The organism is Sulfitobacter sp. F26204, from assembly GCF_026410305.1.
Classification (GTDB): Bacteria; Pseudomonadota; Alphaproteobacteria; order Rhodobacterales; family Rhodobacteraceae; genus Sulfitobacter.
In genome coordinates, this window is the sequence record NZ_JAPMLQ010000001.1 from 1 (window position 1) to 461,373 (window position 461,373).

Below are 461,373 nucleotides of genomic sequence, written 5' to 3' on the forward strand. Positions count from 1 at the left end.
GATATACAGACGTTGATCCATCGAATGAACCAAACCGCCCACATATCTCTTCAGATATCTAATTTTCAAACAACGTCGAGACAAATAAAACCAGATGCGCCCTAACAACGGCGCGCCCCGCCTCATAAACCTCAGAATTTTTCTTCTTACCCTTCCAGCCTCTGTCTGCGTCTCCGCTTCCGTCTGGCCCGTCCGGCGTCCCGTTGGAGCGTCGCTGCTCGTCCGGTAAGGGGGGTTTTAAGGTTAGTGGCTCAGACCCGCAAGCGCTTTTTTGGGGATTTACGTACTTTTTGTGACATTTGGCATTTTTCATATAAAAACATACGCTTGCGCCACAAAAGTTGCCTAAAAATCGCTTTTTGAGCAGGATTCTTGCGCTGACCACGGGTCACGTCAAAACCGGGCCATGGCAGATGTTGTGTTATCCACAGGGATACCCCCAAGACGGGCCGAGGTTCACCTCCCTTGCCCGAGCAAATCGGACGATGTCACTGTGAAAATCCGGTCGATTCCCGTCAAATCGACCTGGCTGGCAGCGATTCCCGGTTTTCACGACAGCAAATCCGTAACCCACCCGGTCCAGAATCGCTTGAAACCCTGCTGCCCGCTGTTTCGCACCCTATTCTAGGAAGATCGGCGCGGTCGTTTGCGCAGGCGCAGTCCCAGCAGCGTCAGAATCACCGCCATATAGACCAGCGGCTCTATCTGGATGCCCTTCACCAGCCAGATGTAATGCACCCCCCCAAGGACAACCGCAACATAGGTCAGCTTGTGGAGCTTGCGCCATGCTGGTCCCAGTTTGCGCACCGAAAAGTTGTTCGAGGTAAGCGCCAGCGGCAGCAGCAACAAGAATCCCGCCATGCCGATGGTGATATAGGGCCGCTTTATGATGTCGGCGATCACACGGTCCAGAGACTGCACATCCAGTATCGCCCAGACCAGCAGGTGCATCGAAACATAGGTAAAGGCGAGCACCCCAAGAGTACGGCGGAATTTCATCAGGTTGAGGCCGACATGCTGGCGCAGAGGGGTGATGCACAATCCGATGATCAGGAGTTGCAGGGCAATTTCCCCATACGCATGTTCAAGCGGTTTGACCGGATCAGGGCCAAGGCCGCCCGTCACTGCCAGATAAAAGTAGTAGGGTGCGGGAATCAAAGACAGGATATAGACGAGCCAAGTCGGTATACGACGGGCAACGGCGTTAAATCGGTCCCCTATGCGGCCCGGGCTGGCAAGACGCGTCATCCGCACACCACCAGCCGGCAATGCATCAACACAGGCAGCGGCACAAAGTGGGCCCGATTGTGCATTGGCTGTGCAATCGCTGCGAATATCCGCTTAACAGACGCCATCATCCCGGCTTTCACATGGGCGATCAGAACTGCGCCTTGAGGTCCATACCTTCATATAGCTGCGCGACCTCTTGTTCATAGCCATTGAACATCAGTGTCGGCTGGCGCTTGGCAAACAATCCGCCACCGATGGCCCGTTCGCTGGATTGTGACCAGCGCGGATGGCTGACCTCGGGGTTCACATTACTATAGAATCCATATTCACGCGGGTTGGCCTTGTTCCAGCTGGTCGGCGGTTCGCTATCGGTCAGGGTGATCCGGACAATGGATTTGATCGACTTGAACCCATATTTCCAGGGCACCACCAGACGCATCGGCGCGCCATTCTGGTTTGGAATCGGCTTCCCGTAGATTCCGGTTGCCATAATGGTCAGCGGGTTCATCGCTTCGTCCAGACGCAGGCCCTCTACATAGGGCCAGTCCAACACCGGATATCGCACTCCCGGCATTTCGTCGGGGCGGAACGCGGTTTCAAACGCCACATATCTGGCACCGGACTGAACACCTGCCATCGTCAGCAGATCGGCCAGTTCGAATCCGTTCCACGGAATCACCATCGACCATGCCTCGACACAGCGGAAACGATAGATCCGCTCCTCGATCGTCATCGCCTTCATGATGCTGGCCATGGAATAGTCCCCGGGCCTGTCGACCATGCCCGCAATCGTAACAGTCCAAGGCGCGGTCGTCAGCATATGTGCATTGGCAGCCGGGTCATTCTTGCCGGTGCCGAATTCGTAATAGTTGTTGTATTGGCTGATGTCCTCAAGCGTGTTCGGCTCAAGCGCGCTCTCCGCAGCCTGCGCCGTGCCGGCAACACCGGCCAGCCCCGCCCCCGCGGCCAGCCCCGCCATCACCTGACGCCGGTTCAAAAACGCGGAATAGGGAGTGATATCCTGTTGGGTCAATGTGTTGGTCCAGCGATGGGCCATGGGGGCGCTCCTTGCTTTGCTCTTTCTTTAGCTAGGGCCATCATCCCGTCCAACCAAACGTTTTCAGTATTCATTTCAATGATCACACCGGAATGTCAGAACAGATCACAACCCGCTGAGGGGCCGTTATCCACATTCCAGCCGTATCATCCTCACGTTGAACCGCCCCGTTCTGTAACACCCACATCAAGTTGCTTTTGCCTGTTGCCAGCTGTCCCGTTGCAGCGCGAAATAGATGCTGTCACACCACTTACCCCCGATCTGGAACGTCTTGGCTGCACGGTCAGTCTCGACAAAGCCCAACTTGGTCAGCAGTTTGACGGATGCAATATTGTCCGGATCCACATCCGCCGTGATCTGCGACAGGCCGCGCTGGTCAAAGCCATAGACAATCAGCGCCTCCAAGGCCTCGTAACCAATCCCGCGCCGCCAGTAATCACGATGTAGCAGATAGCCAATTTCAGGCATCTGCCAGAACCCTGCCTTACCAATGACGCGTCCCGCGTATTCAATCGCAAATTCGGCCGTGGTTTCACGATCTGCCGCCAAGGTCTGTTCGATCAACTGCGCCGTTTCTTCTGCAGTGGCATGGGGTAGCGTGCTCCAATAGGCCATGACCTCGGTATTGCCGAATACCGCAAACAGGTCATCGCGATCGCGCGCTTGCATGGGCCGTAACACCAGCCTTTTTGTCGTGATCACCGTCTTGTGCCGCGTCTTTCTCATCGGGCGGTATCAAACAACATCCACGCCCCGGTCACAACGAGATAGGCCAGCGCGGCTGCGCTGGCCTTGTCTACACTATATATACGTCGGTTTAATGTACCGTCGCATCATCCGGTTTGGGCCGGTTGCTGGCCGCGATCCGGTCGCCGATGATCAGCCCATCTGCACCTGCACTCACCTCAATCCGGTCGCCATCGCGGATGTCACCCGCCAACAGCATCTCGGCAAGAGGGTTCTGCAAGGTCCGCTGAATGACCCGCTTCAATGGGCGCGCGCCGAATACCGGATCATAGCCTTCATCCGCCAGCCATGCTTTCGCTCCCGCGTCAAGCGACAGGTCGATCTTGCGACCGGCCAGACGTGCCAGCAAGCGCGACATCTGGATGTCAACGATCCCCGCCATGTCGTCCCGTGCGAGTCGGTCAAAGATGATGGTTTCATCCAGACGGTTCAGGAACTCGGGGCGGAAATGTGCCCGCACCGCATCCATCACATCACGCTTGGCCGCGGCCATATCGCCGCCTTCGGGCAGTTGGCTCAGCGCCTGCGCTCCAAGGTTGCTGGTCAGGATAATCAACGTCTGCTTGAAATCCACCGTGCGACCTTGTCCATCGGTCAACACACCATCGTCCAGAACCTGCAACAGCACGTTGAACACATCCGGATGCGCCTTTTCGACCTCGTCAAACAACACCACCTGATAGGGACGACGCCGCACCGCTTCGGTCAGCACCCCACCCTCGTCATAACCGACATAGCCGGGAGGAGCACCGATCAGACGCGCAACCGCGTGTTTTTCCATGAACTCCGACATATCAATACGCACCATGGCGTTGTCGTCGTCAAACAGGAACTCGGCCACCGCCTTGGTCAGTTCGGTCTTACCGACGCCGGTTGGTCCCAGGAACAGGAACGACCCCAGTGGACGGTTTTCATCGTTCAAACCGGCGCGTGCGCGGCGCACCGCATTGGCAACCGCCGTTACCGCAGAATGCTGACCGATGACTCGTCCGTGCAACTGGTCTTCCATCCGCAATAGCTTGTCGCGCTCGCCTTCCAGCATCTTGCCTGCCGGGATACCTGTCCAGCGTTCGACAACGCTCGCGATCTGGTCTGGTCGCACGGCTTCTTCGACCATCATCCCTTCATCACGGGCTTCTGCCTCTTGCAGATCCTTCTCCAATTGCGGGATGACGCCATAGGACAGCTCACCCGCCTTGGCCAGATTGCCCTCGCGCTTGGCAATGTCCAGATCGGCCCGCGCACGGTCCAGCTTTTCCTTGATGTCACGCGCACCGGCCAGCTTGTCGCGCTCGGCCTGCCAGGCGGCGGTCATGAACTCGGATTTCTCCTGAAGGTCAGCGAGATCCTTTTGCAGGGTTTCCAACCGGTCCTTTGAGGCCTGATCATCCTCCAGTTTCAAGGCTTCTTCCTCGATCTGGAGTTGCAGGATCTGACGGTCCAGCGCATCCAGCTCTTCGGGTTTGCTGTCAACCTCCATGCGCAGTCGGCTGGCCGCTTCATCCATCAAATCAATCGCCTTGTCCGGCAGAAACCGGTCGGTAATATAGCGATGGCTTAGCGTGGCCGCCGCGACGAGCGCACTGTCGGCGATCCGCACACCATGGTGCAACTCGTACTTTTCCTTGATGCCTCGCAGGATCGACACGGTATCCTCGACTGTCGGTTCCTGCACGATGACCGGCTGGAATCGCCGCGCCAATGCCGCGTCCTTTTCCACATGCTTGCGGTATTCATCCAGGGTCGTCGCACCGATACAATGCAATTCACCCCGCGCCAGAGCAGGCTTAAGCAGGTTGGATGCATCCATCGCTCCATCCGCCTTGCCCGCGCCAACCAGCGTGTGCATTTCGTCAATGAACAGAATGATCTCGCCTGCCGCCTCGGTCACCTCGGTCAGAACTGCCTTCAGCCGCTCTTCGAACTCACCCCGATATTTGGCGCCGGCAATCAACGCACCCATATCAAGACTCAGCAACCGCTTGTTGCGAATCGATTCCGGCACATCGCCATTAATGATACGCAGGGCCAAACCCTCGGCTATCGCGGTCTTACCCACGCCTGGTTCACCAATCAACACGGGGTTGTTTTTTGTACGTCGCGAAAGCACCTGCATGGTGCGGCGAATTTCCTCGTCACGACCGATGATCGGATCGATTCGGCCTTGTTCGGCCCGGGCCGTCAAATCGGTGGCGTATTTTTTCAGAGCATCATAGCCGTCTTCGGCGCTTGCCGTGTCGGCGGTGCGTCCCTTACGAATATCATTGATCGCAGCGTTCAATCCCTGCGCCGTCACCTTGCCTGCCTCAAGCGCGGTCTTGGCACCTGATTTGATCATGCACAGCGCCATCAGCACCCGTTCGACCGGGACAAAGCTGTCGCCTGCCTTTTTCGCCAGGGCTTCTGCCTCGGCCAGTACCTTGGTTGTTGCATTGTCCAGATACACCTGCGCCGCATCGCCTGTCACCTGGGGCATCTTGCCCATCGACAGTCGCAGTGCATCGCGTACGCGCCCGGCGTCACCGCCGGCGGCGGTGATCAAATTGCTGGCCAGACCCTGCTCATCATCCAGCAAAGCTTGCAGAATGTGTTCGGGGGTCAGCCGCTGGTGGTTTTCGCGAGTGGCTATGGTCTGCGCGGCCTGGATGAATCCACGCGCACGTTCCGTGAACTTGGTCAAGTCCATGGTATCTCTCCTTTTTACAAGCGCCCTGTGATCTTGCGCCCGCTGGGCGGCACGCGTGTTCTGGGCCTCAGGTTCTATTTGGGCAGCCGCTGCAGCGGTTCAAGTCAGCGCAGCTTTGAAATTTCAAGAAAAAAAACCGGCAATATCGCGGCATTACCCGCCAATTTAGGCTGTTTCAACCTATCACGCAGGATTTACGCATCTCGCAACCTACTGAAATAGAATAGATAATTTCGAAAAAAACAATTATGCAACTAATTTTAGCTTTGGTGCGTTGGGTTATTGATGTATCATTCCCATATCGGGTGTAGCAAACAACCATTAGGTGACCACATGTATACCTGCCCAATCCAACTCGCAGAAGTCCGGTACAATGCCGCCTCGCAGCAGTTCGAGGCATCCGTACACGTTCATGACAACACGATCCTGCGCACATATGCCTGCGCTATCTCTGCACCGATCTCCATGCCCTTCGAAGAGGCGGCAAAGGGCCTGGCCAAACAGGCGATCCGCAGACACGTTTCGCGTGGCGGACTGTTCTCACACTCCGTCGCCTTGATCCGGCAGAACCGTGCAGGGCGCCGTTCCTTCGAAGCGATGCGCTGGCTGGAAAATTTGGTCAAGCGCCCGACACCCAAGGCCGCATAAGGGCCAAGGCGAAGAGAGAATTCGTTTATTCCCCTTCTGCACCGTCATGATCGGTGCACCAAAGGGCAGGACCAACCTACAGGTCACGCACAGGAGGCGTAAGATGCAAATCAAAACAGTACACCAGAACGACATCCGCTTTAATCCCGCCAACAATAGGTTCGAGGCCAATGTCGAGTTCAAGGTGGACGGGTCCACCTACATCTACCCCTGCGCCATCGAAGGTTCACTTTTGATGCCGATGGCGACGGCAGCATTCAAACTGACACAACAGGCCAAGAAACGTCACGCCGACCGCAATGACCTGTTCGCCCGCTCGTTCGAATTTGGTGACGCGGGACTGACATCCCCTGATGCTGCGTCATTGTCCTTGGCCGCTTAACGCCCGCTTGCCAAGACAGGCCAATTTACCCTGCGCTCCCCCGCGTCAGGAGGCCTGTTTCCCACAAGGTGCAGGACAATTTCCAGCCTTGTGTACCTCAGCCGGATCGCACCCCCCTGCGCATCCGGCTTTTTCTTGTCTGGACAGCGCCGGGGTAGACGCGTAAGTCCGGATCGTTTGCATATTTCCCAGCTGGAGCACCCGAATGTCCGATGATCGCCTGATTGTAGCCCTTGATGTCCCCCATGCGGTAGCAGGCCTCGCGCTTGCAGAGAAACTGGGGGATGCCGTTTCGTTCTACAAAATCGGACTGGGCATGCTGACCGGTGGCGGCCTCGCCCTTGCCAACGAACTAAAGCAGGAACAGGGCAAGCGGATCTTCCTCGATATGAAACTTTTCGACATCAGCGCAACGGTCGAGGCCGCAGTACGGGGATTGGCACAGTTCGACCTGGATTTTCTGACGGTGCATGGCGATCCGCATGTGGTGCGCGCCGCCAAGGAAGGGGCCGCTGGCAGCAATCTGAAAATCCTCGGCGTTACCATTCTGACTTCGCTGGACCGCGCCGATCTGGATGCGGCTCTGATTCAGGCCGGTGATCTGCCGGAGCTGGCGCTGATCCGCGCCGCGCATGCCTTTGAAGCTGGCGCAGATGGCGTCATTGCCTCACCACAGGAAGCCGCCGCAATCCGCGCCCTGCCAGAATCCGCCGGAAAGCTGATCGTCACCCCCGGCGTACGTCCGCAAGGCGCGGCCCTAGGCGATCAGAAACGCGTCGCCACCCCCGCGCAAGCCATCGCAAACGGCGCGGATCACATCGTTGTCGGGCGTCCGGTCTGGCAATCCGATGACCCCGCCGCAGCGGCGCGGGCCATTCTGGAAGAACTCCAATCCTAAAAATTTCAACCTGTGACTGTAACAAATTCACAACAAAGGTAACTTCGCCCTGTCGGTCAGGAAATCCTGACTATGTCATATGACATTTCGCTGCTACCATTGTCCCAGGTGATACTCCCCGACGAACTGGAACTTCCTGATGTTCGTCACCTTCCCCCGCTTAAGGAAGCGGGGGTTTTCTTGTCAAAACCCATATTTTTTCAACGAAAGAGGCGCAGCGTAAAACGCTGAAGCCCGCCCATCTGTCAGGGATTGCCCTGCCGAAACCGTAACATACTGCGCATCAAAATCAGGCCAGACCCTTCAACAGTCCCTGCTTTGGAACTGCATGGTCGCCCTACAGGAACATAGACGCCGATCATAGGTGATGTTCATTCGTCCATTCATTCGCTATCTTCGTCCTGTCCCATTCCCGAAACGGTTTCCTCGAAATGGCTGCCCTTTGCCGTGATTGCCTAACCCAGAATGCCCCTGCGCGGCGCTGCTCGGCCTGCGGCAGTCCGCGCGTGACCATCCACGACGAACTCGACAGCCTTTCCATTGCCCATATGGATTGCGACGCTTTCTATGCCTCGGTCGAAAAACGTGACAACCCCGAATTGAACGGCAAACCCGTCATCATCGGGGGCGGGCGGCGCGGCGTGGTCTCTACCGCCTGTTACGTTGCGCGCATCCGCGGCGTGCGTTCTGCCATGCCGATGTTTCAGGCACTCAAACTCTGTCCCGAAGCCGTGATCATCAAACCCCGGATGGCGGCCTATGTCGAAGCCTCCCGTGCCATTCGTGCGATGATGGAGGAACTGACCCCCGCCATCGAACCCCTGTCTCTGGACGAAGCCTTTCTTGACATGACCGGCACAGCCCGCCTTCACGGCGTACCGCCTGCCGTGATGCTTGCCCGCCTTGTACGGCGTATGAAGGATGAATTGGGGCTGACCGGCTCGATCGGTCTCAGCCACAACAAGTTTCTGGCCAAGGTCGCCTCCGATCTGGACAAACCTCACGGCTTCTCGGTGATCGGTATCGCCGAAACCCAGGATTTTCTGCGCGACCGCCCGGTCAAACTGATCTGGGGGGTCGGCGCAGTGACCCAGGCCGCGCTGGAAAAGGCAGGCATCCGCACCTTTTCCGACCTGCTGCGTTGGGAAAAGGCTGACCTGATTTCGCGGTTCGGCAGCATGGGAGAGCGGCTTTGGCATCTGGCACGGGGTCAGGACCGCCGCCGCATTTCGGCCAATGATCCCGTCAAATCCATTTCCAAGGAAACCACGTTCTTTGATGATACCTCTGACCCCGATATTCTCGACGGGCACCTATGGCGGCTCTCCGAACAGGTCGCAGACCGCGCCAAAGCCAAGGACATGGCAGGGCGCATCGTCACGCTCAAGATCAAACGGGCCGATTTCAAATCGCTGACGCGGCGCGTGTCCCTGCATGACCCGACCCAATTGGCCGACCGCATCTACCGGCACGCCCGCGCCTTGTTCGACCAACTGGATGATCCCGGCCCGTTCCGCTTGATCGGTTGCGGCATCTGCGACCTCAGCTCGGCAGAGGGGGCAGACCTCGCCGGCGATCTGCTTGACCCCGGTGCGCAACAACGCAACAAGGCCGAGAAAGCCACCGACGCCATCCGCAAGCGATTTGGCCGCCAAGCCATCCTCAAGGGCCGCGCACTGCGCTGAGTTTCTGCGCCTCAGGCGGTGCAGGGCATGAACGCTTCCATGCGCAACACGCTCTTTGCGACTGTCTTCTTTGGTACACCGCTGCTCTTGCTGGTCACGGCCTTCGCCCTTGCCCTCACCAGTCAACGCGCCGCTGCAATCTGGTTTGGTCTTGCATGCCTGACCAACTTGTTCCTGGGGATGATCCTCACAATGGTCATGCATATCCCTATGAACGAAGCACTCGCGCTGGTCGAAGCACCCCAAAAGATTGCTGCAGCGCGGGTTATCTGGGACGCCTATTCACCCGACTGGCAGGTCAGGAACCAGATCCGAACGGTCACTACCGGACTTGCCCTGCTCTGTGTCGGCATGGGAATCACCCAACTCGACCGGAACGAAAGGTCACTCCGCGGCAAGTGGTATGCGGCCTCGTCCGATCCGGGCCACCTCGGCCACCACTTGACGCAATGCCGCCTGAACCTGTTCAAAATCACCGTTCGGTCGGATCAGGGTTTCATTCATGTAAAGCGACCGGTCAATCTCAACTTGAACAGCATGCTGTGCCCTGTCGGGCCGGCCATAAGCCTGAGTGATATAGGCCCCTGCGAAGGGTGTGTTGCGTGTGACAACAAAACCCGCAGCGGCAAAAGCAGCCTCGACACGGTCGACCACATCACCACTTGCCGCCGCGCCAAACCGGTCGCCAAGCACGATGTCGGGCCGTTTCATACCCGAACGCGCCACACCGTCCATCGCTTCATGCGGCATCGAATGACAGTCAATCAGAACTGCCTGCCCGTGTCGTTGATGCGCAAGGTCCAGCAATTCCTGCAGTTTCAGGTGATACGGCAGCCAATAGTTATCAATGCGTCGCTGCGCCTCTGCCAGGGTCAACTTACCACGGTAGATCGCCCGTCCGTTGGCCACAACCCGCGGGATCACACCCAAGCCCGATGCGATACGCGGGTTATGTCCGCCACGGCGCAGCCCTTCAATCAGAGCAGGGTCCAGTTCATCCCGCGCCCGGTTCAGATCGACAAAGGCGCGTGGTGCCCCTGCCTTGATGAAAACCGCACCATATTCCGGGGCGCATTCAAACAACTGATCCACAAATGCATCTTCGGAGGACCGAATGGCATGTTCATCCAGCACCGAGGAACGTAGAAAGGTCCACGGATATTTCCGCCCCGAATGAGGCGAGGCAAAGACCACACAAGAACGATCCCTGCCGGGACTGGTGACATGATAAGCTGACGTAGGCATCGGTTCCTCTTTGTGCTCTTCTTAACGCATTTTCGGCGAAAGCCAAAAGCCCCCTTGATCGTTCCGGCGACTCCTTTTATAGCAGCCCAACCGGCGCGTCATTTCGCGCCCCATTTTATTTGGGGCCTGTAATTTGCGCTGGCAAGTGGGTGATTAGCTCAGCGGTAGAGCACTTCGTTGACATCGAAGGGGTCACTGGTTCGATCCCAGTATCGCCCACCATGATATTCATTGGCCTTGGATCTCCAAGGTCGCCCGTAACCCGGCGCTGGTCCTTGTCATTCTTGATAGGGCGGGGGCCAAAGATGGAAAGGTTGGAACATGAAAGTTCGCAATTCGCTCCGCTCGCTCAAGAACCGGCACCGTGATTGCCGCGTTGTGCGTCGCAAGGGCCGCGTTTACGTGATTAACAAAACGCAGCGCCGGTTCAAAGCGCGCCAGGGTTAATCCTGCGCCGACCCTTTCCGCATTCCGCGTAGAGTTTCGAAAAGGCTGCCCTTCGGGGCGGCCTTTTTGGTGTTGAAACAGCAAAACCTGACACTGCACGGCAGCGTGCCAATCCCGCAAACCTGGCTGCATGGCATCCAAGGGTTTCTGATTATCGGCAGAATTGCACTGGAATTTACCCTGTCAAAGCGCCACCTTACACCCTGACGCGCAGGGCAAAGGCTCCTACCGCCCCGAAAAAAGGAAAGCACAATGGCTGACACATCCGAATATACGCCGCCCAAGGTCTGGACATGGGACAGCGAATCAGGGGGCAAGTTCGCCTCGATCAACCGCCCTATCGCCGGTCCCACTTCTGAAAAGGACCTGCCTGTCGGCAAACACCCGTTGCAACTTTATTCTCTTGCCACCCCCAATGGCGTCAAAGTCACCATGATGCTGGAGGAACTGTTGGCTGCGGGTCACGAAGATGCCGAATATGACGCCTGGATCATCGACATATCCAACGGCGATCAATTCGGATCCGGTTTTGTCGAGGTGAACCCGAATTCCAAAATTCCAGCGTTGATGGACCATTCCCGCGAAAAACCCCAACGCGTATTCGAATCCGCCTCGATCCTGTTGTATCTTGCGGAAAAATTCGGGGCCTTCCTGCCAACCGACCCGGCACAACGTACCGAACCACTCAGCTGGCTGTTCTGGCAGATGGGCAGCGCGCCCTATCTGGGTGGCGGATTTGGTCATTTCTACGCCTATGCCCCCGAGAAATTCGAATACCCGATCAACCGTTTCGCCATGGAAGCCAAACGGCAGCTTGACGTGATGGACCGTCACCTCGCCGAGAACGAATATTTCAGCGGCGATTATTCCATTGCGGATATGGCAATCTGGGCTTGGTACGGTCAGCTTGCTCTGGGGCGCCTCTATTCCGCCGCCGAATTCCTAGATGTCAACTCCTACAAGAACGTGCAGCGATGGGCCAAGGTGATTGACGCTCGCCCCGCCACCACCCGTGGGCGCATGGTCAACCGCGCCTTCGGCGATGATCTGTCCCTGCAACTGCACGAACGTCATGATGCCTCCGACTTCGAAACCAAGACCCAAGACAAGATCGAAGCCGCCCAAAAATAGGGGCAAAGCGTAACAATACAATAAAAACATGGACGCGATGGCATCCGCATCCCCATACTCAGGGCGCATCCGATCCGGACTGCGCCCTCTTGTTTGGACCCGCCATGCACGCCGACTTTGATCCACAGCCCATCCTGCGCGATCCTCTGCTCTGCCTGCGCCCGTTGAACGCAGCCGATCTTGAACCTCTCTATGCGGTGGCCAATGATCCGCTCCTCTGGGCCGGACATCCTGCAACCAACCGTCACGAAAGACGGGTCTTTACGCCCTATTTCGATATGCTGCTTGCCTCACGCACCACCCTTGCGGCCACGCTGGCCGACACCGGGCAGATCATCGGATGCTCACGTTACTACACCGCACCGGATCACGAAAAAGCGGTTTCAATCGGCTATACTTTCCTTGGCCGCAACTGGTGGGGCGGTGACACCAACTTTGCCATGAAACGTCTGATGCTGGATCACGCATTTGCCTGCGTCGAAACGGTCTGGCTGCACATCGACCCCGCGAATATCCGCTCCCAATGCGCCACTGAAAAACTCGGCGCGGTCTGCGCCTACAGCGCCAACATCAGGCTGGGGGGCAAGGACGGCTTCTGGCAATGCTGGCGACTGGACCGCGCAGTCTGGGCACAGACCAATGCTCGCTATCGCGCCCGTCCCACCTGACGACAAATCAGGATCACCGGCAACAACCCCATCGCGACGATCACCAGTGACGGTACTGCAGCACCATCCAGCCGTTCGTCACTGGCAAGCCGGTAAGCCTGAACTGCCAAAGTATCGAAATTGAACGGGCGCATGATCAGGGTCGCCGGCAGTTCCTTCATGACATCCACAAAAACGATCAGTAGCGCCGTCAGCAACGAGGGTGCCAGAATGGGCAGATGCACACGCCGCAAGGTGCCGATCGGCGTCTGCCCCAAGGACCGCGCCGCCGCGTCCATATTTGCATGAACCATCGCCTGACCCCCTTCGTATGCGCCAAGTGCAGCCGCCAGAAAGCGCACCATATAGGCCGCAACCAACAACCAGATGGACCCGGTAACCAGCAGCCCGGTCGACATGTCGAATGTCGCCCGCATCCACGCATCAACGGCATTGTCAAAGACTGCGAAGGGCACCATCAATCCCACCGCAATCACCCCGCCCGGCACGGCATATCCCAGTCGCGCAACATACCCCGTCGCGCGTGACAGCTTTCCGGGACTCAGCCGTTGGAAAAAGCCGACGGCAACCGCGGCACCGACCGTGACAATCGCGGCAATCCCCGCCAGTGTCAGCGAGTTCCGGATGAAACCCAAATAGCGCGGACTCAACAGGTTCTGCTCGGATCCAAGCCCCATCGTGAACAGCACGACAATCGGCAGCAAGGCACCAAACACCACCGGCACACCGCACAGCACCTGCGCACAAAGCGCCTGACCCCGGTTCAGGCATATGGGAGGCATGCGCTGCGCCTGACGAGCAGGGTCATGATATTTGGCGCGCCCGCGTTGCGCCCGCTCCAGCATCGCCAACAGCAGCGCAAAGCTGAGCAGACAGAGGGCAAGCTGCGCCGCTCCCGTGCGGTCAAACAGCGAAAACCACGACGTATAGATCCCCGTCGCAAAGGTCTGCACGCCAAAATAGGCAACGGTCCCGAAATCCGCGATGGTCTCCATCACCGCCAGCAGCACCCCCCCTGCAATCGCCGGACGTGCCAGGGGCAGGCTGACCTTGAAAAACGCCGCCCAGGCGGTTGTGCCCAGAGCACGGGCCGCCAGAAAGGTTGTGCCGCTTTGCTGCAGGAATGCCGCCCGCGCCAACAAATAGACATAAGGGTAAAGCACCAGGGTCAACATCAGTGCAGCGCCACCCAGCGACCGGATGTCAGGAAACCAATAGTCCCGCGGGCCCCAACCCATCACGTCACGCAGGGTGGTTTGCACGATTCCGGGATGATCCAACACATTCGTATATGCATAGGCCAGCACATAGGCAGGAAACGCCAAAGGCAGCACCAGCGCGATCTCAAGCACGCGCACCCCCGGAAACCGCGTCATCGTGACCAGCCATGCCGCCCCGACACCTATGCTGAAGGTGCCGACCGCCACCAGAAAGACCAGGACAAGTGTGGTCCGGGTGTATTCGCCCAGAACCGTATTGATCAGATGGCGCACCGTTTCCGTTCCGCCACCAAAGGCAGCGGCACCAACGGCGACCATCGGCAAGGCACAAATCAGGGCAGCGCAAACCGCCACGACCGAAAGACCACGCAACCCGTTGCGAGGTTTGGCTTTGCGCAGATGTAAATCGCTTACAGAGGTCATGCCTCTATTTCGATCATTTCGGTCAGGATTGCCAGAGCGCGGTTAATCGTAGCTGCGCTGATCTTCGATCACCAATCCGTCCTTGGGCAGGCTTCCGGGCGCAACCACGACAACTTTGCCCTTGAGTTTCAACAGCTGTGTGACCGATTGCGCATAGTGGTCCGCATCCCCCCCCGCGCTTTCTATATGCACGGTCATAACGTCCTGTTCGCCCGAACGGCTTGCGACCACGCGGGCTTTGCAAACTTCTTCGTGATGCGCAACCAATGCGGCCACCTGTTCAGGACGCACAAACATCCCCTTGATCTTGGTCGTTTGATCGGCGCGCCCCATCCAGCCCTTGATCCGCCGGTTGGTCCGCCCGCAGGGCGATGTTCCCTCCATGATTGCCGACAGATCCCCGGTCGCAAATCGGATCAACGGATAATCGGGGTTCAGCGTTGTCACCACGACTTCGCCGACCTCACCAGCAGGCACAGGATCACCCGTGCCCGGCGTCAAAATCTCGACGATCACCCCTTCATCCAGAATCATACCGTCCATCGCGGCGCTCTCAAAGGCGATATTGCCGACATCCGCCGTGGCATAACACTGTAAGCAGGAAATGCCGCGATCAATGTAATACTGCCGTAACGAGGGGAACAATGCACCGCCGCCAACCGCCGCCTTGGCGATGCCAAGTGCAACGCCCATCTCATCTGCTTTTTCCAGAATGATCTTGAGGTAATCCGGCGTGCCCGCATAGGCAGTCGTGCCAATATCCCTCGCAGCAGTCACCTGCAATTCGGTCTGGCCCACACCGGCAGGCAGGACCTTTGCGCCAACGGCACGCGCACCGCTTTCGAACATGTGGCCCGCCGGCGTCAGATGATAACCGAAACAGTTCTGAACAATATCATCCGCCCCAAGGCCCGCCGCATGCAGAAACCGCCCCATGCGGAACCAGTCATGGCTGGACCCTCCCGGCTCATAGATCGGGCCGGGTGATTGGAATACGTGGGTGATATTATGCACATTGATCCCGCCAAAAGGGGGCGTGGCTTTCTGACGGTCGGTCAGGTCCGATTTGCGCAGCACCGGCAACTTGGCCAGATCGGCAAGGCTGTTCATCTCCGCCTCAACGCCCGTCCGCGACAATTGCGACCGCAGCGCACTCAGCTGCGCAGCCTCCCGTGCATCGGCACTGCGTGTTTCCAGTTCATCAAAAAAGGTGTCAGGCATGAGGTACATCCATCAGGGGTGGGAGACAGGCCCACCTTACGGGCGCTGCACAGGTTAGGAGGGCGTGTCGCCCCCCCGTTGTCTCAGCTCAGCCAACGCTTGCGGCGACGATAGCTGCGCACATCGCGAAAGGATTTGCGCCCCTCGTCCGACATGCCCAGATAGAATTCTTTCACGTCCTGATTCTCGCGCAGATCGGCAGCAGGGCCGTCCATCACCACACGACCCGATTCCAGGATGTAGCCGTAATGCGCAAAACGCAGCGCGACGTTGGTATTCTGTTCGGCCAAAAGAAAGGTGACCCCTTCCTTTTCGTTGATCTCTTTCACGATATTGAAAATCTGTTCCACAAGCTGTGGTGCCAATCCCATGGAGGGTTCATCCAGCAGGATCGTTTCAGGCTTGGACATCAAGGCGCGGCCCACGGCACACATCTGCTGCTCACCGCCCGAAGTATAGCCGGCTTGCGATTTGCGTCGTTCGCGCAACCGTGGAAAATAATTGTAGACCATCTCAAGATCGGCTGCGATCGCGCCTTTGCCCTCGGTCCGGGTATAGGCACCGGTCAGCAGGTTTTCCTCAACCGTCAGATGTTCGAAACAGTGGCGGCCTTCCATCACCTGCACGACACCCTTTTTCACCGTTTCCGCGGGGTCCGCATGGGCTATATCCAGACCGTGATACTTGATCGATCCTTTCGTCACTTCGCCGCGTTCACTGGCCAGCAGACCCGATATAGCCTTGAGTGTTGTGGTCTTACCTGCGCCATTGCCACCCAAAAGCGCGGTGATTCCGCCCTTGGGAACGTTCAGGCTCACGCCTTTCAACACCAGGATCACATGATTGTAGATCACTTCGATGTTGTTGACTTCCAAAACATTTGTCTGGGTCTCAGTCGCGTCCAGCATGTTGATCCTGCCCTTCAAATTCGAATGCCCGGCGGCAGGGGTCCCGCCGCCGGAAGAATCTTGCAGCTTCAGCGCATCAGCACTGAGGCTCGATCTTGTTTTCTGCCGCATAGGCTGCAGAATCTTCGGCGATCAGCGGCCCGACAACATCGACATCTGTCGCGCTGAAATCCGAAATCAGCGACCATGTCTTGGTGGATGCATCCCACTGGGTCACCCCGACAAGACCATCCCCACCATGGTTGGAGCAGGAAACGTCAAAGGCCGGACCAAAGTTCGGCAGACCAAGCGCCGCCATCTTTTCCTCGGTGATCGACAGGGCTTCCATGCCATCGCGCATCTGCGCCGCATTGATCTCTGCAACGCCGTGGATTTCCTGCGCTGTTTTCACGGCTTCCGCCGCCAACATCGCCGCATAGAGACCGCGGTTATACAATACCGTACCGATCTGGTCGCCAGCACCGGCTGCCTTGCCTGCATCCACAACATACTTCTGGATGTCGTCAAAGACCGGGAAATCGTCACCCACACCATGGAAGGTCAACGCCTTGTACCCATCTGCTGCATCACCCGCTGCCAGCACGTCATTTTCAGAACCGGACCACCAGATGCCAATGAAGTTTTCCATCGGGAAACGGATGTTGGCCGCTTCCTGAACCGCAACCTGGTTCATCACGCCCCAACCATACATGATTACATAATCAGGCTTGTCGCGACGGATCTGCAACCATTGTGATTTCTGCTCCTGACCGGGGTGATCGACCGGCACTTCCTTGAACTCGAAACCGTGCTTCTCGGACAGTTCCTGCAGGGTGCGGATCGGCTCCTTGCCATAGGCAGAGTTGTGATAGACCAAGGCAATTTTCTTGCCCTTCAGGTCGCCACCGTTCTCTTTCAGCAAATAGTTGATCGCGCCAGACGCGCCATCCCAGTAGTTTGCGGGATAGTTGAACGTATGGCTGAACACATCGCCGTTCTTGGCAGAAGTACGACCATAGCCCATGGTATGCATCGGAATATCGTCCGCTGTCGTTTTGGGGATCAACTGATAGGTAATGCCCGTGGACAGCGGCTGATAGACCAAGCCGCCGCCGCCTTTCAGCGACTCATAGCATTCCACACCCTTTTCAGTATTATACCCTGTCTCGCACTCCGGCACAGAAGTCATCACACCACCGATGCCGCCATCACGGGCATTCAGCATGGTGAAATAATCTGCATAACCATCAGCAAACGGAATTCCGCCCGCCGCATAAGGACCAGTGCGATAGCTGAGTGATGGGAACACAAGGTCCGCCATTGCTGGCGCCGCAGCCATCATTGCCGCCACGGCCAGTGTACCTAGTTTGTATTTCATCGGTGTTTCCTCCCAGAATGTTATCCGATTTCGCATAGGGCGGGGGGATCCCCGCCATCTTCCCGTGACCGTCCCTAGTGCGGGAAGGGCCACAATCTCAGTTTCTCTTTTGCAACGCGCCACAATTGGGCAATGCCGTGCGGCTCTGCGATCAGGAAGATCACGATCAACCCCCCCACAACAACAAGCTGCAGATGCGCCACAATATCCGTCGGCCAGCCGAACCAGTCGACGCCGACAACCTTCAGCGCCACAGGCAGCAGCACCAGAAACGCCGCCCCCGCGAAAGAGCCAAAGATGCTGCCCAGACCGCCGATGATGATCATGAAGAGAACAAGGAACGACTTGGTGATACCAAAGGCCTCGCCGACTTCGACAGCGCCCAGATAGACAGCAAAAAACAAGGCACCCGAGATACCGATAAAGAACGAAGACACCATAAACGCGGTCAGCTTCGCCTTCAGCGGGTTCACCCCGATGATCTCGGCTGCAATATCCATGTCACGGATCGCCATCCATTTGCGCCCGGATGCCCCTCGCGTCATGTTGCGTGCAATCACGGCACTGACAATGGTGAAGAACAGACAGAACAGATAGGTCGCCCAGGGCGTGGTCGAGGGCCCGGTGATCAATGCACCCATAAATTCACGCTCTGGCGCGGAAATCTGGCCCGAAGCGGAATAGTTATAGAACCAGGCCACACGGTTGAACAACCACACCAGGAAAAATTGCGCGGCCAATGTCGCCACCGCCAGATAAAAACCCTTGATCCGCAAGGAGGGCAGACCAAAGAGCACACCAACAGCGGCCGTCATCACCCCGCCCATGATCACGGAGAAAAAGATGTTGAACTCCGGCAATCGGAACAGCAATTCACCGCCCCACCAGATGTCCACACCGGTCATGAACTTGTAGCAAGAGTAGGCCCCCACAGCCATGAAGCCGCCAGTGCCAAGACTGACCTGCCCGCAATAGCCGACCAGAATATTCAACCCCAGAGCTGCAATCGCGTAGATCAGGAAAGGCAACAGAAGGCTGTTCGCCCAATAGTCGTTGATGATGAACGGGATCACAAATATGGCGATAAACAACACCACATAATAACGATACCGGTCAAACTTGATCGGAAAGGTCTGCTGGTCTTCGGCGTAGGTCGTTCTGAAATCGCCTGCTTCACGGTAGAACATTTAGGCCTCCATTGTGGTGGGTTTCACCCACCCTAGGGATTTCATTGTAAGGTGGGTGAAACCCACGCACCGGTTCATATCAAACACGCTCAATGATTTTCTCCCCGAACAATCCCTGCGGACGGAACACCAGGAACAAGAGCGCCAGCATATAGGCAAACCAGTTCTCGGTCGCGCCACCAAGGTATGGCGCACCGATCAGGAATTCGAACAGCTTCTCACCCACCCCGATGATCAGACCACCCACGATGGCGCCGGGAATGGAAGTGAACCCGCCCAGCATCAGCACCGGCAGCGCCTTCAAGGCAATCAGCGACAGGGAAAACTGCACACCAGATTTCGCGCCCCACATGATCCCTGCAACCAATGCCACGAACCCCGCCAGTGACCAGACCAAGACCCAGATAAAGTTCAGCGACACACCCACCGACAAAGCCGCCTGATGGTCGTCCGCCACAGCCCGCATCGCGCGGCCCTGCTTGGTATATTGCGCAAACATCACCAGCCCGACCACCAGAATGGCCGCCACTATCGACGCGACAATATCCAGGTTGTCGATAAAGAACCCGTAGCCCAGCGCCTCATAGGTCGTGCCCTCAAGCCAGACGTTCATGCCCTGCGGCAGACAGGCTGTTTCTGTGGCACAGACATTCAATGCCTTCAACTCGGAGCCCCACATCAGGTCCGCCACCCCTTCCAGGAAATAGGCCAGTCCGATGGTCGCCATGAACAGGATGATCGGTTCTTGCCCCACCAGATGTTTGAACACGAATTTCTGGACCATCCACGCCAGGGCGATCATCACAACCACGGTCAGCGCAATGGCCAGGAACGAATGAACGTGCCATCCGAAGTGATGTACATCCGTGCCGAAAATCGCATTGATCAGATGCGCAAAGGGCACCTGACCATTCTGGATCCCGACCAGTGTCATCGCCGCAAACAGCGCCATCACGCCCTGTGCATAGTTGAAAATACCTGAGGCCTTGTAAATCAGCACAAAGCCAAGCGCGACCAGCGCATAGAGCACCCCCGCCATCAACCCATTCGCAAAGACCTCAATGGTAAAAGCCAGCTGTTCGTTCATGAATTCGCTCCCGAAATTGCTGCGCTGCGGCGGTATATGAGGGGTGTATCAGGGGTGCACGCCCGGTGCATGGTGGACTCAACAGCCAGATCAGTCATGCGCCACTCCCAGATAGGCGTCGATCACGTCCTGATTGTTGCGTACGTCATGGGGTGTGCCATCACCGATCTTCTTGCCGTAATCCATCACGACAACCCGGTCCGACAGGTCCATGACCACACCCATATCATGTTCGATCAGCGCGATCGTGGTGCCGAATTCGTCGTTCACATCCAGAATAAAGCGGCTCATGTCCTCTTTCTCCTCGACGTTCATCCCCGCCATCGGCTCGTCCAACAACAGGATCGACGGCTCCGCCGCCAAGGCGCGCGCCAGCTCAACCCGCTTTTTCAACCCATAAGGAAGCCGCGCCACTGGGGTTTTGCGAATGGCTTGAATCTCCAGAAAATCAATAATCTTTTCAGCGACTTCCCGGTTGGCGATCTCTTCTTCCTCGGCCTTTCCCTTCCACAGGGACTGGGCAAACAGCCCAGTTTTCATATGGGTCAATCGGCCCGTCATCACATTGTCCAGAACGCTCATGCCCTCAAACAGGGCAATATTCTGAAAGGTGCGCGCAATGCCCTGCTGGGCAACCTCGAATGGTTTCATCGACGGACGGCGCGCTCCCTTGTACCAGACCTCGCCCTCTTGCGGTACATAAAAGCCGGAAATCACATTGAGCATCGAGGATTTACCCGCCCCGTTCGGCCCGATGATCGCACGGATTTCGCCTTCGCGAATATCAAAGGAAATATCCTTGATCGCCTCGACCCCGCCAAACCGCAGGGTGATATTCTTCATCTCCATCACCACCGGCCCGATGGTACGGCCATCCGCAGTGACATAGCTTTCTGTAACGTCTTTCACGCAACACCATCCTTCATCTTGCCTGTTAAACTCAAGACCACCCTCACCCCGGCCACTGCGTCGGTTTGGGTTCCCTCCTTGTGAAAGAGCGTCGCAATCGGGTGTCTCATCGTCACTCCGCCGCCATCTTCTTGGCTGAAGCCGGCACAACCTTCGCATCGCATACCGCCAGAGTGGCCTTGATCGACCCTTTGCGCCCGTCTTCATAGGTGACTTCCGTCTCGGTACTGACCGAAGCAGATCCATCATAAAGCGCTGCGATGATATCGGCGTATTTCTCTTCGATGATGCGGCGGCGTACCTTGCGGGTCCGTGTCAATTCACCGTCATCCGCGTCCAGTTCCTTGTGTAGCACAACAAAGCGGTGCACCTGACAACCGGACAGCATCTCGTCTTCCGCGACCGAGGCATTGGCCTCTTCAACATGCGCTTCGATCTGCGCCAGCACCTGTGGATGCTGCGCCAATTCTTGATAGGACGCATAGCCGATATTGTTGCGTTCGGCCCAATTGCCAACCGCCGTCAGGTCGATGTTGATGAAGGCGGTGCAATTGTCCCTGCCATTACCAAAGACCACGGCTTCCAGTATGTTGGGAAAAAACTTCAGCTTGTTCTCCACATACTTCGGTGCGAACAGGGCACCATCGGCCATTTTGCCAACGTCCTTGGCCCGGTCGATGATGCGCAGATGGCCCGAGCTTTCTTCGATGAACCCGGCATCACCGGTTGCCACCCAGCCTTCGGCATCCTTGGTGTCGGCGGTGCTTTCAGCGTTCTTGTAATATTCGACAAAGACACCGGGCGAACGATAGAAGACCTCGCCATTCTCGGCGATCTTCAGTTCCACACCAGGACAGGTCACGCCCACGGTATCGCTGCGCACTTCGCCGTCCGGCTGGGCCGTGATAAACACCGTGGCTTCGGTCTGGCCGTACAATTGTTTCAGGTTGATCCCCAAAGACCGATAGAAATCAAAGATTTCCGGCCCGATTGCCTCGCCCGCGGTATAGCCTACGCGCACACGGCTGAACCCCAGGGTATTCTTCAACGGCCCATAGACGAATGCTTCGCCCAATTTGTATTTGAAACGGTCCCACTGGCTGACGGGTTTGCCATCCAGAATTGCCGGTCCGACCTTGCGGGCATGTGCCATGAACGTGTCAAACAGCCACTTTTTCATGCGGCTGGCGTCTTCCATGCGGATCATCACACTGGTCAGCTGTGTTTCAAACACGCGCGGTGGTGCGAAATAATAGGTCGGTCCGATCTCGCGCAGGTCCAGATGCATGGTGTCCGCGCTTTCAGGGCAATTGGTACAGAAACCGGTCCACAGGGCCTGACCGACGGAAAAGATGAAATCGCCGACCCAGGCCATTGGCAGATAGGCCAGAATCTCGTCTGATTGGCGCAGGTCATCAAATTGTGAGGATGATTTCGCGGTCTCGATCACATTCCGGTTGGACAGGACCACGCCCTTGGGCTTGCCCGTCGTGCCTGACGTATACAGCATCACACAGGTGCTGTCATAATCCAGCTTGGCCTGGCGTGCTTCCAGCGCCTTGATGTGCTGGTCACGGGTTCTGCGGCCAATTTCCTGGACATTTGAATATTGCTTGAGAATTGCGTGATCGTATTTGCGCAGCCCGCGTGGATCGAGATAGATCATCTGCTCGAATTGCGGCAGTTGCTCCTGCACTTCAAAAATCTTGTCGACCTGTTCCTGGTCGCCGACAATGGCAAATCGCGCACCGCAATGGCTCATGGTAAAGGCCATTTCTTCGGCATTTGCATCCTGATACAGTGGCACAGGTATCGCACCACACATCTCGGCCGCCATCATCGCCCAGTAGAGATACGGACGGTTGCGCCCGATAATGGCGACAAAGTCACCCTCAGCGATGCCCATATCCATCATACCCAACGCAAGCGCCTCGACCTCATCACGGGTCTGCGCCCAGGTCCAACTTTGCCAGATGCCGTATTCTTTCTCGCGATACGCAGGTGCGTTGGCGTATTTCGTTGCATTACGATGCAAAAGCGCCGGAACGGACTGCGGTCCGTCGGCGCGTTCCTGTGGCGTGGCCAAGATCTTTCCTCCCTTACTGCCCGTTTAGTTGGGGCAGGGTCGATCGCTTGATGCGATTCTCACATCACCAAGGATGCTACGATTAAACTGGAGGTCAACTTTTTCCTGAACTTTTCTCAATCCTTACGAATTGTAACAGGCCGCTCTTTCCTGTGTTTGTTCCTTTGCCCCAGCCGCGCCAAGCTGCTACCGATAGGGCGGGAGGCATGATGCAAATAGACGAAGAACTGGCGATAGCCCAGACCAGAGAAATGACAAATGCAGGGCTGAACCTGATTGCACAGGCGCTAACCATCTACGATTCCGCTCTGAATCTCGTCATCAGCAACGCGCCTTTTCAGCAGATGTTCAATTTGCCGGAATCCCTTGTCACGCCCGGTGCCCCCTTTGAAGACACCATACGTCACCTTGCCTCGCGTGGCGAATACGGGCCGGTGGATGACATCGATGCCTTTGTGACAGAACGTATTGACCAAGCTCTGGCCTTCCAACCGCATTATATGGAACGCACCCGTGCCAATGGCCGTACCATCAGCGTCGAAGGATCCCCCCTTCCCCAGGGTGGCTGGGTTACAGTCTATACAGATATTACCGCAACCAAGGCACAGGAAGCGCTGCTCTCGGCGCGCTCTGATGCCCTGTCCGATCAGGTGCTGGCCCATTCTGAACAGCTGGCCGCAACCAACCGGGAATTGGCGGCGATGATCACCACGCTGGAAGAAACCAAACGCCAGTTGACCGCATCAGAGGCCCGGACACGGCTGACGACTGAAATGATGCCCGCCCATATCGCCCATGTCGACACCGAGGGGCGCTACACGTTCTCCAACCGCAAACTTTCAAGCGTAATCCCCGGACGACAGAACGACATCGTAGGGCTGCACATCCGCACCGCCCTTGGCCAATCGGCCTACGGCAGGATCGAAACCGCGCTTGCAACGGCGTTCGATGGCAAACCGTCGGTTATCGAATTCACCGATGCCCCCTCAGCGCGCCGCATCCGCGCCGCCTTTACGCCCGATACCGCAGGCGGGGCCTATATCCTGTCGATGGACATCACCGAAGAAACCCAAACCCGTGAGGCTTTGCAGCAAACCCGCAAGCGGGAAACAGCTGCACAGATGATCTCGGGCCTTGCCCATGATTTTTCGAATCTGTTGACGATTATTCTGGGCATGCAATCGCGTATCAGTCGCCTGCCTGCATTGCCCGACGAAGCCCGTGATCTGGTCAAAGGCACGCTTGCAGCAGCGCGGCGCGGCGGCACATTACTCAGTTCGATAGCGGATGTGACCGGGCCCCGCGCTCTGCGCCCCACAGCAACTGATCCTGCCGGCCTGTTGAACGATCTGGCCCTGCTGGCCTCACCTGCCCTGCCTTCGGGGATGCAGCTCGAAATCTACAATGATGCACCTGAAGAGGCTGTATTGCTGGACAAGGGCATGATCACCGATTGCTTGCTGAACCTGATCCTGAATGCGCGGGACGCTTGCGGCGCCACGGGCAGGATCACCCTCACCCAGCGCGCGGTTGGCGGAACGTGGATGGAATGGACTCTTGAGGACGACGGCCCCGGTTTCTCGGTCACAGCACTCGAACGCGGCATTGACCCCTTCTTTACCACCAAAGGTTCCGAGGGCAGTGGCCTGGGCCTGTCTATGGTCTATGACATGACAAAATCTGCCGGCGGCGATCTGCGCCTGCGCAATGGGGAAACGGGTGCCTGCGTCATTCTGCGTCTGCCCTACCGCATCGCCTTGGCCGCCACGACGGGGCTGGTCCTGCTGGTCGAGGATGACGGTGACATTCGCACCGCGGTACGCGACATGCTGATGGGACTGGGCCATTCGGTGATCGAGGCAACCAGCGCTGACGAAGCCACTGCCCTGCTTGCCGATCTCCCCGACATCGCCATGGTCCTGTCCGACATTCAATTGGTGGGCGAAGCCACCGGCCTGGACCTCGTCCAACGCATCGGCACACGCCTGCCCCGTTTGTTGATGACGTCACTGCCCCCTGACCATGCGCTGTTTCGGGCCGGTCAGAAACTGGCTCCGGTGCTGCGCAAACCCTTCACCGCAGAAGACCTTGCCGCCCTGATTACACCGACTCAGGTAGCCGCAGAATGACCCGCCCCCTGGTTACGATCCTTGATGATGAACCCGAAATCCGCATCCTGCTGGCCGACGCGCTGGAAGAAGCCGGCTTTGACACGCTCAGCTTCGGACGCGCCCGTGCCTTCGAGGCCGCCCTGGCCAAGCGCACACCAGATGTCTGCCTTGTTGATCTCAGCTTGCCTGATACCGACGGCCTGACTCTGGTCCATCGTCTCGCGCTTGAACAGGGTGCGGTGGTTATCATCATCTCGGGCCGCGCACAGGTGCAGGACCGTGTTACCGGGCTTGAACTCGGCGCGGATGACTACATCATCAAACCTTTTGATCCGGCCGAGGTTGTTGCACGCATCCGCGCCCGCCTGCGCAGCCCCAAGCCTTCAACCCATGTTGCTGATACCGCGCATTTCGAAGGCTGGACGGCACATTTTGACCGCTATGTTCTCTGTGACAGCGATGGCACGGAGGTTGCCTTTTCGCACGCGGAATCCGAAGTACTGCGGTTGTTTCTGGACAGCCCAAAGCGGCTGATCAGCCGTGCCCAGATGCAGGAATCCCTTGGGGGGGCCGCCTCTGAAAGCTTTGATCGCGCCATGGATGTCCGTATTTCACGCCTGCGCACGAAGTTGCGCGAAGATCCGAAAAATCCGCAGTTGATCAAGACGATTTACGGCGCGGGCTATATCTTTCTGGGTGATGTAACGTGGAGCTGACCCTGCGGCAACACCGCCCCGACGATCCAGAGCTCGGCGCGCTCCTGAACCTGATCCAGACCTGCTTTGCCTTTATGGAGGGGGTGATCGATCCACCTTCCTCCATGACACGGTTGACCCCAGGGACGATAGCCGAACAGGCCAGCATCGGAGAGGTCTGGTCTCTCGGTATGCCCCCCGCCGCCTGCATCTTTCTTACCCCAAAGGACGACCTGCTCTGGTTAGGCAAGATTGCGGTCGCCCCACGGCTGCGCGGTCAAGGTCTGGCACGCAGGATGGTGGAACATGCCGCCCGCAGGGCAAGGGCACTTGGCTGCACCGGCCTTGCACTTCAGGCCCGGATCGAACTGACAGCCAACCACAAAGCTTTTCGCGCCATGGGGTTTTCCGAAGTGGCGCGCAGCGCGCATCCCGGCTACGACCGCCCTACCTCCATCACCTTTCAGCGTGTACTCGTCTGATCCAGAGCCGCCGCCGCATGTGCCAGCACCTCCAGCCCAGCCACCAGATCAACCTCATCGGTATCTTCCTCAAAGGCATGACTGATGCCATTGATGGATGGCACGAAAAGCATCGCAACCGGCATCAACCGCGACACATTGGTTGCATCATGCAGAGCCCCAGACGGCATGTTGCGCCATAGCCCCGGTGCTACCCGTGCCGCGCCCTGCTCCAGCGCCCCACGCAGCCGGGGATCCATGGCAACCGGCTCCAGCCCAAGCATCGGCCCGTAGTCAAGCGTCAGTCCCATATCATCAGCCACCTGAAGCGCAGTCTCGCGGATGATTCCTTCCATCCGGTCCAGCCGCTCGGAGTCCCCGTCGCGCCACTGCATCGAAAAACGCGCGCGCCCGGGAACAATAGACGAGGCATTCGGATGCAAGGTCACATGCCCGATTGTCCAGACTGTCGTTGGCGTAACCACATTGCGAAACCGGTCGTTCAACGCGGTGTTGAACGCCGACACCGCCTGAAACGCATCCCGCCGCAGATGCATCGGTGTGGTGCCTGCATGGTTTTGCTGGCCTTCGAAGGTGATCTTCATATCGCGGATGCCGACAATATCCGTCACCACCCCAATTTGCTCTCCACTGCGATCCAATGTCGGGCCCTGTTCGATATGCAATTCGACAAAACCGCTGAACCGGCCCGGATCAACCTCCCCCGTCACCATCCCCGCCATGGCCCGCCGCGCCTGCGCCAACGGGACACCGGCATGGTCCGTCAGACCATCTGCCTGCGCCAGGTTCATCTGTCCCGACCAGACCGCCGACCCGGTTGTCACCCCAAAGCGCCCCTCTTCATCCTGAAAGGAGACCACCGATATTGCGGGACCGCCCGCCTCCTTGGCGGCCCGTGCGACCTCAAGCGCCGCAATGACACCCAGTGCACCGTCCAACCAGCCGCCTTCGGGCTGGCTGTCGGAGTGAGACCCCATCAGGAGTGATTCCCCTTCCGCCAGACCGAAGGTATTGCCCATAGCATCAACTGCTGCCCGCAGGCCCGCCGCCTCAAAACGCTCCATCAGCCAGGCACGGGCATCCATATCCGCCTGTGAATAGGCAGGACGCACCACCCCTTTGCCGATGCCGGAGGCACCGAAAGACCGCAATTGATGCAGGTCCGCCAAAAACCGCTTTGGATCAACCTTCACAGCATCCCCCTTTTCACTTTGCAAATTAACCTCTGGGAGAGTTTGAGAGGGCTAGCCCTCTCATCAACAGAATAAAATCGCATGTGCCGAAGGCACGCAATCCGGTCACTCCGCCGCAACCTGCCCTGCGGCCGGTTCAACCCTCACGGCAGAAAACTTGAACTCGGGGATCTTGCCATATGGATCCACCGCCGGATTGGTCAGGATGTTCGCCGCCGCCTCGACATAGGCAAAAGGCAGGAACACCATATCCGGCGAGACCGCGCGATCCTCACGCGCCATGATCTCGATTGATCCACGTTTGGTCGACAGGCGCAGATGCTCTCCGGGTTCCACGCCCAGTTTACGCAGAGTGGACGGATGCAGGGAACAATTCGCCTCGGGCTCCAGCCCGTCCAGCACCGTCGCCCGGCGTGTCATCGATCCGGTGTGCCAATGCTCCAACTGACGCCCGGTGATCAGGATCATCGGGAATTCAGCGTCCGGCACATCATCAGGTGCGATGATTGACGCGGGTGTAAACCGCGCACGGCCATCCGGACGCGGGAAACCGTCGGCGAAAACAATCGCCTGACCTGGATCAGTGGGGGACAGCGACGGATAGGTAACCGCATTCTCGCGTTCCAATCTTTCCCAGGTAATGTTGTCGAGCGAGCGCATGTTCAGCTTCATCTCGGCAAAGACCTCTGCAGGCGAGTGATAGGACCAGCCCAGACCCAGCCGTTTGGCCAGTTCCACCTCGATCCACCAATCCTCACGGGCGTCACCGGGGGGGGGCACTGCAACGCGGCCCATCTGAACCTGTCGGTTGGTATTGGTCACCGTCCCTGACTTCTCGGCAAAGGCGCTCGCCGGCAAGATCACATCGGCGTAATTCGCCGTTTCCGTGATAAAGATGTCCTGCACAACCAGATGTTCCAGTTTGGCCAGGGCATCGCGTGCATGTTCGACATCGGGGTCCGACATGGCAGGGTTTTCGCCCAGCACATACATGCCGCGAATGTCTCCGGCATGAACGGCGTCCATGATCTCGGTCACAGTCAACCCTTTCTGGTTCGAGAAATCCCCGGAACCCCAAACTTCGGTAAACGCCGAACGCACACCGTCATTCATGACCGATTGATAATCGGGCAGGAACATCGGCACGAGGCCCGCATCCGAAGCGCCCTGCACATTGTTCTGCCCGCGCAGGGGGTGCAGCCCCGCACCGGCACGTCCCACCTGTCCTGTCATCAGCGCCAGAGAAATCAGGCAACGGGAATTGTCCGTGCCGTGAATATGTTGCGACACGCCCATGCCCCAAAAGATCATCGCCGCATTGGCTCTGGCAAATGTGCGGGCGACATCGCGCAGGGTTTCGGCATCAATGCCACAAATCTGCGCCATCTTCTCCGGTGTAAATTTCTTAAGGTGCTCTTTTTCGGCTTCCCAGTTTTCCGTATAGGCCTCGATATACTGTTTGTCGTAGAGTTCTTCCTCGACAATCACATGCATGATCGCGTTCAGCATCGAAACATCTGTGCCGGGGCGGAATTGCAGCATGTGGCTTGCAAACCGCTTGAGCGCCTGCCCGCGCGGATCCATCACGATCAGCTTGCCACCACGTTTGGTGAACTGCTTGAAATAGGTCGCCGCAACGGGATGGTTCTCGATCGGGTTACAACCGATGGCAATCGCCACATCGGCGTTTTCGATCTCGTTAAAGGTTGCCGTCACGGCCCCCGATCCGACGTTTTCCATCAGCGCCGCAACCGAAGAGGCATGGCACAGGCGCGTGCAATGATCGACGTTGTTGTGACCAAAGCCTTGACGGATCATCTTCTGGAAAAGATAAGCCTCTTCATTGGTGCATTTGGCCGAACCAAAACCTGCAACGCCGGTGCCGCCAATGTCCTTCAGTCCCTTGGCCGCAAAATCCAGCGCCTCGTCCCAAGATGCCTCGCGAAAGAACTCATGCCAGTTGCCTGGATCCACATTCAACCCTTTGGCAGGGGCATCGTCACGCCGGATCAGCGGCTTTGTCAAACGGTGCTCATGGTGGATATAGTCAAAGCCAAATCGGCCTTTCACACAGAGGCGTCCCTCGTTCGCAGGGCCGTTGATCCCCTCGACATATTTCACCTTGTTGTCCTTGACCTTGAGCGAGATCTGACAGCCCACACCACAGAACGGGCAGATGCTTTCGACCTCGCTGTCGAAATCCGCGCTGTCACCGACCTGATTTTCGTCAACCACACTGGCGGGCATCAAGGCCCCTGTCGGACAGGCCTGCACACATTCACCGCAAGCCACACAAGTTGAATCGCCCATCGGATCTGCCATATCAAATGTCGGATAGCTGTCATGTCCACGTCCCGACATCCCGATCACGTCATTCACCTGTACCTCACGGCAAGCCCGCACACAAAGGCCGCATGAAATGCAGGCGTCAAGGTTGACAGACATCGCCAAATGGCTGTCATCGAGCAGCGGAATACGACCCGCTTCCAGCTTGGGAAATCGGCTTTCACTTACCCCGTTCATGGCAAACATATCGTACATGTGGCTTGATTTATCGTGGGCGACATCCTGTTCGGGCTGGTCGGCAGCAAGCAGCTCAACCACCATTTTGCGGGCATTTTTCGCACGCGGATTATTCGTCACCACAACCATCCCCTCGGAGGGTTCGCGGATACAGGAGGCGGCCAATGTCCGCTCTCCTTCAATCTCAACCATACAGGCGCGGCAGTTGCCATCGGGGCGGTACCCTGGCGCGGGTTTGTGACACAGATGCGGGATGATCAGCCCCCGGCCATTTGCCACCTCCCAAATGGTCAGACCGCTGTCCGCCTCGACTGTCTCGCCGTCGAGAGTGAATGTGATCTTGTCCGCCATGGCGCTTCTCCCAATTTCAGTCCCTATTCTATAGCGATTTCCAGGGACTGTCAGGAGTCCTAATCCCGACACCCTGCCCCAGTTTTACGCCAAGCCGGTTTCCGATAGACGACAGGAGTGCATTTCCGGCGTTGCATCACCGTACTTTCATCCTGCGTCATCTTTGCCATCGCTGCACATGAGGGAATGCAGAGCGAGGACCCGGTTGATTTTTCGAAGGTATCTTACGCGTTGACGATACAAGGGAAAGCAGCATCCCGGGGGCATTGAAAGATCCGGTTCGCTGTGATTGCCACCTCCATCAAATTGACTTCATTGTTTTTGCCGACACGCCGCGGCAAGAGCTTGACCATTTGTACCGGCAATCCCGTTCATCTGTGTCCTACACTAAAAGCACGCCTGCACTTTCCACCCGCGCAGCCCTCGCTTATCAAAGCAGCAAAGGAGCCCTCCATGACCCATATCACGCTTATTCGCCACGGTCAGGCCAATTCCGGAGCCAAAGACGAGGCGAGCTACGACAGACTCAGCGAACTGGGCCATGATCAGGCCGGTTGGCTGGGGGGGTATCTGCAAGAGAGCGACACCCATCATATGCGGTTGTTTACCGGAACCTTACGCCGACACATCGAAACGGCGGACAGCATGGCGATCGGGCTGGAACCCCAACGCGACGCGCGGCTCAATGAGTTGGAATATTTCACCATGGCGCAGTTGATGGAAGAGCAACATTCCATAGGCTTTCCGACGGAACAAGGGCAGTTCACCAATCACCTGCCCCTGCTTTTCCAATATTGGAAAGACGGCAAGATCGAAGGCGCGCCAGAGACATGGGATCAGTTTCACACCCGCGTCAATGACGCCCTGGCCGAAATTGCGGCAGGTGACGGCCCTGCCCTGGTTGTCACTTCAGGTGGTTTGATTTCAATGGCGATGAGCCAGGCAATGCTTCTGGACATACCAGCCATGGCGCGTCTGGCGCTTGCCATCATGCACACTTCGATGCACCGTCTGTTTCCCATCGGGGGACATCTATCCCCCGTCCTGTTCAACGCTGTCCCGCATTTGGACATGCCTGCACGCCGCATCGCCCAAACGCATATTTGAAAGGCCTGATCTTGATGCAACTCTATTACGCCCCCGGCACCATTTCCGTCGCCGTTGCCATCACTCTCGAAGAAGCGGGTCTGTCATATGATCCTGTCAAAGTCGATTTCGCCACGGCGGAGCAGACCAAGCCGGCATATCTCAAGCTGAACCCCAAGGGGCGTGTACCGGCCTTGATCACCGATACCGGTGCCATACTGACCGAAACGGGTGCCCTGCTCGACTACATCGCAGCCCTGAAACCGGAGGCCGGTCTGATACCCGCAAATGTCGAGGATGCAGCACATATGCGTGCGGTGATGTACTACCTTGCCTCCACCATGCATGTGGCGCATGCCCACAAGATGCGTGGCAGCCGGTGGGCCGAGCAGCAATCCAGTTTTGATGACATGAAGGCCAAAGTGGCGCACACCATGGCCAGTTGCGCTGCATATGTCGAAACCGACTGTCTGCGCGGCGACTTTGCAACCGGCGACAGCCTGACGCTTGCGGATCCTTATTTGTTCGTGGTCTGCAGCTGGCTGCCTGGGGATGGTGTTGATCTTGCAGATTTCCCGCGCATCGCAGCATTTCAAAATCGCATGGAGGGCCGCGACAGCGTCAAAACCCTGCGCGGCAAGGGGATCTTATGACACATCTTTGGGTGCGCGCAGAACAACGCAACAACGAAAGCCGCGTGGGCGTCACGCCAAACGGGGTTGCAACATTGATGGCCGCGGGATTTGACGTGACGGTCGAAGCATCGGACAATCGCGTTATTCCGACTGCGGACTATGCCTCGACCGGGTGTAGCATCGCGCCTTACGCCTCATGGCCTGAAGCCGCGCCAGAGGCGATCATCTTTGGTCTCAAGGAACTGCCGGACGACAACAGCCCGCTGCACCACAGACACATCATGTTCGGCCACGCCTTCAAGGGGCAGGTATCCGGTCAAACCTTGTTGCGCCGGTTTCGTCAGGGCGGCGGAACATTGTTGGATCTGGAATACCTCACAAATGACACAGGGCGTCGGGTTGCGGCGTTCGGATATTGGGCAGGATTTGCCGGCGCTGCCGTCGCGCTCAAATGCTGGGCCGCGCAGCAAGCTGGAACAATCGCAGGACCGGTTGGTGCCTATGCCAACGCAGATGCGCTCAAGGCCGAATTGAATGCCGAGTTGGAAATTGCGGCACCCCATCGTCCCAACGCGCTGATCATTGGTGCCTTGGGCCGTGTGGGTGCCGGTGCTGCGGACCTGTGCCGTGCAATGAATGTCGCAACCACCGGATGGGACATGCAGGAAACCTCAAGCGGTGGACCTTTCCCCGAAATTCTGCAGCACAATGTGTTCCTGAACTGCATTCTTGCGGGGCCGGGCACGCCGGTTTTTGTCCCGAAAACAGCACTGAGCGCGCCGCGCAAACTGTCTGTCATAGGCGACATTGCCTGCGATCCCGAGGGTGACTACAATCCGGTCCCCGTCTATGACCGCGCAACCACCTGGGATGCACCTGCCTTGCGTGTCCATGACAGACCGCCACTCGATGTCACGGCAATCGACAACCTGCCCTCGATGTTACCGCTGGAAAGCGCCGAGGATTTCGCTGGCCAGTTGCTGGCGACACTTCTGGAACTGGACGACGACAAAAACGGTGTCTGGGCGCGGGCCAAAAGCATCTTTGACACCCATGTTGCAGCGCTGCAAAGCTGACGGTCAAAACGATCCTGTTTGGCGGTATCAACGTTCGATGCCGCCCGCACGTGCGTTTGTCTTCAGGGATCAGGCTTGGTCAGCGGAACGACTTTGGTGATGGGGTCTTCGCTCACTTCTTCAAAATCGAAGTTGTGAAGCCGTCCCGAACGTTTCGCTGCCTTCTCCGAACTGACCAGAATCTCATCCACATCCTTGCGCGCCTGGCCAAAGTGGCGGTCAAGATTGCCGACACGTGCCACCAAACGTTCTACATCGCTGTTGAGAAGCCCCAGTTCCTTGCGAATGGCCCCAGCCTGTTCACGCATCCGGGCATCTTTCAGTATCGCCCGCATTGTATTCAGCGTTGCCATGCAGGTGGTCGGCGACACGATCCAGACCCGTTTTTCAAACCCGTAACGCGTAATCTCACCAAAGTTCGCATGTAGCTCGGCGTAGACTGCTTCGGAAGGAAGAAACATCAAGGCACCATCCGCAGTCTCTCCCTCAATGATGTATTTCGCTGCAATGGCGTCGATATGGGCCTTCACTGCGCCGCGCATGGCACGGGCTGCTTCCTTGACCTCGTAATCAGTCGTGGCGCGTCGCAGTGCCTCATAGGCTTCCAATGGAAACTTGCTGTCGATGACAATCGGTCCCGGCGGATTTGGCAAGTGGATCAAGCAATCAGGCCGCTTGCCATTGGAGAGGGTGGATTGCAGCGTATAGGCATTGGCCGGTAACGCCTTGGACACGATGTCATGCAGTTGGATTTCACCGAAACTTCCGCGCGTTTGCTTGTTGCTCAGAATGTCTTGCAGGCTCAATACATCGCCGGACAGTTTGGTGATATTGTCCTGCGCCTTGTCGATCGAGGCCAGCCGTTCCTGCAATTGTGTCAAGCTGGTCGTGGTCTGTTTGGAATTGCCATGCAGTGTCTCGTTCATACGTTCCTGCATTTCGGCAAGTGCACGGGCGGAACGTGCGGCATTGTCGGCCAGCCTGTCCTGCATGTTCTGCTGTACATTTGCCAGGCGTGCTTCCATGCTTTGAATCAGTTGGGTCTGTGCATTGGCCTGAGTGTCAGACACGGTTTGTAGCCCGCCCTGCAAGCGCTCCTGTGCCGCTCCGAGTTGCTGAACATAGCCGCCAAGCCCTTGGATTTGTTGGCTGAGTGGCGCCGCCATCCGCGCGGATCTACCCGCAGCGCGAACCGCGATGATGAGCAAAACCAAAATCAACAAGACCACCGCCGCAGCGATGAGGGCAGCAATCACCACAGGATCATCCCATTGATAGCTCTGTCCGTTGATTTGGATCATGTGCGCCCGAACAGCCGTTCAATATCGGCCAGTTTGAGTTCTACATATGTGGGGCGACCATGGTTGCATTGCCCTGAATAGGGCGTTGCTTCCATCTCACGCAGCAGCGCGTTCATCTCTTCACCGCGCATGCGCCGGCCCGAGCGGATGGAGCCGTGACAGGCAATCCGGCTGAGGATCGCTTCGATCTTGGCCTGCAACAGGTTACTGTCACTCTGGTCGGCCAGTTCGTCGAGAATGTCGAGAACCAGGGCACGAGCATCTACTTCACCCAAAATCGCAGGCGTCTCACGCACTGCGATGGCGCTGCCGCCAAATGCTTCGATACCAAGGCCGAACCTGTTCATCTCCTCAGCCAGCTCCAGCAATCGAGCGCAGTCATGCCCTGAAAGCTCCACGATTTCAGGGATCAACAACGCCTGTGAGGCAACGCCATTCTCCGCCATCTGCTTTTTCAGTTTCTCATAGACCAGTCGTTCATGGGCGGCGTGCTGATCAACCACCACCATGCCGGTCGCGGTCTGGGCGATGATGTAATTTTCGTGAATTTGCCCGCGGGCCGTACCCAGCGGAAAGTCCTCTTGCGCTGTTTGTAGGTCATCGTCGGCAGGTGTCTCGACCCGCCCCCATACACCAGCAGTTTCCGCAAACCCAGGGCTCTGATGTGCATAGGCCGCCCCCCGCGCCGCCGCAGAAGGGCGGTCCATCTGGTAAATCCGTGCGACCGGTTGTTCCGGGATCATCGCCCCAAGAGTCGCGCCTGCAACCGTGGTCGAGGCGCGGTGACCCGCATTGGCCAGGGCATGGCGCAGAGCCGATACGATCAAGCCCCGTGCCAGGCCGGGATCGCGGAACCGTACTTCGGATTTGGCAGGATGCACGTTCACATCCACAAGCGTCGGATCACAATCAAGAAACAACGCCGCTGCAGGATGGCGGTCGCGGCTGAGAAAATCGAAATAGGCACCGCGCAAGGCCCCGACCAGCAGCTTGTCCCGCACGGGACGCCCATTCACGAAGAGATATTGCGCCACTGCTGATCCTCGGGAATAGGTCGGCAGTGCTGCGTAGCCTGTCAGATGCAAACCCTCGCGTTCGGCATCGATCGGCAGGCAATTGTCGGCAAACTCGCGTCCCAGAACCTGTCCCAGGCGCCCATGAAGCGCATCGAATAAATCGCCCTGCTCTGCTCCCACGCGAAAAACATCACGCCCGCCCTTGTCTCCTGTGAGGTCACGCAGTGTGAAACTGACAAATGGGTCTGCCATCGCCAGTCGCTTGACGACATCGCCGATCGCCTGAGCTTCGGCGCGGTCGGTGCGCAGAAACTTGAGCCGCGCCGGTGTGGCATAGAACAGATCACGCAGTGTCACGATGGTTCCGCCGTTCAACCCCGCCGGTTTGACCGGTGACATCACCCCGCCGTTCACCGCGATCTCAGCACCTGCATGCCCAGCCGCACGACTGGTGATCGTCAGGCGACCCACAGCCCCAAGCGAGGGCAGGGCCTCGCCGCGAAAACCGAAGGTATGGATGTTGAGCAGATCAGAACCGTCAATTTTCGAGGTCGCATGCCGCGAAAGGGCCAGGGCCAGATCGCCCGGTGCAATCCCGCATCCATCGTCGGTGACGCGGATCAGCGTTTTGCCGCCATCGGCATATTCTACCGTGATACGTTTGGCACCGGCATCTACGGCATTCTCGACCAGTTCTTTGACCGCAGAGGCAGGCCGTTCGACAACTTCCCCAGCGGCAATGCGGTTGATCGCGGAATCGTCCAATTGCCTGATCACAGGTTGGGACGCGCTTATATTGGGGTTAAGACCTGCCATAGCGCTAAACCTAGCATGCAGCGTGACCAGACTGAACCCGATTCGCAGCCTCCATTGCTAAGGAAATGCACCCACGACTGGGTGAAATCGGTCGCGACATTCATTTCGCGCACCGCATAGGTGACTGGTAGCCTCAGTGGTTTTCAACATCTGATGTTGCGTCTGATGCCGCTGTTGCGCAGCGGTATATAAGGCCAAAAAGAACAAGCACAGCGTCCTGTGGCAGGTCACGGGCCACGAACACCCTTTGCGGCTATTGACCAAAACCCTGTCCCCAAACGGCAAGCGGGCCGCCACTGGGAGACGACCCGCTGCCAGACTGGCTGCTGCAACTGTGTTTATTTTTGTTAACTTGGTATTTTTAGCTGCTGGCCAGTCCGAATGGCGTCGGGCGCATCAAGTTGTGCCCTGTTGGCTTCAAGTATGCGGTGGAACGCATTTGGCTGCCCGTAAAACTGTAATGATAGCGAGGCGAGGCTGTCACCCGGCTTTACCGTATAAACCCTTTGGCCTTCGACCAATCGCGTCCTGGCCTTCGATGCGGCAAAGGCGCGGCGGCTCATTTCCTGCGCGGCCTGAGCGCTTTCGGCAGTCCCGTCTTCAACAAGTGCGGTCTGGACGAGGTAAAACAACATCGTATCCATATCAATCTGGCCGTTGACCGTCCGTAGCGCTGCGGCAATTTCGACCTTGCCGGTGTCAATCGCCTCCCGAAGTAGAGGCTCCGTCACATTGCGCGACAAATCGAGGTCAGGAGCCGTCAGGATCAGACGGTCAATTCCATTCTGCGCCTGATAGGTGACGCTATAGGTGCCGGCCAGAACAACCTCCCGCAACATTTGCAAGGTATCGCCGGGCATGGTTGCCGGTTGCGGTGTCAATTCACTAGCGTCCAGAGCACCCTGTGAGGATTGCCCGCCTGCGGGTAGTTGCATCAAGGCCGGTCGTGTCGCGGTCAGATCGGCAGAGTCCTGGCGGGTGACACCGGGTTCCGTGTCAGTGCCGGTAACGGATGGTGCGGGCAACGAATTGGCCATCTGTGTTGAGGGGCCCGCAAATTTGAGTGTCGCCATGATGCCCAGAACAAAGGCAAGCATACCGATCACGCCGACAGCGGCCATCATGCCTGAGACCGGCAGCACGGGTTGTTTCTTCGTCTTGCGCTGGACAGATTGGGGAATGACGTAGTTGTCAAAAGTCACAATCGGGGTCACGGGATCAACAGGGCGTTTCATGTCACGACTGTCCTTCTTCGATGCTGAATCCCAGCAACGACCAGACCTGCATACCGCCACGATAATACAGGATCTTCTCGGGCGGATAACCGGCCTGCAGCAGGTTTTCGACCAGTCTACCAGAGTCATCGCTGCTGGGACCATTGTCATAGACCAAAAGTGCCCGCGCATCCGCAAAGTTGAACACACCGTCAAAAGCGCGGGCTCCCAGGGCCTGCAGGATCTCATCGCGAAAGGCATTGCCGGGTGCCAGCGTATTATGCGGCAGGCTTACGGTGCCGGGAATGAATCCTTTGGCGCGATCGACAGGCGCACGGGCATCCACCATAAGCCCCTGTCCACCAGCCACCTGCGAAACGAGAAAGTCCAGAACTTCGCTTTCGCCCAGAGTTTCGACACCGGCAGCAACCTGCATCGGTGCGATACAAGATCCACCACAGCTTTCCCCGGTTGAGACAAAGGCCGCGGCACGTTGCAATGCATCGGGGTTGTCACGGGCAATCGTCACTTGCGCCCCGTTGAACAGGAAAGACGCCTTAGCTTCGGTCAGGCGATCCTGCGCATGTCCGATGGTGGCGAGCACAATAAAAACTGTTGCGGCCCGCAGGGTCCACATTGACATTTCATTCCCCCAGAAATGATACCGGATGTTGTGTGCTATTATGGCAGATAACACATCTTTTGGTTGTTGTACCCTATATGCAAAGGAAGACAGGCTCAGTCAAAGCAAAAACGAATCATCTGGACAAAAACTGTGATTTGGTTTTGCGATGTCAGCGATTCGGTGATGAAATTCGCGCCCGCCGTGCATTTTGTCACAATTGCAGCCCGGATTTGGGAAATGTCCTTGGCAGAAGATCCGGCTTGCGGTCGGATCACGCAGGAATTTGCCTTGGCGTCGACCGCTTGTGGTCAGTTGCTTGCCAATCCCTCAAGGCCCGTGGCACCTTGGGGCTCTGAACGGACCGGAGACTCCCATGGCCGCCACACCGACATCACCCCAGCAAACCACCGACGTCCCTGTGCAAACCCATTTGCCACAGGTGGCGGAACCCCGCAATGTCGGCATGCCGCTGGATCTGAACTGGGTCCTGAGTGCGCAAGCGAATACATCCGCCATCGAACGGCGCGCCGGAAGCATCGGCGCAAGACGGTCGGTCAAGAAATCCCATCAGGCGGCCTGGCTCTTGCGGGCGGTGACCTGCATTGATCTGACAACCCTGTCAGGGGATGATACGGCGCGGCGGGTGGAGCGCCTGTGCGCCAAGGCGCGCCAACCCATCGCGCCTGACCTGTTGACCGCACTTGGCATGGGGCCCATCACCACGGGAGCGGTGTGTGTTTATCACGAAATGATCCCTGCGGCGGTTGATGCCTTGCGGGGCACGGGTATTCCCATCGCCGCTGTCTCAACCGGTTTTCCGGCCGGTTTGTCACCTTTTGAGCTGCGCCTGCGTGAGATTGAAATGAGTGTCGCCGCAGGCGCAACCGAGATCGACATCGTGATTTCGCGCCGTCACGTTCTGTCAGGTAACTGGCAGGCCCTTTATGATGAGATGCAGATGATGCGGGCCGCTTGTGGCGATGCTCATGTCAAGGCGATCCTTGCCACTGGCGAATTGGGCAGCCTGCGCAACGTCGCCCGCGCCTCGCTTGTCTGTATGATGGCGGGGGCCGACTTTATCAAGACCTCGACGGGCAAGGAAAGCGTGAATGCCACCCTTCCGGTCTCCCTTGTGATGATTCGCGCCATTCGCAGCTACTTTGACCACACGGAATTCCGCGTCGGTTACAAACCGGCGGGCGGTATTTCCAAAGCCAAGGACGCGGTGACCTATCTTGCGCTGATCAAGGAGGAACTGGGCGACCATTGGTTACGCCCGCATCTGTTTCGGTTTGGTGCGTCATCGCTTCTTAATGACATCGAACGACAGTTGGAACACCATGTGACAGGCAATTATTCCGCGGGCTACCGCCATGCAACAAGCTGAGGGTGAGACGATGAGTGTAGCCGATATTTTCGAGACAATGGACTATGGCCCTGCCCCCGAAAACGCAGCCGATGCGCTGGCATGGCTGGTGGATCAGGGCGACCGCTTTGGGCATTTCATCGACGGCGCATTTACTGACCCGGCTGATAGTTTTGAAAGCAAGAATCCCGCAACGGGCAACGTGTTGGCCAGCCTCAGCCAGGCCACGCAAGCGGATGTGGATGCCGCGGTCAAGGCGGCGCGCAAGGCGCAGGGCGGCTGGGCCGCACTTGGCGGGCATGGCCGTGCAAAATATCTCTATGCGCTGGCACGGCTTTTGCAAAAACACGCCCGTCTTTTTGCGGTGCTTGAGGTGCTCGACAATGGCAAGCCGATCCGCGAGGCCCGCGACATCGATGTGCCCCTGGCACAGCGGCATTTCTACTATCATGCCGGCATGGCGCAATTGATGGAAAGCGAACTGCCCGACGCGGAACCATTGGGCGTATGTGGCCAGATCATTCCCTGGAACTTCCCCCTCTTGATGCTGGCCTGGAAAATCGCGCCAGCGCTGGCGATGGGCAATACCGTGGTGTTGAAACCAGCAGAATATACATCGCTAACGGCATTGCTGTTTGCAGATATTTGCCTACAGGCAGGTTTGCCCAAAGGTGTCGTAAACATTGTCACCGGTGATGGCACCGTGGGCGAGATGATCGTGGCAGCAGATGTCGACAAGATCGCCTTCACCGGCTCAACCGAGGTTGGCCGCAAGATCCGCGCGGCAACAGCCGGATCAGGCAAGGCCTTGACCCTGGAGCTGGGGGGCAAGTCTCCCTATATCGTTTTTGACGATGCTGACCTAGATAGCGCTGTCGAAGGGCTGGTCGACGCCATCTGGTTCAATCAGGGACAGGTCTGCTGTGCCGGATCCCGGCTGTTGGTACATGAACCGGTGGCGGATGTTTTTTATGCCAAGCTACGCAAGCGGATGGACAAGCTGCGGATCGGCTCTCCGCTGGACAAAAGCATTGATGTCGGTGCTCTGGTAGACCCGGTTCAGCTTCAGACAGTCACGCAAATTGTTGCAAGGAACACCGCCGGACAGACCCACGTGGCGGCAACGCCCCTTCCGGAAAGGGGATGTTTCTATCCTCCCACCCTGATCACCGGCCTGAACCCTGCCGATAGCTTGATGCAAGAGGAGATCTTTGGTCCGGTGCTGGTGTCGACCACCTTTCGCACCCCGGAGGAAGCGGTGCAACTGGCCAATAACACCCGCTATGGTCTGGCAGCAACGGTCTGGTCCGAGAATATCAACCTCGCACTGGATATTGCACCGAAACTGGCGGCTGGCATCGTATGGGTGAATGGTACCAACATGATGGATGCAGCGGCAGGATTTGGCGGCGTGCGCGAAAGCGGCTTTGGCCGCGAGGGGGGCTGGGAAGGTCTGGCAGGTTACACGCGCCCCAAGGGTAATGCGAAACCACTAAAGAAAATCGCGGCCTTCACCGGGGAAGGCGGCCTTGCCGATGGCATCGACCGTACAGCCAAACTGTATATCGGGGGCAAACAGACGCGCCCTGATGGTGGCTATTCCGCGCCGGTCTATGGCAAGTCGGGCAAGCTTTTGGGACATGCCAGCATCGCCAACCGCAAAGACCTGCGCAACGCGGTCGAAGCAGCACAGGCAGCCAGGGGGTGGTCGAAAACCACCGGCCATCTACGGGCACAGATCCTCTATTACATCGCGGAAAATCTGGACGCACGGGCAGAAGAATTTGCCGATCGCTTGAATGCCATGCAGGGTGGCAAGATGGGTGCGAAAGAAGTCGCCGCAAGCGTCAAACGCCTCTTCACCTATGCTGCGTGGGCCGACAAATACGATGGACAAGTGCATGGTGTGCCAATCCGTGGAGTCGCATTGGCGATGAAAGAGCCTGTTGGCGTGATCGCGGCCCTTTGCCCGGCCGAAGCCCCCCTGCTGGGTCTGGTCTCCTGCATGGCACCAGCGATTGCCATGGGCAACCGCGTCGTGCTGGCGGCGTCCGAACCTTTCCCGCTGGTGGCGACAGATTTTGTTCAGGTCCTGGAAACCTCGGATATGCCCGGGGGGGTGGTAAACATCCTGACTGGGCCGCAGGCGGATGTGGCGGAGCCCATGGCACGACATCTGGATGTGGATGCGGTCTGGAGTTTCGGCGCTGCAGAGCTTTGCGGTCTTGTCGAAAAGGCTTCAACCGGGAATCTGAAACGCACCTGGGTGAACAACGGAATGGCGCGAGACTGGATGTCGGCCCAGGGCGAAGGCAAGGCCTTTCTGCAAGCCGCGACCGAGGTCAAGAATATCTGGGTGCCTTATGGTGAATAGCCCTGTCAAAACGGGCTGTCCCTTTGGGGACAACCCGTGTTTTGAGCGCGGAATCAAGCCTCTGTCTGGCTCTTTGACCACTTAGTTACCAGCAGTAGTTTCCAGCCCTTCAGGCTGTCCAACAACGACAAAATGCAGGTTTTCCGGCTCTAGCAACATGGCGGCCACCCGCTTGACATCATCCAGCGTCACGGCGTCGACCTTGTCATTGCGGGTCTGGATATAATCGATCGGCAAGCCCAGCATCTGCATGCCGACAAGGATGTTCGCAATGGGTCCGTTACCGTCAAAGCGCAAGGGATAGGCCCCGGTCACATAGGTCTTGGCCGCCTCCAGTTCTTCCGGCGTCACGCCATTTTCCGCGGCCTTGGCCCATTCGTCGCGGATCACTGCGATGGCTTCAGCGATGCGGTCATTAGAGGAACTGACAGACCCCAAATAGACATTCGCCAGATCACGGGTAACTAGATAGGAATACACCCCATAAGTCAGTCCGCGCTTCTCGCGCACCTCGTTCATCAGGCGGCTTTCAAAGCTGCCCCCCCCGATAATCTGATTAAGGATCAATGCCGCGAAAAAGTCCGGGTCGCTTTGGGAAATACCCTTCTGGCCAAACAATGCCACGGATTGTGGCGTCGGAAAATCCACTACCGTCACACCGGGAGGAATTGTGACCTCTGCCTCAGCCGGCATCGGCGCACCTGTGGCGGGCACCCCCCCCAGGAGATCATCCAGCAGTTTGCCCAGAGCCTGGGGAGTGATGTCGCCCACAGCGCCAACATAGATACGATCCAATGCAAAGACGTTTTCGTGAGCGGCCAGCAGATCTTCGCGGGTCAAGGCGGTCACGCTCTCGGTCGTGCCATTCACGTTATGGGCATAGGGATGGTCACCAAAGGCGATCTTATTAAAGGTTTCGCCCGCAATTTCATCGGGGTCCTTTTGGTTCGACTGGATGATGGAAAGCACCTGACCACGCACCCGTTCGATCGCGTCCTCGTCAAAACGTGGCTGTTGCAAGGCCGCCCGTAGCAAGGCTACCGAAGCATTCTGATTTTCAGTCAGGAATCGTGCCGAGATCGATACTTCGTCCCGCGAAGCGTCAAAGCCAAAGGAACTTGCCAGTTCTTCCTGTGCACGGCTGAAGGCACGGGCATCCATGTCCGCAGCCCCTTCCTCAAGCAAGGCAGTCATCAGATTGATGGCACCGCGCTTGTCAGGGTCGTCCAATGATGCACCACCACGAAACCTGATTTGCAGCGCCACAAATGGGATTGAGGGCTCTTCGACCAACCATGCGGTGATCCCGCCCTGACTGGTTACGGATTTGATGTCGACATCTGCCTGCGCGGACAAAGCAGTGAACAGTGTCAATACGAGAGCGTAAAGCAGTCTCATTGCGCGGCCTCCTCTTTCATAAGCCAGCCGGTGACAGATGCCCGCCGGTCGAACAGTTTTGTTGCCGCCTTCATGATATCGTCGGCGGTCACGGCATCCAGTATTTCGGGCCAATCCTGCACGTCCTTTACGGTCAATCCGATGGCCAGCGCCTGCCCATAACGGTTGGCGACTCCTTCGGCATTATCACGGGCATAAATTTGTTCCGCACGGATCTGCAATTTGATCCGCTCAAGCTGTTCTGCATCCACTCCGGTTTGCATAAAGCTGTCCATAGCTGCGTCCATCGCGTCTTCGGCCTCTTGCAGGGAAACTCCTGCTGTCGGCACCACAACCAGATCAAAGGCGGTGTCGTCAAGCGAGGCCCCCCGGTAAAAGGCTCCGGTATAGGTCGCGATCTGTGTATCGAATTGCAGTTTCTCTGCCAGAAATGATGTGGTGCCCCCGCCAAGGATTTCCGCAAGTATCGTCAGCGCGGCAGCTTCTTCTTGCGCGCCCGGGTCGCGTTCCGGTGCAAGATATGAACGACTGACATAGGGCTGCGCGACGCGCTGGTCGCGAAAGATCAGGCGACGCTCTGCAGTTTGCGGCGGTTCCTGGGTTCGCAGGCGTTCAGGCAGATCGGGGTTGGCAGGGATTGCGCCGTAATATTTTTCCGCCAGGAGGCGCACATTGTCGGGTTCAACATCACCTGACACCACAAGGATCGCGTTGTTTGGGGAATAGTAAAGTTGGTAGAATGACAAGGCATCGTCAAGGTCGAGTGTTTCCATCTCGTGACGCCAACCGATGACCGGCGTGCCGTACCTGTGATTGAGATATTGCGCCGCGTTCATCTGCTCGCTGAAAAGCGCACCGGGATTGTTGTCTGTGCGCTGGTTGCGTTCTTCCAGAATCACATCACGTTCAGTGCGGATGTTTTCAGGGGTCAGGCGGATATTCTTCATCCGGTCGCTTTCCATCTGCATCATCAGCTCCAGACGGTCCGCAGCAATCCGTTGGAAGTAGGCGGTGTAGTCATAGCTGGTAAAGGCATTATCGCGCCCGCCGTTAGCGGCAACGGTGGCGGAAAATTCTCCTGCTTCCAGCTTGTCCGTCGCTTTGAACAGGAGATGTTCAAGAAAATGCGCGACCCCTGACGATCCTTTGGGTTCGTCCGCCGAACCCGCACGATACCAGACCATTTGCTGCACCGCTGGGGCGCGGTGGTCTTCGACAACAACAACATCCATGCCATTATCCAGGGTAAAAAAAGTCACCGCCTCATTTTCGGCGGCGCGCGCCGTAACAGGCGATATTGCAAACGCCAGAACGGCTGCAATCATCGGCAGTCTGAACATCATCGGTCCTTTGATAATATGGTCTATCCAAGAGGTACGCCCATTGGCGCTACATTCAAGATAGATGACAAATTTGTAAACTTGGCGTCGTGCCTGTCGTTATTCGTTCGGCGCGTAAGACGGGGTGCGGGCACCCGCACGACGCCAGCGCGCCGCCTCTGCATCGGCATCCAGTGCCTGACGGCGATAGGCCTGATTATATCGGTCCACAGGCACGATACGGAACTGCGTCAACCGGGCCTTGCGTTTGCGAAATTGCGCGTCTGTTTCGGCCAGATCGCTGCGGATTCCTGCCGTCACGCCAAGGCGCGATGCATGTCTCACCAATGCGCCATCACTGGCGGGAATGCCTGCATCCGCGGATTCAGGTCGGCCACCAAATGCAGTCACGCCTTCGGCAATTGCGGAACGGTCTGTCAGGTTGGCCTGACCCGGAGTGGGGGGCGGCAGTTCGCTGTAATTTGCCGGGGCTTCCAGGGGTTTGGCGGGCTGGATCATGAATTCGTTTGGCCCGTCCGACACATTTTGCAGATCACGCAAACCTTTGTTGGCGCAGGCCCCAAGGACCAGCGGGATCAGGACAAGAAAAGCTGCGCATCGCATGTGTCGTCTCCTATCGGGTACCCAGTTGATAACTTAGTCAGGCGGGCAATGTCACTTATGTTTTTTTGAAGCGCGGGATCGGTCCTTGGGCAAAGCCTTTTTCGACGCCTTCTTTTGATCTTCTGCCAAAAAAATCAGGCCAATGGCACCGGCAAAGATGAAGACATCCGCCAGATTATAGACAAAGGGATTATTGAAGCCGCAGCAGGAATTATTCAGAAAATCAAGCACATATCCATAAATTAGTCGATCCACCACATTGGCAAGCGCCCCTCCCACCAGCAATCCGGCACAGGCCATCGCCAAACGGTTAAGCCGGGCGCGCGTCACCCAGATCAAGATGCCAATACAGATGACCAAGGCCAAGACGATCAGCACCCAGCTACTGACCCCGTCGCCCAGACCAAAATTGATACCGCGATTTTCGCCATAGCGGAAATTCAGCACCGGCGGCAGAACATCGATTTCACGCACGCGCCAGAGTTCCCACAAGTGAATCACAACATATTTGCTGGCCTGATCAACCAGAAATGCCGCAAAGGCAGACCAGAAAAGGATGCGCATTGGAATTCCTTCCTTAATGCCGGAAGTGGCGCATATTGGTAAAGACCATGGCGAGTCCAGCGTCATCAGCCGCCGCGATCACCTCGTCATCGCGCATCGAACCGCCCGGCTGGATCAAGGCCGTCGCGCCCGCCTCGGCCGCAGTGACAAGGCCGTCCGCGAACGGAAAGAATGCGTCAGATGCGACAACAGAACCCTGCGTAAGAGGTGCAGGCAGGCCCATGGCTTCGGCCATATCCTGCGCCTTGCGTGCGGCAATGCGAGTGCTGTCCACACGGCTCATCTGGCCGGCACCTACACCGACAGTGGCACCGTCCTTGACGTAGATAATCGCGTTTGACTTGACGTGCTTTGCCACGGTCCACGCGAACAACAGATCGCTGAGTTCCTGCTCGGACGGGCTGCGTTTGGTTACAACCTTCAGATCATCTGCTGTAATGCGGCCTATGTCCTTGTCCTGCACCAGCCAGCCGCCCGAGACCTGGCGTGCCGTGAGGTCGGCGATGGACGGATCGGCAAGGCCGTTGGTTGTGAGCAGGCGCAGGTTCTTCTTTTTCGCAAAGATTGCGATGGCATCGGCATCGGCAGCCGGGGCAATCACAACTTCGGTAAAGATGCTGCTGATCGCTTCGGCGGTTGCGCCATCAAGTGTCTGGTTCAACGCGATGATCCCGCCAAAAGCCGAGGTGCGGTCACAATCGAAGGCCCTTGTATAGGCTTCGACCATGGTGCTTCCTGTCGCCACACCACAGGGGTTGGCGTGTTTGATGATTGCGCAGGCTGGACCGTTTGCAGGTGCAAATTCGCTGACCAGTTCGAACGCGGCATCGGTGTCGTTGATGTTATTGTAAGACAGTTCCTTGCCCTGATGCTGAACTGCTGTGGCCACGCCGGGGCGGTTGGAGCCATCGGTGTAGAAAGCCGCGCTCTGATGCGGGTTTTCGCCATAGCGCAGCGTTTGTGCCAGCGTGCCCCCAAAGGTGCGGCGGCGCGGGGTTTCGCCAACTTGCGCGGCCATCCATGTGCTGACGGCTGTGTCATAGGCTGCGGTGCGGGCATAAGCGGTCTGGGCCAGACGCTGGCGCAGCCCATAGGTGGTCGCACCCTTGTTGGCCTCCATCTCTGCGATCACCGCGGCGTAATCCTGGGTATCAACGATGACGTTCACAAAGCCATGATTCTTGGCGGCGGAACGGATCATCGCAGGGCCACCAATGTCGATGTTCTCGATCACTTCGTCATAGGCGGCACCCTTGGCCACGGTTTCCTCAAAGGGGTAGAGGTTGACCACCACCAGGTCGATACCTCCAATATCGTGTTGGTCCATTGCGGCGACGTGGTCCTTGTTGTCGCGCAATGCAAGCAAGCCGCCATGCACGACAGGATGCAAGGTTTTCACCCGACCGTCCATCATCTCGGGAAACCCTGTGACCTCGGCCACGTCTATCACATCCAATCCCGCATCGCGCAATGCCTTGGCGGTGCCACCGGTACTGAGCAATTCGACCCCGTGCGAAACAAGTGCCTTGCCCAGATCGACCAGACCGGTCTTGTCAGAAACAGAAAGCAGGGCGCGTTTAACGGGTACGATATCGGGCATTTTCGGGTCCTTTTGTTAGTCTTCGTCAAGATGCGAATTGTCCATCGACAAGTCTCGCACGCCAATCGCAGTTTCCTGCGCTTTGGACAAGGACCAGCGGACACGGGTGGCATAGGTAAATGCACTGCCCGAGAGCACGATTTGTTGTGCAGCGCGGGGTTTCAGACGCGTTGTTTCGAGATAAGCCCCCGGTTCCAGCGCCAGATTGTGGATACCGTCGTGGCGGAACACCCATATTTCACCGCTTTTCAGTGCCATGGAAACCGCCGCGCCACCCAGGTCAAGGGTTGCATCCACATCAGGGTGCAGATGAAACCGGATGTCGAAGCGCAGCCCTTTGAGTTTTCCGGCATCAAGCGCCGCGTCAAAGCGCCGTTTTTCGACGTCTTCCAATGCCAGAAGCATGTCCTCGCCTGCCAGACCGCGGCCATCAAAGGTCAGTTCCAGTGTACGGGCATGGGTTAGCCCATGAGTGCCGACATAGCCGTTGTGTCCGCCCTGAAACTTGATGCCGTCATTTTCAGGCGACAGTTCGATCGGGACATAGGTAGGACCGCTGATCAAGGCTTCGTGGCCGGTGGCCGTGTCTGGGTCCGCCAACCGGGCACTGGAATAACCGCCAAGACAGAGTGTGGAATGAGAGGGCGTTGCACGACCCGCACGCCGCCAATCCAGCCCGAATGAAGCGCCGGAACCACAGTTCACAACCAGTGGACGGCGACCGGAAGTCAGTTCAAAGGCCAGGGTTGATGCATGGGCATTCTGGCTGGCTGCTCCGGTTGGCGGTGCGGCGGCGTCGATCACGATGCTTGTGCGGCCACCGGACAGCCGGGCATAGCCCATCGCCAATCCATCCGGTTGCCCGCCTTTGACGCGGCTTGCGGCAAGCGCGTGATCCAGCCAACCTTCGGCACCGCGTCCGCCACCATGAAACCGCGCCAATGCTCCATCGGTATGTCGCAGGGACCGCAAGGTCGGTGCGATGCGTTCAATCGCCGCCATATGTTCCTTGGGGCAGCTGCGACCCACATCGCTGAGCGCGGCAGCCGCCCAGGTGAGCAGCGTGAAAACCGCCAGCAGTTCCTCGGGATTGCGAGTAGGCAGCCCGCCCTGCGCATCAATCTGGATGGCGCATTCGCGTGCCAGCGCCTTGATCGCCGGATCGGCAAGCGCCTCCTGACCTTCCAGCGCGAGGCCGGCATAAATCAGCCCTGTCAATGCTTCAAATCGAGGCAAGCCAGGCGCCGCACCGCGCCAGCGGCGCGACAGGAACTGGGTCTGCTGCACCAATGAGCGGTAGAAGCCGTGGCTTTGTTCGGGTTCCTGACCACGCAGCAGAAACAATGCGTGGTTGATCCAGCGGATCAGACGGCGGCCTGTGAGGTCCGGAGACCAGCCACGCCCACGGCCTTTACCATAGGCGTCGATCCAACCCCAGAGCCAGGTCTGGGCGGCGGCACGCGCGGGTGCGTCACCCACGGCCGCCAGATCGTCGAGCCAGGCAAAACCGTGAAGATCAGCGGCATAATTGGCATCCGGTGGTGTCAGATCCCACAGCGAATGGCCCGGAGCGTTTATTAATGTCCCTGCAAACAGATAGTTGCCAGCGACCAATTGACGGCCTCTGGCAAAGGATCCAATGGTCCGGGGTTCGGGCGACGAGACAAAACCTTTCACACTCGCGGTGGTGCGCGTGGCCACAGCGGCATGCACTGCGTTCAAAAGCCGCGACTGTCGCGCTTTGAGTGTGGATAATTTGAACATATTGCGACTGCCCTTGACGCTCTGATGGCGTTTGGCCGCATCATAGACCGCCTGCAAGGGGGAGTCACCGTTTTTTGCAGCGCCGTGTCCTGATGGGCGGGGTATGCCAGAAAGTCCCTGTTGTGACAGCACGTTCTGAGATAGGCAGCAATGACACAAATGCGGAGCAAAACCATGATTGCCAGCTTGATGATGTATGATCGGGTCGAATTGGCGACACCGAACGCCGCCTATTGGCGACAGTTGCGACATGCCCTGAATAGGCGCGGCATCAAGACCCCCAAAGAACTGGCCAATACGACACCCGAATTCGAAGTCTGGCGATCACCGGAATTGGTGTTGAGCCAGACCTGCGGTATGCCTTACCGGACCCAACTGTCGGAGTCTGTGAGCCTGATCGGCACTCCAGACTTTGGATTGGAAGGATGTGCACCGGGATATTACCGTTCCGCCGTCGTGGTGCGTCAGGACGATCCAAGAGAGGCGGCAGAGTTTTGCAATGCACGCTTTGTCTACAACCAGCGGTGCTCTCAATCGGGGTTCGGTGCCGCGTTTTTCTGGGCACGGGACCACGGATTCCGGTTCGATGATTGCCAGGCCAGCGGGGGGCATGTGGCTTCTGCGCGGATGGTGGCGCAAGGTCATGCCGACATTGCGACGATTGATGCACAAAGCTGGCGTTTTATTCAGCAGTTTGACGGTTTTGCCAAGGATTTGCGTGTGCTGGACTGGACCGCGCCCACCCCCGGCCTGCCCTATATTGCGGCCAAAGGGGTTGATGCACGGGCGCGGTATGAGGCAGTAGCCGAAGCAATAGCGGCCCTGGACCCGCTTTCGCGTCAAGTGCTGGGATTACGCGGGATCGTTGCAATCCCGAAAGCCGCTTATCTAGCAGTAGAAAACCCGCCGGACAGTTGATCAGGCCTTGTTCAGACAAACGATGTAAAAACCGTCCATCCCGCCCAGCTCGGACCAGTAGTCAGGCCGCAAGCGCAACCCGCCTTCGGACGTGAACCACGCCGCTTCAACGCCTGGTACGTTCAATGCGGCGGTATCGACGCTCATGTCATCGTGGCGCTCTAATGCGTCGTCGATTTGCACTTCGCCTTCGTCCGGCAACAAGCTGCAGGTGCAAAACACCATGCGTCCGCCGGATTTCAGAAGCGACCAGGCGTGATCTATAAATTCTGCCTGCAACGCGATGAGATCACCAAACTCCGAACCGTCCTTGGCATATGGCAGATCGGCATGACGACGGATCGTGCCGGTAGCGGAACAGGGAGCGTCGAGCAGGATCGCGTCAAACGTTCCCTTGATGGCACGCACATCTTTGGTGAGCGTCCTGGCACCGAGGCCAACCCGCGCAAGGTTTTCTTTCAGGCGTTGCATGCGAGCGGCGGAATCGTCCACCGATGTGACAACGGCACCGGCAGCGGCAAGCTGCATCGTTTTACCACCGGGAGCGGCGCAAAGATCCAGGATCGCCTCGCCCGATTGCGGCTTCAAAATCTGAACTGGCAGGGACGCGGCAGCATCCTGTACCCACCATTCGCCTGTGTCGAAACCCGGCATCGTCGACACCTGACCGGGATTGGTAAGGCGCACCGATCCATTGGGCAAAAGGGTTCCGTCCACGGCCTTGGCCACCGCGGCGGCATCGAATTTGGCAGTAAGATCAAGCGGGGCTCCGGCAAAATGCGCGATTTCCATTGCGCCCATCGCCTCGGCCCCCCATGCCTCGACCAAAGGCCCCCTCAACCATTTGGGCAAGCGCGGCGCACGGAGTGCAGCCCATGCTTCCGGACCTTCAGAGGCAATCTTGCGCAGCACTGCATTGGTCAGCCCCTTGAGATGGCTCAGCTTGTTGTGCTGCCCGACCAGATTTACCATGGCATTGACAACCCCGTGCGCGGCACCTCCTTGGCATAATTCCACCGTACCGACCCGCAGAACATTCTGGATGGTCAGGACCGGCGGCTTGTTCAGGTGTTTTTGCAGCAGACGGTCCGCGCGTTCCAAACCCCGCAGTGTTTCGGTCGCAAGTCGCTGCGCCCGGGCGCGGTCATCGGGCGAGAGCTTGTCAAGCGCGCCACCGGCGAGAAGTTCTGACATCAAACGCGGCTCGTCACCCAATATCTGGTCCAGCAGGTAAACGGCACTGCGGCGGGCTTGGACTCCGGTGTTTGACATACGTACGCTTCCTATCCGGCCTGACTGACTTGTCTGCAACTGTTTGCGGCGTATATCAAAGGGTGGCATCCCTCAAGAGGACGATATGACAGACAAGCTGACATCCCAACTGGAAGGCGGCGATCCGGCACCGCGCCCCATCCCGGACAATCCGACACCACCGACACCCACGCCGGGACCGGATCTGCCCCCCCGACCAAACCCTGATCCCGCACCCAAACCGATCCCGCCTGCCGCCCAGCGCGCATTGGCGGAAGCAGAGGAACGTCGCAGAAACGCGAAGGAGCTGGATTTGCCGCCAGAGTTGGGAGGCAGAGAGGGGCCGGAACCGGTGCGATATGGCGATTGGGAAAAAAAGGGGTTGGCAGTCGATTTCTGATCCTCGGGACAAACCGACCTAGCCATCCTGTGACAGTCCGAGAACATCCAGCATGTCATAGGCCCCTGCCGCACGCCCCTGCCCCCAAAGCGCCGCTTTCAAGGCACCGCGCGCAAAAACACTGCGGTCGGACGCGACATGGCGCAGGATGATCCGTTCGCCGGCGGCTGCGAACATAACATCATGTTCGCCGATGATGTCACCGCCGCGAATCGCGGAAAATCCGATGTTTCCCGGTTTGCGTGCGCCAGTGATGCCGTCGCGACCGCGGTCCGAGACCTCGTTCAACGAAACACCACGGCCAGCGGCGGCAGCCTCCCCCAGCATCAGCGCGGTGCCTGAAGGAGCGTCGACTTTCTGGTTGTGGTGCGCTTCGATAATTTCGATGTCGTAGTCGGTATCAAGTGCCGCAGCGACCCGTTGCGTCAGTTGGGTGAGCAGGTTCACCCCAAGGCTCATGTTGCCTGCGCGAATGATGGTGGCGCGTTCCGCAAACGGCGTAAGCGCGGCGATCTCTGCGTCAGACATGCCCGTTGTGCCAATCACATGCACTATGCCAGCTTCCGCCGCGAGGGCCGCAAAGCCCAGCGTTGCTGCGGGTGCTGTGAAATCAATTACCGCATCGGCATTTTCCAGCGCCGTGGCTACATCGTCTGTAACCACAACACCCAGCGCTGCGCCACTCATGGCTTCGCCCACATCGCGGCCGACCCATTCATGCCCCTCACGTTCGATCGCGGCTGTCAGGGTCATCCGGTGGGAGGCCGTCACAAGATTGATCAATGTCCGGCCCATACGGCCAGATGCACCTGTGATCGCAATGCGTGGCAGATCGGTCATGTGACATACTCCTGTGTCAATGTCTGTGGTGTCATTACCGTGCCTGCCACCGCTTGGCAAAGACAATGGGAGCGCTTAGGTAGGGCGCATGGGAAAGAACAATTCATATGAGGGCAAAGGCCCGACGCAACGCCAGCTTCGGGTCGGTGAAACGATCCGGCGCGCCTTGTCCGAAGTGCTGGCGCGGGGCGATGTCCACGATCCAGAGCTGAACCGCCTGTCGATCACGGTGGGCGAGGTGCGATCATCCTCGGATCTGAAAATCGCAACTGCCTATGTTCTGCCCTTGGGAGGAGAGGGCCAGGACGAGGTGCTCAAGCTGCTGTCACGCAACAAGCACGAGATTCGAAAACAGGTAGCCAAAAAGCTGACGCTCAAATTTTCGCCGGAACTGCGGTTTCAACTGGATCAGACCTTTGACCAGATGGACGAAACGCGACGGATGCTCAACCAGGATGCTGTTCGGCGCGATGCGGATGCTCCGGACAAGGCCACCGAGGGGTGACGCGCCTTGTGGCCCTGTTTGCGCTGCTGCTCGGCTGTGTATCGCCGGGCATTGTGGCGGCGACAGAGTGCCGCACGGAGAGCTACCATGGCAACACCTATGCGATTTGCGAGGTCGATCTGACTTCCGAGCAGCTGGAACTGTTCCTTGCCGATCCGAACGGTAATATTTTCGGCTACTTCGGTAACGTTGATGCGGCATTGAAAGAACGCGGGCTTTCATTGGGTTTCGCCACAAATGCCGGCATGTATCACGAAGACCGCAGCCCTGTCGGGCATTATCTTGAGAATGGGCAGGAGATCCAGCGGGTGATCCCTGATGCCGGGCCCGGAAACTTCGGACTGTTGCCGAACGGAGTGCTGTGTTTGCGTGAAAACCGTGCTGATGTCTTCGAAACAGGTGATTTTCTGAAACAGGCACCGCGCTGTCGGTCTGCAACACAATCCGGGCCAATGCTGGTCATCAATGGCAATTTGCACCCTAGGTTTTTGATCAACAGCACGTCACGATATATTCGCAATGGTGTGGGCACGTCACCGGATGGCAAACGCGCTGTTTTTGCGATTTCAGATAGCCCTGTCACGTTTTACGAATTCGGAAGCTTGTTCCGCGATCATCTGGCCATGTCGAATGCGCTGTATCTGGATGGCAATATTTCGCGGCTTCGCGCCCCTGATCTGGACCGCAACGGCATCGGTTTTACACAATTGGGGCCGATCATCGGGGTCGTTGAAGCGGCGAAATAGATTTGCCTCTGGGCAGCAAGCCGTGCGCGCAGTATAGCGCAGGCGAATTTTCAAAACGAGGGCAGTATGGGACGCACACGCAAAGGGCGCGATATTTCAGGATGGTTGGTTGTGGACAAACCGGCCGGGCCCACGTCGACAGCAGTTGTCAACAAGGTCCGCTGGGCACTGGAGGCGAAAAAGGCGGGCCATGCGGGCACGCTTGATCCCGAAGCGACTGGCGTTCTGGCAATTGCATTGGGAGAAGCGACCAAGACCGTTCCCTATATCACCGATGCGCTGAAGGCCTATGAATTTACCGTACGTCTTGGGGTGGCTACCAATACAGATGATGCCGAAGGAGAGGTTTTGGCAAGCTCCGATCAACGGCCTGATGATGATGCCATCAAGGGCGCCCTGGCGAATTTCATTGGCGATATTGAACAGGTGCCACCGCAGTTTTCTGCCGTCAAGATCGATGGGGAACGTGCCTATAAACGTGCCCGTGACGGAGAGGAGATGCAGATCGCGGCGCGCCCGTTGTATGTAGAAAGCCTGCTTTTGACCGACCGGCCCGATGCCGACCATGTGACGCTTGAGATGGTCTGTGGCAAGGGCGGATACGTGCGTTCCATCGCCCGTGATCTGGGGGCGGAACTTGGGTGTTTCGGACATGTGCGCGAGTTGCGCCGGATCTGGTCGGGACCGTTCGAGGCCAGCGACGGTTTGAGCATGGAACAGATCGACGCGATTGCCCGCACGCCCGAGTTGGACACCCATCTGTTGCCGTTGGAACAGGGACTGGTCGATTTACCCGAGGTCAAGGCGACCGCAGAAGGCGCAACCCGTCTGCGCAATGGCAATCCCGGCATGGTGATCGCACCGGACGTTGAATATGGCGATGAATGTTGGGCCTCCTATGACGGCAGGGCGGTTGCAGTGGGCCGGTACAAATCGGGCGAACTTCATCCAAGCCGGGTATTCAACATTTCGATGGGATGATCCGTGCCGTGCAGCCCGCCGATCGGGATCGCGATGCCATGTGGCGGGTGGCGCACCGCGTCGTTTTTCGTTTGCGCCGCTACTGTGGTGCTGGCAGACAAGCCACATGATCACCCGCAGTCATATCAAAGGCGATGCGCCCTCTACCGCAGTGTATTCAGACTGCGAAAGGTATCGCTACAGCCTCACACGGGTTTGGGATCCGCAGGGGGACAGGGTGCTGTTTGTCATGCTCAATCCTTCCACCGCAACCGAAGTACAAAACGACCCGACGGTAGAACGCTGCGAACGACGGGCGCGACATCTGGGCTTTGGCGGGTTTCGGGTGACCAACATATTTGCTTGGCGCGCCACGGACCCACGGGACATGCGGGCCGCGCAAGATCCGGTCGGGCCGGACAATGATGCCGCCCTTATCGAGGGTGCGGGCTGGGCCGGTCAGATCATCGCGGCATGGGGCACACATGGTGCCCACCTTGGCCGTGGACCCGCAGTGGCCGGCATGCTGGCAGGCTTGAACAAGCCCCTGCTGCATCTGGGTCTGTCAAAAGAGGGGCATCCCAAACATCCCCTTTATCTGCCCTATGCGCAAAAGCCGGTTGAATGGATCTAACCACCCACAATGATGACATGAAATCTTAACCAGTTAATGCCTTTGGTTTTGACCTCAGGCCGAAGATGTGGCCTTTATCTGCCAACGGCAATTGCCGGCTTTTTGGGGAAGGGAGAAGGTACTTCATGCTGTGGCTGGCTGGACTAATGGGACTTATGGCCGTCAGTGCCGCCGTCTATGTCGATGTGGGCGACGAACCGGAGGACGAAGATTCCATCGCTGATCCCCCCTCGGATCTGGATCGGGTGAACCTCATTCTGGGGTCCAGCCTTGCGGAAACCATCAACGGCAGCACCGCAACTGACCGCATTGCCGCCGGTGCGGGCGATGACCTTGTCAATACTGGCGACGGCAATGACGAAGCGATTGGCGACTCCGGGAATGACACGCTGGTCGGGGAAACAGGAAAAGATACCTTGATCGGGTCCGATGGCGACGATCACATTTTTGGCGGGACCGGTGGTGACAATCTGGTCGGGCAGAACGACAATGACATTCTGTCCGGCGAAGATGGTAATGACAGGTTAAACGGGTCAACCGGCGATGACCGCCTGTCCGGTGGCAATGGCGATGATGCACTATCCGGTGGACTGGGAAATGATTCGCTGCGCGGGGACGCTGGCGAAGATACGCTGTTCGGCGGTGCCGGCGATGACAAGCTTAGCGGTATGGCGACGGATCCGGAATCTGATCGCGTGGCCGATAGCGACGGCATGGATTATCTGAATGGCGGCGGAGGTGACGATGTCATCATAGCAGGTCAGGGCGATATTCTGCACGGCGGATCGGGCAATGACCAGTTTGTATTGGGTCAATGGGCCGCAAACGGCCCCAGCGCCGAGATTATCGATTTCGAACCGCATGATGATTCATTGTTGTTTGTCTGGGACGATAGTGACCACGACAGCGTAGCCCCCGAGATTTCGGTTGTGGCCGACCCCGAACATCCCGGGCAATTGCAGGTCTGGATGGGGCCACAAATAATGGCCCAGATCAGCGGGCAGTCACAATTGACCACGGCCGACATCTCGCTCATCCCGCTGAGTTCGGCGCTTTCGTTAAATTTGGTCAACAGCCAAAGTTGAGAAACCCATCAAATAACCTTTGCCATTCAGCCCAGTATTTCCTATACGCCACCGTCGCCTGTTGATTCCATCAACGGGCGTATCTCCACGGGCCTGCGCTGGACGACATCCCGGCCTGCGCCATCTCTTTTACTCTAATACTCTGAAAGGAGACCCCGATGTCGATTACGCCAGAAGAAAAAGCGCGCATCATGAAAGAATTCGCCACCAAAGAAGGCGACACCGGTTCCCCCGAGGTGCAGGTGGCTGTGCTGTCATCGCGGATTGCGACTTTGACAGAGCACTTCAAAACCCACAAAAAAGACAACCACGGCCGCCGTGGCCTGCTCAAGATGGTTGCGACACGTCGTAAGCTGCTGGATTACGCCAAAAGCAAGGACGAAGCCCGCTATCAGGATCTGATCAAGCGTCTGGGCCTGCGCCGCTAAGCGTCTGCCACAACGTTAGACACCAAAAACCGCGCCTGTTTCAGACGCGGTTTTTTGTTGCGTTACTGTGGGGTAACGACGCTGATTTTCGGACTGCGCTGTTCGATTTCCTCTGCCGCGTCCAGCATGATGTCCTCACGATAGCGCCCGCTGATCAGCTGCGCGCCAAGCGGGGTCAGCCCTGCCTCGCTGCGTCCGAAGCCGGTAAAGACCGACATGCCCGGCAAGCCCATCAACGGCAAGCCAACCTGGGTCAGTTGCGCCTCCATGCAGCGCGGGAAATCAGTGAGGTCCAACAGATCGGGAAAGGGCGGCTCCGCGGACACTGGGCAAATCAACACAGGATATTGCGCCAGAAATATTTCCCATTGCCGCAGGAACCCCACCCGCGCCTGCAGCGCATCGAGCACCGCGTTCAAATCCGGCGGCGCGGTGAGCTTGTGCATTTCCGCCAGAACGTACAGCGCATCGGGGTCGGCTTCTCGGGGGAACATTTCCTTTGCCCCACGCTCCATCTCTGCGAGCCATAGTTGCGCCTGCAAACGCGCCGGTTCCCGAAACGGCGGACTGGCCACCTCTTGCACGTCCCAGCCGGCGTCACTGAGCCGTTCGGCCGCCTGCCGCAGCGATTTGTCTACCAAGGGATGGGTGTTCAACCCTTCGGGATTGATGCAAAGCGCAGCGCGGCGAGGGTAGTCAGGGCCCTTCATGGGAGCGGGCATATGCCAGGGGTCCTGCAGGTCTGTTTGGGCCATGACGTCCAATGCCAGCCGCAAATCCGCGACCGAACGCGCATGCGGGCCGGACACCGCCATCAGTTGTGCCCCAATATGACGGTCTGGAGCGGATGCATTGCGCGCAGCAACACGGCCAAGGGTGGGTCGAATTCCCTGCAAACCGCAGGCATATGCAGGATAGCGGATCGACCCGCCAATATCGGTTCCCTGGCCCATTGCCCCGATTCCGGCGGCTGTGGCCGAGGCTGCACCGCCAGAGGATCCACCGGGGGTGATCGCGGGATTATGCGGGTTTTTCGTATGTCCATGCAAGGAATTGCGCGTGAACCATCGCAACGAAAAGGCGGGCGTGTTGGTGCGACCGACAATGACCGCCCCTGCACGGCGCAGGTTGGCGACGACGGGGTTATCGGAGGTTGCAATCAGGTCTTTTTGCATGCGCAACCCGTTGGTCGTGGCGAAACCGGCCTGATCGACGTTTTCCTTGGTTGTCACCGGCACGCCCGCCATCGGGCCAAGGGGATCGCCCGCTGCACGGGCACGATCAACCGCATCTGCCGCGTGCAGTGCCTCGGCATCGTTCCGGCTTACAACCGCGTTGATCGCGGGATTCACCGCATCCATGCGGGTCAGGACGGCTTGTGTCACCTCCCGTGCCGTTATCTTTCCGGCTGCCACATCTGCGGCGACTTGCGTCGCGCTACATTCAAATAATTCCATAAGCCCTCCGTTTCTCTTGAGACTGGCATGAACCCGCGGACTTGCACAGGTTGTTGTTTACTTCTACGGCTGGGAAAACCGGACACTTGGGAGAGTGCAGATGCAGAAGACCGTTGTGAACAGCTGGAATGAATGGGACCCGCTCAAGCATGTGATCGTCGGTCGCGCCGATGACGGCCACATTCCGCCCGCCGAGCCTGCCCTGGACGCCAAAGTGCCGGAAGACAGCGACATGCGTGGGCAATGGGGCAAACGCCCGCAAGATACGATTGATCGTGCGAACGCGTTGTTGGACAACTTTGCGGCGCTGCTGGAAAAACGCGGTGTTCGGGTGGATCGGCCGACCTGCATTGATCATTCACTTCCTGCGACAACACCTGATTTTCACACGGAAAGCCAGTTCGGCTGCATGCCGCCGCGGGATGTCTTGCTTACCGTAGGATCAGAGATGCTGGAGGCAACGATGTCGTACCGTTGCCGCTGGTTTGAATATCTGAATTACCGTCCACTGATGCAAAAGTACTTTGAAGAAGATCCGAACTTCCGCCACGAAAGCGCGCCAAAGCCACGCCTGACGGATGCGGATTATCACCCCGATTACCTCTCCGACAAGATCGGCGATGCCAAGCGCCTGGAGTGGGCAGCCAAGAAATTCTTTGTCACCACCGAAGAAGAGCCGCTGTTTGACGCGGCTGATGTGCTGCGGTTTGGCAAGGATTTGGTGGTGCAGCACGGGTTTACGACGAACCTCAAAGGCATTGAATGGCTGCGCCGTCACTTCCCCGATCACCGTGTGCACACGGTGAATTTTCCGGGTGATCCTTACCCGATCCACATTGACGCAACCTTTACACCGCTACGCCCGGGCCTGATCCTGAACAACCCTCAGCGGAAGTTGCCCGACGACCAGCGCGGCATGTTCGAGGCAAACGGTTGGGAAATCGTCGATGCCGCCCAGCCTGCGCATAATACGCCGCCGCCGTTGTGCTATTCTTCAACCTGGCTGTCGATGAACGTGCTGGTGTTGGATCCGAAAACAGTTTGTGTAGAAAAATCCGAGGTCTATCAGGCCGAGCAGATGGACAAATTGGGAATGGAAGTGGTCGAGGTTGAACTGCGCGACGCCTATGCATTCGGCGGCGGGCTACATTGCTGTACGGCAGACGTCTATCGCGAAGGTCTGTGCGAGGATTACTTTCCGAGCTTGTCTAACTGAATTGGATTGATCTGCCATCCGCGCCGGGATTGCCCTGCGGATGGCAGAAAAGTCATCTAGACCGGCATGTTGTTGAACATGTCGTCAAAGGCATCCTGTTCCAGTTCCGCCTGCATGTTTCTGATCTTGCGCGCGACAGGATGTTGGCGGGCATCAAGCCTGCGGGCAATGCGGTTGAGTTCGGGGGCTATTTGCAGACGCTTCTGCGTCGGTGCCGCCTCAAACACCCGGGCGAGTTCCATAACACGATGTTCCAGATCATGAGTCTTCATCTTGGCAGCCTCCCAGTTGCAATTCTCCTTATATTAGCACAACTTCTCCCGAAGAGGGTTAATGAATGCTTAACGCCTGCGCATCGGCTGATTGTTGCTCTTGGTGCCCGCCGGATCAGAGCAAGGGTGGAAACCAAGGCATCGCCGCCGAGTAACGCCAGCCCCGACGATTGACCCCGTAACGACTAGAGCGACCTCTCAAAGCGTTGGGTCAGCACGATTTTCATCTTCGTCATGCTTAGCAGGATCGCCGCCGGACCCGCCAAGAAATGGTTGAATGAGCAAGCGATCAAGCCAAAGGCTGCGCCGGTTTCTAAACTTATCAATACCAATTGTCATTTCTTCGTGTCCCGCCTCGGGCTGGGCAAGATAAGTGCCCAAAATCCGGTCCCACCATGGCAGGTTGAACCCAAAGTTGCTGTTGGTCTCTGACGGACGGATTGAATGATGCACACGGTGCATGTCCGGCGTAACGATGAAAAGCCTCAAGACCGCATCAAGCTTTAGCGGAAGGCGAATGTTGGAGTGATTGAACAGCGCGCTTGCATTCAAAAGTACTTCAAAAATCAAGACCGCGAGTGCAGGAGGACCAAGAGCCATAACAACGCCGAGTTTGATCAGCATTGAAAGCAGGATTTCCAGCGGATGAAACCTGAGCCCCGTTGTGACGTCAAATTCCAGATCAGCATGGTGCATGCGGTGCAGACGCCAAAGCGCCGGAACTGCATGAAACAGAATGTGTTGAAAGTAGATCGCCAGATCCAGCGCAAGGATCGCAATGAGGACCGCAACCCAGACCGGGATGTCTATCTGGTTCAAGACGCCCCAGCCGTTTTCCTGAGCAACCAATGCCAACCCAACTGCGACGATTGGAAACACAAGTCTGACGAGCAATGTGTCAATCGCGACAAGCGCAAGGTTGTTCGACCAGCGCAACAGTCGGGGAATTTCCACTCGTCTACGCGGAACGGCGAGTTCCCAAACCGCCATGCCTATCAGAACGCCGAGGAAAATTGTGAGGCGGATCGCTGGTTCTTGTTCTAGAATGACCTGCGGCATATCCTGCACCGTTGCGGATTAAGGTTGTCTTTGGCAACAAACATATCGCTGCTTGTTCACACTACCAATCAAAAATGCAAGCTTTGAAAATCCCGGTATAACCAGCCTTGCACCCAACCCTTCCCCTCGCTCGCAATCTCCTGTACAGCCCACCCATCTGAAAGACGGCGCCCGGACCGCAGCGCCGACAAAAGAAGATATCGCGGTCAGAGGCAATTCGGCCTCTATGCAAAGGCCAACAGGCCAACACAGGAAACGTAGATGTTTAATGTAACGAAAAAATCAATGCAGTGGGGCGAAGAGACGCTGACACTCGAAACCGGCAAAGTAGCCCGTCAAGCGGACGGCTCTGTCATTGCGACACTGGGCGAAACCAGCGTCATGGCAAACGTCACTTTTGCACGGGCCCAAAAGCCGGGCCAGGATTTCTTTCCCCTGACCGTGCATTACAATGAGAAATACTATGCCGCGGGCAAAATTCCCGGCGGCTTCTTTAAGCGCGAAGCGCGCCCAACCGAAAAAGAAACGCTGACTTCGCGTCTGATCGACCGCCCGATCCGCCCGCTGTTCGTCCCCGGCTTCAAAAACGAAGTGCTGGTGATGTGTACGGTTCTGTCACACGACCTGGTCAATGACCCCGACATGGTTGCAATGATCGCGGCATCAGCGGCGCTGACCATTTCCGGCGCGCCGTTCATGGGCCCGATTGCGGCATGCCGCGTTGGTTTTGAGGGTGGTGAATACATCCTGAACCCAGAGATCGACGACATGCAGAACCTGCGCATGAACCCTGATCAGCGTTTGGATCTGGTCGTTGCGGGCACCAAAGACGCCGTGATGATGGTTGAATCCGAAGCTTACGAGTTGAGCGAAGAGGAAATGCTGGGCGCGGTCAAGTTTGCCCACGACAGCATTCAGCCGGTGATCGACCTGATCATTGATCTGGCCGAATCCGCCGCGAAAGAGCCGTTTGATTTCCAACCCGTTGATTATTCCGCGCTCTCCGCAGCCGTGAAGAAAGCCGGCGAGAAAGAGATGCGCGCAGCCTTTGCAATTGCAGACAAGCAAGAGCGTACGACTGCCGTGGCCGAAGCACGTGAGTTGATCAAGTCGAAGCTGAGCGACGAAGAACTGGAAGATTCAAACCTCGGTTCCGCGATGAAAGGTCTTGAGGCCTCTATTCTGCGCGGCGATGTTGTGAAGACCGGCAAACGTATCGACGGGCGCAAGACGGATGAGATCCGCGATATCGTCTCTGAAACGGGCGTTCTGCCACGGACCCACGGTTCGGCGCTGTTCACCCGTGGTGAAACGCAGGGTCTGGTTGTCACCACATTGGGCACCGGCGACGACGAACAGTTCATCGACGCACTGCATGGCAACTTCAAATCGAACTTCCTGCTACACTATAACTTCCCCCCCTATTCGGTTGGTGAAGTGGGCCGTGTGGGCCCTCCCGGCCGTCGTGAAATCGGTCACGGCAAGCTGGCATGGCGTGCGCTTCAGGCGGTTCTGCCTGCGCCAACTGATTTCCCATATACCGTGCGCGTTGTATCCGAGATCACTGAATCCAACGGTTCATCGTCGATGGCATCTGTCTGTGGTGGCTCCCTGTCCATGATGGACGCGGGTGTGCCGTTGAAAGCGGCCGTGGCCGGTGTTGCCATGGGTCTGATCATGGAAGAAGACGGGTCATATGCGATCCTGTCCGACATCCTTGGCGACGAAGACCACCTTGGCGACATGGACTTCAAGGTGGCAGGTACCGAAGCCGGCATCACATCGCTGCAAATGGACATCAAGATCGCAGGCATCACACCAGAGATCATGGAAAAGGCATTGGCGCAGGCCAAAGCGGGCCGGATCCATATCCTTGGCGAGATGAACAAGGCTCTGTCCGGTGCTGCTGAATTCTCAGAGCATGCGCCACGCATCGAAACCATGCAGATCCCGACGGATAAAATCCGCGAAGTGATCGGTTCTGGCGGCAAGGTCATCCGCGAGATCGTGGAAGTTTCCGGCGCGAAGGTCGACATCAACGACGAAGGCATCATCAAGATCGCCTCGCCAAACGGCGAAGCCATCAAGAAAGCCTATGACATGATCCACTCGATCGTGGCCGAGCCGGAAGAAGGTATGGTCTACACCGGTACGGTTGTGAAAATCGTCGATTTCGGTGCTTTCGTGAACTTCTTTGGCAAACGTGACGGTCTGGTGCATGTATCCCAGATCGAAAACCGCCGCCTGAACCACCCTTCCGACGTGTTGAAGGAAGGTCAGGAAGTTAAGGTTAAACTCCTGGGCTTTGACGATCGCGGTAAGGTGCGCCTGTCGATGAAGGTTGTCGACCAGGAAACCGGCGAGGAAATCAAGGAAGAAAAAGCAGAAGGCTGATCGCCGACTCTTCTTGAATAAATTTGAAAAGCCTCGGCATTATGTCGGGGCTTTTTGCATTTTTCCGCCCTGCGAATGCCGATGATCTGTCCGGTCACCGGGCGGTGTCTGAAGGGGCAGGCCGTTGTCACCGCAATATAGTGTTATCAATTTTTCCCGGATACGCACAACAGGACCGTCATGAGACTTGCCAAGACCTTTTGCGCTGCTTAGTCAGTCGCTATGCGTTTGATTTATCGCGCCTTGTTCAAACAGCTGTTGCAATCAGCAGCACGGTCGCATCTCGTGGCCGGGCGCCCGGCATTGGCAGGCTATGCCTTTGATCATATCACCCTGAAGATGCATATTGATGGCCGTTTTGCCTACCGCGAACTCGCCGCGCTGGAACAACAGCTTTTCCCGCACCTCGATTCCAACAGCATCTGTCTCGATATTGGTGCAAATATCGGCAATCATGCCATCAATTTTGCTGATTACTTCCAACATGTTCATGCCTTTGAACCCAATCGCAAGGCGCTGGACCTACTGGAAATCAATGCGCGCCTGCGTCCCAATATCACCGTGCATCCTGTGGGTCTGTCGGACCACTGCCACACACTGAAGGCTGTACAACCCGAGGGTAATCTGGGTGGCACAGGCGCAAATGCAACAGGCGCGCCACAGGATCAGAGTGTAGATCTGCCGCTTGTGCCCTTGGACGGGGTTGACCTTGATTTGGGCGGTCGGGACATCTCTTTTGTAAAAATCGACGTCGAAGGTTTTGAAGCAGAGGTCATCAAGGGGGCCGCCAAGACCTTGGCCACCCATAGGCCCGTGATAGGTATGGAAGTAGACCGGCGTTCGGTAAATGGCGGTTCTAGCCCGGCTTTGGCAGCTGCATTCGAGCTGGGCTATTGTCACATGTATGCCATGCAGCGGGGCCGTTCGATGCGGTTTCGCGCGGTGAACAATGCGGTCGCACGCAATTATCCGATGTTGTTGTTGTCGATGGTACCACTTACCCTCGATTGAACAGTGACCGCGCCCAGATCGCAAAACCGGGGCGCGATCCGATCCGGGTCAGCTGGGCGCTTTGGTTGTGCGCAAATAAGGCAATACGGTTGTAAATTCACCGAACTTCGTCGTTGCATCAGCATCGGAGACCGTCGGCGGAATGATCACATCATCACCAACGTTCCAATTTGCCGGCGTTGCCACACCGTTGCCTGTCGACATTTGCAAACCATCCAGCGCCCGCAGGACTTCGGCAAAGTTGCGGCCCACAGTCATCGGATAGGTCATCGACAGTTTCAATTGCTTGTCTGGACCAATGATGAACACGGAACGCACGGTTGCTGAATCAGCCGGGGTGCGTCCGTCGGGGAGATAGGCCTCTGCGGGCAACATGTCGAAGGCCTTGGACACTTCCAGACCGATGTCTGCAATGATCGGGAAACCGGCAGTCGCACCCGCGACCTTCTCGATGTCGCCTTTCCATTTCTTGTGGTCTTCAACCCCGTCAACGCTGACGCCCATTACCTTGGTTCCGCGTTTTTCCCATTCATCGGCCAGTTGCGCGACCGCGCCAAACTCGGTCGTGCAAACAGGTGTGAAATCTTTGGGATGAGAAAACAGGATCGCCCAGTTATCGCCGACAAAATCGTGCAACGAAATGCTGCCCTGGTCGGTTTCGACGGTCAAGTTTGGAATGGTGTCGTTGATGCGCAAGCCCATAATATCCTCCGGGGTGATTGTCAGGTCTGTTCGCCCCTATGTAATCATTAATTGCGCCCGTACCAGCCCCTTGCGGTGCTCCGCCTGCGGTGACACAGTGGCAAAAAGCCGGGGCGGACGCTGTTGTCTCTCCCCAATATATGAGGATACTCTCCATGTTGGAAAAACGTGATTTCTACATCAACGGTGCCTGGGTTGCCCCGGCCAAAGCCAATGATTTTGCTGTTATCGACCCATCAACCGAAGAACAATGCGCCGTTATTTCACTGGGCGATCAGGCAGACACCGATGCCGCGGTCAGCGCCGCCCGCGCCGCATTCGATGGCTGGTCCCAGACCCCGCGCGAAGAGCGGATAGCCCTGATCGAAAAGCTCGCCACCATTTATGACACCCGTCAGGAAGAGATGGCACAGGCCATGTCCCTGGAAATGGGGGCACCCATCGCGCTGAGCCGCACACAGCAGGTCGGCGCGGGCAGCTGGCATATCGGTGGTTTCCTCAAGGCGTTCAAAGACTTCAAGTTCGAAAAGGATTTCACTGCAACAGAGAAGACCCTGCTCGAGCCGATTGGCGTCTGCGCCCTGATCACCCCATGGAACTGGCCAATGAACCAGATCATACTCAAGGCGGTTCCGGCAATTGCGACAGGTTGTACCGTCGTACTGAAACCTTCCGAAATTGCGCCACTTTCCGGTCTGTTGTTCGCTGAATTCATGCATGAGGCTGGTTTCCCTGCCGGTGTTTTCAATCTGCTGAATGGCGATGGCCCCGGTGTTGGTTCGCAACTGTCCGCACATCCCGAAGTAGACATGGTCAGCTTTACCGGCTCCACCCGTGCAGGCATCGCGATTTCAAAAGCCGCGGCCGATACGCTCAAGCGCGTTTCATTGGAATTGGGTGGCAAGGGCGCGAACATCATCTTTGAAGATGCGCATCCCAAAGCCGCAAAGTCCGGTGCGATTCGCTGCTTCCGAAACTCGGGTCAGTCCTGTAACGCACCGACACGGATGCTGGTGCACAAGTCCCGCTATGACGAAGCCGTGCAGATGGCAGCGGATGTCGCGACCAACACCCATGTCGGCCCCGCCTCAGACGAAGGCCAACACATTGGCCCCGTCGTATCCGAAGCGCAGTTCAACAAGATCCAGGGCCTGATCGAGGTTGGCATGTCGCAAGCCCGTCTGGTTGCCGGTGGTCTGGGCCGGCCAGATGGCTTGAACCGGGGATATTATGTGAAACCGACAGTGTTTGCAGATGTGACAAACGATATGACCATCGCCCAGGAAGAAGTCTTTGGCCCCGTCCTGTCGATCATTCCTTTCGAGACCGAAGAAGAAGCCGTGGCCATCGCCAATGACACGCCCTACGGCCTGACCAACTATGTCCAGACAGACAACGACGAATTGCGTCGCCGCGTGGCACGCCGCTTGCGCTCTGGCATGGTTGAGACCAACGGTGTCGGCTTTGCCCAAGGTTCACCATTTGGTGGCTACAAGCAGTCCGGCAATGGCCGGGAGGGTGGCGTTTACGGGCTCGAGGAATTTCTCGAAGTCAAGGCAGTATCCGGCTGGACTGCCGATTAACCTCTCTTCGGAAACGAGGGTAGAAGGGCTGTCTTCGGTCGGCCCTTTCCTATCCCGCCCTCGCGTTTGAAGACAGCACCGGATTGAGTTTATTGGCAAGATGAAGCCTGTCTGTGGTGCTTTATCTTTTCTTTACCACTTGATGCGATGTTTGAGGCGCGCGGATAGCTGGAGAGCGATCCCGCGTGCAAGGTGAAGCCCTGTCCTCGGGTGTAAACGCCCGAGGACAGGGTGACCACTTCAATCTTCATCTTGCCATTAAACTCATTCTTCCCTCTCAAAACGGTGATTTGGCCCGAATTTTAACGGACCGGCCGCCCTGCGGATGTTTGAAACGCAACTCTTCGGAATGTAGCATCAAGCGCGGGAAGTCGGCCGCGGGCCCGCTCGCATAGAAGGGGTCACCCAGGATCGGATGTCCCAGGGCCTGCATATGAACGCGGAGCTGATGTGATCGACCTGTCTTTGGTCTTAGGCGAAGGCGGGATGTCCTGCCGTCTGTCTTGATCATTTTCCATTCGGTCTGCGCTGATTTACCTGTTGTGTGGCACACCATTTGCAACGGGCGGTTTGGCCAGTCAACAATCAGCGGCAGGTCGATTTCGCCAGCGTTTTCTTCAGGTTCTCCCCAGACACGCGCGACATAGGTTTTGCGGGCCATGCGTTTTTCAAACTGCAGGCCAAGGTGGCGTTGTGCATAGGGCGTCATGGCAAAAATCATCACCCCCGATGTATCGCGGTCCAGACGATGGACCAGCAAGGCCTGCGGGAATGCCGCCTGGATCCGCGACATCAGACAGTCGGCAAGGGCGGGACCCTTGCCCGGAACGCTAAGCAAGCCGGCGGGTTTGTCGACCAGCATCACTTCGGCGTCTTCGTGCAGAATCACCAGTGGATCCTGGGGGGGCTTATAGTTTGGGTCCATATGCCCAAGTCACAGAAGTCGCATCTGTTTTCAACCCGATTTTGCCTCGCGCATTTGCCGCACCATCGAGGAAGAGTATATAAGCAGCGCCAGCCAGATCATTGGAAATGCGATCATCCGTGCGCGCCCCAGGGGTTCGTCAAATACAAAGACAGCGACCAAGAATATCATCGTTGGTGCGATATATTGCAAGACACCGATGGTCGACAACCGCAGCAGTTTGGCACCGTTGGCATAGACCATCAAAGGCACGGCAGTGACCAGGCCGCAGCCGACCAACAGCCATGTATCAAAGTTAAAGGACAGGCTGAAATGCGACTGTCCGATGAGGGTGAGATAGGCGATGTAACCGAGCGCCGGCACGATCAGGATCAGAATTTCGAGCAGAAAACCCTGGTTTGGCCCAATCGGCAGGCTCTTTTTTGCAAGGGCATAGAATCCCCATGACAGGGTCAATGCAAGGGCGACCCAGGGCACGCGCCCTGCTTCGAGCGCGATCACCACAACCGCCAGGGCGGCGAGCACAATTGCAAGCATCTGGGTACGGCTGAGACGTTCCCCCAGAACCACCGCTGCAAGTAGGACACTGAACAGGGGGTTGATGTAATAGCCCAGCGATGCCGCCAGTGCGTTGCCTGTGGCAATTGCATAGACGTAGATGCCCCAGTTCACAGAGATCAAGGCAGCGGTGACACAGGCCATGCCCAGCATGGACGGATTGCGCAGGGCTTCGCGCAGGGCATCGGTGCGGCGCAGTGCGATCAGCACCACGGCTGCAATCGGCAAAGACCAAAGAATACGATGTGCCACCACCTCGGCGGGTGAAACATGCGCCAGCAGCTTCATATACAGGGGCAGGAACCCCCACATCACATAAGCGCCGATGGCAAAGGCAAGACCCCGTGGGGTATCTTCATTTGCTTTGGGTGACAGGCTGTCCGGGTTGCGCATCGGGGATCTCCGTTTTCCCTAGGGGTACGGTAGATCCCCGCCCTTCGAAAGGGATGGATTGTACCGTTACACTTTCACACGGAGCGCCTTGGGATCATACATCGGTTTGAGGGATGCCTCGGCTTTGACGCGTGTCCCGGCCACATCGATCTCATAAGCGGAAGCCAGCAGATCTGCTGCGCTTTCGCCTTTGCAGGGGACATAGCCCATGCCGATCGCGGCACCGAGCGCATGGCCATAGGCACCTGATGAAAGATAGCCGACAATCTCACCATCGCGAATGACAGGTTCGTTATGATAAAGAAGAGGTTCGGGATCGGAGAGTTTGAACTGCACGAGGCGTGCGTCCAGTCCTGTGTCCTTCTTGCGCAAAACGGCATCCCGGCCCATGAATGCAGGCTTGTCCGTTTTCACGGCAAAGCCGAGTCCCGCTTCGAGCACGTGATCTTCCGAGGTAATGTCATGGCCAAAGTGACGGAAGCCCTTTTCGATGCGGCAGCTGTCCATCATATGCATGCCGCAGAGCTTGAGATTCATGTCCTGGCCGGCGGTCTCTAGCGTTTCGAAGACATGCCCGCACATGTCCGCCGACACGTATATCTCCCACCCCAATTCACCCACATAGGTGACACGGTGGGCCCGGGCGATGCCCATGCCGATCTCGATCTCTTGCGCCGTGCCAAAAGGGTTTGTGGCATTGCTGAAGTCGTTGGGCGAAACGTGTTCAAGCAGCCTGCGTGCGCGTGGTCCCATGATGGCGAGCACCCCCTCACCGGATGTGACATCGGTGATCACCACATTGTAGTCGTTGATGTTCCGTTGCATCCACGACTGATCGGCCAATCGCGTGGCCGCGGGGGTTACCACCAAATAGCTGGTTTCTGACAGGCGGGTCACGGTGACATCCGCTTCGATTCCGCCGCGTTGGTTGAGAAATTGTGTATAGACGATTTTGCCGTTGGGCACCGAATAGTCGCCGCCGCCAATATAGTTCATGAAAGCTTCGGCGTCTGGTCCTTCAACGCGAATTTTGCCAAAGGATGTCATGTCATACATGCCGATATTTTCTCGCACAGCCATGTGTTCATCACGGATGTTGTCAAAGAAATTCTGGCGCTGCCAACTGTAGCGGTATTTTTTTTCCTGCCCCGCGCGGGCAAACCAATTTGCGCGTTCCCAACCGGCGATTTCCCCCATCACAGCGCCGCGTTCGATCAGATGATGATGGAAGGGCGTGCGCCGGATGCCGCGCGCGGTTGCCTTTTGGCGGTAGGGGAAATGATCGGCGTAAAGCAGACCCAGCGTTTCCTTGGACCGTTCTGCGAGATAGGTTTTATTCCCCTGAAAAGGCTGCATGCGGGAAATATCCACATCTCCCAGATCAAAGGGCTTTTCACCACCTGCCATCCATTGTGCCAACGCCATACCGGCCCCTCCCGCCGATTGGATACCGATGGAGTTGAACCCGGCGGCAACCCAGACATTGTCCATCTCGGGTGCAAGTCCCAGATGGTAGGCATCGTCGGGTGTGAAACTTTCGGGGCCATTGAAAAACGTATGAATGCCGGCTTCGGCAAGCATCGGCATACGGTTCACCGCAGCTTCGAGGACCGGTTCGAAATGGTCAAAATCTTCAGGCAGTTGGTCAAATTCGAAATCGTCGGGAATGCCGTCCAGCGCCCAGGGTTTTGACCGGGGTTCAAAGGCACCCAACAGCATTTTGCCGGCGTCCTCTTTGTAATAGGCACATTCATCCGGAACGCGTAGAACCGGAAGTTGTTGCAAGCCTGCGATTGCCTCGGTCACGATGTAAAAGTGCTCGCAGGCTTGCAGCGGGATGTTGGTGTTCAGCATCCGGCCGACTTCATGACCCCACATGCCGGCGCAGTTCACCACCATGTCGCAGGTGATGTGGCCAGTGTCCTCACCACTTTGCCAGTCCACGCCTGTGATGCGCCGCCCATTGCGGGTGACGCCAGTAGCCTTGGTGCGTTCGATCACCTTTGCACCGCGTTTTCCTGCGCCCCTGGCCAGCGCCAGTGCAATGTTGGCCGGATCGCCCTGCCCGTCCTTGTCAAGGTAAACTGCGCCTGTCACACCGTTGATATTGAGGTGTTCGTATTTCTCAAGCACTTCTTTCGGGCTGATTTCTTCGACATCGACGCCGAAGGCACGCGCCATCGCGGCCTGGCGATAGATTTCTTCGCGCCGTTCGTCAGTCAGAGCAACGGTGATCGACCCGACCCGTTTAAAACCGGTGGCCACACCTGTTTCCGCTTCAAGTTCGCCGTAGAGTTCCTGCGAATATTTCGCGAGTTTCGTCATATTTGCCGTGGCGCGCAGCTGTGCGATCAGACCGGCGGCATGCCAAGTGGTGCCCGAGGTCAAACGCTTGCGTTCCAGCAGAACGACGTCCTGCCAACCCAGCTTGGTCAGGTGGTAGGCAACCGAACATCCGATGACGCCACCTCCGATAATGACGACACGGGCATGGGAAGGGACGTGAGGCATGTAACAATCCTTCAGATGATGGTGTGGCCAGCCAGGCGCAGGCGGCGGGCGATTTCAGCGATATGCGCAGGGCTGACTTCGCAACAGCCGCCGATGATCGTTGCACCCTGATCAACCCAGGCCATCGCGTGCTCCGCGTAGAACTTGGGTGTTAAATCATGACGCGCGGTCAGGGAATCCACGGTAGGACGTGCAGTGAGGAACCCAGCGCTGATTTGTTCAAATCCGTTAGCATAGGCTCCATATGGCAGGCCGGATTGCGCCAGTATGTCAAGCGCGGCGGGGATCGCCTCAGGGGCGGAACAATTGACAAGCACGGCTGCCGCGTCTGATTGAGCGATGACGGGCAAGACATCGGCCAAAGCCTCGCCCGAGCGCAGTTCAGTGCCGTCCTTGTCGCGGACCGAAAGTGAGAGCCAGACAGGTTTGTGATATCCACAGGTTGCCGCCAGCACGTCCCGGGCATGGGCGATAGAGACTACTGTCTCAGCGATCAACAGATCACAGGCCGGCGCGAGGGTTCTGGCCACTTCCGCGAACAGCGGCACGGCTTCTGCCGAGGCGGGGTGCAAATCGGGGCGGTAGGATGCGCGAAGCGGGCCGATCGCACCGGCAACACGGGCAGAGCCGCAATTCCGGACCTCGTCCAGAGCCATGCGAAGCAGACTGTCGAACTGGTCGGCAACCTCGGTACCCGACAGCCTGTCGCGGTGGATGGCGTAGGTGTTGGTTGTGGCAACACTTGCCCCCGCCTTCGCAAAGTCGCGGTGCACCTGGGCGACCAGACCGGGACAGTCCATCATCACTTGAGTCGACCAAAGCGGCGTCGGGCGGTCTCCGGCGCGATGAACAAGTTCCTGCCCCATACCTCCATCCAAAAGGGTGATCCCGGTCATGCGCGGATACGCGTATTGTCAGGGTCCCAGAGCGGCGCATCGGGCTGCACCGTTGCTTTGCACATCTTGCCAAAGATGTTGATTTCAACTTCGGTGCTCGGTGTGGCCAGTTCCGCTTTGATCATGCCCAGCGCGATGGATTTGCCCACGCGGTAGCCCCAATCGCCCGAGGTGGTTTCGCCAACAACCTCTCCATTGTGCCAGACGGTCGACATGTAAGGCGCGTCCTGATCACCAGCCTCGACAGTCATGGTGACAAACCGCTTCTTGCTGCCTTGCTGCTTTTCTGCCTGCAAGGCCGCCTTGCCGGGGAAATCCTGCGGCTTGTCCAGTTTGACAAAACGTTCTAGCCCCGCTTCCAGCAGGGTGTAATCGGTGGACAGGTCACCCTTCCACGCACGGTAACCCTTTTCGATGCGCAGTGAGTTCAGGGCGAACATGCCGAAAGGTTTGGCCCCAGCCCCGATCACCGCATCATATAGCGCAGGAATATCCGCGTTTGCGGCGTGGATTTCCCAACCGAGTTCGCCGGCGAAGGACACACGCGCCAAGGCGCAGCTGATTCCCGCGACTTTGGCGGGTTGGGTGGATAGCCATGATGCGGCGAGGTCCGCTTTGGTACCCAGCGTCACGAACAAGTCGCGCGCCTTGGGTCCGGTGACAATCAGCGTGGAATATTCCGTGGTGTGATCGGTCAGGGTCAGACCAACGGTAAGGTTGTTTTGCAATAATGCATGGTCATGCCACTGTGCCGTCGCGGCAGTGATCAGGGTAAAGAAGTCCGCGTCGTGGCGCATGATCGACATTTCCGTCAGGATACGCCCTCGGCTGTCCGGGAAATAGGCCAGATTCATGCGGCCTACCTTGGGCAAGCCTCCCGAAATCATGCCGCGCAGCCATTCGGCAGCACCCGCGCCGCTCAGGTTGAAGCGCGAGAAACCCGGCAGGTCAAGGACGCCAACGCCGTCGCGCACCGCTTCGCATTCTTCCTTTATGCGCTTGGCCCAAGGGCCATTGCGGTCCCAAGTCTGGGTGGCTTCCTCGGACGTGTCATCACCGTCTTGCGCGAACCAATTGGCGCGTTCCCAGCCGTTATAGGCACCCATCTGGCCGCCCGCCGCGATGATCTTGTCATGCACGGGCGACAGTTTCTTGTCGCGACCAGCGGGCCATGCATGACGCGGGAAGTGCATGGCATATTCGTGACCATAGGTTTCCAACGCCTTGGCCAGACAATGATCGTGATCCGTGTAATCGGTGTAGCGGCGCGGATCGACGGCCCACATGTCCAGTTCGGTTTCGCCGTGCATGATCCATTCGGACAGCACCTTGCCCGCGCCGCCGCCTTGGGCGATGCCGAAGGTAAAGGAGTGGCCTTCAAATGCGTTCTTCACACCGGGCATGGGGCCAACCATGGGCAGACCATCAGGAGCATAGGGGATAGGACCGTTGATGTTGCGGCCCACACCGGCGGTGCCCAGAATCGGCACACGGGCCATGGCATCTTCAATGTAGTGCTCCAGGCGCTCCAGATCGTCGGGATAAAGCTGGAAGGAGAAATCCAGCGGCATGGGATCTTCAGGCGTGACCCAATGGGCCTTGCAGTTGCGTTCATACGGGCCAAGGTTCAATCCGTTCTTGTCCTGCCGCAGGTAGTAAGAGGTATCGACATCGCGCAGCAGGGGTACCTTGTGGCCCTTTTCCTTGGTCCATGCCTCCAGCTCTGCGATCGGTTCGGTCAGGAAATACTGGTGCGACATCACCAACATCGGCACGGTACGCCCGCCAAAGGGTTTGAACATCTCACCCACGCGCTGTGCGTAATAACCTGCGCAGTTGACGACAAATTCACAGCGGATTTTACCCCTGTCGGTTTTCACGATCCATTCATCGCCATCTCGTTCGAGACCTGTCGCAGGGCAGAAACGTTCAATCCGGCCTCCTGCATCGCGGGCACCTTTGGCCAGAGCCTGAGTCAATTGCGCCGGATCGATGTCACCATCAAGCGGGTCCCATAACCCCCCCTCAAGGTCATGGGTTTCCATGAAGGGGTGCAAATCCTTCAATTCATCGGGCGTGCAGATCTTCATCTCCAGGCCCTGATATTGTCCCATAGAGGCGACACGTTCGAATTCCATCATCCGCTCTTTGGAATGACCCAGACGGATCGACCCTGTGACGTGGTAGTTCATCGGATAATCCACATCCGCGCCAAGAGTACGGTACATCGCTGCCGAATCGCGCTGCATGTTCATCACCGCCCAGGACCCGGCAAAATTCGGCACATTGCCTGCCGCGTGCCAGGTGGACCCCGCCGTCAGTTCGTTCTTCTCCAGCAATACGCAGTCTTTCCAGCCTGCCTTTGCCAGATGATAGAGGGTCGAGGTGCCCACAACACCGCCACCAATGATGACCACACGGGCCGTTGCTGGAAAATCTGACATGTGAAAGCTCCGTTATTGATCCTGCTGTGGCAGGCCGTCGGCGATGTCATAATAATCGCCTTTGTCTGCGACAAAGATGTGTTTCTCCGTATGAATGCCTGTGGCACCATCAAGGGTGCCTGACATGATGGAGGTCGCGCCGCCGTCAGCCTCATGCCGCCAGAACAGCGAGGATCCGCAGCGATGACAAAAACCACGTTCGGCGCTGGCGCTGGAGCGATACCATTGCAGGGTCTCGTCCCTGGTGATTTCCAGTTGTTCTGGCCTGACCTGCGTTGCCGAAACATAATGCCCGCTGGTCTTGCGGCACTGGACGCAATGACAGGCGACTGAATTGCGCAATGCGCCTGTCAACTTGTATGTGACCCCGTCACAAAGGCAGCTTCCCTTGTGCATATTACACCCTCCCCGGTGCTGAAGTACTGCCCAGAAGCAGCCCGTAAATGATGAAGCAAACCGCCATGATGCGGCGAAACCAGACATTGAACACCGCCCCTAGGGCAGCGCGCCCGATTCCTGCGCCAAGGGCGGAGAATCCCGTGTAGCTTAGGGCGGTCAGGCTAAGCGCGGTTGGCACGATTACGACCATCTGATCCCAGATCGGCACATCCGGTTGCACAAATTGCGAGAAAGCGGCGAGGTATCCTGCCACGCTTTTGGGATTAATCGTGGCGATCGCAAAGGCACGCAGGTAGATCGAAGATGGCGGGCGTTCGTCTACCTTGGGGGGCGTGCCGGCCATACGCCAACCGCGGATGCCGATATATATCAGAAATCCCGCCCCGACATATTTCGCGATACCAAAGGCAGCTTCGGATGTGGCGATGAGCGTGGTGATGCCGAAAGCGGAAAGCAGCAGGAAAAGCATGGCCTGGGTCAGGATCGCCAGAACACCGATCATGGAACGACGAAGCCCGATCGTCATGCCGTTGGTGATGCAATTGACGGCGTTCGGTCCCGGTGTGGTGACAAAAACCACCCAGAACAGCGCGAATATGATCCATGCTTCGAAACTCATCAATACACCGGCGGGGCGATGACCCAAATCGCGACAGCAGGCTTGTCATAGGGGTTGGCCCAACGAAACGCTTCGCCACGGATACGAAAACTGTCTCCGGGATTGATCTGATGGGTGACGCCTTCGATTTCGATATCCAATTGGCCGGACACGACATAGCCAACTTCCTGGGTCGGGCGCCTGACCGGGTTCTTGATCCTGCTGTGCGGCGCAAATGTCGAATGTACCATTTCAAAGTCATCGGTCAGGTCGGGTGAAAGCAGTTCCTCGATCAGCCCGGCGGTCTGCGACCCGATAGGGCGGCGTGCATCGCGCCGCACAACATATCCCGCTTCATGTGCCGGGGCGGCGGCGTGGCGGAACAGCATCGAAACAGAGACCCCCAACTTACCGGCGATGTCGCGTAGATCCGTGATTGACGGTTCGGAGATGTCGCGCTCAACCTGACTGAGCCACCCGACGGAACGACCCAGCATGTCGGCCATTTCCACCAGAGTCAGCCCTCGGGTCTTGCGCAGTGCCCGCAGGTCTGCCCCCAGTGTTTCCGGGGTATCCGGTAGGCAGTGTTGCATAGTAACTCCGTGAAATTATTGCGTTGGATTTCACGTAATATCAGATCTGTGAAAAAATCCAGTCTTATTTCACGGTGGAAAAGGTTCTATTCAGAATATGTACCAGGGCATCTGCATCCGTCTGATGAAAAGCGTCAGGCCGGTTACTGTCAATATCAAGCACCGCAATCAACTCCCCCGCACCGTTCAAAACCGGGAGCACCAATTCAGAACGAGTCGAGGAGGCGCAGGCGATATGACCAGGAAAGGCATCAACGTCCGCAACCAACTGCACTTCGCGGGTTCGCGCTGCCGCGCCGCAAACCCCTCGTGAAAAGGGAATGACCAGACAGCCATGGCTCCCCTGATAAGGCCCGATCTTGAGCAGCTCAGGCGAAACAACGCGATAAAACCCAGTCCAGTCGAACCGATCATCTGCATGGTGGATTTCGCAGGTGAGTGTCGCCATAAGCGCAATTACATCGGTTTCGCCTTCGGTGAGCGCAGAAATTGTTTTGGCAAGCCTGGGGTAATCAACCTGCATGGGGCAGTCCTCTTTGGCTGTTCTGGGACGGTATATAAGGCCAAAAAGAGGGTCAGAGACGCTCTATTGCTATGGCTGTGCCTTCGCCGCCACCGATGCAAATGGCCGCCACACCGCGTTTTAGATTGCGCTTTTCAAGGGCGTTGAGCAGCGTGACCATAATGCGGGCACCGGATGCACCGATAGGATGGCCTAATGCGCAGGCCCCGCCGTTTACGTTAACAATGTCATGGCTAAGTCCCATTTCATGCATGAAGGCCATCGGAACCACGGCAAAGGCTTCGTTCACTTCCCACAGATCCACATCTTCTTTGGTCCAGCCGATCTGCTTGAGCAGCTTTTGTGCAGCAGGCACAGGCGCGGTTGTGAAAAGACCCGGTGCCTGGGCGTGGCTGGCATGGCCCAGAACCCGAGCCCGGATATTGAGACCCTGTGCCTTGGCGGTGTCTTCGCTCGCCAGCACAAGGGCGGCAGCCCCATCAGAAATCGAAGAAGAATTCGCCGCCGTCACTGTGCCGCCCTCACGGAAGGCCGGCTTGAGTTGCGGGATCTTTTCAGGGCGGGCATTCCCGGGTTGTTCGTCGGTTTCTACGTTGGTCTTGCCCTTGCGTGTGGTAAGTTCCACGGGCGTAATCTCGTCCGCAAAGGCACCGCTTTCTTGCGCTTCAAGCGCCCGTGACAAGGAGGCCATTGCATAGGCATCCTGCTTTTCCCGGGTGAATTGATAGGTTTCCGCACAATCTTCGGCAAAGGTACCCATCAAGCGACCTTTTTCGTAGGCGTCTTCCAGACCGTCCAGAAACATGTGGTCAACCACGGCCGCATGACCCAAACGTGCCCCGCCGCGCATCTTGGGAAGGACGTATGGCGCATTGGTCATGCTTTCCATACCACCCACGACCATCACAGAGGTCGTACCCAGTGCAATCTGGTCGAACCCGATCATGGCTGCTTTCATGCCGGAGCCGCACATCTTGTTGAGGGTTGTGGCTGGTATGTCTTCGCCCAGACCGGCGGCAAATCCCGCCTGGCGGGCGGGGGCCTGTCCCTGTCCCGCAGGCAGCACGCAACCCATCAGGATTTCCTGCACGGCCGCAGGTCCGGCGTTGTTCAACGCCGCCTTGATCGCGTATCCGCCGAGGGCCGAAGCGGTAAGTCCGGAAAACGCCCCTTGAAAACCACCCATCGGTGTACGTGCGGCACCAGCGATTACAACATTATGCATTTTGGTATCCTTTGGTCAGCTTGATCATAACTTGGTAAGAAATTCGGCTTATGCCGTTTGACATGCACCAATTATGTGGCGTTTTTCAATGGAACTACAGATAAAAACAAAGGGTGAAATTTGCATCCTCAGTGTCCAGGAGCCACGCATTGATGCGGCCGTCGCACTGGAGTTCAAGGAAGCCGTGCGTCAAGGCACAGAAGACGCCCCGGAAGAGGTGATTCTGGACCTGACCCAGGTAACATTTATAGATTCCAGTGGATTGGGCGCGATTGTCGCCACAATGAAACATCTGGCCCCCAGCCGCCAGCTGTTATTGGCGGGCCTCAGCCCTGCTGTGGAAAAAGTGTTTCAGCTGACGCGGATGGATTCGGTTTTCCGGATTTTCCTGACTCTTGAGGAAGCTTTAAGTGCAAAATGTGAGTGAGACCTCGCGGGAATCGGGCAAAACGCCGCAAGCGGGCCTGTTGGCACCGTTCGACGTCCATGTGCAAAGCGGGCCGAAGGCCGTGCGTACTGCATTGCTTGAAATCATCAACGGATTGGGTCCGCTGAAACTTGATGTTGAGGAAACCAGCACCTTGGAACTGGTTCTCGCCGAAGCGTTGAACAACGTGGTTGAACACGCATATACAGAACCGAATGCGGCAGGGGAAATTCACATCAGCCTCCGGCATCGTCGCGATGGTCTTCACGTACAGATTTGCGATTGGGGGAACCCGATGCCTGATGGTGTGGTTCCCCTGGGTCAGCTTGCCGCATTAGACGGTGATGTGATAGATCTGCCCGAAGGTGGGTTCGGCTGGTTTCTGATCAGGGATCTGGCGAAAGATGTCGTCTACAAACGTATCGGTGCCAAGAACCAATTAAGACTCAGAATCGCTGTCGCTTATCGGCAAGGGATATGAGGCGACCATCCTCACCAACTCATGATCAGACTTTCTCCCCAATATTCAAATTTTGAGGAAAATTCGCGGTGCCACAGTATTGCCGCGAAAATTCCTTGAACCGCCGCATCGCCATCATACTATCGCCTTTGTCAGAGGACATACCTGCCGTTGTAGCTGCATATGGCTTCCGTCGGCACCACGTTTAATAGCCCCCACCCAGTGCGTGGTGTCGACGAACTTTCCAAAATCCAAAATTTTGCGACACTTGTCACGGCGCAGGCCTGTTGCCAGCAACCGTTCTAGTTAAGTTGGAAATGCAGCGGATAGGCACCATCCGTGAAGGGGCCAAAGAGATCCGGAATGTCAGGATGATCAACCGGTTCGCCAGAGTAATCCGCAACCAGATTTTGTTCTGACACATAGGCAACGTAATAGCTTTGGTCGTTTTCCGCCAACAGGTGATAGAACGGCTGATCTTTGATCGGTCTGCTGTCCTCGGGGATCGCCTCGTACCACTCATCAGTATTTGCAAATTCAGGGTCCACGTCAAAAATCACCCCGCGAAAGGGATGTTTCTTGTGCCTGACGACTTGGCCCAGATGATATTTCGCGCGCGTGCGTAGCATAACATTGCAGCCCCTATCTTTCGTTAGTACTCGTTTCAAGAGGCTTTTGTCCAATAACGTCCTTTCAATCACAGGAAACAAACTGTTGACGCTAATTCTGACCGTGCTGGAGATAGTAGCGCCTGTATTCCTTTTAGCGGGAATCGGCTTTGTCTGGGTGAAACTGGGGTTTGAATATCGGTTGCAGTTTGTCACCCGGTTGTCGATGACACTGGCCGTGCCCTGTCTGATCTTTACGGCATTGGTAAATACCACGCTAGATCCCGCCGCGTTGACGGCGCTGACCCTGGCCAGTCTGGTGGCCTATGCAGGTGTTACATTGATCGTTCTGGGATTGGTTTGGGTTTTGGGCATCAATCAGCGCACCTTTTCCGCGCCATTGATTTTTGGCAATACCGGTAACCTCGGCCTGCCTTTGGCGTTGTTTGCTTTTGGTGAAATCGGCCTGGAATATGCTGTTGTGGTATTTGCCGTGATGGCGATTTTGTCGTTCACATTTGGTATATGGCTGGTCGCAGGCGCCGGTTCATTCGGAAAGGTGCTGAAGGAACCTCTGGTCTGGGCGACCGTCCTGGGGGCGTTGTTTTTATGGCAGGGGTGGTCCTTGCCAGCTTTTGCCGACAACACGCTGCGCCTGATCGGACAGATGGCAATTCCATTGATGTTGATCACGTTGGGGGTGGCCGTGGCCCGCCTGTCGCCCAGCGGTATTGGCCGGGCAATTGTCCTGTCGGCGGTGAAACTGGTGATATGTGTCGGATGTGCGTGGTGGGCGGCGGATTATTTCGATCTGGAAAGAGCCGCCTTTGGCATCCTTGTTTTGCAGGTTGCGACGCCTGTTGCCGTCACCTCCTATATGTTGGCAGAGAAATACGGGGCCGATTCACAATCGGTTGCGGGGCTGGTTGTTGTCTCAACCCTGATGTCAATTGGTGCATTACCGCTGCTTTTGGCCATATTGCTGTGAAAATTTTGATGTAACGACGGCGAAAAATCCGCTAAAGTGCCTAAAAACAAAATAAACGAAAAGCGAGTGGCAGATGAGCAGAACCCTTCGCGCCTTGATATTTGTGATGTTGGTCGCGTCCTGCGGCGGTGGACAGACGTCCGCACCGCGTGAATTGGACAACGCCTGCGCAATTCTCAGAGAGCGCCCACAATACCTCAAAGCATTCCGAAAAGTAGAGCGGAAATGGGGGGTCCCGATGCATGTAATGATGGCAACGATCCATCAGGAAAGCAAATTTGTCGCGGATGCACGGACCCCGTTCCGCTATGTCGCTGGCGTGATCCCTATGGGACGGCAATCCAGCGCCTTTGGCTACAGTCAGGCACTGGACGCGACCTGGGATGAATATCGCGCTGATCAGAACAGACGTTCAGCCAAGCGGGACCGCATCAATGATGCGACCGATTTTATGGGTTGGTACATGAATCAGACCCGCGACCGGAATGGTGTCGCACTGAGCGATGCGCGCAACCAATATCTTGCCTATCACGAAGGGCACACAGGTTTCCGCAACCAGAGTTACAACAGTAAATCATGGTTGGTCGGTGTCTCCAGCAAGGTTGAGGCCCGTTCACAGATGTATCAAGGACAGCTCTCGGCTTGCCGGCTCAGATAGGTCTTAGCGATTCGCGGTACTGCCTGGACGACCCACATCAAACAGGGTGTTGGCCAGTGAGCCGCCTTTTTGCAGATCACCCAATACCACGGTCGTCTGGCCGCCATTGCCATCGTTGATGACCCACTGGCGCAGCTCGACTGGGTTGCTTGTGAACTTGAGTTGAATGTTCCCGTACTGCGGATTTTGCGGATCTTGCGCCGTGATCACCGTGGCGGTGCCGTCAAACAAATGGCCCGTTACCATGTTCGCCGCCCCGAGGTTCACATTGCGCGCCAGAATGATCGACAGCGGCGTGCGTGATAGCGGGTAACTTTCCGCTGGTTGGTTGGACTTCTTGTCAAAGATCACAACTGTATTGCTACCCGCGATTACCAGTGCACTTTCGGGTGGGTTATATTCAAACCGGACCTTTCCGGGGCGTTTGATGTAAATGGTGCCGGTGCTGATCGAACCATCATCATTGATCTGGGTAAATTGACCTTTGGCGGTTTGCAGCTTGTTCAGGTATTGGGAAATTTCGCTCAGCGGCAACTTCTGCGCCGCTGCGGCCAATGGAAGTGCAAGAAACAGTGCGATTGCAAGAAGCGCAGAAGAAATATAACGCATGATCGTTACCTTTGTGTTTTCATTAGCAAACACATAGGATGTCCCGCACTGATATGCGATAACAGCCTGCGGTTTTTCGCGCATGCGACCGAAATACCTTTCCTTGGGCTTACCCGCCGCCGTGTTTCCGGGTCAGGCAGCTTTCTTTAATCGCATCACATCTTTTCGCAGCTTGATCAGTTCCTTTTTGTCTTTCTTGATCTCTTTTTGCACCTTTTTCAGCAAGCGTTTGACCTTGAGCGCGGCATCATTCGCGCGGGTGATTTCTGTAATCCAGGAAAACATCGCCTGAAGCAAACGTTTGAAGGCATTCACGACAGAAAAGGCCGTTCCAATGACATCCAGATTGGACGCCAGATCATTGATCCAGCCATGAATTTCCTGGATCATCCGTACATATCGCGCAAAGAGTTTTTTCAATGTGCTGATGATCTTGTTGGGGTCTTTCGCTTTGGTGATCAGCGATATGATCTTTCTACCATAGCGTAACCCCTGTTTCAGCGCATTGGGGATCTGCGCGACCAACTGGATGATGCGCTGTCCCACATCAATGACTTTGTTCACCGCGGCCTTGCCGACAATCGCAATCATCTTGGCTGCTTCTGCGATGAATTTGTTCAGGAACGACGTCAGGGTTCGCAGGATCGAGTTTACTTTCTTGAATACTGTTTTCCATAGGTAATGCAGCTTTGTCTGGTACTTTTGCGTGGCTTCCAGATACCGTTGGGTCGGGTCGTTTTCTTGTGGCATGACAAGGGTTCCTTTCATGAACGCTATCGGCCAAAGCCAACTATCATCCGCATCAGAAGGATTTGTCAGGGATGCGTAAAATCGCTTGGCCGTCTGAAAAATGGTTGAATAAAAAAATCGACTCTGCCCGCAAAATAGGCGGGTGCCCTCACGCTAGTGTAATTTGGGTGGTTCCGTCCAGAGTTTTGAAAAACGCTATCTAGAACGTGGGTGACGCACAGCCAATAAAAAACACCGCCAGGAGGGAGAACCCGGCGGTGTTTAGTACAATCAGCAGAGATTTTGGAGGTAAGCCTTAGCTCTGCTGTTCGGGCACAAGTATTTCGCGTTTTCCCACGTGGTTGGCCGGAGAGACGAGGCCTTGATCCTCCATCTGTTCCACCAATCGCGCGGCTTTGTTATATCCGATGGCCAGTTTGCGCTGGATGTAGGAAGTTGAACATTTTCTGTCCTTAATGACGATGGCGACTGCCGTGTCATACAATGCGTCCTCTCCATCGGTATTGCCACCCAGACCGAGGACAGCGTCGATATTGGCCTCATTGCCCTCGGGGGGGCCTTCGACGACACCGCTCACATAGTCGGGTTCACCGAATTGTTTGAGGTGGTTGACGATTTCCTCAACTTCTTCATCGCTTACGAAGGGGCCGTGACAACGGGTAATCTTGGCACCACCCGCCATATAAAGCATGTCGCCCATGCCCAGAAGTTGCTCTGCGCCCATCTCGCCCAGAATCGTACGGCTGTCGATTTTCGATGTGACCTGAAACGAGATCCGCGTGGGAAAGTTCGCCTTGATCGTACCGGTGATCACATCCACAGAGGGGCGTTGTGTCGCCATGATCAAGTGAATACCCGATGCACGCGCCATCTGCGCCAGACGTTGAATACAGGCTTCAATTTCTTTACCCGCAACCATCATCAGGTCGGCCATTTCATCAACGATCACGACGATGTATGGTAAAGTTTCCGGTGTATTCTCTTCCGTTTCAAAGATCGGTTCGCCGGTATCTTCGTCAAATCCGGTTTGTACGGTGCGGCTGAACATCTCGCCTTTTGCCAGCGCGTCACGCACACGGCCATTGTAACCTTCGATATTGCGCACGCCCATTTTGGACATCTTGCGATAACGTTCTTCCATCTCGCCGACGGTCCATTTGAGCGCGACCACCGCCTTTTTCGGATCGGTGACAACGGGCGACAGGAGATGTGGAATGCCGTCATATACTGACAGTTCCAGCATCTTGGGGTCGATCATGATCAGGCGGCATTCCTCTGGTGTCAGCTTGTAAAGCAATGACAGGATCATCGTGTTGATCGCCACGGATTTACCCGACCCCGTCGTACCTGCAATCAACAGATGCGGCATCTTTGCAAGGTTGGCGACCACGGGATCGCCACCAATGTCTTTGCCCAGAGCCAGCGGCAAGCGCATGTTGCTGTCGCCAAAGTCACGGGCCGACAGAATTTCGCGCAGCACGACCTTTTCGCGGTTTTCGTTGGGCAGTTCGATGCCAATGACCGACCGGCCTGGTACGGTGGAAACACGTGCAGACAAGGCGGCCATCGACCGGGCGATATCATCAGCCAGGCCGATCACGCGGCTGGCCTTGAGACCCGGCGCAGGTTCAAGTTCATACATGGTCACAACCGGACCTGGGCGCACGGCGACGATTTCGCCCTTGACCCCATAGTCATCGAGGACCGATTCCAGCATCCGCGCATTTTCTTCCAGCGCCTCGTCCGACAGATGAAGACGCGGCACGTCCTCTGCACTTTCCAAAAGATTCAAAGGTGGCAATTCAAATCCAGGGTGCGTGTCCTCGAAACTCAGTACTGGTTGCGCTTCGGCCTGCGCCTGCTTGGACGGCTGCACGGGTTTGCGGATCGGTTGCTGCACAACCTTGCGCGGCTCGGCGACCGGAATCGGGGCGATTTCCGGTTCGGGCGCTTGTTGCAAGGGCAAGACTGCCTCTGGCATTTGGGCCGCGGGGCTTGGGGCGACCGGAATCGGGGTGGACGGGGCGGTATTGATGGTCAGCTGCGGCTCAGATCGAACAGATGCGGTCAACGGTGGTTCAGGCGGCAGTTGCCGGCGCGGCGTGGTATCCAGCAACAGCGCATCAGGGCCGCGGCCGCGCCCTTTGGTCAGAGGCGCGGTTGTGTGCGTATGCACCGCCGTAGCACTTCGCACACGATTCTTGATTACATCGGCGATTTTGGTCTTGATCCGCTCTTCGCCGGGTGCTTCGTCAACCACGGCGCTGCTGTAGGTCTCAACCAGTTCCGGCTCGGGCATCGGATCAGGGCGTTTGATCAAACCGGGCACACGCGCCAACAGACCCGTTTTCGGTTCAACGTCTGGCTCTACAAACATCGGTTCTGATGGCATTTCAGGTGCCCTCGGGGCGTTAAACACTGGCTGGCTGGCCTGCCATGCGGCGTTTTCCTCTGCTTCAATCCGGCGTTGCGCGCGACGTTCCGCTTGCCGTGCCTGAAGCGATTGCGCTGCCTGCACCGCATTGCTGGCACCACGGCCGATCACGGTCATGAACATTGCATAAGCCATGATGACACCCACGACCAGAAACCGCGCAAGCCGTTGCAATTCGACTTTGGTAAAGCCCAGGACAAACGCCCCCAGTACAAGAATCGCAACACCCATCAGAAGCGACATCAGCTTGACCGTAAAGGACGAACCAATCGGCAGGATCGTCAGGATCGCCCCCATTACAGTGTCGCCGAACAAGCCCCCCAACCCAAAGCTGTGGGTTTGCAACCATTCTGAACCCGGTGCCAGAGTCGCCGCATAAATCGCTCCCAACGCCACGGCAATCGGGGCAAAGATCAGACGGCCCATTGCACGCTCCTGCCCCCAGTGCAGCGCAAAACGCGCGCCCCAGAACAACAGCACAATCGCCACGCCCCATGCGCCCCAGCCTACAATCATGAACAGGGGTGCTGCAATCGACGCACCCATGCGCCCCATCCAGTTTTGAACCGGCGCATCTGTGGATACCATCCAGTTGGGATCATCGGGCGTATAGCTCGCGATCATCATCGCCGACATCACGCCGAGCAGGATAAGCATCAGGCCCAGCAATTCCTTGCCGCGCTTTTCGATGGCTTCCGCCATGTTGCTGTCCAGCAGGGGGTCGCGTCCGCGTGTCTGATATGCCATTGCTTTCGTCCCTCGTTCTATGTCGGATAGAGACAGTCGCGGATCAGTTCCAATCCGCGCGTGGTCTCATCCTTGGGGGCCACAAGGGCCACCCGAATATACTTGTTACCGGGGTTCGTCCCGTTTGTATCCTGCGCCAGATAACCGCCTGGCAGAACTTTGACCCCTGTCTCGCGCCATAGTTTGACGGCGGCTTCCTCGTCGTTCTCAACCGGTAGCCAAAGGAAAAATCCGGCCTCCGGACTAACGTATCCGGGAATATTGCCGAAAATGCGGTCGGCAATGTCGAATTTTTCCTGATACAGGGCGCGGCTATCTTCAACATGCGCCTCGTCGTCCCAGACCGCTGCTGCCGCCTGTTGTAACGGCAGTGGAAGCGGTGCACCGGCATAGTTGCGCAGCTCTTTGATTTTCCTCATTGTCTCCGCCCCCGACGCGACAAAACCGGACCTCAGACCCGGAAGGTTCGACCGTTTGCTGAGGGAATGGAAAATCACGATACGGTTGCGATCTGTGCCCAGTTCTTCGGCAACCTGCATGGCACCAACAGGAGGTGTTTCGCGATAGATTTCGGAATAGCATTCATCAGCGAAAATCTTGAAATCATATCTTTCGGCCAGATTGATCAAGGCAGTCCAATAGGCACGATCCGCAACTGCGCCCTGCGGATTGGCAGGTGAACAGATGTAAGCCGCAGTGGTGCGCCGCAACACGTCTTCGGATACACCATGAAAATCGGGCAAATGGCCCGTATCGCTGGTGGCATTCACCATCACCGGCTCCGAAGCACCAGAAATCGCAGCGATCATATAGACCTGATAGAAGGGATTCGGCATTAGAATTGCGGGCTTTTCGCCTTTTTTGGTTTCGGGGCAAACCGCAATGACGGCGTTATACAACCCTTCGCGGGTACCGTTGAGCGCCATCACTTCAGTCTCGGCGCTCATCTCGACGCCATAGCGCCGTTTGATCCAGCCTGCGATTGCTGACTTCAATTCGGGCGAACCATCGTTGGGCGGATAGCTGTTAAATCCAGCGGCATTTTTGCTGATGACGTCAGTCACCCAAGCCGGAAACGCATGTTTCGGCTCGCCTATGGTCATCTGGATCAGTGGTCCACCGCCCTCGTGCACGTCCAATAGGGCGCGCAGGCGCGGCCAAGCATGAGCCGGAAGGTTCGAAAACCGCTCTGGGTACAACATCTAAAACTGCCTCGGATCGGGATCATTAGCGCCCCGTTTGTTCCAAAGTACCCAAGGCAGGAGTCCCCGTCCAGAAAAACTGTTAACCAGACAGGGCGTTGTGGCATTTAGGCCAAAGTCATTGCAGCGCCTCTTCAACAGCAGCGCCGAGTCTCAACAGCATCTCTTCCATATTTGGTGGGCAAGATAACATCAGACCACAAGAGGGCGTGTCTGTGGGCAGGGTCAACGCGCAAACTCCCATCAAATTCCCGATCCGCGTATTGCGCAGCCCCAACAAATTTTCGTTGAGGTAGTAATCATGATCTGCGTCGAGCCGGGCCAGTTCGGGCGGGAGATTTGGTGCGGTGGGCGTTACGACCGCATCATAACCGGCAAGTGCCGCATCATATCCGGCACGTAAACCATCCAGTTTGGCACAGGCGGCAACATAGTCCGGGCCGGAATGTCCTGCGCCCAGACGAAACCGCAACAGGATCTCGCGATACATCGCATCCGGATTGGCCTCAATTACATCGCGCCATAGACCATAAGCCTCGGTAGTGAATAGGCATCCGGCAAGATCCATGGCCTCTATCACTTCCGGTACCTCGATTTCATCAATCACAACACCCGCATCACGCAGTTTCACAAGTGCGGCCTCAAAAGCCTTGAGTGGGGCGTCGCGTACATTTTCCATTGCGACGGTGTTCAACACAGCAAAACGCCGCCCTTCCAACCCTGAGTGGCGCAGATCGGGGGCGATGGTCCCCTCTAGTGCTGCCAACAGGAGACCAGCGTCTTCGACGGAACGGCAAATCGGGCCGATCGTGTCGAATTTCATGGCCAGCGGCACAACCCCCTCGAGCGTCAAACGGCCAGAAGTGGTTTTCAACCCTACCAGATCGTTCCACGCTGCAGGAATGCGCACCGATCCGCCCGTGTCCGACCCGATACCGGCCGCGGCCAGGCCAAATGCAACGGAGGCCGCAGCACCTGAGGATGAGCCACCTGAAACCGCGTCCAGGTCATTCACGCATGGGGGGGTTGCCGTACTGGGGTTATGGCCCAAACCGGAAAATGCGAGCTCGCTCATATGGGTTTTTCCCAGACAGACAAGCCCAGCAGCGGTAGCATTGGCCAGCACCACCGCGTCGCGGTCGGGCACACGACCCTGAAGCAACTTGGACCCTGCTTCGGTACCTGCTCCCGCTGTATCGAACAAGTCTTTCCAAGAGATCGGCACGCCATCCAGCAAAGACAAACGGTGCCCCGTTGCGGCGCGTTCGGCGGCGGCGGCGGCTTCCGACAACGCCCGCTCATCGGTGATGCGTGCATAAATACGGTCGCGCAGGGGATGGGCGTCAATCGCATCCAGGTAGGTTTGGGCCAAGGCAACCGGGTCAATCTCACCCGCTCCGATCCCGCGCCCCAAATTCGCTGCGGTCATCGTCAACCAGTCCTGCATGGCACAATCCTTTTTGATTTCATCTCTTGCCGAACAAAGGGTAGCGGCGCTTGTACGCATGGACAATCCCCGCCCCGCCACCATATTGGGCGGTATGGATGATAATACAGATATCGCGATTGTCGGTGGCGGGCTGAATGGTTCGGCACTTGCCCTCGCCCTTGCCCAAACCGGACATCAGGTCACCCTGATAGATGCGCAATCTGCAGTGACACTGCAAGACCCCACATTTGACGGGCGTTCCTATGCTTTGGCGCTCACGTCGGCGCGTCTGCTTGACGGTATTGGCATATGGTCTGACCTGACCGATCACGCCCAACCCATGTTGGAAATCAAGGTTACGGATGGACGGGCCGGAGAAGGGCCCTCGCCCATGTTCATGCACTTTGATTATGCCGAAATCGAAGAAGGTCCGATGGGATACATGGTTGAAGACCGTCATTTGCGGCGCGTCTTGCTGGAGGCGGTCCATAGGCACGATAAAATCACCTTGCTGGATGACGAAACCGTTGTGACACAGGACGTGGGCGCAGGGCATATTACCCTGACGCTGGCAACGGGCAAAAAGATCACGGCGAAATTGGCGGTGGGTGCCGACGGGCGCAATACCGGCACTGGCGAAAGGGCGGGAATCAAACGGGTGGCCTGGCCTTATGGCCAGACGGCGCTGGTTTGTGCAATCGAACATGAACGTCCGCACAACGGTGTGGCCCATCAGTTCTTCATGCCGTCCGGACCCTTGGCAATCTTGCCCCTGACGCAGAACCGTTCCTCAATTGTCTGGAGCGAGACAACAGCCCATGCCAAAGCCATCCAGGATCTGGACGACAATTCCTATATCGATGTGCTGCGGCCGCGCTTCGGCAGTTTTCTGGGCGATGTGAAACTGGCGGGTGCGCGTTTTACCTATCCTTTGGGTCTGTCCCTGGCACATAACATGATCGCATCACGCCTTGCATTGGTCGGAGACGCCGCGCATGGCGTGCACCCTATTGCGGGTCAGGGGTTAAACGCCGGCCTGCGCGATATTGCGGCTCTTGCCGATGTTATTGCAGATGCCGCCCGACGCGGGGAAGACATCGGATCAGACGCAGTATTGGCCCGGTACCAGGAATGGCGCCGCTTTGACAACACCACGCTCGCCCTTGCCACGGACAGCTTTAACAGGTTGTTTTCCAACGATAACCCACTGGCACGCGTGGCGCGCGACCTGGGCATGGCAGCGATCAACGCCTTGCCGGGGCTGCGGCGCGGATTCATACGCGAAGCGGCCGGATTGACCGGCGCATTGCCACGATTGATGCAGGGCAAGCCGCTTTAGCACCCCTTCAGTCGAGTATGCGTGCCTCGTCAATCAGCATCACGGGGATGCCATTGCGGATCGGATAGGCAAGTCCGGCGGTTTTTGACACCAGTTCCTGTCGTTCGGCATCATAGCTGAGGGTGCTTTGGCTGCGCGGGCAAATCAACGCTTCCAGCATACGCCGATCAAACTGCATCACCGTGTCGTTCATTGCATCAATCCTTCGTCCTGCCCGCCACGCAAAGCAAATTCAATCAGGGTAACCAGCGTTTCACGGCGGGTTTCAAGCGACGGTGCCTCAAGCAGGGCTTGTTTGTCCTCCGCCTCCAACTCCAACATCATGGAGAGTGAATTGATCAGCAATTCATCGTCAGCCTCTTTCAACGTGTCCCAATCCGCGGACAATCCCCGCGTATCGAAATAGCGGCTCAAAAGGTCAAGAAAACTCTTGCGGTGAAATCCGAAATCTTCTTCGCCTTCACCAAGATCACGGTCAAAACCGTCCCAATTCACCGTGCACCTCCGGTATGGAGTAAATCCTTCGACTTCCTGAACCACACGAAAACGGCACACCCCACCAAGCGTGATCATATAGCGACCATCTTCGGTTTCGGAAAACTGGGTGATGCGCCCGGCGCAGCCAATGGTCTGAAGCCCCGGCCCCTCACGCCCCGGAACGGCATTGGGTTGCACCATCCCTATCAACCGGCCATCGGTTTTCAACGCATCCTCGACCATCTGAAGGTAACGCGGCTCAAAGATATGCAGCGGCAAACGGGAACGCGGCAATAGCAGCGCACCGCCCAGGGGGAAGATCGCGATTGTCTCTGGCAGGTCTGCTGGTTTCATCATGACGAACCACCTAGCGCGGTGCTGCGATCAGGCAAAGATCAGAGAGCTTAATTTACGCCGCCCGTTCAGAACAACAGGGTCATTCGGCTTCAACGCGTCGAATATCGTAAACAACTGGGTCTTGGCCGCACCCTCGTTCCACTCTTTATCACGTTTGAACAGATCCAGAAGATGATCCACCGCCCCTGTCGCATCGCCATTGGCATAAAGCGCCTGGGCCAAATCAAACCGCGCCTGCAGATCACCGGGGTTTGCTTCAACCGCGGCCGTCAATTCTGCCACCGGCCCTGCATCGGCGGCCTGACGCGCAAGGGCAAGTTGGGCATGCGCGGCTTCCAGTTCCGCCGCTTTGGAAATTTCTATCGGTGCGCCATTCAGGAATGCCTCGGCTTGTTCAAGTTCACCCATTGCGATCAATGCCCGCGCCTGCCCGCCATAAGCGCCGGGATGGTTCGGCTCCTCACCCAGAACTGCCGCAAAGGTCTGCAACGCATCTTCGATCTCACCCGCGGCCAGCATATCTTCTGCCGCTGCTACGGCCTCGTTCAATCCGTCGTCCGGCGTTTCGCCACCCGCTGCCTTAATCACTCGGGCTACAAATTCCTTGATTTCAGACTCGGGCACAGCACCTTGAAATCCATCAATTGGTTGACCCTTGTGAAAGGCATAGACGGTCGGGATCGACTGGATCTGCAACTGACCTGCAATCATCTGCGCTTCATCCACGTTCACCTTGACCATCTTGACCGCCCCCTTGGCGGCGATTACGGCCTTTTCCAATTGCGGGCCGAGTGTCTTGCACGGACCACACCAGGGTGCCCAGAAATCAACGATGATTGGTGCATGCTGGGATGCCTCGACGACATCGGCCATAAAGCCTGCTTCGTCGCTGTCTTTGATGAGGTCGGCATCAATCGCCGGAGATATGTTCAATTCCATGGTGTTTTCCTCGCTTGTCGCGTTTCAGCCTATATGAGGGCTACGGACATGAATTCAAAGGTCAAAGGTTGCGAAAACCGGGGCGTGGTCGCTGGGTTTGTCCCACCCGCGCGCGCCACGCCCGATGTGACTGGAGTGTGCAGCGTTCGAGATGTCGGGCGTGGCCCAGATATGATCAAGGCGGCGGCCCTTGTCCGCCGCGTCCCAGTCCGGTGAGCGGTAGGACCACCATGAATAGAGCTTACCGTCAGGAATGTCCTGACGCGTGATGTCGACCCAGCGACCGGCGTCCTGCGTTGCGCCAAAGGCTTCGACTTCGACGGGGGTATGGCTCACCACCTTGAGAAGTTTCTTGTGGTCCCAAACATCGTCTTCGCGCGGGGCGATGTTCAAATCGCCGACAAGGATCGAATTTTCAGGTTTCTCCGCATGAAACCAGTCGCGCATTTCAGCCAGATAATCCATTTTCTGACCAAATTTTTCATTGATCGTGCGGTCCGGTTTGTCCCCGCCGGCGGGGACATAGAAGTTGTGGATCGTCGTCCCGTTTTCCAGCCGTGCCGCAACATGGCGGGCGTGCCCCAGTGCGGCGAAATCCTTGTCACCGGCATCTTGCAGCGGCAGTTTTGACAGGATCGCGACGCCGTTATAGCCCTTTTGCCCACGGGCAACCATGTATCTGTACCCCGCTGCCGCGAACCCTTCGAGCGGTATCTTCTCTACCGGGCTCTTGCATTCCTGAAGACACAGAACATCCGGCCCGTGCTCTGCCAGCATGCGCAAGACCAGCGGCTCGCGCAGACGAACCGAGTTGATGTTCCAGGTAGCAAGGGTGAAAGGCATGGAGGTCTCCGTTGTTGGTTTTCGGCCTGACAGTATCGCGCCATCGCGCCAGCCGCCATGCAGAAAGGCGATTTACAAAAAAGGGCCGGACATACGCATGTCCGGCCAAGTCCAACAGGGAGGTATGTGTCAAAACCCGGACACAAACTTCGGGATCGGATAAAAGCAAACTATCATGAAAATATGATTTTGTTATGACCTACCGGTGACTGGATTTCGTCTTGGCTCATGCCATCAATCTATAGCCACCCGATTCAGTCACCAGCAGCCGGGCATTGGATGGATCCGGCTCTATCTTTTGGCGCAGGCGATAGATGTGGGTTTCAAGCGTATGCGTCGTAACGCCCGCATTATAACCCCAGACCTCATGTAATAGAACGTCGCGCGGCACCACACCCTCTGTCGAGCGGTAGAGGAACTTGAGAATATTTGTTTCCTTTTCCGTCAAACGCACCTTTTTGTCGTCTTCAGTGATCAGCATCTTCATCGAAGGCTTGAACGTATATGGTCCCAATTGGAAAACCGCATCTTCGGATTGTTCGTGCTGCCGCAGCTGCGCCCGGATCCGGGCCAAAAGAACTGGAAACTTGAAAGGTTTCGAGACATAGTCATTTGCCCCTGCATCCAGACCCAGAATGGTATCGGCATCGCCGTCATGACCCGTCAGCATCATGATCGGGCTTTTCACACCCTGTTTGCGCATCAGCCGACATAATTCACGACCATCTGTATCGGGCAGGCCCACATCAAGGATAACCAGATCATAAAGTGCCTCTTTGGCGCGAGTCATTGCCTCGGCCCCATTGGCCGCTTCGAAGACATCAAAATCTTCGGTCATGATCAACTGCTCGCTCAAGGCTTCGCGCAGATCGTCATCATCATCGACCAGCAGAATTTTCTTTACCTGTGCCATGGAAGGCCTCCTTGTCTGTTGAATAGTAGATGCGCCTCCTCTGCCTCTGCTACAAGGTTTGGGCGCATTCCCTCACGCTCGCGTGTGCCAGCGGGTTGAAATGTTTCAATTCCGGCGTTGGTGGCATAGATATCATTCAACGTGACGATAGAGTTGTAACACTAATATGAGCTTTGCCCCCGACATAACAGAGCAACTGGCCCGTGCGCGGGCCGACCTGCGGATGGGCGTGCCCGTTGTTCTCACCGGCGTTAACGATGCAATTGTGATGGCCGCCGAGACCCTGAATGCGCAGCGTCTGGCCGATTTGCTGGCACTCGGCGGGGAACCGGTGCTGGCCATCACAGCACGACGTGCGGAAACCTTGAAAGCACGCGCCTATGATGGCGATCTGGCGCGGTTGGTCCTGCCGCGGGATGCCGCCCCCGCCTGGGTACAAAGCATCGCAGATCCCTCGGGGGATCTGCGTGCACCGATGAAGGGACCGTTTGTCTGCGCACGCGGTGGTGATGCGGCCCTGCATCGCACGGCATTGCAGTTGACCAAAACGGCGCGCTTGTTGCCCGCAGTCGTTGTGCTGGAGCTTGCAGACGGGACAGGTTTCGCGGATGCACATTTGCTGACCCGCCTTGATCTGGCAACCGCCACGGAAAGCATGACCAACCGAAGCCAGCTACATCCCGTTGTCCAGGCACGTCTGCCGATGGAGGTGTCAGAAGCGGGCAGGTTACACATCTTCCGCCCAGAAGACGGTGGTGAAGAACATTATGCTATTGAAATCGGCCGTCCTGAGCGCAGCAAACCGGTGCTGACGCGGTTGCATTCTGCCTGTTTCACCGGCGATCTAATGGGCAGTTTGAAATGCGATTGTGGGCCCCAGTTACGCAGTGCATTGGCCCAGATGGGGGCCGAGGGTCATGGTATCCTGCTGTATCTCAATCAGGAGGGCCGCGGCATCGGTCTGGCCAACAAGATGCGGGCCTATTCGTTGCAGGATCAGGGGTTTGATACCGTCGAGGCCAATCACCGCCTGGGGTTTGAAGATGATGAACGTGATTTCCGCATCGGCTCGGATATTCTGAAATCGATGGGGTTTACCGCAGTGCGTCTTTTGACCAACAATCCGCGCAAGGAAGAGATGATGCAGGCCAGCGGTATCGACGTTGCTGAACGTGTGCCACTGCGCGTCGGCGAAAACAGCCACAACAGCGCCTATCTTGCGACCAAAGCCGCGAAATCCGGACATCTCCTGTGACCAGCCGACCAAGGATCGAGGATCTGGTTCTCACCCCCACTGGCCTGCGTTTTTTCGGGCGCACCTACGCCTGCAGCATCGGTAAAGGCGGATTAACCGCCTGCAAACGCGAAGGCGATGGGGCCACGCCGCGCGGGATACACCGTATTACAGGCATGCTGTATCGGCCCGATCGCGTATCCCGCCCCACAAATTGGGCGCGTCCCATCCGGCCCGGAGACCTGTGGTCGGATGATTCGGACGATCTCGACTACAACTCCTTGGTACGTGCGCCCTACGCCCCCAGCCACGAAGTGCTACGCCGTGCTGATCCGCTCTATGATCTTGTTCTCTTGACCAACTGGAACTGGCCGGATGCGGTAGCAGGGCATGGATCAGCTATCTTTATCCACCAATGGCGCCGACCCGTTTATCCGACGGAAGGCTGCATCGCGCTAAGCCGTCCTGACCTTCACTCTATCGCACCCAGAATCACACCGCACACAAGATTGATCGTTCCCTAAAACAAGGCCTATCACGCCATCTGTTTCTGCATTCCCGGATTCACCCCGTCACACGCGCGCCAAAGATCGCGGATCCGACGCGCACATGTGTCGCACCCAGTGCAATCGCCCGTTCAAAATCACCGCTCATCCCCATCGAGAGTCCAGTCAAACCATTGCGGGCAGCAATTTTGCCTAACAGTGCAAAATGCAAACTGGGCTCTTCATTCACAGGCGGGATACACATCAATCCCTTGATCGGCAGATCCATCGCCAGACATTCTGCAATGAATGAATCAGCATCTGCTGGCATGATTCCCGCCTTTTGGTCTTCCTCACCGGTGTTCACTTGCACAAAAAGGTCGGGGCAATGGCCCACCTCCTGCGCAAGACGAGCAAGGGTTTTGGCCAGTTTCGGGCGATCAACAGAATGGATGGCATCAAACAGTTCTACGGCCTGTCGCGCCTTGTTGGTTTGAAGTGGTCCGATGAGATGCAGATCAATCTCGCCAAATTGTTCACGGAAGTCCGGCCATTTGCCCGCGGCCTCCTGAACCTTGTTCTCACCAAAGCACCGCTGGCCTTCGTTCAGGACTGTAGCGACCCGATCGTTCGGTTGAACTTTACTTACCGCGATCAGCGTGACCGAACCTGCGGCCCGACCCGCATCACCTTCGGCTTTGGAAATACTATCTTTGATGTTTTGCAGGCTCATGCGTGGGTCCCTCTTGTGTCAAACCGGAGGTAGCATCAGCCAAGGCCCAATGAAAGGGGCGCAAAAGAAAAGGGGCAGGCCAAAGGCCCACCCCAAATCGTACTGGTTTCGATCAACTTAGAAGTTGAAGCGAACACCCAGATCGGCGCGTGTATCGCCGTTCAAGCGCTTCGCGATACCACCACGAAGTGACGTGCCGCCACCCAGGTCGTGGTTGAAGTCGATACCGTAACCTGTGTCGGAACCGGCGTCTGCATCAGCAACGTAGACTTCTACGTTTGTTGCTGCGCCTACGTCAAAGCGACCGGCCAGAACGATGTGATCGCCTGCTGTGCCGTTGTCTGCGTATGCCAGTGTGATGTTGGCTGGGCCGATGGAACCACCAACAGATGCTGCGAACTCAGTGTCTGCTGCGTTGTCGGAGTCCTGTGCACCCAGAGCAACTGTCCAACCGGAGAATGTGTACGCAACGTGTGCTGCGATACGGTCGGATGTGTCAGAAGCAGAAACGTGTACGGACAGGTCGCCTGCGGAGTACATTACTTCAACACCGTTGGAGCCAGAAGAACCCAGACCGCCGGAAGAGTATGCGTCGCCGCGGAAGTTGTACGCGGTGTAGTCATAGCCCAGACCAGTCAGACCCAGGTCGATTGGGTACATGCCAGGCATGAATTCCAGAGCGCCGAAGATGTTACCAACGCCGACTTCCAGACCACCGGAACGTGCAAAGAAGCGCGCGCCGTTTGTCATGCCCTGCTGACCTTCGTTCTGCTGGATGCGAACGCGTGCACCGAATGTGACGCCTGCGTCAGATTCTGCTGTTGCGTCGATCTGCAAACGGAAACGGCTTGTGACGTCTGTGGAGTCGCCAGCTGCTGTGTCGTTGTAGATGATACCAAAGCGACCGTAGCCGCCGAAAGTAACGTCTGCTGCTGCAACGCCGGCGGTCGCAACCAGAGCTGTTGTAGCGAAGAGAACTTTTTTCATGAGTATACCCTCGGTTTAATTTCACATGCCCAAGCCGGGGAATCCGGAAAGGGTATGGAGGGTGTTTGCCCCCTATCCCCCTCGGTTGGCAAGAAGGCTGAAACGCTCTCCCCCCATTGCCCTCTTCAATGATGCAGCTTTGCCACAGTTTTGACATCCACCCACCACATCCAATCGGTCAAAACCGTTGAAGGCAGCGTTTTGACGTAGGAATCACCCTAATACATATGCCTTGCTCAGACGGCAGAGCTTGGGTAGACCAATGCGAAACAGGCAAAGGATCGCAGGCATGCCCCGACAGACACTATGCAAAATGGCACTTATCACTGTCCTTGTGGCGACACTGGGCGGCTGTGGTGCGCTGCGCAGTTTGGGCGGCGGGGTCGAACAACAATCCGCCAGTGCGACCAATCCGAACATTCCGTCGAATATCGAAACAAATCCTGACAATACCATCTGGTCGATCTTCAATCGCAAGACTGCAGACAACACTGTTGCTGTGAACAAATACCTCTGGTCTGCCTCACTGGAAGTATTGTCGTTCTTACCGGTGCAGTCCGTCGATCCGTTTACCGGTGTGATCGTTACCGGCTATGGCACACCGCCCGGTGGCGGTCGGGCCTATCGCGCCACGGTGTTGATCGACGATCCAGCCCTTGATGCCCGTTCGCTGAACGTGGCATTACAGACGCGCGGCGGTCGCGCCGTCAGCACTGCAACCGCACGCGCTGTAGAGGATGCGATACTAAGCCGCGCCCGCGAGCTTCGGATCGCTGACAACAAATTCTAAGCCCATACACCAACCACGATTTTCACGCCGGGCTCTGTCATTCAACAGCCCGGCGTTTTCCATTCCAAAAGGTCTGACTCCCATGTCCCAATACACCCCTGCCGAGATTGAAGCCCGTTGGCAGAAAGCCTGGGAAAAGAACGAAACCTTCAAAGCGATGCGTGATGCCAGCAAGCCCAAGTATTATGTGCTTGAGATGTTCCCTTATCCATCGGGACGCATCCACATGGGCCATGTGCGCAACTATACGATGGGCGACGTGATTGCCCGGTACAAGATTTCCACGGGGCATAACGTATTGCATCCGATGGGCTGGGACGCCTTCGGGATGCCTGCCGAAAACGCGGCCATGGCGATTGGCGGCCATCCCAAAGACTGGACCTATGGCAACATCGACGACATGCGTTCGCAGATGAAGCCGCTGGGCCTGTCGATTGACTGGTCACGTGAATTTGCCACCTGTGATCCTGAATATTACGGCCAGCAACAGGCATTGTTCCTCGACTTCCTTCAGGCGGGTCTGGTCTATCGCAAGAATGCCATCGTCAACTGGGATCCGGTTGATATGACCGTGCTCGCCAATGAACAGGTAGAGGCCGGGCGCGGCTGGCGGTCAGGGGCCCTGGTGGAACGGCGCGAGCTGACGCAGTGGTTCTTCAAGATTTCCGAACATTCGGACGAACTGCTTGAGGCACTTGATTCCCTCGACAACTGGCCGGCCAAGGTCAAGCTGATGCAGGCCAACTGGATCGGAAAATCTCGCGGGCTTCAATTTGCCTTTTCAACGGTTGGTGCCCCCGACGGCCATGACCGGATAGAGGTTTATACCACACGGCCCGACACTCTGTTGGGGGCATCTTTTGTCGGCATCTCGCCGGACCATCCGCTGGCCAAGCTGCTGGAAAAGGACAATCCGGATCTGGCCGCTTTCTGCGCCGAATGCCGCAAGGGTGGTACCACCGAAGAGGCCATCGAAACGGCTGAAAAGCTGGGGTTCGACACGGGAATCACAGTGCGCCATCCGTTTGATACCGCGCATGAGTTGCCGGTCTATATCGCAAACTTCATCCTGATGGACTATGGTACCGGCGCGATTTTCGGATGCCCAGCCCATGATGAACGCGATTTTGAATTCGCCACCAAATACGAATTGCCAATCATCTCGACCTATTTGCCAAGCGAAGAAAGCTCGGATGAGCTTGATGCGGCATTTGTCCCGCCAAAAACTGACAAGGTTTTCTACAACCGTGGTTTTGCAGGCGAGCAATGGCAGACCGGCAATGAAGCCATCGACGCCGCAATCGCGTTCTGTGAGGAAAACGGCGTTGGCCAGGGCGTCACCAAATTCCGCCTGCGCGACTGGGGTCTTTCACGCCAACGCTATTGGGGCTGCCCGATTCCCGTCGTGCATTGCGATGGCTGCGGTGTGGTGCCGGAAAAGAAAGAGAACCTGCCGATAGAGTTGCCCTATGACGTTGATTTCTCAACCCCCGGCAACCCGCTTGACCGTCACCCCACATGGCGCGACTGCCCCTGCCCGTCCTGCGGCAAGCCAGCCAAACGCGAAACCGACACGATGGATACCTTTGTCGATTCGTCATGGTATTTCGCCCGTTTCACAGCACCACATGCCGACACCCCGACCTATATGGAAGACGCCGCATACTGGATGAACGTCGACCAATACATCGGCGGCGTCGAACATGCGATCCTGCACCTGCTCTATGCCCGTTTCTTCGCCCGCGCGATGCAGATGACGGGGCATTTGCCGGAAAGTGCCATCGAACCCTTCGACGCGCTGTTTACCCAAGGCATGGTGACGCACGCCATCTATCAAACGCCGAAACAGGATGGCCGTCCAACCTATCACTACCCCGAAGAAGTGGAATTGCGGGACGGCAAGGCTTTCCTCAAGGAGAGCGACCAAGAGGTGGAGATCATCCCTTCTGCAAAAATGTCGAAATCCAAGAACAACGTTGTCGACCCGTTAAACATCATTTCCAACTACGGCGCGGACACCGCGCGCTGGTTTGTCCTGTCCGATTCGCCCCCCGAACGGGACGTGGAATGGACCGCATCAGGTGCAGAAGCTGCATTCAAACACCTGAACCGTGTCTGGAACATCTGTAACCGCATCGGGGAAATGAACAAAACGGCGCAGGGTGAAGGTGACGAAGACCTGCTTCGCGCCATGCACAAGACCATCCATGACGTGACCATGGGCGTGGAATCATTCGGCTTCAATGCCGCCATCGCGAAACTTTACGCCTTTACCGCGACCCTGCAGAAATCCAAGGCCGGCCATAGCACCCAGCGCGCGGCCATCATGACCCTTGCGCAACTCATGGCCCCAATGACGCCACATCTGGCCGAAGACATCTGGTCCCATCAAGACGGTGAAGGCCTGATCGTGAACGCGCCCTGGCCGCAAGCTGAGGAAAAGATGTTGGTCGATGACACGATCACCATGCCGATCCAGATCAACGGCAAACGCCGTGCGGAAATCAATGTACCAGCAGACCTGTCAAAAGAAGAGGTTGAAAAAATCGCCCTCGCCCATGAAGCTGTGATCCGAACCCTAGATGGTGCGACACCCAAAAAGGTGATTGTCGTGCCCGGACGGATTGTCAATGTTGTCGCTTGACCGCCGATTTATACTTCTTGCCCCGCTGGCGCTTGCCGCTTGCGGGTTTTCAGCGGTTTACGGGGAGGACGGTAGCGGACGGCGTCTGCAAAATGCGGTTCTGGTGGACCCGCCCGGTTCCCAGGACAGTTACATCCTCGTACGTGAACTTGAATCACGCCTTGGACGCAGCCCCTCGCCGACCTACGGTCTTTCGATGGTTATCACCACATCAGAAGCCCAGCTTGCCATTGACCGCGAGGGCGACACCGGCCGCTTCAACCGGATTGCCGCCGTCACCTACTCCCTGCGCGAACTGAGCAATGGCAGGATTGTCACCTCTGGCAAGGTCGAGAATTTTGTCGGATACTCCGCTACAGGTACGACGGTTCAGACATTGGCTGGTGAACAGGATGCCCAGAAACGTTTGATGAATATCATCGCGGATCAGATCGTGACCCGTCTATATGCTGCTGATCTGACCTGATGAAACTCTCGCCCCGCGAAGCAAACAGCTATTTCGCCAAACCGGATCCCGGCAAGACCGGTTTGCTGATCTTTGGCAGTGACGCAATGCGCGTCGCCTTGAAACGGCAGGAATTCCTCAAAGCGTTGCTGGGTGACCAAGCCGAAGAAGAAATGCGTCTGACCCGCATTCCCGCTGCTGAATTGCGCAAACAACCCGCGTTGTTGATGGATGCAATCAAGGCCATCGGCTTTTTCCCCGGTCCGCGTGCAGCTTTCGTCGAAGATGCAAACGACAATGTGGCCCAAATCATTCTCGATACGCTCAAAGACTGGCAACCGGGTGATGCGCAGGTCGTCGTGACGGGGGGTGATCTCAAGAAAACATCCAAAGTACGCAAGGCATTCGAAACGCATCCGAATGCCTATGCTGTTGCGATCTACGACAATCCCCCGAACCGGGCCGAGATCGAGCAGATGCTAGCCGAGGCAAATCTGTCTCCGGATGCCAATGCCATGTCCGCGCTGAATGATCTGGCCCGGACCATAGACCCCGGCGATTTCCGTCAAACCCTTGAGAAAATCGCACTTTTTAAGCTGAACGACACCTCACCATTGAGCGCGGAAGACATCGCCGCTTGCGCCCCCTCGTCGACCGAAGCAGACGTGGATGATATACTGCATGTCGTAGCCGAAGCACGTGCCAGCGACATCGGACCCGTGATGAGCAAGCTCCAGGCGCAGGGTGTCGCTCCGGTTACCTTAACCATCATGGCCACCCGACATTTTCGCACGCTTTACCGGATTGCGGCCAACCCCGGTGCACCGATTTACGGTGTGCGCGACCGCGACCGCGTGATGCGGCAGGCCAAGAACTGGGGCGCGGTCAATCTGGAAACCGCGCTGTCTGTTCTAACCGACACCGACCTGACCTTGCGATCTGCAGGACAAAACGCACCCGCGATTGCGCTGGTCGAACGCGCCTTTATCCGCCTCGCCATGCTGGGCGCAAAGAAAAACCGTTAAGAGGAAAACCGATGTATACAGTTGTTGGTGCTACCAAATCCCGTGCCTTCCGCGTCATGTGGATGCTTGGGGAAATTGGCGAAGATTATACCCAGATTGACGCAGGCCCGCGTTCTGACGAGGCCAGGCAATATAACCCGTCCGGCAAAATTCCTGCCCTGCTTGACGGCGATGAGGTGTTAACTGATTCTGTTGCCATCATGACCTATCTGGGGGACAAGCACGGCAAACTTACCGCCCCCGCTGGCACCCCTGCACGTGCGCGTCAGGATGCAATGACATTCTGGCTGATCGACGAATTTGACGCGATTCTCTGGGCCGCTGCCAAACACAGCTTTGTCTTTCCCAAGGACAAGCGGGTGCCCGTGATCAAGGACAGCTTGAAAGCGGAATTCATCCACGCCGCCGACCTGTTGGCAGAGCGGCTCGACGGGCCGTTCCTGATGGGTGATCAGATGACCCACGCTGATATTCTGGCGGTGCATTGTATCAATTGGTCTATTGGCGCAGGATTCCCACGCATCAATGACAAGTTGGGTCAGTGGGCCGCAACGATGCGGGACCGCGATGCGTTCAAGGCCGCGCAAGCAAAAGTCGCGGCTTAAGCCTTAAGGGCCCATTCGGCGGCATGTTGGCCTGCCCAACGTCCTGTCGCAAGGCAGGCCGAGATAAGATAGCCCCCTGTCGGCGCTTCCCAGTCCAACATCTCCCCGGCCGCGAAAACACCCGGCAGATCGTGCAGCATCAACCCTTCGTTCATTGCCGCAAAGGGAATGCCGCCCGCTGTTGAAATCGCCTCGTCCAGGGGGCGCAATCCACTGTTTGTCACCGGCAATGCCTTGAGCAACCACGCCGTTGCACGCAGTTTGTCCGGCAAGGGCCGCGCCATTTCCTGCGCCAGGGCAATTTGCGCCGGAGTCAGCCGAAGCGTTTTTCGTAAATGGTTGGACAGGCTTGCCTTGCCTCGGGGGGCTTGCAACCTTTTGGTGATCTCTGGGACCGTCAAATCAGGCAATAGATCAACCGTCAGGACATGCCCCTCGCGTACGCCCCGCGACACGGCATAGATCCCGCCCCCTTCTAGCCCTGTCGCAGATAGGGTCGCCTCCCCACGAGAGCCATAGGGCCCGGCCTGCCAGGCGACACCCTTGATAGGGCTGCCATAGTGTTTCGCCATATGATCCGACCATGCGATTTCTATGCCCGCATTTGCAGGCTCAAAGGGCGCGATAGCTACACCTTTTGCCGCCAGGATTTCGGCCCATTTGCCGGTAGACCCCAACCGTGACCAACTGGAACCGCCCAGTGCCAGCACGGTTGCATCTGTCGCAAGGGTCTGCATGCCTTCGGACGTTTGAAAGGCGAGACTGCCATCCTGCCACCCCTGCCAAAGCCAGCCTGTGCGCAATTCAACACCCAACCCGACCAACCGGCCAAGCCATGCACGCAACAAGGGCGAGGCCTTCATGGCTGTGGGAAACACGCGGCTGGTGGTCCCGGTAAAAATCTCCTGCTCCATGCCGCGGGCCCAGTCCTGCACAGCCTTGCTGTCAAATGCCCTGATCATCGGCGTCAACCGGCTGCGCGCCTGCGAAAAAGCCTCAAGAAAGGGCACCTCCGGTTCGTCCTTGGTCAGGTTCAAACCGGATTTTCCTGCCATCAGGAACTTGCGCCCTACCGAAGGTTTGCCCTCGCAAAGGGTGACCTGCAAACCGGCTTGCGCCATCACTTCCGCGGCCATCAGGCCAGCGGGACCCGCGCCAACCACTACCGCACGGGTCATCCGTCAACCTTCGGCAATCCGCCCTTAATTTCGATCACACGTTGTGGATAGGGGATTTCTATTTCCGCATCCTTAAGGGCATTCCAGATCAGAAACAGAACGTCTGAAGTGTATTTTTTATCCCCGTCATCCAGACCATTGACCCAGAACTCCACCGCAAAATCTATGCCGCTTTCCCCAAATCCGCGCAATTCGCAATCAGGTGGATAGGGCAGGTCCAATACTTCGGGATGGGTAGAGACTGCCGCTTCGATCAAGGCCGGAACCTTGTTGATGTCGGTGTCATAACTGACGGAAAACGGAGCCTCGAAACGATTGGCCGAACCGCTGTCAGAATAATTGATCACACGGGTCGTGATGAAATCTTCGTTCGGCACCACAACCCAGCGGCCGTCAAAGGTCTCAAGGATTGCAGCCCGTGCCATCATCTTGACGATCTTGCCTTTTTCGCCGCCGTCCAGTTCGACGTAATCACCCACGGTTGCCTGACCTTCAACCAACAGGATCACACCCGAAATAAAGTTCGAGGCAATCTTTTGCAGACCAAATCCAAGGCCGACACCAATCGCACCCCCGAGCACCGCCAAAGTGCTGAGGTTCACGCCAATGATGTTCATCAACAGCAGGAATGCGATGGCAAAAATGGAAAACTCGGCCGTCTTGATCAAAAGCTGGCGGATCGAGGGTCGCATTTCCTCGTTCTGGGAAATAAACGCGCTGGTCTGGGTGTTGGACCACTGGCCCAGCCAGAACAGCAGTGATCCGGCAATGATTCCGCGCACCAAGGTGATCAGCGAAAACCGGATGTTGCCGACACCGACAATTGTCTCGCTCAGCGCTGCGCTTACCACGTCCAGCAGGCCGAAGGTATAAAGCGCAGCAATCGGCAGCAGAATGTAACGCCCCAGCAGCTTGAGGAACGGGTCAGTGATAATATCACGCACCAGAATACGGGCGGCAATGAACAGGAACAGGCGCTTGCCAAAGGCAATGACAGCACCGGAATCAAACATCGAGCGTACGATGCTTTCGCCAATCCCCGTCAGCGCATAGGCCAGCAAAGGCGAGATCAGCGCCAGAAACGGCAGCACAAAACGGCGCGGCGCGGAAAAGATGTTCCTGGTTGCACCGGGATCAATCAACGTGGCCAAAGCGGGCCGCAATTTGCGGGCGATCAGACCGGCCAGCAACCACGCCAGCACCAGCAATCCAAACTGCGACCAGGCGGCAGGGCTCAGCAGCCATGTCATCGCCAAATCCCATCCTTGCACGCCATAACCATAGGCCTGCTGGACGATTTCGGGCTGGGAGGAGAGATCAAACTCCATATATGCGCCTTGTTTTTCGGTTGCCTTGCTGCATCTCTTGCCTGTCTGCCTGCAAAGGTTCAAGTTTTTTACGGATGAATGACCCGATCTGCCCACTGTGTGGCCGCCCTATTCCGGCAGGCGTGCCGCAAAGCCAGCATCACCTGATCCCCAAGCTAAAAGGCGGCAAGGGCGGGCCAGTGGTGTTGATGCACCACATTTGCCACCGCCAGATCCACGCGACATCAACCGAAAGCGAACTTGCGAGGGAGTGCAACACGCCCGAAGCGCTGCTTGCGCATCCGCGATTGACAAGATTTGCCGCTTGGGTGGCAAAACGCCCGCCCGAATTTCGTTCAAAAGTGCCGGGCGGCAAGCGAAAGCGGTGACTTGACTTGGACACCCGCACCACAGAGTGTCCGCAAAAACAATGAGGCAAACCGATGCGTATTATCCTGACACTTTTCGCCCTGCTGATCCTTGCGGCCTGCGACGTACCGTTTGTGCCGCTGATCTAAGACTGGCGCTGCGGTGCGCACATCGCCTTGATGGCTCGGGCAATCTCCGGCGTGGCGGCAACGGTATCCGCCGCAAGCGTCTGCGCGTGATTCATCAGCGCATCGCCCTGCACGATCCGGTCGATCAAGCCAAAGGCCAGCGCTTCGTCGGCTTCGATCTTTTGGCCGCCCATCAGGATCAGCTTGGTGCGCGACGGACCGATCAAAGTGGCCATCCGCGCCGGATCAGAAGGTTGCGGCAGGAACCCCAGCTTCATCACCGGATAGAAAAACCTGGCTGTGGGAACGGCGATGCGCAGATCACACGCCAGCACCATGCCCATCGCGCCCCCCGCCAATGTCCCGTTCAGTGCCGCGATCGTCAGGCCCGGCAGCGCGGCGATGGCCCCCGACAGACGCTCCCAGATCTCCGAAACGGCAAGGCCAGCGCGGGCTTCATCCAGATCGGCACCGGCGCTGAACACGCGGCCTTTGCCCGTCAGGATCAAGGCACGGGCATTCCCGGCGCTTTCCATAATCTCGGCCAGCTCGACCAGCATCGCGTGGGTCAGCGAATTCGCCTTCTCTGGCCGGTTGATCGTGACCGTCCAGATGTCGCCTTCGTTGGAAAGTTCAATCATTGCAGTCCGACAGCCCGCAAAATTTCTTCATCGCGCAACGAGATTTCTTCGCCCATGAACCTGTCCGCTTCGGCCCCGCACATCCACAAAAGACATTTTGCAGGCCAGTCCGCCGGAATATGGTCTTCCCAAGCCAGCTTGCTGACGCGGTTGATGCCGGACGCCTTGATCTCGCGTTGCATTTGCGTGGCCACTGTGCCGGGCGACAATCCGATGGCGCGAATACCATTTTCCGCCTCTTCAAGATGCAGACAGCGGTTGAGCATGTTTACTGCAGCTTTGGACGCGCAATAGGCGCTCCAGGCTTCGACCGGGCCATGTGCCGCACCCGAAGAAATGGTCAGCACCGATCCACCACCCTGCGCTTTCAGGGCAGGCAAGGCCGCATGGATCCCGTTAAAGACCCCCTTGAGATTGATGTCTATAACCTGACCCCAGCCATCGGGATCCGCCTGCGTCAAATGTGAAATCGGTTCGATCACACCGGCGTTATTGATCAATACGTCCAGACCGCCAAACGCGCGCACCGTGGTTTCCACCGCCGACGACACCTCGCCATATCGTGCCACATTGCAGGGGATGGCGATTGCGGTCTTGCCCATCTCACCCACAAGATCCCCCAGCGCATCCGTGGACCGCGCCAACAGCGCGACATTCGCGCCGGCAGCGGCGAATACACGAGCAGCTTCGGCACCGATCCCTCGGCTGGCACCTGTGATCATTACCGTTTTGTTCTTCATGTCCATGGCGTGGCCTCTTTTGGGTAAGGGGTTTGTGGTTTTGCATAATCGTTTGACCCTGTGGTAATCTTCCGCCGAGATATGGTCCACCCCCACCATCTGCCTTGACCTAATCCGGCTGATGTCAGACGGTAAAGACTATTGCCAACAAGGAATTTATTATGTCGCGTTTTACCCCAATTGTTCTCGGCCTTGCCTTGCCGATCTCTCTTGCCTCACAGGCCGCATGGGCGGACCTGAGCCCCTCCGAAGTATGGGGCGACTGGCGCAGCTATCTTGAAGGGATGGGCTATGAAGTGATGGCCACCGAGAGCAGGAATGGCGATGACCTGTCAGTAAACGATTTTTCGGTGCGCTTTGCCCTGCCCGAACAGGAGGGTGACGTTACCATGGCTCTGGGCACGATTTCATTTAACCAGAATCGTGACGGCACCGTCGCCATCGTCATGCCCGACACCATGCCGATTTCAATGAAAGGCAAGAATAGCGCCCTGCCCGAAAGCGACTTCACCATGGAGATGACTTTCGCGCAGAAGGGCCAGGCCATCACGGCCAGCGGCGATTCCGATGCGATCACTTATCTTTATACAGCTCAGAGTTTTGCACTGAACCTGTTACAGATGATGGCCAATGGTCAGAATTTGGGCGAGCAGAACATTCGGATGACCGTAAATGGCTCTGACATCAACAGCAGCGTGACCATGAAAATTGGCGATCTGCGCACCTACGATCAATCTGCCAACATCGCAAATCTCGATTATGACATCTTCGTCAAATCCATCGAGGGCGATGAAGGCGAGGGTGTCATCAAGGGCAAAGTGAACGGAATCAGCATGACAGGTCAGGGCGCGGTCCCGCTTGCAATCGCTCCCGGTACCGATGTCGCAACGATGTTGGCGGCCGGATTCGATATGGCGGGTGCCATCAGCTATGCAGCGGGGAGCGCCGCCTTTGACATCAAGGACCCCCAGAACGGCAACTATGTGATGAATTCGACCTCGCAAGGCGGCGAGATCAAGGTCAAAATGGGCGCAGCCGGCCTGGCCTATGACGTCGCACAACGTGACTTGAACCTAAGCGTCGCAGCCGAAGCGATGCCTTTACCCTTTGAAATCCAGATGGCGCAAAGTGGCTTCAACCTTGCCATGCCAGTCAGCAAATCAGACGAGGTGCAGGATTTCGCGCTTGGCATCAAGATGACTGATTTCACCATGTCCGATTTCATCTGGGGCATGTTTGATCCTTCGGGCCAACTTCCCCGCGATCCGGCCACGATAATGCTGGATTTGACAGGCAAGGCCAAGCTGCTGATCGACTGGATGAACCCAAAAGCTGTCGAAGAGATGACAGGTTCCCCTGGCGAATTGAAAGCAGTGAACCTGGAAAATCTTGTGGTCGATGCCGCAGGAGCCAAGCTGGAAGGTAATGGCGGCATCACCTTTGATGGAAAAGGCGCGTCAGTAATTCCTGGAATGGGTGGTCTGGGCAGTCCTGTTGGTGACATCAATCTTGCACTCGCCGGGGGTAACGGGCTTTTGGATAAACTGGTCGCCATGGGCCTGTTGCCAGCCGATCAGGCGATGGGTGCCCGAATGATGATGGGACTCTTTGCCGTGCCCGGCAGCGCTCCGGACACATTGAAATCGAAAATCGAATTCACATCCGACGGTCAAATCCTCGCCAACGGCCAGCGCCTCCGCTGAATCCGGGACCTGCAGGGAACCATGATATTTCAATGAAGGGTGCGGTGATTACCGTACCCTTTTTGTCTGCCTCCCTTGTCCTTTGACAGATGGAGCGTTACCTCTGCGCCAATCCCGAACGGAGTTTCCAGAATGTCACAGCCCTTGGATGCGCTGACCAGATCGCTTTTGCAGGCGGCCACAAAGGCCGGCGCAGATGCCGCAGAGGCCAAAGCCGTTCAGGCCACATCACTGTCCGTCGACGTGCGCGCCGGTGTGCTGGAGCAAGCCGAACGGTCAGAAGGTATCGACATAGGACTTCGGGTCCATGTCGGCCAGCGTGCGGCAACGGTTTCGGCCTCTGATATTTCGGAACGCACCATCGAAGAGATGGCCCTGCGTGCCGTCGCCATGGCACAAGAAGCACCCGAAGACCCATTTGCCGGTCTTGCCGCGCCTGAGCAGCTTGCGCAGAACTGGGATATTGACGCGCTTGAGTTGTGCGATCCGGCCGGTGAACCCAGCCCCGACATGTTACAAGATGATGCCGCCCGCGCCGAAGCCGCTGCATTGGCGGTCAAGGGTGTGACCCAGGTACAATCCGCAAGCGCGGGCTATGGTGTCCAGGAAGTCTTTTCCGCCATGACCAATGGATTTGAGGGCGGGTATCGCCGCACAGATCGCGGACTGTCCTGTGTGGCAATCGCTGGTACCGGTACGGGGATGGAACGCGACTATGACGGCGACGGGCGCATTTTCCAAAGTGATCTGCGCAGTGCCGAAGACATCGGACAAAGTGCAGGACAGCGCGCCGTCGAGCGTCTGGGCGCCCGGAAGCCGCCGACCGGGGCATATCCGGTGCTGTTTGACGAACGTATTTCCTCCAGCTTGATCGGCCATCTTTTGTCTGCCGTGAACGGCAGTGCAATTGCTCGCGGCGCATCCTTTTTGCGCGATGCAATGGGTGAAGCCGTCTTGCCCGACACACTTTCATTGATCGAGGATCCCCACCGTCCCCGAACCAGCGGTTCACGCCCCTTTGATGCCGAAGGATTGCCCACACGAAAACGTATGATCGTTGAAAACGGCGTGTTGCAAGGCTGGACCCTTGATCTGGCCACCGCGCGCAAACTCGGACTTGATCCTACTGGGAATGCCGCGCGCAGCACCTCTTCCGCACCCAGTCCGACAAACTGGAATATGTCTCTGACCGAAGGCATGCAGACTCGCGATGATCTGATCAAGGAGATGGGTACAGGACTCCTGGTGACGTCGATGATCGGCAGCACGATCAACCCCAATACCGGTGACTATTCACGAGGGGCGGCCGGGTTCTGGATCGAAAAAGGCGAGATCACCCATACCATCAACGAATGCACGATCGCAGGCAATCTGCGCGACATGTTGCGAAACATCGTGCCTGCCAATGATGCCCGCAGGCACCTCAGCCGCGTTGTGCCCTCGCTTCTGGTGCCGGGGATGACCCTTGCCGGCGCATGATCTGCCCCTTCTGGTGGATGCGGCCCGTATGGCGGGCCGTGTCGCGACCAGCTTTACCGGACCAACGGCGCAGCGCTGGGACAAGGCGGATAATGCCGGCCCTGTAACCGAAGCGGATCTGGCGGTAAACGACTTGTTGCTCACAACCCTGCGGCTGGCACGGCCCGACTATGGCTGGTTGTCCGAGGAAACCGAGGATACCGCCGACCGGTTAAACACCGAGCGCCTGTTCATCATCGATCCCATTGACGGCACACGCAGCTTTGTCGAGGGCTCCAACACTTGGGCGCATTCCATCGCCGTCGCCGAACGCGGCGTGATCACCGCTGCCGTGGTCTATTTGCCGCTGCGCGACAAACTTTACGCTGCGGCACTCGGACAGGGTGCGACCCTCAATGGCTTTCCCATTCACGCCTCCGAGGCCGCAACACTCACGCGTTCGACGATATTGGCAACCAAACCCGTGATGGCGGCGGAACACTGGAAAAGCAACGCCGCGCCCAACTTCAAGCGAAGCCACCGCCCGTCGCTGGCATACCGCCTCGCCTTGGTCGCAGAAGGCCGGTTCGACGCGATGGTCACACTGCGCCGCAGCTGGGAATGGGACATCGCCGCCGGCGCGCTGATCATTACTGAAGCAGGCGGCATAGCGCAGGACCGCACCGGCGCGGAGCTGCGCTTCAACAACCCCGATCCACGGCTGAACGGGGTTGTAGCAGGCGGCGGCCCCACCTGCCGGGGCCTGATCGACGCACTTGCGTGACGCCCGCCATATTTGTACCCAAGGTTGACCCCAACCTCTCTCATGAAGGACTCTGACATGACCCAACGCCTGCATCTTGTTTTTGGTGGCGAACTGGTGACGCCCAGTGAAAACACGTTCAAAAATGTCGATGACATCCATGTCGTTGGCATCTTCCCCAATTATGCCTCGGCATATGATGCGTGGAAGAACGAAGCCCAGCGCACTGTCGACAATGCCCATATGCGCTACTTTATTGCGCATCTGCATCGCCTGCGCGACGAAGAAGCAGCGGCCTCTTCAACCGAAGAACTGGGCTGACCCAAAATGGCGCGATCACTCGGAATGACGGCATATCGCGCCCTGACCCGGCGCGGAGTCGTGCAGAATGACGCGCCGGAGGCGGACCGCCCCAAGGGTGAACTGGTCTGGATACATGCCGGCGAGCCCGAAAATCTGTTGGCGGTGCAGGACCTCGCCTTGCGGCTGATCGGCATACGCCAGAATTTACATGCCATCATAACCTATCCCCAAGAAGAGAGCTCAGGACCACGCGCACCTGCCCGGCCAGATCAAGGCCTGCTCCAGATCGCCGTCCCTGGGGAACATCCGACCGAGGTCGCTGCCTTTCTCGACCATTGGCGTCCCGACGCCTGTATATGGGTATGGGGCGGCCTGCGGCCCAACCTCGTGATCGAAACCGCACAGCGCGGCTGCCCTCTGGTGTTGATCGACGCAGGATCCGGTGGCTTTGACGGTCGCCGAAACCGCTGGATGCCGGATTTGACCCGGCAGATGCTGCTAAAGTTCCTGGCGGTATTCACAAAAGATGCCGCTGGCGCCAAAAAACTTGGCCAGTTCGGCCTGCCAGGCGACATCATCACCCAGACCGGCCCGCTTCTGGCGGGGGGACAGGTTCTTGGCTTTAATGAGCAGGACATGAATGAACTATCGGCGGCACTGGCTGGGCGCCCGGTTTGGTTCGCGGCTGGCCTGACGCAAGAAGAGATCCCAATCGTATTGGCGGCACACAAGCATGCGTTGCGCCTGTTTCATCGGCTCTTGCTGGTCGTGCAGCCTGACGATCCTGACTGTATCCCCGACCTGATTACTCAGGCCGCGGATAGGAATCTTCCGGCGGTCCTGTGGGATGACGGCCAGTTTCCTGATGATACAACCCAGTTGTTGATCTCGGGCGAGGCCAGGGAACGCGGGTTGTTCTATCGGGTGGCACCTGTATCCTTTTTGGGTGGTACATTGATTTCCGGTGGCAACGGCTGTGACCCGCTCGAAGCTGCCGCGCTTGGTTCTGCGATCCTCTATGGCCCTCGCTTGCGTCATTTCATGCCTTCATATTCCCGGCTTGCCAGCGCCGGTGCCGCGCGTATCGTCAATGACGCCGACGCCCTGGGCACCGCTGTTTCACGTCTGATCGCACCCGATCAGGCCGCGTCAATGGCCCATGCCGGTTGGGATGTAATCAGCCAGGGGGCCATGTTGACGGATCAAGTGATCGACTTTGTACAGGACACCCTTGATACAAAACTGGTGCGCACATGACACGTCCACCTGCCTTTTGGGATCTGCCCAAACCGGATTGGCGCGGTAAGGCGCTGCGCCCCTTGGGTGCGATCTATGCCAAAGCCACTGCACAGCGGCTGGCAAAGGGCCAACGACAACGGTTGGACATCCCCGTGGTTTGTGTTGGCAACATCAACGCAGGAGGCACTGGCAAGACTCCGACGGTCATGGCAGTGATCGAACATCTGCGCGACCTCTATCACACACCCCACGTCGTATCCCGTGGCTATGGTGGCACCCTGGAAGGTCCTGTGCGGGTCGATCCAACGCGACACAGGGCGGCGGATGTCGGGGATGAACCACTGCTGCTGGCGGCCTTCTCTGAAGTCTGGGTTGCACGTGATCGTGCCGCAGGCGCAGCCGCCGCACAGGCGGCCGGCGCTTCCGTGATCGTATTGGATGATGGTTTTCAAAACCCCGCGCTGGCCTATGATTTATCCATTGTCGTTGTGGATGCGGCCAAAGGGTTTGGCAACGGCCTGTGCCTGCCTGCCGGTCCGCTGCGTGAACCTGTGGCAGTCGGACTGGCGCGGGCTAATCTGCTGTTGTCGATCGGCCAAGCCGAGGCACAGGCGAATTTTGCCCAAACGCCGTTGCCCGCCCGACTGCCACAGGTTCAAGCCAGCCTCGAACCCCTGCACACCGGAATGGACTGGAAGGACACACCTGTGCTGGCTTTCGCGGGAATAGGAAACCCCGAAAAATTCTTCGCAACATTGCGGAGCTTAGGGGCCAGAATAATCCATGCCGAAGCGCTGGACGATCACCAGCCGCTGACGCCCCCCCTGATGGCGCGGTTGCAGGCAGATGCCCTGGCCCGCGGTGCCCAATTGGTCACAACAGAAAAGGACGCGGTGAGATTGCCGCGCGATTTCCGCAGCAAGGTCATAACCTTGCCGGTGCGATTGAAACTGCCGACCGAAAACGCTCTTTTCACGGCTTTGGCTGAACTGCCCAAACCGCGCTAAACCGGTCCTCAGTCGTCTTCACCCAGTTTCGGTGCAGGCCGGTGCAGCGCCAGTTCGGCGTCCGAAAACCGAAACGGAGAGCGCAGGCCAGGCACGCCTTCCAGTTCAATTTGCATGCCACGCGCCACCACTTGCGGGTCCGCCATCACATCATCCAGATTGTTGATCGGCCCCGCCGGAACATTATGCGCCTCGCAAAGCGCAAGCAGATCCTCGCGGGTGCGTTGGCCTGTGGCCGCGCTTATGCGGCGGTTCATTTCAGGACGATTGGCCACGCGGTCGGCGTTTTTGAGGTATTCCGGCGCAGTCGCCATATCCTTCAGATCCAGCAACTGGCACAGCCTTTGAAATTGCCCGTCATTGCCGGTAGCGATGATGATATGTCCATCCGAGGTTTCAAACACCTCGTAGGGTGTGAGGTTGGGATGCGCATTGCCCATGCGCGTTGGTGCCACACCGGTTGTCAGATAGTTCATGGCCTGATTACCCATGATCGCAACGGCGCAATCCAGCAGCGCCATATCGATATGTTGGCCCTTGCCGGTTTCACTGCGTTGATGCACAGCGGCCAAAATCGCCGTTGTGGCATAGATGCCGGTGAAAATATCGGTGATCGCCATGCCGGATTTTTGCGGCTGGCGATCCGGCTCTCCGGTGACGGACATCAAACCGGACATGCCCTGAATGATAAAGTCGTACCCGGCACGATGGGCATATGGCCCGGTATGACCAAATCCCGTGATCGAACAATAAATCAGACTGGGGAACTCTTCGCGCAAACTTGCATAATCCAGACCGTATTTCGCCAGACCACCGGTCTTGAAATTCTCGATCACAATATCCGCATCACGCAGCAGGTCTTTCAGCTTTGCCTGACCTTCTTCGGTACGAAAATCAATCGTAACGCTGGCCTTGCCGCGGTTGGTTGAATGAAAATAAGAGGCCGAAACATCATCGTCCCGCGTGACAAAGGGCGGCCCCCACTGGCGCGTGTCGTCACCAGCGGGGCTTTCTACCTTGATCACTTCGCACCCCAGATCAGAAAGGGTCTGGCCTGCCCAGGGACCGGCCAGAACCCGTGCCATTTCAATGACTTTCAAACCGTGCAAAGGGCCCCGCGACATCAGCTTTCCAATGCCGCGTCGATCAGCGCCTTCATCTCGGGATAGGCCATGTTGGAATGTTTGGTCCCGTTGATCAGAAAGCTGGGAGTCGAATTGATGTCATCGCGTTCGCCGTTTTCCTGCCACCAGGCCACCAGGCTCTGGGCCTTTTCGCCATCCTGCAAACAAGCTTCGAGGGTTTCTTTGTCAAGCCCAGCAAGGCGCCCGATCTTGCGCAATTCATCAATGATGGCCGCAGGCTCTCCGGCCCGCGCCCATTCGGACTGGCCCTTGTAAATCAGATCCGCGATCCCAAAGAAGCGGTCCTGCCCGCCGCAGCGTGCGATCATGGATGCCCAAAGACCTGGGCGGTCAAAATAGACCTCGCGGTAAATGAACTTGATCTTGCCGGTATCGATGAAATCCGCCTTGAGCTGCTTGTAAGCGCCATTGTGAAAAGACGCACAATGCGGGCAGGTAAAAGAGGCATATTCGGTCACAGTGACCGCAGAATCGACATTGCCCTGTACCATGTCGACAATGCCAGAGGTGTCGATACTCCCCTCTGTTGTCTGCGCATGGGCAGCGCCGGCCAGGTTGGTCAGTCCGGTCGCATTGGGCTTGGCTCCAATCGAATTGGACAGCGCCCAACCCCCAAGACCAGCGACGGCAAGGCCGCCCAATATCAGATTTCTACGTTGCATCATGTCATTCCTTTGTCGGCTATTCAGCGGTTGTTCTTGTTCAATATGTTCTCGCCCAGACGTGCAAGGGCATCGCGCAGACCATTATCCGCGACCGGGCGGGCGGTTTCCGCGGCTTTTTCGCGCAAAGCGGGGTCGCCGTGAGGTTTCACGACCGGTGTTTTATGACCAAAGGCAACCTTACCATCCGCAAAGCCGATGGCGGCAGTTTGCGTGATACGCACGCGGGCAATGGCATTATAGCCGTAAACCGAATTCACCTTGGCACGCAGCTGCTCTTTTTGCATCTCAAGCATCGGGGCATTTGCCCCGTTGGTAAGTAATGTCAGCGTTGCGCCCATCCCACCGCGCGCATATCCGATCTCAACTGGCTGGGCGATGGCGGCAATATCCTGGCCTGCGATCTCGGTCCATTGGGTCAAGAGCCGCGACTGGGCAAAACCACGGGTTTCAGAGGCACGCCTGATCTGACCCGACAGCAAACTGTCGGTGCGTTTGAACCCTTTTGTACTTGTGCGCCGTGGCGGCATGGTTCTCTTTCCCTTAACTTGCTCTACATCATAGCGTGTTGCCTTCCCAACACCATTCAAACCGGACAGCAAAGGCCATAAACATTGCGTGATACGCCAGACCCAAAGACACTGCCGCTTCTTTTACTGGACTGGTATGATCTGCATGCCCGCAAAATGCCATGGCGCGTCGGTCCCGATGACCGGCGACAAGGAATCACGCCGGATCCCTACCGAATCTGGATGAGCGAAATCATGCTGCAACAAACGACCGTTGCAACGGTGCGTGATTATTTCCAGCGGTTTGTTACACGCTGGCCAACGGTCGCAGCTCTGGCAGCGGCCGAGGATGCCGAGGTGATGGGCGAATGGGCGGGGCTTGGATATTATGCCCGGGCGCGGAACCTTTTGAAATGTGCGCGCATGGTGGTGGATGTCCATGACGGTGTCTTTCCGTCAGACCATGACATGTTGTTGAAGCTGCCGGGGATCGGTCCCTACACCGCCGCTGCAATATCCGCGATAGCCTTTGATCAGCGTCACACCGTGCTTGACGGGAACGTTGAACGCGTAATGGCGCGGCTGTATGACATTCATACGCCCTTGCCGGCGGCCAAATCTGAACTGATGGCAAAGGCCGAGGCACTGACACCCGCGCTGCGCCCCGGAGACTATGCGCAGGCGGTGATGGATCTGGGCGCGACGATCTGCTCACCTAAATCGCCCGCTTGCGAAATTTGCCCCTGGCGCGCCTTCTGTGCCGCCCGCTGCACCGGTACCCAAATCGAATTGCCCAGAAAGACACCGAAGAAACCCAAACCCCTGCGCCATGGCACGGTGTACCTCGCACAGCGAGAAGATGGCGCCTGGCTGTTGGAAACACGGCCGGACAAAGGGTTGCTCGGCGGTATGTTGGGATGGCCCGGATCAGACTGGACCGAGAGTGCAGAACCACGCCCGCTTGGCACCCCGCCTGTTGCGGCAGAATGGCAAAAGCTGACCGGAGAAGTGCGCCATACCTTCACCCATTTTCACCTGATCCTGACCGTGATGGTTGCTACCGTGCCCAAAAATAGTGCCGGCTCTTTCGTGCCTCGGAACAAGTTCCGTCCTTCTGACTTACCAACCGTCATGCGCAAAGCGTATGATTTGTCGCAGATCTGACCCAATGTCGCCGCTTTGAGCCCCTAGACTTTCGCGCTATACGCAAGCAAAACCGTGCCTTCTGAGGTCGCCATCCATGATACCCCAATACCCCGACATTTCCCGCGAAGACCTGAGGCGCCTGTCGCGCGCCTTGCCTTTCTGGATGTCGCTGGGCCTGATCCCGCTAACGTGGCTTGCCACCTATTTTGGCGGTTGGACGATTGCATTGATCCCTGCTGTTACGTGGTATCTGTTCTCGATTCTGGATGCGATTGTCGGACTTGAACTTGATAACGCTGACCTGGAAGCAACCGAGAATGATCTTTACTGGTATCGCCTGATCACCATGATCTGGGTACCGGCACAGTTTGTCACACTCTTCGGTTTGATCTGGTATGTCCCCCAGGCTGAACACCTCGGCCTGCTTGAACGTGTCGGCCTGTTCTTTGGTGTCGGCGTGGTCACCGGCACTATCGGGATCAACTACAGCCACGAATTGATGCACCAGAAAAACCGGATTGAGCGCGGGTTGGCTGACCTCCTGCTTGCGATGGTACTCTATTCCCACTTCCGGTCAGAACACCTGCTGGTACACCATCGCTATGTTGCCACCCCTCGCGACCCTGTAACAGCACAATACAACGAAGGATTTCACCGGTTTTATCCACGTGTCCTACGCCAATCGCTGCACTCGGCCTTCAAGGCCGAAGCAGATATGCTGGCACGGAAAAACTTACCTTGGCACGACGTTAGCAATCCATTCTGGAAATTCTGGGGATTGCAAGCCGGCTGTCTTGTCTTGGCTTTGCTGTTGGGCGGATGGTCTGGCCTGCTGTTGTTCCTGTTTCAGGCGGGTATCGCCATCTGGCAGTTGGAGCTGGTCAATTACATCGAACATTACGGTCTGACCCGCAAACATCTGGGCGCGGGCAAATATGAACATGTTAAACCGCACCACTCGTGGAATGCGGCGCACAAGGCATCGAACTGGTTGCTGATCAACCTGCAACGCCATTCGGACCATCATTACAAACCTGACCGACGCTTTCCCTTGTTGCAGAACTACGGTGCAGACGAGGCACCTCAACTGCCCTTTGGGTATCCGGTCATGACCATGGCGGCAATGGTGCCCCCGCTTTGGCGTCGCATCATGAACCCCAAGGTGCGCCAATGGCGGCGGATGTATTACCCCGAGATCAGCGATTGGACGGACTATAACAAACGCCAGACACCAATGCCGCGATAACTTTTGGCGCGGTTATCCTGTCAGGTAAAAACACTCAATCTTAATGGTTTCATGACACGCCTCTATGTGCATAGCGAAGAGGCATTACATGGGAACGAACGTCACGGCACTATCGACCTTGCAACCCTGTCAGACCTGTCTGATTGTGGAAGACAGTGTTTTTGACCGCGAAAAACTGACACGTATTCTGAAAAAATCCCACGAAAGCATCAGGATCGTCATCGCATCAACGCTCAAATCGGCGCGGCGGGCGCTTGAAAAAGGTCCGATGTCTCTGATCCTGCTGGACCATAATCTGCCTGACGGGCTTGGCGCCGATTTCGCGCTGGAACTTGCCCACAATCCCGATCTTGCCACGATTCCCGTGATCATGGTCAGTGACTGGCCTTCGGCCTTTATGTGGGAAAAGGCATCCAGGGCGGGTGTGGCCTATGTTCTCAACAAGACGGAGTTTGACGGCAGATATGTACATACCATTCTGAACAGGCAATCCCCGTGAGGGCAGAGCGCATTCCCGGCGGCGTTGTCAGCACACCCCAGACAAAAAGGCCCCGCCACAAGGGCGGGGCTTGAGGTAAGTGCCTTTGTAGGCGCCCTTCATGAGGAAGGCCGCAGGCACCGGCGGTGTACGAATTTGGTGAATTCAGTTGGCCATTTCGGCCCTGATTTGCTGGCGGAGAAGGTCGATAGGCACTTTCTTGCCTTCCTTCTTGAAACACCAGTATGTCCAACCATTGCAGCTTGGCGCTTTTTCATAAGCCGCGCCTACCTGATGGATTGACCCTTTGACATCTGAGCCGATCAAGGTGCCATCGGCACGCACCTTGGCCTTGTGACGCCCGTTCAGGGAATAAAGTTCCTCGCCTGGACGCAGCATGCCGCGTTCGACCAGTTGGCCAAAGGGGACACGCGGTTCAGCGCGTTTCGATGTGCTGGTCTGCAGCGCCTCGCGATCAAACTTGCGCACTTTGCTCAGACGTTTGGCGGCAACTTTGCGATAGGCTTCCTCGCGTTCGATGCCGATAAAATCACGGCCCAGCATCTTGGCAACCGCACCTGTGGTGCCCGTACCAAAGAATGGATCCAGAATCACATCACCGGGATTGGTCGATCCAACCAGAATACGATGCAGCAAACTTTCAGGTTTTTGCGTTGGATGCGCCTTGTCACCCTCTTCGTTTTTCAGTCGCTCATGACCTGTACAGATTGGCAACACCCAGTCACTGCGCATCTGTATGCCTTCATTCAACGCCTTCAACGCTTCATAATTAAAGGTATATTTGGCGTTCTCGTCCTTCCCTGCCCAAATCATTGTCTCATGAGCATTGGTAAAGCGTTTACCACGAAAGTTCGGCATCGGGTTCGATTTGCGCCAGACAACGTCATTCAAGATCCAGAAGCCGGCATCTTGCAGCGCGGTCCCAACCCGGAAAATGTTGTGGTAGCTGCCGATGACCCAGATCGCGCCGTTAGGTTTGAGCAGTCGACGCGCGGCTTTCAGCCAGGCACGGGTAAAATCGTCATAAATCTTGAAACTCGCAAACTGGTCCCATTCATCATCCACGGCGTCCACTTTGGAATTGTCAGGGCGCATCAGATCGCCACGCAATTGCAGGTTATAGGGTGGATCAGCGAAGATCAGATCGACCGAGCATTCGGGAAGCGCATTCATCGCCTCGATACAGTCACCGTCTAGAATCGTGTTCAATGGAAGCACCGCGGTGCTCTTCTCAATCGTCTTCATTTATTCTGCCTCTGTCCCCGGCACATTTTGTGCTCGTTGGTTGAGATCAGGATGAGTCAAAGAGGATTCGCGGTCAATTTCTTTTTTGAATCAATCAGTTAAGAAAATTTCTTGCTACAACATGTTGTGTACCGGTTTGAACGAACGTCTATGGTGTGGGGTTACACCCAGATTTTGCAGTGCATTCATGTGGCTTTTTGATCCATATCCCATGTTGGTTTCCCAGCCATAGCCGGGGTGCTGTTGCGCCAGGGACAACATGACACAATCTCGACAAACTTTAGCCATAATTGAAGCCGCCGAAATACTCTGAGATCGGGCGTCGCCCTTGATAATTGCCTGCGCCGGCATGACCAGATCTTGTGGCAGCATGTTCCCATCGACCAGCGCATAATCCGCCGGGGTCTTGAGGCCCTCAAGCGCACGGATCATTGCCAGATGGCTGGCCCGTAGAATATTGAGCGCGTCGATTTCTTCGACACTTGCATGTGCGATGCTGACCTCGGCCACCTCGCTGATCTCTTCATACAGTCTTGCGCGCGCCCTTTTGGTCAGCCTTTTGGAATCGTTCAGCCCCTCGGGAATGCGCAAAGGGTCCAGAACAACCGCTGCCGCCGTAACCGGTCCGGCAAGCGGGCCGCGCCCAACCTCATCAACGCCTGCGATACGTGCAAATCCCTGCGCCATGGCGGCGCGCTCAAATTCGAAATCTGGTGTCATGTTCCCTCAAAACCCGAACCAGACCAAAACCACAAACGAAAAAGGGGAGGATGCCCGAACATCCTCCCCCAGTTGTCCGATTGGCAGGGACATGCCCGCCGGACACGCGCGCGGTGTTATCCCCGCGCCAAACGGAAACCCCGATCACGCAAGCATCGCGCCTCGTATCCGCGGCGGTCGCCGCGCGGGGTGCTGAAGACATAGCTGCATTGCTGCGGCAGACGGTGTGCGAATTTGTAGTTCCGCTTGAGACATTGATTGGCAAACATCCGCACCCTGCCTTGGCGGGTTTCAAAACTCCGCAGGCATTGCTGCGGCAAAAGCTTGCGGTTTACCCGATCGGGCAAGGGACGCGGTCTGGGCTGTGTGTAGCGCGGCGGCTGATGAACCGGTTTCTTATACTCGGGGACACGATGCACCGGTTTCTTGTATTCAGGCGTGCGGTAGATCGGCCTTTTGCTATCGTGTCTGGCCTCTTCCTTGCGTTCGTTGCGATCATGAATGATCTTGCCTACGACAGCCAAACCCAAAATCGCAGCGATTACTTTGGCGGTATCCCTCTCACCGGCGGCGACAGGGAAGGCACCCAATGCCGTCAGCGCAATAGAAGCAGCAGCTACAGTGGCGATAAACTTGCGATACATAGGTTTGATCCTTCTGTGATGCGCAGTGCAGGAGGGCCCGCGCTTTGATGGGATCAAACTGGCCGGGTCACACACAGACAGGCAATAACAGGGCTTTGCTATCCAATAACATGCCCGGGCAGCGACTCTGGATATTGAATAACGCCCTACAAAGGCGCAGTGATAAAACTATGAAACACACTTGCTTCTCCATCGCCCTCGCGCTTGTCATGATCAGCGCCCTACCCGTTCAAGCGGCGGGGTGTTACGTCGATTACAAAGCGAAACAGGACAACCCTTTGCGCCTGCAATATGGTGTTGCGCAGATTAACGGCACCTGCGACCTGCGCGCGGCAGCAGCAGAGCTTGCCCCGCGATTGGCTGCGCAGGGGTGGCAATTGCTTAACATCCTCTCGGTGTTTGGCGAGGATGGACTTGATCAAAGGAAAGACAGTGCCGGACAAAACTACCTCCGCTTCTGAATTGCGCCGTTTTGTCGGGTTTGGCATCGCCGCGATTGTCGCGCTGTTGATCACCGGTGCCGTTGTGTTGTTCTGGACCCTACCTGATGCCAACCTGTTTAACGCACAGGTCGAACGGATATTTGTCGAAAATGATGATCTGACCAGCGGGGCCACGATCAAACTTCTGGAAATCCTCGCCCAGTCGGGCACCGCCTTTTCCGCGACATTGGCCAGCTACCGGATGGTGATCTTTGTCCTGCTGGTCTTTGCCGCGGCCATGCTGGCGGCGGCTTTGGTATTCCTGATCATGTTGATCACCTTCAATCGTCGCATGGCGCAGATTGAGCGTGCCGGCATTCAGGTGAATTCATTATTGATCAGCCGCGAAGAAAATACCGTCTATCTGAACAACCTCGGTTTCAAGCTGACTGATGCAGCCATGGAAACGATGAGCGTTCTGGCAGAGGCGCGCATGGACGATGATGTGATGTCAGGCAGTGAAATCGAAGGTGTCATATCCGGGCGCAATGCCTCTGATTGTGATGAAGCTGCAGGCGCAACACGAATCAAGCGGCTGCGCGATACATTGGGGAATCAGATTGTTTCGGAACTGCTGGTCAAAAATATCGCACGGCGCGGCTATATGCTCGCCATCGACAAGGACGTGATCAAAGTGATCTGAAACCCCCGGGATGGAAATCCACCTGTCTCTGCGGGCCGGACCTCCCCTTGCAGGGAAACGCGCCCTCTGGTCAAATCAGATGATCCAAGTCTAGGGTGCGATCAACCCCAGTTGCAGGATGCGAAAAATGCCAGCCCCAGTGAACGCCTTTAAAAAAGCCCTCAGCGCGGGTGAAACGGTTTTCGGTTGTTGGGTTGGTCTTGGCGATACCGTTAGCGCCGAACTGATGGGCACCGCCGGTTTCGACTGGTTGGTCATTGACGGCGAACACGGGCCAAACGATCTGCGTTCGATCCTTGCGCAACTTCAGGTGCTGGAAGCCTCAAACAGCCATCCGGTGGTACGCCTGCCGGTTGGCGAAACCTATATGTTGAAACAGGCGTTGGATGCCGGGGCGCAAAGCCTGCTGGTCCCGATGGTCGAAAGTGCCGATCAGGCACGGCAGTTGGTCCGCGACGTGACCTATCCGCCCCACGGTGAGCGTGGCGTTGGCTATGCGCTCAGTCGTGCAGCGCGATTTTCGCAGATCACCGATTACGGCACAACTGCGGATGCGCAAATCTGCCTGCTGGTTCAGGTTGAGAACCTGAAAGGCATGGCCGCCCTGGACGACATTCTTTCCGTTGACGGCATCGACGGCGTATTTATCGGCCCTGCGGATCTGGCTGCCGATATGGGTCATATGGGCAATGCGTTGCACCCTGATGTGCAGAAGGCGATCATGGATGCACTGCGCCGGATCAGAGCAGCCGGCAAGGCCCCCGGCATCCTGTCAACCCATGATCCGATGACCCAAGCCGCACTCGAAGCGGGTGCACAGTTTGTCGCTGTAGGGGCGGATGTTCTGCTACTTAGCCACGCTGCGCAGGCACTTGCCTCCAAATGGAAGGCAATGCACTGATATGAATGCTGGTATCTTTCTTCTGGGGCTGGCCTATGTGCTCAGCCAGTTTTTCCGTGCATTCCTGGCGGTTCTGTCCGAAATCCTTGAACGCGATGTCGGTGCCACACCCGATGACCTCGCCTTTGCATCAGGGCTCTGGTTCCTGACCTTTGCTGCCTGCCAGATCCCGATTGGGGCTGCCCTTGACAGTATCGGCCCGCGCCGCACCGCAGGTTGGCTGTTGCTGGTTGGCGGTGGCGGCGGGGCGGCGGTTTTTGCTCTGGCCACCAGCCCGCTGCATATCAGCATTGCCATGGCCTTGATCGGGGTCGGCTGCGCGCCGGTCCTGATGGCGTCCTACTATATCTTCGCACGGGTCTATCCGCCCTCCCAATTCGCTGTGCTTGCCTCGATGATGGTGGGCCTGGGCAGCATGGGCAATCTCGTGGCGGCTTACCCGATGGCCTTTGCCGCGGAAACCCTGGGCTGGCGCAGCTCGCTTTGGGGTCTGGCGGGCCTATCCGCGGCCGTGGCCTTTGGTACGCTTACCCTGGTCGGCGATCCCGCCAAGACTGAAGGTGAGCAAAAAGGATCTTTGGCCGAACTGATGCGGATCCGTGCGCTGTGGTTCATCTTTCCGCTGATGGGCGTCACCTATGCCATTTCCGGCGCGGTAAGGGGTCTCTGGATCGGTCCCTACCTTGCCGATGTATTCGGGGCCAGCACCGGTGCCATCGGACAGGCCAGCCTGTTGATGGGCATTGCGATGGTCGCAGGCGCGCTGGCCTATGGCCCGATGGACCGCTTCGTCCCCTCTCGCAAATGGATGATTGCAGGTGGCTCGGCAATCACGCTGGCGGCGGGCACTTTACTGATCCTGCTGCCCTCCCATGGCGTAATCCTGTCGGTCACCTTGTTCTGTGTGATCGGCTTTTTCGGCATGACCTATCCGGTTGTCATGGCCCATGGCCGCAGTTTCCTGCCGCCGCACCTGATTGGACGTGGGGTAACAATGCTCAACCTGTTCAGCATCGGTGGGGTTGGCGTGGCGCAATTTATTTCAGGACGGGTTTACCGCGCCTCCATGCCTGCGGAAACTGCCGCTGCCCCCTATGTTGCCGTCTTTGTGCTGTTCACCGCGCTTCTTGCCATTGGCTTTGCGATCTACCTTTTCAGCCGCGACCAGGCAGATTAGACGCGCCCCTTCATCTTGGACGCAGCCAGCGTATAGCCCCCACCGGCACCATCAATGAAATGCACATGATCGTCCGTCATGATTGACGGTACGATACAGGTCATCATCGCATGCGATTGCGTTGCCGTACCATAATCGATGTGCCCCTGCGCCTTTGCGGCACTCAATACCGCCTCGATCTGCGCCTGGGTTGCGGCGTCACAATCCAGAGTCATTTTCAAACCATCATCGCGTTTGCGGAAATCGGCATTTTTTCCCACGATCCGCGCATAATGCCGGGCATCAAATTCACCCAGCTTGAAACCGGTGCGGATCAGCACCCAGGCAATGATTGACGCAAACATTGCCTTGCGCCAGGCCGCGCCCAAAGATCCCTTGCCGCGGCTGGCACGCGCCTCAAGCGACGCGCCTTTGTGCGGCCATCCAAACCCGGGGCCATTTTCGGGCACCGGGTGGCCGCCCCGTTCCAACCCATGCGCCAGCGTTACCACGCGGTCATACAGCCGTGAAATTGCTTCGACCGGGGCATCTTCCACCGGTGTCACGAGAATCGACAGAATTGTTCCATTCCGCGCAGGCATCGGCGACCAGCGACAGGACAGACCCGTCAAATCGGGTTGTTCACCTTCGGGCGCAAGCGGGATTGCATAATTTCCCGCCTTCATCTGGGCCTCGGCCCAGTGCAACCCGCCCCCGTCGAACATGGCATAATCCACCCCGTCCGAGACCTGGAACCGTGCGACCCGCACGTCGCCGCCATGCGCATGGACATGGGCAACGGGAACCAGAGCCACCCGCATCTCGATGTCAAAGGAATCCTTTGCCCAGCGGGCAACCCGCGCCAGGGCATCGCGTGCTGCGGCCGCATCCGACGGCGGTACCGCAAAACCGGCACCATCCCCCCCGAACACAAAAGGAAAGGCGGCACCATCAAGCGCATTCATCATGGCGGAAATCACTGCAGCACCGACCATGTTCACCGTCTTGTACCGTCCCTCCTTGATCAAACCGGTCGAGTTGACGATGTCGGTTGTACCCACCAGCCAATCCTGCGGTAGCGCGGTAAAGCGATCTGCCTGGGTCAATTGATCAAAGTCGCTGATACGCGGCAAATGATCGTAAAATGGATCGCGTGATGTCATCCTGCCAGCCTTGTTAGACGGCCAAGTCTAGCACGGTGCAAGTCACACAGACCAGCCATGTGCCGCCAAGGCCTTTTCACGGTCCGACAAGCGGTGTATGTGCCGCGAGCTATCCCTTTATACAACGGAGAAATAAGATGGGTTATCGCGTCGCCGTCGTGGGCGCCACAGGCAATGTGGGCCGCGAAATGCTGAACATCCTGGCTGAACGCCAGTTCCCTGTGGACGAGATTGTGGCACTTGCCAGCCGTCGTTCTTTGGGTACGGAAGTCAGCTTTGGTGACAAGACGCTGAAATGCAAGGACCTCGATACGTTTGATTTCACGGGATGGGACATGGCACTTTTTGCTGTGGGCTCGGAAGCGACCAAGAAATACGCCCCCGGTGCGGCCAAGGCAGGCTGTGTAGTGATCGATAACTCTTCACTATACCGCTATGACAAGGATGTGCCGTTGATCGTGCCCGAGGTGAATCCGCAGGCCATACACGACTATGCCAAAAAGAACATCATCGCGAATCCAAACTGCTCGACGGCGCAGATGGTTGTCGCGCTCAAGCCCCTGCATGACCGCGCGACGATCAAACGCGTTGTTGTCAGCACCTATCAATCGGTTTCGGGTGCCGGCAAGGAAGGCGCAGACGAGCTGTGGGATCAAACCAAATCAATCTATAATCCGACCTCGGATGTGCCGCCCAACAAGTTTACCAAACAGATCGCGTTCAATGTGATTCCGCATATTGATGTTTTTCTGGACGACGGTTCGACCAAAGAAGAATGGAAGATGGTCGCGGAAACGAAAAAGATCGTCGACAAGAACATCAAGGTCACTGCAACCTGTGTGCGTGTTCCGGTCTTTGTCGGTCACTCCGAAGCGATCAATATCGAATTCGAAAACCATCTTGACGAAGACGAGGCCCGCGACATCCTGCGCGAGGCACCCGGCGTCATGGTGATCGACAAGAGAGAGGACGGCGGTTACGTCACGCCGGTCGAATGTGTCGGTGACTTTGCAACCTTCATCAGCCGGATCAGGCAAGACAGCACAATCGACAACGGCCTGAACCTGTGGTGCGTTTCCGATAACCTGCGCAAAGGTGCTGCTTTGAACGCAGTACAGATTGCGGAACTGTTGGGGCGCGAAGTTCTGAAAAAGGGTTAAGTCCCGCATAAGGTATCAAGGCGTCCCGGTTCACTCTCGGGGCGTCTTTTGTTTTCCCGCTTAGCGCAAACTACGACACCCTGCCGGGAAACCGGCACCCTGTTTCAATCTTTTCCGATCATGCCACCCGCGCCGACTGCCACCACGGTGCCTCTCGGTTCAGGGGGCAACCAGTTCAGCCCATCAACTTATCCCGGCATATCGGTGCCAAAGCGGCACACCAGCTTGCGATAGGGAAAGCCAAGTTCGGACATTCTGCATACTTCCGTTTCACAAGGGACCTTGACCAAGGTGACGCCACCGATACCAGGTTGCAATTCATACCCCTGCACGGCCAGTCGCTCCCCAAGATCTTTCCAATTTGTTGCCTCGGCCATGTCGCGTGCAAGCAACGTCTGCAATGCCATGACAAGGCCTTGATCCCCCTCTTGTGTGGCATCCACATGAAGGCGGCGCGCGATCTCCCGTGCCAGCAAGCGGCGCACCAGATGCCCGATGCTGACATCCTGATGCGCTGTCACATATCGCGCGTTGTACAGCAGGGATTGAGGCGGCTCTATGGGGACGATCTCCGGTGGCATCAGACAAGGCTGAAAGAGAATCGATTAAAATCGCGTTAAGTCCGTATTACCCCTGCAGACAGATACTGCGCGCCTGTGTATCTGTCCCGGGATGCCCCCCGCGCGGGACGACTGCGCCGCGCCCTCATGAACAGGCGCGGACAAGCCTCCCCTCAAACGGGAAGGAACGATTTGGATTCATGGCTATAATGTTCCAGGCCGCCTTCACCAATGTCTGTCCAAAGACCATGCAGGGTCAATTCACCACTGTCGATTCGCTGTTGAACAAAGGGAAAGGTCAGCAGGTTCTCCAACGATACCATCACAGATTGTTTTTCCAGGGCGCGGGTCTGTTCTTCGGGGTCCTGCAGGTCTGCAACCATTTCGAATCCTGGCCGCAGAATGTCCATCCAACGCCCCACGAAACTCGATTTCTCTTCCATCTCGGGCGCATTGCCTTTGCACATATCGATGCATCCTTTGACGCCGCCGCAATTGGAATGCCCCAATACGATCAGATGGCTGACCTTCAGCACGCAAACCGCATATTCGACGGCTGCCGAAGTGCCGTGATGATCGCCATCCGGTTCGTATGGCGGCACCAGATTGGCGATATTGCGGTGAATGAAAAACTCGCCCTGATCCGCACCAAAGATCGACGTCACATGTACCCGGCTGTCACAGCACGAGATCACCATCGCACGCGGATGCTGCCCGTCTGTTGCCAGGCGACGGTACCAGGCTTCATTGTCGGCATATCCGGTGGCCTTCCAGCCATGATAGCGTTGAACCAAATAGCTGGGCAGCGGCCGCACATTCTTCATTTTCAGTTCCTCGTTCAGTGATATTGCGCAGGAAGTAACGCAATTTTTTGGCAGTTTCGAGAGAAAAGGCAATCAGGCCTCAACCATTTCATCATCACTTGTCGGCAAAAGACTGCGAGCCGTGGGGGCTGAATAATGGGTGACACATCATGCAGCTTCTGCACATCAAACCGGTGGAAAACGTAAACCTCGATCAGAACCAACTGGGCGGATTGTATTCTCAACTGGGCCCCGCAGGGGCCGAAGACGTCCTATGCCGGGCCTTGGAGGAACTCTCCCTACGTCTGTCGCAAAGCGAAGAATTGTATCGGCAAGGACAGTGGCACGAATTGCGCAGAAACACGCGGTCACTGATTGCGATTGCGGATCAGATCGGGATGCAGGCGCTCAGCCGGGTGGCAAACGACGTAATCCGGTGCATTGACCAAACCAATGGTGTGGCGATCGCCGCAACCCTGTCGCGTCTGATGCGTGTGGGGGACCGTTCCCTCTCGGCGATCTGGGAAAGTCAGGATGTAACAATCTGACGGCTTGGCAGTGGTTCTTACAGCACAAAAAGCGCGAAAAACCCGAACAGCGCTATTCCTGCACAAGCCATTGCAGGCCCGCGCAAAAGGCTTAGGCTATGTTCAACATAGTCACTTCAAGGTCTTTTATGTCTCTTACCTTTGCCCCCGCTTCAGACACCGCCATTCCCCTGCATGTTCTTCCTGAGGATCAGGTTGAATCATGGCTCGCCCAGCAGCCCGCCGCCACAAAAAACCAACTGACCGGCCAGGGGTTCACCGGCGCTTTGGGACAGGCGGCCAGCATCGCAGGCCCCGACGGCACGCCAGCCAGTGCGGTTGTCGGCTTCGGCACCGAAGACACACGGCGGCGGGGCCGCTTTCATCTGGCGGCTGCCGTCGGCAAACTCCCCAAGGGGGACTACCGCATCATCAGCCAGGTTGATACCGCCACCCTCTCTGTCGAATCGCTGGGCTGGTTACTCGCCGCTTACCGATTTGACCGCTATCGCAAACAACCCCCTTTGGCGGCCCGGCTGGTCGCACCTGACGGGGTCGATATCACCCGGATCGAGGCACATGCAGCCGGCGAAGCTCTGACCCGTGACTTGATCAACACACCCGCCAATGACATGGGTCCGCCCGATCTGGAACAGGCTGCCCGCGATCTGGTCGACCGGCATGGCGCAGCAATCTCTGTCATCGCGGGTGATGAGCTGCTTACCCGGAACTTCCCGCTGATCCACACCGTCGGCCGCGCAGCAGACCGCGCGCCCCGCCTGATCGATATGACCTGGGGTACCAAAGGGCCCAAGCTTACCTTGGTCGGAAAAGGCGTCTGTTTCGACACCGGTGGCCTGAATCTCAAACCCGGTGCCTCGATGGCACTGATGAAGAAAGACATGGGCGGTGCCGCCGCTGTGCTGGGCCTTGCGCATATGATCATGGCCACCGGTCACGCCATCCAACTGCGCGTGTTGATCCCCGCGGTCGAAAACGCGGTGTCCGGCAATGCCTTCCGCCCGGGCGACATCCTGACCTCGCGCAAGGGGCTCACGGTCGAAATCAACAATACTGACGCTGAGGGACGCCTGGTGCTCGCTGATGCCCTGGCCCTCGCAGACGAAGAAAACCCAGACCAGATCATCTCGATGGCTACGCTCACGGGGGCGGCCCGCGTTGCCGTCGGCCCTGATCTGGCCCCCTATTACAGCGCGGATCCCGCCTTTGTCGCAGCTCTCGAAAATGCCGCGCAACGGGAAAGCGACCCGGTCTGGCGCCTCCCCTTTCATGACCCCTACGAAACCCTGATCGAACCCGGTATCGCCGACATTGACAACGCCCCCAAGGGCGGCTTTGCCGGCAGTATCACCGCCGCCCTGTTCCTGCGCCGCTTTGTCACCCAGACACCCTATGCACATTTTGACATCTACGGCTGGCAACCCGGTGATGCGCCAGCACGACCCAAAGGCGGCGTTGGCCAGGCTACCCGTGCCCTTCACACTGCGATCTCAGAACTGATGATCCCATGAGCGATCCCCGCCAGACGCCCGATCCCGCTGTCGCGACCCTTGCCGATCCTGCGCAGATCATCCTGCCCGTGGTTGATCTCTGCCGCACCGCTTCGGGACCGCGCGACAGACAACTCCTGTACGGAGAGACCATAACCATCCTCCACAGGACTGCTGGATGGTCCTATGTGCAAGCTGCCAAAGACGGCTATTGCGGCTACATTCCCGCCAACAGCCATGCCGCCTTCGGGACCGCAACACATTTTGTCAGCGCCGCAGCAACCCATGCCTATGCCCGTGCGGATTTCAAATCACCCGACCTGACCAGCCTCAGTTTCGCAAGCCGCCTGTCCGTCACCGCCACAATCGGCGCTTTCGCGCAAACTTCCCTCGGTTTCATCCCCCGCGCCCATCTCGCCCCGCTGCCGCAGGCGGCACAGGATCCTGCCGCTATTGCTGCGCTTTTCCTCGGCACGCCCTATCTTTGGGGTGGCAACTCGCGCTGGGGAATCGACTGTTCCGGCCTTGTCCAGGCCGCCTTGCTGGCCTGCGGTATCCCCTGTCCCGGCGACAGCGACATGCAATTGGATCTGGGGCAAAAGGCCGAAGGCCCCTACAAACGCAATGATCTGCTGTTCTGGAAAGGCCATGTCGCCCTGGTCACCGACCCCGAAACGCTGATCCATGCCAATGCCCATGCCATGGCCGTCACCCATGAACCGGTCAAGGCTGCCATCAGTCGCATAGAAACCCAGGGCGACGGTCCCGTCACGGCGCACCGCAGGTTTTAAGACACCGCACTGATCCTCTTTTTGGCCTTATATACCGTCCGCACTCTCCACGAGCACCGCCCACATGCGGTCTATTCGACCGCACGGATCAACTTGCGCTCCAGCACCCGGAGCACCGATTTCAGGTCCGCGCCACGTTTCAACACCTGACCCGCCGCGCCAATCACCGCATATTGCCCCTGCTTGCTACGCAACTTCGGCCGCTTTTCGATCCGGTAAAGCGGCATCTCGGCGGTGCGGCGGAACACGGAAAACACCGCCACTTCACGTAAACAGGATATGCCGTAATCGCGCCATTCTCCCGCGGCCACCATGCGACCGTACAGCGACAGGATGACCGACAGTTCCGTCCTGTGAAAGGCAACCTGTTCGGGCGGACGTTCGAATGGCGTCACTTGAGGTGGAAGGTGGCATGTCATGCCCTCACAGTTGCGTTCTTTGCGCGTCAAATCAAGAGCGTGCAGGATCAAATCTGTTGATAGCATGACCCATTAGTGCAAGTGTTCAGGTTTACGAAACATGAAAGCAACCAACTATGACCCCGCAGGACCGCGCCCGCAAATGCGCCGAATTGATGTTCGCGCAGGATCGCGCATCACCCGGGCTGGGAATGTCGATCGTTGATGTCGGACCAGGTCATGCCACGCTGACGATGACCGTGCGTCCCGACATGCTGAACGGGCATCACATTTGCCACGGCGGTTTTATTTTCACGCTGGCTGACAGCGCCTTTGCCTTTGCGTGCAACAGTTACAACCAGAACACTGTCGCCCAGCAAAACCAGATCACCTATCTGACTCCGGGCCAGGCAGGCGAAGTCTTGACCGCGACCGCCTGCGAGGTATCGCGCACAGGGCGTTCAGGCGTCTATGATGTGACTGTCACCGGCGAAGACGGTCGCAGCATCGCGCAGTTTCGCGGGCTCTCCCGTACGGTCAAAGGCCAGCACTTCGAAGAAAAGCAAGAAGGGAACACCTCATGAAAGACCTGACCCCGGCACGCGACACGCTCGACCTCATTGAACTCGCCAGCCGTGATGAAATCGCCGCCCTGCAACTCAAGCGTATGAAATGGTCCCTGCGCCACGCCTATGACAACGTGCCGTTCTACAAGGACAGCTTTGATGCCGCAGGCGTGCACCCCGATGATCTGCAAGATCTCAGCGATCTCTCCAAATTTCCCTTCACGGTCAAAACCGATTTGCGTGATAACTATCCGTTCAAGATGTTCGCCGTACCGCGTGAACAAGTTGCCCGCATTCATGCGTCTTCCGGCACCACTGGCCAGCCAACGGTTGTCGGATATACCCAGAATGACCTGAACAACTGGGGCAGCGTCGTGGCCCGATCCCTGCGGGCGGCTGGCATGCGCCCCGGTGACATGTTGCACAATGCTTATGGCTACGGGCTGTTCACTGGCGGCCTCGGAATCCATCTGGGCGCGGATGCTTTGGGTCTTTCAACCTATCCCATTTCAGGCGGCATGACCCCGCGTCAAGTCCGTTTGATCGAAGATTTCAAACCCAAGGGGATCACCGTCACCCCCTCCTATTCCCTGTCAATTCTTGATGAGTTCGCCGCTCAAGGCATTGATCCGCGTGACAGCTCGCTCGAGGTCGGCATCTTTGGCGCAGAACCCTGGACCAATGCCATGCGCAATGAAATCGAACAGGCCTTTGATATGCATGCTGTTGATATTTATGGTCTTTCTGAAGTCATGGGACCGGGCGTTTCAATGGAATGTGTCGAAACCAAAGACGGGCTCCACATCTGGGAAGACCATTTTTATCCCGAGATCATCAATCCTGAAACCGGTGAGGTGGTCGCGGAGGGCGAGCAGGGTGAACTGGTTTTCACTTCGCTCACCAAAGAGGCCTTTCCGATCATCCGCTACCGTACCCGCGACCTGACACGCCTGTTACCCGGCACTGCCCGCAGCATGCGCAGGATGGAGAAAGTTACCGGACGCAGCGACGACATGATCATTCTGAGGGGCGTCAATGTATTCCCGACCCAGATCGAAGAAGCCTTGATGGCCACACCCGGCCTTGCCCCGCATTTCCAGATCGAACTGTCGCGTCCCGACCGCATGGACCAGATGTGCGTCTTTTGCGAATGCGCAGATGCAAATCTGAGCGCAGAAGCCCGTCAAGCTGCGGCCAAGGCAATGTCAGCCAAAATCAAACAGACCGTCGGCATCAGCGTCAAAATCGAGGTGGCAGACGTCGGCGGCGTGAAGCGCTCCGAAGGCAAAGCGGTTCGGATCATCGACAACCGGCCAAAGACATAATGCGGATCTGCCGACAACAGGTTCCCTGTCCGGAAATCGACGTTACAGCCAGTAAAGCAAATAAACCTCAATACTGCGCCAAAGCCGCGCCCGAATGTTGAGGAATTCAGACATCAGGCCGTGGATCTCATCAGAGGCTTGGGCCAGTTGCACCTTGCCGCAGATCATACGGATTAAATTATCCGCCTATTGGGGGCATGCTATCTTTGCAATCAACTGGTGGATTTGCTGATCAAAGAAATCAAAGCCCCCAATCATGCTGGAATATTGCATCTCAACCGACTCATTTCTGGGAAAGTAAAAGATATACTGATCTCCCCGCCGCCCCTACATCCGGGATTTGGCAATGCTGCCGGCTCAACCGCAATCAATTGCAATGATCGTATCTGTATCGTCCAGCTTGATATTCAACCGCGCCGCATTGAAATCGGCCGTTACGGGATCACCCAGCCGATAGGTCCGCTTGGGTTCCGGCAGGGACAAATCAACAACCGCATCCTGTCCGATGAGGTTCTGGTAGGCCGCTGCATTGCAACTGTCCTCCCCGCTTGCTTGTTGCCGGGCGGTGTTGCGGGGCGTCGGTGGGGTGGCGCAGCCGGCCAGCAACAGCCCTACCATCATCGCTGCGGTCATTGAGGTAATTTTCATCTGCTTTCTCCTTTGTTGCTTCGTTGCGAACGCTCGTCTTGATGCACCAGTTGTCACTATCTGGGGTGCGCGTGGGGAGCCACATTTCACATCTACTTCGGGGTTTTGTCGGTGCCGTAGCGGGCAATGAACATTTCAACGGCACCGTCGACTACATGGCTGATTTCCGCCTCGGTAACAGATTTGCTAACCCCAAAGATCAGGCGCGGCCATAGGTCCGCCTTGCACAATTCACCAAACTGATCTGCAGCAAGGGTATAGTCATCTATCTTCAATTCACCACGGGCCTCGGCACCTTGGAAATATTCCGCCATCTTCCGGCGCATCAACGCAGGACCAGAGTTATAAAAACTGCGCCCGATTTCAGGAAACCGATCCGATTCCGCCACACAGATGCGGAAAATCTGCAAGCCGAAGGTTGAGGTGATAAAGCGCAAAAAGTGGTGGGCCGCTTGTGACAAAACTTTGCGTGGTGCCGATTCCATATGGATGCTGTCAAGCGCTTCTTGAGCTTGCCGCGCACATTCCGCGTTGGCAACCTCCATAAATAACAAGCGCTTGTCGGGGAAATAACTGTAAAGTGTCGCCTTGGATACCGCCGCCACCCGCGCGATCTCGTCCACGCTGGCCCCCTCAAAACCGTCCGCCATGAACACAGTGCGGGCACCACTGAGCACCTGGTCAAACTTTCGGCCCTTGCGAACTTTGGGGGTCGTTACGTTCATGGGCGCTCCTTGGTTCAGACAGGCAGAATATAAACCGTTTCGTTCAGTTCCAAGCGCTAATTGCATTGGTACCTTGTGATAGGTGAGCCAGATTATTAGAATGATTCTAACTAGAGGGATTCATCATGCGCTTTTCACTGAACCGCAAACGTTTCAAGGACCTGTCAGAGCAAGAAATACTGGCCTTGGCCATCTCATCCGAGGAAGACGATGCCCAAATCTATCGCGGCTACGCGGAAACCCTGCGTAGCGATTTTCCGGCATCAGCCACTGTTTTTGACGGCATGGCCGCCGAAGAAGACAGCCACCGCCAGTTGTTGATCGACCTGCACCAAACACGTTTTGGCTCAGTCATTCCTCTGATCCGGCGTGAACATGTGTCGGGCTTTTATGCGCGCCGGCCGGTTTGGTTGATCGAAAATCTGTCGCTGGAACGTATCCGCACCGAAGCAGGTGCCATGGAGCGGGACGCAGAACGCTTTTACCTCGCGGCTGCGGCGCGCACCTCTGACGCGGCAACCCGCAAACTGCTGGGAGATCTGGCGGCTGCGGAGGCCGGGCATCAGACCACGGCCGAAGACCTTTCCGCCCAACATCTGGACAAGGAAACCACTGCATCCGAAGACGAACAGGCACATCGCCAGTTTTTGCTGACCTGGGTGCAGCCTGGTCTGGCAGGGTTGATGGATGGTTCTGTTTCAACCCTTGCTCCGATCTTTGCCACCGCTTTCGCAACTCAGGACACCTGGACCACCTTCCTTGTCGGTCTTGCCGCCTCTGTGGGTGCCGGTATCTCCATGGGCTTTACCGAGGCCGCGTCGGACGATGGTGCCTTGTCAGGTCGCGGATCACCGTGGAAGCGGGGGTTTGCCTCGGGTATCATGACAACACTGGGCGGTCTGGGGCATGCATTGCCCTATTTGATCCCCGATTTCTGGACGGCGACAATCGTGGCCTTTGTCGTGGTTTTTGTCGAACTCTGGGCAATTGCCTGGATACAAAACAAATTTATGGAGACCCCGTTTTTCCGTGCGGCAATGCAAGTGGTCCTGGGTGGGGCGCTGGTCTTTGCTGCCGGGGTGTTGATCGGGTCAGGATGAACCTTGTACTGATCTGCATTGCTGGCTAATCCTGAAGTATGCTTGCGATTTTCCTAAAAACGCTGCCGTTCTTTGCCCTGATCGGGTTGGGGTATTGGGCCGGACGCACCCGGTTCTTCACCGCCGAAGCAACTGCGTTCCTCACCAAGTTCGTGTTCTACTTCGCGCTTTCGGCAATGTTGTTTCGTTTTTCGGCCAACCTGTCGCTTAGCGAACTCTGGGATACGCGCCTGTTTGCCGCCTATCTCTGGGGAACGGCATTCGTCTATGGCATTGCGACCCTTGTGGGCTTCCTGCGTGGACTCGACATCGCCACGACCGCGATTGAATCGCAATGCGCGGTGATCGGGAACACGGGTTTTCTCGGCGTGCCGATGCTGACCTTGCTACTCGGGCCGGAAGCGATCGGCCCGGTTCTGCTGGCCCTGGCCATCGACCTGATCGTATTCTCCAGTCTCATCGTCATTCTGATAACTGGTTCACGTGATGGTCAGGTCAGCCTGCGCATGTTGCGCAACATCTGTCTTGGCCTGATCAAGAACCCGATGATCGTGGCGATTTCAACAGGGTTTATCTGGTCAGGCCTTCATATTCCCATTCCTGATCCGATGAACGAATTCCTTGCCATCCTGGGTGGAGCAGCGACGCCGGGCGCACTTTTTGCCATCGGCGCGTCGCTGGCCTTTACCCGTCCTGACAACATGCCTGTCGCCGGTTGGCTCACCCTGTGCAAACTGGTCTTGCACCCGGTTTTTGTCGGATTTGCCGCGCTGTTTCTGTTTGGCGTGGATCCGTTCAAGGCCGGTGTGATTATCGCTGTTGCAGCCCTTCCTGTTGCGGGCAATGTCTATATGCTGGCCCAACACTACGGCGTCGCACCGGTGCGTGTCTCTACTGCCATCCTCGTATCGACCGCTCTTAGTATTCTCACTGTCAGCCTTGTGATCGGCTGGATCACCACGCCCTGAAACACCAAACCCAACACCAAAGGAATTGCGCTATGAAAACCTTGTCAGAGAATGTCTGCTTTGGCGGCACCCAGGGGGTTTATTCGCATACCTCGACCGTATGCAATTGCGAGATGACCTTCGGTCTTTTCTTGCCAACGGAAGCACGCGATGGTCCTGTACCCGTCCTGTGGTTTCTGGCCGGTCTGACCTGCACCCATGAAAACGCAATGACCAAAGCAGGCGCACAATCCTGGGCCGCCGAACATGGCATCGCCGTTGTCTTTCCCGACACTTCCCCAAGGGGCGATGATGTCGCGGACGACGACGCATATGATCTGGGCAAAGGTGCCGGTTTCTATGTAAACGCGACCCAGGACCCATGGTCTCCCCATTTCCAGATGTGGGATTATATTGCCACGGAATTGCCTGCGCTTCTGGGTGACAACTTTTCTCTCGACATGGAGCGTCAGGGCATAACTGGTCACTCCATGGGCGGGCATGGTGCCTTGACGCTGGCGATGAACCTGCCGGGGCGGTATCTCTCTGTTTCTGCCTTTGCACCCATCGCCAACCCCACCGGCAGCGATTGGGGGCGCAAACAACTTTCTGCCTATCTTGGGGATGACGAGAGCACCTGGACCAAACATGATGCCAGCCTGTTGATGGCCGAAACCGGTTTCGACGGTCCGCTGCTGATCGACCAGGGAAACGCGGATCAGTTCATTGACCTGCTGAAACCCGAAGCCCTTGCTGCGGCCATTGCCAGCAAGCGCCAGCAAGGCACCTTTCGTCTCCAGCCCGGTTATGACCACAGCTATTTCTTTGTCTCAACCTTCATGGAAGACCATATCGCCTTCCACGCCGAGGCGCTTTATGGCGGATAGGCCGTGACCGCGCTCTACATTGACGCCGATGCCTGCCCTGTCAAGGCCGAGGCCGAACGTGTTGCCACCCGACACAAGCTGCGCATGTTCGTTGTGTCCAATGGCGGCTTGCGCCCCTCGCAAAACCCCTATGTCGAAACGGTGATCGTCGCTGACGGTCCGGACGTGGCCGATATGTGGATCGCCGACCGTTGCGGCACAGGAGATGTGGTGGTGACAGGCGACATTCCATTAGCGGCAAAATGCGTCGAGGCGGGCGCGAAAGTGCTCAAACACAATGGCGAGGCCCTGACGGCCGCCAATATCGGAAATGTTCTGGCTACCCGTGATCTGATGACGGACCTGCGGGCGGCGGACCCCTTCCGGCAAGGCGGCGGCAAGAGCTTTACAAAGGCGGATCGGTCGCGTTTTCTGGATGCCTTGGAACGCGAATTACGCGCCGCGATGCGGCAGTAGTCATTTTCCTTGTAAGAAAGCGGTCGGAAACTCACAAAGTCTCCGATCCCAGTTGGAGAGAAAGGCATGACTCCTCAAGCGGTAGTCTTTGACATCGGGAATGTCCTGATCGAATGGCAGCCCGAACGCTTTTTCGATAGTGTGATCGGGCCGGACCATCGCCGGGCCATGTTTGCCGCGATCGACCTGCATGGCATGAATGACCGAGTGGACAGTGGTGAAACCTTTCGTGACGTTATCGACGAAACCATCCACCGTTTTCCCGATTGGACAGCCGAATTAAACATTTGGCACGACCGCTGGCTTGACATGGCCGCCCCGGCGATCCCGCATTCTGTTCGCTTGATGTCGGCCTTGCAGGCCAGTGGCGTGCCGGTTTTTTCCCTCACCAATTTCGGCATCCAGACCTACGACCTTGCGGCGACGAAATACCCTTTCCTGACGCAGTTCGACCGCGATTTCATCTCAGGCCATATCGGTATCATCAAACCGGACCCAGGCATCTACGAAACGGCAGAACGCATCAGCGGTATCAGACCCGAAGCCTTGCTTTTTACCGATGATCGCATCGACAATATCACTGCCGCCGCCGCACGCGGCTGGCAGACACATCATTTCAAAGATCCGCAAGGCTGGGCTGACCGCCTCATCGCTGAAGGCCTGCTGGACGCAAAGGACGCGACATGAGTATCCCGATGATCCCCTTCGACGCTGGCGAAAAACTTCTGGACTGGATCGGCCTCACCGATGCTCTCGCCGCTGGGCACAGCCTGCCCAAGGCCGAAATCGGTGATACCTTTCTCTATCGTGGCAAGGACACGGTGCTCAGCCGCGCCGCCTGGATTGACGGGCTTGGCCTTGCGGTGAAAACGGCAACTATCTTTCCGGGGAACCCGGCCAATGGTTCACCAATGGTCAATGGTGGGCTGAACTTGTATGATGATGCGGATGGCACCCTTGCCGCCATTGTCGATTTCCACCTCGTCACCAAATGGAAAACCGCTGGCGACAGCCTCCTCGCCGCCCGTCGCCTTGCCCGGCCCGATAGTCGCAAGATCACGATCATCGGCGCAGGCAACCAGGGTCGCGCCCTCCATGCCGCCTATGCCGCCGCTTTTCCACAGGCGGAATTCACCGTCTGGAACCGCACCCGTGCCAATGCCGATGCGATGGCACGTGAATTACCTGAACTCAGTGTCTCCGACGATCTAGAGACCGCCGTGCGACAGGCAGACATCATTACCAGCGCAACCATGTCAACCGATCCACTGATAAAGGGCGCATGGTTGCGTGCGGGACAGCATGTGGACCTGATCGGTGCCTACCGACCCGACATGCGCGAAGTGGACGACGAAGCCTTGAAAAAATGCCGGGTCTTTGTCGACAGTTTTGAAACCACAGTCGACCATATCGGCGAAATCAGCATTCCGCTTGAGAAAGGTGTCATCACCCCTGCGCATCTGATCGCGGACTATTACGATCTGGAAAAGTTCACCCGCGCCCCTGACGACATCACCCTGTTCAAAAATGGGGGAGGTGCCCACCTGGACCTGATGACTTCGCGGTATATTCTTGACCGGTGGACCGCCCCGGCATGATCTGGTTGCTGTTCCTTGGAGCATTGGTTGCCGCGCCTTTGGTGATCGAACACCGACGGCAAACGATGGACGATGCCATCCGTGGATCGGCCACCGGAAACTTCGTCGAACTATCACAGGGGGTAACCCATTTCGAATGGCACGGCCCTCAACGCGGGCCGGTTCTCGTTTGTGTGCATGGCCTGACAACGCCCGGTTTTGTCTGGCGCGGTCTGGCGCGTGCGCTTGCGAAATCCGGGTATCGCGTTCTGACTTATGATCTCTACGGCCGCGGCTATTCCAGCAAACCCAAAGGCCTCCAAGACCGCGCCTTCTTTGTCAATCAACTGGCGGAACTCCTGGCGTATGAGGGAGTCAGTGACAGGTTTACGCTGGTCGGCTATTCGATGGGTGGTGCTATTGCGACCTGTTTTGCCCGGGCCTATCCCGCACGCATTCACCAACTTGTCCTGATCGCGTCAGCCGGAATGCATGTGCCCCAAGCCGGTCTCGTCGGTTTCATCAAGGATACGCCGCTGATCGGTGATTGGCTCATGCTCGCCCTGTACCCCTTCGTCTTGCGGCGCGGTCTCAAGGCGGAACGATCGTTGCCTACATCCGTACCTCACATCAACGATCTGCAATTGGGAGAGCTTGAATTAAAAGGTTTTGTCCCCGCCGTTCTGGCCAGTCTGCGCGGCATCCTGAGCGAGGACCTGTCTCACGACCATCGTGCCATCGCCGCACAAGGCACACCCGTTCTGGCAATCTGGGGGCGCGAGGACGACATGATCCACTCCTCCGCTCTGGGCACCCTCGCCGCATGGAATCGCGACGTACAGCATGAGATGATCGAAGGCGCGGGCCACGGGTTGACCTATACCCACACCGACCAGGTATTCCAGATCATGAACGACTGGCTGAACCCCCCTGCCTGAGGTCAGGGTCAAGGGTAGGCAGCCAACCACTCCAACCCGGTTTCCAGACCCCACGCAAGACGGGAAAGCCACTGTACATCACGAACGACACCCTCACGCCAAGGACTATCAACAGCGCCGTTGTTCCCTACAGCTCAGACGAGCCATACTGGCCAGACCGTGCAGGAAATACAGGTGCTATGCCGTGACCAACCCTTCGAGACGCCGCTCCCGGATCGGTAGATGCACGACTGCGCTGAACGCGCCGATTGCCACACCAATCCACCACACCGCCGTATAGCTGCCAAATGCATCATACATCCGCCCGCCCAACCAGACGCCAAGGAAACTACCCAATTGGTGACTGAAAAATACAATGCCATAGAGCGTGCCCATATAACGCAGACCATAGATATGCGCGACCAGCCCCGAGGTCAGCGGCACTGTCGCCAGCCACAGTGAACCCATCGCAATTGAAAACAGGATGACCGTGACAGGTGTGATCGGAAACATGATAAACAGTGCAGCGACAATCGTTCGCCCGGTATAGATCCCCGCCAGCAGGTATTTCTTTGAATAACGCTTGCCCGCCCATCCTGCCGCCAAAGTACCGGCGATATTTGCCAGCCCGATCAGGGAAATCGCCACCGCACCAAGTGCCGAAGTCGTGGTGATCCCGATATTATGCAACACACCGCCCGCCAATATCGGGCCACATAACTCGGTCACGAAGGCCGGGAAATGGGCGGTGATAAAGGCCAACTGATAGCCACAGGAAAAGAAACCCAGAAAAATCAGTGTGTAGGAGGGGTCCTTGAAAGCCTTGATCAGGATCTGTCCCAGGCTTTCTTCCAACTCTGCCTTGCTTGCCATTTCAGGTGCCCGCATCAACGGCAGGGTCAGGATCAACGACACAACGACACCTGCAAACACCAGAAACGTGCTTTGCCAGGTCAGAAAGGTAAGCAACCATTCCGCCACGGGCGCACCGAACACCTGACCGCCACTGCCCGCTGCGGTCACAATCGCCAGGGACATTGAACGGTTTTCTTCGGAAGACGCGCGCCCAACCACCGCCAGTATCACGCCAAACCCCGTGCCCGCGATGCCGAACCCTACCAGCCAGGCATAGGCCTGATGTTCTATCGGCGTTGTCGAATTGGCCGACAGGATCAGACCCGCAGCATAGACCAACGCCCCGATCACAATCGCCCGTCTGTCCCCGATCTTTTCCGCAAGCGCGCCGAAAATCGGCTGGCCGATACCCCAGGCAAGGTTCTGTATCGCAATCGCCAGCGAAAACTCCGCTCTGAGCCAGTTGAACTCTTCTGCAATCGGGATCTGGAACACCCCGAAAGAAGCACGCACCGCAAAGCTGATCAAGATGATCACGCAGCTGACAATCAGGACGGGGGTGATGAGGGGTGTGCGTGCTTGCATTGGGTTTCCTTTGATCTGTGTCAGTCGTGACGCAGAACGACCGGACCGTCAAATAAAGCCTTGTGATGGATCCGACACCAAAGGGAATACCCATGGCTTTTCAAACCCATGCCGCATGGGATAAGGCTGTGCCATGACCAGTTTGCGCGAAACATATGATGCGATGATTGAAAACGGCACCCTACATGCCGACGATGCGCAACTGGCTGTGCTGTCCGAATTCGACCGCATACGCGACGCCCTTCTGCACCCTGTCAAAAGAGGCCTGTTTCGCAAAGCTCCGGAACCACCAAAAGGCCTGTACCTCTGGGGCGGTGTCGGACGTGGCAAATCCATGCTGATGGATATGTTTGTCGACCATCTGGACGGTATCCCGACGCGACGCGTGCATTTTCATGCCTTTATGCAGGAAATTCATGGTGCAATGCACGAAGCCCGTAAAACCGGTGTCGATGATGCGATTGCCCCTGTCGCCGCAGAGGTTGCGGCCTCTGTTCGTTTGCTGGCCTTTGACGAAATGCAGATCACCGACATCACCGATGCGATGATCGTCGGGCGTTTGTTTGAGGCCCTGTTCTCTGCCGGGGTCGTCGTCGTCACTACCTCCAACCGATTGCCAGACGCGCTTTACAAAGACGGGTTGAACCGCAACCTCTTTGTCCCATTCATCGAATTGATCAAAGCCAAAATGGTGGTGCATGAACTCGCCAGCCCCAAAGACTACCGCCAGGACCGACTGGCGGGCACACAGGTTTACTTTACCCCTGTGAATGCAGAGGCACGCCGTGCCATGGATGCTGTCTGGCAGGATCTGGCAGGCAGTGCAGGCAGCCCGCTTGTTCTGCGGGTCAAGGGCCGCGATGTCGAGATCCCCCAATACCACAACGGCATGGCGCGGGCCCGGTTTCATGACCTTTGTGGCACTGCCCTCGGACCTGCAGATTACCTTGCACTGGCCGAAGCGGTGCGGGTCTTGCTGCTGGACGGGATACCGTCACTGGGTCGGAGCAATTTCAACGAGGCAAAGCGGTTCGTCACCCTGATCGATGCTCTTTATGAAGCCAGGGTCAGGTTGATCTGTTCCGCCGCCGCAGCGCCGGAAATGTTGTATCTTGAGGGGGAAGGCACCTTCGAATTCGAACGCACGGCCTCACGGTTGCGCGAAATGCAGTCAGATGGCTGGGGCGTAGATGCTAATCAGCGATGAGTGAGAAACTGCCGCGCGTCACCTGATCCTCTGGGTGATAGGGGGCGTCGTTCATATAGAGCGACCAAACCCCGCCTGCGATGATCGCAAGGCCAATCAACACGAAAACCATCTGTGAAAACCCCTTTTTCTGGGACGAATCGTCAGGTTTCCTTACCGTTTTTACAGGTTTTTTCATCACGCTCTTCCTCATCACATATCAGCTATCGCGCCGCACGGGCACTTCTGAATTTTGAGGAATCTTAAACCACCGTTTTGTGACTGTAGAGTAACGGCTCGGAAAATTATCCGTTCTGACGCAAAACGGCACCAGCCAGATAAAGCGACCCGCAAATCAGTATCTTGGCCAGTGGATCCACCTTGATGATGCTGCGCAGGGCAGTCTCGACACTGTCTGCTTCCGTTGCTGCAATGCCCACGGCACGCGCCGCTTGGGCAGTTTCTGCCGCGGACAAGGTCGCCGCCTCACCCGGAATCGAAACCGCTTGCAGGCTTTGCACATGCTCGGCAAGAGGGCGCATATACCCTGTGATGTCCTTGGTGTTCAGCATGCCGCAAATCAAATGCGTCGGGCGCGCGCCACCCTGTGCCAATACCGCCGCCAGGGCCTGCCCCGCCGCCGCATTATGTCCGCCATCAAGCCAAAGTTCGGCAGTACCTGCAATCTCTATCAATGGGCCAGTTCGCAATCTCTGCATCCGCGCGGGCCACTGGGCGGTGGTGACAGCTGCCTCGCAGGCTTTCGCATCCATACCGAACAACCGTAGCGCCGCCAACGCAGCACCGGCATTTTGTACCTGATGTGCCCCCAGCAGATTAGGCAACGGCAGATCCAGCAGTCCATGATCGTCCTGATAGACCATGCGTTCCCCTTCAATCCCGACGTGCCAATGCTGCCCATAGACCATCAGCGGCGCGCCCTTTTTTGCCGCCACCGCCTCGATTACCTCAAGCGCTTCGTCCTGTTGCGGGCCAACGACGCAGGGCACATTGCGCTTGATGATCCCGGCCTTTTCGCCTGCGATTTCGGCCAATGTTTCCCCTAGATATTGCTGGTGATCCAGCGATACAGGGGTGATGATGCTCAGCGTCACTTTGTCGGTGACATTCGTCGCGTCCAGCCGCCCGCCCAGGCCGACCTCAAGCAAGGTGAAATCTGCTGGCATGCGGGCAAAAGCCAACAAGGCGGCTGCGGTAGTGATTTCGAAATAGGTGATCATCTGGTCCGCGTTGACCGCGTAACATTCATCCAGAACAGCCGCCAGCGCCTCTTCATCGATCAAGGTACCCGCCAGCCGAATGCGTTCATGAAACCGTGCCAGGTGCGGTGAGGTATAGGCGTGCACCGTTTTTCCCGCCGCCTCAAGGCCCGCACGGATCATCGCCTGGGTTGACCCCTTGCCATTGGTACCCGCAAGATGGACGATCGGCGGCAGGCGCTCTTGCGGATTGTCCAGCGCCGCAAGCAACCTGAACATCCGATCCAAGGTCAGATCCATCACCTTGGGGTGCAAGGCCATCATCCGTTCCAGAATGACATCCGAGGTTTGTGCGTTCATTTAGATTTGCTGCCCTGATCCACGGCCGTTTCGGTCAATGCATTGTCCAGTTCACCGCCCTTGTCAGGGGGCGGCAGATCCCCGCGCACAGCAGGCGGCAAGCCAAGCAACATACGCGTGATACTGATCAGTTCATCACGCAAGGCGGTGCGGTGTGTAACACGGTCCAGCATGCCGTGATCCAGCAAATACTCCGCCCGCTGAAAGCCATCGGGCAGTTTTTCACGGATGGTCTGTTCGATCACCCGTGGTCCGGCGAAGCAGATCAGCGCGTTAGGTTCGGCGATATGAACATCACCCAGCATCGCATAGCTTGCCGTCACACCACCGGTAGTCGGATGGGTCAGCACCACGATATAGGGCAGCCCCGCCTCCTTTAGCATTTGCACCGCGACCGTCGTGCGCGGCATCTGCATAAGGGACAAGATCCCTTCTTGCATCCGCGCCCCGCCAGCCGCCGAAAACAGGATCAGCGGGCGCTTCAGCTTTACGGCTTCTTCTGCCGCTGCAACAATAGCATTGCCGACATACATCCCCATGGATCCCGCCATAAACGAAAAATCCTGACAGGCCGCGACAATCGGTGTGCGCCCCATCTCGCCCGTGGCGACCAACATGGCCTCGGCCTCTCCGGTTTCCTTTTGGGCCGCTTTCAAACGGTCCGGGTATTTTTTCTGATCTCGAAAATGCAGCGGATCAGGCGTCGGTGATGGCACCTCGACCTCGACAAAAACGCCCCCATCAAAAAGCGCGGTCAACCGTTCACGCGGACTGATCTGCATGTGATGGTCGCAGTTCGTACAGACGTTCAGGTTGTCCGAGACTTCGCGGTGAAACAGCATGGTGCCGCAATCATCACATTTGGTCCACAGATTGTCTGGCGTCTCGCGCCGAGAAAAGATCGAGTTGATCCGAGGACGGACATAGTTGTTGATCCAGTTCATGCGGGGTTCCTGATGCTTTGGTTGGTACCGAGATAAGCCTAGCCCAGCGAAAATGCAATCAACGGCTGATGTCCATCTGCACGACCGGGCACAGCCACGGTTTGATGCTTATCGCCGCCCTTCAAGCCATAGAAGGGCCCCGTTATTTTTCGGCGTCATCCGGTTTGTCCGTCGGCGAGGGCAATGGCGTGTCGCGGGGCACATCGATCCCTTGGGTAATCAGAATATCCGCTACCCCCGTCAAATAACCAGCGACGGTCCGCAGCAAGCTCAGCAAAACCACCTTGTCGCTTTCAATCACTGATCTGAACTGCTCTGCCCCGATGCGCAGGAATCTGGTCTCCTCGACGGCAGTCAGGTCCAACTGGCGCGGCTCGTCCAGAATGATCGAAAGATCACCAATCAACCGTCCTGGCACCACATCTGAAACATGGCGAAACACGCCATCCTCGCCGGTATTTCCCAGTACCGCCTGCCCCGATAGACACAGATATGCAGCATCCGGGCGCTCCGCGGCCGAAAAGATCCGCTGCCCCGCCTCGGCGGTGTACCATTGCGCTGCAAATGCCAGCAACCGCTGACTGCGCCGGTCCAGGGAGGCGAACAATTCGTTTTCTGAGATAATCTGTAGTTTGCGGCGCAGATCGTTAGAGGCCGGATCTTCGTATTCGAATTGATCCGAGGTCTCGACCCCGTTGATCTGTCCGTTCTTGATCTCAACATGCAGGTCGAAATCCTGCGGTGCCGCAAATGTGTCGTTGATATAGATCTGTGTTGTTTGAGGCAGCAACTCACTCAGCTGATTGCGCACCTGCGCCTGTGCCTTTACGTCCTTACCGACAAGCAATTGGTTCAGAACCAATACATCCGGACGTTTGATCGCCGCACGCCCAAAGGCGGCACGTTGTTGAAATGCCGCTGGCAGATTTGTGCCACCGATGGCAGTGGGGACATCAAACAGGTTCTGCGACACCTGTTGTTTCAGATCGTGTTTTTCCAACACCTGCGTCACCACGTCCCGCACCAGATCGGCTTGAAGACCGGCCATGGCAGAAATACGTCCATAAAGCAGGTTTTCCAGCACCGTCGCCCGCGGCATATAGGTCTCTGGTTCGATCGCGATGAACAAATCCTTTGCCTGTTCGCGCAAACGCGCCCCATTGGTTTTGCGAACATGCAGGATTTCCTGTTTGAAGCTCTCCGGAAAGGACGGGCCGATCTGTTCGGCCGTCAGGGCAAAAGGCACCGTCAACAGCAGCGCGAATTCACGCGAAGACAGCGCATGATCACCCCGTTCGCGGCGACGCTGCGCAATATCGACCAATTGTTCATAAAGCGATTCATCAATACCCAAGGCTGTGAACAGCGGATGGTCTGTGCCGTCCAGACCAAATGTCCGGTGCAGCGTTTCCACCAGGGTCTGGGATATACCGATGCCCTGTTCGGCCAGACCCTGATCCATGACCATGGCCAGAAAACCACCTTCGGCCACCAGCTCTTCCTGAGTGATGGCGTATCTTGGGGCGGCAAACATCAGGTTGCCTCCCAAAGGAACAGCCGGATTGAACAACGCGGGATCAAAACGGTAAACCACCTTGTCCAGCCCTTCGGCCACCAACTGTTTGTGCACTTCATCGCGCAAACCGACAATGCGGCGGGCCAGCTCTGGATGGTTTTCGGGCACCATTATCGCATCCAGCATGCGGTCGAATATCGTATCAGCGGTGCCAAGCGCCTGTGTGATCTCATACCAAAAGGCCATGACCTCTTCCTTGGTGCTCAGATCGGCGATTGCCGGGTCCAGCCAATCAGCGCGGGTGCTGTCGGGACTATTGCCGCTGCGTTGCGCCTCGATTGAAAAACGGTCCTTGTGGTTGGGGTCCCACAACACGGTTTTCGGGCTGGTGCGCAACGGCATCAACAGGTTGCTGCCAACATCTCCTTGAAACAGATAGGGCTGCGACTGCGCGTATCCGATCCGCGCCGCGACCACCGCCTGATGCAGACCGGCAAGGTCATGACCCGCCATCGTGACATGGCCCCGCGTCGGATTGATCTCACGGGTCAGGACTTCTGACAGGGCGGTGCGTTCTGACTGGTTGTTGACCTGCAACGCGACATGACTGCCCACGGGTATGGTCAGTGAAATGTCGCGCAACACCATGTCACCACCACCATTGCGCACCGAAACATTGGATAATTCTATGTCACCGCGCAGATGCGGCGCAGTTTCGGGCGCATCGTCAAACAACTTTTGATCGATCATATTGATCGGGTCGAACCGTTCGATCACCACGTCCCAGCGCAACGCCATATCCTGGGTCTGGTTGTAATAGACCAGCAGTTCCTTCCACGGGCTGGACAGGTCCTTGTATGCCGCCAGGGCAGCAACCAGCGCACCAACGGTAATATCTCCCTTGATCGCCAGGTATCCACCAACGGAGTAAAAGAAAAACGGGGTCATTTGGGTGATGAAGTTGTTGATGAACTTCATAAAGAACTTTTTTTGATAGATTCGAAAGCGCACCTCGAACAGCCGTCCCAAACGATCCGTAAACGCCGCCTGACGGTATCGCCAGCCGCCATTGGTGCGCAGATCGGTGATCCCAGCCGCCGTTTCGCCGATCTCAGACGCAAAATGGCGCACTTCCTTGATGCGTTCCTTGTTCAACAGGTTGATCTGGCGTTGCAACATCGGGATCAACCAGGCTTGCAACGGAATCAGCGCCACACCCGCCAGCCCGAACCACGGGCTTTGCAAAAACAGGAAAAACACGATGATCAGCATCTGACCGGCCTGAAACACCGGTTGCGCCACAGCGTCACCCATCAGTCCCCCCATCGGCTCTGCCTCGGACGTGACCATCGACACCAATTCCCCCTGACTGGTGTTCTGGAAATAACTGCGCGGAAACCGCATCATCCGGCTAACCAATTGGTAGCGAAACCGGCGCAACATGCGTTCGGCAACCACACCTTTCAAGGTGTTCAGCCGCATCTTGAGCAGCCCATGCACCAATACCGCCCCGAGATAGCCAAAACAGAGCGTCAGCAGGAATTGGACCTGCGTGAACTCCATGCCCAGGACATCGACCACATCGCTTTCGGATCCGATGGCATCGTTGATGATCCGCTTGGGCAGTTCCAGAGTGGCATAGAGGAATGGAAAGGTGACAAGGGTGAACGCCAGCAGGATCATCTGTTCGCGGCGTGAATACTTCCAGATGAAGGAAAAGATGCTGGGTTCCATTAGGGGCTTTCAAATGCGCTTTGGTTCAAACTAGGTCCGTGGCACAGGCATTACAACATTACCACTTGGCCTTGCAGCGCAGCACCTGCACGACTATTCCGTTCTAGACAAGATTTTCCGAGGGAGCCATCAGATGTCCAGCAACCAGCGTTTTGATAAAACCAGACTGCCCAGCCGTCATGTGACCGAAGGGCCAGCGCGTGCACCGCATCGGTCCTATTATTACGCGATGGGCATGACAGAAGAAGAGATTCACCAGCCGCTGGTCGGCGTCGCTACTTGCTGGAATGAAGCCGCACCATGCAATATCGCACTGTCGCGTCAGGCCCAGGCAGTCAAGGCCGGCGTCAAGGACGAACAGGGCACACCGCGCGAATTCACCACCATTACCGTCACTGACGGGATCGCTATGGGCCATGAAGGCATGCGTTCGTCACTCGCATCACGCGATGCCATTGCCGATACTGTTGAGCTGACCATGCGCGGGCATTGCTATGACGCGCTTGTCGGCTTGGCAGGATGCGACAAATCCCTTCCCGGCATGATGATGGCAATGCTGCGCCTGAACACGCCTTCGGTTTTTCTTTACGGTGGATCGATCTTGCCCGGCAAAGCGCCTAAAGGTGCGGATGTACCGCAAAGTTTCGCGGAACGTGACCTGACGGTTCAGGACATGTTCGAGGCCGTCGGCAACTATCAGTCCGGCACCATGACCGAAGCGGAACTCGAAATTCTTGAACGTGTTGCCTGCCCTTCAGCGGGGGCCTGTGGTGGTCAGTTCACGGCCAATACCATGGCCTGTGTCTCTGAAGCGATTGGCCTCGCCTTGCCCAACTCCTCAGGCATGCCCGCGCCGTACAAGGATCGCGACGAATATGGCCGCGCTTCCGGTGCCGCTGTCATGAACCTGATCGAAAAGAACATCCGTGCCCGCGACATCTGTACCCGCGAAGCCTTTGAAAACGCGGCGCGCATCGTGGCCTGCACCGGCGGGTCCACCAACGCGGGTCTGCACCTGCCCGCCATGGCGCATGAAGCCGGCATCGAGTTCTTCCTTGAAGATGTCTGCGCAATCTTCCGCGACACGCCGCACTTTGTCGATATGAAACCGGGCGGTGCCTATGTCGCCAAAGACCTGTACGACGCGGGCGGTGTGCCGGTTGTAATGAACGAGTTGCGCAAGGCTGGTCTGATCCATACCGACTGTATGACGGCCACCGGCTATTCCATCGGTGAGGAACTGGACAAGATCACCCGCGAGGCCGACGGCAAGGTCATCCACGCCATCGACAACCCGATCAGCAAAACCGGCGGCGTTGTCGGGCTCAAAGGGAACCTTGCCCCGGAAGGGGCCATCGTGAAAATCGCGGGCATGTCCGAAGATGACATTGTCTTTACCGGCCCTGCACTGATATTTGAATGTGAACAGGATGCCTTTGAAGCGGTGCAAAACCGCACCTATTCCGAAGGCGACGTCTTTGTGATCCGCAACGAAGGTCCGCGTGGTGGGCCCGGCATGCGCGAAATGCTGGCGACAACCGCCGCACTCTCCGGTCAAGGCATGGGCAAAAAAGTAGCGCTCATCACGGACGGTCGTTTCTCCGGTGCGACCCGTGGTTTCTGTGTCGGTCACGTCGGCCCCGAAGCGGCACTAGGCGGCCCGATCGGCCTTCTCCAGAATGGCGACATGATCACCCTGAATGCCATCGAAGGGAGCATCACCGTAGACTTGACGGACGAGGAACTGGCCGCCCGCAAGGCAAAGTGGACCGGCCCGCGTCCCACAAACTATGCCTCTGGTGCCCTGTGGAAATATGCGCAACTGGTCGGCCCAACCTATCTGGGTGCGGTCACACATCCCGGCGCTGCGGCAGAAACCCATGATTACATGGAACTATAAGGGCGCGCTTGCCGCTCTCGCCCTGATCTCGCTTGCGGCATGCGAAGAAGGTCAGGGCGGTGCATTCCCACAAACATCGACCGCAACAAGACCGGTCGCGCTGTCACAGGCAAAAATGGCCTTTGGTGCCGTCACGCTGATGGCTCCTATCGGGTTTTGCATCGACAAGAGTTCATTGAAACAGAACTTTGCCTTGATGGCACGCTGTGACGCCTTGGGTGCGCCCTCTGCCTCTGCGGGGGCACCTACGGCTATTCTGACGGCCAGCTTTTCACGCGCAAGCACAACGATCCCAACCGCGCTTGATACCACAACCGCTCTTGGCCTTGATGCGCCATCGGATGCGGTTGAATACGAAAACAGTGTGACATTTCGTGCCAGGGGTCCGTCTCCTGCCAAGGGGTTAAGCGGCACCCACTGGCGCGGGACCGCACGAGTCGGCACACAGATGATGGGCCTTGCGCTTTATGGTCCCGCAGGCGGGCGCGCCGTCAGTGCCGAAGGCCGTGCATTGCTGGTTGCCCTGATTGCCAAGATGAGTTCAGAAACACAGGACTGATTGTTTCGACTTTGGCAACACAGCAGAATAATGCCTGTGATTGTCGCCTATTTATTTGAATGAAACCAATCGCACCGATAAGCTGCGCAAACACCAAGAACCATCAAGGCACAGGCGTCATGTCCAAAATTTCATTCGGCTTTCTGGATGGCAAGATGTTCTCAAGGAATATCCAGCGATGGGCGCGTGCGGCCCGCCGCGCGCACCTGACCGAACTGCCGGTTCTGCGTCGGCAGCGCAATCGCGCACGCGTGTTGAAAACCCATCTGGACAAGCTGATCCATACCGCTGACGAACGCCTTGCCTTGCCGATGATTGGCTCGACCAGCTTTGCCAAACCGCATAACGCCGATTGGGCCTGGCGCCCGGAACTCTGGCGGGGGCCACTGGCAACGCCGGGCTTCTCTGCCGTACAGACCAAATCAATGCTGGGCAATGAAGTCACCTTGTTTCATGACTGTGAATTCTCCGAATTGACCCTGCGCCAGTTGCGCAACCTACGCGAGGAAGACCTGGCACCATATGGCCTGCGTCTGGACGTTTTCCAGTTTGACGGCTCGTTCCTGTCACTGGTGATTGATCTGCCTGCCGAAGGCACAGACAACCTCAAGCGCACACATCTGTTGCGGATGGATGCGTTGGTCGAGATGGAAAAACCGCTTGAGATATTCGCCAGACTCAACATCAAACACGGGCCCAACACCGAACAGATCGTTCGTGAACTGCCTCTACACGAGGAAAACCACCGCGTCGAATTTGACCTGGCCTATTCCAATCTCAACGAAAAACGGGTTGAGCGGGCGTGGGTCGATCTGATCTTTGAGGGGCCGCAGATGAACCAGGTGATCCTGCGCGATCTCACCTTTTCACGTCGTCCCCGTGCGCATCTATAGAAAGGGCCGAACGCCATGTCATCGTTGCAACTGACCAAAACCAAGATGAAAGAAGGCGTCTGGCAAGGTATCATCACCGGCCTTACAGATGATGATGCGAAGCCTAAGATCGAGGTGACGCTTGAGGGCATCGCCGTTCCAGACATCCTGCTGACCTACAATCAAAGCGCGGATCACTGGACCCTGTCCGTGCCGATCCCTGCACGGGCGATTGCCGATGGTGTTCAAACCCTGATCATTTCAGATTCCGATACAAACACGAAAATCGGCCACATTACCTTGATTTCAGGTGAAGCATTGGCAGATGATATTCGCGCCGAAATGGACCTGCTACGGGCCGAACTCGACATGCTCAAAAGCGCATTCCGGCGTCATTGCGTCGAAACCGGCTAACGCTGCGCGCTAACTCATGCGCACCAAATACTGGCCCTGCCTGTGGCCAGCTATGCTTGGAAAAAATGAACTTCCGGCCCGGTGATCCGGCTGATCGCATTCCCCGTGTTGATCGCACTATAGACGGACCATGGCGGTCGCGCTGTCTCGTTCACATTACGATACACCCAGCTTCTGTCTTCCATTATCCTTAGCGATTGCGACAAGGCCCGGTCGGTGATCGAGCTGAGGTTACGCTTGATCTCATTAAACCGGCAGGGTGTATGGAGCGACGTCAGTATCGGCACCGTCCATGTCCGGCGCAACAGGTCGTGATCTTCCTTGCCTGCCGCGTTCAAGATCTTGCTCGCCATTGCCGCTGCCGGAATGCCCGCCGCCGTGAGGCGGAACTCCGGACGCAGCGGATGCCCATGCCCCGGATTTCGCTCCATCAGTCCGATCCTGACAAGATGCTCCATGCTTTGCGCAAACGCGGCCCGGCCCGCACCGGTGGCGGCAAGCAATGTGGCCTGACGCCCCGCCACACCCTCATGCAGGCTCGACAATATGGGCAATGCCCAAGCCTTTGATGTGATATTGACAAGTGAATCAATGTACATAAAGTATAGTTAATACATTTTTACTTGTTAGGAAAGCCCATGTCACTTGTTTCAGTCGATCAGACCATCACCATTGCCCTTTCTGTGACTGACCGCCACGCAAGCGCCAAATGGTACGGCGACATGCTGGGGTTCGAAACGCTCTATCATGCGGACGAGGCAGGCTGGAGCGAGCTGCAAACCAACACCCCCGGCGTGGCACTGGGCCTTGGGGAACATACCAAACCCGCGCCGGGAAACTGCGTTCCGGTTTTTGGCATCGCGGATCTGGACAGCGCGCGCGCGAAACTGGAACAGGCAAATGTGAAATTCGACGGTGAAACCGATGTGGTCGAAGGCATGGTCAAAACCGCCACATTCTATGACCCTGACAACAACGCCCTCATGCTCGCTCAGGATCTGACAACCGGCACCTGACCCCCCCCCTGAAAAAATGGCCCCGCTGTCACCAGCGAGGCCCCATTTCCAACCAAATATCGGACTTTATTCTTTCGGACCAAGCGCCGAAAGGCCTTTCAGAATATCAATGGCATATGCCAACTGATAATCTTCTTCACGCAAATCCGCCGCGGCTTCGGCCTTGGCGCGGTCATCCATGATCTGTTTGATCTGGTCCTCTGTCAGGCTGTCGTTGTTCAGGCTGCCGCGCAGATCCGCTTCGGAACGGCGTGGACGCAAGGCCGATTCTTCCTCTGCTGTCTCAACCTTGGGACGCGGCTGCGCCACAACGATGTCCGGAGACACGCCCAGCGCCTGGATCGAACGGCCCGAAGGTGTATAGTAGCGTGCCGTGGTCAGGCGCATCGCGCTGTTGCCCCGCAACGGCATCACAGTCTGCACCGAACCTTTGCCGAAACTCTTGGTCCCGACAATAATCGCCCGGCGGTGATCCTGCAACGCACCTGCAACAATCTCGGATGCGCTGGCCGAACCGCCGTTGATCAGCACGACAATCGGTTTGCCCATGCTCAAATCACCCGGCGTGGCGTTCACACGGTCGCCATCACTCAATTCACGACCACGGGTTGAAACAATCTCGCCTTCTTCAAGGAAAGCATCCGAAATCGCGATGGCCTGGTTCAACAACCCACCAGGGTTATTGCGCAGGTCAAGCACGATACCGTTGATATTTTCAATACCACCCGCCGCTTCGAACTGCGCTTCCAGACCTTCTTTCATTTTCGGGTAGGTCTGTTCGTTGAAGGTGGTCAGGCGCAAGACGGCTGTTTGCCCCACAGTGCGGGCAGTGGCTGCAGTCAACTGGATCGTGTCACGAATAATCGCGACATCAAACGGCTCTGCCTCTCCTTCACGCACAACGGTGATCACGATCTCGGATCCCACAGGCCCGCGCATCAATTCGACTGCATCATCCAGCACCAGACCCAACAGGCTCTCTCCATCTACATGGGTGATGAAATCGCCCGCTTCGATGCCCGCTTCGTCCGCCGGTGTGCCGTCAATCGGCGATACGACCTTTACGAAACCTTCCTCCTGCGTCACCTCGATTCCCAAACCGCCAAATTCGCCCCGTGTCTGCTCGCGCATTTTGGCAGCGTCCTTGGGTGACAGATAGCTGGAATGAGGATCAAGCGAGGTCAACATGCCGTTGATGGCCGCCTCAATCAATTCGCTGCTGTCGGTCTCGGTCACATATTGCGCACGAATGCGTTCAAAAATGTCACCGAAAAGATCCAGTTGCTCATAGACATTTTCGGTCTTGGCGCTTTCTTGTGCCAACAGGGGGGCTGCAATCTGGGTCGTAGCGATTACACCCAGTACCGTGCCACCGACCGCAGCCATTACAAATTTCTTCATCTTGCTATCCATCCTCGTCCGTTCGGAACCAAAGCTCTGGGTCCTGTGGCGTATTGTTTTCTCTTACTTCTATATAGAGCGTTTCTGAACGCTCGTTGCCAGACCCTTCACGAAGGGGTGACCATTCGGTGCCGTCTTGCGGCAATGCGCCGCCCATCAACCCGATGGGCGTGCCCCCCGCGATCACCTGCCCTGTTTCGCCATAGACCACATCAAGCCCTGCAATAACAAATAGCGTATCGGCCTGCGGTTCAAGTATGACAACATTGCCGAAATCCAGCAACACACCCGCATAGCGAATCGTCGCCGCCGTCGGGCTGGTGACAATCGCCCCGGGCCGCGTGGCAAGGATCAGACCGGGGCGCCGCACACCCACCGCATCCGCCTCGTTTGCACGTCGCAGGACCAGACCTTGCGCCGGCAAGGGCAAGGCACCGATTTGCCCATCAAGCGTGGCAGGTGCCGGTTCAACTTCATCCGTGATGATTTCAGACAGGCCGCTGGCAAAACCGTCCAGCGTTTCGGTCGAAGCGATCAGGATACCGGTGCGCACAGGGTCCGCGGTAAAGCGCATGGGCAAGTCGGTTCTGTTCGCCATCGCCTGATTCAATGCGGCACGCGCTTCCTGCACCTGCGTCAACCCCACCTGCAGACGCTTGGCCGCATCCGCCTGCAGGGCACGCAGGGTCTGTACATTCTCCAGATCGGTGCGCAGGGCATCAGCGCGCTTGTTCAATGCCGGCGTCAGTTCCGCCAGCAACATGCCCGCCCGTGCCGTGCCGGTCGGCCCATCAGGATGCAACAAGATCACCGGCGAGGGCACGCCCCCCATGCTTTGCAACACCCCAAGAAGTTCAGCAACCTCCTCATCACGTGATTGCAGTTTCGCGGTCAGCTGCGCTTCGTTGATCGCAGCACCGCGCAGCCCGGCACGCATTGCACCCAGCCCGGATTCGAAGGCTTGAATGGTTGTGGTCAACGCCCGCACTCGATCCCGCGCGCTCTCGGCCTCGTCCAACATGGCAGACGCCTCTTCCAGGGCCTGCGCCGCCTCGCGTGCCAGCTCCGCCGTCGGCGACTGCCCCAGCAGGCAACCTGGCCATAACAGGGCCATTATCAGTCCAAGGTGCTTCATCATATGATCAAGGAAACGCCGGTCATTTCAGAAGGAGGTTCCAGCCCCATCAGCGCCAGAAGCGTCGGTGCGAGATCTGCCAGCCGCCCATCCCGCAATTGCACCCCCTCTGGCCCGCCAACCAATATCACCGGCACAGGATTCAGCGTATGCGCCGTATGCGCTCCCCCGGTTTCAGGATCGATCATCACTTCGCAATTGCCGTGATCCGCCGTTACAATCATGGCACCGCCAGCAGCCTCCAGCGCCGCCAACACCCGTCCCAAACCGGCATCTACCGCCGCACAGGCCGCCATCGCCGCGGCCAGGTCCCCCGTATGACCGACCATGTCGGGATTGGCATAGTTCACGACAATCAGGTCATAACCTTCCTTGATCGCCTGGACAAAATGATCCGTTACCTCGCCGGATGACATCTCCGGTTGCAAATCATAGGTCGCAACTGAAGGTGATTTCGGCATCTGACGCACTTCTCCCGCAAAGACCGTTTCTTCGCCACCATTCAGGAAGAATGTCACATGCGGGTATTTTTCAGTTTCGGCCAACCGGAACTGGCGCAGTCCATGTTTTGCCACCCAATCGCCCAACGTATTGGGCAATTCAGGCTTGTGATACATCGTTGACATATAGGCGGCATGATCGGCCGAATATTGCGCCATGCCCATGACCGCCGCCCACGTCGGGCGTGCCCCGACCTCAAAAGCGGCAAAGAACGGATCTGCCAGCGCCGCCATGATCTCGCGCGCCCGATCCGCACGAAAGTTCAAACAGAACAAACCATCGCCATCCTGCGCACCGGCATAGCCTTTCAACGCCGTGGCCTGAATGAACTCATCGTCCTCTCCCCTGCGATAGGCGTTTTCCACAGCCCCCTGCGCCGAGGTCCCGCCCAGCCCACCGCCATGTAATACCGCATCGGCCGCCTGCGCGATTCGCTCCCAGCGATTGTCGCGGTCCATTGCAAAATAACGCCCCGTGACGGTGACAATTTCCACCGCCTCCGGCAAGGCCGCCTGCAAGATCTCGAAATACCCCAGGGCCGACCGGGGTGCCACGTCGCGCCCATCGGTCAGCGCATGGATCTTCACCGGCACACCGGCCACATCCAGGGCATGGGCCGCCGCGATCATATGGTTTATATGCCCGTGCACACCACCATCGGAAACGACCCCCAAAAGATGCGCAGTGCCACCTGAGCCCTTCATCTTGCCAATAAACTCATTCAACGGTGGCTGCCGCGCAAAGCTCCCGTCTTCGATCGCCAGATCGATCTGGCCCAGGTCCATCGCAACGACACGCCCCGCACCAATGTTGGTATGCCCCACTTCGGAATTGCCCATCTGCCCTCGGGGCAGACCGACGTCGGGGCCGTGGGTGATCAGCGCTGCCTTGGGGCAGGTTGCCATGATCTTGTCCATGTTCGGCGTATCTGCCAGCACGGGCGCATTACCCACACGCCGGTCGCTCAGGCCCCAGCCATCCAGAATGCACAGAACCACAGGTCTTGGAGCGCTCATTTGTTCTGCCTCACCGCTTGATTTGCCGTCTTTTACCCTGTTGCGGGGATGGCGGGAACCACTTTGTGTACAGCTTTGCAAGATGTGATTTGATCATCTCCCCCTTGCTGCGCTGTGACCCTTTGGGCATAAGAGTTCACAGCTTAGTTCAACCCAAGGAAACCCCATGAGCCAGCCCGCGCCAGAGACACGGATCGTGAACACCTATCGCATTGCCTGTGACGGCAGCGAAGGTCCGCTTGGCCATCCCCGCGTCTGGTTGCAGATTCCCAGGGATGTCGGCTTCGTCGAATGCGGCTATTGTGATTGCAAATTTGTTCATGCGGATTTCGAAGGCAAGGTCTGAACCCCAGCAGGCGGTTCGCGCCCGTGGCACCGGTGGATGAGTTTAGAGGCAAGATGAAGCAACAGGAGGGGCGCAAACCCCTCTGGTAGCACCTGCTGCTTCGTGGCAAAAGACAGCATGCACCGAGGGAGAACGCGCATGACATTCGGCAAAGGCCACCACCTGCATCTGATTGACGGTTCTGCGTTCATCTTTCGCGCCTATCACGCGCTGCCTCCCTTGACGCGCAAATCCGACGGCTTGCCCATCGGGGCAGTTGCCGGTTTCTGCAATATGTTACACCGCTATGTAGAGGGGAACAGCGGCCCAGACGCGCCGACCCATGCGGCGGTGATTTTCGACAAGGGCAGCCATACTTTTCGCAATGATATGTACGACCTGTACAAGGCCAACCGCGATGCGATGCCCGAAGATCTGCGCCCGCAGATGCCCTTGACCCGCGCGGCGACCCAGGCCTTCAATATTGCCTGCGAGGAGAAAGAGGGTTTCGAGGCGGACGACATTATTGCCACCCTTGCCGTGCAGGCCCGCACCGCGGGGGGGCGCTGTACCATCATCAGCTCCGACAAAGATTTGATGCAATTGGTGGGTGACGGGGTCGAGATGCTCGACGCGATGAAGAACAACCGCATCGACCGCGACGGGGTATTTGCAAAATTCGGCGTCTACCCGGAACGGGTCGTCGATGTGCAGGCCCTGGCAGGTGACAGCGTCGACAACGTGCCCGGCGCACCCGGCATCGGGATCAAGACGGCGGCCCTGTTGATCAATGAATATGGCGATCTTGACAGTCTGCTGGAACGGGCGGGCGAAATCAGGCAACCCAAGCGCCGGCAAACATTGATCGACCATGCCGATCAAATCCGTTTGTCGCGCAGGTTGGTGTTGCTGGATGAAAACACGCCGCTTGATTTTACTCTCGACGACCTTGAGGTGCGCGCCCCTGATCCCGACAGGCTTCTTGCCTTTCTTGCCGAGATGGAATTCCGCACCCTGTCCAAACGTATCGCAGAGCAATTGGGCCGGGAAGCGCCGGTGATTGCCGATGCGCCACCGGCACCGGATGCGCCGCAACTCTCGGAGGTGGCCTTTGATCCCGCAGCATACGAGAAAATCAGTGACGCCGCCGCGCTGCAGGATTGGCTGGATGCGATTTACGAGCTTGGCCATGTCGCCGTCGACACCGAAACCACGGGTCTGGATGAAATGACCGCTGAACTGGTCGGTATTTCCCTCTCAACCGAAGCGGGCAAAGCCTGTTACATCCCACTGATCCACAAATCCAGAGGTACCGATGATCTGTTCGGTTCTGATGAACTTGCCAAAGGACAGATGAAAACCGAAGAGGTCTTGTGCATGCTGACCCCGATGCTGGAGGACCCAGCGATCCTCAAGATCGGGCAGAACATGAAATATGATGCCAAGATCTTTGCCCAACTCGGCATCACACTGGCCCCCTTCGACGATACAATGCTGATGTCCTACGCCCAGCACGCTGGCCTGCACAGTCACGGCATGGACACCCTGTCGGAACGCTATCTCAGCCACACGCCGATCCCGATCAAGCCGCTGCTTGGATCCGGCAAATCGGCCATCACCTTTGACAAGGTCCCCCTGGAAGACGCCGTGGCCTATGCCGCGGAGGACGCCGACATTACTCTGCGGCTGTGGCAGGTGTTAAAACCGCAATTGCACAGCGCACAGGTCACCAGGGTGTATGAAACACTTGAACGCCCGCTGGTTCCTGTACTTGCGGATATGGAACGCACCGGCATCAAGGTCGACCGGGATACCCTGTCACGCATGTCCAACGCCTTTGCTCAAAAGATGGCAGGCCTCGAAGACGAAATCTATCAGATCGTCGGCCGCAAGTTCAACGTGGGCTCACCAGCGCAACTGGGCGAGATATTGTTCGACGAAATGGGCATCGACGGGGGAAAGAAGGGGAAAAACGGAAAGTATTCGACCGGTATCGACGTTCTTGAGGATCTTGCAACGGAACACGAACTTCCCGCTCGGGTTCTGGACTGGCGCCAATTGAGCAAGCTCAAGTCCACCTATACCGATGCGCTGCAGACGCATATCAATCGCGAAACAGGCCGTGTTCATACGTCCTATTCCATCGCTGGTGCCTCCACCGGGCGTCTTGCCTCGACCGATCCCAACTTGCAAAATATCCCGATCCGCTCCGAAGAAGGCCGCCGCATCCGCGAGGCCTTTATCGCGGAGGAGGGCAAGACACTGGTCGCGCTTGACTATTCCCAGATCGAATTGCGCATTCTGGCACATATCGCGGATATTCCCGCGCTCAAGGAAGCCTTTGAGCGTGGCGATGACATCCACGCCATGACCGCTTCTGAAATGTTCGATGTGCCGATGGACGAAATGACACCCGACATTCGCCGGCGTGCCAAGGCGATCAATTTTGGTGTGATCTATGGCATTTCCGGCTTTGGGTTGGCCCGCAACCTGCGCATCCCGCGCGGTGAGGCACAGGGGTTCATCGACCGTTATTTCGAACGTTTCCCCGGCATCCGGACCTATATGGAGGACACCAAGGCATTTGCCAAAGAACACGGCTTTGTCCAAACCCTGTTTGGGCGCAAAATTCATACACCCAATATCACTGCCAAGGGACCACATGCCGGGTTCGCCGCCCGCGCTGCAATCAACGCACCGATACAAGGTACCGCCGCCGATGTCATCCGGCGTGCGATGATCCGCATGCCCGATGCGATCAAGGATCTGCCCGCGACGATGCTGTTGCAGGTGCACGACGAACTCTTGTTCGAGGTCGATCAGGGGCATGAGGAGGCGCTGATCACAGCCGCGCGTGATGTCATGGAAAACGCCAATGATCCTGTGGTCAAGCTTGCCGTGAAGCTTACCGTTGACGCAGGGCAAGGGGCCAATTGGGCAGAGGCGCATTAGACGTCATGCCACCGGTTTTTTACTCCTTTCGACGATGCCCTTATGCCATGCGGGCACGCCTTGCCCTTGCCAGTTCCGGCGTTCAGGTAGAGTTGCGCGAGATCCTGTTGCGCGACAAACCGCAGGCCTTTCTTGATACTTCGCCCAGTGGCACGGTTCCTTGTTTGTCAGTACAGCCCGGCGTGGATGCGCAGTCCCATGTCATCGACGAAAGCCTGGACATCATGTTATGGGCGCTTGATCGCGCCGATCCACAGGAGTGGTTGGACATGCCCCAGGACGGTCATGCGCTGATCAACCGCGTGGACGGAGAGTTCAAAACCGCCCTCGATCGCACCAAATATGCCACACGCTATCCCGATGAAGACCCGCAGGAACACCGCGCCATCGCCGCCGGCATCCTAAACGAGCTGAACCAACAAATTGACGGATACATCTACGGCAAACCAACGCTTGCCGATTTCGCAACCTTGCCCTTCGTCCGCCAATTCGCCTTTATCGACAAGCCGTGGTTTGACGCGCAACCATGGCCGAAGCTTCAGGCGTGGCTTGCCGCATTTCTGGACTCTGCCGCCTTTGCACAAATCATGTCAAAATACCCTCCTTGGCAGTCCGGTGACGCGCCGTTCTATTTCCCTGAATAAACCACCGGGCGTTGGCATGTCGTTAACGCAACACCGGCGCATGCCGGGTTAACCCCTGCCCGATACCGCAAAAGCTGCACTGCAGAGTGTATCGGGGGTGTACGCATGGCACAGCCGATTCGCCCTTGAAAACAAAGGTGTTAACCAAATTCAGGTTGAGACCCTCTCTGGGTGGCCGGGTTAGCGGACCATCCAGCCCAAACTTTCCTCGCTCGACCCATTGGGAGAATATTCACCACTGATCCAACCGGCATATTCTGCCGCCCTGATCCGGTCAAACAGCCCGTCGAAATCCACCTCACCGGTTCCCGGTGCCCCACGATCCGGCGAGTCCCCGATCTGAATATGCCGGATCAGGGACAGGTACTGATCAAACACCGTCACCGCATCACCATGGATCATCTGCGCATGATAGCTGTCGTATTGCAGCCCCACATTCGGCGCATCCACCGCTGCCAGCACCTCTGCAGCCAGAGCGTAATCATTCAGGAAATACCCCGGCTGCGCCACCGCGTTCAGCGGCTCCAGCGTCAGGATCAGTCCCTCGGGTGCCTCTGACGCCGCCCATTTCAGATTGTCGATCAAGGTCTGTTTCGCAGCCTCCCCTTCGGCCATGCCGGTCATGACGTGCACAAAAGAGACCTCCAATACTTCACAATAGCGAAAAACGCGCCGCATATCATATTGAAAACGCTCCACCATTTCCGGCTGCGCCGCAAATCCGCGTGCGCCACCCGTATAGTTGGGAGGCGGTGCATTTATCAAAATCAGCTTTAGCCCCTGCGCCATCAGGGCCCGTTTGGTTTCCTTGGCCGCAATATCGTAGGGGAACAACACCTCCACCGCCTCGAAACCCGCTGTGGCTGCGGCTTCAAACCGGTCCAGATAGGGCAGTTCGGGCCAAAGATGGCTGAGGTTGGCAGCAAATTTCAGGCCCATTCAAATCTCACCGGGCAGTTCATTCGAGGGGATCATACCAAAGAACTGGCCATCGGACCAAACCCCGAACCAACCGTTACGATGGGTGCCCAGTTCAACCAACCGGTAAAAACTCTTGCGGTCGATGAGCGCCTCAAGGTTTCGACGGACAAGGACATAGGGCGACGGTTCACCGTTATCGGGGTCACGTTCTACGCGGATCGGATTGGCCACACCAGCCATCGCCCGGTCGCCCACATTGGTCACAAAGGTCAGCTTTTGCGCCTCGCCTTCGCCCTCGGTATCGAAATCCACGGCGACAAAGGGCACATCCTCGACCTTTATGCCTACCTTCTCTACCGGCGTCACGAGGAAATACTTGTCGTCCTCGCGCCATAGAATCGTTGAAAAAAGTCTGACCAATGCAGGCCGCCCAATCGGGGTTCCCTGATAGAACCACGTCCCGTCCCGCTTGATGTGCATGTCCAGATCGCCACTAAACGGCGGGTTCCATTTCTCTAACGGCGGCAAACCGCGTGTTTTTGCAGCTCTTACCGCTTCTGCCAGCGTATCGGCCGTTGGGGTAACGGTTTTTTGTCCACTCATTGCTTTTGCCATTTCCAGTTATAGAGATAGGTTTACACTAACGACATATAATCGCGAGGAAGCAATTGTCATGACCCAAGCCGACGACATGGTGGCACGGATCGAAAATCTGGGCGAAAAACTTGCCCAAGCCAAGCAATCTATCACAAACCGCTTCATCGGACAGGAGCGGGTTGTGGATCTGACGCTGACCGCTTTGTTGTGTGGGGGGCATGGTCTGCTGATAGGACTTCCCGGACTGGGCAAGACCCGCCTCGTTGAAACCCTGAGCACCGTCATGGGTCTGGATGGCAACCGCGTTCAATTTACTCCTGACCTGATGCCTGCCGATATTCTGGGATCAGAGGTGCTGGACACAGCCCAGGATGGCACGCGCGTGTTCCGCTTTGTCGAAGGGCCTGTGTTTTGTCAGTTGTTGATGGCGGACGAGATCAACCGTGCCTCACCCCGAACACAGTCTGCGCTGTTGCAGGCCATGCAGGAACAGACCGTTACCGTCGCGGGCCAGGATCGGACACTTGGCATCCCTTTTCACGTTTTGGCGACCCAAAACCCCATCGAACAGGAAGGCACCTATCCGCTGCCCGAAGCACAGTTAGACCGGTTTCTTGTACAAATTGATGTCGCCTATCCTGATCGCGACACCGAACGTGATATTCTGCTGGCGACAACCGGCGACTCCGATGCCCAGGCAACCCAGGTGTTTACAAGCCAGGAATTGCTGGATGCGCAGCGTTTGTTGCGGCGCATGCCCGTAGGGGAGTCGGTGGTCGAAATGATTCTGGATCTGGTCCGTGCCTTCCGTCCCGAAGAAGAAGGGGCAAGCCAGCGTGTTCGTGAAACCGTTGCCTGGGGGCCCGGCCCGCGGGCGGCACAGGCCCTGATGCTGGCGGTGCGCGCTCGTGCCCTGTTGCAGGGACGGCTCGCCCCCTCAGCCGAGGATGTGCTGGATATGGCCCGGCCGGTGCTGTCGCACCGGATGGCATTGAACTTTGCCGCACGGGCGCGTGGTGATAGCCTGCAAGGGCTGATTGACGAAACAGCCGCTCGTCTGACCGGAACGAAAGCCGCCGCGTGACTACACCCATCACCCTTCGTGCCGCGGCCGAGGATCAGGCCACCCGTTTGCCTGTCCTTCTGGCCCGTGCGGAACAATTGGCCGGAGCCGTTCTGTGGGGTGCCCACGGTCGGCGCCGCGCAGGTGTCGGCGATGATTTCTGGCAATATCGCCCCTCTCAACAAGGCGACAGCCGCCGGATGATCGACCATCGCCGGTCAGCAATGGGTGATCAGGAATTTGTACGCGAACGCGAATGGCAAATCGCACAATCGGTGATGCTCTGGGTCGATCAGGGGGCATCAATGCGATTTACTTCTGACAAGAGCCTGCCACAGAAGGCAGATCGCGCAAGGCTACTGGCGCTGGCGCTTGCCATCATGTTGTTGCGTGGCGGTGAACGTGTCGGTTTGACCGGCACCGCCCTGCCTGCGCGCAGCGGCAATGCGCAGGTGCTGCGGCTGGCCGAAATGTTCTGCCAGGATGATGAAACCGACTACAGCCCGCCGGAACATCGCGCCATGATTCCGCACGCGCGGGCAGTATTCGTATCAGATTTCATGGGGGATATGGAAGGCGTGACAACCGCCCTGACCAAGGCTGCGGACCGGGGGGTGCGCGGTATCATTTATCATCTGCTTGATCCTACCGAGGAAGCCTTCCCCTTCACTGGACGTACCATATTTGAAAGCATCGGCGGCACGCTCAGCCATGAAACCCTCAAGGCAAATGATCTCAAAGGGCGCTATCTGGAGCGGCTTGCGGCGCGCAAGGCCGAGTTGCAACGGCTCTGCACGCTGACAGGGTGGCAATACGGATTGCACCACACAGACGCATCGCCTCAATCCGCGTTGTTGTGGCTTTACGCTGCTCTTGATGCACGTGCAGGAGTTGCAGCATGACGGTTCTGGGTGGCATCGGATTCACAGCGCCCTGGCTGTTGCTGGCATTATTGGTCCTACCGATCCTCTGGCTGATCTTGCGGGCAGTGCCCCCTGCACCGGTGCGGCGGCGATTCCCCGGCGTCGCGTTGCTGTTGGGCCTGAACGATGACGACACGGTATCGGATCGCACACCCTGGTGGCTATTGTTGCTGCGCATGCTGGCAGTGGCAGCAGTCATTCTGGGGTTGGCCGGTCCGGTCATCAATCCAGAGACAGATCAGACAGCGGGAGAGGGTCCGCTTTTGATAGCGCTGGATGGCACATGGGCCGGTGCAACACGCTGGCCACAGCAAATCGCCGCGATCGAGGCACAATTGACCCGAGCAGGCCGTGCCGGGCGTCCGGTCGGTTTCCTGTCGCTCAGTCGCCCCGACACACCATCATTCCAGAGCGCGGATGTCTGGCGAACACGACTTGCCGGGTTCACACCCGCCCCTTGGCAACCCTCAGAAGCGAATGTCGCCAAAGCGGTCGAAATCATGGCGGGTCTTGATGCCTTTGACACTCTTTGGTTCAGCGATGCCTTGGACTATTCTGGCCGCGATGCGCTATTGGATACAATGCAGGCTCGTGGATCCGTCGAAGTCTATCAAACCGCTGCGAATGTTCTGGCCATTGCACCCGCGACTTACGAAGACAGCCTTGTTCAACTGAAACTTTCGCGCGCTGCACCCGCATTTGAACGCGAGGTCGTGGTGCAGGCCGAAGGACGCGACCCGGCAGGTAATGCACGTATACTGGCAACGGCTACCACAGTTTTCGAGGCGGGCAGCACCGAAGCCGAAACACAGCTTTCCCTTCCATCAGAGTTACGCGCCCGTATCACAGGCTTTACCATCGCGGGGCAACGGTCTGCCGGCGCGACCACGCTTGTAGATGATGGATTGCGCCGCCGCGAGGTCGCCTTGATCAGCAGCGACAGTGATCAGGAAGGTTTGCAGCTTCTGACTCCATTGCACTATATCGAACAGGCGCTGGCCCCGACAGCGGACCTGATCAAGGGGTCGATAACTGATGTGCTTCCGGCCAATCCCAACGTGATTGTCCTTGCAGATGTGGCCACCCTCTCGGATGCAGAGGCGGAACCGCTCAGTGAATGGATCACAGAAGGTGGCATGCTGGTGCGCTTTGCGGGGCCACGCGTTGCCGCCAGCGACATCAGCCGCTTTGACGAAGATCCGCTGATGCCCGTGCGCCTGCGCGCTGGCGGGCGCAGCGTGGGCGGTGCAATGTCCTGGGGCGAACCGAAATCGCTTGATTCATTCAAAAACACTTCGCCGTTCTTTGGTCTGACTGTCCCCGATGACGTCGTTGTTTCGGCCCAGGTGGTGGCACAGCCCGACCCGACACTGGCAGATCGCGTCATTGCGTCCCTGAGCGATGGCACACCACTTGTGACGCGCAAGATTGTCGGCCAGGGCCAGATCGTTTTGTTTCATGTGACTGCAACAGCGGAATGGTCTACCCTGCCCCTGTCGGGCCTGTTTGTCAGCATGTTGGAACGGCTTGCCGTGTCCTCTGCTGCGGCATCGCCGGAACCGGGTGATCTGGCGGGCACCACCTGGACGCCACAACGGGTGATGGATGGCTATGGTGTATTGTCAGATGCTGGGAGTCTGCCCGGCGTAGATGGTGAAAAACTGGTGTCCGATGCCGCTGGCCCTGCCCTGCGTCCAGGCATCTACAGCAACGGGGACAGGCGGTTGGCACGAAATGTCTTTACGACCAAAAGCACCCTTTCCCTTGCGACCTGGCCGCGTGACGTACCAGTGCGCGGTCTGGCTATCGCCCCGGAACAACCGGTTGCCGGATGGTTGCTCAGCCTGTCAATCCTGCTGTTGCTTGCGGATGTGGTGGCTTCTCTCGCTTTGTCGGGGCGCCTGCTGAACCGTAGCAATTCCGCTGCCGCAATCCTGTTCGCCCTGCCATTTTTGGGACTGACGACCCCCGGCGAGGCACAAAGCGATGCGGACAGATTTGCGCTGGCAGCCACCGCCGAAGTGTCGCTTGCAAATGTCATTACCGGAAATTCACGTGTGGATGAAATTGCAGCCGCCGGTCTTCGGGGTCTATCAGACACGCTGTTCTTCCGAACCTCTATTGAACCCGCGCCATCGACTTCCGTTGATCTGGAAACCGACGAACTTGCGTTCTTTCCGATCCTTTATTGGCCTGTCACACCCGATCAACCCCGCCCCTCGGCAGAGGCCTATGTCAAACTGAACGATTATTTGCGGTCGGGCGGGTTGATCCTGTTTGACACGCGTGACGCGGATATTGCCAAATTTGGGGCCTCAAGCCCAAATGGCCGCAAATTGCAGGAACTTGCAGCGTCGCTCGACATTCCACCGTTGGAACCGTTACCCGGCGATCACGTCCTGACACGTACATTCTATTTGCTGCAGGACTTTCCCGGCCGTCACAACAGCCGTGACATTTGGGTTGAGGCCGCGCCGCCAAACGCCGAACGGATCGAAGGCATGCCCTTTCGCAACCTCAATGATGGTGTCACGCCGGTAGTGATCGGCGGAAACGATTGGGCCGCAGCCTGGGCCGTGCGCGACAACGGCGCACCCTTGCTCCCTATTGGACGCGGCTATGCCGGTGAACGCCAGCGCGAACTGGCCAACCGGTTTGGAGTGAACCTGATCATGCATGTGCTGACAGGGAATTATAAGTCGGATCAGGTCCATGTCCCTGCGCTGCTGGATCGGTTGGGCCAATGACCGCAACAATCATATTTGATCCACTGATCCCGGTGCCCCTGCTGATCGTGGTGACGATCATCGCCTTGATGGGGTTGATTCTGGCGATCTTGCGGGCGCTGAACGGCTGGCCTTTGCGAGGTCTGGCCGCCGCTGTCGTTCTGGGGGCTCTGGCGAACCCCTCCTATCAACAAGAAGACCGAGCGCCGCTAAGCGACATCGTTCTTCTGGTCGAAGATGAGAGCGCCAGCCAGCGGCTGGGCGCACGGCCGGATCAAACTGCAGGTGCCGCATCGACGCTGGCCGCGCAAATCGCAGCCCGACCAAATACAGAAGTCCGCCGTGTCACGGTGCCCGACGGAGCAGGCGACGCTGGCACACAGGTCATGGCCGCGATTTCGGATGCATTGGCCGAAGAACCGCGCGCACGTATCGCAGGGATCCTTGCGATTAGTGACGGACGTGTGCATGACGCTGATCTGCCCATTGATCTTCCCGCGCCGCTGCATTTGTTGATGACAGGGGAAACCGAAGACTGGGATCGACGATTGACCGTTCGCAATGCGCCTGCCTTTGCGATTATCGGCGAAGCGGTGACGCTGACCCTGCGGATCGATGATCTGGGGGCCGCGCCTGCGGGTGAAACCCTTGCGCCTCTGGACATTTCCATTGACGGTGAACCGCCGCAGACCTTTCGTGTTCCGATTGGTCAGGACCTTGAGCTACCGATTACCCTGCCCCATGGAGGGCGCAATGTGATCCGCTTCTCCCTGCCCGAAGCCGCCGGTGAACTGACCGACCGTAACAACGCCGCCCTGATCCAAATGAACGGCGTTCGCGACAGGTTGCGGGTCTTGCTGGTAAGTGGCGAACCGCATCCTGGCGGGCGCACCTGGCGCAACCTTCTGAAATCGGACAGTTCCGTTGATCTGGTGCATTTCACCATTCTGCGACCGCCGGAAAAACAGGACGGCGTGCCGGTAAACGAATTGTCGCTCATCGCATTTCCCACCCGCGAATTGTTCATGGAAAAGATCGAGGACTTCGATCTGATCATTTTTGACCGATACAAACGACGCGGAATCCTGCCTGCCCTCTATCTGGACAATGTCGCGCAATATGTTCGTAACGGCGGTGCCGTTCTTGTTGCTGCCGGACCTGACTTTGCAACTGCTGACAGTATCTACCGTTCGCCACTTGGCAGCGTCCTGCCTGCCATGCCAACGGCGCGTGTGCTGGAACAACCCTACAGGCCTACAATTACCGAACTTGGACAGCGCCATCCCGTCACCACCGATATGCCCGGCAACGGCGACTGGGGCCGCTGGCTGCGACAGGTCGACGTGGCGCAACCGCAAGGCAATGTCGTGATGGAAGGGATCGATGGACGGCCTTTGTTGGTGCTCAACCGCGTTGAGGAGGGGCGTGTCGCGCTTTTGGCCTCGGACCACGCATGGTTATGGAGTCGCGGTTTTGAGGGCGGAGGGCCGCAGTTGGAACTGTTGCGCCGACTGGCACATTGGATGATGAAAGAACCCGAACTGGAAGAAGAAGCGCTGACCGCGACCGCAGAGGGCCAAACCATGCGCGTGACCCGCAGGACCTTGGCCATGACCACACCACCCGTGACGATCACAGCACCCGATGGCAAGACATTTGATCTGCCGTTGACCGAAGGTGCCACAGGCGTTTTTGAAGGTGTGTTCGACGGACCCGAAATGGGGCTTTACCGCTTGGACAACGGGGATCAGACGGCGGTGATTGGCCTCGGCCCTGCCGCCCCGCGCGAATTTGTCGAAACGATTGCAAGCGACGAAATGCTAGAACCACAGATTTCTGCCCTGCGCGGGGGCGTTGTGCGACTTGAGGACGGATTGCCCCGGTTGCGCAATGTGCGGGCGGGACGCCCTGCTGCCGGGCGCGGATGGTTGGGGATCACCCCACGGGGTGCCTATGAAACCCGCGATATTCGGCAGACAGCGCTTTTGCCTGGATGGTTGGTATTGGTGTTATCGGCAGGTTTGATCACTGCGGCTTGGCTGCGCGAAGGCCGCCGCTAAAGCGCACGCAACAGCAATCCACCCGCAAGAAACATGACAACCGTTCCGGCAAGCAGTTCAACCCCCGCAGCAACCCGCGCAAGCTGCGGTGATCCGCTGAAGCTGGCTAACATACCGCCGCGCAAACCACCTGCGACAAGGCCTACAAAAATGGTCACCAGCGCAGTGCCAAACGCCATCGCAAAGGCGCCTGCAATCCCCAATCCTCCGATTCCCATTTGCCAGGTAATGATCAGCACAAACAAAGCGCCCGTACAGGGACGCATCGCAATTCCCGCGATCAAGGCTGCAATCTCACGCAGATTGCCGACCTGTTCGATCTGATCAAGGGAGGGTCCATGGGCATGTCCGCAGCTTGAACAGTGATTTCCCTCGCCTTGATGGTCATGATCATGGGCGCGCTGCAACAACCTGCGTAGACCTCGCCACGCCAACCACAGGCCGATCAAGGCGATGGCGGCATAGCTCACGGGGGCAATGATCGCCTCGGTCAGATCAACCATCGCCTCACGCCCTAGGTTCAAAACCAACACCCCGGCATAGACCAACAGCACCGCGGTAACCGCCTGCCCCAACGACGCCGCCAAGGCAATCAGGGACAGGCGCAGCATCGGCACCCGACGGGCAAAACCATACCCGCCGATCAACACCTTGCCATGCCCCGGACCCGCCGCATGGGCAACACCATAAGCAAAACACGCACCAAGCACGGTAACTGCCGCCGCGATGTCACCCGTCCGCACCCGGCGCAACCCGCCAGCAATCGCATTCTGAAAATCCCTTTGCCAGGACGCCGCCCAGACGGCCAGGCTGTCAAAGCCACCGCTGAGCCAGAACCAGCCCAGGATGCCGATCACCAGCAGCGCCACGATGCTCAGGAAATATCGCATGTCACGGTCACCGTGCTGGCCAGAAGGATGCCAACATCCGGCAGATCATCATCCGACATATCCTCCATGGCGGCCAATTGGTCGCCCAGTTCCTGAAGCCGCGCCGCGACATCAGGCACGTCAATGGATTCTTTACAGGCGGGGTTTCCTTCCAGACGCACAGGCAGGGAAATGTCGTAGGCGGTGTAATAGGTGGGGTCGTAGGGCTTGATCTCGATCACTCCGCGCCCGGACTGCGCCTGATCGACCCGACGCACATGAGTGGTGGTGATACGGGAATCCTCATATACCGCAGTCGCCTCCAGCGGCGCAGAAAGCGTCAGGTTCTGTCCGTCCTGCATCACCACCAGATCGCCGTTGAAACCCGGGGTCCATTGCATGTCAAACCCTTGCAAATCCGCCAGTTCCTCAGGCGTCATCTTGCCATCGAAATCTTGGTCCAGGCCGCGGTCTTCGGTGATCAACAAGGAATAAAATTCGTCATAGGCCCAAGTGACGCGCACTTCGGTCAGCCGCCCGTCATCATCAAAATGCAGATCCAGACCCGTATCGACAAAGATATGCGGATGCGCAGTCACCGGGACGGCACCACAAAGGGCAAGGATCAAGGCGAGCAGATTTTTCATTGTTCTGTTGAGATAGGCCATCGCAACAAGAGCGACAAGATCATCTTGATTGCAATCTGATCTGGACGCTTGCAGACTGCCCTCGGGCGTCGATCACCGAAATGCGGGAAAAACCCGGCTCTCCCATGGACAACAGCGTTTCACGCCGGTTCAGACCGGTCACTACAGGCACGCCATCCACAAGCACCGTAAGCGGGAGAACGCCTGCGGCAAGTTTGAGCGACAGCGTTTCGTCATCCCGCCGCAGCACCGCGCCATCGGGCGGGAAACGGACCTCTGGCGCGCTGGCAGGTTTCGCAAACAGCGCGTCTCGCGACCGAAAGCGCTGCAGGGGCACCGGCAAGGCGGCGGTGCTGAGCAGCAGTGTATCCGGAGGTGGCGGTGGCAAGGGTGTTGGCTGCGACGCGATCCTTCCAAAGGCCTCGAACAGCAGCGGGGCTGCGAGAGCACCGCCAAAGGCACCGGGTACCGGCGTGCCATCGGGTCGTCCCAACCAGACTCCAATCACATGGGCACCATCAAACCCCACAGCCCAAGCATCACGATGGCCATAGGAAGTGCCGGTTTTATAGGCAATGTCACGGGTGGTTGCGGCGCCAGCGGGCGGCGCGATGCTGGCGAGGATATGGCTGACCTGCCAAGCGGCCTTTTGCGATAGAATGCGTCGGACGGGATGCGTTTGTCCCTGCTCCCAGATCAACGGGTGCACCACGCCGCCCTGTGCCAACCCGCCATAGAGCTGCACCAGATCGTTCAATGTAAGCCCGACACCGCCCAACACCACCGCCAACCCCGGCTTGCCGGTGAGTTGCGGTACCGCCCCGCCCTGACGCATCAGACCCATGAGGCGCGCGGGGCCGAGTTCCTGCATCAACATGACGGGCGGGATATTAAGCGACAGTTGCAGAGCCTCGCGCACGGTGAGTTCACCGCGAAACTGACCATCAAAATTTTGCGGCGCATAACGGCCAAAAACGGTTGGGGAATCATCAATCAAGGTATCAGGCTGGGCAAGACCCTGATCAAAGGCCATTGCATAGACAAAGGGTTTGAGTGTCGATCCGGGAGAGCGCAGGCTGCGTGTCATGTCAACAAAACCCAAGGCACCGCCGCGGGCTGAATAAGCGGGTGATCCCACCGAGGCGAGGACCTCTCCGCTGCGGTGGTCGGCGACCACGACAGCAGCAGAAACTCCCGCAACCTGCCCACGCACCGCACGGGCTGCCAGTTCTTCCATCTGTTCTTGCAACCGGGCATCCAAGGTCACATCGTGCCGTCCCGCCAATGGATTGCTTGCCCGCAGTTGATCCGCCAAATGCGGGGCGCGGCGCACAAAGGGGCGCATCTGCCGTGGAACCGGGGCAAGCCTTGATTGCGCCGGTGCATCAGCACGGGCAAGGACAAGGGCTCTGGCGGTTTCCGCTGCCTTTGCATATCTGTCCGGTCTGCGGCTTTCCGGTGCCTGTGGCAAGGCAACCAACAGCGCTGCCTCGGCCATGGTCAGACGGCGGGGCTCCTTGCCAAACCAGGCAAGGCTTCCCGCACGCAATCCCTCAAGCGCCCCACCATAGGGCGCATGGGTCAGATACAGCGTCAGGATCTCTTCCTTGCTCAACCTTCGTTCCAGCGCAAGCGCCAGCCGGATCTGACGAAGCTTGCCTGCCCAACGTCCGGTACCGGAATTTTCCAACAGACGCGCTGTTTGCATTGTTAAGGTCGACCCGCCCGAAACAACCCTGCCTGACATCAACGCCTGTCCTGCCGCCCGCATCAATGCAAGAACATCCACTCCCTTGTGCCTGAAAAACCTCTTGTCCTCGTAGGCGACCAGCATCTTCAGATATGCCGGATCCACCTGATCAAGCCGTAGCGCCAGACGTACCCGCCCATCCTCAACCGGAAATACCCGCATCAGGGCACCGGTCCTGTCGCGCATCTCAACCGATGTTTCGATCAGGAACGGCGGCAGGCGGGCTGAATCAACCCAGGTATCCAGCCTGTCGCGCAGGACCGCCCCTCCCCAAAGCGCTAAAACAAGAACAATCAAAGCAACCCGCCGGATCATGGCGTGACGGTAATCGAGGTTGTTGCCGTGTTGGCGCGATACTCAGGACGGTACATGTCTTCGACTGTGGCCGCAGGATGGTGGTATGTGCCCGGCGTCACCGCCCGCAGCATATAGGCAAGCCGAAACGGATCTGCCTCTGCGTGATTCACCGCGGCGACAAAGCGGTCACTGCGGAATTCAGCATTTTCGGCTGCCGTGGTTTGCAGCCAATCGAGTGTCCCGGTGTCGCCACTGCGTAACAGATTGGGATTGTCGATCTCGAACCCTGCGGGTAGCGGATCATCTATGATCAATCGTGCACCAACATCCTCGAACGGGGTCACGGTCAGCACGGCGACAATGCGTGTTCCCGACTCAACTGGACCGGCGACAGGCACGCCCTCGGTCGAAAAGAACTGCCGTGTGATCTGATAGCCGTAACCATCCGCTGCAGGCGCAGTTTCGGGCACACCAAAAGCGGTCATTGTCACGTCCAGAGATGCAGCACTTGTGTTCTGAATGACAGAACGCCTGCCGCTGCGATCATCCAGCCGCTGTACAACAGGTCCGCCTGCCGCTATTCCGTCAACACTCAGCCCCGCCACTGCGTTTTGTGTGCCAAGCGCATGCGCTGCCAGGACAACCTGTGCGGCTTCCTGCGTCGACAAACGGTGATTACCCCTATGTATCAAGGTAACAAGGCTCGCCGGATCAATCGCGGTGCTGCCTGCTTCCGCCGAGAGCTTCAGCACCGCCGCGGCGTCGCGCAGATGCGTGCCAAAATCGGCGCGCAGCCCGCGTTGTTCTGCCTTGGCCACCAGCATTGCTCCTGAACGTCGGAACAACGCGTCGGCACGCAACGGGTCCCCATAGGCGGCCAGCGCCGCCCCCAGTTGCGCCAGGGCAAGCGGCGTCGCAAATTCCTGTGCTTTGGTATCAGCGTAATAGCGCAGATCCCCCATGCTTGCCGCTCCCTCACGGGCCAGCACCAATAGCGCATAGGCAATGTCTTCTCCGCCGTGGTCAAAATCGGGGGCATAGTTGATCCGGTTGCGCAGATTGTCCATCGCCAGCGAAAAGGCGAGGTCAGGGACGGCCTGTCCCTGCGCACGGGCACGTGACAAAAAGTCCGTGACATAGGCATCCAGCCAGAATTCACCGGACTGGGCCTGCCACAAACCAAAGGCACCATTGCTGGATTGTCGCGTCATGATGCGGGCAATGGCCCGGCTGATCTTGTCGTTGATCTGCTCCGGTTCACCCAGTCCTGCATCTTGGGCCAGCGATCCCAAGTAAAGCAACGGCATCGCTGCCGATGCGATCTGTTCGGTGCATCCATGAGGGTATCGGTCAAGCTGTTGCAACAAGCCCGGTACGTCGAAACGAGACAGCGGACCCGCCGTGAGTGTCGCATGCCCCGTCCCCAGTCGAAGACCTGCAAAAACATTGCTGTCAAAGGTGAAACTCTCGTCCGGTCCAAGCGAGAATTGGCGCGTCACGGCCACTTCGGGATCATTGTCACGTACGGGCATATTCAGCCCCTTGCGCAGTTCGGTGCCCTCAGGGGTCGTCAGGACAACCGTGACCAGATTATCGCCGATTTCACGCGCCGTGAGCGGGATATTGAGCCGCGTCGTCGAACCCTTCGAGATGGTCACCGCTGCCGGCACATCGCCAAGCGCAATGCCTGCATCCGCATGAACCTGCAGGGCAATGTCACCTGCCGGCCCTTCCCCATGGATCAGTTCCAACAACAGTCTGCTCCTATCACCGGGGGCGAGGAACCGCGGGAGCGAGGCGGTGACGACTACAGGATCTTTCGCAACAATGTCCCGACTTGCGTCGCCAACTGCGTCCTGCGACCAGGCCACCGCCATCAGCTTGATGGTACCGTTAAAGGCAGGTTTGATGATGTCGATCTCGGTGCGGCCATCCGCACCAACCCTGACTGGCCCCGAAAAGAATGCCATCAACTTTTCCGTCGGCGGTGGCGATTGAACCTGCGCAGCGGCACCAGCATCGCCACCTGAACGAACGGTTCCCAAGGCACCGTTCAAGCCGTCGATCAAACGGCCGTAGATGTCGCGTATTTCGACCCCCAGACGACGTTGACCAAAGTAGTGATCGGTAACTTCGGGTGGGGTAAATCCGGTGAGGTTCAGGATTCCCACATCAACTGCAGCAAGGGTGAGATAGGCCTCCTGCCCTTCTTTCACGCCTTCCACGCGCAGGGCGACCCGCAATGTGCCTGCCTGGCCATCCACCTGCGCTGGCGCTTCAAAGCTGACCTTGAGTTCCTTTTGTGCAGGTGCGACGGCGGCATGTACCAGACCCATATGGCGGCTCGGGTTCGTGCCCGTTGCCACATCCATACCGCGCAGCACAGATGCGGTGACATAGGCACCCGTGCCCCAATCACTGCCCACGGTCAGGTTCAGTGTATTTTCCCCCGCGGTGACCGGGACCACGCGCCGTTCAATCACGCGGTTGGACAAGACATTGATCATCGCGACACCGGCGCCCTCCGCAACAAGGCGCAGGGTTGCGGTATCACCGGTCTCATAGCTGTCGGCATCCAGCGACATCTCCAGACGGTCCGGCGTGTCTGTGGCTCCATCACCGCCATACCACCCTGATGCAAAATCAACAGAAGACACCGCATAGGGCGTGCCTATCCGTTCAACAACAATCTCATATGCGCCCCAGTCTGTCGGGGATGTCACCCTTGTCGGAGTGCCACTCAGGTTCGCTTCGCCCGTCGCCACACGCACCCGGCGGGTTACCGGTTCCCATTCCCAATTACCGTAAAGTTGATACCATTGATAACGGGTGTCGACCCTGTTCACCGTCCAGCGGACCGGCATCTGTACGCCGGCTCCTACCGGGCCAAGCGCGATCAGGTCGAATCCTGCTTCCGCGCCCTCGGCCAGCACATCGTCAAACAATGGCTTGATCCCGATCATTGCTGCATCCGCTGTCACCGCCTTTTCGATCCGGCGCTCCACCGGGCGGCCTGATCCTTCGGCAACGCGCAGGATTACCTGTGCCTTCAGCGGTTGGCCTGGCTCCTCATCAAGTTCCGGCAGGTTGAGCGCCAGGGTGGCCAGGCCATCAGCATCTGTTACAGCATCATCAATGCTGCGCGTTTGTGTACGGAAACCGGCGTCATACCGCCCGAACTGATACCCTTCCCATCCATCGATGTGGCGCGTTGCACTCAGCCGCACATCGCCTTCTACCTTCAAATCTGCGCCTGGTGCCCCGAAAAGATACCGGACATTCACCGTTATCGGCGGGCTTTGCGTCAGGCGCAGCGGTGCCTCCGGCAGGGCAATGTCGAAATCTATCCGTTCTGGCAGAAAATCCTCGACCAGCACGGTCTGGCTCGCCAGCGCCGGCGCTTTGAGATCGCTGAAAATATCGACCCGCCAAGCCCCGCGTGGCACATCCACCCCCAGGGGCAAAGCAAAGACATGTCCACCGGCCTTGGCATCCATGCTCAACTGACGGCTGTATTCAACGCCGTCAGGACGTTTGAGGACGGCGGTCACGGGCAGACCTTCCAAAGCCTGCGCCTGTCCATTCCGCGTCAGTGCCGTGACAAAAATTGTCTCGCCTACACGGTAGGCACCGCGATCCGTTGTGAGGAACGTGTCGATCGGAGGGGCCGGCGGATGTCCTTCGACGCCACGATCCGACAGATCAAATGCAGGGTCGGTGAGCGCCAGAAACGCAACGTCGGCCTCTCCCTCCTGCGCCATCAACAAAGCGGGCTGTGCCGCTCCAGTACCACGGATCAGGCCGGGCGGGAAACGGGCAAATCCATCAGCATCGGTAAACGCCGTCCCCAATACGGCATTGGCGCGGCTTACCAGGGTGACCTCGATGCCTTGTTTGGCCGTTGCATCCGCCAAACCGCGCACCGCTAGCTGCATGCCATCGGTTCCTGACCAGGTAGACAGCCCCAGATCCGACAGCACAAACCACTGCATTGCAGAGGGCGATTCATAGCGGTCCTGCCCGGGTACAGCCGCACTGAGCGTATAGATCCCGGCGGGTTGATCGCCCAGCGCCATGCCCAGGGGCAAACGTGTGGTCATGTCGACGTTCAATTCGTTTTGCACCGCCGCTGTACCCGTCCAAACCTCCTGGGCAAGGCTGTCTGCAAAACGGTCATCCTCATAGGCGCTGAGCGGGCGACCGAAATAACTTTCTCGGATCGCACCTACAAGATTGCGGTCGCTGACACGGCGCAGGGTCAAGTCAAGCGTGGAGACATTCACCGTTTCAACCGGCAAGGCAGCATCAGCACTGCGCGGCAACACATATGCTCGGCCAGCAAACCGAACAGCGGGGCCACGGTCGCGCACATAGAGGTTCAATGAAACGTCTTTATGCAACACCTCGCCGCTCGCTGCGGGCAACCCGGCGCGCAGGGTCAAACCATATCGCGCACCATGTTCAACACCATCAATACAAATCTGTTGCCCCTCTGCCTGAACGACAAGACCCCGCCCCTCGATCCGCACAAAGGGTTCATAATCCACACCAAGCTGCACCAGGTTTTCGGAAAATTCTGCGCAGATACGCGGGGCGGCCGCATCATTATCCACGCGATGTTCGGTCACCCGAAACCCGTATTTCCCGATGGCCTGCTCAAGCATCTGTTCCAGATCGTTCCGGGGCGTTATGCCAAGCGCCAGCCGCAAGGCAGGAATCATACCTCGACCGCGTCGATTGGCATCCAGAGCGCGGGCGAGCACCCGCAATGCCTCAACTTGGACACCGGATTGGTCAGCCCGCAAATAGGCGTTAATTGCCGCCAGAAGCGCTTCGCGGCGGTGCATTTCGCGATTGTCATTCTTTCCGCTCTGGGCATTGATCAAGGCCAGCCGCGCATAGGACGTCCAGACATCAGCCCGATCAGACAGTGCCACGGCCCTACCCGCCAGCCCCAGCGCCCGCCGCGTTTCATTTGATTGTTCCGCCGTGGTCATCGCTGCCGCCAAATCTTCCAGCGGGGCACCATCCAGATCATACCGCTGAGCGTTGATCGCGACAAAAGCGCGGGTCGCATCGAAATCTTCCTCGGTAAGAAAGCCTAGATCTTTCTGGCGTTTGCCCTGTGCTGCGACAACTTGTCGATCGGTTGCGATTTTTCGAGCCGAGAGCGCGCCGGTATAAGGCTGCTGCTCCGTCACGCCGGATTTGGGAAAACAGGCATTGTTGCGCGTGTTGTAGGTGAAGGCCACGCAGGTATCCTGAGCCGAACATGCACGGGCACAAGCCGCTTGGCTGGTGTCGAAAAGCTTGGTCAGATCGGCACCATAGAAATCCATGTCGCGGGTATAAAGATAACGATGATCCGGCACTGCATTCTGGGCAACCACCGCACCCGAAGAAAATGTCAGAAGCGCCCAAGACAATCCCGCAGCCAAAAATGCACGCATCGCACGACTCCCTAATCCCGTTGGCATCAGCCTGACATGCGTGCTGCAATCGGGCAAGCCTTGCGCATGGTTTACAAATTCAAACAAGTCGGCAGGCAAAGACGGCCCGACGGCATTGCCGCCCTCAGATCAGGTCGCCGGATAATCGCGCATAAAAACCGGCTTGTCCGGTGTCGAGACATCCGCCTGATAGGCATAGCCTCCGGTATCAAAATCATTGATGCCTTCGACAGATGTCAACCGGTTCTGGATGATGAAACGGGCCATCGCGCCGCGTGCTTTCTTGGCGAAAAAGCTCACCATCTTGGGGCCTTTGCCGTCACGCTTGTCTTCCAGAAACTGTGGTGTCACGACCCTGAGTTTCAGTGCTTTGGGGGCAACCGCACCAAAGTATTCCTGGCTCGCACAGTTGATCAAGACCTCGCTGCCAATCTGTTCTGCCTGGGCATTCAACGCCTTGGACAATTGATCACCCCAATAATCGTAGAGCGTTGCGCCACGTCGCGTCTTCAGCTTGCTGCCCATTTCCAGACGATATGGCTGAATCGCGTCCAGCGGACGCAATACCCCGTAAAGACCGGACAAAATGCGCAGATGATCCTGTGCCCAAGCCATTTCATCCGCGTCGAGACTGCCTGCCTCCAGCCCTTGATAGGTATCACCCGCAAAAGCCAGCGCGGCAGGCCGCGTCGATTCTGCGGTTGGCTCTGCCTCGAACGACCGGAACCTGTCGCGATTGAGCCGCGCCAGATCATCGCTGAGGTGCATCAGTGCCTTCAGTTTTGTCAGGGACAGATTGCGTGCGGTTGTGGCCAGACGCATGGCATCCGTCAGGAAATCCGGCTCGGTGACCGTTGCATCACTTGCGCCCCAATCCAGTTTCTTGGCAGGCGAAATCACAACCAGCATCTTTGTCCCCCAATTTGATTTAATTCATCTGATAACGTCATGTTCCGGGATCACAAGAGCGTTTCAACCCACAGCGCGCAGCACGTTCAGGAACGCCGTCCCAAACCGTGCAGCGCGCCTGTCGCCCAGCAGATTTTCCAGGGTGCTTTCGTCCGCATGGCGCAGTTGTGCTACCTTGGCCAATAATGACGCCGAACAGCTTAGGGGTTTCTCGGTGCCCGCTTCGCCCCGCGTCAGGTCGGCCTGGATCTGCAACAGCTGATCGTAGACATTACCCGCTGCACGACCCGCGAGCTTGCGCCGCGTCGGGTGCATGCTGGCGGCCTCACCGTTGATCACTTCAAGGAATGCCTTGCCGTAGGTTTCAAGTTTCTTGGCCCCCACGCCACTGATCCCCGCCATCCCGTCCAGGGTGCGGGGCCTTTTTTCGGCCATTTCGATCAATGTCCGGTCGGTAAAGATGATATAAGCAGGCACCTTGGCCGCCTCGGCCAACCCGCGCCGCTTGGCCTTGAGCGCCGAAAGCAAGGGCGCATCTTCCTCGGACACCATCTGCTTGACGGCTGGACGGCGTGTCGCGCCCGCGGTCCTGATGCTATCACGGCGCAGGTTGATGCGGGCCTCGTCGCGCAATATCGGGAGAGCGGCATCGGTCATGCGCAATGCACCGTGACGTTCAGGATCCGGCCGGATCAGATCATGCCCCATCATCTGACGAAAAATCGCCTGCCACTGCCGACGGTCATATTCTCCGCCCACTCCGAAAGTAGGCAGGCTGGCATGCCCTCTCTGTTTCACCTTGTCCGTCTCGATACCCAGCAAGATGTCGATCAAATGACCGGCGCCAAACCATTCCTCGGTTCGCAGGATTGCGGAAAGCGCCTTGCGCACGGCAGTGGTGCCGTCGAACACATCCGCAGGGGTATCGCAGAGATCGCAACGCCCACAGGCGATACCGCTTTCGTCAAAGTAACCCAGCAAGGTCTTGCGTCGACATTCCAGCGCCTCGGCCAGCCCAAGCAAGGCATTCAGTCTGGCGTGATCGGCGGCGCGGCGTTCAGGTGGGGCCAAACCTTCGTCAATCTGACTGCGCCTCAGCCGGATGTCATCGGGGCCGAACAAAGTAAGCGTTTCAGCCGGTGCACCGTCACGGCCAGCGCGCCCGATTTCCTGATAATAGGCCTCAATACTCTTGGGCAGGTCGGCATGGGCGACCCATCGGATATCGGGTTTGTCGACACCCATCCCAAAGGCAACCGTGGCACAAACGATCAATCCGTCCTCTTGCTGAAACTGGCGTTCCGCGATGCGGCGGTCTTCGGCCTCCATACCGCCATGATAGTGGATTGCCTTCTGTCCCACCTCGCGCAGCGCCCGTGCAATGCCTTCGGTCTTGGCGCGTGTGCCGCAATAGACGATGCCCGATTGCCCCTTGCGAGCGGCGGCGAAATTCAGGATCTGCTCGCGCGGCTTGTTCTTTGCGCTGAAGGCCAGATGAATGTTAGGACGGTCAAACCCTCCAAGAAAGACAGTGGGATCTGATCCATCAAACAGCTTTTGCACAATCTCGGCACGGGTTTCGGCATCGGCCGTCGCGGTAAAAGCCGCAAGCGGAACATCAAGATTGCGACGCAATTCACCGATACGCAGATAGTCCGGACGAAAATCGTGGCCCCACTGGCTGACGCAATGGGCCTCGTCCACCGCGATCAGGCCTACGCCAATGCGTTTCAGCATCGCCGCGACCGATCCTGCGGCCAGACGCTCGGGCGCCATGTAAAGCAGGCGCAGCGTGCCGTCTTCCAATCCTTGCCAAACCGCGTCGGTTTCTTCTTCGGTATTGCCGGAGGTCAGAGCACCGGCACCTACGCCTGCTTCCTGCAAGCTGCGCACTTGATCCCGCATCAGAGCAATCAGCGGCGAAATCACCACGGTGACGCCATCGCGCATTAGCGCAGGCAATTGAAAACACAAGGATTTGCCGCCGCCAGTGGGCATTATAGCCAAAACGTTTTCGCCGACGGTTACCGCCTCAACAATCTCTTGCTGACCGGGGCGGAATCCGTCAAATCCGAATACGTCACGGAGAAGCGTGGCAGCGCCTGTCATTTTGCCCTCGTGTAAGATTATCTGCTCTTTTCATGCAGAATCCCACACTAACAAACGATGAACAAGGCCAAAGGCAGGATGATCAGTAGAAGGCCGCAGCGTTGTTCACCAAAACAATTCGCGCCACGGCGACACCGATCAACACGACCAATGGTGCGAGATCAAGCCCGCCCATATTGGGCACAACCCGGCGCACGCGGCTGTAGACCGGCTCCAGCAATCGGTTCAGGCCGTCCCAGATTTGCGCCACAAGCGGCTGACGAAGGTTCAAAACCTGAAAATTGATCAGCCATGACATGATGACATGCGCAATCACGATGAAGTAAACAATGTTCAGCAACAGCATCAGAATTTCAAAAATCGAGGTCATGTCGCGCCCTTTTATGAACTATTGAGGCCCAATTAAGCGCGCCGTGCGCATTTCGCAAGGGTGCCGCAAGGTTCACGGTTGACGTAGCGCCCCATTGGGTCACTTGAGTAGGGCAAAGGAGACCGCAGTTATGTTCCCGTTCTTTCGTGTCCTCAAGGATGTCTGGCTCGCCAGCCGCCAACCCCGTTTCGATACCCTGACTGATACGCACGTCAGCCGGCATATTTGCTGGCCTCACGATCTGGACTTCTTTCTTGAGTTGAACAATGGCCGCGCCATGTCGCTTTATGACATTGGGCGTACTGCCATGGCACAGCGGGCCGGACTGATTGCCACATTGCGACGCGAAAAATGGGGGCTGACGATCGCCGGATCATCAACCCGTTTCCGCCGGCGGATCTTTGGCTTTGAACGATTCGAAATGCGCAGCCGTGCCAATTGCTGGGACGACAGGTTCATCTATCTTGAGCAAAGCATGTGGAAGAGAAACGGCGAATGCGCCAGCCATGTGATGTTTCGGGCGGCGGTGACGGACAAGAACGGACTCGTCGACCCGCGAAAGGTCCTGTTGGCCATGGGCCGGGAGGAAGCTTCGCCTGAAATGCCGGACTGGGTCAAGGCATGGTGCCTCGCCGAAGACAAACGCGCCTGGCCGCCGATGCAGGACAGTTGAAGCAACGACAGTCTTTGCTTGCGCGAACGCGGTCCGCCTGTTTTACCAGAGCAAACGCTATGGGGACAGCAGATGGCAGAGATTTCCGCGCGCAAACGCATTTGGGGCTGGTACTTTTTCGATTGGGCCAGCCAGCCGTATCATACAGTCCTGAACACCTTTATCTTCGGCCCGTTCTTTGCCGCAATCGCGGCAAGCTATTTTCTGGGTATGGGTCTCGAAGAAGGTGCCGCCGACGCCCGTGCTCAGGCAACATGGGCCTGGAGCACCGCAACCTATGGCATCATCATCGCCCTGGCCGCGCCCATATTCGGTGCAATGGCCGACAGCACGGGGCGCAAGATGCCCTGGATCATCGTCTTTAGCGCGATGTATGTCGCCGGTGCCTCGCTGTTGTGGTTCACCGATCCTGCGGCTGGCAATCTTTACTGGATGCTTGCGGCATTTGGCCTCGGTTTCATCGGCGGGGAATACGCTCTTATTTTCATCAATTCACAACTGCCCGGGTTGGGAACAAAGGAAGAAATCGGCAAGATTTCCGGCTCCGGTTTCGCCTTTGGTTATCTCGGCGGTCTGGTCTGTTTGATTCTGGTCCTCGGCTTTGTTGTGGAACAGGGTGACGGCAAGACGCTGCTTGGGTTTGATCCAGCCCTTGGGTTGGACGCTGCAGCGCGTGAAGGGACCCGTCTGACCGGCCCCATCACCGCGCTTTGGTATGTGGTTTTCATGATCCCCTACTTCTTGTGGGTACGCGAGGTTCATACCAGCCATCTCCGCGCAAGCTTTTCCGCAGCCGTGGGCAGTGTCGTCACCTCGATCAAAGGTCTGGTTCACCGCAAGAGTCTCGGCTTCTTTCTGGTTTCATCGATGTTCTACCGTGACGGACTCAACGGGCTTTATGCCTTTGGCGGGGTCTATGCCAATCTGGTGCTGGATTGGGAAGTTGCGCAAATCGGAGCTTTTGGTGTTGTTGCCGCGCTGGGTGCGTCGGTCTTCAGCTTTCTGGGCGGCTTTGCCGACCGTCGCTTTGGCCCAAAACCGGTGATCCTGGTCTCGATCTGGGTCTTGATGTTCATCTGTCTGACCATCGTCAATCTTACCCCCAACAGCATCTACGGCATGGAACTTGCCACCGGAACCAACACCCCGAACCTGATATTCATGGTCTGCGGTGTGTTGATCGGCGGTTTCGGCGGTATTTTACAGGCCTCCAGCCGCTCTCTCATGGTGCGCCACTGCTCTGAGGAAAACTCAACCGAGTATTTTGGCCTCTACGGCCTCTCCGGGCGCGCTACGGCATTCCTTGCGCCTATTCTGATCGGCATTGCTACCACACTCTCGGGCAGCGCACGGATTGGCATTTCACCGGTCATATTTTTGTTTCTCTTGGGTCTGATCCTGTTAGCATGGGTGAAACGAGACGGAGATACTGCAAAATGATCCTTTCCCGCATACTGACCTGTGCCGCCCTCGGTCTTGCGCTCGCCTCCTGTGGTGGTGGCGGGGAGCGCGACATCAGTGGTGCCAGACAGGTTCTGCCAACCATTGGATCTTCCGGCGGCGCGTTAAGCAATGTGCAGGCGAAAAAGCTGTTTGGCGTCAAGTCCGGGCCATCGCGACAATCCTCTGCCGCCTTCGGCAGCTACGCCAAAGGCTGCATGGCCGGTGGGGCGCAACTGCCCGAAACCGGCCCGACATGGCAGGCGATGCGGCTGTCGCGCAACCGCAACTGGGCCCATCCTGAAACGATAGATTTTGTCAAGAAACTGTCGGCGTTCGCTGCGACCCAACCCGGTTGGGAGGGTCTTTATGTCGGGGACATGAGCCAGCCCCGGGGCGGGCCGATGCTGACAGGGCATCGCAGTCACCAGATCGGCCTTGATGCGGACATCTGGATGTTACCGCCGAAATCACTGAACCTCAGCCAGAAGCAACGCGAGAACATCTCGTCCATTTCCATGCGCAAATCCAGGGGAGCCTATGTGAACAGCTCCTGGACGGCTGCGCATCACAATATTCTCAAGGCCGCTGCCAAGGATCCGCGCACCGCACGCATCTTTGTCTTTCCCGGTGCCAAGGTACAAATGTGCGCCGACGAAAACGGCGACCGAAGCTGGTTGAACAAGATCCGGCCTTGGTACGGGCACCACTATCATTTCCATGTACGCCTGAAATGCCCCAAAGGGGCCAGCGGCTGCGTGAACCAAAGCCCGCCCCACGCCGGTGACGGCTGTGCCGATGCGCGCAAATGGCAACGCGACATCCTGAACCCGCCCCCGCCCAAGCCAAAGGATCCCAACGCCAAGCCCAAGCCGCCGCGGCGCGAGCTGCTCTTGGCCGATCTACCCGCACAATGCAAAGCGGTGCTGGAGAACTGAAACATCTTGTTCTTGCCATCGGCCTTGCTCTCTGGGGCAGCTACTTGCCTGGGCAGTCGAAACTGACGCTGGTGCAAACCTCCAATGTTGTCTGGAAACTGCCCCATGCCTGGTTCGGCGGTTTCTCTGGCATCGAGACCAACGACAATGGGGAAACCCTGTATTTGTTGTCAGACCGGGGCACGCTGGCCCAGGCCCGCCTGTTCCGGGAGCATGACAAGATCACAAGCATCCAGCTGCTGTCACAGGTCACCCTGCGCAATGCAAATGGTGCTCCGCTGCAGGGTGCCTTTCGCGATGCCGAAGGCCTTGCTATCGCCAGCGATGGCAGGGCCTTTGTCTCGTTTGAATTTCGCCACCGTGTTGCCAGGCTGAACCTGATCACCGGCAGAACGACGCGCCTGCCCGATCATGCGGATTTTGCCGACTTTTCGACAAACTCCGGCCTGGAAGCGCTGGCGATACATCCAGACGGGCGGCTTTTCACCCTGGCCGAAAGCCGGGCAAGTGTTCCCGATAAACTGCCGCTTTACGCCTTTGATCACGGCGCCTGGCGCATCGTCGATAATCTTGAGGCCAGCGGCGGTTTCCGCCCGGTGGGCGCGGACATCGACAGCCACGGCTATCTCTACCTGCTCGAACGCGCCATCACCCCATTGGGATTCCGCAGCCAGATCCGGCGTTTTGATCTGAACCGAACACCCGCACCCTCTGTGACCCTGCTCAGCAGCCTGCCTGCGACCTATGACAATCTGGAATCCCTAAGTGTTTGGCAAGACAGCAATGGCCGAACCCGTCTGACATTGATCTCGGATGACAACTTTTTCTCGCTCCAGGCCACCCAGATCGTCGAGTTCCTGTTAACGGAATGACTTGCGCCCGGCCCCACTAAAGCCTAAAGCGCCCCTGTCTGCGATAGCCGCAGGCCAAGTCGCCGCACCCTTGCACAAAACGGTTCAGATTATGACATACAAAACGCTTCCCGGCATCCTTGCCATGGCTACCATCGTCGTGGCCTCGAATATCCTTGTTCAATTCCTTTACGGTCAATGGTTGACGCTGGGTGCCTTCACCTATCCTCTGGCCTTTCTGGTCACCGATGTGATGAACCGAGTTTACGGAGCAGCGGCGGCCCGTCGTGTTGTGCTGGCCGGGTTCCTGGCCGGTCTGGTCTGTTCCCTGATCGGCACACAGATCACCGGCGCATTCGGCCCATTGGTCACATGGCGCATTGCGATCGCGTCAGGGCTGGCTTTTCTGGTGGCGCAATTGGTCGACATCGGCATCTTTGCCGCATTGCGTGGCGGCAGCTGGTGGCGGGCACCGTTGGTCAGCACCCTGATCGGCAGCCTGATCGACACGATGCTGTTTTTTTCCATCGCTTTTTCCGCGAGTTTCAGTTTCATCCACCGCGCCACGGATGTCAGTTGGGCGGCAGAGACCCTGCCCCTGCTTGGTACCGGACCCGTCGCCCCACTCTGGGTATCGCTTGCGGTTGCGGACTGGGCCGTGAAACTCAGCATCGCGATACTGGCCTTGATCCCGTTTCGCCTGATCACCACCCGCTTGAGGCGCTCCAACTGAAACCACTCTCTTTATGGCCTTAAATACCGCGGGGTTTGGGGCAGAGCCCCAATAAAACAACAACTTGCGAATCTGCCTACGCGATAATCTACAGGTGCGGCAAAAATTCACTTTGCGATTTGACAAACCTGTGCAACGTTTCAAGGTGAGTTCAACAAATGCAAAGGAGGTGATCTAGTGTCAGGAAAGGTACTGGAGCGAGGTGTCGGAACAGCTTGGGAGGAATCCTGTTAGGGCAGCCCCTGACGGGTGATCATCCCGAGTGGATCCCGGTCTAACCGATCCCCTCCTCAAGCCATTCGTTTGGGCCGCTCCGGCAACGGAGCGGCCCATTGTGCTTCCCGGCCCAAGGCGGATTTTGACCTTGGATCGGCAGAATGCAACAAAGGGCCCATGCTTCATATTACCGATACCATCAACATTCACGACTGGGAGCTGACGGAACAGTTCGTGCGTGCATCAGGGCCAGGTGGCCAGAATGTCAACAAGGTGTCCTCGGCTGTCGAATTACGGTTCGAGGCCGAGAGTTCGCCCTCCCTGTCCGCACCCGTCAAGACCCGGTTGCGGCGTTTGGCAGGCCGGCGCTGGACCAACGAAGGTGCCCTGGTCATTCAATGTGACGAAACCCGCAGCCAGGCCCGCAACCGCGACATTGCACGCGAACGTCTGGCTGCGTTGATCAAACAGGCCCTGACCCCCCCCAAACGGCGGATCGCAACCCGCCCGACACTGGGCTCCAAAAAGCGGCGCCTCAAGGCAAAGAAACTGCGTGGTGATGTCAAGGCGATGCGCGGAAAGGTTGATCCAGAATCCTAGATTCTGCTGGTCTTTGCGTGCTATTTCAACACTTTAACAACTATCGTCATGATTTTATTCACTTTGCCTCGCGGGGACAAATCTCAGGCCGTGCGGCGCAGAATATAGATGTCCATGATCCAACCGTGATCTGACCGCGCCTTGGCTCGTATCTCGATGATCCTGGCGCCGACTTCGTCCAGGGGCCCTTCACGGATGATCTGTTCCTGCATGCCAACATAGGCACCCCACCAGATGTGCAGGCCACGGGGCGGCAGTTCCTGAAAGGCGTAGTCTCCATCCAGCATCACAACAATCGTATCAACCCCTTCTGGCCAGCCCTCATCCCGCAACCGCCGTCCGGTGGTCACAAGAAACGGCGCGCCGATTTCGTTGACGGGGAGCGCATGAGCGGCGGTTAATGCCTGCAACGATGTGATGCCGGGGATTACTTCGATCTGGGGGGGGGGTCAACCTTGCCGCAATGCGCAGCGTACTGTCATAGAGCGACGGATCCCCCCAGACCAGTAGCGCCACCTTTTCGGCCTGATGCCCCGCCATCGCCTGCTGCCAGGTCTTGGCAATGGCATCATGCCAATCATCCACGCGCTGCTTGTAATCGGCTGTAGCTTCATCGCGCACCGGTAATTCAAATTCAACAATGCGCGTTCGAGTATCGGTCAGCACCTCATCGCAGATCGTACGGCGCAATTCAGCAAGATCGGCCTTTCCCGCACCCTTGCGCGGAATCAGGATCAGGTCCTGTGCATTGATTGCGCGGATTGCCTGCAACGTCAGATGTTCGGGATTTCCGGTGCCAATGCCTATCAACGTCAGTTGCATGATCTATCCCGGTATCCGTGCGATGGCTTTGGTGCGCAAATTCCCCAGCACACGCGCGTCAACAAACGTGCCGTCCGGTGAGGCGGCATAAAGCCTTGCAAAGTTTTGCAGCGCGCTCAGATCGTTTCGGGTGAGGTTGCCGAACAGGTAAGCTACCTTTCCCGAAGCGCGAAACGCCACCGTCTGTGCATTTTTGCAACCCGACATGCACTCAACCGGCTCAACCGCGAGGTCCGGCATACCCTCTTGGATGACCTTGACAAAATCGTCATTGCCCGCGCATGAGGTGCAGACCAGTACCTTCATGCTCCAGGCTCCATAAGCGGACCGAACAAGATCAGCGCAGGCGTGGTACTGCTGCTTGTTTCCAGATGGTTGCCAAGGCTTTCAATCGTAAATCGGGTCACTTTTTCAGCCGGAGTCGAAACCGCTTCGGCCAAAATCGCGGGGGTATCGGCGGGCAGACCTTCTGCGATCAACCGCGCCACCAGTCCGGGAAAGGTACGTTTGCCCATATAGACTACGGTTGTCGCAAGTGGGTCGGCAAGAGCGGCCATGTTCACATCCGCTGGCAATTCGCCCGTGACATCGGCACCGGTGATGAATTGCACCCGCCGCGCCGTAAGACGACGTGTCAAAGGAATGCCAGCGGTCGCAGCGGCAGCAGAGGCAGAGGTCACACCAGGGATAATCTCGAACTGGATTCCGGCCGCTTGCAATGCGTTAATTTCTTCCTCAAGCCGCCCGAACAGGCCACTGTCGCCGGATTTCAAACGCACAACACGCAACCCTTCCTTGGCGTGATCGACCAGAACCTGACTGACATGGTGTTGCTTGGGCGAGGCCCGTCCAGCCCGCTTTCCCACACCGATCAGATCGGTTTCGGGCCCAGCATGTTCCAGGATCGGTCCTGCGCTCAGGTCATCAAACAACACGACATCGGCATTTTGCAACCGGTCAACCGCTTTCACGGTCAGCAACTCGGGATCGCCGGGACCAGAAGATACAAAGGACACGTACCCGCTCATGCGCCCTGGCCGATCATATGGAAAAACGTTCCTGTTGCGCAGCCTCCGTCTTCAAACTGGCGGACCGATCCGGTTTCCGCAACATCAAGTCCGTTGCTGTCGGTGATCTTGGCCAGGGGCGCATCAGGTTCGGCAAGGATGGACGCATAATGGAATTCATGGCCGCGCAAACGTGTCTCTGCGGCAAAGCCGGGCATCGCCGCGTTCAGGGTTGCTTTGCGATACCCCAAGTGGAACTTGCGTTTCTCGAACGAAGTCTCAAGTCCCAGAAGGCCGGCCATTTCATGCCGCTGCCCGTCCTTGTCGACCAGTCCAGCACCCATCGCCATATATCCACCACATTCGCCGTGAACCGGTTTGGTTCGGGCAAAATCCTGGACTCCCCTGCGGAAATTTTCCGCGGCGGCCAATTTTCCCGCGTGCAATTCGGGATAGCCACCGGGCAGCCAGCAGACGTCGGCGCTTGGGTCCGGAGCAGCGTCGCCGAGCGGTGAGAACGGCAGGATTTCGGCGCCTGCTGCGCGCCAGCCGGCCATCAGGTGCGGATAGACAAAGGCAAATGCATCATCCTGGGCCAAAGCGATGCGCATCCCCGGTGGAATCACCCTTGCCGGGGGCGGGGCATCCTGCAAGGTGCCGTCAGCCGCAGCGCGCAATGCCTCCAGATCCACATGTTCCGAAACAAAGGCCGCTGCCTGAGCCAGGAGTTCTGGCAGGTTTTCCTGTTCGCCGGCCTGCACAAGTCCAAGATGCCGTTCCGGCATCTCGATCTCCTTTCGGCGCGGCAACGATCCCAGAACCTTTATGCCAACCGCATCCATGCCGACACGCACCAGCGCTTCGTGGCGGGGTGATGCGACCCGGTTCAGCACCACACCGGCAAGTTGGACATCGGGCCGCATCTGACTGAACCCAAGCGCGGTCGCCGCGACCGACTGGGCTGCGCCTGAGACATCGAGAACCAGTACGACAGGCCATCCCATCTGCGCCGCAATATCTGCGCTGGCCCCATTTCCGCAGGCGCCGGGGATCGCAACACCGTCAAACAGACCCATTGATCCTTCGGCGAGTATCAGATCGGCCCCCGCAGCGTTGCCGACCAAACCGTTGATCACGGTGAGGTCCATGGACCAGCTGTCTACGTTGAAAGACGCACGGCCCGAGGCAGCGGTATGAAAGGCAGGATCAATGTAGTCAGGGCCGCTTTTGAACGGTTGCACCATGACACCCTGCGCCCGAAAAGCCGCAAGCAACCCCAACATCAGCGTTGTCTTGCCCGTGCCGGAGGATGGGGCCGAAATCATCAATCCAGGGGGGATCATTCTGCGGTCTCCGGAAAGCGGGGGGACGTGCCGACAGGACGGAAACGACGGTCGTAATCACCAGCGTATAACCTGCTTTCGCCAAAATCATCTGCACCGATGGCATGACCAACCAGTATCAACGCGGTGCGCTCCATCTCGGCACCGATCGCGGTTTGCAAGGTTTCGAGCGTGGCCTTTACAATGCGCTGATCCGGCCAACTGGCGCGCCAGACAACAGCAACGGGGCATGCGCCGCCGTAATGCGGGGTGAGATCGCGGATCACTTTTTCAAGCACGTGAACGGACAGATGGATGGCAAGGGTCGCACCTGTTCTGGCGAAATTTTCAAGTGCTTCGCTTTCTGGCATTGCCGTTGCGCGACCAGAGGTACGGGTCAGGACCACAGATTGCACAACACCCGGAAGCGTCAGTTCCGCATTCAGCGCTGCAGCAGCGGCAGCAAAGGACGGAACACCAGGGGTCACGTCATATGGGATGTCCAGCCCCCGCAACCGGCGCAGTTGTTCACCCATTGCAGACCATACCGACAGATCACCGGAATGCAGCCGTGCGATGTCATGTCCTGCCGCATGGGCGGTGGCGATTTCTTCCATGATCTCGTCCAGTGACATGCGGGCGGTGTTGATGATTCGGGCATCTTCGGGGCAATGGGCAAGCAGCGCTTCGGGCACGAGGGACCCTGCGTATAGGCACACCGGACAGGCCGCGATCAGGTCACGACCCCGCAGTGTGATCAGATCGGGTGCACCGGGACCTGCGCCGATAAAATGGACGGTCATGATTGGGATTCCTTGAGGCTTTGTGCAATGGCGGCTGTCGCCTTACCATCGCCCGAGACGACACGCGGTGCAAGAAGCAGCGCATCAGGGCCAGCCGCGACAAGAGCTGCGGCTTCGGCCAGGGATCCGGTGCCGAACCGGTCTTGAATGCGCTGTGATTGGGTGGGGGTTATCATTTGCGCAAGGTTGCTTTGCGTGACACCGAGACCGGGTAGCCCCATAAGCTGCGCCAGTTCGCGAAACACCTTTTCGCGGGATTTTGCAGCCTCTGTGACCAGAGCGTCGACCATTTGATTACCCGAACTTTCCAGCGCCAGTCGCATGGCATCTTGCAGGCTGGCCAGGTCGGCAGCTGCACGAAAACCGATTCCCATGATGATCATAGGGTAACGCTCCACTGCACCAATGGGCGCGAGGGGGTCCAACCGCGCAACGCCCCGAGAGGCTGTGCCTGCGCGATCTCAAACCGCATCAAATTTCCACCGTGACGGGCGTGCAGGTTCAAGAGCAGCGTTTCGGTTTCCAGCGTGACACCATTGGCGACCAAACGGGTGCCTGCGGGAAGCTGAATCAGTTGCTCGAAAAGTACCGCTGTTCCCCCACCTCCAACAAATACGGCGTCGGGTACCGGCCGGTTCCGGAGTGTCTCGATGGAGGCTCCTTCGACCACCTGCATACGCTGGCCGATGCCGAAAGCGTCGATGTTGCGCCTGATGTTGACGACGCGGTCCGCCCTGATTTCAAAGGCGGTGGCGTGGCCCCCTGCGAGGCACCATTCGACCGAGACCGAGCCGGAGCCTGCACCAATGTCCCAAAGGGTTTCACCCTGGCGCGGTGCGAGGGCGGAAAGGGTCAATGCGCGTATGGGACGTTTGGTGATCTGCCCGTCATGCGCAAACGCGGTATCTGGCAGGCCTGAGGCGCGTGACAATCCGACATCACCGGGGAGCATGACCGCAACTGCAACGGGGGCGGCCACCTCTGTCAGATCGAATGATGCGGCCGTGGTGTTGCGGATGCGTTGGCGCGGTCCGCCCATGTTCTCGCAGACGGTCAAGGAAGCTGCACCTGCCCCTTGCGCCGTCAGCCAATCGGCAAGGGCAGCGGGGGCAGCACCGTCGCGGACGAGGCAGATCATTTTACCCAAGGGGCTGAGTGCGCGACGCAGCAGCGCAAAAGGAGCTGCGTGCAGACCATGACAGGTGACTTCTTCCATCCGCCAGCCAAGCGCACCCGCGACGAGGCAGAAGGTGGACGGGGCGGGCAGGACGACCCAGTCTGCAGGGTCGAGATGCGCCGCAAGGCTGCCACCAACCCCGAACCAAAAGGGATCGCCTGAAGCCAGGACAGCCACCCGTTTGCCTTTGGCTTCAAGCACGGGTTCGACACTGAAGGGGACTGGCCAGGGCTGGCCACGCTCGCCAGCACTGACCAGTTCGAGATGGCGGGGACCGCCAAAGATCACTTCGGCTGCATCAATTACGGCACGGCTTGCAGGCGGCAGCTGCGCTGCGGTATCGTCCGGCATTCCAATGAGTGTGAGCCAGGGATCAGCCATCATGCGTGTCCTTTTGCTGGGCGGTACAACAGAAGCCAGTTTGATGGCGCAAGCGCTGGCCCGAACACAAGTGGCGTCTGTATTTTCCTATGCGGGCCGCACTGCCAGACCCGTTGCGCAACCCCTGCCCACGCGGGTTGGCGGTTTTGGCGGTGTCACCGGATTGATCACCTATATGCAGGAACAGGGTATCACGCATGTTGTGGATGCCACACATCCCTTTGCGGCCGGGATGAGCCGGAATGCATTTGCAGCCTGTGCCAAAATCCATATCCCTCTTATCCGGTTGGAGCGCGAGGCCTGGCAGCCGCAGGCCGCAGATGACTGGCGATTCTTTGACACCATAGCGGCCATTCCGCCTGCCTTGCCTCAAGCTCCGGCGCGGGTGTTTCTGGCCATCGGAAAACAGCAGATCGGGCAGTTTGCGCATTACCCGCAGCATCATTATGTGCTGCGGTTGGTGGACACTCCGGCGGGCGCATTGCCCCTGCCCAAGGTGCAGGTCGAAATCGCACGCGGGCCTTTTGATCTGGCCGGTGATCTGGCGTTGTTGCGCAGATATGCCATCACCCATGTCGTGGCCAAGAACAGCGGCGGGGCGGGTGCCCGGGCTAAACTGGACGCGGCGCGAAAACTGGGCTTGCCGGTTTTGATGGCGCAGCGTCCGGCGGTACCGGGCAGTCGCGTCGCGGGAACCATTGACGAGGCCTTGCATTGGCTCGATCATGTGGCCGACCGGGGTGTATAGACATACCGGCCTATACATCGGGTCGTTGAACTTCCGACGATGACTACTGTTTGCATGTCGGCCATCTCTGGCGTGGCTTCGGCCAGCGTCACCGTGACCAATCTCTGATCCGGCTTGCTGACGGCGCGGGCAAATGTGATCAGGCGGTCGGGGCCGCATTCCTCGCGCAGCAGCTCAAGTGTTTTTTCAAACCCGTGCGGGCGGGATTTGGAGCGCGGATTGTAGAACGCCATCGCGAAATCACCACGGGCCGCCATGCGTAAACGGTGTTCGATCACCTCCCATGGCTTGAGGTTATCGCTGAGGTTGATCGCGCAGAAATCATGGCCCAGCGGCGCACCGGCAGCAGCGGCAGCGGCCAGCATGGCGGTAATGCCGGGCAGGACGCGGATGTCTGTGTCGGTAAATTCGATATGCGCCTCGACCGCTTCGAAAACGGCAGACGCCATGGCGAAAACGCCCGGATCACCAGATGAAACCACAACGACGCGGGCACCGTTCGATGCCAGTTGCAGGGCATGCAAGGCGCGGTCCAGTTCGACACGATTATCGGTGGGATGCAGGTTCAGCCCCTCGCGCGGCGCGATGCGGGCGACATAGGGGATATAGCCGATGATGTCGGTGGCTTGGGCCAGCGTTTCAGTGACCTCTGGCGTGACCAGCGCGTCGTTGCCTGGCCCCAGACCGGCGATGGCGACCCAGCCTGTCATTCCGCCGCCTCTGGACGGCGCCCCTGTCCGTGGACAAGCACGATGGCGAAATAGGGGCAGTCGTCGTCCGCCACATCGGCCAGTTTCGCGGTGCGTTGATCCGGCATCGTGCCCTTTTCAACCAGCCACGCATCGTCCAGCCGCCCTGCGGCGGCGAGGGCGCGTTTGACGGTTGGCAAGTTGCGTCCGGTTTTCATCACCACCAAGGCATCAGAGCGTTTCATATGCGCGACCAGATCATCCTCGGGCAGCGTTCCCATCAGGACCGTCATCACATCGTCGCCCCAGGTGAATGGCGTATCTAGAGCATTCCAACAGCCGACCATGCCGGGGATTGCGGGCAATACCTCTACCTCCGCGCGGCCTTGAAGACGGGTGTGCAGATGCATGAAAGAGCCATAGAAAAACGGATCCCCCTCGCAAAGAACAACAACCTCTTCGGTCTTTGCCAATGCCTCCAGCCTGTCCGCCCAATCAACGTAAAAACCCACCATCAACTGGCGGTACTCCTCGCTGTCGAAACGCAGTTCGGTGGTGACAGGGTATTCCATCGGGTATTCGATCACATCACCGCGCAACATCCCCTCGACGATCCTGCGTGCCTGTCCCGCGCGGCCTTTCTTACGGAAATATGCCAGATGTTTGGCTCCGCGAATGGCGCGGTCGGATTTCACACTCATCAACTCGGGGTCGCCGGGGCCAAGACCTGCGCAAATGATCCTGCCCATGGTTATTCCGCCCTACTGGCAAGGGCGTTCACCGCTGCAACGGTGATGGCGGATCCCCCAAGGCGTCCCTGAACGATCATCGAAGGGGCTGGCAGATCCTGCATCAGGGCTTCCTTGGATTCCGCTGCCCCGATGAAGCCAACGGGGCAGCCGATGATCGCCGCGGGGCGTGGGCAATCTGGGTCTTCCAACATGTTGATCAGGTGGAACAGGGCGGTGGGCGCATTGCCGATGGCAACCACTGCGCCAGCAAGGTGGGGGCGCCAGAGCTCGAGAGCCGCGGCAGAGCGGGTGTTGGACATCTCGGCGGCCATATCCGGCACACGCGGATCACGCAGGGTGCAGATCACTTCGTTCTCGCGCGGCAGGCGCTTGCGGGTGATGCCCTCGCTGACCATATAGGCATCACAAAGGATCGATGCACCGTCTTCAAGTGCGGCGCGGGCCTTGATCGCCATCTGGGGCGAAAATTGCACATGTTCCTCAAGCCCGACCATGCCAGCAGCGTGGATCATGCGCACGGCGACAATTTCCTCTTCCGGGGTGAAACGGGCGAGGTTCGCCTCGGACCGGATGGTCGCGAAGGACTGGCGATATATCTCGGTGCCGTCGGTGATGTAGCTATGGGGCATGCGAAAGCGCCTTGATAATGTCGTCGGTGGAGAGCGAAGTGGCCGCCGGGGTGTCGCCTGCGCGGCCCTGTTTGACAAGGTCAAAACCGTTTTCCGTGGCGGTTAGCGTCAGTGGTGCGGGTTTTGGATGTGCGCAGCCCTTTGCACAGCCGGAAATGTGAAGCGTTTGGAACGGTTTCAGGTAGGCGGCGATACTGCGCGCAATAGGGCGTGTTTGGTTCAGCGCCTGAGTACAGCCGGGGGCCCCGGTGCAGGCAATGATACGCAACAGAGGATCGGCAGGGTCTGTGATCAGACCGTCAAGGCGCGGCGGGTTTTCGACCCCTTCAAGCAGGATCATGCGCCAGGGTGTCAGGCGAATGTCGCCAAGTGTTGAAAACGCCCCCGCCGTGATTTGACCAAAAGCTATACCGGCAAGCATGCCGTGAGGCGTAAGACCAGGTGCGGGTTGGTAGGTTTGGGTTTGACGGGCTGTGGTAAAATCGGCTGGCGGCGATTTACCGTCTGCAAGCAACTGTGCCATGCGGTTATGTGTCCCGCGGGTGTCCATGAACCATTGCGCAAGCGTGAGGGCCTCTTGAATGCTTTCATTCGCTGCGACAGGTTTGCCTGCGGTCATGCCCTCGGCAACAAGGATCAATCCGCCGGTAGCGTCACGTTCCAGCCGGATGTCAGCGGGGGCGGTTTGCAGCACAGGCTTGGGACCGGTGTCGACGGCAAATCCGAACTTATGCGGCAGCTCAGGCGCGTCAGGCTGGGTGAGCGCCTCTGTCAGGGAGGTGGCATTGGTTTCGCCAAATGGAGTCACGATGATGTTGCGGCGGCTCTCGACCGCCTCGGACGGGTCTATCAATGAAAGGCTGCGCAGACCTTCGATCAAGGCACCATGGGTGTCACGCGTTACACCGCGCAGTTGAACGTTTGCCCGGCTGGAAAGGTCGATGAAGCCGTTACCATAGCGCTGTGAAAGTGCGGCGATGCCCTGGACCTGGGCATGGCTCAACCGGCCGTTGTAAGGTCGAATGCGCACAACCAGACCGTCCCCGGACATCATCGGGCGCAGGGCCCCCGGGCAAAATCCCTTTATCTCGGGCCTGTTCATTCAGCAGCATCCATTGCTGCGGTGATGGAGTTGCGCCGCGTGATCCAGAGACCGGCATCACGCAGCGCGGTGAAGCGATCGCGCATCGCCTGCAGGGCGTCCGGATTCTCGGCCTCCATGAAAGAGACAAGATCGGCTCGGCCCAGGGTGGCATCATAGTAGAGGTCAAACAGATGCGCGGGCACATCGCGGGTAAGATGGGCAAACGCCGCCAGATTGTCGAGCGTCGCTGCGATCTCGGCCGCCCCGCGAAAGGCGTGGCGCATCATGCCACTGGCCCAGTCGGGATTGGCGGCGCGGGCACGGACAACACGGGCGATTTCCTCGGCCATGGTACGGGCGCGCGGTGTATCCAGTTTGGTTGTGTCAACGTGGTACATGGCAGGTTTGGCCGCGCCGAGGTGGGCCATGGCGGCGGCGAATCCGCCCTCGTGGCTGGCGTAATCAGAGGCCAACAGCACGTCGGATTCGGTAAGATCCTGAACATGGGCGAAGGTATCGGCCTTCTGAAGACGCCGTTCAAGGGCGGCACGGTTCTGATGCGCGTCGCCTTTTGCATCAACCGACCATTCCGAGGCTTTGAGCCAAGCTTCTCCGGCGGCGGCGCGTCCCTCTTGCGAATAATCCAGCATCGCCGCTTCCATGTTCATGCCGTAGAGACCTGGTTTGGGGCCAAAAACCCGTGGTGTTTTTGTGCGATAGGGGTTCATGTCGGGCGCTTCTTCGCGTTCAGCAAGGGCCAAAGCGCCAGCTTCGAAGAGTTGCGAAAGACCTGGAAAGACGTCGCGGAACAGACCGGAAATACGCAGGGTCACGTCAATACGCGGGCGGTTGATCAGGGTCAGGGGCAGAACTTCAAACCCGCTGACACGTTCGGACCCTTCGTCCCATTTCGGCGATAGACCCGCAAGGTGCATCGCCATCGCCACTTCCTCGCCTGCGGTGCGCATCGTGGCACTGCCCCATAGGTCGACAACCAGGCCTTTGGGGTAGTCACCTTCGTCCTGCAGATGGCGGCGCACGAGTTCCTCGGCCAATTTGACGCCCTGGGCATAGGCCGCACGGGTCGGAACGCTGCGCGGATCGACAGCGTATAGATTGCGGCCCGTGGGGAGCACGTCAGACCGGCCCCGGTAGGGTGAACCGGAAGGGCCCGGTGCGACGAATTTGCCGTCGAGCGCCGCAAGAAGGCCTTCGGTCTCACCATCACCAAGCCCGTAGATGTGCAAGCCATCGCCATATTGCGATTCCTTGATGTCACAGACAAAGCGGTCGATCAGGGTGATCGCTTCGGCCATGCAGGTATCCTCTACAATGCCGAGATCGTTTTCGACACCTGCAGCGCGGGCTTCGTTGCGGATCGTTTCGATCAAACGGTCCCGGCGTGCCGGGTCGAGCCCGTCAGCCGTTGAATATTCATCCAGCAAACGTTCCAGTTGCAACAGGCCGTCCGGCGTAGCGCTTTGTTTCAATGGCGGCGGAAGGTGGCCAAGCGTCACTGCCCCGATGCGGCGCTTGGCCTGTGCGGCTTCGCCCGGATCGTTGACGATGAACGGATAGATCACCGGCAGGTCGGCGGTGAGCGCTTCGGGCCAGCAATTGTCCGAAAGCGCCACGGATTTACCCGGAAGCCATTCAAGCGTGCCATGGGCACCGATGTGAACCAGCGCATGATGGCCTTGCGCGTGAAGCCAAAGGTAAAAGGCAACATAGGCGTGGCGCGGCACGCGGGCGAGATCGTGATAATCGGTTTCTCGCTGATCAATGGCACCGCGTTCGGGTTGCAGGGCGACAAGGGCATTGCCGCAGGATTGCGCGGGAAAGTGGAAAGCCCCGTTACGGACCAGCGGATCTGCGAAGACATCCGGCCATGCGATTTTCAGATCCGTCTGAAGCGAGGGGGGGAGCGTTTCAAGCGCCTCTACATATGCAGTCAACGGCCATTCGATCGTTGCATTTGCAAGCGTTTTGCCAAACCCAATTGCCGGTTGCACAGCGTAGCCAGCCCCCGCGAGTGTCATCAGCATGTCTTCGGTAGAAGCCAAGGCGTCAAGACCGACTGCATGGGCGACCTGATCCGGACGACCCGGATAGGTGGAAAGAACAAGCGCGATCTTCCGTTCTTTCTGGGCGGTGGCCGCAAGGCGGAGCCAGCCTGAAATACGTTCAACCACAGCTTCTACCCGGCCGGTGTTGGCGCGGTGGGAAAAACGTGAATATTCAAGAAAGGGATCTTTTTTTTCGGGGGCTTTGAAACTGACAACACCTGAAAAGATACGTCCGTCGACCTCAGGCAGAACAACGTGCATGGCAAGGTCGGCAGGAGAAAGGCCACGTTCGGATGACGCCCATTCCTTGTGACGGGCGGTAGAAAGCGCGACCTGGAACACAGGGCAGCCGGGAGCATCCAGCGGAGAAGTGCCATCCTCGCCACGTCCGGAAAAAGCGGTGGCGTTGATGATGGCAGCGGGAGGAGTTTCTGAGAGAATTCGGGCAAGGAAAGCGCGGCCTTCTGCGTTTTTCAGGGAGGGAACAAAAAGCCCAAGTGCCGCAAAGCCCCGTTTACGCAAAGCACAGATCAGCGCATCAACCGGAGCGGTATCGGCAGCGGTCAGGTAGCTGCGATAAAAAGTGACAAAAATCGGATTTTCGCCTGTGTCGACGCCCGGCACAATACCCAGGTCGGGATCGTAGCACCCGCAAGCGGGAACGGTTTTTATGCCACTGACCGGGCCAGCATAGAAACCGGCGGCGAGGGCCAGTTGCGCAAGAGCGGCCTGCGCGGCGACGGCACCGCCTGTATCACAAAGGTGCGAGAGGCGTCGCAGGGTTGAGACAGGCAATGTCGAATGTTGGTCAAGCGCCGGATCTTCACGACCGTCGGCGGGCAAAATAGCGAGAGCAATGTTATTACGGCGGGCAAAGTCTTGAACCTGCATGATGCCGTAGGGCCAATAGTTTTCGCCCCCGATCAAACGGATCAGGATGCCTTTGGCCCCTGTCAGCGTCTGTTCAACATAGTTGTCTACTGAGGCCGGGTGCCGCAGAGCAGTGAGGTTGCACAGGCGTAGTGTCGGCAGTTTTCCTGCCGGTCCGCCGCCACGATGCCAGCCTGCCGCGAAAGCGCCGAGGTCACTGTCGGAAAACGAAAGCACCACCAGATCAGCGGGAGATTGACCCGGATCATAGGGGGTTTCGCTATCCTCTAACCCGTGGCTTTCGCGGAAGACAACGTGCATTTATCTAGGCGCCGAGTGTGGCACGGATGGCGGCCGTATCGATGTGATCGTGTTCCGCGATGACTACCAGGTGACCCTGCCGAGATTCCGCACCCCACGGGCGGTCGAACTGCTGGCGTACGCGGGCACCCACGGCCTGAACCAACAGGCGCATGGGTTTGCCCGACACGGCAACATAACCTTTGACACGCAAAATGTGCTGTTCGTTGGCCAGCTTTTCAATGGCCGCAACCAGTGCATCAATGTTGTCGATTTCGGGCATCGGGACAACGATGGTTTCAAAATCGTCATGTTCGTGATCGTCATGGCCATCGTGATGAGAAGGGCGCGCGGCAAGGTCGTCTTCTGCTGCAGCATTCAGACCGAGAACGATATTTGGGTCGATCACACCTTCGCTCATGGACAAAATCGGGATGGTCCGTGGCGATTCAGCCTCGATGATCTTGCGGGCGGCGGCAAGACCTGCTTCGCCGGCGAGATCGGCCTTGGACATCAGGATAATGTCAGCGCAACTGATCTGGTCTTCGAAGACTTCGGACAGGGGCGTTTCGTGATCGATGCTGTCGTCTGCCTTGCGTTGCAGATCCACCGCATGTTCGTCAGCGGCAAAGCGTCCGGCTGCGACAGCTTCGGCATCTGCCAGGGCGATAACACCGTCGACGGTGATCTTGGAGCGGATCGCGGGCCAGTCGAATGCCTTGAGCAAAGGTTTGGGCAGGGCCAGGCCGGAGGTTTCGATCAGGATGTGATCGGGTTTCGTGGGCAAGGCCATCAATGCCTCGATGGTTGGAATGAAATCATCCGCCACCGTGCAACAGATACATCCATTGGCCAGTTCAACGATGTTTTCAGCGGGGCAATCCGGGATGGCACAGGATTTGAGAATATCGCCATCAACGCCGACAGTACCAAATTCGTTGACCAGCACGGCAAGCCTGCGGCCCCCCGCATTTTGCATCAGGTGACGGATCAGTGTCGTTTTGCCGGACCCCAGAAAGCCGGTAACAACGGTAACTGGGATTTTGGACAGGTCGTTCATGTCAGGGCCTCCACGGGCATATTGAAAGGGGGAACGCGAGCGAGGCTTTGTTTACGGAAAACCAGGGGACGCTCGCGCCAGGGAACAAGGCCATCCGGCGTTGCCGCATAGGCGGCAGCACCGGCGAGGATGTCGGGCGCGTCGTCATTGGTGAGACGGCCATAGACATAAGTCCATTTGCCGGGTTCACACAAGGCAACGGCAGCACCTTGCTTGCAAGCCGACAGGCATTTCACACCGACGATTTCGACACCTTCGGGGGCACCAACTGCGGTCAATGCGTCATGCAGCATGGCACCCGGGCGCGGCGCGTCGTCCTCAAGGACTTCGCCTGCGCGACAGGTGGTGCATACATAGAGAGTTGCGGTCATCAGATGCGCCTTATTCTAAAGTCAGGATTTCGCTGGCCGAGATCAGGGTGCCAGCCACGGCCAGAGGGCTGTGATCATTGGCGTTCAGTGTAACCTTGATTTCAACTTTGCCTTTGGGAAGAGCATCAATATGATACCATTCACCATAAAGCCGCCCAAGTTTTTCACCGTTTACATAGAGATGGGCATGTCCCTCACCCGGCACATGCGCGCCGCCGGCATTCTGGGGCGCAAATGCGAAATTCCGGGTAATGACATGCAGGTTATGGCCTGCCATCGGGTCCGGTGCGACCGCGATCGACACTTCGGGCGGGTTGTCAGCGGAAATATCGCGGGGCGTGTCATGCATCACACCATGCGCGCCGTGATCCATCCCGGCCACGTGATGAGAGGGGTCAGCATGATCATGGCCTTCAAAGGCGGCCCCGCTGCCGGCTGCAATGGTAAAGCCGATGCCGCCGCCAAAAATCAGGCCGATTACAAACAACGAAAGACTGCGCTTCATACCACCCTCTACGCCTGGGCGGTTGAGTTCTGGTTCAGGCCTTCCCGACACCAGAAATATCCGGCAAATGACCCAAGCAAGACCCAGGCAGCAAGACCAACGCCAAAGGCGCGCGCAGCAAATAGAGCGCCGATTTCAGTCGGGACAGGACCGGCAAACGCATCAGGTTCCGGTGCCCCTATCACATGCGGTGCGGCCAACAATATGACGGCCAAACTCCAGACCATCCAGTTGCGACCGAATGCTATGAGCCATAGACCGACCAACGCCGCCGCGACGGTGGCGAACCACCAGACCTGACGTGCGGCCACGTCTGCCGCTGCAACGCCGGGCACTTCGGGGGCAAGTGTGATGCCGGGTGCAAGATGGAAGGCCACAAACCCTGCCACCCCCCAGATGATACCGGTACGGCCGTCAATGGTGGCACCGCGCTCTTCGGCAATGCCCATCGCGGCAATCAGGATCAGTGCATAGCCGGTGTAGGTCAACATGGTGAAGACAAGGCTGAGACCATCACGCATGGCGTCAAAACCGGGCAATTCGGGATTCGCGGAAACAGGCGCAGCACCAAAATGAACAATTGCACCGGTTTCATATAGTTCGGCGTGAAGCAGTACGGGCTGGACAAAAACCAATTGCAACAGGCCTGCAATCAACCCAGCGGCCGCCCCGGCGAAAATCGCGGAAACAAGAAAGCGAGAGTACATGGAAACAACTCCAAAGATATGAGTAAACAGCGATTTGGCGGCATGTGCACATCAGACGACGCATGCCAAAAAGCAGGCGACCGGATACCGATAGCGCGCTCAGACCAAACAGACTGTGAGAAAAGCTAGTGTTTGTCTGTTCATGCCCTCAGAACCATCGAAATCACGCAGCGGCAGCCACGGTCGGATTCGTGCGGGCGGTCAGCCTACACTTAGTGGCAGGGGAACCCGGTTGCGTGACGCACATCATGGGCCGCATCATGCAGCGCGGCTGCCTGAACGTGGCCAGTCAGTGAAATTACAGCCAGGCCCAGCACCGCTGCAAAAACTGCGGGCAAAAAGCGGAGACCGCTGCGTGTCATCGTTGTTGTCGTCATGTTTTCTCTCCTTGCCGTCACACCCGACGGCCTTCATGTTACGTTTGCTTGGCAGGTCTCCTGGCTCGCGGATCGTGGCCTTTTCCCGCCTTCCCTGTCAGGTGACAAGTGGCATATCGGGTTGGGCTCACCGCTTACAGTCGCGGGGGCGGCTTCAGCTTGGGGCGGATGCCTTGACTGAATTCCCTGTTAGGTCCCGCATGAACAAAGTTGCATGCATCGGGACACCAAGCACCTTACCTCTCGCATTTTGCCCCATCAAAGGCAAGATTGTTTTGCGACCAAAAAGAGCACCAAAACGCGTGTTCTCTGACGACTGGCCGGCGCTTTGTGCGTAGGGTTGTGCCAAATCGCGCCCGCAACGTGCGAATCCCCCAAAATGCCGGAGCCCCTGCATGTCGTTGAACAAGACCACCCTTGCGATCCTGTATCTGTTGATCGCAATTGTGTTGTTCGACGCAATGGGATTGCTGATCAAACACCTGTCCGCGGATTATTCCGCAGCGGAACTGTCTGCCTACCGCAATATTTTCGGGTTGGTTCCTGCCGGACTGGTCTTGTGGCGCTCTACTGACTGGCACAGAAAGGGCAGGATTCTAAAGTTGCGGCAATGGCGGCTGGCGCTTTTTCGCGGCGCGATCCTGACCTGCGCGCAACTGTCGTTCTACATGTCGCTGGGCCTGTTGAGTTTCGCGACCGCCTCGACCATCACCTATGCAAACGCCCTGTTTCTTGTTGCGCTTGCGGTGCCCTTGTTAGGCGAAAAAGTGGGGTTCATGCGGTGGTGCGCGGTGCTGATTGGTTTTGCCGGCGTCGTCCTGGTTGTCGGACCGGGGCGCGATACCTTTTCCAACGCGGCCTTGCTGCCGCTGTTTGCCGCTTTCTGCTATGCATTGGTCGGGGTGAGCGCCAGGATGATGGACGCAGATGTGCCGACAGCCTTGATCAACCTTTATTCATCGATAATTGCCGCTATCGGGGCTTTTGTGCTGGTCCCGCTGTTGGGAGGGTTTTCCCCATTAGGATCCCCTGGCGATCTCATTTCGATTGCAGGCATGGGGGCATTTGGCGGCACAGCGGTCTTGTTGCTGATCACATCCTATCGAATGGCCGATCAAAGCGATTTGGCTCCTTTCAGCTATTTTGGTATTCCAATCGCCTTTGTGCTGGGTTGGGTATTTTACGATGAAGCCCCTTGGTCAGAGCTGTTTCCCGGGGCGGCGTTGATCATATTCGGCGGATTGATGATCATCTGGCGGGAGCGCCGGTTGCGACTGGATCACACCACTACCTCTTCCGAAATCTGATCGCCGACACCAAAGACCCGCTTGTAGCGCGCAATCTCGGAGGCGGGGCCCATCGCCTTGTTGGGGTTGTCAGACAGTTTGACCGTCGGCGCGCCGTTGGCCTTGACCGCCTTGCACACCAAGGAGAACGGCGCGAGGGCATCATCCGGTACCAGATTGCGGAAGTCGTTTGTAAGCAATGTCCCCCAACCGAACGAGACCTTGACCTTGTCCGAGAATTGGGCATGCAAGGTCTTGATCTTGTCGACGTCCAGTCCGTCGCTGAAGATGACACGTTTTTCAGAAGGATCTTCGCCCCGCGACTTCCACCAGTCGATGGCGATGTTAGCGGCTGTTGCAGGATCGCCGCTGTCGACGCGAATACCTGTCCAGCCCGCCAGCCAGTCAGGCGCATTATCAAGAAACCCTTTCGTGCCATAAGTATCCGGCAGAATGATGCGCAGGTTGCCTTCATGTTCGTCGTGCCAATCCTGCAGCACATCATAAGGTGCCTGGGCCAGCGCGGCATCGTCGGGCGCCAGGGCGGCATAGACCATTGGCAGTTCATGGGCGTTGGTGCCTATCGCCTCGACTTCGCGGCTCATGGCGATCTTGCAATTAGAGGTGCCAGTGAAGGCTTCACCCAGACCACCACTCATCGCCTGGACGCACCAATCCTGCCATAAGTATGAATGCCGACGCCGGGTACCGAAGTCCGCAATCGACAGATCAGGAATTTCGCGCAATGTCTCTATCTTTTCCCAAACCCGGGTCATTCCACGGGCATAAAGAACCTGAAGTTCGAACCTTCCCATTGTGTCGAGCACTGCCCGGCCTCGCAGTTCCATCAGAATCGCCAGAGCCGGAATTTCCCACAACATGACTTCGTGCCATTTCCCCTCGAAAGTCAGTTCGTATTGGTCACCCTTGCGTTCAAGGTGATAGGGCGGCAGACGCAATCCTTCGAACCATTCCATAAAATCGGATCGGAACATCTGGCGCTTGCCGTAAAAAGTATTGCCGCGCAGCCAGGTGGATTCGCCACGCGACAGCGACAGGGAGCGCACGTGATCAAGTTGTTCGCGCAATTCGCCTTCGTCAATCAGGTTTGCCAGCGGAATATGCTTGGACCGGTTGATCAGGCTGAAGGTAACTTCTGTATTGCGTTTGTTGTGAAAGATCGACTGACACATCAACAGTTTATAGAAGTCAGTATCGATGAGCGACCGCACAATCGGGTCGATCTTCCATTTGTGGTTCCAGACACGGGAGGCGATATCGACCATGAGGTGTTCCTTGTGCAATCATACCCTTGTTGCAAATGCGACATGGCAGGGGCAAGGAAGATTTCTGTTTTCGTGCCACGGTTGCCAATTTCACCCAATCTCTTTTGGATGCTCCGAGAAGGGAGCAGCGCATGACACCTGTAGAAATCCTGACATCTGTGGTCTGCGTTATGGCCTTTGTCGGTTATGTCGCCTGTTTGTCACATCTGCTCTGGTTGACCATCGCGGCAACTGCGGGTTTGGGCTTTTATTTGTCACGCTATGTACCGTTTACGCCAGAGTCATTGATCTATTGGGGCGGTGCCGCTGGTTTGCTGCTCGCTGCTTTGCTCTGCTTGTGGTTCTTACCCGCAAAAACCCCGCCAGCGGGCAAACCGCGTCGACAGACAAAGGAACCACAGGTCGTCATTGACGGAACCAATGTCATGTATTGGGACGGAGAAGCCGATCTGGGCACCCTGCGCGCGGTGGTGGACCTTATCAAGGCCAAAGGTTTGACGCCCTTTGTCTTTCTGGATGCATCATCAAGGCACCATCTTGGCGACACGTCACTGGATGAAAAAGGGTTTTCCAAGGCCCTCGGCTTGAGGCGCGACAGCGTGATGGTCTGCCCGGCACGCACCGAAGCGGATGCATTTATTCTAAAGTTTGCACGGGAAAAGAGTCTGCCGGTGGTTTCGAACGACCGGTTTGGAGATCGCGCACAACAGGCCAAGGGGCTGAAACTGATCAAGGGCGGTATCGCTGGAGGAAAGCCGATCCTGCATGGGATTTGACCCCTGGTGAGAAGCTCAGACCAACCGGACCCCGGCCCCTTGCAACTCATCTGTTGCCGCGGTGAGCGAGCCACCCATGTCGATAGCGCGGCACAGATCACGATGCACGGTCACGTTAAAACCGAGCTTTGCAGCATCCACCGCTGAATAATGCACGCAAAAATCAAGCGCGAGGCCAACCATCGTCACGCCGGTGATACCGCGTGTGCGCAGGTAACCCTCGAGACCAGTAGGTGTTTCATGATCATTCTCAAAAAACGCGGAATAGCTGTCGATGGCGGGATTGTACCCTTTTCGGATGATCAGATCAGCGCGGTCCTGATGCAACTCCGTGTGGAACTTTGCCCCCATGCTCCCCTGGATACAATGATCAGGCCACAGAACCTGTGGACCATAGGGCATGTCGATCAAATCCATCGGGGCCTTGCCCTCATGCGACGAGGCAAAGGACGAATGGCCCGCCGGATGCCAGTCCTGGGTCAGGACAACGGCCTCAAAATCGTTCATCAGCGCATTGATGCCCTGAACAATGGTGTTGCCACCTGCAACGGCCAAGGCACCACCCGGGCAAAAGTCGTTCTGGAGATCGATCACAATTAGCGCCTGCATGGGATTTCCCTTTTTGGTTGCTGTTCTGGATCGGTTTTAGCCCAGCCCCCTCTTGCAAAACAGCCCCCAAGGGGCCTATTTCAGCCCCCATGTATACAATTGCCGCACTTTATCATTTCACCCACTTTGACGATCCCGCCTCGCTTAAGCCCGCGTTGCTGGAAACCTGCATAGCACAGAATGTCAAAGGCACCTTGTTGCTGGCAGGCGAAGGGGTGAATGGCACGATCGCGGGGCCGCGTTCGGGGATTGATACCGTGATTGCTCATCTGCGCAGCTTGCCAGGGTGTTCCGCATTGGAGTGGAAAGAAGCGACATCCAAGACCCCACCGTTTCACCGCATGAAAGTACGGATCAAGCGCGAGATCGTGACAATGGGGCAACCGGATGTTGATCCGGTAAGCAAGGTTGGCAACTACGTCGCGCCGCAGGACTGGAACGCATTGATCCAAAGCCCTGACGTTGTCGTGATCGACACCCGCAATGATTATGAGGTCGAGATTGGTACTTTTCAGGGCGCGGTTGATCCAAAAACCAAGAGTTTTGGCGAATTCCCGGCCTGGTGGGAACAAAACAAGGAGCGATTTCACAACAAGCGCGTCGCGATGTTTTGCACAGGCGGCATCCGCTGTGAGAAATCAACCAATTACCTGTTGGGCCAGGGTGTTGAGGATGTGTTTCACCTGAAGGGCGGCATCCTGAAATATCTTGAGGAAGTGCCGGAAGAACAAAGCACCTGGGAGGGTGATTGTTTTGTCTTTGATGCACGCGTCAGTGTTGGACACGGGCTGCGCGAGGGCGCGCATGTGTTGTGTCACGGCTGCCGCCAACCGATCCTGCCCGTTGACATGCAGCGTCCCGAGTTTGAGCAGGGTGTGAGCTGTCACAAGTGTTTCGACCAGACAACCGATTGGGACAAGGACAGATTTCGCGAGCGGCAAAAACAGATCAGGCTGGCAGAGGCGCGCGGTTCAAGGCCCTAGGTTTGCTACGCATGAGCAACCACAACATGATTGCGATGTTGAAACCGTTCCAGACGATGCCGTTCACAAAGGCCCATTGATAGGATCCCGTCCAATCATAGATCTGCCCAGACATCCAACCTCCCAGCGCCATTCCCAGAATTGTTGCCATCAGCACAAAACCAACCCGTTGGCCCGCCTCATGCGCAGGCATGTATTCACGCACGATCAAGGCGTAACTGGGCACGATGCCACCCTGTGACAGCCCAAAGACCAGGCTGACGACATAGAGAGAGACAAGACCGCCGGCAGGGAGATACAGAAACAGAGCAAGGCATTGCAGGGTTGATCCAATCAGCAAGGTGCGCACGCCGCCCAGACGATCCGCCAGCAAGCCCGAAACGATACGCGAGCCGACACCCCCCAACAACATCAAGGCAAGCATTTCGGCTCCGACCGCGGGACCGAACCCCAAATCGACGCAAAGGGAAACGATGTGCACCTGTGGCATCGACATGGCCACACAACAGGCGATCCCCGCAAAGCCAAGCAGATAGGCAAGCGTGCGCGGGCTTAACCCCGAGGATTGCGCATTGAGGGTCGAGGCAAGATGTGCTGCATCGCGGGTCGCCAGCGTTGTCTGGCGGCGCAGCAACAGGGCCAGCGGGATAACACCCGCGAAGGTCACCACTGCCATCACCACATAGACCGCACGCCAACCGTTGTCCGCAAGGACACCGGCAAGCACCATCGGCCAAATTGCCCCTGACAGGTAATTACCGCTGGCCACCAAGGCAACCGCGATACCGCGGCGGCGGACAAACCAGTGCGAGATGTCGGCAATGAGGGGCCCAAAGCCGACGGCTGAGGCAAAGCCGACAATCAATTGTGCCAAGGAAAGCATGGCAATTGATTGGGACAGGATCGCAAGGATCAACCCTGCGACAATGCATAAAGTAGCGAGGATCAGCGACATTGTGACGCCAAAACGGTCAAGCGCGCGGCCGATCGCGAAATTGCCCAGCGCGAAACCGATCATGTTCAGTGTATAGGGCAGTGCGGCATTGGCGCGGCTTGACCCGAACTCGGCTTCGACGGCGGGCATGATCACAATGATCGCCCACATACCAGCGTTGGCAATAACCGCCACCAGCATTGTCACAACCAGCCTGAACCAGGAATACCGGCTGTCGGTTTCTGTCAATTCCATCACGCGGCCCCTCCGTACCCCCGCATCAAGCGCATATCGTTGATAGGGTGCAAGCAGGAACGGCAAGATCAGACGAGTTCTCCAAGAATTTGATCCAGGGTGGTAATGATCATCTCAGCGTCTTCAGCCTCGATGGTGAGGGGGGGACGGATCTTGAGAATATTGTCTTTCGGTCCCTCGCTTCCGATCAGGATGCGATGATCACGCATCCGGTTTTTGACATAGGCACAAATCTCGGTCGCCTCGGCACCATCGGGTTTGATCAATTCCAGTCCAAGGAACAATCCCATACCCCGCACATCGCCGACACAATCGTATTTCACCTCAAGCGATTTCAGACCGGTCATGAGTTGTTCGCCAACAACGCGCGCATTTTCCTGCAAAGCTTCGTCATCCACAATATCCAGGACTTCGCCTCCGATGCGGCACGACAATGTCGAACCCCCAAAGGTCGAGAAAAACTCGATTCCATTGTCAAAACTTTGAGCGACCTCTTTCGTTGTGACCAACACACCCAATGGATGCCCATTACCGATAGGTTTGCCCAGTACAACGATGTCGGGCGATACTTCCTGGCCCTCAAAACCGAAATAGTGGGTCCCCAAACGGCCCAGACCTGTTTGCACTTCGTCGGCGATACAGATGCCGCCCGCCGCACGGACTTTTTGATAAACCGCCGCCAGATAGCCTTTGGGTGGGATGATTTGTCCGCCAACAGAGGGGAATGTCTCGGCGATGAAACCTGCAACGCCATGCCCCTTGCGGTTCAGCGCCGCAATGGCAGGGTCGACCAGATCGGCAAATTTCTGTGCACGATGAGGATCGTCGCGGCCGAATGACCCGCGGTAGTCATCAGCGATTTCTACCAATTCAACCCAATCTGATTGCCCTACCCCACCCGGTTTGTTGAATTTATAGGCAGAAATATCGACCGCACCAGTCGTGTTGCCGTGGTAGCCGTGATCAGGCGTGATCATTCCTTTGGCCCCCGTGTGGGCGCGAGCGAGGCGCAGGGCAAGTTCGTTGGCTTCTGACCCTGAGTTCACAAAATAACAGACCTGCAAGTGGTCTGGCATTTTCGCCAGAACCTTATCCGCAAAGGCGGTTTGCGCAGGATGCAAATAACGGGTGTTGGAATTGATCCGCCTGAGCTGATCCGCTGCCACCTTTTGGATACGGGGATGAGCGTGCCCTACATGCGGCACGTTATTGTAAGCATCCAGATATGGACGTCCCCATTCATCGAACAGATGATGTTTCCAGCCTCGTACCAGCATCACGGGATCATCATAGGTCAGGCTGAGGTTGCCGCCGAAATGTGCTTCGCGTCCCTCCCTGATACGTGATTTTTCCGTGGGGAAAAAGCGTACCTTTTCATCAGGCAGATTCAACAATGCCGCAGGGTTGGGACATATCGCTCGCCACAGGTACATCTCGTCCGGGTCTCCGACACCGGGCCAATCCGCTTCGATCCCCTCAGTGGTAAGCGCAAGTTGGAAATGTACATGCGGTGACCAACCACCGTTCATTGACGGATCACCAAGGCGGCAGAACTCTTCACCTTTGTCGATCACTTGGCCCACTTCAAGGCGTTCCAGAAACTCGGGATCGAGATGGCCATACAGCGTAAAAAACGGATCACCCTCTGGCGTCTGATGACGCAGGATGATCACCCCGCCATAGTCCAGGTGACCTGCACGGTATTCCGCAATAAAAACTTCGCCGCGCAATGGCGCATACATGGGTGTTCCAGCAGTCGTGAACACATCAACCGCCAGATGCACCGTGCGCCTGTCGCTGGCTTTCCAGGGGCCTTTGCGAAAGGCGGGTTCGGCATAGATCAGCCGGGGTTCGTGATAGTAGCCCAGCCAGATGCTGCCCTGATCTTCGAATTCCTCGCCCACTTTCGCGGCTTCTTCCAGGGGCATGTGGAAAGGGTTTTGCGGCCAGGTTGATTCTTCGACAGAAAGCGACCCTAAAGGGGCATCAGAGATATCGCTGCCCATCAGAGGTGCAAAATTTCCGCGCTCCTGTTCAAGCCAGGCCCGAACACGGTCAGCCCTTTCGACCACCGGCAGGCCGCAGGCGGCACGCAGGCGCGCCGACAATAAACCACCGTGAACCCGATCCCCTTCCAGGAACCGCCAGGCGGGGGCCTGTGAAATGGTTACATAGGGATCATCGGGATTTTCGATTGCCATCAATGTGGAATTCACCACACTCACCGCGAGGCGGGTGCGAAGCAGCGGCCAGAGCATATCGATTTCAGCGGCCACAAGCGGGTTGGCGTCGTGATAGCCCGCGACCAGCGCGGAAAGGGCCGCTTCGGGGTTGGCATGATCCAGCACAATATAGGCTGCTGCAATTGCCAGATCACAAATTCTCGGTGCCGCACAAATATCGCCAAGGTCGATCAGGCCAGACACGCGGCGCGGCGCGCCCAACACTCCGGTGACCAGAATGTTATAGTCGTTGGCGTCATTGTGGATTGCCTGTTTCGGCAGGGCCGCCAATTCCGGTTTCAAATTGGCAAACTGCGCATGGATGTCTTCGATAATCTGACGTCGCACGGGATCGGCTATGCAGTCCGTATTGTCGCGGATCCAATCTGCGCGCATCAGATCCCATTTGAATTCACGATCAAGCCTGTCATGCTGGAAATCAGCCAAGGCGAGAGCGGTGCCGCCCAATACCTGACCGATCTCGTGAATGAGGGCATCACTTTTGGGTGCGGTATAGGCATAACACCGGCCTGGCAGTTGACCCAACAACCAGACAAGGCGTTGCACGCCGTTCTCATCATCTACTGTCAGCAGGGCGTCTTTGTTGGAGGTGCGAATGATGACAGGACAGGGTAAATGCGGCTGCCTTGCAGTAATATGCTCAAATGCCTTGACCTGTATATCGACCAGCCAGGATTCACATTCCGCGCGCATGACCTTTAGAACATAGCCCTTTCCATCATGCGCTTTCGCGAGGAAATTCAGATCATATTCGCCATCCAATTGGGTGAGATTTGCGAAGATTCCCCATTTTTCCTTGAGAACAGTTTGCCAGTGCTGAAGCCTATTTTCCATTTTAGTCATGATTCACATTCACCGGCCCGTTTTCATTCCATCCCTTTGTGATGAGGCCGCTGTTCTGCGCTGTCAAGAAACGAGCCCCCATTCGGGGATCAAACCGAAACCCTCCGGATAGATCGGATGCCCTTCAAGGCAGAGCCTAACGATCCTTTAACGCAAACCCGGCATAGGCGATGGGCATCAAGGCGCGGCGCCAGCGGCCAAGTTCGAATTTCGCCAAAGGCCGCTGGACGGCCTGAGGGTAAATTCTTTCTGGTGTCTTTTCCTGGACCAGATCAGCCAGCAAGGCACCGCAATAACTTGCCATCGCGACCCCGTTTCCATGGTAACACAGGCTGGCGAACATATCCGGTGTATCGGGTATCTCTGCGACAAATGGCATGCGATTGCGGGCGATGCAAACCATGCCAGACCAGGCATTTGGCGTTTCGACATGCTGCCAGGCCGGAAACATCGCTTCGAAATCCGCCCGCGCGCGTCTGATTGCGCGCGCCTCTGATCCCGGAGAGGCCATCAAACCTCCACGAACCCCGAACAACATGCGTTTGTCAGGCATCAAGCGGAAGTAATGTAATAGATGCCGTGTGTCATAAGAGGCCTGCATGCTGTTCCACCCTTGCTGGTCCAGCTCCGACGACGACATCGGACGGGTGACAATGACACTGGATTGTGTAGGCATGTAGCGCCCCGAAAGCCAGTCAGGCAAATCTTCGCTGGAATATCCGTTGGTTGCAATGACGACCTTGCTTGCACGCACCGTCCCTTGCGGTGTTTTCAGCGCAAAGGTCTCCCTGTTCCGGGCAATGCTTGTGACTGGTGTCTCATGGAAAATCCTCGCACCCGCTGTTTCCGCAGCAGTGGCCAGACCGGTGATATATTTGCGCGGGTTCAATCCAAAACCAATCGGGACCGTCACCGCCCCTTCAAAACCGGCCTTCATGCCTTCGGCGGCAAGATCCGCCCTGGTCGTGAGCCTCGCGACGAGACCATAACTGTCCGCATAATAATCGACTTCGTCTCGCAGTTCCTCGAAATCGCGGGCCCGGTGGGCCAATTTGGTTTCTCCGTCTGAATGCCGATCTACCTCTATACCGAAACGGTCAATCAGCGCTTCGACCAGGCGAATTGCTGCCAGTTCGGTCTGCCGCCAGTCGTCCCGGCCTTGTCTGCCGAAGGATTTTTCCAGAGCCGCATTGTCCAGCATGCCGCCGCCCAGGCAGCAAAAGCCACCATTGCGCCCCGAGGCACCCCAACCGACATAGCGGTTTTCCAGGACCATGACGGACAAGCCCGCCTCGGCCAGATGCAGCGCGGTGGAAATGCCGGTGAACCCCCCACCCACAATCGCGACATCACAGGTGGCATCCTCGGTCAGTTTGTCACGATCGGGAATGGGACAGGTCTGATCCCACCAGCATTGCGCACGGGGCGCATCAGAATAGGCATAGTCGGGATAGATATGGCGCATCAGTTGGTCGCACGTTCAGCGGCCTGTGCTTCCTGTTGGGCGCGCACCGCATTGCGTTTGGTGACCAGCGACGCCGTTACGACACCGACCGTCACGATCAGGATCATGATTGTAGACAGGGCATTTATCTCGGGCGAAACTCCCAGCCGGACCGCTGAAAAAATCTTGATCGGCAAGGTTGTCGCAGCGGGGCCGGCAGTAAAGGATGCGATGACGAGATCGTCCAGACTGAGCGTGAAGGCCAGAAGCCAGCCAGAGATCACCGCGGGCGCGATGATGGGCAATGTGACAAGGCGGAATGCCTCCCACGGGGTAGAGCCAAGATCGAGCGCCGCTTCTTCCAGTGAACGGTCAAAGGTCATGAGGCGGGAAGACACCACAACCGATACATAGCACATTGAAAACGTCGTATGGGCAAGCACGATGGTTAGCACGCCACGATCCAGACCAATGCTGATGAACAGCAACAACAGCGACAGACCGGTGATGACTTCGGGCATGACCAGCGGAGCATAGATCATGCCTGAAAATAATGTGCGCCCCATAAATCGGCCGCCACGTACCAGGACATAAGCGGCCATTGTGCCCAGGACTGTGGCGAAACAGGAGGACAGCACTGCGACCTTGAGCGTAATCCAGGCCGCGTCCAGAAAGGCTTCGTTCTGGAACAATGTGCCGTACCATTTTGTCGAAAATCCAGCCCAGACCGTGACCAGTTTTGATGAATTGAAGCTGTAGAAAATGAGCACCAGCATCGGCAGATAAAGGAAGGCAAACCCCAGCGTCAGCGAGGTCACGTTGAACCAAGACAAACGTTTCATTGTTCTGCCTCCTGCTGTTTTTGCTGGTTGCGTTGGAACAATACGATGGGAATGATCAGCAACAACAAAAGGATCACTGCCACGGCCGAGGCGACAGGCCAGTCGCGGTTGTTAAAGAACTCTTCCCAAAGCACCTTGCCGATCATCAGCGTGCCTGATCCACCCAGCAGGGAGGGGATCACGAATTCACCCAATGCGGGAATAAAGACAAGGAACGAACCCGCGACGATGCCGTTTTTAGAGAGCGGGATCGTGACCAGCCAAAACGCCTGTGTGCGCGTACATCCGAGATCCTGCGCCGCCTCATCCAGAGAAGGATCCAACCGGTCAAGCGCCGCGTAAATCGGCAGGATCATGAAAGGAAGGTAGGTGTAAACAATGCCGATATAAACCGCGAGGTTGGTGTTGAGGATCACCAAGGGTTCATTGATAAGGCCCAGCCAGAACAGCAACTGGTTAAGCAGACCTTCATTGCTGAGAATGCCCATCCAGGCATAGACCCGGATCAGGAAGGAGGTCCAGAACGGCAGGATCACCAGCATCATCAAGGTCGCACGCCATTCATCGGGGGCCTTGGCCATGCCATATGCAATAGGATAGCCGACCAATAGCGTCAGGAAGGTAGAGACCAGCGCAATGCGAAAGGAACTGAAGTATGCCTTCCAGTAAAGATCATCCTCGGTAAGAAAGACGAAATTCTCGAAGTCCAGTTCGGCAAACATGGCACCGACCCCGTCCTTGATCGTCGGTGTATAAGGCGGAATGGCGAGAGCAGCATCTGAAAGGGATATTTTCAGAACAATCAGGAACGGGGCAAAAAACAATACCAGCAGCCAGAGGTAGGGCGCTGCGATGAGTAGCGTACGACGCGTCATTCAGGTTCCGCCTGTTGTATCTGTGGAACCGGGGCCAGCCCCGGACCCCGCGGTATTTAGGGCCAAAAAGAAAGAAGAAGGTGTCTGTTTCATTGTTCCAACATCACGCCAGCAGTTGCATTCCATGAAATCCACACCGGATCTTCCCAAGTGATGTCACGCCGCGCAATGCGGCGTGTATTGGCGGTCTGTGCCTTGATCACCTGACCGCCGGGCAGTTCGACATGGTAGGTGGACAGGTTCCCTAGATAGGCAATGTCCAGAACCTTGCCCTGCATTGCGTTTTCCGCATCTTCTGGCTTTTCACTGGAGATACGGATTTTTTCGGGGCGGATGGCAAGATGGGCCTTTTGCCCTTCGGCAAAGCTGGTCTGCGAGGTGGCAATGATGGGGGCCTGGCTGTCCACCCAGTTCAGCTTGTATTTCTCGGTTCCAGAAGCGGATGCATGCCCTTCGATGATGTTAACATCACCAATGAAGTCAGCCACATAGACAGAGTTAGGATATTCATAGATCGACGCAGGTGTCGCCACCTGAATGACCCGACCTTCGTCCATCACGGCGACCCGGCTTGCGACTGTCATTGCTTCTTCCTGGTCATGGGTCACGATAACAAAAGTGGTTCCGGTTGTTTCCTGAATGTCCATCAATTCAAATTGGGTGTCCTGGCGCAGCTTCTTGTCCAATGCGCCCAGCGGTTCATCCAGCAGGAGAAGTTTCGGTGCCTTGGCCAGGGACCGCGCCAGGGCGACACGCTGGCGTTGGCCGCCTGAAATCTGATGCGGTTTGCGCTGGGCGAATTTTTCCAGCCGAACAAGCTTGAGCATTTCCTCAACCCGCGCGTCGATCTCGGGCTTGGCTTTCTTGTCGCGTTTCAAGCCAAAAGCAATATTCTCCCAGACGCTCAGATGTGGAAACAGGGCGTAGGACTGGAACATCATGTTCACGGCGCGCTCGTTCGGCGGCACCTGGCCGATGTCCTGACCCGCAAGTTCGATCACGCCTTCCGTAACCGTTTCAAATCCTGCCAGCATCCGCATCATTGTCGTTTTACCGCAGCCGGATGGCCCGAGCAGGGCAAAGAATTCCTGTGCATAGATGTCGAGAGTCAGATCATCGATCGCGACAAATTCACCGAATCTCTTGGTGACATTGCGAAAACGGATCAACGGCTTTTCGTTCGGGTCTTCCCATGGGGCAAAGACGGTTTGGCTCACGCGGAAATCCTTGTATTGACGCGGTAACAGTGGGGGTAGGGCGCGCCTTGGGTAGAGCGCGCCCTGATGTGGTCAGGTGCCGGACTTGATCTTGGTCCACATACGCGTCACGAACCGCTGCACCTTGGGGCTGTAAGGTGAAGTAGTATAGAGGTTTTCCAGAGTTGCGGCATCAGGATAGATCGCAGTATCACCGATCACGTCTTCTGCAAGAAACTCCTGGGAGGCCTCGTTACCATTGGCATAGTAGACATAGTTCGATGCTGCCGCCATGTTCTGAGCATCCATGATGAAGTTCAAAAACTTATGGGCACCATCGGGGTTTGGCGCGTCAACCGGAATCGCCATGTTGTCGAACCACATCAGTGCGCCTTCTTTCGGTGCATAATATTCGATTTCGACACCGTTCTCAGCCTCTGCCGCGCGGTCACGGGCCTGCAGGATGTCCCCTGACCAGCCAAAGGCCACACAGATGTCGCCGTTTGCCAATGCGTTGATATATTCTGAACTGTGGAATTTTTGAACAAAGGGTGCGACGGCTGTCAGCACCGGCTCTGTTTTGGCGATCACATCAGTATCCTGGCTGTCCGGGTCTTCGCCGAGATAAGCCAGTGTCGCAGGAATGATTTCAACCGGGGCATCAAGGAAATGTACGCCACATTCCTGCAGTTTTTCCATGTTGGCCGGATCAAGGATCAGTGCCAGCGAATCAACCGGGGCATCTTCGCCCAGCGCCTCTTTTACCTTGCCGATGTTCACACCGATGCCGGTCGTACCCCACATATAGTTGATCGCATATGCTGCTTTGGGGTCATATTTTTTCAAACGTTCGGAAATCGTCCCCCACAAGTTTTCCATGTTGGGCAGTTTGGATGTATCCAGCTTCTGAAATGCGCCTGCGGTGATCTGGCGCTGCAGGAATGTGCCAGATGGCACCACTACGTCATATCCGGAACCACCGGCAAGCAGCTTGGTCTCAAGTACTTCGTTACTGTCAAAGACATCATAGATCAGGTCAATGCCGGTTTCTGTCTCGAATTTTTCCAGCAGGCTTTCGTCAATATAGTCGGACCAGTTATAGACGCGGACCTCTTCGGCGGATGCGGCACCGCCCAGCATTGCAGCCACAGCAACGCTGCCTAGGATAGAATATTTCATATGGTAACTCCCTTAAATTCGCCGGTTGATCCCAGCATTGTTTGAATTTGATCAAGTTTTGCCTCTTGCGGCAAGATACTTTATGCTTTTGTGAAGAATAGGGTGGCGCGACGCCGATCCTACCCCTTGATTGCAGGCTACTTAGTATGAATATGGATGTCATCACGCCCACCAACCCGTTTGTTACCTCGGATGCCGGAAAAATGCCGGCCCATCAGGCCGTATATGAACAATTGCGTGTGATGATTCTTTTTGGCGATCTGGCCCCGGGCCAAGCGGTGACAATTCAGGGGCTGGTGGAACTGCTGGGGGCGGGCATGACACCTGTACGCGAGGCGCTGCGCCGTTTGATTGCCGAAGGTGCCCTGACCCACCAGGGAAATCGGCGTGTCAGTGTGCCTGTATTAACAAGCAGTTGCGTTGATGAACTGGCGTTTATGCGCAGAACGCTGGAGCCTGAATTGACGCGCCGAGCCACCTTGCGGCTGACACCCCAGTTGCTCAAGAATATCACCGCATGTGATGAGGATCTGAACAAATCCATCGCCCAGGGGGACGTTGGCGGATATTTGACCCACAACTACCGTTTCCATACCATGATTTACGAAGCCGCAGGTGCCCCCATGCTGGCGGCCACGGTGGACCGGCTTTGGTTGTTGTTTGGCCCGTCGTTGCGAGTGGTCTGTGGCCGTTTCGGGACCAATAACCTGCCCGATAAACACAAAGAATTGATTTCGGCCTTCCATCTAAACGACGCAAAAGCCGCGGCTCTGGCCATGGCCGAAGACGTGGCGCAGGGGGTTGAACAGATCAAATCGGCGCTGGAAGGTGCCTAAGAATTTCGTAGTCTGATTGACTTTGCATAATTTGATCATATTCTGCAGGCAAGTTTTTTCCCCTTGCTGCAAAGGTCACAGATCATGCCGACATTCACGAACCATCTACCGACAGCCGAACTGCAGGCGCTGGATGCTGCGCATCACATGCACCCGTTCACCACCAACGCCGATCTGGCGGCCAAGGGCGTGCGTGTCATCACCCGCGCCAAGGGCGTATTTCTGACCGACAGTGACGGCAACGAGATTCTTGATGCCATGGCCGGTCTTTGGTGTGTCAACCTTGGTTATGGTCGCCCTGAAATGGGTCAGGTCGCCATGCGCCAGATGAACGAGCTGCCATATTACAATACATTTTTTCAAACGACACACTTGCCGGGCATCGCATTGGCGAAACAGTTGGCGGATCTGGCCCCCGGCAGTTTGAACCATGTCTTTTTTGCCGGTTCAGGGTCGGAAGCAAATGACACCAATCTTCGCATGGTGCGCGTCTATTGGGCACAAAAGGGCCGGCCTGAAAAGAGCCATGTGATCAGCCGCATGAACGCTTATCATGGGTCTTCTGTCGGATCTGGATCCTTGGGTGGCATGACACCCATGCATGAGCAAGGCGGCCTGCCGATTCCGGGCATCCATCACATTGGGCAACCAGATTGGTGGGCCGAAGGTGGTGATCAAACCCCTGAAGAATTCGGTTTGGCCCGTGCACAAGAGCTCGAGGCAAAAATCCTTGAGCTGGGTGCAGAAAAGGTAGCCGCCTTTATCGGCGAACCGGTGCAGGGTGCAGGTGGTGTGATTGTCCCACCTGCTACTTACTGGCCTGAAATCCAGCGCATTTGTAAAAAATATGATGTACTGTTGATTGCGGACGAAGTTATCTGCGGTTTTGGCAGAACCGGAAACTGGTTCGGTTCCGAAACGATGGGAATCACGCCAGACATCATGACCATCGCCAAGGGGCTGTCGTCAGGATACGCACCGATCGGCGGCTCCATCGTGTCTGATGAGATTGCAGAGGTCATTGGTGCCTGCGAGTTCAACCATGGCTATACATATTCCGGGCATCCGGTTTGTGCGGCTGTTGCGCTGGAAAATCTGCGCATCATGCAAGAAGAGGATTTGTTGTCCCATATCCGCGACGTGGCAATACCGGCATTAAAAACCGCGCTTGATGGTTTGGGCGATCATCCTTTAGTCGGCGGTGTGAACATTTCGGGTCTGATGGCATCGATTCAGTTGACCCCGCACAAGGAAAGCCGTGCCAAATTTGCGGCTGAAGGTGGCGCGGTCGGCTATATTTGTCGTGAACATTGCTTTGCCAACAATCTGGTGATGCGCCACGTCGGCGACCGGATGATAATTTCGCCACCGCTGGTGATTACACCGGAAGAAATCGACATCTTTGCCAAAAGAGCGAAACAAGCGTTGGATGCGACTTATGCAGATCTCAAGGAAAAGGAAATGCTCAAGGCCGCATCATAAGGCCCGAAGGCGTTCCAATAAACCAAGCGACGGGAAGCCATCGGGCGTCAGCCCTTTGGCCTTCTGAAATCTGCGCACGGCATTAATCGTCAACGGCCCCATTTTTGCGTCGATCTTGACCGTATCAAAGCCGGCTGCAGTCAACCGTTCCTGTAGTTCTATCCGCTCGGGCTTTGACAGGGCGCGCAGGCGGCGCGGCCAGCTTTTTTTGATCGCAGGTGCCCCCTTTATCCGATCACTGAGATGGCCAACTCCGATCACATAGGCGTCGGCGGTATTATATTTTTCAATCACGGCAAAATTGGAAAAGATCATAAAAGCTGCGCCCTCCGCTCCGCCTGGCAACAGGATCGAGGCATTGCCATATGTATCAGTCAGCCCGCCATTCACTGCGGAAACGCCACTACTTTTCCAATCGCTTGGCAGGCGCATGTCTGCGCGGTCCGCCTGCAGGTAATCAAACCCCTTCGGCAAACGCACCTCGACACCCCATGGTTGACCTTTGATCCAGCCGAAATGTTTCAGATAAGCGGCCGTCGACGCCAGCGCATCGCGTGGGTCGTCCTCCCATATGTTGCGTTTGCCATCGCCATCAAAGTCCACCGCATGGGCCGCAAACGACGACGGCATAAATTGTGTATGACCCATTGCGCCTGCCCAACTGCCACGCATCTTTTCTGGCGCGGTTTCACCGTTCTGCAGGATACGCAGAGCGTGCACCAGTTCCTCCTCAAAGAAGTCTGCGCGCCGTGCATCAAAGGCCAGGGTCGCCAAACCGTTGATGACCGGTGCCGCCCCCCGAAAAGTACCATAAGCGCTTTCCAGTCCCCAGATTGCGGTCACAACTTCTTTCTCGACCCCATAGGTCATTTCGATTTCGCTCAAGGCCTTATCCCATTTTGTCAGAGCCTTGCGTCCGTTGGCGATTCTCAAATCAGAAACGGCTGTGTCCAGGTAATCCCATACCGTTTTTGTGAATTCGGCCTGATTCCTGTCTCGTTTAATGACATCGGGATCATAGCGCAGCCCGGTCATCACACTGTTGAAAGTTGCGGCTGTAATCCCCTGCTCCAGTGCCCTTTTGCGAAAACCCTTCAGCCAGACTTCAAAGGTACCTGGGCGCGCCTTCTCGTCTGCATCGCTGCCATGAGCTTCTGGTGTGCTGAGTTCCGCCGGGCGAACAGACAATTCCGGCCCCGTCGCCAGAGCTGCGGTGCCCACCACCACAAAAAGCGCCAGCGCCAACTTCAATAGGTATTTATGCATGATCATCCCGCCCGCACCGGTGTTGCGTTTTGCCGGTATACTAACGCTTTGGCAACGGCCCACAAACCTCTAGGTGCCGGTTTCGCGGTCTGCTGCCCGCGCGACAGCTTCTGCTCTCAGGATTTCTGTGTAAGCGCGCAACATAGGCACGCGACGGGGGCGAAAGCTCTGGCCTGTGCGTTCCAGGTCGTCCATCCGGTCCAGTCGGAATACCCGAAAATCCCGGCGTAAATGACACCACGCCATAAGCATGTTCGTATCCTGCAAATAGACCAAGCCCAAAGGATCGACAGAGCGGACAGAGGCCGCACCGTTGCGATCGGCATAGGAAAACCGTACGGTTTCTTCTTCCCATGTTGCGGCCCGCAATCGGGCGACATCGATGCGAGGCGGAGCCGGGCGCACAAAACGCCGCGCGTCCAGAACCGCATGTTGAAGACGATGCGCCTGACGGGGTGGCACGCGTGCGGTAATCTTGGCCAATGCTGTTTGCGCTGCCTTGGCCAGAGCTGGATCACCGATCACCGCGACATCGCGCAGCCCAAGCACAAGCGCTTCCAATTCATCATCCTCGAACCCCAGCGGCGGAAGCGCTGCATCCTCGATCAGCGTGTATCCGAACCCCGCTTCGCCATCAATCACCGCACCCAGCCCCCGCAATGCATCAATGTCCCGATATACAGTACGCAATGAAGTGCCCATTTCATCCGCCAGTTGCGTGGCACGGACCGGCGCGGGCAATCGCCGCAGCGTTGTCATCAGTTGGAACAGGCGGTGGGTGCGATTCATATGGTCATCGTAGCAAATGCTGACAAAAATTGACAGTAGTACATGCTAGCTCTTGGCCAAGATAACCAAGGAGAAACTCATGATCACCCTCATCACCTTTGCCAAAACCTTTGGCCAACCCGCCGCCAGCCCCTTTTGTATCAAGGCGATCTGGTTGCTGAACATGTCAGGCCAACCCTGGCTGCGCGAAGATACGGCAGACCCGCGCAAAATGCCCAAACAAAAGCTGCCCGCGATTCGCGTGGCGGGCAATATCATCCCTGACAGCGACAACATTCGCAGTTACCTTGAAACACGGGGGGCCAATTTCGATAAGGGTTTGTCGGACATGGAAAAAGCCACATCGCGGGCTTTCATCCGTATGGCCGAAGAACATATGTATTTTCATATTGTCATGGATCGCTGGGGCAATGACGAGGTATGGCCGATCATCCGCGATACCTATTTTGATGCGATCCCCAGACTGTTACGCGGCGTGATCACCAGCAAATTGCGCAGGAACTGTCTATTAGGCATGGACCGTCAGGGGCTTGGCCGGCTTTCACCGCAAGAACGTCTTGAGCGGATCGAACCTGACCTCAAAGCCATCACCACGCGATTGTGGCACGGGCCATTCCTGTTCGGAGACCGGCCTACCGCAGCCGATGCTTCGGTTGCGGCGATGTTGGCCAGCATGCGCGCGACGCCGGGTAAATCACTGTTGAAAATGCGCATTGCCGAAGATGAAATCCTGTGCCGTTACATCGACCGAGCGAGTGATGCCATGAACCAGCCGGTCAGCGCCGTGTCCGCGAAACTTTGCGCTTGATCTTGTCTTTCTTGCGCTTGATCTTATTGGATTTTCGGCGGGGGTTCCGCCCTGCCGGAGATCTGCTGCCTTGCTTGATTTTCTGGTCCTCAAGCTCTAGCAACTCAAGCAGAATACCACCCGTCACAGGTGTTGCCTCGGCCAGGCGGACCTTGACCCGCTGGCCCAGCGAAATGATCATGCCGGTGTCAGAACCTCGCAAGGTCTGGCTTTCTTCATCGTGATGAAAATATTCGCGGCCCAGACTGCGCATTGGTAGCAACCCATCTGCGCCGGTCTCGTCCAGTTTCACGAAAACGCCAAACCGTGCGATCCCACTGATCCGGCCCATGAATTCATTGCCCACGCGCTCTGACAGATAGGATGCCAGATACCGGTCGGTTGTATCCCGTTCCGCCATCATCGAACGACGCTCCGTGTCCGAGATATGGGCACCGGTCAACTCTAACGATTCATAGTCTTCGGACCGCAAGCCATCCTTGCCCCAGCCATGGGCTGCAATCAGCGCGCGGTGTACGATCAGATCCGCATAGCGTCGGATCGGCGAGGTGAAATGCGCATAGGATTTCAACGCCAGACCGAAATGGCCGATATGGGCGGGACCATAGTAAGCCTGGGTCATCGAGCGCAGGGTTGAAAGGTTGATTAACTCTGCTTCGTCCGTGCCGGCAGCATCATTCAGCAACTTGTTGAGATGTCGCGTTTGCAGGACCTGACCCTTGGCGAGCGTGAAACCAGAAGCCTGTGCAGTTTCACGCAAGCTTTCCAGTTTGGTAGGTGTGGGTTCCTCGTGAATGCGGTAGAGCAGCGGTGTTTTCTTGGCCAACAGCGTTTCGGCAGCGGCGACATTGGCCAGCACCATAAACTCTTCGATCAGTTTATGCGCATCCAGACGCTCTTTGAAGTTGATGGATTGTACGGTCCCGTCTTCCTTTAACTCCACCCGACGTTCCGGCAGTTCCAGATCAAGCGGCTGACGCTCGGCACGGGCAATCTTTAGCGCAGCATAGGCGGCATAGAGCGGTTTCAAAACAGACTCTAACAGGGCATCTGTTCTTGGGTTCGTCCGTCCGTCAATCGCATTCTGAACTTCTTCGTAATGCAAGGATGCTGGCGAACGCATGATACCGCGATGAAAGCTGTGCGACAGTTTGTTCCCCTTGGCGTCCAGCACCATCCGCACCGCGATACAGGCCCGTGGAACCCCTTCATGCAAGGAACACAAATCACCGGAAAGCCGATCCGGCAGCATGGGCACGACACGGTCAGGAAAATAGGTCGAATTGCCCCGCTTGCGTGCCTCGTGATCCAGCGCCGAACCCGGAGTCACATATGCCGCAACATCCGCGATCGCGACCCAGATCACATGACCATCCCTGTTGAGGGGGTCATCATCGGCATGGGCATAGCACGCATCGTCATGATCACGAGCATCAGAAGGATCAATGGTGATCAGGGGCAAATCCTGCAAATCCTCGCGCCCCTTCAGAGTGACTGGGCTGGCTGCATCCGCCTCTGCAATGACTTCATCGGGGAACTCATCGGGGATGCCGTGTTGGTGGATCGCAATCAGAGATACGGCTTTGGGTGCAGAGGGATCGCCCAGACGGTTCACAATGCGCGCACGAGGCAAGCCCATCCGGCCTTTTGGACCTGCCAGCTCAGCTTCGACCAATTCTCCGTCTTGTGCATCAAACATGTCCGCATCGGCGACGACCCATTCCTTGTCTGACCCTTTGTCAATCGGCAGGATCCGACCGCCTTCGGAACCTTTGCGAAAAACGCCCAACACTTTCTTGGGATTGGTGCCGATGCGCCGGATAAGCCGCCCTTCATAGGAATGGTTTTCATCCTGGACCAAGGTCAGGCGAGCCAGAATACGGTCACCTTCGCCCAACGCCGGATCGGAGGGTTTGCTGATTATCAGCACCGATGGTTCATTTGCTGCGCCGTGCCATTCCATCGGTTTGGCGAACAGATCACCCTGTGCATTCGGCCCTGTCACCATCAATACCGACACAGGCGGCAGGCGATCGGGATCCTGATAGCTGCGCTTGCGCTTTTCCAGATGACCTTCGGCTTGCAGCTCTTTCAGGAGCTGTTTCAAATCGATCCGCGCAGCCCCCTTGATGCCAAATGCACGCGCAATGTCACGTTTGGCGGTTTTAGTGGGATTTTGTTCGATCCATTCGAGAATCTCGGCTTTGCTGGGTATTTTACTCATAGGGCGCAGTTATCACGCGCTTAGGTCTGCGTCATGGGTAAATCGTCGACTGTATCAACATCACGCAGGGTCGCGATTTCGGCAATACGGTGATCGGGAAGGCTCGCCTTGCTGTCGTTCAAGGCGTATTCGCTGGACCAGCGCACCTTCTGTAGAAACCCTTTTGACTGCCGCCGGGGATGTTTCAAACCGATCAACCAGTACCCACCATCCAAGGCAGGCCCAAAAACAGCGTCATGATTTCCCAACGCCTGGAAGGCTTGCGCGACATGATGCCGACGGATCTCCGGAATGTCAGCGCCGATCAAACAGGCAGGCCCATTAGGCACCCGCCCCAACATCCGGGCCATACGGGCACCCAGATCCCCGCCACCCTGCGGCAGGCGAGGCAGATCCCCAGGCCAGATACGGCTTGTCAGCCCTTCACGGTCGGGGCTGACGGCCAGGACAAGATCCCACCGCGGATCACGCAGGGCACGCAAAACCCAGCGTGTTTGATGACGGAACCACCAGGCAGCGCTGGTCATGCCAAGGTCACGGCCAAGTCGGGTTTTGACGCGGCCTGGACGCGGCTCCTTGACCATAACGATCAGTGTTTTCCTCACAGGTCGCGCACCATCTCCCTATGGGGAATGCCGGCGTCGTCATAGACTTGGCCAACAGGGTCAAAACCCAGCCGTTGATAAAACCCCAATGCGTGAACTTGCGCGCCCAGCCGGGCTTGTTTGGCCTTGCCTCGCGACACCTCCAACGCCTTGTGGATCAGCGCCGCACCCAGACCCGTACCGCGCATTGACTTGATCACACACACGCGCCCGATCTTGGCAACACCAGAGGCGATATAAATGCGGGCGCTGCCAACAGCATTTGCCCCTTCCATTGCCAGCAGGTGCAACGACACATCGTCGAGGTCATCGATTTCATCGGCTTCGGAGACACCCTGTTCTTCAATAAACACCTGCCGCCGCAAGGCGCGACAGGTGACAATATCATCGGTCAGGGAAATGGTGGTACTCATGCAAAGTATTCCTTGAGTATCCGGCCATAAATCGCCTTGAGCTGGTGAATATGTTCGATGCGCACATTCTCATCCACCTGATGCATAGACTGCCCGACAAGACCGAACTCCACCACCGGACAATGTGATTTCACAAATCTTGCATCCGACGTACCGCCTGTGGTCGAAAGCTGTGGTGTAACCCCTGTTTCCGCCTCAACGGCCGATGCCACCAAGGTAGAGAGAGGGCCGGGAGGTGTGATGAAGCTTTCGCCTGAAACCTTGATCTGCATGTCGATCTCAATGGCAAATTCGGCGCGAACCTTTTCAACCTCCTTTTCCAGCCAAGCCGTGAGCGACGCAGCGGAATGGCTGTCATTGAACCTGATATTCGCCGTTGCCGAGCAAGAGGCAGGAATGACATTGGTCGCTGTATTGCCCGTATCCACCGTTACCACCGCCAGAGTCGACGGATCAAAATGATCGGTGCCTTCGTCCAGGGTGTGTGAGGCCAGCCGATCCATAAGGCGCATCATTGCTGGCAGCGGGTTGTTGGCGCGATGAGGATAGGCGGAATGGCCCTGTTTACCCAGCACCTTGAACCAAACCGTCATCGAACCCCGGCGTCCGATCTTGATCATATCGCCCATCACCTCGGGGCAGGTCGGTTCCCCAACGAGGCAGACATCCATGCGATCACCGTTTTTCTCCATATGCTCCAGCAAAGCGGTGGTACCGTCCAGCGCATCACCTTCCTCATCCCCAGTGATGGCAATGACAACCGACCCATCAGGCGGTGTCGCGCGCACGAAATCAACCGCAGCGGCGACAAAAGCGGCGACGCCCGATTTCATGTCTGTCGTACCGCGTCCGTACATTATCCCATCTTTGATTTCAGCGCCGAAGGGCGGCATCGTCCAATCCGACGCATTCCCGATTGGTACGACATCAGTATGACCGTTGAACCCAAAAGTTTTTGTGTTGCCCTTTTTGCCCCAGCGCGCAAACAGATTGCGGATGCCACCACGGTCGGCCCAGACACAGTCAAACCCCGCAGCGGTCAACACCTCCTGCACGATCTCCAATGCACCTTCATTTGCTGGCGTCACCGAGGCGCATCGCACCAATCGGGCGGTCAGATCTACAGGATCAATCGGGTCAATTGCGCGGGCCATGCTGGGTCCTTTTCAAAAAACACTAGGGCCCGTCACTTTTGTGGCGAAAAAGGCGCGGTGCCAAGGGGGGCTGCGCAGGAAATGCTTAACAGAGGGCGCGGCACCTGTTAGCATTATGTCAATAATATGACCCGAGGCAGGGCATCAGCAGTACCGCAGTCGCACCGAGCACCTGAAAACAGGGCCGATTTGACCGCAATGTAACACAACAGACAAGGGTGGTTTCCGCCTGAAATCCTGTGCTGATCATTGCTATCCGGGCCCAAGGTGTGAGGCAGGACAATGGTAGCAGCAGCAGAGCTTCCAATTAATACGGTACGCGAAGGCACCACCGCCACGCAGATGGCGCAGACCATCTTTGGCAATGGTGTCACGGTTACGGGTGCCACCTACTACGGCGATATTGATAGTGCCGGGATTTATTCCAACGGAGACTCTGTGACACCCGGTGTCACACCTGGCAACACGGGTGTCATCCTTTCAACGGGCAACGCACAAGATTTCACGAATTCTTCAGGTCAGTCCAACCAGAACACCAACACCTCGACGAATACTTCGGGAACAAACAATCACGGCCAATACAATAGTGCTGCGGGTGCCCGGACCTATGATGCCTCGACGCTGGATGTCGATTTCATCCCCGACACAAGCATCATGACGATGCAATTCATCTTTTCATCGGAAGAATACCCGGAGTTCGAAAATTCGATCTATCAGGATTTTGTTGGCGTCTGGATCAACGGGACACTGGTGCCAATGGACGTGGGGAATGGCGATGTCGACCCTGGCAACGTCAACACGACCAACAACATCAACATGTACGTCAACAACCAGAATGACGAATTCAACACCGAGATGGACGGTTTTACGATCACGCTTACCTTGACGATGAACGTCAATGTTGGCGTGACAAATTCCATGCGCATCGCAATCGCGGATGTGGCTGATTCAAACTACGATTCCAACCTGTTGATCGCAGGTGATTCCGTGCAAACCGATCTTGTGGCCTTGTCAGACAACATTGATCTGTTTCCCGACGGGGACAAAGTTATCGATGTTCTGGCCAATGACATCAACAACGGCCCCGGTTCGCTGACCATTACGCAGATCAATGGCGTCGATGTGGTTGCGGGTGACACAATCACCTTGCCGACCGGGCAAACCGTCAAGTTGAATGCCGACGGCACATTTACCGTAACTGGTGATGGCGACGTAGAGAATTTCAACTTTACCTACACAATCGACAACGGTGTCGATACGGATGTCGGTTTTGTCAATGCGACGGGCGTCCCTTGCTTTGTTGCCGGTACGATGATCGCCACCCCCGATGGAGAGCGGCCCGCCGAAAGTCTTGTTCCCGGAGACCTCGTCTTGACCCAGGATGACGGCCCACAGCCTCTGCGCTGGATCGGAACACGTGAGGTTGCAGCCACAGGTGATTTTGCTCCGATCCAAATTCGCGCAAACACTTTTGGTACACACCGTGATCTGCTGGTCTCGCCGCTGCACCGTGTACTGATCCGCGACAACCTTGCTGAACTGCTTTTCGGTGAGGCCGAAGTATTGATTGCCGCGCGTGATCTGGTGAATGACCGGTCTGTGCGGCGGCGATCAGGGGGCGAGGTAACCTATGTACATCTTCTGTTTGACCGCCATCAGGTTGTGTTTTCCGAAGGGTTGGAAACCGAGAGTTTCCTACCTGGCCCGCAAACAACCAAGAGTTTCGAACGCGAGATTGTTGACGAGATCTGTGCAATTTTTCCCGAAATAGATCCAGAGACCGGTCGCGGTTATTCCCCAGCCGCGCGCCGCACCCTGAAACGCTATGAGGCGGATTTGCTGCGCGCCGCCAAGGTGGCCTGACATGACTTGGCTTGCCCTTTGTGACCATGATGACCGCAGATTGTCCTTGCGCGGGCTTGGCACCGACAAAAAAGAGTCTCCACAGCTTGAGGATACGCCTGCGACACTCCTGACCCGTGGCAGCATCATGTTTGAAACCCGATTGTCGGCAGATGGTCGTCCACAGGTTCTATTTGGCTACAAAACCACATTCCCTGCCATGCGCAGTTTGACGTTTCAGGCCATCCCCGGTGGCGGCATCGCGATGGTGCAGGTTCAAAACGGTGACATATCACACGCAGCCATCAAACACGCCGAAGCAGGCCGGACCGATGTGGTGCGTATCACCTATTCCTGGGACAGCACGCTGAATTGGGGTCGCATGACGCTGGAGAAACCGGAAGAAACGGAAGTTACCAGCGTTTACATCGACAATCCCCGTGCCCTGTCTTTAGAGGATATTCGCGATTTGATGCTGGGGCGCAGCGATCAGACCTTTGCCTCTGACATGATATTCGCCGCTCTGTCGGACCAGATCGAACCGATTGGTCCGATGCCAACACTGTTGCCTGGGACGCCGCTGGCGACGCCTTGGGGCTATAAAGATGCCAATAAATTGCAGCGTGGCGATACGGTGATCACCCGTGAGGCTGGCATTGTACCGGTATTGCAACATGTCGGGCGCACCGTGCCTGCCCGCGGCAGTTTCTGTCCCATCCGTTTGCGCGCGCCTTACTTTGGGCTGCAGCAGGACATCATTGTCGCACCTGACCAACGCTTGATTATTGACGGACCCGAAGTAGAATATCTGTTCAGTCAGGAGGCCGTGCTGGTGCCTGCGCGTCATTTGGTCAATGGCTTTGCCGCGCTGACCGAGCCTTGCGGCCCGATGATCACCTATTCCCAGCTGTTGCTGCCTCGCCATGAAACCTTGCTGGCCGCCGGCACCTCGGTCGAGAGCCTGTATATCGGCCGGATCAGGCGCAACAACCAGCATCTGCAAAGCAGCCTGTTACATAGTTTTGATCGGGCACTACTGCCTGAACATCCGCGCCCCGCGCATCACGTTTTACGTTGGTTTGACGCCATCCATCTGGCACGTCGTCGCGCGGCATAAACCGATACAGCCCTTAAGAGGTCAGTCGAAAAACGGCGTCATCTGTGCAATGATCACAGAATTTTCATCCAGTGCCCGTTGCATCAGTCCACGCTCTTCTTCATCGATTTCATGCCCCTCTGCCTCGCGTTCAGCCAGAGTGCCATAGCCGTCGACATCAAGCGGATTGGTATCGGCCTGTTTGAGAATGGCGACAGTTTCACGCACGGCCTCAGCCTCATCCACGCCGGAAGCGAAACACATCAGAGCAGCACCTGTTGCCTTGTCCGGCAGGCCGTCACCCTCCTTGCGCCCGATCTGGACCAATAGGGTATAAACCTGCTGACGCGAAGGTTTTTTGGTTTTATTGCTCTCTGACATGACCGGGGTTGCCCTTTGGTAAATACGATAGCTTCGGGAACCGCTATTCGCAGCGAATGTAACGTGTAACGTCTCCGCCGTCACGAACCGTCACGATCCCCTCCGGCGTGTCGAGGATCATGATCCGCATCTGAGATATTTCGCTCTCGTTACTGCAGTGCAGATCAAACAGCGTCGCATCCATGTCCCGCACCTTGGTAGGATTCAGCATCCGGCATTCGGACTCGATGCCAAAGAACACCCCATCCTGAATGGCCATAGCTCCGCCATCCATTCCGACGCTCTTGCAATCCCAGGCGTCGGCCCATTCCGCATCGGGTTTATACAGGCCGTCCAAACCCTGCGCATGTGAAACATTTGTCATGGCAAGCGTTGCCATTAGCACGATTGCAGACGCACGCATCAAATCAGTCCCGCAACAACTCGTTTATCGAGGTTTTGGAGCGCGTCCGTTCGTCGACCCGCTTGACGATTACCGCGCAATATAGGTTCACACCGTTCTTGGACGGCATGGAGCCTGCGACCACAACAGAGCCTGAGGGCACTTCACCATACATGACTTCGCCGGTTTCGCGGTCCACAATCTTGGTTGACTGGCCGATAAATACCCCCATGCCAAGCACGGAACCTTCGCGTACGATACAGCCTTCGACCACTTCGGAACGCGCACCGATAAAGCAATTGTCTTCGATGATCGTCGGGCCGGCCTGCATTGGCTCCAACACGCCACCAATGCCCACGCCGCCGGACAAATGTACGTTTTTCCCGATTTGTGCACAGGAACCCACGGTAGCCCAGGTATCGACCATCGTTCCGGAATCAACATAAGCGCCAATGTTCACAAATGACGGCATCAATACAACACCAGGCGCGATATAGGCAGATTTGCGCACGACACAATTTGGAACAGCGCGAAATCCGGCAGCAGCCCACCGGGCATCATCCCATCCCTTGAACTTGCTGTCTACCTTGTCCCACCAGCCGGCACCCTGCGGGCCGCCTTCCTGATGTTCCATGTCCTTAATGCGAAAACCCAGCAGCACGGCCTTTTTTGCCCATTGGTTCACATGCCAGCTGCCATCGTCCTGCTTTTCCGCCACCCGCAGTTTACCACTGTCGAGGGCGTTCAGCGTGTCTTCGATTGCGTCTCGTGTCTCGCCCGTGGTGGCCGAGGTGATCTCATCGCGCGACTCCCACGCGGCTTCGATGGCGTTTTCAAGTTGGGCGTTGGACATCTGGCTGCTCCTGCTGCAAACGGTTCCCCGCGCTATATCCTTGGCCCGAGGTCAGCGCAATCTCTCAGCGTAATTTGATCGAATGACGTTTCAGAGCCCGAATCCACGCGTTATTGAGCTTTCCAACAGGCAGCATCCCTTGCAAGTCCGCCCCAACCAAGCCACCCTGACGTCGACCATTTTGGAGACTTCGATGAAAGACGATCAACGCCGCCATCCCCTACGCGATGCGAACACAGATCGCGCAGCGGCCGAAGCGGCACCAGACACCCCCCAGACACGTGCACCTGCATACAAGTTGGCCTTTACCGATGATGCCTTCATGGGGCGGGAAGAATTGCGACCCGTACGGTTGCAACTGGAACTGTTGAAGCCAGAGATGATGTTGGACGCCGAAGGCATTACATCAACCATCGTATTGTTTGGCGGTGCCCGCATTCCCGAACCTGCGCAAAAAGACATGGCACGCACCAAAACCCTGGCGGAATTGTCTCGCTTTTATGATGAGGCACGCGAATTTTCGCGACTGATGACGTTGAAATCGATGAAAGGTGGCGGCACCCAGGACGTGATTGTCACCGGCGGCGGTCCCGGTGTGATGGAGGCAGGCAACCGTGGCGCCGTAGACGCCGGTGGCCGGTCCATCGGCCTGAACATCGTGTTGCCGTTTGAACAGGCGCCAAACCTGTATGTTACGCCCGAGCTCTGCTTTAATTTCCATTACTTCGCGATCCGGAAAATGCATTTCCTGATGCGCGCAAAGGCGATCTGTGTCTTTCCCGGTGGCTTTGGCACCATGGACGAAACCTTTGAGGCACTGACCCTGATCCAGACCGGCCGCATGCAACGAGTGCCGTTTCTGTTGTTCGGCCGTGCGTTCTGGCAGAAAATCATCAACTGGGAGGCGCTGGCGGATGCGGGCACCATTTCAGCCGAAGACCTTGATCTGTTCAGGTTTGTCGAAACCGCAGATGAGGCGATGGCGTTGATCGACAATTGGGAGCCAGCAACCGCGCGAGAATCAATTCCCGGCCGGTAGGGCCGCCGCCCCGGAAGGGATCAGTCTAGGCGCTTATTTCTGCGGGAAGGACACCGACTTCGACATGATGTGGCAGGGTTTCTACGACCTGACCGTGATCCGTGTCTTTGATCGCATAGCCGTACCCTGCCAGCCGGTGCTTCCATTCGCGCTGGGACAAGGCATTTCCGCGTTCGCGCAGAACCAGATCAATAACCTGGGCAGTGATGAACGGGTCTTTGTTGGACATGATGGACATCTGAATGTTCCTGATTGACTGTTTCGATGGAAACAATCTGCTCCCGAACCATGGCAGCAATGACGCTGGATTACGGCAGAACCGAGGTTTTTTGGCGATGGTCGGCAAAGGTTTACCTTAGGTTGCATCGCCGAAAATTTGCGTAAATTCAGTGCCTTGAAGAATTGCCTTTGTTCATCATTTTGGCAAAGTCGGTGATGAACTTACCTTGTTCTACTGTATCGGGAACTGAAACACTTCTGGCGGCGCTGACTTTTTCAACCGCGGAACCTGCCGCATCACCCAAGGCCATCAAAGTACATGCCGCCACCATTCCCGAGCGTCCGATACCTGCACGGCAATGAATTGCAACAGTACCGCCGCCTTTCAATTGTGCGGCAATCTCAGTGATCAAGCCCAGGAAATCCTCGGGATCAGGCAGACCAAAGTCCACGATCGGATAGGACACGAATTGCATGTCGTGTGCGGCACAAAGATCTGCCTCACTCTGCAGGCCCAGATCACATGCTTCCGGTTCCGGCAGCATTGACAATACTGTGCTTACGCCCATCTCCTTTAGATGCCGCATGGCCTGCATTACATCCTCGCGTGGCGGGCAGGGCATGATCCACAGAGCGCCCGGCGCTGCCACCGGCACCGGGTAACAACGCAGGGTCATTCAGGACAGGCCCGTTTCAGCCTCGATCTGCCTGCGGGATTTGCGCGCACGTTCAGTTGCCGATTTCAACTGGCCACAAGCGGCCATGATGTCCTCTCCACGCGGCTTGCGGACAGGAGATGCATAGCCCGCTTGATGCACAATGTCGGAAAATGCCCGGATGCGGTTGTTTGACGATCGTTTGTAAGGCGCCCCAGGCCATTCATTGAACGGGATCAGGTTTATCTTTGCCGGGATGCCCTTGATCAGTGCCACCAACCGATGTGCATCTTCGTCACTGTCGTTTACGCCCTGCAGCATCACATATTCAAAGGTGATCCGTTCTGAATTGGAAACCTTTGGATAGGCCCGCAAGGCTGCCAGCAGTTGTTCAAGATTCCATTTCTTGTTGATCGGCACCAATCTGTCGCGCACTTCATCCGTCGTCGCGTGAAAACTGATCGCCAGCTGGCAACCGATCTCTTCAGCAGTGCGGGCAATCTCTGGTACGACGCCTGACGTGGACAGGGTAATCCGGCGGCGCGACAATTGGATGCCTTCGGGATCCATTGCGATCTTCATCGCATCGCGCACGTTCTCGAAATTATAAAGGGGTTCACCCATCCCCATCAACACGATGTTGGACAGCAATCGGGTTTCGACATTGCGCGCTCCGACTTCGGGCCATTCATCCAGATCATCACGGGCCACCAGAACCTGACCGATGATCTCGGCCGCGGTCAGGTTGCGCACCAGCTTTTGCGTTCCGGTATGACAAAAAGAACAGGTCAGGGTACAACCGACCTGCGATGAAACACACAGGGTACCGCGCCCTTCTTCCGGAATATAAACAACCTCAACCTCATGTCCGCCGGCAATACGCACCAGGTATTTGCGTGTGCCGTCCTCGGAAACCTGACGCGTCACTACTTCGGGCACCTCGATCACAAAGGTCTGCGCCAGTTCAGCCCGAAAGGCCTTGGACAGGTTGGTCATCTCCGCAAAATCGCGCTTGCCCCACTGGTAAATCCACTGCCAGATCTGTCCGACACGCATCTTGGCCTGCTTTTCCGGGGTCCCTTGGGCAATAAGGGCCTCCCGCATCCCCTCACGGGTCATGCCAATCAGATTCTGTGGGCCAGCCGGCAATTTACGCGGCATGGTATGAACATCCTGGGTGATGGGGGCGGTGACAGACATGGGGACGACTCACTGGTTGGGATGGGCTTGCTATATACGACACACCGCAAATTGCAAAAGATGCCCGACATACCCCGCAGCGCGGCTCCAGAAACAGCGCAAATCCGCTGCTTCATCTTGCCAATAAACTCAATCCCGCACCCACTGCCCGTTCGACACCGGCGTTTGGTATCGCTACAGACAGGCCGTCAGCCCCGCTCAGCCGCCACAGCGTTTTGCAGCATCCTCAAGAGCCGCAGTGAAGCCAAGCAGCGAAAAGGTATCCTTTGTCGCGGTCCCGCGACCGGAACGTCCGGAAAGGATGGCATTGGCACCGCGTTTCATCGCGGTAATGATCTTGGCATCGTCATCTGTCGTTGCCGGCCAGGCCCATTCGCCCTCGGTGAACAACTCGAAAGACGTGCCCGATATGTTCATCGTGACTGTTGACCCAGATGCAAACGGATAGCCACCTGTAAAGGCAACCTGCCCCTTGGCCCCTGCTGACGGACGGTAAAACACCATCAACAAGGTTTGACCGCGGTTGACAGCCACAACACGTCCATCACGCGAATTCACGGTTTCCTTGGGTGTCGATACGCCCCAACACTCGGTAGGATTGTCTTCGACGAACACGCTCCAGTCGGTTTTGGCCGCAACGCGATTTGTACTTTGTTCTTGTGCATTTCCGCTCGTGGCCAATAGCGCTGCCAGCCCCAAAACGCATCCAAAACTTGTTCTCATTCCCATCTGTCCAGCCTCCAAGCTGTCCTTAACCTCAATATGACCAGGCCCTGTTGGCGATGCTTTGCCCATCGCTCTTGTCTCAAGTGCCTGTTATCTTTTCGTCAAAGAGCATAATAACGCGAAACAGGCGACAGACGAAACCCTGATTGGCAGGATTTCGCTTAACAAATAGGTGAATAATGACCCAGGCAGCCCCCTTCACGGAAATTTGGCGTGGTCCTTTTCTTGAGAGTGTCCATTTCGGGCATGCCGTGATCTGTGACGAGAACGGTCAAATCACGCAGGCGTGGGGTGATCCGGACAAAGTTATCATGCCACGGTCTTCCTCAAAAATGATCCAGGCACTCCCGCTTATCACCTCTGGTGCGGCCGATATACGTGGACTGACGACACAGCAACTGGCCCTGTCCTGCGCCTCTCACCAGGGGGCTGCGATCCACACCGATCTGGTCGCTGTCTGGTTGGAAACATTGGGCCTGACCGCTGCGGCCTTTCGCTGCGGCCCACAAGAACCTGCAGACAAAGACGCAAGAGAGAAACTGATCAGTGCGCATGAAACCCCTTGCCAGATCCACAATAACTGTTCGGGTAAACACGCGGGCTTTCTGACCCTCACCCAACATCTGGGTGCCGGTCCCGATTATATTGATCCTGATCACCCGGTTCAAAAGGCATGTCTGGACGCCTTTGAACAGATCACGCAGGAAACCTCGCCCGGTTACGGCATTGACGGATGTTCCGCGCCAAACTACGCCTGTTCATTGCATGGCATGGCCCGTGCAATGGCGCATTTTGCTGCTGCTCCTGATGGATCGCCAGAGGCACGCCTGCATCAGGCGATGCGCCTGCATCCTGAACTGGTTGCCGGAGAAAGCCGCGCCTGTACCGAATTGATGCGGGCGATGGATGGCAAGGTTGCGCTGAAAACCGGCGCTGAGGGATTTTTTATCGCCATCCTGCCGGAACAAAAGCTCGGTATTGCGCTCAAGGCCGCCTGCGGCACCACCCGCGCTGCTGAATGTGCGATTGCAGCACTGCTGGTCAAACTGGGCGTTCTCCACGCCAATCATCCTGCAACGCTGAAACGCCTAAATGCGCCCATCAAGAATTGGCGCGGCATCGAAACCGGTATCCTGAAACCGGCAGCCGGTCTCATCTGAGCCTCTAGGTGGCGCTACATCTCAACGATGGGGGCCACTTCGACTGACCCGCCGGAGGCGCAGATCGGACAACCGGCAGCCATCTCGCAAGCCTCTTCAATGCTGTCAGCCTTAACGATGGTGTAACCGGACAGCGGATTCGACCCGCCATTATCAGCAACGCCTGTGGCACTGACCGTTTTGGACATGCCAACAGGGTTGCCGGGGTTCACCATCTTGTCGCCCAGACCTTCCATCCAGGCACCCCAAGCTTCCATCATCTTTGCACCTTCTTCCGGAGTTTCCGGCATGCCGCCGCCATGATATGCAAACATATACTCGGTCATTGTCGTGCTCCTGCTGGTAAAAGTTAGGTTTGGAACTCATCCTTAGCATATCCCTGCACAAAAAGCAGTGCCGTCAGATCGCCATGGTTTATCCGCAGACTGCATTGCGCCGCAACCGACGGCTTTGCATGCAGGGCGACGCCCATGCCAGCACGCGTCAGCATCCCCAGATCATTTGCTCCGTCCCCGACCGCAATGACATCACAGTCACCTATCCCCAGACGCCCAGTGATCTCTTCCAATGCATCGACCTTGGCCTGGCGCCCCAGGATCGGCAGGCCGACTTCGCCGGTGAGAACGCCATCTTTGATCAGCAGACCGTTGGCGCGGTTTTCGTCAAACCCGAGTTCCGTGGCAACATGGGCGGTAAAGGCCGTGAACCCCCCCGACACAAGCGCCGCGTATGCGCCATTTGCCTTCATGGTTGCCAACAAGGTCCTGCCGCCAGGCATGTAGGTAATCCGTTCGGCCAGTACCTTGTCGATCACCGATGAGTCCAGTCCCTTCAGCAACCCGACGCGCGCGCGCAGGGCACCGTCAAAATCCAGTTCGCCATTCATCGCCCGTTCGGTAATGTCCTTGACCCTGGCACCGACCCCTGCTTCTTCTGCGAGCTCGTCAATGCATTCCTGCTGGATCATCGTGCTGTCCATATCCGCGAGCAGCATCTTCTTGCGGCGATGTGCAGTGGGTAACACCAACAAGTCGACCCTCATCGCCTGACAGCTTTCCCAGACCTGCCATAGGTTACTGGGCATTTCGGGGATTTCGAATTCAGCGGCCTCGTCCGGTGCCAACCATGCGGCATCACCGCCGCCCCAGGCATTACGCACCGACTCTACCAGTGACGGTTCCAGCGAAAGGGCTGTCGGGGAGGTCAGCAAAACAACTGTAAACATGGCAAAGTTTCCGATCCGCGTCAGGGAGGTCGCAAAAAAGCGATCAAACGGCGGTCTAGCCCCGTTTTAGCGATTGTGCCAGCCCGCACCGCCGCATAAACGCAGCAGTGGGACACCCTTCCCCAACGAAGGGCGCATATCTGAGAGGATAGCATCAATGGCTATTGAACTACCGGTCGCGCGACCGATGAATCCGCGTTTTTCTTCTGGCCCCTGTGCCAAACCCCCCACATTTGATCTGACCGCATTGTCTGACGCGCCTCTTGGCCGCAGCCATCGCGCCGCTGTTGGCAAGGCCAAACTGCTGGAAGCGATCGAAACAACCCGCGACATTCTGGGCGTGCCAGCCGATTATCGCATCGGCATTGTGCCCGCGTCCGACACCGGCGCGTTTGAAATGGCTATGTGGAGTATGCTGGGCGAGCGCCCCGTACAGATGGTGGCATGGGAATCATTCGGCGCAGGCTGGGTCACAGATGTGGTTAAACAGCTCAAGATCGACGCCACCACCCATACCGCGGACTACGGCGAGATCGTCGATATGACCGCGCTGAACTATGACAACGACGTTTGTTTTACATGGAACGGCACCACATCTGGCGTCCGCATGGCGAACGGCGATGCGATTCCGGCAAAGCGTGAGGGGTTGACCCTTTGTGATGCAACATCAGCTGCATTTGCCATGGACCTGCCATGGGACAAACTGGATGTCACGACATTCTCCTGGCAAAAAGTTCTCGGCGGCGAGGCAGCACACGGCATGCTGATCCTGTCCCCGCGTGCGGTCGAACGGTTGGAAAACTACACCCCCGCATGGCCGCTGCCCAAGATTTTCCGCATGACAAAAGGCGGCAAGCTGAACGAGGGCATCTTCAAGGGTGAAACCATCAATACGCCTTCGATGCTATGCGTTGAGGATTACCTGAACGCTCTGAAATGGGCGAAATCCGTAGGTGGGTTGAAAGGGTTGATTGCACGGGCAGATGCCAATGCACAGGCGGTCGCTGATTTCGTGACGGCACACGACTGGATTGATTTCCTGGCCGTTGATCCAGCGACGCGATCGAACACTTCGGTCTGCCTGAAATTCACGGATCCACGCATCAGTGATGGCGCAGCTTTTGCCAAAGCTGTCGCAAAGCGGCTGGCGGATGAAAACGTCGCCTTTGACATCGGTGCCTATCGCGATGCTCCTCCGGGTCTGCGCATCTGGTGCGGTGGCACGGTTGAAACCGCTGATGTCACGTCGATGTTGCCTTGGCTTGCGTGGGCATTTGAGACCGAAATTTCATCCTGATTCCACAGGTAAATTGCCCACTCTATATCCCCTCCCTCATGGTGGACCTCCGGGCCACCCCCGTCTTGAATAAAGGACCAAACTCATGGCCCCCAAAGTACTCATCTCCGACAAACTCAGCGAAGCCGCGGTTCAGATCTTCCGCGACCGTGGCATCGATGTGGATTTTCAGCCCGATCTGGGCAAAGACAAGGACAAACTCGCTGAAGTTATCGGCAATTATGACGGCCTTGCCATCCGCTCCGCGACCAAGGTAACCGAGAAAATCCTTGCCAATGCGACCAACCTCAAGGTCATTGGCCGCGCCGGCATCGGCACCGATAATATCGATAAGGAAGCCGCGTCCAAGAAGGGTGTGATTGTGATGAATACGCCTTTTGGCAATATGATCACGACCGCTGAACATGCCATCGCGATGATGTTTGCCGTGGCACGTCAAATTCCCGAGGCCAGCACATCGACGCACGCTGGCAAATGGGAAAAATCCAAGTTCATGGGTGTCGAACTGACCGGCAAGACGCTTGGCGTGATCGGCGCGGGGAACATTGGCGGTATCGTCTGTGACCGCGCGCGGGGTCTCAAGATGAAAGTTGTCGCCTATGACCCCTTCCTAGGTGAAGAAAAAGCTGAAAAAATCGGTGTTGAAAAGGTCGAGCTGGACGAACTCCTGTCGCGTGCCGATTTTATCACCTTGCATGTGCCCTTTACCGATCAAACGGCAAATATCCTGAGCCGTGAAAACCTTGGGAAAACCAAAAAGGGCGTGCGCATCATCAACTGCGCGCGCGGTGGTCTGGTCGACGAGGAAGCACTGGCAGATATGCTGAAATCCGGTCATGTTGCCGGCGCGGCCTTTGATGTATTCAAGGTAGAGCCAGCAAACGAAAACCCGCTGTTCAACCTGCCCAATGTCGTATGCACGCCGCATCTCGGTGCCGCTACGACTGAAGCACAAGAAAACGTGGCGTTGCAGGTGGCAGATCAAATGGCCGACTATCTGTTGACTGGTGCCGTCAGCAACGCGCTGAACATGCCGTCTGTCACCGCGGAAGAAGCCAAGGTGATGACACCATGGATTGAATTGGCTGGACATCTTGGTGCGTTTATCGGTCAGATGACCGATGAACCGATCAAGGCCATCAATATCCTGTATGATGGTACGGTTGCGGACATGAACCACGAAGCGTTGAACTGTGGTGTGGTCGCGGGGATCATGAAACGCGCCAACCCGGATGTGAACATGGTCAGCGCGCCCGTGGTTGCACGTGAAAAAGGCATTCAGATCAGCACGACCAATCAGGACAAATCCGGCGTCTTTGATGGCTATGTCAAAGTGACTGTGGTGACGGAAAAGCGCGAGCGTTCTGTCGCCGGGACGGTATTTTCGGACGGCAAGCCAAGATTCATCCAGATCAAAGGCATTCAGATCGACGCTGCAATCGGTGCGCATATGGTCTATACCACGAACGAAGACGTGCCGGGCATTATCGGTACCTTAGGCCAGACCATGGGCGAGAATGGCGTCAATATCGCAAATTTCACATTGGGACGTTCCGAAGCCAAAGGCGAAGCGATTGCGCTGCTTTATGTCGACGAACCCGTACCAGCGCCGGTGATCGAAAAGCTGAGCAAGACAGGCATGTTCACACAGGTCAAACCATTGCAATTCGACGTGGCCTGATCTGGCGAGCAGTGCTAAACCCTCAACGCCCGCCCCTTGTCGGGGCGGGCGTTCTTATGGAGCGACCCAGATGGTGCACCCAATCTATGCAATCGGCGATATTCACGGTCAGCTGACCGAATTGCACCGCGTTCTGTCGCTGATCGAAGCTGACGGCGGCCCTGATGCACAGATCGTTTTCCTGGGCGATTACACAGATCGCGGCCCCGACAGCCGCGGCGTTCTGGATCTATTGGTCCAGGGAAAGGAAGCCGGGCGCAACTGGATCTTTCTGAAAGGCAACCATGACCGCATGTTCTATTGGTTCATGCAAGATTATCCGCAGCATGAAGCCTATCTACCCGTAGAACTGTACTGGTTGCATCAGCGGTTGGGCGGGGACACGACGCTGGCTTCTTACGGCGTTGAGTTTACCGCACATTCGCGACAGATCGAAGTTCACGAACAGGCGCATCAGGCAATTCCAGAAACTCATGTACAGTTTTTGAAAGATGCCGATTTATCCTATCAAACAAATTCCCTTTTTTTCGCCCACGCCGGAATCCGGCCAGGGGTGGCATTGGAGGACCAGGATGAAGAGGACCTATTGTGGATCCGCAAGGAATTTCATCAGGATCCCCGAAGCCATCCCAAGTTGATAGTGCACGGCCACACACCAGTCGACAAAGCCACCCATTACGGCAACCGCATCAATCTGGACAGTGGGGCAGGATACGGCAACTCTCTGACCGCCGCTGTCTTTGAAGGCAATAATTGTTGGGTATTGGGGCACGAGGGGCGTGCGCCGCTACTGCCGCAGCAGGACCGCTGAAACATAGCAGCGCCTGATCAGAAAAGCGCGTCCACAATAACAACAAGGCCCGCGCCACCTACCGCGCTGACGATCCCGGTAAGGAAAAACCAGCGTTTGCGCGGCCGACGGTCCACTTGGGGTGGGTTGGTCTGTGCCATCAACGCACCCTCAACCAATGCAGGCAAGCGCGGGCCAAAACGGGCCAGCACCATAGCGGTATCGGCCAGATCACCGATCAATGCAGCCGGGCCAATCGATTTAGTAATGTAATTGGTGACAATCGGGCTCGCGACTTCCCAGATGTTCATATTGGGGTTCAGCGACCGCGCAACGCCTTCCACCACAACCATCGTGCGTTGCAGCAGGATCAGTTCGGTGCGTGTTTCCATCCCGAAACGTTCTGTAACCTCAAACAAGTAGGCCAGAAGTCGCGCCATCGAGATATGCGTGGCATTCATCCCGAAAATCGGTTCCCCGACTGCCCGCAAGGCACGGGCAAATTCATCCATGTCCTTGTCGGCGGGGACATATCCAGCCTCGAAATGCACACGCGCCACGCGTTTATAATCACGACGGATAAAGCCATAGAGAATCTCGGCGTAGACACGGCGAGTGTATTCATCAATGTAACCCATGATGCCGAAATCAAGGGCGATGATATTGCCATTCGGTGCGACTTTCAGGTTTCCCTGATGCATGTCGGCGTGAAAATAGCCGTCGCGCAATGCGTGGTTCAAAAACAATTGCAGCACTCTGTTGCTAAGCACCACGCGGTCATGACCGGCTGCATCTATTGCGTCATTATCCCCCATGGAAACGCCTTCCGCCCATTCCAGCGTCATCACGCGACGCGACGAATGATTCCACTTGATCGCGGGCAGCTGAAATCCTTCGTCCTTGACCGTGTTGGCGGCAAATTCCGAGGCTGCAGCACTTTCCAGTCGCAGATCAAGCTCACCGCGCACCACCCCGTCAAAATGTTCGATCACATCCAGAGGACGCAAGCGCCGTGCTCCGGGAGAGAAAAGTTCGACCATCCGAGCAGCCAGATAAAAGGCGTCAATGTCTTTACGAAATGCTTTTTCGATACCCGGGCGCAGCACTTTGACAGCGACATCCGACCCATCGTCGATCAGTCTTGCGTGATGTACCTGTGCGATAGAGGCAGCAGCAACAGGTTCGCTGAATTCTGAAAAGATCTCATCAACGGGTTTTCCCAACTCACGCTCAACCGCCTTTTTTGCCTCTTCGATGCTGAAGGGCGGCAGCTTGTCCTGTAGCACACGCAGCTGCACGGCCAGTTCGTCGCCAACAACATCGGGACGCGTGGACAATATCTGACCAAACTTGATGTAGGCGGGACCTAATGCGGTCAAGGCACGAGTAGCAGGCGGCATCGATGGATCACCTCGATACCCCAGAAATTTGAACGGCAACCCAAGCGCGCGCGCCACAAAACGCAGGGCTGGTGTTGCCTCGAATGCATCAAGGACGACATTCATTGCGCCTGCGCGTTCCAGCGTCGCACCGGTGCGGATCAACCGCCAAATATTATGTACCCCGCGCAAGGCTTACAGCTTCCAGCCGGAATGGAGCGCGGCGATTCCCATGCTCAGATTCCGGTATTTTGCCTGTTCGAAACCAGCTTGTTTTACCATATCCAGAAACGTTTCCTGATCAGGAAAGTTTCTAATGGATTCAACTAGATATTGGTAACTATCACGATCATTGGCGATGATCTGACCCATGCGCGGGATCACATTGAAGCTGTAAAGATCATAGGCTTTCTGCATCATGGGATTGGGCAGCTGGCTGAATTCCAGCACCATCAGTCTGCCACCGGGGCGCAGCACGCGAAAGGCCTCGTTCAGCGCTTCTTGGGGACGAGTGACATTGCGAATGCCAAAGCTGATCGTATAAACATCAAAGGAATTATCTTCGAAGGGCAGCGCCATCGCATCTCCCACTACCCAATCAAGGCTATCCTCCATTGCGGCAGCTTCGGCACGTTTGCGCCCTTCAACCAGCATCTCTTCAGTCAGATCACAGACAGTGGCATGGCCGGACCCGGCGCGTTTCAGGAATTTGAACGATACATCCCCCGTACCGCCCGCCACATCCAGCAGTTTTTGACCGGCACGCGGGGCCAGCCAGTCCATCATCGCTTCTTTCCATATTCGATGAATGCCAACACTCATCACATCATTCATGATGTCGTATTTGTTGGCGACATCTGAAAAAAGGCTGCGCACCATGCCGGCCTTGTCATCTTCACGGATGGTTCGGGCCCCAAAATGCGTGGTCTTGTCAGTCATGGTCATCGCCTCGATATTGCTTTGGTCGAGATATAGCGCCAAAGCCTTAGATACAAACAGCCATTTGCCGCAGGGCCGCAAGCAGGAGACAACATGCCAGAGCTTCCCGAAGTTGAAACCGTGATGCGGGGGCTGTCCCCGGCAATGACAGGCGTGGTAATTGTGCATGCCGAAGTAAACCGGCCCGATCTGCGATGGCCATTCCCCGAACGGATGGCGGAACGGCTGACCGGGCAAACGGTAAAGCAGCTGCGCCGCCGATCCAAATACATTCTCGCAGATCTCTCCTCGGGAGAATCACTCTTGATTCATCTGGGCATGTCAGGGCGCATGTTGGTTTCTGGTGATCCATTGGGCCAGTTTGTCCATGAGCACCCCGCAGCGGAAAAGCACGACCATGTCGTGTTGCATATGGATAACGGTGCGCGGATTACGTTTAATGATCCACGGCGGTTTGGCGCAATGGACCTGTTGGACACTGTGACGGCTGCACAACACAAGTTGCTGGCCTCGATCGGGCCGGAACCTTTGGGCAATGACTTTCACGAGGCGCAGTTGATCAACGCTTTTGCGGGGCGCAAAACGCCTGTCAAATCCGCCTTGCTGGATCAACGGCTGGTTGCCGGTCTTGGAAATATCTATGTCTGCGAAGCACTTTACAGGGCGGGGATACATCCGGCGCGCAAGGCCGGACATATATCCAAGTCGCGCGTCGCTTCCCTTGTCCCGATCATCCGCGATGTATTAGGCGCTGCAATCGAAGCTGGGGGGTCATCGCTCAAGGATTTTCGGCGCGCAGATGGCGAACTGGGATATTTCCAACACAGTTTTGATGTCTATGGCCGCGAGGGAGATCGTTGTCGAACGCCCGAATGCACAGAACAAATCAAAAGGATTGTGCAGGCGGGGCGGTCGACATTCTATTGCAGTCAATGTCAAAGATAGCTTGAAACGCCCTTGGCCCATGTTATTCACGAAACCCAGTGCGAAACAAAAGAGAGCATCGCCAAATGGCCTATGAAACGATCACCCTTGACGTGGACAACCATGTGGCACTGGTCACATTGAACCGGCCGGACGCCATGAACGCGTTGAATGATGTGTTGATGGAGGAACTGGCCGAAGCCTTGAAAAGCTGTCAGGAAAACGAAAAGGTACGCTGCATTGTGATCACCGGATCGGAAAAGGCCTTTGCCGCCGGTGCCGACATCGCGATGATGAAGGACAAATCGTTCGTCGACGTCTTTGCCGGTGATCTTTTTACACCCGAAACAGACCAGATCATGCGCGTGCGCAAACCAATCATCGCTGCTGTATCCGGCTATGCGCTGGGCGGCGGCTGCGAATTGGCGATGATGTGTGACTTTATCATCTGCTCGGAAACGGCCAAGTTCGGTCAACCCGAGATCAATCTTGGTGTGGTGGCAGGCATCGGCGGCACACAGCGTCTGACGCGTCTGGTGGGCAAGTCCAAAGCGATGGATATGAACCTTACGGGCCGTTTCATGGACGCCGAAGAGGCCGAGCGCTCGGGCCTTGTGTCGCGCGTTGTGCCTGTGAAAAAGCTGATGGACGAGGCACTGGGCGCCGCGGGCAAGATCGCTGAAAAGTCGATGATCACGGTGATGGTTGTAAAAGAGGCAGTAAACCGCGCCTATGAGGTGCCTTTGCGCGAAGGTCTGCTGTTTGAACGTCGCGTGTTCCATTCGTTGTTCGCGACCGAAGACCAGAAAGAAGGCATGAGCGCGTTTCTGGAGAAGCGGGAAGCGCAGTTCCGGGACAAGTGATCAAGGAACGCTGGCTTTCCTGCAAAGCAGAAAACGCTCACGTGCCAAACCCTTCATCTGACCTGAGCGCACAACGATTTCCATCTGGGTCGTGAAACTCTGCGGTTGTGCCCCAGGAATGTTCCATGACCTTTACAGTGACGCCTTTTCTTTGGAGCGTGTCACTGGTGGCTTTAACATCTTCAACATTAAAGCGGAATTTGACCGGTGACATTTCGATGGGCTTTGGACCGTCATATGCGATACCATCATTTTCAACCATCAGATATGTATCTCCAAGGCTAAAGGTGGTCAGCCGCTCTTCCTCCCGGTCAATCCTGTGCAACAGATCCAGTTCAAGTATGTCCCGGTAAAAAGCCACACAGTCATTATATCTTTTTGTGAAAAGAATAATTCCGGCCCTTGTGTATCGCATTTTCCATCCTTCCGTGTCGTAAAGTAACGATCATTGCGCTCGTACCCACCCTGACGCTACAGGTTGAAGCATGGTTTAGCTCAAGCGGAATTTTTGGTGATTTGGTGTTTCTCTGCAGTCGCAACGCGGCCAGAACGCAGCACACCTTTACAACCTCCCCACTTCCCGTCTATAGCCCGCCTCATACATGCGCGTGCAGCCCGCTCAGGCTAGAATCACCTTCCCAAATGGGGAACCGTTTCAAAGCGGTCAGGGTTTGGCGTCACGCGTCGAAATTTTGAATATGACCCAAAGGTAGATCCGCATGGCCAATACACCACAGTCCAAAAAACGCGCACGTCAGAACGAGAAGCGTTTCCAGATCAACAAAGCACGACGTTCGCGCATCCGCACATACCTGCGCAAAGTCGAGGAAGCCATCGAATCTGGCGTCAAAGAAGACGCAGTTGCAGCGCTGCGCGCCGCCCAGCCAGAGCTGATGCGCGGTGTGACCAAGGGTGTTTATCACAAGAACACAGCAAGCCGGAAAATGTCCCGTCTTGCGGCGCGCGTCAAAGCGATCGGCTGAGACGAACCATCACGCCGGGTTTTTCTTTTACGAAAAACGGCTAATAGATTGATAAAAAAGGCGTCGGAATTCCGGCGCCTTTTTTGGTTCATGTTCGGTCTCAAAATTGACGCATAGATTCTTTTCCAGCATTTCATGAGTCAAGTTTGAAGATGTGTTGAAGCGAACCCTGAACACTTGGTAATAGAGACATGCGAGTCACTTCGCAGGGGGGACAGGCTTTGGGTTTTGGGTGTAAATTGCATCCGATCCAAAAAAACCAAAGTAAGTCAAAAGGTCGAATGGCCAGAAAAGGCGAACTGCAAATTGTGCTGCCGCACATTTGCCCTGTCACAAAAAAGTCGAGCAGACGACCGCGTCTGACGCAAAGGTACAATCAATTGTACCCGATTCGTCAGATTGGTTTTCTGTGAGTGTGTCTACTGGACGCAAGTTGGTTTCACTGCTGAGGCCGAACCAAAACTTGTGGGCGGTGGTTTTGATACGAGTTGGGTGCCGGTGTGTAAGCCGGTGTGGGGAAATATGGACAGAAAGAACGACATGACGCAGGATCATTGGGGTGATATCAGGCAGCGGCTATTAAAGACTGTCGGTCAGAACAACTACACAACCTGGATCGAGCCGATTGTTCCGGGTGACATTGTCGATAACATTGCGACACTGAATGTACCGACAACCTTTTTCGGCAACTACGTCAGTCAGAATTTTGCCGATCTTATCCTGCATGAAATCAACGCCGCTGGGCTAGAAGCCGCGCGCCTGAACTTTGCTCTTTGTGCCAAACCCGCAACCAATGTCCCGACTTCACCCGCCGTGATTCGCCAGGCCGCGACCGCACCCAAACCGTCGGCATCAAGCATTTCCTCAACCGCTCCGCTGGATCCACGTTTCAGCTTTGACAATTTTGTTGTCGGTAAGCCCAACGAATTGGCCCATGCCGCAGCACGCCGTGTCGCAGAAGGCGGACCTGTGACCTTTAATCCATTGTTTCTTTATGGCGGCGTTGGCCTGGGCAAAACCCACCTGATGCATGCAATCGCGGCTGAACTGAAACAACGCAAACCCGAAATGAACGTGCTCTATCTCTCTGCCGAGCAATTCATGTATCGCTTTGTCCAGGCCCTGCGCGACCGCAAGATGATGGACTTCAAAGAACTGTTTCGTTCCGTTGACGTGCTGATGGTTGATGACGTCCAGTTCATCGCCGGCAAAGACAGCACCCAGGAAGAGTTCTTTCATACTTTCAATGCACTGGTCGACCAGCACAAACAGATCATTATTTCAGCGGATCGCGCGCCGACAGACATCAAAGACCTCGAAGATCGCGTTCAGTCACGGCTGCAATGCGGTTTGGTCGTCGATTTGCACCCGACAGATTATGAACTGCGCCTTGGTATCCTGCAAAGCAAGCTGGAAGTGCAGCAAAAAACCTATCCGGGCCTTGAAGTCGACAAGACCGTTTTGGAATTTCTGGCGCACCGCATCACCTCGAACGTGCGTGTTCTGGAGGGTGCCCTGACGCGGCTGTTTGCCTTTGCTTCGCTGGTCGGGCGCGAGATCAACATGGAGTTGACACAGGATTGTCTGGCCGACGTTCTGCGTTCCAGTGAACGTAAGGTTACGGTTGAAGAAATTCAGCGCAAGGTCAGCGAGCATTATAACATCCGTTTGAGCGACATGATCGGTCCCAAACGTCTGCGCAGTTATGCCCGCCCCCGTCAGGTTGCAATGTATCTCAGCAAACAATTGACCAGCCGGTCCTTGCCCGAAATCGGACGCCGGTTCGGCGGGCGCGACCATACGACAGTGATGCACGGCGTGCGCCGGATCGAAGAGCTCAAGCAATCCGATAGCCAGATCGCGGAAGACCTTGAATTGCTTGGTCGCGCGCTCAAGTCCTGAGCTATTTTTTGACAGGCTTTGATGTTTTCTTGAGGGGCCTTCTGGCCCCTCTTGCATTTAATCCCACAAAGCCTCAAAAGTCTTGCGCAAGCGGGGGAACCGGGTAGTCTGCCTTTCCCGGCAGTTATTGGGAGTAGGCATATGAAATTTAGCATCGAACGGGCCGCATTGCTCAAGGCGGTCAGCCAGGCGCAATCTGTTGTGGAACGTCGCAACACAATCCCGATCCTCGCCAACGTGCTGATCGAAGCCGAAGGTAGCGATGTGTCGTTCCGTGCTACGGACCTGGACATCGAAGTGGTAGATAAGGTTGGTGCGCAGGTCGAGCGCGCCGGGGCGACCACGGTTTCTGCCACGATGCTGCACGAAATTGTCCGTAAACTGCCGGACGGAGCGTTGATCAACCTGACAGCTGATCTTGCAGCGGGACGCATGACCGTTGAGGCCGGGCGTTCCAATTTCTCGTTGGCCACACTACCACGAGAAGACTTCCCGGTGATGGCAACCTCTGAATACGCCTCAAACTTCAGTGCAGACGCAAAGGTTCTGCGTCGTCTGTTCGACAAATCCAAATTTGCGATCTCCACCGAAGAAACGCGGTACTATCTGAACGGCGTCTATATGCACATTTCCGATGCGGATGGCGGTAAGGTCCTGCGCTGTGTCGCGACCGACGGACACCGGCTTGCGCGTATTGATGCAGATTTGCCTGAAGGTGCAGCCGATATGCCCGGCGTGATCGTTCCACGAAAAACCGTAGGCGAATTGCGTAAGCTGCTGGATGACGATGACATGAAGATCGCAGTGTCCGTATCCGAAACCAAAATAAGATTTGCCACTCCCGAAATCACCCTGACTTCAAAGGTCATTGACGGCACATTCCCCGATTATACCCGCGTGATCCCACAAGGAAACACACGTAAAATGGAAGTGGACGCCTCTGATTTTGCAGCGGCTGTTGACCGTGTGGCGACCGTCAGCTCCGAACGTTCTCGCGCTGTGAAACTGCAACTGGACGAAGACCGGTTGGTCCTGTCCGTGAATGCGCCAGACAGTGGCGCAGCAGAAGAAGAACTGGTTGTGGCCTATGGGGACGAACGTCTTGAGATCGGGTTTAACGCGAAATACCTGCTGGAAATCGCCAGTCAGGTCGACCGCGAAAATGCTGTTTTCCTGTTCAACTCGTCGGGTGATCCGACGTTGATGCGCGAAGGCAACGACATGTCCGCTGTCTATGTCGTCATGCCGATGCGTGTTTGAGGGAAACGGATTATTTGAAATATTCCGACCGTTTTCTGTCAAAGAAAACGCCCCTCTCTGATGGGTAACTTGCATCTATCCCGACTCACGCTTTCGCACTTCCGCTCGCACAAACGTGCCATTATCGATTGTGATGCGCGACCCGTGGCCATTCATGGGTTCAACGGAGTGGGCAAGACCAACATCCTCGAAGCAGTTTCGTTGATGTCGCCCGGACGCGGACTGCGTCGATCAAGTGCTGATGACATGACCCGCAGGCCTGAGGCACTGGGCTGGAAAATTACCGGCATCCTACACTCGCTTCAACAGGTGCACGAGCTTGAGATCTGGTCAGAGCGGGGTGCGGCACGCCAGACGCGTATCAATGGCAAAATTACGCCCCAGACGGCGTTGGGTCGTATCGCACGGGTACTCTGGCTGGTTCCGGCGATGGACAGGTTATGGATCGAGGGGGCGGAGGGTCGGCGCCGGTTCCTGGATCGTATGACGCTGAGCTTTCTGCCAGATCATGCCGAACACGCTTTGGCCTACGAAAAGGCAATGCGCGAACGCAATCGGCTGCTCAAGGATATGGTACGCGAGCCGTCCTGGTATGCCGCGCTTGAGATGCGCATGGCAGAAGCTGGGACGGCACTGCATGCGGGACGGCTCTCCGCTCTGGAAGCGATCGCGAAAGCCCAGGATCAAGCACAGACGGCCTTCCCAGCCGCGCAGCTGACGTTGCAGTGCGACATGCCGACAGATGCGCAGGACATGCGCACCGCGCTTGCGGAGAACCGAACACGCGATCTGTCGGCGGGGCGTACATTGATCGGGCCACATCGTGCCGACCTCTTTGGCGTTTATGCAGCCAAGGACGTTCCGGCCCGGGATTGCTCTACCGGAGAGCAAAAGGCGCTGCTTGTCTCATTGATTCTTGCCAATGCCCGGGCTCTTGCAGCCGATTTCGGTGCGCCGCCATTGTTGCTTTTGGACGAGGTTGCCGCGCATCTTGATGCTGATCGACAGGCAGCGCTATATGACGAACTTTGTGCATTGGGTGCACAGGCATGGATGACGGGCACAGGCCCTGAAATGTTCGCAGCCTTGGGAGATCGTGCGCAGGTTTTGCAAGTAAGCGAAGACGCCGGCATCTCCTTCGTTCGGCAGGCCTGAACAACCCGTGCAATCATCCACAAAATCTTGTGCCAATTGCGTGACAAGACCCTCGGAAACCACTATAAATTGCGCAAATAGATAGGGTTTTTCCGCATGTCCGAACAAGACCAGATGCCAGAAGAATATGGCGCTGATTCCATTAAAGTTCTCAAGGGGTTAGAGGCTGTGCGCAAACGCCCCGGCATGTATATCGGGGATACGGATGACGGCTCTGGTCTGCACCACATGGTATACGAAGTGGTGGACAATGGTATTGACGAGGCACTGGCCGGTCATGCGGATGCGGTGAACGTCACAATCCACGAAGATCACTCTGTCTCCGTCAGCGACAACGGGCGCGGCATTCCGGTGGGTATCCACGAAGAAGAAGGCGTTTCCGCTGCCGAAGTGATCATGACCCAACTCCACGCTGGCGGTAAATTCGACAGCAATTCCTATAAAGTCTCCGGCGGCCTGCACGGGGTCGGCGTGTCGGTTGTAAACGCACTCAGCGACTGGTTGGAACTGCGTATCTGGCGCGAAGGCAAAGAACATATCGCACGGTTTGAGGGTGGCTTTACCGTTGATCACCTGAAGGTACTGGGAGAAACCGACCGCACTGGAACCGAAGTGCGTTTCATGGCCTCGACCGATACCTTTTCGAATCTCGAATATTCATTTGAAACGCTCGAGAAGCGCTTGCGCGAACTGGCTTTCCTGAACTCGGGTGTGCGGATCATTCTGACCGATGAACGGCCCGCAGAGCCGCTGAGATCCGAACTGTTCTACGAAGGCGGCGTGAAGGAATTTGTCAAATACCTTGATCGACACAAGTCTTCGGTGATGCCTGAACCGATCTTTATCGTGGGCGAGAAGGACGACATCGGCGTCGAAGTCGCGATGTGGTGGAATGACAGCTATCACGAAAACGTCCTTCCTTTTACCAACAACATTCCACAGCGCGACGGCGGCACCCATCTGGCGGGTTTTCGCGGGGCATTGACGCGCACCATCAATAGTTACGCACAATCCTCGGGCATCGCGAAAAAGGAAAAGATCAACTTTACCGGCGATGATGCCCGCGAGGGATTGACCTGTGTGTTGTCGGTAAAGGTGCCTGATCCCAAGTTCAGTTCGCAGACCAAGGACAAGTTGGTATCGTCTGAAGTGCGGCCCGCCGTAGAGGGACTCGTCAATGAAAAACTGTCCGAATGGTTCGAGGAAAACCCCACCGAAGCCCGCATCGTGGTCGGCAAGATCGTCGAAGCCGCCCACGCCCGCGAAGCAGCGCGCAAGGCACGTGACCTGACACGCCGCAAGACGGCGATGGATGTGAATTTTCTGGCAGGCAAGCTTAAGGATTGTTCCGAAAAGGACCCGTCCAAAACCGAAGTCTTCCTCGTAGAGGGTGACTCTGCGGGAGGATCCGCGCAAACGGGCCGTGACCGCCAGACACAGGCGATTCTGCCGCTCAAGGGCAAGATCCTGAACGTGGAACGCGCCCGGTTCGACCGGATGCTCGGTTCACAGGAAATTGGAAACCTTGTCATGGCGCTTGGCACCGGCATCGGACGCGATGAATTCAACATCGACAAGCTGCGCTACCACAAGATCGTCATCATGACGGATGCTGATGTTGACGGTGCACACATCAGGACGTTGTTGTTGACATTCTTCTATCGCCAGATGCCTCAGCTTATCGAAAATGGCCATCTTTATATTGCCCAGCCTCCGCTATACAAAGTTTCGCGCGGCAAATCCGAGGTCTATCTCAAAGACCAAGCGGAGATGGACGAATACCTGATCAATCAAGGTACCGAAGGTGCCATGCTGCGTCAGGGCAACGGTGAGGAGATCACCGGAGCGGATCTTGCCCGTGTTGTCGAACATGCCCGCCAGATGCGCCGTGTTCTGGATGCCTTTCCAACGCATTATCCGCGCCATATTCTGGAACAGGCCGCAATCGCGGGGGCTTTCGTGCCTGGAGCGGTCGATGCTGACTTGCAGGGGGTGGCAGACAAGGTTGCCAAGCGGCTGAACCTGATCGCGCTTGAATACGAACGGGGTTGGCAGGGCCGTATCACCCAAGATCACGGTATCAAATTGGCTCGTATCCTGCGAGGCGTCGAAGAGGTACGCACGCTGGACGGCAAGATGCTGCGCTCGGGCGAGGCGCGTAAATCCGGCACCTTTACCCAGCATTTGCAGGACGTTTACAATCTGCCAGCGACCCTGGTGCGCAAAGACCGCACCCAGTTGATCAATGGCCCTATGGACCTGCTGAATGCTATTCTGGCTGAGGGTGAAAAGGGGCTGTCATTGCAACGGTACAAGGGTCTGGGGGAAATGAACCCAGATCAGCTATGGGAGACCACGCTTGATCCTGACGCACGCACGTTGCTTCAGGTCAGGGTCGAGGACATGGCCGAGGCAGATGACTTGTTCACCAAGCTGATGGGCGATGTTGTTGAACCACGTCGTGAATTCATCCAGCAAAACGCGCTGAATGTGGAAAACCTCGACTTCTGAAACAGGAAAAACGGGTTATTTCAGCCCGTTTTTCGCGACAAAAGCCGCCAGATCAAGAATCAGTTGTCCACGAGCCTGCGCAATAGCGTTAGGGCCCCCTTTGGGGTCGAACTGAACGCTAAGATCAAACAGGCCTGATCGCTCACGGCGGCCATCACTGACCGCCACGAAATACTGTCCGGATGTTTCGAATGAACCATCAGTTGTTGCGATCAATTCGGCAAAACGGATTTCCAGACGCGCATCGGGGAACGCTTCGAACGGCCAGGGCTCTGACGCGATGCGCCGCCCGGTCAGCCGGGACAGATTCCGGCTGAGTTCCAGGGCAATGGCACGGTCGGGCGCATCGGCCCAAAGCACGCCAGATGAACTGATCAGTGTCCCTTCGGCATTACGAAGCGAAATCTCGTCGGCCGCTGCGTAACTGGGCAGCGAGACATCCCTGACCTCGACAGAGGCAAAGGCGATCGACATGCTCTGGCTGATTTCGGGCGCTTTGACCGCGAAACGATCTGGCGCACCACAGGCAGCGAGCGCCAGAGGCAACAGACAAAGAAACGCGCGTTTCGTAAATTTCATGATCTACCGTCCAAGCAAAAGCGAATTGGGGTTACGTTCGATTGTTCGCGCAAGGCGCGCAAGGGCATCGGCGGCTTTTTGTATGTCACGCATTGTGGTTTGCGCTTCGCGGCTGATCTGATCACCCTTGTTATAGCCTTCGATGGTGCGGCCTGCCTGGGCGAATAATGCCGTCAGACGTTCAACGATTTTCGGCAGGTCCTTGGAAGAGACCGCAATACTATCGGCTGCGTTTCGCGCCGAAGCCAGCGTTTGATTGACGTTCTCAATCGCACCTCCCTCGCGCAGTTCCTGCAAGGTATAGTTCAACTCGTCCAGCGCCCGCTTTAACGAACCGGGAAGCGCCTTTGCCTCTTCTGCGCCTACGACCGCTTCGGCCGCCTTGATCAGCCCTGTAAGTTCCGTAACCAGTTCGTTGATCTCAAGGGATTCAACCTTGGCCGCAACGGCTTCGATCTGGGTGATTAATGCCGGCACGCCTTCCACGGAAGTTTCAACCGCACTGGCGGCTGACGCCGCAGAGGCAAGTACTTCCCCCAGCTTCGCCGCGATACGCTCTTGCTCAAGCTCGCCGACCAGTGTTTCCACGCGTTTCAGGGTCGCATTGAGGCTGACAGGGATATTTCTCATATCATCAGAGGCAACCAATCCCTGTATTTCGCTTAAAAGCAGGCGTAGATCGGCAGGTGTCTCCCGCAGATCCTCGCTTGAAACGAAACTTTCGGCCGAATCCATAAATGTGATGGCGGAATTCAGCAATTCTTCGATGGGCAGGTTGTTGATACGGGTAAACACCCCCTCAACCGTTGCCGAGGCATCTGAAGTTTCGTTCTGCGTGGTTGGCATAATCGGCAATGCATCAACGTCACCCACAAGACGTGCAGGCGGTGCATCTTCGACAACCACCAGTTCCACCTTCAACCCACCGGTTAGCAGGCTGGCCGAAGCCAGTCGCGCCCGCAAACCGCCAACCACCCGGTTTGCCAAGAAATCCAGAGCCGCCTGGGGTGATACCTCGTCTGGCAAGCCCAGGCGCGCCGGCTGGATCGACAGAATCACGTTCAAACGCACGCGACTATCACCAAATTGGTCATAGTCCACGATACCGGACAGTGAATCCACTTCGCCAATCTTGAGCCCGCTCAATTCGACGGGGGCACCCACCGTTAGTCCCGAAATATTTTCATCAAAGATCACGCTGACTTCGAGCGGTTCAACCGCTGAGGAACTAAAGATCGAACTGCGTGCGGTTTCGCGATCAGGAAACACTTCGAACACAGTGCCGTCCGTGACGCGCCCCCCACCTGAAACAAAAGTGTCAAAGGTGATGCCGCCACCGACCAAAGTTGCCAAGGAGGAAAAATCAATCTCTGCACCTGATGGCCCGATACTGACGCTAAAGCCCGAGGTGTCCCAAAAGCGTGTTGATTCATTGATCAATGCGCGATGTTCATCAAAGATTAATCCTTCGACAATCGCATAATTTCCCCGCGGAGAAATACGCGCACGGCCCAAACGCCCGATTTCAATTCCTTTATACAGGATTGGCGCGTTATCGGTCAGCTGGCTGTTGGCGACTGTACGAAAGGCGATTTCTAGCCCGCTTTGGCCAGGGCGGATCAATGGTGCCTCGGCTGCACCAGAAAAACGTTCTGGAACCGTGCCGGGCTGGTCGTCCCACGATCCTTCGATATAGACACCGCTCAACACGGTGCTCAATCCCGTGATCCCCTGGGCAGAAACCTCAGGCTGCACGATCCAGAACAAGGCACCGCTGTCAATGAAGGGAGCAACATCATTGTCAACTCGTATATGGGCGATTACGCGGCTCAGCCCCTCGCCAAAACTCACTTTTTCAACCACGCCGACAGTGACATCGCGGTATCTCAATTCGGTTTCACCAGACTTGATCCCGGCACCTGTTTCGAATTCGACCGTAATCAGCGGACCGCGATCATTGTAGGATTGCCACGCCACAAACAGCGCGACCGCCAGTGCCGCCAGTGGGATCACCCAGACAATTGATGCGCCGCTCAGGAACGCCTTGCGCGCCGGAGAAACCGACACCTGTGGCAGATCATCACTCATCGCTCTTCTTGTCCCCTTTTTTGGCCTGTGCATCCCAAATCAAACGGGAGTCAAAGGCCTGAGCTGACAACATCGTAAAGATCACCGAAAGCGCGAAGAAAATACTCGCCGGGCCGGGGTTTATCGTTGCCAATGTCTTGAGTTGCACCAGCGCTGACAGGATCGCAACCACAAAGATATCTATCATTGACCACCGTCCGATGTATTCAACAATCTCGAACAGCATCTGTCGTCGCTGCATCGAAACACTGCTGGGGGTCTTGACGCTTATCGCCAGGTAGGCAACAGCCCAGAATTTTGCCAAAGGGATCACTACAGAGGCAAAAAGAATGATCACGGCGATGCCCAAGCTGCCATGATGCGCCAGTTCTACCGCGCCTGCGATGATCGTGCTTTCATCAACCTGAAACAAGGTCTGGGTGCGCAGCATCGGATAGATATTGGCCGGAATGTAACAAATCGCTCCCATGAGCCACAGCGCCCAGACCCGTTGCAGGCTCAGCGGGTCGCGCGATTGCAGCTTGTGCCCACAACGCGCGCAGACTGTGGCGCTGATTGGCCATGCTTTCGTACAGCGACGGCATGCCACCAAACCCAGATCCCGGGCGCTTATGAATTCTTTGGATGTTCCAGACGATACCATACTGACCACTTACACATAAAACTGTCCTGCGCGATAACGAGAACGACGAGAATACCAAACATCCAGAAAGCGGGGCCAAACCCCACAGTTGCGAGACCGGCGACCTTGACCAGTGCCACCGCGCAGCCAATGGCAAAAATCTCGGCCATCGACCAGGGTCGCAGCGATTCTGACAAGCGAAAGGCGCGGATCGCAAAGCGGGCGGCGGGACGGTCCAGAACGATAGGAACCAGTACGTACAAGGTCAGCAGGACCCGCATCAAAGGAACGAAAATAATCAACCCCGCGGTTGCGAGCGATAGAAAGATCATCGGCCCACCCGAGAAAGCCAGCGCAGCATCAAGGATGGACACTGCATTCTTGTTGCCTGCGGCATCTATTGTCAAAAACGGAAATACAGCGGCCCCAATGATCAGGAACAACACAGCAAAAGCCACGGCAATAATGTGAAGCCCCGCATTGCGGCGTGGTGCGATCAGCACCTTGTGACAGCGCTGGCAGACTGCCCGTTCACCATTCTTGGGTTTGTTCATACGATAAACAGCATCGCATTGTGGACAAACGATCAGATCGTCCAACATGGTAGTTACGTCAAAAGCGGCAAAATCCTTCATTCGGCCACGATATAGGAATTTCAGGGCTTGTTACACTGGTATTTGGCGGTGCCAGCATACGGGTTTTCTCCTGCTGAGCTTTGCTGTCTGCCGCGTCAATCAACCCCAAGTCAAAGTGCCTTCGTCCCAGCGGTGATGACCTTAACAAAGGCAACACAGGCCAGACCCACGTCCCATTTGCTTGACCAATTCAGGCAAAGGTTCAGGCACATCATTTGCTTGCGTATATCAGCAATCCCGTCAAAGTGCGGAACACACAACCGCGGCAATGCAAGGGGAATATGATGCCAAACTTGGGCGATCTGGCCAGATTTACGACATTTGCCGGCGCTATTCTGTTAGCGCTTTTGTGTTTTATTCTGATGTTTTCGTGGAGCGCATGGTTCTTTTGGCCATTTGCCCTCTTTGCTTTTTTGTCGGGTTTGGGCCTGTTTGATGTCACGCAAACCAAACACTCGATCCTGCGCAACTATCCGATTCTCGGGCACATGCGATTCATTTTCGAAGGAATTCGGCCTGAAATCCGGCAATATCTGATTGAATCCGACCAGGATGAAGAGCCATTCAGCCGCGACAACAGATCGTTGGTCTACCAACGCGCCAAGGATCAGGAAGACGCACGTCCCTTTGGCACGCGGATGCGGGTTTATGATGCGGGCTATTCCTGGGTCACGCATTCTGTGCAACCTGTTCATATCAAAGACTTCGATTTCCGCACTAAAATTGGTGGATCGCAATGTAGCAAACCCTATTCCGCCTCCCTCTTCAACATTTCCGCAATGAGTTATGGTTCGCTGTCTGCCAATGCCATTCAAGCCTTGAATACCGGTGCCAAGCTGGGCGGTTTCGCCCATGACACCGGCGAAGGATCGGTCAGCCGCTATCACAAGGCAGGCGGCGGCGATCTGATTTATCAATTGGCGTCGGGGTATTTTGGTAGTCGGGCGGCAGATGGATCGTTTGATCCCGAAAAGTTTCGTGAGACTGCGGCGCTGGACCAGATCAAGATGATCGAGCTGAAGCTCAGCCAGGGCGCCAAGCCCGGACATGGTGGTATGCTGCCAGCTTCCAAGATCTCCCGCGAGATTGCCGAGGCACGCGGCGTGCCGATGGGGATAGACTGTATCTCACCCGCTGCGCATTCAGCATTCTCAACCCCGATCGAGATGATGGAATTCATTGGTAAATTGCGCGCATTGTCCGATGGTAAACCCGTCGGTTTCAAGCTGTGCATCGGGCACCGTCGCGAATTCATGTGTATCGTCAAAGCGATGCTCAAGACCGGTATCACCCCCGATTTTATCGTTGTGGATGGTGCCGAGGGGGGCACCGGCGCGGCACCGGTCGAATTCTCGAACCACATCGGCATGCCGATGACCGAAGGGCTGACCTTTGTGCACAATACCCTGCGCGGCGCTGGCCTGCGCGATGAGATCAAGATTGGTGCCGCAGGCAAGATCGTTTCGGCCTTTCACATCGCCCGTGCCCTCGCTCTGGGCGCGGATTGGTGCAACTCCGCCAGGGGGTTCATGTTCTCGATCGGCTGTATCCAGGCACAAGCCTGCCACACCAACCGTTGCCCCGTCGGCGTCGCCACACAGGACAAAACCCGCATGCGGGCGCTGGATGTAACGCACAAAAGCAAACGCGTGGCACGGTTCCACTACAACACCATGGAGGCTCTGGGTGAAATGACGGGGGCCGCTGGGCTGCACCATCCCAGCGATTTCCTGCCTTACCATCTCATGCTGCGCCAAGGCGACAAGAGCATGGTAGAAGGCAGTGACGTCTATGGTTATTTGCCCAAAGGCTTTTTGCTGGATGACGATGCCGAAGACTACGGTGATCACAAAAGTCGCTGGAAACGTGCGAGTGCCGAGACCTTTTCCCCGCTTGAATGATAGATCGCGGGTTACCCTGGGCGCAACACAAACGAAAGGTGACTATTGTGCGCCAATACCATTCTGCAGGCAAGACGGGGCGTCAGGACGCACGCCCGTCCAGAGCATCAAACGTTTCTGCGCTGTCATCGTTGCCGGATTTGGCCGCAGCCATTGTGTCGTCCCTCTGGTGATATAATCCGATCTGCGCATTCAGGGCGGCACCATACAACACCAGAAAACTGCTGATCCATAACCAGATCAACATCGCAATGACGGCGCCGATCGATCCATAGACCTGATTGTAGTTGCCGAAATTCGTCACATAATAGGAAAACCCGACCGACAGGATCACCCAGAATACCACCGCAACAATGGCACCAACAGAAAGCCATTCAAATCTGGCATTCCGCCGGTTCGGTCCGAACCGATAAAGCAGCCCGACTCCGGAAAACAAGACGACGACCGCCACGATCCAGCGCAAGGCATCAATCAACAATTTGCCAACAAATCCTAACGGGAAGAACGCCAGAACAAGGGGTATCACCACCAGACTGATCAGTGCCACCAGTCCTACCGCGACCAGAGCAATTGTAAGGAGCAATGCGCGCAAATAATGCTTGGCGGTGTTCCTGTTTCGCTGCTGATAGACCGAATTCAACCCTGTAATCATCGCACCGACACCTGCACGCGCTGACCAGAGGGCGAGTAACAGCGACACCAATCCGGCCCAGCCAAGGGTATCACTGCTCGCTGTGACGAGGCTGATTACCTGTTGGTTGATAATATCGTATACGTCTGTCGGCAGCAGGCTGCGCATCTCTTCCAGTTGTGCCGACACCAATGCTGGATCTGCAATCAGCCCCAGCACAGCGATCAACGCGGCCAAGGCGGGGAAAAGCGAAAGCATCGAAAAAAATGCAACACCTGCTGAAATCAAGGCCAGATTGCTTTCTGCTATCTGTGCAATACTCGCCCTAAAGACGGTCCAACACCCGTAAAGGCCCAGTTTCGGTCGTTTCATGTTTACCAATGGCTCCAGTTTTGCAGACACCTTTTGGCGATGCTATCAACAAGCGCCGACAAGAAGAACCCATATAGGGCCAGATCCCCCTTGCGGAACCTCCACCATCGGTAATGATGTGGTTGCCGAACCTACGGAAAACACAAGGCCTGCACATGATTTCATTTACACCGACCCTAGGCAAAGCCATCCGCGACCGTTTTGCCCATGTGGACAGCTGTCCATTCACAGGCCCCCGTATCTTTTTTGAAAACGCGGGTGGTGCGCTGACCCTGCATTCTGTCATCGCCACCTCGGCCTCCTTTGCGGGCATTCCCGACAATCAAGGGCGCAACAATCCCGCTTCCGCTGCATTAGCGGATGTGATCAAACAGGCCAGGACGGATATGGCCGTGTTCTTCAATGCCCCCGGGGGACAGTTCTTTGTCGGAGAATCCGGCACCGAACTGATCTTTCGGTTGATCCGTACAGCCGTGATGGGCACAGCAGATACCGGCAAGGTGATCGGCTCTTCTGTTGAACACCCCGCATCCCGCAGCGCAGCGCTGCATTGGGCGAACATCGCAGGCAAGGAATACGTCAACGTCGCGCATGACGATGCGACAGGACAGGTCACGCCCGCTGCTTATTCCGCCGTGATCTCGCCGGATGTTCAGGTCGCTACGATCTTGCATACCTCTCCGGTGACAGGAATCGCAAATGATGTAGCCGGTATAGCTGCGGTCATTCGCAACGTTGCCCCTGATGCATTTATCATCGTGGATGGAATCCAACATGCCAGCCACGGTAGCGTCGACATTGCCAGCTATGGCATCGATGGCTACGTTGTTTCGCCATACAAGGTGTTCTCGCGCCATGGCTATGGCGTGGCGTGGGTGTCAGACAGGCTCACTTCGCTGCCGATCGAGACACTCAGGAACGGACCTGCCGGCAATTGGGAAATGGGGACACGCGATACTGGTGCCTATGCAACCTTCAGCGATGTGGTCGCATATTTTCAGTGGCTGGGCGGCGAGGTATCACAAGAAACCGACGTCCGGGCTCGGATAGAGGCGGCAGGTGTCGCGATTCATGATTATGAAAAAACCCTTACGGATACATTGTTGAACGGTGTCGACAACCTGCCCGGATTGGCCGATCTGCCCGGTGTCACGATCCTTGGCGGGCGCGAGAACCCCGACCGCGAAGGACTTGTCTCTTTTGCGTTGGATCATGTTCCAGCCGAAACCATCGTGAATGCCCTGAATATTCAGGGCATCCGCACACATATCCGCCGCGCGGATCATTATTCCGGCAATATCCTTGAGCCGCTTGGTCTGGAATCCGCCGTGCGTGTATCGTTGTGCCACTACAATTCCATGGAGGAGGTCCGCAGTCTGCTGGCGGCCATGAAAGAAATCGCCGACTGACGCCCTTGCCATTCCTGACCAACCGATAAACGGTAGTGACATGAATACACCCCTTTCTGATGCCATCGCAGCAAAACGTGATGATCTGGTCGCCCTGACACAGGATCTCATCCGCATTCCGACGCTGAACCCGCCGGGCCGCGACTATCTGTTGATATGCGAGTATCTGGACAAGAGGCTGTCAGCGCACGGATTTGAAACCCAAATGATCCGCGCGCATGGTGCCCCAGGTGACAGCGACAAATATCCGCGTTGGAACATCATTGCTCACCGAGCGGGGGCCTATGGGGGCGAATGCGTCCATTTCAACAGTCATACGGACGTGGTCGAAGTTGGTGCAGGCTGGACCTTTGATCCCTTTGGCGCAGAAATCTCGGATGGCAAGATTTACGGCCGCGGAACCTGCGACATGAAGGGCGGACTGGCAGCATCGATCATCGCTGCAGAAACTTTTATCGAGATATACCCCGATTTCGCCGGTTCCATCGAGATTTCAGGCACTGCGGACGAGGAATCCGGCGGTTATGGCGGTGTCGCTTATCTGGCGGAACACGGTCATTTTTCGCCTGACAGTGTGCAGCATGTCATCATTCCCGAACCTCTGAACAAAGACCGGATTTGTTTAGGCCATCGCGGTGGCTGGTGGGCCGAAATCGAAACAAAGGGCGAAATAGCCCATGGCGCAATGCCCTTTCTCGGCGATTGCGCAGTGCGCCATATGGGCGCTGTGTTGCAGGAATTCGAAGACAAACTTTTTCCCGCCATGGCCGCACGCTACACCGAAATGCCGGTCGTTCCAGAAGGCGCGCGCAATTCAACCATGAATATCAATTCCATACACGGCGGCGAAAATGAACCTGAGCCGGGGTTTACAGGGTTGCAAGCGCATTGCGTTCCGGATTCATGCCGCATCGTGATCGATCGTCGGTTTCTGGTCGAGGAACCCCTTGATCAAGTGCGTGATGAAGTCACCAACCTGCTGGAAGGCCTTAGAGAAAATCGTCCCAATTTTGAATACGCACTCACAGAGCGTAACGCCGTCCTACCCTCTATGACGGACAAGAATGCCCCGGTCGTACGGACGGTTGCAAAAGCAATTGAAGATGTAATGGGGGTGACACCGACCTATGTCGCATCGCCCGGCAGTTACGATCAAAAACACATCGACCGGATTGGCAAACTCAAGAACTGTATCGCCTATGGTCCCGGTATCCTTGATCTGGCGCACAAGCCAGATGAGTACATTGGCATCGATGACATGATCGACAGCGCCAAGGTGATGGGCGCGGCATTGGAAACGCTGCTACTGCCACCCGTCACCTGACGCCAGAGCCAGTCCATCCACGATCCCCGTCAACGCCGCACCGCGATGTACCTCCGCGCACGGGAGCCGATCAACCAGCGCATCCTCCACCACCTGCATCAAACTTGATCCACCCACAAAGATCAGCTTGTTTACTGCATCCGGCGCTATTCCTGCTTGCGCAAGTGCTGCTTCTGCTGCTTCGCCGACTTTGTTCGCCAACACCTTCAATTTTCTGTTCATCATTTCTGCGGGCAGTGGCAGCACCGCGTTTCGCTTCAACATTCCGACTCTGATCACCGGGTTTTCCACCTCTGGTGTATTCGCCATGATCTTGCCCGCCTCAACGGCAAAGGCCAGATCATGTCCCAGTTCCTCTTCCAGCACCTTGACCAGCCGCGCCAGCCTTGTCTCATGCACTGCATATTTGTGCAGGTCCTTGGCATCACGGATCGTATCCGGGCCGTAGAGAAACGGGATCTTGGCCCAGGTCGCCAGATCGTTGAAGATCGCGTTCGGTGCGATATGGGTTTCACTTCCAAAGGCATGACGAATTGGGCTGCCCATACCCAGTTGCGGCATGACCCGCGTGATACTGAGTTGACGGTCGAAATCCGTGCCTCCCACGCGCACGCCATAACTGCTTAGAATGTCGATGTCCTGCTGCCCGCTCTGTCGGAACAAGGTGAAATCAGAAGTACCCCCGCCAATGTCTACTACCAACCCGAGGTCGCCAGGGTTAAGCACTTCTCGACTGGCCCGTGCAGCCGCTTCTGGCTCGTTCAGAAACCGCACCTCATCAAAACCGGCGCGGGCATAACATTCTTTCAAATCCTCAAGCGCCTGCGCATTGCGCGGTTCATCATCAGAATGAAACCGCACCGGACGCCCCGATACTGCCCTGGTAAAGCTCTGCCCTGTTGCCATCTCCGCGCGTGTTTTCACTTCGCGCAGAAACCGCGCAACGATATCCATGAAATCCAGCCGTTCACCGAGCAACAGACGGCTTTCGCGGATCAGGCGCGTGCCAAGCAGGCTTTTCAGACCGCGCATGTACCGGCCTTCTTCGCCCGCCAGCAAAGCATCCGACGCAGCGGCACCGACCAACATTTTCTTGCTTTCAAAATCAAAAAACACCGCTGTTGGCATCGTAGGTTCATCGCCCTCCAGCGTCACAAGCTGTGGTTTGCCGTCCACGCAGATGCCAGCCGCCGAATTCGACGTTCCGAAATCTATCCCCAAAGTACCCGACATCGCGTTCCCCTTTGCGCAGGGCCGTGTCTTTATGCGCAACAGGGATCAAACGCAAACCCCTAGCCATCCTTAGACGTTTTCACTAGCCTTCCATCATAATCAATAAGGGAGATACCCATGATACACCTGTCCCGCCTTTTGCTTGGCGTCAGCGCCGCGGCTCTGATGGCCACCGCAGCACTTGCCAAGGACGACATCACCGTCGCAATCCAGCTTGAACCACCGCATCTGGATCCAACTTCCGCTGCCGCCGGTGCAATCGATTCGGTGCTTTATTCCAACGTCTTCGAAGGGCTGACCCGGTTCATGAGCGATGGATCGGTTGTACCCGGCCTGGCGGAAAGCTGGGAGATTTCTGACGACGGGCTGACATATACGTTCAAGCTGCGCAGTGGTGTAATGTTTCACGATGGCACCACAATGGACGCCGAAGACGTCAAATTTACCCTTGATCGCATCGGCGCAGAAGACAGCGCCAACGCTCAGAAAGCGCTATATGCCGCCATTTCCGAAGTAAACGTTCTTGACCCCATGACGGTCGAGGTAAAGCTGTCAGAGCCGAACGGCAACATGATCTTCAATCTCGCATGGGGTGATGCCGTGATCGTCGCACCCGAAAGTATTGAGGACATCAAACAAAAACCCATCGGGACTGGTGCTTTCAAATTTGACAGTTGGACGCAGGGCGACAAGGTCGAATTGTCGCGCAATGATTCCTATTGGGGCACAGCACCGGAACTGGCCAAGGCAACGTTCAAGTTCATTTCCGATCCGACGGCAGCCTTTGCATCAGTAATGGCAGAAGACGTCGATGTTTTTGCCGGTTTCCCCGCACCCGAAAACATTCCGCAGTTCGAAGCAGACCCACGGTTTCAGGTGATTGTCGGTTCAACAGAAGGGGAGACCATCCTCTCGACCAACAACAAGTTACCACCTTTTGACAACGTAAAGGTGCGCGAAGCCATGGCTCATGCCATTGATCGCCAGGCGATCATTGATGGTGCAATGTTTGGATTGGGCACACCGATCGGCACGCATTTCGCGCCGCATAATCCTGCTTATGTCGACCTGACGGCACAATCCAACTACGACCCAGCCAAGGCCAAGGCACTGTTGGCCGAAGCCGGATTTGCCGAAGGATTTGAAACCACGCTGCACCTGCCGCCCCCCTCCTATGCGCGGCGCGGCGGAGAGATCATCGCGGCGCAACTGGCCGAAGTCGGCATCAAGGCCGAGATCACCAATGTCGAATGGGCGCAATGGCTTGAGACCGTGTTCAAGGGCAAGGATTTCGGCCTGACCATCGTTAGCCATACCGAACCGATGGACATCGGGATCTACGCGAACCCCGAGTATTATTTCCAGTATGATAACAAGGCGTTTCAGGATTTGATCGCCAAGTTCAACACCACGGCTGACCCTGATATGCGCAACCAGATGCTGGCGGAGGCACAGAAAATAATCGCGGATGATTATGTGAACGGCTATCTGTTCCAGCTTGCCCTGCCAACCATCGCCAAGGCAGGCGTTCAGGGTCTGTGGGAAAACGCGCCAACGCAGGCGAATGACCTGACAGGGGTGAGTTGGGCCGAGTAGCGCAACTTTTGTTCTTGCGATTGAAGGCCCCTGCATTGCGGGGGCTTTTTGTTCGGGGAATGCCCGCCGAGTGTTCGATGTTTCTGACGCGAAGTCTCTCAATTATTCATATGCGTAACCGCCGAACGCTGAGATTTTGGTTGCGCTGATTGAGCTACCCAACCCTGTGTTGTCTTGGCAGATATGTAACCCCTAGTATCGCTGGCACGGTCAAGGGTGCAATTCTTCAACCTTTTTTGAACTTCCCTTTTATGAATTCGAAAGCAAGGGTTTGTTTGCTCTTGTCTTTGGCACCTGTCGGCCCAATGGATTCGAAATCAACTTGAAAACTGGCTTTGGGATAGGTGCCCTTCCCGCCCGAGATAGCCTTTACCGCACCCAACATCTTGACGGTCGCCGAAAGGTCATAGAGGGACGCGCATTCAATCGGATAGGATTTTACATGTAGATAATCGATGGTCCAGAATAGCTGTTCCTTGCCCGCCTTTGGATCTTTGAAACGCTCAAGCACGCATTGCCAGGTGGCTGACAGGGTGACCCAATGCTCACTGACCATGGTTGGCACGATCAGCTTCAGTTTCTTGTCCTTGTGGGTAATCCGTTTTTCAATGACGCGATTTTCCAAGTCGGCGTCCATGATTTCCTTGTTAGTGACGTAAAACCCAACTTGAATCGCACGTACGACGGGTTTTCCGGGCAGCTTCACGATTGGCATTTTCTTTCTGACCAATGTGGAGTTCGGGGCATATTTAATACTAACCAAAGCAAAGTCCCTTTTTTTTAGCAGAATAATAAATGCGCTTGATTATGCCGCTGATAGGTGACCCAAAATTGATCAAGAATGGCGATTGTTCGTAAACAAGTTTCAGCTAACACTCCCCAAGCACAACGCTGGTTCTTTGATTTTGCCGGAACTTGACCTACCGATCAAGCTTTTCGAAGTTGCCCTATCATATTCTCAGGGTCCGCTCTCGGCTTCATTGTTGTTTTCGGCTTTCGAACGAAAACGATTCCAAGTGGTCAATCGATGTTTACATCCCAACAGGAAAAGCAACGATTTGCTTGATACGTTCAGCAGCACTTGTTGGGTGCAAATGTGTCAACCATGCCGATTCAAAGGGATGTCAACAAAGTCGCTGGACCGACTTCATGGCAACCCCCTATCGCAAAGCGCGCGCACCCCCGCCTTAACCTCATCGCGCACCACGCCCTCACGCGGCGCGTCCTTCAACGTGGTGAACCAATGCTCCGGCGGGTTCTTGCCGCGTCTGTTCCCGTCAAAACGCAAACAGCGCAGCACGGTCTCGGCTGCTTCCGGCAAAACATCCGGCGCATCCAGCCCGTTCAGCGCACCCCACACCTGTGTCCACAAACGCCCCACCGACCACGGATTATAGCCACCGCCGCCCAGAACCAGCAGGCGTGGGGCCATACCCGTCAGCCCGCGCAGCACATCAAGTTGCGCGTTGTTGCTCAGCGCCATGTGCGAGAGCGGGTCTTCTTCCAGCCCGTCCGCACCGCAAAGCAGTACAATTGCATCGGGTCGAAACGCGGCCACCCTGGGCAGGATCAATGTATCTCTGACACAGGCCATTTCGCTGTCGTTGAACCCGCGTGGCACTGGTAAGTTAAAGGCATTTCCGCCTGCGTCATTCTCGATCCCGCCCGTACGCGGCCACAGCCGCGCCTCGTGAACCGAGATCATCAGACAGTCGGGATCGCCACCAAATCCCGCTTCGACACCGTCGGGATGATGCGCGTCTATGTCCACATAGGCGATGCGCCGAACGCCCTGATGGCGCAGGCTGAGCATTGCCAGAACCGGATCATTCAAATAGCAAAACCCGTTGGCGCGATCCGGCATGCCGTGATGCGTTCCGCCTGCGGGATTATAGATCACACCGCCGTCGCGCAGCAATTCACCGGCCAGGATCGACCCGCCGGCGGCAGTTGCAGGGCGGCTGAAAATCTCGGGAAACACGGGGTTTGTCACGCTGCCGATGTCATGCAGGGCGCGGTCCTGTGTGGTGGCGGACTGGCTTGCCTCGATCCGTTGCAATGCGGCGATATACCTTGGCGTGTGCCAGTTCATTAACGCGGCGGGTTTGGCACGCGGAGACATGACAAACTGCGCGGGTGGCAACCAGCCCAGCGCACGAGTCAAATCCATTACCGTTGAAACCCTTGGCACGCGAAGGGGATGCCAGCGGCCATAGGTAGAGTGGCGGAAAATCTCGTGCCCGATGAAACGTGGTCTCTGCATATCGCGAAGGTAACCCAGGCTGACGACTTTGCCAGCCTGCAGGGTGCAATCGCTCTGGACGGCTTTGGTGCTTAGGCATACCTTCACTTCAATGCTGCGCTATACTTTCAAACGTCTGCTGTCTTTGATGATCAGCCTTGCGGTCGCTTCAATCGTGATCTTTATGGTGATCGAGGTCGCACCAGGAGATCCTGCGTCTTTCATGTTGGGGATGAACGCCCAACCCGAAACACTGGCCGCATTGCGCAGTGAACTGGGACTGGATGTGCCCAAGATTGAGCGCTATTTCACTTGGGTAGCTGGCCTGTTGACCGGTGATTTTGGTACATCTTACACCTACCGCACGCCTGTTTCGCAGATGATTGGCGATCGGCTCTGGGTTTCATTGCCGCTGGCGCTTTATGCATTGACGCTCAGCACGCTTTTGGCCTTTCCAGCCGGGATATATGCCGCCAGCCGTCGTGGCCAGGCGGGTGACATCGGAGTGATGGGTGCGACGCAACTGGGGGTCGCAGTGCCGAATTTCTGGTTCGCAATGATTCTGGTGCTGATCTTTTCCATCAATCTACGATGGTTTTCTGCCGGTGGTTTTGTCGGTTGGGACAAGGGGTTTTTCAGTGGCTTGCATGGCCTCACCCTGCCAGCCATCGCCCTTGCCCTGCCTCAGGCCGCAATCCTTGCCCGCGTCATGCGCTCTTCTCTGCTTGACGTTTTGAGCGAGGATTTCATGCGCACCGCGCGTGCCAAAGGACTAACCCAACGCCAAGCACTCTGGCGTCACGGGTTGCGCAATGCGCTTATTCCGGTGCTCACCATCATCGGGCTGCAATTTTCGTTCCTATTGGCGGGGTCGATCATCATCGAACAGGTGTTCTATCTGCCTGGTCTGGGTCGGTTGGTATTTCAGTCCATCTCGGCACGAGATCTGATTGTCGTGGAATCAGTGGTGATGCTGCTGGTCTTTTCTGTGATCCTTGTGAACTTTCTGGTTGATCTGGCCTATGCTGCCGTTGACCCACGGCTCAGGGCACGGTCATGAACGATCCGAAAAGAAAGACCCCGCATGAAACGTAATCTTCTTTTTGGGGTGCTCCTGTCTGCGGTGTTCCTGTTCGCCGCGATCATCAGCTTTGTCTGGACGCCATATGATCACGCCGCCCTCGATATTCCTAACAAGCTGAAATCCCCCTATGCCGCCCATTTGCTTGGCACTGATCACTTTGGAAGGGATTTGTTGAGCATGGTCATGGTGGGCGCGCGTACCTCGATTGCTGTCGCACTTGTCGCTGTAGGCATCGGTATGGGTCTGGGCGTCCCTCTGGGCCTCTGGGCGGCAGCAAGACAGGGAACTTTTCTGGACGAACTGATCATGCGTGGCAATGATCTGGTCTTTGCCTTCCCCAGCATCGTCATCGCAATTCTGATCACAGCGGTTTTCGGTGCCGGTGCGGTTAACGCAATCATCGCAATTGGCATCTTCAACATTCCGGTTTTCGCGCGCATTACCCGTGGTGCCGCCCTGTCGCTGTGGCAGCGCGAATTCATCATGGCAGCCCGGGTCGCAGGCAAAAATGCCGCCCGGATCTCGGTTGAACATATCCTACCCAACGTGACCAACCTGCTCATCGTACAGGGCACCATCCAATTCTCGTTGGGCATTCTTGCGGAAGCGGGGCTCAGCTATGTTGGTCTTGGTGCACAACCCCCGACACCATCATGGGGCCGGATGCTGGCGGATGCGCAAACCCTGGTCAGCATCGCGCCCCACATGGCACTGGTACCCGGTTTCGCAATCATCCTGACCGTCCTGGGATTGAACTTGTTGGGTGACGGCTTGCGCGATCACCTTGATCCCCGGTTACGCGTGGCCCGCACATGAGTCTGCTCCAGATCACCAACCTGAACCTGTCAATTCATGGCTTTGACATCCTGCATGATGTCACACTGTCAATTGAGGCAGGCGAAATTGTTGCTGTCACAGGTGAAAGCGGTTCGGGCAAATCCATGACCGCACTGGCCACGATGCAGCTCTTGCCTAAAGGCGCATCCACCACGGGGCACATCCTGCTCGGTGATAAGGATATGACCGATATGTCCGAGGCAGGCCTTTGCAAGATGCGTGGCAATGAAATGGGTATGGTCTTTCAGGAACCCATGACCGCATTGAACCCTGTACAGACCATCGGCGCACAGGTGGCCGAAACAATCCGCATTCATGACGCAGCAATTAGCCGTGCCGCTGCCGAAGAACAAGCCGCCAAAACTTTGTCGCGGGTCGGATTGCCACAAGACAGATTTCCCCTGTCGCGCTATCCGCATGAACTTTCCGGCGGACAGCGTCAGCGCGTTGTAATCGCCATGGCCATCGCATTGCGCCCGCGCCTGTTGATTGCCGACGAACCAACGACCGCTCTTGATGTCACGACACAGGCGCAAATCCTTGACCTGCTCAAATCGCTTGCCCGTGAAGATGGAATGGGTCTGTTGATGATCACCCATGACCTTGCCGTGGTGGCCGACCTGGCCGACCGCATAATCGTCATGCGCAAGGGCAAGATCGTCGAACAAGGCGCAACACATACCCTACTGCATAATATGCAGCACCCCTATTCCAAGATGCTGTTCGCTGCCGCCGGCCATCAGGTTGCACTCCCCAAGGCACCGCCGCCCGCGCCGCTGCTGGAAGTAAAAAACCTCGTTCGTGATTACCGGCTTTCGCGCAAGACGCTATTTGGCCCCGCGGGTACATTTCGCGCCATCGATGATGTTTCCTTTGCCCTGCAACGCGGTGAGCGTCTTGGACTGGTTGGCGAGAGTGGATGTGGAAAGTCGACCCTGACGAGGGCTTTGCTGGGACTGGAACAGACCCAAGGCGGCAGCATCACCTTGGCGGGAGAACCGGTCTTTACCGGCAATGCGCCCAACCTTTCAGTCCGGCGCAAGATGCAAGTGGTATTTCAGGATCCCTTTGGCAGCTTCAACCCGCGTCACCGTGTCGACAGACTGATCACCGAACCCTTCCATCTCTTGCCCAAGCCACCAACAGGCAAGGATCGCAGCCGCGCCATTGACGAAGCATTGACCGCCGTTGGCCTGACGGCCAAGGATGCGACAAAATACATTCACCAATTTTCCGGTGGCCAGCGTCAACGCATCGCGATTGCCCGTGCATTAATCATTCGCCCTGAACTGATCCTGTTTGATGAAGCGGTAAGCGCACTGGACGTTTCGGTTCGGGCGCAAATCCTTGATCTGCTGGCCGATCTCTGTGGGGCCTATGATTTGACCTATCTTTTTATCTCGCATGATCTGTCCGTTGTGCGCACGGTCACAGACCGGGTGCTGGTCATGAAATCCGGAAAGATCGTCGAACAGGGCGTGACGCAGGACGTGTTTGAAAACCCGCAACATACCTATACTCAAACCCTCATCGCGGCTGCGCCTGTGCTGCCGGATATCGGAGCAACCGCATGACATCACCGGTTAACCTCTCTGGGAAACTTGGCCAGATTACAAAACATTGGGACCCCCATGTCGTTGCAGATTACAATGAGAACGACGTAATGGTGGTCAAGTTTCAGGGTGCTTTCCCATTTCATCTGCACGCCAACACCGATGATTTCTTTCTGGTGCTCAAAGGCGAAATGGTGATGGATTTTCAAGATGAATCCCACACAGTAAAGGCCGGGGAAATGATCGTTGTGCCCCAGGGGGTCACCCATCGTCCAAGGGCAGAAAACGAATGCGAGGTACCTTTGATCGAGCCAAAAGGAGAGCCTAATACAGGTGATCCCGCTACCGCCGCAGCAAAGCCAAGCCTATGAAACCCGGACCAAAGAACCTGATCACAGATATTTCTGGCCTGCTGGTTGGCAATTCACAAAACGATGCCTTGAAATCCGGTACAACGGTCGTCATTGCGCAGAAACCGTTTACCGCATCAGTGCAGGTAATGGGCGGTGCACCCGGTACCCGCGAAACCGACCTTTTGGCACCTGATAAAGCCGTCGCCTCGGTGGATGCATTGGTGCTGTCTGGCGGGTCGGCTTTCGGTCTGGATGCCTGTTCCGGTGTGGTTGACGGCTTGCGGGCTGCGGGCCGCGGTTTCCGTGTCGGTGGTGCAACCGTTCCCTTGGTGCCTGGTGCGATCCTGTTTGACCTCCTGAACGGTGGTGAAAAGGATTGGGTGGTAAATCCTTATAGATCCCTGGGACGGCTGGCACTGGAAAATGCTTCAGACGACTTTGCCCTCGGCACAGTCGGTGCTGGCACCGGTGCCATGACAGCTATGTTGAAAGGTGGCCTGGGCTCTGCTTCGCTTGTCCTGCCAGACGGCAGCACGGTCGGCGCGCTGGTTGCTGCCAATCCGGTCGGCGCGGTGACAACACCGGGAGACAAATTTTTCTTTGCTGCACCATTCGAAATAAATGCAGAGTTTGGCGGCAGGGGCGTTGACCCCGCTTCGGGTCTCGGCATGACGCTGGACAGCCGCAAGACCGCTGCAATGTCGCTGCGCGAAAACACAACAATTGCGATTGTCGCCACAGATGCGACCCTGACCAAGGCCGAATGCCAGCGTGTCGCCGTCGCCGCCCATGACGGTATCGGTCGTGCGATTGTACCTGCGCATACTCCAATGGATGGCGATCTTGTCTTCGCGCTTAGCACCGATGCGCGACCGGCTGGAAATGTAACATTGATCGGCCATGCCGCCTCACTATGTCTCGCGCGCGCCATCGCTCGCGCAGTGTATGAAGCAAGCCCGGAACCCAATGATCTGCTACCCTGTTGGAGTACAATGAATGCCTGATCTGAAGCTGGATGATGTCACCCTGCACTATGAAATCGACGGCACTGGTCCGCCTTTGCTTTTGCTGGCCGGGATGCTCAGCGACAGTGCAACCTGGGCGGCGTTTTTACCACTGATCAAGGACTGTTTTACTGTCATTCGACCGGACAACCGAACCACCGGGCGGACAACGCCCTGGAACGCACCCGCTGATTGCAGCTTGATGGCACAGGATGCCCTGACCTTGATGAATCATTTGGGGTTTCAGAAATTTCATGTAGGTGGCCATTCGTTAGGCGGGTTGCTTTCGCTGGAAATATCCCACCTTGCTCCGGCGCAGGTCGCAACCGTGACTGTGCTTGCCTCCGGGCGTGTACGTTCGCCCCGAACCGCCGGTGTTTTCGACGCATTATTAGCGGTCCGCCGGGCACCGGAGGGAGAGGAAATATGGCTGCGCGCGCTCTATCCCTGGATCTTTGGAAACAAGTTTTTTGAGGATCCCGCGCATATCGAAACCGCTTTAGAGGCCGCACGCGCCTATCCATTCGCCCAGACCACTGATGCGATGGCGCATCAGGTCGCAGCATTTCGGGCGTTTCGTCCCAAAGCCAAACCCGAGCAGGTCAGTTGCCCCACACTGGTATTATATGCGGGTCAGGACCTGATGATCCCTCCCGAAATGGCTGGCCCGAGTTTTGCGGCCATCCCGAATCTGACGGAAGCCACCATTGACCATTCGGGACATTCGATTGTCTGGGATGCACCACAAGAGGTTGCCACGCACTTGTTGGCATTTCTAGGCGCAAACCCGATCTGACGCTCGCTGATCCTCCGCTCAGGCGCGTGGGCCGATTTTGACTTCAAGATCGCCGATCCCTTCAACACCTCCAGTGATGACATCACCCGCCACTACCGAACCGACACCAGCAGGTGTGCCGGTCATCACCAGATCACCTGCTTCTAATGTCATGGCATGCGACAATGTCGAAATATGTTCGCGAACCGACCAAATCAGGTCACTGATGTCGGCATCCTGACGTAGTTCACCATTCACGGCGAGCCAGATACGTCCGCGTTCCACGCTAGGTACCTCGGCAATCCGTTTGATCGGGCCAATCGGCGCGGAATCGTCAAACGCCTTGCCCCAATCCCAAGGTCGGCCCAGCTGTTTTGCTTCGCTCTGCAAATCACGGCGCGTCATATCAAGGCCAACGGCCGCACCCCAGACATGCTGCATCACATCCGCTTCGGCGATTTCAGACCCGCCCTTGCCGATAGCGATCACCAGTTCGATTTCGTGGTGCAAATCATTTGTCAGCTTCGGATAGGCGATGGCGCAGGGTGTATCGATTGCGGCATCCGCAGGTTTGGTAAAAAAGAACGGAGCCTCGCGCGTCGGATCCTTGCCCATTTCACGTGCATGCGCCTCGTAGTTGCGGCCGACACAGAAGATCCGGCGGATAGGGAAACGATCATCACTGCCCTGAACCGCCAGGCTGGCCTGTTTTGGCGCATCGAATACAAACATCTCATTACTCCTCTTTGGCGGTGTTATTTCAGTTGGACATCTTTTGCGCCAGATCTGACAGAATCGGGCAATCAGGCCGGTCATCACCCGCACAGGACTGCACAAGGTTGCTCAGCGTATGGCGCATTGTCGTCAACTCATCCAGCTTTTGATCAATCTCGTTCAGATGCCGCTGTGCCAATGCTTTGACGTCCGCGCTGGCACGGTCCTTGTCCTCGTAAAGCGCAAGCAGGCTGCGGCAACTTTCCACCGGAAATCCGAGAGAGCGCGCACGGGCGAGAAAGGCCAGTTTGTGCAGGTCAGAATTGGAAAATACCCGGTATCCATTCGCTTCTCGGGCCGGATGGACAAGACCGACCTCTTCGTAATATCGAATGGTTTTCGCGGGGATCCCGGTGGCCAAACTGACTGACTTGATGTTCATGGCGCTATACCCACACGGCGCAACCGAAGCGCGTTGCCCAATACGAAAACGGAAGAAAAGGCCATCGCTCCCGCCGCAAGGCCGGGTGACAACAGCATACCCAATGCAGGGTAAAGTACACCTGCAGCGACGGGAATCAACGCCGCGTTATACCCAAACGCCCAAAACAGGTTTTGTTTGATATTCCGCAAAGTCTGGCGGGACAGATCGAACGCATGCACGACCCCCATGACATCCCCGCCCATCAGCACGACGTCAGCGGTTTCGATGGCGACATCTGTGCCTGTGCCGATGGCAATACCGACATCCGCCTCGGCCAGAACAGGTGCATCATTGATGCCATCCCCGACAAAAGCGACACTGCCATAGGAGGTACGCAAGGATTTCAGGGCATCGATTTTTCCCTCCGGCATCACCTCTGCAATGACGGTTTCAATACCCAGACCGTCCGCGACCGTCTGTGCAGTTGCCCGCCCGTCGCCGGATATCATCGCCACCCTTAACCCACGGGCTTTGAGCGCCGAAATGGCGGCAGCGCTGGTCGGACGCAGAGGATCAGAAACAGCGAAAACCGCCGCGACCCTGCCATCGATCGACGCGAAAAAGACCGATTTTCCTTTGGCCGAATGCTCCTCTGCAACGGTTAAAAAGGAGTTTTCAGCCGAACCGTACTGCTGCATCATTGACCTGTTGCCGACTGCGATACGCTGTCCGTCGATGATACCGGTGATACCCTGCCCGGAAATCACTTCCAGCGAGGTGACCTCCGGCAAATCCAAACCCCTGTCACGTGCAGCTTGCAGGATCGCTTGTGCAATCGGGTGTTCCGATCGCGCCTCAACGGCGGCGACCTGTGCAAGAAAGTGGTCTTCAGTAGCCGGATCCACGCTTTCGATGTCAGTCAGCATCGGTTTTCCCATCGTAAGCGTACCTGTCTTGTCCAGGGCAATAACCTTGACATCGCACATGGTTTGCAATGCATCCCCCTGTCGAAACAGAACACCAAGTTCCGCTGCGCGGCCGCTGCCAACCATGATGGACGTCGGCGTTGCCAGACCCATCGCACAGGGACAGGCGATGATCAGTACAGATACCCCCGACACCAAAGCATAGGACAGGGCCGGATCAGGGCCAAAGATCAGCCAGGTCACAACAGTGAGTATGGCAATTCCCATCACAGCTGGAACAAACCAGAGCGTTACGCGATCAACCAGGGCCTGAATAGGTAAACGCGCGCTTTGCGCCTGCTGGACCATCGCGATGATCTGGGACAGGGTCGTGTCGTGACCGACCCGCAGCACCTCACAGACCAAACTGCCGTGACCGTTCACAGTGCCCCCGGTAAGTGTGTCACCTGTGACCTTGGCGACCTGCATCGGCTCACCGGTCAGCATGCTTTCGTCGACAAAGCTATTGCCGTCGATCACGCTTGCGTCAGTTGGCACACGTTCACCCGGTTTCAGCATGAATTTGTCACCGACCCGCAAGTCGTTCACCGACACCTCGTTCCAATCATCACCTTGGGCGACCAGCGCCGTGCGGGGTTGAAGGCCGATCAGACTTTGAATTGCGGCTCCGGTTTGTCCCTTTGCCCGCGCCTCGAACCAGCGGCCCAAAAGGATCAATGTGACGATGACAGCAGCCGCTTCGAAATAAACAGCACGGGTGCCCTCAGGCAAAACACCCGGTGCAAGGAGCGCCACAGTCGAAAAGGCCCAGGCAGAGCCCGCACCCAGTGCCACAAGACTGTTCATGTTGGGAGAACGATGCCAAAGCGCAGGCAATCCCTTGGTAAAAAACTGCCGCCCCGGCCCGAACAATACAGCGGTGGTCAGTACAAACTGGATCACCCAACTGGCCTGATGTCCAATGGTCCGTCCAATCAGATGATGCCACGCAGGCAGCAGATGTCCCCCCATTTCCAACAGAAAAACCGGAAGCGTCAAGGCGGCAGAAATCCACATCATGCGTCGGTGATGGTCTGCTTCTTCCTGTTTTTCAGCTGCGCGGTCCTGCGGCTGAACCTCGTCTGCAATTGTCGCAGGAAAACCTGTTTGCATAGCAATCTCGGCCAGTGCCTGTGGTGTCGTCAAACCCGGAATAAACTGGAGCGTCGCGCTTTCATCCGCCAGATTAACATGTGCCGACACAACACCGGGAACGTCATTGAATGCATTTTGCAACCGCCCCACACAGGAAGCACAAGACAACCCGCTGATGCGAAATCGCAGATCTTGGGACCGTGCCGGATAGCCGGCGGCATCCAATGCTTGCATAGGTTTCGTGACAGGCTGATCAATTTCGATCGAAAACCGCGCGGTTTCATCCGCCAAATTCACAGCGACATCCTGCACGCCAGAAACACCTTCAAGTGCACGGGCAACGCGCGCAGCACATCCCCCGCATGTCATATTCTGGATCGATACCAGCACTGATTTTTGCATTTCCTAAACCCTTTTGTGCGCCCGATGGGGTCTACATAGGGGTTCTAGTTACTGGAAGGTCAAGGGGCTGAAATCAGGAATTCGAAACCAATCTCAAATGGGCCTCACCCCGGACCAATTGTGCAGAATAGGTTGCAGCATCGATGTTGGCCCCGCAAACGACGACGCCCACGCGTTTGCCCTGTAACCGTCTGGCGAGAGGCCCCAGAACGCCGGCAATCGCTGCTCCGGCGGCGGGTTCCACGGCCAACTTCGCCTCTTGTTGAAGAACCACCATTCCGGCGCAGATTTCATCGTCGCTGACCGTGACGATCGCATCAACATAGGCCGCGCACATCATGTAGCCCAGCGGCAATGCCATCGGGGGACCAAGACTGTCAGCAATAGTATCAACATTTTCCAACGTAACCGGTGCACCCAGCATCAGCGAGCGAGACATTGCGTCAGCGCCTTGCGGCTCTACTCCGTAAACCTGACAGCCGGGATTGATAAGTTTGGTCGCTGCTGCGACACCGCTGATCAAACCGCCACCGCCGACGGATACCACAACCGCATCCAGATCGGGCACGCGTCCCATCAGCTCAAGACCTACGCCGGCCGTGCCCAGTATCGTATCAATGCCGTCAAAAGGGTGGATGAACGTGCGCGCTTCCTCGGTCGCCAGCCGTTCTGCCTCGGCAAAGGTAGCGGCACCTGGGTCACGCAGGATCACTTCGCTCCCTTCATTCCGGGCACGTTGAACCCGAAACGGATTGGCATTGTTCTGCATCACCACCTTGGCAGAAAGCCCGCAAACCCGCGCAGCCCAGGCCGCGGCTATTGCGTGATTTCCCGCACTCGCCGCAGTGATCCCTGCAGCCCGCGTATCTTTTGGGATAGCACGGGCATTGGACAAGGCACCACGCGCCTTGAACGTGCCGGTATGCTGAAAACACTCAAGCTTGAGCACAACAGAACCACCTCCCAGGAGATCACGCACCTCTGGCGATTCAAGGGCCACTACCGGAGTTTGCCTGATTTGGGCACGCAATTCGCCATGTCGCGCTTCGATGGCATTTAGCGTGATTTGGTCGACATCGTCTGACGCCATTGTCCGAATTCCTTTGTTGATTTCAACATAGCGGGTCTTTTCGGTCTCAAAAGTCAACAAATTTCGTGACTTGGCAAAAAGCCACTCATACTCCCTGCATGCTGGGGTATTACCTATTGCAACCAAGGGGCACAGCATCCTAACAGAAGAAATCTGTGAGCAACGGCAAACGAAGAGGACGCACGATGACAACCAACGACATTACCCCGGTGATCCTGTGTGGTGGATCAGGGACACGTCTTTGGCCGGTCTCGCGCAAGAGTTTCCCCAAACAGTTTATCGATCTGATCGGCGAAGGCAGCCTTTTCCAACAATCTAGCAAGCGTTTGTCCGGTCCAGGATTTGCCGAGCCCATTGTTGTGACCAACTCCGACTTCCGGTTTATTGCGACACAGCAGTTACACGATGCCGGCATAACGCCAAACACCGTTCTCATTGAGCCAGAAGCCCGCAACACCGCGCCTGCACTACTGGCGGCTGCGCTTGTTGCAGCAAAGCAAGATCCGGAAACCCTGATGCTTGCGGCACCATCTGATCACTATATCACGCAGGCTGAAGTGTTCTGCGAAAACGTGCGGAATGGCGTAGAGGCCGCGCGCGCGGGGCAGATCGTAACCTTTGGCATTCATCCGGACAAACCCGAAACCGGTTATGGTTACCTTGAACTGGGCGAAGGCGTCATTGACGGTGCCATGCCACTCAGGCGGTTTGTTGAAAAACCGAAATTGGCCGAGGCAGAACGCATGTTGAAGGCCGGTGGATACCTTTGGAATGCGGGCATCTTCATGTATGCTGCACGGACGTTGATAGACGCTTTTACGATGCACGCACCTGAAATGCTGGCCCGGGTGACAGCATCGGTTGACGCCGCAAAACCCGATCTCGGCTTTCTGCGGCTGGATCCTGAGGCATGGGAAAAATGCGAAGATATTTCCGTGGATTTCGCCATCATGGAAAAGGTCGATAACCTGAGCGTTATCGCCCACGACGGAGACTGGTCGGACATGGGCGGCTGGAATGCAGTGCATGCCCATGCGGAAAAAGACGAAAATGGCGTTGCGCTTCAGGGGCGCGCCCACGCCGTGGAATGCAAGGATACCCTGCTGCGCTCTGAGTCCGGTGCAGTGCAATTGGTCGGCCTTGGCCTTGATAATATTGTCGCGGTTGCCATGCCTGACGCGGTGCTTGTTGCGGATCGAAGCCGGACCTCGACCTTGGGTGATGTTGTCAAACAAATGCGTGCCGCTGCGGTTCCCCAAGCAGACAGTTTTCCCAAAGATCATCGACCCTGGGGATTTTTCGAAACATTGATTCTATCCAATAGTTTTCAGGTGAAGCGCATCGTGGTGAACCCCGGAGCCGCCCTCAGCCTGCAAAGCCATGAACACCGCTCGGAACACTGGATTGTGGTAGTGGGCACTGCCAAGGTCACCGTTGGACCGGACCGCGACAATCTGGATGTCAAAATGGTACACCAGAATGAATCTGTTTATATTCCTCTGCACGCCATTCACAGGATGGAAAATCCCGGTGATGTTCCGATGGAATTGATCGAAGTTCAGACCGGCAGCTATCTGGGCGAAGACGACATTGTGCGCTACGAAGACGTCTATTCCCGGGGGCAAGGGGCCAAAGGTTAAACCCTATCTCAGAAAATCCTTGAGATAGCGGCCATAATCGTTCTTTTCGAACAATTCGGCACGCTTCATCAGGTCTTCATCGCTGATCCAGCCCTGTTCATAGGCAATTTCTTCAAGGCATCCGGTTTGCAGCCCCTGGCGTTGGGTCAAGGTCCGCACAAAGTTACCGGCGTCCAGCAGGCTCGTATGTGTGCCTGTGTCCAGCCAGGCATATCCGCGCCCCATCCGATTCACACGCAATGCGCCCTGCGCCAGATACATCTCAAGCAACGTGGTAATCTCAAGCTCCCCCCGTGCGGAAGGTGTCACCTCGCGCGCCAGTTTCGGCGCATCCGCGTCAAGGAAATAAAGTCCTGTGACCGCATAGTTCGACGCCGGCTTTTTCGGTTTTTCAACAATGGTTTGGGCAACGCCTGCCCTGTCAAAACCGACCACGCCATAACGTTCAGGGTCAGCCACATGATAACCAAAAACCGTACCGCCACTGGTCTGTTTGTCCGCTTCCGCCAGAATCTCGGGCAGCCCGTGGCCGAAAAAGATATTGTCACCCAGAACCATTGCCGAAGGCGCACCGGCCAGGAAATCTTCGGCCAGAATATATGCCTGCGCCAAACCATCCGGCGACGGCTGCACAATATAGGTCAGTGAAATACCCCATTGGCTACCATCACCCAACGAGCGTTGAAACTGTGCCTGATCTTGCGGCGTTGTGATCATCGCGATTTCGCGGATGCCGGCCAGCATCAGAACCGAAATCGGGTAGTAAATCATCGGTTTATCGTAGATCGGCAGCAGTTGTTTACTGATCCCGATAGTGATCGGATACAGACGGGTACCGGACCCGCCTGCCAGAATGATGCCTTTGCGATTGGTCATTTTACTGCTCCGAGTTCTGTTAGAATTTCGGTGAGGCCAGATCGCCAGTTGGGACGATCGATGCCGAATGTATCCAGGGTGGTTGTGCAATCCAGACGAGAGTTTAATGGCCGATTGGCTGGTGTCGGATAGGAAGTGGTTGGAATGTCCGTCACCACACAGTTCAGCCCGGCCTGATCGAAAATCGCACGGGCGAAATCGGCCCAACTGCAATCGGGTGAACCAGCAAAATGATAGGTCCCCGATTTTTCGGGGCTTTTTATCAACTGGTGCGCAATGTTGTGGCAGGCCCGTGCGATATCTTTGGCCGCAGTCGGTCCGCCAAGTTGATCCGCCACAACATTCAATTCTGATCTCACCTCCCCAAGACGCAGCATGGTTTTGACAAAGTTGCTGCCATGCGCCGAGACCACCCAGGACGTGCGCAGGATCGCATATGCAGCGGCCTCAATCCGCACTTTTTCCTCGCCCGCCAATTTGGACCGTCCATATGCACCAAGAGGTCCAGTCAGATCAGCCGGATGATGCGACGTGTTACCCTGGCCTCGGAATACATAATCGGTTGAAATCTGTACAAACGGAATGCCCAACGCCGCGCAGTCACGCGCCATCACGCCAGGTGCATCCGCGTTGATCAAAGTGGCCAGGGCTTCTTCTTCCTCTGCCTTGTCCACCGCAGTATAGGCTGCGGCATTGATCACCGCTGAGGGTGTATAGGCATGAATGGCATGCGAGCATTGCTCGGGCGCTGTCAGATCCGCATCATCGCGCCCAAGGCAAATTACATCGGGAAATTTCGCAAGCTCCTGCGCGACCTGTCCGGTTTTTCCGATTACCAGAATACTCACGCCTTGACCCCTAACCGCTGGCCAACGCCATCGCGCGCCTGCAAGGCCCGCCACCAGGCTTCATTGTCCAGATACCATTGCACGGTCCGCTCCAGCCCTTGTTCCAGAGTCACGGATGGTCGCCAGCCAAGTTCATCACGAATACGCGCCGGATCAATCGCATAGCGCAGATCATGCCCGGCGCGATCTTCGACAAAGGTGATCTGGTCTGAATAGGGTGCTGCCTTGGGGCGTTTCTCATCCAATATCGCGCAGATGGAGCGCACCAAATCTATGTTGCGGGCCTCATTCTCGCCGCCGATATTGTAACTGCGGCCCAGCGCGCCTTTCTCAAGTACCAGCAGCAAAGCGTCCGCATGGTCTTCGACATAAAGCCAGTCCCGCACGTTCAATCCCTCACCGTAGACGGGAATATCCTTGCCCGCCAGCGCATTCAGAATGACCACCGGCACCAGCTTTTCAGGGAAGTGGTAGGGGCCATAGTTGTTGGAACAATTGGTCAGTACGACAGGCATGCCGTATGTCTCTGCCCATGCGCGTACTAAATGATCGCTTGCCGCTTTGGACGCGGAATAGGGGGAACGCGGATCATAGCTGCTGGTTTCGCTAAACATGCCCGTCGCACCCAATGAACCATATACCTCATCCGTCGAAATGTGGTGAAATCTGAACCCCTCGGGCTTCCCTGCATTGATCCAATAGGCACGCGCTGCTTCAAGCATATTGTAGGTGCCAGTGATATTGGTTTCGATAAAATCTCCAGGCCCATCGATGGACCGGTCTACATGGCTTTCAGCGGCAAGGTGCATCACTGCATCAGGCTTGTGCTGCGCAAACACATGATCCAATGCCGCGCGATCGCGAATATCAACATGTTCAAAGGCATAAAGTGGGTGGTCCGCAACGCCAGCCACATTTTCCAGACAGCCAGCATAGGTCAGCGCATCAAGGTTCACGATTTCATGCCCACGGGCGATTGCCAGCCGCACAACTGCTGATCCAATAAATCCAGCACCACCTGTCACAAGGATCTTCATACCGAACCCTCGATCGAGAAGGGGCTATCGAATGTCGCCATCAAAGGCGCATTATTGTCTTTGTCCGACAAAACCGCATTCCCGCTCAAACCCCAGTCAATTGCGAGGTCAGGATCATCAAACCGCACCGCACCATCACATTGGGGCGCATAATAATCGCTGCACTTATAGATGATTTCAGTATCTGCCACACGCGTTGCAAAACCATGAAGAAATCCTGCAGGAATGAGCAATTGCAGCCCGTTTTCAGCGGTCAGTTCATAGCCGACCCACTGACCGTAGGTCGCCGACCCCTTGCGCACATCTACCGCTACATCAAACAATGCTCCTCGGCCGCAGCGTACCAGCTTGGCCTGGGCATGGGGTGGCGATTGAAAGTGTAATCCGCGCACCGTGTTTACGGCCGCTGAAACCGAATGGTTGTCCTGCACAAATTCAATGTCGATGCCGTGATCGGCCATCTTCTTGCGGTTCCAGCTTTCACAAAAAAAACCGCGTGCGTCACCGAAACGCGGCGGGTTCACCAAAACGACTCCTGGCAGCGTTGTCTGCGTTATAAAGTCCACCAAAATGCTCCGTCCCTGATCGGCTGTGTCAGAACCCATCAATACAAGGGACGAAGCGATTTGACGCCGCTTTTACGGCTTTTTCTTGGTTTTCTTTGGCGGTGTTGCCTCAGCATTCTTACCCGAGTTCAAATCTTCGCCGCATACCTGCGCCAGAACCTCCGCATCACTGATACCCAGTGGAATTTGAACCTCGCCCAGTCCGGGCAGGTTGGCGGTACGATAAGTAGGTAATTCAAATGGGCTGTCGGTCATCTTACTTCCCCAAAGTAGCCAGAGTGAACAAACGGTTCGATCCCAAGCGGTTTTCCAAATACAGTGTCGGTGTCGGTCCTGCGACATCGATGGCAATGTTGATGCCACCTGCAGGTCCCGTGGTTCCGGTCAGTGCACCAGTGAAATAATTCAGGGTACCGGGTGGATTCACAAACATTTCGCCAAAATTGTTCACACCGGTCAACGTTCCGGTGATCGAAAACATGAAATACCGACCTTCCAGATTCACGCTCAACCACATCAGGATGCGCGAGGGGTTGGACCAGGGGATGCTCATAGACCAAGCTGAATCATTCAGAATAAACACGTCCTGAAAATATGACTGCCCACTGGGGAACTGCACCGCGCCCGTGCCCGCCTCGGTACGGATTGCAGTTTGGTAATTGTTTCCATTTGCGCTGACCTTGATCTCAAAATTGTCACTGCCCGCTGTACCCATCTCGGCGCGACCACCAAAACCCGTTTGAAACAAAACGCTCGCAGTATCTGTTGCTGCTGCTTTGTTCAATTTGAGTTGATGACCACCGCCGGCGTTGTTGAACAATGTCGCATCGGAAGACACAGCCAGTTTGTTGGTGTTATCTGCCGTCGTGTTAACACCAACCGCCGGCACATTTTGCAGGTCAATGGCACCCCCACCGCCCGACGGTTGCCAATCGCTGCCGTCAAAGCGTACTTCTTCACCGCTGCCCGCGATATCTGCGCGCCATCCAACATTCGGCACAAAGAATTGCCAGGTATTGTCGACCCAGACTGCAACATTCTGCTCTTGCCCCGCCCAGGCACCCGTTGCGGAGTCAGCGACGATAAAGCGATCCCCTTCCGCCGTCTGGCCCGGTGGGCTGGTGAGTGTTGTGCTGATCACGCTTAACTGCGTGACCGCATCCAATATTCGCAGTGCCTCATTATGGGTCACGTGCTTTTGTGCCTGTGCCGGTTGAATATAGGGCAACGACAAAGTCGGGGAGGTCTGAGACATGGGCAGTCCTTTGTAAGATGAATGAACTCTCAATGCCGCGGACCCTGTGATAGGGAAGTGAACATTCCAAGACAGTTGCGTCCGTATCTTTTCAATTTGACGCAACATTGAACCTCTAAAAACTGCGATACTGGCCGCAAAGCTGCCGCTTTCTGATCATGCAGCATCCGCGAAGGCAGCGCAAAACAGACCTGCACTACAGAGGTTGGAACAATGGTCAGAGCAATTTTTACAAATCACGGATCGTTAAACTCGGTCGAGGAATTCGGGCTCGTTGGGTTGAACGACATAACGGTTGTCCACGCGGCAAGAGGTCCGATGCTTTTTGCTGCAACGCGTGGAAATGGCTGGTTGTCCAGTTACGATCTGGGCAATGGTGCAGGCGATTCCTCGCTTGAACAACAATGGCATATCGCCCCGAACCTGTTGCAACTTGAAACCACAGATCTGGTGGTGCGCGAAAATGACGGGATTCAACACCTTTACATGGCGGGTCTGAACAACAGTCGATTAACCGGCGTTCTGCTTGACCGCGACGGCGGCGGCACACCCATCGATGGCGGCATCACCTATACCGTCCCCGGTCGGAATCTGAGCGGGCTGAGCGAGATGGAGCTGATTGGCGACGGCAATTCTGGTCTTGCTGCGCTGCGCACGGGAGGACTGGTCAACATCTCCTTTGGCGAAGGAAATGTCATGAACATGACCAACATCAACCAGGGTCGAACCATGCAAGGCGAACGCGCGACCGACATCACCACCGCCCGGCATGACGGTCAGACCTTTGCCTTTGTCACATATCAAGGTCAGGATACCATCAGTATGTTTCGCCAAGCAAACAATGGCACCATGCAACACCTCAATGATGTAGATGCAGGTGACGGGTTTTGGGTTGATCGCCCTGGTGATCTCACCGTCACCACTGCGGCGGATGGCAGACTCTATGTTGTGGTCGCCGGGTCTGGCAGCGATTCACTCTCGACATTTTCCGCAACACAGCAAGGCTTGGTTCCCGTTGATCATTTGGTGGACAGCCTTGGCACGCGGTTTGCAGATGCCAGCCATGTGACCAGCATTGCACTTGGAAATCAGAACTTTGTCCTTGCCGCAGGTTCCGACAATGGGATCAACTTGTTCACTGTTCTGCCCGGTGGTCGGTTGCAACATATAGACGCCATGCCTGCCGAGGCACATACCCCGTTACGCGGCATTACCTCGATCGATGCGATGGCGACTCCCGAAGGATTGCGGTTTTGGGTGGCAACCGAAGGGGCACCTTATCTTGCCGAGTTTTCGATCGCATTACCCAACTTAGGTGTAAACCTCGGGGCAAGCGCTGAGGGCAGCACGTTGAATGGCAGTGTCGGCGACGATGTTCTAGCGGGTGCATCAGGTGCAGATCGACTCAACGGCAATTTCGGCAACGACATCATTCTCGACGGTGCCGGACAAGATACCCTGCGGGGCGACGGCGGGCTTGATACCTTTGTCTTCGTCGAAGACGGTGCCCGCGATGTTATCCTCGATTTTCAATTGGGGTTTGATCGTATTGACCTTACCGATTTTAGCCAGGTCAGTGGCATTGGCGGCATGCATATTCAGTCTCGAAGTTGGGGTGCCGAATTCCGGGTGGGTGCCGAAGTGCTGGAAGTCCGATCATCTGATGGTTCACGGTTCTATGCCAGCGACTTTGACGACACCAATCTATTACAGGGAGGGCGAATTCAAACGGATCCCGCACTCTACCCCGGTGACAGCAGCACGCCTCGCCCCGACCCGAACCCAGGGCGGAGTGTGAACCCCTGCGACATTGACCCGAACACGCTGACCCCTGCCTGGCAGAATGATCCCAAATTCAGCCTGAACAGAGGACCGAATGATAATGGCGGCACCAATGGCAATGACAGTATCTCAGCTGGTAGCGGGAATGACCGGGTGTTTGGTGGTTTGGGTCATGACACCCTGCATTCCGGAACTGGCCGCGACGCCGTGAACGGTGAAGGTGGCAACGATTGGATAAATGGGGGAAATGACGCGGATTTCCTGCTTGGCGCAGCCGGTTTCGATACCATCCTTGGCGGCAACGGGCATGATACTATCTCGGGCGGCACCTATGCTGATTCCCTCTCCGGTGGTGCCGGCAACGATATACTTTTGGGCGGTGATGGCTTTGACCGCATTGAAGGGAATGCCGGAAATGACCGGGTCTGGGCGGGTGCCGCCCCCGACCGCGTCTGGGGTGGTGACGGCAATGATTGGATAAGCGCCGGCAGCAATTTCGGTTATAGCGTCGACGGCATTTTTGGCGAAGGTGGTAATGACACGCTATTCGGAAATGCCGGATTTGATTTGCTGAATGGTGGTGACGGTGATGATGTCCTCGATGGCGGGCATCAATCCGACAATCTCTATGGCGAGGATGGCAACGACATCCTGTTAGGGGGTCTAGGCTTTGACAGATTGTTTGGCGGTCGCGGCGACGATCGCATCTTTGGTGGTGATTCAGGTGACGGTTTGTTCGGACAGCAAGGCAACGATACCATGTGGGGCGGCGAAGGCGGAGACCGTTTCTTCGGTGGGCATGGTAATGATATTATCGACGGTGGTGCCGACCGAGATACCATCTACGGCGGTGCCGGTTTCGATACGATTATCGGCGGTGAAGGCAACGATTTGATATTCGGCAGCTTCAACGCCGATGAGTTCTTGTTCGCCAGTGGCCATGGCAATGATACCATCGCTGATTTCGACGCCTCCAGCGCGAACGAAGTTATTGATCTGTCCCATATGGACGGCTTTGATCGGTTTGCCGACGTTGTGAGTGCCGCACGACAGTCCAGTCAGGACGTTGTGATCAATACGGGTGGCGGCAATTCGATCCGGCTCAGCAAAACCAACCTCAATGATCTTGATGAAAACGATTTTGTATTTTGACGCAGCTCACGACATAGGTGACGTATGACTTTCAACAAAGGCTAGAATTGAGGGTTCTGTTATGAAGGTGAACGAAATTGTCATTCTTCATCTAAAATGCGTCGATGCAACCGAGGCCAAACAGTCCAGTTTTCCGGAAGTCCTGAAAACGAATATCTATCAGGCTGCCCGTTCAAGATCCTCAAAGACACGATCAACCAAACCGGCAAAGGCCTGTGCTTGATCTTTGAAACCGGCAACGGGGAAAGGCGCGCGTTCTCGTTTTCCGGATTTCAAGATCGCACTTATTTGCTTCCGCAAAATCTCGGGTGGTGCAGCAATGGGGATCAACTTGTCTTTAGGGATCGCCCCATGTTCGACGCTGCCCCCGCTGTCGGTTTGCACTACGGTTATCCCTCGTGCCAGGGCTTCGCGGATCGCCAATCCAAAGGTTTCTTTCCACTGTGACATAAAGAGAAGAACATCAATTTCAGCGTAAAAATCATCCATGTTCGCTTGTTCAAAACGTGGATATATTTGCCAGTCACCTTGCATGTTTTTCAGATCCTGCGCGTGCCACCATGACTTGTTCAAACTACCTTCGACAACCAAACCCCGAAAATCTTCATGTTCAATACCGGCAAAGGCCTGTTTGATTTGTGGCCAGCCCTTGATCTGGGTGGGACCGCCAATATAGCCGAAGGTGGTCCGTTGGTCTTTCATTCGTCGTGATTTCTGTTTGGCAAAAAACGCTGCTTCGGGTGGTTTTATCCCGTTTTCCCAAACCACACCCCGACCCTGCGCGAAACCAGATGCTTCACAAAGGTCCTTTGCAAAATGCGAAGGGTAAGTCACCAGAGCCACCTTTTCACCCATCCTTTGCAGATGATTAAAGCGCGTCTTGGCAGCCCAGAAATTATCAACGCAGCCTTTGCATTTGTCGATCGTTACTGGTGATTGACTACAATACTTCCCATCTAACCCGATCATGAATTGCCGCTCACAAAGCCACCAGAAGTCATGGACACTCAAAATCACAGGCACATTCGAAGCCTCGGCCGCAGTGATGATGCCGGTACCGATTTCCTGAATACAATGGGCATGCACCAAATCGGGTCTCAGCGTGTTGATCAGCTCCGCCAACCGCGCCGTGATTTCAGGGTTTTCGTACATGTCTCCATACGATCGCTCTGCCGGCATATTTATGAGGTAATTTACAATACCGTCTTTCTGGCTTTTGATGATCGCATAATGTGCAAGCTCGCGTCTGGAACAGAGCGACACAACCGTAACCCGATACCCGCCCTGTTGCACCAATGCATGTGCAACCTGTTCGGCAACCACGGTTGCGCCCCCATAACTGAAGGGAGCGAAAAACACGTTTGCCAATAGAACATGGCAAGTGTTCATGCTTCTACCCATTCGATCAATTCGGGCGCAATAATGTGGGGCAAGTCAGATGCTTGCCACCGTTTCTCCAAGTTTTTACGCGCCCTGCGTCCCATCTCCTTTGCGGCTTTCGGATCGGCGGTCAGTTCACGCAGTGCTGCAATCCAGTCCTGGGTATTTCGAGCGATAAATCCTGTTTCCTCTGCTTGAACCACCGCAGGTAGATCACCCACATTTGCGACAATTGATGGGACAGCCACCGCAGCGGCATCCAAAACCCGCACTGCACTTTTACATCTGTTGAATGCATCATCACAAAGCGGCATCAAGGTGCAATCGGCCACTGCCAATGAAGCTAGGTATTGGTCATAATCCCTGAACTTCACCTTTTCGACCTGCCGCTCCAGACCTTCAGGCAGATGCGAATGATCATAATGGCCTATCAGCATCAATCGTCGGTTGGGATCCGCCAAAATAAATTCCGAAAGCGGTTCAATGATCTCTGCCAAATCCACCTCGTGACCCTGGGATCCACTTGCAAAGGCAACGCGAAACAACCGGTCATCGATTACCGCCTCCGCTTTCGCTTTTGCGCCGGATATCAATGTTTGTGCATCTGCAAAATTACGTCTGATGTGCACCGGGCGCCCCGTATAGAGAGTGGTATGAATTGCCATGCCGGGTGTAGACACCGACAATAAATCAGCGCCGTTCATCATATTCAGATACTTCGGTGCCGCCGCAAGAAAATGCGCCTTCATGTCCGGATCCAGAGATTCCATATTGCGGTAAGTTTCATAGGCCGAAACAGAAAACAGCGGATCATCAAGGTCATACAGGATCGGCAATCGCAGCCGCCTTGCCTCGTATCGGATCATCTCAGCGGTCGGCCCAGTTTGCAGCCGATATTCCATCAGATGGGTCGCGTTCTGCATGATCCGCACCGCACGCGGGATGTCCTGAAAGTGAGCGTATTCAAATTCCACACCCCGGCCACGCCAAAACGCAGCGAGTTGTTCAACCCGGTATTTACGACACTGCGGAAGGTTCAAGTCTGCAACCATCGCGATCTGACGCCGCCCCTGATTAAGACTGGGTGCCTCCAAGATATGAAAGGCATTCTGTTGGGCCAGTGTTTTCCAGATACCATGCAAATATTGTTCGGAGCCTTGCGGTCTGGTCCCGCCAGAAGAATAAGTCGTGAGGTGACCCAATCCTCTGATACGGCGGTAAATATAATTAATCGAACGTCGTATTGCAGACCTTGCCCCCTCTTGCGAAACTGTGGATGTAAACCGTCTGACCAGCGTCAGAATAGGCAGGTTTATCACAAAGCTTCTCCTTGAAACGACATCCGCGGTGATAGCTAATTGACGAGCCTTAATAATTTGTGAACGTTTTTGCCTTGTGGTGGGCAGCAAATGACACCTCAAAACGATTTCACAGATCAGATGCCAAAGGTCACCATTTTGATGGGGGTTCACAACGGTGAACGTCACTTGCGCGCGCAACTGGACAGTATCGCGGGACAAACCCATCGTCATTGGCGGCTGGTCTGCAGTGATGATGAATCGACCGATCGCAGCCTAGTGATTTTGCGCCGGTTTCAACAGGAATGGCCCGATTTTGTGACCATCTTGAAAGGCCCGAAAACAGGCTTTTCTGACAACTACATGTCCTTGATCCGGCAATTGCGCCCTGATGCCGGTTTTGTCTGCTTTGCTGATCAGGATGACATCTGGTTACCGAACAAGATCAGCCGCAGTTTACAATCGCTTTGTCGGTTTGGTGCAATGCCCGCACTTTACTGTGGACGTCAGTACCTTTGGTATCCTGACGTTAATCGGCGCATTATGTCACCCCGGATGACCCGCCCGTTTACCATCCAGAATGCACTTGTCGAAAACATTGCAACAGGAAATACAATCATGCTCAACCCTCGGGCAGCGGCGCTTGCTCAGCGGGCAACCTGCCGTGTGGGACAGGTTTTTGCGCATGACTGGTGGCTTTACTTATTGATCACAGCCACCGGCGGAAAGATCTGTTTTGACAATTCAGCACCCGCAATCCTTTATCGGCAGCATGCTGAAAACGCGATAGGGGCTGGCAGGGGGGCAATTTCACAGATCAAACGTAAATACGGCGTTTTACAGGGTTTGTTTGCGCAGCGAGTGGAAGGAAACCTGCAAGCTCTGAATGATATTGCGGATCTTGTAACCCCGGCAGCAGGCGACATCTGCCGACAATTTGCAAAAGCACGCCGTCACACAGGAATCGCCAGACTACGGGCGCTGCGAGGTATTTCACCTTACAGACAACACCGTGCCGGTTCTCTGGGTTTTTGGGGAGCAGCGAGCCTTGGCAGAATATGATCGTAAACCCAAGATCATGTTAGTCGGCGGTGATGGTCGACCGTCAGGTGTACCGCGCCATATCCTGCATCTGGCCACTGCTCTGCGAGAGACCGCTGAAATCACCGTGATCAGCGACCATGACAAAGGGGGATTCACCGCGCTGAAGCAGATGAACATACGTCACATCGTTATTCCCGGTCTCACCAACCGATTGTCCTTACCCCACATCTGGCGCGGTGTCTCGGGGTTATTACATATGTTGCGCGATGAAACCTTTGACCTGATCTGGGTTCATTCCCGGTTACAGGTATTAACCTGCCGACTTCTCCTCGCCTTTCGTATCTGGAGACCTGTCTGCCCAATTGTTTTTACGCATCATGGTCTGCCTTATGGGCGCGGGTATCACCCTTTGGTACACCGTCTGTGCAAGAAGCTGGAAAAAACGCTGATCGCGACCTGTCCCCCTCAGAACCTTGTCTTTCTCACACACCGGATGGCGGGATGGATGGCACGGGATGCGCGTGCCAAACAACTCGCCCGACACAACGTTTACATCTTGCCCAATTGCTCTGATCTTCGACCTTTGCCGCATCATATCGACAGACGGATCAAACGGCTTGTCATGACCGGTCGCACAGGAAGGCAAAAAGACCTTGATTTCGCGATAAGGCTATTCATGCATCTGCCCGACCACTTTCGGTTAACACTCTGTGGTCCGGGAACTGATGACCCCGCATTTCAAGCGCATGTCGCTGGGCTGACACCCGGGTCTATATTCAGAAGGATCACTTTTACCGGACCTTTGAGTGATGCACGCGAACCCCTTCGCACGGCTGATGCCTACCTGCTCACCTCTAAATATGAAGGAACCCCCATCGGGGCGCTTGAGGCATTTGAGGCCGGCCTTCCTATCGTCTTGCGTGATTTCGATGGAGCTGACGATCTGATCTCAAAACATCCCTGCGGCCTTTTATTGGGCAGTGCAAATCTTGCAAAAGAGGCAGAGCGCGTGATCGCATTGCTGGATTTTTTTGATCGGGATGCACAGGCACTTCGCACCGAAATCAAGGAAGTCTGGCGCACAAACTGGTCCCCTGTGATTTTCGAAGGCAACGCCAATGCCCTTGTCCGATCAATATTGAACAGATCTACCGTCGCGGTGGCATCGTCAGGTTGTATTCGTGATGATCCAGAGCTGCGTCCAGATCGTCATAAAAGTGCAGTTGCCCATGCTCCAGCACCGCCGCCATATTGCAAAGACGTCGCACCATCGGCGGGGAATGTGTGACCACGATAGCGCCTGAAGTTTCGTTGCGCTTGTCAAAAACCTGTACGCTTTTATGCCGAAACGCCCCGTCACCAACAGAGGTCACTTCGTCCACAAGATAGGTATCAAACGGAATGCCCATCGACACGCCAAAGGACAACCGAGATTTCATGCCAGCTGAATATGTGCGCAGGGGCATGCGGAAATGCGCGCCTAGTTCTGCGAAATCCTCAACAAAACTGACCAGATCGTCACAATCCACTCCGTAAAGGCGGGCAACAAACCGGGTATTCTGCACGCCAGTCAAATCAGGGTGAAATGATCCCTGAAACGCGACAGGATATGAAATTGTACCTGTAGACAATACCCGCCCCGAGGTTGGCCGGATTGTTCCTGCAATCAATTTTAACAGCGTACTTTTCCCCGCGCCGTTCCGGCCCAACAATGCCACGCTTGCCCCCGTTGGGAATGTCGCCGTAAGGTTTTCAATGATAGTCTGTCGACCCTTCCGCATGGGAAAATACTTGGTCAGGTTTTCCAAATATATCATTGCCGTTGCTCAGCTTCGGTCGCGAAGGGAATAATAGGTCAGACAGAGGATCGACCAAGTGAAAAAACAAAATAGCGCGATAAGCGCGAGGATCAGTTTACGTCTGGGAAATTGCGCCTGCTCGGCTCGTGTCGGTTTAACATGCGCCGCCAGATATCGACTTTGTTTTCGAACTTCGGCCAGCGCGGAATCATGCGCTGCGAGCGAAGCCGTATATGCTGTTTCGGCGAACTCTCGGTCTACGATCAGCCCTTCGTATTCACCCACAAGGTTGGCAAAGGCATCACCACTTTCCTTATCTGTACCCAACCCCAAATTTCCGCGCTCTGAGTTAATTCTTGCTTGAATAACTTCGATGCGGCGCTTGGCCTGGGTAATCCGTGGATCGTTTTCCCGTGTGGTATCTTGCAATAAGTCGTAGGTGATCAATGCATCGGCCAATTGTTGTTGCAAGGTTACCAGTAGACCCATCTGGTTTTTTGTATCAATGCTGGGGTCAACAATCTGGGTCCGGTTACGAAACTGCGTCAATGCACGTCTGGCTTCCTTCAGGCGTTGCACTGCATTGCCTAATTCCTCGCGGGTAAAACGAATCGAATCTTCCTGCGCGATACGCGACAGGCTGTTGATCATGGCTGTGCATTCATCCAGGATCGCCTGCGCGATACGCTGCGCATCTGCAGGGTCAAAAGCCAGCACCTCCAGGTCGATCAAACCTGTACTACTGTCATAAACGATCGAGATCTTTCGTTCCCAATGGGCTTGCAAATCTTCGATCGTTCCTGCGGCATCAAATGCGAAAACAGGGTCGATCTCTGGACTTACCCGCGACCAGATTGCCCGCAGGTCAACTTTCCGGTCTATCCGCGATACCAGTTCCTGACTGGATAGATAGGCAAACAAAATGTCCGTGTCAGAAGAATCAGAGCCGGAAAGTTCGGTGATTCCTCCCAGCAATTCAATTGCCGAACTCTGCTTTTCCGTGCGCACGGAAAAGGCGACGCGAGAGACAAACTGATCTGCGGCCTGTGTCCACAGATAATAGCCGGCCAAAATAATCGGAGCGATCACGAGTATCATGAAAGTGAACACCAGAAACCGATGCCGTATACGTGGACGGGCGCGGCCCGCAGGTGGTTTAATGTCAAATTCGGGAATGTTAGGCGATTGTTTAGGTGGTCGCGACAGCACTGTCGGTTCTGGTGCTTGCGGAGACTGAGGCACGTGCTGTTGTTGTGATGGTTCAACCGCGGATGAACGCTTTAGGTGTCGGATCTTGCCAATCTGTCGAACATTATCTGGGGAACCATTCGGCATACACATTAACTTTTTGGTTGTATTTCTAAAACATTATGCCCGGTAAGGTTAATTTTTTGTAACCTTGATTAGCTACGAGGTTACCTGTGCGCACACCCCCCGATCTTCCTATTCATCTTCGGCCTCAGGCCGAAATTTCGACAACCCCGCGGGCGATTGGCGCTCTCGTCCTTCGCGAAATCGCAACAACCTACGGTCGTTCGCCGGGTGGTTATCTCTGGGCGGTTCTTGAACCTGCTGCAGGCATAACGCTTCTGACTCTTGTCTTTTCAATCGGTTTCCGCACACCACCTCTCGGAACTAGTTTTGCGTTGTTCTATGCTGCGGGGATCCTTCCGCTGATGATGTACACCGATGTATCGACTAAACTGGCGCAAACGATCCAATTCAGTCGTGCCTTGCTCACCTATCCCAGAATCACGTTTCTGGATGCCTTGATTGCCCGGTTCATCCTGAGTTTTCTAACCCAGATGATGGTGCATATCATCGTGTTGGGGTTTATCCTGATCGTTCTCAAACCCAAAACAACACTGGATTTTTCAAAGATTGGGCAGGCCTATTTATTGACGCTTGCCCTGGCGGTCGGCATTGGCACACTCAACAGTTTTCTGACCCTCGCCTATCCGATCTGGCACACTGCCTGGTCAATTCTGAACCGGCCATTGTTTCTGGTTTCCTGTGTGTTCTTTATCTTTGAAAGTGTTCCACAGCCCTATTCGGACTACCTTTGGTTAAATCCGATCGTACATATCGCGGGCCTCATGCGCGACGGGTTCTATCCGTTCTATCAACCTTCCTATGTCTCTATCGTTTATCCTTTGGCCATTGCCGCCCTCACCACAATGTTAGGGCTATTCCTATTGAACCGCTTTCATCGGGACATTTTGGACAAGTAAGATTCGCTTAATCTGAGTTAACGCAAATTTAAGATAAACTGTGCGGTAGTGGCTCTTGCTAACGATGCGCGCTCTGCGCAAGAACAAGAGGTGCTCTGCTTATGTCCTTGGATTTTATGTCTGAACTGCGCTGTCTGGTGATGCTGGACGGCAAGGTTTTTGGAAATGTTGAAAAGGATGCAGGCAATACTCCGATGGAAATAAGATTGGGTGATGCGCTTGCTCCTTTTGAAGTGTGCAATCCAGACCCTGAATCCATTCTGAAACAGGCAAAGACCTATCGGTTACCTACAGAAAATTTTGCTCAAGACTCTCATTCACTGCCCGCTGAGGACGTCCCCGGCGAAGTCTATGCCTGTTGGGTGAACCATCTGAGCGATTGGGTGCTAAATGGTAGCCAAACCATTCAGGTCATGATCAACCGATTCTCAGCGCCGTGCCAGATCTTTTTTGACAAAAAGATCCACGTTCCTACAGTCGAAGCCGGCATGATGTTTCAAGCGCAATTGGCTGCCCACCGTGCTGCCGCCAGTCTGTGCCTGATCTTTCAGGATCCGGTTTCATTACAGGAAGAACGGCACTTTCTGCCGTTCGACACAGCTTATACCGGGGGCACCCACACCAGCGGATATGCAAAAGTCAGTTGCCCGATCCCCGATCATTTCCAAAGCTGCGATGTTTCCATTGAAATCGAGTATCGCAAACACCTGCCTGATACCAAAGGTACCGAGCCGTTCCTGTTTCTGGCTGATGTCCATGTCGCCAAAACAACTGCCACACAGACTGATACGCTGATGCTTGAGCCTGAATGGATCTATGGCAGAACCGAAATATCTGATGGTCAGTGGATCAGCGCCCCACTGCCCAATATGCTTGCCCCCGGACAGGGGCTTTCCTTGCAAATGGGGAATGAGGTCTTTCCCATTACACCCATGCCCAAACCCGATTTTACCGTCCGGGACAATTATGGCCACACATTGGTTTGCGACTCCGCTCAGGCGATGGAATTGGTGTTGAGCATCGATGGGGAATACGTGCGCAATTTCAGCATCACGCAGGGCGAAAATGTCCTGCGCCTGCCTTCTCGATATATGAACGGTCATGTGCGGCACGTCATGCTCAAGGATAAATCAGGTTCGGTCGTGGTCTATGAAGATCATCAATTGATGCCCTATATCTTGACGCCTGTAGATGTGATGCGGCGTGAATCTGTAGCACCCTTTCCCAGTATTCTGACGCCTCAAACTTCTTACCGTTTTGCCGGACTGAAGGCGGTGATGGCGGCGGCTCACCCCGAAACCGACTTGCACCAGTTGGCCCATGCACTGCAAACCCTCGAAGGCGGTCCGGAAAATGTCGTGCCCGAACCCCTGCATTTCACAGAAGTAGAACATCCAGAAGTTTCGATCATAATCCCTGCTCACAACAATTTTGAATTCACCTATCTGACGCTTTGTTCATTGTTGATCGGCCACAATAATACGTCTTTCGAAATCATTGTTGTCGACGATGCTTCTACCGACGAAACCAAGAGAATTGAAGAAATCGTCACCGGCATTACCGTCGTGCGTCTTCCGGTTGCCCAGCGTTTCATACGTGCCTGCAATGCCGGGGCAGAAAGGGCCAGAGGTAATTTTATCGCATTGCTGAACAATGATGTTGAAGTGACCACCGGTTGGTTGGACGAATTGCTTTGTGCATTTGACCGTTTTGACAACGTAGGCCTCGTAGGTTCAAAGCTGCTTTATCCCAACGGAGATCTGCAAGAAGCGGGCGGTATCATTTGGGGTTCCGGCAATCCATGGAACTATGGAAATAGGCAAAATGCCAATGATCCCCGATTCAGCTATGCGCGACAGGTCGATTATCTGTCCGGTGCCGCCATGCTTGCCCCGGCCCATGTCTGGCGTGAAATCAGCGGCCTCTCTGCATATCTTGAACCGATGTATTTTGAAGATACTGACTTTGCTTTCAAGGTTCGTGAAGCCGGGTATACCACGTGGTTCATCCCCTCATCTGTCGTCTATCATTTTGAGGGGATAACCTCGGGTACAGACGTTTCGACCGGGTACAAAAAATTTCAGGAAATCAACCGTCCCAAATTCAAACGCCGTTGGGCAGGCACATTCTCCGCCTACGGCGCTGAAGGCCAACAACCCGACCTCGAAAAGGATCGCGGTATTGTCGGGCGTGTTCTTTTTATTGATTATGCGCCTCCCCGTGCGGACAAGGATGCGGGATCATATGCCGCGTTGCAGGAAATGCATCTTGTTCAGTCTCTTGGGTACAAGGTCACCTTTATCTCGACCAATATGGCGCACCTTGGAAAATATACTGAAGACCTACAAAAATCGGGAATCGAAGTTATTTACGCCCCATTCTATATGAACGCGGGCGAATACCTTGATCAACATGCCTCTGATTTCGACGCTTTCTATATCACCCGTTATTATGTCGCACAGACTGTGCTGGAACATATTCGCCGACTGGCCCCGAAGGCCCGCATTCTATTCAATAACGCTGATTTGCATTTCCTACGCGAGCTGCGTACCGCACAAAGTGAAGGCGATAAACAAAAGCTGGAACGGGCCCGTCAGACACGAACAGACGAGATCGAGGTAATCCGAAATGTAGATGTTGTCCTGTCTTACAATGAAGTCGAACATTCAGTCATACAGGCCTATACCGATGGCAGTTCTACTGTTGTAAGATGCCCTTGGGTTGTTTCCGTGCCCAGCGCCATTCCCTGTGCCCGCTCCCGAACGGGGCTGTCATTTCTAGGCAGTTTTCGCCACCATCCCAATTCAGAGGGGATTAGCTGGTTTGCACGAGAGATCATGCCAGTTTTGACGGCGCAAAACCCCAATGCGCATTTGACGATTTATGGCTCTGGCATGGGTGACAATATTCGCGCCCTCAAGACCGAAAATATTCTCCCTCATGGTTTTGTTAAGGACGCGGCCGAAGCGTTTCACTCACACCGCGTTTTTGTTGCACCGCTACTGTCTGGCGCTGGCATCAAAGGTAAAGTGCTCAGCGCGCTTGCGCACGGTATTCCAAGTGTGATCAGTCCGATCGCCGCCGAAGGCATCGGCCTGCGATCCGGCCATGATTGCATTATCGCAGAACGAACCGAAGATTGGGTAGATGCGATCCAACTATTAACAACCGATGATGTTTTATGGGAAACCCTTTCACAAAACGCGCGTGGTTATATGTATAGCTGTTTTTCCTTCGAAAGGGGCCGCGAATTAATGCGTGAAGCTTTTGAAGCGGCAGAATTGTACGGGTCACGGAAATAGATCGAGATGCGCCACATTATTCTTCACATTCATCTGTTCAAGAATGCCGGTACTTCTGTCGACTACATTTTGCGCCAGAATTTTCCGGGTCGTTGGGTCACGCGCGAATTCCCCGATCCGCACCCGGATCACACGCCAGACGTCGCCGGCTGGATCCGCAATAACCCTGAAGCGGTGGCCTTTTCCTCGCACACCATCCAAGCTCCGCTGCCTCAGATTGAGGGCGTGCACATAGTTCCAATTATCATGCTACGTGATCCGATTGATCGTATTGCCTCCGCTTATCGCTTCGAACGTATACAACATGCCGAAACCCGGGGCACGCTACTGGCCCGTCAGAACGGATTTGCAGGATATGTTCATGCGCGGTTGAACACCGCCGGTGATCGGCAATGTCGCAACTTTCAAACCAGCCGGTTGTCTGCTTTGATACACTTGGCAGCCCAGGATGAACTGACACGTGCCAAATCTGTTGTAACCACATTGTCAGAAACGGGAATTCTGGGACTTGTCGTAAACTTTGATACCGCAATGGATCGCTTGGCTGCTCTGATCAAACCCCATTATCCGTCATTTGTATGGCACCCGGTGACCGCCAATGCCTCAAACCAACGCATGGCGACAACAGTATCCCCGGAAATGCGCCGCATCCTTGAAGAGACCAACCGTGACGATTTCGAACTTCTACGGTTTGCGCAGAAAACGGTTGCTCAGGCTTGCGCCGGTGACTGCGCTTCAACCCCTAAATTGGCTATCCAGCAATCCGGGATCTGAAATCCTTCGGCAGACACTTCGTCGCACACCCTCATGACATCGTCACGCACCAGATCGGGGAAAAAATCCGGCATCTTGTGTTTCACGCTTTCGGTAAACCGTTGCTCCAACAAAGCCTGAGGATAATCGCAAGCTGGCAGGTCCAGGAATTTCTCTATCTCACGCAATGTTCCTCGTTGGTCCTGATGTAGGGTCTCGTAAAACATGACCTTGTACATTTCCGGTGACAGCCCTCCCTTGAGATTGCGCAAGACTTGTCCGTATTCCGCGTTCACCCAGATGTGGCGACGTCTGACAAATTCACCGAATTCTGCCGGACCCCATGTCTCCAATCTGTCTAACTGACACGTGAGTTGCAGATGGAATTTGGTATGGCTCCACAATCGTTGAACTGGATCACGCATGGTATACAGCACGCGCAGACGGTTGCATTTTTTAGAAATTTGGGGCCAAGCGGCCATCGGCAGTTGCGCATGCAAATTCGAAAAATCGCATGCATAGCTTTGATGATCGCGCATGTGAAACAGATTGCGATACCAATAATCATCAACCGGACGGCTAAGATAGGCGGCAACCCAATGCAGGTTTCCGCGTATCGCGTCTATATTCGCTTTTTCAGGATCAAACCGGAACAAATACCTGTTTTTCGCTTCCTTGAGCCGGTATTTCTCGCTCAACTGATTGGGGTTCACATAGCGGTGGTAAAAATAGTGGATTTCCTTTTCCATCGCAAAATGCAGCGCCGGATGCTGCGCCAGAACAGCGTAAAGCCAAGTTGTCCCCGCTTTCATCGCACCTACACTCAGGAACAGGTTGGAAAACAGTCGGTCAGACATATGCCGCTCCTTTGTCTGTTCTGGACAGGCGCTCAATCACTTCCACATACATCCGGTGATAAACGGGGCGCGTAAAATGATTGAGATCAATCATATCTTCTGATCTCTCGATAAAGTCTGCAGGATCCAGCAGCATCACGTTGTCACGTCCCTGCACCGCCCTGCTCACCGCCTCGTTCAAACGCTGGTGATGCGGGTGCGGGGGCTTGTCAGGATTTTCAAAATGCAGCGGTCCGCGTATTGGTGCCAGAACAACAATCACCACTACAGATGTCGGGATATGGTCGAGGATCTGCCTGTATCGCTGTGCCATCCGCTCACTACTCAACAGTCCAATGTGGTCAAAGTCGCGCACAAGTGTCGCAAGCCTTTGTCTCTGCACATCGTTTTGTGTGACAGTTTCACGCAATTCCTCTTGTGCTATCAAATCATGATTTTGAGCACCGATGAGCCAATAGGGAACGGTTAGCCCGGTTCGTTTGTGGCGGTATTCGGGAATATCCGCATCTGCCCAGAAACTGAGGAAACACAAACTGCGCCCTTTGGGAAAGGTGCCAAGTTGTGAATGAAAATCTTCCGGGACATATCCAAGCGTTGCAGCCGCATCGCATTGCTCCCCACACAGACCTGCACCCAACGCCGGCATCAAAAACGACGTATGATCCTGTCGCAACATTTGACCATTCTTTGGCTGATTGAATTCCTCGACCAAATTATTTGTATGCAACACGAAATAGTGCATCAAACTGGCCAAATCGCAGCCGCCGCGCGCAATAATATTGTCATAGCGTACAGTGGTTGTTGGGCTGGTATCCTCCAGTTCTGTCAGCGCTACTACCGGCGTAACCCAATCAACCCTGGTCGTCTCGTTCTGTATATCCGACAGAACGTCACCCACAACCTCCAGTGGCGGACGTCCAAGATGGGCATAGGTCCAATGTTCAATATACATGTTCAGCGTGCGACAGGAAAAACAGAAGTGCCTTAACCGGCGCACATTATGCAGACGTTCAGTCAGGTAGAACCCGACAAAACCATAATCACCAAAATTGTCACACACACGGATCAATGCGGCATCCGTCGTGTTTTGTGCCAACAACGCGGTCAGTTCCTTGCGTGCGGCGACTTGATCTTCGGGCAAACGCTTCTTTGTGAAATTGAGTTGGTTGGTCCGGTTTATCAGCTCTATTGCACGATCCAGATGCGCTTCGACGTTGTATTCCACAAAAACGCGAACGTTTGATGTTCGCAAAAATGCAATCGTATCTCCACAAGCCACTTCAGCGGCTTTGGCCTTGCGCTCCTTGACCTTGTACTGTGCCAGGCGTGTAAGATGAACATCGGGTTTTCCGCGCAATTGAGGGGCGTTCACAAGCTTCGGGATCAAAGACGGCAAACCTACATTCAGCCCCGGATTGTGATGAGACGCCTGGGCAAGGTTCATCGGATTGTCATCCAGGAACAGGACCGACGATGCACGCAATCCGATCTGTGCCAGCATCGCAGCGATCCGCGGTCCTTTGGGGGTCCAGTCAATACTGGGAAAGATGAAGTAATCCCACAATTCCCGCTCTTTCAGAACCGCTTCTATCTCATTGGCGTTATTTTTTGAGCAGATTGTCGACATGATCCCGCGTTTTGCCAGTTCGATGACAAACGCGTGATGATCTTCTCGATACCGGATACCGCCCTCTGTGAGCGTGCCATCCCAGAACGTTTCATCCAAATCCCAAATGATCAGCCGTGTATTTTCAACAAGCTGAATCTGATCGAATTTTGTTCGTGTCATGCCCATATCAAACTTTCCGTAGATAGCCGTTTGGGTTGGTGGTGGCGTTAACTCCGAACATGTCACAATAGGTTTTGTCGATTTCATAGATCCCTGGATTATCACCGAAGTAGGTTTCGATCGCCCGGCTTGGCCCACCATCATATCGATCTGCAAGATCAAGCTCTGCCAGAACGCTGTCCTCAACAACAAGGTATTCACCGGCGCGCAAATATGCTGCGCCAAAACCAAGGACTGCCATACACGCAGCAAAAGTATGTGCGCTGTCCTCGGACAAGATCCAGGGGCGCGGCAGATCAAACAGGTCGTTGTCGGAAAACGTCTGCCTTAGTGTCATGACGTCCCCCTGCACAAAGAGGATTCCACAAAACCTGTCGTCAGAATCAGGCGGAGCACGGTCAATCGAAACGATTTGCGTATCCAGTCCGCACATCCGGGCCATGTCGCGAAACAACATCGCTGAACCGCCAAATTTCGTACCGATTTCAATAAATGTGCCCGGCTTCACTGCGTTGATCAGATGCAGATAAAGCGCAATATCGATCGGCGATTTGTTACACATCACGTCACGGTAATGATACCCCATGACCCCCTGATGATATGCACCGAGCTGCGGGCGGGTGAAGGGCGTTTTAAACGAACGGATCATGTTCAGCCTTTTGTTTATGCCCAAGCCGACAAGCATGCCGGTTGCAGTGAAATTCTTTATTTGTTTTGCCCAGAAAGCAGTAAACAGAAGATTAACTTTTGACCGACCCTGTCGCATTTAGCGGATAGATTTCCGTGCTGATCTGCCTAAGGTCATTGAAACAGCCCCATAAAGGACAGCTCGCAATGCACTTTGGCCTCAGCGAAGAACAAGAGATGATTGTCTCTACCGTGCGTAGTTTCGTAGAAAATGAAATCTATCCTCATGAAGCCGAGGTAGAGCGCACCGGACAGGTCCCTTATGCCTTGGGCGAAGAGATCAAACAAAAGGTGATAGATCTCGGCTTCTATGCCTGCAACTTCCCCGAGGAAGTTGGCGGTGCCGGGCTATCCCATGTTGATTTCACCCTGGTCGAACGTGAACTGGGTCGCGGATCGATGGCTCTTACTCACTTCTTCGGGCGGCCGCAAAACATCTTGATGGCCTGTAACGAAGAACAACGTGCGCGCTATCTTTTGCCTGCAGTCCGTGGCGAACGGATGGATGCACTTGCCATGACCGAACCCGACGCAGGATCGGATGTGCGCGGCATGAAATGTAGCGCTGTCCGCGACGGCGGAGATTGGGTTGTGAACGGATCCAAACATTTCATTTCGGGAGCCGAACACGCGGATTTCTTTATCGTCTTTATTGCAACCGGTGTTGATGAAACCGCCAAAGGTCCCAAAAAACGTATCACAACCTTCCTTGTGGATCGCGGCACACCCGGCTTCGAAGTGCGCGACGGGTATAATTCAGTCAGCCACAAGGGCTACAAAAACTGCGTGCTGTATTTCGACAATTGCCGTTTGCCGGATGCCCAGGTCCTGGGTGAGGTCGATGGTGGTTTTGCCGTCATGAACGAATGGCTTTATGCAACTCGCATCACTGTTGCCGCTTTCAGCGTTGGCCGGGCAAGACGATGTTTCGACTATGCCCTTAACTATGCAGCGGAACGAAAACAATTCGGCCAACAGATCGGCAAGTTTCAGGGCGTGTCCTTTCAGATTGCCGATATGATCACCGAGATTGATGCCGCTGACTGGCTGACTCTCGCTGCTGCCTGGCGTCTGGATGAAGGCTTGCCTGCCAACCGCGAGATTGCCTCAGCCAAGCTCTATGCATCAGAAGCACTTGCGCGCGTAACGGACACGACACTGCAGATATTCGGCGGCATGGGTCTGATGGACGATTTCCCGATTGAGCGCTTCTGGCGTGATGCCCGCGTCGAACGTATCTGGGACGGCACATCCGAGATCCAGCGCCACATCATTTCGCGTGATTTACTCCGCCCTCTGGGGGCGTGATGATACGGTCGCTTGATCGGCTGCTGCGCCCAAAAACCATTGCCGTTGTCGGGGGTGGTGCGTGGTGCAAGCAAGTTGTTCTGCAATGTCAGAAACTGGGGTTTCAGGGCGACATCTGGCCAGTGCATCCATCGACAGAACTGATCGAAGGGTTGCCGGTTTACCGCGATGTAAATGCCCTGCCTCAAGCGCCTGATGCGACATTCATCGGTGTCAACCGCGAGGCTACAATCGACATTGTTGCAGCCCTTTCAGAACGCGGGGCAGGCGGCGCGGTTTGCTTTGCCTCGGGTTTCCTTGAGGCGCAGACGGAAGATACGTCTGGTGCCGGCTTGCAGGAGTTACTCCTGTCAAAAGCTGGCAGCATGCCAATATTGGGTCCTAACTGCTATGGCTTCATCAACTACCTGGACGGCGCACTCCTCTGGCCTGATCAACATGGCGGTCAGCCTGTCGAAGCTGGTGTTGCGATTATCACCCAAAGTTCCAACATAGCGATCAACCTCACAATGCAATGCCGAGCTCTGCCGCTGGCCTATGTTGTAACCGCTGGAAATCAGGCCCAATCGGGGATTTCAGAAATCGGTATGGCCCTGTTGGAAGATCCCCGTGTGACCGCATTGGGCCTGCACATCGAAGGTATCGGCGATCTGCGCAGTTTCGAAGCGCTCGCCCTCCGCGCCCGGCACCTAAACAAATCCATCGTCGCGATCAAAGTCGGTCGTTCCGATCAAGCGCGATCCGCTACGATCTCACACACCGCATCACTGGCGGGTCATGACGCGGGGGCCGCCGCGCTCTTGAAACGCCTCGGTATCGCACGTGTCGACGATTTGCCCAGCTTTATTGAAACCCTCAAACTGCTGCATGTCGCCGGTCCCCTGCCGCAAAATAGTGTTGCCACAATCAGCTGCTCAGGTGGTGAAGCGAGCCTTGCTGCGGACATCGGCATGTTCCAGAATATCAGTTTTCCGCGTTTGAACACTCGTCAGAAAACTGACCTGCGCGCAGCGCTTGGTCCTCGTGTCGCGCTTGCCAATCCATTGGATTATCATACCTACATCTGGCGCGATATTCCTGCAATGACCCGCGCCTTTGCTGCCGTGGCGGACGCCGGTATTGCAATCACCATCCTGATCGTTGATTTCCCGCGTACTGACCGGTGTGACCCGTCCGACTGGGATTGCGTTATTGCCGCTACCATCGCCGCGGCGCTGCAGACCGGACATCTTTATGGCATGGCCGCAACCCTGCCCGAACTAATGCCAGAGAGCGTCGCCCGTCAATTGATGGCAAATGGCGTTGTGCCCTTTAACGGGTTGAAAGAAGCGCTTGCTGCCTGTGCCGCCGCCAGTACAACCGTTGCCAGGACACCCGAGCCCGTTACCCTGCCCAATCCAGGGGGCGACGCGATACTGGTTCCCGAAGCCGAGTCCAAGAAAACCCTCGCAGGGTACGGGCTGCGCATCCCCAAATCTGATCGCTGCGCCGCACTTGAGGAAATAGAAACCGTCGCAGCTCAAATCGGTTTTCCTCAGGTCCTCAAGGGCGAGGGAATCGCACATAAGACCGAACAGGATGCCGTGAAACTTGACCTTACTTCCAGCATGGAAACGCTCGCCGCGGCAAAGACTATGCCCGCCTCCGCTTACATGATCGAAGAAATGGTCACCGGCACCATCGCCGAACTTCTCATCGGTGTGGTCAATGACCCTGCACATGGGTTTGTTCTGACGCTCGGTGCGGGCGGCACGCTAACGGAACTTCTGGGAGATACGGTATCTCTTTTGGTACCCGCCACCGAGACGGAAATCAGTGCCGCCTTGAATGATCTGAAAATCGCCCCGCTTTTACACGGATACCGAGGTGCCTCTGCTGTCGACCTGCCCTCGGTTCTCAAGGCCATCAATGCCGTGCAGGATTTTGCCATTGCGCACCGCGACACCTTGCAAGAGGTTGAAATCAATCCCCTGATCTGTACAGCGACAGACGCCATCGCCGCCGACGCGCTTCTGCGCCACACATCAATAAAGGAAGCCACATGACCGACTCCCCCATCAAAACCCGGCGCGACGGTGCCATTCTGCAGGTAACGCTTGACCGGCCCAAAGCCAATGCAATTGATCTGAAGACTTCGGTTCTCATGGGAGAAATCTTTGCCGGTTTCCGCGATGATGCGGAACTGCGGGTGGCGATCATCACCGGTGGTGGTGGCAAATTCTTCTGCCCTGGGTGGGATCTCAAGGCAGCATCAGATGGCGATGCTGTCGATGGGGATTATGGCGTTGGTGGCTTCGGCGGATTGCAGGAGCTACGCGACCTCAATAAGCCCGTCATCGCGGCCATTAACGGCATTGCCTGCGGTGGCGGTCTTGAACTCGCACTCAGCGCCGATATGATCCTCGCAGCTGATCATGCCACATTCGCCTTGCCTGAAATCCGTTCGGGTACCGTAGCCGATGCAGCCTCCATCAAGCTTCCCAAGCGCATCCCCTATCACATCGCCATGGAACTTTTGCTCACTGGCCGCTGGTTCGATGCCGAAGAAGGCAAGGGTTGGGGGTTGATTAATGAAATTCTGCCCGCGGAGCAATTAATGGATCGGGCATGGGAACTGGCACGTCTGCTCGCCTCCGGTCCGCCGTTGGTCTATGCCGCAATCAAGGAAATCGTACGAGATGCCGAGGATTCAAAGTTTCAGGACGCAATGAATCGCATCACAAAAAGGCAATTACAATCGGTCGACATACTATATTCTTCCGAGGACCAACTGGAAGGGGCACGTGCATTTACAGAAAAACGTGATCCGGTTTGGAAGGGCAAATAGTCTAAAGCTTTGCCGCTTCCTCGTTCTTTCTGTCATCCTCGGGTGGATCGGTGATCAATTCCGCATCTTCGATTGTATCCGCAACAACAACTGCCCCTGCGTTGTCTTCGGCCGTGCCGACAATCAGCGGCAGCATCGACACACCACCGGGCATTGCCACCTCTGACATGGGCGGAGTCTTCCAAGCGAGTGTATCGAAGCTGTTGCAGTTATTACAAATCGGAGCCCAATCCGTATGGATGTTCTGGCAATTTTCGCAAATCCATTGCGGCCCGCGTGAAACGGTCAATGCCCGCGCCAGCCAACCTTTGACAATCGTATCCGATGCCCCCTCGCCGCGTTCGATTGCGGCCATCAGGGTCACCGACCGTGCAGTTGGATCAACCTCAACCAAGTCGCCCAGGGCACGGCGTGCCGCGGGGAAATCCTCATCCGCAATAAGCAGTTCCGCCTTCAACATTTTGGTTTCTGCATGATCCGGTTGTGACTTTGTCAGCGCTGCAAACCGCTTGATCCGTGCGGCGGGTTTTTCATCTGGTTCAATTGCAGCAAAGGCGGCGGCAAGGTCCGGATGCGGCTGCACTGCCCAGGCTTTGCTCAATACGCGTGCCGCATAACGCGGCTTGTTCTGCTCGATATACCCATGCGCTGCCATCACGGCTGCGGGGATCAGATCTGGTGAAAGTCGGTTTGCCTCGATCGCGGCTTCCCGCGCTTCGATATCCTTGCCTTCGTCAAATACATCTTTGGCTTCTGAAAGAGCCAATACCGCATCCCGGCGTTTGTGCACATCCCTTGGAAGTTGCCCATTTTTGAGCTTGGCATTCAGTGTCTTGCGCGCCCCGGTCCAGTCTTCCTTGCCCGCTTGCAATTGCAGCAACACATCACCAGTTTCTGCATGTCTGGGTTTCAGGGCAAAGGCTTTCTCAGCCAGCTTCAATGCGGTTTCCGTATCTCCATCCGCCAGTTTCTGTTTCATGATGCCGCGCACGCCGACAAACCGGGTCGATTCATCTTCAACCAACTTGCGGTATGTCTCTTCCGCCTTGCGCCTGTCGCCCGCCATTTCCGCGGCTTGCGCGGTCAACAGATTGGTCAATGCGGGTTTTTGCAGGTATTTGTCCGCCTTGGCAGCTTTGGCCATTGCCACTTTGCCTTCACCGCTCGCCAATGCCATCAACCCTTCTGACAGTGCGTCAAATCCTTTGCGTTCGCGATTACGGTCAAAATAACGCGACAGGGCTGTCTCATCCCCGTTCAGGAAGTGCCAGACCGCAATAAGCAACGATAGCACCTTGAGCAGCACCCAAACCGCAATCAGCAATACAGCAAGGCCGATGACCGATTGCAGGGGTCCGAAACTGTATTCGGTCCCCATCACCGTAATCTGCATGCCGATTTGGCCTTCGCTTTCCAGCAAAGAGCTGGCACCCCATGCCAATACCGCCACAGCGGCGACAAACAGAATAATCTTGATCAATGACCACAACATAAATTCAACTTTCTCAGTTTGCCGACAGGCGTTGCGACAGATCCTGCACTGCAGTTTCTGCTGCAGTGCGTGCACGGGCGGCGACCAACCAGTCCGCCATTGCGTCCTGTGCTGGAACGGGAAGGGTTTCAAGTTCAGTCAAGGCATCCTCAATATTACCCCGTCGCACCGTAGCTTCAGCTCGCGACAACACCGCGTCAGGGTCTGAACCTTCGCGTGGGGCCACCGAACGCGCGCCAAGCTGACGCTTCAGAAAGGCAGCAACACCGCCGCCGTCATCTTCCGCTCCTGTTGCGCGCGCTGCAGAAAGGGCCGCGCGTGCCGCATCAGGAAAGCTTGTCTGCAAGCTCAGCAATGTGGTGACTCCCTCTGCGTTTTCCGTCAAAGCGGCAGGTACATCCGAGATCCCGTTGGCGTTCAATGTTTCAATCGCCGGTGCAAATCCTGCACCGGTCGCCAGCGCTGTCGTGATCGTCGTCAATGCAGCCTGCGCAGCGGCAGCCTGCGCCGCATTGGCTGTGGCCTCTTCAACGCTCAAAGCATTTTCCAGCAACCGTGAAATCTCGGCTTTCTGTTCCTCAACAGAAGTTTTGAGCGCTGCAAGCCCCGCTTCATACTCGGAAGTTGGGCCAGTGCCCTCTCCGGACAAGACCGGCCTGTTCTCAAGTTCGGAAAGACGCGCTTCCAGCGCCGTCATCATTGCATCCATGGCGGAAATGCTTTCCTTCACTTCATCCAGACCCTGCGCCTCAACAGTTTGAGGTTCCGCCGCTTCCAGCGTGGCGATACGGTCTGCCTGAGCTGCAAGCATGGTTTCAATCTCGACCGTATCCCCGCTTCTGTTCATCAGGTCCATTTCAGCAACAAAAAACCCGATCCCGCCGGCAATTACGCCCCCAAACAGCAATGGCCAAAAATGGCTGCCCTCTTTCTGCGTCTTTGCAGGTAATGCAGCGTGGCTTTGGGATGTGGTCGTTGGCACCGGTTTACGAGTTTCACTTTTCACCTCACCCGAAGTTGGCGAATCCCCGTTTGCTTTTACTGTATCTTTAGGTTTCACCGACACCGCTGCGGGCTTGGCATCCTCAGTCGGGGAAGCATCCGATTTCTTGACAGGGTCGGACTGCTTCATCGGTTCGGTTTTTGCCGTCTTGGGAATCGAACTTGCCGTTGCGGTGCTTTCCGGCTTTGAGGTCGTGGCGGGTTTCGCTGGGGTGTCGCCGGAATTGACATCGGCTTTGCTCACCACTTCGGGCTTCACCTCGGCGGACGCGTCTTTTGCTTTGACGCTCTCATTCTTTGATGCGCCGGAAGTGTTCTTGTTGCCAGAGGCCGGTTTCTTCGCTTTCGCCACACTGCATACCCTTATGATTCTGACCTGGTCAGATGAACCTGTCTACCTTAGACGCCATCACTGTCCCGCTTCAAGGCAACCTATCCTTGCGTAACAGCTTTTCAACCAGTCGCTTCATTTCTTCACCTGTTGGCGTTTTCGCAATCAGCATATCTGCAATCGGCAGCCCTTTGACAATCCCCGCAACTGTCGCACTTATTGCAACGATAACAGCGCGGTCCAGACATTGCGCCTGATCAACAAATTGCGCAGCCGTTCGCGCAGAAAAAAGGGGAACGATTACTGGAGCTTCCCCCGCCAGAAGGCTTTGCGCCTTCGGTGATAGAAATCTGAGATGCTGTTCATACAAAGTTACAACAGACACATCCATGCCGCAGTGCCTGAGGCGCTCGGCGATTTCTCCGCGACGGTGTGCGCCTGCAAGATGGACCAGCGACCCAGCTACCGCCCTCTCGCGGATCGCAGCAACCAACGCATCCGCATTCAATGCGACCAGTTCTATGCGCCAACCCTTGGCCAAAGCCGCTTTCTCTGTTTGTTTGCCAACGCAAAATGCGCGGCGCTGGTTCCCATCAGGAGCAACAGCAACGGCATTCACTGAGGTAAATATCACCTGGTCAAACTGCGCCAGATCCGGCAGATTTTCCTTTGGCACAATCTCTAACAAAGGGGAAATACAGACCCGATTGCTGTCGACAGACAGTTCAGCGGCAAAGCGCGCGGCGCTTTGCTTGGGCCGCGTCAACAATAGCTTGGGATTATCCATTTCAGGTCTGAGCATTGTTTGCCTTTGTTTCTGGTGTTACCTGCGGGACAGCCCCCTTGCAACGGAAAGCAGCCTATGCCGTGCTCACTTACAATTCTGGGATTGGAAAGCAGTTGCGATGATACCGCAGCCGCTGTGGTGAATTTACCCGCGAGCGGCCGGGCGGTTGTGTTGTCCTCTGTAGTTGTTGGTCAACAGAATCTGCATGCGGCTTTCGGCGGTGTGGTTCCCGAAATTGCTGCCCGTGCCCATGCTGAAAAGCTGGACTATTGCGTGGAACAGGCACTGGCCCGGGCAAAAACCGCCCTAACCGACATAGATTTGATTGCCGTTACTGCCGGTCCCGGTTTGATCGGTGGCGTTGTTTCCGGCGTTATGTGCGCCAAGGGACTTTCTGCTGCGACAGGCAAGCCGCTTTATGGTGTGAACCATCTCGCTGGCCATGCTTTGACGCCCCGTCTCACGGATGCTGTTCCCTATCCTTATCTGATGCTATTGGTTTCTGGCGGACACTGCCAGTTCCTGCTGGTTAACGGCCCCGATGCCTTTATTCGTCTTGGCGGTACGATAGACGATGCACCGGGTGAAGCCTTTGACAAGGTCGCCCGTCTGATCGGTCTGTCGCAACCCGGTGGGCCTGCAATCGAACAAACCTCGATCTTAGGCGATCCGCGCCGTTTCATTTTTCCCCGGCCGCTTTCGGATCGTGCGGGTTGCGACATGTCATTCTCGGGCCTCAAGACCGCTGTTTTGCGGGCGCGTGACAAGGTGATCGTCGACAAGGGGGGGTTGACGCAGCAGGATCAGGCAGACCTTGCTGCAGGCTTTCAGGCCGCCGTTGTGGATGTTCTGGCAGAAAAAACCAGACAGGCCTTTGCATCCTATCCTGATTCTGCATCGCGTACTTTCTGTGTTGCGGGCGGCGTCGCCGCCAACGGCGCCATTCGTAGCGCATTAGAGACTATTTCGGCCGAAAACGGTGCCCGTTTCATCGCCCCGCCCCTTGCCCTATGTACGGATAACGCGGCGATGATCGCCTATGCCGGAGCAGAGCAATCGCAGATCCGAGAGCCAGACGACCTAACCCTTTCCGCGCGCCCCAGGTGGCCATTGGATAACGCTCAGGCACCAATGCTTGGCAGTGGCAAGAAAGGTGCGAAAGCATGAACATAGCGGTATTGGGCGCAGGAGCTTTCGGGACGGCACTTGCCATTTCTCTATCAAAAAACACCCCCGTCACACTTTGGGCGCGCAATCCTCTGGATATGGCAAAGCAGCGTGAAAACACCGCGCGGCTACCCGGTTGCCCGTTTCCTGAACAGCTTGACGTTACCGGAGACCTAAATCGGTCGGGCAAGGCCGACATCCTGTTGATTGCGGTTCCAATGCAAAAACTGCGTGGCTTTCTACAGGACAACAGAGACTGCTTAAAATCCAGAACAATGGTGGCCTGCTGCAAGGGGCTTGAACTTGCAACGGGCGCGGGACCTGTTTCAATACTTGCCGATGTCATGCCTGATGCGGCGGCCGCGATCCTAACCGGACCCAGTTTTGCCGCCGACATCGCGAAGGGACTACCAACGGCTCTGACCCTCGCCTGTACCAATGACGCGATTGGACGATCCCTTCAACAAAACCTAACAACCGAGAATCTGCGGCTTTATCGCACTACTGACACTAACGGTGCAGAACTTGGCGGGGCGTTAAAGAATGTCATCGCCATTGCTTGCGGCGCTGCCATCGGTGCAGGCCTCGGAGAAAGTGCACGAGCCGCAGTCATGACACGAGGATTTGCAGAAATGCAGCGCCTGGCGCTTTACCTTCGCGCGGACCCGAGAACGTTGGCGGGGTTGTCCGGCTTTGGTGATCTCACCCTGACATGCACATCCGTCCAATCCCGGAACTACCGTCTGGGCCTTTCGCTTGGCAGTGGGACCGACTTTGACCCGGCCACCACTGTCGAAGGAGCCGCCACCGCACGCGCCGTGCACGAATTGGCGCAAAAGAACACTCTTGATCTGCCAATCACCGCAGCCGTTGCAGGCTTGGTTGAGAATACGTTAGATGTCTCAACCGCAATGCGCAGCCTCCTAGCGCGCCCTTTGAAGGAAGAATAACATGCTCATTTGCTTGATCGCCCATGATAAACCCGCCGCTTTGCCTGTGCGCAAAGAAAACCGTGATGCGCATCTCGCCTATATCGACTCGACAGGCTGTGTAACACTGGCCGGGCCCCTAAAAAACGGCCAGGGCGAAATGTGTGGTTCGATGATTGTGCTGGATCTGCCGGACATGGCCGCGGCCGAGAATTGGGCGGCAAATGACCCCTACGCCAAGGCAGGGCTGTTCGAAAGTGTCACATTGCACGAATGGGTCAAGGTAGTTGGATAATGGCATATTGGCTGTTTAAATCAGAACCTAACACATGGGGATGGGATGATCAGGTAGCCAAAGGCGACGCTGGCGAAGAATGGGACGGAGTGCGTAATTACCAGGCCCGAAATTTCATGCGTGACATGAAGCTGGGCGATCTAGGCTTCTTTTATCATTCGATGAAGGAAAAGTCGGTTGTCGGCATCGTCGAAGTAATCGCAGAGGCACACGCGGACAGCACAACCGAAGATCCGCGCTGGGAATGCGTCGACATCAAAGCGGTGCGTCCCTTTGTTAAACCTGTAACCTTGGACCAGATCAAAGAAACCCCCATGCTTGCCGATATGGTTCTGGTCAAGAATTCCCGCCTGTCCGTCCAACCCGTGACACAAGCAGAATGGCAAAAGGTCTGCGCGATGGGACAGACTCAATCATAGCAAATCTGATTTGCTCAGCGCATACTGTCCTTGGAAACTATATCAGGGAGGTTTGACATGGGGTTTCTTTCAGTGCTCGTCGCCGCAGCGGCGGGGTTTGCCTTTGGGGCTGTTTGGTACATGGCGCTTGCCAAGCCGTGGGTCCAAGCAGCCAACATCGCTGTAGACGCAAATGGGAAACCAATCGATAAATCACCTGTGCCCTTTATTTTGGCGGCGGTTGCGATGGTGTTGGTCGCCGGCATGATGCGGCACACCTTTGCCTTGTCGCAGATAGATACAGCGGCCAAAGGATTGGTAGCTGGTCTGGGGATCGGTTTGTTTTTCATTAGCCCCTGGATCATGATCAACAATGGCTATAGTGGTCGCCCATTCAAGCTGACGCTGATTGATGGTGGATATGCCACCTTTGGCTGTGCAATAATCGGGCTCGTTCTGACCTTGTTTTAACCACTTACAGATAGGGCTTCCTATCATGAGAAAAAGTTCAACGCATTGATATTAAAATGAAAAACGCCCATGGGGAAATCCACGGGCGCCCATAAACTGCGTTTTTACAACCTCAGCCGTAAACGGATTCTTTGCCGAATTCCTTGGTCAACATGTAATAGACAACAGCACGGTACTTGTTCCGCTCGGATTTGCCATAAGTCTCAATCACTTTGTTGATCGTTTCCATCAGGTTGGGCCCATCAGGCAGACCTAATTTCTTGATCAGAAAATTGTTTTTGACAGTTTCCAATTCGCTCGCTTGGCCGCCTGCAACGGTCTGTGCGTCCGCATTATAAATTGCCGGTCCACACCCTATTGTCACTTTGGTCAAAAGATCCATATCCGGCGTCATGCCACATTTATTCTTCAAATCGTCCGCATACTTGGCGATCCACTCGTCCCGCTTGCCCATAAAAAGTCTCCCACTTGTTTAGTCCTGATCAGCCTTTCTGATCTTGAGGCAGACACTAAATGCTAAAGCTGCAGGCACAAAGGGAAAATTGATCCGTTGCTCCCCCTCAAGAAACCAAGCACGATCACTGCGGGCACGTCGGGTGTCACAATTGGAGATCAGCCATGCCAAAGAGTGTCAGTTTCACCCAGATGAAAGACGGTACCAAAGCTGACTATGAATTGTTACGGGAAGCCGAAAAATCATATGTCGTGCAGACCGCAGATCGCATTTTGGACGAATTGCGCCGACAGGGCGAAACCTCCATCGAGGGGTACAAGATCACGCGGCTGGATCACGGGCTGCAATCCGCCACACGGGCAAAGCGTGACGGCGCAGATATTGACTGGATTGTCGGCGCTTTACTGCACGACATCGGCGATGGGCTGGCCCCGCAGAACCACGATCGTTTCTCTGCCGAGGTCATCCGTCCCTATGTGCGTTGGGATGTCTCATGGGTCGTCGAACACCACGGCATTTTCCAGATGATCTATTACGCGCACCACTACGGCTGGGACGAAAACGCGCGCGACCGGTTCCGCGATCACCCTTGCTTCGACAGTTGCGCCGCCTTCTGCGAACGCTGGGATCAGGCGTCGTTTGACCCGGCCTATCCGAGCGAAACGCTCTCCTACTTCGAGCCCATGCTGCGCGAGGTCTTTGCCCGCAAAGCCTATGCGCCAGAAGTCATCCGCGAAGGGTACGTATCACCAATGGCGTCTTAATCCAGCGTTACGCCGTCACGACGATCATGCCTAGTTCGTCGGTCAAGCGTGGCGTCCGCTGCATTGTACTTGCGGATGATCCGTCTGGCGTTCCTGCACCCGGCCTTTTCAATCTCGCGGCCCGCCAGAATCGCGTGTCGCCCATGCTTGTTCTCATGCGCGACCAGATTGGCCAACATTCGTGTAAACCTGCGCCTTACCCTTTCGGGCATCATCTGCGGCCTCGTGTGTTCAGGCAGGATATAGGTGATGTTGACCGACACTTTGCAATTCGGGGTCCAGTGGACTTCCCACTTGGTAAATCCCGCAAAACCCTTGTGCCCATTTCGACGCAAATCGCGTTTCAACCCGTCAATCGTAACGGCGCTGACAGGATAGTGCAGCACGGTCTACGTGATGTCCGTTTCGGCCAGCGCCGGGGTGCAAGCATCCCCAGCGCCAAACCGCATTGGCCTAGTACCGATAATGCTCCGGCTTGAACGGACCATCCGGGCTGACACCGATATAGGCGGCCTGCTCGGGGTCCAGCTTGGACAGCTTCACGCCGATGCGATCCAGATGCAGGCGCGCGACCTTTTCATCCAGATGCTTGGGCAGGATGTAGACTTCGTTCTTGTACTCGTCACCCTTGGTCCAAAGTTCGATCTGCGCCAGCACCTGGTTGGTGAAAGACGCCGACATCACAAACGAAGGATGGCCCGTCGCATTACCAAGGTTCAGCAAACGCCCCTCGGACAGCAGGATCAACCGATTGCCGTTCGGCATCTCGATCATATCCACCTGTTCCTTGATGTTGGTCCATTTGTGGTTCTTCAGGCTCGCCACCTGAATTTCGTTGTCAAAGTGGCCGATGTTGCCGACAATCGCCATGTCCTTCATCTCGCGCATGTGTTCGATGCGGATCACGTCCTTGTTGCCGGTGGTGGTGACAAAAATGTCTGCCGTCGCAACCACATCTTCCAGCGTCGTCACCTGAAAACCGTCCATCGCCGCCTGCAAGGCACAGATCGGATCAACTTCGGTCACGATCACCCGCGCACCTGCACCAACCAGTGACGCCGCACAGCCTTTGCCGACATCGCCGTAACCCATGACAACGGCAACCTTGCCCGCCATCATCGTGTCCGTGGCGCGGCGGATGCCATCAACCAGCGATTCCTTGCAGCCGTATTTGTTGTCAAACTTCGACTTGGTCACAGAGTCGTTCACGTTGATCGCAGGGAAAGGCAGCTGGCCCTGTTTGACCAGATCATAAAGACGGTGAACGCCGGTCGTTGTCTCCTCGGAAACGCCAACAATCTGGTCGCGCATCTTGGTGAACCAGCCGGGGCTTTCTTCCATGCGTTTCTTGATCTGCGCCTTGATGGCTTCCTCTTCTTCCGAAGTTGGCACGGCAATCACATCTTCGCCCGCTTCGGCACGTGCGCCCAGCAGGATGTACAATGTCGCGTCACCACCATCGTCGAGGATCAGGTTCGGCCCTTCTGGAAACATGAAGGATTTGTCCAGATAATCCCAATGCTCTGTCAGGCTTTGACCCTTGATCGCGAACACAGGTGTGCCGCCCGCCGCAATCGCCGCCGCCGCGTGATCCTGTGTTGAAAAGATATTACAGGACGCCCAGCGTACATCGGCACCCAGTTCGACCAGCGTTTCGATCAAAACGGCGGTCTGGATCGTCATGTGCAATGAGCCAACGATACGAGCGCCCTTAAGTGGTTTGCTATCACCATATTCTTCGCGCAGGGACATCAGACCGGGCATTTCTGTCTCTGCAATGTCCAGTTCCTTGCGCCCGTATGCTGCAAGGCTGATGTCTTTTACAATATAGTCGTTTGCCATGTGGGGCACCTCGGTCAAAGTTGTTTGATCGCCGCCTAACAGTTTTTCAGCGATCTCTCAACATATGATGGCGATCCCCCAGGCGAGCGGGCTAATCTTGCAATTGTGCCAAAAACTGATCCTGCCCTGTACCTGTCATCCAGTCATCCCCTTGGGCAAGCACACAAGAGTTCCCATCCGAAAAGTTCTTTAACAGCGTCCATGTCCCGGTTTCCTGAGACACCCATAGCTGTTCCTTGGCATCCGAAGGCTCGGCCACGGGGGCTTCTCCATACCAATCTATCAGCGCCGCTTTCATCTCTCCGGTCGCCATGCACACATCCCCATCTGCCAATGCAGCAGTGGCAAATGCCGTTCCAAGAACAAGTGTCAGGGTCGAAATAAACGGTTTCATCAGTCTCTCCTTCATGTGAAAAACACACAAGGTGAGCAGTAGTTCCAATAATTCGAATGACGTAGGGGCAGTCTTTCATGGCACAACAACCCAGAGCATGGCAGCGAATGCTTTCTGGTCGCAGGCTGGATCTGCTGGATCCAACACCGGTGGACATAGAGATCGAAGATATTGCCCATGGTCTCGCTTTTGTTGCACGCTGGAACGGCCAGACCCATGGCGATTACGCTTATTCAGTCGCTGAACACTCGCTTCTTGTTGAAACGCTCTTTGGCAGAATTTACCCCAAGACAGCCTCGAAATGGCGTTTGGCTGCCTTGTTACACGATGCACCGGAATATGTGATCGGCGACATGATCTCGCCCGTAAAGGCTGCTGTCGGGCCGGGATACGGCGCGCTTGATGATCGCCTTACTGCAGCGATACATCTTCGTTTCGGTTTGCCCGCCAGCATCCCTGCGGCGGTAAAGAAACAAATCAAAAAAGCGGACAAGCTGAGCGCCTGGATGGAAGCCACGCAAATCGCCGGTTTTTCGGAGGCTGAATCCTCCAAGTTCTTTGGAAAACCCGATCCTGCGTTGCTTGACGGTCTCAGCATTGTCTTGCGCCCGCCAGTGGAAACACGAAGCGAATTTACCGCCCGTCACCACGCACTGCTAAAGGAAATGGGATGATTTCGGTGCGTCCTCCAATCGCGCTGGACCGGTCGGACATGGCCCGCCTTCTGAACGAAATCATTCAGGAAGGGGGCACAACAGCGCTTACTCGCCCGATAACAGGTGATGATCTGAGAGAGTGGATGGCCTTTGCTCCTGGTCGCAATGCGTGGCATGTCGCGGTCGATGATCGGGAACATGTTGTCGGGTTTCAATGGATCGAACCTGATGCTTCGTTACCGGCCGAAGCTGCAAATATTGCCACCTTTGTCCAGATCGGCCAGACTGGTTTGGGCATTGGCTCCACCTTGTTTGAGGCCACCCGCAAAGCCGCAAAAGAACTGGGATATGTCTGGATTAGCGCCAACATCCGTTCGGATAATGAGGGGGGTCTCATCTACTATCAAAGCCGGGGCTTCGTCGACTATGCCCTGATCGAAGGCTATCAGATGGACGATGGCGACATTGTGAGCAAGCGGCTCAAACGGTTCGATCTATAGGCCGCGTCAATACCCCAACCGGACAGGCCATGAAACCCCGTGTCCTGCCCGACTAGCGGGGCGAACGTTTCGCCAGAATCCGCTGCAATGTTCTGCGGTGCATATTCAATCGACGCGCTGTTTCCGAAACATTGCGGTCACATAACTCGTAGATACGCTGGATGTGTTCCCACCTTACTCGGTCCGCGCTCATCGGGTTTTCCGGCGGTGCTGGCATATCGTCGCCGGTTGCCAACAGCGCGTTGGTGATGTCATTGGCATCCGCCGGCTTGGACAGGTAATCCGTCGCCCCGATCTTAACCGCAGCAACCGCCGTCGCAATCGCGCCATATCCCGTCAGGACAACAACCCGCGCATCGGCTCGTCGTTCGCGCAGCACTTCGACCACGTCCAATCCATTGCCATCCTCAAGCCTGAGATCAATCACTGCATAGGCAGGTGGACGGGCGGTCGCAATTGCTTTGCCAGCAGCCACACAATCGGCTGTTTCCACTTCGAAACCACGCTTTTCCATCGCTTTGGCCAAACGACGCAAGAACGGTTCGTCATCATCCACCAACAGAAGTGTTTTGTCCGGTCCGATGTCAAACTTGTCCATTGATACTTCCATGTGCCTGTCGCTTGTCATGCATTCTGCAACAAGAGCTGCAGTGCCGACAGGTCAACCTTACGACGCATGATCCAGAAAGCAACCGATCTGATCTGCCAACTGGTCCGGAGACAATTCGCGACGGAAGTATTGTACAAAACCCTGTTGCGGAAAGACCAGATAGCTAAAGGTCGAATGGTCCACCAGATACTCATCATCGACAGCCGGATGCGCCTTGTAATAGGTCTTGTAGGCTTGGCTTGCCACTTTGATCTGTTCTGGTGATCCTGTCAGCCCGACCATCCGCGGATGCATGACTTCGGCGAAATCGCCAACAACTTCCGGCGTATCACGCTCGGGGTCAATGGTAATAAAGATTGGCTGTACACGTTTGCCGCGTTCTTCCAGTAACTCAATCGCTGACGCGTTCCGATCAACGTCCAGTGGGCACACGTCGGGACAAAACGTATAGCCGAAATAGATCAATGACGGTTCAGTGATAATATCGCTGTCGGTCACTGTTTCGCCCTTGGCATTCATCAGCTCGAAAGGTCCACCCAAATCACCGGCAACCGTAGAGGAACGACATTGTGCAAACTGGTCCGCGGTCGAACGATATGAGGTCAACCAGATCGTGCCGAGCAAGAACAAAACCGCGATGGCAACTGCAAAGATGGTCATGGAAATTGTGCGATTCATCAAAACCTCCTACGCCAGGGGCGCTCTTGATCGTTTTCGGGTGCAGACCTACGCTACCCTAGCCGAGACGCAACGGCGAATAAACAAAAGGTGCGCAGATGACGCAGGCAACCATCCGTCCACTTTCAGGGCGCACGCGCGCGAATTGGATCCGGCTGCGCACGATGATCGTGTTGCGTTGGGTTGCAATCATTGGGCAATTGATTGCAATCAGCGTCGCGCAAATGATCTATGGTTTACAACTTGAACTGGGCCTATGTTATCTAGCGATCGGTGCCTCGGTAATTGCCAATCTTGTGGCAACTTTTATCTTTCCAGAAAACAAACGCCTGTCGGAATTCGAAAATCTGTGGATGATCACCTTTGATTTGATGCAAATTGCATTCCTGCTGTTTCTGACCGGCGGACTGAACAACCCTTTCGCATTGCTCCTGCTGGGGCCGGTAACGATTTCGGCGGCGGCACTCAGCCTGCGTTCAACCGTAGTGCTTTGCACGACAGCTATTTTTGTGGTGACAGTGTTATCGGCCTATCATCTGCCCTTGATGACTCAGGACGGTGACGTCCTGCAAATTCCCAGACTCTTTATTTTTGGCCAATGGACTGCCCTGGTTATCGCAATCGTTTTTACAAGCGCTTATTCGCGGCGCGTCACATCCGAGGTGCATTCAATGAGTGACGCCCTGGCTGCCACGCAGATGGCTCTGGCGCGCGAACAAAAACTGACCGATCTGGGAGGGGTGGTTGCTGCTGCCGCACATGAATTGGGCACACCATTGGCCACAATCAAACTGGCGTCGTCGGAATTGCTGAATGATCTGAAGGACTACCCGGATATGGCAGAAGATGCCGCGTTGATCCACGAACAGGCAGACCGTTGTCGCGATATTCTGCGCAACATGGGGCGGGCAGGCAAAGATGACCTACATCTGCGCACTGCGCCTTTGGAAGCGATCATATTTGAATCTGCCGAACCGCATATGAGCCGTGGCAAAGATCTTATCTTAACACAAAAACAGGGCCCGGAAATGCGCAAGAGCCAACCCATGATCCCGCGCAAGCCTGAAATCATTCACGGTTTGCGCAATCTGATCCAGAATGCAGTGGATTTTGCACGGACAACAGCATGGGTTGAATCGGTGTGGTCAGACGACACGGTATCGATCCGTATCATGGATGACGGAACGGGGTTCCCGGCACATATTCTTGGTCGCATCGGCGATCCTTTTATGCGTGACAGAACACAATCGCAGGCAACTGTCATGCGACCTGACTACGAAGGCATGGGTCTTGGCTTGTTCATTGCCAAAACCTTGCTGGAGCGTTCAGGCGCACAGTTGCGTTTTGCCAATGGTCGCCATCGGGATTCCCGCACACCCGCGAGCGGCGCAGTGATTGAGGTGGTCTGGCCGCGCGCCGCCCTGGAACCGCAGCCACCGCATGAAACCGGGAAGATGGGAGAAAACCAGCAAATCACTGAATAATTCAGGTGTACCAACCCTCATTGCGAAAAAACGCCGACTAATCGCAAAATATTAACACTTCGTTAACCAATTTTGCGCTTGGCTGAAACCGATGCGTCAAAACGTCAAGGTATAGACAATTGTTGGTGGTATTGGAGATCGTTTTTATCGTCGCAATCGCTCTGTCGACAACCATGCTCACATTGCTTTGCCTGAAGGCTTCCAAACCACCTGTGCAGACCCCGCAGATACCGGACACCGACCAGATGTCACTGCTCTTTGATGATGGCATATTACACCATGCCAGCACTACTGCGCTTAAACAATTTGCCTTCTTTCCCGGTACCCATGTTTGGGATGATCTTCGTGACAGACTGTTGAACCGCTTTCCTGATTTTCCCGAAACAGCGGGCTCCGGATCCGAAGGGACCATGACCCTGTATTCAAAACAAGCAGAGGACTGCACCACTGTTGAAATGAACTGGCGTGACGGGATGTGTTGGGTTCATCTGACGGAATCTGAATTGCCCGTGCGGGCTTTTCCTTTGTCAGGGCAAAACGCCACTCAAATGGACCGTTTTGCCAGAACAATGGCACAGCCCGTTTGGGAAATGGATAATCAGGGAGTTGTTATCTGGTGCAACTCGGCATTCGCCAAACTGGCAAATCGCATAGGGCGTCCGCTGTCTGAAAACCCGTTTGCGCATTTTGAAAAAACAGACAAACAGCGCTGTGTTGTAACGGATTCAAAAGGTGCAGAAGATTGGTTTGAAGTGACAACCCACAAAACAGATGTCAGCACCATGCACCACGCCATCTGCATCACGGCACTCGTCAAAGCAGAAGTGGCCCAGCGCACCTTTGTTCAAACACTTGCGAAAACCTTTGCGCATTTGCCAGTTGGTTTAGCCATTTTTGACAAACACGGCCAGTTGAGCATTTTCAACCCAGCCTTGGTCGATCTTTCGGGATTGCAGGCCAGTTTTCTCGCCACCCGCCCGACGATGATGTCGTTTTTTGACGCGCTGCGGGAAAACAGGCGCATGCCGGAACCCAAGAATTATCGTTGCTGGCGACAGGATATTGCTGATGTCATCGCGGCTGCGTCAGATGGGCTTTACCTCGAAACATGGTCATTGGATGACGGGCGCACCTATAGTGTTCAGGGTCGCCCGCATCCCGACGGAGCGACGGCATTTCTAATCGACGACATCAGCGCCGAAATCACCCTTTCTCGTAGCTATCGCGCCGAAGTCGCCCAATTTGAATCCCTGTTGGATAGCGTTGGTGATGCCTTGGTCGTGTTTAGCTCAACCGGAATGCTGACCTTTTGCAATTCCGCCTATCGTGAGATGTGGGGACAGGATCCTGATGCTGCCTTTGCAGATGTCACCATCAAAGATTCCATCGATGTATGGGCCAGCAAGACTCAAGGGCACGGACCATGGGATGAAATTACTGTGTTTGCCTCTACTCTGGGTACCCGTCCGACCAGAAAATTTGATCTTTACCAGTCTGATGGCCGGGCGGTCCGGTGCCGCGCTATTGCTCTCACTGCTGATGCGACCTTGATCCGATTCTCACGTATTCACGCAACCGTCGATCAAATCACCACTCTGGTCGCCGCAAAAAAAACTTCGAACAGCGAAATTGCATGACAACCTGCTTTCGACTTGCACAGCATTAAGCCGATTGTCACGATGCGGAATGAACACGCAATCCCGCACGATCACATCCGCCTCACCAGAGGAAACAGCCGCCCTTGCCGTGACGTTGGCTTCCGTATTGAACGAAGGCGACGTAATCTTGTTGCAAGGCGATGTAGGTGCTGGAAAAACGCATTTTGCCCGCGCTTTGATCCAGTCAATGCTCGACACGTCGGAAGATATTCCCTCACCAACCTTCACCCTTGTCCAGACCTATCCGGCGGGGCCATGTGATATCTGGCACGCAGATTTATACCGCCTTACATCAGTTCAAGAAATCGAAGAGCTGGGCCTTGTTGCAGCATTCGAAACCGATATTTGTCTTGTTGAGTGGCCGGACCGGCTTGGCCCTCTAATACCCCAAAATGCACTTCATCTTGCCTTGGAGCGGGTGCATGTCGATGAAGCGCGCAAGCTATCCGCCACCTGGACAGATCCGAAATGGGATGACCGGATGAAGGTGTGGGGCTCATGAACAACCGAAATATACTGATCAACCTTTTTTTAAATGCGACAGGCTGGGACCAGGCGGCCAGACATCATGTGGCAGGCGATGCCTCAAACCGCAAATATGTAAGGTTGACGCGGTCGGATGGGACGACAGCCATTCTCATGGACGCACCGCCTGAAACCGGTGAGGACGTAGGTCCCTTCGTCATGATTGCCAATCACCTTCGCGATGTTGGACTTAGTGCACCAGACATATATCATCACGATGAATCCAACGGTTTATTGCTCATCGAAGACTTTGGCGATGCCTTGTTCACGGATCTGATCGCCAGGGACAGGTCACAGGAGATCCAGCTTTATCGGGCTGCTGCTGATGTGCTGATCCATCTACGTGACACGCCGGTTCCCGGACTACCGATCTGTGATGCCGATTGGCTGACAGAAATGATCGCACCCTTGTTCGAGTGGTACGCACAGGATGTCGACAAGACCAGCCAGACAAAATTCTTCGGGCTTTTTCGAACCGTGGCGGCACGCACAGCCGGAACAGATCCTGTTCTGATACTACGTGACTACCACGTGCAAAACCTGCTGCTGCTCCCTGATCGTTCCGGCGTGAAACGTGTGGGATTGCTAGATTTCCAGGATGCCTTGATCGGGCATCCCGCCTACGATCTTGTCTCGATCCTGCAAGACGCCCGTCGTGAAGTCCGTCCTGAGATCGAAGAAGAAATCATAACCTACACGCTTACCCAGACCGGGGATGATGCCCAATTGTTTCGGGAAGCCTATGCAATACTAGGACTACAGCGAAACCTGCGCATCCTTGGTATTTTTGCTCGTCTTTGCCTGCGTGACGGCAAAACGGCTTATGTCGATATGATCCCGCGGGTGTGGGGCTATGTTCAGCGCGATCTCGGTCATCCGGCTCTTGCCGCAGTTTCCGAGCTTCTGGGCACCTTATTGCCAGAACCAACACCCAATTATCTGGTGGGATTAAAAAGCCAATGTCCACGCTAACCTCTCCCGTCATGATGTTCGCCGCAGGCTTTGGCACGCGAATGAAACACCTGACCCAAGACCAGCCCAAACCGTTGATCCCAGTGGCCGGAAAACCGCTGATCGGTCACGCGCTTGACCTTGCGCGGGCGGGCGGGGGCGATCCGATCGTTGCAAATCTGCATTACAAGGCTGACATGCTGGATGCCTATTTGAAACCGTTGGGCGTGCAGACGATAACAGAGCGACCAGACATCCTCGAAACAGGCGGTGGGTTGCGTAATGCATTACCACTTATCGGGCCTGGGCCTGTAATCACCATGAACACCGATGCAATCTGGGTGGGACCAAATCCGATCGAACTGCTGCGCGCAGTCTGGGACCCCGATGTGATGGACGCCTTGTTGGTTTGTGTGCCCACTGCATCTGCACTGGGGTATGAAGGGACAGGAGATTTCCTTGTTTCTGAAACAGGGCGGATGGAACGTGGCTCCGGCGCAGTCTTTGGCGGCATCCAGATGATGAAAACCGATCTTTTGCAGACGATCCCTGACTCAAAATTCTCTCTCAATTTAGTGTGGAACAAAATGTTGCAAACTGGGCGACTGTTCGGGCTGACCTATCCGGGTAAATGGTGTGACGTTGGGCATCCCGGCGGCATCTCTATTGCCGAAAACATGCTGGAGCGGAATGGTGTTTGAACCTTCGGAGCAGCCGCGCCTTTTTGGTATCAGCCCAGGTGTGGATTTCCCCCGTGCATTGGTCGATGGGTTGCGTCAAAAGCTGAAGGGACAACCTCCCGAGGCCATTGCCAAAATTGATTTGATCGTCAACACCCGCCGAATGGCACGGCGTTTGCGTGATATATTCGACGCCGGTCCTGCTGGCTTCCTGCCAAATATCCGCTTGCTCAGCGATCTTGATACACTGGTGACCGGCATCAATTTGCCGCCTGCGACCCCGCCACTACGACGACGGCTCGAACTGGTGCAACTCGTTTCAAAGTTGATCACAACGGAACCAACAATCGCACCCCGTTCATCACTTTATGCTTTGTCAGACAGTCTGGCCAATTTGATTGATGAAATGCAGGGCGAAGGCGTCAGCGCTGCCACAATCGCAGATCTGAATGTCAATGATCAATCCGGGCATTGGGAGCGCGCCAAACAATTTTTAAGTATCGCCAATACATACCTTGAAAACATGGGCAGTTGTCCTGACGCTCAGGCGCGTCAACGGCAACTGGTCCAAAGGATCGTTGCACATTGGCATGAGAAGCCTGCACAGCACCCTGTCATTATTGCAGGCTCTACCGGATCACGCGGTACCACATCAATGCTGATGCAGGCTGTTGCCACGCTTCCGCAAGGCGCAATTGTCCTGCCCGGCTTTGACTATTCAATGTCGGATAAGTGGTATTTGCTAAATGAGAAAACCCCACCAGAAGATCACCCCCAATACCGGTTTTTTGATCTGATGCAGCGGTTGGATGTCACGCCCCAAGATGTGCCGAAATGGGCCAATATCGCGCCACCTTCCGAAGCACGTAACCGTTTGGTATCCCTGTCGTTGCGGCCTGCCCCTGTCACCGATACCTGGCTAAGCGAGGGGCCGATGCTTTCCGACATCGATAACGCGACCCGGGGCCTTACTCTGCTCGAGGCTCCGACACCACGAGTCGAAGCGCTGAGCATTGCAATGCGTCTGCGCCAAGCCGTTCAAGAAGGCAAAACCGCCGCATTGATCACACCTGACAGAATGCTGACACGGCAGGTGACCGCAGCGCTTGACCGTTGGAATATCCTGCCCGACGACAGCGCAGGTAAACCCCTGCACCTCTCTCCGCCCGGCCGTTTTATGCGACATGTAGCAGGATTGTTTGCCCGAAAACTGGATGCAGAGGCACTATTGGTTTTGCTCAGGCATCCGCTGACCCATAGCGGTGAAGGCCGTAACCAACATCAACTGAATACCCAACTTCTTGAAATGCGGATCCGACGTGATGGATTGCCCTATCCAGATGCACAGGGGTTGATGCGAGTAGGCACCCATGCAGCAGACAAATTGGAAAACCCTGAGAGCAAGGAGGCTTTTTTGAACTGGCTTTCCTGGGTTGTCACAACTTTTACCGATCATCATGATACGAAAGAACAACAGCTTTCCAACTGGGTCACGCGCCATCTGGCTTTGGCTGAATCCATCGCAGGCGGTACAAGGCCGGACGAGTCACATGAATTGTGGAATCTGAAAGCCGGTCAGGAGGCCCGCAAGGTTTTCGACACATTGATCGAACACGCCGAGCATGGTGGTTTCATGTCACCTTCGGACTATGCCGATCTTGTCAGTGGACTGGTCTCAGCCGAAGTAGTGCACGAGTTTGACGCACCGCGCGGTCAAGTCATGATCTGGGGAACGCTTGAGGCGCGGGTTCAAGGAGCGGATCTGGTGATCATGGGCGGTTTGAATGATGGTTCATGGCCCGAAGCGCCACCGCCTGACCCCTGGCTCAACCGCCAAATGCGACTGGATGCGGGAATGTTGTTGCCTGAACGGCGCATTGGGCTATCCGCCCACGACTATCAACAATCCATCGCCGCCTCCGAGGTCTGGTTGACACGCTCAATCAGGTCGGACGAGGCCGAAACCGTACCTTCACGCTGGTTGAACCGGCTGGAAAACCTGTTGAACGGCCTGCCGGATGGCAACGGCAAAAAAGCCATGGCCGATATGCGCGAGCGTGGGCAATACTGGATCGGGCAAGCTCAGGCGATTGAAAGTTTCAAGCGTATCGAACCAGCGTTGCGCCCCTCTCCGCGGCCACCTGTTGTTTCCCGTCCGCACGACCTGTCAGTCACCGAAATCAAAAGACTGATCCGCGATCCCTATGCAATCTACGCTAAACATACACTGCGTCTTCTTCCTATCGACCCGCTGGTACAATCGCCCGACGCCCCGGTGCGTGGCATCATTGTTCACAAGATCATGGAACAGTTCATCAAATCGGTTCGAGAGGATCCTTCACGGCTCAATCGCGATTATCTGATCAACCTGACGCAGATGGTTCTCACAGAAGACGTGCCTTGGCCCACCGCCCGCTTGATGTGGCAGGCCCGCGTCGAACGCATCGCGGATTGGTTCATCTCTCGCGAAAAAACGCGCCAGAGCTTTGCCTCGCCGATGCTATTTGAAAAGGCCGCAGTAGGCATCCATGAATTCAAAGACCTCGGATTCACGCTAAAAGGCTACGCCGACCGGATCGATCTAACCGAATTTGGCGATGTTTTGATCTATGATTACAAGACCGGTATGCCGCCCAGCGCGCGCGAGCAAAGATTTTTTGACAAGCAGTTGTTGTTGGAAGCTGCAATGATCGAAGCAGGCAGTTTCACGAAGGTCGGCCCGGCAACCGTTGTGAATGCTGTTTTCATCGGTTTGGGCAGCACCCCAAAAGAAGTCGCGGCACCCCTAGAAGATGAACCCCCGGCCGAAGTATTGGCAGGGCTGCATTCCTTGATCGCTACCTATCTTTCGACTCAACAAGGTTTCACTTCGCGACGGTTGGTCAAGACCGAGGAAGCCGCAGGTGACTACGACCAACTTGCGCGTTTTGGTGAATGGGATGGCACTACCGCCTCAACGCCAGAGGTTCTGTCATGATCATGAACGATGCTTCCCGCGCACAGGTCGAAGCCGCACGACCCGATGCCTCGACCTGGCTGGGCGCGAACGCAGGATCAGGCAAAACCCGGGTTTTGACAGATCGCGTGGCGCGGTTGCTGCTAAACGGGGTCGAACCACAACATATCCTTTGTCTGACCTATACCAAAGCAGCCGCATCAGAGATGCAGAACCGGTTGTTCAAACGCTTGGGTGAATGGGCAATGCTGCGCGACCCCGAACTGCGCGACGCAATGGCTGAACTGGGGATAGATGGCACGTTAAACAGTGAACAACTGCGTAAGGCCCGAACTCTGTTTGCTTTGGCTATCGAAACTCCTGGTGGCTTGAAAATTCAGACAATCCATTCCTTCTGCGCCTCTCTCTTGCGGCGCTTTCCATTAGAAGCCGGTGTCAGTCCACAATTCACCGAGATCGAAGACCGCGCCGCCGATCTGTTGCGCGCGGATATTGTGGACGAAATGTCAGATGGGCCAGACGCTCACCTGATCAGCGGAATTGCAGGTTTTTACACTGGTGAGGATTTTGGTAAACTCACGCGGCGTATTGTCGGCATGCGGGAAGGGTTTGAAACACCCTTAACGCGTTCCGATGTTCTTGCGGAGCTGGGTCAACCGCGCGATCTTGATGCTAAATCCATCGAGAGTGCTGTTTTTCTGGGCAGTGAAGCATCACTGATTTCCGAGCTTATACCGCATCTTTTGGCCAAAGGTGGAAAAGACACTAAGGCTGGTAAAAGGTTGCAGGAGATCACGACCTTTGATCTGACCGCATTACCCTTGTTAGAGAGTATTTTTCTTACTGGTGGTACATCGAAGTTTCCCTATTCAGCCAAACTTGGTAGTTTTCCAACCAAGGCCACTCAAACCGTTCTTGGCGCTTTGATGACACCGCTCGAAGCGCTGATGCAACGGGTCGAAGATGCGCGTGACGCACGATTGTCGCTAATCGCCGCCGAAAAAACAGAAGCGCTCCACGCCTTTGCCAGCACATTCATCTCGCGTTACGAAACAGCCAAACAACTGCGCGGCTGGCTGGACTTCGATGACTTGATCCTGCGTGCCCGAAACCTGCTACGCGACAAGGCGGTTGCGGCCTGGGTACTCTACCGGATTGACGGCGGGATTGATCATATTCTGGTTGATGAAGCTCAAGATACTTCGCCACGCCAGTGGGACGTTATCGAAATGTTGGCGGACGAATTCTACAGCGGAACCAGCGCGCGAACGGATGTTGCACGGACCTTGTTTGTGGTCGGCGACAAGAAACAATCTATCTATTCTTTTCAGGGAGCCGATCCGCTTGAATTTGATCGCAAGAGCCTGGCCTTTGAGACGAAGTTCCGCGCCGCAGACCAAATATTCCAGCATCGCAGTCTGGATTATTCATTCCGCTCTTCCAGTGCTATATTGCGTTTTGTAGACACTGTTTTTGATCCAAATCGCCGCACAGATTTCGCCAAACAAAGCCGGCACATCGCCTTTAAGGATGCTCTTCCGGGGCGTGTCGATCTTTGGCCCGTCGTGGCCAAGGCTGAACCGGACGAAGAACGCCCCTGGACAGACCCGCTGGACAGACGCAGCGCACAGCATCATACGGTTATCTTGGCCGAACAGATCGCGACGCGGATAAAGGAACTGACCAATCCAGAAGATCCGTCCTACATTCCGGATGATGGGCAAGAACGTGGCACATTTGTCAAACGGCCAATCCGTGCAGGCGATTTTCTGATCCTTGTCCAGCGCCGATCAAACCTGTTCGCCGAAATCATTCGCGCCTGCAAAGCGGCGGGACTGCCGATTGCCGGCGCGGACAGGCTCAAGGTAGGGGCTGAACTGGCAGTAAAAGATCTGGCGTCACTGCTTTCTTTCCTCGCAACACCGGATGACAATCTTTCGCTTGCAACGGCGTTGAAATCCCCACTTTTTGGCTGGTCCGAACAAGAACTGTTTGATCTGGCGCACAAACGGACGGTTTCCAGCCTTTCGCAGGCCTTACGCCTGCGCAAGGATGACCATGGCGAAACACTGACGGTCTTGAACGATTTGCGCGCACAGGTGGATTTTCTCCGCCCCTATGACCTGATCGAACGCATATTGACGCGTCACAAAGGGCGCGAAAAACTGCTGGGGCGGCTAGGACCAGAAGCCGAGGACGGGATCAATGCGATGCTGACACAGGCGCTGGCTTATGAACGCAACGACGTTCCCAGCCTGACAGGGTTTATCGAATGGATGCAAACCGACGACCTTGAGATCAAGCGACAGATAGACAGTGCCTCGAACCAGATCAGGGTCATGACAGTGCACGGATCAAAGGGTCTGGAAGCACCGATTGTTATTTTGCCGGATACAGGGCGGCGGGTTGTCACAATCAAGGACGAAATCATCGAAAGGAATGGCCGGCCAATGTGGAAGCCCGCGGCAGAGGCGCTGCCCCATGCCATGCGGAAAACGCTGAATGATATGAAAGATGCGCAATATGCTGAAAGGCTTCGCTTATTATACGTGGCGATGACCAGGGCGGAAAAGTGGCTGATGATCGCAGCAGCCGGAGAATTATCCAACGACAGGTCAGACTGGTACCAGATCGCCGAAGAAGCGATGAATCACCTAAATGCAGTCGAAGTCGATTCAAGCGGCATTCGACGTTTTGAGGAAGGCGACTGGCAGGCCCTTAACATCAAAAGGATGAATGAAGTATCCTCAAAAGACCCCGTGTTAGACCCTATATTCAATGAACCGGCACCAATCTTTACCCCTTTGGGCGATGTGTTGTCACCGTCGGATCTCGGTGGGCCAAAGGCCCTTGCTGGTCTATCTGGAGATGAAAACGAACACGCCAAGTCCTTCGGCACGCTTGTTCATATTCTGCTTGAGAATTTACCCGGTTTGACCGAACCCGCCTTGTCAAACACGATGCGGCAATTGACACAGGATGCCTCACCGCAAGACGCGGAACGTGCCATTTCCGAAGCTCTCAACGTGCTTGGCAAACCTGCGTTAAAGCATATATTTTCGGACAATTCATTGATCGAAGTTCCGTTGACTGCCGAAGTGAGGGGTCAACGGCTGCACGGCGTCATTGACCGGCTTTTGATCACTGATGAAAAGGTTCTGTTGATCGACTACAAGACGAACCGCACCGTGCCAGATAGGCCCGAACAATGCCCCGAAGGAATTTTACGCCAAATGGGTGCTTACACATTGATGCTTGCGCAGGTTTATCCCGACCGCAAGATCGAAACTGCGGTACTTTGGACGGCCAACGCCAGTTTGATGCCCCTGCCCCACGATCTTGTGACAACTGCGCTGTGACAATCAGGCGACCTTGACGCGGGTCATGCGCGTTCATAGGTTCAGGCCAACGTAATTCTCAGCAGGAGAACCCAATGGCCACGCTCGCAGTAACCGACGACACCTTCGATGCAGAAGTGAAAAATTCCGACATCCCCGTAGTGGTGGATTTCTGGGCAGAATGGTGCGGTCCATGCAAACAGATCGGCCCTTCATTGGAAGAACTATCGGCAGAGATGGACGGTAAGGTGAAAATCGTCAAAGTGAACGTTGACGAAAACCCGAATTCGCCCGCCCAGATGGGTGTTCGCGGCATTCCCGCACTTTTTATTTTCAAAGGTGGCGAAGTTGTCTCGAACATGGCAGGTGCCAAACCCAAGGCGGCACTGCAAAGCTGGATCGAAGAATCCATCTAAGCCACTTCGTTCAACAATAAAAATCAAAGGCGTTCCTATTGGGGCGCCTTTTTCTTTGATCTGTCCCGGTTGGTCAAACCCTTGTCTGTTCGTTTGCACAAGGCCATATACCAACTGCGAAAAGGAGGCCCTCATGGCAAAAAGTGAATTTCCCGGTTGGCACGGTACAACGATTGTCGGTGTCAAAAAAGGCGGCGAGGTGGTGATCGCCGGTGACGGGCAGGTCAGCCTTGGTCAGACGGTGATCAAAGGCACCGCACGCAAGGTGCGCCGCCTGTCACCAGGAGGTTTCGACGTGGTTGCGGGGTTTGCGGGATCTACGGCAGATGCATTCACCTTGCTAGAGCGGTTGGAAGCGAAACTGGAAGCAACACCAGGACAACTTGCCCGCGCCAGCGTAGAGCTGGCCAAGGATTGGCGGACCGATAAATACCTGCAAAAGCTCGAAGCGATGTTGATCGTTACCGACGGTACCGAGTTGTTGATCATTACAGGTGCTGGCGATGTACTTGAACCCGAACATAACGTCGCAGCAATCGGATCGGGTGGTAACTTTGCACTGGCAGCGGCGCGCGGGTTGATCGACAGCGACCGCGACGCCGAAGCTGTGGCCCGAGAAGCGATGGCGATTGCATCCGACATCTGCGTTTATACAAACGGCAATCTCACGGTGGAGAAAATATCCAAATGACCGACCTGACCCCCCGCGAAATCGTATCCGAGCTTGACCGGTTTATCATTGGCCAGAATGACGCCAAACGCGCTGTTGCAGTGGCGCTGCGCAATCGCTGGCGTCGCAAACAATTGCCGGATGATTTACGTGATGAAGTCTATCCAAAAAACATCCTGATGATCGGTCCAACTGGCGTAGGTAAAACAGAAATCAGCCGGCGTCTGGCAAAACTGGCTCGTGCCCCGTTTCTCAAGGTCGAAGCGACAAAATTCACCGAAGTCGGCTATGTTGGTCGTGACGTTGAACAAATTATCCGCGATCTGGTGGACAATGCGATTGCGATGACCCGCGAACACATGCGCGAAGACGTCAAGGTGAAGGCACATAAAGCCGCCGAAGAACGCGTGATCGACGCTATTGCGGGCAAGGAAGCGCGAGACGGAACACGTGATATGTTCCGCAAAAAACTAAAGGACGGGCTGCTTGATGATACGATAATCGAACTTGAGATCGCCGAAACCGCCAGTCCCTTCCCGATAATGGATATTCCCGGACAGCCGGGCATGGGCGCTAGCATGATGAACCTTGGCGATCTGTTTGGCAAAGCAATGGGCGGACGCACCACCAAGAAACGCCTGTCAGTTTCGGAAAGCTATGAAATCCTGATCAGTGAAGAAGCTGATAAACTGCTGGATGATGAAACCGTAACCCGCGCCGCCATTGAAGCGGTCGAACAAAATGGCATCGTGTTCCTTGATGAAATCGACAAAGTGTGTGCCCGATCCGATGCCCGCGGCGGCGACGTGAGCCGCGAAGGGGTGCAGCGCGACCTGCTGCCCCTGATCGAGGGCACAACCGTCAGCACCAAACATGGGCCGGTCAAGACAGATCATGTCCTGTTCATCGCCTCGGGGGCATTTCACATTGCCAAACCTTCTGACCTCTTGCCCGAATTACAGGGCCGTCTGCCCATTCGTGTAGAATTGCGGGCACTAACCGAACAGGACTTTGTAAGGATCTTGACCGAAACCGACAATGCGCTGACCTTGCAATATACCGCATTGATGGGCACCGAAGAGGTCAAAGTCAGCTTTACCAAAGACGGTATCGCCGCACTTGCCAGAATTGCGGCAGACGTCAATCAATCGGTGGAAAACATCGGTGCACGCAGATTGTATACCGTTATGGAACGCGTTTTCGAGGAATTATCTTTCACGGCACCAGATCGTTCCGGTGACGTGGTAGAGGTTGATTCAACCTTTGTAGAGACTAATTTGGGCGAATTGAGCCGGTCTTCCGATCTAAGCCGCTACGTACTTTAGGGCTTTTCATTTCAGCCCTATCCTGAAACCAAGTCGGAATGGGATACCTTTTTTTCATACGCAGGAACTGGCTTTTTCTTCTGGCTGGTTTTCTGCTGACTTTCACATCCTCTTACGGCCAGACCTACTTTATTTCACTCTTCGCCGCAGAGATCAAAATCGGCTATGGCCTGAGCGATGGTCAGTGGGGTGGGATCTATACGATCGGTACCACGATGTCAGCCGTCGCAATGATTTGGGCCGGTGTCTTGACCGACCAGTTCCGGGTTCGAACGCTGGCGGTTGGGGTTATGCTTTCCTTGGCAGTGGCCTGTATCGCCATGGCGCTGAATACGTCCTGGGTTTTGCTCATCCTGGTGATATTTGCGCTGCGATTGTCAGGGCAAGGAATGATGTCACAGCTTGGCTCTGTCGCGATGGTTCGCTGGTTCGAGGCTTCCCGCGGTAAAGCCCTCTCGCTTTCGTCAATGGGGTTTGCAGCGGGACAGGCGATTTTACCTGTCATATTCGTCGCACTTTTCGCAGTCGCACCATGGCGGTCACTATGGTTGCTGGCCGCGATGATCGTGGTGCTGACCATACCGGTTCTGCTGATTTTGCTGCGACAGGAACGCACACCACAATCCATGGCCGCGGAAACACAGATCGCCGGAATGCGCGGCCTGCATTGGACACGGGCCAAAATGCTGCGATCCGGCCTGTTCTTTCTGATGATTCCGATGATTGTCGGGCCATCCGCATGGGGTACGGCGCTTTTTTTTCAGCAGGTTCACCTTACGGAAGTAAAAGGTTGGGAACTCGTTTCCTATGTCGCTTTGATGCCGATCTATACACTGGCGACTATCGCAGCGACATTTGCCTCCGGCTGGGCCATCGACCGCTTTGGCGTCAGTCGCATCGTTCCCTTTCAAATGCTGCCCTTTGCCTTGGCATTTGCCGTTCTGGCATTTGCTGACACGATTTTTGCCGCGGGAATTGGATTAACGATCTTTGGCGTCGGGCAAGGGATGCAGGGCACGGCGACCTCCAGCTTCTGGGCTGAATACTACGGAACGCGGCATATCGGCGCGATCAAATCAGTTGCCGCGGCTCTGATGGTGTTCGGATCGGCGATCGGACCTGGTATCACCGGCTATCTGATTGACCTGGGCATAGATTTTCCAGCGCAGATGTTGCCCATCGCAGTCTACTATCTATGCGCGGCCGCATTGGCGACGCTGGGCATCCTGCGGTATTTTCCCACGTTGAATCGTTAACGCTGTCGGCGCAGATAGACATAATAGGCACCACCACCACCATGGCTGATATGGGCCTGGCTAACCTGCAAAACGAGGGATTTGAGCGGCGGCATAGCCAGCCACTGCGGTACCTGATGGCGTAATACACCATGGCGTACCGGGATTGGACCGCCTTTGTCGCGTTGCTTTCCTTTGCCGGTGATTACCAATACAAGCCGCTTGCCCGATTTATTTGAGGAAAGGATGAACCGTGTCAGCGCCGGATGTGCGCGGTCCAATGTCATGCCGTGCAGATCGATCCGTCCTTCTGGCTGCAATTTGCCACGTTTGAGTTTTCCAAATGCTTTCTGATCCATCTGAACCGGGACATTTCGCATTTGATCGGGTAATGAGGGCATCAGATCCTGCGTAGTTTTATGAGGTTGAGCGACAGGTTTACCCAGCAACACTGTCTTGGGCTTTCGAAACACCGGTAAAGGCGTTGCAGGCGAACTAGTCTCAGGAGTAAACAATGAATTCAGGTCCAGTTTTTCGGTTCGCTCCGTCACTTGGCGCCATATCGCAAGATCATCGTCGCTGAGTTGTCCGTGTTTGCGTTTCATATCGCGCTTTCGGGGAGCAGGGCGTAGGCACGCTGGATCGGCAACAAGACAACCATCCGACCCGGGTCGCGCAGTTTACCTGCCTGTTTTCCCGCCAGATCACCGGTCCCAAAAAAGACGTCTGCGCGCTGTGCCCCCTTGATTGCTGATCCGGTGTCCTGGGCAATCATCAAACGACGCAAGGGATTTTCTCCATCCTTTTCAATCCAGACAGGACCGCCGAGTTTCACAAACGATGGATCAACCGCAATACTCCGCATGGCCGTGACCGAACGGTTCATCGCACCCAATGGGCCTTGATCTGCGGGCACCTTGCTGACCTCTCGGAAAAATACATAGGACGGATTGTGGAATAGCAACTCACGTCCTTCGACAGGGTTACGACGCACCCAGTTCTTGATTACTTCGGCGCTGACCTGATGGATGTTGTAGACACCGCGCCGGACCAGTTCGGCACCAATGGACCTATAAGGATGTCCATTGGCCCCGCGATACCCGACACGAATGTAACGCCCGTTGGGCAACCTGATCCGCCCAGATCCCTGGATTTGCAAAAAGAACAGTTCGACGGGATCATCAACCCATGCAATTTCCAACCCGCGACCAGCTAGTACATCACTATCCAACAATTCGCGTCGTGTAAGCCAGGGGTTAATACGCAACGCTTCAGGTGGCATTTTGTAAACGGGAAAACGGTAACGGGAAGAAGGATATAGATCTCCTTCCAGTTCTGGTTCGAAATACCCGGTGAACAAGGCCTCTTGCCCGTCATCGATTACCACCGGGCGAAAAAACAGCTCAAAAAATTGCCGCGGTTCGGGATCTGCCGCTGCAAATTTACACAGGGCGCGCCAGTCTGGGTCCACCATATCGGCGCAGGTATTCAAGAAAACCTTCAACGCCGCTGCATGGTCATCGTCCGCCCAACCATCAAGCTGATCAAAACTGATCACATCATAGCGCACTTCACCAGCTGCCGCCGGGGTCATTGCGAGAACCCCAGCGCATATTGATACCGCCAGTGCACGGCTTACCCGTCTGTAGAAACCAGCTGCCAATTTGGATCATCCGACCCCATGATACGAGAGAAAACCCAAGTGTCTTTTTGGCGCTTTACCTCTGTCAAACTACCCTCAACAATGTCGCCCGCCGCATCCCGCACAGCCGAGGTCAATTCACCTACAAATCGGATCGTCAATTCGGCTTCGTTGGTGGTGGGATCAAGCGTTGCGTCCATCAGCTCTGTTTCGCGTACACCGCTGAAGACCGCCTCAATCGTCAGGCCTTGATCTTCGCGTGCGGCTACGCCATCTACAAAACTTTCGTAAATCTCTTCTGAGAGGAACGACTGAATCTCAGATAGTTCGCCCCGTTCATAGCCCATGACGATCATTTCATAGGCCTGACGTGCGCCCCCCAGGAAGTCATCCACACCAAATGACGGCTCGATCCGTTTCATTTTAGCCAATGCTTTGGCAGCATCGCTACCTTCGGGAACATGGTCGGTAATATCAAGGTCGGGACCGCCTTCGATTACCTCAAAAGCCGGACCTTTTGCACGGGCCCTGGGTGCCTGTCCGCTAACAGGTGGTTTTTCAAATCCATCCCGGGAACCCAGAACATTCTTGAGCCGTAGGATCAAGAATACCGCAATGCCGGCCAAAACCAGAAGCTGTATCATAGGTGAATTCATCAGAACCTCGCGGGGTGAAACATGGAAACTTGTCGCCGTTGACCTTATGTAGGTGCTTGATAGGGGTGAGTCCACTCTACCCCAAGCAAAAGGATGTCCCACTCATGTGGCTATTGATCGCATTTATCGCTGTTCCCTTGATCGAGATCGGTCTGTTCATCCAGGTCGGCGGTTGGATCGGGCTTTTTCCGACACTGGCCATTGTCCTGGTGACCGCCGTTCTGGGCACTTGGCTGGTTCGAACCCAAGGGGCGATGGCGCTTGGTCAATTGCGCGCATCCTTTTCCAATCTGAATGATCCGACCGAACCCTTGGTGCACGGTGCCATGATTCTCTTCGCAGGTGCTTTATTGCTGACACCGGGGTTTTTCACTGATGCTGTCGGTTTCGCTTTGTTGGTTCCCGCGTTCAGGCATGCCGCATTCAAGGCTTTGCGGGCGCGGGTCAAGGTTCATTCCTTTGGTACGCCGGGGCCGGGACATCCGACCGCCGAAGGGCATGCTACCCAGCGGGGCGATGTCATCGATGCGGAATTTTACGAGGTAGATGAAAACAACACGCGACAAGAAGGCCCTTCTGGCTGGACAAAACACTGATGAACGGGGCATTGAGCGCGGTATCGCCATCTGTTAAGCCCGCGTGAAATTGATTTTACCAAAGGAACAGCCACATGGCCGAAGAACAAGAAGCCGCACCGGCGCAGATGCGCGTATTGGGCCAATTCATCCGCGATATGTCATTTGAAAACATCATGGCGCAGAAGGGTGGGGGCGCAGATGTACAGCCGGATGTACAGGTCGAAGTGAAACTGGATGCGAAAAAGCGGTCAGTTGATCACCAATATGAAAGTTCGATCAAACTGAACGTAACTTCAAAGGACACCGCTGGGGATACAACGCTGTTCTTGCTTGAGATTGATTACGTTGGTATTTTTCACATCGAGAACATTCCAGACGATCAGATTCACCCGTTTTTGCTGATTGAATGTCCGCGCATGATCTTTCCCTTCCTGCGACGCATTGTCAGCGATGTGACACGTGACGGCGGCTTCCCGCCGCTAAATCTTGAGAACATCGATTTCGTAGCACTATATCGCAATGAGATTGCGCGCCGTCAGGCAGAGACACCTCCAAAGGCAGATGCCTAATCTTTCAGGTTTTTAGCCACAGGGAATCGTCGCCCAATTTGCGGACAAAGTCGGCGTGGGCGGCGGCTTCTTTTTCGGTTATACGAGGTGGCAACGGTTTTGGCCGTGGTTTGGGCGACCATTGCTGCACAACTTCTCCAGATCCGACCTGTGGACCGGTAGAGAGTGCGAAATCTGGCTGTCGCCCACCGATCAGTTCCAGATACACCTCGGCCAGAATTTCGCTATCAAGCAATGCGCCATGCAATGTGCGTGACGAATTGTCGATGTTGAATCGACGGCACAGGGCATCCAGAGAAGCAGGCGATCCCGGAAACTTTTTGCGCGCAATCGCAAGAGTATCAATCGCTTGTTCCCAGGGAATTTGCGGAAGCTGCATCCATTTCAATTCGGCATTGAGAAATTTGATGTCGAATGCGGCGTTGTGAATGATCAGCTTGGAGTCACCAATGAAATCCAGAAACGCGCGACCGATTTGGGCAAACCTTGGCTTGTCGCGCAGAAAATCATCACCCAATCCATGCACTTCAAAGGCTTCCTGAGGCATGCTGCGCTCGGGGTTGATATATTGATGGTAAGTTTTGCCAGTTGCAACGTGGCCAATCAATTCAACCGCACCAATTTCAACGATCCTATCGCCGGATTCGGGGTCGAAACCGGTAGTCTCTGTATCCAGTACAATTTCACGCATGGATTTGGTTTTCCCTGATGTCTTTGACTACGGCCTGCACCTGGCGCCGTGCATGCTCGATCGTGTCGGTTTCAATTACATACTTGGATCTTGCTGCCTTTTCATCGGCAGGTAGCTGCTTTGCACGGATCGCCTCGAACTGAGCGCGCGACATGGTTCCGCGTGCCATCACCCTTGCCGCCTGGGTGTCGGGGTCGATGATCACACAAGCCACAGCATCTACCTTGGTTTCCCCGCCGGTTTCAAAAATCAACGGGATATCCAGAACAACGATGTCCGATGTTGCTTGCGCGATGAACGCCGCACGGTCCTCAGCCACCAGTGGGTGCACGATGCTTTCTATTCGTTCAAGTGTTGTCGGATCTGCCACTATGATGTCTTTCAATCTTGCGCGGGAAACCGCGTTATCTTCAATGGCTGCTGGAAACATTTCTCTGATCAGGGGAACCGCTGCACCGCCTTCGGCGTAAAGGCGATGCACCGCGGCATCAGCATCCCAGAGCGCGCAACCCTCTTCGACAAACATTTGTGCAGTTGTCGATTTACCCATTCCTATTGATCCAGTAAGGCCAAGAACGAACATCAGCGCAGCGCCGCTGCGCGTGTCGCACGATCAACCTCGGGTCGTTTACCGAACCAGCGTTCGAATCCAGGAACGGCTTGGTGAAGGAGCATGCCCAGTCCATCAACAGTGACACAACCCATCTCCTCTGCATTTTCCAACAGTTTGGTTTTAAGCGGTGTATAGACAAGGTCCGTCACTACTGCACCGGCCTGCAAACCATCCAGCGGCACGCGCAAATCACCTCTGCCAATCATTCCCAGAGAAGTGGTATTTACGACCAGTGTAGCATGGTCCATCATATTCCCCGCCTGAACCCAATCAAAAATACGCAAGCGTTTTCCAAAGTCCGACTTCAGTTTTTCGGCACGGACCCTTGTCCGATTTGACAACAAGATTTCTGGAACGCCCGCATCCAGTAGAGAGGCAATCACAGCCCGGGCAGCGCCACCAGCACCTAAAACGGCAGCCGGGCCAGATCTAGGTGACCAGTTCGGTGCTCCTGTCTTGAGGTTTTCCAAAAAACCATAACCGTCGGTATTATCTGCATGGATTTTACCATCCTTGCGAAAAATCAGTGTATTCGCAGCACCGATCAAAATTGCGCGGTCCGTGACCAGATCAGCAATCTGCATCACGGCCTCCTTGTGAGGGATCGTGATGTTGACACCGACGAAACCCATCTTGGGCAGGGTGCGGATAACCTGTTCAAGATCCTCTGTTTTGACTTCCATTGGAACATAGTGACCAGGAATACCGTAAAGTTTTAGCCAATGCCGGTGAAGTTGCGGAGATTTTGAATGAGAGATCGGTGAACCAATGACACCTGCCAAGGGGATGTTGGGTAAGGTCATGAGGCAAGGTCTCCACGCAATGTCAGATAGTTGATAATTTCCAAAAGTGGCATACCAAGCACATGAAAGTAATCCCCTTCAATGTTGGAAAATAGCCTGACACCTTCTTCTTCGAGTTTGTAGGCACCGACAGAATGGCGAATGCTTTCCCAGTTTCTGGAAACATATTCATTCAGGTAGGCTTCGGACAGCTTACGCATCCGCAAACGGACCTGACCAATTTGACGCCAGATCGGTTTACTATCTTCGCAAATGACGGCGGCACTCAGCAACGAATGACGGTCGCCGCGCATGGTCATCAACTGGTTCACTGCCTCTTGCGGGCTGTCGGGTTTTGATAACATTTGACCGTTGTGATCCAGGACCTGATCACAGCCCAGTACAAGGGATCCAGGGAATTTTTCGCTTACCTTGAGCGCTTTCATCTCAGCAAGGGTATCGGCAATATCTCTGGGTGTTGCGTCCTCGGCGATCAACGACTGCTTGATCATATCTTCGTCTATTCGCGCAATCTGAACACTGTGTTGAACACAAGCCTGTGTCAGCAATCTCGCGCGGATCTCTGAGCCGGAAGCAAGAATGAGCGGCTTTAGCATGTGGATAACCTTGTGAGTTTGGGTAAGGGTATTTTAATGAGTTTTAGTGCACAAACAGCAGGAAACCTATCCCGCCTCGTTTGTCATGAAGTTATCGGTGTTTTTATTGATTTTGTACCCCTGAGGACAAGGACAACTTGGTCATTGGGAGGAATCGTTCTTGTTCGTACTTTTCCATTTTTTGCACACAGTTAATGTTTTGCCGTAGATACGTAAGCATCTATAAAATTTAGATACTTTATGTCTTTACCTCCGTTTATCCCCATCTGTTGAACAACTTGTATCCCATGGGACAAAATGCGGGATAAACCGTTAATCCACAAAAAACTGAGTCCCTACTTACATCATCAATTCTCTTCTTTTCTTTATTATTATAAGAAGGCAAATGAGATTGGAGTGATCTATGTTGGACTTCCTTGCCCTAACCTATCCGTGGATCAAGGCATTTCATATCATGTCCGTGATCTCATGGATGGCGGCATTATTTTATCTGCCACGGCTCATGGTACATCATACAGAACAGGTTGGTTTGACAGGGGAGACCCATAACCTGTTTGCGATGATGGAATTCAAACTGGCTAAGGTGATCATGCAGCCCGCTATGATTTCAACATGGTTGTTCGGGATCTTGTTGATTCTTACGCCAGGGATTGTTGACTGGACAATGGTATGGCCCTGGACCAAGGCGGCAAGCGTCATCGCAATGACAGGATTTCATGAATGGCTGCTGGCGCGGATGCGCGGGTTTCAGAAGGCACAAAACAGATTGACGGGTCGACAGTACCGTATGTTGAACGAAGTTCCGACCGTCCTGATGATCATCATTGTTTTGTCGGTAGTGGTTAAGTTCTGATTGATTGACTCCTTTTCCTTTGCCGCCTATATCACTGTCACCACCCCGTCCGGGGATGGACCTTCGTTGCTAATCTATCTTATCGACCAGCCAACCGTTTTTTGCGGCTGAACAGGAATTTTCCATGACAACCGATACGCTGAACCTCGCTGATCTCAAGGCGCAGAAACCCAAGAACCTGTTGGCAATGGCCGAGGAGCTTGAGATCGAAAACGCTTCTACCATGCGCAAGGGCGAGATGATGTTCCAGATTCTGCGCGAACGCGCTGACGAAGGATGGGAAATTTCTGGCGATGGCGTGTTGGAAGTCTTGCAGGATGGCTTCGGCTTTTTGCGGTCACCGGAAGCAAACTATCTGCCAGGCCCCGATGATATTTATGTATCACCTGAGATGATCCGGACTCATTCCCTGCGGACTGGCGATACAATCGAAGGATTGATCAAGGCACCGGATGATACAGAACGTTATTTTGCCCTGACAGAGGTTACCAAAATCAACTTTGAAGCCCCTGAAAAGGCGCGGCACAAGGTTGCATTTGAAAACCTAACGCCGCTTTACCCTGATGAGCGTATGACGATGGAGGTCGATGATCCAACGGTCAAAGATCGTTCTGCGCGGATTATTGATCTGGTATCGCCGATTGGTAAAGGTCAACGCTGTTTGATTGTCGCGCCACCACGGACCGGTAAAACGGTTCTTTTGCAGAACATCGCAAACTCAATCGAAAAGAACCATCCAGAATGCTACCTGATAGTGCTTTTGATTGATGAACGTCCAGAAGAAGTCACCGACATGCAACGTTCCGTAAAAGGTGAAGTTGTTTCTTCGACCTTTGATGAACCGGCAACACGTCACGTTGCGGTCTCGGAAATGGTGATAGAAAAGGCCAAACGTTTGGTCGAGCACAAGCGTGATGTGGTGATCCTGCTTGATTCCATCACTCGCCTTGGTCGGGCTTTCAACACGGTCGTTCCCTCGTCCGGAAAGGTTTTGACCGGTGGTGTTGATGCCAATGCCTTGCAGCGACCCAAACGCTTTTTCGGTGCAGCACGTAACATTGAAGAAGGGGGCTCACTGACAATCATTGCTACGGCGCTGATTGATACTGGTTCCCGCATGGATGAAGTGATCTTTGAAGAATTCAAAGGCACGGGTAACTCTGAGATTGTTCTGGATCGCAAGATTGCAGACAAGCGTGTATTCCCTGCGATGGATATCCTCAAGTCAGGAACACGCAAGGAAGATCTATTGGTCGATAAAGTAGATCTGCAAAAGACTTTTGTTCTGCGGCGTATCCTGAACCCGATGGGCACCACTGATGCCATCGAATTCCTGATTGGGAAACTGAAACAAACCAAGACAAATTCAGATTTCTTTGATTCTATGAATACCTAATTGTTATTTAATAACAAAAGGTTATGTAAAAATGGATACGATTTTCGCTCAGGCGACTGCCACAGGGCGTGCCGGTGTTTCGGTTGTGCGGATTTCTGGACCTGATGCGTTTTTGATTGCGAAGACTCTGGCAGGTTCATTGCCACCGTCGCATAAGGCCGGACTCCGATTGATCAAGAATCGTGACGGCGAAACCATCGATCAAGCCATTGTCATACCCTTCGCCGAGCCGAAAAGTTTTACCGGGGAGAATGTCGTCGAACTGCATCTTCATGGTAGTATCGCGGTTATGAGTAAGGTCATGGAGCTTCTTTCGGATTTCAGCGGCGCTCGGCTGGCTGAACCAGGTGAATTCACGCGCCGTGCATTGGAAAATGGTCGTTTGGATCTGACGCAGGTTGAAGGTCTTGCTGATCTGATTGATGCCGAAACCGAAGTTCAGCGTAAGCAGGCCGTTCGGGTTCTCTCTGGTAATTTGGCCTTATTGGTCGATAGTTGGCGCGCCGATCTTATTCGCGCAGCCGCGCTACTTGAGGCTACAATTGATTTTGCAGATGAAGATGTTCCAGTTGACGTGACCCCCGAGGTCACCGGTTTGTTGAATGGAGTTGCAACGGCGATAAGTAAGGAAGTTGAAGGCTCGAGGGTTGCAGAACGCATTCGTTCCGGTTTCGAAGTTGCAATTGTTGGTGCCCCCAACGCTGGAAAGTCCACTTTGTTAAATGCACTGGCCGGTCGCGACGCCGCAATTACATCAGAAGTTGCTGGAACCACGCGCGACGTCGTTGAAGTGCGGATGCATCTTGAAGGCATACCAGTTACCTTGTTGGACACTGCTGGATTGCGAGAGACCTCCGAAATTGTTGAACAGCTTGGTATCTTGCGTGCAAAAGAGCGCGCTTTGGCTGCCGATTTACGAATTTTCCTTGTAAAGGAAGGTGAAGTCTTGCCACTTGAACCTGTTGAAGGTGATATTGTTTTGCATCCAAAGGCGGATCTGTTTCCTGACGTGAAAAACGCAGTTTCGGGAAAGACAGGCGAAGGGATTTCTAATCTGCTTTCGCAGGTCATTGACGTTTTGAGCCATCGAAGCGCTGCGGTTGGCGTTGCAACACATGAACGGCATCGTGTTGCGATGTCTGTTGCATTGACGGGCTTGCAGTTGGTACGAGAAACCCTGAGTTTGGGCAGTGACAGTTATGATATTGCTGCTGAGGAATTGAGGTCTGTAATTCGGGCATTGGAATCCGTCGTTGGCAGGATCGGTGTGGAAAATTTGCTGGATGAGATTTTCCTGAGCTTTTGTATTGGCAAGTGATGAGGTGTTTCACGTGAAACATTATGAAGTCATAGTAATCGGCGGCGGCCACGCGGGCGCTGAAGCAGCACATGCGTCCGCTCGAATGGGGGCCGAAACCGCATTGATTACCATGTCCCGGGATGGGATTGGCGTTATGTCTTGCAATCCAGCGATAGGTGGCCTTGGGAAAGGTCATCTTGTGCGGGAGATCGATGCGATGGACGGTGTCATGGGACGGGTCGCTGATAAAGCCGGGATACAGTTCCGGCTGTTGAATCGCCGGAAGGGACCCGCTGTTCAAGGTCCGCGCGCTCAGGCCGATCGCAAAATCTATCAAAGTGAAATGCTAGCGGAGACGATCAATCAGCCCAAGCTTGATATTGTGGAAGCTGAAGTGACAGATTTCATAATAGAGAATGGACGAATTATTGGCGTAGAATTGGCAGGAGGAGAGTTAGTGCGCGCGAGCGCGGTTGTTCTGACAACCGGTACATTTCTGCGGGGCGTTATTCATATTGGTGATGTATCACGTCCTGGTGGACGCATGGGCGATAAGGCATCCGTCAAGTTGGCTGAGCGGATGGATAGCCTTGACTTGCAAATGGGGCGATTAAAGACCGGGACACCCCCTCGTTTAAATGGAAGAACGATCGATTGGAATATTCTGGACAATCAGCCAGGCGATGATGAGCCGGTTTTGTTTTCATTTATGTCCAATTCTGTTTCTGCCCAACAGATTGCATGCGGGATTACCCATACCAACGAAAAAACTCACAACATTATTCGAAACAATTTGAAAAGATCCGCGATGTATGGGGGGCATATTGATGGCATCGGTCCCCGGTATTGCCCGTCCATAGAGGATAAAGTTGTGCGATTTTCTGATAAGACGTCGCACCAAATTTTTCTGGAGCCCGAAGGGGTTAATGATCACACGATCTATCCGAACGGTATTTCGACGTCCTTGCCCGAAGATGTTCAGCTGGATTACGTTAGATCAATCCGAGGATTGGAATCTGCTGAAATCCTGCAGCCGGGATATGCGATTGAATATGATTACGTTGACCCAAGAGCGCTAAAAAGTACGCTGGAACTTCGTTCGGTAACTGGCTTGTATTTGGCAGGTCAAATCAACGGTACGACCGGCTATGAAGAAGCCGCGGCGCAAGGTCTGGTGGCTGGGCTGAATGCTGCGCGGGCAGCGCAGGGCCAAGACATCGTTTCCTTCAGTCGCGCAGAAAGCTACATTGGTGTAATGATCGACGATTTGATCACACGCGGTGTGACGGAACCGTATCGAATGTTTACCTCACGTGCAGAGTTTCGATTGTCCCTGCGCGCAGACAATGCTGACCAACGGTTAACGCCAGTTGCGATCAAGTTGGGCTGTGCGTCAGATGCTCGGGTTGAAGCCTATACAAACAAGCAAGATAAATTGGATAAAGCACGCGCCATTCTGACAAAAAAAACCTATACACCGTCAGAAGCGGTTGAAGCGGGTTTAGCTGTCAGCCAGGATGGGACACGGAGAACAGGGTTTCAATTGCTCTCCTTTCCCAACATTGCATTTGGAGATCTGATCCAACTTGAACCAGATCTCGCGCGCGTCGGACCCGATATTCGTGCCCAGATCGAAAGAGATGCGCTTTATTCAAATTACTTACCACGTCAGCAAGCTGAGATTGATGTGTTGAAAAGAGATGAAGCGCACAAGATCCCACAGGATTTTGACTATTCTGCGCTAAATGGACTGTCCAACGAATTGAAGTCAAAATTGTCTTCGGTTCGACCTGAGACTCTTGCTCAAGCGGCCAGGATTGACGGGATTACACCTGCGGCCTTGACGTTGATTTTGGCCCAATTACGCCGCTCGAACAGTCAGATGTCTGCATGATGAAGCGCGACGGGCTCAATGTTTCACGTGAAACATTGCAGGAGCTTGAGGCTTTTGCAATGCTTGTAGAAAAGTGGACCGCTAAAATCAATTTGGTATCAAAGCAAAGTTTAGCTGATCTGTGGGACAGGCATATTCTGGACTCAGCCCAACTATTCGAACTTGCACCCCAGGCGGGGCATTGGGTTGATCTGGGCAGCGGTGGCGGCTTTCCCGCTATTGTGGTTGCTTTGCTTTCAAAGGGAGCTGGTGCTGATCAACAATTCACACTGGTAGAGAGCGATCAGCGCAAAGCAACTTTTCTACGCACAGCAATCCGTGAGTTGGGACTGCGTGCGACGGTCATCTCTGAAAGAATTGAAAAAGTTGAGCCTCTTGCCGCTGACGTTCTCACTGCACGAGCACTGGCAGGTCTGTCAACGCTATGTGACTTTGCTGATAGACATCTTGATCCAGAGGGCGTGGCACTTTTCCTGAAAGGTGGCCAATGGCAGCAAGAAGACAAATCAGCGCGCGAGATGTGGTCATATTCTTGCGAGGCGGTTAAAAGCAAATCACATCCCGATGCTGCAATTTTAAAGATCAAGGATATCGCTCGTGTCTGATTTATCCCGCCCGAAAGGTCCGAAAATAATTGCAGTGGCAAACCAAAAGGGTGGCGTAGGTAAAACCACAACGACAATAAATTTGGCCGCTGCCATGGTCGAGCAAGGCAAGCGTGTTCTGTTGGTTGATCTTGATCCGCAGGGAAATGCTTCGACCGGCTTGGGCATTGACGTGGATGACCGGGAATTTACTACATATGAATTGCTCCTAGAAGACCTGGATTTGAACGAAGTCATTCAGGAAACAGACTATCGGGGGCTTTGCATCGTGCCTGCGACCGTGGACCTGAGTTCTGCTGACATCGAATTGATGTCGAATGAAAAGCGCAGTTTTCTGCTTTATGATGCGTTGCGACAAATTCAGATGGACGAATTTGGGTTCGATTTTATCTTGATAGATTGCCCGCCTTCACTGAACTTGCTTACCGTAAATGCAATGATTGCAGCGCATTCAGTTCTTGTGCCTTTGCAAAGCGAATTTTTTGCTTTGGAAGGGTTAAGCCAGTTGATGATGACAATCCGGGAAGTACGCCAGAGTGGCAACAAAGAATTGCGGATCGAGGGTGTTGTGCTAACCATGTATGACAGGCGCAATAACCTGTCTCAGCAAGTGGAAAATGATGCGCGGTCAAATCTGGGAGATCTTGTGTTCAAAACCATGATTCCGCGCAATGTCCGCGTTTCCGAGGCTCCAAGTTTTGCGATGCCGGTTTTGAACTATGATAGCCAGTCGAAAGGTGCATTGGCCTACCGGGCTTTGGCACGGGAAGTGATTGAGAATAACAAATCGTGAGGGAGAATAAGATGGCTGACAAACCAGAGCGTAAACGTGGTCTTGGGCGTGGATTGTCGGCTTTGATGGCTGACGTTGCTGAAACTGAAACCATTGCATCGCAGGGGCCGCAAGCTGCTGAACAGCTTATTCCTATTGAGCAAATTTCGCCGAACCCAGATCAACCCCGCAAGCATTTTCAAAAAGACGACCTAGCTGATCTTGCGGCGTCGATAAGGGAAAAGGGTGTCATTCAGCCCTTGATCGTTCGGAAAATCGGTGATCATCAGTTTGAAATCGTGGCGGGTGAGCGCCGCTGGCGCGCAGCTCAGATTGCTCAGCTGCATGCATTGCCAGTGATTATACGTGATTTTACCGATGTTGAGGTTTTGGAAGTTGCGATAATTGAAAACATTCAGCGTGCAGATCTCAACGCAATTGAAGAAGCTGCCGGCTATCGCCAACTGATGGAAAAATTCGGGCACACCCAGGAAAAGCTGGCTGAAGCTTTGGGAAAAAGCCGAAGTCACATTGCAAACCTCATGCGGCTTTTGAATCTTCCGGAAGCTGTGGTTGATATGGTCAGGAGCGGTGATTTGAGCGCAGGCCACGCGCGGGCGCTAATTCCTGCAACGGATCCGGTTGGTCTGGCGAAACAGATCATCAAAGGCGGTCTTTCTGTCAGAGCTGCGGAAGCCCTGGTAAAGAAAGAAGCTACGAATACCAATACTGCAGCCAAGCCAAAATCTGCTGTTTCGGATGAAAAGGACGCAGATACCGTCGCGCTTGAAGGGGATTTGTCGGCGACGCTGGGAATGAGAGTTTCCCTAGATCACAAAGCGGGACAAGAGGTCGGACGTCTTGTGGTGCAATACAAGTCGCTTGATGAACTGGATGCCCTTTGTCGGCTATTAAGCGGAAGTTAAACCGGCAAAAGGCTTTCGATGACGGCATTAAGTATCATAACACCCTGATCCAAAACGATTAATCTATCTTTTTCGACATGAATCATGGAAATATCAACAAGATGATCTATCGCCGATTGGTCTAATGGCGCGCCGTTAATCTGTGCAAATCGTGAAAGCGAGATTCCTTCTTTCACCCTAAGACCCATTAGCAGGAATTCTATTGCCTGATCCTTTCTCGAAAGCGATTGACGGGGACGCTCTGTCAGCCCATTTGCAACGCCATCCAGCCAACGCTTTGGGTTGCTGTAACACTCGGTTGCAAACTTTGTGCCGTTCAGTGTCAACCGGCCATGGGCACCGGGTCCGATACCTAAATAGTCACCGTACCGCCAATAGATCAGGTTGTGTCGTGATTGTGCCCCATCACGCGCATGATTGGAGACCTCATAAGCCGGCATTCCGAAAGTCTCACATATCTCCTGTGTGACCTGGAACATATCAGCACCCAGATCTTCGTTCGGTAACCCTTTTAGTTTACCGCGCGCATAACGATCACCGAACGCGGTGCCATTTTCAATGGTTAGTTGATACAGAGAAATGTGATCAATCGCCATTGTTAGAGCCTGTTTCAGTTCTTTTTCCCATGCAGCACAGGTTTGATCCTGACGGCCATAGATCAGATCGAAACTTACCCTGTCAAAATGACTGCGCGCAATTTCGAACGCAGCAAGTGCTTCGTTCGTATTGTGAAGACGGCCAAGCCTTTTTAGGTCGATATCGTTCAAGGCCTGTATCCCCATTGAAACACGGTTAACGCCCGCTTGCCGGAAGGCGTCGAAGCGATCCGCTTCTACCGAACTTGGGTTCGCTTCAAGTGTGATTTCCAGATCGTTTGATGTGGGCCAGAGCGTGCGAATGGTATTGATGATTTCAGCGACGGTTTCAGGATCCATCAAACTGGGTGTGCCGCCGCCAAAGAAGACCGCGCTTAGAGTGCGACCTTGGGTTTCAGATGCGGCGCGTTTCAGTTCAATGAGATAGGCATCGCGCCACGCTTTTTGATCTATGCTGTTTGAAACATGGCTGTTGAAGTCACAATAGGGACATTTGGCCTCGCAAAAGGGCCAATGCAAATAGAGGCCAAAACCTCCGAGTTGCCAGTCGCTATTCAAAACAGCCTTTCAGTACCTTGGCGAACACATCCGCGCGATGACTGATCTTGTTTTTCTGCGACGGCTTCATTTCGGCAAAGGTTTGATCGTGACCGTCGGGTTGAAACATTGGATCATAACCATGGCCAAGTTCACCGCGCAGAGGCCAGACAAGATGGCCGTTGACGCGGCCTTCGAAAACTTCGTCATGTCCGTCGGGCCATGCCAGAACCATGGTGGCACAGAATCTGGCGCGGCGCGGATGCGGCGCGGATTTTTCTTCAAGCAATTTATGCGTTTTGGTCATTGCCATCAAAAAGTCCCGCCCATTCGGGGTTTCTGCCCAATCGGCGGTATATACACCTGGCGCATCATCCAGTGCCTCAACCTCTATGCCGGAATCATCTGACAATGCAGGCATTCCTGTTGCCTTGGCCGCTGCATGTGCCTTGATACGGGCATTACCTACAAAGGTATCTTCAGTTTCTTCGGGTTCAGGCAGGTTCAATTCCGCTGCGCCGACAACAGTGACACCATGTGGCGCAAACAATTGCTGCATCTCAGCGAGCTTGCCAACGTTATGCGTTGCTACCAAGATGCGATCTCCGGTGAACTTGCGTGTCACGCCGTTACACTTTTCTGAATGGCGACAAGTTCACCAATTCCTTTTTCGGAAAGGTCCATCAGGTGGTTCATTTGTTCCCGGGAAAAAGTCGATCCTTCTGCGCTCATTTGAATTTCGATCAACCGGCCGGACCCTGTCATGATGAAATTACCGTCTACACCAGCTTCGGAATCTTCGGGGTAGTCCAGGTCCATGACTGGTTGACCGGCGTAAATGCCACAGCTGATCGCAGCAACCGGATCGGTCAGGGGATCAGTGATCACATCGCCTGCTTTCATCAGCTTGTTCACAGCCAGACGCAGGGCAATCCAACCTCCGGTGATTGACGCACAGCGTGTACCTCCATCGGCCTGCAATACGTCACAATCTACAGTAATCTGTCGTTCACCCAGCGCGACACGGTCAACACCGGCCCGCAAGGCACGGCCGATCAATCGCTGGATTTCAACAGTCCGCCCACCCTGTTTGCCCGCTGCTGCCTCACGCCGCATTCGTGTATTTGTCGCGCGGGGCAGCATCCCGTATTCTGCGGTGACCCAACCAAGTCCCGAACCCTTGATAAAAGGCGGCACGCGATCTTCGATTGTCGCGGTGCATAACACATGTGTATCGCCAACCTTGATCAGGGCAGAGCCTTCCGCATGTTTGGTAAAGCCTACCTCAACTGAGACAGCGCGCATTTCATCGAGTTTCCGGCCAGAGGGACGCATATTATATCCTTTTTGATGTTGGCTTGGGATACCGTCCCAGGACAACAGGATGCAACCCTGATTGACGTTTGCTGTTCCTGCATCTTTATTGGCAAGGCTATGATAGAACCTAAATCCGAAACCTCGAACATCTTGCGAGAAATGAATGATCGCTCCCGCGAAGTATTTCGTCGCGTGGTCGAAGGGTATCTTGCAAACGGTGATCCTGTGGGTTCTCGAACCTTGACCCGGGATTTCAGCGAAAAGGTAAGTGCGGCGACGATCCGCAATGTGATGCAGGATCTGGAGTATTTGGGCGTACTAGGATCGCCGCATGTCAGCGCGGGCCGCATCCCGACACAGCTTGGCTTGCGGATGTTTGTCGATGGGATGATCGAGATAGGCGATCCAACTGATGTGGACCGTGAAAAGATTGATGCGACCATGGGCGATAATGCCGCCGACATGAGCGGGCTGTTGGATCGGGTGGGATCGGCTCTTTCGGGCGTGACGCAGGGTGCCTCGCTCGTTCTGACGCCAAAACATGAAGCACCGATCAAACATATAGAGTTTGTATCCCTGTCGGCTGAACGTGCTTTGGTGGTTCTGGTGTTTTCGGATGGTCATGTTGAAAACCGTTTGTTTACACCACCACCCGGCCAAACCCCCAGTTCTATGCGCGAGGCCGCAAATTTTCTGAATGCGATTGTTGAAGGCAAAACGATCAGCGAAGTGCAGCGTTCAGTTATCAAAGAGATGGAACAACGACGGCAGGAGATAGACACACTGGCGCGTCAGCTTGTCGAAAGCGGTCTTGCGCTGTGGACCGGTGACGATGAAAATTCCGAACGTCTTATCGTCCGGGGACGGTCCAACCTTTTGGCAAACGAAGCTGAAGAAGCCGATCTCGCACGGATCAAAAGTTTGTTTGATGATCTCGAACGCAAGCGAGACATCACTGAATTCCTTGATCTGACGGAAGAAGGTCAGGGTGTTCGAATCTTTATTGGCTCGGAGAACAAACTTTTCTCACTTTCGGGTTCCTCTCTCGTGGTTTCCCCTTATATGAACGCTGACCGCAAGGTGATTGGAGCAGTTGGGGTGATTGGCCCCACGCGTTTGAACTATGGGCGCATTGTTCCAATCGTGAATTATACGGCACAGCTGGTTGGCAAACTGGTGTCCGACCGCAGCTAAAGGTGAAGAAATGGTAGAGTCAAACGAGAACGAATTTCTGGATAATCTGGAAGAAGCGATGGCGGAAGAATTCGCAGACGCTGAAGCAGAGATTGGTGATGAAGAACTGGAACTGGATCAGCTACGCGCCGAACGGGATGAGCTAAAAGACCGTTTCATGCGTGCGCTGGCCGATGCAGAAAATGCACGCAAGAGGTCTGACAAGGACCGCCGTGAGGCAGAGAACTATGGTGGCTCCAAGCTCGCACGCGACATGCTGCCGGTCTACGATAACATGAAGCGTGCGCTGGATGCCGCCACGGAGGAACAACGTTCTGTTTCAGGGGCTCTGCTTGAAGGGGTTGAACTTACCATGCGGGAATTGTTGAACGTGTTCAAGAAACATGGGATTGAAATTATTTCACCAGTGATCGGTGACAAATTCGATCCGCAGCAGCATCAGGCGATGTTCGAGGCACCGGTACCGGGCACCAAGACAGGTGAAATCATTCAAGTCGCTGCAGAAGGATTCATGTTACACGACAGATTGCTGCGCCCTGCACAAGTAGGCGTATCATCGCAGCCAGCGGATTAAGTGAACGCAGTTCCTTTTCATTCCTAAAGCGAAGCGGTCAGGATTTGGCCGCTTCTTTAAGTTTATAAAGCAAATCGAGCGCCTCACGCGGGGAAAGCTCATCAGGGATGATCTGGTTTAGTTGTTCCTCAACCGCTGAAACTTTGGCTGCAGGCGGTGCAGGGATCGGTGTTGCGGAAAATAAGGGTAGATCGTCGATTAGCGTTTTTTGTTTAACTCCACCCTCACGTTCCCCTTTTTCCAGCGCCTCCAATACAACACGTGCGCGGGCGATCACACTGTCCGGCAATCCCGCAAGCTGTGCAACCTGAACGCCATAAGACCTGTCCGCGGCACCTTTTCGCACTTCATGCAAGAAAATGACTTCGCCTTCCCACTCCTTGACGGCGACGGTGGCATTGTCGACGCCATCCAGCTTGGACGACAAAGCGGTCATTTCGTGATAGTGCGTGGCAAAAAGGGCACGTGACCTGTTGACGTCGTGCAGGTGCTCAAGCGTGGCCCAGGCGATGGAAAGACCGTCATAGGTAGCTGTACCTCGACCGATCTCATCAAGGATGACCAAAGCGCGATCATCCGCCTGATTGAGAATTGCAGCTGTCTCAACCATTTCCACCATGAAGGTTGAGCGCCCGCGGGCAAGATCATCCGATGCGCCTACGCGACTGAACAACTGGCTGACGATCCCGATATGTGCAGAGGTAGCAGGAACAAAGCTGCCCATCTGAGCCATCAAGGCTATCAGCGCGTTTTGCCGTAAAAAGGTCGATTTACCTGCCATGTTGGGACCGGTCAGTAGCCAGATATTTGCTGCATTTTCAGCGACACTCAGATCGCAGTCATTCGCAACAAATGTTTGCCCGTCCTGCTGAGCCAAGGCGCGTTCAACAACAGGGTGACGACCACCCTGAATCACAAATGCGCGGCTGTCGTCAACCTTTGGTCGAGTCCAATTTTCGGCGCTGGCCAATTCTGCCAAAGAGAAGGCCAGATCAAGTTCTGCAATGCTTGTCGAGGTTTGGCTAATCGTAGCAGCGGAATTGAGGATCTGGGCTTTCAGTTTTTCATAGAGCCGCTTTTCGATCTCAAGAGCACGATTGCCCGCGTTCAGGATTTTTGTTTCCAACTGAGATAATTCAACTGTGGTAAAGCGCACCTGATTGGCCGTGGTTTGCCGGTGGATGAATGTCTCGGACAAAGGTGGTGACAGCATCTTTTCTGCATGGGTGGCTGTGGTTTCCACGAAATAGCCAAGCACATTGTTGTGCTTGATCTTAAGCGCAGAAATCCCGGTTTCAGAGATAAACTGGCTTTGCATGGCTGCGATTACACCGCGCCCCTCATCGCGCAGTTTGCGCGCTTCATCCAGTTCGGCATGGTAACCTGGCGCGATAAATCCGCCATCGCGGATCAACATAGGCGGTTCCACGACAAGAGCGCTTTGTAGCAGCGCAATCAACTCTTCATGCCCGTATAGATCCTTCTGTGCAATCTTAAGCAGTTCGGGCAGTTCGACTTGATGTAATTGTTCTGAAATCTTGGTTGCCTCGGCCAAACCGTTGCGCACCGCGGCCAGGTCACGCGGCCCACCGCGATCAAGGGCGAGCCGCGACAAGGCGCGATCCAGATCGGGTACTTTGCGCAGGCAGTCACGAATTTCCCGTCGCAGACGCATATTTTCAAAACCAAAACTTACAGCATCCAGTCGGGCGTTCACAATTTTGCCGATCCGTGATGGGCTGGAAATCCGGCGTTCGAGCAAACGAGCGCCGACTGAAGTACAAGTGTTGTCCATCAGGGCGAGCAGTGATCCGACCCTCCCCCCACTCAGCGCTTGGGTCAATTCCAGATTTCGTCGTGTTGCGGCGTCAATTTGTACAGTGCGGGCACCACTTTCCTTTTGTGGTGAGCGCAGCAATGGTAATTTTCCCTTTTGAGTGAGCTCCAGGTAACTTATGAGCGCGCCCATGGCAGACACTTCTGCGCGATCAAATGTGCCAAATGCATCGAGAGTTGCGATGTTGAACAAACTACAAATCCGCTTTTCGGCATTAGTACTGTCAAATGCCGATCGGCCCAAACCCGACACTGCAGCTCCAAATTCAGAAACCAAACCGCGCAATTCGTTTTCTTGTGTTTCTGATAGGATCACTTCGGAAGGTGCCAACCGGGCAAGTTCCGGAGCAAGGTTAACCCTGGACAGCGGCATGACATGGAAGGCCCCAGTCGATATATCGACCCAGGCCAGCGCACAGGTTTCACGTACCTCTGCAAAACAAGCGAGAAAATTGTGCCGCCGCGCTTCAAGAAGCGTGTCTTCGGTCAGGGTGCCAGGTGTTACTAATCGGACGACTTCCCGGTGGACAACTGATTTGTAACCCCGCTTTTTTGCTTCGGCAGGGCTTTCCATCTGTTCACAAACAGCGACACGAAAACCCTTGCGGATCAGGGTTAGAAAATACCCTTCGGCGGCGTGAACCGGAACACCGCACATCGGAATGTCGTTGCCTTCATGCTTTCCACGTTTGGTAAGGGCAATATCCAGCGCTTCTGCGGCGGCGACAGCATCGTCAAAGAACATCTCATAGAAATCGCCCATCCGGTAAAAAAGCAATGCACCCTCGTGCGCCGCCTTAATCTCAAGATATTGCGTCATCATTGGCGTTGTTTTTGAATCGCTCACGCAGGCATCTCCCAAGAGTCCCCTGTCTGTACAAAACCACGCTCGGCGTGGAAAGAGGCGCCAAGCATGGCTTGGCGCTAGACGGGTTGGTCATTCATGTTAAAACATCCGAGGAACGAGCAAGAAAGCAATAGAAAGCCTGTGCGCAACAAAACTGATCTGACCCTGCCACCGGACGTATTGTTCCTGAATCCATGGCGAGATCCGGGCTTTCGACTGTTGCTTGAGCCAGAATATGTCTGGCGACCGATGAAGGGGGCGAATATTGTCGGCTTCGCGGCAAGCGCCCATCATGAAATCAATCAAAAGATTGATCACTTTCTGAAAGGCACCAACAAAAACAGACGCTTTTCCAAACCGGTCGAGGTCAACGCAGTGCCGGTAATGTTGGACCGTGCCACCTTTCGCAAATCCTTTGTCTTTGCCCGAGACCGCGTGATGTTGAGCGGAGCGGCGGCCACCCGGGTCATTAACAGGTACCGTTGGGAAAACGAGGCAGCAGATTTTGATCCTGATCAACGGTTAAACGATTTTTTTGCATCCTGCCGGGAACGTAACGAAGGCAAGGAACTGCCGTTGTACTCCGGGTTGCTGGGCGCGGATGTTTGCTTTGCTGTCGAATGTCGCAATACCTTTAACTATTATCACTTTATGACAGAGTCCCTGAGCCAGCTGACGGTTCTGGACGGCCTGGATTTTCAGGGAAAAATATATTTCCATTTTCCCAATCACGAGAGCAAGCAGAAACCCTTTGCCAAAGCTTTTGCCGAAGCCTTGTTTCCGGAGTTCAAAGACCGAATTTTCTTTGAACGGGTGCCAAAGGATTATGCAAAGGTCTTGACCTGTTTTGATCTGATAGGTGGTCACCATATGGCACCGGCTGCCGATTTCGACGGTTTGGACGCCTTGATGCCGGCTGCCATGCAGCAACAGGGCGGCGTTCAACCCATCGAAACGCGTGTGCCACTGGCGATGAATGCGGTCAGTCGCAATTTGATGTCCTTACGGGCGCGTGCCCTGCGGGCGATTGAAGGGAAGACCTTTGATCACCTGCCAAAGCGGTTTTTCGCAGGGCGCGATACGCGTCAAAGTCGTTCCCGGCAGATGGAAGGCGAAGAAATCCTGTACGAACACCTGGAGATGTTCGGGTTTGAATATGTTGTTTTCGAGAGCCTCAGCCCATTGGAGCAAATCGCCCTCATGGCGCGCGCCGAAGTAATGGTTTCATATCATGGTGCGGGATTTACGAACATGTTGTTCGCCGGACCGAATACTTATGTGATAGAGATCGGTACACTGCAAACGGCGCAATTCCGATGGGGCGATTTCTGGCCTGTCGCACATGCATCCGGTTGCAAGTACATCAGTTTCTATGGAGACTTTCGTTCCGAAAATCCCTTGATAGAGCCTGTTTTTGAGAAAGATGGTATAGTTGCCGCCTCGCTTTCAAAGCGGGCGATCAGCCAGATCATGGCCTTTATCGTCACGATTCTGGGGCATTATCCTGAACTCAACAGGCCCCGTGTTCTTGCCCAGCTTGCGGGTGAGGTCTTGCAGGCAGGTGCGGCGGAACAAGCGATTGGTTTACTGGAAAAACATAATGAACTGGTGTGCCAACATGCGCGGCTTTGCTTGATCAAGGCGGACTGTCACAAGGAACTGGGAGAGCCGAAGTCGGAGCTCTTGGCGCTGGACATGGCACATAAGGCCGATCCAACACGCTGGCAAACTTTGGTTCGAATGATCTGGTGTGCCAACCATTGTGACAGACCTCAGGTGATCCGTTGGGCGCTTGCGATGCTCAAGTCTGATTTTCCTGACAGGTACGACGCTTTTGTCGGCAATCACGAGTGGGTGCGTTTTGTGGCGTGACGGAGCGGCGTGATTGTACGTTTGCGCGATCAAAGCTATGAAAAGATAAACAAGAGAAAGCGCAACCCGTGACCAGACACAGAATCACCGATGATGAGGCGCTTGCCTTTCACCTTGAGCCGTCTCCAGGAAAATTCGAGATTACCGCAACAGTTCCGATGACGACGCAGCGGGATTTGTCGCTGGCCTATTCGCCCGGTGTGGCCGTACCCTGCGAGGCAATCGCGGCGAATCCGGAGACGGCCTATGACTATACCAACAAGGGTAACCTTGTTGCTGTGATTTCAAACGGTACAGCAGTGTTGGGTTTAGGGAATCTTGGTGCACTGGCGTCCAAGCCTGTGATGGAGGGCAAATCGGTCCTATTCAAACGGTTTGCCGATGTAAATTCGATCGATATTGAATTGGATACCGAGGATTCCGAGGCTTTCATCAATGCGGTGAAACTGATGGGCCCGACGTTTGGCGGCATCAACCTCGAAGACATCAAAGCGCCGGAATGTTTCATAATTGAGCAGCGTCTCAAGGAAGAGATGGATATTCCGGTCTTTCACGATGACCAACATGGCACGGCGGTTATTTGTGCTGCGGGACTGTTGAATGCGCTGCATATCTCAGGGAAAAAGATCGAAGATGTGCGTATTGTTCTGAATGGCGCAGGTGCGGCTGGCATTGCTTGTCTGGAACTGCTCAAGGCTATGGGCGCGCAGCACAACAATTGCATCATGTGCGACACCAAAGGCGTCATCTACCAGGGTCGTACCGAGGGTATGAACCAGTGGAAGTCGGCCCATGCCGCGAATACTGAACTGCGCAGCCTCAAAGAGGCGATGAATGGCGCGGATGTGTTTCTGGGGGTGTCCGTCAAGGGTGCTGTGACCGCTGAGATGGTCGCCAGCATGGCCGATGACCCTGTGATTTTTGCGATGGCGAACCCGGACCCTGAAATCACGCCCGAAGAAGCCCATGCAGTGCGCATGGATGCCATCGTGGCGACCGGTCGTTCCGACTATCCGAACCAGGTAAACAATGTGCTGGGTTTCCCCTATCTCTTTCGCGGGGCGCTCGACATCAATGCCCGCGCCATCAATGACGAGATGAAAATCGCTTGCGCGCACGCTCTTGCCAACCTCGCCCGCGAGGATGTGCCGGACGAGGTTGCCGTTGCTTATGGCAAAACCCTGACGTTTGGGCGGGATTACATCATTCCTACGCCTTTTGATCCGCGATTGATCTGGCGTATTCCGCCGGCAGTGGCAAAGGCCGGAATGGATACCGGCGCAGCGCGGCGTCCGATCATTGACATGGACGCCTATGAACTAAACCTGAAATCGCGCATGGATCCGACCGCCAACATTCTACGTGGGATCAATGCGCGGGCACGAACAGCACAGGCGCGAATGATCTTTGCAGAAGGGGACGATCCACGAGTATTGCGTGCTGCGGTGACCTATCAACGCTCCGGACTTGGCAAGGCCCTGGTTGTAGGTCGCTCCGATGACGTGAAGCTCAAGCTGGAAGAAGCCGGGATGAGCGATGCGGTACGCGAGCTTGAAGTCGTGAATGCGGCAAATACCAGTTACCTGGATGTGTATAAGGATTTTCTCTACAAAAGGCTTCAGCGTCGCGGTCATGATGCAAAGGACATTCACCGCCTTGCTGCACGTGACCGGCATGTGTTTGCATCCTTGATGTTGCAGCATGGGCATGGTGACGGATTGGTGACAGGTGCAACACGCAAATCTGCGCATGTGCTCGAACGTCTGAACCATGTTTTTGACGCAACGGCAGAGCACGGCGCAGCGGGCATCACCGCGTTGATGCACAAAGGACGCATCGTTTTTATCGCTGATACCCTCGTTCACGAATGGCCGGACCAAAACGATTTAGCCAACATCGCAGAGAGCGGTGCCGCGGTAGCGCGTCATATGGGGCTTGAGCCACGCGTGGCCTTTGTCAGCTTCTCGACCTTTGGTTATCCAGTTTCCGAACGCGCCGAAAAGATGCATCAGGCACCCAGAGTGTTGGATGCCCGAGGGGTTGATTTTGAGTATGAAGGTGAAATGACGGTGGATGTCGCGTTGAATGTGACGGCGCAGGCGCACTATCCCTTTTCGCGATTAACAGGCCCGGCAAATATCCTGGTTGTGCCGGCGCGTCACTCTGCCAGTATTTCGGTCAAGTTGATGCAGGAAATGGCCGGGGCAACCGTGATCGGACCCATTTTGACGGGCTTGGACAAAAGCATTCAGATCTGTTCGACGACGGCGACCGCCAATGACATCCTGAATATGGCAATTCTCGCCGCTTGCAAGGTTGGCGAATGATCTGGAATCTCGGCTCTATCAACGCAGATAATGTCTATTACCTATCACATCTGCCGGGACCGGGTGAAACGCTCGCCGCTGAAAAGTTCAAGCAGGGATTGGGCGGCAAAGGCGCAAACATGTCGGTCGCTGCTGCCCGAGCTGCGGCAAAGGTTGTTCATATCGGAGCTGTCGGCCAGGATGGAAAATGGGCCATTGATCGTTTGTTAGACTATAGTGTGGATACTCGGCATATCGCTGTCGTGGATGGACCGACGGGTCATGCGAATATAAATGTTGACGCAAAAGGAGAGAACAGCATCACGCTGTTTCCGGGTGCGAATGACGTGCTCCCTAAAAAGATGATAGGTGCAGCATTAGCCGAAGCCGGGCCAGGTGATTTTCTGTTGATGCAGAATGAAACCAGTGGTCAGAACTTTGCGGCTGAAACAGCCAAAACACTTGGATTACGTGTCGCTTATGCGGCTGCGCCTTTTTCCGCTAAAGCGGTGCAGGGGGTGATTGCACAGGTAGACTTGTTGGTTCTGAATGCCGTCGAGGCAGCACAACTGCAGAAAGAGACCGGTCAAACGATTGAATCCATGGCTGTGTCTGACATTGTGATCACGCTGGGTGGTTCAGGCTGCAAATGGATCTCTAACAAGGGAGAATCCTCCCGCCTTTTCTCAGCATATGCTGTAGATGTTGTCGATACGACCGGTGCAGGAGATACTTTTACCGGGTATCTGGTTGCCGGGCTGGACAGGGGGTTTGCCATGGAGGACGCGATTGATCTGGCGTTGCGAGCCGGTGCATTGATGGTGTCGCGGGAGGGAACGGCGGATGTGATCCCCGATCTCAAGGAGATACAGGATCACGATTTTTCCTAATTCACAAACGGCGCCGCACTACCCCAAAGCTGCTTGATCCGGGCATCGCGGCCGCAGCCTTTGCGATAGCGCTTGTAAGCAACAGATTTTTTGACCCCTAGTCCGACAGAAGTGATCGCCAACCGTTCGCTGCTTTTGTAATAGTTCTGATGATAGGCATCAGCGGGATAGAAGGGGCTGGCAGGCAGAACCGGTGTTACGATCTTTTTGCCAAGCGCAGTTTCTGCTTCTGACCTTGCTTTGTTGGCCGCATCTCTTTGCACGGAGTCTGCGGCAAATATTGCAGACCGATAAGAGGCACCACGATCACAAAACTGACCACCGGCATCCGTTGGATCGATCGAGCGGAAAAACATGTGAAGAAGCGTATCACGGCTGACCACCTCTGGATCAAACAGAATTTGCACCGCTTCGTAATGCCCGGTGCCGCCATTGGTTACCTGTTTGTAGGTGGGATTTTCTGTCTTACCTCCTGTAAACCCTGAAACCGCTTCCTTTACTCCGGGCACTGCTTCGAAGTCAGATTCGACGCACCAGAAACACCCGCCAGCAACGGTTAGGGTCTCTGTTTCCGCCGCACGCGCCGTGATGGTTTGTGCACAAAGCGCGACTCCTATTAGTCCGGCGAGGGCAACCAGTTTCAATGTTGAAAGATTGATCATGTCAGTCTCCTTTTTCTCAGGCTGCTCCGATCGTCTAAAGTGCGCAAGGCGCTTCGAAGGTTCCTCACGCGGTGGTGATGGTACTTTACCACTTGGCAGTGCGCCGTAACATTTCTAGCGTTGGCTGAACCAACAAGGAGAACAGCATGCGTATCGCGATGTGGTCCGGGCCGAGAAACTTGAGCACGGCGATGATGTACAGTTTTGGTGCCAGGGATGATTTTACAGTGATGGATGAACCGTTTTATGCGCCTTATCTTGCTGCTACCCGGATGATCCACCCTATGCGAGACGAGATCCTCGCGGTGCATGAAACAGACCCTAACAAAGTAGATAGGGCCTGTAGGAGCGGTGGATCACCACATTTGTACATGAAGCATATGCCGCATCACATGATCGAGGGTTTTCCGCTTGGTTGGGCCAAAGATTGCGTGCATGTGCATCTGATCCGTCATCCGGCACGGGTCGTGGCAAGCTATGCCGCAAAACGCGAAGCGCCAACGCTCGAAGACATCGGATTTGTACAACAATCACGTCTTTTCGATGCGCTGGGCGGCGTGGTCATTGACAGCACTGATATTCGATCTGATCCCGAGCGGATGTTGAAAACTCTGTGCAGTGAGATTGATCTGCCCTTTGATCCTGCGATGCTCGGCTGGCCCCGCGGCCCTAGAGAGGAAGACGGAGTTTGGGCGAAACACTGGTATCACGCTGTGCATAAAAGCAGCGGATTTGCAGGTTCAGAAGGGCCCCTGCCGGAATTAGATCCTGATCAGGCTGGGCTGGTTGATCAGGCGATGCCTCATTACGAAAAAATGCGACAGCTTTGTTTGAAAGGTTAAGGCAAAGCCAAAGTCGCAGGTCAGCAGAATTCAGAAGAAAGATCGGGCCCGAACGATCCATCCGGGCCCGATAACCTTATTTCAGACGCTTGTCGCGCGCAGCCAAAAGCTTGAGGCGCAGGGCATTCAATTGAATGAATCCAGCGGCATCTTTCTGATCATAAGCACCGGCATCATCTTCAAAGGTTACATGAGCTTCGGAATAAAGCGAATGATCTGACCAGCGGCCGACGGTGCGCGCATGCCCCTTGTAGAGTTTCAACCGCACAACGCCCGTTACATGGGTTTGGCTGGCGTCAATCGCAGCCTGTAACATTGTGCGTTCGGGGCTGAACCAGAAGCCGTTATAGATCAGCTCGGCATATTTTGGCATCAATTCGTCTTTTAGATGCATCGCGCCGCGATCCAGCGTGATTGATTCAATGCCTCTATGCGCTTCGAGCAACAATGTACCGCCGGGCGTTTCGTAAATGCCGCGTGACTTCATGCCGACAAATCGACCCTCAACCAGATCAAGACGGCCGCAGCCATGTTTGCCGCCGAGTTCGTTCAATTTGGTCAGGATTGAAGCAGGTGACATTGTTTCGCCATTGATCGACACGGCATCGCCGCGCTCGAATCCGATTTCGACATATTCGGGTTCATCTGGTGCGCTTTCGGGCGATACAGTGCGCTGATAGACGTATTCAGGCGCGTCAATGGCAGGATCTTCAAGAACTTTGCCTTCCGAGGAGGTATGCAGCAGGTTGGCATCAACGCTAAACGGTGCTTCGCCACGTTTGTCCTTGGCAACGGGGATCTGATTTTTCTCTGCGAATTCCAGTAGCTTTGTGCGGCTCGATAAATCCCATTCACGCCATGGCGCAATCACCTTGATGTCAGGGTTTAACGCATAGGCGGCCAATTCGAACCGAACCTGATCATTGCCCTTGCCGGTTGCGCCATGTGCAACGGCATCGGCACCGGTTTCTTCGGCAATCTCTACCAGACGTTTGGAAATCAACGGGCGCGCGATGGATGTGCCCAGCAAATACAGGCCTTCGTAAACCGCGTTTGCGCGGAACATCGGGAAAACGAAATCACGCACGAATTCCTCACGTACGTCCTCGATGTAAATCTCTGATGCACCCATCATTTCGGCCTTGGCGCGGGCCGGCTCAAGCTCTTCCCCCTGGCCCAGATCGGCAGTAAAGGTGACGACTTCACAGCCATATTCAGTTTGTAGCCACTTGAGGATGATCGAGGTATCAAGCCCACCAGAATAGGCGAGAACAACTTTTTTAGGTGCAGACATGTGGGTCTCCTTTGGCGTTTAACTGCGAGGTAGCGGGTTTTGCCGACGCGGGCAAGATGGTGCCCCGCGTTGACCTGAGCCCGCAGCAGGCCTAACGATGAAGGAAAAGCGAAGGGCAGACATGTGACAGAGAATTTTCAAGCGATGGCAACTTTGGCAACGACAAAGATGCGGCCTGTTTTCCCTTCGACACCGCTATTGCGAAATGCGCTTTTGTCGGCCCGTTTCGATGCAGATGTCTATTTGAAACGCGAAGACCTCAGCCCGGTGCGATCCTACAAGTTGCGCGGCGCTTTCAATGCAATGCGCAAGGTGATCCCGGAGCAAGCGCTTTTTGTTTGTGCCTCTGCGGGCAATCATGCGCAGGGCGTTGCGTTTATGTGTCGTCATTTTGGGGTGCGCGGCGTTATCTTTATGCCGGTCACCACACCGGAACAGAAGATCTTTAAGACACGTATGTTTGGTGGTGATAACATTGAAATCCGCCTTGTTGGTGACTACTTTGACGCGTCGCTCGTGGCAGCACAGACATTTTGTAAGGCAGAAGGCGGGCATTTTTTATCACCCTTCGATGATGAGGACGTGATTGAAGGTCAGGCATCAGTAGCGGTTGAAATCGAACAGGAATTGGGGGGCATACCTGACCACATCATACTGCCTGTGGGGGGTGGTGGCCTGTCGGCGGGAATCTTCAGCTTTTTCGCGGATGGATGCCGTTATTCTTTTGTCGAGCCGACCGGCGCAAAAAGCCTCGCCGCGGCACTCGCAGAGGGGATGCCCGTCGATGTTTCGCCTGTCGATACTTTTGTAGATGGCGCATCTGTCGCCAAAATCGGTGCCCGAACCTTTGAACGGCTAAAGGGGATTAATCCGCAGGATATTATCGCTCTCGACGAAGATCGGATTTGTCGCACCATTGTAGAAATGTTGAATGTCGAAGGTATCGTGCTGGAACCTGCAGGGGCGATGGCGATCGAGGCACTCAGTGAAGTTGCGGATCAAATAAAGGGCAAAACTGTCGTGTGTATCGCGTCGGGCGGCAATTTTGATTTTGAACGTTTGCCAGAGGTCAAGGAACGCGCTCAACGCTATGCGGGGCTCAAGAAGTACTTTATTCTGCGCCTGCCACAGCGCCCCGGTGCGCTGCGTGATTTTCTGGATACACTCGGGCCAAATGACAATATCACGCGGTTTGAATACATGAAAAAATCGGCGCGCAACTTTGGCTCTGTACTGATCGGGATTGAAACCGATGTACCGGAGAACTTTCCAGCGATGTTTGCGCGTATCGACGCAAGGGGATTCACTTACTCGGATATCACCAACGACGAGACCTTGGCGCAATTCGTTATCTAGGGAGAGGCAGATGAAGTTTGAAGGCAGCTCGGTGGTGATCACCGGGGCGGGCAGCGGTATCGGGGCGGCAATTGCCCGTCACGCTGCGGCCAAAGGCGCAAAGGTTTGCGTTTCCGATCTGGACGGAGACAAGGCCCGCGCTGTCGCCCAAGAAATTGGGGGTATGGCCTTTGCGTGCGATGTTCGCAAAGAAGCGCAAATCAAGGCCTTGATCGAAGCAGCAACCAGCACCCAGGGTGAAGTGGACATATTTGTTTCCAACGCAGGTTTGGGCCAAGGTGAGCCTGATCATGCTGCCTCGCAAACTGATGAGCACTGGAATTTAAATTGGCAGGTCCATGTGATGAGCCATGTCTACGCGTCACGCGCATTGCTGCCACGCATGATTGAACGAAAATCCGGTCATCTGGTGACTGTTGCCTCTGCCGCGGGATTGCTTAATCAGGTTGGGGATTCGGCCTATTCGGCTACCAAACACGCGGCGGTGAGTTTTGCGGAGTCGCTGGCCATTTCGCATGGCGATGAGGGGATTGGTGTATCGGTGGTATGTCCTCAATATGTGGCGACGCCGCTTTTGGGCCTATCGGACGAAGATGCCGTTTCGCAACCCTCGTTGCTGACGGCAGATGATGTTGCAGCGGCGGTCGTTTACGGCGTTGAGGCCGGGCGGTTCCTGATCTTGTCGCATCCCGAGGTGCAGACCTATGCCATTCACCGGGCGAAAGATCATGACCGTTGGGTAACAGGCATGCAGATGTTGCGTGCAAAGGCCGTGGATACTTTCGGAAGCGTTCAAATCGAGAATTTCTATAAACTTATCTGACTTGGCAATCGGTCAAAATATCAAGAATTGCCGTTCCGAAAATCAAACTTTGTATCCGGATAGCGCTTGGCATTCCGGAACAACGGCCTGGTTCATGCAAACGCTTTCTTCAACTTTCGAGCGAAGGCCGCAACGCGCTTGCGTTTTTACCTTGCCTTAAGCGGAGTCTGTCAAACATCGAACCGAGCCTCCAATAGCAGGAATGAAATGGAAAAACGGCACCCTATCCCGAATGGGTCGACGACCGACGCCTGGCACGCTGGCCGCCACCGTATTCTTGTCGTCGATGATAGCCGTCTTCAGCGCCGAATCTTGTCAAAGACACTTAGCAAATGGGGATTTGACGTTATCGAAACCGATACCGCAGAGCGGGCATTGGAAATTTGCGCCGAACATATGCCTGATCTGATTGTCAGTGACTGGATTTTGCCCGGCATGTCGGGCATCAATTTCTGCCGCGCATTTCGTGAAATGTCCCAGGACGGGTATACCTATTTTATTCTCCTGACCTCCAAAAGTGACAAGGTTGACGTAGCACAAGGTCTTGACTCCGGGGCCGATGACTTCCTGACGAAACCTGTAGATGCAAGCGAGATGAGGGCGCGGATAACCGCAGGAGAGCGGATATTGCAGATGCAAAGGGAACTGTCAGACAAAAACCGTTTGGTGAGCGAGACACTTGATGAACTACAGCGGGTTTACGATCTGCTGGATCAGGATTTGCTTGAGGCCAAGAAACTTCAGCAGTCGCTTTTGAGGGAACGACAATGCGATTTTGAAGAGGGCCATCTTTCGTTGATGTTGCGTTCTTCTGGACATGTTGGTGGTGATCTGGTTGGATTTTTTCCTACCGATGATGGGCAGTTGGGCTTGTTTGCAATTGACGTATCCGGCCACGGGATCAGTTCGGCATTGATGACGGCAAGATTGGCAGGGTACCTGTCGGCCATGGCACCGGATCAGAACATCGCACTGGCGCGGGGACCTGACGGTCGCTATGTCGCCAACCCGCCTGAGCAGGTCATTGAAAAATTGAACGATCTAGTGCTGACTGAGATGGATACAGAGCACTATTTTACCTTGCTATTGGCTTTTGTGGATCTCAGCTCGGGCAAGGTAAAGCTCGCCCAGGCCGGACATCCACACCCATTAGTCCAGCGCGCAGATGGCTCTGTCGAACAATCTGGACCGGGCGGGTTTCCTGTTGGCCTCCTTGAGGGTGTTACCTTTACCCAGTTTGATCTGCAATTGTCCCCGGGTGACCGTCTGTTGTTGTTGTCGGATGGAGTGACTGAATGTCCGAATGGAACCGGCGATACATTGGGTGAGGAGGGTTTGACGGAATTGATGCAAGGGCTGACGGAGTTTCGGCAAAATGCGTTGCTGGAGTCACTTATGTGGGAGTTGTCGAGATTTGCGGGTACCGATGAATTTCCTGATGATGTTTCAGCCATCCTGTTCGAATACAGCGGCACCGGTTAGCGAATAAAGCGACTTAAAAACATGCGGTCACCGTCATTGCCCAGGGAGTCGATCGCATCGTTTCCTGACATGATCAGCGTGACATGATCAGCCTCGATTGGTTCCGCAATCTGTTTGACGGGACGGGCAACAAAGATATGGCAAAGCTTTTCAGCCCATAGATCGTATTCCGGCATAAAGACAAAGCGACGAAAAGCGCCGATTCGCCGTGGCGCTGAAATGCGCCAGCCGATCTCTTCCAGAACCTCACGATGGAGCGCCTGCAGCGGAGATTCAGCGGGGTCAATCCCGCCACCGGGCAATTGTACATCTATTTTGTCTGTTACCTGCGCCGTCAACAAGAACCGGCGTTTAAGGGGTAAAATGGCATATACACCGGGTCGCAGGGTGTAGTTCTGGCCTTTGACAGGAGGGTCGCCCACACGTCTGATCATTGCCTTCCCCTTTATCCCGTGCTTGCCGCGCCTATATAGACGCGGTATGCCAAGCAGCCCGAGATAAGGAAACCCTTCATGACTACGTCACATCAGCCCGGCACGGCTTTGCCTGGAAGCCAGATCGCTTGGGACGACAGCGTGTTACCATTTCAACTGGATCTAAGCGATGTCCGTGGCCGTGTGGCGCGACTTGATGGTGTATTGGGCGGTATTCTCAGTCAGCATGATTACCCCCCGCAAGTCGAAGCATTGGTCGCAGAGGTAGCATTGCTTGCTGCATTGATTGGGCAAACGATAAAACTGCGTTGGAAATTGCAGTTGCAGGTGCAGTCGAACGGCCCTGTGCGCATGATTGCGACAGATTACTATGGCCCAGAAAAAGAAGGGGATTCCGCCCGTATCAGAGCCTATGCAAGCTATGATGCCGATCGGTTAAGTGATGGAGCGCCTTTTGATCAGGTGGGCGAAGGCTATTTTGCTGTCATGATCGACCAGGGTGAGGGCACAACGCCCTATCAGGGAATAACGCCGCTGGATGGTGCGTCACTGGCGGCCTGTGCAGAAGCCTATTTTGCCCAGTCCGAACAATTGCCGACCCGATTTTCACTAAGCTTTGGACGATCTTCCGGTCCAACCGAAAAAGAGCATTGGCGTGCGGGTGGGGTCATGTTGCAGCACATGCCCAAGGCTTCGCCATTCGCGGCCCAATCCGAAGGTACCGGTGAGATTCTGAGTGCATCCGATTTGCTGGATAACGACGAGGCGGAAAACTGGGGGCGCGTCAACATTCTGCTTGATACTGTCGAAGACCTTGAATTGATCGGGCCCAGTGTGGCACCAACTGATCTGTTGCTAAGGTTGTTTCACGAAGAACAACCGCGAGTATTTGATCCGCAGGCGGTGCGGTTCGGCTGCACGTGCTCGGAAGATCGAGTCCGCCAAAGCCTTTCAATCTATTCGGCCAAAGACATCGAAACCATGACGACAAGTGAGGGTCGTGTGACCGCTGATTGTCAGTTCTGTGGCGCACATTATGATCTTGATCCGAAAACGGTTGGATTTGAGGCTGAAAAAACAGCGGATGATTGAACAGATTGATCACATTCGGATAGCCTTGGCGCGGACCGGGGCTCAGACATCCGATTTTGATCTGAACCCGGATGTCGTTTTGTCGGAGAGCCGTGCGCTGCGGCCGGCCGGTGTATTGGCACCGATTATTGAACGCGATGGGCAGTTACAGCTGCTGCTGACCAAACGATCCTCTGCACTAAAACATCATCCGGGGCAGATTTCATTCCCCGGTGGCAAACAGGATGAATCAGATGTCGATGCCACCGCTGCTGCGCTGCGTGAAGCCCGCGAAGAAATTGGTCTTCCAGAAGAGATCGTGGATGTTCTGGGTCATTTACCGGTTCACGAAACCGTCACCGGTTTTAGTGTAAAGCCGGTAATCGCATTTGTGAGAGGCAATTTTAACATCATACCGGAGCCCGGTGAGGTTGAAGAAGTCTTTACTGTTCCCCTGGATCACGTTCTGGACCCGGACAATTTCCTGATCCAGTCGCGCCGATGGCGCGGGAAAAGGCGTCATTATTTCGTTGTGCCATATGGTCCCTATTACATTTGGGGCGCGACCGCGCGTATGCTGCGTGCATGGACCAATCTGATGACATCATGATCCCTACAGATACACCCTGGCTTGTCGATGACGCAGCGCAAGAGTTATGCAGGATAATAAAGACAGCGGGCTTTGACATTTTTTTTGTCGGTGGCTGTGTACGCAATGCGGTTCTGAATGAACCGGTGGGCGATGTCGACTTTTCCACCAACGCGCGCCCGCAGCAGGTGATCAATATCGCCAAGGGTGCGGGCCTGAAGGCCATTCCGACAGGCATTGATCACGGTACGGTCACTGTTGTTGTGGATGGTACAGCTTTTGAAATCACGACTTTCCGTCGAGATGTTGCAACGGACGGACGTCGAGCCGTTGTCGTGTTTTCAGACAACATTGCCGACGACGCCCGCCGCCGCGATTTCACGATGAACGCTCTTTATGCGACCCCGGATGGTCAGGTGATCGACCCGTTGAAGGGGATGGATGATCTGTTGTCGCGCCGTATCAGATTTATCGAGGATGCAGATGCGCGCATCAGGGAAGATTACCTGCGCGTGTTGCGGTTCTTCCGTTTCGCGGCTTGGTATGGTGAATCTTCGCAAGGTTTCGACGCCGATGCTCTTGCGGCAATTGCGGCGAATGTTGACGGATTAGAGACGCTTTCGGCCGAACGGGTGGGTCAGGAAATGTTGAAACTGCTTGCCGCGCCTGATCCTGCGCCGGCAATTGCGGTGATGCGGCAAACCGGTGTCTTACAGGCAATTTTGCCCGGGTCCAATGACCGCTTGTTAGGTGTTTTGGTGCATATGGAAAATGCGCTGGGCCTTTGCGCCAATGTTATGTGCCGACTTGCCGTATTGGGCGGAGAGGAGGTTCCGAAACGATTACGGTTAAGCAAATCTGATGCCAAGGTGCTGTCGATCATCACCGAAACAGGATTCGGCGGCCCATCACTTGCCGAGATCAGCTATCGTTACGGCGTGAAGGCAGGACAAAGCGCGATGTTAATTCGTGCGGCGCTTGCGGAAGAAGTACCAGAAAGAGCCTTGTTAGAGAATATCGAAAAAGTAGCACGGGCCGTTTTCCCCGTTTCCGCCAAAGACCTGATGCCCGAATTCGAGGGACCTGCGCTGGGTGTAAAATTAGCAGAACTTGAACGACTCTGGATCGACTCTGGGATGGCCCTGAACACAGGCGAACTGCTTGCTCGGCGCTGACCCCTCGACAAATTTCCAAGTCTTGGCTATGCAATGTAAAGAACAAGGAGGAATGCAAAATGTATCGTGGGATCTGGTTAGCCTAAAGCTGTCATAACCTTCTTTCCCACTGGGATGCGCCTATGCGCTACCCGGTTACTTTGCATGTTCTACCTCAAGGCTTCTCCTTATGTTTCGTTTTTTTGAAAACCTGATTGATCCGTACACAACCTATACCGAAAATGACGCGCCGCCGCGCAAGCTTTGGCCCTTCTTGCGCGAATATTGTATTCCATTCAAAGGTGTCTTTGCGCTCACCGCATTCATGTCGATCGTTGTCGCTGCGATTGAGATCGGTTTGATCTATTATATGGGTCGGATTGTCGATCTGCTGGGAACGGAACCATCGCTGATGTGGTCCACATATGGGACCGAGTTGTTGTTCCTGGCGTTTTTTGTCGTGGTGCTTCGACCGTTGGTACAGGGGTTGGATGTGGCCTTGATCAACAACACCATCTTACCGAATTTTGGAACCCTGATCCGCTGGCGGGCGCATCGACAGGTCCTGCGTCAATCGGTTGGTTGGTTCGAGAATGATTTCGCCGGGCGCATCGCCAACCGTATCATGCAGACACCGCCTGCAGCAGGTGAGGTCGTGTTCCAGACCTTTGATGCGATTTCATATGCTTTGGCCTATATGATCGGAGCCGCGATCCTGTTGATGACATCGGACTGGCGGCTGATGCTGCCCTTGTTGGTCTGGTTTGCACTATATGGCGGTTTGATCCGCTGGACGATCCTGCGGGTTGGACCAGCGTCCAAGGCTGCTTCGGATGCACGTAGTCAGGTTACGGGTCGCGTTGTTGATGCCTATACCAATATTCATTCCGTCAAGATGTTCGCGCATCATGAGCTTGAAGTCGATTTTGCCAAGGAAGCAATCGAGAACGCACGAACGACCTTTCAGCAGGAAATGCGAATCTTTACCAAGATGGACGTGACGCTTGTGGCCCTGAATGGGTTGTTGATTGTCGGAGTTGTTGGCTGGGCACTGGCGCTCTGGACTTGGGGTGAGGCCAGTGTCGGTGTTGTAGCCGCTGCCGCCGCGCTGACCTTGCGTCTCAATTCCATGACCAGTTGGATCATGTGGGCGCTTTCTTCGTTTTTTCGTGAGTTGGGCGTTGTTGCGGAAGGTATGGAAACCATCGCTCAGCCCATCGCACTGGTTGACAACCCCGATGCAAAGCCGCTGGATCTGAACAAGGGGCAGATCGAATTGCGCAACCTGACCCATCATTATGGGCGTGATCAAGGTGGCTTGCAGGGGCTAAATCTGCTTGTAAAACCGGGCGAACGGATTGGTCTGATTGGCCGTTCGGGTGCGGGTAAATCGACACTGGTCAAGTTGCTTTTGCGTTTTTACGATGCCGAAGGTGGCCAGATCTTGATCGATGGTCAAGATCTGGCGGAGGTGAACCAGGACAGCCTTCGCAAGTGTATCGGGATGGTGCAACAGGACAGTTCGTTGTTGCATCGTTCGGTTCGTGACAACATCCTGTATGGTCGACCCGACGCAACGGAAGCAGAGATGATTGCAGCGGCCAAGCAAGCGCAGGCCCATGATTTCATCCTTGACCTCTCGGACCCGGAAGGGCGCAGCGGATATGATGCTCGTGTTGGCGAGCGCGGTGTAAAGCTCTCTGGCGGGCAGCGTCAGCGTATCACACTGGCACGGGTTATCCTCAAGAATGCGCCGATCCTGCTGTTGGACGAGGCGACAAGCGCGCTTGACAGCGAGGTCGAAGCTGCAATTCAGGAAACTTTGTATGGGATGATGGCGGGCAAGACGGTGATTGCAATCGCACATCGCTTGTCGACCATTGCTGAAATGGACCGGATTATCGTGCTGGATGCGGGACGGATTGTCGAAGAGGGAACCCATAACGCGCTTTTGGCCAAAGAGGGCCTATATGCAGACTTCTGGGGCCGTCAATCGGGTGGTTTTCTGAAGCTTGATGAGGAAATTGGAGAAGAACCGCGTGAAAATCTCTGATTGGATAAATCCGTTCGCACCCGCCGACGGACCGCCTCCGCAAACGCTGGCTGCATTCATCCGCTGGAGCCTTACCGGCGCATGGGGGGTATTGGTTCTGGCCGCGCTGTTGTCGGCAGTTGCAGGATTATTGGAAGCAGGCACCGCCTGGATTCTGGGCCGAGTCATCGACGCAACCATCAGCGCAGGCCCAGAGGCGTTCTTTGACGGGCGCAATGTCGGACTGATCCTTGGTGCGATTGCGTTCTTTCTGATTGCACGGCCTGTGTTGTTTGCCATTTCGTCAGCAGCAAATTCGATTGTTGTCGGGCCCAACGTGAATCCCCTGGTTTTGTCGCGACTGCATCGTTGGACCTTGGGACAGAACGTCGGGTTCTTCGATGATGATTTTGCTGGCCGTATCGCGCAAAAGCAGATGCAGACTTCGCGTGCCGTTACCGACGTCGCGATCGAGATGATCAATGTGGTGGCCTTTGCGCTTGCGTCATTGTTCGGATCTGTGGCCCTGTTGGTTGCAATTGATTGGCGTGTGGCTGTTGGATTTGCTGCCTGGCTGGCGATGTATTTTGCGCTGATCAACTGGTTTCTTCCGCGTGTTCGCAAAAGATCTGCGGCCCGCGCCGGGGCCCGCGCGATGGTATCCGGTCAGGTCGTTGACACGATCACGAATATCAAAACCGTCAAACTGTTTGCACATGCGGACCATGAGGACCGTGCGGCGCTCGGCGCGATGCAATCATTCCGGCATCGTGCCCTGGAATTTGGCTATCTTGCCGCCGGTTTTCGTTTTGCTTTGATGAGTCTCGCCGGTCTGCTGCCTGTGCTGCTGATCGGTGGCACGATCCTGTTGTGGCAACGCGGTATTGCCACGGAAGGCGATATTGTTGCATCTGGGGCGATTGCCATCCGGATTGCTCAGATGACCGGTTGGGTCAGTTTTACCTTGATGGCAATTTATTCCAATGTGGGTGAGATCGAAGATGGCATGAGAACGCTTACTCCTCCTGTCAGGGCGGACAATGCACAGGATGCGCAAGTGTTGGATGTTTCCGACGGTGAAATCGAACTGCGCCATCTCAGCTTTGCCTATGGGCGCCAAACAGGCGGTATCGAAGATGTTGATCTGACCATTGCCTCGGGTGAAAAACTTGGGATTGTCGGCGCTTCTGGAGCGGGCAAATCAACCCTCGTTGCCTTGCTTTTGCGGCTCTACGAAAGCGAAAAAGGCACAGTTCTGATTGATGGGGTCGACATTAGGGATGTGACCCAAGAAAGCCTGCGGCGCAATATTGGAATGGTCACGCAGGAAACGGCGATGTTTAATCGCTCTGCTCGGGATAACATTTTGTACGGGCGCCCGGATGCGACCAAAGATGAAGTGATCGCAGCCGCCGAACGCGCCGAAGCGCATGAGTTCATTCAAGACCTGGAAGACCACAAGGGCAGGCGCGGCTATGATGCGCATCTGGGCGAACGCGGTGTGAAATTGTCGGGCGGTCAAAGACAAAGGATTGCTTTGGCGCGCGCCATTCTAAAAGATGCGCCTATCCTCATCCTGGATGAAGCGACATCAGCGCTTGATAGCGAAGTCGAAGCGGCGATCCAAACAGCGCTGACTCGGGTGATGGAAGGCAAGACTGTGCTGGCCATCGCGCATCGGCTGTCAACGTTGACAGAAATGGACCGGATCATCGTGATGGACGATGGACGTATCGTGGAAAGCGGAACCCATGAAGCGCTTTTGGCGCTTGATGGTCTTTATGCGCGATACTGGCAGCGGCAGTCAGGTGGTTTTTTGAATGTAAGGGCTGCGGAATAGCCTTGGGGTTGGTTCCGTAGCAGGCTAGAGCGGGCGCATGACAGAATTTAAGATACGCAGGTTGGGCCATCACGGTGACGGAATTGCCGAGGGGCCGTTTTATGTACCGATGACATTGCCGGGCGAAGTCGTGACAGGTGAAACAGATCAGCAGACATTGACAGGGGTGCGCATTGTCACGCCTTCGGATGACCGTGTTTCCGCACCCTGCCGGCATTTCAAATCCTGTGGTGGTTGCAGCCTGCAACATGCCTCGGATGAATTCGTTGCGGCCTGGAAGGTCGGGATTGTCCGGACGGCATTAGAGGCCCATGATCTGGAGACTGTATTCAAGCCAATTCTGACATCACCGCCAAATTCACGACGGCGCGCGACCTTTGCTGCCAAGCGCACAAAAAAGGGCGCGATGGCAGGATTTTATGCCCGTGGATCCGATGTGGTCATCGAAGTACCGGATTGTCAGCTTTTGCATCCTGAATTGATGACAGGTCTGGATGCTGCCAAGGAACTGGCACTGGTTGGCGCAAGCCGCAAGGCAGCGCTGGCCGTGACGGTCACCCTTGCACCAAACGGTCTGGACGTTGCTGTTGCAATGGGCAAACCGTTGGACGGTCCCTTGCGTCAGAATCTTGCGGAACTCTGCGATCGGTTGAAATTGGCGCGACTGAGTTGGGAAAACGAAGTGATCGGCACTCGCAAACCGCCGTTTCAACGTTTTGGCAAAGCCGAGGTATTGCCGCCTCCAGGCGCTTTTTTGCAAGCAACTCAACATGGAGAGGCATCGCTTTTGTCTGCGGTGCGTGAAGCGATTGGTAATGCAGCGAATATTGCTGATCTGTTTGCCGGATGTGGCACCTTTGCCTTGCCGCTCGCGCAAACCGCCAGCGTTTATGCTGTTGAGAGCGACGCAGGCATGATCAATGCAATGGATCAAGGATGGCGCATGACCAAAGGGTTAAAACCGCTGAGAGTCGAAGCGCGAGATTTGTATCGACGTCCCGTGTTGCCGGATGAAATGCGTAAACTTGATGCAATCGTTCTTGATCCGCCACGATCCGGTGCCGAACGACAAGTTGTCGAAATATGCAAGTCTTTGGTGCCGCGGATTGCTTATGTATCTTGCAACCCGGTGAGTTTCGCCCGCGATGCGCAAATGTTGGTGAAAGCGGGATATTCGCTGGATTGGGTGCAAGTTGTGGATCAATTCCGATGGTCAGCGCATGTGGAACTTGCCGCTTGTTTCAGTATTTCAGGGAAACGGCCCTCAGACCTCAATCTCACGGCTTTTTGAACGCGCTTTTTTTTGCTATGTGTTAGCGCAGTTAAATCGCGCCGGTAACATCCGGCTCAGAGGGCAATCGGGTATGAAACGCAGAAATCTAATTCTTGGGGGCACCGCGCTGGTGGCGTTGGGAGCCTGTGGCGGTAATAGTAAATTCAAACGGTATAACGGGCCGGAAGTCACCTATGTTGTTGTCAACAAAGGTACGCGCAACATGTATTTGCTGCATCATGACAAAGTCCTTGAAAGCTATCCAATCATGCTGGGGTTTGCCCCCTCTGGTCACAAAGAGATCGAAGGCGACGGTAAGACACCTGAGGGAATCTATTGGATAGACAGACGCAACCCGAACAGCCGGTTCCACTTGTCTTTGGGCATTTCCTATCCGAATGAACGAGATCGCGAACGTGCGCGCAGTTTGGGAAAATCACCTGGTGGCGACATCTTTATCCATGGCCAGCGCAACCCGCGTAAAAAGGACAAAGACGATTGGACCTGGGGCTGCATCTCTGTGACGAATGACCAGATCGAGCAGATTTACGCCATGGTCGGTGACGGCACGCCGATACAGATCAATCCCTGAGGCGATCGGCCAGACAATGTTTTGGGCAGTTATTCGCCCATCACCAATGTCCACCAGATCTTACCACCTCTTTCCTGAAACCAGGCAAAGCCCATGTTGCGGGCGTCATCGTCCAGGATCACCCTGCGCGTGTCGGGTTGATCCATCCATGCGGCAAGCGTTTCAAGTTCTGATTCGTATGTTTCTGAAATCGTTTCGCCGACCAGTTTGCCGGGATAGCCGACTCGGGTGATGCGGTCGATCGGGGAAGAACCGTCCGAACCAAAGTGCCAAGGACGGTTTTGCACCGACATATCCCGGGAATGGGTTGCGGCAGCGGCATTCAGCTGAGGGTTGAGCGCAACCGCGGCATGACCGCTGGCCTGACGCAAAGCGTTTACTGAATCAAGCATGCGGAATTGGATTTTTCCGGTGTCTGAACGATTGATCCTGTAGGCTTTAGGCAAGGGCTTGCCATCAGCACCCATTTTCGGAGCCGTCGGCGCACAGGCCGAGATTCCAACTGCAATTGCCAACAGGACAGATAAGATACGCAACATGAGATCGCTCCAACCACTTTGATTGCCCCTCACTATCCTGCGAGGCGTTGCAGTTCAAACGCACATCGGCGTTACCATGCCAGTTGACACTTGTTTGATTTGATACTGCGTCTTTCGGGTCATATATTACCTATAATCCAAAAAGTTCAAAGCGATGGGGACAACGATGTCTGACAAGCGATTTAATATAAAGAGCCGACGCAGCTTTCTGGCCGGTAGTGCAGCGATGCTTGCGACCCCGGCACTGGCGCAATCTAACGCCGCGGTCAATTCTGCGGCAACGACTCAGACCGAGCGCGATATCACCGAGGTCGTGCGGCGCAATATCTCAAGCTTTCGCACACTGAATTGGCAGCCCTACTTTGATAATACGAACAAGGGTGCAATTCTTGTCGATATTGACAGCCGTGCGGTGCATTTCTGGTCGGAAGATCAGAGCATCTACAAGCTTTACCCCTCAAGCGTGCCGTTAACGCCTGATTTGACGCGCCGCGGCCGCACGCGGGTCATTCTCAAAGATCCCAAGCCATCCTGGCGTCCGACTCCCTCCATGCTGGAGCGCAATCCAGAGTGGCCGCCCTTTATTGGGCCTGGGCCTGAGAATCCACTTGGCACACGATCTTTGCATCTGAGCTGGACCTATTACCGTATCCACGGGACACATGATACCCGCAAGATCGGGCGCAAATCATCCAACGGTTGCATCGGTCTGTATAACGAGCATATCGAAGAGCTTTATGAGATGGCCCAGGTGGGTACTCAAGTGTTGCTAATTTGACGACATCGTGCTGCTTGTGGGGCAAAACGGCTGAATCCGGGTTTGCAATCCTTCGGTTATGCTGTTTAGAAAGTCATACGAGGTAAGTCTTGGGCGCGTGCGCACAATTGTGCTGTACGCCTTTTATCGGAGGTTATAACTATGAAAAAACTCGTTCTCGCGGCTGCTCTGACAGCTGCTGCATCGACTGCATATGCCGGTTCTTTGGCAGATCCAATCATCGAAGCACCAGTAATTGTTGAAGAAGCATCAGGTTCTTCCGGTGGTATCGTTCTGCCATTGATCCTGTTGGCTCTGGTTGCTGCGGCTGTTGCTACCGATTAATCGGAAACGACAATCCAAATGGAAAAGGCGGTACTTCGGTACCGCCTTTTTTGTATTTTACAGATGGTCGCGGGCACTGAGCTGTTGCATGAAACCGAATCTTACAAACCGCCGGTCGACCGTCAGTCGCACCAGCCCTTCAGGTTTTCTTCGATCGTCGCAGTCAGCGCCTTGATATGCAGGTCATCATCGTTGAGGCAGGGGACATAGGTGAACTGTTCGCCCCCGGCTTCTTCGAAACTCTCTTTGATTTCTTCGTTAATTTCTTCCAGTGTTTCGATACAGTCGGCTGAGAAGGCAGGCGCACAGATGGCGATATTCTTGTTTCCGGCCTCGGCTTGTCTTGCGACTTCTTCGACAGTGTAAGGCTGTAACCATTCCTCGGGCCCGAACTTGGACTGAAAAGTCGTCATAATCTCGGTATCTTTCCAGCCAAGGCGTTCCTTTAACAGGCGCGTCGTTTTCTGACACTGACAATGGTAAGGGTCGCCTTCCATCAAATAGCGCACCGGCAGCCCGTGGTAAGAACAAATAAGTATGTCCGGCCGCGTTTCGATCTTGGAGTAGGCCATCTCGATCGAAGCTGCGAGCGCTTCGATGTAATCGGGACGCTCAAAATAAGGTTCGACGACACGGGCGATGGGCTGCCACTTTTCTCGACTCAAGGCGGCAAAGAAGGCGTCGCATGCAGTTGCCGACGTGGCACCAGCGTATTGCGGGTAAAGTGGGAAAAACAGGATCTTTGTGCATCCTGCCGCAGTCATAGCGGCCACTTTCGATTTGGTCGATGGATTGCCATAACGCATGCAGAAATCGACCATTACGTCATCGCCATAGCGCGCTTTCATCGCTGTCTGTATTTTTGCTGTCTGCGCTTTGGTGATGGTCATCAAGGGGCTTTCACCTTCGGCATGGTTCCAAATGGATTTATACGCCGCGCCCGAAGTGAAAGGACGTTTTGTCAGGATGATCGCTTGCAACAACGGTTGCCAAAGCCATGGACTGTAGTCGATCACTCGTTGGTCCGAGAGAAATTCGCTCAGATAGCGACGCATGGACCAATAATCATAATTGTCAGGTGTGCCGAGGTTGGCCAGCAATATGCCCACACGTTGCGCAGGAAGAGTTGGGTGGTCGTTGTCTTTTGGTGCTGGCCTCTTGGCTTGCATTGAGCGTTCCTTCGAAAAATCCATGTCGACGGTTCTTAGAGATGATGGCCGGTGATAGGTAGAGACATTGTTCCGATCGTCAAATGGGTAACTTTGTCTCATCTGTTCCCAAGGCATCCGCCAACCGCTGTTGAGCAGAGCCAGGGCGCAGCGGTTTGGGCTGATTTTCGGCAGGGGCCCAACCGGTCAGGAAAATCAGTTCGAATGTGGCGGTGATCCTGTCCTCGCCTGTGGCGAAATTTTCTTGATACAAATGCGCGGCGGTTTCGAGTACGGCGCGGCGTGTGGGCCGGCGCAGGCGCCCGGTGAGCGCATTGGTTTCGCCCATTGCCCTGAGGTCGCGCATCAAGTCCCAGGTATCCTGATATTGAACATTGTAGGTCAGGCTGTCGGCAACTGGCAGGGCAAAGCCTGCGCGCTGCAGCAACCCGCCCATGTCGCGTAGATCACCCATAGGCGCGACACGGGGTGACAGGCCACCGGTCACATCCGCCTCTGCCTGACCCAGACATGCGCGCAATTCGTGCAAAGTCTGACCGCCAAAGGCAACGCTTAGGAATAATCCGTCGGGCTTGAGCGCGCGGCGACACTGAACAAGCTGACCGACTGGATCATTCGCCCAATGCAGTGCCATCGCATGGATAACCAAATCATGTGCCCCAACTTCGAGCGTCAGCGTCTCTGCGTCAGGAACGATATGTGCCGTTGGATGCCGCCCTGACCAGATGTCCGGGGCACCTGTCACCAGGGCAGTGGAGTTAAACGACATGTTAACCATATCTATACGATCCTGCACCTCATCGGCGGCGGCTTGGTGCAGAAACATCGCATTATGATCAGCGCGGTGGCGATAACGCGCAAGTGTCTGCATGTCGGTCATTTGAACAGGCTGTGTCATGGGGAACCATTATGACGTTGTTACGCGGACTTCAAACAGCGTTAAATGCCATTTATCCTGCGCGGTGTCTTACTTGTGGCTCGATGGTCGATGGTGATTTCAAACTTTGCGGATCTTGCTGGCGGGATACGCCCTTTGTCGGAGGCACAATATGTGACAGTTGCGGTGTCCCGCTTCCAGGTTTGGATCACGGGGATCGACCACATTGTGATGCCTGTCTGGAAACGCCGCGCCCCTGGTCCAGGGGTCGCGCGGCAATGCTCTACCGGGACACTGGCCGCAAGCTGATCCTGGCTTTGAAACATGGTGACCGTCAGGAAATCGCGCATCCCGCTGGCTTGTGGTTGGCGCATGCCGCACGGGAACTCATTGCGACAAACACCTTGATTGCGCCCGTACCGCTGCATTGGCAACGGATGATCAAACGGCGATACAACCAGTCCGCATTATTGGCCAAGGCATTGGCAGGCGCGGCTGACCGTCCTTGGTCACCGGATCTGTTGCAACGGGTCCGGCATACGCGATCTTTGGAGGGTATGGGCCGACAAGACCGCTTTGCTACATTGGCAAAAGCGATTCGGGTACACCCCCGGCGGAGGCAACGATTGATCGGGAAGTCGGTGCTGCTGGTGGATGATGTCATGACATCGGGCGCCACCCTTGCCGCCTGTACCCACGCCTGTCTTGAGGCGGGATCAGGCCCGGTGAATGTGGTAACACTGGCGCGGGTGAGCAAAGAGGCTTAAGTCTTCACTTAACAAATATGTTAAAAGGACGGACCTATGAAACCTGTCGAGATTTATACATCGCCCCTCTGCGGGTTTTGTCACGCGGCCAAACGCCTTTTGAATTCCAAAGGTGTGGATTTTGCCGAAGTTGACGTCATGGCCCATCCAGAGCGTAAGGCAGAGATGATACAACGCGCAAATGGCAAGCGTACCGTGCCACAGATATTCATTGGCGACACGCATGTTGGCGGCTGTGACGAATTGCATGATCTGGAACGCGCAGGCAAACTTGATGCGCTGCTGGCTGCGTGATGCAGGGTGCGATTCTTCAACTCAACGTCAGTGATGACCCGGTTGCGAACCTTGACCAAACACTGGGAATGCTGCGCAAGGCCATTGTCGATGGGGCGCAGTTTGTCCTGACTCCTGAAGTGACAAATTGCATTTCGACCAGCCGCAAACATCAACAGCAGGTGTTGCAGTTTGAGGATGAAGACATCACTTTGACTGCCTTGCGCACCGAGGCCAGAGCAGCAGGTATCTGGTTGTTGATTGGGTCATTGGGTCTGAAAACCACTGATGCGGATCAGCGGTTCGCCAACCGGTCATTCATGATTGCTCCGGATGGTGAAATTGTCGCGAAATATGACAAAATTCACATGTTCGATGTTCAGATAAGCGAGACCGAGACCTGGCGTGAAAGCGAAGGATACCGTCCCGGAACACAGGCGGTGTTGGTAGATACAGAATTTGCCAAAGTCGGTCTGAGTATTTGTTACGATGTCCGGTTTTCTCATCTGTATCGTGCTTTGGCCAATGCTGGCGCGCAAATTCTGACGGTGCCGGCAGCGTTTTCGCCGGTCACAGGGGCGGCGCATTGGCATGCTTTGCTTCGGGCGCGGGCCATCGAATCTGGTTGTTTTGTAATTGCGCCCGCCCAGACCGGTACCCACGCCAGCGCGTCAAACAAAACCCGTGATACCTACGGACATTCGCTTGTGATCGATCCCTGGGGCGAGGTGCTTCTGGATGCCGGTACTGCAAGTGGCGTTTACAAATTCAATCTCGATATGGAAAAAGGAATGGCGGCACGGCAAAGGGTTCCTAGCCTTGTAAATGCCCGCGATTTCTCTGGTCCGTAATCGGGCTTCGTTTAGGTCAACAAATGAGCGACGATAAAAATACACTTGCGATCATGTTGTTCAGTGAAATTCTCGCGGCTGATCATTCGATGCGTGGTCGTTTGTCGCGTGTCCTGCCAAAGGGTATGGAAATCTCGCATTTTTCTGTTCTCAATCATTTGATTTACAAAGACTCGGAGACTTCGCCTGCACAACTGGCCGAGCGGTTTGGCGTAACACGGGGAGCGATGACCAATACGCTGACCAAACTGGAATGGGCAGGTTATGTGCATATCCGCCCTGACTGGGACGACGCGCGCCGCAAGATGGTAGGGATCAGCCCCGCTGGTCGACTGGCACGGGATACCGCAGTGGCGGCCATCACGCCCATGATCAATCAGGTGGTCGAAGATCTGGGAGAAGACCAGGCCCGCGCCGCGCTTCCGATCCTGCGCGAGATCAGGATCAAGCTGGCTTCAGGCTCGCCGTGACATAGTTAACGCTGAGGTCACGATCAGACAGACGCCAGGACCACGCAATCGGGTTGAAAACAAACCCCTTGCGATCGACGGGTTCAAGACCCGCCTCGGCGATCAGCGTAAACAATTCGTCCGGGGTGATGAATTTCGACCATTCATGGGTCCCTTTGGGCAACCAGCGCATGATGTGTTCCGCGCCAACGATCGCCATCATATAGGATTTCGGATTGCGGTTGATGGTTGAACAAATGTGCAATCCACCTGGTTTTAACAGGTCATGGCAAGCCCGCAGATAATCGATGGGTGACGCAACATGCTCGACCACTTCCATATTCAGAACAACGTCAAACTGTTCGCCCGCCTGGGCCATCGCTTCGGCTGTGGTGTGCCGGTAGTCTATGGTCAGTCCTGATTGTTCAGCGTGAATCTGTGCCACGGGAATATTGCCCGCCGCGGCATCCGCGCCAACAACATCCGCACCTAAACGCGCCATAGGTTCCGCCAAAAGGCCGCCACCGCACCCAATGTCGAGGATTCGCAACCTCTTGAACGGTGCATCTGATTTCAAGTCTCGGTCGAATTCGCCGGCGATCTGCGCGGCAATGTAATCCAACCGGCAAGGGTTCAGCATGTGCAATGGCTTGAACTTACCATTCAGGTCCCACCATTCCGCCGCCATCGCTTCGAATTTGGCGATTTCGCCTGCGTCTACTGTTGATTGAACGGTTTGCATGTTGCGGTCCCTATTCTCTTGTTCAGTCAGCCGTTATATAGAGCAGTCATGGACAAGTTTCCCGATCAAAAGCGCGCTGTTCAATATCTTTATCCGCCGATTGACCCATTCGATCAGCGGATGCTGGCCGTTGGTCAAGGCCACCAGGTCTATATGGAGCAATGCGGTAACCCCGAAGGCATACCTGTCGTGGTGCTACATGGTGGGCCCGGCGGCGGTTGTAGCCCCTCTATGCGGCGTTATTTCGATCCCGCGATCTTTCGCGTGATCCTCTTTGACCAACGTGGATGCGGACGTTCCAGACCCCATGCAAGCGTCGTCGACAACACGACGTGGCATCTGGTCGCAGACATCGAAATGATTCGCCGGGAACTCGGAATCGCGCAATGGGTGGTTTTTGGCGGCTCCTGGGGTGCGACCCTGTCTTTGATTTATGCACAGACCCATCCCGAAGCAGTGCGTAACCTGGTGCTGCGCGGCGTTTTTCTGATGACCCAATCAGAATTGGAGTGGTTCTATGGTGGTGGCGCTGGCAAATTTTGGCCCGAGGTCTGGGCAAGGTTTACATCGTTGATTCCCGAAGACGAACATGGCGACCTGATCAACGCTTATCACAAACGACTGTTTTCCGGCGACCTGTCGACAGAGCAACGCTATGGCCGGGCCTGGGCTGCCTGGGAAAATGCACTGGCGTCGATTCATTCGTCAGGCAGTGTGCACGAAGGCCCGTCCGAATATGCCCGTGCGTTTTCACGATTGGAGAATCACTATTTCTCCAATGCCGGTTTTCTCGAGTTTGACGGCCAAATCCTGGCTCACATGCCACGTATCTCGCATATCCCCGGCGTTATCGTGCAGGGCCGTTATGATATGATTTGCCCGCCCAGCAGTGCCTACGCCCTGGCTGAAAACTGGATGCAGGGCGAACTGAAGATGGTGCGAAACGCAGGGCATGCACTATCCGAACCGGGGATCTCGGCGGAATTGGTAAAGGCAATGGACAGTATCGGGGCAAAGGGATGAGCCGGACCTCGTTGTTTGATCGCCGCGCATTGTTCTCCAGTGCTGCTGCTGCTGCGCTCTTGGCCGCCAACGGCGTTTCCGCGGCAGGACCGAAACGGGGCGGGCGGCTGCGTATGGCCTTGTCCGGTGCCACACGAGAGGATCGCTGGGACCGGGGAAACGGCCTGTTCATGCAGGTCGCGCGACAGGGGCTTGTGTTTGACACACTCACCGAAGTTGCGGCGGATGGAACCTTGCGACCAGAGCTGGCGATTGCCTGGAGGTCTTCTGCAAATGGTGCCGTTTGGGCCTTTGACCTGCGGTCAGATGTGCGATTCCATGATGGCGCGCCTTTTACCGCGCGAGATGTGGCCGCAAGTCTAAATGCAATTCTTGACGCTGATGTGCAATCATTGGGCCAAACCGCGGTGAAGATCACGTTACAGCAGCCGGACGCCGGTTTGCCGCTGCGTCTGTCCCAACCTGACATGGTAATCCGAGCCGCGCATGCGCCAGCGTCGGGGATTGGCACGGGGTTGTATCGAGTGGAATCATTCCTGGCCGGCCAGAGGCTACTCACCAAAAGGGTCACAGACCACTATAAAGAAGCTACTGTAGGCTGGTTTGACGAGGTTGAACTCTCCTCGATTCCCTCGGAGATCGTACGCGGTCAGGCGCTGGGCGAATATTTGGTGGACGCCGTGGATGTTAACGGCGCTGGCACCTTGACTGATCTGCCTGACATCCTCCTGCAGCCGGATCGTCGCCATCCGACACAGGCTGTTTCTGCCGATGTGATGCAACCCACACAGATCAGTCATCTGCGCCCGCTTGATAACCTCCGGGCGGCTGAACGCTGGTGGTTCGCGTGAACAGCACTTGCAGTTGCGGCGTAGTTTACGTATATGGCTGACAACAGCGGTGCGTTCGGGTCCACACCAAACGCTCCACCGATCTTGAACACGGGCCGCGCGCCCGTTTTTTTGTGCCTGACGGCAACCGATAGGAAACCATGACCAACGACTTGATTGCAAAAGCTGCCATTGACCGCCGCATGGCCGAAATCATCACACCGGTGATCGAGGATATGGGTTTTGAACTGGTGCGCGTGCGTCTTATGTCGGGCAAGGAAACGATTCTTCAGGTGATGGCGGACAGGCCCGAAGGTGGCATCGAAGTTGACGAACTTGGCCAGATCAGTCAGGCATTGAGCGCTGTACTGGATGTCGAAGATCCGATTGTCGAAGAATACAATCTTGAAGTATCTTCGCCCGGTATCGACCGTCCCCTGACCCGTCTCAAAGATTTTGACATGTTCGAAGGTTATGAAGCCAAGATCGAGACCGAAGAGCTGATTGATGGGCGCCGCCGCTTCAAGGGCGAATTGGCCGGAGTTGAGGGTGATGAGGTGCTGATCAACCTTGCCGAAGGTACTGTGGGTTTGAAATTTGACTGGCTGTCGGACGCAAAGCTGGTGCTGACAGACGAGTTGATCAAGGAAATGCTGCGCCAACGCAAAGCGTCGGGTGCCATCGACGAAACCAAATTTGACGAAATATCGGACGAGTCCGATGAGGGAGAAGATTAAATGGCTATTACATCCGCCAACCAGCTTGAGCTTTTGCAAACTGCCGAAGCTGTTGCCCGTGAAAAGATGATTGACCCTGCGCTGGTGATCGAAGCGATGGAAGAATCGCTCGCGCGCGCGGCCAAGTCGCGTTACGGCGCGGAAATGGACATTCATGTCTCGATCGACCGCAAGACAGGGCGTGCGACATTTACCCGCGTCCGTACGGTGGTGGAAGATGACGAGCTTGAGAATTATCAGGCGGAATTCACGGTCGAGCAGGCCAAACAATATATGGATAACCCCGAAGTGGGCCAGCAACTGATCGAAGAGGTTCCTCCAGTCGAGATGGGGCGCATCGCTGCGCAATCGGCCAAACAGGTGATCCTGCAAAAGATCCGTGAAGCGGAGCGTGACCGCCAATTCGAGGAATTCAAGGACCGCGCAGGTACGATCATCAATGGTCTGGTCAAGCGCGAAGAATATGGCAATGTCATTGTTGATGTGGGTGCCGGAGAAGCAATCCTGCGCCGCAACGAGAAAATTGGCCGTGAATCCTATCGTCCGAATGACCGCATTCGCGTTTACATCAAAGAAGTCCGCCGCGAGCAGCGCGGGCCGCAGATTTTCCTGTCGCGTACCGCACCGGAATTCATGGCGGAGCTGTTCAAGATGGAGGTACCAGAGATTTACGACGGTATCATCGAGATCAAGGCAGTGGCCCGCGATCCGGGGTCACGTGCCAAGATTGCCGTGATTTCCTATGATGGTTCCATCGATCCTGTTGGGGCCTGTGTGGGTATGCGCGGGTCACGGGTGCAGGCCGTGGTCAACGAATTGCAGGGTGAAAAAATCGACATCATTCCGTGGAATGATGATCAGCCTACTTTCCTCGTCAACGCCTTGCAGCCTGCGGAAGTATCCAAGGTTGTTCTGGACGAAGAAGCCGGCAAAATCGAAGTTGTCGTACCAGAAGAACAATTGAGTCTTGCCATTGGTCGACGTGGTCAGAATGTGCGCCTGGCGTCACAACTGACCGGGCTCGACATCGACATCATGACCGAAGAGCAGGAAAGCCAGCGCCGTCAGGCCGAATTCGAACTGCGCACCAAGCTGTTTATGGACAACCTTGATCTGGACGAGTTCTTTGCTCAGTTGCTGGTCTCCGAAGGGTTCACGAACCTTGAGGAAGTCGCCTATGTCGAGGTTGATGAACTTTTGGTTATTGACGGCGTTGATGAAGATACAGCGGGTGAATTGCAGGCCCGTGCCAGAGATGTGCTGGAAGCACAGAACAAAGCGGCGCTCGAAGCAGCCCGTGCCCTGGGCGTTGAAGACAGCCTGGTTGAATTTGAGGGCCTGACACCCCAAATGCTAGAGGCACTGGCGAAAGATGGTGTGAAAACGCTGGAAGATTTCGCAACTTGTGCAGATTGGGAGCTGGCAGGTGGTTGGACAACTGTAGACGGCGAACGGGTAAAGGATGAAGGGTCGCTTGAACCCTTCGAGATCTCGCTTGAGGATGCGCAAAGCATGATCATGACTGCCCGCGTAATGCTGGGTTGGGTTGATCCTGCCGAGCTTGAAGTAGAGGCCACCCAAGACGGTGGCGAAACAGAAGAACAGGAGGTCGAGGCCTGATCTCAGGCCTCGGAGTTTCCTGATGGGTCGCGGTGGCGCTTCCAAAGACCGGACAGACGGTCCTGACCGCAAGTGCATTGTCACCGGCGAAGTCCAACCTAAATATGGGTTGGTGCGGTTTGTGGTTGGGCCGGATAATCAGGTATTTCCTGATATTTTGGGCAAATTGCCCGGACGTGGTATGTATGTGGCGGCAGATCGTGCCGCGCTTGAGCAAGCGGTAAAGAAGAAATTGTTCGCGCGAGCGGCCAAGCAGCAGGTCAGCGTGCGGGATGATTTGGTTGAGGAAGTCGAAAAACAACTCGCGCGGCGCGTGGTTGATCTGATTTCGCTGCAACGTAAAGGCGGGCGTGCCGTTGCGGGATACGAAAAAGTCAAAAGCTGGCTTCAGAATGAAGAGGCCGAAGTGCTGATACAGGCCACCGATGGGTCTGAGCGCGGAAAAACGAAACTGAGCACGCCGCATTACGGCCAATATATTGGCTGGCTGACGGCGGATGAATTGGGTTTGGCTTTCGGACGCCAAACTGTGATACATGGGGCGCTCGCCTCTGGTGGACTCACTCTGCGTGTTGTAGAGGAAGCCCAACGACTAAAAGGCGTGCGACAAAACGAGGCTGGCAGCGGCCAGCCGAAAGGATGACGAGCTAAATGAGCGATACTGACGGCAGAAAAACATTGGGTCTGGGCGGTTCGCGTCCCAGCAACGTTAAGCAGAGTTTTAGCCACGGGCGGACCAAGAACGTCGTGGTTGAAACCAAACGCAAGCGCGTTGTGGTACCAAAGCCGGGTGGGCAAAAACCAACCGGTCCGGGTGCTGGTCCTGTTGGCGATCCTTCCAAACGTCCAGCAGGCATCACAGATGCCGAGATGGAGCGCCGTTTGAAGGCCGTTCAGGCTGCGAAATCACGCGAGGCCGAAGAAGCCGCTGCCCGCGCAGCGGAAGAAAAGGCGCGCGCAGAAGAGCGCGATCGCCGCCGTGCCGAGATTGAAGCCAAGGAGGCCGAAGATCGTGAACGCGAGGAAAGCCTGAAGGCAAAAGCCGAAGAAGAAGAACGCGCCAAACAGGATGCCTTGGCAGCAGCGCAAGCTGCGGCAGCACCTTCTGAACCTGTGGTGGCGCGACCAACACCGAACAAGGTGGCACCGGGTCCGGCAGTGCGCAAAACAGAGCGGGATCGCGAAGAAACCAACAAGAAAAACCGCGCCGATGACAGCCGTCGCTCTGGCAAGTTGACTGTAAATCAAGCGCTTACCGGTGGTGAGGGCGGACGCCAACGGTCGATGGCGGCGATGAAGCGCAAGCAAGAGCGTCAGCGTCAAAAAGCCATGGGTGGCAACGTCGAGCGCGAAAAGATCATCCGGAATGTGAATCTGCCACCGGCGATTGTTGTGTCGGAGCTGGCTGCGCGTATGGCTGAAAAAACCGGCGCAGTGGTAAAGGCACTGATGAACAATGGTTTGATGGTGACACAAAATGAAACCATTGACGCAGATACCGCCGAGTTGATCATCGAGGAATTCGGCCACAAGGTTGTGCGCGTTTCCGATGCCGACGTCGAAGATGTGATCAAGGTGGTCGAAGACGATCCGAAAGATCTGGTGGACCGACCCCCGGTCATCACCATCATGGGCCACGTGGATCACGGGAAAACATCTCTGCTGGATGCGATTCGCAATGCCAAAGTGGTTGCAGGCGAAGCAGGTGGCATCACCCAGCACATCGGTGCCTATCAGGTGACTACTGATGGCGGTCAGGTGCTATCTTTCCTTGATACACCTGGACACGCGGCATTTACATCAATGCGGTCACGTGGTGCTCAGGTCACCGATATTGTTGTTTTGGTTGTTGCGGCGGATGATGCTGTGATGCCCCAGACGATCGAGGCGATTGCCCATGCGAAAGCAGCCAATGTGCCGATGATCGTTGCCATCAACAAGATCGACAAACCTGCGGCAGATCCGATGAAGGTACGGACCGATCTGTTGCAGCACGAAGTGATTGTTGAGCAGATGTCAGGTGAAGTACAGGATGTCGAAGTATCGGCAACCACCGGTCAGGGTCTCGATAAATTGCTTGAGGCCATTGCGCTTCAGGCCGAATTGCTTGAGCTCAAGGCGAATCCGGACCGTTCTGCTGTTGGTGCTGTGATCGAAGCGCAGCTAGATGTTGGTCGTGGCCCCGTTGCGACGGTTCTGGTTCAGAATGGCACGCTGCGTCAGGGTGATATTTTTGTCGTCGGTGAGCAGTACGGTAAAGTGCGTGCATTGATTGACGATCAAGGCAACCGCGTAAAAGAGGCCGGCCCTTCTGTTCCTGTCGAAGTTCTGGGTCTGAACGGCACACCGGAAGCAGGTGATGTTCTGAACGTGACCGAAACCGAAGCACAGGCACGTGAGATCGCGGATTACCGTGCAAGTGCCGCCAAGGACAAGCGCGCAGCAGCAGGTGCCGCAACGACGCTGGAACAATTGATGGCGAATGCCAAAGCCAACGAAGATGTATCCGAACTGCCGGTCCTACTAAAAGCGGACGTTCAAGGCTCAGCCGAAGCAATTGTTCAGGCGATGGAAAAAATTGGCAACGATGAGGTGCGCGTGCGTGTGCTGCACTCAGGTGTCGGTGCAATCACAGAGACCGACGTGGGTCTTGCTGAAGCATCCGGTGCGCCGATCATCGGCTTTAATGTGCGTGCAAATGCATCTGCGCGAAACACTGCGAACCAAAAGGGTGTCGAGATTCGGTATTATTCAATCATCTATGATCTTGTGGATGATGTGAAAGCGGCAGCTTCCGGTCTGCTCAGCAACGAAATCAAAGAGAACTTTATCGGCTACGCGACCATCAAAGAGGTGTTCAAGGTTACTGGCGTCGGCAAGGTCGCCGGGTGTCTGGTCACCGAAGGTGTGGCGCGCCGCTCGGCCGGTGTGCGTTTGCTGCGTGACAACGTGGTGATCCATGAGGGGACGCTGAAGACACTCAAGCGTTTCAAGGACGAAGTGCCAGAGGTACAATCCGGACAAGAGTGCGGTATGGCATTCGAGAACTATGAAGATGTCCGCCCCGATGACGTGATCGAAATCTTCACTCGTGAAGAAGTGACCCGCTCGCTGTCATAATCAACAAGTTCAAAGGGTTAGGCAGAAATGCCTGACCTGAGGTCAAAAAAAGGGGCTGCATGTGCAGCCCCTTTTCTATTCTATAGTGACGTGTTCAGTTTTTGCGGACTGGTGTCCCAGCATAAACGATGTCGTCGACTTTTACAGCGACGCGGCCATCGGCCAAATCTTTTACAAAGATACCTTGAACAGAAACACAAGAACCAAGCGTGATTGTACGCAGCATAATCTCTCTCCCCAGACAGTGAGAGTAACATAATAAACAATTGGTGAGTTCGCCAGAGCATTGTTTCTAAATGCGCGGGAATTTACCCAAAAAAGATATAGTTGTCAGAGCCAATCGCGCAAAATCGGGATCAAGGGCACATCTGCAGCAGGCATGGGGTAGTTGCGCAGATCTTTGGCGTAAACCCATTTAAGTTGCTGGTTTTCTTTTGAGAATGGCGTTCCATCCCATTTGCGGCAGGCAAATAGGGGCATCAGCAGATGAAAATCATCATAGCTATGACTGGCGAAAGTCAATGGCGCAAGGCAGGAAGACCAGGTGTTGATGCCCAATTCCTCTTCCAGCTCACGAATCAGGGCGGTCTCGGGTGTTTCGCCCGGTTCAACTTTACCACCGGGAAACTCCCACAGACCCTCCATCGGTTTTCCTTTGGGTCGTTGGGCCAACAAAACCCGACCGTCGACGTCTATCAACGCTACTGCCGAGACAAGAACAACCTTCATGCAAACTGATCCCGCAGGTCCGTCATGATCGGTAATCTGCGTTGATTTCGACATACCCGTGGGTCAGGTCGCAGGTCCAGACAGTAGCTTCACCAGTCCCGATACCGAGATCTACTCCAATTTGAATATGCGCACGTTTCATATGTGCGGCGGCTGCTTCTTCGGAGTAGTCCTCGCTGCGCCAACCGTTCTTGGCAACCTCAACATCGCCAAAACGTATCGACAACCGATCACGATCTGCAGCGGCTCCTGATTTGCCTACAGCCATGACGATGCGGCCCCAATTCGGGTCTTCACCTGCGATGGCAGTCTTGACGAGTGGGGAATTGGCGATGGCCATGCCGTGAATTTTGGCATCAGCGGCACTTGCGGCACCGGTTACCGCAACTTCAACAAATTTGGTTGCTCCTTCGCCGTCGCGAACCACCTGATGCGATAAGTCCAACATGACATCATACAAGGCTTGTTTGAAGGCACTGTCATGAGTTGCGTCGATACCGCTCGCACCTGTTGCGCCAACAATGACGCTGTCTGAAGTCGATGTGTCACTGTCTACGGTGATGCAGTTAAACGTAAGGTTCGCTTGCTGTGTGACTATGGACTGTAGTGCCGTTTGTTCGACGATCGCATCGGTAAAAATATAAACCAACATCGTTGCCATGTCGGGTGCGATCATCCCTGAACCCTTGGCAATGCCAGCGATTGATACGGTTTTGCCGTCAATGCTCAAAGTGGTGCTGGCCCCTTTGGGGTAGGTGTCAGTGGTCATAATCGCATGCGCGGCATCTGAGATCCCGGCGGCGCTGAGGTTTTTCTGGAGATCTGGAACGATGGCTGTCACGCGTTCAAAAGGCAGCGGTTCGCCGATCACGCCTGTGGAAGAGGTAAAGACACGATTTTGTGGCACGCCACAGGTTTGCGCCACGGCTGCAGTTATGGCATCAACGGCATCTTGCCCGCTTCGTCCTGTAAAGGCATTGGCGTTTCCAGAATTCACCAGGATCGCCGCACCTTCGCTGGACGAGTTGCCTATCTTGGCCTGGCAATCCAGAACCGGGGCCGAACGGGTTTGCGAACGGGTAAAGACGCCCGCAACCGTAGTTCCAGGTACAAGCCGTGCCAGCATGACATCCGTACGCCCCTGATATTTGACCCCCGCAGCGGCGGTGGCAAAGGTGGCGCCGTCAATTTCGGGCAGGGCGGGGAAGGCTGCGGGTGCCAGGGGCGAAACCTTGGTTATTTTTGCCATGATCTATTCCAGCCAGTCGATGTTTTTCAAAAGTTCGGGATCCAGACCTTCGGCGGCGGTCTTGTCTACTTCCGCTTTGGCGGTGATTTCTTCGATGTTGGTTTGAACAATGGTTTGACGGACCTGTAGTTCCAGTTCTTCGCGCACTTCTTCCAGATCGGGAGCCTTGGCCTTGCGAGTTTCGTTCAACATGATCACATGCCAGCCGAATTGGGTCTTGACCGGCGCAGAAATGACACCTGGCTCCATTTCAACCACTGCCGCTTCAAATGTCGGAACCATCATACCCGGGCCGAACCATCCCAACGAACCGCCGCCAGGACCGGAAGGACCAGTGGACTTTTCACGTGCCACTTGGGCAAAGTCGGCTCCTTCGTCCAGTTCCTCTTTGATCGCCTTCGCCTCTTCCTCGGTTTCAACCAGGATGTGAGATGCGTTATATTCGTTTTCCGGCTCCTGACTCGCATATTGCGCTTCATAGGCTTCCTTGATTGCGGCCTCATCGACATCACCAGCCATAATCTTTTCGATTACCTCGCCCGCAATCAAGGAACGCGTTTCGTTTTCCAGCGATAGGGTCACGCGTGCCGGCAAATCGCCCTTGTGGGTGTCGGCCAATGCAGTTTGTTGCACCAATTGATCCAAGATACCTTGAAACAGAATATCGGCTGGTAGCTGCTGATATTGTTCAGGAAGGGTCGCGCGCGCGATGATCATATGACCCAAGGTAATATCCGTGCCATTCACGGTTGCGACGACGGTCTCTACACCCGGCTCTTCTTGAGCGGCGGCTGGCATGGCAAGGGAAACAGCAAGCGCCAGCGACGCCAGATAAGTGAGGGGTTTTTGCATGGATCGTCCTATCGTTAAGCTCTGTATAGGGCTGCCACATTGACAGCCAAAGGTACGGCCCTTACATCGCCCTAAAGGGCGTACACGCAGGCCAGGTTCCCCATCTATCTATGGGCTGACACGGGCTGGGGCAAGCACATCGCTGCGCACAATGAAATGTCGGCTGGAGAGCACATGCTGGGTATCGGAACAATCGCCAAAAAGGTCTTTGGCACGCCAAATGACCGCAAAATCAAAGCGACACGTCCGCTGGTTGAAAAGGTCAATGCACTTGAACCCGAGTTCGAGAAATTGAGTGATCAGGGTTTAAAAGACAAAACCGCCGACCTGGCAAAGCGGGCCAAAGACGGGACAAATCTGGATGATCTGTTGCCCGAAGCATTTGCCAACTGCCGCGAAGCTGCGCGTCGTACACTGGGCTTGAGGGCTTTTGATACTCAGATATTGGCAGCAATCTTTCTGCACCAGGGCAATATCTCGGAACAAAAAACTGGCGAAGGCAAGACGTTGACCGCCGCTTTGGCCGCTTACCTGAATGCATTGCCGGGCAAGGGCGTGCACGTCGTTACGGTTAACGAATACCTTGTCCAACGGGATGCCGACTGGATGGGCAAGGTGTTTGGCGCATTGGGTCTGACCACGGGTGCCGCCATTTCGGGGATGAGCGCAGAGGCCAAACGCGCGGCCTATGGTTGTGACATTACCTATGCCACGAACAACGAGCTGGGCTTTGACTATCTGCGCGACAACATGAAATCGAACCTGGACGAGATCCTCCAAAAACATCACTTTTTTGCGATCGTGGACGAGGTGGACAGCATTCTCATCGATGAAGCGCGCACGCCACTTATTATCTCTGGCCCGGCGCAGGACCGGTCGGACATGTATGTGACGATCAACAAACTGATCCCCTCCCTGAAACCAGAGCATTACGAGCTGGACGAGAAAACCCGCAACGTGACCTTTACCGACGATGGTAACGAGTTTCTTGAAGATCTGTTGCGGGCGGAGGGGCTGCTGGACGAGGGTCAGTCGCTTTATGATCCCGAAAGCACAACCATTGTGCACCATGTCAATCAGGGCTTGCGGGCACATACGCTGTTTACCAAGGATAAAGACTACATCGTGCGCGATGGTGAGATCATGCTGATCGACGAATTCACCGGCCGGATGATGCAGGGTCGACGTCTGTCGGATGGTTTGCATCAGGCAATTGAGGCCAAAGAAGGCACGGCGATCATGTCGGAAAACGTGACGCTGGCCTCTGTGACGTTCCAGAACTATTTCCGACTTTACGAAAAACTCGCCGGGATGACCGGTACTGCGCTCACCGAAGCCGAAGAATTTGGCGAGATTTACGGGCTTGGGGTTGTTGAGATTCCGACAAACGTGCCGATTGCACGGGTGGATGAAGACGACGCCGTTTATCGGACCGTGGGCGAAAAATACAAGGCGATGATTGACAAGGTAAAACTCTCAAACGCCAAGGGTCAGCCCTGTCTTGTCGGTACCACGTCGATCGAAAAATCCGAACAACTGTCTCAATTGCTGCAGGCTGAGGGCATTCCGCACAATGTTCTGAACGCGCGTCAGCACGAGCAAGAAGCACAGATCATTGCGGATGCGGGTAAATTGGGCGCGGTGACAATTGCAACCAACATGGCGGGCCGCGGTACAGATATTCAACTAGGCGGCAATGTCGAGATGAAGGTGCTTGAGGCGCTTGATGCCGATCCGGATGCAGACCCCGAAACTGTCCGAGCGCGGATCGAGGCAGAGCATGCTGACGAGAAAAAGAAGGTTCTGGAGGCGGGCGGTCTATATGTACTTGCATCCGAACGCCACGAAAGTCGACGGATCGATAACCAGTTGCGTGGTCGTTCCGGCCGTCAGGGAGATCCGGGCCGAACATCCTTTTTCCTGTCGCTCGAAGACGATCTGATGCGCATTTTCGGTTCTGAACGCCTGGAAAAAGTGTTGACGACGCTGGGCCTCAAGGAAGGCGAGGCGATTGTGCACCCTTGGGTCAACAAGTCGCTTGAACGTGCTCAGGCCAAGGTCGAAGGCCGCAACTTTGACATTCGCAAACAGTTGTTGAAATTCGACGATGTAATGAACGAACAGCGCAAGGTCATTTTCGGCCAACGCCGCGACATCATGGAAAGCAATGATCTGTCAGAGATTACGACAGACATGCGCCATCAAGTGATCGATGATTTGATCGACACCTATATGCCGCCAAAAACCTATGCAGACCAGTGGGACACTCAAGGGTTCGAAGATGCTGTGGCCGAGAGACTGAATCTCAAGCTGCCGATGGTGCAATGGTGTGAAGAAGAAGGTGCTGATGACGAGGTAATCCGCGAGCGTCTGATCGAAGCTACTGACAAGATGATGGCGGAGAAGGCAGAGACCTTTGGTCTTGAAAACATGCGCAACATCGAAAAACAATTGTTGTTGCAGGCCATTGATACCAAATGGCAAGAGCATCTTATGACGCTTGAGCATCTGCGCTCTGTTGTCGGATTCCGTGGCTATGCGCAACGCGATCCGCTTAACGAATACAAAAACGAGTCGTTTCAGCTATTTGAAGTCATGCTCGATTCGCTGCGCGAGGAAGTAACCCAGAAGCTGGGGCAAATCCAACCGATGTCGGAAGAAGAACGCGCTGCCATGATCGAAGAATTGCGAGCGCAGCAAGCTGCGATGCAAGCGGCGGTGACCAGAGTTTCCGAAGATGGGCCGAAACCAAACCCCGAAAAAGCCGCAATGGGATTTGACGAGGCAGATCAATCAACCTGGGGCAATCCGGGCCGCAATGATGAATGTCCTTGTGGATCAGGAAGTAAATTCAAACATTGTCACGGGCGTTTGGCTTAGACCTGCCTCTTTTTTGACAAACATTCAACTATTGAGGGTCATATCCTGGCCCCTATGTTGCGCAATCAATGTCTCGAACGATTCCGTTTGAAGGGACAAGATCATGTTGCGTACAAAGGAAATTCTGACGGCTGTTGGTGCCCTCGGCTGTGCGATTGGCATTGGCTTTGTCATGCAGGGCTCCGAAACAGAGAAGGCGTTTTACGGCTCGAAAAAGGGTGAAGCTGTGACAGATATGCCTGTACTCGAAGGCGCGACATCATTGCTGGATGTTCAGGAAATCAAGCTTACCTCTGCTGAATTCGATACGGGAATCAACCTGCCTGAACCGGAAACCGAAGTGATCAAGGCGTCAACGGCACCAGAAGCCTTGCCAGCACCTGAGATTCCCAGGATATCTGAAACAACGGTTTCCCCTTCCTGCGAGATTACAGCCTCTGCCCGTCCTGTTGCGGCTGCAATGGTTGACCTGCGCATGACGGCACCCTGTCTGCCTAACGAACGTGTGACCGTTCATCACAACGGAATGATCTTTACCGAAACGACCTCATCCGAAGGCACGGTTTCTCTTCGCGTCCCTGCATTGGCGGAGGAAGCGGTGTTTATCCTCGCTTTCACCAATGGCGAAGGTGCGGTGGCGCAAACAACTGTTGAAGAACTGTCAGATTACGACAGGTCGGTTCTGCAGTGGAAAGGCAACACTGGCTTTCAAATCCACGCGCGGGAATTCGGCGCGAATTATGGAAGCGAAGGGCATTTCTGGGAGGGTGCGCCAGGGGATGTTGCAGATGCAGTGTCCGGCAAAAATGGTGTGTTGACGCGACATGGTGACATGCTGGCTGCGGAACCGCTTCTTGCAGAAGTGTACAGTTTTCCAAAGACTTACACCACCCATACGGGCACGATTGCCCTTAGTGTGGAAACCGAAGTGACTCAAGCTAACTGCGGTATCGAGATAGAGGCGCAATCACTGGAAGTTCAGGCAGACGGCAGTATAAAAACCCGGAACCTGACGTTGCCAGTGCCGGATTGTGATGCGATGGGCAGCTTTCTTGTGTTGAATAATTTGCTCCAAGACCTGAAGGTCGCTGGCAGATAAACCAGCCCCTGAGGTCACATGATCACCCTGAAACGTACGGCGGCCCTCGCCGTACTTTTTCTATTCTCAGCCATTTCCGTGATGGCCCAAGATGTCACGCTTTCCTCGCGTGATGGCAAGGTTGAGCTAAGCGGCACACTGCTTGGTTTCGACGGCGAGTTTTATCGCTTGTCGACCGATTACGGCGAAATGACAGTGGACGGGTCTGGTGTTTCATGCACCGGTCCGGGTTGCCCAAATCTTCAGGACTATGTGGCCGAGATCGAGATGTCGGGGTCTGCCTCGATGGGGGCTGTGCTGATGCCCGCACTTGTCAACGCCTACGCCCAGCGCAATGGGTATGCTGTTGATCGTGTCGATCTGGATCCCACCCGATTTATCCTGACTCTGACGCGCTCTGACAGCGGCAAACTGGCCGCAAGATTTGGGTTTCGCGCCAGTAATACAGACGAAGGTTTTGCCGATCTGCTTGCCGATGAAGCGGACATTGTCATGGCCCTACGTGAAATCCGCAGGGAAGAGCGCAAATTGGCGCGTGAAGCGGGTATGGGGGATCTGACGGGGGCCAACCGCAGCCGTGTCCTGGCCTTGGATGCCGTGGTTCCCATCGTCGCACCGGGAAATCCTGTGCGCAGTATTTCTCCACAGGTGTTGGCCAAGGTTTTTGCAGGTGAAATCACCAATTGGCTGGCACTCGGAGGGCCGGATGCGCCAATAGAACTACATTTACCAGATGTCGCCAGTGGCTTGTCCCAGGCCATTGAGGATCAGGTGATGGTACCCGCCAAATTGGGTGTTTCACCCCAGGCGGTGCGGCATGGCCTGCCCTTAGGGATTGCGGACGCCGTGTCTCGCGATACCCTATCAATCGGTTTGACCAGCTATGCAGCACGGCGGGACACGCGGGTGCTGACCTTGGGCGGCACCTGTGGTTTTGCGCTGGATGCGGCAAGACGTACGATCAAGACAGAGGATTATCCGCTGACAGCACCGATGTTCCTGTATTTTCCCGCACGTCGGTTGCCTTTGATCGCCCGAGAGTTCCTTGCATTTACACGCGGTCCTACGGCGCAAAATGTTATTCGCCGTGCCGGTTTCGTCGATCAAACACCCGAAGAAATTCCGATTGATGCCCAGGGGAATCGGATGGCAAATGCGATCACCGTGGCGGGTCCGGAAATTCCGCTCGAAGAGCTTCAGCGCATGATTGCTACCTTGTCGCCGATGGCGCGGTTAACGACTTCTTTCCGGTTCGAGACAGGGTCAATCCGGCTGGATGCCCAGTCGCGTTCCAACGTTCAACAGCTTGCCCGCGCCTTGGAACAGGGGCGATATGATGCGCGACAGTTATTGTTCGTAGGGTTTAGCGATGGTCAGGGTGCGGCGACATCGAACCGGGATATTGCGCTGCGCCGGGCAGAGGCCGTATTGCGCGCAGTGAGCGACGCGGCCGTCACTGCAAACCTTGAACGAGTGGCTTTGGGTGTTGATGCCTTTGGAGAAGCGATGCCGATGGCCTGTGATGATACAAGTTGGGGTCGTCAAGTGAACCGGCGGGTCGAGGTTTGGGTGCGCTAAGGCCGTCAGATATAGCCCTCAGAGCGAAAACTCAGTTCATTCGATTTCCCGATGATCAAATGATCATGCAATGTGATGCCCAATGCCTCACAGGCGCGGGCAATCTGTTCTGTCATATCAATATCCGAGGTTGAGGGTGTCGGATCCCCCGAAGGATGGTTGTGTACAAGTATCAGCGCCGAGGCATTTAGTTCGAGCGCTCTTTTAGCAACTTCACGGGGATAAACAGGCACATGATCAACGGTTCCTTGTCCCTGTGCTTCATCCGCGATCAACACATTCTTACGATCCAGAAACAGCACGCGAAACTGTTCGGTTTCACGGTGTGCCATTTTGGTATGGCAATAATTCAACAGATCACCCCAGTTTGACACAACCTGCCGCTGCATCACCTTGGCACGGGCAAGCCGTTGTGCTGATGCCTCGATAATCTTGAGTTCAACGATAACAGCGTCGCCGACACCGGACACATTGCGCAAACGCGCTTCTGGGGCTGAAATCACACGGTTGAAATCGCCAAAGCGTTCCATCAGCGCGTTGGCAATGGGTTTCACATCCCGTCGCGGGATCGCACGAAATAGAATGAGCTCCAGCAATTCGTAATCGGGCATGGCATCAGCGCCGCCTGCCATGAATCGGGCACGCAGACGTTTGCGATGATCCTTGATATAGGAAGGCTGTGCGACGGCAATTGGCCGGATATTGTCCAATGTATCCAGGACAAAAGGCAGGGCTTGCTCGGCAAAATGGGTCATATCTGCAGGTTGCGCAGATTCGGTTAGGATTCAGTTAAATCCGGAGGAGTCGGCGGGGACACCCACCCCATCAGGCGGGTGTCCTTTGTTACTTGAAGACTGGCCTAACCCTTCATCGAATCCCAGAACGACTTGACGTTTGAGAAAAAGCTGCTGCTCTCCGGGTTATTTTCGGAAGAAAGATCTTCAAACTCCTTGAGCAGCTCTTTTTGCCGTGAAGTCAGGTTCACCGGTGTTTCGACGGCGAGTTCGATGATCATGTCGCCGACGCCGCCTCCGCGTAACGGGGGCATACCCTTGCCGCGCAGACGCATCTGGCGACCGGATTGGCTGCCGCTTGGGATCTGCACACGCCCGCGACCACCATCAATCGTCGGAACTTCGATATTGCCGCCCAAAGCGGCGGTGCTCATCGATACAGGAACGCGACAGAACAGGTTTGGTCCGTCGCGGTCGAACAGTTCATGTTCGGCCACTTCGATAAAGATGTAGAGATCACCCGCTGGGCCGCCCCGCATTCCCGCTTCACCTTCGCCAGACAGACGGATGCGTGTCCCAGTCTCGACGCCAGCTGGAATGTTTACGCTGAGCGTGCGCTCTTTCTTTGTGCGGCCCGCACCACGACAGGTTTTACAGGGGTTTTTGACGATCTGACCCATGCCCGAACAGGTTGGGCAGGTTCGTTCAACAGTAAAGAAACCCTGTTGAGCCCGCACTTTTCCCATGCCGGAACAGGTAGGGCAAGTTGTCGGTTCTGCACCGCCCTCTGCACCAGAGCCGGAACAGTCATCACATTGTACGGATGTAGGAACACTGATCGATTTCTGCATTCCTGCAAAAGCATCTTCGAGTGTGATGCTCAGGTTAAATCGCAGGTCTGCGCCACGTGCCGCACGGCGTCCACCGCCGCCACCGCCGCGCTGACCCATAAAGTCGCCAAAAAGATCATCAAAAACGTCGGAGAAGGCAGAGCCGAAATCGCCGTGGCCACCACCGCCCATGCCGCCGCCCGGTCTACCGCCGCCGCCGCCCATGCCGCCTTCAAATGCCGCATGCCCATAACGGTCATAAGCAGCTTTTTTATCGGGTGCCTTTAGGACGTCATAGGCCTCATTAGCCTCTTTAAATTGTGCTTCTGCGTTGGGATTGTCGGCATTGCGATCTGGGTGCAATTCTTTTGCTTTGGTACGGAAACCTTTTTTGATCTCATCCGCTGACGCGCCCTTGGCGACGCCAAGCACTTCGTAATAGTCACGTTTTGCCATGGATCATATCCTTTTGCTGGAACGTGAAGGGCCGGCCCGTCAGTATCGGACCGGCCCTGTCATCGGTTCACAGGCGCCAAATTAGGACGCGCGCTTGTCGTCGTCGCCAAGATCTTCAAAATCGGCATCGACGATGTCGTCGTCAATCGGTCCGCCCGCTTCGTCCGCAGCAGCAGCCATATCGTCTTCGCCGGCCTCAGCTGAAGCTTTATAAATCGCTTCGCCCAGTTTCATTGCCGCTTCAGTGACGTTCTGGATGCCGGCTTTGATCTTGCCCGCGTCTTCTGTTTCCAGTTCGTCCTTGAGCGCGGCAATAGCCAGTTCGATCGCTTCAACCGTTGTTGGATCAACCTTGTCAGAATGTTCTTCCAGAGATTTTTCAGTCGAATGGATCAGGCTCTCTGCCTGGTTCTTGGCATCCACCAGCTCACGACGTTCCTTGTCCGCTTCGGCGTTCTCTTCGGCGTCCTTGACCATTTTTTCGATGTCATCATCCGAAAGACCACCGGAGGCCTGGATCGTGATCTTCTGCTCTTTGCCGGTGCCTTTATCAAGGGCACCCACGGCAACGATACCGTTGGCATCGATGTCAAAGGTCACTTCGATCTGCGGCATGCCGCGTGGGGCAGGCGGAATGTTCTCGAGGTTGAAGGCACCGAGGATCTTGTTGTCGGATGCCATCTCGCGCTCGCCCTGAAATACGCGGATCGTAACAGCGTTCTGGTTGTCTTCGGCTGTTGAGAAGACCTGTGACTTTTTCGTCGGGATCGTTGTGTTACGATCGATCAGACGCGTGAAAACACCGCCGAGGGTTTCGATGCCCAGAGACAATGGTGTAACGTCCAGCAGAACAACGTCCTTTACGTCGCCTTGCAGAACACCGGCCTGGATCGCGGCACCAAGGGCCACAACCTCGTCCGGGTTCACACCCTTATGAGGTTCTTTCCCAAAGAACTTGCTCACTTCTTCGACAACCCGCGGCATACGGGTCATACCACCGACCAGAACAACTTCGTCAATGTCAGAAGCGGAGATGCCTGCATCCTTCAAGGCGTCTTTACAAGGCTTCAAAGAGGCCTTGATCAGATCGCCAACAAGGCTTTCCAACTTGGCGCGGGTCAGTTTCATGACCATGTGCAGCGGGGAGCCGTCTTTGCCCATAGAGATGAACGGCTGGTTGATTTCTGTCTGATTTGCACTGGACAGTTCGATCTTGGCCTTTTCTGCAGCTTCTTTCAGCCGCTGCAACGCCATCTTGTCCTTGGTCAGATCAACGCCGTTGGTCTTTTTGAACTCTTCTGCCAGATAGTTCACGATGCGCATGTCAAAGTCTTCACCGCCGAGGAAGGTATCGCCGTTGGTGGATTTTACTTCAAACAGGCCGTCGTCGATCTCAAGGATGGTGACGTCGAACGTACCGCCGCCAAGGTCATAGACCGCGATGGTTTGAGTGTTCTCTTTGTCGAGTCCATAGGCCAGCGCAGCGGCAGTCGGTTCGTTGATGATACGCAGCACTTCAAGACCGGCAATCTTGCCCGCGTCTTTGGTTGCCTGACGCTGTGCGTCGTTGAAATATGCAGGAACGGTGATGACCGCTTGCGTGACTTCTTCGCCGAGGTAGGATTCGGCAGTTTCCTTCATCTTGCCCAGAATGAATGCAGAGATTTGCGAAGGTGAATATTTTTCGCCACGTGCCTCAACCCAAGCATCGCCGTTGCCGCCGTCGATGACATTGAAGGGGAGGTTCTTTTTGTCTTTGGCCAGATCTGCGTCGTCATTCCGGCGACCAACCAGACGCTTTACACCAAAGATGGTGTTGTCCGGGTTTGTCACCGCTTGGCGTTTGGCAGGCTGCCCTACCAGGCGTTCATCATCCGTAAAGGCGACGATCGAAGGCGTCGTCCGTGCACCTTCGGCGTTTTCGATTACGCGTGGTTTGCTGCCGTCCATGATGGCGATACAGCTGTTGGTCGTTCCAAGGTCAATACCGATAACTTTTGACATAGTTTTTGATCCCTTATCTAACTCAAGGCGATTGCTCGAAGCTCAGGCCCGTTGTGGCACCTCTGCCCCGATCTGATGACACTGAAAGCAGGAGGCCCTCAGCGGTTCGATGGGTATATAAGGAGCAGTGTTCGGGCTCGCAACCACCGCAAGGAGGGAGAAATGCTGAATCTGCACGGAAATTTCCAAATTCGACTAAAAACTGGTGAAAAATGAATCGTCTCACGCTGCGTGGATTTGAAATTTACAAGGGATTGCTGGATGTAACGGGGCAGCAGGCAATCGTGGCTGCGGTACGGGAGGTTGTCAAATCTGCGCCTCTGTTTCGGCCCGAAACGCCAAATGGCAGTTCCATGTCTGTGCGTATGACCGCTGCTGGCGCCTATGGCTGGTTTTCAGACAGGGCCGGTTATCGGTATGTGCCAACGCACCCAGGCGGACAGAGATGGCCTGCGATCCCTCGTGAAATCCTCGATGTCTGGGACCGGACAACAGCGTTGAGCCGGCAACCGGAATGCTGTCTTATCAACTATTATGCGCCAGACGCCAAAATGGGGATGCATCAGGACAAGGACGAAGCAGATTTTCAATGGCCAGTTGTCTCGGTTTCGCTGGGTGATGATGCGTTGTTCCGCATTGGCAATACCACGCGAGGCGGCAAGACAGAATCTCTTTGGTTGCAGTCTGGCGATGTTGTTGTGATGGGGGGAGCGGCGCGCCTGACCTATCATGGCGTCGACCGGATCAAACCAAACACTTCGACTTTGCTGCCCAAGGGTGGGCGGATCAACCTGACCCTTCGGATCGTTGAATGACAGGCTGCATTCGCCAATCGATTTTTTGAAGCCTCACGGGCACAAGGTTTGACCCCAAAACCAGAGAGACCATTCGAATATTTGCAAAAGCAATGACGAGAAATGACCTAACGCCGCGCGTTCCAGCTTAGTGAGGCGTGCTTGCGGGTGTAAAATTCGCCCATCAATCCGATCATCAACAGGACAACGCCGACCCAAAACGCATATTCCCAATTCGAATTGCGCGGATTGTAGTTTATAAATGCGTAGCCTCTTGCCTGATCAATGCAATGAAACAGTGGGTTCCAGTCGAACATCTTTAGCATGAACGTCGGCAGCGTGTTTGCCACAAACATTTTGCCCGAAGCGATCATATTTGCCCGCTGGTAAAGTTGGGATGCGATGCCGACAAAGCCGGGGAACCAGGGTTTGATCGCCAGGAACACAAGACCGATTGCGCAACCGCTGAACCAAGACAAAATGAGCATGCCAAAAGCATGGAATGGCTGGTCAATTTCGAAAGGAGTCCAGGCAACGTGATAGGCGAACAGAACGATAAACAGCGACAAAAGCTGAATATAAAGAGCGCCCAATGCGCCCGAGAGGATCGCGATGATGGTGTTCATCGGTGCATGTTGCATCATCGGGCTGGCCGGGCCTTCCGCAGCCATGATCGCACCGATCGATTTGATGTGGGTCAGGTAAAGGAAAATACCTGACATGATGTAAATCAGGAAATCACCACGCAATGCGGCACCACGCATGCCCAGAACAGTGAACATCAAATAGAAAACCGCGACAAACATGACGACCTGAAGAATGTTCATGGCAATTGCCATAAAGGCATTATTGTGTTGTTTGCGCACGCTGCGAACGATGGAATGATACACCAGTTCAGCAATTGAAAGGGCCGATGCAATACCGCCCTTTGGTTTTCGTTTGGATTGAAACATCACTGCGCCCTTTGACAAAGCCTACCGTCGCACGGAATTCTTGCTGTTCCGTTACCCTGACACCATAAGAGGACAGAAAGCCCGGATCAACAAAAGCATAAAGGTATGTGGTGTATGGATTACGAAAAATTAGTGAGTGTGATGCGCAAGCTATCATTGGAGGCGGGAGAGAAGATCATGGAGATCTACGACCGCAATGATTTTGACGTGAAATCCAAGTCCGACAACAGCCCCGTGACCGCTGCCGACAAAGCGGCAGATGCGATTATCAGTGCAGGGTTACGCGCTGCATTCAGCGATGTGATGCTGGTTACAGAAGAACAATCAGCTACACACAAGGCCCGGGGCGACACGTTTCTGATTGTTGATCCGCTTGATGGTACCAAGGAGTTCATTCATCGCCGCGGAGATTTTACAGTCAATATTGCACTGGTTGAGAATGGCAAACCGACACACGGGGTTGTCTATGCCCCGGCGAAATCACGAATGTTCTTTACCCAGGCGGATGGGCAATCTGTTGAGGAAACTGGTGCATTTGCCAAGGATGTCGTTGGGGCCGTGACGCCCATATCCGTCTCTAACGCTGATAATTCGGCGCTCATGGTCGTCGCATCCAAGTCGCACCGTGATCAGGCAACTGATGAATACATCGCGAAATATCAGGTGAAAGACATGAAAAGCGCGGGATCGTCGCTCAAGTTTTGTCTGATTGCTACGGGCGAGGCGGACATCTATCCACGCCTGGGACGGACAATGGAATGGGACACCGCGGCGGGCCATGCGGTTTTGCTCGGTGCAGGCGGTGATGTTGTACGTTTTGATGATCATAGGCCGCTGCTCTACGGCAAGGATGATTTTGCGAATCCGTTCTTCATTGCCCATGCCCCAACCGTCGAACTGAAGCCTGCCTGATGTCTGTCTTGATCGCCATCCCCGCCCGCTTTGCCTCGACCCGTTACCCCGGAAAGCCCCTTGCAGAGCTCAAGGGAGCAACGGGTAAATCGCTTTCGTTGATCGAACGTTCCTGGCGTGCTGCATCTGCCGTGAATGGTGTAGACCGTGTGGTCGTGGCGACCGATGATGATCGTATCAAAGAGGCCGCGACAGGTTTCGGGGCCGAAGTTGTCATGACATCAACAGGATGTGCCAATGGGACAGAGCGATGCGCAGAAACGCATGAAAAATTGGGCGGCGGTTTTGACATTGTCGTGAATCTGCAGGGCGATGCGCCCTTGACGCCACATTGGTTTGTCGAAAGCCTTGTGCAGGGTCTGAACGAGGCGCCGGAGGCAGAAATCGCAACCCCGGTGTTGCGTTGTAACGGCGCGACTTTGAATGCATTGCTGGCGGATCGCAAAGGTGACCGCGTTGGTGGAACAACTGCTGTTTTCGCCTCTGACCGTCGTGCATTGTATTTCTCGAAAGAAGTCGTGCCCTTTACACAGAAAATCTATTTAGAGACTGAAATGACCCCGGTGTATCATCATGTCGGGGTTTATGCATATCGCCCGGCTGCGCTCGCGTCTTATCCATCCTGGCCTACCGGGCCACTTGAACAGTTGGAAGGGTTGGAACAATTGCGCTTCATAGAGAATGGCCGTTCGGTTCTTTGCGTTGAAGTCACGGCAAACGGACGGGAATTTTGGGAATTGAACAATCCAGAAGATGTGCCAAAAATAGAGTCTATGATGGCCAAAATGGGTCTGGAATGAATGAACTGTCGGTCAGTGTCGTCGTCGTCAGTCGAAGACGACCTGACGCCTTGAGGCGCTGTTTGACCGGTCTGGCACAGCTTCAATACCCGACATACGAAGTGGTGGTTGTCGCAGATCCCGCGGGTTTGAAATCGGCGGCTGAGCTGCCTTTCTCGTCAGAACTAAAGCTGGTCCCATTTGACAAACCGAACATTTCAGCCGCTCGGAATCTCGGCATTGTTGAAGCGGCAGGTGAAATCGTCGCCTTTATCGACGATGACGCAGTTCCGGAACCGCAATGGCTGCACCATCTCGTGGCCCCTGCACGGCAAAGCGATGCTGCCGCGATGGGCGGATTTGTACGCGGGCGCAACGGAATCTCGTTCCAATGGCAGGCCCGCAGTCTTGACCGTTTTGGCGAGGCACATGAAATAAAACTACAGAACGACAAGCCGGTACTTCTGAACCCGCCAAAGGGTCGGGCAATCAAGACAGAAGGTACTAACATGGCAATTCGTCGCGATGTATTGATTGAAATTCATGGCTTTGATCCGGCATTTCACTATTTTCTGGATGAAACCGACCTGAACATGCGGCTGGCCCAAGCAGGGTATGCAACTGCGATTGTTCCTTTGGCCGAGGTGCATCACGGGTTTGCCGCCAACCGGATGCGTACCTCTGACAGGGTGCCTCGGGATTTGTTTGATATTGGGGCAAGCTGGGCTGTGTTCCAGAGAAAACATGTTGTGGTGTCCGAACGGGCCGCCCAGTGGGGCCGCTTGCGCAGTAATGAACGGCGACGTTTGTTGGGTCACATGGTCTCTGGGGGACTGGAGCCGCGCGCAGTGCGTCAATTGATGCACCGCCTAGATCTGGGGTACGTTGAAGGACAAGAAAGGGAGCAGATTGCAACCAAACTGGCCGTACACCCCGCTGCTCCCTTCAAACGGTTTCCGACAAAGTGGCGAAAATCCACCATGATTGGCACCCATCCATTGAGATTTCAAAAAGACCTGAAAGCAGCTGCAAGCAGGGTGAAAAACGACGAGATTGTCACCCTGATCTGCCTTTCTTTCACCGCTATGTACCATCATATCGCGTTGAACAAAGATGGGGTTTGGGTTCAGCGCGGCGGGCTCTTTGGCAAATCAGACCGGACTGACCCGCTTTTTCGTATGACAACAAGGTCACGGCGTCTTGAAAAGGAACTACGCCGCGTTGCCAGACAGCGCGGTTTCGGCAAAGGTTGAGACAACAAGCTTCGGTCGGGTCCGAAGGTCAAAAGATGGCATAAGCCACGTTAATATTTTGAGGTGCGAGATGCGCAAAAAGGTAACTAAAGCAATTTTTCCCGTTGCAGGGATGGGGACGCGGTTTTTGCCGGCGACCAAATCAGTGCCCAAGGAAATCATGACCCTCGTGGATCGCCCGCTTATTCAGTATGCGATTGACGAGGCACGGGCCGCAGGGATCAAGGAATTCATCTTTGTCACTTCCCGTGGTAAAGGTGCGCTTGAGGACTATTTCGATCTTGCGCCCCAGCTTGAGCAGGAGCTGCGCAAAAAGGGCAAGACAGAACTGCTTGATATTCTAAAATCAACCAATATGGACAGCGGTGCCATCGCCTACATTCGCCAACACAAGGCGCTGGGCCTTGGTCACGCGGTCTGGTGTGCCCGACGTTTGGTTGGAAACGAACCCTTTGCCGTTATCCTGCCGGATGATGTGATCGCTGCGGAAAAACCCTGTTTGCAACAGATGGTAGAGGCCTATCAGGAAACCGGTGGCAATATGGTCGCGGCAATGGAAGTAGCGCCAGAACGGGCCTCTTCTTATGGTGTTCTGGATATTTCCGAAGAGAATGGCCAATTGGTAAAGGTCAAAGGCATGGTTGAAAAACCGCCCGCCGATCAAGCACCCTCAAACCTTGCCGTTATTGGCCGGTACATATTGTCGCCCAGTGTCCTGCAAAACCTGAACAAAATGAAATCAGGGGCCGGTGGCGAAATTCAACTGACAGATGCCATTGCCCTGGATATCGAAAACCACAACAACGTTTATGGCTATCGTTTCCGGGGTCAGCGGTTTGATTGCGGATCGAAATCTGGGTTTCTGCAAGCCACCGTATCTTTCGGACTTGCGCGGGAAGAGTTGCATGATGATCTAAAGGCCTATCTAAAGAGCCTGATGTTAGACGACGCCTGAACGTAGGAACCAGCAAGATGGCACATGTATTGGTGACAGGGGGTGCCGGTTACATCGGATCTCATGCGTGTAAAGCGTTGAAGACCGCCGGTTTAACACCTGTGACTTATGACAGTCTTGTTACTGGATGGCAGGATGCGGTTAAATTTGGTCCGTTTGAACAGGGTGATCTGCTGGATCGGGACCGATTGGATTCCGTATTTGCACAATATGAACCCGTTGCCGTGGTGCATTTCGCTGCCCTCAGTCTGGTTGGTGAATGTATGCAGGATCCTGGATTGTACTGGCGCAATAATGTTGTGGGATCGCTCAACCTGATTGAAGCGGCAGTAGCAGCGCAATGTCTGGATTTTGTCTTTTCCTCGACCTGTGCCACCTATGGCGATCAGGACAATGTTGTTCTGGATGAGGGTAGTTTGCAGATGCCCATCAATGCCTACGGTGCCTCAAAACGTGCAATCGAAGACATGCTGCGTAATTTTGAAACAGCCCATGGTTTACGGCATGTGATCTTTCGCTATTTCAATGTGGCGGGCGCTGATCCGGAAGGCGACGTGGGTGAATTCCACCGCCCGGAGACACATTTGGTACCGTTGATGTTGGATGCGATTGACGGCAAACGCGAGGCGCTGACAATTTTCGGAACCGATTATGATACGCCGGACGGAACCTGCATTCGGGATTATGTTCATGTCTGTGATTTGGTCGATGCACATGTTTTGGGTTTGAAATGGTTGAAAGATGGCAAGCCCAGTCGCGTTTTCAACCTTGGCACCGGCACGGGTTTTTCAGTGCGCGAAGTCCTCGACCAATGCCATTCGGTGACCAACCGTGCGGTGCCTTTTACCGAGGGACCGCGTCGGGCTGGTGATTGTACGAAACTTGTGTCCGGATCGACCCGTGCAGTAACCGAACTGGGATGGAACCCGCAACGTTCTACGATGCAGCAGATGATTACCGACGCTTGGAGATGGCACCAGTCCGGCCATTACGAGGTTTAAGGTGATCACCGCGCGGCTGCTTGATCTGACAAGGAGCTTGCGCCGTACGGGCCGTATGGCGACGGGGGTTGACCGTGTCGAACGTGCCTACCTGGATCATTTTATCAATGAAGAAATACCCGCATTTGGTTTGATGCGCACTGCCCTCGGCTATGTGTTGCTGGATCAAGAGGGGCTGATCGCCTTTCAACAACGGTTGAACGGCGATCTTGAATGGGGACCTGTTGATGCATTGTCACGGTTCTCCAAGGGGCGGGATCAGGCCCTGATGCAGGCGGAATCGGATGTACGCAGGCAAGCATTGGCGCGGTGTTTACCGATGCGGTTGCGCCGGATGTTGCAGCGTCAACTGCCTGCTGGCTTTGCCTATTACAATACTGGCCACAGCAACCTGACGGAACGGGTTTTGAACAGCGTGAAATACGCTTCAGGTACAATTGACGTTCTGATCCATGATGTGATTCCGTTGGAGTACCCTGAATACCAGACCCCCAATACGGTGGACCCGTTTCGGGACAAGATGAAGCGCGTTCAAAGATTGGCGGATCGCGTGATCTATAACTCACAGGATACCCGCTGCCGAACTGAAAACGTGATGCGCAACTGGGGAAAAGTTCCTGCAGGTATTGTTGCGCATTTGGGAACAATTGTGCCTGATGCGGATCCTGCGACTATTCCTTCGGAGATGCAGCCGACTTCACCGTATTTCATCACTGTTGGAACCATCGAGCCGCGCAAGAACCACGTGTTCCTGTTGGATCTCTGGGAGCGATTGGGTCCTGATGCACCTTTGTTGCTGATCTGTGGCAGCCGTGGTTGGAACAACAAGGTCGTATTTGATCGTTTGGACGGGCTGCAAAAGAATGCTCGGGTCAGGGAGATTGCGGGCCTCGACGATGGTGCGCTCGCTGCGCTTGTGCAAGGCAGTGCTGGTTTGTTGTTTCCTAGCCATGCGGAGGGGTTTGGATTGCCGCCGATAGAGGCTTTATTGCTCGGAACGCGTGTTTTATGCAACGATTTGACCGTGTTGAGAGAAATTCTTGGGGAGCAAGCCAATTTTGCCCCTGTTTCTGAACCGGAATTGTGGCTAAAAACGATACAAAGTTGGAAAAACGCGCCGCCGACCGCAAACAAGGACACAAACTTTGTGGGTCCAAATTGGACCGATCATTTCAAGACCGTGTTAAGGTTAAGATGATATTGCACCAACGAGCGGCGTGATTCCGAGGGTAGAAGGTGGTTTTTGGGCATATTTCGGTCATATGGGCTGAGGCTTCAACGTAAACGTTGGCGCATACGCGCAATTCGGAAACGTCGTGAGCTGAAGCGGATCGTAAACCGGACGGGACAAATCCGTTCGGACGACCTTTTGCTGTTTTGTACCCAGCGCAACGAAGGGATTCGGCTGCCCTATTTCCTCGATTATTATCGCAAGATGGGCATCGGTCATTTCTTTTTCGTAGATAACGACAGTGATGATGGGTCACTCGATTATCTTGCGGACCAACCCGACGTATCAGTGTGGAGTACCAAAGCCAGCTACAAACGTGCGCGGTTTGGTGTTGATTGGCTGAACTGGCTGCAATTGAAATATGCCCATGGCCATTGGGCGCTGACTGTCGATCCCGACGAGTTTCTGGTCTATCCGTTCTGTGATACCCGCCCGCTGCGTGCGCTGACCGATTGGCTGGATGCCTCGTCGATCAAGTCCTTTTCGGCGATGCTGCTTGATATGTATCCCAAGGGGCGGTTGGATGAACAACCGTATCGATCCGGCGAAAACCCGATCGACATCGCTTGCTGGTTTGACAGCGGAAACTACACAATCTCGCGTAATCACAAGTTTGGTAATCTGTGGATCCAGGGCGGGCCGCGCAGCCGTGTATTTTTTGCGGATGAGCCTGCCAAGGCACCGGCACTGAACAAGGTGCCGCTGGTAAAGTGGGACCGGCGATATACCTATGTCAGTTCGACCCACATGCTTTTGCCGCGTGGTCTGAATCTCGTTTACGACGAATGGGGTGGGGAAAAGGCATCCGGCGTTTTGCTGCATGCCAAGTTCCTTGATACATTTGGTGAAAAAGCTGCAGAGGAGTTAAGCCGCAGTCAGCATTATGCCGGGTCTGTTGAATACAAGGCCTATGCCGAACGCCTCAAGCATGATCCGCAACTTTGGTGCAAATGGTCCGAACGCTATATCAATTGGCGCCAGCTTGAGATTTTAGGCCTGATGTCCAAAGGAAACTGGGCATGACTGTCGGTTTTGTCATGCTGGTACACACCGCACTTGGCCGGGCCGAACAGGTTGCGCGGCAATGGGCGGCGTCCGGCTGTCCTGTTGTCATTCATGTCGACAAGGTCGTAGAGCGAAAGACTTATGAAAAATTTGTCAATGCGCTGTCAGATCTTGATCAAGTGAGTTTTAGTACCCGCTATCGATGCGAGTGGGGAACCTGGGGCATTGTTCAGGCGACGCAGGCAGCATCGGAACAGATACTCGCCAGATATGGCAATGTACGACATGTCTTTCTTGCTTCGGGTTCCTGTTTACCGCTGCGACCGGTGCAAGAATTGTTGGATTACCTTGAAGAACGTCCGCATACTGATTTCATCGAAAGCGCAACAACCTCCGAAGTGCCCTGGACAGTGGGTGGTCTGGACGAAGAGCGATTTACACTGCGGTTCCCCGTGTCCTGGAAACGGAACCGCTATTTGTTCGATTTTCTGGTTAAAACGCAGCGGTTGTTGCGCTTGGGACGCAAGATGCCCAATGGCATCGTGCCCCATATGGGGTCGCAGTGGTGGTGTTTGTCCCGGCGTACATTGTCAGCAATCCTGCAAGACCCCGAACGGGCGACATATGACCGGTTTTTCCGGCATGTCTGGATTCCTGACGAGAGTTATTTTCAAACTCTGGCGCGGCATTATGCCAGCAATATCGAAAGTCGCTCGTTAACCCTGTCCAAGTTTGATTTCCAGGGCAAGCCGCACATCTTTTATGATGATCATCTGCAGCTTTTGCGTCGGTCCGATTGTTTCGTTGCACGCAAGATCTGGCCCTATGCGGATCGTTTGTTCGAGGCTTTCTTGACGGATGCCGCCGGGGCAATGAAAAAGACGGAACCAAACCCGGGCAAGATTGATCGCATCTTTTCCAAGGCCGTAGAACGGCGAACACGCGGCCGTTCGGGTCTATATATGCAAAGCCGTTTCCCAAACGAAGATTGGGAAAACGGCGTTACGGCAGCACCCTATTCGATGTTTCAGGGCTTTGCCGAACTGTTTGAGAATTTTGAACCTTGGTTGGCCTCTGCCACCGGCGCACGCGTGCACGGGCATTTGTTCGCAACCGACAAGGTACACTACTCGGAAGGCCAAAGCGCGATCAACGGTGCCTTGTCGGACAGCGCGATGGCGCGTGATTATAACGGCAAAGCGTTTTTGACAAACTTGATCTGGAACACCCGTGGTGAACGCCAGTGTTTCCAATTTGGCCCGGCTGATAATCAAGATGTCTGCTGGCGGATTGCCAAGGACCCGAATGCCCAGGTTTCGGTGATTACAGGTGCCTGGGCGGTGCCTCTGTTCCGATCGAACCTTGATTTCGCGGACATTCGTGCGATGGCGGCCAACCTGCAAAAGATTGAAAGCGAACATATGGACATTCTTCGTTCGCCCTATACCAAGGCACGTGTCCGGATTTGGACAATGGCCGAATTCATCGAAGCGCCTATGGAACCGTTGCAGGGCATTCTGGATGAAATCGGCCGGACCAAACTGCGTCGTTTGTCAGAGGCACCCAAAATGGTTGACCTGTCCGGCTTTGGCCAGTTCCTCCAAAATCTCAAGAATCAGGGTATGCACCCCTATCTGATGGGCGACTTCCCGGTTGAGCGTGGCGTGGCGGCAACACCTAAAGCACAGCGCAAACCTTATCTGGTACAATGACCATGACTGGTAAATTCCGCAGTTTCGTTGTTTTTGCCGAAATGCGCACTGGCTCCAATTTTCTTGAGGCGAATCTGAATGCCTTTGACGGCATCAATTGCCATGGCGAAGCCTTTAACCCCCATTTTATCGGTTCTCCCAAGAACGAGCCGATCCTAGGCGTTGATTTAAAAACCCGTGATGCGGATCCAAAGGTGCTGTTGTCTGCGATCCGCAACAATACAGCACGACTCAGCGGCTTTCGCTATTTTCATGATCATGACCCGCGTGTCTTTGATGCGATCATGGCAGATGAAAGCTGTGCCAAGGTGATCCTTACCCGTAATCCGATTGAAAGCTATGTGAGCTGGAAAATCGCACAGGAAACCGGCCAGTGGAAACTGACGGATGTAAAATCACATAAAGCCGCCCAAGCGCAATTTGATCCCAAGGAGTTTGCAAACCACCTTGAGGCATTACAAGCCTTCCAGATCAAACTGATGAACCGGATGCAGATCAGTGGTCAGACGGCCTTTTACGTCGCTTATGAAGACTTGCAAAACGTAGAGGTGATGAACGGTTTGGCCAAATACCTGGGTGTTGATGAAGAGCTTGATGCGCTGGACAAGAGTCTCAAGAAACAAAACCCCAGCCCGATCTCGGCCAAGGTTCGAAACTATGAAGAAATGCTCAAGGCATTGTCGCAGCTTGATCGTTTTGATCTGACCCGCACCCCGAATTTCGAACCGCGCCGCGGGCCAGTTGTGCCCTCCTATGTCGCGGCTGCGGAAAGTGCCCTGTTGTATTTGCCATTGCGCAGTGGGCCACAGGCGCAGGTCTTGCGCTGGATGGCTGAATTGGACGGTGTGACGCGCTCTGATCTACAGACCAAGATGACCCAAAAAGATCTGCGCCAATGGAAGCGGCAACACCCTGGGCATCGCAGTTTTACGGTGTTGCGCCACCCTGTTCAGCGGGCGCATGATGCCTTTTGCCGTCATATCCTGCCGGTTGACAAAGGCAGCTATGTCCACCTGCGCAAAACAATGATGCGACGCTACAAGATGCCTTTGCCGGAGGGCGGGCCAGATGGTCATTACGATCTGGCGGCGCATCACAAGGCCTTCACCGCGTTCCTTGTTTTTCTCAAAGGCAATCTGTCCGGCCAAACGTCCATTCGGGTGGATGCATCTTGGTGTACCCAGACCCAGGCGGTTATGGGATTTGGCGAACTCTGTTTGCCCGACCGCATCATTCGCGAGGCTGATCTGGGCAAAGAGCTGAACGATCTTGCTGATGTTGTGGGCAGGGCTGATGCGCCGGCTGTGCAGCCGGCACCCATTGATCAGCCCTATGCGCTGGAACAAGTATATGATGAAGAGATCGAAAGCCTGACAATCGATGCCTACCAGCGCGATTATGTGATGTTTGGATTCTCGCGCTGGAAATAGCAGTGGTCGCGGTTCACGCCGCTTGTGCAGATTTCTCTTCGGTCAGAATTGTATAAAGTGTTCCCACGTCCGTGTTCGCCCGCAACTTGTTGCAGATCGACGGGTCGCGCAGTGTTCTGGACACCAGCGCCAGTGCCTTGAGATGTTCGATACCTGCATCTTTCGGTGCAAACAGCGCAAAAGCCAAATCCACAGGCCGACGATCGACGGAAGAGAAATCAATTGGTTTGTCGAGCAGTACAAAGGCGCCGACAACCTCTTGCAGCCCTTCAAGACGCGCATGGGGTAGGGCCACACCGTGGCCCACACCCGTTGGTCCCAGAGCTTCGCGTGCATTCAGCGCCTCAACCACACCATCAGCCTTCAGACCATAGGCGGAATGCACTAAATCACCGATATCATGCATCAAACGCTTTTTGCTGGTGGCAGAGGTCAGTACTTTGACTGCTTCAGGCTTAAGGAGTTTTGATAAATCCATCCGGTCCGCTCTGTTGTCATGGTGACGCGATGCTCACCTGGTTTCTATGGGTCGATCCAGCCGATGTTCCCGTCTTCGCGACGGTATACAACGTTTAAACCGTCTTTAGCTTCGTTGCGAAACACCAGAACCGGCGCACCAGCAATTTCCATTTGCATCACGGCTTCTCCTACAGACAAGGTTGCAATCTTGGTCTGCATCTCTGCAATGATCATGGGTTGAAGGTTTTCAGGTTCCTGTGCGTCTGAATCGCTATCTGAAGCGAGGATATAGGAGGAAGCGCCAAGAAACTCAACAGGTTCTGAACGGGCCTTGTGATGATCTTTCAATCTGCGCTTGTACCGGCGCAATTGTTTTTCCATCTTTTCATTGCAAGCATCAAAGGCACCATAAATTTCGTTGCTATGTGCCTTGGCTGATGCAGTGAGACCGGTTGAAAGATGAACGGTCGCCTCGCAAACAAACTCGTGTCCAGACTTTGAAAAAACCACAACTGCATCAGTGGGGCGTTCGGCGTATTTTGCAACACCTTCACCCAGAACCGATTTCACATGCGTTTGCAGCGCCTCTCCAATGTCGATTTGCTTGCCGCTGATTTGGTACCGCATATTTTCTCCTTGCTCTTCTTACCCCGCAGCAGCGCAAAGTATCATAGACGCGATATTTGGGTACTGCGGGATTGGGATAATCGGCGCAGCGTTCAGATTAAATAATGCCGTGCCTCTTTTCGAAGGCCGATGCAGCAATACACAGGAACGCAATGTCGCCATGGCTCTATCAGGCGCGAAATTACCTGCCAAGTCAATGGTTAAGGGAATGCACTACAGTGAATAAACTCAGCAAGAATTTGCGAAATATTAGGAAATGCGAAAATTGTCGCCCAAATAGACCCGACGGACATTTTCGTTTTGAACGACTTCATCGGGTGTGCCAGACATCAACACTTTGCCCTCGTGAAGGATGTAGGCGCGGTCCACAATTTCAAGTGTTTCGCGTACGTTATGATCAGTTATCAACACGCCGATACCACGGTTTTTCAGATCTGCCACCAGTTGACGGATGTCGCCAACAGAAATGGGATCAACGCCTGCAAAAGGTTCATCGAGCAACAAGTAATTGGGATTGGCGGCAAGACAGCGCGCGATTTCGACTCGCCGCCGTTCACCACCTGACAAGGCGAGTGCGGGTGCGCGGCGCAGGTGTTCGATAGAAAACTCTGACAAAAGCTCTTCCAGGCGCTCACGGCGTTGTCGACGCATAGGTACGGAAATATCAAGGATGGCGGAAATATTATCCTGCACCGACAAGCCGCGAAAAATGCTCATCTCCTGTGGCAGATAGCCGATACCAAGTTGCGCGCGTCGGTACATCGGCAAAGTGGTCACATCCTTGCCATCCACCAGAACCGTCCCGCCTTCGGGCGTGACAAGGCCGGCCACCGCATAAAAAGTCGTCGTCTTGCCCGAACCGTTTGGCCCAAGGAGCGCAACAACCTCACCACGATTCAAATGCATGGAAAAATCGCGGATCACGATTTTCTTGCGGTAAGATTTGCGCAAGTGATCAATCTGCAACCCGGCACTGCCGGTTGCGACCTTTAAATCCGGGGGTGCCATCAGTCGCCGCCACCCGTCTGGATGATGGTTTTGACCCGTCCTGACATCTGCGCGGTTCCATCGGACAGTTGAACGGTCATCTTGTCGGCACTGAGCGCATTCAAGCCCTGATCCAGCAACACATTGCCGGTCATGACAATTGTGCCCTCCGTGATGCTGTAATCGGCGCGATCTGATTCGGCAGCGTCAGGCCCGGAAACAAGTGTTACGCCCCCTGTTGCTTCCATCCTCTCGATTCCCTTTTGTTCGGCCAGATAGACTACCAACACCCGGGGTGCGGACAGACGCATTTCACCTTGTCCGATCATCACATTTCCACTGAAAATCGCCACGCCGGTTTCTTGATCCACTGACAAATTGTCAGAGGTTACCTCTACAGGCAGGTTGGTATCCTGTGCCAAGGTGCCAAAGGCTACATTGGTCCCCTGTGCCAAAACTGGCGCCGCAGTCAGACACAGGAAAAGGGGCAACACCAAAAATCGGAGGTTTTTCACTTCAGGTCACTCTTGCTTTGTTCAGGGGTATATATCAGCTTCACACCGTTTGTGAAAATCAATTGGGCGGGTTCCCCCGCTTTGCCGGCACGCAGAGTCATTGTGCCCGCATCAAGTGTGCCAATTGGCCCTTTGGCGGTAACCGGCCCTGGTGAATTCACGTCTAAGGTCGACATTTGTGTCACCAATAGTTCGCTGGTTACGCGAAAGCCGGTTGAACTGTCTAGAACAACGTTACCAATCAATTCAGTGTTGTCTGCTTCGATGTCAAAATGCCCGCGCAAGGCCGTCATGACCAACTTGCTTCCAGAGGAAAGTGTCATGACAACCTTGATGTTTTCTGCCTGGTTTCCCCCTGTTTCCCCCTGTGGGGTAGTCAACTTGTCCGCCGCAAATGAGATTTCATCACCATCTGCCGTCACCGCGTAATAAACAGGGCCAGTGACCTGTTGATCGCGCAGTCGGTCCTGGATCTCCTTGTCTGCAAATGGAATGACCGCTTCGGGATCAATCACGCGGCTGAGCAAGAAAAGCGTGGACAGCAACCCTAATGCCATCATTGGCAGCAGCACCTTGAGCCAGCCCACAAGTTGCGAATAGCGGTCAGACTGCATGGCGCTAACCAAGGCCGACGCGCAGGCAATCGTGGATATGCAGCAATCCGGCCGCCACATCGGGTTGCGCGGGGTCAATCACCAAAAGACAAGTGATTTTGCGGCTATTCATCAGGCCGACAGCCTTTTCCGCCAGGGCATCCGGACCGATCGTCACCGGGTTAGCTGTCATCACATCGCGGGCTTTCATCGTGAACAACCCTTCCATATGTCGGCCCAGGTCGCCGGTAGTGATGATTCCGGTCAGCTTGCCATGAGCATCTGTCACGCCGGTCACGCCAAAACCCTTGCTCCCGATCTCGGTCATGGTCTCGGTCATTTCGGTTTCTTCCGATACCAACGGAATGGCCGCGCCCTTGTGCATCAAATCGCGAACAAGACTCAGCTGTGCACCCAGTTTCCCCCCTGGGTGAAAGTTGCGAAAATGTTCGGCAGTAAAGTCGCGGTGTTCCATCAAGGCAACGGCAAGCGCGTCACCCATGGCGAGGGTCATGGTTGTTGAAGTTGTCGGTACAATACCCGTGTTGCAAGCTTCCGCTACCGACGGCAACAACAGCACAACATCGGACTGACGCCCCAGCGTGCTTTCTTCGCGACTGGTCAAGCCGATCAGCGGGATTTCGTATCGGCGCGAATAGGCGATGAGATTGCCAAGTTCGGGTGCCTCACCAGAGTTGGAAATCGCCAAGACCACATCATCGCGGGTAATCATGCCCAGATCGCCGTGGCTGGCCTCGGCGGGATGCACGAATTGTGCCGGCGTACCGGTGCTGGCAAGGGTCGCTGCGATCTTGTTGGCGATGTGACCGGACTTGCCAATGCCGCTGACAATCACGCGGCCTTTTGTATCGCGCATCAAGTCGATGGCGGCGCGAAACCGGTCGTCCAACGCATCCGCCAACTGGTTCAATGCACCGGCTTCGGCACGAATGACGCGGGCTGCGGTATCTAAAAAGGGTGTTTTCATGAGTGCGCAAAAATGTCCGTATCGGGCCAACCGGTCAGGTCGAGCGTGGCACGCATTGGCAGAAAATCGAAACAGGCTTGTGCGATCTCCATGCGTCCTTCGCGGATCAGCATTTCAGTTAGCTTGTCGCGCAGTCGGTGCAGATACAACACATCACTGGCAGCATACTCGAGCTGCGCTTTGCTGAGTTCCTTGGCACCCCAATCGCTGGATTGCTGTTGCTTGGAAATGTCCACAGACAATAGTTCCTGCAACAGTTTCGCCAACCCATGGCGGTCCGTGTAGGTACGGACAAGGCGGCTTGCGATCTTCGTACAATAGACCGGCGCTGTGGTCACGCCAAAGGCATTCAGCAACACGGCAATATCGAACCTGCCAAAATGGAACAGCTTTAGAATTTTGGGGTCTTCCAGCACGCGACACAGATTCGGTGCTTTGGTCTGGTCCTTGGTGATTTGCACCAGATGTCCGTTACCGTCACCACCCGACAGTTGCACGACACACAATCGATCGCGACGTGGCTGCAGTCCCATCGTTTCACAGTCAACAGCGACGGTTGATCCCAGATCAAGGTCGTCGGGCAAATCGTTCAGATACAAGTGGTTTGTCATATTCAACGCTATACCCTGCATCTCGCGGTTGGGAAAGCGGCTGTTATGCGGCGCTGCAGTACCGCTCAATCTCGGTAAGTGCGGGGCGTGGGTATCGGGCCAATAGCTGCGCAACTTCAAGGTGACAACGCTGCGCTGGGCTGTCCGGGCCAATCAATGACAAGGGCAATCTGGCGTGTTTCAATACCAGGCGGCGCCAATTGTGCACGATCAAACAGCGCAGCACCGCTATTTCAATAGGGCTCAACCGGGTGGCATCGGGGAGATCCTCTTGCATTTTGACCAGCGCAGTAAATAGTTTCTGGTACCCATCTACCTGGGTTTGTGACGCAATCTGTTGGCGCAACCATTCAGGTGCTCTAGCGGTCGAAAGTGAAAGCGTTTCCTGTGGTGCAGCCGCATCCATGGGGCCTGCGAAAACCCGTGAAGTGACCTGAGTAAACCCGCGTTTGGCCATATCCGTGGCTTGTTCCGTTGATGCTGTTTCCGTCAACACCAATTGCCATTTGTCCGCGGTAAGCGTCGGAGCGGAATAGATGCGGGGGTTTGCCTGTGCACATTGCGCACGACCCCTTTCCGACAGGCTGTGATGGCTGATGCGCCCGGACTTTGCCGATGTGATCCAGCCGTCATTGCGCAACCTGTGCAGGGCTACGCGGGTTGCTTCGGGTTTTACGTGCAAACCAGCCATGATTTCTGACAGAACCGGCCCATCGATCGATTGGTTGGTATCTTGGGCCAAGTCACCAAACAGACTGATCATCAACGACCAGACGCGCTGGCCGCCGAGGTCACGCATACCGGCAGTCAGGGAATTGAAGGCCTCAGTAGGCATTCATCGTCAGCAATTCGTATTCTGCTGCCACATCGTTGTTTTGATTATACAGGGTCACATGCCAGCGCACCTCGCCATATTCTTCATTGCGTGGTGTTTTGTGTTTGACGCTTAACCGTACCCGAATGCTATCGCCTGCTGAAACCGGTGCCAGAAAGCGCAGGTTATCAAGGCCGGTATTTGCCAGAACCGGACCGGGATCAGGTTGCACAAACAATCCGGCTGCAAAACTCAACAACAGGTAGCCATGTGCGACACGGCCAGGAAAGAACGGATTCGCCTTGGCGGCGCCGTCATCCATATGCGCATAGAACGTATCACCTGTGAAATGAGCAAAGGTCTCGATGTCATCAAGGGTCACTACGCGGGGGGGCGAATTAAAGGTTTCGCCCAATTCAAGCGCGTTGAAGGTGCGCGTGAAGGGATGCGCGCGGTCCGAAATCTCTGTTGCGCCCGGCACCCATTGCCGGCCGATTGCTGTCAGAATATCAGGGCTGCCCTGAATGGCGGTGCGCTGCATATAATGCATGACTCCCCGGATGCCGCCCAATTCCTCGCCGCCACCGGCACGGCCGGGTCCACCATGCACCATGTGAGGCAGCGGTGCGCCGTGGCCTGTTGCCTCGGTCATCGAGGTGCGGTTGTTGAAATAGAGCCTGCCGTGAAACGCCGCACTCCCCAGCGTGATCTCGCGGGCGACATCGCCATCATTGGTGATGACTGAAGCCACAAGCGAGCCTTTTCCCCTGTTCAACAATGCAACGGCATGATCCAGATCGCGATAAGGCATCACGGTCGAAACAGGGCCAAAGGCTTCGGTATCATGCACGCGATGGGCCTTGTCGGGATCAGTGCAATAGAACAGCATCGGGGGCACGAATGCACCCTTGTTCCTGTCGGCACCGTCTACACTGAAATCATCAGGATTGCCGAACACGCGTTCTGCTTCAGCCCCGATCAATCCTGCTTTTTCCAGTACATCGCGTTTTTGGCTGGTGGAAACAAGCGCACCCATGCGCGTTGATTCCAAACGGGGATCACCGATGGTGGTCTTTTCCAGTTGCTTGCTCAATGCAGCAATTACCGCATCTATTTGTGATTCATGCACCATGATGCGCCGGATTGCGGTACATTTCTGGCCCGCTTTGGCCGTCATTTCTCGTTGGACTTCCTTCACAAACAGATCAAACTCAGGGGTGCCAGCAATCGCGTCCGGCCCAAGCACAGAAGCATTCAGACTATCCTGCTCCGAGGCGAAGCGCACCGAATGCTCCATCAGCTTGGGATTGCCGCGCAGAACCAATGCCGTGTTTGCAGATCCGGTGAAAGCAACCGCATCCTGACATTCAAGATGATCCAGCATGTCGACCAGCCCGCCGCTGACCAGTTGCAAGGCACCCTCCGGCAGCAATCCGCTATCCAGCAACATGCGTACGCAGGCCTCTGTTACATAACAGGTCGCTGTGGCGGGTTTTACGATTGCCGGCACGCCTGCCAGCAACGTCGGGGCCAGTTTTTCCAGCATGCCCCAGACAGGAAAGTTGAAGGCATTAATATGTACCGCGACACCTTGTAACGGCGTACAGACATGCCGTCCCATGAAATGCCCGTCACGGCCCAGTTTTTCGGGTGGCCCATCCAGAAAAACATGACCATCCGGCATTTCCCGCCGCCCTTTTGAGGCGAAAACCAGCATCGTGCCGATACCGCCATCCACGTCGATCTTGTGATCACTGAGCGTCGCACCGGTGTCATAGCTCAATTCATACAGCGTCTGCTTCCGCTCCATCAGGTAGATCGCAAGCGCTTTGAGCATTCTGGCGCGGTCATGAAAAGTCAGTTTGCGCAATGCGGGGCCGCCAACCTCACGGGCGTAAGCAAGCATGGCCTGCACGTCCAGGGCATCATTGCCCGCTCGAGCGATCAGATCGCCTGTAATGGCACTGGCAATGGTGCGGGAGCCTGCGCCCGGCGCTATCCATTGGCCAGAGGCGAAACTTTGAACGTCGAGCATAGGTTTTCCTTAATGTGTATCGTAGTCGATGATCAATTTGTCAGTCAGAGGATAGGATTGGCATGACAGGGCATAACCCGCCTCGACCTCGTAATCCTCAAGTGCGTGATTGCTGATCATCTCGACCTCGCCCTCAATCACTTTGCACATACAGGTCGAACAGACACCGGCCTTGCAGGCAAAAGGCGCATCCTGGCCGTTTTCCAGTGCTGCTTCGAGCACCGATTGGCCTTTTGGCATATGAAAACTGCGCCGTGCCCCTTCGATGATAACGGTCACTTCCGTGCCTTTCTGGCCTTCGCTGCGCTTTGCCATTTCTTGTTTGGCAAGTTGCCCTTGCTGGCTTTCGCTGAACAATTCAAACTTGATCTGATCATGCTCTAAACCGTGGGTTTTGAGGCTGTCGGCAATTGCAAGCATCATCGGTTCCGGTCCGCAGATAAATGCAGTGGTAATGTTGCCGACATCAATCCACTGCTTGAACAGAGCATCGCATTTTGCCTGATCGACGCGGCCTGTGAACAAATCGATGTCTTGACCTGATTCCAGCATATGGATGATCGTCAAACGTCCCATATAAAGGTTTTTCAGGTCCTCCAGCTCTTCGCGGAACATGATCGTGTTTACAGCGCGGTTGGCATAAACGAGGGTAAAGGTAGACAATGGTTCGCGTTTCAGCACTGTCTTGAGAATGGACAGGACCGGGGTTATGCCCGAACCGCCGGCGAAACCGATATAGTTTTTTGAAAGATCAGGCTCTAACCTGGTGAAAAACTTGCCCTGAGGCGGCATGACATGAAGGGTATCGCCGACCTTGAGTCCGGTATTTGCAAAAGTTGAAAAAGCGCCGCCATCCACACGCTTGATGCCAACCTGTAATTTGCCGTCATCCAGACCGGCACAGATCGAATAGTTCCGCCGCAGTTCAGTGCCGTCAAAATCCTGCCTGAATGTCAGGTATTGGCCTTGGGTAAAGGTGAATTCCTCGGGGTTTTCAGGTTCAAGTGTCAAAACGACTGCATCACGGATGGTGTGGTGGATTTCAGTCACTGATACAGGGAGAAACTGGCTCATTCTTGCTGGTCCTTCTTGAACATAGCAAACCGTTTTGGCTGGATGCGCACGCTCGCAAAACCGATAATGGCACCGACGCCCGCGCCCAGCATTGGGCTAAAAGATCGGGTGATGAAGGCGGTCAAGATGCCTATTGTGGCGAATAACATCATTCTGCGCGCGAAATTTTCCATAGAATTCTCAGATGCATTTGAAGTAGTCAAAAGGTTCCAGACAGTCGGTGCACCGCCACTGCGCCTTGCAGGGGGTCGATCCAAATTGGCTGATCCTTTCAACCTGGGTTGATTTACAAAGCGGGCAATGTTGTGGGCCGCCAGCAGGTTGCGGAGGGGCAATGCCATAAGATTCGAGCTTGGCGCGGCCCGTGTCGGTCATCCAGTCTGTTGTCCAGGCAGGTGACAATTGCCTTTTCAGAGACAGTTTTTCGATACCATGCAAGCGCAGGGCAGTTTCAATATCCAGATTGATGATGCCGGTCGCGGGGCAGCCGGAATAGGTCGGCGTGACCGTAACGATCAATTCGTCATCGTCCCAGTGAACATTGCGGATGATCCCCAGATCGGTCAGTGAGATCACAGGAATTTCGGGGTCGGGCACCTCGCCCAGCCACGCCCAAACAGTCTCTACAGAAGGCTTCTCAATTACCATGTCGCGTCCGGATAGGCACGTTGCAGCCATTGCATCTGAGTTAACATATGGCCCAGATGTTCGGTATGACGCACACCTGTCTTACCACCTTTATGGGCAAAGTCGTCTGTTGGTTTTTCCAAGGTCGCTTCGGTCAGGACGCCTGAAATATGTTCCTCATAACCGGAACGCAAACCCGCAGGATCGGGAGCAATGCCATGCGCTACCATAGCGGCGTCCACATCATCGGACAGAAACATCTCACCAACGAATGGATAGAGCCTATCAAGGGCCTTTTGCATCCGTTTATGGCTTTCTTCATTGCCATCCCCAAGCCCAATCACCGTGTCCGTCGAGCGTTCCAGATGATAGGTGACTTCCTTGACTGACTTTTCCGCAATTTCTGCAATCCGGTCGTTGGAAGACGTATTCAATCCCTTTAGATAGGTCAGATGCCAAGCATCAAACAGGAATTGACGCATCATGGTTTGTCCGAAATCACCATTCGGCTGTTCAACCAGTAACACATTGCGAAAATCCCAGACGTCGCGATGAAACGCCAGCTTGTCGGCATCGCGGCCCTTGCCTTCAATCTCGCCCGCAAGGCCAAGCCACAACTGCGTTTGTCCGATCAGGTCTAAGGCGACGTTGGCCAGCGCGATGTCTTCTTCCAGTACCGGGGAAACGCCGCACCACTCCGAAACGCGGTGACCCAGAACCAACGTGTTGTCACCCAAACGGCAAAGAAATTCGAATAAGGATGCAGTGTCTGTGGCCATCACATCGCACCTACTTCGTCGGGAATATCAAAGAAGGTCGGGTGACGGTACACTTTGTCGTTGGACGGCTCGTACAGAGAACCTTTTTCCTCAGGCGAAGAGGCGGCGATATTGCCGGCCTCGACAGCCCAGATGCTCACGCCTTCGTTGCGACGGGTATAGACGTCGCGTGCGTTCTTGATTGCCATTTCGGCATCTGGAGCGTGCAGTGATCCGACGTGACGGTGGCTCAACCCGTGTTGTCCGCGAATGAATACTTCCCACAGGGGCCATTCCGTCTTGCGGGTTTCCCCATGAGGGCTGGCTTCGCTGTCTTTGTAAGGGCTGGTTTCGGGGCTGCTCATGTTTCTTACTCCGCTGCCATTTTCGCTGCACGTTTCTTGGCCGCATGGGCCAGCAGGCCTTCACGAACCCAACGGCCTTCATCCCAGGCCTTGTTGCGGGCCTCAAGTCGTTCAGTGTTGCACGGACCATTGCCTTTGAGCACATCAAAGAATTCGTCCCAATCCGGTTCAGCAAATTCGTAATGGCCGGTTTTGTCGTTGAACTTCAAAGTCTCGTCGGGGATTGTCAGACCGAGGTATTCCGCCTGCGGTGCGGTTTGGTCGACGAATTTCTGACGCAGCTCGTCATTTGTGTTCATCTTGATCTTCCAGGCCATCGACTGCGCAGAATGGACCGATTCCTTGTCGGACGGACCGAACATCATCAATGAAGGATACCAGAAACGGTTCAATGCATCCTGCGCCATCTTGCGCTGGGCGTCGGTGCCGTTGGCCATTTTCATCATGATGTCGAACCCCTGCCGCTGGTGAAAGGATTCTTCCTTGCAGATTCGCACCATGGCGCGGGCGTAGGGGCCATATGAGGTACGTTGCAGCGGTACCTGGTTCATGATCGCGGCGCCATCAACAAGCCAGCCAACTGCACCCATATCTGCCCATGTTAGAGTCGGATAATTGAAGATCGAGGAGTATTTCATCTTGCCCGACAGCAGGTCGCGGGTCAGATCATCCCGGGTCACTCCCAGAGTTTCGGCAGCACAATACAGATACAAACCGTGTCCTGCTTCATCCTGTACCTTGGCCAACAGGATTGCCTTGCGTTCCAGGGTGGGTGCCCGGGTGATCCAGTTCCCTTCGGGCAGTTGCCCAACGATTTCTGAGTGGGCGTGCTGGCCGATCTGGCGTATCAGGTTCTTGCGATAACCCTCGGGCATCCAGTCCTTTGGCTCAATCTTGCCGCCTGCATTGATACGCTCCTGAAAGGCGCGTTCCTGCGGTTCCATTTCGTCGAGGGATTTCAGGCCCTCGCCGGTAGACTTGATCATCTGTGCATACATCGTTCAGGTCCTTTCAAGAATGAGGGCAACACCCTGCCCAACGCCAACACACATTGTACATAGCGCATATTTTCCGCCTGTTCGCTTTAGTTGAAGCGCCGCAGTCATCACGAGACGTGCGCCGGACATACCCAGCGGATGGCCGATGGCAATCGCGCCACCGTTTGCATTCACATGCGGCGCATCATCCGCAACGCCAAGTGCACGCAGCGTGGCGATACCCTGCGCAGCAAATGCTTCGTTCAGTTCGATCACATCCATCTGTTCGATGGTCAGTCCTGTGCGGGCCAGCACCTTCTGGCAGGCGGGGATCGGGCCAATTCCCATGACACGTGGCTCAACACCCGCGGCCGACATCGCGACAACGCGGGCGATGGGAGACAGTCCGTGATCTTTCATACCTTGTTCCGAGGCGATCAACATTGCTGCGGCACCGTCATTCACCCCAGAAGCATTCCCGGCGGTCACGGTCAGGTCGGGTCCGTTGATTCCACGCAGCTTGCCGAACTTTTCCAACGGCGTATCAGGGCGTGGGTGTTCATCCTTGCTAACCACAATTGCGTCGCCCTTGCGCTGAGGAATCGTGACGGGTGCAATTTCCTCTTCAAAAACACCGGCCGCATCTGCGGCTGCCCACCTTTGTTGACTGCGATAGGCAAAGGCGTCCTGGTCAGCGCGGTTGACATCATAATCCTCTGCGACATTGTCGGCAGTTTCCGGCATCGAATCGACGCCATATTGCGCCTTCATCTTTGGGTTCACGAAACGCCAGCCGATGGTGGTATCATAAACGGCATTGCCGCGGGAAAAGGCAGTTTCAGCTTTGGGCATCACAAAAGGTGCACGTGTCATGCTTTCGACACCACCGGCGATTGCCAGATCGATGTCGCCTGCGCGGATTGCCCGCGCCGCCGCGCCGACCGCATCCATACCCGAAGCACAGAGCCGGTTGATCGTAGCGCCGGGAACATCCACCGGTAGACCAGCAAGAAGCGAGGCCATGCGCGCAACGTTGCGGTTGTCTTCGCCTGCCTGATTGGCACAGCCAAAGATGACGTCATCAACGCGGGACCAATCGACTTGCGGATTGCGTTCCATCAAAGCGGCGATCGGTATTGCGGCAAGGTCATCTGTACGAACAGACGCAAGGGCACCACCGAATCGCCCGATGGGTGTGCGTTGCGCGTCGCAGATAAATGCAGGCATGGTTGGCTCCTTTTGGTTTTCGATAGACTAGGCATTCATACCAGATACGGCAATAAAAATGTTACACAACTTATGCAAACATGAAAAATTGGTAACGCTTTGCCGAAACCATATAGGCCCTTGCCCAGACGGACTTCAATTTCTCAGTTTGAAGAACCGCGATTGAACGGATCAGCATAGCCCGTCCTCTGCACGAATCAATGCCGCTTTAGGATCGATTCGACGTAGGCGTGTGCCTGACCCAGAGCGTGATCGCGTGCCTCATTCCTTAACACGCTGCCTTGAACAGGGAATAGTTATCAAGATGTTGGCATGTCCACGGCTGAAAAAGAAGTCAAAAACAGCCTGCGCTTTCATGGGTTCCAAGGCACTGTCAGGGTTTGGGCAAATAGATCATGTTTGTCTGATGCATTTAGTGCGGCCATTTCACGGCGTGCCTATGGCCTGTTATTTGTCCGATTGTCCCGCTTGCCTGCAGAACAAGAAATGGCCGCTGCCCAACAAACATCGCATAGCAGCGGAAACCGGGACCCCTGCCTCATGAGCAAATATTTGCCTGATTCTGGATAGAATGATAAAATCATCCATCAATGGGGGAGGGTCGATATGACAGACTCAGTTTTTACAAATGATACATTTGGCACGGCAACGGATCTTAACACTCTGGCGTTTTCGGGTAGTGATGTTGGCGGGCCTTTCAAATCACGCATCTTTCAATTCGATTCAGTTGGCTTACCCGCTGAGGCTGCGCCGGAGGGTGCGTTTACCACGGACGTAAGCGATTTCTTTACCTTCGATCCCTTTGATCTTGCCACGGTCAGGGTCAATTTCAACGCCGAGTCCGTCGGTGATTTTATCAATTTCGTCTACTTCCTGCCCGTGGCCGGTGTCAGCAAGGTTGAAGGTGCCTTGATCGGAAGCTGGGGTGGCGGTGTTGATGCAGGGTTCTTTGCGCATCTCGCAGGACAACCGGTATTGGGGTATTTTGACCCGAACGGTAATATCCCGGTGAATCCAGCCGTTGATCTGTCCGAGGCGGTTTTTTCGATCAACAGCTTCATCGGTGCCGAGGCAACCTGGACCCTGACGGGGGCTCCGGTGGTAGTTCAAGTGTTGGGGATACACATTGATACGGTGTTCAGGGGCCAGGACAACGAGGATGAGGTTTATTCCGACGTCGACTATCGTTTCAGCTTTGAACCGCAAAGTGGTGTCGTTCCTGACCCTGATCCTGTCCCCGTTCCAAACCCGGATCCAGACCCTGCTCCGGTGCCAGCTCCTCAACCACATCCCAATCAAATTGGCATGTCGTTTGTCAATTCCCCTCCGACCCCACAAACCATTGTGGGCGGTGAGAAAATCGATTTCTTCGAGGTTCGGGGCTATTATGATACCGGTATCACCTTCGATTTCTCGAACCCTGACCGGATCATCATGACAGAGGATTATTACCCCGAGCGTGTGGACACGCTGATTGATATTGAACGGCTCCAGTTTATCGATGGTTTTCTTGCGCTGGATACGGATGGAACAGCCGGACAGGCATACAGGCTCTACCAGGCCGCCTTTAATCGGGATCCGGATCCGGAAGGATTGGGTTTCTGGATCGACAATTTTGACGTTGGCAATGTCGATCTTGTCGAAATGGCCGAATTTTTCATGCAATCCGAAGAGTTCGCCCAAAAATATGGCGATCCGGACACGCTTGGCGACAGAGACTTTCTAACATTGCTTTATCGAAACGTATTGGACAGAACACCGGATGAGCCCGGATTTGAATTCTGGGAAGAGCAGCAGCAAGCGGGTCTGAGCAGGGCGGAGATGCTTCAATACTTTTCCGAAAGCGTGGAGAACTATCAAAACGTTGCAGGCGAAATCGCTGACGGCATCTGGTACGTCTGATTGTAGGGTGTCAGCCGCATTTAACATACAGCGGCTGGTAAGGCAGGGATGCGTAATCCGGCGTCCAGTGACAGTTGGGGATCATCCGCCACAAGGAATCACCTACCGCCAACCTTTCGGGCGATCGCCACCTTTACGCACCAGCTTGATAGAACAAGTGTGAAAGTGGTGAGCCCGTCCGGGTTCGAACCGGAGACCTACTGATTAAAAGTCAGTTGCTCTACCAACTGAGCTACAGGCCCACTACGCGCCGTATCTAGAAAGGAGCGGTGCAAGGGTCAAGCCCATAAAGTGTTAAAATCCTGGCTCCTTCTGGATAAGTTGCGGACACGGGGTTATATGCGCCGCATGAGTGATGATTTTTCACATGGATTGCCCTTCATGAAGATGCACGGGCTGGGAAACGATTTTGTCGTGTTGGATGCCCGTGGCCACGTGCTTTCCACAACAGCGTCGCTGGCCAGGGGAATCGGACATCGCCAGTTTGGGGTGGGTTTTGACCAGCTTGCCATCATTTCGGAAGGGGCAGGTGATGCGCATCTTACCTTTTTCAATGCTGATGGCTCAACTGCGGCAGCCTGTGGCAACGCGACACGATGTATTGCACGGTTCCTGATGGACGAAAGCGGAAAAAAGCGACTGCTCCTAACCACGGACAGGGGAGAACTTGTTGCGGAGGACGAGGGAGATGGCATCACCTCGGTGAATATGGGGCAGCCCTTCCTGACCTGGCATGAAGTGCCATTGGCCCGCGAGATGGATACGCTCGAACTGCCCATAGAAGGTGCGCCGACAGCCACGGGTATGGGCAATCCGCATTGCACTTTTTTTGTAGAGGACGCGTTGGCCGTCGATCTTGCCACTTTTGGCTCTGAAATCGAACACCACCCGCTGTTTCCAGAACGTACCAATGTACAGGTCGCGCAAATCATTGCGCCGGATTCCATACGCATGCGGGTTTGGGAACGCGGCGTGGGCGTGACACTGGCCTCTGGTTCTTCTTCATGCGCTACCGCAGTGGCAGCAGCGCGGCGCGGCCTTACAGGTCGTTCGGTCCGCATCGAACTGGATGGCGGGACATTGAGCATCGACTGGCGGCCTGACGGCGTCTGGATGTCCGGCCCCACGATGCATGTTTTCAACGGCATACTAACGCCAGAGTTCCTTGCAGGTATCACATGACCGCACCTGTCTTTTCAAATCACGGCTGTCGGTTGAACGCCTATGAGGTCGAAGCGATGAAAGATCTTGCCAGACAGGCTGGTTTGGAAGACGCTGTCGTGGTGAACACCTGCGCCGTGACTTCCGAAGCGGTGCGCAAGGCCCGTCAGGACATTCGCAAACTTCGCAAGGTACATCCTGATGCCCGGTTGATCGTGACCGGGTGCGCCGCCCAGACAGAGCCGGCTACCTTCGCGCAAATGGACGAAGTCGATGCCGTGATCGGGAATACCGAGAAAATGCAAGGCGCCACCTGGCAAGGGCTGGCGGCTGATTTTATTGGCGAAAGTGAAGCGGTGCAGGTTGACGACATCATGTCAGTCACCGAAACAGCCGGTCATCTGATTGACGGCTTTGGCACACGCAGCCGGGCCTATGTCCAGGTTCAGAACGGATGTGATCATCGCTGTACCTTTTGCATTATCCCTTACGGCCGGGGCAATTCTCGATCTGTCCCTGCAGGGGTTGTCGTGGATCAGATCAAACGGCTGGTCGATAAAGGATTCAACGAGGTAGTTCTGACCGGTGTTGACCTGACCTCATGGGGTGGAGATCTTCCAGCCAAGCCGTGTCTGGGCGATCTAGTGATGCGGATCTTGCGTCTGGTTCCGGATTTGCCCCGATTGCGGATCAGTTCTATCGACAGCATCGAGGTGGATGAAAACCTGATGCAAGCCATTGCCACCGAACCACGACTGATGCCGCATCTGCACCTGTCGTTGCAACATGGCGACGATATGATTTTGAAACGCATGAAGCGCAGGCATCTGCGCGATGATGCGATCCGTTTCTGTGAAGAAGCCAAAAGTCTGCGCCCGGATATGACATTCGGGGCGGACATCATCGCCGGTTTCCCCACTGAGACTGAATCAATGTTCGCAAATGCGCTTGCGATGGTCACTGAATGTGATCTGACTTGGTTGCACGTGTTTCCATATTCTGCGCGTCCAGGTACACCGGCCGCGCGCATGCCTGCTGTTAACGGCAAGGTGATCAAGGAACGGGCTGCGCGGCTGCGCGCCGCTGGTGAGGCACAAGTTCAGCGACATTTGGCAACGCAGGTTGGAAAGGCTCATCACGTCTTGATGGAAACCCCGATCATGGGGCGTACGGCGCAATTCACGGAAACCGTCTTTGCCATCCCCCAAGCAGTGGGAGAGATCGTTACCACGAAGATCAAGGCCGTTCAGGCCAACCAGTTGCTCGCCAGCAACTAGGCTGCCAAAGTGCCGCTTTGTGATTCACCGCCTCTGTCGTAGCATGCTTTCTTTGTCGGGAGGTAACTATGAGCGATATTATTGAGTGGGTGTTGGAAATGCGGGTTCAAGAAGGTCAGGCCGACAAGGTTCAACCGCTTCTTGATGAGATGGTCGCGGCGACCAAATCGGATGAGCCGGGCGCATTGCACTATGAATACTACATGCCCGAAGATCGCAGTACTTGCACCGTGCTGGAACGTTACGCCGACAATGCCGCTGTGATGGTACATCTTGGAAATTTTGGTGCTAAATTTGCCGAGCGTTTCTTAACTGTTTTCGTGCCGGAACGCTTTACCGTTTACGGCCTTGCAAACGCCGAAGTCCGTGGTGCTCTCGCAGGCTTCGGTGCGACCCATCAAAGCATGGTTTCAGGTTTCCATCGCTAGAACCCATATAAAGCAAAACCCCCGCAGCCAGGCTACGGGGGTTATAAATCCTGAAGACAAGCCTTTGATTTAGCCTTCTTCTTTTATCCGGCGCTTGACCGGTGCCCATAGACGCTTGTTGGTCAGATACAGCAGCACCGCAAGCAACGTCAGGAAAATCACCCCGGCAAAGCCGGCCTGTTTGCGGGCCATCATCTTGGGCTCGGCTGTCCACATGAGGAACGCGGATACATCCGCTGACATGTGATGAAGGTCGGTGTCGTGGCCGTCGGCATATTCTACGTCATCACCGAACAGCGGGGGCGCCATGGAAATCCAGCCACCGGGAAAGGCGGTGTTCTCATAGAAAGTAACGCCGGCCTGTTCCTTTTCTTCACCGGTATACCCGGTAAGCAGCGAGGCAATATACTCCGGTCCACCAATACCTTTGAAGAACTGGTTGATGCCCAACCCGTAAGGCCCGTGAAATCCGGCACGCTTTTTTGCCATTAATGACAGGTCAGGTGCATTTTCCAGCGCGGAGGCGGGGAAGTGATCTGTTGGTGTCGCTGCACGGAAATCGTCCAGTTCTGCATCAAATACTTCAAACTGTTTTGCATATTCGATCACCTGATCCTCAGGCATATGTGGACCGCCTTCGTCGTGCAGCGTACGGATCGGAACGAACTTCAGACCGTGACAGGCCGAACAAATCTCGGTGTAAACCTGCAAACCGCGCTGAAGCTGGTTCACATCATATGCGCCAAACGGACCCTCAAAAGAGAAATCAAAGTTTTCGATATGCGTATCGCCACCGCCAGCAGCCAGTGCACCCGAAGCGTTGAGGCCCAAGGCAATCAGGGAAGAGACGGCTATTTTCTTAAACATGTTCATCTCAATCACTCCGCCGGCTTGACGCTGGCATTTGTTTCACCAGCTTTATTCGCATACTTCGCCTTGTATGCTTCTTCGATGGTTGCAGGTTGCGCCAGTGGTTTCTCGATCACGCCCAACAGCGGCAGGATCACGAGGAAATAGGCGAACCAATAGGCTGAAGCGATCAGCGAGAAGGTTGCATAGGGTTCTTCCGCAGGCATCGCTCCCAGCCACATCAGGGCAACGAAATCGATAACCAGAAGACCAAACCACCATTTGAACATTGGACGGTAGCGTCCGGAACGAACGCTGGATGTATCCAGCCATGGCACGGCTGCCATGACCGCGATTGCACCGAACATCGCCAGAACGCCAAAGAACTTGGCGTCAATGATGCCACCGGTCACAAATGACGCAATCTGAACAACCCAAACCTCAGATGTAAATGCACGCAGGATTGCGTAGAATGGCAAGTAATACCACTCAGGCACAATATGTGCGGGAGTCGCCAGTGGGTTCGCTTCGATATAGTTGTCAGGGTGGCCAAGATAGTTCGGCATAAAGCCGACAACAGCAAAGAACACCACAAGGATGACCGCCAAGGCGAACAAGTCCTTGATTACAAAATAGGGCCAGAAGGGGAGCGTGTCTTTCTCGGCTTCTTCCTTGGAACCGCGGCGTACCTCGACCCCGGTCGGGTTGCTGTTGCCGGTTGTGTGGAAGGCCCAGATATGCACGGCGACAAGTGCCGCAATCACGAAGGGCAGCAGATAGTGCAGACTGAAGAAACGGTTCAGCGTGGCATTATCAACAGCAGGCCCGCCAAGCAGGAAGGTTTGCAGGCTTTCCCCGATGAAGGGGATCGCGCCGAACAGGCCGGTGATCACTGTTGCACCCCAGAATGACATCTGGCCCCAGGGCAGAACGTAGCCCATGAACCCGGTTGCCATCATCAGCAAGTAAATCAGCATGCCGATGATCCATGTCACTTCGCGCGGTGCCTTGTAAGAGCCGTAATAGAGGCCGCGGAAAATGTGGATATAAACAGCGAAAAAGAACAAAGACGCACCATTTGCGTGAAGATAGCGCAGCATATGACCGCCATTCACGTTGCGCATGATATGTTCAACGCTAGCGAAAGCGTTGTCCACATGCGGCGTGTAATGCATCGCAAGGACGATGCCGGTCACAATTTGCAGCACCAGACAGAATGCGAGAACGATACCCCAGATCCACATCCAGTTCAGGTTCTTGGGAGTAGGGATCATCAGGGTGTCATACATCAGGCCAACAATCGGCAAACGGCTATGCAGCCACTTTTCGCCTTTGGTCTTTGGCTCGTAATGATCGTGAGGAATACCAGACATCTTGCTCTCCCTTAACCCAGTTTGATCGTGGTTTCATCCACGAATTCGGCCACGGGGACCGGAAGATTTGTCGGCGCAGGCCCTTTGCGGATGCGACCGGCGGTGTCGTAATGTGACCCGTGGCAGGGGCAGAACCAGCCGCCAAAGTCACCCGCATCACCCAAAGGTACACAGCCAAGGTGCGTACAGACACCCATCATGACCAACCATTCGCCCGCTTCATCCAGCGTGCGGTTTTCGTCCGTTGCAGGGGAATCACCAGAGATGTTTTCGTTTTCGGCACCCTGATCCGGCAGATCAGACAGTTTGACAGCGCGTGCCGCCGCGATTTCTTCTTCGGTACGACGGCGGATAAATACAGGTTTGCCCAACCATTTGACGGTCATTTGAGTCCCCGGAGCCAGATCGCCAACATCTACGCGAATCGACGAAAGCGCCAAAACATCAGCTGATGGATTCATCTGGTTGACCAAGGGCCAAACCGCGCCAGCAACGGCAACAGCACCTGTTCCTGCCGTAGCGTAGTACAGGAAATCCCTACGGTTGCCTGCGTGATCTTCTGCGTTGGACACGTATTTTCTCCAATCTTTAGGGCCGTATTCCGGCCACCAGTGGTACAGATCGCGCACAGAACGCAACCCAGTTTGAGGAGGTATCTAGCCCGCTGACCGCAGTGCGTCTAGATACCAATGACGCGCAAAGGGTCGCAGGGACCGCTTAACAACATGAAAACCTGCCCATTTCAACACCGTTATGTGGCTGGAGGGCGGGTTGCCTGCATGGAAGGGCGCGAATCAAATGCAGTGTACCACGCAGCAAGAGCGTCATTACCATCGCGCCAACCTCGCGCATCATGACGAAAATCAACATAGCCCAGGGCACAGGCAACTGCGATCTGTCCCATGTCCAGCGGCCCTTGCAGATGGCTCATCCAGCGGGTGTTCAGGGCGGTACAGGCGCGCGCAATCTTGTCCCATTGGCCATCAACCCATTCGGGCATTCGCTTGTCTTCGGGCCGCATCCGCCATTCATAAGTCATTAAAAGGGCGGCATCCAGAATGCCATCGGCCGTTGCTTCAATCGTCAGAATATCCCAGTGTCTTGCGCCCGACCTGTATAATGATCCGCCTGCGCGATCATTGAGATAGGCGCAAATCACCCGACTGTCATAGAGGGCCGGACCGTCGGCCCGTTCCAGCGCCGGCACCTTGCCCAAGGGATTGCTGGGCAGAAGCGTCTGATCGGGAGACAGGGGCGTGGTTGCCCGTTCTTCCAAAGTGACATCATCCAGTTGCCCTGTTTCATGCAGAAGCACCATTACTTTGCGCACATAGGGGGAGGTGGGGGAATAGGCCAGTTTCATTGCGGTTTCTCCTGCATTCTATGTCAAAGTATCAACTGCCCTGCGACCGTGTGCAATCATTCAATGCTTGCCTGGACAATGTATCAGAGCCGCAAGGGCCTCCGTCTCGGCACCAATACCGTTGGCCGGAACTTTATTTGCCGCTGCCTTTCGGGTTGCATCGGGTTTGTTTTGCCCCAGCTTCCAGGTTCCATCAATTGCGTTCACATTCATCCGGCACGGCACAATCATCCTCATCATTCGATCCATGACACCGTCTGACATTTTTCCGGTTTTCCTTGGTTTCTTGGGGATCAGGCGATCTTCATAAAATGCGGATTGTCGGTCCAGCAGATCGTGCAACTCTTCCTGCGGGCGCAGATAAAGCGTTCCGGTCAGGTGAACCGCGACATAGTTCCAGGTTGGTACCTGATCGATCATGGCGCACCAATCCGGCGAAATGTAACTATACGCCCCGCTGACGGCGATCTTGGCGGTCTGAGGTTCCTTCGACGCCCGCATGATCGGGTTTGAGCGCACCAGGTGCAGTTCGATCATTGCGCCGTCGTCACTTGACAGGAAGGGAACATGGCTCATCAGAGGTCCAACTGTGGCATTGATCGCCAAAACACCAAATCCGCGCTCACATTCAAATCGAACGCTCCGCTTTTTACCGGCATCACGAAAATCGGATTGGGATACATGATCTGGTCTTTCTGATGGGATGTTCACGCTTGTACAGAACGCAATCGCGATGCAGTGTGCAAGCATTCTCAGGGCGGGGTGAAATTCTCCACCGGCGGTAGGAGGGAGCGCCCTCAAGCCCGCGAGCGGCCATTCAGTTGGTGTCAGCAGATCTGGTCAAATGCCAGAGCCGACGGTCATAGTCCGGATGAAAGAGAATGCGGTTGGATGCGGGGCTTGCCCTTTGTCCAAACGTGATCGCCTTGGGTGGACGTGTCTGAACCAAAAGGAGATCACAAATGACACTTTCCCCCGGTCCTGCTGCCCCGCGATTCGCTTTTGTAAAAGCGCAATGGCATGCGGACATTGTTGACCGTTCTCTGAACGGTTTTCTGGAACTGATAGCCGGAGAACAGGTTGATGTTATTGATGTTCCAGGGGCATTCGAACTTCCGTTAATGGCACAGAAACTGGCTGTGACGGGCAGATACCATGCCATTGTCTGTGCTGCCTTTGTCGTCGATGGCGGGATTTACCGGCATGATTTTGTTGCCAGTGCGGTTGTTAACGGATTGATGCGTGTTGGCCTTGATACCGGTTTGCCTGTCCTGTCGGTGTCGCTGACGCCGCATCACTATCAAGAAACTGATCATCACAACGCCATTTACAAAGAGCATTTTGTGCAAAAGGGACGCGAGGCTGCACAGGCCGCCCTCGGAATATCTGAGTCCCATCCGGCGGTGAGTGCCTGAACAGGTGTTTCAGCAGAGCTTGGTCCAGCGATGGCTGGGTCACGGTTTAACGCAGGATGATACGTTGAAAAACACGCGCTCAAACGATTTGCCAAATGCGGTTCTGGTTGCACGAGATGCGCTGCCTGCTGACCTCGCGCTGCCTACTGTCTACTGCCTAAGGCATTCGTTCAGCCGAGGTATTGTTGTAACTCCGGTGGCGGGTTATCCATCAATTCCCTTGCAGGTTGCGGCGCTTCCGCTTTGCCCGAACCAACAAATATTACCTGATCCGCGATCCGGCGCACATCTTCTGGGGCATGGGTCACCATAACCAATCCCGCCCCGGTTTCGGCAACCAGATCTTGCATCAGATCCAGCATCTCATTGCGCAATGCGGGTCCCAATGCGGCAAAAGGTTCGTCCAGCAACACCCAGGGGCGCGCTTGCACCAATACCCGCGCCAATGCCGCGCGGCTTTGTTGCCCTCCGGATAAAGTGCCGGGTTTCTTGTTGGTCTGATCACTAAGGCCAACCCGCGCCAGGGCTTTTGAAATGCGTGTTCGATCCTCGTCGGTCAGTCGCAGATCCGGCCTGATGCCCAGCCCGACATTTTGCAGGACGCTGAGATGGGGAAAGAGATTGTTGTCCTGAAACAGCATTGTCATCGGCCGTCCGCCCGGTTGATGATCGGTGATCTCCTGATCCTGCCAGAACAACCGACCCGAGGTGAGGGGGACAAAGCCGCATAAAGCGCCTAACAAGGTGGATTTGCCCGCACCGGATGGCCCGATCACTGCATATTTTCGCCCTTTCTGCAGCGACATATCCGCGGTCATCTGGAAATCCTCCAGCCTGATTTTTAACTGGTCAAGACGCAGCATATCTTCTCCCTATCCAGTCACAGACCCAAAAGATTCCCAGCGCCATGATCAACAGCAACAAGGCCGCACCGGCTGCGGCTTCCATACGGTATGCCCCCATCAAACGGTACATCTGTAATGGGAGCGTAGCACGATCCGCATCAGCGAATAACGTGATCACGCCCAGATCTCCGGCGGATAGTGCGCCGGTCAGGCCCGCGGCAAATCCGATCTGCGGGGCAAGTCGAGGTAAAATCACCCAGCGCCACAGGGGCCAACCCTGCACGCCCAGTGTCGCAGAAAGCCGCCCGTAATCCCGCAGTGTGTCGCGCAGGCGCGGTACGAGGATCCGCAGGCAGAAGGGCAGCGCCATCAATGCGTTGACCAAGGCTGTGACAGGCAAGGCCAAACTGGCTGGATTCATCACCGGATTGATCAGGATAAACCAGCCGGTTCCGATCATTAAGGGAGAGGCGGACAGACCCAGAAGCCCGATTGCCTCGACGCTTCCGGTAGGTTTACTTGCAATCCACCCGGCCATTGGTACTGCCAGAAACCCCAGCACAAGAATACTCATTCCCGCTACACAAAGTGACGCACCCGCTGCTGTCCAAACTGTTTGGGGCAACTGAGGGATGCCGATCAAGCCACGCAGGACGATGGCAAATAACGGCAACAACAAGAACCCCGAGGCGATCGTGATTACAACCATATCCGATCGACGCTGTACCCTGCTGACCCCGTCCCAGCGTTGCTGCGGGCGGTCCAGCCCGCCACCGACCGAAATCGTGGGAATGACGCCCAGAGCCACCAGCGCGGCACCGCCCGCCAATGCCAATTGGGCCAAAGACAAAAGCGCAGCGCGCCCAAGATCAAAATCGAACCGGAAAGCCTGATAAATTGCCAGTTCCAAGGTCGTTGCCTTTGGTCCGCCTCCGAGAGTCAGAGCAACAGCAAAGCTTGTCAGGCAGATCACGAATATCAATGCCGCAACGCCCGGCAGGATCTGACGGATCAAGGGCCACTCGATCACCCGGAAAAATGCCCAAGGTGTCAGGTGCAGTTGCGCGGCCAATCGAAAGCGCTCGGCTGGTATGGTCTGCCAGCCCTGTAGCAACAGGCGTGTGGCCAGCGGCAAATTAAAGAACACATGCGCCAAGACCACACCTTGCAAACCGTAGATTGACAGAGTCGGCAAACCCGCAGACGCCAACACAATATTCAGCCAACCATTTCTGCCGAACACCGATAGCAGGCCCAAGACAGCGACGATCACCGGCAAGATAAACGGCGCGCCGAGCAACGTAACCAAAAGCCCGCGGCCAAAAAACTGCCGTCGCGCCAATGCCCGTGCCACGGGTATGGCCAACACGACCGAAAACATGGAGGAGAGAAAGGATTGCCAGACCGTGAAGCGCACAGCGGCCCAATCGCCGGTCCCGAAAGACAGTGCAGTTTCAATCCGGGACGCAATGCCAACCCCGGCGGCCAAGACAACCGCAACCACCAGGATTGCGGCCATCTTTCCCCATTTCCAGGTTACTGGCTTAGTCCGACGCGCCATGCTTCAACCGCTTTATCGCGCAATGCCACGGCTTCGGTTTCATCATAAAACAGCACCTTTTCGGGCAGCGGCAACTCTGACCATCCTTCAGGCCATTGATCCTGTGCCAAAGCGGAGGGCAAAGACCAATTCGCAGCCGGGATCATTTTTTGAAACGCTTCGGACATCACATATGTCAGGAAGGTATCCGCCAGTTCCGGCACATCGGTAGAAGAAACCTTGGCAACGGTTTCCGTCATGAAATAATGCCCATCCGAAAACAACGCTGCTTTCTTGGTAAAATCCTCCTCGGCAAACATGTGATATGCGGGCGAGGTCGTGTAGCTTAGGACCATATCCGCTTCACCCTCGGTGAACATACCATAGCTTGAGGACCAGTCTTTGGTCACGGTCAGGATCTTGGGTGCGAGTTTGGCCCAGGTTTCCTGGGCTTGATCGCCATAGATGGCCTCTACCCACAACGCCAGGGCGAGCCCGGAAATCGAGGTCCTTGGATCCTGTATCACGATCCGCACATCGTCTGGCAGGTTGATCAGGTCGTCAAAACTTGCCGGCGGCGTTTCCATACGGGTAGTGTCATACATGAATGCAGTATGACCGTAGTTGAAAGGCAGAAAAGTTTCGTCAGACCATTCAATCGGTAGGGTCAATGCGCTGTTGTCCTGCCCGTGTGGTGCCAAAAGACCCGTTGCACGGGCTTTAGCCGTGACATCAGATGTCAGCCCCATCACGACATCCGCCTCAATGCGTTTGCCTTCCAGTAGCAAGCGGGGCAACAGATCGCCGGTGGAAAACACCAGATCGCAATCACAGATTGCTTCGAATTCCTTTTCGATGATCGGGCCGGGGCCCCATTCCGAAGTGAAATAATCTCCCGCATAAACAGTCAATATTGGTGTATCCGCAGCGGCTGCTGACGCGGCAATCAGGGTTGTAGCAGCAAGTGTAAGAGCCTTCATGGCATCCTCCAAAATGCGGCGTTGAGAAGTATTGGAAGAGTGCCAAAACCTTCCCTCCGCCGGTGTTAACCGGTTCAGGTTCGACGGGTCAGCTTGCGCTATCTCAGCTCTTTCGAGCCCCCCGAGGTAAGGCAAGGCATAGGCGGGTCGGTTAAGGTTGGCAAGGTGAAAGGATGAAACGGCCCAAAGGACCCTTCCATTGCAAAGCGAATGACGGCAGGAAATAGTCGTTATTGCCCAGGTGATTCAAAATTGTAAAATCCGTGCTTTCATTTTGTTATGGCAACGTGCTTACAAATCCTTCACCAAGCGTAGCGCATCATAAATCGCTGCATGGGTGTTGCGGGCGGAAACTGCGTCGCCAATTCGGAACAATTGGAACGCGCCATTTTCATTCCTCAAAACAGATTGAGTGCCACCTTCGATCAACGCATCATGATCAACCGCGCCCGCGTTCGAACTGAGCGGTTTCAGATCAAAATACAAACCATCCAGTGGTAAGGTGCCATAGTTCAGGACGACCTGATCATAATCTCTTTCGGCGGTGTGATCGCTATAGTCCGTTCCAATGGTCGCCGTCAGTTTGTTGCCATTGCGCACGACGTCCAGCAATCTGCGCGTGACAGTAAAGGTGACATCCTTGTCCTGAAGTGCGCGCATGTAAGGGACAAGGTTCATTGCCATGACACCTGAGGCAAATGTACGATCAGGCGTCATGATTTCAACCGTCGCACCGGCGGCAGCCGCGATTTCGGCGGCTTGCAATCCGGCATGATCGCCACTTTCATCATAGATCAGAATATTCTGCGCAGGCTTGATGTCTCCGGCAATAATATCCCAGGATGTGACAACATTTGATGCTTCCTTGCCTGTTTCAAACAATTCGGTGTTTGGCATCCCGCCGGTCGCAATGATCACCACGTCCGGTTTCAGCGCAACAACATCTTCTTCTTCAACCAAGGTATTGAAATGAAAGGTCACATCGCGGGCCGCGCATTGCGCCATGCGCCATTCGATGATTGAAATCATCTCGCGTCGACGCGCGCTTTGTGCGGTCAGGCGCACTTGACCGCCGGGCTCTGGCTGGGCTTCAAAGACAACAACTTCGTGACCACGCTCCGCCGCGACGCGCGCCGCCTCAAGGCCGGCTGGCCCTGCGCCGACGATGACAACCCTGCGTTTTTCGCGTGCGGGCTGGATAGTATGCGGCATGCTGAGTTCTCGTCCCGTTGCCGCGTTATGAATGCAAAGCGCGTCACCCGCTTCATATATCCGGTCAAGGCAGTAGGTAGCGCCGACACAGGGGCGAATGTCGTCTTCACGACCTTCCATGATCTTTTTGACGACATGGGGATCGGCCATATGGGCGCGTGTCATGCCCACCATATCAAGCAGTCCCGCCGCCACTGCATGACGTGCGGTGGCGACATCGGGAATCTTGGCAGCGTGGAACGTCGGCATGCCGGTCAGTTTCTTGACCTGCCCCGCGAAATCCAGATGTGGTGCACTCTTCATGCCCTGGATCGGAATCAGATCCGTCATCGCAGGATCGGTGTGAATGCGCCCCCGGACAACATTCAGGAAATCAAGCTGGCCGGAATCGGCAAGTATTTGGGAAATTTTCAACCCGTCCTTTTCGGTGATCCCACCTTTTTGTGCTTCATCAGCGGTGTAGCGGAATCCGACAATAAATTCGTCTCCCACCCGTTTGCGAATGGCTGCCAATACATCAAGTGGAAACCGCATCCGGTTTTCCAGGGTGTCAGCCCCGTATGGGCCTACAAGGTCATTCGTCAGCGGGGACCAGAATTGGTCAAGCAAATGACCGTAGACTTGCAACTCGATCCCATCCATACCGCCGGCCTTCATCCGCTCTGCCGCGTCGGCAAAATCGGTGATGATCCGTTCGATGTCCCAATCTTCAATCAGCTTTGGAAAGGCGCGGTGCGCGGGTTCGCGGTGCTTTGACGAAGAGAGAGAAGGCAACCAGTCGCCTTTGTTCCATGTCGTGCGCCGGCCAAGGTGCGTCAACTGGATCATCACGGCACAGCCGTGTTCATGACAGCCGTCACTAAGGTTTTGGATCCATGGAACAACCTCGTCCTTGTAGGCGAGAATGTTGTTGAAGACAGGGGGGCTGTCTCTCGAAACCGCTGCAGAACCTGCTGTCATGGCCAGCGCCACGCCGGCCTTGGCGCGTTCTTCGTGGTAGGCGCGATACCGATCCTTTGGCATTCCGTCTTCGGGATAGGCGGGTTCATGACTTGTCGTCATGATCCGGTTTCTCAAGGTGAGATGTTTCAATTGGAACGGTTGAAGCAACGGATCTTTGGTCATTGAAAACGTCTCGCTTTTTCAGGCTGATCAGCGCCCTGTGATGGCTGGGCAAAATGGATTGGCAAGTGATTTATTCAAGCTGACTTTTAATTGACATTCATGTCAAGTTTTCTAATGTGCGGATATGAAGCACCCCCCAAATCGCCAACGCGGCTCAAAAAAAATCTGGTTGGATGCAGCCTACGAAATGCTTGTTTGCAACGGCATCGAGGGGGTCAAAGTGATGGCGCTGGCCCAAAAGCTGAACCTGACACGAACCGGGTTTTACTGGTTTTTTACCGGTCTCGAAGAACTGCACGCTGAATTGATCGAGAGGTGGGAAAACAAGAATACCGGAAATCTTGTTGAACGCTGTGGCATGGCGGCTACCAGTATCTGCGAAGCGCTTTTTAACGTGATGGATTGTTGGTTGGATCCAGGCCTTTTTGATGCAGGCCTTGATCTGGCAATCCGCAACTGGGCGCGTATGGATCCGGATCTGTTCGGTAGGTTGAATAATGCGGATCAACGGCGCATTGATGCTGTCGCCGCCTTGTTCCGTCAGCACGGTTTTAGCGCACAAGAGGCCGAAACACGCAGCTTGACCCTGATCTATACACAGATCGGGTATATCTCGATGCAGGTTCAGGAAAAACGCGACGAAAGGCTGGAGCGGGTTCGGCACTATGTCGAAATTTTTGCAGGATGCGCACCTTCTGAAAGGGATGTGCAGCGCTTTCTAATCAGGCACAGGCCGATAGGCACCGCGACAGATGACCAGGGCAGTTACCCCCACTGACCGGCAATCGCTGTTTGGGTGGTCCTTTTGTGAAGTTGTCATGGGGTTTTTTCCAGAAACAGGTATTTGGTGCAGTGCCCGCCGTCCCGCCCCTGATCAAAAACCACCCCTTGAGACAACCTTCCCGCATCGTTAATGCAAGTCCCAACAGGAGTCTTGCAAATGTCGATCAACAGCTTTGGCCATCTTTTCCGCGTGACAACCTGGGGCGAAAGCCATGGACCGGCTCTGGGGGCCACTGTCGATGGTTGCCCTCCGGGCGTGGCTGTCGACGCGGCGATGATCCAGCATTGGCTTGATAAGCGTAAACCAGGTCAAAACAAATACACCACGCAACGCCGCGAGCCGGATGAGGTGCGCATCCTGTCCGGCGTTTTCGAAGGCATGACAACCGGCACACCGATCCAATTGATGATCGAAAATACCGACCAGCGTTCCAAGGACTATGGTGACATCAAGGACAAGTTTCGTCCCGGCCACGCCGACATCACCTATTTCCAGAAATATGGCATCCGCGATTATCGTGGCGGCGGGCGGTCCAGCGCACGTGAAACGGCAAGCCGTGTCGCTGCGGGCGGGCTGGCACGAGAGGCGATCAAAACGCTTGCCCCTGATGTTCAGATCACCGGTTACATGGTGCAAATGGGGCCACACCAGATTGACAGAAACTCATTTGACTGGGACCAGATCGATCAAAATCCGTTCTGGGTACCTGACGCCAAGGCGGCGGCCGAATGGGCAAGCTATCTCGACGGGTTGCGCAAATCCGGGTCCTCCGTAGGCGCGATTATCGAGGTCACCGCCCGAAATGTGCCCGCGGGTCTTGGCGCGCCGGTCTATGGTAAACTCGACACTGACCTGGCCGCTGCAATGATGTCGATCAATGCTGTCAAGGGTGTCGAGATCGGTGAAGGCATGTCAGCCGCGATGTTGACGGGAGAATTGAACGCCGACGAAATATTCATGGGGAACGACAGCCAGCCGCGCTACTCTTCAAATCATGCGGGCGGCATTCTGGGGGGTATCAGCACCGGGCAGGATATTGTTGTACGCTTCGCAGTCAAACCCACGTCCAGCATTTTGACGACACGCAAGACCATCACCAGAACGGGTGAAGAAACAGAAATCATCACCAAAGGCCGCCATGACCCCTGCGTCGGTATTCGCGCCGTGCCCGTGGGCGAGGCGATGATGGCCTGCGTCTTGCTGGATCACATGCTGTTGCATCGCGGGCAGGTCGGGGAGAACCGTGGCCATATCGGTGCTATGCGACCGGAATAATCGACAGAACCGGGATATGCTTGCATAGCTTGCCTTCCATCGGGAGTTTGCCGTCAGGATAATTTCGGCATTGGCGGGGACAGGCGACCTCCTTGATCGCTGCAAATCTTGAAAAGAGAGAAAGGGGCGGGTTGGCTTTTCTGCGTTTGGAAAATGCACAACACCGTCGCGCCGCGAAACCCGACTAACCCTGCTTGCAAATATGCAGCCATAGGCGCAAGAAGCGGTTATGGCTCTATCTCTGGTTCAGAACAATCCCGGCCGCGCCATCGCATTGAAGACTGGCGCGATTTTCTTGTTTATGGTCATGTCCGCGATGATCAAGGCCGCCTCAAGCGAGGTGCCGCCGGGGCAAGCGGTTTTCTTTCGTTCGTTTTTTGCCATGCCGATAATTGGCTTGTGGCTTTGGCAATCGGGCCACCTGCACGATGGATTAAAGGCCAACAACATTCTCGGTCATGTCTGGCGCGGATTGTTCGGCACAACGGCAATGTGCCTGACCTTTGCGGGGCTTGCGATATTACCCCTGCCCGAAGTCACCGCCATCGGTTATGCCACGCCGATGTTCACCGTCGTTTTCGCCGCGATTTTTCTGGGTGAACGGGTGAGATTGTTCCGTCTGTCCGCTGTGGCACTTGGTCTGGTCGGTGTAATGATCGTTATCGCGCCGCGCCTGTCACTGGACCAGGGCTACACCGATATGGCGACCCTTGGTGCATTACTGGTGTTATCGGCATCAATCCTGCGGGCCATGGTGCAGATCCATGTGCGCCGTCTTGTTCAGACGGATACAACCAGCGCCATCGTCTTTTACTTTTCGCTCACCGCAAGCTGTGTCTCGCTGTTTAGTTTGCCGTTGGGCTGGCTCTTTCCCATCCCGGCTCTGGCATGGACCAGCCCTGGCCTGGGTGTGCTTTCCCTGATCATCGGCGCGGGTCTCATTGGTGGCGTTGCGCAGATCATGGTCACATCGTCGTTTCGCTTTGGGACGGTTTCCATGTTGGCACCCTTTGACTATTCTTCGATGATATTCGCCACATTGATCGGCTGGATGGTTTTCGACGAAATCCCAACGACGACGATTTTGATCGGTGCTGCCCTTGTCATTGCCGGTGGTGTATTGATCATATGGCGCGAACGAGAGTTGGGCGTCGATCGCAGCAAATCCAAACCCAGCACCGCGCCCAGCGGCAGCCTTAACTAAGGACATCCCATGTCAGACGATCACAAAGCCAAAATGCAAGAACGCCAAACCAAGCAACGCGCAAAGGTTGCTGAGTTGGTCGATCCCGAAAAAGGCCTGGTTTTGGTTCATACCGGGTCCGGCAAGGGCAAATCATCTTCTGCATTTGGGGTTGTCGTGCGTGCCCTGGGCTGGAAGCAAAAGGTTGGTGTGATCCAGTTTATCAAAGGCAAATGGAAGACAGGTGAGCGCCAGTTTTTCGAACGCCTGGACGAGGTGACCTGGCATACCATGGGTGAAGGATTTACCTGGGATACCCAGGACAAGGAACGCGATATTGCCGCGGCTCAGGCCGCATTCGCCAAAGGACGTGAGATGATGGAAAGCGGCAATTATGATCTGATTGTCATGGATGAAATCAACATTGCGATGCGTTATGAATACCTGACATCTGAAGAGGTCATCGCAGGGTTGGAAGCACGGGACAAACGTACTGGTGTGATTCTGACAGGGCGTGACGCTAAACCGGAATTATGCGCTTATGCTGATCTGGTGACCGAAATGACCGAAATAAAACACCCCTTCAAGGCAGGCATCAAAGCCCAGCGTGGTGTGGATTTTTAACGGGTCAATGGCGCGGCGACCGGATGGCACGGCAAGGCATGTGAACGAGAAAACGTGCTTGTCTGATTTTCGGGCGATGGATCCGTGCCCCTATGACAGACCGTTTCATTGGGGCATTGCCGAACTGCCTTCACAGGGGACAGCGTCGAAATGAAAAACGGGGCAGTCTGGACTGCCCCGTGTCTTTGGCCGGTATTGGGAGGTGATCAGACCCGCACCAGCTTTTCGTAACTCTCTGCGATGTCGCGCGTCATTGTGCCGACCTCAAAGGTGTAGTCGCCAATCTGGCCGACCGGCGTGACCTCGGCCGCTGTGCCCGTCAGCCAGCATTGTTCGAATCCTTCCAACTCTTCCGGCATGATGTGACGCTCATGCACCGTAACGCCACGCTCGCGCAGCATTCCGATCACAGTCTGGCGGGTGATTCCGTTCAGGAAACAATCGGGGTCGGGCGTGTGCACTTCGCCGTCCTTGACGAAAAAGATGTTCGCCCCTGTCGCTTCGGCGACATAGCCGCGGTAGTCGAACATCATCGCATCCGAACATCCCTTTGCCTCTGCCGCATGTTTGGACATGGTACAAATCATGTATAGCCCCGCTGCTTTCGCATGGCAGGGGATCGTTTCCGGCGAAGGTCGTTTCCATTTGGAAATGTCGAGCTTGGCGCCCTTCATTTTGGCCTCCCCGTAATAGGCACCCCATTCCCATGCGGCAATCGCCAGACGCACGGGGTTCTTGGCAGATGCCACGCCCATATCCTCGCCTGCGCCGCGCCATGCAATTGCTCGTACATAGGCATCCTGCAAACCGCTGGCGGCCAGAACCTCGACCTTGGCGGCTTCAATTTCGTCGATTGTCCAGGGCACTGCGAAATCCACCATCTCGGCTGACCGCTTCAATCGTTCCGAGTGTTCCCGGCTTTTGAAAATCTTGCCGTTATAGGCACGCTCGCCCTCAAATACCGAGGACGCATAATGCATCGCATGGGTCAGAATATGGACTTTGGCATCGCGCCAATTGACCAATTTGCCGTCCAGCCATATCAGGCCATCCCGATCATCATAAGCGCCCGCCATTGTAAATCTCCTCAGCAGCAAGATAAATTTAAGAATATTGCGTCAATAGGTCCGTTTCGGACATATTCGGTCGCAAAAAGCTAAGTTTTGCTAGCGTTTCATCCTTGGAGTGTCAACAAGGCTGACGTACCCTTGGCAACACACAAAAACGAGGCTTCTCATGTCCGATGGACGCTCCCCAGCCGCTGTCAGAAGCGACAACCTGTTGTTTCTCACGGATGAACAACTACGACAAGGCAGCGAGGCGATGTTCTTTGCTTATCGTGGATTCACCGCAGATCCTGACCGAATTCTGGGTGACATGGCGTATGGCCGTGCCCACCACAGAGCAATTCACTTTATCGGTGGCGCACCGGGGACTACCGTAAATAACTTGCTGAATATCCTCGGTGTCACAAAGCAATCGCTTAATCGTGTGTTGCGCACGCTGATCGCCGATGGTCTGGTTCAAAGCAAGGTGGGGCGCAATGATAAACGGGAACGACATTTGTATCTGACGGAAGAAGGCCGCGCCCTGGAACAGAAGTTGTCGGACGCACAGCGTGCGCGGTTGCGCGCGGCATTTCGCGAAGCAGGCCCGGAGGCCGTTGCGGGGTTTCGTCGCGTGCTCGAAGCGATGATGGATCCTGAAATGCGGGCCAGCTACACCAGATTAAGGGGGTCGGGATCTTGAACGAGATGGACGCACATCTGCTGATCGTAGATGATGACGAACGCATCCGCACGCTGTTGCAAAAATTCCTGATGCGGCATGGGTTCCTTGTTACTGCCGCGCGCGATGCGGGCCATGCGCGGCGTATTCTTGCCGGGCTGGATTTCGATTTGATCGTTCTTGATGTGATGATGCCTGGTGAAGACGGCTTGGCCTTGACGGCATCTTTGCGCGAAACCATGGAAACCCCGATCTTGTTGCTGACGGCCAAAGGCGAAACCGGCAACCGCATAGAAGGCCTGGAAGCGGGGGCTGACGATTACCTCGCCAAACCCTTTGAACCCAAGGAACTGCTCCTCAGGATCAACGCGATTTTGCGTCGCATGCCGGATACCCGCGCGGAAGATACCGCGCCCAAGGTGCTTTCGCTTGGCGCGATCCGGTATGACCTGGAACGCGGCGAGATGTGGCAGGGTGATGTTCTGGTCCGTTTGACCGCGACAGAAATTCTATTGATGAAGATTTTCTCGGCCCAACCCGGACAACCCTTGAGCCGGGCCAAGCTGGTAGAAGAACTGGGCCGTGACCGTGGCCAGGCGCAGGAACGTGCGGTGGATGTCCAGATTACCCGGTTGCGGCGCAAGATCGAGGATAACCCGAAACAGCCGCGCTATCTGCAAACCGTGCGAGGCGCGGGATATATGTTGGCACCTGATTGACGGGACCAGCGCCCGAAGAGGGTTCGGACGGTATATAAGGCCAAAAAGAGATGCAAAGCGCGTCTGGTGAAGCGCGGCGTTCCTGTCTATTGTGCGGCAAGTTGACAAGAACGAGGCCTGCAGCATGTCCGATACCAAGATCGAAGAAATGAGTTTTGAGGCTGCCATGGCAGAGCTTGAGAAGGTTTTGGGGCAACTGGAACGTGGCGACGTGGCCCTGGATGAAAGCATCGCCCTGTACGAACGCGGGGCTGCCCTGAAGGTGCGATGCGAGACCAAGCTGAAAGAAGCGGAAGAAAAAGTTGCCGCGATTACCCTGGACGGGGATGGAAACCCAACGGGTCTCAAGCCCGTGGAAGGGCTGTAGGTATTTGTGTTTTCTGAACGGTTATCTGACGCGGCACAGAGCGTAGCTGGGCATTTCGACCACATTCTGGCGCAGATGGACAATCTGGCGGTGGTACATGCGATGAGCCATGCCACAACCGGCGGCAAGGGGTTGCGCGGGTTCCTTGTTTTGGAAAGTGCGCGTTTGCACGGAATCACGCCGGCCGCAGCGATCTGGCCGGCCACGGCAATCGAGGCGCTCCATGCCTATTCACTGGTGCATGACGATTTGCCCTGTATGGATGATGATGACCTGCGACGTGGCGTGCCAACCGTGCACCGCAAGTGGGATAGAGCCACGGCGGTGCTGGCGGGAGATGCGCTTCAGTCGCTGGCGTTCGAGCTGGTGACCGCTGCCGAGGTTGGTAGTGGGGAGGTGCGGGCAAAGCTGGCGAATACGCTTGCCATCGCTGCGGGAGCAAGAGGCATGGTTCTGGGGCAGGCGCTTGATATTGCGGCAGAAACAGCACTCCATCCCCTGTCATTGGATGAAATCACTGCGTTGCAACACAACAAGACCGGTGCGCTGATTGTCTGGGCTGCCCTGGCAGGCCCGCGTATGTCGGGGGATGATACCGGAGCGCTGGCGACCTATGCTAAGGCGCTTGGTCTTGCGTTTCAGATTGCCGACGACATTCTGGATGTGACCGGGGATGCCGCGACGGTCGGCAAGGCCACAGGCAAGGATGCCGATGCTGGCAAAGCCACTTTCGTGTCACTTCTGGGTCTTGATGGGGCCACAGGTCGCGCCGAAGAGCTGGTGCAATCTGCTTGTGATGCATTAAGTGTTTATGGTGACGCGGGCGAAACACTGCGTGACGCCGCCCGATTTGTCGTTACCCGCAAGAACTGAGGGACATCATGACCGACCATCCCAAGACGCCCATTCTGGACCGTGTCATGCGTCCGGCTGACCTGAAACAGTTGAGCGATGCCGAGCTTCGTAAATTGGCGCATGAGGTCCGCGATGAGACAATTTCGGCTGTATCTGTAACCGGTGGGCATCTGGGCGCCGGGCTTGGCGTCGTCGAACTGACTGTGGCGCTCCACGCGGTTTTTGACACGCCACGGGACAAGATCATCTGGGATGTCGGGCATCAATGTTACCCCCACAAGATTTTGACGGAACGGCGTGACAGGATTCGAACCCTGCGTCAAAAGGATGGGCTGAGTGGTTTTACCAAACGTAGTGAATCCCCCTATGATCCTTTTGGTGCGGCGCATTCTTCGACTTCTATTTCGGCAGCCCTCGGTTTTGCTGTTGCCCGTGATCTGGGCGGGTCGCCAGCCGAAGGTGCCGGGGACGCAATAGCGGTGATCGGCGACGGGGCCATGTCGGCGGGCATGGCCTATGAAGCGATGAACAACGCAGGCCATCTCAAGAAACGCTTGATCGTGATCCTGAACGACAATGAAATGTCGATTGCGCCGCCGGTAGGCGCCATGTCTGCCTATCTCAGCCGCCTCTATGCAGAAGAGCCGTTTCAGGAATTCAAAGCCGCTGCCAAGGGCGCGGTAAGCCTGCTGCCCGAACCCTTCCGTGAAGGGGCGAAACGGGCCAAGGACATGCTGAAAGGCATTGCCGTTGGCGGCACATTGTTCGAGCAGTTGGGCTTTTCCTACCTCGGGCCGATTGACGGGCATGACATGGACCAATTGCTGCCGGTTCTGCGCACAGTCAAGGCGCGTGCGACGGGGCCGATTCTGATTCATGTACTGACCAAAAAGGGCAAGGGCTATGGCCCCGCGGAAAAGGCCCGCGACAAGGGCCACGGCGTGTCCAAATTCAATGTGGTTACGGGAGAGCAGAAAAAAGCCCCCTCCAACGCACCCAGCTATACCTCTGTATTTGCGCAAAGCCTGCTGCAACATGCTGCCGAGGACGACAAGATTTGCGCTGTGACAGCTGCAATGCCCGATGGTACCGGTCTGGACCTTTTTGCCAAACGGTATCCTTCGCGCTGCTTTGATGTGGGGATTGCAGAACAGCATGGCGTGACTTTTTCCGCAGCTTTGGCAGCCGGGGGGATGAAGCCGTTTTGCGCAATGTATTCGACCTTTTTGCAACGCGGCTATGATCAGGTTGTACATGATGTCGCAATCCAGCGTTTGCCGGTACGTTTCGCGATAGATCGCGCCGGTCTGGTCGGGGCTGACGGGGCAACACATGCGGGAGCGTTTGATGTTGCCTTTCTCGCGAACCTGCCCGGTTTTGTCGTGATGGCTGCTGCTGATGAAGCAGAGCTAAAGCATATGGTGGCGACTGCAGTAGCGCATGACGACGGACCTATCGCCTTTCGATTCCCGCGTGGTGAAGGCAAGGGTGTCGATCTGCCCGAACGCGGCACCCCGCTTGAGATCGGCAAAGGCCGTATTCTCAGCCAGGGCAGTCGCGTTGCGTTGTTGTCCTTTGGCACCCGGTTGACAGAGGTTGAAAAGGCGGCGGAGGCCCTTGCCGGCAAAGGCATCACACCGACGGTTGCGGATGCCCGTTTTGCCAAACCTCTGGACCGGGACATGATCCTGAACCTTGCTGCGCAACACGAGGCGCTGATTACGATCGAAGAAGGTGCCCTCGGCGGTTTCGGCTCGCATGTGGCGCAACTTCTGGCGAATGAAGGTGTGTTTGACAAAGGCCTTAAATACCGCTCGATGGTGCTCCCTGATACATTCATTGATCAGGCTTCGCCGTCGGATATGTATGCGGTTGCCGGAATGAATGCGGAACAGATCGAAGCAAAGGTGCTGGATGTTCTGGGGATCGCTCAGATCGGGGCGCAACGGGCCTAATTGCCGTTGTTCTGCCGTTCAATCAATGCATCAAGCCGTTCTTCAATCGCCGTCAAGCGGGCCAAAACAACATCACGGTGGGCATCCGTTTCGGCGTTGCTTTCTTCGGAATGTACGTCCTGCATGGAATTGACAATCAAACCTACCAACAGGTTTACCACGGCAAAGGTCGTGACCATGATAAACGGAATGAAGAACAGCCAGGCATAGGCATATTCACGCATCACAGGGCGTACGATGCCCATTGACCAGCTTTCAAGGGTCATGATCTGAAACAGAGAATATCCGGACCGTCCCAGCGTGCCGAACCAATCCTCAAAAGCAGCACCGAACAGTTTGGTGGCAATCACAGCGCCGATGTAAAAAATCAACGCCATCAAGGTAAAGACCGAGGCCATGCCGGGCAGGGCGGTGATGAACCCCTCGACCACGCGGCGCAGGCGTGGCGCCGTCGATACCAACCGCAACACCCGTAGAATCCGCAGGGCGCGCAAGGCAGATAATCCATCTGCTGCAGGAACCAGGGAGATCCCCACGATCACAAAATCAAAGATGTTCCATCCGTCCCGGAAAAAGCGAACCCGGTATACGTAAAGCTTCATCAACAGTTCGATGACAAAAATACCAAGACAAAAACTGTCCAATGAGGTCAGAAACGGTCCCGTAATGGCGACGACCCTGCTTGAGGTCTCAAGCCCCAGGAGAGCAGCGTTAAAGACGATAACCCCCAAGATGAAATTGCCGAACCGGCGGCTTTCCAACAGCCTTTGCATTTTTTGACGCACGGTAATGATCCGAAGTTGTGTGTTTGCGCGCTCCTTATGACGGCGCTGAACATTCAGGACAAGCACGGGTCTGGATCAGGTCGATTTCGGCTTTGACCTTTACGCAAAACCGTCAGGTATTGTGCTGTAGCATTGCCGTCAGACCACTTCGATAGTCTGGGTATTTGGGCTGCCATGCGAGCGCACGTTTGATCCGGTCGTTGCGCACTTTTTTACTTTCCGCATAAAAGCTGCGGGCCATTGGCGTCAAATCGGCGGTGTCAAAATCTATGGCTTCGGGCAGGGGCAGCCCCAATAGTTCGGCCGCGTAGCTGATCACATCTTGGGGTGGTGCCGGATCATCGTCGCATAGATTATAGATCGCCCCGGCATCGGGGCGTTCCATCGAAAGTGCCACCGCCTGCGCGAGATCATCGACATGGATGCGACTGAACACCTGGTTTTTCTTGATAATCCGACGGGCTGTGCCCTTCAGTACCTTGGCAAAAGGGCCGCGCCCTGGGCCATAAATCCCCGCTAGACGAAAAATATGCAGCGGTAGGTCGGGAATCGACTGCCATGCGGCCTCGGCCTCAACCCGCAATTGGCCGCGTTTCGTTGACGGGGCCAAAGCGGTGTCCTCATCGACCCAGTTTCCTTGGTGATCACCATAGACACCGGTGGTCGATAGGTATCCTGCCCAGTCCAGGTTGGGAGCAATCCGGGCGATGTCATCGTACATCACGTTCAGTACCGGATCACCTTTGGCGTCCGGTCCGGCGGAAACCAGAAGATGGGTTGCCTCGCGTAGCACTGCGCCGAGATCACTTCCGGGCCAAAGCACCGGTTCAACGCCGGTGGCAGCAATTGCAGCCATCTTGTCCTCGGACCGTGTGGTCCCGATGACATGCCATCCCTGCGGGATCAAACGCGCCGCCAATGCAGCAGCGCTGTAGCCATGACCAAATGAAAACAGAACCTTATCCATGCGGCAAAAATGACCCGTCATTGCCCGCGCTTCAAGGGGCAATCATGGTATGGTGATCTGTTTGTCTAAGGGTAGCAACGCGTTGATCTGTCCAAGATGTTCCGGCAGACATTTTTTCAGGAAATCATATTCAGATACAACATGCGCCCGTGCCGCTTTTGCCAGGTGTGCAAATTTTTGCGGCTCTGCAAGAACTTCGACAACCTGTTTTGCCAATGCATCGGAGTCAAAGAAATCTACCAACAATCCGGTTTTCCCATGGGTGATCGCCTCACGGACCGGTGCGACATCAGCGGCCACAACCGTTGCACCCATCGACATGGACTCTAACAGAGACCACGATAAAACAAACGGCATGGTCAGATAGACGTGACACCGGCTGAGCTGCACCAGTTTCTGATAATCGGGATAGGGTATGCGACCCAGAAAGTGCAGCCGGTCCCAATCCAACTGATCACCGACTTCCTGTTCCATTTCTCCACGCAGACCTTTCGGGTTGTCACTTTTGCCGCCATAGGACACGTCGTTTCCGCCCACGATCAACACACGCGCACTTGGGCGTTCTTGCATGATCCGTGGCAAGGCACGCATAAAGACATGAAAACCCCGCGCACGTTCCAGGTTGCGGGCGACATAGGTCAAAACCTCATCTTCACGTGTCAAAGGTGCATCCAGCCGCCCAAGGCGCAATTCCACATCTGGATCCGGACGCAATTTGTCAGTGCGGATTCCATCGTGACACACGTACATCCGGTCATGAAAGCTGGTGGGAAACCTGTCGCGTTGCCAGAATGTGGGCACATGGCCCTGATCGACCACTTCGATATTGGCCAAGGGGACGGCATTGCGTGCCTGCATCAAGAATGGTGCGTGTGCTGAGACTGGTTCTTCAGGATCAAAACCAACCAGGCCCCCCTTTAGATTATAATAATATTCAAAAAAGCCGATGATCGGGACTTCTGGCCAGACTTGTTTGAAAAACGTCAGTTCGCCCCAGCCCACATGCCCGATGACAATATCAGGGACAAACCCTTCTTCTGTCTCCAGACGCCGCGCTGCCATGGCAGCACCAAACCCTGAACCGACGGCTTCTTCCCAAACCTTGGAAAGCCCGTAGGCGTCCTTGTCAGGCTTGCGATGTGGCTTGTAAATCCGCGTCCTGATTCCGCGCAGAGTCGGAGCGTCCTTTTTTTGTGTCAAAAAATAGATCTGATGCTGCTCTTGGGCGGCCAGCCACTTTACCAGCTCACGGTATTGACCCGGCATGTTCTGATGCACAAAGAGTATGTTCATAATGCCTGCCCTACTGCGTTATCGTTGCCGCGCAGTTAATCCAAGCCATGACCGAGGTGCAATGTGTCTTGCTCCTGACCGGGTCAATGGGCATAGTCTGATCCCTCGGAATCCAGGATTGCCATCAGTTCTGCCAAATGACGTGCGTCCTGTTCCGGGTATTCCTCAAGTTCTTGTGCTGTTTTTTCTGCGATGTCATCAGAGATACGGCGCAGAGGCAAACCAGTCTGCAGCGCCTTGATATAGGTTTCTGCGGCGCGCTCGAAATAATAGAGCCTGTTAAAGGTATCCGCGACCGTTTCACCGATCACCATTACCCCATGTGATCCCATCACCATGACTTTCTTCTTGGGATCTGTCAGGAGTTTGGCGCATCGTTCTCCTTCGTCCTCAAAGGCCAACCCGCCGTAATCCTCGTCAATCACGACACGGTTGAAAAAGGTACAGGCATTCTGGTCGATCGGGGGTAGTCTGCTGTCTTGGAGGCAAGCAAGCACAGTTGCATAGATCGAATGAACATGCATCACACAGCGCGCATGCCTACAGGCGCGGTGGACGCCGCCGTGCAATCCCCAGGCCGTCGGATCGGGTGCATTTGGTCCTGTCAGGGTCTTTGGGTCATTTGCGTCAATCATCAACAGATCACTCGCCTTGATCCGGCTGAAATGCATTTGGTTCGGATTCATCAGAAACTGAGTGCCTTCTTCATCTACAGCAAGAGAAAAGTGATTTGCGACGCTTTCATGCATATCCAGTCTGGCTGTCCAACGAAAGGCAGCGGCCAGTTCGACCCGTTGTTGCCAATGGTCCATGTTCGGTTTCAATTCCGCGGTTTTCATCTCGATTTTCCCTTATTTGACTCTGCTTGGCACCCATGCATAGCCATTTTCACACAATATGTAGGCCTCGCGCAGACCGTGGGGTTTGTCAGTCGGGGGCTGCAAGACCGTCCCGCCGACCACCTCTGCCCGGGTACAGGCTGCTTCCGGGTCGCTATCATAAAGCCTGATCTCGATACCCCCACCCCTCGGCGGATTCTCTGGCAGCAACCCCAACAACGGATTCGAATGATAGGTGCTGTCGCTGTGCAGTTGAAACACCTGATCCGCATATGTCATGATCGCGAAGTCGGTCGTTGGTTGGAATGCTTTCATCCCGAAAACAGTCTCTAAAAAGGTGACTTCGGCAGCAACATCCCGGACCAAAAGGTTCAATCCCATACCACGCAAGGACGCGCCGAAGGTCTCTGCATCAAGTTTGTCATAATCCATTTTCTGCTTCCCTGCACGCACCCGCTTGAACCTGCTGAGACCCTGTGCCACCTTGGGACATGACGCAAGAACCTTTCCCAACTTGGGCCGATCTGGCTCCGCAATTGGTCAACACCGCTGCCGGACGCAGTGCTGCTGACATGATCATTACCGGTGGCATCTGGGTGAATGTGCACACCCGAGAGGCCTTGCCGGATCATGACATTGCCATCACGGCCGGGCGAATTGCCTTTGTAGGGCCCGATGCCGGTCATTGCCGGGGTCCTGATACGCAGATTGTCGAGGCCAAGGGCCGCTATATGATTCCGGGTCTATGCGACGGGCACATGCATATCGAATCCGGCATGCTGACCCCTGCGGAATTTGCGCGCGCCGTCATCCCGCATGGTACGACATCCATGTTCACCGATCCTCATGAGATCGCAAACGTGCTGGGGCTGAAAGGCGTGCGGATGATGCATGACGAAGCCCTGATGCAACCGATCAATATCTTTACTCAGATGCCTTCCTGTGCCCCTTCTGCTCCTGGGATGGAAACCACAGGTTTCGAAATCAGTGCAGAAGACGTGGCCGAAGCAATGAACTGGCCCGGCATCATTGGGTTGGGCGAGATGATGAACTTCCCCGGTGTGTCAAACGCCGACGCCAAGATGCTGGCCGAAATTGCCGCCACCCAGCGTGCCGGCAAGACGGTGGGCGGGCATTATGCCTCCCCCGATCTGGGGCCTGCTTTCGCCGCCTATGTCGCCGGTGGTCCCGCGGATGATCATGAGGGCACCTGCGAAGCGGATGCCGTCATGCGCATGCGCCAGGGGATGCGCTCTATGATCCGCCTCGGCTCTGCCTGGTACGATGTCGAGACCCAGATCACCGCCATTACCGAACGCGGCCTCGACCCGCGCAACATGATCCTCTGCACTGATGATTGCCATTCGGGTACCTTGGTCAACGACGGTCATATGAACCGCGTTGTGCGTCACGCAATTGATTGCGGCTGTGACCCGCTGATTGCTTTGCAAATGGCAACAATCAACACTGCCACCCACTTCGGACTGGAACGTGACATTGGTTCCCTTACACCGGGTCGCCGTGCGGATGTGATCCTGACGTCAAACCTTGAAACCCTCCCGATAGAGACTGTTATCGCCCGCGGTCAGATCGTGGCACGGGATGGCATATGCCTTGTCGAATGCCCGCATTACGACTGGCCTGATACTGCCCGTCAGACTGTGAACATGGGCAAGACGCTAAGCGGTGATGACTTCACCATCCAGGCCCCCCACGGAGCCAACGGTGTTAACGCCAATGTTATCGGCGTGGTGGAAAACCAGGCACCCACCAAGGCGCTGCAATTCGAATTGCCCGTCACTGATGGTCGCGTTCAGGCCACCGGTGAGGTCGCGCAGATTGCCTTGGTCGAACGCCACCGCGCCACCGGAAATGTGGTGAACGCGTTTGTATCGGGTTTTGGCTATTCCGGTACGATGGCCATGGCTTCGACCGTGGCGCATGATAGTCATCATATGATTGTTGTCGGTACCGACCGTGACCAGATGGCTCTTGCCGCGAACCGCCTGCGCCAGGTCGGAGGTGGGATTACCATCTTCAAGGACAGCAAGGAACTGGCGCTGGTGAAGCTCCCGATAGCGGGATTGATGTCTGACCAACCAGCGGATGAAATTGCCGCCGACACAGAGAATATGATGCAAGCCATGCGCGACTGTGGCTGTACCTTGAACAACGCCTATATGCAGCATTCTCTCCTGGCACTTGTTGTGATCCCCGAATTGCGGATCAGCGACCTTGGCCTTGTCGATGTGCGCAGTTTCGCATTTACAGACGTGATCGTCAGGTCGGTATGAAAATGGCAAACCCGAATGGGCAGGACCGCCCCAAAAACAAAAGAAAGACAATGCATGAAAATAATCACTCCCGATTCTCCACACCCGCAGGAATTCACCGATGCCACCGAGGCCGTTGATTTCCTGACCAGACTATACTTGCAGGCGACAACCTTTTTGCGCGACCAGTTTGCCAGCGTGCTGGAAACGCCAATTCAAGAAACCCGTATCCGCGCCTTTTACCCCGAGGTGCGGTTTGCAACCTCCAGCTTTGCCCAGGTCGACAGCCGCCTGAGCTTTGGTCATGTTTCTTCGCCGGGCCGGTTTGCCGCGACGATCACGCGGCCAGATCTGTTTCGCCACTATCTGATCCAGCAAATCGGCCTGCTGATCGAAAACCACGAACAACCCGTCACCATCGGATTGTCGGAAACCCCTATTCCCGTGCATTTTGCGGTAACCGGCGAAAATGCTGTTAATATCCCCCAGGACGGTGCCGCTGATTTCACCCTACGTGATATTTTCGATGTGCCGGACCTCTCTACCACCAATGATGACATCGTAAACGGTACCCATAAACCTGTTGATGATGTCCGGCCCCTGGCCCCCTTTACCGCGCAACGGATTGATTATTCACTGGCGCGTCTTGCGCATTATACAGCAACAGATGCCGAACATTTCCAGTTTCATGTCATGTTCACCAACTACCAGTTCTATGTCACTGAATTCGAAGATTACGCGCGAAAGCAGCTGAATGATCCCGACAGCGGCTACACCTCTTTTGTCTCAACAGGTAATGTCGAGATTTTCGATGGCGATACACCGATCCCCGAAACACTGAATATGCCGCAGATGCCAACCTACCACCTCAAACGTGCGGATGGCTCTGGTATTACTCTTGTCAACATTGGCGTTGGACCCTCGAACGCCAAAACGGCAACGGATCACATCGCGGTGCTGCGCCCGCATGCATGGATCATGGTTGGCCATTGCGCAGGGCTGCGCAACACGCAGGCGCTGGGCGATTTTGTGCTCGCCCATGCCTACCTGAGAGAAGACCACGTGCTGGATGATGACCTGCCGGTCTGGATACCGATCCCCGCATTGGCTGAGATCCAGATCGCTCTTGAACAATCCGTTGCCCAGGTCACCCAGCTTGAAGGGTACGAATTGAAACGCATCATGCGCACCGGCACCGTCGCTACGATCGACAACCGCAATTGGGAACTGCGCGATCAGTCCGGTCCGGTGCAGCGTCTGTCGCAATCGCGGGCTGTTGCCTTGGACATGGAAAGCGCGACCATCGCTGCCAACGGATACCGTTTCCGCGTGCCTTATGGCACGCTTCTATGTGTCTCTGACAAGCCGTTACATGGCGAACTCAAGCTGCCCGGCATGGCTTCAGACTTCTACAAAACCCAGGTTTCGCGTCATTTGATGATCGGAATCCGCGCGATGGAGCTGTTGCGCAGCACCCCGTTGGAGCGTATTCATAGCCGAAAATTGCGCTCATTTGACGAAACTGCATTCCTTTAACCGGCTTTAACAGCGAAAAAACTTCGAAAAAACGCAATTATCAGTGAAAATCGGCGCAATTTCCGTTGTGCTACCCCACAACATACCGTTACTTTCTGCGCAGGAGGCCCAACATCGGGCGGTCTAAGGAGAAAAAGATAATGGCAACCAAACCAATGACAAAGACTCAGCTCGTCGCCGCACTGGCCGAGGAAATGGGCACAGACAAGAAATCCGCAGGCGCAGCACTTGATGCCGTTTGTAACCTGATCACACGCGAAGTATCGGGCGGCGGGGCTGTCACACTGCCCGGCGTTGGTAAAATCTACTGCCGCGAACGGCCAGAGCGCATGGTGCGCAATCCCGCGACAGGTGAACAATTCAAGAAAGATGCAGACAAGGTTGTCAAAATGACAATCGCGAAAGCACTGAAAGACAGCGTGAACGGCTAAGCCTTCACCGATCTTTGAATTTGTTTAAGGGCCGCCAATTGGCGGCCTTTTTACTTTTCTGCGGCTGCTTGAGCATATGTTGTGCCATGCCACTATCACGCAGGGTCTCGCTGCGTGGCATTGATCGATTGGATCGTGAGAGGATTAGGCCACCTCAACAGATCATGTTTGGCAATACCCTTGCTCCTGACATCAATCTAGGAAACTGTGCGCGAAACAGTTCATCCGAAGGCAGATCAATGGATATTCGCGCAATTCTAATGGGGCTTGTTTTCGCGGTCATGTGGTCCTCGGCCTTCACCTCCGCCCGTATCATCGTCGCCGATATGTCCCCGCTCTTTGCGCTATCATGCCGCTATCTCATTTCGGGGTTGCTGGGTGTTTCCATTGCGCTGGCAATGGGGCAGTCGATGCGCCTGACGCCCGCACAATGGCGTGCAACTGTCATTTTTGGAATTTTGCAAAACGCCGTCTATCTCGGTCTGAATTTTATCGCGATGCAAACGGTTCAGGCTTCTTTGGCCGCGATCATCGCTTCAACCATGCCCTTGCTCGTGGGCTTTGCGGTTTGGGCCGTCTTTGGTGAAAAACTGCGGCCTCTGGGTATCGCGGGTCTGATTGCGGGCGTGATTGGCGTGACCATCATCATGGGTGCGCGTCTGAACGGAGGCGTGGATATGGTCGGTGTCGGGCTGTGCGTGATTGGCGTGATTGCCTTGACCATCGCAACCCTGTTGGTGCGCGGTGCGACATCGGGCGGAAATTTCCTGATGATCGTTGG

Annotated in this window: 435 protein-coding genes, 2 tRNA genes, 4 pseudogenes and 3 riboswitches (1 of these 444 only partly in view); of the genes and pseudogenes, 217 read left to right on the forward strand and 224 right to left on the reverse strand. The window is 55.6% G+C overall.

Annotation, left to right across the window (positions count from 1 at the left end):
- Window positions 1-624: 624 nt before the first annotated feature.
- The 4 genes from msrQ to clpB form a co-directional block, all read right to left on the reverse strand.
- Entirely contained in the window at window positions 625-1,248 is a 624-nt protein-coding gene (gene msrQ, locus OS190_RS00005; protein WP_267156606.1) for a protein-methionine-sulfoxide reductase heme-binding subunit MsrQ, read from the reverse strand.
- Window positions 1,249-1,378: 130 nt separating this feature from the next.
- Window positions 1,379-2,287: a protein-methionine-sulfoxide reductase catalytic subunit MsrP gene (gene msrP, locus OS190_RS00010; protein WP_267156607.1), complete on the reverse strand. Its 909-nt coding sequence runs from the start codon at window positions 2,285-2,287 to the stop codon at window positions 1,379-1,381.
- Between the two features lie 186 nt (window positions 2,288-2,473).
- Window positions 2,474-3,013, reverse strand: a complete 540-nt coding sequence (locus OS190_RS00015) for a GNAT family N-acetyltransferase (protein ID WP_267156608.1) — start codon at window positions 3,011-3,013, stop codon at window positions 2,474-2,476.
- Window positions 3,014-3,104: 91 nt separating this feature from the next.
- Complete coding sequence (gene clpB, locus OS190_RS00020) at window positions 3,105-5,720, reverse strand: ATP-dependent chaperone ClpB (RefSeq protein ID WP_267156609.1); 2,616 nt, start codon at window positions 5,718-5,720, stop codon at window positions 3,105-3,107.
- Window positions 5,721-6,053: 333 nt separating this feature from the next.
- Between clpB and OS190_RS00025 the strand changes: the two genes are divergently transcribed.
- The 5 genes and pseudogenes from OS190_RS00025 to OS190_RS20525 all read left to right on the forward strand — a co-directional run.
- Window positions 6,054-6,368, forward strand: a complete 315-nt coding sequence (locus OS190_RS00025) for an orotidine 5-phosphate decarboxylase (protein ID WP_267156610.1) — start codon at window positions 6,054-6,056, stop codon at window positions 6,366-6,368.
- Window positions 6,369-6,471: 103 nt separating this feature from the next.
- Window positions 6,472-6,750 (forward strand): hypothetical protein, encoded by a 279-nt coding sequence (locus OS190_RS00030; protein ID WP_267156611.1) that lies wholly within the window; start codon window positions 6,472-6,474, stop codon window positions 6,748-6,750.
- Window positions 6,751-6,955: 205 nt separating this feature from the next.
- Entirely contained in the window at window positions 6,956-7,648 is a 693-nt protein-coding gene (gene pyrF, locus OS190_RS00035) for an orotidine-5'-phosphate decarboxylase (protein WP_267156612.1), read from the forward strand.
- A gap of 431 nt (window positions 7,649-8,079) precedes the next feature.
- Entirely contained in the window at window positions 8,080-9,333 is a 1,254-nt protein-coding gene (locus OS190_RS00040) for a DNA polymerase IV (protein WP_267156613.1), read from the forward strand.
- Between the two features lie 39 nt (window positions 9,334-9,372).
- Window positions 9,373-9,666, forward strand: a pseudogene (locus OS190_RS20525) (anthrone oxygenase family protein); the annotation flags it as partial.
- Between the two features lie 51 nt (window positions 9,667-9,717).
- Here OS190_RS20525 and OS190_RS00045 read toward each other — a convergent pair.
- A complete protein-coding gene (locus OS190_RS00045) occupies window positions 9,718-10,578 on the reverse strand; it encodes an N-formylglutamate amidohydrolase (RefSeq protein ID WP_267156614.1) in 861 nt (286 codons plus the stop codon).
- Window positions 10,579-10,725: 147 nt separating this feature from the next.
- On the opposite strand from OS190_RS00045, the gene OS190_RS00050 reads away from it, so the two are divergent.
- The 4 genes from OS190_RS00050 (at window position 10,726) to OS190_RS00065 (ending at window position 12,824) form a co-directional block, all read left to right on the forward strand.
- Window positions 10,726-10,800: transfer RNA gene (locus tag OS190_RS00050), tRNA-Val, on the forward strand.
- Between the two features lie 99 nt (window positions 10,801-10,899).
- Window positions 10,900-11,025 carry a type B 50S ribosomal protein L36 gene (ykgO, locus tag OS190_RS00055; RefSeq protein ID WP_005850168.1) on the forward strand — a complete coding sequence of 42 codons (126 nt, stop codon included), beginning with the start codon at window positions 10,900-10,902 and terminating at the stop codon, window positions 11,023-11,025.
- A 252-nt stretch (window positions 11,026-11,277) separates the two neighbouring features.
- Window positions 11,278-12,156: a glutathione-dependent disulfide-bond oxidoreductase gene (gene yghU, locus OS190_RS00060; RefSeq protein WP_267156615.1), complete on the forward strand. Its 879-nt coding sequence runs from the start codon at window positions 11,278-11,280 to the stop codon at window positions 12,154-12,156.
- A gap of 104 nt (window positions 12,157-12,260) precedes the next feature.
- Window positions 12,261-12,824 (forward strand): GNAT family N-acetyltransferase, encoded by a 564-nt coding sequence (locus OS190_RS00065; RefSeq protein WP_267156616.1) that lies wholly within the window; start codon window positions 12,261-12,263, stop codon window positions 12,822-12,824.
- On the opposite strand, the gene OS190_RS00070 is transcribed toward OS190_RS00065, so the two are convergent.
- The 8 genes from OS190_RS00070 to OS190_RS00105 all read right to left on the reverse strand — a co-directional run bounded on the left by OS190_RS00070 (window position 12,803) and on the right by OS190_RS00105 (window position 23,222).
- On the reverse strand, window positions 12,803-14,467 hold the full coding sequence (locus OS190_RS00070) for an ABC transporter permease (RefSeq protein WP_267156617.1): 1,665 nt from the start codon (window positions 14,465-14,467) through the stop codon (window positions 12,803-12,805). The genes OS190_RS00065 and OS190_RS00070 overlap by 22 nt on opposite strands.
- 42 nt (window positions 14,468-14,509) lie before the next feature.
- Window positions 14,510-15,688 carry a phenylacetate--CoA ligase family protein gene (locus OS190_RS00075; RefSeq protein ID WP_416237355.1) on the reverse strand — a complete coding sequence of 393 codons (1,179 nt, stop codon included), beginning with the start codon at window positions 15,686-15,688 and terminating at the stop codon, window positions 14,510-14,512.
- A gap of 83 nt (window positions 15,689-15,771) precedes the next feature.
- Window positions 15,772-16,596, reverse strand: a complete 825-nt coding sequence (locus OS190_RS00080) for an ABC transporter ATP-binding protein (protein WP_267156619.1) — start codon at window positions 16,594-16,596, stop codon at window positions 15,772-15,774.
- 76 nt (window positions 16,597-16,672) lie between these two features.
- The gene (locus OS190_RS00085) at window positions 16,673-17,953 is read right to left on the reverse strand and encodes an ABC transporter substrate-binding protein (RefSeq protein WP_267156620.1); all 1,281 of its coding nucleotides are present in this window, start codon (window positions 17,951-17,953) and stop codon (window positions 16,673-16,675) included.
- 74 nt (window positions 17,954-18,027) lie between these two features.
- Window positions 18,028-19,140, reverse strand: a complete 1,113-nt coding sequence (locus tag OS190_RS00090) for a branched-chain amino acid ABC transporter permease (protein WP_267156621.1) — start codon at window positions 19,138-19,140, stop codon at window positions 18,028-18,030.
- 79 nt (window positions 19,141-19,219) lie between these two features.
- Window positions 19,220-20,227: a branched-chain amino acid ABC transporter permease gene (locus OS190_RS00095; RefSeq protein WP_267156622.1), complete on the reverse strand. Its 1,008-nt coding sequence runs from the start codon at window positions 20,225-20,227 to the stop codon at window positions 19,220-19,222.
- 90 nt (window positions 20,228-20,317) lie between these two features.
- On the reverse strand, window positions 20,318-21,136 hold the full coding sequence (locus tag OS190_RS00100) for an ABC transporter ATP-binding protein (RefSeq protein WP_267156623.1): 819 nt from the start codon (window positions 21,134-21,136) through the stop codon (window positions 20,318-20,320).
- Between the two features lie 112 nt (window positions 21,137-21,248).
- Entirely contained in the window at window positions 21,249-23,222 is a 1,974-nt protein-coding gene (locus tag OS190_RS00105) for an AMP-binding protein (RefSeq protein WP_267156624.1), read from the reverse strand.
- A 209-nt stretch (window positions 23,223-23,431) separates the two neighbouring features.
- Here OS190_RS00105 and OS190_RS00110 point away from each other — a divergent pair, with 209 nt between their 5' ends.
- The 3 genes from OS190_RS00110 to OS190_RS00120 are packed head-to-tail and all read left to right on the forward strand — an operon-like array spanning window position 23,432 to window position 26,510.
- Entirely contained in the window at window positions 23,432-25,351 is a 1,920-nt protein-coding gene (locus tag OS190_RS00110) for a PAS-domain containing protein (protein WP_267157318.1), read from the forward strand.
- Complete coding sequence (locus OS190_RS00115) at window positions 25,348-26,049, forward strand: response regulator transcription factor (protein ID WP_267156625.1); 702 nt, start codon at window positions 25,348-25,350, stop codon at window positions 26,047-26,049. Before OS190_RS00110 ends, OS190_RS00115 begins: the two co-directional genes overlap by 4 nt.
- Entirely contained in the window at window positions 26,040-26,510 is a 471-nt protein-coding gene (locus tag OS190_RS00120) for a GNAT family N-acetyltransferase (protein WP_416237356.1), read from the forward strand. The genes OS190_RS00115 and OS190_RS00120 overlap by 10 nt, the downstream gene beginning before the upstream one ends.
- Here the strand turns inward: OS190_RS00120 and OS190_RS00125 are convergent.
- Together OS190_RS00125 and fdhF are read right to left on the reverse strand one after the other, a co-directional pair.
- The gene (locus OS190_RS00125; protein ID WP_267156626.1) at window positions 26,492-27,703 is read right to left on the reverse strand and encodes a Zn-dependent hydrolase; all 1,212 of its coding nucleotides are present in this window, start codon (window positions 27,701-27,703) and stop codon (window positions 26,492-26,494) included. The two genes, OS190_RS00120 and OS190_RS00125, sit on opposite strands and share 19 nt — an antisense overlap.
- A gap of 105 nt (window positions 27,704-27,808) precedes the next feature.
- Entirely contained in the window at window positions 27,809-30,577 is a 2,769-nt protein-coding gene (gene fdhF / locus OS190_RS00130) for a formate dehydrogenase subunit alpha (protein ID WP_267156627.1), read from the reverse strand.
- 453 nt (window positions 30,578-31,030) lie between these two features.
- Here fdhF and OS190_RS00135 point away from each other — a divergent pair, with 453 nt between their 5' ends.
- Genes OS190_RS00135 through OS190_RS00145 form a run of 3 tightly spaced genes read left to right on the forward strand, consistent with a single transcriptional unit; the run spans window position 31,031 to window position 33,374 of the window.
- Window positions 31,031-31,684, forward strand: coding sequence for a histidine phosphatase family protein (locus OS190_RS00135; RefSeq protein WP_267156628.1), 654 nt, complete (start codon window positions 31,031-31,033; stop codon window positions 31,682-31,684).
- Between the two features lie 14 nt (window positions 31,685-31,698).
- The gene (locus OS190_RS00140; RefSeq protein ID WP_267156629.1) at window positions 31,699-32,316 is read left to right on the forward strand and encodes a glutathione S-transferase family protein; all 618 of its coding nucleotides are present in this window, start codon (window positions 31,699-31,701) and stop codon (window positions 32,314-32,316) included.
- Window positions 32,313-33,374, forward strand: a complete 1,062-nt coding sequence (locus OS190_RS00145) for a saccharopine dehydrogenase (RefSeq protein WP_267156630.1) — start codon at window positions 32,313-32,315, stop codon at window positions 33,372-33,374. The genes OS190_RS00140 and OS190_RS00145 overlap by 4 nt, the downstream gene beginning before the upstream one ends.
- Window positions 33,375-33,436: 62 nt before the next feature.
- On the opposite strand, the gene OS190_RS00150 is transcribed toward OS190_RS00145, so the two are convergent.
- The 4 genes from OS190_RS00150 to OS190_RS00165 all read right to left on the reverse strand — a co-directional run bounded on the left by OS190_RS00150 (window position 33,437) and on the right by OS190_RS00165 (window position 38,364).
- Entirely contained in the window at window positions 33,437-34,675 is a 1,239-nt protein-coding gene (locus tag OS190_RS00150; protein WP_267156631.1) for a DNA recombination protein RmuC, read from the reverse strand.
- Window positions 34,672-36,507, reverse strand: a complete 1,836-nt coding sequence (gene mutL, locus OS190_RS00155) for a DNA mismatch repair endonuclease MutL (RefSeq protein WP_267156632.1) — start codon at window positions 36,505-36,507, stop codon at window positions 34,672-34,674. The genes OS190_RS00150 and mutL overlap by 4 nt, the downstream gene beginning before the upstream one ends.
- A 347-nt stretch (window positions 36,508-36,854) precedes the next feature.
- Entirely contained in the window at window positions 36,855-37,742 is an 888-nt protein-coding gene (locus tag OS190_RS00160) for a LysM peptidoglycan-binding domain-containing protein (protein WP_267156633.1), read from the reverse strand.
- A gap of 1 nt (window position 37,743) precedes the next feature.
- The gene (locus tag OS190_RS00165; RefSeq protein ID WP_267156634.1) at window positions 37,744-38,364 is read right to left on the reverse strand and encodes a rhodanese-like domain-containing protein; all 621 of its coding nucleotides are present in this window, start codon (window positions 38,362-38,364) and stop codon (window positions 37,744-37,746) included.
- A 355-nt stretch (window positions 38,365-38,719) separates the two neighbouring features.
- Here OS190_RS00165 and deoC point away from each other — a divergent pair, with 355 nt between their 5' ends.
- Together deoC and OS190_RS00175 are read left to right on the forward strand one after the other, a co-directional pair.
- Window positions 38,720-39,733: a deoxyribose-phosphate aldolase gene (deoC, locus tag OS190_RS00170; protein ID WP_267156635.1), complete on the forward strand. Its 1,014-nt coding sequence runs from the start codon at window positions 38,720-38,722 to the stop codon at window positions 39,731-39,733.
- Window positions 39,734-39,743: 10 nt separating this feature from the next.
- Complete coding sequence (locus OS190_RS00175) at window positions 39,744-42,086, forward strand: aldehyde dehydrogenase family protein (protein WP_267156636.1); 2,343 nt, start codon at window positions 39,744-39,746, stop codon at window positions 42,084-42,086.
- Between the two features lie 81 nt (window positions 42,087-42,167).
- Here the strand turns inward: OS190_RS00175 and OS190_RS00180 are convergent, their stop codons facing one another.
- The 6 genes from OS190_RS00180 to OS190_RS00205 all read right to left on the reverse strand — a co-directional run bounded on the left by OS190_RS00180 (window position 42,168) and on the right by OS190_RS00205 (window position 49,355).
- A complete protein-coding gene (locus OS190_RS00180; protein ID WP_267156637.1) occupies window positions 42,168-43,484 on the reverse strand; it encodes a M16 family metallopeptidase in 1,317 nt (438 codons plus the stop codon).
- Entirely contained in the window at window positions 43,481-44,809 is a 1,329-nt protein-coding gene (locus OS190_RS00185; RefSeq protein WP_267157320.1) for a M16 family metallopeptidase, read from the reverse strand. The genes OS190_RS00180 and OS190_RS00185 overlap by 4 nt, the downstream gene beginning before the upstream one ends.
- A 114-nt stretch (window positions 44,810-44,923) precedes the next feature.
- Window positions 44,924-45,427: a DUF3035 domain-containing protein gene (locus OS190_RS00190; protein WP_267156638.1), complete on the reverse strand. Its 504-nt coding sequence runs from the start codon at window positions 45,425-45,427 to the stop codon at window positions 44,924-44,926.
- A gap of 51 nt (window positions 45,428-45,478) precedes the next feature.
- A complete protein-coding gene (gene lspA / locus OS190_RS00195; RefSeq protein ID WP_267156639.1) occupies window positions 45,479-45,991 on the reverse strand; it encodes a signal peptidase II in 513 nt (170 codons plus the stop codon).
- Between the two features lie 13 nt (window positions 45,992-46,004).
- The gene (purH, locus tag OS190_RS00200) at window positions 46,005-47,591 is read right to left on the reverse strand and encodes a bifunctional phosphoribosylaminoimidazolecarboxamide formyltransferase/IMP cyclohydrolase (RefSeq protein WP_267156640.1); all 1,587 of its coding nucleotides are present in this window, start codon (window positions 47,589-47,591) and stop codon (window positions 46,005-46,007) included.
- 15 nt (window positions 47,592-47,606) lie between these two features.
- Window positions 47,607-49,355, reverse strand: coding sequence for a heparinase II/III family protein (locus OS190_RS00205; RefSeq protein WP_267156641.1), 1,749 nt, complete (start codon window positions 49,353-49,355; stop codon window positions 47,607-47,609).
- A 174-nt stretch (window positions 49,356-49,529) separates the two neighbouring features.
- Between OS190_RS00205 and OS190_RS00210 the strand changes: the two genes are divergently transcribed.
- Window positions 49,530-50,273: a phosphate/phosphite/phosphonate ABC transporter substrate-binding protein gene (locus tag OS190_RS00210; RefSeq protein ID WP_267156642.1), complete on the forward strand. Its 744-nt coding sequence runs from the start codon at window positions 49,530-49,532 to the stop codon at window positions 50,271-50,273.
- Here the strand turns inward: OS190_RS00210 and OS190_RS00215 are convergent, their stop codons facing one another.
- Window positions 50,274-51,545, reverse strand: coding sequence for an RsmB/NOP family class I SAM-dependent RNA methyltransferase (locus tag OS190_RS00215; protein WP_267156643.1), 1,272 nt, complete (start codon window positions 51,543-51,545; stop codon window positions 50,274-50,276).
- Window positions 51,546-51,729: 184 nt separating this feature from the next.
- Here OS190_RS00215 and OS190_RS00220 point away from each other — a divergent pair, with 184 nt between their 5' ends.
- A complete protein-coding gene (locus tag OS190_RS00220) occupies window positions 51,730-51,924 on the forward strand; it encodes a DUF1674 domain-containing protein (protein ID WP_416237363.1) in 195 nt (64 codons plus the stop codon).
- An 18-nt stretch (window positions 51,925-51,942) separates the two neighbouring features.
- Here the strand turns inward: OS190_RS00220 and dapB are convergent, their stop codons facing one another.
- Window positions 51,943-52,764 (reverse strand): 4-hydroxy-tetrahydrodipicolinate reductase, encoded by an 822-nt coding sequence (gene dapB / locus OS190_RS00225; protein ID WP_267156645.1) that lies wholly within the window; start codon window positions 52,762-52,764, stop codon window positions 51,943-51,945.
- A gap of 88 nt (window positions 52,765-52,852) precedes the next feature.
- On the opposite strand from dapB, the gene rbfA reads away from it, so the two are divergent.
- From rbfA to rpsO, 6 genes are all read left to right on the forward strand, one after another.
- Window positions 52,853-53,269: a 30S ribosome-binding factor RbfA gene (rbfA, locus tag OS190_RS00230; RefSeq protein WP_267156646.1), complete on the forward strand. Its 417-nt coding sequence runs from the start codon at window positions 52,853-52,855 to the stop codon at window positions 53,267-53,269.
- Window positions 53,266-54,015, forward strand: coding sequence for a phosphodiester glycosidase family protein (locus tag OS190_RS00235; protein ID WP_416237357.1), 750 nt, complete (start codon window positions 53,266-53,268; stop codon window positions 54,013-54,015). The genes rbfA and OS190_RS00235 overlap by 4 nt, the downstream gene beginning before the upstream one ends.
- 66 nt (window positions 54,016-54,081) lie before the next feature.
- Window positions 54,082-54,996 carry a tRNA pseudouridine(55) synthase TruB gene (gene truB, locus OS190_RS00240; RefSeq protein ID WP_267156647.1) on the forward strand — a complete coding sequence of 305 codons (915 nt, stop codon included), beginning with the start codon at window positions 54,082-54,084 and terminating at the stop codon, window positions 54,994-54,996.
- A 106-nt stretch (window positions 54,997-55,102) separates the two neighbouring features.
- Window positions 55,103-55,609: a DUF1643 domain-containing protein gene (locus tag OS190_RS00245; RefSeq protein WP_267156648.1), complete on the forward strand. Its 507-nt coding sequence runs from the start codon at window positions 55,103-55,105 to the stop codon at window positions 55,607-55,609.
- Window positions 55,610-55,734: 125 nt separating this feature from the next.
- Window positions 55,735-56,694, forward strand: a complete 960-nt coding sequence (locus tag OS190_RS00250; RefSeq protein ID WP_267156649.1) for a calcium-binding protein — start codon at window positions 55,735-55,737, stop codon at window positions 56,692-56,694.
- Between the two features lie 158 nt (window positions 56,695-56,852).
- The gene (rpsO, locus tag OS190_RS00255; RefSeq protein WP_267156650.1) at window positions 56,853-57,122 is read left to right on the forward strand and encodes a 30S ribosomal protein S15; all 270 of its coding nucleotides are present in this window, start codon (window positions 56,853-56,855) and stop codon (window positions 57,120-57,122) included.
- Between the two features lie 62 nt (window positions 57,123-57,184).
- Here the strand turns inward: rpsO and OS190_RS00260 are convergent, their stop codons facing one another.
- Window positions 57,185-58,579 carry an amidase family protein gene (locus OS190_RS00260; protein ID WP_267156651.1) on the reverse strand — a complete coding sequence of 465 codons (1,395 nt, stop codon included), beginning with the start codon at window positions 58,577-58,579 and terminating at the stop codon, window positions 57,185-57,187.
- A 100-nt stretch (window positions 58,580-58,679) separates the two neighbouring features.
- On the opposite strand from OS190_RS00260, the gene OS190_RS00265 reads away from it, so the two are divergent.
- Window positions 58,680-59,795 (forward strand): serine/threonine protein kinase, encoded by a 1,116-nt coding sequence (locus OS190_RS00265; RefSeq protein ID WP_267156652.1) that lies wholly within the window; start codon window positions 58,680-58,682, stop codon window positions 59,793-59,795.
- A gap of 56 nt (window positions 59,796-59,851) precedes the next feature.
- On the opposite strand, the gene OS190_RS00270 is transcribed toward OS190_RS00265, so the two are convergent.
- Together OS190_RS00270 and OS190_RS00275 are read right to left on the reverse strand one after the other, a co-directional pair.
- Window positions 59,852-60,067: a hypothetical protein gene (locus tag OS190_RS00270; RefSeq protein WP_267156653.1), complete on the reverse strand. Its 216-nt coding sequence runs from the start codon at window positions 60,065-60,067 to the stop codon at window positions 59,852-59,854.
- A gap of 198 nt (window positions 60,068-60,265) precedes the next feature.
- Entirely contained in the window at window positions 60,266-61,126 is an 861-nt protein-coding gene (locus OS190_RS00275) for a sterol desaturase family protein (protein ID WP_267156654.1), read from the reverse strand.
- Window positions 61,127-61,387: 261 nt separating this feature from the next.
- Between OS190_RS00275 and pnp the strand changes: the two genes are divergently transcribed.
- Entirely contained in the window at window positions 61,388-63,520 is a 2,133-nt protein-coding gene (pnp, locus tag OS190_RS00280; RefSeq protein WP_267156655.1) for a polyribonucleotide nucleotidyltransferase, read from the forward strand.
- 222 nt (window positions 63,521-63,742) lie between these two features.
- Window positions 63,743-64,531: an FkbM family methyltransferase gene (locus OS190_RS00285; protein WP_267156656.1), complete on the forward strand. Its 789-nt coding sequence runs from the start codon at window positions 63,743-63,745 to the stop codon at window positions 64,529-64,531.
- 48 nt (window positions 64,532-64,579) lie between these two features.
- Here OS190_RS00285 and OS190_RS00290 read toward each other — a convergent pair whose 3' ends face one another.
- Window positions 64,580-65,233 carry a peroxiredoxin gene (locus OS190_RS00290; protein WP_267156657.1) on the reverse strand — a complete coding sequence of 218 codons (654 nt, stop codon included), beginning with the start codon at window positions 65,231-65,233 and terminating at the stop codon, window positions 64,580-64,582.
- 155 nt (window positions 65,234-65,388) lie between these two features.
- Here OS190_RS00290 and OS190_RS00295 point away from each other — a divergent pair, with 155 nt between their 5' ends.
- Window positions 65,389-66,816, forward strand: coding sequence for an aldehyde dehydrogenase family protein (locus tag OS190_RS00295; protein ID WP_267156658.1), 1,428 nt, complete (start codon window positions 65,389-65,391; stop codon window positions 66,814-66,816).
- Window positions 66,817-67,093: 277 nt separating this feature from the next.
- On the opposite strand, the gene OS190_RS00300 is transcribed toward OS190_RS00295, so the two are convergent.
- From OS190_RS00300 to OS190_RS00345, 10 genes are all read right to left on the reverse strand, one after another.
- A complete protein-coding gene (locus tag OS190_RS00300) occupies window positions 67,094-67,741 on the reverse strand; it encodes an RluA family pseudouridine synthase (protein ID WP_267156659.1) in 648 nt (215 codons plus the stop codon).
- Window positions 67,742-67,771: 30 nt separating this feature from the next.
- Entirely contained in the window at window positions 67,772-68,692 is a 921-nt protein-coding gene (rarD, locus tag OS190_RS00305; RefSeq protein WP_267156660.1) for an EamA family transporter RarD, read from the reverse strand.
- Window positions 68,693-68,758: 66 nt separating this feature from the next.
- Window positions 68,759-71,203, reverse strand: coding sequence for a GcvT family protein (locus OS190_RS00310; protein ID WP_267156661.1), 2,445 nt, complete (start codon window positions 71,201-71,203; stop codon window positions 68,759-68,761).
- 11 nt (window positions 71,204-71,214) lie between these two features.
- A complete protein-coding gene (locus OS190_RS00315) occupies window positions 71,215-72,099 on the reverse strand; it encodes a homocysteine S-methyltransferase family protein (protein ID WP_267156662.1) in 885 nt (294 codons plus the stop codon).
- Window positions 72,096-74,543 carry a GcvT family protein gene (locus OS190_RS00320; protein WP_267156663.1) on the reverse strand — a complete coding sequence of 816 codons (2,448 nt, stop codon included), beginning with the start codon at window positions 74,541-74,543 and terminating at the stop codon, window positions 72,096-72,098. Before OS190_RS00320 ends, OS190_RS00315 begins: the two co-directional genes overlap by 4 nt.
- A 12-nt stretch (window positions 74,544-74,555) precedes the next feature.
- Window positions 74,556-74,939 carry a GFA family protein gene (locus OS190_RS00325; protein ID WP_267156664.1) on the reverse strand — a complete coding sequence of 128 codons (384 nt, stop codon included), beginning with the start codon at window positions 74,937-74,939 and terminating at the stop codon, window positions 74,556-74,558.
- A gap of 1 nt (window position 74,940) precedes the next feature.
- Window positions 74,941-75,561: a LysE family translocator gene (locus OS190_RS00330; protein ID WP_267156665.1), complete on the reverse strand. Its 621-nt coding sequence runs from the start codon at window positions 75,559-75,561 to the stop codon at window positions 74,941-74,943.
- Window positions 75,561-76,133 (reverse strand): helix-turn-helix domain-containing protein, encoded by a 573-nt coding sequence (locus OS190_RS00335; RefSeq protein WP_267156666.1) that lies wholly within the window; start codon window positions 76,131-76,133, stop codon window positions 75,561-75,563. Before OS190_RS00335 ends, OS190_RS00330 begins: the two co-directional genes overlap by 1 nt.
- Before the next feature lie 64 nt (window positions 76,134-76,197).
- Window positions 76,198-76,656: a free L-methionine (R)-S-oxide reductase MsrC gene (msrC, locus tag OS190_RS00340; protein ID WP_267156667.1), complete on the reverse strand. Its 459-nt coding sequence runs from the start codon at window positions 76,654-76,656 to the stop codon at window positions 76,198-76,200.
- Between the two features lie 52 nt (window positions 76,657-76,708).
- A complete protein-coding gene (locus tag OS190_RS00345; protein ID WP_267156668.1) occupies window positions 76,709-77,881 on the reverse strand; it encodes a thiolase family protein in 1,173 nt (390 codons plus the stop codon).
- Window positions 77,882-77,969: 88 nt separating this feature from the next.
- Here OS190_RS00345 and OS190_RS00350 point away from each other — a divergent pair, with 88 nt between their 5' ends.
- A complete protein-coding gene (locus tag OS190_RS00350) occupies window positions 77,970-78,308 on the forward strand; it encodes an STAS domain-containing protein (RefSeq protein ID WP_267156669.1) in 339 nt (112 codons plus the stop codon).
- A complete protein-coding gene (locus OS190_RS00355) occupies window positions 78,292-78,789 on the forward strand; it encodes an ATP-binding protein (RefSeq protein ID WP_267156670.1) in 498 nt (165 codons plus the stop codon). The genes OS190_RS00350 and OS190_RS00355 overlap by 17 nt, the downstream gene beginning before the upstream one ends.
- A gap of 281 nt (window positions 78,790-79,070) precedes the next feature.
- On the opposite strand, the gene hspQ is transcribed toward OS190_RS00355, so the two are convergent.
- Window positions 79,071-79,397, reverse strand: coding sequence for a heat shock protein HspQ (gene hspQ / locus OS190_RS00360; protein ID WP_267156671.1), 327 nt, complete (start codon window positions 79,395-79,397; stop codon window positions 79,071-79,073).
- A gap of 85 nt (window positions 79,398-79,482) precedes the next feature.
- Between hspQ and OS190_RS00365 the strand changes: the two genes are divergently transcribed.
- Both OS190_RS00365 and OS190_RS00370 read left to right on the forward strand, forming a co-directional pair.
- Window positions 79,483-80,364, forward strand: coding sequence for an AEC family transporter (locus tag OS190_RS00365; protein WP_267156672.1), 882 nt, complete (start codon window positions 79,483-79,485; stop codon window positions 80,362-80,364).
- 73 nt (window positions 80,365-80,437) lie between these two features.
- Entirely contained in the window at window positions 80,438-81,022 is a 585-nt protein-coding gene (locus OS190_RS00370; RefSeq protein WP_267156673.1) for a transglycosylase SLT domain-containing protein, read from the forward strand.
- 3 nt (window positions 81,023-81,025) lie between these two features.
- Here the strand turns inward: OS190_RS00370 and OS190_RS00375 are convergent, their stop codons facing one another.
- From OS190_RS00375 to OS190_RS00395, 5 genes are all read right to left on the reverse strand, one after another.
- Complete coding sequence (locus OS190_RS00375; RefSeq protein WP_267156674.1) at window positions 81,026-81,631, reverse strand: LolA family protein; 606 nt, start codon at window positions 81,629-81,631, stop codon at window positions 81,026-81,028.
- Between the two features lie 132 nt (window positions 81,632-81,763).
- Window positions 81,764-82,381 carry a hypothetical protein gene (locus OS190_RS00380; RefSeq protein WP_267156675.1) on the reverse strand — a complete coding sequence of 206 codons (618 nt, stop codon included), beginning with the start codon at window positions 82,379-82,381 and terminating at the stop codon, window positions 81,764-81,766.
- Between the two features lie 295 nt (window positions 82,382-82,676).
- Window positions 82,677-85,562, reverse strand: coding sequence for a DNA translocase FtsK (locus OS190_RS00385; protein ID WP_267156676.1), 2,886 nt, complete (start codon window positions 85,560-85,562; stop codon window positions 82,677-82,679).
- Window positions 85,563-85,579: 17 nt separating this feature from the next.
- Entirely contained in the window at window positions 85,580-86,764 is a 1,185-nt protein-coding gene (locus OS190_RS00390) for an aminotransferase class I/II-fold pyridoxal phosphate-dependent enzyme (protein WP_267156677.1), read from the reverse strand.
- A 118-nt stretch (window positions 86,765-86,882) separates the two neighbouring features.
- Window positions 86,883-88,211: an amidase gene (locus tag OS190_RS00395; protein WP_267156678.1), complete on the reverse strand. Its 1,329-nt coding sequence runs from the start codon at window positions 88,209-88,211 to the stop codon at window positions 86,883-86,885.
- A 58-nt stretch (window positions 88,212-88,269) separates the two neighbouring features.
- On the opposite strand from OS190_RS00395, the gene OS190_RS00400 reads away from it, so the two are divergent.
- Window positions 88,270-89,532, forward strand: a complete 1,263-nt coding sequence (locus OS190_RS00400; RefSeq protein WP_267157322.1) for a UbiH/UbiF/VisC/COQ6 family ubiquinone biosynthesis hydroxylase — start codon at window positions 88,270-88,272, stop codon at window positions 89,530-89,532.
- 7 nt (window positions 89,533-89,539) lie between these two features.
- On the opposite strand, the gene OS190_RS00405 is transcribed toward OS190_RS00400, so the two are convergent.
- From OS190_RS00405 to OS190_RS00425, 5 genes are all read right to left on the reverse strand, one after another.
- A complete protein-coding gene (locus OS190_RS00405; RefSeq protein ID WP_267156679.1) occupies window positions 89,540-89,725 on the reverse strand; it encodes a Trm112 family protein in 186 nt (61 codons plus the stop codon).
- On the reverse strand, window positions 89,722-90,366 hold the full coding sequence (locus OS190_RS00410; protein ID WP_267156680.1) for an LON peptidase substrate-binding domain-containing protein: 645 nt from the start codon (window positions 90,364-90,366) through the stop codon (window positions 89,722-89,724). Before OS190_RS00410 ends, OS190_RS00405 begins: the two co-directional genes overlap by 4 nt.
- Window positions 90,367-90,393: 27 nt before the next feature.
- Window positions 90,394-91,305, reverse strand: coding sequence for a thioredoxin (gene trxA, locus OS190_RS00415; RefSeq protein ID WP_267156681.1), 912 nt, complete (start codon window positions 91,303-91,305; stop codon window positions 90,394-90,396).
- Between the two features lie 54 nt (window positions 91,306-91,359).
- Window positions 91,360-92,148, reverse strand: coding sequence for an exodeoxyribonuclease III (locus OS190_RS00420; protein ID WP_267156682.1), 789 nt, complete (start codon window positions 92,146-92,148; stop codon window positions 91,360-91,362).
- 226 nt (window positions 92,149-92,374) lie between these two features.
- On the reverse strand, window positions 92,375-93,061 hold the full coding sequence (locus OS190_RS00425) for a response regulator transcription factor (RefSeq protein WP_267156683.1): 687 nt from the start codon (window positions 93,059-93,061) through the stop codon (window positions 92,375-92,377).
- 166 nt (window positions 93,062-93,227) lie between these two features.
- Here OS190_RS00425 and ribA point away from each other — a divergent pair, with 166 nt between their 5' ends.
- Window positions 93,228-94,316 (forward strand): GTP cyclohydrolase II, encoded by a 1,089-nt coding sequence (gene ribA / locus OS190_RS00430; protein ID WP_267156684.1) that lies wholly within the window; start codon window positions 93,228-93,230, stop codon window positions 94,314-94,316.
- The gene (locus OS190_RS00435; RefSeq protein WP_267156685.1) at window positions 94,313-94,819 is read left to right on the forward strand and encodes a L,D-transpeptidase family protein; all 507 of its coding nucleotides are present in this window, start codon (window positions 94,313-94,315) and stop codon (window positions 94,817-94,819) included. Before ribA ends, OS190_RS00435 begins: the two co-directional genes overlap by 4 nt.
- Before the next feature lie 40 nt (window positions 94,820-94,859).
- Here the strand turns inward: OS190_RS00435 and OS190_RS00440 are convergent, their stop codons facing one another.
- The gene (locus tag OS190_RS00440; RefSeq protein ID WP_267156686.1) at window positions 94,860-95,513 is read right to left on the reverse strand and encodes a YggS family pyridoxal phosphate-dependent enzyme; all 654 of its coding nucleotides are present in this window, start codon (window positions 95,511-95,513) and stop codon (window positions 94,860-94,862) included.
- 117 nt (window positions 95,514-95,630) lie between these two features.
- The gene (locus OS190_RS00445) at window positions 95,631-96,500 is read right to left on the reverse strand and encodes a porin (RefSeq protein WP_267156687.1); all 870 of its coding nucleotides are present in this window, start codon (window positions 96,498-96,500) and stop codon (window positions 95,631-95,633) included.
- 289 nt (window positions 96,501-96,789) lie between these two features.
- Here OS190_RS00445 and OS190_RS00450 point away from each other — a divergent pair, with 289 nt between their 5' ends.
- The 5 genes from OS190_RS00450 (at window position 96,790) to OS190_RS00470 (ending at window position 102,009) form a co-directional block, all read left to right on the forward strand.
- On the forward strand, window positions 96,790-97,290 hold the full coding sequence (locus OS190_RS00450) for a DUF3576 domain-containing protein (RefSeq protein ID WP_267156688.1): 501 nt from the start codon (window positions 96,790-96,792) through the stop codon (window positions 97,288-97,290).
- An 82-nt stretch (window positions 97,291-97,372) separates the two neighbouring features.
- Window positions 97,373-99,934: a leucine--tRNA ligase gene (gene leuS / locus OS190_RS00455; protein ID WP_267156689.1), complete on the forward strand. Its 2,562-nt coding sequence runs from the start codon at window positions 97,373-97,375 to the stop codon at window positions 99,932-99,934.
- Window positions 99,921-100,400 carry an LPS assembly lipoprotein LptE gene (lptE, locus tag OS190_RS00460; RefSeq protein ID WP_267156690.1) on the forward strand — a complete coding sequence of 160 codons (480 nt, stop codon included), beginning with the start codon at window positions 99,921-99,923 and terminating at the stop codon, window positions 100,398-100,400. The genes leuS and lptE overlap by 14 nt, the downstream gene beginning before the upstream one ends.
- The gene (gene holA / locus OS190_RS00465; protein ID WP_267156691.1) at window positions 100,400-101,404 is read left to right on the forward strand and encodes a DNA polymerase III subunit delta; all 1,005 of its coding nucleotides are present in this window, start codon (window positions 100,400-100,402) and stop codon (window positions 101,402-101,404) included. The genes lptE and holA overlap by 1 nt, the downstream gene beginning before the upstream one ends.
- An 11-nt stretch (window positions 101,405-101,415) precedes the next feature.
- The gene (locus OS190_RS00470; RefSeq protein ID WP_267156692.1) at window positions 101,416-102,009 is read left to right on the forward strand and encodes a glutathione S-transferase family protein; all 594 of its coding nucleotides are present in this window, start codon (window positions 101,416-101,418) and stop codon (window positions 102,007-102,009) included.
- Here OS190_RS00470 and OS190_RS00475 read toward each other — a convergent pair.
- Both OS190_RS00475 and OS190_RS00480 read right to left on the reverse strand, forming a co-directional pair.
- Window positions 102,006-103,187 carry a TIGR03862 family flavoprotein gene (locus tag OS190_RS00475; protein WP_267156693.1) on the reverse strand — a complete coding sequence of 394 codons (1,182 nt, stop codon included), beginning with the start codon at window positions 103,185-103,187 and terminating at the stop codon, window positions 102,006-102,008. The two genes, OS190_RS00470 and OS190_RS00475, sit on opposite strands and share 4 nt — an antisense overlap.
- Window positions 103,184-104,515: a mechanosensitive ion channel family protein gene (locus tag OS190_RS00480; RefSeq protein ID WP_267156694.1), complete on the reverse strand. Its 1,332-nt coding sequence runs from the start codon at window positions 104,513-104,515 to the stop codon at window positions 103,184-103,186. The genes OS190_RS00475 and OS190_RS00480 overlap by 4 nt, the downstream gene beginning before the upstream one ends.
- A gap of 74 nt (window positions 104,516-104,589) precedes the next feature.
- Here OS190_RS00480 and OS190_RS00485 point away from each other — a divergent pair, with 74 nt between their 5' ends.
- Window positions 104,590-104,883: an HNH endonuclease family protein gene (locus tag OS190_RS00485; RefSeq protein ID WP_267156695.1), complete on the forward strand. Its 294-nt coding sequence runs from the start codon at window positions 104,590-104,592 to the stop codon at window positions 104,881-104,883.
- Between the two features lie 125 nt (window positions 104,884-105,008).
- Here OS190_RS00485 and OS190_RS00490 read toward each other — a convergent pair whose 3' ends face one another.
- Together OS190_RS00490 and OS190_RS00495 are read right to left on the reverse strand one after the other, a co-directional pair.
- Entirely contained in the window at window positions 105,009-105,632 is a 624-nt protein-coding gene (locus OS190_RS00490) for an enoyl-CoA hydratase/isomerase family protein (RefSeq protein WP_267156696.1), read from the reverse strand.
- Window positions 105,629-106,378, reverse strand: a complete 750-nt coding sequence (locus tag OS190_RS00495) for an SDR family oxidoreductase (protein WP_267156697.1) — start codon at window positions 106,376-106,378, stop codon at window positions 105,629-105,631. Before OS190_RS00495 ends, OS190_RS00490 begins: the two co-directional genes overlap by 4 nt.
- 155 nt (window positions 106,379-106,533) lie before the next feature.
- Here OS190_RS00495 and OS190_RS00500 point away from each other — a divergent pair, with 155 nt between their 5' ends.
- From OS190_RS00500 to lpxK, 6 genes are all read left to right on the forward strand, one after another.
- On the forward strand, window positions 106,534-108,075 hold the full coding sequence (locus OS190_RS00500) for a hypothetical protein (protein WP_267156698.1): 1,542 nt from the start codon (window positions 106,534-106,536) through the stop codon (window positions 108,073-108,075).
- A 132-nt stretch (window positions 108,076-108,207) separates the two neighbouring features.
- Window positions 108,208-109,554 carry a TldD/PmbA family protein gene (locus tag OS190_RS00505; RefSeq protein ID WP_267156699.1) on the forward strand — a complete coding sequence of 449 codons (1,347 nt, stop codon included), beginning with the start codon at window positions 108,208-108,210 and terminating at the stop codon, window positions 109,552-109,554.
- Complete coding sequence (locus tag OS190_RS00510) at window positions 109,541-110,317, forward strand: 3'(2'),5'-bisphosphate nucleotidase CysQ (protein ID WP_267156700.1); 777 nt, start codon at window positions 109,541-109,543, stop codon at window positions 110,315-110,317. The genes OS190_RS00505 and OS190_RS00510 overlap by 14 nt, the downstream gene beginning before the upstream one ends.
- Before the next feature lie 57 nt (window positions 110,318-110,374).
- Entirely contained in the window at window positions 110,375-110,617 is a 243-nt protein-coding gene (locus OS190_RS00515) for a DUF4170 domain-containing protein (RefSeq protein WP_267156701.1), read from the forward strand.
- A gap of 6 nt (window positions 110,618-110,623) precedes the next feature.
- Window positions 110,624-111,856 carry a 3-deoxy-D-manno-octulosonic acid transferase gene (locus OS190_RS00520; RefSeq protein WP_267156702.1) on the forward strand — a complete coding sequence of 411 codons (1,233 nt, stop codon included), beginning with the start codon at window positions 110,624-110,626 and terminating at the stop codon, window positions 111,854-111,856.
- Window positions 111,853-112,845, forward strand: a complete 993-nt coding sequence (gene lpxK / locus OS190_RS00525; protein ID WP_267156703.1) for a tetraacyldisaccharide 4'-kinase — start codon at window positions 111,853-111,855, stop codon at window positions 112,843-112,845. Before OS190_RS00520 ends, lpxK begins: the two co-directional genes overlap by 4 nt.
- Window positions 112,846-112,853: 8 nt before the next feature.
- Here the strand turns inward: lpxK and OS190_RS00530 are convergent, their stop codons facing one another.
- The 3 genes from OS190_RS00530 to OS190_RS00540 are packed head-to-tail and all read right to left on the reverse strand — an operon-like array spanning window position 112,854 to window position 115,182.
- The gene (locus OS190_RS00530) at window positions 112,854-113,969 is read right to left on the reverse strand and encodes a CaiB/BaiF CoA transferase family protein (RefSeq protein ID WP_267156704.1); all 1,116 of its coding nucleotides are present in this window, start codon (window positions 113,967-113,969) and stop codon (window positions 112,854-112,856) included.
- Window positions 113,969-114,652 (reverse strand): DsbA family protein, encoded by a 684-nt coding sequence (locus tag OS190_RS00535; protein WP_267156705.1) that lies wholly within the window; start codon window positions 114,650-114,652, stop codon window positions 113,969-113,971. The genes OS190_RS00530 and OS190_RS00535 overlap by 1 nt, the downstream gene beginning before the upstream one ends.
- Window positions 114,653-114,675: 23 nt before the next feature.
- The gene (locus tag OS190_RS00540; protein WP_267156706.1) at window positions 114,676-115,182 is read right to left on the reverse strand and encodes a DUF721 domain-containing protein; all 507 of its coding nucleotides are present in this window, start codon (window positions 115,180-115,182) and stop codon (window positions 114,676-114,678) included.
- Window positions 115,183-115,266: 84 nt separating this feature from the next.
- Between OS190_RS00540 and mutY the strand changes: the two genes are divergently transcribed.
- The 3 genes from mutY (at window position 115,267) to OS190_RS00555 (ending at window position 118,052) form a co-directional block, all read left to right on the forward strand.
- A complete protein-coding gene (gene mutY, locus OS190_RS00545) occupies window positions 115,267-116,325 on the forward strand; it encodes an A/G-specific adenine glycosylase (protein ID WP_267156707.1) in 1,059 nt (352 codons plus the stop codon).
- 76 nt (window positions 116,326-116,401) lie between these two features.
- Window positions 116,402-117,553, forward strand: a complete 1,152-nt coding sequence (locus tag OS190_RS00550; protein WP_267156708.1) for an alkane 1-monooxygenase — start codon at window positions 116,402-116,404, stop codon at window positions 117,551-117,553.
- A gap of 88 nt (window positions 117,554-117,641) precedes the next feature.
- Window positions 117,642-118,052 carry a response regulator gene (locus OS190_RS00555; RefSeq protein WP_267156709.1) on the forward strand — a complete coding sequence of 137 codons (411 nt, stop codon included), beginning with the start codon at window positions 117,642-117,644 and terminating at the stop codon, window positions 118,050-118,052.
- 144 nt (window positions 118,053-118,196) lie between these two features.
- Here the strand turns inward: OS190_RS00555 and OS190_RS00560 are convergent, their stop codons facing one another.
- The 3 genes from OS190_RS00560 to OS190_RS00570 form a co-directional block, all read right to left on the reverse strand.
- The gene (locus OS190_RS00560; protein ID WP_267156710.1) at window positions 118,197-119,297 is read right to left on the reverse strand and encodes a site-specific DNA-methyltransferase; all 1,101 of its coding nucleotides are present in this window, start codon (window positions 119,295-119,297) and stop codon (window positions 118,197-118,199) included.
- A gap of 114 nt (window positions 119,298-119,411) precedes the next feature.
- Window positions 119,412-120,017, reverse strand: a complete 606-nt coding sequence (gene rnhB, locus OS190_RS00565; protein ID WP_267156711.1) for a ribonuclease HII — start codon at window positions 120,015-120,017, stop codon at window positions 119,412-119,414.
- 116 nt (window positions 120,018-120,133) lie between these two features.
- On the reverse strand, window positions 120,134-120,661 hold the full coding sequence (locus tag OS190_RS00570; RefSeq protein ID WP_267156712.1) for a hypothetical protein: 528 nt from the start codon (window positions 120,659-120,661) through the stop codon (window positions 120,134-120,136).
- Between the two features lie 170 nt (window positions 120,662-120,831).
- Between OS190_RS00570 and OS190_RS00575 the strand changes: the two genes are divergently transcribed.
- The 4 genes from OS190_RS00575 (at window position 120,832) to OS190_RS00590 (ending at window position 123,864) form a co-directional block, all read left to right on the forward strand.
- Entirely contained in the window at window positions 120,832-121,122 is a 291-nt protein-coding gene (locus tag OS190_RS00575; RefSeq protein ID WP_267156713.1) for a hypothetical protein, read from the forward strand.
- Window positions 121,094-121,786: a winged helix-turn-helix domain-containing protein gene (locus OS190_RS00580; RefSeq protein WP_267156714.1), complete on the forward strand. Its 693-nt coding sequence runs from the start codon at window positions 121,094-121,096 to the stop codon at window positions 121,784-121,786. Before OS190_RS00575 ends, OS190_RS00580 begins: the two co-directional genes overlap by 29 nt.
- A 127-nt stretch (window positions 121,787-121,913) precedes the next feature.
- Window positions 121,914-122,687, forward strand: coding sequence for an aldolase/citrate lyase family protein (locus tag OS190_RS00585; protein WP_267156715.1), 774 nt, complete (start codon window positions 121,914-121,916; stop codon window positions 122,685-122,687).
- A 1-nt stretch (window position 122,688) separates the two neighbouring features.
- Window positions 122,689-123,864: an MFS transporter gene (locus OS190_RS00590; RefSeq protein ID WP_267156716.1), complete on the forward strand. Its 1,176-nt coding sequence runs from the start codon at window positions 122,689-122,691 to the stop codon at window positions 123,862-123,864.
- Here OS190_RS00590 and OS190_RS00595 read toward each other — a convergent pair.
- Entirely contained in the window at window positions 123,861-125,006 is a 1,146-nt protein-coding gene (locus OS190_RS00595; RefSeq protein ID WP_267156717.1) for a DUF3095 domain-containing protein, read from the reverse strand. The two genes, OS190_RS00590 and OS190_RS00595, sit on opposite strands and share 4 nt — an antisense overlap.
- A 137-nt stretch (window positions 125,007-125,143) precedes the next feature.
- On the opposite strand from OS190_RS00595, the gene OS190_RS00600 reads away from it, so the two are divergent.
- Window positions 125,144-126,166 carry an aspartate-semialdehyde dehydrogenase gene (locus OS190_RS00600; protein ID WP_267156718.1) on the forward strand — a complete coding sequence of 341 codons (1,023 nt, stop codon included), beginning with the start codon at window positions 125,144-125,146 and terminating at the stop codon, window positions 126,164-126,166.
- A 188-nt stretch (window positions 126,167-126,354) separates the two neighbouring features.
- On the opposite strand, the gene OS190_RS00605 is transcribed toward OS190_RS00600, so the two are convergent.
- Window positions 126,355-126,747: a hypothetical protein gene (locus OS190_RS00605; RefSeq protein ID WP_267156719.1), complete on the reverse strand. Its 393-nt coding sequence runs from the start codon at window positions 126,745-126,747 to the stop codon at window positions 126,355-126,357.
- A gap of 152 nt (window positions 126,748-126,899) precedes the next feature.
- Window positions 126,900-127,550, reverse strand: coding sequence for a carbonic anhydrase (locus OS190_RS00610; protein WP_267156720.1), 651 nt, complete (start codon window positions 127,548-127,550; stop codon window positions 126,900-126,902).
- A 149-nt stretch (window positions 127,551-127,699) separates the two neighbouring features.
- On the opposite strand from OS190_RS00610, the gene OS190_RS00615 reads away from it, so the two are divergent.
- From OS190_RS00615 to OS190_RS00625, 3 genes are all read left to right on the forward strand, one after another.
- On the forward strand, window positions 127,700-128,077 hold the full coding sequence (locus OS190_RS00615) for a hypothetical protein (protein ID WP_267156721.1): 378 nt from the start codon (window positions 127,700-127,702) through the stop codon (window positions 128,075-128,077).
- A 128-nt stretch (window positions 128,078-128,205) separates the two neighbouring features.
- A complete protein-coding gene (locus OS190_RS00620; RefSeq protein WP_267156722.1) occupies window positions 128,206-129,588 on the forward strand; it encodes a leucyl aminopeptidase family protein in 1,383 nt (460 codons plus the stop codon).
- The gene (locus OS190_RS00625) at window positions 129,585-130,358 is read left to right on the forward strand and encodes a C40 family peptidase (RefSeq protein WP_267156723.1); all 774 of its coding nucleotides are present in this window, start codon (window positions 129,585-129,587) and stop codon (window positions 130,356-130,358) included. Before OS190_RS00620 ends, OS190_RS00625 begins: the two co-directional genes overlap by 4 nt.
- Before the next feature lie 71 nt (window positions 130,359-130,429).
- Here OS190_RS00625 and OS190_RS00630 read toward each other — a convergent pair whose 3' ends face one another.
- Window positions 130,430-130,777, reverse strand: a complete 348-nt coding sequence (locus tag OS190_RS00630; RefSeq protein ID WP_267157323.1) for a DUF2794 domain-containing protein — start codon at window positions 130,775-130,777, stop codon at window positions 130,430-130,432.
- 116 nt (window positions 130,778-130,893) lie between these two features.
- On the opposite strand from OS190_RS00630, the gene paaI reads away from it, so the two are divergent.
- Entirely contained in the window at window positions 130,894-131,340 is a 447-nt protein-coding gene (paaI, locus tag OS190_RS00635; RefSeq protein ID WP_267156724.1) for a hydroxyphenylacetyl-CoA thioesterase PaaI, read from the forward strand.
- Window positions 131,337-132,647 (forward strand): phenylacetate--CoA ligase PaaK, encoded by a 1,311-nt coding sequence (gene paaK, locus OS190_RS00640; protein ID WP_267156725.1) that lies wholly within the window; start codon window positions 131,337-131,339, stop codon window positions 132,645-132,647. Before paaI ends, paaK begins: the two co-directional genes overlap by 4 nt.
- Window positions 132,648-133,004: 357 nt before the next feature.
- On the opposite strand, the gene OS190_RS00645 is transcribed toward paaK, so the two are convergent.
- A complete protein-coding gene (locus tag OS190_RS00645; RefSeq protein ID WP_267156726.1) occupies window positions 133,005-133,295 on the reverse strand; it encodes an I78 family peptidase inhibitor in 291 nt (96 codons plus the stop codon).
- Between the two features lie 92 nt (window positions 133,296-133,387).
- Entirely contained in the window at window positions 133,388-134,020 is a 633-nt protein-coding gene (locus OS190_RS00650) for a TetR/AcrR family transcriptional regulator (protein ID WP_267156727.1), read from the reverse strand.
- 125 nt (window positions 134,021-134,145) lie between these two features.
- Between OS190_RS00650 and mbfA the strand changes: the two genes are divergently transcribed.
- From mbfA to OS190_RS00685, 7 genes are all read left to right on the forward strand, one after another.
- Window positions 134,146-135,120 (forward strand): iron exporter MbfA, encoded by a 975-nt coding sequence (mbfA, locus tag OS190_RS00655; RefSeq protein WP_267156728.1) that lies wholly within the window; start codon window positions 134,146-134,148, stop codon window positions 135,118-135,120.
- A gap of 38 nt (window positions 135,121-135,158) precedes the next feature.
- Window positions 135,159-136,088, forward strand: coding sequence for an AEC family transporter (locus OS190_RS00660; RefSeq protein WP_267156729.1), 930 nt, complete (start codon window positions 135,159-135,161; stop codon window positions 136,086-136,088).
- 32 nt (window positions 136,089-136,120) lie between these two features.
- Entirely contained in the window at window positions 136,121-136,954 is an 834-nt protein-coding gene (gene fghA / locus OS190_RS00665) for an S-formylglutathione hydrolase (protein WP_267156730.1), read from the forward strand.
- A gap of 3 nt (window positions 136,955-136,957) precedes the next feature.
- Window positions 136,958-137,410: a YaiI/YqxD family protein gene (locus tag OS190_RS00670; protein ID WP_267156731.1), complete on the forward strand. Its 453-nt coding sequence runs from the start codon at window positions 136,958-136,960 to the stop codon at window positions 137,408-137,410.
- A 66-nt stretch (window positions 137,411-137,476) separates the two neighbouring features.
- On the forward strand, window positions 137,477-138,097 hold the full coding sequence (locus OS190_RS00675) for an HAD family hydrolase (protein ID WP_267156732.1): 621 nt from the start codon (window positions 137,477-137,479) through the stop codon (window positions 138,095-138,097).
- Window positions 138,094-139,008 (forward strand): ornithine cyclodeaminase family protein, encoded by a 915-nt coding sequence (locus tag OS190_RS00680; RefSeq protein WP_267156733.1) that lies wholly within the window; start codon window positions 138,094-138,096, stop codon window positions 139,006-139,008. The genes OS190_RS00675 and OS190_RS00680 overlap by 4 nt, the downstream gene beginning before the upstream one ends.
- Window positions 139,005-139,925, forward strand: a complete 921-nt coding sequence (locus tag OS190_RS00685; RefSeq protein WP_267156734.1) for an alpha/beta fold hydrolase — start codon at window positions 139,005-139,007, stop codon at window positions 139,923-139,925. Before OS190_RS00680 ends, OS190_RS00685 begins: the two co-directional genes overlap by 4 nt.
- Before the next feature lie 177 nt (window positions 139,926-140,102).
- Here the strand turns inward: OS190_RS00685 and OS190_RS00690 are convergent, their stop codons facing one another.
- Entirely contained in the window at window positions 140,103-141,344 is a 1,242-nt protein-coding gene (locus OS190_RS00690) for an MFS transporter (RefSeq protein ID WP_267156735.1), read from the reverse strand.
- A 133-nt stretch (window positions 141,345-141,477) separates the two neighbouring features.
- On the opposite strand from OS190_RS00690, the gene zapE reads away from it, so the two are divergent.
- Window positions 141,478-142,551: a cell division protein ZapE gene (gene zapE / locus OS190_RS00695; protein WP_267156736.1), complete on the forward strand. Its 1,074-nt coding sequence runs from the start codon at window positions 141,478-141,480 to the stop codon at window positions 142,549-142,551.
- Here the strand turns inward: zapE and OS190_RS00700 are convergent.
- From OS190_RS00700 to OS190_RS00715, 4 genes are all read right to left on the reverse strand, one after another.
- Entirely contained in the window at window positions 142,538-142,729 is a 192-nt protein-coding gene (locus OS190_RS00700; protein ID WP_267156737.1) for a hypothetical protein, read from the reverse strand. The two genes, zapE and OS190_RS00700, sit on opposite strands and share 14 nt — an antisense overlap.
- Window positions 142,730-142,835: 106 nt before the next feature.
- Entirely contained in the window at window positions 142,836-144,110 is a 1,275-nt protein-coding gene (locus tag OS190_RS00705) for a bifunctional folylpolyglutamate synthase/dihydrofolate synthase (RefSeq protein ID WP_267156738.1), read from the reverse strand.
- Window positions 144,107-145,054, reverse strand: a complete 948-nt coding sequence (gene accD, locus OS190_RS00710; protein WP_267156739.1) for an acetyl-CoA carboxylase, carboxyltransferase subunit beta — start codon at window positions 145,052-145,054, stop codon at window positions 144,107-144,109. The genes OS190_RS00705 and accD overlap by 4 nt, the downstream gene beginning before the upstream one ends.
- A 142-nt stretch (window positions 145,055-145,196) precedes the next feature.
- Window positions 145,197-148,304, reverse strand: coding sequence for an ABC transporter transmembrane domain-containing protein (locus tag OS190_RS00715; RefSeq protein ID WP_267156740.1), 3,108 nt, complete (start codon window positions 148,302-148,304; stop codon window positions 145,197-145,199).
- A gap of 133 nt (window positions 148,305-148,437) precedes the next feature.
- On the opposite strand from OS190_RS00715, the gene ilvD reads away from it, so the two are divergent.
- The 4 genes from ilvD to OS190_RS00735 all read left to right on the forward strand — a co-directional run bounded on the left by ilvD (window position 148,438) and on the right by OS190_RS00735 (window position 152,049).
- Window positions 148,438-150,204: a dihydroxy-acid dehydratase gene (ilvD, locus tag OS190_RS00720; protein ID WP_267156741.1), complete on the forward strand. Its 1,767-nt coding sequence runs from the start codon at window positions 148,438-148,440 to the stop codon at window positions 150,202-150,204.
- Window positions 150,185-150,763 (forward strand): hypothetical protein, encoded by a 579-nt coding sequence (locus OS190_RS00725; RefSeq protein WP_267156742.1) that lies wholly within the window; start codon window positions 150,185-150,187, stop codon window positions 150,761-150,763. Before ilvD ends, OS190_RS00725 begins: the two co-directional genes overlap by 20 nt.
- Window positions 150,764-150,882: 119 nt before the next feature.
- On the forward strand, window positions 150,883-151,656 hold the full coding sequence (locus OS190_RS00730; RefSeq protein WP_267156743.1) for a DUF6478 family protein: 774 nt from the start codon (window positions 150,883-150,885) through the stop codon (window positions 151,654-151,656).
- Between the two features lie 15 nt (window positions 151,657-151,671).
- Window positions 151,672-152,049: a hypothetical protein gene (locus OS190_RS00735; RefSeq protein ID WP_267156744.1), complete on the forward strand. Its 378-nt coding sequence runs from the start codon at window positions 151,672-151,674 to the stop codon at window positions 152,047-152,049.
- A gap of 50 nt (window positions 152,050-152,099) precedes the next feature.
- On the opposite strand, the gene OS190_RS00740 is transcribed toward OS190_RS00735, so the two are convergent.
- On the reverse strand, window positions 152,100-152,648 hold the full coding sequence (locus OS190_RS00740; protein WP_267156745.1) for a winged helix-turn-helix transcriptional regulator: 549 nt from the start codon (window positions 152,646-152,648) through the stop codon (window positions 152,100-152,102).
- 39 nt (window positions 152,649-152,687) lie between these two features.
- Here OS190_RS00740 and OS190_RS00745 point away from each other — a divergent pair, with 39 nt between their 5' ends.
- A complete protein-coding gene (locus OS190_RS00745; RefSeq protein WP_267156746.1) occupies window positions 152,688-153,065 on the forward strand; it encodes a VOC family protein in 378 nt (125 codons plus the stop codon).
- 66 nt (window positions 153,066-153,131) lie between these two features.
- Here OS190_RS00745 and OS190_RS00750 read toward each other — a convergent pair whose 3' ends face one another.
- The 3 genes from OS190_RS00750 to gpmI are packed head-to-tail and all read right to left on the reverse strand — an operon-like array spanning window position 153,132 to window position 157,118.
- Window positions 153,132-154,466, reverse strand: a complete 1,335-nt coding sequence (locus tag OS190_RS00750) for a S41 family peptidase (protein WP_267156747.1) — start codon at window positions 154,464-154,466, stop codon at window positions 153,132-153,134.
- Between the two features lie 4 nt (window positions 154,467-154,470).
- Entirely contained in the window at window positions 154,471-155,580 is a 1,110-nt protein-coding gene (locus OS190_RS00755) for a murein hydrolase activator EnvC family protein (protein ID WP_267156748.1), read from the reverse strand.
- 20 nt (window positions 155,581-155,600) lie between these two features.
- Window positions 155,601-157,118: a 2,3-bisphosphoglycerate-independent phosphoglycerate mutase gene (gpmI, locus tag OS190_RS00760; RefSeq protein ID WP_267156749.1), complete on the reverse strand. Its 1,518-nt coding sequence runs from the start codon at window positions 157,116-157,118 to the stop codon at window positions 155,601-155,603.
- A gap of 166 nt (window positions 157,119-157,284) precedes the next feature.
- Here gpmI and OS190_RS00765 point away from each other — a divergent pair, with 166 nt between their 5' ends.
- From OS190_RS00765 to OS190_RS00775, 3 genes are all read left to right on the forward strand, one after another.
- The gene (locus tag OS190_RS00765; RefSeq protein WP_267156750.1) at window positions 157,285-157,464 is read left to right on the forward strand and encodes a zinc-finger domain-containing protein; all 180 of its coding nucleotides are present in this window, start codon (window positions 157,285-157,287) and stop codon (window positions 157,462-157,464) included.
- Window positions 157,465-157,602: 138 nt separating this feature from the next.
- Complete coding sequence (polA, locus tag OS190_RS00770) at window positions 157,603-160,395, forward strand: DNA polymerase I (protein ID WP_267156751.1); 2,793 nt, start codon at window positions 157,603-157,605, stop codon at window positions 160,393-160,395.
- A 5-nt stretch (window positions 160,396-160,400) separates the two neighbouring features.
- Entirely contained in the window at window positions 160,401-161,039 is a 639-nt protein-coding gene (locus tag OS190_RS00775) for a glutathione S-transferase (protein ID WP_267156752.1), read from the forward strand.
- Between the two features lie 180 nt (window positions 161,040-161,219).
- On the opposite strand, the gene OS190_RS00780 is transcribed toward OS190_RS00775, so the two are convergent.
- Window positions 161,220-161,978, reverse strand: coding sequence for a hydroxypyruvate isomerase family protein (locus tag OS190_RS00780; RefSeq protein ID WP_267156753.1), 759 nt, complete (start codon window positions 161,976-161,978; stop codon window positions 161,220-161,222).
- Entirely contained in the window at window positions 161,979-162,563 is a 585-nt protein-coding gene (locus OS190_RS00785; RefSeq protein ID WP_267156754.1) for a DUF1285 domain-containing protein, read from the reverse strand.
- Between the two features lie 70 nt (window positions 162,564-162,633).
- Between OS190_RS00785 and OS190_RS00790 the strand changes: the two genes are divergently transcribed.
- From OS190_RS00790 to OS190_RS00805, 4 genes are read left to right on the forward strand one after another with little or no spacing between them, the layout of a single operon-like run.
- The gene (locus OS190_RS00790) at window positions 162,634-163,641 is read left to right on the forward strand and encodes an AAA family ATPase (RefSeq protein ID WP_267156755.1); all 1,008 of its coding nucleotides are present in this window, start codon (window positions 162,634-162,636) and stop codon (window positions 163,639-163,641) included.
- Window positions 163,638-164,522 carry a DUF58 domain-containing protein gene (locus tag OS190_RS00795; protein WP_267156756.1) on the forward strand — a complete coding sequence of 295 codons (885 nt, stop codon included), beginning with the start codon at window positions 163,638-163,640 and terminating at the stop codon, window positions 164,520-164,522. The genes OS190_RS00790 and OS190_RS00795 overlap by 4 nt, the downstream gene beginning before the upstream one ends.
- Window positions 164,519-167,290, forward strand: a complete 2,772-nt coding sequence (locus tag OS190_RS00800) for a DUF4159 domain-containing protein (RefSeq protein WP_267156757.1) — start codon at window positions 164,519-164,521, stop codon at window positions 167,288-167,290. The genes OS190_RS00795 and OS190_RS00800 overlap by 4 nt, the downstream gene beginning before the upstream one ends.
- Window positions 167,287-169,329, forward strand: coding sequence for a hypothetical protein (locus OS190_RS00805; protein ID WP_267156758.1), 2,043 nt, complete (start codon window positions 167,287-167,289; stop codon window positions 169,327-169,329). Before OS190_RS00800 ends, OS190_RS00805 begins: the two co-directional genes overlap by 4 nt.
- Here the strand turns inward: OS190_RS00805 and OS190_RS00810 are convergent.
- The 7 genes from OS190_RS00810 to OS190_RS00840 all read right to left on the reverse strand — a co-directional run bounded on the left by OS190_RS00810 (window position 169,326) and on the right by OS190_RS00840 (window position 181,730).
- Complete coding sequence (locus tag OS190_RS00810; RefSeq protein ID WP_267156759.1) at window positions 169,326-170,219, reverse strand: nickel/cobalt transporter; 894 nt, start codon at window positions 170,217-170,219, stop codon at window positions 169,326-169,328. The two genes, OS190_RS00805 and OS190_RS00810, sit on opposite strands and share 4 nt — an antisense overlap.
- On the reverse strand, window positions 170,204-170,845 hold the full coding sequence (locus OS190_RS00815) for a DUF1007 family protein (protein WP_267156760.1): 642 nt from the start codon (window positions 170,843-170,845) through the stop codon (window positions 170,204-170,206). Before OS190_RS00815 ends, OS190_RS00810 begins: the two co-directional genes overlap by 16 nt.
- A 40-nt stretch (window positions 170,846-170,885) precedes the next feature.
- Complete coding sequence (gene pbpC / locus OS190_RS00820) at window positions 170,886-172,910, reverse strand: penicillin-binding protein 1C (protein ID WP_267156761.1); 2,025 nt, start codon at window positions 172,908-172,910, stop codon at window positions 170,886-170,888.
- A complete protein-coding gene (locus OS190_RS00825) occupies window positions 172,907-178,342 on the reverse strand; it encodes an alpha-2-macroglobulin family protein (RefSeq protein ID WP_267156762.1) in 5,436 nt (1,811 codons plus the stop codon). Before OS190_RS00825 ends, pbpC begins: the two co-directional genes overlap by 4 nt.
- Window positions 178,343-178,471: 129 nt before the next feature.
- Window positions 178,472-179,251, reverse strand: coding sequence for a peroxide stress protein YaaA (gene yaaA, locus OS190_RS00830; protein WP_267156763.1), 780 nt, complete (start codon window positions 179,249-179,251; stop codon window positions 178,472-178,474).
- Window positions 179,252-179,314: 63 nt separating this feature from the next.
- Window positions 179,315-181,360: a DNA helicase RecQ gene (recQ, locus tag OS190_RS00835; RefSeq protein ID WP_267156764.1), complete on the reverse strand. Its 2,046-nt coding sequence runs from the start codon at window positions 181,358-181,360 to the stop codon at window positions 179,315-179,317.
- Window positions 181,361-181,442: 82 nt separating this feature from the next.
- The gene (locus tag OS190_RS00840) at window positions 181,443-181,730 is read right to left on the reverse strand and encodes a YggT family protein (RefSeq protein WP_267156765.1); all 288 of its coding nucleotides are present in this window, start codon (window positions 181,728-181,730) and stop codon (window positions 181,443-181,445) included.
- A 130-nt stretch (window positions 181,731-181,860) separates the two neighbouring features.
- Between OS190_RS00840 and OS190_RS00845 the strand changes: the two genes are divergently transcribed.
- The 6 genes from OS190_RS00845 to arfB all read left to right on the forward strand — a co-directional run bounded on the left by OS190_RS00845 (window position 181,861) and on the right by arfB (window position 187,181).
- A complete protein-coding gene (locus tag OS190_RS00845) occupies window positions 181,861-182,403 on the forward strand; it encodes an acyl-CoA thioesterase (protein ID WP_267156766.1) in 543 nt (180 codons plus the stop codon).
- Window positions 182,404-182,475: 72 nt separating this feature from the next.
- A complete protein-coding gene (locus OS190_RS00850; protein ID WP_267156767.1) occupies window positions 182,476-183,843 on the forward strand; it encodes an MFS transporter in 1,368 nt (455 codons plus the stop codon).
- Window positions 183,840-184,781, forward strand: coding sequence for a penicillin-insensitive murein endopeptidase (mepA, locus tag OS190_RS00855; RefSeq protein WP_267156768.1), 942 nt, complete (start codon window positions 183,840-183,842; stop codon window positions 184,779-184,781). Before OS190_RS00850 ends, mepA begins: the two co-directional genes overlap by 4 nt.
- The gene (locus OS190_RS00860) at window positions 184,757-185,653 is read left to right on the forward strand and encodes an esterase-like activity of phytase family protein (protein WP_267156769.1); all 897 of its coding nucleotides are present in this window, start codon (window positions 184,757-184,759) and stop codon (window positions 185,651-185,653) included. The genes mepA and OS190_RS00860 overlap by 25 nt, the downstream gene beginning before the upstream one ends.
- A 91-nt stretch (window positions 185,654-185,744) precedes the next feature.
- Window positions 185,745-186,365, forward strand: coding sequence for a queuosine precursor transporter (locus tag OS190_RS00865; protein WP_267156770.1), 621 nt, complete (start codon window positions 185,745-185,747; stop codon window positions 186,363-186,365).
- A 393-nt stretch (window positions 186,366-186,758) separates the two neighbouring features.
- Window positions 186,759-187,181, forward strand: a complete 423-nt coding sequence (arfB, locus tag OS190_RS00870; RefSeq protein WP_267156771.1) for an alternative ribosome rescue aminoacyl-tRNA hydrolase ArfB — start codon at window positions 186,759-186,761, stop codon at window positions 187,179-187,181.
- 83 nt (window positions 187,182-187,264) lie between these two features.
- Here arfB and cobF read toward each other — a convergent pair.
- The 7 genes and pseudogenes from cobF to cbiE form a co-directional block, all read right to left on the reverse strand.
- A pseudogene (gene cobF, locus OS190_RS00875) lies at window positions 187,265-188,006 on the reverse strand (precorrin-6A synthase (deacetylating)).
- A complete protein-coding gene (locus OS190_RS00880) occupies window positions 188,007-188,309 on the reverse strand; it encodes a DUF1636 domain-containing protein (protein ID WP_267156772.1) in 303 nt (100 codons plus the stop codon).
- Window positions 188,306-189,031, reverse strand: a complete 726-nt coding sequence (gene cobA / locus OS190_RS00885) for a uroporphyrinogen-III C-methyltransferase (protein ID WP_267156773.1) — start codon at window positions 189,029-189,031, stop codon at window positions 188,306-188,308. Before cobA ends, OS190_RS00880 begins: the two co-directional genes overlap by 4 nt.
- Window positions 189,028-190,353, reverse strand: a complete 1,326-nt coding sequence (locus OS190_RS00890; RefSeq protein WP_267156774.1) for a cobyrinic acid a,c-diamide synthase CobB — start codon at window positions 190,351-190,353, stop codon at window positions 189,028-189,030. The genes cobA and OS190_RS00890 overlap by 4 nt, the downstream gene beginning before the upstream one ends.
- The gene (gene cobM, locus OS190_RS00895) at window positions 190,350-191,135 is read right to left on the reverse strand and encodes a precorrin-4 C(11)-methyltransferase (protein WP_267156775.1); all 786 of its coding nucleotides are present in this window, start codon (window positions 191,133-191,135) and stop codon (window positions 190,350-190,352) included. The genes OS190_RS00890 and cobM overlap by 4 nt, the downstream gene beginning before the upstream one ends.
- Window positions 191,132-191,518, reverse strand: a complete 387-nt coding sequence (locus OS190_RS00900; RefSeq protein WP_267156776.1) for a cobalamin biosynthesis protein — start codon at window positions 191,516-191,518, stop codon at window positions 191,132-191,134. Before OS190_RS00900 ends, cobM begins: the two co-directional genes overlap by 4 nt.
- A complete protein-coding gene (cbiE, locus tag OS190_RS00905) occupies window positions 191,515-192,693 on the reverse strand; it encodes a precorrin-6y C5,15-methyltransferase (decarboxylating) subunit CbiE (RefSeq protein ID WP_267156777.1) in 1,179 nt (392 codons plus the stop codon). The genes OS190_RS00900 and cbiE overlap by 4 nt, the downstream gene beginning before the upstream one ends.
- Between cbiE and OS190_RS00910 the strand changes: the two genes are divergently transcribed.
- Window positions 192,692-193,441, forward strand: coding sequence for a cobalt-precorrin-6A reductase (locus OS190_RS00910; RefSeq protein ID WP_267157324.1), 750 nt, complete (start codon window positions 192,692-192,694; stop codon window positions 193,439-193,441). The genes cbiE and OS190_RS00910 overlap by 2 nt on opposite strands.
- On the opposite strand, the gene cobJ is transcribed toward OS190_RS00910, so the two are convergent.
- From cobJ to OS190_RS00960, 10 genes are all read right to left on the reverse strand, one after another.
- Window positions 193,417-194,151 carry a precorrin-3B C(17)-methyltransferase gene (gene cobJ, locus OS190_RS00915; RefSeq protein ID WP_267156778.1) on the reverse strand — a complete coding sequence of 245 codons (735 nt, stop codon included), beginning with the start codon at window positions 194,149-194,151 and terminating at the stop codon, window positions 193,417-193,419. The genes OS190_RS00910 and cobJ overlap by 25 nt on opposite strands.
- Complete coding sequence (gene cobI / locus OS190_RS00920) at window positions 194,148-194,879, reverse strand: precorrin-2 C(20)-methyltransferase (RefSeq protein WP_267156779.1); 732 nt, start codon at window positions 194,877-194,879, stop codon at window positions 194,148-194,150. Before cobI ends, cobJ begins: the two co-directional genes overlap by 4 nt.
- Window positions 194,880-194,881: 2 nt before the next feature.
- A complete protein-coding gene (locus tag OS190_RS00925) occupies window positions 194,882-195,511 on the reverse strand; it encodes a precorrin-8X methylmutase (RefSeq protein ID WP_267156780.1) in 630 nt (209 codons plus the stop codon).
- Entirely contained in the window at window positions 195,501-196,613 is a 1,113-nt protein-coding gene (gene cobG, locus OS190_RS00930; RefSeq protein ID WP_267156781.1) for a precorrin-3B synthase, read from the reverse strand. The genes OS190_RS00925 and cobG overlap by 11 nt, the downstream gene beginning before the upstream one ends.
- On the reverse strand, window positions 196,610-199,852 hold the full coding sequence (gene cobN / locus OS190_RS00935; RefSeq protein ID WP_267156782.1) for a cobaltochelatase subunit CobN: 3,243 nt from the start codon (window positions 199,850-199,852) through the stop codon (window positions 196,610-196,612). Before cobN ends, cobG begins: the two co-directional genes overlap by 4 nt.
- A 4-nt stretch (window positions 199,853-199,856) precedes the next feature.
- On the reverse strand, window positions 199,857-200,891 hold the full coding sequence (gene cobW, locus OS190_RS00940) for a cobalamin biosynthesis protein CobW (RefSeq protein WP_267156783.1): 1,035 nt from the start codon (window positions 200,889-200,891) through the stop codon (window positions 199,857-199,859).
- Window positions 200,888-201,262, reverse strand: coding sequence for a DUF1636 domain-containing protein (locus OS190_RS00945; protein WP_267156784.1), 375 nt, complete (start codon window positions 201,260-201,262; stop codon window positions 200,888-200,890). The genes cobW and OS190_RS00945 overlap by 4 nt, the downstream gene beginning before the upstream one ends.
- Before the next feature lie 10 nt (window positions 201,263-201,272).
- The gene (locus tag OS190_RS00950; RefSeq protein ID WP_267156785.1) at window positions 201,273-201,767 is read right to left on the reverse strand and encodes a hypothetical protein; all 495 of its coding nucleotides are present in this window, start codon (window positions 201,765-201,767) and stop codon (window positions 201,273-201,275) included.
- A gap of 8 nt (window positions 201,768-201,775) precedes the next feature.
- On the reverse strand, window positions 201,776-202,474 hold the full coding sequence (locus tag OS190_RS00955; RefSeq protein WP_267156786.1) for a CbtA family protein: 699 nt from the start codon (window positions 202,472-202,474) through the stop codon (window positions 201,776-201,778).
- A 212-nt stretch (window positions 202,475-202,686) separates the two neighbouring features.
- Window positions 202,687-202,851 (reverse strand): CbtB domain-containing protein, encoded by a 165-nt coding sequence (locus tag OS190_RS00960; protein ID WP_267156787.1) that lies wholly within the window; start codon window positions 202,849-202,851, stop codon window positions 202,687-202,689.
- A gap of 33 nt (window positions 202,852-202,884) precedes the next feature.
- Window positions 202,885-203,098: riboswitch (cobalamin riboswitch) on the reverse strand.
- Between the two features lie 148 nt (window positions 203,099-203,246).
- Between OS190_RS00960 and OS190_RS00965 the strand changes: the two genes are divergently transcribed.
- Entirely contained in the window at window positions 203,247-204,158 is a 912-nt protein-coding gene (locus OS190_RS00965) for a DMT family transporter (RefSeq protein WP_267156788.1), read from the forward strand.
- Here the strand turns inward: OS190_RS00965 and OS190_RS00970 are convergent.
- Entirely contained in the window at window positions 204,131-205,423 is a 1,293-nt protein-coding gene (locus OS190_RS00970) for a nicotinate phosphoribosyltransferase (protein WP_267156789.1), read from the reverse strand. The two genes, OS190_RS00965 and OS190_RS00970, sit on opposite strands and share 28 nt — an antisense overlap.
- Window positions 205,424-205,554: 131 nt before the next feature.
- Here OS190_RS00970 and OS190_RS00975 point away from each other — a divergent pair, with 131 nt between their 5' ends.
- The gene (locus tag OS190_RS00975; protein ID WP_267156790.1) at window positions 205,555-206,199 is read left to right on the forward strand and encodes an NYN domain-containing protein; all 645 of its coding nucleotides are present in this window, start codon (window positions 205,555-205,557) and stop codon (window positions 206,197-206,199) included.
- A 15-nt stretch (window positions 206,200-206,214) separates the two neighbouring features.
- Here OS190_RS00975 and pncA read toward each other — a convergent pair whose 3' ends face one another.
- Entirely contained in the window at window positions 206,215-206,808 is a 594-nt protein-coding gene (gene pncA / locus OS190_RS00980; protein ID WP_267156791.1) for a bifunctional nicotinamidase/pyrazinamidase, read from the reverse strand.
- Window positions 206,809-206,897: 89 nt separating this feature from the next.
- Between pncA and trhO the strand changes: the two genes are divergently transcribed.
- Window positions 206,898-207,791, forward strand: a complete 894-nt coding sequence (gene trhO / locus OS190_RS00985; protein ID WP_267156792.1) for an oxygen-dependent tRNA uridine(34) hydroxylase TrhO — start codon at window positions 206,898-206,900, stop codon at window positions 207,789-207,791.
- Here the strand turns inward: trhO and OS190_RS00990 are convergent.
- The 7 genes from OS190_RS00990 to OS190_RS01020 all read right to left on the reverse strand — a co-directional run bounded on the left by OS190_RS00990 (window position 207,757) and on the right by OS190_RS01020 (window position 217,602).
- A complete protein-coding gene (locus OS190_RS00990; RefSeq protein ID WP_267157325.1) occupies window positions 207,757-208,980 on the reverse strand; it encodes an MFS transporter in 1,224 nt (407 codons plus the stop codon). The two genes, trhO and OS190_RS00990, sit on opposite strands and share 35 nt — an antisense overlap.
- Window positions 208,981-209,048: 68 nt before the next feature.
- Window positions 209,049-212,057, reverse strand: coding sequence for an aminotransferase class III-fold pyridoxal phosphate-dependent enzyme (locus OS190_RS00995; RefSeq protein ID WP_416237364.1), 3,009 nt, complete (start codon window positions 212,055-212,057; stop codon window positions 209,049-209,051).
- A gap of 145 nt (window positions 212,058-212,202) precedes the next feature.
- Window positions 212,203-213,531: an NAD(P)/FAD-dependent oxidoreductase gene (locus OS190_RS01000; protein WP_267156794.1), complete on the reverse strand. Its 1,329-nt coding sequence runs from the start codon at window positions 213,529-213,531 to the stop codon at window positions 212,203-212,205.
- Window positions 213,531-214,352, reverse strand: a complete 822-nt coding sequence (locus OS190_RS01005) for an ABC transporter permease (RefSeq protein ID WP_267156795.1) — start codon at window positions 214,350-214,352, stop codon at window positions 213,531-213,533. The genes OS190_RS01000 and OS190_RS01005 overlap by 1 nt, the downstream gene beginning before the upstream one ends.
- Window positions 214,349-215,227, reverse strand: coding sequence for an ABC transporter permease subunit (locus OS190_RS01010; RefSeq protein WP_267156796.1), 879 nt, complete (start codon window positions 215,225-215,227; stop codon window positions 214,349-214,351). Before OS190_RS01010 ends, OS190_RS01005 begins: the two co-directional genes overlap by 4 nt.
- 89 nt (window positions 215,228-215,316) lie before the next feature.
- Entirely contained in the window at window positions 215,317-216,444 is a 1,128-nt protein-coding gene (locus OS190_RS01015; RefSeq protein ID WP_267156797.1) for an ABC transporter ATP-binding protein, read from the reverse strand.
- A gap of 72 nt (window positions 216,445-216,516) precedes the next feature.
- On the reverse strand, window positions 216,517-217,602 hold the full coding sequence (locus tag OS190_RS01020; RefSeq protein ID WP_267156798.1) for a polyamine ABC transporter substrate-binding protein: 1,086 nt from the start codon (window positions 217,600-217,602) through the stop codon (window positions 216,517-216,519).
- A 146-nt stretch (window positions 217,603-217,748) separates the two neighbouring features.
- On the opposite strand from OS190_RS01020, the gene OS190_RS01025 reads away from it, so the two are divergent.
- On the forward strand, window positions 217,749-218,438 hold the full coding sequence (locus OS190_RS01025; RefSeq protein WP_267156799.1) for a GntR family transcriptional regulator: 690 nt from the start codon (window positions 217,749-217,751) through the stop codon (window positions 218,436-218,438).
- Window positions 218,439-218,522: 84 nt separating this feature from the next.
- Window positions 218,523-219,920, forward strand: coding sequence for an aspartate aminotransferase family protein (locus OS190_RS01030; RefSeq protein ID WP_267156800.1), 1,398 nt, complete (start codon window positions 218,523-218,525; stop codon window positions 219,918-219,920).
- Here the strand turns inward: OS190_RS01030 and OS190_RS01035 are convergent.
- Both OS190_RS01035 and OS190_RS01040 read right to left on the reverse strand, forming a co-directional pair.
- Window positions 219,915-221,186 carry a lytic murein transglycosylase gene (locus OS190_RS01035; protein ID WP_267156801.1) on the reverse strand — a complete coding sequence of 424 codons (1,272 nt, stop codon included), beginning with the start codon at window positions 221,184-221,186 and terminating at the stop codon, window positions 219,915-219,917. The two genes, OS190_RS01030 and OS190_RS01035, sit on opposite strands and share 6 nt — an antisense overlap.
- A 69-nt stretch (window positions 221,187-221,255) precedes the next feature.
- The gene (locus tag OS190_RS01040) at window positions 221,256-221,975 is read right to left on the reverse strand and encodes a helix-turn-helix transcriptional regulator (RefSeq protein ID WP_267156802.1); all 720 of its coding nucleotides are present in this window, start codon (window positions 221,973-221,975) and stop codon (window positions 221,256-221,258) included.
- A 79-nt stretch (window positions 221,976-222,054) separates the two neighbouring features.
- Here OS190_RS01040 and OS190_RS01045 point away from each other — a divergent pair, with 79 nt between their 5' ends.
- The gene (locus tag OS190_RS01045; RefSeq protein WP_267156803.1) at window positions 222,055-222,783 is read left to right on the forward strand and encodes a glutathione S-transferase family protein; all 729 of its coding nucleotides are present in this window, start codon (window positions 222,055-222,057) and stop codon (window positions 222,781-222,783) included.
- Here the strand turns inward: OS190_RS01045 and rnr are convergent.
- From rnr to dapE, 4 genes are read right to left on the reverse strand one after another with little or no spacing between them, the layout of a single operon-like run.
- On the reverse strand, window positions 222,752-225,007 hold the full coding sequence (gene rnr / locus OS190_RS01050) for a ribonuclease R (RefSeq protein ID WP_267156804.1): 2,256 nt from the start codon (window positions 225,005-225,007) through the stop codon (window positions 222,752-222,754). The two genes, OS190_RS01045 and rnr, sit on opposite strands and share 32 nt — an antisense overlap.
- A gap of 20 nt (window positions 225,008-225,027) precedes the next feature.
- Complete coding sequence (locus tag OS190_RS01055) at window positions 225,028-225,612, reverse strand: TIGR04282 family arsenosugar biosynthesis glycosyltransferase (RefSeq protein ID WP_267156805.1); 585 nt, start codon at window positions 225,610-225,612, stop codon at window positions 225,028-225,030.
- Entirely contained in the window at window positions 225,609-226,025 is a 417-nt protein-coding gene (locus OS190_RS01060; RefSeq protein WP_267156806.1) for a GNAT family N-acetyltransferase, read from the reverse strand. Before OS190_RS01060 ends, OS190_RS01055 begins: the two co-directional genes overlap by 4 nt.
- On the reverse strand, window positions 226,022-227,167 hold the full coding sequence (gene dapE / locus OS190_RS01065; RefSeq protein ID WP_267157326.1) for a succinyl-diaminopimelate desuccinylase: 1,146 nt from the start codon (window positions 227,165-227,167) through the stop codon (window positions 226,022-226,024). The genes OS190_RS01060 and dapE overlap by 4 nt, the downstream gene beginning before the upstream one ends.
- A gap of 294 nt (window positions 227,168-227,461) precedes the next feature.
- Here dapE and OS190_RS01070 point away from each other — a divergent pair, with 294 nt between their 5' ends.
- Together OS190_RS01070 and OS190_RS01075 are read left to right on the forward strand one after the other, a co-directional pair.
- Window positions 227,462-229,042 (forward strand): Hint domain-containing protein, encoded by a 1,581-nt coding sequence (locus OS190_RS01070; RefSeq protein ID WP_267156807.1) that lies wholly within the window; start codon window positions 227,462-227,464, stop codon window positions 229,040-229,042.
- Between the two features lies 1 nt (window position 229,043).
- Entirely contained in the window at window positions 229,044-230,138 is a 1,095-nt protein-coding gene (locus tag OS190_RS01075; RefSeq protein WP_267156808.1) for a Hint domain-containing protein, read from the forward strand.
- 21 nt (window positions 230,139-230,159) lie between these two features.
- Here OS190_RS01075 and OS190_RS01080 read toward each other — a convergent pair whose 3' ends face one another.
- The 3 genes from OS190_RS01080 to dapD are packed head-to-tail and all read right to left on the reverse strand — an operon-like array spanning window position 230,160 to window position 231,733.
- Window positions 230,160-230,498 carry a DUF8846 family protein gene (locus tag OS190_RS01080; RefSeq protein ID WP_267156809.1) on the reverse strand — a complete coding sequence of 113 codons (339 nt, stop codon included), beginning with the start codon at window positions 230,496-230,498 and terminating at the stop codon, window positions 230,160-230,162.
- Window positions 230,499-230,541: 43 nt separating this feature from the next.
- Entirely contained in the window at window positions 230,542-230,901 is a 360-nt protein-coding gene (locus tag OS190_RS01085; RefSeq protein ID WP_267156810.1) for a hypothetical protein, read from the reverse strand.
- Between the two features lie 4 nt (window positions 230,902-230,905).
- Window positions 230,906-231,733, reverse strand: coding sequence for a 2,3,4,5-tetrahydropyridine-2,6-dicarboxylate N-succinyltransferase (dapD, locus tag OS190_RS01090; protein WP_267156811.1), 828 nt, complete (start codon window positions 231,731-231,733; stop codon window positions 230,906-230,908).
- 193 nt (window positions 231,734-231,926) lie between these two features.
- Between dapD and OS190_RS01095 the strand changes: the two genes are divergently transcribed.
- Window positions 231,927-232,772 (forward strand): LOG family protein, encoded by an 846-nt coding sequence (locus tag OS190_RS01095; protein WP_267156812.1) that lies wholly within the window; start codon window positions 231,927-231,929, stop codon window positions 232,770-232,772.
- Window positions 232,773-232,797: 25 nt separating this feature from the next.
- Here OS190_RS01095 and OS190_RS01100 read toward each other — a convergent pair whose 3' ends face one another.
- The 4 genes from OS190_RS01100 to OS190_RS01115 all read right to left on the reverse strand — a co-directional run bounded on the left by OS190_RS01100 (window position 232,798) and on the right by OS190_RS01115 (window position 235,570).
- A complete protein-coding gene (locus OS190_RS01100) occupies window positions 232,798-233,010 on the reverse strand; it encodes a hypothetical protein (protein ID WP_267156813.1) in 213 nt (70 codons plus the stop codon).
- A gap of 148 nt (window positions 233,011-233,158) precedes the next feature.
- Window positions 233,159-233,668 carry a protein-tyrosine phosphatase family protein gene (locus tag OS190_RS01105; RefSeq protein WP_267156814.1) on the reverse strand — a complete coding sequence of 170 codons (510 nt, stop codon included), beginning with the start codon at window positions 233,666-233,668 and terminating at the stop codon, window positions 233,159-233,161.
- Window positions 233,669-234,847, reverse strand: coding sequence for a dual-specificity RNA methyltransferase RlmN (rlmN, locus tag OS190_RS01110; protein WP_267156815.1), 1,179 nt, complete (start codon window positions 234,845-234,847; stop codon window positions 233,669-233,671).
- A gap of 198 nt (window positions 234,848-235,045) precedes the next feature.
- A complete protein-coding gene (locus OS190_RS01115) occupies window positions 235,046-235,570 on the reverse strand; it encodes an invasion associated locus B family protein (protein WP_267156816.1) in 525 nt (174 codons plus the stop codon).
- Window positions 235,571-235,752: 182 nt separating this feature from the next.
- Here OS190_RS01115 and OS190_RS01120 point away from each other — a divergent pair, with 182 nt between their 5' ends.
- The gene (locus tag OS190_RS01120) at window positions 235,753-236,733 is read left to right on the forward strand and encodes an asparaginase (RefSeq protein WP_267156817.1); all 981 of its coding nucleotides are present in this window, start codon (window positions 235,753-235,755) and stop codon (window positions 236,731-236,733) included.
- A 14-nt stretch (window positions 236,734-236,747) separates the two neighbouring features.
- Here the strand turns inward: OS190_RS01120 and OS190_RS01125 are convergent, their stop codons facing one another.
- Window positions 236,748-237,059 (reverse strand): YciI family protein, encoded by a 312-nt coding sequence (locus OS190_RS01125; protein WP_267156818.1) that lies wholly within the window; start codon window positions 237,057-237,059, stop codon window positions 236,748-236,750.
- Between the two features lie 23 nt (window positions 237,060-237,082).
- A complete protein-coding gene (gene serB / locus OS190_RS01130; RefSeq protein ID WP_267156819.1) occupies window positions 237,083-237,958 on the reverse strand; it encodes a phosphoserine phosphatase SerB in 876 nt (291 codons plus the stop codon).
- Between the two features lie 157 nt (window positions 237,959-238,115).
- Between serB and OS190_RS01135 the strand changes: the two genes are divergently transcribed.
- The 3 genes from OS190_RS01135 (at window position 238,116) to OS190_RS01145 (ending at window position 241,747) form a co-directional block, all read left to right on the forward strand.
- Window positions 238,116-239,255, forward strand: a complete 1,140-nt coding sequence (locus tag OS190_RS01135; protein WP_267156820.1) for a phosphoserine transaminase — start codon at window positions 238,116-238,118, stop codon at window positions 239,253-239,255.
- An 85-nt stretch (window positions 239,256-239,340) separates the two neighbouring features.
- Window positions 239,341-240,936, forward strand: a complete 1,596-nt coding sequence (gene serA, locus OS190_RS01140; protein ID WP_267156821.1) for a phosphoglycerate dehydrogenase — start codon at window positions 239,341-239,343, stop codon at window positions 240,934-240,936.
- A 70-nt stretch (window positions 240,937-241,006) separates the two neighbouring features.
- Window positions 241,007-241,747, forward strand: coding sequence for a metallophosphoesterase family protein (locus OS190_RS01145; protein WP_267156822.1), 741 nt, complete (start codon window positions 241,007-241,009; stop codon window positions 241,745-241,747).
- A 17-nt stretch (window positions 241,748-241,764) separates the two neighbouring features.
- Here OS190_RS01145 and ubiB read toward each other — a convergent pair whose 3' ends face one another.
- Together ubiB and ubiE are read right to left on the reverse strand one after the other, a co-directional pair.
- On the reverse strand, window positions 241,765-243,297 hold the full coding sequence (gene ubiB / locus OS190_RS01150) for a 2-polyprenylphenol 6-hydroxylase (RefSeq protein ID WP_267156823.1): 1,533 nt from the start codon (window positions 243,295-243,297) through the stop codon (window positions 241,765-241,767).
- A gap of 3 nt (window positions 243,298-243,300) precedes the next feature.
- Window positions 243,301-244,044, reverse strand: coding sequence for a bifunctional demethylmenaquinone methyltransferase/2-methoxy-6-polyprenyl-1,4-benzoquinol methylase UbiE (ubiE, locus tag OS190_RS01155; RefSeq protein ID WP_267156824.1), 744 nt, complete (start codon window positions 244,042-244,044; stop codon window positions 243,301-243,303).
- Window positions 244,045-244,137: 93 nt separating this feature from the next.
- On the opposite strand from ubiE, the gene mutM reads away from it, so the two are divergent.
- Together mutM and OS190_RS01165 are read left to right on the forward strand one after the other, a co-directional pair.
- The gene (gene mutM, locus OS190_RS01160) at window positions 244,138-244,989 is read left to right on the forward strand and encodes a bifunctional DNA-formamidopyrimidine glycosylase/DNA-(apurinic or apyrimidinic site) lyase (RefSeq protein WP_267156825.1); all 852 of its coding nucleotides are present in this window, start codon (window positions 244,138-244,140) and stop codon (window positions 244,987-244,989) included.
- Between the two features lie 65 nt (window positions 244,990-245,054).
- On the forward strand, window positions 245,055-245,831 hold the full coding sequence (locus OS190_RS01165; RefSeq protein WP_267156826.1) for an enoyl-CoA hydratase: 777 nt from the start codon (window positions 245,055-245,057) through the stop codon (window positions 245,829-245,831).
- Between the two features lie 37 nt (window positions 245,832-245,868).
- Here OS190_RS01165 and OS190_RS01170 read toward each other — a convergent pair whose 3' ends face one another.
- Window positions 245,869-246,246, reverse strand: a complete 378-nt coding sequence (locus OS190_RS01170) for a VOC family protein (RefSeq protein WP_267156827.1) — start codon at window positions 246,244-246,246, stop codon at window positions 245,869-245,871.
- A gap of 304 nt (window positions 246,247-246,550) precedes the next feature.
- On the opposite strand from OS190_RS01170, the gene rpsT reads away from it, so the two are divergent.
- From rpsT to gyrB, 5 genes are all read left to right on the forward strand, one after another.
- Window positions 246,551-246,814 carry a 30S ribosomal protein S20 gene (gene rpsT / locus OS190_RS01175; RefSeq protein WP_267156828.1) on the forward strand — a complete coding sequence of 88 codons (264 nt, stop codon included), beginning with the start codon at window positions 246,551-246,553 and terminating at the stop codon, window positions 246,812-246,814.
- Between the two features lie 540 nt (window positions 246,815-247,354).
- Window positions 247,355-248,716, forward strand: a complete 1,362-nt coding sequence (gene dnaA, locus OS190_RS01180) for a chromosomal replication initiator protein DnaA (RefSeq protein ID WP_267156829.1) — start codon at window positions 247,355-247,357, stop codon at window positions 248,714-248,716.
- Between the two features lie 141 nt (window positions 248,717-248,857).
- Window positions 248,858-249,976 carry a DNA polymerase III subunit beta gene (dnaN, locus tag OS190_RS01185; RefSeq protein WP_267156830.1) on the forward strand — a complete coding sequence of 373 codons (1,119 nt, stop codon included), beginning with the start codon at window positions 248,858-248,860 and terminating at the stop codon, window positions 249,974-249,976.
- A 60-nt stretch (window positions 249,977-250,036) separates the two neighbouring features.
- Window positions 250,037-251,131 carry a DNA replication/repair protein RecF gene (recF, locus tag OS190_RS01190; RefSeq protein ID WP_267156831.1) on the forward strand — a complete coding sequence of 365 codons (1,095 nt, stop codon included), beginning with the start codon at window positions 250,037-250,039 and terminating at the stop codon, window positions 251,129-251,131.
- 96 nt (window positions 251,132-251,227) lie between these two features.
- Window positions 251,228-253,642, forward strand: a complete 2,415-nt coding sequence (gyrB, locus tag OS190_RS01195; protein ID WP_267156832.1) for a DNA topoisomerase (ATP-hydrolyzing) subunit B — start codon at window positions 251,228-251,230, stop codon at window positions 253,640-253,642.
- A gap of 15 nt (window positions 253,643-253,657) precedes the next feature.
- On the opposite strand, the gene OS190_RS01200 is transcribed toward gyrB, so the two are convergent.
- The 4 genes from OS190_RS01200 to OS190_RS01215 are packed head-to-tail and all read right to left on the reverse strand — an operon-like array spanning window position 253,658 to window position 257,566.
- Window positions 253,658-254,221 carry a PqiC family protein gene (locus OS190_RS01200; protein WP_267156833.1) on the reverse strand — a complete coding sequence of 188 codons (564 nt, stop codon included), beginning with the start codon at window positions 254,219-254,221 and terminating at the stop codon, window positions 253,658-253,660.
- Window positions 254,222-254,224: 3 nt separating this feature from the next.
- Window positions 254,225-256,309 carry a PqiB family protein gene (locus OS190_RS01205; RefSeq protein WP_267156834.1) on the reverse strand — a complete coding sequence of 695 codons (2,085 nt, stop codon included), beginning with the start codon at window positions 256,307-256,309 and terminating at the stop codon, window positions 254,225-254,227.
- Complete coding sequence (locus tag OS190_RS01210; RefSeq protein ID WP_267157327.1) at window positions 256,302-256,907, reverse strand: paraquat-inducible protein A; 606 nt, start codon at window positions 256,905-256,907, stop codon at window positions 256,302-256,304. The genes OS190_RS01205 and OS190_RS01210 overlap by 8 nt, the downstream gene beginning before the upstream one ends.
- A gap of 11 nt (window positions 256,908-256,918) precedes the next feature.
- On the reverse strand, window positions 256,919-257,566 hold the full coding sequence (locus OS190_RS01215) for a paraquat-inducible protein A (protein WP_267156835.1): 648 nt from the start codon (window positions 257,564-257,566) through the stop codon (window positions 256,919-256,921).
- Between the two features lie 284 nt (window positions 257,567-257,850).
- On the opposite strand from OS190_RS01215, the gene OS190_RS01220 reads away from it, so the two are divergent.
- Window positions 257,851-259,467, forward strand: coding sequence for an FMN-binding glutamate synthase family protein (locus tag OS190_RS01220; RefSeq protein WP_267156836.1), 1,617 nt, complete (start codon window positions 257,851-257,853; stop codon window positions 259,465-259,467).
- 82 nt (window positions 259,468-259,549) lie between these two features.
- Here OS190_RS01220 and OS190_RS01225 read toward each other — a convergent pair whose 3' ends face one another.
- Window positions 259,550-260,470, reverse strand: a complete 921-nt coding sequence (locus OS190_RS01225; protein WP_267156837.1) for a YihY/virulence factor BrkB family protein — start codon at window positions 260,468-260,470, stop codon at window positions 259,550-259,552.
- Window positions 260,471-260,625: 155 nt separating this feature from the next.
- Here OS190_RS01225 and OS190_RS01230 point away from each other — a divergent pair, with 155 nt between their 5' ends.
- Both OS190_RS01230 and OS190_RS01235 read left to right on the forward strand, forming a co-directional pair.
- A complete protein-coding gene (locus OS190_RS01230) occupies window positions 260,626-261,879 on the forward strand; it encodes an aminotransferase class V-fold PLP-dependent enzyme (protein WP_267156838.1) in 1,254 nt (417 codons plus the stop codon).
- Between the two features lie 40 nt (window positions 261,880-261,919).
- Window positions 261,920-263,203 carry an acetylornithine deacetylase/succinyl-diaminopimelate desuccinylase family protein gene (locus OS190_RS01235; RefSeq protein ID WP_267156839.1) on the forward strand — a complete coding sequence of 428 codons (1,284 nt, stop codon included), beginning with the start codon at window positions 261,920-261,922 and terminating at the stop codon, window positions 263,201-263,203.
- Here OS190_RS01235 and OS190_RS01240 read toward each other — a convergent pair.
- On the reverse strand, window positions 263,183-264,436 hold the full coding sequence (locus tag OS190_RS01240; protein WP_267156840.1) for an Hsp70 family protein: 1,254 nt from the start codon (window positions 264,434-264,436) through the stop codon (window positions 263,183-263,185). The genes OS190_RS01235 and OS190_RS01240 overlap by 21 nt on opposite strands.
- A 117-nt stretch (window positions 264,437-264,553) precedes the next feature.
- On the opposite strand from OS190_RS01240, the gene OS190_RS01245 reads away from it, so the two are divergent.
- Window positions 264,554-266,032, forward strand: a complete 1,479-nt coding sequence (locus tag OS190_RS01245) for an ABC transporter substrate-binding protein (RefSeq protein ID WP_267156841.1) — start codon at window positions 264,554-264,556, stop codon at window positions 266,030-266,032.
- 226 nt (window positions 266,033-266,258) lie between these two features.
- Here OS190_RS01245 and OS190_RS01250 read toward each other — a convergent pair whose 3' ends face one another.
- Both OS190_RS01250 and OS190_RS01255 read right to left on the reverse strand, forming a co-directional pair.
- On the reverse strand, window positions 266,259-266,795 hold the full coding sequence (locus OS190_RS01250) for a hypothetical protein (protein WP_267156842.1): 537 nt from the start codon (window positions 266,793-266,795) through the stop codon (window positions 266,259-266,261).
- A gap of 384 nt (window positions 266,796-267,179) precedes the next feature.
- Window positions 267,180-268,295 (reverse strand): acetoin utilization protein AcuC, encoded by a 1,116-nt coding sequence (locus OS190_RS01255; RefSeq protein ID WP_267156843.1) that lies wholly within the window; start codon window positions 268,293-268,295, stop codon window positions 267,180-267,182.
- 91 nt (window positions 268,296-268,386) lie between these two features.
- Here OS190_RS01255 and OS190_RS01260 point away from each other — a divergent pair, with 91 nt between their 5' ends.
- From OS190_RS01260 to OS190_RS01285, 6 genes are read left to right on the forward strand one after another with little or no spacing between them, the layout of a single operon-like run.
- The gene (locus OS190_RS01260) at window positions 268,387-269,334 is read left to right on the forward strand and encodes an ABC transporter permease (protein ID WP_267157328.1); all 948 of its coding nucleotides are present in this window, start codon (window positions 268,387-268,389) and stop codon (window positions 269,332-269,334) included.
- Window positions 269,335-269,358: 24 nt separating this feature from the next.
- Window positions 269,359-270,174: an ABC transporter permease gene (locus OS190_RS01265; protein WP_267156844.1), complete on the forward strand. Its 816-nt coding sequence runs from the start codon at window positions 269,359-269,361 to the stop codon at window positions 270,172-270,174.
- A complete protein-coding gene (locus tag OS190_RS01270) occupies window positions 270,171-271,769 on the forward strand; it encodes an ABC transporter ATP-binding protein (protein WP_267156845.1) in 1,599 nt (532 codons plus the stop codon). The genes OS190_RS01265 and OS190_RS01270 overlap by 4 nt, the downstream gene beginning before the upstream one ends.
- Complete coding sequence (locus OS190_RS01275; protein ID WP_267156846.1) at window positions 271,766-272,119, forward strand: cupin domain-containing protein; 354 nt, start codon at window positions 271,766-271,768, stop codon at window positions 272,117-272,119. The genes OS190_RS01270 and OS190_RS01275 overlap by 4 nt, the downstream gene beginning before the upstream one ends.
- Window positions 272,116-273,105, forward strand: a complete 990-nt coding sequence (locus OS190_RS01280) for a P1 family peptidase (RefSeq protein WP_267156847.1) — start codon at window positions 272,116-272,118, stop codon at window positions 273,103-273,105. The genes OS190_RS01275 and OS190_RS01280 overlap by 4 nt, the downstream gene beginning before the upstream one ends.
- Window positions 273,098-273,901 (forward strand): alpha/beta fold hydrolase, encoded by an 804-nt coding sequence (locus OS190_RS01285; protein ID WP_267156848.1) that lies wholly within the window; start codon window positions 273,098-273,100, stop codon window positions 273,899-273,901. Before OS190_RS01280 ends, OS190_RS01285 begins: the two co-directional genes overlap by 8 nt.
- Window positions 273,902-273,919: 18 nt before the next feature.
- Here OS190_RS01285 and OS190_RS01290 read toward each other — a convergent pair whose 3' ends face one another.
- The 4 genes from OS190_RS01290 to OS190_RS01305 all read right to left on the reverse strand — a co-directional run bounded on the left by OS190_RS01290 (window position 273,920) and on the right by OS190_RS01305 (window position 278,570).
- The gene (locus tag OS190_RS01290; protein WP_267156849.1) at window positions 273,920-274,612 is read right to left on the reverse strand and encodes a fumarylacetoacetate hydrolase family protein; all 693 of its coding nucleotides are present in this window, start codon (window positions 274,610-274,612) and stop codon (window positions 273,920-273,922) included.
- A gap of 28 nt (window positions 274,613-274,640) precedes the next feature.
- Window positions 274,641-275,036, reverse strand: a complete 396-nt coding sequence (cueR, locus tag OS190_RS01295; protein ID WP_267156850.1) for a Cu(I)-responsive transcriptional regulator — start codon at window positions 275,034-275,036, stop codon at window positions 274,641-274,643.
- A complete protein-coding gene (locus OS190_RS01300; RefSeq protein WP_267156851.1) occupies window positions 275,033-277,480 on the reverse strand; it encodes a heavy metal translocating P-type ATPase in 2,448 nt (815 codons plus the stop codon). Before OS190_RS01300 ends, cueR begins: the two co-directional genes overlap by 4 nt.
- A 73-nt stretch (window positions 277,481-277,553) precedes the next feature.
- Window positions 277,554-278,570 (reverse strand): pyridoxal-phosphate dependent enzyme, encoded by a 1,017-nt coding sequence (locus OS190_RS01305; protein WP_267156852.1) that lies wholly within the window; start codon window positions 278,568-278,570, stop codon window positions 277,554-277,556.
- 185 nt (window positions 278,571-278,755) lie between these two features.
- Between OS190_RS01305 and OS190_RS01310 the strand changes: the two genes are divergently transcribed.
- Entirely contained in the window at window positions 278,756-280,210 is a 1,455-nt protein-coding gene (locus tag OS190_RS01310) for a mannose-1-phosphate guanylyltransferase/mannose-6-phosphate isomerase (RefSeq protein WP_267156853.1), read from the forward strand.
- 3 nt (window positions 280,211-280,213) lie between these two features.
- On the opposite strand, the gene rfbA is transcribed toward OS190_RS01310, so the two are convergent.
- From rfbA to OS190_RS01340, 6 genes are all read right to left on the reverse strand, one after another.
- A complete protein-coding gene (gene rfbA / locus OS190_RS01315; protein ID WP_267156854.1) occupies window positions 280,214-281,086 on the reverse strand; it encodes a glucose-1-phosphate thymidylyltransferase RfbA in 873 nt (290 codons plus the stop codon).
- The gene (gene rfbD, locus OS190_RS01320; RefSeq protein ID WP_267156855.1) at window positions 281,083-281,934 is read right to left on the reverse strand and encodes a dTDP-4-dehydrorhamnose reductase; all 852 of its coding nucleotides are present in this window, start codon (window positions 281,932-281,934) and stop codon (window positions 281,083-281,085) included. The genes rfbA and rfbD overlap by 4 nt, the downstream gene beginning before the upstream one ends.
- Window positions 281,931-282,971: a dTDP-glucose 4,6-dehydratase gene (gene rfbB, locus OS190_RS01325; RefSeq protein ID WP_267156856.1), complete on the reverse strand. Its 1,041-nt coding sequence runs from the start codon at window positions 282,969-282,971 to the stop codon at window positions 281,931-281,933. Before rfbB ends, rfbD begins: the two co-directional genes overlap by 4 nt.
- Window positions 282,968-283,537 carry a dTDP-4-dehydrorhamnose 3,5-epimerase gene (gene rfbC / locus OS190_RS01330; RefSeq protein ID WP_416237358.1) on the reverse strand — a complete coding sequence of 190 codons (570 nt, stop codon included), beginning with the start codon at window positions 283,535-283,537 and terminating at the stop codon, window positions 282,968-282,970. The genes rfbB and rfbC overlap by 4 nt, the downstream gene beginning before the upstream one ends.
- Window positions 283,538-283,609: 72 nt before the next feature.
- Complete coding sequence (locus OS190_RS01335; protein ID WP_267156858.1) at window positions 283,610-283,792, reverse strand: hypothetical protein; 183 nt, start codon at window positions 283,790-283,792, stop codon at window positions 283,610-283,612.
- A 1-nt stretch (window position 283,793) separates the two neighbouring features.
- Window positions 283,794-284,792 (reverse strand): DUF2793 domain-containing protein, encoded by a 999-nt coding sequence (locus tag OS190_RS01340; RefSeq protein ID WP_267156859.1) that lies wholly within the window; start codon window positions 284,790-284,792, stop codon window positions 283,794-283,796.
- A gap of 213 nt (window positions 284,793-285,005) precedes the next feature.
- Here OS190_RS01340 and OS190_RS01345 point away from each other — a divergent pair, with 213 nt between their 5' ends.
- A complete protein-coding gene (locus OS190_RS01345; RefSeq protein ID WP_267156860.1) occupies window positions 285,006-287,726 on the forward strand; it encodes a calcium-binding protein in 2,721 nt (906 codons plus the stop codon).
- A gap of 159 nt (window positions 287,727-287,885) precedes the next feature.
- Here the strand turns inward: OS190_RS01345 and OS190_RS01350 are convergent, their stop codons facing one another.
- Entirely contained in the window at window positions 287,886-289,115 is a 1,230-nt protein-coding gene (locus tag OS190_RS01350) for a glycosyltransferase (RefSeq protein ID WP_267156861.1), read from the reverse strand.
- Window positions 289,112-290,425: a glycosyltransferase gene (locus tag OS190_RS01355; protein WP_267156862.1), complete on the reverse strand. Its 1,314-nt coding sequence runs from the start codon at window positions 290,423-290,425 to the stop codon at window positions 289,112-289,114. The genes OS190_RS01350 and OS190_RS01355 overlap by 4 nt, the downstream gene beginning before the upstream one ends.
- Window positions 290,426-290,515: 90 nt before the next feature.
- Here OS190_RS01355 and OS190_RS01360 point away from each other — a divergent pair, with 90 nt between their 5' ends.
- On the forward strand, window positions 290,516-291,466 hold the full coding sequence (locus OS190_RS01360) for a glycosyltransferase (protein ID WP_267156863.1): 951 nt from the start codon (window positions 290,516-290,518) through the stop codon (window positions 291,464-291,466).
- Window positions 291,467-291,482: 16 nt separating this feature from the next.
- Window positions 291,483-292,517, forward strand: a pseudogene (locus OS190_RS01365) (glycosyltransferase family 4 protein); the annotation flags it as partial.
- Between the two features lie 79 nt (window positions 292,518-292,596).
- Here the strand turns inward: OS190_RS01365 and OS190_RS01370 are convergent.
- Together OS190_RS01370 and OS190_RS01375 are read right to left on the reverse strand one after the other, a co-directional pair.
- Window positions 292,597-293,265, reverse strand: coding sequence for an ABC transporter ATP-binding protein (locus OS190_RS01370; protein ID WP_267156864.1), 669 nt, complete (start codon window positions 293,263-293,265; stop codon window positions 292,597-292,599).
- Window positions 293,266-293,274: 9 nt separating this feature from the next.
- The gene (locus OS190_RS01375) at window positions 293,275-294,345 is read right to left on the reverse strand and encodes a KpsE/RkpR family capsule polysaccharide export protein (RefSeq protein WP_267156865.1); all 1,071 of its coding nucleotides are present in this window, start codon (window positions 294,343-294,345) and stop codon (window positions 293,275-293,277) included.
- Between the two features lie 323 nt (window positions 294,346-294,668).
- Here OS190_RS01375 and OS190_RS01380 point away from each other — a divergent pair, with 323 nt between their 5' ends.
- From OS190_RS01380 to OS190_RS01390, 3 genes are all read left to right on the forward strand, one after another.
- Entirely contained in the window at window positions 294,669-295,478 is an 810-nt protein-coding gene (locus OS190_RS01380; protein ID WP_267156866.1) for an ABC transporter permease, read from the forward strand.
- A gap of 101 nt (window positions 295,479-295,579) precedes the next feature.
- Window positions 295,580-298,780, forward strand: coding sequence for a glycosyltransferase (locus OS190_RS01385; RefSeq protein ID WP_267156867.1), 3,201 nt, complete (start codon window positions 295,580-295,582; stop codon window positions 298,778-298,780).
- 6 nt (window positions 298,781-298,786) lie between these two features.
- Complete coding sequence (locus tag OS190_RS01390; RefSeq protein ID WP_267156868.1) at window positions 298,787-299,554, forward strand: sulfotransferase family 2 domain-containing protein; 768 nt, start codon at window positions 298,787-298,789, stop codon at window positions 299,552-299,554.
- Here OS190_RS01390 and OS190_RS01395 read toward each other — a convergent pair.
- From OS190_RS01395 to OS190_RS01405, 3 genes are read right to left on the reverse strand one after another with little or no spacing between them, the layout of a single operon-like run.
- Window positions 299,491-300,390, reverse strand: coding sequence for a sulfotransferase (locus OS190_RS01395; RefSeq protein ID WP_267156869.1), 900 nt, complete (start codon window positions 300,388-300,390; stop codon window positions 299,491-299,493). The two genes, OS190_RS01390 and OS190_RS01395, sit on opposite strands and share 64 nt — an antisense overlap.
- On the reverse strand, window positions 300,383-302,179 hold the full coding sequence (locus OS190_RS01400) for an HAD-IIIC family phosphatase (protein WP_267156870.1): 1,797 nt from the start codon (window positions 302,177-302,179) through the stop codon (window positions 300,383-300,385). The genes OS190_RS01395 and OS190_RS01400 overlap by 8 nt, the downstream gene beginning before the upstream one ends.
- Before the next feature lie 7 nt (window positions 302,180-302,186).
- Window positions 302,187-302,828: a CmcI family methyltransferase gene (locus tag OS190_RS01405; RefSeq protein ID WP_267156871.1), complete on the reverse strand. Its 642-nt coding sequence runs from the start codon at window positions 302,826-302,828 to the stop codon at window positions 302,187-302,189.
- 185 nt (window positions 302,829-303,013) lie between these two features.
- Between OS190_RS01405 and OS190_RS01410 the strand changes: the two genes are divergently transcribed.
- From OS190_RS01410 to OS190_RS01420, 3 genes are read left to right on the forward strand one after another with little or no spacing between them, the layout of a single operon-like run.
- Window positions 303,014-304,174 carry an acyl-CoA dehydrogenase family protein gene (locus OS190_RS01410; RefSeq protein ID WP_267156872.1) on the forward strand — a complete coding sequence of 387 codons (1,161 nt, stop codon included), beginning with the start codon at window positions 303,014-303,016 and terminating at the stop codon, window positions 304,172-304,174.
- A complete protein-coding gene (locus tag OS190_RS01415; protein ID WP_267156873.1) occupies window positions 304,174-306,219 on the forward strand; it encodes an acetate--CoA ligase family protein in 2,046 nt (681 codons plus the stop codon). The genes OS190_RS01410 and OS190_RS01415 overlap by 1 nt, the downstream gene beginning before the upstream one ends.
- Entirely contained in the window at window positions 306,216-307,001 is a 786-nt protein-coding gene (locus OS190_RS01420; RefSeq protein ID WP_267156874.1) for a carnitinyl-CoA dehydratase, read from the forward strand. The genes OS190_RS01415 and OS190_RS01420 overlap by 4 nt, the downstream gene beginning before the upstream one ends.
- Before the next feature lies 1 nt (window position 307,002).
- Here OS190_RS01420 and OS190_RS01425 read toward each other — a convergent pair whose 3' ends face one another.
- The 3 genes from OS190_RS01425 to OS190_RS01435 all read right to left on the reverse strand — a co-directional run bounded on the left by OS190_RS01425 (window position 307,003) and on the right by OS190_RS01435 (window position 310,628).
- The gene (locus OS190_RS01425; protein WP_267156875.1) at window positions 307,003-308,493 is read right to left on the reverse strand and encodes a heme biosynthesis protein HemY; all 1,491 of its coding nucleotides are present in this window, start codon (window positions 308,491-308,493) and stop codon (window positions 307,003-307,005) included.
- Window positions 308,494-308,506: 13 nt separating this feature from the next.
- On the reverse strand, window positions 308,507-309,847 hold the full coding sequence (locus OS190_RS01430) for a hypothetical protein (protein ID WP_267156876.1): 1,341 nt from the start codon (window positions 309,845-309,847) through the stop codon (window positions 308,507-308,509).
- A gap of 70 nt (window positions 309,848-309,917) precedes the next feature.
- Window positions 309,918-310,628, reverse strand: coding sequence for a uroporphyrinogen-III synthase (locus OS190_RS01435; protein WP_267156877.1), 711 nt, complete (start codon window positions 310,626-310,628; stop codon window positions 309,918-309,920).
- Between the two features lie 60 nt (window positions 310,629-310,688).
- Between OS190_RS01435 and tsaD the strand changes: the two genes are divergently transcribed.
- From tsaD to OS190_RS01460, 5 genes are read left to right on the forward strand one after another with little or no spacing between them, the layout of a single operon-like run.
- Window positions 310,689-311,780 carry a tRNA (adenosine(37)-N6)-threonylcarbamoyltransferase complex transferase subunit TsaD gene (gene tsaD / locus OS190_RS01440; RefSeq protein WP_267156878.1) on the forward strand — a complete coding sequence of 364 codons (1,092 nt, stop codon included), beginning with the start codon at window positions 310,689-310,691 and terminating at the stop codon, window positions 311,778-311,780.
- Complete coding sequence (locus tag OS190_RS01445) at window positions 311,777-312,730, forward strand: NAD(P)H-dependent glycerol-3-phosphate dehydrogenase (protein WP_267156879.1); 954 nt, start codon at window positions 311,777-311,779, stop codon at window positions 312,728-312,730. Before tsaD ends, OS190_RS01445 begins: the two co-directional genes overlap by 4 nt.
- 1 nt (window position 312,731) lies before the next feature.
- Complete coding sequence (locus tag OS190_RS01450; protein WP_267156880.1) at window positions 312,732-313,004, forward strand: YciI family protein; 273 nt, start codon at window positions 312,732-312,734, stop codon at window positions 313,002-313,004.
- A complete protein-coding gene (locus tag OS190_RS01455) occupies window positions 313,004-313,423 on the forward strand; it encodes an EVE domain-containing protein (protein WP_267156881.1) in 420 nt (139 codons plus the stop codon). The genes OS190_RS01450 and OS190_RS01455 overlap by 1 nt, the downstream gene beginning before the upstream one ends.
- A gap of 57 nt (window positions 313,424-313,480) precedes the next feature.
- On the forward strand, window positions 313,481-313,873 hold the full coding sequence (locus OS190_RS01460) for a DUF1761 domain-containing protein (protein ID WP_267156882.1): 393 nt from the start codon (window positions 313,481-313,483) through the stop codon (window positions 313,871-313,873).
- A 112-nt stretch (window positions 313,874-313,985) separates the two neighbouring features.
- Here the strand turns inward: OS190_RS01460 and OS190_RS01465 are convergent, their stop codons facing one another.
- Complete coding sequence (locus OS190_RS01465) at window positions 313,986-314,327, reverse strand: DUF2853 family protein (RefSeq protein WP_267156883.1); 342 nt, start codon at window positions 314,325-314,327, stop codon at window positions 313,986-313,988.
- A 164-nt stretch (window positions 314,328-314,491) separates the two neighbouring features.
- Between OS190_RS01465 and OS190_RS01470 the strand changes: the two genes are divergently transcribed.
- Window positions 314,492-315,091 (forward strand): HD domain-containing protein, encoded by a 600-nt coding sequence (locus OS190_RS01470; RefSeq protein ID WP_267156884.1) that lies wholly within the window; start codon window positions 314,492-314,494, stop codon window positions 315,089-315,091.
- Here the strand turns inward: OS190_RS01470 and OS190_RS01475 are convergent.
- The 3 genes from OS190_RS01475 to OS190_RS01485 form a co-directional block, all read right to left on the reverse strand.
- Window positions 315,088-315,477, reverse strand: coding sequence for a DUF922 domain-containing protein (locus OS190_RS01475; RefSeq protein WP_267156885.1), 390 nt, complete (start codon window positions 315,475-315,477; stop codon window positions 315,088-315,090). The genes OS190_RS01470 and OS190_RS01475 overlap by 4 nt on opposite strands.
- Before the next feature lie 67 nt (window positions 315,478-315,544).
- The gene (ahcY, locus tag OS190_RS01480; protein WP_267156886.1) at window positions 315,545-316,933 is read right to left on the reverse strand and encodes an adenosylhomocysteinase; all 1,389 of its coding nucleotides are present in this window, start codon (window positions 316,931-316,933) and stop codon (window positions 315,545-315,547) included.
- Between the two features lie 91 nt (window positions 316,934-317,024).
- Window positions 317,025-317,327 (reverse strand): S-adenosyl-L-homocysteine hydrolase, encoded by a 303-nt coding sequence (locus OS190_RS01485; RefSeq protein WP_267156887.1) that lies wholly within the window; start codon window positions 317,325-317,327, stop codon window positions 317,025-317,027.
- 77 nt (window positions 317,328-317,404) lie between these two features.
- Between OS190_RS01485 and OS190_RS01490 the strand changes: the two genes are divergently transcribed.
- Window positions 317,405-318,001: an HD domain-containing protein gene (locus OS190_RS01490; protein WP_267156888.1), complete on the forward strand. Its 597-nt coding sequence runs from the start codon at window positions 317,405-317,407 to the stop codon at window positions 317,999-318,001.
- Window positions 317,998-318,483, forward strand: a complete 486-nt coding sequence (locus OS190_RS01495; protein ID WP_267156889.1) for a GNAT family N-acetyltransferase — start codon at window positions 317,998-318,000, stop codon at window positions 318,481-318,483. The genes OS190_RS01490 and OS190_RS01495 overlap by 4 nt, the downstream gene beginning before the upstream one ends.
- A 52-nt stretch (window positions 318,484-318,535) precedes the next feature.
- Here OS190_RS01495 and OS190_RS01500 read toward each other — a convergent pair whose 3' ends face one another.
- Window positions 318,536-319,081, reverse strand: a complete 546-nt coding sequence (locus OS190_RS01500) for an ActR/PrrA/RegA family redox response regulator transcription factor (protein ID WP_323370544.1) — start codon at window positions 319,079-319,081, stop codon at window positions 318,536-318,538.
- Between the two features lie 69 nt (window positions 319,082-319,150).
- A complete protein-coding gene (locus tag OS190_RS01505; protein WP_267156891.1) occupies window positions 319,151-319,771 on the reverse strand; it encodes an SCO family protein in 621 nt (206 codons plus the stop codon).
- A gap of 98 nt (window positions 319,772-319,869) precedes the next feature.
- Between OS190_RS01505 and regB the strand changes: the two genes are divergently transcribed.
- The 11 genes from regB (at window position 319,870) to OS190_RS01560 (ending at window position 335,030) form a co-directional block, all read left to right on the forward strand.
- On the forward strand, window positions 319,870-321,255 hold the full coding sequence (gene regB, locus OS190_RS01510) for a sensor histidine kinase RegB (protein WP_267156892.1): 1,386 nt from the start codon (window positions 319,870-319,872) through the stop codon (window positions 321,253-321,255).
- Window positions 321,256-321,380: 125 nt separating this feature from the next.
- Window positions 321,381-322,892: a PAS-domain containing protein gene (locus tag OS190_RS01515; RefSeq protein WP_267157329.1), complete on the forward strand. Its 1,512-nt coding sequence runs from the start codon at window positions 321,381-321,383 to the stop codon at window positions 322,890-322,892.
- A gap of 49 nt (window positions 322,893-322,941) precedes the next feature.
- Entirely contained in the window at window positions 322,942-323,415 is a 474-nt protein-coding gene (gene tsaE, locus OS190_RS01520) for a tRNA (adenosine(37)-N6)-threonylcarbamoyltransferase complex ATPase subunit type 1 TsaE (RefSeq protein WP_267156893.1), read from the forward strand.
- Window positions 323,412-324,410: an aminoglycoside phosphotransferase family protein gene (locus tag OS190_RS01525; RefSeq protein WP_267156894.1), complete on the forward strand. Its 999-nt coding sequence runs from the start codon at window positions 323,412-323,414 to the stop codon at window positions 324,408-324,410. Before tsaE ends, OS190_RS01525 begins: the two co-directional genes overlap by 4 nt.
- A complete protein-coding gene (locus tag OS190_RS01530; protein ID WP_267156895.1) occupies window positions 324,398-325,090 on the forward strand; it encodes a nucleotidyltransferase family protein in 693 nt (230 codons plus the stop codon). The genes OS190_RS01525 and OS190_RS01530 overlap by 13 nt, the downstream gene beginning before the upstream one ends.
- The gene (addB, locus tag OS190_RS01535) at window positions 325,080-328,046 is read left to right on the forward strand and encodes a double-strand break repair protein AddB (protein ID WP_267156896.1); all 2,967 of its coding nucleotides are present in this window, start codon (window positions 325,080-325,082) and stop codon (window positions 328,044-328,046) included. The genes OS190_RS01530 and addB overlap by 11 nt, the downstream gene beginning before the upstream one ends.
- Window positions 328,043-331,384 carry a double-strand break repair helicase AddA gene (addA, locus tag OS190_RS01540; protein WP_267156897.1) on the forward strand — a complete coding sequence of 1,114 codons (3,342 nt, stop codon included), beginning with the start codon at window positions 328,043-328,045 and terminating at the stop codon, window positions 331,382-331,384. Before addB ends, addA begins: the two co-directional genes overlap by 4 nt.
- Window positions 331,385-331,458: 74 nt before the next feature.
- Window positions 331,459-331,779: a thioredoxin gene (gene trxA / locus OS190_RS01545; protein WP_267156898.1), complete on the forward strand. Its 321-nt coding sequence runs from the start codon at window positions 331,459-331,461 to the stop codon at window positions 331,777-331,779.
- Window positions 331,780-331,912: 133 nt separating this feature from the next.
- Window positions 331,913-332,470 (forward strand): ATP-dependent protease subunit HslV, encoded by a 558-nt coding sequence (gene hslV / locus OS190_RS01550; protein ID WP_267156899.1) that lies wholly within the window; start codon window positions 331,913-331,915, stop codon window positions 332,468-332,470.
- Window positions 332,467-333,774, forward strand: coding sequence for an ATP-dependent protease ATPase subunit HslU (gene hslU, locus OS190_RS01555; protein WP_267156900.1), 1,308 nt, complete (start codon window positions 332,467-332,469; stop codon window positions 333,772-333,774). The genes hslV and hslU overlap by 4 nt, the downstream gene beginning before the upstream one ends.
- Before the next feature lie 38 nt (window positions 333,775-333,812).
- A complete protein-coding gene (locus tag OS190_RS01560) occupies window positions 333,813-335,030 on the forward strand; it encodes an MFS transporter (protein ID WP_267156901.1) in 1,218 nt (405 codons plus the stop codon).
- Here the strand turns inward: OS190_RS01560 and OS190_RS01565 are convergent.
- Genes OS190_RS01565 through OS190_RS01575 form a run of 3 tightly spaced genes read right to left on the reverse strand, consistent with a single transcriptional unit; the run spans window position 335,027 to window position 337,307 of the window.
- Window positions 335,027-335,614 (reverse strand): Smr/MutS family protein, encoded by a 588-nt coding sequence (locus OS190_RS01565; RefSeq protein WP_267156902.1) that lies wholly within the window; start codon window positions 335,612-335,614, stop codon window positions 335,027-335,029. The genes OS190_RS01560 and OS190_RS01565 overlap by 4 nt on opposite strands.
- A complete protein-coding gene (gene mltA, locus OS190_RS01570) occupies window positions 335,611-336,603 on the reverse strand; it encodes a murein transglycosylase A (RefSeq protein WP_267156903.1) in 993 nt (330 codons plus the stop codon). Before mltA ends, OS190_RS01565 begins: the two co-directional genes overlap by 4 nt.
- A 41-nt stretch (window positions 336,604-336,644) precedes the next feature.
- Complete coding sequence (locus tag OS190_RS01575; protein ID WP_267156904.1) at window positions 336,645-337,307, reverse strand: Tim44/TimA family putative adaptor protein; 663 nt, start codon at window positions 337,305-337,307, stop codon at window positions 336,645-336,647.
- A 104-nt stretch (window positions 337,308-337,411) separates the two neighbouring features.
- Here OS190_RS01575 and OS190_RS01580 point away from each other — a divergent pair, with 104 nt between their 5' ends.
- Both OS190_RS01580 and secB read left to right on the forward strand, forming a co-directional pair.
- On the forward strand, window positions 337,412-337,903 hold the full coding sequence (locus OS190_RS01580) for an FxsA family protein (protein ID WP_267156905.1): 492 nt from the start codon (window positions 337,412-337,414) through the stop codon (window positions 337,901-337,903).
- A 74-nt stretch (window positions 337,904-337,977) separates the two neighbouring features.
- Window positions 337,978-338,454, forward strand: a complete 477-nt coding sequence (gene secB, locus OS190_RS01585; RefSeq protein WP_267156906.1) for a protein-export chaperone SecB — start codon at window positions 337,978-337,980, stop codon at window positions 338,452-338,454.
- Between the two features lie 4 nt (window positions 338,455-338,458).
- Here the strand turns inward: secB and dnaQ are convergent, their stop codons facing one another.
- Genes dnaQ through OS190_RS01605 form a run of 4 tightly spaced genes read right to left on the reverse strand, consistent with a single transcriptional unit; the run spans window position 338,459 to window position 341,157 of the window.
- A complete protein-coding gene (gene dnaQ / locus OS190_RS01590) occupies window positions 338,459-339,145 on the reverse strand; it encodes a DNA polymerase III subunit epsilon (RefSeq protein WP_267156907.1) in 687 nt (228 codons plus the stop codon).
- The gene (gene coaE / locus OS190_RS01595) at window positions 339,138-339,728 is read right to left on the reverse strand and encodes a dephospho-CoA kinase (RefSeq protein WP_267156908.1); all 591 of its coding nucleotides are present in this window, start codon (window positions 339,726-339,728) and stop codon (window positions 339,138-339,140) included. Before coaE ends, dnaQ begins: the two co-directional genes overlap by 8 nt.
- Window positions 339,728-340,561 carry a shikimate dehydrogenase gene (locus tag OS190_RS01600; protein WP_267156909.1) on the reverse strand — a complete coding sequence of 278 codons (834 nt, stop codon included), beginning with the start codon at window positions 340,559-340,561 and terminating at the stop codon, window positions 339,728-339,730. Before OS190_RS01600 ends, coaE begins: the two co-directional genes overlap by 1 nt.
- A complete protein-coding gene (locus OS190_RS01605; protein WP_267156910.1) occupies window positions 340,558-341,157 on the reverse strand; it encodes a Maf family protein in 600 nt (199 codons plus the stop codon). Before OS190_RS01605 ends, OS190_RS01600 begins: the two co-directional genes overlap by 4 nt.
- Before the next feature lie 403 nt (window positions 341,158-341,560).
- Here OS190_RS01605 and OS190_RS01610 point away from each other — a divergent pair, with 403 nt between their 5' ends.
- From OS190_RS01610 to OS190_RS01640, 7 genes are all read left to right on the forward strand, one after another.
- Window positions 341,561-342,010, forward strand: coding sequence for a CopD family protein (locus OS190_RS01610; RefSeq protein WP_267156911.1), 450 nt, complete (start codon window positions 341,561-341,563; stop codon window positions 342,008-342,010).
- A 124-nt stretch (window positions 342,011-342,134) separates the two neighbouring features.
- Window positions 342,135-343,406 carry a transcription termination factor Rho gene (gene rho / locus OS190_RS01615; protein ID WP_267156912.1) on the forward strand — a complete coding sequence of 424 codons (1,272 nt, stop codon included), beginning with the start codon at window positions 342,135-342,137 and terminating at the stop codon, window positions 343,404-343,406.
- 31 nt (window positions 343,407-343,437) lie between these two features.
- The gene (gene mnmE / locus OS190_RS01620) at window positions 343,438-344,724 is read left to right on the forward strand and encodes a tRNA uridine-5-carboxymethylaminomethyl(34) synthesis GTPase MnmE (RefSeq protein ID WP_267156913.1); all 1,287 of its coding nucleotides are present in this window, start codon (window positions 343,438-343,440) and stop codon (window positions 344,722-344,724) included.
- Window positions 344,725-344,737: 13 nt separating this feature from the next.
- Complete coding sequence (gene mnmG / locus OS190_RS01625) at window positions 344,738-346,600, forward strand: tRNA uridine-5-carboxymethylaminomethyl(34) synthesis enzyme MnmG (protein ID WP_267156914.1); 1,863 nt, start codon at window positions 344,738-344,740, stop codon at window positions 346,598-346,600.
- The gene (gene rsmG, locus OS190_RS01630) at window positions 346,597-347,205 is read left to right on the forward strand and encodes a 16S rRNA (guanine(527)-N(7))-methyltransferase RsmG (RefSeq protein WP_267156915.1); all 609 of its coding nucleotides are present in this window, start codon (window positions 346,597-346,599) and stop codon (window positions 347,203-347,205) included. Before mnmG ends, rsmG begins: the two co-directional genes overlap by 4 nt.
- Window positions 347,198-347,998 carry a ParA family protein gene (locus tag OS190_RS01635; RefSeq protein ID WP_267156916.1) on the forward strand — a complete coding sequence of 267 codons (801 nt, stop codon included), beginning with the start codon at window positions 347,198-347,200 and terminating at the stop codon, window positions 347,996-347,998. The genes rsmG and OS190_RS01635 overlap by 8 nt, the downstream gene beginning before the upstream one ends.
- A gap of 11 nt (window positions 347,999-348,009) precedes the next feature.
- On the forward strand, window positions 348,010-348,903 hold the full coding sequence (locus tag OS190_RS01640) for a ParB/RepB/Spo0J family partition protein (protein ID WP_267156917.1): 894 nt from the start codon (window positions 348,010-348,012) through the stop codon (window positions 348,901-348,903).
- Here the strand turns inward: OS190_RS01640 and hemW are convergent.
- The 3 genes from hemW to rph are packed head-to-tail and all read right to left on the reverse strand — an operon-like array spanning window position 348,900 to window position 351,371.
- Window positions 348,900-350,057, reverse strand: coding sequence for a radical SAM family heme chaperone HemW (gene hemW / locus OS190_RS01645; RefSeq protein ID WP_267156918.1), 1,158 nt, complete (start codon window positions 350,055-350,057; stop codon window positions 348,900-348,902). The genes OS190_RS01640 and hemW overlap by 4 nt on opposite strands.
- Window positions 350,050-350,661 carry an RdgB/HAM1 family non-canonical purine NTP pyrophosphatase gene (gene rdgB, locus OS190_RS01650; RefSeq protein ID WP_267156919.1) on the reverse strand — a complete coding sequence of 204 codons (612 nt, stop codon included), beginning with the start codon at window positions 350,659-350,661 and terminating at the stop codon, window positions 350,050-350,052. Before rdgB ends, hemW begins: the two co-directional genes overlap by 8 nt.
- Window positions 350,658-351,371, reverse strand: coding sequence for a ribonuclease PH (gene rph / locus OS190_RS01655; protein ID WP_267156920.1), 714 nt, complete (start codon window positions 351,369-351,371; stop codon window positions 350,658-350,660). Before rph ends, rdgB begins: the two co-directional genes overlap by 4 nt.
- 141 nt (window positions 351,372-351,512) lie before the next feature.
- On the opposite strand from rph, the gene hrcA reads away from it, so the two are divergent.
- Complete coding sequence (gene hrcA / locus OS190_RS01660; RefSeq protein WP_267157330.1) at window positions 351,513-352,547, forward strand: heat-inducible transcriptional repressor HrcA; 1,035 nt, start codon at window positions 351,513-351,515, stop codon at window positions 352,545-352,547.
- A 10-nt stretch (window positions 352,548-352,557) separates the two neighbouring features.
- Entirely contained in the window at window positions 352,558-353,121 is a 564-nt protein-coding gene (locus tag OS190_RS01665) for a nucleotide exchange factor GrpE (protein WP_267156921.1), read from the forward strand.
- 37 nt (window positions 353,122-353,158) lie between these two features.
- Here the strand turns inward: OS190_RS01665 and mutS are convergent, their stop codons facing one another.
- Complete coding sequence (gene mutS, locus OS190_RS01670; RefSeq protein ID WP_267157331.1) at window positions 353,159-355,780, reverse strand: DNA mismatch repair protein MutS; 2,622 nt, start codon at window positions 355,778-355,780, stop codon at window positions 353,159-353,161.
- 165 nt (window positions 355,781-355,945) lie between these two features.
- On the opposite strand from mutS, the gene OS190_RS01675 reads away from it, so the two are divergent.
- The 3 genes from OS190_RS01675 to OS190_RS01685 all read left to right on the forward strand — a co-directional run bounded on the left by OS190_RS01675 (window position 355,946) and on the right by OS190_RS01685 (window position 360,872).
- On the forward strand, window positions 355,946-357,676 hold the full coding sequence (locus tag OS190_RS01675) for a glycosyltransferase family 61 protein (RefSeq protein WP_267156922.1): 1,731 nt from the start codon (window positions 355,946-355,948) through the stop codon (window positions 357,674-357,676).
- Between the two features lie 68 nt (window positions 357,677-357,744).
- Window positions 357,745-360,003: an NADP-dependent malic enzyme gene (locus OS190_RS01680; RefSeq protein WP_267156923.1), complete on the forward strand. Its 2,259-nt coding sequence runs from the start codon at window positions 357,745-357,747 to the stop codon at window positions 360,001-360,003.
- Window positions 360,000-360,872 (forward strand): ribokinase, encoded by an 873-nt coding sequence (locus tag OS190_RS01685; protein WP_267156924.1) that lies wholly within the window; start codon window positions 360,000-360,002, stop codon window positions 360,870-360,872. Before OS190_RS01680 ends, OS190_RS01685 begins: the two co-directional genes overlap by 4 nt.
- Here the strand turns inward: OS190_RS01685 and msrA are convergent.
- The gene (msrA, locus tag OS190_RS01690; protein ID WP_267156925.1) at window positions 360,869-361,534 is read right to left on the reverse strand and encodes a peptide-methionine (S)-S-oxide reductase MsrA; all 666 of its coding nucleotides are present in this window, start codon (window positions 361,532-361,534) and stop codon (window positions 360,869-360,871) included. The genes OS190_RS01685 and msrA overlap by 4 nt on opposite strands.
- A 146-nt stretch (window positions 361,535-361,680) precedes the next feature.
- Here msrA and OS190_RS01695 point away from each other — a divergent pair, with 146 nt between their 5' ends.
- Entirely contained in the window at window positions 361,681-362,376 is a 696-nt protein-coding gene (locus OS190_RS01695) for a sulfotransferase-like domain-containing protein (RefSeq protein ID WP_267156926.1), read from the forward strand.
- A gap of 76 nt (window positions 362,377-362,452) precedes the next feature.
- On the opposite strand, the gene OS190_RS01700 is transcribed toward OS190_RS01695, so the two are convergent.
- Complete coding sequence (locus OS190_RS01700; RefSeq protein WP_267156927.1) at window positions 362,453-363,670, reverse strand: argininosuccinate synthase; 1,218 nt, start codon at window positions 363,668-363,670, stop codon at window positions 362,453-362,455.
- A gap of 144 nt (window positions 363,671-363,814) precedes the next feature.
- Here OS190_RS01700 and ilvA point away from each other — a divergent pair, with 144 nt between their 5' ends.
- The 3 genes from ilvA (at window position 363,815) to OS190_RS01715 (ending at window position 367,331) form a co-directional block, all read left to right on the forward strand.
- Entirely contained in the window at window positions 363,815-365,026 is a 1,212-nt protein-coding gene (gene ilvA / locus OS190_RS01705; RefSeq protein ID WP_267157332.1) for a threonine ammonia-lyase IlvA, read from the forward strand.
- Between the two features lie 10 nt (window positions 365,027-365,036).
- Window positions 365,037-365,849, forward strand: coding sequence for an SDR family oxidoreductase (locus OS190_RS01710; RefSeq protein WP_267156928.1), 813 nt, complete (start codon window positions 365,037-365,039; stop codon window positions 365,847-365,849).
- A gap of 207 nt (window positions 365,850-366,056) precedes the next feature.
- Complete coding sequence (locus OS190_RS01715) at window positions 366,057-367,331, forward strand: PP2C family protein-serine/threonine phosphatase (RefSeq protein ID WP_267156929.1); 1,275 nt, start codon at window positions 366,057-366,059, stop codon at window positions 367,329-367,331.
- On the opposite strand, the gene OS190_RS01720 is transcribed toward OS190_RS01715, so the two are convergent.
- Complete coding sequence (locus tag OS190_RS01720) at window positions 367,328-367,765, reverse strand: NUDIX hydrolase (protein WP_267156930.1); 438 nt, start codon at window positions 367,763-367,765, stop codon at window positions 367,328-367,330. The genes OS190_RS01715 and OS190_RS01720 overlap by 4 nt on opposite strands.
- Window positions 367,766-367,843: 78 nt before the next feature.
- Here OS190_RS01720 and hslO point away from each other — a divergent pair, with 78 nt between their 5' ends.
- From hslO to OS190_RS01755, 7 genes are all read left to right on the forward strand, one after another.
- Window positions 367,844-368,857 carry an Hsp33 family molecular chaperone HslO gene (hslO, locus tag OS190_RS01725; protein ID WP_267156931.1) on the forward strand — a complete coding sequence of 338 codons (1,014 nt, stop codon included), beginning with the start codon at window positions 367,844-367,846 and terminating at the stop codon, window positions 368,855-368,857.
- Window positions 368,850-369,446 (forward strand): CoA pyrophosphatase, encoded by a 597-nt coding sequence (locus tag OS190_RS01730; protein WP_267156932.1) that lies wholly within the window; start codon window positions 368,850-368,852, stop codon window positions 369,444-369,446. The genes hslO and OS190_RS01730 overlap by 8 nt, the downstream gene beginning before the upstream one ends.
- A complete protein-coding gene (locus tag OS190_RS01735; RefSeq protein ID WP_267156933.1) occupies window positions 369,422-370,600 on the forward strand; it encodes a CCA tRNA nucleotidyltransferase in 1,179 nt (392 codons plus the stop codon). The genes OS190_RS01730 and OS190_RS01735 overlap by 25 nt, the downstream gene beginning before the upstream one ends.
- Window positions 370,601-370,769: 169 nt before the next feature.
- Window positions 370,770-372,632: an ABC transporter ATP-binding protein gene (locus OS190_RS01740; RefSeq protein ID WP_267156934.1), complete on the forward strand. Its 1,863-nt coding sequence runs from the start codon at window positions 370,770-370,772 to the stop codon at window positions 372,630-372,632.
- Window positions 372,619-374,451, forward strand: a complete 1,833-nt coding sequence (locus tag OS190_RS01745) for an ABC transporter ATP-binding protein (RefSeq protein ID WP_267156935.1) — start codon at window positions 372,619-372,621, stop codon at window positions 374,449-374,451. The genes OS190_RS01740 and OS190_RS01745 overlap by 14 nt, the downstream gene beginning before the upstream one ends.
- A 37-nt stretch (window positions 374,452-374,488) precedes the next feature.
- Window positions 374,489-375,742 carry a class I SAM-dependent RNA methyltransferase gene (locus tag OS190_RS01750; RefSeq protein WP_267156936.1) on the forward strand — a complete coding sequence of 418 codons (1,254 nt, stop codon included), beginning with the start codon at window positions 374,489-374,491 and terminating at the stop codon, window positions 375,740-375,742.
- A 73-nt stretch (window positions 375,743-375,815) separates the two neighbouring features.
- On the forward strand, window positions 375,816-376,316 hold the full coding sequence (locus tag OS190_RS01755) for a L,D-transpeptidase family protein (RefSeq protein ID WP_267156937.1): 501 nt from the start codon (window positions 375,816-375,818) through the stop codon (window positions 376,314-376,316).
- 29 nt (window positions 376,317-376,345) lie between these two features.
- Here OS190_RS01755 and dalA read toward each other — a convergent pair whose 3' ends face one another.
- Window positions 376,346-376,855 carry a divisome-associated lipoprotein DalA gene (gene dalA, locus OS190_RS01760; RefSeq protein WP_267156938.1) on the reverse strand — a complete coding sequence of 170 codons (510 nt, stop codon included), beginning with the start codon at window positions 376,853-376,855 and terminating at the stop codon, window positions 376,346-376,348.
- A gap of 166 nt (window positions 376,856-377,021) precedes the next feature.
- Between dalA and OS190_RS01765 the strand changes: the two genes are divergently transcribed.
- Both OS190_RS01765 and OS190_RS01770 read left to right on the forward strand, forming a co-directional pair.
- Entirely contained in the window at window positions 377,022-377,633 is a 612-nt protein-coding gene (locus tag OS190_RS01765; RefSeq protein ID WP_267156939.1) for a L,D-transpeptidase, read from the forward strand.
- Window positions 377,634-377,774: 141 nt separating this feature from the next.
- Window positions 377,775-377,957 carry a hypothetical protein gene (locus OS190_RS01770; protein WP_267156940.1) on the forward strand — a complete coding sequence of 61 codons (183 nt, stop codon included), beginning with the start codon at window positions 377,775-377,777 and terminating at the stop codon, window positions 377,955-377,957.
- A gap of 122 nt (window positions 377,958-378,079) precedes the next feature.
- Here the strand turns inward: OS190_RS01770 and hemH are convergent, their stop codons facing one another.
- A complete protein-coding gene (gene hemH, locus OS190_RS01775) occupies window positions 378,080-379,126 on the reverse strand; it encodes a ferrochelatase (protein ID WP_267156941.1) in 1,047 nt (348 codons plus the stop codon).
- 79 nt (window positions 379,127-379,205) lie between these two features.
- Window positions 379,206-380,024, reverse strand: a complete 819-nt coding sequence (locus tag OS190_RS01780) for a methyltransferase domain-containing protein (protein WP_267156942.1) — start codon at window positions 380,022-380,024, stop codon at window positions 379,206-379,208.
- Window positions 380,025-380,035: 11 nt separating this feature from the next.
- On the opposite strand from OS190_RS01780, the pseudogene OS190_RS20485 reads away from it, so the two are divergent.
- The 5 genes and pseudogenes from OS190_RS20485 to OS190_RS01800 all read left to right on the forward strand — a co-directional run.
- Window positions 380,036-380,233 (forward strand): annotated as a pseudogene (locus OS190_RS20485) (double zinc ribbon domain-containing protein); the annotation flags it as partial.
- Between the two features lie 48 nt (window positions 380,234-380,281).
- Window positions 380,282-380,770, forward strand: coding sequence for a ComF family protein (locus OS190_RS01785; RefSeq protein ID WP_323370575.1), 489 nt, complete (start codon window positions 380,282-380,284; stop codon window positions 380,768-380,770).
- 36 nt (window positions 380,771-380,806) lie between these two features.
- Window positions 380,807-381,064, forward strand: coding sequence for a glutaredoxin 3 (grxC, locus tag OS190_RS01790; protein WP_267156944.1), 258 nt, complete (start codon window positions 380,807-380,809; stop codon window positions 381,062-381,064).
- Window positions 381,064-381,894, forward strand: a complete 831-nt coding sequence (locus OS190_RS01795; RefSeq protein WP_267156945.1) for a carbon-nitrogen hydrolase family protein — start codon at window positions 381,064-381,066, stop codon at window positions 381,892-381,894. Before grxC ends, OS190_RS01795 begins: the two co-directional genes overlap by 1 nt.
- 23 nt (window positions 381,895-381,917) lie before the next feature.
- On the forward strand, window positions 381,918-382,364 hold the full coding sequence (locus OS190_RS01800) for a MarR family winged helix-turn-helix transcriptional regulator (RefSeq protein WP_267156946.1): 447 nt from the start codon (window positions 381,918-381,920) through the stop codon (window positions 382,362-382,364).
- On the opposite strand, the gene ubiG is transcribed toward OS190_RS01800, so the two are convergent.
- Window positions 382,339-383,085 carry a bifunctional 2-polyprenyl-6-hydroxyphenol methylase/3-demethylubiquinol 3-O-methyltransferase UbiG gene (ubiG, locus tag OS190_RS01805; protein ID WP_267156947.1) on the reverse strand — a complete coding sequence of 249 codons (747 nt, stop codon included), beginning with the start codon at window positions 383,083-383,085 and terminating at the stop codon, window positions 382,339-382,341. The two genes, OS190_RS01800 and ubiG, sit on opposite strands and share 26 nt — an antisense overlap.
- A 48-nt stretch (window positions 383,086-383,133) precedes the next feature.
- Between ubiG and pip the strand changes: the two genes are divergently transcribed.
- From pip to infB, 6 genes are all read left to right on the forward strand, one after another.
- The gene (pip, locus tag OS190_RS01810) at window positions 383,134-384,108 is read left to right on the forward strand and encodes a prolyl aminopeptidase (protein ID WP_267156948.1); all 975 of its coding nucleotides are present in this window, start codon (window positions 383,134-383,136) and stop codon (window positions 384,106-384,108) included.
- Window positions 384,105-384,959: an ABC transporter substrate-binding protein gene (locus tag OS190_RS01815; protein ID WP_267156949.1), complete on the forward strand. Its 855-nt coding sequence runs from the start codon at window positions 384,105-384,107 to the stop codon at window positions 384,957-384,959. The genes pip and OS190_RS01815 overlap by 4 nt, the downstream gene beginning before the upstream one ends.
- Before the next feature lie 140 nt (window positions 384,960-385,099).
- Complete coding sequence (rimP, locus tag OS190_RS01820) at window positions 385,100-385,675, forward strand: ribosome maturation factor RimP (protein WP_267156950.1); 576 nt, start codon at window positions 385,100-385,102, stop codon at window positions 385,673-385,675.
- Window positions 385,676-387,295, forward strand: coding sequence for a transcription termination factor NusA (gene nusA / locus OS190_RS01825; protein WP_267156951.1), 1,620 nt, complete (start codon window positions 385,676-385,678; stop codon window positions 387,293-387,295).
- A 22-nt stretch (window positions 387,296-387,317) separates the two neighbouring features.
- Window positions 387,318-387,938, forward strand: a complete 621-nt coding sequence (locus OS190_RS01830; protein WP_267156952.1) for an RNA-binding protein — start codon at window positions 387,318-387,320, stop codon at window positions 387,936-387,938.
- A gap of 8 nt (window positions 387,939-387,946) precedes the next feature.
- On the forward strand, window positions 387,947-390,415 hold the full coding sequence (infB, locus tag OS190_RS01835) for a translation initiation factor IF-2 (protein ID WP_267156953.1): 2,469 nt from the start codon (window positions 387,947-387,949) through the stop codon (window positions 390,413-390,415).
- A gap of 94 nt (window positions 390,416-390,509) precedes the next feature.
- On the opposite strand, the gene OS190_RS01840 is transcribed toward infB, so the two are convergent.
- The 4 genes from OS190_RS01840 to OS190_RS01855 all read right to left on the reverse strand — a co-directional run bounded on the left by OS190_RS01840 (window position 390,510) and on the right by OS190_RS01855 (window position 393,245).
- Entirely contained in the window at window positions 390,510-390,641 is a 132-nt protein-coding gene (locus OS190_RS01840; RefSeq protein ID WP_267156954.1) for a hypothetical protein, read from the reverse strand.
- Between the two features lie 104 nt (window positions 390,642-390,745).
- A complete protein-coding gene (locus tag OS190_RS01845; protein WP_267156955.1) occupies window positions 390,746-391,144 on the reverse strand; it encodes a (deoxy)nucleoside triphosphate pyrophosphohydrolase in 399 nt (132 codons plus the stop codon).
- Window positions 391,145-391,166: 22 nt separating this feature from the next.
- Window positions 391,167-392,393 carry a bifunctional glutamate N-acetyltransferase/amino-acid acetyltransferase ArgJ gene (argJ, locus tag OS190_RS01850; protein ID WP_267156956.1) on the reverse strand — a complete coding sequence of 409 codons (1,227 nt, stop codon included), beginning with the start codon at window positions 392,391-392,393 and terminating at the stop codon, window positions 391,167-391,169.
- A 3-nt stretch (window positions 392,394-392,396) separates the two neighbouring features.
- Window positions 392,397-393,245 (reverse strand): peptidylprolyl isomerase, encoded by an 849-nt coding sequence (locus OS190_RS01855; protein ID WP_267156957.1) that lies wholly within the window; start codon window positions 393,243-393,245, stop codon window positions 392,397-392,399.
- Window positions 393,246-393,419: 174 nt separating this feature from the next.
- Between OS190_RS01855 and secA the strand changes: the two genes are divergently transcribed.
- From secA to OS190_RS01870, 3 genes are all read left to right on the forward strand, one after another.
- Window positions 393,420-396,125 carry a preprotein translocase subunit SecA gene (gene secA / locus OS190_RS01860; protein ID WP_267156958.1) on the forward strand — a complete coding sequence of 902 codons (2,706 nt, stop codon included), beginning with the start codon at window positions 393,420-393,422 and terminating at the stop codon, window positions 396,123-396,125.
- A gap of 103 nt (window positions 396,126-396,228) precedes the next feature.
- Window positions 396,229-397,224, forward strand: a complete 996-nt coding sequence (locus tag OS190_RS01865; RefSeq protein WP_267156959.1) for a hypothetical protein — start codon at window positions 396,229-396,231, stop codon at window positions 397,222-397,224.
- A gap of 18 nt (window positions 397,225-397,242) precedes the next feature.
- A complete protein-coding gene (locus OS190_RS01870) occupies window positions 397,243-398,802 on the forward strand; it encodes a phosphate ABC transporter substrate-binding/OmpA family protein (protein WP_267156960.1) in 1,560 nt (519 codons plus the stop codon).
- Window positions 398,803-398,807: 5 nt separating this feature from the next.
- On the opposite strand, the gene radC is transcribed toward OS190_RS01870, so the two are convergent.
- The 3 genes from radC to dnaK all read right to left on the reverse strand — a co-directional run bounded on the left by radC (window position 398,808) and on the right by dnaK (window position 402,826).
- Window positions 398,808-399,557 (reverse strand): RadC family protein, encoded by a 750-nt coding sequence (gene radC, locus OS190_RS01875; protein WP_267156961.1) that lies wholly within the window; start codon window positions 399,555-399,557, stop codon window positions 398,808-398,810.
- Between the two features lie 104 nt (window positions 399,558-399,661).
- A complete protein-coding gene (gene dnaJ / locus OS190_RS01880; RefSeq protein ID WP_267156962.1) occupies window positions 399,662-400,822 on the reverse strand; it encodes a molecular chaperone DnaJ in 1,161 nt (386 codons plus the stop codon).
- 81 nt (window positions 400,823-400,903) lie between these two features.
- A complete protein-coding gene (gene dnaK, locus OS190_RS01885) occupies window positions 400,904-402,826 on the reverse strand; it encodes a molecular chaperone DnaK (protein ID WP_267156963.1) in 1,923 nt (640 codons plus the stop codon).
- Between the two features lie 212 nt (window positions 402,827-403,038).
- Between dnaK and OS190_RS01890 the strand changes: the two genes are divergently transcribed.
- Complete coding sequence (locus tag OS190_RS01890; RefSeq protein ID WP_267156964.1) at window positions 403,039-403,641, forward strand: alpha-ketoglutarate-dependent dioxygenase AlkB family protein; 603 nt, start codon at window positions 403,039-403,041, stop codon at window positions 403,639-403,641.
- A gap of 107 nt (window positions 403,642-403,748) precedes the next feature.
- On the opposite strand, the gene OS190_RS01895 is transcribed toward OS190_RS01890, so the two are convergent.
- Window positions 403,749-404,573, reverse strand: a complete 825-nt coding sequence (locus OS190_RS01895; RefSeq protein ID WP_267156965.1) for an ABC transporter permease — start codon at window positions 404,571-404,573, stop codon at window positions 403,749-403,751.
- Window positions 404,574-404,687: 114 nt separating this feature from the next.
- On the opposite strand from OS190_RS01895, the gene cysQ reads away from it, so the two are divergent.
- The 9 genes from cysQ to OS190_RS01940 all read left to right on the forward strand — a co-directional run bounded on the left by cysQ (window position 404,688) and on the right by OS190_RS01940 (window position 414,851).
- Window positions 404,688-405,485, forward strand: coding sequence for a 3'(2'),5'-bisphosphate nucleotidase CysQ (gene cysQ, locus OS190_RS01900; protein WP_267156966.1), 798 nt, complete (start codon window positions 404,688-404,690; stop codon window positions 405,483-405,485).
- Window positions 405,485-406,285, forward strand: coding sequence for a 3-deoxy-manno-octulosonate cytidylyltransferase family protein (locus OS190_RS01905; RefSeq protein WP_267156967.1), 801 nt, complete (start codon window positions 405,485-405,487; stop codon window positions 406,283-406,285). The genes cysQ and OS190_RS01905 overlap by 1 nt, the downstream gene beginning before the upstream one ends.
- Complete coding sequence (locus tag OS190_RS01910) at window positions 406,282-407,517, forward strand: glycosyltransferase family 2 protein (RefSeq protein ID WP_267156968.1); 1,236 nt, start codon at window positions 406,282-406,284, stop codon at window positions 407,515-407,517. The genes OS190_RS01905 and OS190_RS01910 overlap by 4 nt, the downstream gene beginning before the upstream one ends.
- 70 nt (window positions 407,518-407,587) lie before the next feature.
- Window positions 407,588-408,472 carry a UTP--glucose-1-phosphate uridylyltransferase GalU gene (gene galU / locus OS190_RS01915; RefSeq protein ID WP_267156969.1) on the forward strand — a complete coding sequence of 295 codons (885 nt, stop codon included), beginning with the start codon at window positions 407,588-407,590 and terminating at the stop codon, window positions 408,470-408,472.
- 17 nt (window positions 408,473-408,489) lie between these two features.
- On the forward strand, window positions 408,490-409,473 hold the full coding sequence (gene galE / locus OS190_RS01920; protein WP_267156970.1) for a UDP-glucose 4-epimerase GalE: 984 nt from the start codon (window positions 408,490-408,492) through the stop codon (window positions 409,471-409,473).
- 1 nt (window position 409,474) lies between these two features.
- Window positions 409,475-410,671, forward strand: coding sequence for a glycosyltransferase family 4 protein (locus tag OS190_RS01925; protein WP_267156971.1), 1,197 nt, complete (start codon window positions 409,475-409,477; stop codon window positions 410,669-410,671).
- A gap of 45 nt (window positions 410,672-410,716) precedes the next feature.
- Window positions 410,717-411,727 (forward strand): glycosyltransferase family 2 protein, encoded by a 1,011-nt coding sequence (locus OS190_RS01930; RefSeq protein WP_267156972.1) that lies wholly within the window; start codon window positions 410,717-410,719, stop codon window positions 411,725-411,727.
- A complete protein-coding gene (locus OS190_RS01935) occupies window positions 411,724-413,421 on the forward strand; it encodes a DUF5927 domain-containing protein (RefSeq protein WP_267156973.1) in 1,698 nt (565 codons plus the stop codon). Before OS190_RS01930 ends, OS190_RS01935 begins: the two co-directional genes overlap by 4 nt.
- A 2-nt stretch (window positions 413,422-413,423) precedes the next feature.
- Window positions 413,424-414,851, forward strand: coding sequence for a nodulation protein NodH (locus OS190_RS01940; RefSeq protein ID WP_267156974.1), 1,428 nt, complete (start codon window positions 413,424-413,426; stop codon window positions 414,849-414,851).
- A 13-nt stretch (window positions 414,852-414,864) separates the two neighbouring features.
- Here OS190_RS01940 and OS190_RS01945 read toward each other — a convergent pair whose 3' ends face one another.
- The 16 genes from OS190_RS01945 to pcaF form a co-directional block, all read right to left on the reverse strand.
- Window positions 414,865-415,329 carry a PTS sugar transporter subunit IIA gene (locus tag OS190_RS01945; protein WP_267156975.1) on the reverse strand — a complete coding sequence of 155 codons (465 nt, stop codon included), beginning with the start codon at window positions 415,327-415,329 and terminating at the stop codon, window positions 414,865-414,867.
- A gap of 44 nt (window positions 415,330-415,373) precedes the next feature.
- Window positions 415,374-415,937, reverse strand: a complete 564-nt coding sequence (gene hpf, locus OS190_RS01950; protein WP_267156976.1) for a ribosome hibernation-promoting factor, HPF/YfiA family — start codon at window positions 415,935-415,937, stop codon at window positions 415,374-415,376.
- 249 nt (window positions 415,938-416,186) lie between these two features.
- Window positions 416,187-416,945, reverse strand: coding sequence for an LPS export ABC transporter ATP-binding protein (gene lptB, locus OS190_RS01955; protein WP_267156977.1), 759 nt, complete (start codon window positions 416,943-416,945; stop codon window positions 416,187-416,189).
- Window positions 416,945-417,439, reverse strand: coding sequence for a lipopolysaccharide transport periplasmic protein LptA (gene lptA / locus OS190_RS01960; RefSeq protein ID WP_267156978.1), 495 nt, complete (start codon window positions 417,437-417,439; stop codon window positions 416,945-416,947). Before lptA ends, lptB begins: the two co-directional genes overlap by 1 nt.
- A complete protein-coding gene (gene lptC, locus OS190_RS01965; RefSeq protein WP_267156979.1) occupies window positions 417,436-418,053 on the reverse strand; it encodes an LPS export ABC transporter periplasmic protein LptC in 618 nt (205 codons plus the stop codon). Before lptC ends, lptA begins: the two co-directional genes overlap by 4 nt.
- A gap of 4 nt (window positions 418,054-418,057) precedes the next feature.
- Window positions 418,058-419,020 carry a KpsF/GutQ family sugar-phosphate isomerase gene (locus OS190_RS01970; protein WP_267156980.1) on the reverse strand — a complete coding sequence of 321 codons (963 nt, stop codon included), beginning with the start codon at window positions 419,018-419,020 and terminating at the stop codon, window positions 418,058-418,060.
- Window positions 419,017-419,631: a ribonuclease D gene (locus OS190_RS01975; RefSeq protein ID WP_267156981.1), complete on the reverse strand. Its 615-nt coding sequence runs from the start codon at window positions 419,629-419,631 to the stop codon at window positions 419,017-419,019. Before OS190_RS01975 ends, OS190_RS01970 begins: the two co-directional genes overlap by 4 nt.
- A 43-nt stretch (window positions 419,632-419,674) precedes the next feature.
- Complete coding sequence (locus tag OS190_RS01980) at window positions 419,675-420,466, reverse strand: PaaX family transcriptional regulator C-terminal domain-containing protein (protein WP_267156982.1); 792 nt, start codon at window positions 420,464-420,466, stop codon at window positions 419,675-419,677.
- Entirely contained in the window at window positions 420,456-422,480 is a 2,025-nt protein-coding gene (gene paaZ / locus OS190_RS01985; RefSeq protein WP_267156983.1) for a phenylacetic acid degradation bifunctional protein PaaZ, read from the reverse strand. The genes OS190_RS01980 and paaZ overlap by 11 nt, the downstream gene beginning before the upstream one ends.
- A gap of 9 nt (window positions 422,481-422,489) precedes the next feature.
- The gene (locus OS190_RS01990; RefSeq protein ID WP_267156984.1) at window positions 422,490-423,554 is read right to left on the reverse strand and encodes a 2Fe-2S iron-sulfur cluster-binding protein; all 1,065 of its coding nucleotides are present in this window, start codon (window positions 423,552-423,554) and stop codon (window positions 422,490-422,492) included.
- On the reverse strand, window positions 423,551-423,727 hold the full coding sequence (locus OS190_RS01995) for a hypothetical protein (protein WP_267156985.1): 177 nt from the start codon (window positions 423,725-423,727) through the stop codon (window positions 423,551-423,553). The genes OS190_RS01990 and OS190_RS01995 overlap by 4 nt, the downstream gene beginning before the upstream one ends.
- Window positions 423,728-423,734: 7 nt before the next feature.
- A complete protein-coding gene (paaD, locus tag OS190_RS02000) occupies window positions 423,735-424,202 on the reverse strand; it encodes a 1,2-phenylacetyl-CoA epoxidase subunit PaaD (RefSeq protein WP_267156986.1) in 468 nt (155 codons plus the stop codon).
- Window positions 424,196-424,960 (reverse strand): 1,2-phenylacetyl-CoA epoxidase subunit PaaC, encoded by a 765-nt coding sequence (paaC, locus tag OS190_RS02005; RefSeq protein ID WP_267156987.1) that lies wholly within the window; start codon window positions 424,958-424,960, stop codon window positions 424,196-424,198. The genes paaD and paaC overlap by 7 nt, the downstream gene beginning before the upstream one ends.
- Window positions 424,960-425,304, reverse strand: a complete 345-nt coding sequence (paaB, locus tag OS190_RS02010; protein ID WP_267156988.1) for a 1,2-phenylacetyl-CoA epoxidase subunit PaaB — start codon at window positions 425,302-425,304, stop codon at window positions 424,960-424,962. Before paaB ends, paaC begins: the two co-directional genes overlap by 1 nt.
- 5 nt (window positions 425,305-425,309) lie before the next feature.
- A complete protein-coding gene (paaA, locus tag OS190_RS02015; protein ID WP_267156989.1) occupies window positions 425,310-426,302 on the reverse strand; it encodes a 1,2-phenylacetyl-CoA epoxidase subunit PaaA in 993 nt (330 codons plus the stop codon).
- A gap of 3 nt (window positions 426,303-426,305) precedes the next feature.
- Complete coding sequence (gene pcaF / locus OS190_RS02020; RefSeq protein WP_267156990.1) at window positions 426,306-427,508, reverse strand: 3-oxoadipyl-CoA thiolase; 1,203 nt, start codon at window positions 427,506-427,508, stop codon at window positions 426,306-426,308.
- A gap of 606 nt (window positions 427,509-428,114) precedes the next feature.
- Here pcaF and OS190_RS02025 point away from each other — a divergent pair.
- The gene (locus OS190_RS02025) at window positions 428,115-429,410 is read left to right on the forward strand and encodes a DUF4214 domain-containing protein (protein WP_267156991.1); all 1,296 of its coding nucleotides are present in this window, start codon (window positions 428,115-428,117) and stop codon (window positions 429,408-429,410) included.
- Window positions 429,411-429,576: 166 nt separating this feature from the next.
- On the opposite strand, the gene OS190_RS02030 is transcribed toward OS190_RS02025, so the two are convergent.
- Window positions 429,577-429,652, reverse strand: a tRNA-Lys gene (locus OS190_RS02030).
- Between the two features lie 106 nt (window positions 429,653-429,758).
- Between OS190_RS02030 and dapF the strand changes: the two genes are divergently transcribed.
- From dapF to OS190_RS02045, 3 genes are all read left to right on the forward strand, one after another.
- Complete coding sequence (dapF, locus tag OS190_RS02035; protein ID WP_267156992.1) at window positions 429,759-430,592, forward strand: diaminopimelate epimerase; 834 nt, start codon at window positions 429,759-429,761, stop codon at window positions 430,590-430,592.
- Window positions 430,589-431,848, forward strand: coding sequence for a tRNA (N(6)-L-threonylcarbamoyladenosine(37)-C(2))-methylthiotransferase MtaB (mtaB, locus tag OS190_RS02040; protein ID WP_267156993.1), 1,260 nt, complete (start codon window positions 430,589-430,591; stop codon window positions 431,846-431,848). The genes dapF and mtaB overlap by 4 nt, the downstream gene beginning before the upstream one ends.
- 68 nt (window positions 431,849-431,916) lie before the next feature.
- Window positions 431,917-432,276, forward strand: coding sequence for a putative quinol monooxygenase (locus OS190_RS02045; protein WP_267156994.1), 360 nt, complete (start codon window positions 431,917-431,919; stop codon window positions 432,274-432,276).
- Window positions 432,277-432,345: 69 nt separating this feature from the next.
- On the opposite strand, the gene OS190_RS02050 is transcribed toward OS190_RS02045, so the two are convergent.
- The 5 genes from OS190_RS02050 to OS190_RS02070 all read right to left on the reverse strand — a co-directional run bounded on the left by OS190_RS02050 (window position 432,346) and on the right by OS190_RS02070 (window position 436,467).
- Window positions 432,346-433,143: a cytochrome c1 gene (locus OS190_RS02050; protein WP_267156995.1), complete on the reverse strand. Its 798-nt coding sequence runs from the start codon at window positions 433,141-433,143 to the stop codon at window positions 432,346-432,348.
- An 11-nt stretch (window positions 433,144-433,154) separates the two neighbouring features.
- Window positions 433,155-434,498 carry a cytochrome b gene (gene petB / locus OS190_RS02055; RefSeq protein ID WP_267156996.1) on the reverse strand — a complete coding sequence of 448 codons (1,344 nt, stop codon included), beginning with the start codon at window positions 434,496-434,498 and terminating at the stop codon, window positions 433,155-433,157.
- Window positions 434,499-434,509: 11 nt separating this feature from the next.
- Window positions 434,510-435,070 (reverse strand): ubiquinol-cytochrome c reductase iron-sulfur subunit, encoded by a 561-nt coding sequence (gene petA / locus OS190_RS02060; RefSeq protein ID WP_267156997.1) that lies wholly within the window; start codon window positions 435,068-435,070, stop codon window positions 434,510-434,512.
- A 179-nt stretch (window positions 435,071-435,249) separates the two neighbouring features.
- Window positions 435,250-435,861, reverse strand: coding sequence for a glutathione S-transferase (locus tag OS190_RS02065; RefSeq protein ID WP_267156998.1), 612 nt, complete (start codon window positions 435,859-435,861; stop codon window positions 435,250-435,252).
- A gap of 60 nt (window positions 435,862-435,921) precedes the next feature.
- Window positions 435,922-436,467, reverse strand: a complete 546-nt coding sequence (locus OS190_RS02070) for an FMN-binding negative transcriptional regulator (protein ID WP_323370552.1) — start codon at window positions 436,465-436,467, stop codon at window positions 435,922-435,924.
- On the opposite strand from OS190_RS02070, the gene OS190_RS20490 reads away from it, so the two are divergent.
- The gene (locus OS190_RS20490) at window positions 436,429-436,560 is read left to right on the forward strand and encodes a hypothetical protein (RefSeq protein WP_323370577.1); all 132 of its coding nucleotides are present in this window, start codon (window positions 436,429-436,431) and stop codon (window positions 436,558-436,560) included. The two genes, OS190_RS02070 and OS190_RS20490, sit on opposite strands and share 39 nt — an antisense overlap.
- A gap of 45 nt (window positions 436,561-436,605) precedes the next feature.
- A riboswitch (FMN riboswitch) is annotated at window positions 436,606-436,748 on the forward strand.
- A 75-nt stretch (window positions 436,749-436,823) separates the two neighbouring features.
- Window positions 436,824-437,276: a 6,7-dimethyl-8-ribityllumazine synthase gene (locus OS190_RS02075; protein WP_267156999.1), complete on the forward strand. Its 453-nt coding sequence runs from the start codon at window positions 436,824-436,826 to the stop codon at window positions 437,274-437,276.
- A 170-nt stretch (window positions 437,277-437,446) separates the two neighbouring features.
- Here the strand turns inward: OS190_RS02075 and OS190_RS02080 are convergent, their stop codons facing one another.
- From OS190_RS02080 to OS190_RS02095, 4 genes are all read right to left on the reverse strand, one after another.
- A complete protein-coding gene (locus OS190_RS02080) occupies window positions 437,447-438,139 on the reverse strand; it encodes a thiamine ABC transporter ATP-binding protein (RefSeq protein ID WP_267157000.1) in 693 nt (230 codons plus the stop codon).
- Complete coding sequence (locus OS190_RS02085; RefSeq protein WP_267157001.1) at window positions 438,126-439,682, reverse strand: thiamine/thiamine pyrophosphate ABC transporter permease ThiP; 1,557 nt, start codon at window positions 439,680-439,682, stop codon at window positions 438,126-438,128. The genes OS190_RS02080 and OS190_RS02085 overlap by 14 nt, the downstream gene beginning before the upstream one ends.
- On the reverse strand, window positions 439,658-440,641 hold the full coding sequence (locus OS190_RS02090) for a thiamine ABC transporter substrate-binding protein (protein ID WP_267157002.1): 984 nt from the start codon (window positions 440,639-440,641) through the stop codon (window positions 439,658-439,660). The genes OS190_RS02085 and OS190_RS02090 overlap by 25 nt, the downstream gene beginning before the upstream one ends.
- Window positions 440,642-440,675: 34 nt before the next feature.
- Window positions 440,676-440,775, reverse strand: a riboswitch (TPP riboswitch).
- Between the two features lie 157 nt (window positions 440,776-440,932).
- On the reverse strand, window positions 440,933-442,978 hold the full coding sequence (locus OS190_RS02095) for an NADH:flavin oxidoreductase (protein ID WP_267157003.1): 2,046 nt from the start codon (window positions 442,976-442,978) through the stop codon (window positions 440,933-440,935).
- A 124-nt stretch (window positions 442,979-443,102) separates the two neighbouring features.
- On the opposite strand from OS190_RS02095, the gene OS190_RS02100 reads away from it, so the two are divergent.
- From OS190_RS02100 to cobO, 4 genes are all read left to right on the forward strand, one after another.
- Window positions 443,103-443,756: a TetR/AcrR family transcriptional regulator gene (locus OS190_RS02100; RefSeq protein ID WP_267157004.1), complete on the forward strand. Its 654-nt coding sequence runs from the start codon at window positions 443,103-443,105 to the stop codon at window positions 443,754-443,756.
- 162 nt (window positions 443,757-443,918) lie between these two features.
- Window positions 443,919-445,037 (forward strand): chorismate synthase, encoded by a 1,119-nt coding sequence (gene aroC, locus OS190_RS02105; RefSeq protein WP_267157005.1) that lies wholly within the window; start codon window positions 443,919-443,921, stop codon window positions 445,035-445,037.
- Between the two features lie 229 nt (window positions 445,038-445,266).
- Window positions 445,267-446,241 (forward strand): DMT family transporter, encoded by a 975-nt coding sequence (locus tag OS190_RS02110; protein ID WP_267157006.1) that lies wholly within the window; start codon window positions 445,267-445,269, stop codon window positions 446,239-446,241.
- Window positions 446,242-446,250: 9 nt separating this feature from the next.
- Window positions 446,251-446,844, forward strand: a complete 594-nt coding sequence (cobO, locus tag OS190_RS02115) for a cob(I)yrinic acid a,c-diamide adenosyltransferase (protein WP_267157007.1) — start codon at window positions 446,251-446,253, stop codon at window positions 446,842-446,844.
- 206 nt (window positions 446,845-447,050) lie between these two features.
- Here cobO and OS190_RS02120 read toward each other — a convergent pair whose 3' ends face one another.
- Window positions 447,051-447,920 carry a branched-chain amino acid aminotransferase gene (locus OS190_RS02120; RefSeq protein WP_267157008.1) on the reverse strand — a complete coding sequence of 290 codons (870 nt, stop codon included), beginning with the start codon at window positions 447,918-447,920 and terminating at the stop codon, window positions 447,051-447,053.
- A 160-nt stretch (window positions 447,921-448,080) separates the two neighbouring features.
- Between OS190_RS02120 and OS190_RS02125 the strand changes: the two genes are divergently transcribed.
- The 5 genes from OS190_RS02125 to dxs all read left to right on the forward strand — a co-directional run bounded on the left by OS190_RS02125 (window position 448,081) and on the right by dxs (window position 452,468).
- Entirely contained in the window at window positions 448,081-448,593 is a 513-nt protein-coding gene (locus OS190_RS02125) for a MarR family winged helix-turn-helix transcriptional regulator (protein WP_267157009.1), read from the forward strand.
- On the forward strand, window positions 448,590-449,291 hold the full coding sequence (locus OS190_RS02130) for a response regulator (RefSeq protein ID WP_267157010.1): 702 nt from the start codon (window positions 448,590-448,592) through the stop codon (window positions 449,289-449,291). Before OS190_RS02125 ends, OS190_RS02130 begins: the two co-directional genes overlap by 4 nt.
- A gap of 124 nt (window positions 449,292-449,415) precedes the next feature.
- Window positions 449,416-449,658 (forward strand): exodeoxyribonuclease VII small subunit, encoded by a 243-nt coding sequence (locus tag OS190_RS02135; protein ID WP_267157011.1) that lies wholly within the window; start codon window positions 449,416-449,418, stop codon window positions 449,656-449,658.
- 6 nt (window positions 449,659-449,664) lie between these two features.
- On the forward strand, window positions 449,665-450,531 hold the full coding sequence (locus tag OS190_RS02140; RefSeq protein WP_267157012.1) for a polyprenyl synthetase family protein: 867 nt from the start codon (window positions 449,665-449,667) through the stop codon (window positions 450,529-450,531).
- 8 nt (window positions 450,532-450,539) lie between these two features.
- Window positions 450,540-452,468, forward strand: coding sequence for a 1-deoxy-D-xylulose-5-phosphate synthase (gene dxs / locus OS190_RS02145; RefSeq protein ID WP_267157013.1), 1,929 nt, complete (start codon window positions 450,540-450,542; stop codon window positions 452,466-452,468).
- Here dxs and OS190_RS02150 read toward each other — a convergent pair.
- The 5 genes from OS190_RS02150 to OS190_RS02170 all read right to left on the reverse strand — a co-directional run bounded on the left by OS190_RS02150 (window position 452,465) and on the right by OS190_RS02170 (window position 456,784).
- Window positions 452,465-453,241, reverse strand: a complete 777-nt coding sequence (locus OS190_RS02150) for an ion transporter (RefSeq protein ID WP_267157014.1) — start codon at window positions 453,239-453,241, stop codon at window positions 452,465-452,467. The two genes, dxs and OS190_RS02150, sit on opposite strands and share 4 nt — an antisense overlap.
- A gap of 124 nt (window positions 453,242-453,365) precedes the next feature.
- Entirely contained in the window at window positions 453,366-454,220 is an 855-nt protein-coding gene (locus OS190_RS02155) for an SDR family oxidoreductase (RefSeq protein WP_267157015.1), read from the reverse strand.
- Between the two features lie 42 nt (window positions 454,221-454,262).
- The gene (locus OS190_RS02160) at window positions 454,263-455,513 is read right to left on the reverse strand and encodes a glycosyltransferase family 4 protein (protein ID WP_267157016.1); all 1,251 of its coding nucleotides are present in this window, start codon (window positions 455,511-455,513) and stop codon (window positions 454,263-454,265) included.
- Between the two features lie 83 nt (window positions 455,514-455,596).
- On the reverse strand, window positions 455,597-456,352 hold the full coding sequence (locus tag OS190_RS02165; protein WP_267157017.1) for a class II aldolase and adducin N-terminal domain-containing protein: 756 nt from the start codon (window positions 456,350-456,352) through the stop codon (window positions 455,597-455,599).
- A gap of 12 nt (window positions 456,353-456,364) precedes the next feature.
- The gene (locus OS190_RS02170; protein ID WP_267157018.1) at window positions 456,365-456,784 is read right to left on the reverse strand and encodes a VOC family protein; all 420 of its coding nucleotides are present in this window, start codon (window positions 456,782-456,784) and stop codon (window positions 456,365-456,367) included.
- 59 nt (window positions 456,785-456,843) lie between these two features.
- On the opposite strand from OS190_RS02170, the gene ade reads away from it, so the two are divergent.
- The 4 genes from ade to OS190_RS02190 all read left to right on the forward strand — a co-directional run.
- Window positions 456,844-458,646 carry an adenine deaminase gene (gene ade, locus OS190_RS02175; RefSeq protein ID WP_267157019.1) on the forward strand — a complete coding sequence of 601 codons (1,803 nt, stop codon included), beginning with the start codon at window positions 456,844-456,846 and terminating at the stop codon, window positions 458,644-458,646.
- A gap of 54 nt (window positions 458,647-458,700) precedes the next feature.
- Window positions 458,701-460,161, forward strand: coding sequence for an AMP nucleosidase (locus OS190_RS02180; RefSeq protein ID WP_267157020.1), 1,461 nt, complete (start codon window positions 458,701-458,703; stop codon window positions 460,159-460,161).
- A 140-nt stretch (window positions 460,162-460,301) separates the two neighbouring features.
- Window positions 460,302-460,592, forward strand: coding sequence for an HU family DNA-binding protein (locus OS190_RS02185; protein ID WP_267157021.1), 291 nt, complete (start codon window positions 460,302-460,304; stop codon window positions 460,590-460,592).
- A 239-nt stretch (window positions 460,593-460,831) separates the two neighbouring features.
- A protein-coding gene (locus OS190_RS02190) for a DMT family transporter (RefSeq protein ID WP_267157022.1) crosses the window boundary here: on the forward strand, window positions 460,832-461,373 show its 5' portion. Its footprint extends 328 nt past the window's final position; the window shows 542 of its 870 coding nt (coding positions 1-542); the start codon lies at window positions 460,832-460,834; its stop codon lies off the right edge, out of view.

Coding starts and splice junctions, on each gene's coding strand:
- OS190_RS00685 (WP_267156734.1), top strand. CDS start 139,005: ATGATCTGGTTGCTGTTCCTTGGAGCATTGGTTGCCGCGCCTTTGGTG.
- trxA (WP_267156898.1), top strand. CDS start 331,459: ATGGCCACGCTCGCAGTAACCGACGACACCTTCGATGCAGAAGTGAAA.
- OS190_RS01100 (WP_267156813.1), bottom strand. CDS start 233,010: ATGTCCATCATGTCCAACAAAGACCCGTTCATCACTGCCCAGGTTATT.
- OS190_RS00075 (WP_416237355.1), bottom strand. CDS start 15,688: ATGCCTGACACCTTTTTTGATGAACTGGAAACACGCAGTGCCGATGCA.
- OS190_RS00730 (WP_267156743.1), top strand. CDS start 150,883: ATGTCCAAAATTTCATTCGGCTTTCTGGATGGCAAGATGTTCTCAAGG.
- OS190_RS00965 (WP_267156788.1), top strand. CDS start 203,247: ATGTCGTTGAACAAGACCACCCTTGCGATCCTGTATCTGTTGATCGCA.
- leuS (WP_267156689.1), top strand. CDS start 97,373: ATGTCCCAATACACCCCTGCCGAGATTGAAGCCCGTTGGCAGAAAGCC.
- OS190_RS02095 (WP_267157003.1), bottom strand. CDS start 442,978: ATGACCAAAGATCCGTTGCTTCAACCGTTCCAATTGAAACATCTCACC.
- msrP (WP_267156607.1), bottom strand. CDS start 2,287: ATGGCCCATCGCTGGACCAACACATTGACCCAACAGGATATCACTCCC.
- OS190_RS00605 (WP_267156719.1), bottom strand. CDS start 126,747: ATGCCACCGGAGATCGTCCCCATAGAGCCGCCTCAATCCCTGCTGTAC.
- OS190_RS00790 (WP_267156755.1), top strand. CDS start 162,634: ATGACCCAAGCCGACGACATGGTGGCACGGATCGAAAATCTGGGCGAA.
- OS190_RS00080 (WP_267156619.1), bottom strand. CDS start 16,596: ATGCTGGACGCGACTGAGACCCAGACAAATGTTTTGGAAGTCAACAAC.
- OS190_RS02080 (WP_267157000.1), bottom strand. CDS start 438,139: ATGCTGCGTCTTGACCAGTTAAAAATCAGGCTGGAGGATTTCCAGATG.
- yghU (WP_267156615.1), top strand. CDS start 11,278: ATGGCTGACACATCCGAATATACGCCGCCCAAGGTCTGGACATGGGAC.
- zapE (WP_267156736.1), top strand. CDS start 141,478: ATGACCAGTTTGCGCGAAACATATGATGCGATGATTGAAAACGGCACC.
- pip (WP_267156948.1), top strand. CDS start 383,134: ATGGACAAGTTTCCCGATCAAAAGCGCGCTGTTCAATATCTTTATCCG.
- pncA (WP_267156791.1), bottom strand. CDS start 206,808: ATGCAGGCGCTAATTGTGATCGATCTCCAGAACGACTTTTGCCCGGGT.
- OS190_RS02125 (WP_267157009.1), top strand. CDS start 448,081: ATGTCCGATGGACGCTCCCCAGCCGCTGTCAGAAGCGACAACCTGTTG.
- rlmN (WP_267156815.1), bottom strand. CDS start 234,847: ATGTCTGTCACCGCCCCCATCACCCAGGATGTTCATACCATGCCGCGT.
- OS190_RS01970 (WP_267156980.1), bottom strand. CDS start 419,020: ATGAAAACACCCTTTTTAGATACCGCAGCCCGCGTCATTCGTGCCGAA.
- OS190_RS00945 (WP_267156784.1), bottom strand. CDS start 201,262: ATGACCGCAACTCTCTATGTATGCACCACCTGTCGCGCAGGCGAAGTC.
- OS190_RS00260 (WP_267156651.1), bottom strand. CDS start 58,579: ATGGAATTATTTGAATGTAGCGCGACGCAAGTCGCCGCAGATGTGGCA.
- OS190_RS01165 (WP_267156826.1), top strand. CDS start 245,055: ATGGCCTATGAAACGATCACCCTTGACGTGGACAACCATGTGGCACTG.
- OS190_RS01340 (WP_267156859.1), bottom strand. CDS start 284,792: ATGTCTCAGACCTCCCCGACTTTGTCGTTGCCCTATATTCAACCGGCA.
- msrQ (WP_267156606.1), bottom strand. CDS start 1,248: ATGACGCGTCTTGCCAGCCCGGGCCGCATAGGGGACCGATTTAACGCC.
- OS190_RS01695 (WP_267156926.1), top strand. CDS start 361,681: ATGCGTATCGCGATGTGGTCCGGGCCGAGAAACTTGAGCACGGCGATG.
- cobM (WP_267156775.1), bottom strand. CDS start 191,135: ATGACCGTCCATTTTATCGGCGCAGGTCCCGGTGCACCCGATCTGATC.
- OS190_RS00390 (WP_267156677.1), bottom strand. CDS start 86,764: ATGTTGTACCCAGAGCGGTTTTCGAACCTTCCGGCTCATGCTTGGCCG.
- OS190_RS01600 (WP_267156909.1), bottom strand. CDS start 340,561: ATGACCTTACCCAACATCCCCTTGGCAGGTGTCATTGGTTCACCGATC.
- lspA (WP_267156639.1), bottom strand. CDS start 45,991: ATGCGCATCCTTTTCTGGTCTGCCTTTGCGGCATTTCTGGTTGATCAG.
- OS190_RS01075 (WP_267156808.1), top strand. CDS start 229,044: ATGACTTGGCTTGCCCTTTGTGACCATGATGACCGCAGATTGTCCTTG.
- OS190_RS01455 (WP_267156881.1), top strand. CDS start 313,004: ATGGCATATTGGCTGTTTAAATCAGAACCTAACACATGGGGATGGGAT.
- OS190_RS02100 (WP_267157004.1), top strand. CDS start 443,103: ATGAAGCACCCCCCAAATCGCCAACGCGGCTCAAAAAAAATCTGGTTG.
- OS190_RS00045 (WP_267156614.1), bottom strand. CDS start 10,578: ATGCCTACGTCAGCTTATCATGTCACCAGTCCCGGCAGGGATCGTTCT.
- hslV (WP_267156899.1), top strand. CDS start 331,913: ATGGCAAAAAGTGAATTTCCCGGTTGGCACGGTACAACGATTGTCGGT.
- msrA (WP_267156925.1), bottom strand. CDS start 361,534: ATGATCAATCTTTCAACATTGAAACTGGTTGCCCTCGCCGGACTAATA.
- OS190_RS01935 (WP_267156973.1), top strand. CDS start 411,724: ATGACTGTCGGTTTTGTCATGCTGGTACACACCGCACTTGGCCGGGCC.
- OS190_RS00630 (WP_267157323.1), bottom strand. CDS start 130,777: ATGACATGCCACCTTCCACCTCAAGTGACGCCATTCGAACGTCCGCCC.
- OS190_RS00380 (WP_267156675.1), bottom strand. CDS start 82,381: ATGCCACAAGAAAACGACCCGACCCAACGGTATCTGGAAGCCACGCAA.
- OS190_RS00110 (WP_267157318.1), top strand. CDS start 23,432: ATGCAAATAGACGAAGAACTGGCGATAGCCCAGACCAGAGAAATGACA.
- OS190_RS01300 (WP_267156851.1), bottom strand. CDS start 277,480: ATGCAAAAATCAGTGCTGGTATCGATCCAGAATATGACATGCGGGGGA.
- galE (WP_267156970.1), top strand. CDS start 408,490: ATGGCACATGTATTGGTGACAGGGGGTGCCGGTTACATCGGATCTCAT.
- OS190_RS00370 (WP_267156673.1), top strand. CDS start 80,438: ATGAGCAGAACCCTTCGCGCCTTGATATTTGTGATGTTGGTCGCGTCC.
- OS190_RS00765 (WP_267156750.1), top strand. CDS start 157,285: ATGAGCCAGCCCGCGCCAGAGACACGGATCGTGAACACCTATCGCATT.
- OS190_RS00950 (WP_267156785.1), bottom strand. CDS start 201,767: ATGAAGCGCAGTCTTTCGTTGTTTGTAATCGGCCTGATTTTTGGCGGC.
- OS190_RS00970 (WP_267156789.1), bottom strand. CDS start 205,423: ATGGTCGATATCGCCTCCCGTGTCTGGAACCACAAATGGAAGATCGAC.
- mepA (WP_267156768.1), top strand. CDS start 183,840: ATGATCCTTTCCCGCATACTGACCTGTGCCGCCCTCGGTCTTGCGCTC.
- OS190_RS00490 (WP_267156696.1), bottom strand. CDS start 105,632: ATGATTGAACTTTCCAACGAAGGCGACATCTGGACGGTCACGATCAAC.
- purH (WP_267156640.1), bottom strand. CDS start 47,591: ATGCCCGATATCGTACCCGTTAAACGCGCCCTGCTTTCTGTTTCTGAC.
- OS190_RS00330 (WP_267156665.1), bottom strand. CDS start 75,561: ATGAGTTTCGAAGCATGGATCATATTCGCGCTGTTCTGGGTGGTTTTT.
- OS190_RS01420 (WP_267156874.1), top strand. CDS start 306,216: ATGACCGACTCCCCCATCAAAACCCGGCGCGACGGTGCCATTCTGCAG.
- rfbB (WP_267156856.1), bottom strand. CDS start 282,971: ATGAAGATCCTTGTGACAGGTGGTGCTGGATTTATTGGATCAGCAGTT.
- OS190_RS00805 (WP_267156758.1), top strand. CDS start 167,287: ATGACCGCAACAATCATATTTGATCCACTGATCCCGGTGCCCCTGCTG.
- OS190_RS01530 (WP_267156895.1), top strand. CDS start 324,398: ATGTCCACGCTAACCTCTCCCGTCATGATGTTCGCCGCAGGCTTTGGC.
- OS190_RS01010 (WP_267156796.1), bottom strand. CDS start 215,227: ATGACGCGTCGTACGCTACTCATCGCAGCGCCCTACCTCTGGCTGCTG.
- OS190_RS01060 (WP_267156806.1), bottom strand. CDS start 226,025: ATGAGTACCACCATTTCCCTGACCGATGATATTGTCACCTGTCGCGCC.
- OS190_RS01235 (WP_267156839.1), top strand. CDS start 261,920: ATGAATACACCCCTTTCTGATGCCATCGCAGCAAAACGTGATGATCTG.
- hslO (WP_267156931.1), top strand. CDS start 367,844: ATGACTACGTCACATCAGCCCGGCACGGCTTTGCCTGGAAGCCAGATC.
- OS190_RS00880 (WP_267156772.1), bottom strand. CDS start 188,309: ATGAAGGTACTGGTCTGCACCTCATGCGCGGGCAATGACGATTTTGTC.
- OS190_RS00140 (WP_267156629.1), top strand. CDS start 31,699: ATGCAACTCTATTACGCCCCCGGCACCATTTCCGTCGCCGTTGCCATC.
- OS190_RS02110 (WP_267157006.1), top strand. CDS start 445,267: ATGGCTCTATCTCTGGTTCAGAACAATCCCGGCCGCGCCATCGCATTG.
- hspQ (WP_267156671.1), bottom strand. CDS start 79,397: ATGCTACGCACGCGCGCGAAATATCATCTGGGCCAAGTCGTCAGGCAC.
- rho (WP_267156912.1), top strand. CDS start 342,135: ATGACAACCGATACGCTGAACCTCGCTGATCTCAAGGCGCAGAAACCC.
- OS190_RS00615 (WP_267156721.1), top strand. CDS start 127,700: ATGCAGCTTCTGCACATCAAACCGGTGGAAAACGTAAACCTCGATCAG.
- polA (WP_267156751.1), top strand. CDS start 157,603: ATGACATTCGGCAAAGGCCACCACCTGCATCTGATTGACGGTTCTGCG.
- OS190_RS00495 (WP_267156697.1), bottom strand. CDS start 106,378: ATGGACATGAAGAACAAAACGGTAATGATCACAGGTGCCAGCCGAGGG.
- OS190_RS02165 (WP_267157017.1), bottom strand. CDS start 456,352: ATGAAAACCGCGGAATTGAAACCGAACATGGACCATTGGCAACAACGG.
- OS190_RS01120 (WP_267156817.1), top strand. CDS start 235,753: ATGACCCAGGCAGCCCCCTTCACGGAAATTTGGCGTGGTCCTTTTCTT.
- OS190_RS00165 (WP_267156634.1), bottom strand. CDS start 38,364: ATGTCAATGTGGACCCTGCGGGCCGCAACAGTTTTTATTGTGCTCGCC.
- OS190_RS00395 (WP_267156678.1), bottom strand. CDS start 88,211: ATGCAGGACTGGTTGACGATGACCGCAGCGAATTTGGGGCGCGGGATC.
- OS190_RS01095 (WP_267156812.1), top strand. CDS start 231,927: ATGAAAGACGATCAACGCCGCCATCCCCTACGCGATGCGAACACAGAT.
- OS190_RS01435 (WP_267156877.1), bottom strand. CDS start 310,628: ATGCTCAGACCTGAAATGGATAATCCCAAGCTATTGTTGACGCGGCCC.
- OS190_RS00160 (WP_267156633.1), bottom strand. CDS start 37,742: ATGAAACGCCCTGTTGATCCCGTGACCCCGATTGTGACTTTTGACAAC.
- OS190_RS01385 (WP_267156867.1), top strand. CDS start 295,580: ATGTCCTTGGATTTTATGTCTGAACTGCGCTGTCTGGTGATGCTGGAC.
- OS190_RS01085 (WP_267156810.1), bottom strand. CDS start 230,901: ATGCGTGCGTCTGCAATCGTGCTAATGGCAACGCTTGCCATGACAAAT.
- holA (WP_267156691.1), top strand. CDS start 100,400: ATGAAACTCTCGCCCCGCGAAGCAAACAGCTATTTCGCCAAACCGGAT.
- OS190_RS00015 (WP_267156608.1), bottom strand. CDS start 3,013: ATGAGAAAGACGCGGCACAAGACGGTGATCACGACAAAAAGGCTGGTG.
- OS190_RS00705 (WP_267156738.1), bottom strand. CDS start 144,110: ATGAACGCACAAACCTCGGATGTCATTCTGGAACGGATGATGGCCTTG.
- secA (WP_267156958.1), top strand. CDS start 393,420: ATGCTGGGTATCGGAACAATCGCCAAAAAGGTCTTTGGCACGCCAAAT.
- OS190_RS01890 (WP_267156964.1), top strand. CDS start 403,039: ATGAATCGTCTCACGCTGCGTGGATTTGAAATTTACAAGGGATTGCTG.
- OS190_RS01170 (WP_267156827.1), bottom strand. CDS start 246,246: ATGCGATACACAAGGGCCGGAATTATTCTTTTCACAAAAAGATATAAT.
- regB (WP_267156892.1), top strand. CDS start 319,870: ATGACGCAGGCAACCATCCGTCCACTTTCAGGGCGCACGCGCGCGAAT.
- OS190_RS01470 (WP_267156884.1), top strand. CDS start 314,492: ATGCCAAAGAGTGTCAGTTTCACCCAGATGAAAGACGGTACCAAAGCT.
- radC (WP_267156961.1), bottom strand. CDS start 399,557: ATGACCCATTTTGCCGAGCAAGCCCTGCCTTTTGTCCTGGATACATTG.
- mtaB (WP_267156993.1), top strand. CDS start 430,589: ATGACCGCACCTGTCTTTTCAAATCACGGCTGTCGGTTGAACGCCTAT.
- rsmG (WP_267156915.1), top strand. CDS start 346,597: ATGATGAAGCGCGACGGGCTCAATGTTTCACGTGAAACATTGCAGGAG.
- OS190_RS00290 (WP_267156657.1), bottom strand. CDS start 65,233: ATGGGCTTGCGCATCAACGACACCATTCCAAACTTGACCGTCGAAACC.
- coaE (WP_267156908.1), bottom strand. CDS start 339,728: ATGTTCGTTCTTGGCCTTACTGGATCAATAGGAATGGGTAAATCGACA.
- OS190_RS00185 (WP_267157320.1), bottom strand. CDS start 44,809: ATGATTGCAGCCGTTCTGGCGTTTGCAATATCGCCTGTTACGGCGCGC.
- OS190_RS01080 (WP_267156809.1), bottom strand. CDS start 230,498: ATGTCAGAGAGCAATAAAACCAAAAAACCTTCGCGTCAGCAGGTTTAT.
- OS190_RS01335 (WP_267156858.1), bottom strand. CDS start 283,792: ATGACCGACAGCCCATTTGAATTACCTACTTATCGTACCGCCAACCTG.
- cobO (WP_267157007.1), top strand. CDS start 446,251: ATGTCAGACGATCACAAAGCCAAAATGCAAGAACGCCAAACCAAGCAA.
- OS190_RS01310 (WP_267156853.1), top strand. CDS start 278,756: ATGACAACCAACGACATTACCCCGGTGATCCTGTGTGGTGGATCAGGG.
- OS190_RS00070 (WP_267156617.1), bottom strand. CDS start 14,467: ATGACCTCTGTAAGCGATTTACATCTGCGCAAAGCCAAACCTCGCAAC.
- cobI (WP_267156779.1), bottom strand. CDS start 194,879: ATGGGCAGGATCATTTGCGCAGGTCTTGGCCCCGGCGACCCCGAGTTG.
- OS190_RS02155 (WP_267157015.1), bottom strand. CDS start 454,220: ATGGATAAGGTTCTGTTTTCATTTGGTCATGGCTACAGCGCTGCTGCA.
- OS190_RS00250 (WP_267156649.1), top strand. CDS start 55,735: ATGCTGTGGCTGGCTGGACTAATGGGACTTATGGCCGTCAGTGCCGCC.
- OS190_RS01040 (WP_267156802.1), bottom strand. CDS start 221,975: ATGAATCGCACCCACCGCCTGTTCCAACTGATGACAACGCTGCGGCGA.
- OS190_RS00755 (WP_267156748.1), bottom strand. CDS start 155,580: ATGGCCCTGTTATGGCCAGGTTGCCTGCTGGGGCAGTCGCCGACGGCG.
- OS190_RS00320 (WP_267156663.1), bottom strand. CDS start 74,543: ATGTCAGATTTTCCAGCAACGGCCCGTGTGGTCATCATTGGTGGCGGT.
- OS190_RS01220 (WP_267156836.1), top strand. CDS start 257,851: ATGCCAAACTTGGGCGATCTGGCCAGATTTACGACATTTGCCGGCGCT.
- OS190_RS01710 (WP_267156928.1), top strand. CDS start 365,037: ATGAAGTTTGAAGGCAGCTCGGTGGTGATCACCGGGGCGGGCAGCGGT.
- addB (WP_267156896.1), top strand. CDS start 325,080: ATGGTGTTTGAACCTTCGGAGCAGCCGCGCCTTTTTGGTATCAGCCCA.
- OS190_RS01560 (WP_267156901.1), top strand. CDS start 333,813: ATGGGATACCTTTTTTTCATACGCAGGAACTGGCTTTTTCTTCTGGCT.
- rnhB (WP_267156711.1), bottom strand. CDS start 120,017: ATGACACCAGATTTCGAATTTGAGCGCGCCGCCATGGCGCAGGGATTT.
- OS190_RS00690 (WP_267156735.1), bottom strand. CDS start 141,344: ATGCAAGCACGCACACCCCTCATCACCCCCGTCCTGATTGTCAGCTGC.
- OS190_RS01665 (WP_267156921.1), top strand. CDS start 352,558: ATGGTAGAGTCAAACGAGAACGAATTTCTGGATAATCTGGAAGAAGCG.
- OS190_RS00350 (WP_267156669.1), top strand. CDS start 77,970: ATGGAACTACAGATAAAAACAAAGGGTGAAATTTGCATCCTCAGTGTC.
- paaD (WP_267156986.1), bottom strand. CDS start 424,202: ATGGTAATTGAGAAGCCTTCTGTAGAGACTGTTTGGGCGTGGCTGGGC.
- OS190_RS01205 (WP_267156834.1), bottom strand. CDS start 256,309: ATGAGTGATGATCTGCCACAGGTGTCGGTTTCTCCGGCGCGCAAGGCG.
- OS190_RS01200 (WP_267156833.1), bottom strand. CDS start 254,221: ATGAAATTTACGAAACGCGCGTTTCTTTGTCTGTTGCCTCTGGCGCTC.
- OS190_RS00065 (WP_267156616.1), top strand. CDS start 12,261: ATGCACGCCGACTTTGATCCACAGCCCATCCTGCGCGATCCTCTGCTC.
- OS190_RS00785 (WP_267156754.1), bottom strand. CDS start 162,563: ATGAGTGGACAAAAAACCGTTACCCCAACGGCCGATACGCTGGCAGAA.
- OS190_RS00410 (WP_267156680.1), bottom strand. CDS start 90,366: ATGATGAAACCAGCAGACCTGCCAGAGACAATCGCGATCTTCCCCCTG.
- OS190_RS00900 (WP_267156776.1), bottom strand. CDS start 191,518: ATGATCATCATGGGAATCGGTTTTCGTGCAGCTGCCGACCTGGCCAGC.
- OS190_RS01400 (WP_267156870.1), bottom strand. CDS start 302,179: ATGACACGAACAAAATTCGATCAGATTCAGCTTGTTGAAAATACACGG.
- nusA (WP_267156951.1), top strand. CDS start 385,676: ATGGCTATTACATCCGCCAACCAGCTTGAGCTTTTGCAAACTGCCGAA.
- OS190_RS01245 (WP_267156841.1), top strand. CDS start 264,554: ATGATACACCTGTCCCGCCTTTTGCTTGGCGTCAGCGCCGCGGCTCTG.
- OS190_RS00955 (WP_267156786.1), bottom strand. CDS start 202,474: ATGTACTCTCGCTTTCTTGTTTCCGCGATTTTCGCCGGGGCGGCCGCT.
- OS190_RS00675 (WP_267156732.1), top strand. CDS start 137,477: ATGACTCCTCAAGCGGTAGTCTTTGACATCGGGAATGTCCTGATCGAA.
- OS190_RS01740 (WP_267156934.1), top strand. CDS start 370,770: ATGTTTCGTTTTTTTGAAAACCTGATTGATCCGTACACAACCTATACC.
- OS190_RS00960 (WP_267156787.1), bottom strand. CDS start 202,851: ATGACGACAACAACGATGACACGCAGCGGTCTCCGCTTTTTGCCCGCA.
- OS190_RS01260 (WP_267157328.1), top strand. CDS start 268,387: ATGCTGCGCTATACTTTCAAACGTCTGCTGTCTTTGATGATCAGCCTT.
- OS190_RS01730 (WP_267156932.1), top strand. CDS start 368,850: ATGATTGAACAGATTGATCACATTCGGATAGCCTTGGCGCGGACCGGG.
- OS190_RS01285 (WP_267156848.1), top strand. CDS start 273,098: ATGCCTGATCTGAAGCTGGATGATGTCACCCTGCACTATGAAATCGAC.
- OS190_RS01750 (WP_267156936.1), top strand. CDS start 374,489: ATGACAGAATTTAAGATACGCAGGTTGGGCCATCACGGTGACGGAATT.
- infB (WP_267156953.1), top strand. CDS start 387,947: ATGAGCGATACTGACGGCAGAAAAACATTGGGTCTGGGCGGTTCGCGT.
- OS190_RS01125 (WP_267156818.1), bottom strand. CDS start 237,059: ATGACCGAGTATATGTTTGCATATCATGGCGGCGGCATGCCGGAAACT.
- OS190_RS00480 (WP_267156694.1), bottom strand. CDS start 104,515: ATGGAGTTTGATCTCTCCTCCCAGCCCGAAATCGTCCAGCAGGCCTAT.
- OS190_RS00800 (WP_267156757.1), top strand. CDS start 164,519: ATGACGGTTCTGGGTGGCATCGGATTCACAGCGCCCTGGCTGTTGCTG.
- OS190_RS20490 (WP_323370577.1), top strand. CDS start 436,429: ATGGCTCATCAGAGGTCCAACTGTGGCATTGATCGCCAAAACACCAAA.
- cbiE (WP_267156777.1), bottom strand. CDS start 192,693: ATGGCTGATCCCTGGCTCACACTCATTGGAATGCCGGACGATACCGCA.
- OS190_RS00850 (WP_267156767.1), top strand. CDS start 182,476: ATGGCAGAGATTTCCGCGCGCAAACGCATTTGGGGCTGGTACTTTTTC.
- OS190_RS00680 (WP_267156733.1), top strand. CDS start 138,094: ATGAGTATCCCGATGATCCCCTTCGACGCTGGCGAAAAACTTCTGGAC.
- OS190_RS00990 (WP_267157325.1), bottom strand. CDS start 208,980: ATGGAATTGACAGAAACCGACAGCCGGTATTCCTGGTTCAGGCTGGTT.
- dnaK (WP_267156963.1), bottom strand. CDS start 402,826: ATGTCAAAAGTTATCGGTATTGACCTTGGAACGACCAACAGCTGTATC.
- OS190_RS01910 (WP_267156968.1), top strand. CDS start 406,282: ATGAATGAACTGTCGGTCAGTGTCGTCGTCGTCAGTCGAAGACGACCT.
- OS190_RS02160 (WP_267157016.1), bottom strand. CDS start 455,513: ATGAACATACTCTTTGTGCATCAGAACATGCCGGGTCAATACCGTGAG.
- addA (WP_267156897.1), top strand. CDS start 328,043: ATGATCATGAACGATGCTTCCCGCGCACAGGTCGAAGCCGCACGACCC.
- aroC (WP_267157005.1), top strand. CDS start 443,919: ATGTCGATCAACAGCTTTGGCCATCTTTTCCGCGTGACAACCTGGGGC.
- OS190_RS00725 (WP_267156742.1), top strand. CDS start 150,185: ATGATTACATGGAACTATAAGGGCGCGCTTGCCGCTCTCGCCCTGATC.
- OS190_RS00265 (WP_267156652.1), top strand. CDS start 58,680: ATGCAGAAGACCGTTGTGAACAGCTGGAATGAATGGGACCCGCTCAAG.
- OS190_RS01870 (WP_267156960.1), top strand. CDS start 397,243: ATGATCACCCTGAAACGTACGGCGGCCCTCGCCGTACTTTTTCTATTC.
- OS190_RS01460 (WP_267156882.1), top strand. CDS start 313,481: ATGGGGTTTCTTTCAGTGCTCGTCGCCGCAGCGGCGGGGTTTGCCTTT.
- OS190_RS01685 (WP_267156924.1), top strand. CDS start 360,000: ATGATCTGGAATCTCGGCTCTATCAACGCAGATAATGTCTATTACCTA.
- OS190_RS00625 (WP_267156723.1), top strand. CDS start 129,585: ATGAGCGATCCCCGCCAGACGCCCGATCCCGCTGTCGCGACCCTTGCC.
- cobG (WP_267156781.1), bottom strand. CDS start 196,613: ATGAACAGGCCCGAGATAAAGGGATTTTGCCCGGGGGCCCTGCGCCCG.
- OS190_RS01360 (WP_267156863.1), top strand. CDS start 290,516: ATGACACCTCAAAACGATTTCACAGATCAGATGCCAAAGGTCACCATT.
- OS190_RS01605 (WP_267156910.1), bottom strand. CDS start 341,157: ATGCTAAAGCCGCTCATTCTTGCTTCCGGCTCAGAGATCCGCGCGAGA.
- OS190_RS01415 (WP_267156873.1), top strand. CDS start 304,174: ATGATACGGTCGCTTGATCGGCTGCTGCGCCCAAAAACCATTGCCGTT.
- OS190_RS00300 (WP_267156659.1), bottom strand. CDS start 67,741: ATGGACCCAAACTATAAGCCCCCCCAGGATCCACTGGTGATTCTGCAC.
- truB (WP_267156647.1), top strand. CDS start 54,082: ATGGGACGCACACGCAAAGGGCGCGATATTTCAGGATGGTTGGTTGTG.
- OS190_RS01895 (WP_267156965.1), bottom strand. CDS start 404,573: ATGTTTCAATCCAAACGAAAACCAAAGGGCGGTATTGCATCGGCCCTT.
- ade (WP_267157019.1), top strand. CDS start 456,844: ATGACGCAAGAACCTTTCCCAACTTGGGCCGATCTGGCTCCGCAATTG.
- hslU (WP_267156900.1), top strand. CDS start 332,467: ATGACCGACCTGACCCCCCGCGAAATCGTATCCGAGCTTGACCGGTTT.
- OS190_RS00810 (WP_267156759.1), bottom strand. CDS start 170,219: ATGCGATATTTCCTGAGCATCGTGGCGCTGCTGGTGATCGGCATCCTG.
- OS190_RS00335 (WP_267156666.1), bottom strand. CDS start 76,133: ATGCAACACTGCCTACCGGATACCCCGGAAACACTGGGGGCAGACCTG.
- OS190_RS01980 (WP_267156982.1), bottom strand. CDS start 420,466: ATGCCTACTGAGGCCTTCAATTCCCTGACTGCCGGTATGCGTGACCTC.
- OS190_RS01865 (WP_267156959.1), top strand. CDS start 396,229: ATGTTGCGTACAAAGGAAATTCTGACGGCTGTTGGTGCCCTCGGCTGT.
- tsaE (WP_267156893.1), top strand. CDS start 322,942: ATGAACACGCAATCCCGCACGATCACATCCGCCTCACCAGAGGAAACA.
- OS190_RS00570 (WP_267156712.1), bottom strand. CDS start 120,661: ATGTATCGCAAGTTTATCGCCACTGTAGCTGCTGCTTCTATTGCGCTG.
- dapF (WP_267156992.1), top strand. CDS start 429,759: ATGAGTGATGATTTTTCACATGGATTGCCCTTCATGAAGATGCACGGG.
- OS190_RS01410 (WP_267156872.1), top strand. CDS start 303,014: ATGCACTTTGGCCTCAGCGAAGAACAAGAGATGATTGTCTCTACCGTG.
- OS190_RS00750 (WP_267156747.1), bottom strand. CDS start 154,466: ATGAAGAAATTTGTAATGGCTGCGGTCGGTGGCACGGTACTGGGTGTA.
- fdhF (WP_267156627.1), bottom strand. CDS start 30,577: ATGGCGGACAAGATCACATTCACTCTCGACGGCGAGACAGTCGAGGCG.
- OS190_RS01375 (WP_267156865.1), bottom strand. CDS start 294,345: ATGATACTCGTGATCGCTCCGATTATTTTGGCCGGCTATTATCTGTGG.
- ilvD (WP_267156741.1), top strand. CDS start 148,438: ATGTCCAGCAACCAGCGTTTTGATAAAACCAGACTGCCCAGCCGTCAT.
- OS190_RS00445 (WP_267156687.1), bottom strand. CDS start 96,500: ATGAAAAAAGTTCTCTTCGCTACAACAGCTCTGGTTGCGACCGCCGGC.
- serB (WP_267156819.1), bottom strand. CDS start 237,958: ATGTTTACAGTTGTTTTGCTGACCTCCCCGACAGCCCTTTCGCTGGAA.
- rnr (WP_267156804.1), bottom strand. CDS start 225,007: ATGAGTAAAATACCCAGCAAAGCCGAGATTCTCGAATGGATCGAACAA.
- rarD (WP_267156660.1), bottom strand. CDS start 68,692: ATGCGCAACCCGGACAGCCTGTCACCCAAAGCAAATGAAGATACCCCA.
- trxA (WP_267156681.1), bottom strand. CDS start 91,305: ATGGAATTGAACATATCTCCGGCGATTGATGCCGACCTCATCAAAGAC.
- OS190_RS00030 (WP_267156611.1), top strand. CDS start 6,472: ATGCAAATCAAAACAGTACACCAGAACGACATCCGCTTTAATCCCGCC.
- hrcA (WP_267157330.1), top strand. CDS start 351,513: ATGAATGATCGCTCCCGCGAAGTATTTCGTCGCGTGGTCGAAGGGTAT.
- OS190_RS00845 (WP_267156766.1), top strand. CDS start 181,861: ATGTTCCCGTTCTTTCGTGTCCTCAAGGATGTCTGGCTCGCCAGCCGC.
- gyrB (WP_267156832.1), top strand. CDS start 251,228: ATGTCCGAACAAGACCAGATGCCAGAAGAATATGGCGCTGATTCCATT.
- OS190_RS00560 (WP_267156710.1), bottom strand. CDS start 119,297: ATGAAGACGATTGAGAAGAGCACCGCGGTGCTTCCATTGAACACGATT.
- OS190_RS01290 (WP_267156849.1), bottom strand. CDS start 274,612: ATGTTTGTATTCGATGCGCCAAAACAGGCCAGCCTGGCGGTTCAGGGC.
- OS190_RS00500 (WP_267156698.1), top strand. CDS start 106,534: ATGTCGCGTTTTACCCCAATTGTTCTCGGCCTTGCCTTGCCGATCTCT.
- dnaN (WP_267156830.1), top strand. CDS start 248,858: ATGAAATTTAGCATCGAACGGGCCGCATTGCTCAAGGCGGTCAGCCAG.
- OS190_RS01135 (WP_267156820.1), top strand. CDS start 238,116: ATGGCTATTGAACTACCGGTCGCGCGACCGATGAATCCGCGTTTTTCT.
- OS190_RS01105 (WP_267156814.1), bottom strand. CDS start 233,668: ATGACCCTGCGTTGTTACCCGGTGCCGGTGGCAGCGCCGGGCGCTCTG.
- cobJ (WP_267156778.1), bottom strand. CDS start 194,151: ATGACAGGCTGGGTCGCCATCGCCGGTCTGGGGCCAGGCAACGACGCG.
- OS190_RS01485 (WP_267156887.1), bottom strand. CDS start 317,327: ATGAAACCGTTTATTTCGACCCTGACACTTGTTCTTGGAACGGCATTT.
- fghA (WP_267156730.1), top strand. CDS start 136,121: ATGAAAACCTTGTCAGAGAATGTCTGCTTTGGCGGCACCCAGGGGGTT.
- mnmE (WP_267156913.1), top strand. CDS start 343,438: ATGGATACGATTTTCGCTCAGGCGACTGCCACAGGGCGTGCCGGTGTT.
- OS190_RS00585 (WP_267156715.1), top strand. CDS start 121,914: ATGCCAGCCCCAGTGAACGCCTTTAAAAAAGCCCTCAGCGCGGGTGAA.
- OS190_RS00590 (WP_267156716.1), top strand. CDS start 122,689: ATGAATGCTGGTATCTTTCTTCTGGGGCTGGCCTATGTGCTCAGCCAG.
- OS190_RS02185 (WP_267157021.1), top strand. CDS start 460,302: ATGGCAACCAAACCAATGACAAAGACTCAGCTCGTCGCCGCACTGGCC.
- pcaF (WP_267156990.1), bottom strand. CDS start 427,508: ATGCCTGCATTTATCTGCGACGCGCAACGCACACCCATCGGGCGATTC.
- OS190_RS00775 (WP_267156752.1), top strand. CDS start 160,401: ATGCCACCGGTTTTTTACTCCTTTCGACGATGCCCTTATGCCATGCGG.
- OS190_RS02090 (WP_267157002.1), bottom strand. CDS start 440,641: ATGAAGGCTCTTACACTTGCTGCTACAACCCTGATTGCCGCGTCAGCA.
- OS190_RS00085 (WP_267156620.1), bottom strand. CDS start 17,953: ATGAAATACAAACTAGGTACACTGGCCGTGGCGGCAATGATGGCTGCG.
- OS190_RS01815 (WP_267156949.1), top strand. CDS start 384,105: ATGAGCCGGACCTCGTTGTTTGATCGCCGCGCATTGTTCTCCAGTGCT.
- dapB (WP_267156645.1), bottom strand. CDS start 52,764: ATGACCGATCTGCCACGCATTGCGATCACAGGTGCATCTGGCCGTATG.
- secB (WP_267156906.1), top strand. CDS start 337,978: ATGGCCGAAGAACAAGAAGCCGCACCGGCGCAGATGCGCGTATTGGGC.
- rimP (WP_267156950.1), top strand. CDS start 385,100: ATGACCAACGACTTGATTGCAAAAGCTGCCATTGACCGCCGCATGGCC.
- OS190_RS00735 (WP_267156744.1), top strand. CDS start 151,672: ATGTCATCGTTGCAACTGACCAAAACCAAGATGAAAGAAGGCGTCTGG.
- OS190_RS01795 (WP_267156945.1), top strand. CDS start 381,064: ATGCAGGGTGCGATTCTTCAACTCAACGTCAGTGATGACCCGGTTGCG.
- mltA (WP_267156903.1), bottom strand. CDS start 336,603: ATGACCCCGGCGGCAGCTGGTGAAGTGCGCTATGATGTGATCAGTTTT.
- mutS (WP_267157331.1), bottom strand. CDS start 355,780: ATGATGACGCAATATCTTGAGATTAAGGCGGCGCACGAGGGTGCATTG.
- OS190_RS01840 (WP_267156954.1), bottom strand. CDS start 390,641: ATGCTGCGTACAATCACGCTTGGTTCTTGTGTTTCTGTTCAAGGTATC.
- OS190_RS00450 (WP_267156688.1), top strand. CDS start 96,790: ATGCCCCGACAGACACTATGCAAAATGGCACTTATCACTGTCCTTGTG.
- OS190_RS01780 (WP_267156942.1), bottom strand. CDS start 380,024: ATGACACAGCCTGTTCAAATGACCGACATGCAGACACTTGCGCGTTAT.
- paaZ (WP_267156983.1), bottom strand. CDS start 422,480: ATGCTCGACGTTCAAAGTTTCGCCTCTGGCCAATGGATAGCGCCGGGC.
- ahcY (WP_267156886.1), bottom strand. CDS start 316,933: ATGGCAAACGACTATATTGTAAAAGACATCAGCCTTGCAGCATACGGG.
- OS190_RS01995 (WP_267156985.1), bottom strand. CDS start 423,727: ATGGAAAATTTCGCGCGCAGAATGATGTTATTCGCCACAATAGGCATC.
- rbfA (WP_267156646.1), top strand. CDS start 52,853: ATGGGAAAGAACAATTCATATGAGGGCAAAGGCCCGACGCAACGCCAG.
- dnaA (WP_267156829.1), top strand. CDS start 247,355: ATGACGCAGGATCATTGGGGTGATATCAGGCAGCGGCTATTAAAGACT.
- OS190_RS01945 (WP_267156975.1), bottom strand. CDS start 415,329: ATGGATTTATCAAAACTCCTTAAGCCTGAAGCAGTCAAAGTACTGACC.
- rpsO (WP_267156650.1), top strand. CDS start 56,853: ATGTCGATTACGCCAGAAGAAAAAGCGCGCATCATGAAAGAATTCGCC.
- OS190_RS00815 (WP_267156760.1), bottom strand. CDS start 170,845: ATGAAAAATCTGCTCGCCTTGATCCTTGCCCTTTGTGGTGCCGTCCCG.
- OS190_RS00780 (WP_267156753.1), bottom strand. CDS start 161,978: ATGGGCCTGAAATTTGCTGCCAACCTCAGCCATCTTTGGCCCGAACTG.
- OS190_RS00485 (WP_267156695.1), top strand. CDS start 104,590: ATGAATGACCCGATCTGCCCACTGTGTGGCCGCCCTATTCCGGCAGGC.
- OS190_RS01715 (WP_267156929.1), top strand. CDS start 366,057: ATGGAAAAACGGCACCCTATCCCGAATGGGTCGACGACCGACGCCTGG.
- dxs (WP_267157013.1), top strand. CDS start 450,540: ATGACCGACCATCCCAAGACGCCCATTCTGGACCGTGTCATGCGTCCG.
- OS190_RS01255 (WP_267156843.1), bottom strand. CDS start 268,295: ATGCAGAGACCACGTTTCATCGGGCACGAGATTTTCCGCCACTCTACC.
- dapD (WP_267156811.1), bottom strand. CDS start 231,733: ATGTCCAACGCCCAACTTGAAAACGCCATCGAAGCCGCGTGGGAGTCG.
- OS190_RS01505 (WP_267156891.1), bottom strand. CDS start 319,771: ATGAATCGCACAATTTCCATGACCATCTTTGCAGTTGCCATCGCGGTT.
- OS190_RS00745 (WP_267156746.1), top strand. CDS start 152,688: ATGTCACTTGTTTCAGTCGATCAGACCATCACCATTGCCCTTTCTGTG.
- pbpC (WP_267156761.1), bottom strand. CDS start 172,910: ATGATCCGGCGGGTTGCTTTGATTGTTCTTGTTTTAGCGCTTTGGGGA.
- OS190_RS00440 (WP_267156686.1), bottom strand. CDS start 95,513: ATGAGCCTGCAAAACATCAAAGATAGTATTTCCAAAGCCGAAGGTGAT.
- OS190_RS01215 (WP_267156835.1), bottom strand. CDS start 257,566: ATGAAGGATTTTGCCGCTTTTGACGTAACTACCATGTTGGACGATCTG.
- lptC (WP_267156979.1), bottom strand. CDS start 418,053: ATGCAGTCTGACCGCTATTCGCAACTTGTGGGCTGGCTCAAGGTGCTG.
- OS190_RS01495 (WP_267156889.1), top strand. CDS start 317,998: ATGATTTCGGTGCGTCCTCCAATCGCGCTGGACCGGTCGGACATGGCC.
- ubiE (WP_267156824.1), bottom strand. CDS start 244,044: ATGACTGACAAGACCACGCATTTTGGGGCCCGAACCATCCGTGAAGAT.
- tsaD (WP_267156878.1), top strand. CDS start 310,689: ATGCCGTGCTCACTTACAATTCTGGGATTGGAAAGCAGTTGCGATGAT.
- OS190_RS00245 (WP_267156648.1), top strand. CDS start 55,103: ATGATCACCCGCAGTCATATCAAAGGCGATGCGCCCTCTACCGCAGTG.
- recQ (WP_267156764.1), bottom strand. CDS start 181,360: ATGACAGGCGCTGCCACGCTTCTCCGTGACGTATTCGGATTTGACGGA.
- OS190_RS01565 (WP_267156902.1), bottom strand. CDS start 335,614: ATGAAACGCAAACACGGACAACTCAGCGACGATGATCTTGCGATATGG.
- dalA (WP_267156938.1), bottom strand. CDS start 376,855: ATGTTGCGTATCTTATCTGTCCTGTTGGCAATTGCAGTTGGAATCTCG.
- OS190_RS00040 (WP_267156613.1), top strand. CDS start 8,080: ATGGCTGCCCTTTGCCGTGATTGCCTAACCCAGAATGCCCCTGCGCGG.
- OS190_RS00645 (WP_267156726.1), bottom strand. CDS start 133,295: ATGAAAATTACCTCAATGACCGCAGCGATGATGGTAGGGCTGTTGCTG.
- OS190_RS01575 (WP_267156904.1), bottom strand. CDS start 337,307: ATGAATTCACCTATGATACAGCTTCTGGTTTTGGCCGGCATTGCGGTA.
- galU (WP_267156969.1), top strand. CDS start 407,588: ATGCGCAAAAAGGTAACTAAAGCAATTTTTCCCGTTGCAGGGATGGGG.
- OS190_RS00215 (WP_267156643.1), bottom strand. CDS start 51,545: ATGTCAAACACCGGAGTCCAAGCCCGCCGCAGTGCCGTTTACCTGCTG.
- OS190_RS00530 (WP_267156704.1), bottom strand. CDS start 113,969: ATGTCGCGGGGCCCTTTGCACGGTTTGAAAGTCATTGAAATGGCACGG.
- OS190_RS01830 (WP_267156952.1), top strand. CDS start 387,318: ATGGGTCGCGGTGGCGCTTCCAAAGACCGGACAGACGGTCCTGACCGC.
- OS190_RS02075 (WP_267156999.1), top strand. CDS start 436,824: ATGACACTTTCCCCCGGTCCTGCTGCCCCGCGATTCGCTTTTGTAAAA.
- OS190_RS01045 (WP_267156803.1), top strand. CDS start 222,055: ATGATCACCCTCATCACCTTTGCCAAAACCTTTGGCCAACCCGCCGCC.
- OS190_RS00740 (WP_267156745.1), bottom strand. CDS start 152,648: ATGTACATTGATTCACTTGTCAATATCACATCAAAGGCTTGGGCATTG.
- lptB (WP_267156977.1), bottom strand. CDS start 416,945: ATGGCACCCCCGGATTTAAAGGTCGCAACCGGCAGTGCCGGGTTGCAG.
- msrC (WP_267156667.1), bottom strand. CDS start 76,656: ATGCAGGTTGATTACCCCAGGCTTGCCAAAACAATTTCTGCGCTCACC.
- OS190_RS01370 (WP_267156864.1), bottom strand. CDS start 293,265: ATGATATATTTGGAAAACCTGACCAAGTATTTTCCCATGCGGAAGGGT.
- OS190_RS00535 (WP_267156705.1), bottom strand. CDS start 114,652: ATGCAACGTAGAAATCTGATATTGGGCGGCCTTGCCGTCGCTGGTCTT.
- OS190_RS01490 (WP_267156888.1), top strand. CDS start 317,405: ATGGCACAACAACCCAGAGCATGGCAGCGAATGCTTTCTGGTCGCAGG.
- OS190_RS00025 (WP_267156610.1), top strand. CDS start 6,054: ATGTATACCTGCCCAATCCAACTCGCAGAAGTCCGGTACAATGCCGCC.
- OS190_RS01030 (WP_267156800.1), top strand. CDS start 218,523: ATGCCGACATTCACGAACCATCTACCGACAGCCGAACTGCAGGCGCTG.
- OS190_RS01975 (WP_267156981.1), bottom strand. CDS start 419,631: ATGACAAACCACTTGTATCTGAACGATTTGCCCGACGACCTTGATCTG.
- OS190_RS00400 (WP_267157322.1), top strand. CDS start 88,270: ATGGACAATCCCCGCCCCGCCACCATATTGGGCGGTATGGATGATAAT.
- cobN (WP_267156782.1), bottom strand. CDS start 199,852: ATGCACGTTGTCTTCCGCGAAAGCCACGGGTTAGAGGATAGCGAAACC.
- OS190_RS01225 (WP_267156837.1), bottom strand. CDS start 260,470: ATGAAACGACCGAAACTGGGCCTTTACGGGTGTTGGACCGTCTTTAGG.
- OS190_RS00090 (WP_267156621.1), bottom strand. CDS start 19,140: ATGTTCTACCGTGAAGCAGGCGATTTCAGAACGACCTACGCCGAAGAC.
- OS190_RS02050 (WP_267156995.1), bottom strand. CDS start 433,143: ATGTTTAAGAAAATAGCCGTCTCTTCCCTGATTGCCTTGGGCCTCAAC.
- OS190_RS02025 (WP_267156991.1), top strand. CDS start 428,115: ATGACAGACTCAGTTTTTACAAATGATACATTTGGCACGGCAACGGAT.
- cueR (WP_267156850.1), bottom strand. CDS start 275,036: ATGAACATCAAGTCAGTCAGTTTGGCCACCGGGATCCCCGCGAAAACC.
- ubiG (WP_267156947.1), bottom strand. CDS start 383,085: ATGCAAACCGTTCAATCAACAGTAGACGCAGGCGAAATCGCCAAATTC.
- OS190_RS01765 (WP_267156939.1), top strand. CDS start 377,022: ATGTCTGACAAGCGATTTAATATAAAGAGCCGACGCAGCTTTCTGGCC.
- ilvA (WP_267157332.1), top strand. CDS start 363,815: ATGGCAACTTTGGCAACGACAAAGATGCGGCCTGTTTTCCCTTCGACA.
- OS190_RS01770 (WP_267156940.1), top strand. CDS start 377,775: ATGAAAAAACTCGTTCTCGCGGCTGCTCTGACAGCTGCTGCATCGACT.
- OS190_RS01525 (WP_267156894.1), top strand. CDS start 323,412: ATGAACAACCGAAATATACTGATCAACCTTTTTTTAAATGCGACAGGC.
- OS190_RS01405 (WP_267156871.1), bottom strand. CDS start 302,828: ATGATCCGTTCGTTTAAAACGCCCTTCACCCGCCCGCAGCTCGGTGCA.
- ykgO (WP_005850168.1), top strand. CDS start 10,900: ATGAAAGTTCGCAATTCGCTCCGCTCGCTCAAGAACCGGCACCGTGAT.
- OS190_RS01855 (WP_267156957.1), bottom strand. CDS start 393,245: ATGCAAAAACCCCTCACTTATCTGGCGTCGCTGGCGCTTGCTGTTTCC.
- OS190_RS00610 (WP_267156720.1), bottom strand. CDS start 127,550: ATGAAGAATGTGCGGCCGCTGCCCAGCTATTTGGTTCAACGCTATCAT.
- OS190_RS01905 (WP_267156967.1), top strand. CDS start 405,485: ATGTCTGTCTTGATCGCCATCCCCGCCCGCTTTGCCTCGACCCGTTAC.
- OS190_RS00425 (WP_267156683.1), bottom strand. CDS start 93,061: ATGGCACAGGTAAAGAAAATTCTGCTGGTCGATGATGATGACGATCTG.
- pnp (WP_267156655.1), top strand. CDS start 61,388: ATGTTTAATGTAACGAAAAAATCAATGCAGTGGGGCGAAGAGACGCTG.
- hemH (WP_267156941.1), bottom strand. CDS start 379,126: ATGCAAGCCAAGAGGCCAGCACCAAAAGACAACGACCACCCAACTCTT.
- OS190_RS01115 (WP_267156816.1), bottom strand. CDS start 235,570: ATGAGAACAAGTTTTGGATGCGTTTTGGGGCTGGCAGCGCTATTGGCC.
- OS190_RS01720 (WP_267156930.1), bottom strand. CDS start 367,765: ATGATCAGACGTGTGGGCGACCCTCCTGTCAAAGGCCAGAACTACACC.
- OS190_RS00555 (WP_267156709.1), top strand. CDS start 117,642: ATGGGAACGAACGTCACGGCACTATCGACCTTGCAACCCTGTCAGACC.
- OS190_RS02120 (WP_267157008.1), bottom strand. CDS start 447,920: ATGGCGGGCGCTTATGATGATCGGGATGGCCTGATATGGCTGGACGGC.
- OS190_RS00520 (WP_267156702.1), top strand. CDS start 110,624: ATGGCGCGATCACTCGGAATGACGGCATATCGCGCCCTGACCCGGCGC.
- OS190_RS00190 (WP_267156638.1), bottom strand. CDS start 45,427: ATGCGATGCGCAGCTTTTCTTGTCCTGATCCCGCTGGTCCTTGGGGCC.
- cobW (WP_267156783.1), bottom strand. CDS start 200,891: ATGAACGACCTGTCCAAAATCCCAGTTACCGTTGTTACCGGCTTTCTG.
- gpmI (WP_267156749.1), bottom strand. CDS start 157,118: ATGAGCGCTCCAAGACCTGTGGTTCTGTGCATTCTGGATGGCTGGGGC.
- clpB (WP_267156609.1), bottom strand. CDS start 5,720: ATGGACTTGACCAAGTTCACGGAACGTGCGCGTGGATTCATCCAGGCC.
- paaI (WP_267156724.1), top strand. CDS start 130,894: ATGACCCCGCAGGACCGCGCCCGCAAATGCGCCGAATTGATGTTCGCG.
- OS190_RS00205 (WP_267156641.1), bottom strand. CDS start 49,355: ATGTTCAAATTATCCACACTCAAAGCGCGACAGTCGCGGCTTTTGAAC.
- OS190_RS00600 (WP_267156718.1), top strand. CDS start 125,144: ATGGGTTATCGCGTCGCCGTCGTGGGCGCCACAGGCAATGTGGGCCGC.
- OS190_RS01230 (WP_267156838.1), top strand. CDS start 260,626: ATGATTTCATTTACACCGACCCTAGGCAAAGCCATCCGCGACCGTTTT.
- hpf (WP_267156976.1), bottom strand. CDS start 415,937: ATGCGGTACCAAATCAGCGGCAAGCAAATCGACATTGGAGAGGCGCTG.
- OS190_RS01755 (WP_267156937.1), top strand. CDS start 375,816: ATGAAACGCAGAAATCTAATTCTTGGGGGCACCGCGCTGGTGGCGTTG.
- argJ (WP_267156956.1), bottom strand. CDS start 392,393: ATGGCAAAAATAACCAAGGTTTCGCCCCTGGCACCCGCAGCCTTCCCC.
- trhO (WP_267156792.1), top strand. CDS start 206,898: ATGTATACAATTGCCGCACTTTATCATTTCACCCACTTTGACGATCCC.
- OS190_RS01465 (WP_267156883.1), bottom strand. CDS start 314,327: ATGGGCAAGCGGGACGAGTGGATCGCCAAGTATGCGGACGATTTGAAG.
- OS190_RS00890 (WP_267156774.1), bottom strand. CDS start 190,353: ATGATCCCCCCTGGATTGATGATTTCGGCCCCATCCTCCGGCACGGGC.
- OS190_RS02135 (WP_267157011.1), top strand. CDS start 449,416: ATGTCCGATACCAAGATCGAAGAAATGAGTTTTGAGGCTGCCATGGCA.
- OS190_RS01425 (WP_267156875.1), bottom strand. CDS start 308,493: ATGTTGTGGTCATTGATCAAGATTATTCTGTTTGTCGCCGCTGTGGCG.
- OS190_RS00975 (WP_267156790.1), top strand. CDS start 205,555: ATGACACCTGTAGAAATCCTGACATCTGTGGTCTGCGTTATGGCCTTT.
- OS190_RS00540 (WP_267156706.1), bottom strand. CDS start 115,182: ATGCCGCCACGGCGCACAAGTACAAAAGGGTTCAAACGCACCGACAGT.
- grxC (WP_267156944.1), top strand. CDS start 380,807: ATGAAACCTGTCGAGATTTATACATCGCCCCTCTGCGGGTTTTGTCAC.
- OS190_RS01070 (WP_267156807.1), top strand. CDS start 227,462: ATGGTAGCAGCAGCAGAGCTTCCAATTAATACGGTACGCGAAGGCACC.
- OS190_RS01345 (WP_267156860.1), top strand. CDS start 285,006: ATGGTCAGAGCAATTTTTACAAATCACGGATCGTTAAACTCGGTCGAG.
- OS190_RS00825 (WP_267156762.1), bottom strand. CDS start 178,342: ATGCGTGCATTTTTGGCTGCGGGATTGTCTTGGGCGCTTCTGACATTT.
- OS190_RS00095 (WP_267156622.1), bottom strand. CDS start 20,227: ATGAACGAACAGCTGGCTTTTACCATTGAGGTCTTTGCGAATGGGTTG.
- OS190_RS00840 (WP_267156765.1), bottom strand. CDS start 181,730: ATGACCTCGATTTTTGAAATTCTGATGCTGTTGCTGAACATTGTTTAC.
- OS190_RS01020 (WP_267156798.1), bottom strand. CDS start 217,602: ATGAAATATTCTATCCTAGGCAGCGTTGCTGTGGCTGCAATGCTGGGC.
- OS190_RS00180 (WP_267156637.1), bottom strand. CDS start 43,484: ATGAGACTGCTTTACGCTCTCGTATTGACACTGTTCACTGCTTTGTCC.
- OS190_RS00115 (WP_267156625.1), top strand. CDS start 25,348: ATGACCCGCCCCCTGGTTACGATCCTTGATGATGAACCCGAAATCCGC.
- OS190_RS01640 (WP_267156917.1), top strand. CDS start 348,010: ATGGCTGACAAACCAGAGCGTAAACGTGGTCTTGGGCGTGGATTGTCG.
- OS190_RS00660 (WP_267156729.1), top strand. CDS start 135,159: ATGCTTGCGATTTTCCTAAAAACGCTGCCGTTCTTTGCCCTGATCGGG.
- OS190_RS00475 (WP_267156693.1), bottom strand. CDS start 103,187: ATGACCCGTGCGGTAGTGGTTGGCGCGGGTCCCGCTGGCCTGATGGCC.
- OS190_RS00325 (WP_267156664.1), bottom strand. CDS start 74,939: ATGCACAAGGGAAGCTGCCTTTGTGACGGGGTCACATACAAGTTGACA.
- OS190_RS01450 (WP_267156880.1), top strand. CDS start 312,732: ATGCTCATTTGCTTGATCGCCCATGATAAACCCGCCGCTTTGCCTGTG.
- OS190_RS00420 (WP_267156682.1), bottom strand. CDS start 92,148: ATGCCTTTCACCCTTGCTACCTGGAACATCAACTCGGTTCGTCTGCGC.
- paaK (WP_267156725.1), top strand. CDS start 131,337: ATGAAAGACCTGACCCCGGCACGCGACACGCTCGACCTCATTGAACTC.
- OS190_RS00650 (WP_267156727.1), bottom strand. CDS start 134,020: ATGAACGTAACGACCCCCAAAGTTCGCAAGGGCCGAAAGTTTGACCAG.
- OS190_RS00515 (WP_267156701.1), top strand. CDS start 110,375: ATGACCCAACGCCTGCATCTTGTTTTTGGTGGCGAACTGGTGACGCCC.
- OS190_RS00145 (WP_267156630.1), top strand. CDS start 32,313: ATGACACATCTTTGGGTGCGCGCAGAACAACGCAACAACGAAAGCCGC.
- OS190_RS01800 (WP_267156946.1), top strand. CDS start 381,918: ATGAGCGACGATAAAAATACACTTGCGATCATGTTGTTCAGTGAAATT.
- OS190_RS01610 (WP_267156911.1), top strand. CDS start 341,561: ATGTTGGACTTCCTTGCCCTAACCTATCCGTGGATCAAGGCATTTCAT.
- lpxK (WP_267156703.1), top strand. CDS start 111,853: ATGACACGTCCACCTGCCTTTTGGGATCTGCCCAAACCGGATTGGCGC.
- OS190_RS00345 (WP_267156668.1), bottom strand. CDS start 77,881: ATGCATAATGTTGTAATCGCTGGTGCCGCACGTACACCGATGGGTGGT.
- serA (WP_267156821.1), top strand. CDS start 239,341: ATGGCCCCCAAAGTACTCATCTCCGACAAACTCAGCGAAGCCGCGGTT.
- rph (WP_267156920.1), bottom strand. CDS start 351,371: ATGCGTCCCTCTGGCCGGAAACTCGATGAAATGCGCGCTGTCTCAGTT.
- OS190_RS00315 (WP_267156662.1), bottom strand. CDS start 72,099: ATGACCGGGATCACCCTTTTGGATGGAGGTATGGGGCAGGAACTTGTT.
- OS190_RS01305 (WP_267156852.1), bottom strand. CDS start 278,570: ATGGCGTCAGACGATGTCGACCAAATCACGCTAAATGCCATCGAAGCG.
- OS190_RS00310 (WP_267156661.1), bottom strand. CDS start 71,203: ATGCCTCACGTCCCTTCCCATGCCCGTGTCGTCATTATCGGAGGTGGC.
- OS190_RS01350 (WP_267156861.1), bottom strand. CDS start 289,115: ATGAACACTTGCCATGTTCTATTGGCAAACGTGTTTTTCGCTCCCTTC.
- OS190_RS00405 (WP_267156679.1), bottom strand. CDS start 89,725: ATGAACGACACGGTGATGCAGTTTGATCGGCGTATGCTGGAAGCGTTG.
- OS190_RS01270 (WP_267156845.1), top strand. CDS start 270,171: ATGAGTCTGCTCCAGATCACCAACCTGAACCTGTCAATTCATGGCTTT.
- mbfA (WP_267156728.1), top strand. CDS start 134,146: ATGCGCTTTTCACTGAACCGCAAACGTTTCAAGGACCTGTCAGAGCAA.
- rfbA (WP_267156854.1), bottom strand. CDS start 281,086: ATGACCAATCGCAAAGGCATCATTCTGGCAGGCGGGTCCGGTACCCGT.
- OS190_RS01145 (WP_267156822.1), top strand. CDS start 241,007: ATGGTGCACCCAATCTATGCAATCGGCGATATTCACGGTCAGCTGACC.
- OS190_RS00700 (WP_267156737.1), bottom strand. CDS start 142,729: ATGAAAAAACCTGTAAAAACGGTAAGGAAACCTGACGATTCGTCCCAG.
- OS190_RS01005 (WP_267156795.1), bottom strand. CDS start 214,352: ATGAAACGTTTGTCTTGGTTCAACGTGACCTCGCTGACGCTGGGGTTT.
- OS190_RS00575 (WP_267156713.1), top strand. CDS start 120,832: ATGAAACACACTTGCTTCTCCATCGCCCTCGCGCTTGTCATGATCAGC.
- pyrF (WP_267156612.1), top strand. CDS start 6,956: ATGTCCGATGATCGCCTGATTGTAGCCCTTGATGTCCCCCATGCGGTA.
- rpsT (WP_267156828.1), top strand. CDS start 246,551: ATGGCCAATACACCACAGTCCAAAAAACGCGCACGTCAGAACGAGAAG.
- OS190_RS02150 (WP_267157014.1), bottom strand. CDS start 453,241: ATGCAAAGGCTGTTGGAAAGCCGCCGGTTCGGCAATTTCATCTTGGGG.
- OS190_RS01275 (WP_267156846.1), top strand. CDS start 271,766: ATGACATCACCGGTTAACCTCTCTGGGAAACTTGGCCAGATTACAAAA.
- lptE (WP_267156690.1), top strand. CDS start 99,921: ATGTTGTCGCTTGACCGCCGATTTATACTTCTTGCCCCGCTGGCGCTT.
- OS190_RS00135 (WP_267156628.1), top strand. CDS start 31,031: ATGACCCATATCACGCTTATTCGCCACGGTCAGGCCAATTCCGGAGCC.
- paaA (WP_267156989.1), bottom strand. CDS start 426,302: ATGTATGCACAGATGATCAAGTCTACCGGCGAGGGCCTGAAATCCCTC.
- OS190_RS01265 (WP_267156844.1), top strand. CDS start 269,359: ATGAAACGTAATCTTCTTTTTGGGGTGCTCCTGTCTGCGGTGTTCCTG.
- OS190_RS00385 (WP_267156676.1), bottom strand. CDS start 85,562: ATGGCATATCAGACACGCGGACGCGACCCCCTGCTGGACAGCAACATG.
- OS190_RS02045 (WP_267156994.1), top strand. CDS start 431,917: ATGAGCGATATTATTGAGTGGGTGTTGGAAATGCGGGTTCAAGAAGGT.
- dnaQ (WP_267156907.1), bottom strand. CDS start 339,145: ATGCGTGAAATTGTACTGGATACAGAGACTACCGGTTTCGACCCCGAA.
- OS190_RS00375 (WP_267156674.1), bottom strand. CDS start 81,631: ATGCGTTATATTTCTTCTGCGCTTCTTGCAATCGCACTGTTTCTTGCA.
- OS190_RS01940 (WP_267156974.1), top strand. CDS start 413,424: ATGACTGGTAAATTCCGCAGTTTCGTTGTTTTTGCCGAAATGCGCACT.
- OS190_RS00295 (WP_267156658.1), top strand. CDS start 65,389: ATGTTGGAAAAACGTGATTTCTACATCAACGGTGCCTGGGTTGCCCCG.
- OS190_RS01580 (WP_267156905.1), top strand. CDS start 337,412: ATGTGGCTATTGATCGCATTTATCGCTGTTCCCTTGATCGAGATCGGT.
- paaC (WP_267156987.1), bottom strand. CDS start 424,960: ATGGCCACAGACACTGCATCCTTATTCGAATTTCTTTGCCGTTTGGGT.
- OS190_RS00865 (WP_267156770.1), top strand. CDS start 185,745: ATGACATACAAAACGCTTCCCGGCATCCTTGCCATGGCTACCATCGTC.
- OS190_RS02180 (WP_267157020.1), top strand. CDS start 458,701: ATGAAAATAATCACTCCCGATTCTCCACACCCGCAGGAATTCACCGAT.
- OS190_RS00470 (WP_267156692.1), top strand. CDS start 101,416: ATGTATACAGTTGTTGGTGCTACCAAATCCCGTGCCTTCCGCGTCATG.
- OS190_RS00620 (WP_267156722.1), top strand. CDS start 128,206: ATGTCTCTTACCTTTGCCCCCGCTTCAGACACCGCCATTCCCCTGCAT.
- OS190_RS01445 (WP_267156879.1), top strand. CDS start 311,777: ATGAACATAGCGGTATTGGGCGCAGGAGCTTTCGGGACGGCACTTGCC.
- OS190_RS01395 (WP_267156869.1), bottom strand. CDS start 300,390: ATGTCTGACCGACTGTTTTCCAACCTGTTCCTGAGTGTAGGTGCGATG.
- OS190_RS01390 (WP_267156868.1), top strand. CDS start 298,787: ATGCGCCACATTATTCTTCACATTCATCTGTTCAAGAATGCCGGTACT.
- OS190_RS00270 (WP_267156653.1), bottom strand. CDS start 60,067: ATGAAGACTCATGATCTGGAACATCGTGTTATGGAACTCGCCCGGGTG.
- OS190_RS01240 (WP_267156840.1), bottom strand. CDS start 264,436: ATGTCGGGTACTTTGGGGATAGATTTCGGAACGTCGAATTCGGCGGCT.
- OS190_RS02170 (WP_267157018.1), bottom strand. CDS start 456,784: ATGGATTATGACAAACTTGATGCAGAGACCTTCGGCGCGTCCTTGCGT.
- yaaA (WP_267156763.1), bottom strand. CDS start 179,251: ATGCTGGTTGTGATTTCGCCTGCCAAGAAACTGGATTGGGGCGCAAGT.
- mutM (WP_267156825.1), top strand. CDS start 244,138: ATGCCAGAGCTTCCCGAAGTTGAAACCGTGATGCGGGGGCTGTCCCCG.
- OS190_RS00150 (WP_267156631.1), bottom strand. CDS start 34,675: ATGATCCAAATCAACGGACAGAGCTATCAATGGGATGATCCTGTGGTG.
- OS190_RS00275 (WP_267156654.1), bottom strand. CDS start 61,126: ATGCCGCAGGTCATTCTAGAACAAGAACCAGCGATCCGCCTCACAATT.
- OS190_RS01845 (WP_267156955.1), bottom strand. CDS start 391,144: ATGAAGGTTGTTCTTGTCTCGGCAGTAGCGTTGATAGACGTCGACGGT.
- OS190_RS01025 (WP_267156799.1), top strand. CDS start 217,749: ATGAATATGGATGTCATCACGCCCACCAACCCGTTTGTTACCTCGGAT.
- recF (WP_267156831.1), top strand. CDS start 250,037: ATGGGTAACTTGCATCTATCCCGACTCACGCTTTCGCACTTCCGCTCG.
- dnaJ (WP_267156962.1), bottom strand. CDS start 400,822: ATGGCAAAACGTGACTATTACGAAGTGCTTGGCGTCGCCAAGGGCGCG.
- cysQ (WP_267156966.1), top strand. CDS start 404,688: ATGGATTACGAAAAATTAGTGAGTGTGATGCGCAAGCTATCATTGGAG.
- mutL (WP_267156632.1), bottom strand. CDS start 36,507: ATGGCAGGTCTTAACCCCAATATAAGCGCGTCCCAACCTGTGATCAGG.
- OS190_RS00285 (WP_267156656.1), top strand. CDS start 63,743: ATGCGTTTGATTTATCGCGCCTTGTTCAAACAGCTGTTGCAATCAGCA.
- OS190_RS00550 (WP_267156708.1), top strand. CDS start 116,402: ATGATACCCCAATACCCCGACATTTCCCGCGAAGACCTGAGGCGCCTG.
- OS190_RS01785 (WP_323370575.1), top strand. CDS start 380,282: ATGCTCTACCGGGACACTGGCCGCAAGCTGATCCTGGCTTTGAAACAT.
- deoC (WP_267156635.1), top strand. CDS start 38,720: ATGGCCGCCACACCGACATCACCCCAGCAAACCACCGACGTCCCTGTG.
- OS190_RS02065 (WP_267156998.1), bottom strand. CDS start 435,861: ATGAAACTGGCCTATTCCCCCACCTCCCCCTATGTGCGCAAAGTAATG.
- ribA (WP_267156684.1), top strand. CDS start 93,228: ATGAGCTTTGCCCCCGACATAACAGAGCAACTGGCCCGTGCGCGGGCC.
- OS190_RS01700 (WP_267156927.1), bottom strand. CDS start 363,670: ATGTCTGCACCTAAAAAAGTTGTTCTCGCCTATTCTGGTGGGCTTGAT.
- OS190_RS00210 (WP_267156642.1), top strand. CDS start 49,530: ATGATTGCCAGCTTGATGATGTATGATCGGGTCGAATTGGCGACACCG.
- accD (WP_267156739.1), bottom strand. CDS start 145,054: ATGAACTGGATCAACAACTATGTCCGTCCTCGGATCAACTCGATCTTT.
- OS190_RS00995 (WP_416237364.1), bottom strand. CDS start 212,057: ATGGAAAATAGGCTTCAGCACTGGCAAACTGTTCTCAAGGAAAAATGG.
- OS190_RS01500 (WP_323370544.1), bottom strand. CDS start 319,081: ATGGACAAGTTTGACATCGGACCGGACAAAACACTTCTGTTGGTGGAT.
- OS190_RS01735 (WP_267156933.1), top strand. CDS start 369,422: ATGGACCAATCTGATGACATCATGATCCCTACAGATACACCCTGGCTT.
- OS190_RS01990 (WP_267156984.1), bottom strand. CDS start 423,554: ATGAGCCAGTTTCTCCCTGTATCAGTGACTGAAATCCACCACACCATC.
- OS190_RS01000 (WP_267156794.1), bottom strand. CDS start 213,531: ATGCGCCATATCTATCCCGACTATGCCTATTCTGATGCGCCCCGTGCG.
- OS190_RS00860 (WP_267156769.1), top strand. CDS start 184,757: ATGCAAAGCGGTGCTGGAGAACTGAAACATCTTGTTCTTGCCATCGGC.
- OS190_RS01280 (WP_267156847.1), top strand. CDS start 272,116: ATGAAACCCGGACCAAAGAACCTGATCACAGATATTTCTGGCCTGCTG.
- OS190_RS00715 (WP_267156740.1), bottom strand. CDS start 148,304: ATGGAACCCAGCATCTTTTCCTTCATCTGGAAGTATTCACGCCGCGAA.
- OS190_RS00505 (WP_267156699.1), top strand. CDS start 108,208: ATGTCACAGCCCTTGGATGCGCTGACCAGATCGCTTTTGCAGGCGGCC.
- OS190_RS01035 (WP_267156801.1), bottom strand. CDS start 221,186: ATGCATAAATACCTATTGAAGTTGGCGCTGGCGCTTTTTGTGGTGGTG.
- OS190_RS00925 (WP_267156780.1), bottom strand. CDS start 195,511: ATGCCCCATAGCTACATCACCGACGGCACCGAGATATATCGCCAGTCC.
- OS190_RS00175 (WP_267156636.1), top strand. CDS start 39,744: ATGAGTGTAGCCGATATTTTCGAGACAATGGACTATGGCCCTGCCCCC.
- petB (WP_267156996.1), bottom strand. CDS start 434,498: ATGTCTGGTATTCCTCACGATCATTACGAGCCAAAGACCAAAGGCGAA.
- OS190_RS02085 (WP_267157001.1), bottom strand. CDS start 439,682: ATGGCGCGTCGGACTAAGCCAGTAACCTGGAAATGGGGAAAGATGGCC.
- paaB (WP_267156988.1), bottom strand. CDS start 425,304: ATGAGCAGCCCCGAAACCAGCCCTTACAAAGACAGCGAAGCCAGCCCT.
- arfB (WP_267156771.1), top strand. CDS start 186,759: ATGCTTCATATTACCGATACCATCAACATTCACGACTGGGAGCTGACG.
- cobA (WP_267156773.1), bottom strand. CDS start 189,031: ATGAGCGGGTACGTGTCCTTTGTATCTTCTGGTCCCGGCGATCCCGAG.
- OS190_RS00595 (WP_267156717.1), bottom strand. CDS start 125,006: ATGACATCACGCGATCCATTTTACGATCATTTGCCGCGTATCAGCGAC.